Genomic DNA, 356,538 nt, shown 5'->3' with positions numbered 1-356,538 from the left:
CGCGATCAACAACCTGTTTGACTGCTTCGATTTTAAACTCTTCGGGATAACGCTTACCGCTCATGGGCACCTCTCTTTAAGCCATCTTAAATGACTCCGAGGTGTCTGTTAAAGCCGTGGCGATTCAATTCTGCGCTATGAGGCGCGTTTAAATAACCAAACCGCCGCTTGGGAAAAAACATTTACTCTTGAATATTCTTACAATTACAATGCGGGCTGTCATTTCAATTCCTGAAGGCTTGAGGGAGTTTTTTATAATGCCGTTGAAAAGCCCTTCTCATTCTGGCTGAGTTACCGAACCCGCAGCATCTGGAAACTTTTTCTACGGAAAGCCCTGATGTTTCCAGAAGAGACTTTGCTGAATCCAGACGAATTTTTTCAACCGCTTTGGCAATGGTTTCACCTGTTTCTTTAGTAAAAAGCCTGGTGAGTTGCCTTGAGCTAAGGCAAGCAACCTCAGCTAAACTTTCAACTCGCAAGTCATGATCTAAATGCGTATGAATATAATTCAAAACAGCTTTAATTTTTGATGACTGAGGTTCTAAAAATAAAACAGGTGAAAATTGCGATTGTCCCCCTGTGCGGCGCTGCGCGACAACAAGTTCCTGAGCAACTTTTAATGAGACTGCAGTGCCAAGATTATCCTCAATTATCGCAAGCGCGAGATCGATACCGCTGGATATTCCTGCTGATGTCCAAACGCCACCATCTTTCACGAACAGAGCATCAGTGGATAGTACTACATCAGGGTATAAATCACTAAAAATATGCCTATATTTCCAGTGAGTAGTAGCGGTTTTCCCATCCAGAAGACCCAACTCAGCGAGGACAAAAGCTCCTGTGCAGATACTGCCAAAACTTTTACTGGATAGGCAGGCTTTCTTCAGCGCTCTACCTTCCTGGCTATCTCTTGAGATATTCCGGCCTCCCTGACCTCCTACAACCAACAGTAAATCGAAGGATTGCTCCGGGTAGAGTTTTTGAGATTCAATTGAGAATCCAGCTGTACACGTAACAGCACCACCCCTCATGGATAAAACATGTTGTTTATAAACAATATGATGCCCCGTGAAGCTCACGAACTGAAAAGCAGCCAATGGCCCACTAAGATCTAAAAGTTGAAAATCATCAAAGATGTAAAAACCTATGTTCATAATGTCCTTTTTTGAATGATTAATGTCATTTTGGCCACCACTATAGATGGTAGGCTCATTTCAGGCCATTACAATCTTAGGGATTCATCATGTCTAATTTCTTCAAAGTATTGATTCCAATCTATAACGGCGTAACGCAGCTTGATTTCACTGGTCCTTACCAGTTCTTTTCCCGTACACCTCAGTTCGAAACAATTCTCGCATCAGTAGACGGTGAAAATGTTTATGCTGACGGCATGCATTTCACAGGGCTCAGGGATCTCATGTATGAGAAAGAATGTGACATACTGTGTGTTCCAGGTGGAAGTGGATGTACGGATGCTATTGAGAACGATAGATATATGGAATCAATAGTAAAACTGGCTCATACAGCATCTTATATAACCTCTGTTTGTTCTGGTTCATTAATACTCGGCGCTGCCGGTTTACTCTCAGGAAAGAGAGCAGCCTGCCATTGGGCATGGCGTGATCAGCTCAGCTTGTTTGGCGCGATACCGGACGAAGGCCGAGTGGTAAAAGATGGAGATGTCATAACGGGTGGAGGCGTTACCGCAGGTATTGATTTTGCTCTGGTATTGATTGGAGAGCTTTGCGGTGAAGATGCAGCCATGCAAGTTCAGCTGGGGCTGGAATATGCACCACATCCCCCCTATGAAGCTGGACGTCCTGAGACAGCCCCAGCCTGGATTGCTGCCAAACTAAAAGAAGCATCAGCCACAAGAGTAAGCGAGCGTTTGCATATTTTAGAAAATGCTGCCAGAAAAATTAGCAAAACAATGCATTCCTGACTCTTTAATTAGTGGATATGAAGATCTTTTATGAATCGTAGAGAATTTATTTCATCATGTTGTTGTGTGCTGTGTGCATCTGCGCCAATGTTCAAAGCAATGGGTAAGACTACCCAAGCCATACCTCTTTCCAGATTCAACGGCGAATTGCCAGCAACATTGGCAGGGGTTACTATACCCCATACACGCTTCACTGATGGGGCTACTGAGCTTGTTGCTTCATGCTCATCAGCTCCCCTTTTCAATCATGTTGTAAGAACATATTTATTCGCAGCTTCTATTGGAAAAAAACTTGGTAAAGCTTTTGATGAAGAAATGCTTTATTTAGGTTGTATAATGCACGACCTGGGGCTTACCGAAAAGTTCATCAAAGATGCCAGATTCGAACTGGATGGAGCTGATGCGGCACGGCAGTACTTAGTCGATAACAAATTCCCTGAGGAAAAAGCAGAAGTTATCTGGGATGCAATCGCTTTACATGCAACAATGGAATTGCCGGAACGAAAAAGGCCAGAGATTGCGCTTGTCCATTTAGGTGCTTTTATGGATGGGGGGATGAATGCAAATATTTTCCCCTTGTCATTCTTTGAAGAAGTATTTGAGGAATTTCCGCAAAATGGAAACAAAACGCACTTTATCGAACTCGTTGCTAATGTTTTGAGAAAAAAACCTCATACTGCCTATCTTTCCTTTGAAAAAGATATTGGAGTAAAAATGGTAGAAGGCTTCCCAACAGTTAACTATTGCGATATTAAACCAAACTATCCTTTTAATAGATAACAAACCTTTTATTGCCTGTTATAACACAGCGTTTACGCAAGGAGCAGCGGTCGTGTCGAAAGAGCGTCATTCACCTACGCCGGAATGAACCGATAACGCAGATTACGCTTAATTCTGGATTTTAACAAAACCTGCCCGGCCACAAAGAGCCGGGCTCTAAAGATACAGCCCGGCTCTCCATGTCTCCCGGCCCTGAGCTGAGCATAGTGGCGCCGTTCTGTATCTGCCATGCTGACCTTAATAAAAAATCTCCCGGCGAGTCAGTCAGATGGCTTCGCTTCTGCACCAACCGTTTCAATCCCTCTTGCCAGATAATTCCGCCCCAACAATACTGTATGCATGAACAGTAAAATAACAGGAGGAATTTTATGCGCGATTTACTCAGCTCTTTCGCAGTCACACTGCAGCATGGCAAGGGCATCAGATCATGAACCCAGTAGCTGTACCGCCGGCCTGACGCTCCTCTGGCCACCCATTTTTACGCCCCGGGTCCGGGTGCCGCTTTATGCCGATCCGTGCGCCGCCGGCTTTCCCGCCCCTGCGCAGGATTACGTCGAGAAAGAACTTGATCTGAACGAACTGTGCATCCGCCGGCGTGCATCAACCTTCTTCGTGCGCGCCAGCGGCAACAGCATGCGGGACCTGGGCCTCTGCGACGGCGACGTCATGGTGGTTGACCGGATATTTACCTGATGATAGGCGTGAGTGACCGGCAGGTCGATCTCGTACAGGAGGGAGTCGACTGCGTGATCAGAACAGGTGAGCTACTAAACTCCACGCTTGTTGCCCGTCCACTGGGGAAGTTCCGCTGGATAACCTGCGCCTCTCCGGACTATCTCAGGGAGTACGGGATCCCCCGTTCTCCTGGAGATTTATCAAATCATCGGGCTATACACTACTTTTCCGGGCAGGCCCGGCGTACCAGCGAGTTACGTTTTGTCCAGGGGACGGAAGCGCTTTCTGTATCGGTCAGCGGTCAGGCAGCCGTTAACGAGACGGGACTCTATATAAAAATGTGTCTGGAAGGTTTCTGGCTTGCCCAGCTTGCTGAGAGCGTTGTATCAGAGCACCTTCAGAAGGGAGCACTGGTTGAAGTGCTGGCCGACTGGCAGCCGTCATCAGTCCCGGTCAACTTACTTTACCCACATCAGAAATTCCTTTCCCCTGCCGTAAGCGCATTTGCAGACTGGATAAATGAAATTATGTGACACCTCAGTAGACAATGTATCGACTCTCAAATGCTTTTGAAATTTAAATAGATTATCCATTGCACTTACGCCAAAGTATGTCGCAGCGCATAATGACCACCCCGGAAGAGCTACGCCCCGCGCTGAGCAGTATTCCATTGACGAAATGTCCCTGGACCTGACCGGCATTGATGGCAGCGAGGACGGTGAGCATTTCTGCCGGCGCCTGCACTGGCCAGACTGACACCCAAAAGTTTCCAAAATCAGCAGATGAATCTGTAAAGCTCCCCTACCCTCCCCTGAACCCTTCAGGTATTTCATAATCCATCCCAGATACCAGCATGCAGTCTCGTCTTTCTCTGGAGCGCTTAGAGGAAAGGTGTTTGCGCCCCTTTTCAATATAGCGTGCCAGTTTCAATTCCCACTGACTCTGGTAGTACGCCACGCTTTCTGCTTTCCAGTAATTCACGAAATCAGCCAGCTGCAGCCTGTCAGGTGCAGCTGAAATCTTAATATCTATACGATTGGCGGTGTCACTAAACGTTGCTGAAGGCTGCCACCCGTCAAACATAACAAATTTATTTTCAGGTAATTCTGGGGTAGTAGCAGAGCGGAGACCCGGTCCGGTACGCCCGGAAAATCTGACGCAGGCATTTACGCGCGCGAACCCGCTGCGGTCTGGATGAGGCGGACAACCCGCCCACTTTCCATGAGATCCGCAGTTTATCGGGAAGGTTATATGAAGCGCATTAGGATGAGGTGTTTACACAGCGGTTAATCTCTCCATGACACCGAAGTATCCTGACCCCCGTGGCGATGAGTACGTACTGGTATGAGGCATAGGCAATTACGGACAAATTCCGCAAATTTACGCACAGCTGAAAATCTGACCTTGCAAATCATGCCGTTGTGGATATGCTATATACATAGCATATTTGTTAAAAAACGCACATTTAATCTAGTAAATTCAAAGAGATATGCGCTAACCACCAGCTTATGAATGGTAGCAATACTAATCAAAGCATCTCTTTATAATCAGACAGTTAGAATTTTTTCGGCCTCTATTCGGACAGATTTCGGCCAGCCTATACCAGCCAGAATAAAGTTTACCTGGACTGAGAAGAAAAAAGTATGGCGCGACTGGCAGTGGTCAATGTCAGGTTGTGATGAAGCGTTCTGGATACCATGCAAACGTATCTCAGTGTCCGACAGATTGCCGATTGTGTAATGCAGCGATAGCGTTTATTCAGGGTAAAATCTTAAGAAAAATGTCTGAGTGAGGTAACTGTCAGGCATCAGTTTCATGTGAAAGGCGCTTAAGGTAGGGGCTCTCACTAACATATTCGCCGATAATGCTTTTGCGACCGTCTCATCCCCCAGCCGTAAAAACCGTGTCCCTTCCTTCGGCACGTTAAGCATCACTGCACTGCACTATCACTTAACGCCAACTCCTCCCCATGCGCTGCGACTCGATCAGCCCGGTAATAGCGCACCACATCGCCCACAATCAGTAACGACGGCGACACCGGTTTTTGCTGCTCAACAGTTTCAGGCAACCCGGCCAGCGTGGTGATCAGCACCCGCTGGTTCTGACGCGTACCGTTCTCAATGATCGCCACCGGCGTTGCCTCACTGCGGCCATATTCCCGTAACCGGGCGCTAATCACGCTGCTCCAGCTTAACCCCATGTAAAACACCAGCGTCTGATTGGTTGCGGTCAGCGCCGCCGCATCCAACTGCGGCTCGCCGCTGCGCCCGTGTCCGGTGATAAAGCGCAATGACTGGGCACAGTCACGGTGCGTCAGTGGAATGCCGCTGGCAGCCGCACAGCCCACGGCGGCGGTAATGCCGGGCACCACTTCGCAGACAATATTCGCCTGTTGCAGACTGACCATCTCTTCACCGCCACGGCCAAAGATAAAGGGATCGCCGCCTTTTAAACGTACGACATTGCGCCCGCTGGCAGCCAGGTCCACCAGCAGTTGATTAATCTGTGCCTGCTTCAGGCCGTGATGGCCCGGCTGTTTACCTACGTCGATACAGAGTGCGCTGCTGGCGACTTCCGCCATCACCGCTTCGCTGACCAGGCGATCATAGACCACGACATCCGCACGTTGCAGCAGGCGCAGCGCCTTGACTGTCAGTAGTTCCACATCCCCCGGTCCGGCCCCTACCAGCCAGACTTTGCCAGGGCTGGACGCGTTGTCCGGCGCCAGCAGTTTATCTAAAGGATTGATCGCAATCATCATTCTTCCTCCGGTACAGCAACGGAAAGCAAAAGGTGTTTTAGCTCCGGCAGGCAGGAGCCGCAGTTGGTACCACAGTTGAGTGCGTTACCCAGTGCCTGAGTGCTGTGACAGCCCTGTTTAATCGCCTGTAAGATGGTGTTTTCCCCAACGCCAAAGCAGCTACAGATCGTCCGGCCAGCCACGGCACGTTGTGCCGATTGTCCCGCCAGCAGAGCATGCCGGTCCGCCGCATTCACAGGTGCCTGGCGAAAAGCCTGCGCAACCCAGTCATGATTGATCTCGGGTAAAGACGCGCCTGCATAAAAGACCAGGTGCAGCTCACCGTTACGCCAGGCCAGCAGGCGGTAATGCGGTTCCGCCGCATGAGCGGTTTGCAGTTGCAGCCCGGCCAGCGGGATCGTTGCCATGAGCCACTGTTCTGGTGAACCGTCTCCAGCCACGCTAAAGCGTTGCACGCCCTCATAGGGTGTTCGCGCCCAGTAGCGCAGCGCATCAGGCGGGCTTGCGTCGCGCTGCCAGAGCCAGCCCTGCCAGCTGGCGTTGAGCGGGTGGATACGCACAGCGGTTTGTTTAAATGCAGGCTGTGCCGAGACTGGACAGCGGGTTGAAGCCACCAGTCCGCCAACCGTGCCCTGCAGGCTGAACTGTCGGTTCCAGTGCATAGGGACAAAGATCTCACCGCGCCGCAGACCGCTGTCCAGCGTCACACGCACCGTCACCCAGCCCGCGTCGGACTGCACCCGTGCCAGTGCGCCCGCGCACAGGCCATAGCGTTGTGCGTCCTGCGGATGCAGGGCTGCAAATGGCTCATCACAATGCTGCATGAGCCGGGGAACCAGGCCGGTACGCGTCATGGTGTGCCACTGATCGCGGATCCGTCCGCTGTTCATTAATAACGGGTAAGCCGTTTCGCACACCACTGGCTGCGGCGTGGCCGGTGGCAACAGGCGGGCTTTACCATCAGGATGGTAAAAGTGCCGGTCGCTAAACAGCCGGGCGCAGCCCTCGGGATAACGAGCGTTGATTGGCCACTGTACCGGCTTCATCGCATCCCACTGTGCGTCGCTCATACCGGCCAGACCGCTGATATCAAAGGCGCGCTGGCCGTTGTTCTCAAACCCCGACAACGCCGCATGCTCGCGGAAGATGGCTGCCGGATGCGTCCAGGTAAAGCCTTCATGAAAGCCCAGACGCTGGGCGACCTGCGCGAGTAACCACCAGTCCGGTTTAGCTTCTCCGGCCGGAGGCATAAACGCGCGCTGACGGGAAATCCGGCGTTCAGAATTGGTCACGGTGCCGTTCTTTTCCCCCCAGCCCTGCGCGGGTAGCAAAATATGCGCAAAGGCGGTGGTATCCGTTTGCGCCAGCACGTCTGACACAATTACCAGCGGACAGGCAGCCAGCGCCCGGGCAATGCGATTGCCTTCTGGCATCGAAACCGCCGGATTGGTGCCCATAATCCACACAGCTTTGATTGCTCCACGGTCAATGGCGTCAAACAGATCAACCGCCGTCAGGCCGGGCTCACGCGCCATACGCGGACTGCGCCAGAAACGCTGTAAACGGTCGCAATCTTCTGCGGTGAAACTCATATGCGCCGCCAGTTGGTTGGCCAGCCCCCCTACTTCCCGCCCGCCCATCGCATTCGGCTGTCCGGTCAGCGAAAACGGGCCGCAGCCGGGTCGGCCAATCTTGCCGCTCAGCAGGTGCGCATTGAGAATAGCATTGTTGTTGTCACTGCCGCTTTGTGACTGGTTAATGCCCATGCACCATAAGGTCAGTACGCGCTCATGCCGGGTAAACAACCCGTAGAACGCGGCGATCACTTCATGGCTGATATCACAATGGGCTGCCACCGCCGCACCATCCCACTGCCGCGCGGCCCGTAAGGTTGTGTCTACACCGTCCAGATGCGGCAGCATCGTGACGTCAATGCCGTCATGCTGTTCCAGCCAGTGCAGCAGGCCCGAGAACAGGGCCGGATCGCTGCCCGGCCGGAGCGGTAAATGCAGATCGGCGAATTCACAACTGGCCGTGCGGCGCGGATCGATAACCACAACCTGCATCTCAGGGCGCTGCACTTTTGCCTGTTTTAGGCGCTGAAACAGCACCGGATGGGCCCAGGCGGCGTTCGAGCCGACAAGAATGACTACCTCGGCCTCATCCAGATCCTCGTAACAGCACGGTACGGCATCCGCCCCAAATGCCCGTTTATAGCCTGTCACCGCGGAGGCCATACACAGGCGTGAATTGGTATCGATGTTGGCGACGCCGAGAAAGCCTTTCATCAGCTTGTTCGCCACATAGTAATCTTCCGTGAGCAACTGGCCGGAACCGTAGAAAGCCACCGCCTCCGGGCCATGCGCATCGATAATCCTGCGCAAACCATCAGCCGCGGCATCCAGTGCCGTCTCCATGCTGACCCGCTGGTGATGAAGCTGAGGATGCAGCAACCGTCCGGCCTGTGTCAGGGTTTCGCCCAGTGCCGCGCCCTTTACGCATAGCCGCCCGGCATTCGCCGGATGACGGGTATCGCCACTGACCTGAGGCGACGCGCTCTGCGGCTGCGTGACCTCGACGCCGCAGCCCACCCCGCAATAAGCGCAGGTAGTTTTCATGATGCCTGCGCCATCAGGTTAAGCGGACGGTTTGCGACCCAGACCTGGCCGTCCTCCAGTTTAACCGGCCAGCAACGCAGCTGATGCTGGGGATTATCAAGGCTCTGTCCGTCACGCAGGCGTACACGCTGTTTGTAAAGCGGCGAGATCACCACCGGCTCCCCCGCAACATCACCAAGGATACCGCGTGACAGTACGCTGGCTTCGCTGCCCGGCTCACGATCCTCCAGCGCATAACAGTCATCACCCATGCGGAATAAGGCAATACGGACGCTGCCAAGACGGGCTCCGATGCCGGCCTCTGGCGGAATGGCCTCCAGTGGGCAGATTTCGCTCCAGGGTTCGGCGGGCAGATGCATCAGGGGAATACCACTAGCCTTGTGTGGCTGGCGCTGTCCGCGCACGCGTGCATAGTGCAGCGTTTCATCCGGCTGATCGCTGTTCACTGTGGCGGTAAACAGCGCACGTCGCGAGGGATCGGCCAGCGTGGTCTGCCATTCGCATTGCCAGGTGTCCACCACCTGTTGCATTTCCTGTTCCAGCGTGGCGGCGATCCCCAGGCTGTCATGAATCACCACCTCACGCAGGTAGTCCAGCCCGCCCTCCATGTTATCCATCCAGACGCTGGTACGCTGCAGGCGATCCGCCGTGCGCACGTAGAACATCAGAATCCGGTCGACGTACTGGATTAGCGTGTCATCGTCCAGATCGCTGGCAAACAGTTCCGCATGGCGCGGCTTCATGCCGCCATTGCCGCAGACGTACAGGTTCCAGCCGTTTTCCGTGGCGATGACCCCGATATCTTTACTTTGTGCTTCCGCACATTCGCGGGTGCAGCCGGACACCGCCATCTTGATCTTATGCGGTGCGCGCAGACTCTTATACCGGTTCTCCAGCGCGATGGCGAAGGCGGTAGAATCCTGCACGCCATAACGGCACCATGTCGAGCCGACGCAGGATTTCACCGTACGTAGGGATTTTCCGTAGGCATGACCGGTTTCAAAACCGGCTTCCAGCAGGGTTTCCCAGATAGCAGGCAGCTGGTCCAGACGCGCACCAAACAGATCGATACGCTGGCCGCCGGTAATTTTGGTATAGAGATCGTAACGCACGGCCACTTCGCCGATGGCAATCAGGCCCTGTGGCGTGATCTCGCCCCCCGGCACGCGCGGTACGACCGAATAGGTGCCATCTTTCTGGATATTGGCAAAGTAACGGTCATTCGTGTCCTGTAACGGTAAATGTGCCGGTTTCAGCAGGTAATCGTTCCAGCACGAGGCCAGTAGCGACCCCACCAGCGGTTTGCATACCTCGCAACCACAACCCCGTCCGTGGCTGGCCAGCAGATCGTCAAAGGTTTTGATGCCATTAATACGGATCAGGTGATACAGCTCCTGACGGGAATAGGCGAAGTGCTCACAGATGTCTTTTTTAACAGCGACGCCCAGGTTTTCCAGCTGAAGCTCCATCACCTGTTTTACCAGCGCGGCGCAGCCGCCACAGCCTGTTGCGGCTTTAGTGCAGCTTTTTATACTGGCCATATCGCCACAGCCACTCTGCACCGCATGGCAGATATCGCCTTTACTGACGTTATGGCAGGAACACACCTGGGCACTGTCCGGCAGCGCAGCGACGCCCAACCCTTTGGCCGGCGCGCCATTCAACGCAGGCAAAATCAGCGCTTCCGCTGCCGTCGGCAGCGGCATGGCGTTTAACATCATTTGCAGGAGCGTGGCATAGTCGCTGCTGTCTCCCACCAGCACGCCGCCCAGCAGTCGTGCATTGTCGGCGCTAACCACGATCTTCTTGTAAATGCCTTTTGGCCCGTTGGCCCAGTGGTAGCTCAGGCTGCCCGGCGTTTTGCCGTGCGCATCGCCAAAGGAGGCGACTTCTACGCCCAGCAGCTTCAGTTTAGTGCTCATGTCGGCACCGGTGAACTGCGCCGGTTCGGCCGCCAGATGCCCGGCCAGCACACGCGCCATCTGGTAGCCAGGCGCTACCAGGCCAAAAATCTGCCCGTTCCACAACGCGCATTCGCCGATAGCATAAATGTCGCTGTCACTCGTCTGGCATTGATCATTGATGGTAATGCCGCCGCGCGGCCCCACGCTGATGTCGGCGCTCCGGGCCAGCTCATCACGCGGGCGGATACCGGCAGAGAACAGCACCAGATCGGTGGCCAGCTCGCCGCCATCGGCAAAGTGCAGCACCAGACTGCCGTCAGGCTGGGTGGCAATCTGTTCGGTCTGCTTCGAGGTATGCACCGTCACGCCCAGCGAGTCGATCTTTTGCCGCAGCATCAGCGCCCCGCCGTCATCCAGTTGCACGGCCATCAGGCGCGGCGCAAACTCAACCACGTGCGTCTCCAGCCCCAGCTGCTTCAGCGCATTGGCGGCTTCCAGCCCCAGCAGCCCGCCGCCGATCACCACGCCGCGCTGACTCTGGCGGGCACAAGCTGCGATGGCATCCAGATCGTCCAGCGTGCGGTAGACAAAGCAGCGCCCGGCGTCATGGCCGGGTACCGGTGGTACAAAGGCGCGGGAGCCGGTGGCCAACACCAGCTTATCCCAGGCCAGCTCACGTCCCGCGCTGTCACGCAGGCTGCGCTGCTGGCGATCGATCGCCTCTACCCGGCAACCGCTGCGCAGTTCAATTGCGTTCCGGGCAAAAAAATCCTCGCTCACCAGCGACAACTCTGTTGCCGTTTTACCGGTGAAATACTCAGAAAGGTGAACCCGATCGTAAGCCTGATAGCGCTCTTCGCCGTAGACCACAATGTGATAATGCTGATGCAGGTTACGGGCGACCAGCTGCTCCAGAAAATGGTGGCTGACCATGCCGTGACCCACCACGGCTAATACAGGTTTCGTTTGGCTCATCACAGGGTTTCCTGCAGCCAGCGGCTGCGTTTCAGGTTCATCAAGGCCGAACAGCGTATTCACAGAAACCGGTCCGGCATTATGGAGTTGGTTCAGCAGCGCGCCACTTTGCTGGCAGTCGCCATACAGCAGCACGCCGTTCAGTCGGCCGTCTTTGAGGAACAGGCGGCGATAGTGCCCGGCGATCGGGTCAAAACTGGTGACAGACGGGGCTTCGCGAACGTCACCAGCGCTAAACAGGGAAATGCCGCTGACTTTGAGACGGGTGCCCGTGGCCGCACTGTAGAAACCTCCCTGAGGCCGATCGGCCAGTTGCGCCGCCAGAATCTTTGCCTGGGCCAGACAGGGCGCGACCAGACCGAAGGTCTCGCCGCTGATTTCACAACATTCGCCTACGGCATAAATTCCGGCGTGCGCAGTGCGCAACTGGCGATCCACCAGAATGCCGCGCTGACAGGGAATACCGGCGGCCTGCGCCAGGGCGATCGCCGGCTGGACACCAATGGCCATCACCACCTGCTGCGCCGCCAGCACACGGCCATCGTGGAGGATCACGCTATCCGTGCGGATCGCCGCAAGGCTGGCATTCAGTTCACAGCGAATGCCGCGCGCCCGGAGCTGAGCCAGCAGTAATTCCCCTGCCCTGATATCCAGCTGTCTGTCCAGCAAACGTGACTGACGATGAATCAGCGTGACCTGACGTCCCTGCGCCTGAAGTCCGGCGGCGGCTTCAATACCCAGATAGCCCCCACCGACCACCACTACCGGACCGTGCCCGGCCAGCAAAGTGTTCACATCCTGCAGCGTGCGAAACGTGCTGACATGCGGCAGGTCGCTGCCTGGAACAGACGGCCTGCAGGGCTGCGATCCGGTCGCCAGTACCAGGCGGTCCCAGTGCAGCAGGCGCTGGTCGGTGCGTAAGGTCCGCTCAGCAATATTCACCTGTTCCACCGTCTCTCCCACCCGCAATGTTATGCCGTGACGGTGATACCAGTCAGGGTCGTGGATCAGCGTTTGCTCAACGGTGGTTTCTCCGGCCAGCAGCGGCGACAACAGCACACGGTTATAGTTGCCGTGCGGCTCACGGCCAATCACAGTGATGTCGTAACGCATCGGCGCCAGCTGCAACAGAGTTTCTACCATGTGCATGCCCGCCATCCCGTTACCCGCAACCAGCAGCCGTTGTCTCATGGTGTCGTCCTTATGCCGCCGAAGTCTGTTTTTCGTAGAGAAAATGCAGCACTTTCTGGCGCAGCTGGTGATAACGCACGTCATCCGCCAGCGCCACGCGTGAACGCGGCCGGACCAGGTCGATCGTCAGGATATCGCCCACCTGCGCCGCCGGACCGTTGGTCATCATCAGTACCCGATCGGACAGCAACACGGCTTCATCCACATCATGGGTAATCAGGACGATGGTGGTGTTCAGCGCCTGCTGGATGCGCATGACGCTGTCCTGCAGATGCGCGCGCGTTAAGGCATCCAGCGCACCGAAGGGTTCGTCGAGCAGCAGCACGCGAGGTTTCATTGCCAGCGCGCGGGCGATACCGACACGCTGCTTCATGCCGCCGGAGATCTCGCCGGGGCGTTTATGCATGGCATGACTCATTTGCACCTGGTTCAGGTTGTGCTCGATCCAGTCACGCATTTCCGCCTTGTTCATCTTGCCTTTAAACACCTGCTCTACCGCCAGCTCAACGTTCTGAAACGCCGTCAGCCAGGGCAACAGCGAGTGGTTTTGAAACACAACGGCGCGCTCAGGGCCGGGGCCGGTGACTTCGCGGTTATCGCATAACAGGACGCCGCTGGTAGGTCGGGTTAAACCGGCGATCAGGTTGAGCAGCGTGGATTTACCACAGCCGGAGTGGCCGATCAGGCTCAGGGTTTCCCCCTGATGAATATCAAAGCTGACATTATCGAGCGCCAGAAAATCGCCGCCGGAAGTGGTAAAACGCTGGCTGACCTGCTGTACACGAATGATAGGTTGCATAGTGTTCCCCTTATTTATCCCAGCTAAAGCGACGCGCCAGCAGCATCAGTCCCTGCTCCAGTAGCAGGCCGACGACGCCAATCAGCAAAATGGCAATCAGGATGTTTTCAACATTGAGGTTGTTCCACTCGTTCCAGATCCAGAAGCCGATCCCCAGGCCTCCCGTCAGCATTTCGGCAGCCACGATCACCAGCCAGGCGATACCAATCGACAGGCGGACCCCGGTCAGCACCGCAGGCAGAACGGCGGGAAACAGGATGCGGCGCAGGATGGTCCATTCCGACAGTTGCAGCACGCGCGCCACATTGAGGTAATCCTGTGGAATGCGCTGTACACCTTCGGCGGTATTAATAATCATCGGCCAGATAGAACAGATAAAAATGGTCCAGCTGGAGGCCGGTTCGGCGCGCTGGAACAGCAGCAGGCCGATAGGCAGCCAGGCCAGCGGGCTGACCGGACGCAGTAGCGCGATAACCGGATTGAACATGCGTGCCACAAAGGCAAAACGCCCCAGCAGAAAGCCTGCGGGAATCCCCACCAGCGCGGCCAGGCCAAAGCCGATAGCGACGCGCTGCAGCGAGGCCAGCACATTCCAGCCGATGCCCTGATCGTTAGGGCCGTTGTTATAGAACGGATCTGCGAACAGGATTTTCGCCGCTTCCCAGGTGGCGTACGGGCCGGGAAAGCCTTTGCTGGAAAGGGCCGCGATCTGCCAGATCAGAAGCAGAAGCATCACACCGCACAGCGCGGGAATGGCACGCTGCAAAAACGGACGCAGGCGCGCAGGCGAGCGCATCTTTTTTGGCGTGACCTGAAGGGGCACCACCGTGGCCCGGGTGGGCAGCGTCTCAGGCTGCGTCAGGGAGCGAGTCTGGCTTTTCATCACGACCTCTCTTTGTGGTTAATGGCAAAGCTGGCGGCGTAAACGGCAGGATTCGTGCCATCCCACACCTTGCCGTCGATCAGGGTGCTGCTGCGCATCTCACTGCCGGGCAACGTGATGTTGCCGACGGCGCTCGCTGCCTGTTTGTAGATATCAATTCGGTTGATCTGCTTTGCGACGCCCAGATAGTCCGGATCCTCGGTCAGCATTCCCCAGCGCTTAAGCTGGGTGAGGAACCACATGCCATCGGACAGATACGGGAAACTGACGCTGCCGTCATGGAAGAAGCGCATCGCATGCGGGTCTTGCCATTTGTGTCCCAGCCCGTTTTCGTACTGGCCGAGCATGCGACCCTGCAGAATCTCAGGTTTGGTGTTGATCCAGGCGCGTCCGGCCAGCACCTGCGCCGTTTCGCGGCGGTTATCATCGGAGGCATCGATCCAGCGTGCCGCCTCCAGGACAGCCGCCGTCAGCGCGCGCGCCGTATTGGGGTTCTCTTTCACCCACGCGGCGCGGGTGCCAAGAATTTTTTCGGGGTGATCGGGCCAAATCTGCTGACTGGTAGCGACGGTAAAACCAATATCATCACTGATGGCGCGCTGATTCCACGGCTCGCCCACACAGAAGCCGCTCATATTGCCAATCTTCATATTCATCACCATCTGCGGCGGCGGCACGACGACAGTGCGCACGTCATCAAATGGATTGATACCGGCATTCGCCAGCCAGTAGTAGAGCCACATCGCGTGGGTACTGGTCGGAAAGGTATGCGCAAAGGTGAGACTGCCTTTGGCCTTGCTGTCGATGGTCTTTTTCAGGCTGGCGGCATCGGTGACTTTTTGCGCTTTAAGCTGGTTCGACAGGGAGATTGCCTGGCCATTGTTATTGAGCGTCATCAGGTTCGCCATCGCATGCTGAGGACCGGCAACGCCCAGTTGTAGGCCATAGATCATGCTGTACAGGACGTGTGCTGCATCGAGCTCACCGGAGATCAGTTTGTCGCGGACGGCTGCCCAACTGGCTTCTTTACTGGGCTGTAGCGTCAGACCATATTTTTTGTCGAAGCCTTTCACCGAGGCCATGACGACCGGCGCACAGTCGGTCAGTGGAATAAATCCCACCCGCACGGTGGCTTTTTCTGGCGCATCGGAACCCGCCGCCCATACGGCGTTGCGCAATCCCGGCAACAGCCACAGCCCGCCAGCGGCGGCGCTGGATAACAGCAGTTGACGTCGAGACAGTGAAACTGGCGATTTGCTCATTTTTTGCCACCCTCAGGAAATAAAAAAAGGCGTCCTCTCCACTGCTTTCACAGGGAGATGGACGCCTTTATCCAAAAGCACTCGCTTTACCGCCGTTGGCAAAGCTAATGCATACACTTAATAGGGTAAAGCAAACTGCATGCCAGCTTTGAAACGGCCCTGCGCGTGGCGATCAGGGCTTTCCCCGGGCTGGTTTTTTAACCGATTTTGCACGTTTTTGACGCAGAATACGCACAAGCATTGTGCAGCTAACGCTTTAGAGTTATCTCTTCATTGTGGCTGCCACCGTGACGATCGCCTGGGCGATTTCCGGTAGCCGTTTATTCTGATCCATCGCGCTTTTACGCAGCCGTTGCCAGGCGTGCTCTTCACTCAGCCCATGCTGCTGCATCAGCCAGGTTTTGGCCTGGTCGAGCAGTTTGCGCTCTTCCAGCGTGGCGCGCAGGGTGGCCAGCTCATTGGCCTGATGCTGTAAACGCTGAGACTGCTCCGTGATCAACGACAGCAGTGAACGACCCAGCTGGGGTGCCAGCCCGTCGCTGTTCAGCGCACCGGACTCGGTGGGCAGCCAGTCCACCCCGGAGACATATAATGTAAAATCGCAGCCCGACTGCGCCACATGCAGAGGTTCAGCTGCCTGATGCTGTGCCAGTGCGATCGCCTCGCGGCAGCGCAACATCAGCGTGGCTGACAGCCGATCCTCCAGCAATTTCATTTGGTCGATGCGCTGTGACAGCAGCGAAAACCAGTGCAGCGCGCCACTGTCGTCCCGCCGACCGTCGGTACAGGCAATGCGTCGCAGTCGTTCAATTTCACGACTGGCCTGCGCCAGCGGCTGCCAGTGGTGTAAAACCGCCTCATCGGCAAACTGCTGGAAGGTCGAAAAGCTTTGTTCCTGTGCTTCAATTAAGGCCACCATGGCGCTGCGCTGCTCCGCGCTGAATTGTCCGGCAGCAAAGCCGGCCGCTCCCAGGGCGCGCTCCTGTCCCGTCAGCTCTTTGCCCTGCATAAAGCTGAACAGCGCAATGAGCGCGCGGGTAATGTCAGGATGGCTGGCGGTGTCGGCGGCCTCAAAAACCAGGTTCAGTAAGCTACGGATAATGGTACTGAACGCCGCAACGGCCTGCGCGTGCGCGATCTGCTGTTGCGTAATCTGCTGGCGCAACGCCGGTAATCCGGCCAGGGCCTGCAGCGCGGCGGCGATCAGGTTGCAGAAGCGGCTGTATCCCGGCTGGGCTTCAACCCTGGGTAAGGCCTGGCAAAAATCCCGTTGGCAGCGCGTCACATCCTGCTCACTGGCGAGCCGCTGCTCGCCGTAAAGCCTGCCTTCTGAACATATCCACAGATTGCTCGCCCCCCGCTCGCGCTGAAGCTGATGCACCAGCTCGCTGACGGTGGTAATGAGTTTGCCGGTCTGGCGAAGGCGTTGCAGGCTGGCAATATCGCTTTGCCTTGAGGCCTGTAACCAACTCAGTGCGTCATCCATTGCTCCCCCACCCTTTGATGCCAAAAAGTGAGTCAAGCAAAAGCCGTGCCGTTTTCGTATCACCTCATTTCTCTTCACGAGAATCGCAGCGGCTGCCCGGTCATAAAAATCTTTCTATGACCAAAAAGTATCCCGGTCCGCGTGGAGACGAGAACGTAGTGGTCTAAACAATGTATTTGATTCTCTGACAAATTTCGCAAATTTACGCACAGCTGAAAATCTGAGCTTGCAAATCATGCCGTTGTGGATATGCTATATACATAGCATATACGTTTCATATAAAGGCCAGCCATGGGTATCGTCAAAATTTCGGATTTAATGCATGAGAATCTGCGCATCGCCAGCACGGCGCTCAGTCGTTCGATCAACGCGCAGGCGGAGCACTGGATGAAAATCGGCATGCTGGCCGAACTTTATCCGCAGCTCAGCCATCAGGAACTGACACGCCTGCTGATGCGGGTCGAACGTGATGGCGGCGCTGAACTGGCGCAGCTGCTTGACCAACCTTCCTTTATTCCGCAGGGAATCGCGCAATGAGTATTAAACTGCATACCGCTGAAGAGATTGAACGGGCGCGCGCCGCCGGTCACGCCGCCGCCAAAGTTTTGGAGATGATCGCGCCCTGGGTGAAACCCGGCGTTACCACCGATGAACTGGATCGCCGCTGTCATGACTATATTGTCAATGAGCTAAAGGTCATTCCGGCTAACATTGGCTATCAGGGTTACACCCGTACCGTTTGCACCTCGGTTAATCACGTGGTGTGCCACGGGATTCCGGGCGAGAAAAAGCTCAAAGACGGCGACGTCGTCAATATCGACGTGGCGGTCATCAAAGACGGCTGGTACGGCGACACCAGCCGCATGTATTTCGTCGGTCAGCCTTCGGTACGCGCTAAGCGCCTGGTTGACGTGACGTATGAATCAATGGTGGCAGGCATTCGGGTGGTGAAACCCGGTGCAACGCTGGGCGATATCGGTGCGGCTATTCAGCAGGTCGCCGAAAAGGCCGGGTTTTCCGTGGTACGCGAGTATTGCGGTCACGGCGTTGGCGAGATCTACCACGGCGATCCACAAATCCTGCATTACGGCACGCCGGGCCAGGGGCTGGCGCTGCAGGCTGGCATGATTTTTACCCTTGAGCCCATGATTAACGCCGGTAAAGCGGGCACCAGCGTGCTGTCCGATGGCTGGACGGTGGTGACCAAAGATCGCTCCCTGTCCGCGCAGTGGGAGCACACTGTTGCCGTCACGGATACCGGCTTCGACTTGCTCACACCCTGGCCGGAGGGGACCGGTGATTACGCCGCGATCGTTTAACATCTGCCAATCGTCCAATCTGTGATCTCTATTGTAGTACAATCAAAATAGATTGTACTACACTGCTTACTCATGACGATTTATATCGCTCATGTGCAACATCACTATCGGCATAGTTAATGCTGCCGCGTGGCCGAAATAAAATGATTTTTATTTTCGGCTGCACTTCATTTATTGCTTAGCAAGCGAAACAGATCATTCATGACATCGCTACCCTTGCGCCCGTCTGCCGGCGCGGAGTGGCGTAATGCTGCGTGACGAGGTGGATATGATAAGTTCCGATGTTTCTGGTTCTACGTTGAGTCAATTAAATAAGCGCATCATCCCGTTTATCGTGATCTGTTATTTTGTCGCTAATCTCGATAAAACCAATATCTCTATCGCTGCGCTGCAAATGAATGCCGATCTCGGGCTTACCACCAGCATGTACGGCCTCGGTGTCGGCATGTTCTATATTTCCTACATTCTGTTTGAAATTCCCAGCAATGTCATTATGACCAAAGTCGGCGCCCGGCGCTGGATAGCGCGCATTATGATTACCTGGGGTATTGTCAGTACCGGCATGGCGCTGGTTCATAGCGCCAATCAGTTATATGTGATGCGTTTTTTACTCGGTATGGCCGAAGCCGGTTTTGCGCCGGGTATTATCTATTATATTTCCTGCTGGTTCCCTAAAAGTAACCGCGCACGGGCAATGTCTTTCTTTTATATGGGATCGGTGAGCGCGTCGATTATTGGTCTGCCCATTTCCGGTGCCATTCTCAATATGCATGGCATTGCCGATATCGCAGGCTGGCGCTGGCTTTTCGCGCTGGAAGGCATTCCCGCAGTGGTGCTTGGTTGTCTGGTGCTGTGGCGCTTACCCGATAAGCCCGACGATGCTGTCTGGTTAACTACACCGCAAAAACACTGGCTGCGTCAGCGCCTCGAACAGGACAATCTGGGTGTTACCCTGAATAAGAACCACTCCTGGCTGCAGGCATTAAAAGATCGTACGGTGTTATTGCTTAGTCTGGTGTGGTTTTTACAGGCGTTCGGTTCCATCGGCATTACGCTGTTCATGCCGTTGATTATTAAAAGCATGGCCGCAGAGCAGAGCAATTTTATTATCAGCCTGTTATCCGCCCTGCCCTTTGTGATGGCCTGCGTATTTATGTATTTAAACGGACGCCATTCCGATCGTAGCGGTGAACGCGCCTGGCATATGGGTTTGCCATTAATTTTATCGGGCCTGGCATTAACCGGCGCGATTTATTCGGGCAGCCTGCTGCTCGCCTATATTTTGCTGGTCTTGACCGTCGGGCTTAACTTTGCCCTGACGCCAATATTCTGGGCCGTGACCACAGAAAAATTAGCTGGCGTAGCCGCTGCGGCATCGATTGCCTTTATCAATACGGTGGCAAACTTTGTCGGACTGGGTTTACCGCCGCTGCTGGGAAAAATGAAAGATGCGACGCAAAGTTATCACTCAGGATTGCTGATTGTGGCGATGGCGCTGATTGCCGGCGGTATTCTCGGTATTATTATCGCCCGTCCATCGGGCGGTGCCGGTGCCAGCAAAACCCGCGCACCGCATGCCGAAACCGGGCACTGAACGTGATTACGGCCCGCCTGCGGGCCTGACACTGGCCATCGCCTCTATCACCTCAGTCATGCGCTGAATCACCATCTGCGCCGCCCGCGACAGCTGGCGCGACGGCGCAGTACACAGCGCCAGGGTCAGCGGTCGCATCACGCTGTGCCTGAGCGGTACAAAGCAGAGCTGGTTCTCCTGCACCTCGGTCATCACGTCCAGCAGGCTCAGCACGCTGATGCCGGTGCCCTGCGCAATCAGGCTGCGAATCAGGCGGATGTCATTACAGGCGATAATGTTTTCCGGCGCCAGGCCCTGCTTGCGGTACAGCGCATCGACACGTTCATGGACCACCAGCGCGGCACCAGGCACAATGTGTCGCTCATGACTGAGTTCGCTGAGCGACAGCAGAGGCCTCGTGCTAAGCGGATGGTCGGCGGCCATCACCACGCCCATCTCCAGTTCGGCAAACGCCAGCACTTCCAGTCCGCTCTGCCCGGCGGGATCGAGAATCAGGCCAAAATCGATTTCCGACTGGCGAATCATCTGGCTGATGCGGTGGCTGTTGTCCACCGTCAGCTCCAGCCGCAGCCACTGATGCTGGCGTGCGATATCGGCGATGGCGTCTGCCACGCTGCCTTTAGTCAGCGACTGCACCAGCCCGGCCGTTACGTTACCGCGCTTCAGCCCCTGAATATCATCAAAGCGCTGCCGCGTGACGCGAAACTCACGCTGCCAGCGCATCACATCGTCATACAGCAATTCTCCGGCGGTGGTCATGCGCAGCCCTTCCGGCAAACGCTCAAACAGCGGCGTACCAAAACTCTCTTCCGCCTGCAGAATCTGCCGGTTAATGGCAGAAGCGGAAACGTGCAGCTGCTCAGCGGCTTTGCGCAAACTGCCGCTGCGCGCCACTTCGGCAAAATAGACGGCAAAGCGGGAAAACGGGCTCATTGCTCACCTGTACGGTTTTTTGCAACACCTGGCTGCATTCTTGCTGATGGATTTGCACAGGCAAGCATATTAACAATGTCCTGACAAAAATGAAGCCTTCTATTTCGCCTTGTGTGAGCACCTGACAGGACAACAGCATGAATAACATTACGCCTCCCGCACACTGCACGTTTGAACCTGATGACTGGCTGCGTCTGGCGCGACAGTGGCATCCGGTTGCCCGTTCCTGTGATATCGCCGGCGCACCGACCAAAGCGGTGCTGCTTGACGAGCAGCTGGTGCTGTATCGTCTGCAGGGTCAGGTGGTAGCGGCACGCGACGTTTGCCCGCATCGTGGCGTCCCGCTGACGCTGGGTTTTCATGATGAAGAGGGTATTGTCTGCCCTTATCACGGCTTGCGCTTCGGTGCCGGTGGCCGCTGCAATCGCATCCCGTCCAGCCCCGACCAGCCGATTCCGGCCAAACTCAATTTGATCAGTTACGCGGTGGAAGAGCGCTTTGGGTTGATTTGGGTGTGCCTCGCGCCGGATGCTGACCAGCCCGCGCCGCTGCCCACCATGCCGCACTGGGATGATGCTGGTTTTCAACAGATCAACTGTCCCGGTTTTGACGTCAACGGCTTTGCCGGACGCCAGGTGGAAGGTTTTCTGGATGTGGCGCACTTCGCCTGGGTGCACACGGAAACCTTCGCCGATCCCAACAACCAGGTAGTACCTGCCTATAACCCGGTCGAAACCGAGACCGGTTTTGCCGTGGATTACTGGAGCTCAGTGAGTAACTTTGCCGCTGACAGTCCGCAGCAGGCGCCGGAAGGATTTAGCTGGCTGCGTCATTTCGAGATGCATCTGCCGTTTACCGCCACGCTGACCATTCATTTCCCCGGCGAATCGCGCCTGGTGATCATGAATGCCGCGTCGCCGGTGTCGGCGCGCAAAACGCGCATGTTTGCGCCCATCGCGCGTAATTTTGACCTGCACATCCCGGTCGAAGAGGTGCACGCCTTCAATCAGCGCGTATTCGAAGAAGACCGCCTGATGGTGGAAACCCAGCAGCCGGAGCGTTTGCCGCTCGACCTCGCTCTGGAAGCGCATATTCCGGCCGATCGCAGCTCCATTGCTTATCGTCGCGGCCTGAAGCGCATGGGCTTCGGCGAATTTTTCCTGGTGTAAGGAGGCAACGATGAGTGATCTGCTGAATGTGGTGGTGGATGGCCTGTATCGTCAGGGCCGTCACAATCTCAGCGTCACGCTGGTGGCGGAAAATGGCCAGCCGCTGCCGGACTGGCAACCGGGTGCGCACATTGATGTCCACCTGCGTGATGGTCTGATACGTCAGTACTCACTGACCGGACGCTGCGATGACGCGCGCGGCTATCAAATCTGTATTGCCCGCGACGGGCAATCACGCGGGGGCTCGCGCTACGTGCACGACACGCTGCGCCCCGGCCAGACGATTGCGATTTCGCCACCGCGCAACCTGTTTCCTCTGCAACCGGCCGCTAAAGTCATTTTGCTGGCGGCCGGAATTGGCATTACGCCGCTATACGCCATGGCGCTGGCGCTGGAGGCCGCCGCCGTGCCTTTTGTGCTGCATTACTTTGTCCGCCAGCGCGGTGATGAAGCTTTTGCCGCCGAACTGGCGCAGCGTTTTCAGCATGGATTTTGTGAAATCTGGTACAGCAGCGAAGGCCGCAGCGCCCGTGATTATCCACCGGCGGAACTGCTTGATGCTGCCGCCGACACGCATCTGTACCTGTGCGGGCCGGAAGGGTTTATGACGCACATGCAGCAGCAGGCGCTGGCGCGCGGCTGGGATAGCGCCAATATTCACGCTGAAGCGTTCAAACCTGTCGCCCGCACGGCTGGCGCGGAAGAGGGCTTTACCGTGACGCTGGCACGCAGTGGGCAGCAATGTACCATTCCACCTGACAAAACCATTGCCACGGTGCTGCTGGAGCATGGCGTCGACGTTCCGCTCTCCTGCGAGATGGGCATGTGCGGCGCCTGCCTGACGCGGGTCACCGCCGGAGAGATCGATCACCGCGATACCGTGCAGTCTGACAGCGAAAAAAGCGCCCCGGAGCAGTACATCGCCTTGTGCTGCTCGCGCAGCAAGTCGGCGGAACTGGTGATTGATCTCTAGGGCGCGCCGTAGGATGACTTAATCCGTGCCGGAAAGCTCAGGTTCAGTGCGCAGCACAATGGCTTCTTCTGCCGCCTGTGGCAGCAGTTGCAGCAGCCAGCTGGCCATCTGGCTTTCCTGCTGCAGGATGCGCCGCACGATCCTGACATCCTCCCCCTCTTCCGCCTGCTCTGCGGCCACCAGCAACGTCGAGTAGGTGGCGATTTTATAGTTACAGAACACGTAGCTGCTGACGGCCACACGGATGCCCTCTTCATCCTGCAGCATATCGCTGGCGGCCTGACCGACCGCCGACATCCGGCCTAACGACTCCTTCAGCACCGACCAGCTGCTGTCATACTGGCGCAGCAGCGTTTTCACCTGCTGCTGCTGGTCACGGCTCTGCTCAAGATACTGCTCAATACGCGCCTGCAACGCGGGATGATCCGTCAGACGTGATGCAGCCGCCTTCAGCAGGCTCTCCGCATGTTTCTCCATAGCATGCGCATCGCGCAGCCAGTCCAGATATACAGATTCCTTCGTCATGGTTTGCTCCAAAGTGAATGACACGGGCGATCTACCTCAACGGCGTCAGAGACGGATCCCTGATCGGGCAGCCCGCTTTGACCTCATCGCTTTCAGGCTGGTTATCTGAAAAATAAGCGAAGCGCTAATTAAGTCCAGGCGAACAACTTAATTAAACGTAGCAAGCAAGCCGGGCTGTGCAAGAAAGGTTTTTAAGAAATGCGACAGCGGTTAATTGTCACAACGTCATCAATTCACATTAGCGCCGCTAAAAGAACGCTTCCCTTTATGAAAGTAAAATGTTAACAATTCCCCCCCCAAATGATTTGCCGGAATAAATCAGCTGAAATTGACTCATCGTTAAACAACCAACGTGCTGTAAATTAAAAGTTAAGATTATTCCTGGCTTGATTATGGTAAAAACATCGCTACATTTATTTTTGCTTCATGCGGGTATGAACAGAGAGGAAAAAATGAAGGATCCAAAGAAGAAACCTGAAGAGGAAGAAAAAGTGACGCAACGTCGTGGGGGTTCAGGCAACTTCGCCGCCGATAAGGAGCGCGCGGCTGAAGCAGGCCGCAAAGGCGGTCAGGTCAGTGGTGGTAACTTCAAAAATGACCCACAGCGCGCCATTGAAGCCGGCAGGAAGGGAGGAAAGATCAGTCGTCGTAAATAACTACTCCCCATCTTTGTATTGATTTAACCTCGATAACTTTTTGCACTGTGCTCTCCTGACATCGCGTTTACGCTTCGCTTAAACGCACGTCTAACCTTGTCAGGAGAGTAATTTTCCCATCCGAAAACAATTAATCGATCAAATCTTCAGCGATCCTGCGTTATTTACCGCTTCGCTTATCAGCGACCGCTTTTCAGTTTATTTATCCCAAAATTAAATCATTGATTATCTAACTATCAGCTTCAGGCACCCTATATTTTTACAAGCCACGCAGAGTTGTACACTTTTATTTAATCTGCGTTAATTACCCGGGCTGATATATATACACAAGCTTACAATTGGCTAACTCCGCAATATTTAAGGAATTATTGCATACGCAATGCACCTTACATGGATTAATTACCCGCTATCCGCTTGATATCACCCCGCTTTTAGCTAAATTCTCCATTCACGCTCACTATTGCGTCGCTATTAACCTGACGCTAAGGGAAAAGCATGAACGCTGACCTCAATGACTGTATTGCGCTGTGCTATCGCTGCGCGACCGCCTGCGACCACTGTGCTGCCGCCTGTCTGATGGATGCTGATGCCAGTGAGATGAGTCCCTGCATTACGCTCAATCAGCAGTGCGCGGCGCTGTGTCGCGTAACCGCCCAACTGCTGGCTGCCCAGAGTGAACTGAGCGAGCAGCTCTGTACCATCACGTCGATGGCCTGTCAGCTGGCTGGTTGGGAGTGCCAGAAGCACCAGCATCCACACTGTCAGACCTGTGCGGAAATTTGCCTGCAGTGCGCAGATAGCTGCATGACGGTGGGCATGGCGGAATAACGGATAGAGGTACCGGGAGGGCGGTGGCAGGTCGCCAGTGCGGCGACTGGCGGCCTGGCTTAATGGTCCTGCATCACCAAACCGCCATCGACATACAGCGTCTGGCCGGTGACAAATTCGCTCCATGCTGATGCCAGAAACAGCACTGGCCCGGCGACATCCGCGGCGCGCGCCAGTCGTCCGAGCGGCGTTTGCGCCGTCAGCGCGTGGCGGACCGCTTCTGGCGTATGCTGACTGGCATCGGTGGGATACACCAGTCCCGGCGCCACGCAGTTCACCCGAATGCCCAGCGCCCCCAGTTCGGCCGCCAGCGTCCGGCTAAAGCCCGTCAGCGCGGCTTTTGCGGTGATATAGTCGTGATAAGCCACCGCTGGCCGGGCGATCAAATCACTCACCAGATTGATGATACTGCCGCGCGCGCGGCGGCGCATCAGCGGCAAGGCCGCCTGACACACGTTGTAGCAGGCGTTCACTGCGCCATCAAACTGCGTCTGGTAAGCGGACCAGGACGTTTCCCAGAAGCGCTGGCGCTGGTCCGGATCGAAGCGATAAGGTGCGAAGGCATTGTTCACCACCACATCCAGTCGGCCGGTGGCGGCGTCGATCTGCTGCATCATATCGGCTACCTGTGCGGCACAGGTCACATCGGCGGCAATCGCCAGTGCACCCCCGCCCTGTGCTTCACAGGCCGCCACCACCTGCGCAGCGGCGTCGTGATTACGTAAATAGTTCACCACGACAAACGCGCCTTCGGCGGCAAAGGCCTGGGAAATGGCGGCGCCAATACCGCGGCTGGCGCCGGTCACCAGCACGGTGTGATTGCTGAACTTCATTGCGTTTCTCCACGCCCGCTCAGTCAAGATAGGGCGCATAGTGTTCAGCGGCGGTTTCCGCCGCCTGTTCGATTTCGCACAGGGTGACCAGATCCAGCAGGCTAAAACGGCCATCGTGATGCCAGCCCGCCTCCGGTGAAGTCATGTTACCCAGCGCCGTGATGCGCGTGACGCCCGCCGCCCCGAGCTGCGCCGCCAGCCGAAACAGCGTCTCGGGCGCGGCCGCGAGGCCAACGCTTTGCAGATACGCGCGCTGCGCGGCCACCCAGCTTACCGTCTCCTCCAGCGTATCCACGGCAATCACCTTCAGCGTACGTCCGAGCGCGCCCGGTTGTAGCGGTTCCGGCTTGTCGACGTACACCACCGCCCAGGCATCGTGCTCATCGCCGTACAGCGTGCAGTCACCGCTCAGCGCACGCATTTCCTTCGCGTTGCGCCACGCGGCCACAGCCTGACTTTCATCCAGCGTCAGCGTCGCGCGCGGATAGCGCTGTGCCAGCGCGGCAAGTTCATGGGCGAGGTAAGCAGCAAACTCCTGCGGCGACACCCGGCCGCCGCGCTCAATAAACAGCGCCTGCGGCGAGTAACAGCCGGCCTGGTCATAGCGCATCACATCGTAAGCCACCTGACGCGCCAGCGCCGGCCCGCGCCGCACGTCCAGCGCCGAGCGCGCCACCATGCCAAAGCTGATTTTGTGGCCATGTGGCAGAAAGCGCGTGGCTGGCGGCAGACGCCGCTGCATCGCCGTCAGCGCGGCTTCTCCGCCATAAGCCATCACTACATCTGCCTGGCGGAACCACTGCTGCTCAGTGCGTTCATCACCGCCCTGCCACCATACGACGGCGAGACAGTCGCCCAGCTGCGGATCGATCTCCGCCAGCAGCTGGGCGAACCAGCCCGCCATCAGCGGCTCAGCGCTCGCCACTTTGCCCACGCTTCCCGCCTTTACCAGCAGGCCGGCAATCAGGCTCCACAGTGGCAAACCCGGCACATTGCCGGCCCAGACCTGCAGCAACAGCTGCGGACCAAACGCGCGGGCAAAGCCGCCTTTTGGCCGCGGCTGAAAATCGTCCAGCATCTGCACGTTGCCGAAATCTTCCGCCAGAAAACGCCGCAGCTGCGGTTCACGGAAGGTTTTGAGATAGCCGGTTAAACCGAGCCGCAGCATCCCGGCGTCATAGCCGGTAACCAGCGGCAGCAACCGCTCCGCCTGCTGGCGCAACGGGTGCGAACGGTCAAGCAGGCGCGCGATGGCTTCATCAATCAACGCGGTGATGCGCGCTACGCTCAGGGTGTGCAGGTAGCGGCGCGCGTTATCGCGTACGCTGGCCGCCAGCGTGGCAATCTGCGCCTCGGACAGCACCGGCACGCACACTTCCAGCGTGCTGCCTTGCTGGCCAAAGTGCAGGCTGTGCCACGCCACCTCGCTGTGGCGGATGCCCGGCAGATGGCCGGCATACAGTTTCATGCCCGTGCCTGCGCAGCAGCGAGAAACGATTCCATCGCCAGCGAGCAGCCTTTGGCATCCGCGCCCGCGACGCGCCCCAGCAGCTGAAACCCGCCGGGCACCATCACGCCGGCATCTTCGGTCAGAATCGCGGAAACAGAATTGAAATGGGCGAGATCGTGATGCACCAGTACGCCTGTCTCACCTTCCGGCACGTCCGCACCGGTCAGCGGATTAACCACGCGCGTGCGGATCCAGTGCGGTCCGGATTTCACCGGCGGGCAGATTTCATTGCCGGAATCGTAAAACTGCGTGCTGAGTTCAGTCATGCCGTACATATTGATGCAGTGCGAACGCGGCACGCCGAGCGTCTGCTGCAGCGCGCTATAAAACGCTTCCGCCGCAACTTCACGCGACTGGCCCTTAAAACCCCCGGTGTCGAGGATGCGGCTGCCCGGCGGCAGCCTGAAACGCCGCTGCTGACGCGCCAGTTCGTCCAGCAGGTGGACAAAACTGTAGCTGGCACCCAGCAGGGCATAGGGTTGGCCGCTGGCCTGCGCCTGCTCCAGCGCGGCGATCAGACGCGGCAGTTTCAGCCCCTGCGCATCCACCATCACTTCGCTGTCTGGCGTGCCACATTCTTGCATCGCCAGCGTCAAATAATGGGCCAGCGAAGAGTTGGGCAGCTCGCTGCTGTGCGGAAACAGGATCGCCATCGGCAGGCGCGGATATCCGGCCATAAAGCGCTGGCGGAAATTGATCAGCATCGAGCGATCGTAAACCGCCAGCGTGGGGTGATAGCTGCGCCCCCGGCCGGTCCCCGTGGTGCCGCTGGTCATAAAGATGTGGGGAATCTCCGCCGCCGGACGGCAGCTCAGCGTCAGATCTTTAAACGCCGTAATCGGCACCGCCGGAATCTGCCGCCACTGTTTGACCGTCAGCGGCGTACGGCCGCGCTGGCGGGAGAAACGGGCGTAAGGGAGATTGTGTTCGAATTGCCACGCGAACAGCTGCAGCGCCAGCTGGTTGAAATCCGCTTCGGTGGTTTCCTGGCGCTGCATAAATGCCAGCAGCGCGGCAATGATTGACGCTTCGGTCATGAAGGTGCCCTCTTTGGACTGCGGCATAACGGCCAGCCAGGGGCTGAGTGATGCGCAGAATTCGCAGAAAGGCGCAAAGAGGGAATGAGGGCGTGCAGTGACCCCGGTTCCACATCCCTACGCCGGTATTAGCCGGATCAGGTTCAGAGGGTCACTACGTTGCCGGCCGTGACAGCCGCGCGGGTAGAATCTCAGCCCTCTAACAGGGCACCCCTTGGAACAAGCTGCATTCTGGGGTCGGAACGGAGGGCGTGTCAAGGCGGGAAGGCGCAGACCCCCCCCGCTTCAGCAACGCGATTATTAACGCGCAATATCACTCACAGGAGCGCGATCAGCCCGGCTGACGCAGGCAAAGCGATCGCTGAGCAGCGGGTAGTTTTGCGCATCCGGCAGTTCAAAGTGCCACCATTCGGTGGGCATGCCGACAAAACCGCCGCCGAGCATGATGGCGTTCAGCAACAGGCGATGGCGCTGCGCCTGCTGCGGCACGTTGGGATGGAACGGGTGCGACTCAGCAGACATGTCGTCAAACCCGGTCCCCATTTCCAGAATGTTGCCCGCCTCATCCACCAGCGTCACATCGATCGCCACGCCACGGCTGTGATTCGAGCCCCGCGCCGGTGGCACCACATAATCCGCGTCGGGACAGGCATCCCACAAGTGCCACTGCGCCTGCTGCGGACGATACGCGTCCAGCACCAGCAGGCGGAACCCCGCCAGCCGGGCGATGTCACTGCTGCGGCGCAGCGCGGCGGCGGCATCCGGATGCAGCAGCGCCTGCGCGTCGCGATAAATGGCATACCCGGCGATGTTATCGGCGGTGGCGTATTTCAGATCAAACATCAGGCCCGGCAAGGTGGCAGCCAAATCGATTAATTCAACGTCCTGCACTGTACATCATCCTGTTAATTGTTAGCCGGCAGCGTAAACGGCTGGCGCGGCAGCGTGGTGAGTCGCTCTGCGCCCTGTGCCGTGACGCGCACGGTTTCACTGAAGGCGAGGCCCTGCGCTGAAATATACATGTGAAACACCATGTTTTCCTCCAGTAACCACGGCGCCTGAGGATGAAAACAGCAGCTGAAATCGCTCGGACGCGGAGTGCGCGTATACAGACCCAGCGCATAACCGGTGATGTTGCTGTAATCCTCACGCAGCCCGGCGCTGAGCACCGCCTCACGCGCGACGGCATCCACCGTACAAGCCGCAATGCCCGGCTTCATCGCCCGTAGCTGGCGATCCTGAATGGCGATCAGCTGTTGTGCCAGCGCCGCGCGCGCCGCAGAGATTTCACCGACAATCAGCGGACGCATCAGGCGCGCGCTGTAGTGCCGCACTTTTGGGATCAGCTCAACGTGCAGCACATCGCCCGCTTGCAGACGCTGCTCATGGCCGCTGGCATGCAAAAAGCCGCTATCGCCGCTGGCGATGACAATCGGTCCGGTTTCACCGCTGTCAGCACCGAGCCGCAGAAATTGTGCCGCCGCCAGCGCGGCGACATCACGCACGCGCCAGCCGCCCTGCACCTGCGCACTCAGCTGAGCCAGCGTGGCATCGGCAATGCCGGCGGCCTGGCGTAAGCTGGCGATTTCAGCCTGAAATTTAACGCTGCGCAACCGGTCGCTGAGACCGCTGACCTCACACCAGCGCACCCCGGGCAGATGGCGCGCCAGCTGCTGCCAGCTATGCACCGTCATGCCGTAGGATGCATAATCCGCGCCCAGCCGCGCCCGCTGATAGCCGCGCCGCGTCAGGCTTTGCGCCACCGCCAGCCACGGATCGTCTTCATCACGGTACGCGTCAATCGCCAGCTGCGGTGACTGCGCGCGGCACGGCGCGGCATCCAGCTGGCGCAACACCATCCACGGTTCGTCCTGCAACGGCACCAGACAGGCACGATAACGCGTTTCCGACACGGTATAACCGGTTAACCATGCCAGCAGTTCGCCATGATCGATCAGCATCACCTCAATGTCGGCGGCGCGCATGGCGCTGCGCAGCCGTGACAGCGCGTCGGCGATCATGACGCCGGTTCAACCGGCTGGCAGATGTCGAGGATGGCCAGCAAATAGATGCGCACCATATCGAGAAACTCACTGATCTCGACGCGCTCGTCCGGCATGGTGTTGTACTTGCCGCCGGGCCCGCACACGATGCCCTCCATGCCCGCATGCTGATACAGGTGCGCCGCATCGGTACCGTAGAAGGCGGGCGGCGTGATCACCCCGGTGGGCTGCGGCGTGCCGCGCACGGTCTGCCAGCCGCGATTGACCGCTTTAACGATTGGCGATTCCGGCGACACCTCAAACGGCAGCATGGTGGGTTTATCGCGCAGGCCGTCATCAAACAGCTGCGCCTGCAGACCCGGATAGCGCTGGCACAGTGCATCAAGCAGGTACTGCAGATCGGCCAGCACGCCGTCCACCGTTTGCCCTGGCGCAAAGCGAGCGGAGCCTTTCAGGCGGACAAAATCCGCGACCTGCGGCGGCCGCCACTCCTGCAAATCACGCCCCAGCGCACCGTGTACGGTGCCAATATGGCCACGGTTAATTTTGCGGTGTTCTGCACTTTTCGCTCCGCTGAAAGTGATGTTATTGATCTGCGGAATCAGTTCGACCGCCGCCGCAATCGCGTCGACCGCCTCCTCACGCTTTGACAGATGGCGCGTATCGCCGGTCAGTTCAATGGTGAACATCAGCGAGCCGGCATGCATGGTCAGTGCCTGTAAATCCGTGGGTTCGGCATTGATGAAATAGTCGGCGCGTACGCCCTGCTCAATCGCCGCCAGCGTACCGATGCCGCCCTGTAACTCGCCGACCACGTATGTGAGGATCACGTCGCCCCTGAGCTTCACGCCGGCATCAATCAACGTCTTCAGCGCGCAGAAATAGGCGGCATCGCCCGCTTTCATGTTAGAAACGCCGATGCCGTAAATAAACTGCTCGTCGATTTTTCCCGCCCAGGGATCGACGGTCCAGCCTTCGGTGACCGGGTTAGTATCAAGATGACCGTTGAACAGCAGGCTGTGGCCGCCTCCGCTGCCGGCCAGCCGCCCAATGGCGTTCAGCCGATCGCCGGCCACCGGCTGCAGTTCCGTCTCCAGCCCCAGCTGCGCCATCTGTTCCGCCATATAGCGGGCTAATTCGCGTTCGCCCTCGGTGGCACTGTAACTTTTGTGCTGCACCATTTTTGCCAGGAAAGCGAGGCAGTATTCACGATCGATGTGATGAATTAACTCTTCAGGGTTCATGCGCTTCTCGTTATGCCACGGATTGGGTCAGATCAGGGATGTGCACGGCATCAAGCAGTGCACGGGTGTAAGGATGCTGTGCCTGCGCCCGCATATTCTCGCCGGGCAGCACTTCCACCACATCGCCGCGATACATCACCGCCACGCGATGCGCGATCTGGCGGATGAGATTGAGATCGTGGGTGATGAACAGATACGCCGTGCCGTAGCGACGGCGCAGCTCCAGCAGCAGCTCGATGATGGTGGCCTGCACCGACACATCCAGCGCCGCCGTGATTTCATCGCAAATCACCAGGTCCGGCGGGTTAGCGAAGGCGCGCGCAATCGCTACGCGCTGTTTTTGCCCACCCGAGAGCGCGTGCGGATAGCGGCTGGCAAATTCCGCGGGCAGCCGCACTTCCTGCAGCAGACGCGCCACCGCCTGCGCCTCGCTTTCTCCTGGTGGCAGTCCATACAGCCGCAGCGGACGCGCGATGATTTCGCCGACGGTCATGCGCGGGTTGAGTGACGCGTCCGGATGCTGAAAAATCATTTGCACACGGCGGCGATACGCCGGGTCCATCTGCGCGCGGCCATATAACGTTGCGCCGCAGAAATCGAGACTGCCAGTGAACGGCACCAGGCCGGTTATCGCCTTACCGAGTGAAGATTTACCCGAACCGGACTCGCCGACCACGCCGAGAATTTCGCCCTGATGCACCGTCAGCGAAACCGCATTGGCGGCCCGCGTCGTGTTCGCCTCCCGTTTCAGCAGCCGATCGAGCACGCCGTGCTGGCCATAATCGATCGTCAGCGCCTGCAGGCTGAGCAGCGGCTGACTGCCGGCCGTATCCGCGACCAGCCGATGCTGCGGATCCGGCACCGCGGCAATCAGTTTGCGCGTATACGCATGTGCGGGTGCGCTGAACAGCGTGCGCGTCGCGGCCTGCTCGACGATGCGGCCCTGCTCCAGCACGCACACGCGGTCGGCCACTTTCGCCACCAGCGCCAGATCGTGTGAGATATACAGCGATGCGACGCCGGTCTCGGCGCGCAGTCGCTCGTAAAGATCGAGGATTTGCGCCGAGCTGATGACGTCCAGCGCCGTGGTCGGCTCGTCGAAAATCAGGCAGTCCGGCTGGCAGGCGAAAGCGGTAGAGATCAGGATGCGCTGCTTCTCACCGCCGGAAACCTGATGCGGATAGCGCTGCATCATGCGTGCCGGGTGCTTCAGCTCGACATCGCGCAGCAGCGATTCCCCCAGCTGCTGCGCTTCGCGCGCTGACAGCCCACGATGACGGCGCAGCACTTCGGTGACCTGTTCACCCAGCGTCAGCGTCGGGTTCAGCGACGCGCTGGGATCCTGAAAAATCATGCCAAGCTTTTTACCGCGCAGCGCCATCAGTTGGTGCGCTGGCAACTGCAGCAGGCTTTCGCCGTTCAGTCGGATATCACCCGCCTGCTCGCGTGCGTTACTGGCCAGCCAGCGCATGATCGCCCAGCCGAGGGTGGTCTTGCCGGAGCCGGATTCCCCTACCAGCCCCAGCACTTCGCCCGGCATCACCTGCAGGGTGATATCGCGTAGTACCGGCAGCGAATGGCCGCGCGCTAACGCATAATCGAGGCTGTAATTGTCCACCGACAGCACCGGGTTGTGCGGACTCTTCATTTGTGGCTCCCTGGATTTAACACATCACGCAGGCCATCGCCCAGCAGGTTGAAGCCAATCGCCACCAGCGCGATAGCCAGACCGGGGATCATCATCATCCACGGTGCTTTAAAGAAATAGCTGCGCGCTTCGGACACCATCAGCCCCCACTCTGGCTCGGGCGGCTGCGCGCCGAGGCCGAGAAAGCTCAGCGTAGCAAACAGCATGATGGCGAATGCCACGCGAATGGTGGCTTCCACGATGATCGGCGCGAGAATGTTCGGCAGCATTTCGCGCAGAATGATGTAGTAACCCGCTTCGCCGCGCGCGATGGCGGCGCTGATGTAGTCCTGCTGACGCGCCGCCAGCGCCACGCTGCGCGCAATGCGCACCATGCCCGGCACGAAGGCGATGGTGATGGCCAGCACGGCGTTCATGCTGCTCTGCCCCAGGGTGCTGACAATCAGCAGCGCAAACAGCAGGCTGGGAATCGCCATCACCGCATCCATGGTGCGCATCAGGAATTCATCCACTTTGCCGCCCAGATAGGCGCTGGCGGTGCCCAGCACCGAGCCAATAACCATCGCCAGCGCGGTCGCCAGCAGCGACAGCAAAATAGTGGATCGCGCGCCGACCAGCACCCGGCTGAAAATGTCGCGCCCCAGCTGATCGGTGCCGAACCAGTGCTCCGCGCCGGGCGGGCGGTAACGCGTCAGGATGGAGATCGCTTCCGGATCAAACGGTGCCACGTGCGCGCCGCCCGCCACCATCAGCAGCGCCAGCAGCAGAATCAGCACACCCGCCGCACCCTGCGGCGAGCGCCGTAATCGTTTCAGTATTTCAGGCATAGGAAATCCGCTTATCGAGCATCACGTAGGCCAAATCCGCTAGGAAATTCACCACGGCATAGGTTGCCGCGAGGATCATCACGCCGGCCTGAATGGTGGGCAAATCGCGCGCCTGCACCGCGACGATCAGCTCCCGGCCAATACCGGGAATGGCAAAAATCTCCTCCACCACCACAATCCCGCCCAGCAGATAGCCGACGTCGAGCGCCACAATGGTGATGGTAGGCAGCAGGCCATTACGCAGCGCATGGCGCCACAGGATGCGCCGGCGCGACAGGCCTTTCAGCCACGCGGCGCGGATATAGTCAGTGTGCAGCACGTCGACCATTTCTGAGCGCACCATGCGTGAAACGTGCGCCACCAGAATCAGCGCAACGGTGATCGACGGCAGAATCAGGTGCTGAATACCGCTGATAAAATTTTCGCTGAGCGGCACGTAGCCGGTGGCGGGCAGAATCTGCCAGACATCGGCAAACAGCAGCAGCACCAGCGTGGCGGTGACGAATTCCGGAAACGAGATGCCCATGTAGGAGATCACGCTGACCAGCACATCGGCGGTCTTACCGCGCCGCACGGCCGCCCAGATGCCGAGCGGAATGGCGATTACCAGCATCAGTAACAGGGCGCACAGCGCCAGCAGCAGCGAGCGCGACAGCGCCGTCAGCAGCGTTGGTCCGACCGCCAGGCCATTGCGCATCGACACGCCAAAGTTGCCCTGCAACGCCTGCGTCAGCCAGTGCCAGTATTGCAGCCAGGCGGGCGCATCCAGCCCAAGCCGCGCCCGCACCGCCGCCAGCGCTTCCGGCGTGGCGTTTTGTCCCAGCAGCGTGACCGCAGCATCGGCGGGCAGCAGTTGAGTGATGCCGAACACCAGTAGCGACACCACCAGCAGCGTGTAAATCATCAGCAGCAGGCGTTTAAGCAGGTAACTTGCTGTCACGGTCGCTCCTTACAGGCTGCGCTTTGGCGCGTTAGCGGTCAGCCAGACATGATCGAGGCGGAACACCGCACCGCGCGGATGCAGATGATAGCCCGCCACGTGCTCACGGCTGGCAGCCAGCAAATCAAAGAAGGTCGGGATTAACGAGGGCACCTCGTCGTGCATCAGCTGCTGGGCTTTGCCGTACAGCTGGGTGCGCAGCGTTTCGTCATTGGTTTCGCGCGCCGCCATCACCGCACCGTCGAAAGCCGCATTGTTCCAGCGCGTTTCGTTCCACGCCGCTGTTGAGGTATAGAGCAGAGAAAACACCGCATCCGGCGTCGGCTGCATGTTGTAAAAGCCGACGTAGAAATTGCCCTTCTTCCACACCTGATCGAGATAGGTGCTGTGCGCCATGGTCTGCACATTGATACGGAAACCGCCCGGTTTCGCCATCTCCCGCAGGGCAATCCCCAGCTGGGTGCGGGTTGACGGCTTGTCTGAGGCGATAAGCGTTAAATCCAGCCCATTGGGATAACCAGCCTCCGCCAGCAGCGCTTTGGCTTTGCTGTAGTCCAGCGCTTTTTGCGTCAGTTGCGCGTAATACGGATAAGCGGCGTTGATCGGCGTGTCGTTACCCGGCGATCCCAGACCGTCTGCGACAAAATCCACCGATGCCTGGCGGTCCACGCACAGCGCCAGCGCCTGGCGGACGCGCACATCATTAAACGGCTTTTGATCGCAGCCCATGTTGACGTTAAGAAACTGGCCGGACGCCACGCGCAGCGGCAGCACGCCCGCCGATTTGGCTAAGCGGGCAAACTCGCTCGACTGCGCACTCAGCATCAGATCGGTATCGCCGGCGATTAGTGCGGAACTTTCAGCGATAGCGTCGGGATACACCACCACTTCCACGCCATCCAGATACGGCCGCGTGGCGTCGTAATAGTGCGGGTTGCGTTTGACCACGATTTTGCGTTCCGGATCGTAGGACACCAGCTGGAACGGCCCGGCCCCCAGCGAGGCGCTGCTCAGCTTGTCGTACTGTCCCTGCGCAATGTGCGCCGGGATGATTTTGGCATCCGGATAGGCCAGCATCACCGGCAGATCGGCGTAAGGCGCCTCGGTCTCAATTAGGATGGTGTTATTGTCTTTAGCGCTTACCGTTTTAATCGGGCCGATGTTGTGCAGCGCCGGTGAGGCGTTTTTCGGATCCAGCAGCGCCTGCAGGCTGGCGACCACATCCGCTGCGGTGAGCGGCGAGCCGTCGCTGAAGCGCAGATCGGGCCGCAGCGTGAAGGTCCACCGGGTTAAGTCGTCGTTCGGCTGCCAGGACTGCGCCAGGTCGGCTTCCGCTTTCATCGCCTGCGTCAGGCGGGTTAAGCCGCTGTACAGCAGTTCCGCCACCAGATACTCCGGATTGACGCGCACCTGGTGTGGATTGAGTACGCTGACCGCCTGGTCAACACTGATGCGCAATACGCCACCTTTACGCGGCGTGCCGCCCGGGGTCGCGCTGGCAACGGCGGCAGCCGAGGCACTGAATGACCAGGGCAGCAGCGCCGCTCCGGTCAGGGCGGTTGAACTGGCGATAAACTGTCTGCGGTTTAACCCTTTCATGGCGCACATCTTCTGTTCCTCGTTGGTTTATTAATTACCCTGGGTTGGCTGAAAATCATTGGCGAGATACGCCAGAATCGACTGCGAAAGTGCAATAACATCTGCCATCGTGGTGTATTCATCGGCGGCATGAATGCGGTTATCGGGACGGGCAAGTCCGCCCAGCAGAATTTCCTGAATGCCGGCCTGCTGTACCCAGCCCATATCCGAGCTGGTGGCGGATCCCCAGGCTTTGAATTCTGCTGGCGGGAAGCCGAAGCCCTGGCTGAGCGCCGCCTGCCAGCGCGGCCAGTGCGGACCGGTGGGATCGGCGACTGGTGCCAGATGGCCAATCAGCTGCAGCGTGACGTCGCTGGCGGCGCTGCCCTGCATCGCCTTATCCACGCACTGCGTCAGCTCCTGCCACACGTCGGCAAACGGCTCTTCCGGCGCATAGCGGCGATTAACCAGCAGCTCGAAGCGTTCCGGAACGGTGGAGCCTTTACTGCCGCCGTGCGCGGCGGCCAGCGTCAGTAAAGCGGTAAGCGGTTGGCCCTGATAGTGCGGCGGCGCGGGCATAGCCGAAACCCGCTGTTCCACCTCGCCTTTCAGCTGATACAGCGCATTCATCAGCGGAAGCGCAGCCTCAATGGCGTTAATACCCTGCAGCGGATCGCCGGAGTGCGCCGAGCGGCCGCTGACGATAATTTTGATATCGATACTGCCAAAGCAGCCGGCCCAGATGCGCGGCACCGCGCCGCCGTTAAAGCTGAGCAGGTGACCGTGGAATAACTGCTGCTCCGCCAGATAACGAATACCGGGATAAAGGCCGCCCTCTTCATCGGTACAGAGTAAAAACACCGGGTTATAGCGCAGGCTGAGCTGATAGCGCTGCGCGGCCCGCACCGCAGCCAGCGCGGCCACGATGGTGCCTTTCATATCCGCGGCGCCGCGTCCGAACAGCTTGTTTTCCGCCACGCTGAGCGCCAGCGGCGGAAAGCGCCAGCCATCACCGGCCGGAACCGTATCGGTGTGAAAGTAGAGATTGCAGTTTTCAGCCGCGCCGGCATCCAGCGCGGCCAGCAGATTCACCCGCTCGCCCTGCGCGCTGCCGTCCGGCGTCTGCCAAAGCGCGTCGGGCACCGAAACGCGCTGCAGGTTAAAATGCAGCGGCTGCAGCATCGTGCTCAGCAGGTCGGCGAATGCTGCGTAACCCAGTCCGGGCGGGAAGCAGGTATCCACCGCCAGCATGCGTTGCAGATCGTCAAGTATCTGCGCCTGATCGTCGGCGATATGGGTCAGAGCGCGCTGTAGTGATGAATTTTCCTGCATAAACTGTTCACTTATTGTATTTCTATATAGTTTATAGATAATGCAAATGAACAGCTGGGGTCAATCGGTAATCGGAAACATGCAAAAAAACTATGACGCGCACGACGTTCCTCAATTCAGTCGCCTGAACGAAGGCGAAGGCGCTCCGCTGTACGAAGTTGTGAAGCGCCATATCAGTGAATCCATCCTGCAGGGCGAACTGCCGGCGGGCACCATTTTGCCCAGCGAAAACAGTCTGGCGGCGAAGTTCGGTGTCTCGGTCGGTACGGTGCGCAAAGCGCTGGCGGCGCTCACGACGGAAGGGATGCTGATGCGCCGGCGCAAAACCGGCACGGTGGTGACCGGCTGGGCGCCGCTGCATAACCTCAGCCATTTCTTTCACTATTTTCGTCTGCATGACAAATCGGGCGGTTTGCTGCAGTCGGAAACGCGACTGCTGGAGTATCAGCACAGCCGCGCCAGCGCCGACGAGGCCGATAAGCTGCAGATCGCACCAGGTGACGCAGTGATTCGTCTGAAACGCCTGCGCCGGGTGAAGGGCATTGCGGCCATGCATGAAACGCTGGTGCTCCCCGCCGCGCGTCTGCCCGACTTTCCGCCGGCGGAACAGCTACCGCAGTTGCTGTATCGTTACCTGTTTGAGCAGTACGATGTGCGTGTTGCGGCGGTGCGCGAGCAGATCAGCGCTACGCTCGCCACAGAAGAAGATGCCAGCCTGCTGGAACTTGCTCTGCCGCACGCGGTGATGGTGATCGATGAGGTCTCATTTGATCAAAGCGCTACGCCGGTGATTCTTGCGCATCACCGTTTCAGCACTGAACATTTCATGTATGTCAATGAGATACGCTGATTACACAGACGTTTTACTGTAAGGTGTTCAGATGCGCATCGACGCGCACCTGATTAATTTGCACCAAAACGCAGCGAACGTTGTGAATAACAACCGCTAAGGTGATCTCACTGAACAGGACATTTCCCATGGCAGCACGGCAGCACCATTACCAGATTCACCTTCGCTGGAGCGGCAATCGCGGCGATGGCACAGCTTCTTATACCGCTTACGATCGTGACAGCGAATTACAGGCACCCGGTAAACCGCCCATTTTGCTGAGTGCCGATCCGGCATTTCGTGGGGATAAAACGCGCTGGAATCCTGAGGAATTGCTGCTGGCGTCTGCGGCGGCCTGCCATAAGCTGTGGTATTTACACCTGTGCGCCGATGCCGGCATTGTGGTGGAGGAGTATGAAGATGCTGCCGAAGGGAATATGGTCGAGGGGGCGCGTGGCCGCTTTACCGATATCACGCTGAAGCCGCGCATCAAACTGCGCGACCCAGCGGATGCCGATCGCGCGCGGGCATTGCATCATCAGGCACACGAAGCCTGCTTCATCGCTAACTCGCTGAATTTCCCGGTAAACTGCGATCCTGAGTTTTTCTGATTATGATGCGCGGGCCAGCGGCGTTTGCCACAGCCGCACGCCGTTGCGCCCGGCGCGCTTCACTTCATACAGCGCTTCATCCGCATGGCGCAGCCAGTCGCTTAACGATTCGGCGCTGACCGCAGGCGCAATACCGATACTGACCGAGCAGCGAAACTCTGCCGAGGCCGGTAAGCGCAGCTGGGCAATCTTCTCTTTTAGCCTTTCGGCCAGTTCAACCACCGATTCATCACTGGCCTGATGCACGATGACGCCCAGCTCATCGCCGCCAAAGCGCGCCGGAATGTCCTGCAGCCCGACATAGTTGCGCAGCAGCGCCGAGATCTCGGCCAGCAGAAAATCGCCCGCCTCATGGCCCCAGCTATCATTGACCACTTTGAAGTGATCGACATCCAGCAACAGCAGATAGCCGCTGCTATCGCCGCGCCGCGTGCTGAGAAACTCACTCTCCAGCCGCCGCTCAAACAGGCGCCGGTTAGGGATTTTCAGGCCGGGATCCATCAGCGCGATGCGCTCCAGTTCACGGTTGCGGGTGCGTAAATGCCAGGTGAGATTGTAGGAAGCCACGCTGAGTACCAGCATATAACAGGTGGCCAGCGGCAACGTCAGCCAGACGGTTTGCGTGCTGAACGCCAGATGTACGCTGGTGCCATCCAGCAGCCACACCATAATAAACCCGCACAAAAATGCCTGTATGGCGGCAATCAGCTGCGCGCCGCCGCCAGCGGCATAGCGATCCGATGCCAGCACCGCCATGATAACAAAAGAGGGCATGGGGCTTAGCGCCATCAGCGCCACCCAGATCCCGCCAAAGGCGGCATCCAGCGTCAGATTCTGGCGTTCGGTACCGGTTGAGTCTTCGGCACGAAGCGCACGCTGATACGCCAGCCAGGGCCAGAAAAAGGCGTTCACAAACAGCAGCGCGCTGAATGCCAGTCCGCGCTGCATTTCGAGTAACACTGAGAGAATCGGAAAGAAACAGAGGATCGTGCCGAGCTGACGCATGATGAACATACGACGGACGAAGCGTTTTGACCGGCGCTTCAAATGGTTTTCATCAGGCGAGTAGTAATTCATTCACGGGAAAATTCAGGTCGACAAAAATGGCAGTGTATCGGGAAAAAGCCGCCCTGCGGCGACTTTTTTTAAGAATTTTCGCCTTGCACATTGGCGGGCACGTAAATACACGTGCTTTGCCGCCAGATAGTAACAGCGGCCAGCGGGTAAAGTTCGCTGCCGCTGCGCGTGTTGTTAGCTTGCAGCTCCCTGCAAACGAAACTGGCTGACCAGCCGCTGCAGCATGAATGCCTGCTCTTCCAGCGCCTGTGCGGAATGGGATGACGCGCTGACCAGCGACGCATTTTGCTGGGTGGTACCGTCCAGCTCACCTACTGCGCGCGCGATTTGCTCAATACCGCGGCTCTGCTCATCAGAAGCAGCCGCGATCTCCGCCATGATTTCATTCACGCGTGCGATGCTACTGACAATCTGCTCCATCGTTTCACCCGCGCGCGCTACCTGCTGATGGCCGTTGCTGATACGCCCGACCGATTCGCCAATCAGTCGTTCAATATCTTTCGCCGCTCCGGCACTGCGCTGTGCCAGATTACGCACTTCGCTGGCGACCACGGCAAAGCCTCGCCCCTGCTCGCCGGCGCGGGCGGCTTCAACCGCCGCGTTGAGCGCCAGGATATTGGTCTGGAAGGCGATGCTGTTGATCACCGCAGTAATCTCGGCAATTTTCTTAGAACTATCAGAAATCTCGCCCATGGTGCTGACGACGTTGTGCACCGCGATACCGCCCTGACTGGCGTTATGCGTCGCTTCCGCCGCGATCTGGCTGGCGAGACGCGCATTGCTGGCATTATTTTTCACCGTGGCGGTCAGCTGCTCCATGCTGGCTGCGGTTTCCACCACCGCAGCCGATTGCTGGGCGGTACGCGACGACAACTCCAGATTGCCCTGGTGTATGGTGCTGGCTGCCTGCGACACATTGCTGACGCTGTGCAGCACCTCGCCAATTATGCCGCGCAGCCGCGCATTCATGCGTCCCATGGCAGAGGTGAGCTGGCCGAGCTCGTCCTGGCGATTAGTGACAAACTGCGAACTGAGGTCGCCGCTGGCAATACGTTCCGCCAGCGCGAGGTTGTGAAACACCGGGCGCGTAATCTGCCGGATGATGGTCCAGGCCACCAGCACGCCCAGCACTATCGCCAGGCTGCCAATCAGCAGCGAGAGCGCCGCTGAACCGTTAGCCAGTTCGTCGTTACGCGCCTTAACCAGGGCGATGATCTGTTTGATCGCCGCGCTGCTGTTATCGCCCGCCACTTTGACGGTGTTTTCCGCGCCGCGCAGCTGGCCGTAAATCGCTGCCGCCTGCAGGCTCAGATCTTTGAAACGTCCGGTATCCTGCCATAGCGCGTTAAATCCGCCCTGCTGCTCCGCCGGCAACTGGGTCAATAGCGTGTTCATGTCCTGCCCGGCGCGCTGAAAATCATGTTCCAGTTTATTGCGCAGTGCCTCGCTGACGTTGAAGCGCAGCGCCCAGGCCTCTTCGCGCACATTACTGATAGCAAACAGCAGCTGATAAATCTGGTTGGTGACTTCGGGTGAGCTGACGGGGGTCCGGATTAGCTCGGTATAGCGCGACGTCATGTCCTGCTGGCTCAGCGCATCCAGCTGGCTGCGCAGCTCGTTGAGCTGTTGGGTTGCCTGGGTCATGGCGGTGATGCTGTGCTGGAAACGGGCAAGATGGCTGGCGACATCGTTGAGCAACCCTCTGGCGTCCGCCGTCCACGGCAACTGCTGGGCCTGCTGCGTCAGTTGCTGAGCGTGCGTGACGTAATCCGTCATGGTGTCGCCCGCTTTGTCCTCGCCATACAGATATTTAAGACGATTGATTTTGGCCTGAAAGACTTCAATGTTGATGTCATAAATCAGATTGGTTTTCTGATAGATGTCGTGGATCTGGTTGAATCGTTGCACGCTGAGCGCTGTGGCCAGCGCCACCAGCAGCAGGACGATGCCGAAGCCCGCCGCCAGCTTGCGCGTAATGCGCACATTCCGTAATCGGGAGACCAGTCCCATGTCTCGCTCCTGTCATTGTTGTTTTTGTTGAGTTTGCAGAAGGAGTTATCGGACCGTAACGGGAATTGTTTACTGTTGCGGGGCGAAAATGTGCTGTGTCATAAAAGCGGTCGTGCCAGAGTAGCCTATTCATAGCAAAGCCGGCGATTTCAGCCTGAAATCGCCGGCCATGGCTGGGCAATTACCAGCGAGTCGCCAGCATATCAATGACGAAACGGTACTTCACCTCGCCCTTCAGCATACGCGCGAAGGCCGTTTCGATCTCTTCACCGGCGATCAGCTCAATATCTGCCGTGATGTTATGCTCGCCGCAGAAATCCAGCATCTCCTGGGTCTCTTTGATGCTACCGATGGATGAACCGCTGATGCTCAGGCGGCGAAACACCAGCGGCGTGACGTTCGGCGACTGATGCGGTTGGTCAGGAATGCCGACCAGCACCAGACGGCCATTGGTCTTCAGCGTCGCGAGGTAAGGATCGAGATCGTGCGGTGCCGCCACGCAGTCAATGATGAAATCAAGCGAGGTCTGGCATGCCGCCATCTGCGCGGCATCACGCGACACCACCACGCGCGTCGCACCAAGACGACGTGCGTCAGCACCTTTTTCCGGCGAGGTAGTAAACAGGGTAACCTCAGCGCCCAGCGCGCTGGCCAGTTTTACCGCCATGTGGCCCAAACCACCCAGCCCCACTACCCCGACGTTATCGCCGGCTTTGACGCCAAAATGGCGCAGCGGTGACCACACCGTCACGCCCGCACACAGCAGCGGTGCCACGCCCGCCAGCGCCAGATTTTGCGGGATCGACACGACAAAATGCTGATCGACCACCACATTCTGCGCGTAGCCGCCCCAGGTGCTGCCGCCGGTGTATTTATCGATGCCGTTGTAAGTGGCGGTGAAGCCCGCTTCGCAGTACTGCTCTTCCTGCTGCTGGCAGAAGTGGCAGGCACGGCAGGAATCCACCATCACGCCCACACCGACCACATCACCGGCTTTGAAGCGCGTAACCTGAGTTCCGGTCTCCAGCACGCGTCCAACGATCTCGTGGCCCGGCACCAGCGGATAACGACTGACCGCCCACTCATTGCGTGCCATGTGCAAATCGGAATGGCATACGCCGCAGTAAAGAATTTCAATTTTTACGTCCTGCTGCTGCAGCGGACGCAAAGTAATCTGGCCGGCAGCGAGCGGTTGCGCTGCATCCTGTGCCACCAGTGCGTTAATTTTCATGATGCCTTCCTCAAATTCTGATGTGGGCTGAATGAAGGCGGCAGACTATAATCAACGCGGTGCAGAATTGATAGTAGTCACCATTTGGTGACCATAAAGGAGAGTGCGATGCCAGCCTGGGTTGATGGCAAACTGGTTTTCTATGCGGATTCGCCACCGCGCCGTCTGATGGATCTGTTTTCGGTGAAATGGAGCACGATGGTGCTGCACGCGTTGTATCACTGGCCGGGACAGCGCGCCCGTACCGGTGAACTGCAGCGTAGCCTGCAGGGGATTTCGAAAAAAATGCTGTTTCAGACACTGAAAGAGCTGGAGCAGCGCGGCTTAATTGCACGTCAGGTCTACGAAGTGATTCCACCGAAAGTGGATTACCGGCTGACCGCGCTGGGGATGACCTTCGCCCGGCCAATTGAGCAGATGTATCAGTGGGGATTAGAAAACCAGGCGGCACTGGATGAGATAGAAGCTAACCTTCGCGCAGCAGGCGGCACGCCGGCGGAAAACGCCCGCCCTGCAGCGTCATCCGCCAGTGAATAACCACGCGCGGGTCGCATACTGTTCGTCGCGGCGCGATTTATCACACATTAAATAGCGCCGCGGTTCGTGGATCGATCCAGTGACCGTTAACCAAACGGCGTTTCGCGTGCCAGCAGACGGGCGATGACGTTGAGAGCGCCCTCGTCGTTATTACTTTCCGTCCGATAACGCGCGACGGCTGCCACCGGTGCAGCGGCGTTGGCCATGGCAAAGCTGTAACAGGCCTGGCGCAGCATTTCGATATCGTTGGCGCTGTCGCCAATCGCCAGCACTTCACAATCATCAATGCCCCACTTCTCCTGCAGCAGCGCGATGCCGTGCGCCTTATGACAGCCGGGAATGATTAAATCGACAAAGCCAAATCCGCTTGAGACCGGATGCATGATGTTTTCAATCGCGTTCAGTTCGCTGTGCAGACGTGCCAGCAGCGCCTCGACACCTTCGTGTGCCAGATTCAGCGAAAACTTGAAAATGGTATCGTCGATATCGTACAGGCTGTCGCGCTTCTCCAGCCGGCGATAGTGATTGGCCAGCATGGCGACCACCTCATCCGGCATTGACTTGTGCACATAGGCGCCGTTGCGACCGCACACCACGGTGCTGATCTCCGGTTCTTTGGCGAGAATATCCAGCACCTGATGAACACGTTCCGGCGCCAGTTCACCGCAGAAAATTTCTTCGTTGCTGTCGGATACCCAGGCACCGTTTTCAGCCACGAAGGCGATCTCATCTTTGATAGCGGGAAAATAGTGCTGCAACTGATAATACTGATTGCCGCTGGCGACCACGAAACGGATGCCTTTCTCCTTCAGCAGCGCGTACTGGCGCGCAAAACGCTGCGCGTTGTACTGCTTATTGTCATCGAGAAATGTCCCATCCATATCCACCGCAATCATTTTTACTGCCATCATGCTCTCCCGTCTCTGTGTGCCGTCAATCCATCCGGCTTTACCAAGGTTTTATCAAGCTTACTCGCGGTGTGGATTAATGAGAATGTGAATAATGAGTTTGTTAACCGCTTTCAGAGATTTCCAGCCCATTTTTTACTGCAATTCGGCCCCTTTTTCTCTGATCCAGGCACAAAACATGTCTGCCATATCGCGCGCATAAGCCTGAATTTCTGCTGCGCTGCGCGGCGATTCGGAAAAATGCTTGCCGACGTCACCCAGCGTACTGTTGATTAAATCCGCCGCCCGCGCCACCTCAGCCGCGTCCCGCTGCGGCAGCAGCTGTTGCAGAAATTCGCACATCACATTCTCGCCATTGGCGCGCGCGGCCTGCACTTCCGGCGCATCCCGGTAAAGCGGCGCGGCATCATTCAGTGCGGTGCGCATCGCCGCCTCTTCACACTCCGAGTGCAGGAACGCCCAGGTCAGCTGATGCAAGCGCTGACGCGGCGTGGATGTGCTGTCGCGCAGAATCGAACCCAGCAGATCGCCGGTTCGCTGCCACTCTTCGCTCTGCAGGCGGAAAAGGATAGCGGCCTTGTTGGGAAAATACTGGTACAGCGATCCAATACTAACGCCCGCCCGTTCGGCAACGCGGGCAGTGGTAAAGCGCGTGGCACCTTCCTGCTCCAGAACCTGAGTCGCCGCCTGCAAAATAGCCGCCACCAGCTCACTGGATCGCGCCTGCTGCGGCTTTTTTCTTTCAGAAATCTTAGCGTTACGTTGTGCGGCCATCGTCTGCTCCTGAACGCGAATAGTGAAATGCGAGTAATTCATCGTATTCTGTTCCTGACGCAAAATCCATCTTCTGATGCAGGAACCCCGATGATGAACACCCTGACTTCCGCGCCGCTGGCGCCGCTGCTTAACTATCTGTTTGAGCTGGCGGATAACATGGCGCATCCCACCAATGAAGCGTTTCGCGTGATGTCCGATGAAGAGCAAACGCGTCTGCTGCAGAGCAAAACCGATTACCGCGAACTCTACGGTCATTTAAAGGATGTGCCGCTGGCGGTCTCACGGGAAACCGGCAAACTGCTGTATATGCTGGCGCGCAGCAGCCGGGCGCAGCATATCGTTGAGTTTGGTACCTCGTTTGGTCTCTCCACCCTGCACCTGGCGGCGGCGGTGCGCGATAACGGCGGCGGCCGCATCATCACCAGCGAGTTTGAACCGGGCAAAGTGGCGCTGGCGCGCAATCATTTTGCCGATGCTGGCGTCAGTGACCTGATTGAAATTCGCGTGGGCGATGCGCTGGACACGCTCAGTCAGGACCTGCCAGCCAGCGTTGATATGCTGGTGCTGGATGGCGCGAAGGCGATCTATCCGGAGATTTTGCAGCTGGTGCAGCCCTGGTTGCGTCCGGGTGCCCTGATTGTGGCCGATGATGCCGATTTCAGCCCGGAATATCTGGAAATGGTCCACGGCAGCCGCCTCTATACCTCGCTGCCTTTTGCTGATGGCGTCGAAGTTTCAATGTGGCTGGGATCGCCACATAAAGGCGCTTAACAGCGTCACGTTTATGTTATATCGTTACAATCCCGTGCTCTGATTGAGGTTGCTGCGATGAAGGTTACCGTTCCACTGTTAGTGATTGCTTTTGCTTCGGCGAAAGCGGGGGCATTTCAGGCGAAAATCGATCCGTTAAAGCTGGCGCTGAAACCGGCTAACGCGCTCGCCAGCACCGATCAGGCGCAGCCGCTGGCGATTGCCGAAGCGCATGCGCGCCTGGCGGCGGCAGTGAGCGGCTGTCAGTGTCCGTTCTGCACCCAGATGCGGCTGGTGAATACCGGGTTATGATGATAGGTTCGTCGCCGCACAGCCCGCTGCGCGGCGACGCTTCAGTCAAACCATGGCTGAAACGGATCCGGCAACTGTGCCCAGCCGTCTGGCCCCAGCGCCGTCTCCTCATCGGTCAGTAACGCATGGTGCAGCTGCTGACGCAGCACGGTTTCATCCATATCGATACCGATGATCACCAGCTCCTGCCGCGCATCCCCCGTGCCCTCATGCCAGTTTTCGCGGATGTAATGCAGCGTGTCTGCGTCCTGCGGCCAGCGATCTTCAGGCACGCAGGCCCACCACATCCCGGCCAGCCCCTGCCGCGTGACGCCGCCGGCCTGCGACCAGGATCCGGCGTGACGCGGGCGGGTTGCCAGCCAGAAATATCCTTTCGACCGCACCACGCCCTGCATGTGCTGCGTAATCACCTGATAAAAACGCTGCGGATGGAAGGGACGCCGCGCGCGGAAAACAAAGCTGCGGATGCCGTACTCTTCAGTTTCAGGCGTGTGCTCGCCGCGCAACTCTTTCAGCCAGCCGGGGGCCTGTGCCGCAGCATCGAAGTCAAACAGGCCGGTATTCAGTACCTGATCAAGCGCCACCTGACCAAACTGCGCGCGAATAATCCGCGCACGGGGATTGAGCGAGTGCAGAATCGCGGTCAACCGTGCCTGCTCCGCCGCATCAATCAGGTCGGTTTTGTTGAGAATCAGCACATCGCAGAATTCAATCTGATCGATCAGCAAATCGACCACCGTGCGCTCATCCTCCTCGCCGAGCGATTCGCCGCGCGAGCGGACGCTTTCGCTGGAATCATAGTCACGCAGGAAATTGTAGCCATCCACCACGGTCACCATGGTATCCAGCGCCGCCACGGCGGACAGGCTTTGCCCCTCTTCATCGGCAAACGTAAAGGTTTCCGCCACCGGCAGCGGCTCAGAGATGCCGGTCGATTCAATCACCAGATGATCAAAACGCCCCTCTTTCGCCAGCCGGTTGACTTCCAGCAGCAGATCTTCGCGCAGCGTGCAGCAGATGCAGCCGTTGCTCATTTCCACCAGCTTCTCGTCGGTACGTGACAACGCCGCACCGCCCTCGCGCACCAGCGCGGCATCGATATTCACTTCCGACATATCGTTGACGATCACCGCCACGCGGCGGCCTTCGCGGTTGTTGAGAATATGGTTAAGCAAAGTGGTTTTTCCGGCGCCGAGAAAGCCAGAGAGTACGGTGACCGGCAGCCGCCTGAAACCGCCGTTTGTGGATAAAGCTGACATAATCACTCCTGAATAATGACATCACGCGCACCTGAAAGGGCGCCAATATTGATATGTTATAACATATCAATATGCAGTGTCATGATCGTCGTGCATTTTTTGTGGGGATTTTGCCTTTCAGGGAAAGCGAACAGCGGGCCGGGCGCCCGCTGCGGGCAATTACTGGTTGTCCGGATAGCTCAGTTCGATGGCATCGTCCGGCAGTTGAGTGAAGGTTTTCACGAGGGTATGGAAATCCGCCACCGGTTTGAGATCGGCAAACTGCTGTGGATAGAGATCCTTCGCGAGGATTTCCATGCCGATAATGTTGTACGGGTGATTGTAGAAGTGATGATACACCCCGTATACGCGCCCCTGCTTCACCGGCGCGATTTGCGCCAGGCCGGTACGCTGCAATAACGTCTGGAACGTGGCACGTACTTCCTGCGGCTGCACGCCGTAACCAAACGGCAGCACGTTGCTGTTTGGCCGCTTTGAACCGGTCATGATGTAAACGTCCGGTTTCATGGCGATGATTTTTTCCAGCGCGACAAAGCCGGCATTGCCTGGCAGCAGTGCCGAACCAATATTTTTGCCGCCGACCGCTTCTACCAGCCCACCCCAGCCATTATGGCTGTGGGTAAAGCAGCAGTTATCGCTGTTACCGGCAATGGGTTCGATAAATACCGTGGGTTTGTTTTTGACCTTCGCAACGGCTTGGGTGATGCGGTCGAAGCGCTGCTGGTAAAAATCGGTGTAGGCTTTGGCTTCGCTTTCGCGGTTCAGCACTTTGCCCAGCAGCGTGACGCTCGGGGCGGTGTTTTGTGCCGGATGCAGTTCATAATCGACGAACAGCACCGGGATGTGCAGGTTGTTCAGCGTGCTCAGCACGCCGGATTGTTCCAGCGCCGGCTTAGCGCGCAGCTGCGCAATCATCAGATCCGGTTTCTGCGCCAGCACGCTTTCCAGATTAACCTGGCCCTGATCGCTGAAGCCCATATCGACAATTTTTGTCGCTTCAGGCCAGCGGCGCTTCAGCATATCCCAGGTTTGCGTATCCTGCTTTTTCGGCAGATTGTTCCAGGCCACGACGCGTTTAAACGGATTGTCGCGATCGAGCAGCGCCAGCGTCAACACATCGCGGCCATCCTGCAGAATGATGTGCTGCGGTTCTTTGCTGATTGTTTGCGTGTGACCATCCATGTCGGTGACTGTGAGCGGATAGTCAGTCGCGCAGGCTGCGGTTGAGACCAGAATCCCCATTGCCAGTAACAGGCGCGTTTTCATGCCAAAACTCCGTGGTAAAAGAAATAGTTATTATTATCAATTACCTTAACACAACCTTAATCACGGCAAAATAAACCCGACGGCACGCGGTTGTAAGCGAATAATACGGCGCCGGGAGCCCGCCGCATTACGCTGTGGCGAAGCAACGGCTCAGGTGAAATCAGACAATTTCTGCCCAGACGCGATCAGTTCCTGCAGCAGCATCTGTCGGCGTTCCGCCGGAGTATCACGGCTGACCATAAAGCAGATTGCCGCAACCGCCTGGCCGCTGCGCGAGCGAATCGGTGCAGCCATACAGCAGGTAAAGCTTTCGGACAGACCTTCGGTCATGCAGTAACCCAGCTGGCCGGCACGGTGAATCTCTTCGAGGAAGGTCTGCTTGTCGAGAATCTGACCGCTGGCCAGCCGATAATCCTCCTCCGGAATCAGGTCGAGAATGGCGCTGTCCGACCAGTTACTCAGCAGTAAACGACCGGTCGCCGTCCAGGTGATCGGCACGCGCACACCGATATCAGAGGTGATTTTAAACGGATGGGCGTTGCTCTCCGACAGCACCACGGTGTATTTGCTACCTTCCAGCATACACAGCTGCACGGTTTCGCCATGACGCGCCACGATCTCAACCATAAGCTGATGTGCACGACGGATCAGATCATTGTGGGCCATGTAATCCGCACCGTAATAGTGCATTTCACGACCGAAAAACACGGCACCTTCCGCATCAAGCTCAACCAGACCCGCTTCACTCAGCAAACTGACCAGCTCATAAATACTGGAGCGCGGTGCACCGGTCGCTTCGATTAAATCCCGCATCGCCATAGGCTGACGCGCGATATGCAGCTGGCGAAAAATATCAATAACCCGGTCAACACCGCGTGCCCGGGACGTTTTTTCATCCGGCATACGCTCACTCCCCTGTCGTTATGGTGCTACTCATCTGCGTTTAAAAAGAGCTGCATGATACACCCGGCAAACGAAATTACCCATCCCCGCAATAATAAAAATCTTTCCGGCGACTTTATTTATCATGCGCTATTTTCGGGCCCCATTGTGGCGCATAAAAAAGATGGAGCTCGCTGTTAAATTCGATAGCGGTCACATTTCCATTCAAAAAACTCAGGCACTGGATTTTATTTTGCGATCGCACCAGCACGGCAAGAAATTAATTGCCGATTGCCATATTGCAAAAAAACAACAGCTGTGCAAATCTCGTCCTATCCGGTATTGCAGATAGCAGTCTGGTATATCAGACAGAAACGGTAGTATGTAAAGGAGCAGAAAGACATGACGATCAAACGTTATGGCATTGAGGGCGGTACCGGTACCGGCGGGCAAAAATTGCCGTTCGCCCGCGCCGTGGAGGCCGATGGCTGGCTGTATATCTCAGGCCAGACGCCGATGCGCGACGGCGAAGTGGTAGAGGGCGGCATCATCGAACAGACACAGTTAGCGTTCGACAACTGCCTCACCATCATGCGCGAAGCGGGTTATCGCGTGGAGGATGTGGTCCATGTGACGGCGGTGTTGACCGACGCGCGTTATTTCAGTTCTTTCAACAAAGTATTCAGTGAGATATTCAGTGGTCATCCACCGGCACGTATTTGTAGCGTGCAGGATTTAGTGGTCGACTGCAAAGTCGAAGTGGACATGAAATGTTTCCGCGCCGACCGTAAATAAGTAATACCGTTCAACCAGGCTGCGATGTTCATTTTCTTCGCCAACACCAGGCCAGCCTGATATTAATTAACGCATTTGCTTTTTCAAAAAAATAACCCGAAATACGCGGTGCGGCCGCTGCGCTGGCGATCGTCTATTAAACGGGTGATGCGGAATAACGCCGTCTCGTCAAACATTTAAAGAGAGCATAAAGATGAATGCAACATCGCTGAAATTAAGTGCCAAAACCGTGGCCGGTGCGCTGGTCATGCTGGCGATAGCAGGCTGTACGCCGACCGAAGAGAAAAAAGAGGCTGGCGCCGCGCCACAGTCGGCGCTGCAAACCGTGCTGCAGCGCGGCACATTGCGCGTCGGTGACTGCCTGAGCTTCGCACCGTTCGGTTTTTATGACAAAGACGGCAACCCGGATGGTTACGACGTTGACCTGGCGAAAGCGCTGGCCAAAGAGATGGGCGTGAAGCTGGAAATGGTCAACACCACCAGCGCCAACCGCATCCCTAATCTGCAAACCAACAAAGTCGATGTGGTGTTTTGTAACTTCACCCGCAATCTGGAACGCGCCAAAGAGATTGGCTTCACCCATCCGTACGTAGTAGCAAGTGAGGCAATGCTGGTGCGCAAAAACAGCGGCATTCAATCTGCGCATGACATGGCCGGCAAAACCATTGCCACAGTGAAAGGCTCGACCAATGGCGACGAAGTGCGCAACCTCGGCATCGACGTGAAAATTCAGGAGTACGACTCATCCCAGGCGGCGATTCTGGCCGTCAAACAGGGCCAGGCCGATGCGATGATCGAGGATAACAACTTCCTCGCTTACCAGGCGAAGCTCGATCCGTCACTGGCCGTAACTAACGAAGCGCTGGTACCACTGGAGTACAACGCCTTTGGGGTGAAACAGGGCGACCAGGTATGGACCAATTACCTCAACGAATTCCTGTTTGAAATCAACGCATCCGGTGAGAACGCCCAGCTGTATGAGAAATGGTTCGGCAGCAAACCGCGTTATCCGCTGAATCCGCAATACTGATTGTCCGCCCACGGCGCAGTCGCACAGGCTGCGCCGCCTGAAGGAGTCATACCATGAGTTATCAATGGCTAACCCTGTGGCGTTACGCCGACACCTTTCTGGAGGCCGCGTGGCTCACGCTGCAGGTTACCCTGCTGGCGTTCGCGCTGGCGGTGGCGCTCGGTCTGCTGGCCGCGCTGGCGAAATCTTCACCGCTGGCGCCGCTGCGCTGGATCAGCCACTGTTATGTTGAGTTCATCCGCAATACACCGGTGCTGCTGCAAATTTTTATCATCTTTTTTGGCCTGCCGTCGCTCGGTATCACCATGAGCGCCTTTACCGCCGGGGTGCTGGCACTGGGAATTAACGTTGGTGCCTATTTGTCGGAAACATTCCGCGCCGGTATTCAGTCCGTGGCGAAGGGCCAGCTGGAAGCGGCGTATATCCTCGGCATTCCGCGCCACCAGATTTTCCTCAGTGTGGTGCTGCCGCAGGCGGCTCGCGCCGTCTGGCCGGCGATCATTAATAACCTGATTCAGCTGCTGCTCGGTACGTCGCTGCTCTCGGCGATCGCACTGCCGGAGTTGACCGGCACCGCCACGGTGATCAACGCGCGCACTCTGCTTTATATCCAGACCTTCAGTGTCGTTGCCCTGGTGTATCTGGTGCTGAGCAACCTGTTTTCATGGCTTGGCACCGTGGCCGGACGCCGGCTGTTCCACCCGCCGCTGGTGACGCCGGTAAAAAAGTCCGGCTGGCGGTGGGCAAAAAAATGGCTGATTAATCCAGTGAAACGGGAGAATGCGTTATGAGCGAACTTATCATCAGCTCGCTGCCAATCCTGCTGAAAGGGCTGGTCATCACCTTACTGCTGTCCATCGCCGCTATCGCCGGCAGCACCCTGCTCGGTTTACTGGCCGCGGTGCTTCGTACCAGCCGTCTGCCGATCGCCAGAGAGATTGCCGTGCTGTATACCGAGCTGTTTCGCGGCACGCCGGTGCTGATCACACTGATGTTCATTTACTTCGGCGTGGCCTATTTTGGTTATGAAATCAACTTGTTCGCCGCCGGCATTCTGGGCCTGAGCATTTATCAGGGCGCTTACATTGCTGAAGTGTTCCGGGCCGGCATTGAAGCCGTGCCGAAAGGGCAGTGGGAAGTGTCGTGGATCCTCGGATTATCAAAACGCCAGACGTTTCTCAGCGTAGTGTTGCCACAAACGCGCGGCATCGTGCTGCCGCCGCTGGTGGGTCAGTATCTTTCACTGATCAAAGATACGTCAATTGTCAGCATGATCGGCATGTCGGAGCTGATGCACCAGGGGCAGGCGATTGTTGATCGCATTGGCCAGCCGGTGGTGGTTTACGGCATGGTCGCCCTGCTCTACTTCGCTGTCTGCTTTCCGCTTTCCCGTTGGGTTCAACATCATCAAACCAGGAGCCAGTTATCATGAGCAAATCCGCCATTACGCTGAGCCGTATTACCAAATCCTTTGGCGCAACTCAGGTACTGAAAGAGATCAGCCTGGACGTGTCGCCGGGCGAAGTGCTGGTGCTGATTGGCGCCTCCGGCTCGGGAAAAAGTACCGTGCTGCGCATTATGAGTGGTCTGGAAACCGCCGACGGCGGCGAAATCTGGGTCAATGAAGTACCGCTGCACGACCGTAAACGCAGCAGTGAAATTTGCGGCCACGTCGGCATGGTGTTTCAGCAGTTCAACCTGTTCCCGCATAAAACCGCACTCGGCAACGTGACGCTGGCGCTGATTAAAGCGCAGAAGCTGTCCGAAGCGGAAGCGAACAAACGCGGCATGGCGGCGCTGACGCGCGTTGGCCTGGCGGAGCGCGCGCATCACTATCCGGCTCAGCTTTCCGGCGGGCAGCAACAGCGTGTGGCGATTGCCCGCGCGCTGGCGGTCGAGCCGAAAATCATGTTCTTCGATGAAGCCACCTCCGCGCTCGATCCCGAACTGGTTGGTGAAGTGATGGAAGTGATGCGCAGTCTGGCCCGTGAAGGCATGACCATGGTGGTGGTGACGCATGAGATGGGCTTTGCGCGTAAAACCGCCGATCGCGTGGTGTTTATGGACCAGGGGGTGATCGCCGAACAGGGTTCGCCGGAGCAGATTTTTGTTAATCCGCAGAATCCGCGCACCCAGCAGTTTTTGTCGCGCGTGCTTGAGCACTAACAGGAGGCAGGATGTCGATTCACTTCCCTTTGCAGGCCGACGGCGCGCTGGATGCGCTGCAGCCTGCGCCGCGTTTTAAATCCGTGGCCGGAACGGGCAATCAGCCGCTGGCTAACGGCACGCCGGTGTTTAACAGCCCTGAAGTTTTTTCACCGTTGATGCTGATGAAACAATCGGCGCTGGAGAATAACCTGCGGCAACTGGCGGCGTTCTGCCAGGAAAACGGCGTGATGCTGGCCGCGCACGGCAAAACCTCGATGTCGCCGGCAATTCTGCGCCGTGCCGTCAGTGAAGGCGGCGCCTGGGGCCTGAGCGCAGCGACGCCGGCCCAGGTGCGCGCGCTGCGCCAGTTTGGCATCCGCAACGTATTTCTCGCCAATGAACTGGTGGATCCCGCCGGGATCCGCTGGATTGGCCAGTGGCAACAGCAGCATCCCGACCACGGCTTTCTCTGTTATGTGGATTCGCTGCAGGGCGTAAAACTGCTTGAGCAGCATCTTGGCGGCGCACAGATCGCCGTGCTGCTGGAGATGTCGGTCAGCGGCGGCCGCACCGGCTGTCGCTCGCCGCTGACCGCGCTGGAAATCGCCCAGGCAATCCATGACAGCCGCTCGCTGCAGCTGGTGGGGGTGGCCGGTTATGAAGGTGCGCTGGGTGCCGGACGCGATGCCGCAGGCGTGCAGCGGGTGAAAGATTACTGCGAGATGATGATCGCGACCGCCGCGCTGCTGGCTGAACACCAGCTGTTTGCCAGCGGAGAAATTATTCTCAGCGCCGGCGGTGGCGCGTGGTTCGATGTGGTCGCGGCCTGCTTCAGCGCGGCACAGTTGCCGCTGCCGGTCACGCCGCTGATTCGATCAGGTGCGTACATGGCACACGACAGCGGCTTATATGCACGCATTGCCCCCTTTGCGCAGCCGGGTGCAACGCACCATTTCAGCGCCGCACTGGAGATCTGGGGCCGCGTGTTATCGCGTCCGGAGCCGGGGCTGGCCTTTGTCGATTTCGGCCGGCGCGATGTGCCGTTCGATCAGGATCTGCCCAATCCGCTGTGGATTCGTCAGGCGGACGGCAGCGCACCGCGCGCGGCTACGCATTTGCGCATCACCGACGTCAACGATCAGCACGCTTATTTGCAGTTACCGGCGGACGATCCGCTGCAACCGGGCGACTGGATTGGCTGCGGCATTTCTCATCCCTGTACCGCATTTGACAAGTGGCGTTATCTACCGTTGGTGAATGATGACTATTGCGTCACCGATTCACTGGAAACAGCGTTCTGACGCTTTTTCAGCCACAAAAAAGGCTGCCAGTGCTGGCAGCCAGTTCTGGCACATCCCTGTGCGACCATGCGGGTCGGCGTTGTGCCTTCAATGAACACATAATAACACAGCTTATAATTAGCAGGCTAGTTATTTGTTGCCAGCGCCAGCTTCACCGCGTCCTGCGCATGGATTAATGTGGTATCGAACAGCGGCACCGCCGCATCCTCCGCTTTAACCAGCAGCGTGATTTCGGTACAGCCAAGGATAATGGCTTCAGCCCCTTGTGCCACCAGCTGAGCGATGATGTCACGGTACTGCGCGCGTGACTCATCACGAATCACGCCGAGGCACAGCTCCTGATAAATAATGTCGTGCACCGTTTTACGTCCGGGAGCGTCCGGTACCAGCACCTCGATGTCATATTGCTGCTCAAGGCGGCCTTTATAGAATTCCTGCTCCATGGTGAACGCGGTCGCCAGCAGACCGACGCGTTTCACGCCGGCCTGACGAATGCGTTGTGCCGTGGCGTCAGCGATATGCAGCAGCGGAATGCGGGTGGCCGTGGTGATCTGATCGGCGACTTTGTGCATGGTGTTGGTGCACAGCACAATGAAATCCGCCCCGCCCTTCTCCAGGCTACGGGCGGCTTCGGCCAGGATTTCACCGGCCTGCTGCCATTCACCGGCGACCTGCAATTTCTCAATCTGCTGAAAATCGACGCTGTACATCAGGCTGCGCGCCGAGTGCAGTCCGCCCAGCTGCTGCTTTACCTGTTCATTGATGATGCGGTAGTAGAGCGCGGTGGATTCCCAGCTCATGCCGCCAATCAGGCCAATCATTTTCATCAGTTACCGTTCCCCACGGAAATTAGTTCGTCTGGCACTGTACGGTATTCAATGAAGGCATGAAAGCGTCGCGGCGCTGAACCGCATCGCAGGCACAAAAAAGCCCGGGATAACCCGGGCTAAGCACGTTAACGGAGAAAGGGATTGTTATTATTTGTACAGCTCAGCAGTCATGTCCACGCCGTTGTCTGCGCGGGCGCTGGTGATTTTGTAGCTGTCTGCACCACTCGCTTTAGCCTGAGCGGCAACCTGGGCTTCAGCGCTATCCAGGGTGCTGCCGTGAACGGAGATGCTTTCAGCGGCGAAGCTACCGAAAGAGATCATAGAAAGAGCAGCAACAGCAGCGATGGTCAGAGTTTTTACGTTTTTCATGGTCATATTCCTTCAATGTTTGGGTCAGAGCTGAATGCTCTGCATGGGAGTTATAGTAACCATTGTTATTATTAACGACCTAACAAAAAGTGCGATCTTAATCACACTATGTGCGGTTTTGCTATGCCAGCGGCTGCGGCCAGCGCGCGCCAGGAAAGAGCGACAAACGGATATTGAACAGATGAAACAGCGGCGCAAACAGCGCATTTTCCTGCTGCGCCGCCGCCTCCAGCCGTAGCAGCAACACATCAAGCTCATGCAGCAGCGCCGGCGATGGCGTGCTGTCCAGCGTTTTCAGCCGCTGCTTAAGAAACTGACTCAGCTCGTGAAACATGGCCGCGCTTTCTATCTGGTTCGCCAGCAGCAGGTGCCGATGACGGGTGTAATAGTCATAGCAGTTAGCACCGAGCCAGGCTTCCGCAATCAGGTTACCGCCCGCCACCAGTTCCGGTGCCGGATCGACACGTTTACGCGGCAGAATCACGTTTACCCTGTCCAGCGTGCGTGCGACAAATTGCTGCCGCGCCGTCAGCGTGGCGGTGTTCATGCGCAGCGCGGTAATAAACTGCAGCAGATCGCGAATGCCTTTGCGCAGCGCACGCGTGGCCGTCCACGCCGGGCGTTTGTTGCGAATCAGCAGCGTCAGCACCAGCGCAACGGCAATGCCCACCAGCGTGGAGATCATGGCATTCACTATAAGCTGCAAATCGGGTTTGAAATGGTGGCTCATGCCGATCAAACCGGGGATCTGCGTGGCGACGATGAGACCGATCAGGTTGGTGGACGGATTGGCAATCACCAGCCCTAAAGCAAATAATCCCGGCGCGAGGCAAATCACCAGCGCTTCAAACGTCACCGCCTGTGGGATCAGCAGCGTGACGTAAATCAGGCTGATCGCCATGGAGATCAGTACGCCCTTCAGAAACAGCTTCATTGGTGCGATGGGGCTATCCAGCCCGGCGAAGAACGAACACAGCACCGCCGCCATCATCGGCGCGGTTGAACCATCACGCCAGCCGCTGCCAATCCAGAAAAGGCAGCTGGCAAAGGTGGCGATAAAGGCAGTAAAGCACGACAGGAACAGCAGACCTTTATCGACATGCTTGTGCGCGCGTGAGGCCTTGCCCGGTTTCACCGCTGGCGTCCAGTCACTGACGCGCTCGCTGACGCTGTGGTAAGCATCGGCAATACGGACAAAGTTGAGTAACCGTTCCAGCAGACCGATGAGCAAAATGCTCTCTTCACTGTTAAGCCGCCCTGCGCGCCAGGCCTGCTGCAGCTGTTCCTGAGCGTCGGTGAGGCGATCGCGCACCGGCTGCTGCACATCACCGTTCAGCCATTGTAAAAATTGCTGAAAGGCCGTCGCGACATAATCGGGAAAGCGGATCTGCTGCTGTGCCAGCAGATTCAGACGCGATTCAATGGCGGTGAGCGTCGGGATAAGGTACGACAAATGCTGATACTGCACGCTGACCAGCCGCACCAGCCGCCGCGCGGCATCCCCTTCATAAACGCAGTGGGTGATCAGCGTTTCGACGTTAAGCGGATAGTTGGCCATCTGCACCAGAATATCCTCGCGCTCCAGCGATTTTGCCGCAGGCATCGCCGTCATCAGCTCGCTACACAATTTACGCGCGTTCTGATACCACAGCCCGACGCTCTGTTCGAGCAGATGGCGCATCGAAACCGGGAAGATCAGCCGATGCACCAGGCTGCTGCAGACAATCGCCACGGTGATTTCCTCAATGCGGGAAATTACCGTATAGGTAATGGCGCCGGGCGAGGTCACATCGGGAAAGCCCATAATGGCGGCGCTGTAGCCGGCCAGCATAAAGACGTAACTTTTTGGCGTGCGGTCGTGCAGCGAGAGATACAGGCAGACGGCAACCCAGAGTGAAATACACAGGCTGAACAGCATCGGCGACTGGACCGTAGCCGGATAGATCAACAGAGTAAACAGTCCGCCCAGCACGGTGCCAAAAAAACGAAACACCGATTTGGACACCGTCGAAGCAGAATAAAGCTGCGAGGCAACATACACGGTGGTCAGTGACCAGGCGGGTTTGTCCAGGTTGAGTTCCAGCGCAAGATAAAAAGCCAGAAAGGCGGCCAGACAGGTTTTGGCAGAGAACAGTACGGCGCTTCGGGAAAACCACTTCATAGAACGGGAGCAACCTATAGCAGGCAACGTTATCGCTTATCCTGACAGAAGCCTGCGGCGATGACATTTTGATTTGTTATACAAATTATTACCGTGCTAATTATCCGGTTCTCTATGCAACTTGCCCATTACAGTGAATGCTGATGCAGGCTGGAATTAGAGTTATAAGCGATATTAAAAAGTTATTTATTGGTTATATAACAACTTTGCCAGGATGGAGGAAAAACCACGAGAGACGTCCCATGAAAGCACAACGTTTTGCCCTGAGCGCACTGGCACTCAGCTTCGGCCTGCTCGCAACGCACGCCTTCGCCGCCAACCCGGAAACCGTCACCATCGGCTATCAGAAAGCCAACATTTTTGCGCTGCTGAAATATCGCGGCACGCTGGATGAGACCTTCAAAAAAGAGGGTATTGCGGTGCGCTGGGTGGAATTCCCCGCCGGTCCGCAAATGCTGGAGGGGCTGAACGTGGGCAGTATCGATCTGGCCGCCACCGGCGATGCGCCACCCGCCTTCGCGCAGGCGGCAAAAGCCGATCTGATTTATCTCGGACATTCACCCGCTAACCCCAAAACCGAAGCTATCGTAGTACCGAAAGACTCACCCATCAAAAGCGTGGCCGATCTCAAAGGCAAACGCGTTGGCCTGAACAAGGGTTCAGACGTCAATTATCTGCTGGTGAAAGCGCTGGAAGATGCCGGGCTGAACTATAAAGATGTCACGCCGGTTTACCTGCCGCCGGCCGATGCGCGCGCCGCCTTCCAGAAGGGCGCAATCGATGCCTGGGTGATCTGGGATCCCTACCTGGCTGAGGTCGAAGCCAACGCCGGCGCGCGTGAAGTGCGCAACGCCGGAGGTCTGGTGCCGCACTACACCTTCTATCTTGCCAGCCGCCCGTTTGCTGAAAACCACCCGCAAACGGCTAAGCAGGTGGTTGACGAGTTGAGCAAGCTGAGCGACTGGGCCAATCAGCATCAGGATGAAGCCGCCGCGATTCTGGCGAAATCTACCGGTCTGGATAAATCCATCTGGCAGACCACGCTGCAACGCCTGCCTTATGGCGCGTCACGCATGTCACCGCAGGTGTTTGCGGAACAGCAGGCGCTGGCGGACACCTTCACCCGCGTCGGCCTGCTGCCGGTGAAAGTCGATGTGCGCAGCGCGACCTGGTCGCTGGATAAGAAATAAACCCTTTAAGCTCTGGCGATTAAGCGCCTGACCTGAAGCGGAGTAAACCTGTTTTCCACGGCCGGACGGTAAGTTACTGCATCCTGCGGGAAAACGTATCGCCCTCCGCTTAACCTTTCACAAGGAGGGCATGCCGGGTCATCTGATCACATCGACCGGTACCTGATGTTTATTCAGCTGATTTTCAGCTTAAACAGCCGATTCATTGCCACCCGGCCTGAATCGGTTACGTTGACTTCACGGTATCCCTGTATACGCTTTACCCATTCTTTTTGCAGGAAAAGCGTAAACAGGGCTGAGCCCGCGTCACCGCCGAGGTGGAAACGCCTTTCACTCCAGTCCAGACAGGGGCAACAGGGCTTGCGCCGTGTGCGGGAGTTAAGTAAAACGCCCATGTTCTCAAAATGGATTTTGCCGGCTGATGTCAGTCCCGAACCCTCTGCTTCCAGCCAGTTTTCCCTAAGCATAAAGTCATAAATTTCGATAGCAAGCTCGCCGGCCAGATGGTCATAGCAGGTGCGTGCATAACGCAGATGAAGCGGCGTACTGGAAACGGGGGCCTTAATGGTCCCCATGGAAACCCCCATCAGGTTTTCCAGCAATCCGGCGATAGGATGGCCAGCCAGACTGTAATAGCGATGACGACCCTGCATCATGCAAATGACCAGACCGTTGCTGAGGAGTCGGTTCAGATGCCCGCTGGTTGTCGAGGCTGCTATGCCAGCCACTACGCTAAGTTCGGTCGCTGTCCATGCGCGCCCGTCCATCAGCGCGCACAGAATAGCCACCCTTGACGGGTCTGCCAGCGCAGATGCCACCATTGCCATTGATGTTTCAAGGACATTATCCGGCTCACTTTCGCGCGTTTGGTTAACAAGGTTCATTCAGAAGCTACTGCCCATTTTCGGGTTACTTCGGCTGCCCGGACATCATCATCCGTAATGAGAATGAGCCGGTTATGGTGGTCGCTGTACTGTACCAGAATATTGATGCCGTTCCGGGCAAGCGTGTCAGCGATTTCGCCCAGCTCTCCGGGACGTTCCTGCGCTAATTTTCTGACCAGAGGACGACATAGGTTGCCGACTTCAAAACCGGCTTCAGTTAATACCGTGCGCGCTTTATAACCGTCTTCAACCAGAAAGTGCGCATGTCCGCCTTCCGGTGTTGTAAATACGCCACCTCCTTCAAGACCCACACCGTTTTTCCCCAATACACTCCCCAGTAAACCCAGCGAGCCCGGGCTATTTTTGAGAATAACGTGAATGTCATGCATGCGGATTGGTTCCCTTATCAGAAGAGTAATCACGGAATACACTGGCTACCCGTATTCTGTAGAATGAAAAAATCGACTGCCTGCCTTCTTGCTGCGCGGCCTGATGCATCACATTGCGTTTCCATCCGGCGACAGCATCCTCATCTTCCCACCAGGACAAAGAGAGGATCTTGCCGGGCGTGGTCAGGCTCTGGAAGCGTTCAATGGAAATAAATCCGGGCGTGTCGGATAAAAGAGGTTTCAGCTCAGAAGCAAGTTGAAGATACCGCTCCTGAGCTGCTGGCAGGGCTTCTGCCTCAAAAAGTACTGCAATCATGGTCCGCTCCTTCGTTAATTTTCAGACAGCTTAATGAAGACAAAGCCATGTTGCTTCGGCCGGTACCGAAGTGTCTGTGTCAGCGAAGCCATCGGCATGAAAAAGCGATAGACAGCAAACGCAGAAGTTAAAAGGCGGGAATATGGAACCACTGGCTATGACCGCTTCTGATACAAAGCGAATTCATATACACTTCGATGTCTGGTATAAGCGAAAAACAGACATTACAAGCAGTTTTGGATTGAAACCCTAATGGCTTCACAATAATGACATCAATACTAAAATTTATGCTTATCCTGGAATGGAGTTATACCTCTGAACATAAATATAAGAACAGCCAAGGCAGCTGATATCGATGGCATGTTTCATGTCAGAATCTCAGTTATCGAGAATCATTTAAGTCGTGAGGAAATGCAGCGAATCGGGATTACCGAAAACGTAGTAGCTGATCTGATTGAAAAGAGTTGCTGTGCATGGGTTGCGACTGATAACGAAAAAATTATTGGTTTTTCTATGATTTTACCTGATGAAGGCTGCCTTTTTGCTGCCTTTGTTCTCCCGGAGTACGAAGGCAGGGGTATAGGCCGCAGGCTTGTTGAAATCGCGGAAAAGGAATTATTCAGGCATCATGAGATTGCCTGGCTTGAAACTGACAAACAAAGTCGTGCAGCAAAATTTTACATACAGCTCGGCTGGGGCAATAAAATTGACATCAATGACACAGATATCAGATTAGAGAAACATCGCTGAGTGAAATCTACAGCAATTTTCATTGATGTCCGCTCCCGGCACAAAGCGCGCCGTCTGGTCAGGTTAGAAACTATTTTGCCCGGTCATGCTGACATATAGGCATCACCCCAAAGCCGACATTCCAGGCTGGACTTGTCTACTTCAAGGCAGAGATCGACATCCCCGGCGAATCCACGTTGCATCAGCTCTATTGCAGACGAACACTCCCGTAAAAGCACCAGGTTTTGCTTCTGGTAATGCTGCCAGACAGCCACCGCAGCCTCTGCTTCTGGTGAGCAATTTTGACGCCCCATTGCAGCAATAATTCCGCCAGCAGCCACATAATCCTCAATACTGGGTCGAAGGCTACCATCGGGCCAGCGTTCTCCACAGGGAATTACCAGAACACGGCTGAAGGAACGGCAGGCATTCGCGGTCGCAGATATGTTTCTGAAACAGCCGCTCAACACTGCTATTCCTGCATCCCTTGCTTTGAATGAAACAGCTGAACCGTTAGGCGATGGGAGGACCAGTTTTTCACCCTCGCTTATGTTTCTTAGCGAAGCCGGCGATAGGCTGTAACCTTCACCGCTGAATCGCCTGTCCGGACTCGCTGTGCTGGCTCCCATTTTCAAACCATATTCAATAGCAGAAGCATCTTTCCAGGGGTACGGATAGACACAGGCACCATTATTGACAGCCATACTGACGCAAGTTGAGAACGACATAACGTCAACAATGACAGCGCAGTCGACTTCCCCGGCAAGATGCTCTACCGCAGGCAGTCCCCACTCAAGACGAACCGCAAATTTTTCCTGACTGAACCATTGCACGAGGCTTTCTCCGTTATTCCCACGTCCTGTTTTGCATCACCACCCGGTACCCGTCGGGATCGACGAAGGTTTGCCCATTCACATCCCAGTAAGGATTAAAAGAATTCGTCCGTTTAAAACCCGCTTCAATCATGGTTGCACATGCCAGCTTCCATGCATTTTCATCCGGATAATAGAGGACGAGGAGATCGTCTTCGGTTGGCGCGGGTTGAACGGGATGTCCCGGGCAGCAGGTGAATTCGAGGTGCCAGTCGAGGTCTTTTCGCCCCAGCATCACGCCATTGAAACCGTCGTGATCGTGGAATTCGGCAATTTTTTGCAGACCCAGTCCCTGACTAAACATCAGCACCGATCGTTCAAGCTGGGAGACGGGTCTGGCAATGCGCATGTGCGTAAACATCTGGCTTGACTCCTGAAAACGTTTTTCTGGGTGTTGTTAACCAGGTAGAGTTTACACATGATCGGGCTGGTCATTTGTCGATGAGAGCCTGCGCAACCTGCCCTGCCCGCGTTGTGCACGTCATGCTACTGCACCGCGGCGGTATAACCCGAATGGCAGCAACGGTTATTCAGGTTTCCCGATCGGGGCGCTGCGCAGCGGGCGACAAATCACGGTCATGGCAACGGCGCTGCACAGGGGAAACAGCGCCAGCAGCAGCCAGGGATAAATAGCCTGCGTTGAAGGGACAAGCGCGTTGTCCAGCAGCGGTCCAGACATTAAATTTCCGGCCAGCACCGCGAAGCCGCCGGCGGTGGCCAGGGCGCCGTAATGCGCCCCCAGCGTCGCGGGGTCGGCAAACCGGGGAATCAAATCTTTGGCCGACGGCACCAGCAGCATCTGGCCGAATGTCAGAAACGTCACCAGACACACCGCAGGGATCAATCGCAGCCAGCCGTCAGGCGGCGTGGTTGACGCGAACAGGGCCACGCTGGCAAACGCGGCGGAGAGCAGCAAAAAACCCACCGGTAAAACTTTTACCGTTCCCACGCGTCGTGCAAAGCGCGCCAGCGGCAGCTGAAAAGCGATGATCAACACCGAGGCCAGCATAAAGAGCGGGCCGAGATCTTTCTCGCTGCCGCCTGCCCGCCGGATCTCCACTGGCAACGCCAGATACAGCTGGTTGTAGCTCAAAAGCCACGAGCTATAAGCCACGATGAAAGCGACAAAACGCGGCTGGCGGAAGGTCATCCACCAGGGGGAGATTTTGAGCGCCTGTTTGCTGTTACCTGTAGCAGGCAGAAAAAAGTACAGCACAATCAGCGCGATGATAAAGACCGCGGCCCCTGCCAGCGCCACCTGACGGAAACCGAATCCGGTCAGCAGTGCGCCAGCCACCGGGCCCAGTACGGCACCAAGTTCGCCGCACACCGCAAACAACGCAAACCACTCCGCGCGGCCGCGCTTGCCTTGCGCCTCGCTTTGCGTTCCCGCTTTGGCCAGCAGCGCTTCAATTGACGGGGAAAACAGCGCACCGCCGATGCCTGTCAGACAGGCACCCAGAATGATCGGCCACAGCGATTGCCCCAGCGCCAGCAAAAGATAACCCGCAATCCGGACCAGACAGCCACACAGGATAATGATCTTTGCGCCGTAACGGTCAGAGAGCGCACCGCCCAGCAGAAACATCCCCTGTTGGGAGAACGTGCGTAATCCCAGAATCAGCCCGATAACGCCGCCGGAGAGCAACATATCATCGCGTAAGAATATCGCCAGAAAGGGAACAACCGCGTAAAAGCCAATGTTGAAAACAAACTGGCTGCCCAGCAAAACGCCCGGGCGCAGGGTAGAGACAGGACGCAGCGAGAAAGAAAGCATGCTACCTGGCCCTAAAGAATGAAATGAATGTGCTTCTTGCCATGAAAGCGGGAGATCTCAATTTTGGTTTTCACCCGGAATACCTGCCAAAGCAGCGCCTCGGTCAGGATATCCTGCGGCGTGCCGGTTGCGATGATTTGACCGTTCTGCATCACGATCAGCGAATCACAGAACATCGATGCGTGGTTGAGATCGTGGATGGCGACAATGCTGGTAACTGGTAACTCGCTGATCAGCTGCATTAATTGCATCTGGTGATGGATATCCAGATGGTTGGTCGGTTCGTCCAGCAGAATTTCGCTCGGCGTTTGCGCCAGTGCGCGGGCAATATGCACACGCTGACGTTCGCCACCGGAGAGACTCAGCCATCCCTGCTCACTTTTCTCCAGCATGTCCACGCGCTGCAGAGCGGCCGTCACGGTTTCGTCATCGTGCGCGCTCCAGTTGGAAAACGGAGAATGATGCGGAATGCGCCCCAGTTTCACTACATCGCGCACACGCATATTGGCGTCAGTCATGCCGTGCTGCTCGACGAATGCTACCCGACGACCAATCTGTTTGCGGGCAATGCGGGCGATATTTTGCCCGTCCAGCGTCACACAGCCGGCATCCGGGCGCCGCAGGCCGGCGAGGATGCGCAGGAGGGAAGATTTGCCGCAGCCGTTTGGACCAATCAGCCCGACAGTTTCACCACGGGAAATGTGCAGCGATACGTTATCGACGATGACCTTTTTTCCGACCTTCCAGCTAATGTTGTCAGCGGAGATACTCATTATTTATTCCCCGAACGCCAGATAATCACCGCAAAGAACGGTACGCCAACCAGCGCGGTCACAACGCCCACCGGCAGGCTTTGCGGGGCAATCAGCAGGCGTGAAGCAATATCTGCCAGCACCATCAGAATGGCACCGGCCAGTGCGCTGGCAATCAGCAACGTGCGATGCAGCGGACCAAAGAAGAAACGCATGACATGCGGCACCACCAGGCCAATAAAACCAATCGAACCGGCCATGCTGACGATGGTGGCGGTGATAAGCGCGGTGGTGATAAAGAGCGCAAGGCGCACCTGAGGCACCGCAATACCCAGCGAGGCAGCCGCATCGTCACCAAAGGTGAACGCATCCAGCGCCCGGGAATAGTAGAGGCAAATGGCCAGTCCGAAGGTCACCACCACCAGCACCAGCTGGAGTTCCGGCCAGCGCACGCCACTGAAGCTGCCCAGCAACCAGAACATCACATCGCGCGCCTGCTGCGCACTGGCAGAGGTGCTGATGGTGTATGCGGTGATCGCATTAAACAGCTGGGAAGCCGCAACGCCGGCCAGGATGGTGCGTTCATTACCGCCGCGTGCCCCTTTCGTCAGAAAAGCGACAAAGGCAAAGGCAGTGAAGGCGCCGGCGAAGGCACCCGCCGACAGCGAGACGGCCCCGCTGCCGATGCCCAACACCACGACAGAAACCGCCCCGGTGGAGGCACCGGCAGAGACACCGAGCACATAAGGCTCAGCCAGCGCATTCTTCAGCAGGCTTTGCAAAACGGCACCGCAAATCGCCAATCCGGCGCCACAGCACGCTGCCACCAGCGCCCGGCTCAGGCGAAAGTCCCAAATCACACTTTCGTAGATGCGGCTCAGGGGAACGTGCGTGAGCCCCATTTTATTACTGATGGCATAAAAGACGCTTTTTAGCGGGATCGACAGTTCTCCGACGCTGACACCGGTCGCAATCACCAGCAATAATAACGCGACGGCAGCCACCAGCGAGGCGGTCAGGAATAGCCCCTGTCGCGCCTGAACAACAGCGATGGTCATCAGTTCAGTTCCAGTTTTCTCATTTGCTCACCCACCTGTTCGGCTCCGTAGATAGTGCGGATGGTCGGGTTCATGGCCTGGCCATCCATCACCACGATGTGGCCTTTTTTTACCGCATCCAGCTGGCTGACGGCAGGATCGCTTTTCAGGAATTTGATTTTCTCTTCGGCTTTATCCAGCGCCCAGCGATTGCGATCGAGACTGGAGACCACGATCACATCCGGATTGGCAGCGATGATGCTCTCCCAGCTGACCGTCGGCCATTCGGTCTCTGACGTGATGGCGTTGTGCCCGCCCAGCACGCTGGCGATGAATCCGGATGGACTGTTTTTACCGCCCACATAGGCATCCGCAGACGGTGACGAGCTTGAGAACCAGAACACAAACGAGAGATCTTTCTTGCTGCTACCAAACTCCTGACGCAGTGCCGCTTCACGTTTTTTGAAATCGGCAATCACCGCCTGGCCACGATCTTCCACGTTGAAAATTTTGGCGAAGTCCTGAATCTCCTGATACAGGTACGTCATATCCCACAGCTGCTGGCGACTGCCATACATATCCCCTGCGGCTTTTTTGGTGGCGCACATTCCTGGCGACACATAACTGTTTACGCCAAGGGTGATTAAATCTTCGCGTTTTGCCACCTTGCTCTCGGGTCCCAGCAGCAGCGGCGTCTGGGCAGGAACGAAGTCCGGGTTTTGCGCCAGCACGGATTCAAGGGTGGGGATTTCAACCGTCAGCGTTTTGATTTTTGCATTCTGTTCGGCCAGCTGTGGCAACACTTTCGTTGGCCAGAACGCACTGGCGATGACCTTATCCTGCAGGCCGAGCAGCAGCAAAATTTCTGCGGTATTTTGCCCCAGCGCCACCACGCGCTCAGGCGGCTTGCTGAAGGTCTCTTTATAGCCGCAGTTTTCAATCGTGAGAGGATAGGTGGTGGCCAGCGCAGAGCTAACCGATGCAAACACCAAACATAACGTGCAGATGACCTTTTTCATTAACCCCTATCCCCATTGATATTGTTTTGAGAAGCCCGCGCCGCTTTAATGCAAATGAAACTCATTAACGAAGCGGGCTTTTATACAATGGGCATTTTAAGGTGTCAACGGGAGATTGTTTCCCAGAGTTATCATCGTCATGGACCTGCCAGGATCGCATACCGGACGTTCTGTAAAAGCCTGTCCGCAGCCAGCCGGTCCCCTTCCCTGCTGGCGTCACGTATTTAATACGCAGAGCATGCCAGGCCAGCATTCGCTTCGCGGCACCCGGTAAGAGGCGTCCGCCGATTCAGGCCTGACGCTGACCGCACTCAGCGATGTTTACCGGTTGCCTGCGCTTTTCTGACAGCTGCAGACTGACCATCGCCAGCAGAATAAAGGCCACCGACATGCCGATCAGCCCGTAAAAGCCGGCCAGTGGATATATCCATGATGCGACCGCCGAGCCAAAGCCGATACCGCCAAACATGAAGGCACTGGTCAGCGCCAGCGCAATGCCGCGATGGCGGACTGATGCCAGCTCGACGATCCGGCGCTGCTGGCTGGGCCAGAGCAGATCGGTGGCAAACGCCCAGACCACCAGTGCCGCCAGCAGCACGCCCAGCGCTTTCGGCAGCACGGCGATAAGCGCCGTATCGACGATGAGCAGCGTCATGCCGCTCAGCAGCAGCTTCTCAGCGGTAAAGCATGTCGCCGCGCGGGTGACCCAGAGATTGCCCAGCACGCCGGCAACGCCCAGCACGGCCAGCGCTGCGGAGACCGCATGCGTGCCGCCAGTGTAGGTGTCGCGAATGAGCGGCGCGATAAAAGCGTAGAAGCTGTAAACGCCGGAAGTAATAAAAAACACCACCAGGAAAGCCGTCAGGTATTTGCCATCGGCCAGCACGCCGGCCATCTCACGCAGGCGGATGCGCGTTCCCGCGCTGTCATCCGGCACCGTCAGCAAAATATTCAGCCCGCTCAGCAGAGTTAGCAATCCGACCAGCACAAACAGGGCTTTCGCGCCCCACAGGCTGGCTACCCAGGCGGCGAGCGGAATACCGGCAAGGCTTGCCATCGATACCCCGAGCAGCACCATGCCGATGGCCCGGCCGCGTAGCTGTTCATGGACCAGTTCGGAGCCCAGCGCAACCAACACCGGACCGATGAACCCGGCGCCGGCCCCCATCAGGATGCGTGAGGCGAGCAGTGCGTTGTAGCCCGGCGACAGCACAAACGCGAAGGCGCCCAGGCTAAACAGTGCAATGCCGGTGAGCACCAGCCGACGACGGCGCAGGTGACCAAACAGCACCTGCACCAGCGGAGCCGCCAGCGCGAAGGTGAGTCCGAAAACACTCAGTAAGCGCGCGCTCTGCGCATCAGTCAGCTGCCAGGCTGCAGAGATGGCCGGCAGACTGCCAGCGACAGACAGCGCGCCGGTAGCCTGAACGAAGTAGGTAATGCTCAGCGCACGCAGCGCGCGGCGCTGGGAAGAGGTGATGACAGCGTTCATTATTTCTCTCCGGCATAAACTTCAGGGGCGCTGCCCCTGAAATGTTTACTGAACAGGAATCGGGTTATCCGCCACAGACTGGTTGAACTGATTCACCAGCGTATGCTCGTTCGCGCCCGGGTTATCGCGCACCGGCAGCACGCGGTCGACAATCGCTTCGATGGTGTCGGTACCCAGCTTTTCAAACGTCTCGCTGATGAAGGCGTCCAGCGGCATGGCGCGCGGGTCGCCGCTTTTATAAATCAGATCGGTATCCACCCACGGCGGTGAGATTTCGATGACCTGCACGCCGGTATCACGCAGCAGGAAGCGCTGCGACAGGGTATAGGAGTGAATCGCGGCCTTGGTGGCCGAGTAAAGTGCGTTGGTCGCCAGCGGCAGGAAGGCCAGCACCGAGCTGTTGTTAATCAGCACCGCGTCCGGCTGCTGCTTCAGGTGTTCGATAAAGGCCGCACTGACGCGTACCGGTCCCAGAATGTTGGTGTTCAGTAGCGTCACCGCCTGCGCGTCATCCAGTTCGCCCGCCGCATTATCAAACGGCATGATGCCAGCATTATTGATGACCACGTTCAGGGCCGGATAGCGTTCCAGCACGCTCTGTGCGGCGGCCTGAATGCTGTCGGCGCGCGTGACGTCCAGCACCACATAGTCCATGCCCGGACTGGCGGCGGTGACTTCCTGCAGCAGCGCCTCGCGGCGTCCGGAGATGATCACCTGGTTGCCCAGCTGATGAAATTTTTCTGCCATTGCGCGGCCGATGCCAGAAGTGCCGCCCGTGATGAAGATGGTGTTATCGGTCAGTTTCATGATCTGATTCCTTAATGGGACAGTTATTAGGATTGCGATTCTGAATAAGGGGCGTTCAGTGCACAGAGACGGGCCGATAGCGTTCAGCCGGCGCGTCGCTGCCGAGGTGCGGCATCATGGACTGACGCGCCTGCTCATAGCGGGTCCAGAGCGCTTCGTCCTGCAGGGACGGAATAGTAATGAGCTCGCCGCGGGCGAAGCCGGTGAGCGCCGCATCAACCATCTCCTGCGCGCTCATGACGATGTTCGGGTCAAGCTGGTCAACCGGCAGACCGCCGTTATCCCAGAACGGCGTTGCGGTGGCACCAGGCAGTACGGCCTGTACCTGAATCCCCTTACCGGCCAGTTCATGGTGCAGCGACTGACTGAACGCCAGCACGTAAGCCTTACTGCCGCCGTAAACACCGTTCAGCAGCTCAGGCGCAATGCTGACGATCGAGGCGATGTTGATGATGGCGCCGCGTCCGCGCGCCACCATGCCAGGCACCAGCGCATAGGTCAGGCGGGTCAGCGCGATGACGTTGAGGTTAATCATGGCGTTCATCTGCGCCACGTCGCTGTCCAGCAATGGGGTATGGGTGCCGATGCCGGCGTTATTCACCAGCAGTGTGATGCTCGCGTCCTGACGCAGCTTTTCTTCCAGCGCGTTCAGCTGTGCGGCATCGGCCAGGTCCGCGGTGATGACTTCCACGCTGCGACCGCTGTCGGTGGTGATGTGTTCAGCCAGCTGGTTCAGACGGTTGTGATTGCGGGCCACGATGATCAGGTCATAGCCCATACGTGCCAGGCGGCCGGCGTACAGTGCGCCCATACCGGTAGAGGCACCGGTGACAACGGCAGTGCCGCGGTTGGTGTGTGTCTGCTGCGTCATGATATTCACCTTGTCAGTTATCGGGTTGGTGAATTCATAGTACGCAGTCGCGCACCGGCGCGGCTGACGAGAAAGGTCGTGATTTCGGACAACATGATGACCGGGATGCCGGCCATCGTGATCAGAAGGCGTTCAGGCGTGACAGCGCGCGTCAGGCTTTACCGGTGCGCAGCGACTGCGGCGGGATGCCGTAACCGCGAATGAACACTTCCCGCATATGGCGGCGATCGCGGAAGCCGGATTCTCGGGCTATCACCTCCATCGGCAGCCTGCTCTGCTCGATCAGCAAGCGGGCGTTTTCCAGTCGTAATCCCTCAATAGCTTTGGCCGGCGACTTGCCCGTCTCAGAACGGAACAGGCGGCTGAGCTGCCGCGCGCTGAGGTGAACGGCATCCGCAAGGTCTTCGATGGTCAGCGCTTTGCTGAGATTGTTGCGCGCATATTCCAGCGCCGACTGCAGCCGGTCGCTGCGCGGAGAGAGCATCAGCATCTCAGAGTGCTGCGTCTGTCCGCCGGAGCGGCGGTGATGCATGACCAGCAGGTGCGCCACGCTGCGCGCCACTTCGGCACCGAGATCTTTCTCCACCATTCCCAGCGCCATATCCAGTCCGGCGGTGAGTCCCGCCGAGGTCCAGATGTGATCGTCAATAATAAAGATGCGGTCTTCTTCTATCCGCGTCGTCGGGTGCAGCAGTTGCAGACTCTGGGCATGTACCCAGTGCGTAGTGGCGCGGCGCTCCGATAACAGACCGGCCTGCCCCAGCACGAATGCGCCGGTACAGATCCCGGCCACCCGGCGGGCCCGGGGCGCCTGCACCTGCAGAAAATCAACGATGCCCGCTGTGGCCGGCAACTCCAGCGGTGTCATTACGCCTGCGACCAGCCAGGTATCCATTTCCATATCTCTATGGATCGGCTGGCTGTCGACGCCGAAGCCGGAAGAGGACTGCACCGCGCCACCGCGCTCTGAATAAACCGTGCAGTGGTAAAACGGTTCGCCGTTTACCTGATTGGCAAACTCAAAAATGCTCAGCGTGGATAATCCCAGAACCTGGAAATGATCGGAAATCAGTAAACCTACCCGGTGCATCATCGTCTCCTTCAGTCGTCCGGCACCGTCTGCCACACTGTGTCCGGCCTGATGTTAAGCAGGGTGAGCCATGACAATAACCCGATTTCGTTCAGCGGTATCACCTGCGGAAAAATAAAAAAGGCGATGACACCGACCTGCTGCGGATCTTCTGCGCCGTTTTATGTTAAGAGTACCCGATCGGGCAGTTCGCCAGGCATAGGGTTTTAAACAGGCGGCCATTGCCCAGGTCATCAATCAGAGAAAAACCATGAAAAAATCGATCGTTCCTGAAGAATTTCAGCACTATTACCATGACTGGCACTTCTCTCCCGTTATCGAAGCCGATGGCACCCTGTATCTTTCCGGGGTGACGGCAGCGCGGAAAGACAAACCGATAAGTACCCACCCTGAAGAACAATTCCATGATGCGTTTTATAAGCTGGGTGTGTATTTAAACGCTGCCGGACTGGACTATGAACATATACTGGAGATGACCACCTTTCATATCGATCTTAAAAAACACATCGGGGTATTTTCTAAGGTCAAAGATGTGTATATCAAAGCCCCCTACCCGGCATGGTCTGCCATCGGCGTGTCAGAGTTCATTCCGGAAAACGCCCTGGTGGAAATGCGGATTGTGGCGAAAAGGGTGCTTCAGGCGGATGGGCAAAAATAACCGCAACCGCCGCTTACGTCACAGGGCTGTGATTACAGCCCTGCTTCTTCGGCAATTATTCGACTTTTCCCTGCATCAGCTGCCGGTATTTCATGCTGTCGTGGTACATCTCATGGAATACACGGTATTTACGGTCGTAATACTCTTTGATTTTGTTGGTCTGCGGCGTGATGGTCTTACCGATGCGGCTCATGGCGGCCATCGCTTCGGGTAAAGAGTCGTACGCACCCGCCGCCACGGTGCCCATCATGGCGCTGCCGAGCAACATGGCTTCACTCTCTTCCGGTAACAGCATTGCGCAGCCCGTCGCGTTGGAATGTTCCTGCACAAAGATGGGATTTTTGGTGCCGCCCCCGCTGGCCATAATGGTATCAATGCAGTAACCACTCTGGTTCATGGTCTCAATAATGTGGCGAGTGCCAAGCGCCAGCGCCTGAATGGTGGCGAGATAATGCAGCGCCATGTCTTCCGGCGTGCGTGACAGTTTCAGGCCAGTCAGCGTGCCGGTCAGGGTCGGATTGGCACGCGGTGAGCGGTTGCCATGGAAATAAGGCAGCATATGAATGTCTTTGGTCAGGAAGGCAATATTCTCGGGTTCTCCCGCCATCTTGCGCAGTATGCCGTTGAGCACTTCATAGATGGTTTTGCCGCTGTCTTTGCCCTGCTTGAGCAGATCCTGATAACACGGATGCGACTGAATCACATGGTCAATCAGCGCGCCGGTGGTAGATTGCCCGCCTTCGTTCAGCCAGTAATCCGGCAAAATCGCCGAATAGTACGGCCCCCAGATGCCGCCGATATAGCGCGCGCTGCGCGACATCGCCATATGGGCCGTGGACGTGCCGCCAATCAGCGCAATGCGGTTGTCAAAATCCGCTGATTCGCCAGATGCGCCGCTGGCACCGAGAATACCGAGGCTGCCGGCGTGCGCATCAATAATCGAAACGCTGACCGCCGTGCCCGCCATTAACCCCATCTCTGCGGCAGCGCGCTGCGTCAGGCCATGCCCCAGCGGCTCACCCATGGTTTTCACTTCGCTGCCGATCTTTGCCGCGTTGTTTTCCAGTAAATCCTCCAGGCCAATCTGGCGGAAATAGCTCGGATCCCAGCGGTCTTCATGGCCGATATAGGTCCATTTGCAGACGGTTGAGCACAGCGATCGCGTAGTATCCTGGGTGGCGCGCCAGGTGAGAAAATCCGGCAGGTCGAACAGATGTCCGACGTTGCTCCAGGTGGTCGGCATGTGCTGTTTCAGCCACAGCAGTTTGGGGGTCTGCATTTCCGGCGAGATAATCCCGCCAACAAACTCCAGCACGCGATGGCCGGTGGCATTGATGCGTTCTGCCTGCGTGATCGCGCGGTGATCCATCCAGACAATAATGTTCTGCTCGCTGCGCCCGGTCGGGCTGACGGTCAGCGGTTTGCCTTCTTTATCCAGCACCACCAGCGAACAGGTGGCGTCAAAACCGATGCCTTTCACCTGAATCGGGTTGATATCCGCCTGACTGACCACGTCTTTAATCGCGTTACACACGGACTGCCAGATCTCATCAGAGGATTGCTCAACAAAATCAGCTTTCGGGCGGTAGAGCGTGATCTCCCGGCTGGCCTGGCCGAGCATACGGCCAGTCATGTCGAAGACGCCCGCGCGGGCGCTGCCGGTTCCTACGTCGACGCCAATAAAATAACTCGCCATGTTCTTTCCTTTCTTGAAAAGCTTTCGCTTATGATTTTCTGTTTTGCAGAGCGATAAACAGGATCAGGACACAACCCCACAGCGCCATGGTCAGGTAACTACTGACGCCCATCAGGTTCAGGCCGCTTTCCAGCATTTGCAGCACGATGAGCGCCAGCACCAGCCCAATCACCCGGCCAAAACCGCCGTCAGGGTTAATGCCGCCAAGCACCGAGGCCAGAATGGTCACCAGCAAATAGGAGTCGCCGTAGCCAGCCTGTGCCGAGTTAAATTTGGACATCATCAGCAGTGCCGCGCCCCACCCCAGCAGAGCTGAAAGCACGTACACCGCGATAGTAACTTTATGCGTGTTGACCCCACTGAACCGCGTCGCCTGCTCGCTGGAACCCATCAGATACAGGCTGCGGCCGAGCGTAGTGTGTTCCAGAAACACCCACAGCAGCAGCGCCACCAGCAGGAATAACACCAGGGCGACCGGGATACCCAGCAGGCTGCCGTTGCTGAGGTACTGAATTACCGGTGGGAAGCCGGAAATGACCGCGCCGTTGGTCAGCAGAATATTCAGCCCGGCGATCAGCGTCATGGTGCCGAGGGTCGCCAGAATTGGTGAAACCCCGATAAAGGCAATCAGCGCGCCATTGAGCACCCCAATCACCAGCGCCACCGCCAGACCCGCAAGCAGCGCCAGCGCGACATATTCCGGCTGGTTCGGATGCGCCACCAGAATCGCCGCCATCACCAGCGAACACGCGTTGGCACCGGCAATGATCGAAAGGTTGATCCCGCCGGTCAGCATGGTAATGCCCATCCCCAGCGCCAGCATGCCCAGAATCGGTAACTGCGAGGAGATCGACTGGAAATTGCCGACGCTGTAAAAGCTGCCACCCAGCGTAAAGGAGAACAGCACGGCAACGGCCACGATGATCAGCAACTGCAAACGGATGATGCGGTCGCCGGGGAAGAATCGGTTTAACGTCGTCATGTCACATCCCCTTCGCCAGTTTGCGTTTTTCGTTCCACGCGGTGCTGCTAATGCTGACCAGAATGATCGCGCCGCTGAACACCTGATGCCAGTAAGATGAAATGCTCAGCAGGGTCATGCCATTTTGCAGGAAGGCCAGCAGCATCACGCCCAGAATGGTGCCGGTTAGCGAGCCGCGCCCGCCGGTCATGCTAGTGCCGCCTAGTACCACCGCCGCCAGCACCGTCAGTTCATAACCGAGCAGGGAATTAGGTGCCACCGACTGGGTAATTTGCGCCTGCACCACGGCAGCAATACCCGCCAGCAATCCCATAAAACCGTAAACGTAAAAATGCAGCCGCAGGATGTTCAGACCGAGACGCGATGCGGCGTCACGGTTGCTGCCCATGGCGTAAATCTGGCGGCCCACGCGGGTGCGATTCATCAGGACGCCGGTAACGATGATCACCCCCAGCAGGCAAAGCAGCGGCAGTGTCAGCCCATAGTCGTAACCGTCGGCGGCGGTGAAGGAGAACCAGCTGATCCCGTTCATAAACCAGTCGGGGAAACCGTACAACCAGGTACCGTTAGTCAGATATACCAGCAAACCGTAAAACAGGTTCAGCGTCGCGATAGTGATAATGATGGCCGGCACGCGCAGCCAGTACACCAGAAAACCGTTGACCAGGCCGAGCAGCAACCCGATTCCCATCGACATGGCAAACGCCAGCGGAAAGCTGCCACCGTGATGAATGATATAGCTCGCCATCACGTACTGCCCGATGGAGGTGACAGCGGGAAAGGAGATGTCGATGCCGCCGGCAATCAGCACCACAAACAGTCCACAGGCCAGAATGCCCAGAATGGCATAGCTGGTGGCGACGTCAGTCAGGTTACCCAGCGTCATAAATTCACTGCTGCTGGCGCTCAGCCCCACCACCAGCAGCAGCACCAGTAATCCCAGCCAGAATTCGTGCTGGGTAAACAGTTTCGATAGCGATTTGTTACCCATTAATCACCTCCGCAATCTGCGCTTCGCTGCTCTGGTGCGGCGCGAACTCCGCTACCAGTTCGCCTTTGCGCATCACCAGCACGCGATGGCTGTTGTAATACGCTTCCGGGATTTCATCGCAAATCATCAGCACCGCCATGCCGGATTCCGCCAGATCGCGGGCAATACGGTAAATGCCTTCTTTATTGGCAATATCCACCCCTACCGTTGGTGAATCGAGGATCAGGATATGGGGCCGCGTCGCCACCCATTTGGCGATGGCGATACGTTGTGCATTGCCGCCGGAGAGCGTTTTAACCGGTAAACTGCTGTCCGGGACTTTAATGTTCAGGTCACGGATCAGGTCTTTAACCACCGCCGCGGCTTTGCGGTGATCCATTAATCCGGTGCCGGTATGCAGCTGGTCGAAAATCGATACCAGCGTGTTGTCATAAATGGATTGATCCATGATGAGCCCCTGCGTCAGCCGGTCTTCCGACACATAGGCGATGCCGTGACGAATGGCGTCGCGGTTAGAGTGGAATTTCACCACCTTGCCGTTAATGCGGATTTCTCCGCTGTCCGGCTGGCTCATGCCAAACAGGCTCAGACAGAGTTCCGTGCGGCCCGAACCGAGCAGGCCGATAATCGACGTGATTTCTCCCTGGCGCAGCGACAGCGATATATTGTGATACTGCCCTTTGCGGCTCAGCCGGCTGATTTCCAGAAGTGGCGTTACATCGGCCGGCGCCCGGTGCGGCAGGTGGCTATAGGTGAAACGCTGCCCGGTCATCAGGAACGCCAGCTCATGGCTGTCGAGTTCACTGGCCGGATAGGTGCCGACCAGTTTGCCATCGCGCATCACGCTGATACGATCGGCCACTTCCATCACTTCATCGAGACGGTGACTGACGAACACCACGCAGATACCGGCGGCTTTGAGTTCATTCACCACCCGCAGCAAACCATTCACCTCGCTGCGGGTCAGTGACGCCGTCGGTTCATCCATAATCACCAGACTGGCGTCAGCAGCGATGGCACGGCATATTGCCACTAACTGGCGGTCAGCGATCGACAGCTTTTCAACTTTACGATCCGGATCCAGAGCAACGCCGACCCGTTGCATCGCCGCCAGCGCTTTTTTGCGCATTGACTCGCGATGTACCCAGAAATCACCGCCCGGTAAATAGCGGTGAATAACGATATTTTCGGCGACTGATAGATTGGGAAATAACGACAAATCCTGATAAATAACCTGAATGCCGTAATAAGAAGAAAGCTGCGGCGTCAGGGTATGAAAGAGTTTTCCGTCCAGCGTGATGGCCGCGCCTTTTTCCGGTTGATAAACCCCGGAAATGACTTTAATTATGGTACTTTTGCCGCAGCCATTCTGCCCGGCCAGACAATGCACTTCACCTTTATTCAGCGTCAGGCTGACATTATCCAGTGCTAATACGCCGGGGAACTTTTTACTAATTTTTTCGAGGCTGATAAAGGCCTCAGCATTGGCAGGGGACGTGCTGAGCGTATTCATCATAGATCCTTAAGCCTGCCCATCCTATTTCCAGCCGGGTGTTGGCGATGTCGCTTATCCGAATCATTTATATCTCATCGAATTTCACTGACTTTCGCCGCGCCTGACGCGAATTATTCAGGGTATATGTTTTCAATTTCTGAGTAGAAGTTCAGATACAGCACAACATACAACGCCGTATCTGTTTCTATTTGCCTGGTGTGGCGCTGGAGAAAAACTATCTCCGTTAAATTAAGGTGTTAAACATTCTGATCAGAAGCCAAGTGATTTCGCATTCTCTGGCGTTACTTCGAGAATTTTATTAAAGCGAATCACTTTCTTTTCTATATCGACGTCGGCTTTGCCCAGACCTTCAATGCTCAGGTCTTTAGTGACTTCTTTACCCTGCAGCAGCTGATCGGCGACCGAAACCAGGGCGTAACCGGCATCTTTTGGATCCCACAGCAGGACTTTTTTGATGTCACCGCGCATCAGATATGGCGCAGCCTGAGCCGGCATAGCGATACCGACAACCGCGATCTTGTTTTTCGCGCGCTTCTGCTGAACCGCCTGACCGGCACCGATCGGACCGAGCGAGCCGAAACCGATAATCCCTTTCAGATCAGGATAGGTTTTCATCAAATCCAGCGTGGTGGAATATGACTTATCAATATTTTCAGCCACTGGCAGGCGTGACGTGACTTCATGCATGTCCGGGTATTTTTCTTTCTGATATTTGATTGCCGCATTGGCCCACGCATTATGTAATGGCACGGTCAAAGAGCCGACATAAATGGCATAACCGCCTTTGCCACCCATATCTTTTGCCAGCTCGTCCATATTGGCTTCCGCATATTTCTGGCTGTCGATGGTTTCGACATCCCACTGACCAATTTGCTGGTCCGGCGATTCATGGGTTAATACCACGATGCCCTGGTCGCGCGCTTTTTTCAGTACCGGCTCCAGTACTTTGGCATCGTTTGGCACCACAATGATGGCGTCAACTTTTTTGGCAATCAGATCTTCAATCACCTTGACCTGCTGCGCCGGATCGGGCGTGGAGGCGCCAACCTGATAGGCGTTAACATCCAGTTTCTGCGCGGCTTCTTTTACGCCGACTTCCATGCGGGTGAACCACGGAATACCGGTAACTTTGGCCACCACGGCGATATCGTAAGGTTTGGCAGCGAATGAGGGTGTTGTGAATAACATGCACGCTGAAACCACACATGCACTGACTAATGCGAGGTTAAATTTCATTTTGGTACCTTTCTGATGAGGTTCTGATATAGGGAACAGACGATTGCTATTTAATTCACGCTCAGAGATTAACTTACGCGTACATCGCTTTTCGCGCAGATGTGATGGAAATGTGATAAACGCCCATAAATGCTAAATTATATAATTTTAAATGTTAAATAAATGTTAATAGATAGAGGATTCTGGCACGATTTAGAGCTTTATGATAGCTTTCACTGCTATTTTGCAACATTAAAACATCTAATTATTAACAATAAAGTTACATATAAAACACCACGCTAAGGGTTTTACGACTGAAAAGTCACCGCGGTGTCTTTTAAATTGCACGGATTGTGAACAGCGTCACGGGAGCAGGCGCAGAGGTTTTGCACTGCCTGTGCAGATGCCCGGGCACGATGAAACCACATCCGCACCAGAGGCAGATCGGGCATGCACGCAGCTATAATTCCTTATGAGCGAGGAGCGGACAGCGCTCAAAGATCAATCTCATACTCAATAGCCTCTTTAATTTTCGCCAGGGCCTCGCTCAGCTGATTCATCGTGACTGAGCCAAGAGCCAGACGAATAGCATGCGGCACACAGTTTGAGGTGCTGAAGGGTTCTGCTGTGGAAACAGAGATATTTTGCTGCATCAATCGGTGAACAAGCCTGTCAGCCCTTACTTCCTGAGGCAGTGATAACCAGATAAAGTAAGCGTTGGCATGGCTTACCCATTCACTGTTCACGAGTATTTTGCGCGTCAGCGCCTGCCGCTGACGCGCGTCCCGTCTTTTCAGCGCCTCAAAGCGTTTAAGTGTGCCATCTTTAATCCAGTCGCAGACAATCGAAACCATGAGGGAGGGAGTATTCCAGGTCGTTGCCCTGATGGCTCGCTCCAGGGCGATTCGCATTTCAGCGGGACACACCACAGCACCGACGCGCAGGCCAGTGGCAACGCTTTTAGCAAAACCGGTAACATAAACGGTTCTTTCAGGCGCATAAGTGGCAAGCGGCGGCGGTGGACGACGGACAAGAAATGCATAGGCCGCGTCTTCGATGATAAGAAGATCGAACGTTCTGGCAATACGGGCCAGCTCCCTGCGCTGGGCATCATTCATAACCCAGCCAAGCGGGTTATGCAGTGTTGGCATGGTATATACCGCGCGCAGGCGCCGGCGTTGGCAGATTTGCCTGAATGCCGTCAGGTCCGGTCCACTGGCATCAGTGGGTATCGCCACCAGTTCCAGATGATAGAGGCTGGCCAGGGCTTTGAAGCCAGGATAGGTCAGAGCATCTACAGCCACCACATCCCCGGGTTTCAGCAGCCCCATAACAGCAACGCTAAGACCGTGCTGCGCGCCATTTACAATCAAAACCTCATCAGCAGACGCGGTCATGCCGGAGGCATTGAGCCATAACGCGATTGTCTCCCTGTCGCTTTGCCTGCCAGCGTGCGGCTGGTAACGCAACAGTGAAGCCAGATCGCCAGATGTGGCCAGCTGTCGCATTGCCTGGCGTAACCGTTCCGCCTGGTCCGGTAGCGTAGGATAGTTGAAGTTCAGATCGAGCACGTCAGACGCCACTGCGTACTGATCCAGACCCAGCCCGGCGGGCAGCGAAATTTCCCTGACAAATGTTCCTCTTCCGGTTTCTCCGCTCACCAGCCCCATGGCTTCCAGCTCAGCGTAAACGCGGGTAGCCGTTGCCAGTGACACGTGCTTTTCAGCCGACAGCGCTCTGTGGGTAGGCAGGCGGGCGCCCGGCAGGAGCGCGCCTGTTCGTATCGCGGAAGCGAATTCATCCACGATGACTTTGTATCGAGCTTTCATGAATTGTATCTATGACAATTATTTGATTGTCCTGAATGCTGGTACTTAGCATGGGGGCTGTCAACGTTATCTGTTAAATCATTTATCGAACTTAATGAGGTCTGTTGTGACAGTTACCAGGGTAAAAAATACACATTCTGGCCTGAAATCAGGTTGGCTGAACGGGCTGACCGGCGTGATCATCTTCAGTGGCTCTTTGCCCGCAACACGCATAGCAGTGCGGGAAATGGATCCCTTTTTTCTGACTTTTTCACGCGCTTCAATTGCCGGTGTACTGGCCATTATGCTGATTCTCTTTTTAAGTCAGGCTCGTCCTCAGCGGCATCAGCTGATTTCTCTGGTTGTCGTTGCTGCAGGTGTAGTGGTTGGTTTTCCTCTTCTGACAGCCATGGCGCTGCAGCACGTTACCTCGGCTCACTCTATTGTCTTCCTCGGTCTGCTACCCATGGCGACGGCTATTTTCGGCGTTGTCAGAGGAGGCGAAAGGCCCAGGCTGGCTTTCTGGATTTTTTCAGTCGCCGGCAGCCTGCTGGTGATGGGATTTGCCCTACTCCAGAAAGGTTCTGTATCAGTAACCGGCGATCTTCTGATGCTGGCTTCCGTGATTGTGTGTGGCCTCGGCTATGCCGAAGGTGCAAAGCTTTCGCGTGAATTGGGAGGATGGCAGGTTATCTGCTGGGCACTGATTATGTCCCTGCCGCTGATGCTTGTTGCCACCCTGGAGACCTTGCCGGAGAACATGGGCGAAATAAGCCTGCAGGCGTGGCTTTCACTGGGATATGTATCGCTGTTCAGTATGCTGATTGGTTTCATTTTCTGGTACAGGGGACTGGCTGCGGGCGGCATCGCCGCTGTGGGACAATTACAGTTGCTGCAGCCATTCTTTGGTCTCGGACTTTCAGCAACGTTACTGTCTGAAACGGTAAGGCCGATGATGATTCTCATAACACTGGGCGTGATCCTGTGTGTCGTTGGCTCGCGCAGGTTTGCAGATTAGTCCTTAGCCTCATGTCGTCTGGATTTACGTAAGTGTCCGCGTTGGGCAAAAAGTGAACCACAATATGCGACGATCAGCCTGATTCTTAATACCGGTACAGTTCATGCTATAAACGATGAAACTTTTCATTCACCGACGATTGAGGGAATTTTCATGTTTGCGGTTGAGGAAATAAAAAAGAAGTATCCTGGCGCAGATGCCTGGCAAATGGGTGACAGTGCGGAACTGGCCAGCAAGCTGGCAGAACTGGTAAAAAAAGGCATCAAAACAGCTTCCTGCGGATCGTTTACCGCTTACCAGCAGGAGGAGTCTGCTCCGAAGATTGGGAGCTATAACATTATTCTTGATGGTCAGAATACCCCGGTCTGTGTGATCAGATTGATTTCACTGCGGCTGGTGCGTTTTTGTGATGTTACAGAAGCGTTTGCCCGCAAAGAAGGTGAAGGCGATTTAAGTCTTGAATTCTGGCAGAAAGAACACCAGCGCTTTTTTAGCCGTGAAGGTCATTTTTCAGAAGATATGGAGTTGATTGCTGAAGAATTTGAAGTGGTAGAAGTGCTGTAAGATCAGGCAAAAGGTCAGCATTTTATCGGCGGCCATCAATAATAATGTCCGCTTTTAGCCTACAGAGGACTTAGCACAAGTCCATTTCTGCTATGAGCGCGAAGCGGTCATCAGCTATTTATCGACAAAAAATGCAGGCTTATAGCATAATGCTTATCAATTGAGAGTAAACAGCAGGCACATTTTTGTAGCGGTGCAATTTATTGCGCGAAGCATTGATGGGCACGGTGCTACTATTAGTAGGCGCGATTAATCGCGCCGCTACGAAATGTGCGGTAAGTGAATTTGGGACTTAACTGAACGGCATTAAGGCTTATAGCATGGTTGCTTATTTATCAACGGGAGCTGGTTTCTATCCATCTGATACTGTGTATCCATCATAAATGCATAGTTAAACCGATTTCAGTAATGCTTTTTCCTGTACAAATCCCATCGCATTTATTGTGTAGCAATAAAGCTTTCTTTTCATATAGTTGGATGGTCAATTTTCGAAACTCAGCAGGTAATCGAATGATCTTAAGTGTTAATCACGTTGGTTTTTCAGTTAAAAACATTGAAGACTCCGTGTTCTTCTGGACTCATATCCTTGGAGGTGAATTAATACGCGAAGGAAAAATGTCTGGACCCATAATCGATGAAGTCACAGGTGCAAGGGGAGCTGATGTACGGATGGCTTTGCTTGAACTGGCTGGTATCAAAATTGAATTACTACAATATAGTAATATAGAGCAGCCAGCAGAACCTTCAGCACCTTATATCCCAGGCTACGCTCACCTTGCTTTTACAGTTGAAGATCTTGATACACTGTTGAGCAAAGCATCGGACTATGGCTGGAAGACGCCGGGTAAACCTCAGACAGTGTTGTCAGGCCCCATGAAGGGAACCAGAGTAATATATTTACAAAGCCCTGATGGTCAGACGCTTGAATTAATGGAGCTTAGTCATTGAAGCCCATAGATTATCATCTGTTATCCTCTAATTAAAAAAGTGACGTTTTCGATGTCCGCTTCTGACACACAGCCGACAACAATCGCTTTACCCGGCAGGCCATAGAAGATCATGAACCGATCTGTTTTGCTAAAACACGGCGATTAGCACTACATCAGCGAGACATGCTTCTGCTGTAAAACCATGCGCAGCTCTTTATCAGGTTCGCCATCAACAATCAGCGTACTGGCCAGCTCCAGATCCCCAATCGCGAAGGCAGAAGCGGAATTGAGTTTCTCTTTTGACACCATGACAACGGTCTCGGCGGCTCTCCCCGCCAGCGCGCGCTTTATGCCAGCCTCTTCATAGTTGCCGGTCGTGAGGCCGGCGGTTTTATGCACGCCGGTAACACCCATGAAAAACAGATCGGCATTGATGCGCGCAGCCGCCTCATGGACAGCCGATCCCACCGCGACCACCGAGTGGCGATAGAGCAGCCCGCCCAGCGTTATCACTTCTACCCGTGGAAAATCCACCAGCGCAACCGCAATACCGGGGCTGTGGGTGATCGCCGTGAAAGCCAGGCCTGCTGGCAGCAACTGCACCAGTTCTGCTGTGGTGGTTCCGCCATCAATAATCACCACCTGACCGGGTTGAATCAGCTTCACCGCCTTTTGCGCCACACACTGTTTGGAACTCATTTGCACGTTTTTGCGTTTTTCAAAGGATGCCAGCGCGGCTGAAACCGGCAGCGCGCCGCCGTGCACACGCTGTAACAATCCTTCAGCGGCCAGTTCCCGCAAATCTCGTCGTATTGAGTCCTCGGATATGCCGAAACGCTGACTGAGCTCACCTGACATCACCTGATTTTCAGCCGCCAGAATCTTCAGAATCTGTTGTTTACGCTGACTCGATAGCATAATTACCCGCTCACGTTTTTTCTTGAATTTGCACGATTATGCATGATAGCGTCTGTTTTGTCATCTTCAGGAGGCAAGCTATGCAGCAGAAAATACGCAATATCCGTGAGCAGCTATTGTCCGATAACTGGTACACCCTGAAAAAATACACCTTCGAACTGCAGCGCCGTGACGGCTCGTGGCAGGAGCAGCAGCGTGAAGCCTATGACCGGGGAAATGGTGCCGTCGTGCTTCTGTACAACCGTCAAAAGCGCAGCGTGGTGCTGACCAGGCAGTTTCGTCTGCCGGTTTTTATTAATGGTCATCACGGTTTTTTGATCGAGGCGGCTGCCGGGCTACTCGATAACGCTTCGCCGGAAACCCGCATTATCGCCGAGGCAGAAGAAGAAACCGGTTACCGGGTGCAGCATATTGAAAAAGTCATGGAAGCGTTTATGAGTCCGGGTTCGGTGACCGAGAAACTCTATTTCTTCATCGCCGAATATGCTGATGACGATCGCCAGAGCAAAGGCGGTGGTCTTGCCCACGAGGGCGAAGATATTGAAGTACTGGAATGGCCTTTGACTCAGGCCCTGAGCGCAATTCGCAGCGGGGAAATTATGGATGCGAAAACCATCATGTTACTGCAATACGTTGCCATGAATGTCCATTTTGAGGAGCCAAAACCATGCTGATCCTGATCGCCGGCCCTGTACGCAGCGGCACCGGAGGAGATACGGTTTTAATTCACGCGAATATGCGGAAATTAGACGAAGCTGCGCTACAGGTTTACCACAAAGGGCATACGCCGGTGATTGGGGAATGGCTGGCATTACCTCTTGCCGCCGCCGCAGGTTCTCAGGCAATCGGTGATGAAATCAGTGAGGCTTATCTTTATCCGGTTGCACATCGGCTGATTCAGCATTGCGACGGGATCTTACGTATGCCGGGCGCGTCGCACGGCGCCGATAACGATATACGGATTGGGCGGGAACTCGGGTTAAAAATTTATACTCACATAGATGAGATTCCGATCGGGTGATTATGCTTTCACTGGATGGCGACGATGCCAGCGCGGCCATTCAGGCTTATGGACATTTGGCTTGTCGCCGTCATTCAAACAAGAGTATTTTTCGCGAATAAAACAAACTCATTGATGCCCGGGAAATATGCCAGTCTTGCTGATCGCTTTTTCTCTGCATCGTCTGATGCAGTGATGCATAACATCAGGCGGCCCTATCCGCAGCAGGCTGACAACGACGTGCCAGCCTGAGTCAGGCATCTGAATTAATGCTATCGTGTCTGGCTTAACGCCTCACAGGCATGACAACGATAATAGGTACCAGGATGGAAACAGGCATGCTCATTCCGTGCACATCCCCTTCCGGCTGCGATTGCGATAATGACAGCGTAGCCACTCGTACAGAGTTCTGGCGCGATCCGTCGCTGGTTTTTGTCGAAAGTCGTCGCGCGTGTCACAGCCGCGCATGTTACAGACCACACAGTCACCCGACCTTTTCAATTGGCGCAGTTGACGCAGGCGGCAGCCTGTTCACAGGCGCATCCGGTGGTCCCTGTTATTTACAACCTGGAATGATGGTTTTTATTCCCGCCGGCGCGGTTCACTCCTGTAATCCATTGCCTCACAAGCACTGGAGCTATCAGATGTTACATATGGATGCCGCGTGGTTAAATGCTTTACTTGCTGAAATGGACGATGTTTCAGGCGGCTTCATCAGTCAGGGTGAAGTTCGGGTGACGAATAATCAAGAGCGCTATCATCGCTTCTGTGAACTGAATAACCTCCTGTTTTCGACTGCCAGTACAGAAGACAAAAATACAGCGCTAATCGAGTTTATTGGCGACAGTAAATATGGCACCGGCCCGGTGAAAGCCTTTCCTGTCATGGCGTCTGACATCAGTCGGGCATTACACAACGTGATTGAAGTATTGCAGCAGGCTGAAAGGCAGCCGTGGGCGCTGTCAGAGCTGGCAAGCCTTTCAGGCATGAGTCGTTATCAGCTCATCAGAGCATTTCGCGCTGCGACTGGCATGACACCGCATGCTTATCAGCTTAATTTGCGCATAAACAAAGCACGTCACTGGCTTCAGTCAGGCTGTGACATTACCGATATCGCTTACCGGCTGGGTTTCGCTGACCAGAGTCATTTTCAGCGCGTATTTAAGGCCCACACTGGCGTAACGCCAGGCTGCTATCGAACCTGAGCAAGTGCAATTTTGTTCAATACAATCCTGCCCGGGAGCTGCACCCTGTTAAAAATTTTTAAGAGGGTAATACCGTGTTGCAGCAATTTCTTATCGTGGCAGCAGCGCATTTTCTGGCGTTGCTGTCGCCCGGCCCGGATTTTTTTCTCGTGGCACGCACCTCAATCAGAGCCGGCTGGCGGCGCGCCGCCAATGTCTGCCTGGGGATAGCCATAGCGAACGGCGTGTTTATACTGGCTGCCTTCAGCGGTATCACGCTTTTCCATCCTGAGAGCATCAGTTTTATCGTTATTCAGCTCGCGGGCTGTGCTTATTTACTCTATGTCGGTCTGCTTTTTATCCGCTTTGCTGGCATGAGCTCATTGTCTGCCTGCAGCGTCAAAACAGCGGAATCAGTAACTCAGCCTGCTGGTGCCTCGAACCATTACCGTGAACTGGGCATGGGTTTTCTCTCCGGAATACTCAATCCCAAGAATGCGCTGTTTTACGTGAGTCTGGCCACGCTTATTGGTGGTGGCGATGCGATGGTGAATGTGAAAGTCGTCTATGGCATATGGATGTTTAGTGTCGTGCTGCTATGGGATTTACTGGTCGCCGCTTTCATTGGCAATCGTCTGGTACTTCAGCACTTTTCCCGGTTATTACCCTGGCTGGAACGTATCTCAGGAATAATGTTGATTGGCCTGGCATTGAGTGTCATCGTGGTTAATTTAATTTCGATAGTCTGACAGACAGTAACGGGTTTCCATTTTTTATTGCACAAACCACTGCCTTTGCTGATGGCAAAGCCACTATCACCTTTTAGATGAAGGCATTATTTATGAGTGATTCTACATCTACATCCATCGGTCTGCTGCTGTTCCCTGCGCTTACGCAGCTTGACCTGACCGGTCCGTTTGAAGTCTTTGCGCGGGCACCAGACACGAAAGTGCATCTCATCTGGAAAAATCTGGAGCTTGTGGTGTCAGACCGGGGGATGGCGATTCAGCCAACCACCACGTTCGACACGTGTCCTGCGCTGGATATCATCTGTATTCCCGGCGGGCCGGGGCAGATAAACCTGATGGAGGATGAAGAAGTCCTTTCGTTTATCCGGGCTCAAAGTAAACAGGCGAAGCTGGTAACGTCGGTATGCACCGGATCGCTTGTGCTCGGCGCGGCCGGGCTTCTGAAGGGATATAAAGCGACGACGCACTGGGCTTCGCTGGATCAGCTGGCGCTATTGGGCGCAGAGCCGGTAAATGAGCGCGTTGTACGCGACCGCAATCGCATAACGGGCGCCGGTGTGACTTCAGGTATCGATTTTGCCCTCAGCGTCGTATCAGAGATGTTCGGACCGAATATCGCGCAAAACATTCAGCTGCATATGGAATATGACCCTGCCCCGCCCTTTGACTGTGGCTCGCCCCGCTCCGCATCTGAAGAACAGCTGAAAAAAGCTCAGCAACAGGTTGCGCCATTTATTGAAAAGCGGCGGCAGGCGACGCTGAAAGCCGCAGCCAGACTACAGAAATAACGGGCCGGCACGGAGCGGACTTTCCCACCGACGAATGCCTCGATGAGCGAAAAACGGACCTACAGGTAAGAGTGAATAGGTTTCGGTCGTCATTAATTTAGTTTGCATTAACGAACACGGCCTTCAGAAATTACACCGTTAAGTGGCTTGCGATGATAGGGTGACAACCTTGCCACATTAAGAGGAAAAACGAATGATTGTAAGAACCTGGCACGGTTGTGTTCCGCTCAAACACGCTGAAGATTTTGCGAAACACCTTGAGAAGACAGGTGTGGAACATTCACGAAGCATTGCCGGGAATATAGGCGCTTATGTGCGCAGAGAAACACAGGGTGACTGGGAGCATTTCTTTCTGGCAACTTACTGGAAGGATCTGCAGTCAGTAAAGACCTTCGCGGGAGAAAATTATCACGTGGCAGTGACGTATCCGGATGACGAACAATTTGAGTTACTTTCCGATCCGTACGTTTTTCAGCACACCGTGGAAACCGTTTTACCGCTTTAGCCCCCTTTCAGGGCGACTTAGCGGTGATCCTGATACGTTTCTAAATTAATATCAGGCGTCAATGTCCGCTTTGCGCGACGAGCGGACATTTCTTTCAGTAGTCACGAGCCGGCAGGCGCACCCCTGGGTTCAGAGGATGAGCAGTGGAATGCCCGCGTTCAGAGTGAGTCCCGGACATGTCCGGCTTATTACATTACTGATATTTCAGAAATGAGGTGATGGTTAAGATTGCCGCCTCGTTCTATATTTCAATAAGGCAATACATACTACTAAGGACATTTGTCATGCTCACGCAACGCACGCTCAAAACAACCTTTGCTCTGATGATTGGTTTCGCCGTTTTTGTTGCACCGGCTTATGCAAACCCTGGCAATGGCAATGGCAATGGCAATGGCAATGGCAATGGCAATGGCAATCACGGTAATAATGGCGCGCACGGAAATAAAGAGCAGGGTTACGCATCGTCGAAAAACGAACATGGACATCGCAAGAACGCCCGGCACCCCGATCATGTTCAATCTGATATCAGCTTCTCTCAGGCACGAGCGCTCGCCGTCAACTATGGCCTGGTAGGCTATCAGTCTCTGCCGCCGGGAATCGCTAAGAAAGTGGCGCGTGGGAAAGCATTGCCACCGGGTATTGCTAAGAAAAATTTGCCAGCATCCATGATAAATGCGCTGCCTCACTACCCCGGCTACGAGTGGCGCGCGGTTGGAGATGATTTAGTGCTTATTGCGTTGAGCACAGCAGTTGTGACCGCCGTGATTAACGGTGTGTTCAACTAACCAAAGACTGCAAGCCCGGCTAAAAGAGAACGCCGGCAAAGTCATCTATACGCAAACAACCTGTTTCCCGAATTGCTTGCAAATCAAACGGATGATGTCCGCTTTTCGCTCAAAGCGGACATCGGTCTGTTCGTCAATTCGTTCTATGGCAAAAGCCGATGTTTACGATTATCCGACTCAAATGCCCCCAGACGAAACTCACATACTGCTGTATTTAGCGGCTATTTACTGAGTGGGAAAAGGTGAATCAAATTAGCGGCCAGGGGATAAATACCTAATGATCGCGTTGAAGCCCTGAGGTCGTCAATGGAGGCGCCTTCTTTCGGCATGCTTCCTCCCCACACCGTAATTCCTTCCGAAAGATGCGACGGGCGCTGCTGGCTTTCGTCACTAATTTCAATAGTTTCACCATTACTTAATGTGATAATCAAAGATGCAACATCCTGTGTTTCGGATGTTCCATTTTCTTTTTTAAGTGTAATTTTCATTAGCATTTTCTCCGTGATGATAATTTATATAACTATAATACCAGGCGTTTGGCTTCCTCGCACGATTATTACTTAAATGTTGTGTTCCCTTCTCGCTCATCGCGGGCATTTTCTAATTATAAAAATGATAATTAAAAAATTGGTTATTACAAAGTTGAATAATCCGTCATCTTTTTCATGCCTGATAAATAACTTTAACTGAGGAGGAATGATGTCAGACGATGGCCAAAAATGCCTCGAAGCTTGATATCTCTCTGCTGCGTCAGGTGATTTTTGTGCGGCTTCGTGCCTTGAGAAAGAGATGCTGCGCATGTGCATCAAACTGGATAAGCAGTGGGCAAATATCTGTCGGAGTTACGCTGATGTGTCATAAGGGTGTTCATGCCAGATATCGTCAGCCACAGACAGGCAGTTTTCGTTCTCCCTCTTCCCACCGCCTGAATGTGTCTTAGCTCTTCTGAGTTACCTGACTTTCAGGGTTTCAGAATGACTTTTGTCCAGCCATTATCACGATCATCAAAATGCTTATAGCCTTCGGCAGCGTCTGCCAGAGCAAGTCGATGCGAGATGATCTGCGCCGGATTGGCTCTGCCCTGATGGATAAGCCTTGCGAGCTGGCGGTTGTACGCTTTGACATTACACTGACCGGTCTTGATTGACTGACCTTTAAACCAGAAATTCCCAAAATCGAAAGGCACTTTACCCTCTTTGGCCAGGTCGGTCGCGCCTCCGGGATCCTGCGGAACAAAAACGCCGACCGCACCGATGCCGCCCGTGGCCTTGGTTGACGCGACAAGGCTGTTAAGCGTGGCAGAGTTATCCTCGTGGCCATGTTTATTGCAGCATTGATATCCCACACACTCGCAACCGCAATCCGTGCCGCGCCCGTCGGTTAACTCGAGAATTTTATTTACGGCCTCATCGCCCACCCCATTGATCGCCACAGCGCCCAGTCGTTCGGCCAGCGCCAGCCTGTCCGGATGAGTATCAACCACAAACACCTGCGATGCGCCTTTAATCATGGCCGAGTGAGCCGCCATCAAGCCGACCGGGCCTGCGCCATAAATCGCCACACTCTCTCCGGGGCGCAATCCTGCCAGTTCAGTGGCATGCCAGCCGGTGGGGAAGATGTCGGAAAGTAAAACGTAGTCCTCCTCTTTTTCAACCGCATCCGGCGGCAGCACCAGACAGTTAAAGTCAGCATAGGGCACACGCAGTAACTCCGCCTGTCCGCCATCCCATTCGCCCATTTCAGCAAAGCCATAGGCGGCACCGGCCGTACCCGGATTTGCCGTCAGGCAATAGCCGGTTAACCCTTTCTCGCAATTTTCACAGAATCCGCAGCCGACATTAAAGGGCAGGCAGACATAATCGCCAACTTTGACCCGCTCAACCGCGCTGCCGATTTCAATGACCTGCCCCAGATTTTCATGACCAAAGATGCGACCCTGTTCGAAGCTGGTGCGTCCTTCGTACATATGCAGATCTGAACCGCAGATATTGGTGGTGGTAATACGGACAAGCACATCGGTAGGGCGAACGATTTTGGGATCCGGAACCTCTTTGACTGAAACGTCAAAAGGTCCGTTATAGATAACTGCTTTCATGGTGTTCTCCTCACGTGCATGATCAGTTATGAAGGCTGCGGCTGCGTGAAGCTTTGCGGTCGCCACCCTCTCAGTGATGCTGCTTTTTCAATCAAACGGCTTGATTGAATGTGTAAGTGTAGAACAGCGCATGAAGTGGTCTGGCGGTATTAATATTATGTAACTCTATGAATTGTAAGCACCGTTTCGCTAAACGCACTTTATCTCCGTCTTCTTCCAGGCCCCTGGCGCACCACACCGCTACGCTGACTTAGCCTTGTGCTGAATCCCGTAACCGCTATTGCCCTCAACCTCTGCCTGGTTTGAGTACCACATGAAAAAGCCCACTCCAGGGTGGGCTTAGGCGTACAAACGGTGATCAGCGTCATGCAATTAATCAAGTATACCGGAGGGACAGTAATCGCCTTCCCATCCAATTATCTTAGCGCCTGGATCAAGATCTCTCACCGATACGCTATCCCCGCCAAATTCTGAGCCAGTGACGACGATATCGTAATCATGATTTGGCTGAGGAATGAATCTGGTGGAGACAGATCGTTCTGTATTTTGGTAGTAGCCCGGCTGAGTCCAGTAATGAATTATACTTATCAGTTGCCCCGGCTTGATCGTAAATTCATTTATGAAAGCCCCTTTATTGTTACTTGATTCTGGCATTCCGATTTTTTTATTTCCTGACACAGGAATACCGAGAATAGCCAGACCAGCCGTAACCCGGCGCTCTAAAACTTTTTTATAACAGCCACTCGACTGTTTTTCGTAAAATTGCAGGGCGGTATTGCCCTCAGATGCAGCACGAACCCTGGCTGCATCTGAACCTTTATAGTCTTCCAGAGAAGGCCTAAACCCAGCCGAACATCCACTTAACAACGTTACTATTATTCCCATAATAACCAGTTTTCCATACATGCGCATCTCCTTACGTTTCTGTCGCTCCTGTTTTTATCGGCCTGAGAGTGTGAAATCTTTAACAGATATTAAGCCAGCCATCCGGGGAAAATCTGTCCCTGATGTACCTGCCTGACACCTGAACGATGTCCGCTCCTGGCCCCAAACGGCCCTCCCCCCTGCGAACTCCTCTATCAACAACACGCTGCCATCACAGCTAAAGCAAAGCATCAGGTGATTATTGAGACTTAACCTGTTAGTTTAAAACGATGAAAACTTGCTCAACTCTGTCTTCCGCAATCATTATTATCACCTTGCACGTTCAGGTGGGATAACGTTTGCCATTTTCCCGCCGGTAAGGCGGGCCTTACCGGTAATCAACCAGTGAGGTCAGCCATGAACACCACCGATGTCGCATCACCTGAAAAAGCCACGCTTCACCTGTTATGTGGAAAAATTGCGTCGGGTAAATCTACGTTATCCGCAAAATTAGGCGCTGCACCGCGCACTCTCATTATCAGTGAGGATCGCTGGCTTGCAGCGCTCTATGCCGATGAAATGCACACGGTCGCGGATTACGTGCAGTATTCCTCTAAGCTCAGAAATGCCATGAAACCGCATCTGGTGTCATTACTTAACGCGGGGATGTCGGTAGTACTGGATTTTCCGGCTAATACACCCGCCAGTCGTGAATGGATGATGAGTATCATTAAAGCATCAGGTGCTGCTAACCACCTGCATTTCCTTAACGTCCCTGATGAGGTGTGTAAGAGCCGATTACGTGCCCGTAATGCAGCAGGCACCCACGATTTTGCCGCTTCAGATGAACAGTTTGAAATCATAAGCCGTTATTTCTCAGCGCCAGCGGCTGATGAAGGTTTCAATATTATTGAATACCGCTCTTAAGCCGCCGGGTTGCGGCTTATGAGGTGCTAATTCCATGATGCAGCCGGGTTCTGCGCCATTAAACGGCGCCCGATAACGGCGCCGTTTGCTCACCAAGACTGGTTACCCCTCTCCCCTGCCGATTTGCCAGATGCCGGTTGGTGGCGTGCCGTTGACTTTCCAGTCACCGATGTCGCGCGCTTTGTAGATTACCGGGTTATGCGACGAGACGGTGCGCGCATTGCGCCAGTGACGATCCAGCGCTTTGCTGACGCGCGTATCCGATGCGCCAAGCGCATTAAACAATTCGGTGGCGGCACGCGGCACCAGCTCGCTGGCGATTACCTGCGCCTGTCCGGCCTCGGCTTCCGCCAGGTTGTTGATGGCGGCGATGGCCCCTTCATCGGCACTCAAGTGCGCTTCATACGCTGATTGCAGTGAATGGGTAGCGCGAATCACCGTGGCTTCGACGGCAAATGCCAGACTGGTGATCTCGCCCACCACCTGCAGCACCTGTGCATCCTGCCGCGAGGCAGCTCCGTTACCGTGACTGTAAACGCGGTTGCGTGCGGCAACGGCTGCCGCGCCGTCCCGCGCCACCGCGCGCGCAATGCCCGCCAGCGTCGCCAGCAACACGTGCTGGTAATACGCGGTCTGATAACGGAAGCGCGTGGCAAAATCATACACGTGCTGCGTCTCCACATGCGCGTGCTCGAAGCGCGTCGTGCCGCTGCCGGTCAGGCGCTGGCCAAATCCGTCCCAGTCATCTTCGCGCGTAACGCCCGGCTGATGCGTATTCACCAGCGCGATCACGTCACCCTGATTGTCATCGCGACGCGCGTAAACATCTATCCAGTCGGCGAACAGCGCACCGGTGCTGTAAAACTTCTCGCCATTCAGCGTCCAGCCATTGGCGGCAGGCGTGACGCGGGTGATCACGTCGCCCAGCCTGACGTTGCCAATCTCCGTCCAGCCGCTGCCCACCAGCTCGCCATCAACAAAGCGGCGAAACCACGCATCGCGCTCCGCATTGTCCGGCTGGTTGAGCCGGTCCTCGACAAAAGCAAAATGCGCGCGCAGCGCCTGCGGCAGGTTGGAATCTGCTTCCGCCAGCTCAATCAACAGCTGAAACAGCTGCGGCAGCGAGGCGCCCCAGCCACCTTTTTGCTGTGGAATACGCACCGTGCCAAAGCCGGCTTCCTTCAGCCACTGCAGTGGTTCATAAGGCAAGGTACGCGTACGCTCGCGTTCCGCCGCGCCCGCCGCGATGCGGGCAAACAGCGGTCGGAAGTGCGCCGCCAGCGTGTCATAGTCAGTACCGGTAGAGAGAATGCTCATGTTTTACTCCTGAGGGGAAAGGTCGTCGATGTCGTGGCGGGTCGGCTCGTGACGCACCGCCAGCAGGAAAAAGATCGGAATGATGGCGGCCAGCGATACCACCCAGAACATGTTGGTGCCGAGCGCCGCCTGCAGAATCGGCAGAATGAACAGCGCCAGCGCACTGCCGATGCCCGACAGCGCACGGCTAAAGCCGACGCCGGTCGCGCGAATCGAGGTGGGATACGAGAGCGCCGGATAGACCATCAGCTGTGCGCCCGGCCCGAATCCTTCAGCGAACAGCCACAGCCCGAGCATCAGCACCGCGAATACGATGCCCACCAGCGCCTGCGGGTGGCCAATCAACGCCAGCGCCACCAGAGCCAAAAACTGCAGCGCAAAGCCAGCGATCGCCACGTGGCGTGACGGATATTTCCACGCCAGGCGCATCCCCAGCAGCCCGCCGGTAAAGGCAAACAGCGCGTTCAGCCCCAGCGAAGCTGAGATGGTCTCGAACACGCCGGCACCAAGAAATTGCGCCAGTATCGACGGCAGGAAGAAGGCGATGGCGGTGTACTCAAACGAAATACAGATATTCATTACGCCGGCAACGATGGTGCGTTCACGCCACGGCTTCTGGAACAGTACGCGAAAACTCACCTTCGGCGCCGCCGCCGCGGGTGGCGTTTCTGGTTCTGCTTCGTGTGCATGAATACCGTACGAATCACGCAGGATACGCACCGCCGAGGTCAGATCGCCCTGATTCGCGGCCCACAACGGTGATTCATTCATGAACTTACTGCGCACCGCGATGATCAACAGCGCAGGTACCGCGCCAAACAGCAGCGAGGCGCGCCATAGCCAGTCGAGATGCTCTTTAGGCAGCAGAAAATAGAGGCCAAAAATCAGCAGGAAACACACAGTGGAAGCCGCATACCACATCGGGCACCAGGCCGCGAGCCGTGCGGCTTTGTTGCCTTTGCCGGCAAATTTAGAGAATTCCGCCAGATAAGACATCGCCACCGGCAGATCGATGCCCACGCCAATGCCCATCAGGAAACGCGCTCCAATCAGCACCCAGACGTTGGGTGCTAAGCCCGCCGCAATCGCCGATACGACAAAAAACAGCATGTCGGCCATGAACACCGAATAGCGGCCGTACTTATCCGTCAGCCAGCCACCAATCAGGTTGCCGACAATGGTGCCAACCATGATGGATGAGGTGACCAGCCCGGTGGTGAACGGCGATAGCTGGAACTCGCGCACCACGTCATCGATGCCGTACGACAGTGTGGTCAGGTCGTAGGCGTCGAGGAACACGCCACCCAACGCGAGAAACACAATCATGCGCGCATAGTTGTTTTTGCTACTGCGGGTGTTGATCAGCCTTGCCACATCACTGACCGAACGTACCGGTTGAGAAGCCGGCAAGGTGTTTTCTAAAGGAAGAGTACTCATAACGCCTCACGTCTGTTTTTGTTGTGCAGGTGAGGTGTTTATAAGCGCTTTATGCAGGGAACCAAAGCAACAATATTTGCTATTAATTACAATATAATCAATAAGATAATAAAGACACCAACACTAAAACCCGGACGCGCAATGCGGGTCCGGGTAGCGTATTCGGCAGCAAAGTTATTCAGCAGAAACCGGCACCAGCACGCCTTTGACCAGCGGGTCATCGGTGGTTTTTAGCCACTGCTGCACGCGCGGATCGGCAAATGCCTGTCTGAGTTTGACGATGTTCTCCTGCTCCAGGTAAGGCGTACCGATCACCAGCTGCGAGGCAAAGGTGCGCGGCGCGGGCGGGAACAGAATGCCTTTGTCACGCGGGACTTTACCGGCGTCAAACTGCGACACATAACCAATCGCCGCATCGACCGAATTAAGCGCCCGCGGCATGGTCAGCAGATCCAGCTCTTTGAACACGAAACCGTGCGGATTACCGACAATGTTTTTCAGTTTGGCGGTGCGCGGTTCTACCGTTGGATCGAGGGTGATCAATCCCTGACGCGCCAGCAGCCAGAGCGCCTGGCCCTGATTCGCCCCATCGTCGGGCACCACAATGGTTGCGCCCTGCGGTAAATCCGCCACCGAGCGGTAGCGATCGGAGTAAATACCAAAGGCCCACTGGAACAGAGGCAGGCTGGAAGTGAGCTGGAAGCCGTTAGCATCGACCACCTGCTTCAGCCACCACTGATGCTGATAGACCGTCGCAGCATACTGCCCTTCTGCTACCGCACGGTCCGCCTGCACCGGATCCTGCACACCGACCGCCTCCAGCTTCAGGCCGTAGTCCGGCGCGATATGCTCACCCACATAGTCGATCAGCTTCTGTTCCCCGGCCATTGCCGGCTCATAATGCACTTTCAGCGTGGTGCCAAACACCACCGCCTGCGGCTGCTGGCTGCGCCAGAACCAGCCAGCGGCGGCCAGCAAAATGACCACTATAATCAGCAGCAGCCACGGCCAGCGGCGTGTTTTACGTAACTCAAATTCTTGTGTTGTCATAACGATGTCCCCTGAGGATGGCGCAAGGCCGCAACCAGCCGGTCGCCGAAAAATTGAATGGTCTGAATCAGTGCAATTAACACCACGATGGTGGCGATCATGATGTGGTTATCGAACCGCTGATAGCCATACACCACCGCCAGGTAGCCAATGCCGCCAGCGCCAATGGTGCCGGCGATGGCCGAGTACTCAATCATGGAGATCAGGTTGAGCGTGATAGCTGCGACAATCGCCGGCAGCGCTTCACTCAGCTGGGCGGAGCGGATGATCTGCCAGCGCGAACCGCCGCACACCAGCCCCACGGCGGTAACTTCTCCGGGCAGCTCGCGTAATGCGTTGTCGACCAGGCGGCCAAAGAAAGGAATACCGGCGGCGATCATCGGTACCACCGCCGCCGGAATGCCGATGGTGGTGCCGGTGAGCCAGAAGGTAAACGGAATGATGGCCGCCATCAGCACCAGAAACGGTAACGAGCGCCCCATATTGACGATCCAGCTCAGCACCCGATGCACGCCGCGCTGCGGAAACAGGCCGCGCGGCGAGGTGTTAAACAGCACCACGCCGACCACGCCACCGAGGCTCACCACAAACAGCATCACGATGCCGACCATCAGCGCGGTTTCACCCAGCGCCGGCAGCATCAGTGCCGGAATTTCAGGCCAGGGCGTGTCCTGGCTTATCACGGATACGCTCATACCGCCTCCCGTAACGGCGGCACGCTGACAGCAACGCTGGCCGCCAGGCCATACTGCTCCAGCTGCGTCAGCAACCGTGCCAGCGGCACCTGCTCCTGCTGAAAATGAATGCCCACCTGCAACCGTCCGGCCTGGATGCCATTGACCCGCTCGACATGCGCACCCAGCAGCTCCACCTTTAAAGCGAACTGCTGGCTGATGCGCGAAATCCAGTCGCTGGCCACCGCGACATCGGTACGATAGCTAAGCTGCAGCACCAGTCCGGCATCACTGACTTGTGCCGTCAGCGGCAGCAGCCGCTGGCCGAGCACGCTGTCCGGCTGTGCCAGCAGCGCACTGACGGTGCCATACTGCACTATCTCTCCATTGCGAATCTCGGCAACCGCATCCGCCGCCTGACGTACGGCATCCATCTCATGGGTGATCAGCACGATTGCCAGCCGGTAGTCGTCACGCAGTTTTTTCAGCAGCTCAAGGATGGTGACCGTCGCTTCCGGATCGAGGCCGGAGGTGGCTTCGTCGGCCAGCAGTACAGAGGGACGTAGCGCCAGCGCGCGGGCAATACCAATGCGCTGCCGCTGCCCACCGGAGAGCTGGGCGGGAAAGGCGCTGGCTTTGTGGCTTAGCCCGACACTCTCCAGCAGCTCGCCGACGCGGGCGCGGATATCGCGCTCGACCACGCCGAGATAGCGCAGCGGCAGCGCGATATTTTCCCAGGCACTTTTACGCTGCAGCAGCGCGGAAGACTGAAATACCGTGCCGATAGCGCGACGCGCGCGGCGCAGCGCTTCGCCATCCAGCCGGGATAAATCGCTGCCGTTAACCCGGATGCTGCCGCCGCTCGGCTGCTCCAGCAGGCTGATGCATTTCGCCAGGGTAGATTTGCCGGCACCGCTCGGTCCGACCACCGCGGTGATGCTGGCTTCCGGCACCTGCAGCGTGATGTTTTTCAGCACGTCGGTGACGCGACCGTCCGGCGCACGGTAGTGTTTACTCAGGCGCTCGATTTCGATCATATGACCTCCTGCTGCTGCGCGCTGCGTACGCGATAGCCAGCACCCGGATGCGGCGCACTGAGCTGCGGCCCGGCGGCAAACAGCTTCTCGCGTAGCGTGCCCGCGGCGTAATCCTGTTTGTAAACGCCGCGTTTTTGCAGCTCCGGAATCAGCAGCTCGACCACATCCTCAAAGGTTTCATGGGTCAGCGCATACGCCAGGTTGAAACCATCCACGTCGGTCTCCTCTACCCAGCTTTGCAGCTCATCCGCCACCGTTGCCGCACTGCCCACCAGCAGCGGGCCAAAACCGCCGATACCCACCCAGTCAGCCAGCGCTTTCACCGTCCATTGACGATCGGGATCGGCAGTAGAGAAAGTTTCAACCGCTGACTGGATGGCGTTGGTGTGCAGGTATTTAAGCACCTGGTCCGGCTGATATTGTCCAAAGTCGATGCCGGTCCAGCCAGAAACCAGCGCCAGCGCGCCTTCGTAGCTGACCCAGTTTTTATACTCCTGCCACTTCGCCTGCGCCGCCCGATCGGTTTCACCGACAATCACCGTCTGCAGGTTGAAGATCAAAATACTGCGCGGATCGCGACCGGCTTCGGCTGCACGACGCCGGATGTCGGCCACGGTTTTCTTTAACAGCACTTTGGACGGCGCGGCGACAAACACACATTCTGCGTGCTCAGCGGCAAACTGTTTGCCGCGGCTCGATGCACCGGCCTGATACAGCACCGGCGTGCGCTGCGGCGAGGGTTCACACAGATGGATGCCCGGTACGTTAAAGAAGGTACCCTGATGGTTAATCGGATGGATTTTGCCGGGATCGCTGAAAATGCGACGCTGACGATCGCGCAGCACCGCATCCTGCTCCCAGCTGCCTTCCAGTAGTTTGTAGACCACCTGCAGGTACTCATCGGCATAGTCATACCGGCTGTCATGATCGGTTTGCGCTTTATGACCAATGTTGCGCGCGCCGCTCTCCAGATAGGAGGTAACGATGTTCCAGCCAATGCGGCCTTTGGTCAGATGGTCCAGCGTCGACAAACGGCGCGCGAACGGATAAGGATGCTCAAACGACAGCGAGGCGGTTAAGCCAAAACCGAGGTGCTCTGTGACCAGCGCCATCGGCGTAATCAACGCCAGTGGATCGTTCACCGGCACCTGAGTGGCCTGACGTATCGCCGCGTCACCGTTGCCGTTCAGCACATCGTAAATGCCGAGCACATCGGCAATGAACAGGCCGTCAAACTTGCCGCGCTCCAGCAGGCGCGCCAAATCAACCCAGTATTCCAGATCTTTATACTGCCAGGAGCGGTCACGGGGATGGGCCCAGAGTCCGGGCGACTGGTGACCGACACAGTTCATATCAAAGGCATTCAGGCGTATTTCGCGTTGCGATGGCATAGCAATCTCCATAGCGAGGCCGTGATCGTGCAGCGACCCGGCGTTCGTCAGTTAATTATCAGGATGTTGAGTGTTCAGGAGGCGGAAGGGGGACATCGCTCAGCGTGAGCGACAGGCAATACCTTAAGAATTTCATCCGCTACGGCGGCCGCGTGATCGGCCACCTGCGGCAACCCCATCAGCTCGCCAAAGCGGGCGCGCGCCGCCGGGCCCACGACAAACAGGCGTGCGTTGGGCTGGCCGTGCCGATTAAGGGTGCGCGAGTGGTGATCCACATCAATGCCGAAGCCGAGCGCATCGGCGCGGATCAGGCCCTGCTCACTGAGCGATTGCAGCAGCGGCTGGCTGGTCGTAAGCGCTTCATGTCCCGGTCCGGTCGTGACAATCAGTTTATCCAGCACATGGTTTTGCCGGGTGCCATCGCGCTGACGCAGGGTGATTTCCAGCTGCTGCGGGTGAGCGTGAATCGCCACGAGGCGAGCGGCCAATACCTGCAGGCTACCCTGCTGCTGTCGCCGGGCGATGACGGCGGCGACCTGTGGGGCAATGCGATAGCGATGCACATCCCACCATGAACGCAGATGACGCGCAAAGCGCTGCTGTTCATGTAGCGGAAGTGACTGCCAGATGGCTTGCCCCTGCACACGCACCTCATCAAGCACACGCTGCCACGGCAGCTGCTGCGCGGCAGCGCGAGCGACTTCATCACGAATATGCCGCAGCCAGCGACGCGCGCTGGGCTGAGATTGCGCGCCCAGTGTCCACTCCGGCCATTCGCCGCTGAGATTGGCGCGTGACAGTTGTCCGCGCCGTGAGAACGCCAGCAGCGGCCCCTGATGCTGACGCGTCGCCAGCGAAGCCACCACGTCAGCCATGCTCAGGCCGGTGCCGACAATCGCCACTGATGAGTCAGGCTCAACGCTATCCAGCACGCCTGGCTGCCACGGGTTGGCAATCAGCGCCGGATGGTCGGCAAACGGCTGTAGCATGCGTGGCAGCGACGGCGGTGGATGGCTGATCGCCAGTGCCAGGATGTCGCCAGTCAGGGTTTCACCGTTACTCAACAGCAGTTGTTGCCCTTCCCACGCCAGCGCACGTGCCTGGACGTGACGCAGAGTGACATGCGGATGCGCCTCAGCGGCGGCGGCAAACTGCTGCGCCAGGTAGCGACCAAACAGCGCACGCTGCGGATACACCGCGCCATCGGCGCAGTGTGCTGCTGAATCCAGTGAACATTCCGGTTGCTGACGATACCAGCGATCAAAGGCGCCCTGCTCTTCTCCGCTGAGCTGCATACGCGCAGCCGGCACATTGATGCGGTGTGCCGGTTCCGGCGTGGAATAGGCAACACCGGCGCCAAGGCTGGCGCGCGGTTCGACCACTGTAATCAGTAGCGGCGCGAGCGACGTGCGGGCAAGGTGAATCGCCAGCGCTGTGCCGCTGAAGCCCCCGCCGACAATAATGATGTGCGCTGTTGCCATCGCCTTCTCCTGCATCAGCTGGCGCTCGTCTGTTTCGCCGATGGGCGCTTATCGCCGCCGATGGTTTCACCAAACGGGCCAGTGTTAATGGTACGGGCGCGCTGCTGCTGACCGTGGGCCAGCGGTAACAGCGGCAGCAGTAATTCAGCCACGCGATGGGCCTCTTCCAGATGCGGATAACCCGAAAGAATGAAGTTAGTCACGCCGAGCGCCTGGTATTCCCGGATGCGTTCAGCGACCTGCTGCGGGCTGCCCACCAGCGCGGTGCCGGCACCGCCGCGCACCAGTCCGACGCCTGCCCACAGATTCGGCGCAATGTAGAGATTATCGCGCGAACCGTTGTGCAGCGCACTCATGCGCGCCTGACCGGCGGAATCCATGCGGGCAAAAATCTTCTGCGCCTGAGCGATGGTGTCGTCATCCAGATGGGCAATCAGTTTATCCGCCGCCGCTCGGGCTTCTTCTTCGGTTTCACGCACAATCACATGCAGGCGGATACCGTATTCGAGTTTCCGGCCGCGTGACTCAGCGCGCTCACGTACGACCGCCAGTTTTTCTGCTACCTGCGCCGGTGGCTCGCCCCAGGTGAGATAGGTGTCAATCTGCTGCGCCGCCACGTCGATCGCTGCCTCTGATGAGCCGCCAAAGTAGAGCGGTGGACCGTTTTCCTGCACCGGTGGAAACAGCACCTCAGCGCCTTCAACCTGAATATGCTCGCCCTGATAATCCACTTTTTCGCCGCGCATCAGCCGGCTATACACATCCAGAAACTCGCGAGTCACTTCATAACGTTCACTGTGGTTGAGGAAGATGCCGTCGCCTTTGTTCTCCACCGGATCGCCGCCGGTGACCACGTTAATCAGCAGACGGCCTTCCGACAGACGATCCAGTGTGGTAGCCATGCGCGCTGCCAGTGTGGGTGGCTGCAACCCTGGCCGTACGGCGACCAGATAGCGCAACCGGCGCGTCATGGGTGCCAGCGCGGAAGCCACCAGCCAGGAATCCTCACAGCTTTTCCCTGTCGGAATGAGGACGCCGTAAAAGCCCAGATTGTCGGCGGCCAGCGCGACCTGCTGTAAATAGGCTAAATCAACCGGGCGTCCGCCTTCTGTGGTACCCAGGTAACGGCCATCGCCGTGCGTCGGCAGGAACCAGAAGACATTTATGCTCTCGTGCGCAGAATCGGCCATTATGCTTATCCTATATAACTTTATGAGAAAACGTTCATTCTTAACTTTCTATTTGGTTATATAGGCTTAAGCGAAAAGCATGCCAGGTTTTAACGAAACAGAGATTGTGCATTTTCAGTCAGTTAGGTCATCAGAGCGCGTAATGTCTGTTGCAATTGCAACGCAACGCCAACAGCATTTGCTGCATATGCAACTGCTTATGCTTTTTTCCTGCTGTTCATTGCCACTTGCCGGGTTTAGCGTGATGGCAGACCTTTACAGGAGCCACCCTCATGCTGACACCTTACAATCAACCAGATTCACCTCGCCTGGTCGACCCGGCATCGCTGGCTTTCCAGTCGCTGCTGGATAAATTCGCACCCACCGACGCCACGGTACTGATTGTGGGCGAAACCGGCACCGGCAAAGAGGTGGTCGCGCGGTATCTGCATCACCACAGTCCACGCCGGCATGCCCCGTTTCTGGCCGTCAACTGCGGCGCCCTGACAGAAAGCCTGGCAGAAGCTGAATTGTTTGGACATGAGAAAGGTGCCTTTACCGGCGCGACTCAGGCGCACCCCGGCTGGTTTGAAGCGGCGCAGGGCGGCACGCTGCTGCTGGATGAGATAGGTGAACTGAGCCTGCCGCTGCAGGTTAAACTGCTGCGCGTCCTTCAGGAGCGTGAGATCACACGCGTCGGTTCACGCAAGGCCATTAAAATAGACGTGCGCGTTATTGCCGCAACCCATGTCGATCTGGCGCAGGCAATTCGCGAACGGCGTTTTCGTGAAGATCTGTTTTATCGCCTGAACATCGCCGTTGTTCCCCTGCCACCGCTGCGCCAGCGTCGCGAGGACATCCCGCTGCTGGCACAGCATTTCCTCTCCCTGTACGCACGCCGCCTTGGCCGTCCGGCGCGTCGCCTGTCGCCTGACGCGCTGGAAGCGCTGAGCGACTACAGCTGGCCCGGCAATATTCGTGAGCTGGAGAATACGCTGCACAATGCGGTACTGCTCAGTCGCGATGAGACATTGACGCCGACGCAGTTGCGGCTGGCAGGTTATAGTGAACGTGGATATAGCGAAACAGACGATTCGACGCTGGATAGTTTTCTGCGCCAGCAGATTACACGCGAACCGCAACAGCTGTTTGATCGGGTGATTCAGAGTCTGATCAGTAACGCACTGGAAATAGCGGACAACAATCAGACGCAGGCCGCCACGCTGCTGGGCATTAGCCGGCACACGCTGCGCACGCATCTGGCACAGATGGGCGTCATAAAAGGGCGGCGTAAGTCTGCCGTCATGGCCTTCGCGCACGCCAGCGGGGCCGCGCGCCCTGAACGCGAGTTGCGCATCGGCTTTCAGAAATTTGGCAATCTTGGCGTGTTGAAAGCGCGCCAGACGCTGGAACAGTGCTTCAACCAGCAAGGTATCAGCGTGGTGTGGAGCGAGTTTCCTGCCGGTCCGCAACTGTTGTATGCGCTGCAGAATAATGAGATTGATTTTGGTACCACCGGTGAAGTGCCGCCCATCTTCGCTCAGGCCAGCGGTAACGCCGTGACTTATATCGCCTGGGAGCCACCGGCACCGGGCAGCGTCGGGATTGTGGTGCCACGCGACAGTACTATCCACAGCCTGGCAGATTTGCGGGGTAAGCGTATCTCGGTCAATAAGGGATCGAATGTTCACTGGCTGCTGTTGCAGCTGCTTGAGGAAGCCGGCATCGGTCTGGATGAAATTAAAGTGGTGTACACGCCGCCGAAATATCCGCTCACAGCCAGCGATTACCTGGCCGTCGATGCCTGGATGATGTGGGATCCGCTGCTGAGTGCCGCAGAAAGCAACGCCGATTTGCGCGTGCTGGAGAAGGGCGAAGGCCGGGTGCGCAATCACCAGTTTTATCTGGCGCGCCATGATTATGTGCAGCAGCATGACGATATCGTGCAGCAGCTGGTAACGAGCCTGCAGCAAACCGGAACCTTTATCGATAATCATCGCCATGAAGCTGCCACTATGCTGGCGCAGGAACTGGGGCTGGAGTTCGCAGCCGTGGAACGTGCCTTATCCCGTCGCAGCCACCAGACGCGGGCCATGGTTTTCCACGTCATCAAAGAACAGCAAACTATCGCTGACCGCTTTTATGCGCTCGGTTTGATTCATAAACCGGTGCGCGTGCGTGATGCAGTGTGGCAGTCGCCCAGCCAGACGGCGCTTATGGCATAGCGGCTACAGTAAAAGTTATCCACGTTTTCTGTGGATAACACATTGAATATCGTCTGGCTAAATCCCCGTTATCCTCACGAGAGAATAAGGATTTACTGTGAAATTCGGGCGATTTCAGCCTGAAATCCTGCAGATAAAAACTCTTTTTTCAAACAGTTAGAGGTGAAATCGCCATGGCGAACGTCGCCTGATTCTGGCAGATTCCGTTAAGGATTCTCCCTGCTGGTTTCACTGTTGCTTTCGCATCCAGCAAAACTGGCCATTACCAAAGTCACACACGGCGAGGGCGCGGTTTCACCGTATTATATTTAGGGAGTGGCGATTTCAGCCTGAAATTCCGGCTAAGGTTGATTTGATTTCATGCACTTAGCTATGAAATCGGGCTGGCGAAGGGTGAAATTACGGGGGAGATATCAGGTGGGTGAGGTAACAATCTGTAGCGGCACGGTTCAGGTTGTACGGGATTGTGCTGCTACAGATTGCTTATCATCAGAGGTGAAGCGCTATTACTGATTGAGATACTTATTCAGCGTCTCGGTGATAACGCGATCCAGCTCTTCCTGTAATTCTTTGGACTGGCGGTTAAACTCATAGCTAAACATGCGTCCGCGCGTTTTCTTGCGGGCGTAACGGTCTTTATCCGCGAAGGTCCACAGCGGTGTCGCCACCACTTTATCTTTAGCCGGCGCCTGCACCAGCGTCTGGCTACCGTTACGGACCAGCCGCAGGATGCCATTCTTGACTTCGTCTTCCGCCAGGCCTTCACGCGCACAGACGCTGTCCACATCCATACCGATGGTTTCAATCAGAGCGTCTACCGTCTGACCGGTTTCCTGCAGTTTTTCGTAGGCCTGCAACAGCGTTTTGTAGTCAGGATAGGTCAACTCTGAATGGTTCGGGAACAGGGTGACCAGTTCCAGCGGCACACTGGCAGCCTGCAGCGCGCGGGTCACTTTTGCCTGAGACAGCCCTTCACTCTGCGCAATCTCTTTTTGCGACAGGCCGCTGTCTTTCAGGGACATCAAACGCATGCCAACTTCACGCAGATTATGCTCACGCGCGGTCTGGATATCCTGCGCCAGACGACGGGCTTCTTCGGCAGAGATGGCAACGTCGGTAACCAGCACATCCAGCCCGGTTTTACAGTGCAGCGCGGCCGCCCGACGACGCGAACCATCGAGGATTTCAATCCGATCGCCACGCTTCACGCCTATGGCCGGGAAGAACTGCTGCAGTTTAATGGTACGGATGATATCGCGCAGTGACTCTGGCGTGAGACCGGACTGGTCACGGCCGTTGGTTTCCATCACCACGTACGTACGTTCTTCTATCTCTTTAGCCGTGATGTGTTCCAGCGTGAACAGGGCGCGTTTACCGGTGGAAAGGATAAACGTCTGGGAGTGACCATCCTCGCTGGGTTCATTTTGTAACGGGCTCTGGCTGAAGGTGCGGCCAATAGTGATTCTTTTTGCGCTCATAATAACCTCAGTTCAGGCGGATAAATTCAATACGATCAAAGACGGCTTTGGCAAAGTCTTCTGCCGCCGAACGCGCGTTTTTCAGGGCTTCGCTGCTGCCGACATAGGTCGATGGGTTAGCGGAGATAACCGTATCGAACGATTCACCGCAGCGTTCAAAGCCATCCAGCCGAGGTAGCGCCGCATCCAGCATATCGCCGCCAAATATCTCTTTCGCCAGGCTGTGACACATCTTGTGGTCCGCTTTATTCGACAGCTTGGACATAAAGCCAATGTTGCCCTGCAACCGGCAGGTGGCGCCCGACTCTTCGATAATGTCGATGAGCTCGGGCAGGCGCGTCAGATACTTCAGCGTGGAGTGGAAATCAACCTGTGCCGGCGGCACCGGCGTCATCAGTAAATCGGAGGCGGCAATGGCGTTTTTCAGGAAGGCATCAAGATGGGGGCCGCTGTCAATAAAGATGAAGTCGTAATCTTTTTTCAGCTTAGCCACCACGTTTTCATACAGCACCGCATGCACGTTTTGCTGCGGAAGATGCTCCGCACACAGCTCTTCCCAGCGTGAAGCAATGAAAGCGTCATCGATTGAGGCGGGCAGTACGTCAACGCCAGGAATAATCGACGGCACAATAAATTCACTTTTCAGCTCTTCGCGGCTGACGTTTTGCAGCATCGCCTGAGCTGCTGTGGCCTCAACCAAACCGACCGAACGTTCATGATTCAGGAACATGGTGGCCGAAGACTGCGGATCGAGATCGATAACCAGGATACGTAAATCTTCAAACAGCAGGTGCGGATGCGCGCGCAGCGCGTGCGCCAGCGATACCGTTGAAACGGTTTTAGACACGCCGCCTTTCAGGTTACCGACAAACAGCGTAAACGCTTCAGGATGGCGATCGCGGTATTTCGGGACGCCGCGATGATGGTAGATGTCGATAATATTTTGGATCGACATCGCGTACTTGGTGGAACTGCCGGCCGCACGCTTATCAAACGGATAGCCGTTTTCTTCCATCTCGTTAACCGCGTAATCGACACTGGCGCGCGTCAGCTTGGGCAACTTGGCTAACGCCGCTTTGGCATAGACCTGGTAAAAAGTATTCTCGTGTAACTCTTCTTTTTGCGCCTGAATCTGCTCCGTCAGGCTCATCAGCATTCTTTCTGAGCGTTGAGCGACTTTCAGAACCTGCTTCTCATCGTTAGCCATACTTGCTCCACACATGTAGGATTTATGACTTTATACCGAAATCCTGCACATGAGGCAAATCTATCTCATCTGTTCATCATCGGCTCGCGTTGTAAAAAGACCTTTTGCAATAGGGGGTTAAACCAGACGTTCACTGCAGTCAGTAGTGCGCGTTGATTGTTTACCCATCAATTGATGAAAATGTGCTCGGCGTAAGGGCGGCACTCTGCCACTGTTCACTGTAATCAGTAACCGACATGTGTGGCAGAAGCGGGCGATGAAGGTGAAATACTGCGCGCCGTTACCTGACAGAGCAGTCCGCACGTTCACTGTAATCAGCGGGTGGCGAAAAGGAATGAACTACGTTCACTGTACTCGGCAGAACATTCACTGCAATCAGTAACCCTGCCGTAAGATTCACTGTAATCAGTAATTCTTAGCGCAGGGACAGCGCTACCGGCGCCAGGGTGAGTCAGTGCGCAAGAGTAAATGTTCACTGTAGTCAGTGATTCCGCGCATCATCTGCTCACCAAATGGTCAGGATTCACTATAGTCAGCACAAGCCCGCTACATTCTTCCCTCACTGACTGCCTGCAATGCACGGTGTGAGGGGGTGCTGCCAGCCAGTGAGAAGTGGAGAAGCTGCACACGATGAGAATTACGCGGTTTACGATTGCGGGCTGGCGAGCATTGCCTGCAGGAAGATTGGGCTGCGCCGCGGCGAGCGCCGTGCAGTGTCATGTTAAGGGCCGCCTTACTGGCGGCAATCTGCCAGCGCATCGATTGATGCAGGCACAAGATTCACTGTAATCAGTAAACTGCGACGTCGATGCCGGCGACATTCACTGTAGTCAGTAAACTATGAATACCTTTTCGTCAATGTTCACTGTAATCAGTAATGTGACCGCGAGCAGATATTCATAACCTGATCGCTGCGGCGCATTCACTATAGTAAGTAAAAGGAAAAGCGTGTTTAAGCCTGAATCGCTGACCTGCCTCACTGAGCATTCACTGTAATCAGTAAACCCGATCATCTTTATCGCGCCAGGTTGAGGGAGGGGCGTGCGGCACAGGGAAGGGCACTCAGCTACCAACATTCACTGTAATCAGTAGCTGACCTGACGCGCGCTGCGCTTTGAGGCAGCAAGACCTGACAAACACGTTCACTGTAATCAGTAAATGCCCGCTTAGCCTCAGCCCGATAACGTTCACTGTAGTCAGTAGCTGGCTTTCCCTTCCATGCAGGCCAGTGCCTGCGGTGAGGGCAGGGGAGTGTTGAGAACGTTCACTGCAATCAGTAACGCAGAGAGCCGTTTCGTCATGAAATGACGTTCACTATAGTCGGTAAACCCTCCCACGATTCACTGTAATCAGCGATAGTGACCAACCCTGTCACTTTTACTGGTTACTTTTACAGCATAATTACTGAATACAGTGAATGTATTACTGTATATCGTTTATTACGCTTAATTTTCAGTCAGATACGATAAAGCGTTCACTGTAATCAGTGAGGTCGTATGCTTACGTGTTCACTGTGGTCAGCAGAATCGCCCGGCAGACCAGACATTCACTGTAATCAGCCAGACGGTATCTGAGGGCACAGACAAGATGTCTGTCAACCCACCTGGTAAGTACCCACTATCAATAAAAGCGCTGTTATGTATAGAAAGGAAGGTATGACGATTTTTACGGAACAGGCAATACCGGCAGCGACCACTGATTACAGTGAATGCTACCGATTACAGTGAACAGATCAGGCTGTGCTAATTACAGTGAATGAGGGGAAAGCGGCAGTGTCACTTTTAGGCTCAGTGACACTGCGCGAAGAGGGCTGACTGATTACAGTGAATGGGTGAAGTCAGTCTTCGAAATCGAGGTCTTCCAGCGAATCGATACTTTCCAGATTGCTGATGCCATCGAGTTTCGGCGTGCGACTGTGGATGATGAAAAACACCGAACGGCCGCGTTTCACTTCGGAATAGTCGAGGTAGCCAATCTCTTTCAGCTGCTCCATGGCGCGCCGCACCACATGGTTTTGCGTGGTGGTTTTTGAGCCGAGATTAAGACGCATGCGTAAGCGCGCCAGGGAGATAGGCGCCGGATTAGTGGGCAGGCTTTCCAGGTAAGTATACAGCGCCTGCGCCGACTCCTTACGCTTGAGGCGCGAGATAGCTCGCAGTTGCAGCAGCACCTTGTGGTCGAAGTTATACAGCTCAAACAGCTTAGGATCGGCCTGAATGCGCACCAGATCTTTCTCACGATCGTAGTAAGCCGACTGCACCAGGTGCGTGTGATAGGCTTTACCATTCCCCTCAAACGACAGGGTATTGGTTGCGATGCGTCGCAGCGAGGCGTCAAGACGCTTACGCAGCGCCGCGGACGAGTTGGCTGAGGGAATACCACACATCTTGACGAAGTCGATAAACGGCAGCGTGACGGTGTCGCCCTTCGACGGATAACGCGAAAAAGACTGAATGATGCCGGCCCAGGTTTTGAAATCATTATCCATATCCAGCCGTGCGCCGGTGATGGTAATCTTTTCATAGCCTTCCGCTTTCACCAGCGACAGGTTTTTGAGCTCTTTGGTGGCATCGGTTGAAGCCATCGCGCCGGATTTCCCGCGCGCCGTTGACTTCAGGGTAGGAACAAACAGACCCAGGCGCATCAGTGCGACCGGTTGTACGGTGTTATTTTTATTGGGATGAAGCTGAATAACTTCACCACTGTTTTTCGTCACCGACAGAAAAGGTTCAAGTAACGCCTTGTTTTCACTCTCTTTATCTGCCATAGCCTGAGATCTTCATTCTGTGGATGAAAAGGATCGGTATCTGATTACAGTGAACATTAACACTGTTTATAGTGAACATTCTACTGTCTATAGTGAATAAAGTACTGACTATAGTGGATACTTTACTGATTATAGTGAACACGATCACCTTCTCAGCCCTTGTCGGGTGCGGCCTGCCGCGATCGGGGATCTCTTAGGATCTCTTTTAGATCTCTTTATGATCTTTCTTTAAGATCTAATCACTGTATAAGTGGATAACCCGTTGAGGCGACTGATGCTGATAAGCGTAACCTGCAGAATATCCGCTTACGTCTTTAAATCACCCTGTGAGGGTGGAAAGTGAAAATCTTCAGGCCTGCGCTTCCTCTCAATTCATTTCAGGTGAACAACTTGCTCTCATCTATTCATTTTTCATCACCTGATGGCTGGCGTAAGGTAGATCTCACTCTGATCAACCCGATTATCTGACGAAGGCATCCTATGACTGATCACGTTATTTCACGTAATCCCACCAGCGGCGAAATCATTGCCACTTATCCCCTGCAGAGTGCAGCCGAGCTGGAAACGGCTTTACAGCAAAGCGCCAGCGCCTTTGCGCAGTGGCGTAAGACAGAGATGGCACAGCGCGTGAAGGTACTGCGTCAGCTGGGTGAGCAGCTGCGCCAGCGTCAGGATCAACTGGCTACGCTCGCCACGCTGGAAATGGGTAAACCCATTGCGCAGGCGCGTGCCGAAGTCCTGAAATGCGCCAGCCTGTGTGACTGGTATGCTGAACACGGGCCGGCAATGCTGGCCGATCAGCCCACGCTGGTGGAAAACCAGCAGGCCTGGCAATCGTTTCGTCCACTCGGTGTGATCCTCGCGGTGATGCCGTGGAATTTTCCCTACTGGCAGGTTCTGCGTGGCGCGGTCAGCATGCTGCTGGCGGGCAATACTTACCTGCTGAAACACGCTCCGAGCGTCATGGGCTGCGCCTTGCTGATGCAGGAACTGTTTGCCGCAACCGATTTGCCGCGTGGCGCATTCAATGTGATCAACGTCGATAACGACGGTGTCTCTGCCGCCATTAAAGATCCGCGCGTCGCGGCCATCGCCGTGACCGGAAGCGTGCGTGCTGGTGGGGCTATCGCCGCTCAGGCCGGTGCGGTACTGAAAAAAACCGTGCTGGAGTTAGGCGGCGCCGATCCTTTTATCGTACTGGCGGATGCCGATCTGGATGCAGCAGTGGCCTCAGCGGTCACAGGACGCTACCAGAACAGCGGGCAGGTGTGTATGGCAGCCAAACGCTTCATCATTGAAGAGAGCATCGCAGAAGCGTTTGAGGCGCGTTTCAGCGCAGCCGTGCAGGCACTGAAAGTGGGCGATCCGCTGCAGGAAGAGACTTATATCGGTCCGATGGCACGCTACGATCTGCGTGATGAACTGGATCATCAGGTGCAGGAAACCCTGCAACAGGGTGCACGTCTGGTGCTGGGCGGCCACAAGATCGAGGGCGTCGGCAACTATTATGCGCCAACCATTCTTGCCGACGTCACGCCCGCGATGACCGCTTTTCGTCAGGAGATCTTCGGGCCGGTGGCGGCGATCACCGTCGCGCGCGATGCGCAACATGCACTGCAGCTGGCGAATGACAGCGAGTTTGGCCTGAGCGCCACCGTGTGGAGCGGCAATGAAGCGCTGGCGCAGGAACTGGCAGAGCAGCTGGAAACCGGCGCGGTGTTTATCAACGGCAACGGCGCCTCAGATCCGCGCGTCGCTATCGGTGGCGTGAAGAAGAGTGGTTATGGCCGCGAACTCTCCAGCTTCGGCGTGCACGAGTTCTGTAACATCCAGACGGTGTGGAAAAACCGTCGCTAACCCGGTCGGGGCGCGCCATACTGTGCGCCCCAACTTCCGGAAGCCATCCTTGTATGCAGACGCCAGGCATCCTCATTCTTGCTGCCGGTCTCGGCAGCCGCTTTCGTCAGGCCGGCGGTACCGGGCACAAACTGCTGGCACCGTATCCTGACGATAATGACGTACCTCAGCCGCTGCTGAAGCTGACGCTGCAGCAGGCGCAGCGCAGCGGTTTGCCGCTTCTCCTCATTATTCGGCCGGAAGATCGCGCCATTCAACAGCTGGCACAGCAGTGCGGCGTCGCGACCTGCACTATTGCCAGCGCCGGCAGCGGTGAAAGCATTGCCGCTGGCGTGCGGGCCACCGCCCACTGGCATGGCTGGCTGATCGTACCGGGTGATATGGCGTGGGTGAGGGCGGAGGATCATCAATGCGTGGCGCAGGCGCTGCGCAACGGCGCGCCGCAGGTACGGCTCAGCTGGCAAAACCAGCCGGGCCACCCGGTGGGATTTGCCGCGCACTATGGCGCGGCGCTCGCTCAACTGCAGGGCGACAGCGGTGCCCGCGCGCTGCTCGATCCGGCCATTCTCATCACTCTGCCGGCCCATCAGGGCACGATCCGCGACGCGGATCTGCCACGATCCGGGGCAAGCCGCTGACCGGCAGCGCGCCTGAATGGGTCAGTGGCTGCCGGGATTAGCGCGTACCTGCGCCACTTTTTCGCTCAGATTCTGCCACGCCGGTTGGTCAGATGCGTAGCGCTGGCGCAGCCAGGCGGCAATATCCGCAACCTGCTTATCCGACAAACTGGCGGCAAAGCCGGGCATATAACCGAGCGCATCGGTTGCCGGTTTGTCGATACCGTGCAATACCACCTGTAACAGATTATCCGGCGTCGCGCTGGTTATGCTGCTGCTGTTGGCCATCGATGGGCTGACGCCAAACAACTGCGGTCCGCCCTCGCTGGCGCTGTGGCAGGCCTGACAGGCACCTTTAAACAGCCGTTCCCCTGCGGCAGTGTTCCATGCCGGTTTTGCCGCCGGTGCAGCGACAGGGCGCGCTGCCTGACCATTGATATCCGCCAGATAGCTGGCCATGGCGCGCACATCGGCTTCCGGCAGGGTGGCGAGATGGCTTACCACCGGAGCCATTGGTCCAGCGGCAACGCCGTGCTGCGCATCGTAACCACTGCGCAGGTAGTTATACAGCGACTGCGCCGTCCACGGCTGCGGGGCTTTACTCAGCTGATTAAGCGCGGGCGCTTCCCAGCCGTCCACCCAGCCACCGACGAGGAAATTGTCCCCGCGTTTTTCCGCGCCCAGCAAATTACGCGGCGAGTGGCAGGCACCGCAGTGTCCGGCTCCGTTCACCAGATAGGCACCGCGATTCCATTCGGCGCTTTTGCGGGGGTCAGGCTGGAATTCGCCGCGCCCGAGGTAGAGCGCGTTCCAGCCTGCCATCAGGAAGCGCAGGTTATAGGGGAAGCGCATCTGGTTTTCTGCTGGTGCCTGCTGTACCGCCGGCTGCGACATCAGCCAGGCGTACAGCGCCTGCATATCGCCTTCGCTCAGCTGGCGAAAGCTGGTGTAGGGAAACGCCGGATAGAGATGATGGCCGTCGCGGCTGATGCCCTCGCGCATGGCGCGATCGAAGGCGTTAAATGACCAGCTGCCGATGCCGGTCTGTTTATCCGGCGTGATGTTGGTGGTGTACAGCGTGCCAAACGGCGTCTCCATCTTCAGGCCGCCGGCATTGGTCGCGCCGCCTTCCGTGGTATGGCATACCGCGCAGTCACCGGCGGCGGCCACCTGACGGCCACGTTCCAGCATCTCCGCCGACCAGCTTCCGGCGGCCGGGGGTGTCACGGGCGCAATCGGTGCGCGCCACGGCAGCGCGTTAATCGCCACGCCAGCGGCGAGACCGAGCAATCCTGTTACGCCACCCAGCGCCCATTTTCGGCTGCGGCGGCGGACGGTTTGGGCCGGTGCGGCCAGCTGTGGCTCCGGCTGCGGATCGGGGCCGTTCAGCGCCTGACGCAGTTTGTCAGCAGTAATGGGCAATTCGCGAAAACGGATACCGGTGGCATCAAACACCGCGTTAGCGATGGCCGCGGCGCTGGGCACCGACGCGGACTCCCCCGCGCCCAGCGGCGGTTCGTGCGGGCGCGGCACCATCATTACGTCGATATCCGGCACTTCCGGAAACGTCAGGATCGGGTAGCTGCCCCATTCCTGGCTGGCGATCAGGTTGCTTTCAATCGTCACCTGTTCTTTGAGCACCCGGCTGGTGGACTGAATGACATTGCCGTGAATCTGATGCTTTACCCCTTCCGGGTTGATCATCATGCCGGCATCATGGCCTACGGTGATGCGCGTAACGGCGATCTCGCCGCTCTGCTTATCAATCGCGACATCCGCGACCCAGGCAGCCCAGGCGGCGCCGAAGCCGGGAAATTTGCTGTGAATATAGCGTGCGTAGGCAAAACCGCGTCCGCGCAAAATGCCGGGTTCGCTGGCGGTCTGCTGAATGGCGGTGCGCGGCGTCCAGTCTGCGCGCGCAGCGGTGGAGCGCATTAGCTCGGCGGCGCGATCGTCCTGAATGTAGCGCAGCCGGTACTCCACCGGATCGACGCCTGCCGCGTGGGCCAGCTCATCCATATAGGATTCATGGGCAAAGGTGTTGGGCAGGGCCGAAACGCCGCGCATCCACGAGGCGCGCACAATCGGCGCCATGTCCTCAATGGTGACGCGCAGATGGGGAAAATCGTAAGGTGGAATGGAGGTGCGATCGCCCATTTCATACGCCAGCGCCACCGGATCGACGCGGCCGGTCAGCAGCAGCGCAAGGGTGGGTGCGCCGTTGGACGGATAAGACGTAGTGAAATCATACACCTGCGGATTGCCCTGCGCGTCCAGCCCGCCGTCCACCTCCATCAGCTGCGCAGTGCCTTTCGGTTCCCACACGTGTTCCTGGGCGCGCGTCAGCTGTACCCGCACCGGCTGGCCTACTGCGCGTGACAGCAGCGCCGCATCGGCGGCCACGTCATCGGCGCAGTTGCGACCATAGCAACCGGCGGCTTCCATGCGGTTCACTTCAATGGTCTCTTCCGGCCTCTCCAGCAGCCATGCCAGATCGGCGCGCAGCAGGTGCGGATTCTGCGTACCGCTCCACACCTGCAGCGAATCAGGCTGATAGTCGGCCACCGCACAGGAAGGGCCAATCGACGCATGCAACTGATAGGGCCAGACATAGCTGCGGGTAAAACGCTGCGCGACATTCGCCAGCGCGGCATCCACTTCACCGCTGTCATGCACCACGCGCGAGGTGCGGGGATTATCACGAATAGCCTGTTCGATATCGCGCAGGTCCGGCAGGCTGTGTTCCCACGGCTTCCAGCGCACCTGTAATGCGTCCATCGCGGCGATAGCCTGCTCCTCGCGCTCGGCCACCACGCCGACAAAATCCGCGATCTGCACCACTTTCACGATGCCTTCGAGATGCGCGATCGAGCTTTCGTCAATGCTGAGCAATGAGGTGCCGACAAAGCTACCAGTGTCATAGCCCGCATACGGTGGACGGATGACCCGGCCGTGCAGCATACCGGGCACGCGCAGGTCATGCACCCACGTCAGTTCGCCGGTGGCTTTGGCGGGAATATCCACCCGCGCTGAGCTGGTACCAACTAAGCGATATTCACTGGCGGGCTTGAGTGTTACCTGATGATCAATCGGCACGATGCTGCGCTGCTGCTGCACCAGTTCGGCAAATGACAGTTGCACCCCGTTGGGGTGCTGCAGGAAACCGCCGTCCAGCGTAATGCTCTCCACCGGTAGCTGCCAGCGCGCGGCGGCCTGTTGTAACAGCCACTGGCGCGCCGTTGCAGCCGCTTTACGTAGTGGTACGGCAGAAATTTGCAAGGTGGCGCTGGCGATGGTGGCGCCCTGGTTGGGTACGCGCAGCGTATCGCCCAACACCATTTGCACCTGATCCATGCGCAGACTGAGCTCTTCGGCGACGATTTGCGTCAGCGCGGTTTTCACCCCGGTGCCGAGATCGACATGGCCATTGAAGGCCCATACGCTGCCGGAACCGTCAATAGCCAAAAACAGTGCGCGCTCTTTGGCTTTCAGCGTCGGCGTCTGGCCTTTGGGTACCAGCCCTGGCGGCGGCTGAATCTCATCGACAATCAACAGGACGTCGCTGGCTGCCAGCAACTGCTGCTGCGTGGGGACGTTAGCCGCACTCATGATGCCGCCTCCGCCTGCTGCAGGCATAAGGTGATGGCGCGCTTCACCGCGCACAGAATCTCCTGATGGGTGCCACAGCGGCACAGATTACCGCTCAGCGCCGCACGTATTTGCCGGTCATCAGGGCAGGGCTGAGCGCGCAGCAGCGCGGCGGTGGTCATGATCATGCCGTTAAGGCAGTAACCGCATTGTGCGGCCTGCGCCTCAATAAACGCCTGCTGCACCGGATGCAGTGCTTCGCGGTTGCCCAGGCCTTCCAGCGTGGTGATAGCGCGCTGACGCACGCCATACGCCGGGATGACGCAGGCGCGCGCGGCAACGCCATCGATCAGCACGGTGCAGGCGCCGCATTCGCCCAGGCCGCAGCCATATTTGGGTCCGTTAAGCTGGAGTTGATTACGCAGCACCAGCAGCAGCGAGGTATCGCGGTAGCTGCTGATGGAGTGAGTCGCGCCGTTCACCTCAAGGGCGTAATGGCACGTGGATGCAGGTGAAACCGGTGTGGCAGTCTGAGGTGCCAGCATTTTCATTATTAACCGCCTTAGCGAGGCGGCTAAGCGCCCCGGGTTAGGGCTGGCTCGTATCGTCCAGCATTTTCTTCAGCAGATAAATCAGCGCGACCCGTTCGGCCGGATTCAGCTGCCCGTAAGTCATTTCGGTGATGCGCATCGCGTTATCAGTCGTGCTGTCAATCAGGCGATGGCCTGCATCGGTCAGCATGACAATCACTTTGCGTTTGTCGGTGGGATCGGGACCCAGACTGACCAGATCGCGCGCCTTAAGACGCTCAACCACACCGCGAATGGTGGCCTGATCGACGGCGGTATAGCGCACTAAATCGTTCTGTGCGCTCGGACCGCGATCGCGCAGCGCACAGAGGGTAATAAATTGCACGGCGGTGATCTGTGAATCACCGACGTGTTGCTGAAAAATCGCCGCATGGCGTTGATACACCTTGCGCAACAGATGGCCAACCTGCTCGGTATAGTCATAGCGCTGGTCTGCGCGCGGATCCTGCTGGTGCGACATGCCTTTATCCTTTTTCCCGGAAACTGTCAGGCAGTGTAATGCATTGTCACTGCGCTGACAGCCGTTCCCTGCGCACGATTAACGCGCGCGTGAGGCCTCCGGTGCCACCACTTCACCTTCCGCCACCACCAGCAAATCGTCCACTTTGATGTCGCAGCGGCGCAGAGCAATGTCCATATGGCACGGCGTTTTGCGCTTACCGCCCACTTCGGTGTTCGGTCCGGTCGAAAACAGGAAGTTGCCGTAAAAGGCGCGCGCGTCCATACACATGCCGTCGTTTTTGTCGTGTAATCCCATCGCCGTCCACTGTGCGCGCGGCTGCAGCCCCCAGCCGATGTGGGAAATACCGTACACTTCCGGATCGTTGAAGTAGCGCATGTAATCGCGCAGATACTCGGCTTCAAAGCCACCGTGAATGCGGGTGACAAAACCTTTCTCGATCTCCAGCGTGATGCGTTCACGCGCGTAAGATTTAAACGGCAGCAGGATGTCGCCGACGTCCAGCACCAGCACGCCTTCAGCCTGATCTTCATTCGGCCAGGTAAACAGGAAGCCACTCGGCCAGTGATCCCAGCGGCCCGGCTCATCCGCGTAGCCATATTCCGTCACCGTGGGGTACTGGCCGAGCGGGGCGCGAAAATCACTGCCGGCCGGCGACTTCACCGTCATCATGCGCGCTTTTTCCAGCACTGCCGCCGCGGCCAGCACGCGCGACTTGTCCTCTTCAGTGGGCAACATTCGTGCCAATACTTCCGGCGGCTCAACCGCCAGCAAAATTCGCGTCCCGGTTTTCAGGATTTGCTCCTGCTCCGGCGAATGCAGCAGCATCATGGTATCGACGATCAGGTCCGCCGCTTCCAGCGCGCGCTGTGCGGCAATGTTGCCGGTAAGCGCGGTATCACCGCAGTAGGCGGTCATGTCGTTACCCATTGCCGTCGGGTGATTGAAGGCCGGCAGCTCAACGCAATACACCTTCGCGCCCAATCGTAGTGCAGCATCAGTGGCGGCCTGCACGGTGCGTGCATCGGAATAGTGACTTTTCAGGATGGCGACACTCTGACTGGCGTCGACTTTCGACAGCCGTAAAACCTGCTCGAACATCTGGCCTAACTGGCTCTGATTTACTGCCATAGCGGTTTCCTCTCAGGGTTAGATGTCAGACAATTTGCTGCGCAAAACTTCAGCTATTTATAGCGAACACGCTTTATGTGTTTGTTATAGACGTGTTGCGAAGAACAGTGCAAGCATTTCTTTTTGACATAAGAAAAGCCTATTTAACCTTATCATCAGGCTGTGATTAACATCATGTTATCGAGTTTTCACTGTAAATACGGTTGCTTTTAACAGTGTCATAACCTCAATAATTAAAGCGTATGCACTATAAATTCAGCGTCGGGTTTGATCGTTTATCCGTGTGCATACCTTCAAATCAGCGTCAGTGTGAGAGGAAAATATGAGCAATATGAAACGCATCGCGGTGATCGGCGCCGGGCTGGGCGGGCTTGCCGCCGGCTCGCTGTTACAGAAAGCGGGATTTCATGTCACGGTTTATGAACAAAGCCCGGCTTTCTCCCGTCTGGGTGCCGGCATCCACATGGGGCCGAACGTGCTCAAGGTGTTTCGCCGCATGGGCATCGAACAGCAGCTGGAGGATCTGGCTTCGCATCCCGATTTCTGGTTCAGCCGCGACGGCGAGACAGGGGAGTATTTGTCACGCATTCCGCTGGGCGCTTATGCGCGCAAAGAGTACGGTGCGGCTTATGTCACGGTGCACCGGGGCGATTTGCAGGCCATGCAGATGACCAGTCTGCAGCCGGGCAGCGTCCAGTTCGGCAAGTGCCTGAGCAGCGTCGAAGACAGCGGCAGCGATGTGGTGTTGCGTTTTCAGGATGGCAGCGAAGCGCGCGCGGATATCGTGATTGGCGCGGATGGCATCAACTCAAAGCTGCGTGAACATCTGCTGGGGGTGGAAGCGCCCACTTACAGCGGCTGGGTGGCGCACCGTGCGCTGATCCGCGGCGAACAACTGCGCAAATACAACCTCAGCTTTGAAGATTGCGTCAAGTGGTGGTCTGAAGATCGTCATCTGATGGTCTATTACACCACCAAAGCGCGCGACGAATATTATTACGTCTCCGGTGTGCCGCACCCGGCGTGGGATATCAAAGGCAGCTTCGTTGAAAGTAGTCAGCAGGAGATGCTGGAAACGTTTGGTCACTACCATCCGGTGGTACAGGCGCTGATCGAGTGCAGCGAATCGGTCACCAAATGGCCGCTGCTCAACCGTCAGCCATTGCCGGTATGGAGCGAAGGGCGCATTGTGCTGCTGGGTGATGCCTGCCATCCGATGAAACCGCACATGGCGCAGGGCGCTGCGATGGCCATCGAAGATGCCGCCATGCTGTCGCGCTGCCTGACGGAAACCGGTCTTGATGATTATCGCACCGCATTCCGCCTGTATGAAGCCAACCGCAAAGAACGTGCGTCGCGCGTGCAGGCCGTCTCTAACGCCAATACTTTCCTGCGCACCCAGGAAGATCCGGCCTGGGTGTACGGCTACGACGTGTTTGCCGCGCCGCTGAAAAGCGAGGTGACCTCATGAGCCGTTTTATGCACGGCGGTCAGGTACAGGCCAACGGCATTCGCCAGCACTATCTGCGCTACGGCGGCAGCGGGCCCGCGCTGATCCTCGTACCGGGTATCACCAGCCCGGCGATCACCTGGGGTTTTGTGGCGGAAGTTTTTGCGCAGCATTTTGATACCTGGGTACTGGACGTGCGCGGTCGCGGGCTCTCCAGCAGCGGTGAAGGGCTGGATTACGGCATGGAGAGCTGCGCCGATGACATCAACGCCTTCGCGGATGCGCTGGGGCTGACGCGCTATCACCTGGTTGGCCATTCGATGGGCGCGCGCTTCATCATGCGTGCGGCGGTGAAACAGCCGGCCGGCGTGCTGTCGTTGTCGCTGATCGATCCGCCGGTTTCCGGACCGGGCCGGCGTCTCTATCCGGGTCAGTGGCCGTGGTATGAAGATTCCATTCGCGACGCGCAGCGCGGCATGGATGCTGAAGCCATGAAGCAATACTGCCCGGCCTGGAGCGATGACCAGCGTCAGCTGCGCGCCGAGTGGCTGCATACATGCTATACGCCGGCCATCCGTCGCGCCTATGACGATTTTCACCAGCTCGATATCCATCAATATTTCCCTCAGCTGCCGGCAAAAACCCTGCTGATGGTGGCAGGCAAGGGCGGCGTCATTCAGGCGGAAGATGAAGCCGAAATCCGCGAGCTGCTGCCGACCATTGAGATCAGCCGGGTAGCCGGCGCTGGTCACATGATTCCGTGGGATGATTTTCACGGTTTCTTCAACGCCTTTGGCACCTTCCTTGGCCCCTCACTGACTCCGGAGACGCAGCCATGACGCGTTCGTATCGTATCGGCCAGATTGTGCCGAGTTCCAACATCACCATGGAAACCGAAATTCCCGCCATGCTGCAGGCGCGCCAGCTGATTCGCCCGGAGCGGTTTACCTTCCACTCCAGCCGTATGCGCATGAAGCATGTCAATAAAGATGAGCTGGCGGCGATGGATAAAGAGTCCGACCGCTGTGCGCTGGAGCTGTCCGACGCGCGCGTTGACGTGCTCGGCTATGCCTGTCTGGTGGCGATCATGGCGATGGGCCCGGGCTATCATCGCCAGTCGCAGCAGCGCCTGACGCAGGTCACGCGCGACAACGAGGCGCTGGCACCGGTGATCACCAGTGCCGGCGCGCTGGTCGATGCGCTGCATATTATGGGCGCGAAGAAGATCGCGCTGGTAGCGCCCTACATGAAGCCGCTGACCGAGCTGGTGGTGGATTACATCCAGCGCGAAGGGATTGAGGTAAAGCAGTGGCGCGCGCTGGAAATTGCCGATAACCTCGCCGTCGCCCGCCACGACCCGGCCAATTTACCCGGCATCGTGGCGGACATGACGCTGACGGATGTTGACGTGGTGGTGCTGTCGGCCTGCGTGCAGATGCCATCGCTGCCGGCGGTGGCAAAAGTGGAGGCGCAGACCGGCAAGCCGGTAATCACGGCCGCCATTGCCACCACGTACGCTCTGCTGAAGGCGCTGGAGCTGGAGCCGGTGGTGCCGGGTGCGGGCGCACTGCTGTCCGGTGCGTGGTAAGGAGAAAGCATGAGCCAGAGTGTCAGTGATAACTACGCCGGTGCCTGGGGCAACCGCATCGGTTTTGGTCAGCGTCCGGCGCTGCTGATGATCGACTTTCTGCAGGGCTACACCACGCCGGGCGCCGCGCTATTTGCCCCGGGCGTGGTGGAGGCGGTGGCCGCTGCACAGGGCCTGCTGGCAGCGGCGCGCCAGTGCGCGATTCCGGTGATCCATACGCAGATTCGCTACCATCCGCAGCATCAGCAGGACGGCGGTATCTGGGTGCAGAAAGCCCCGGTGATGCGTGACATGGTGGAGGGCAATCCGCTGGCCGCGTTTTGTCCGGCGGTGCAGCCGCTTGCCGCAGAAGTGGTGATCACCAAACAGTATGCCAGCGCGTTTTTTGGCACGTCTCTGGCATCGATGCTGGTGGCGCAGGGCATTGATACGCTGCTGATCGCCGGCTGCTCCACCAGCGGCTGCATCCGCGCCAGCGCAGTGGATGCGTTGCAATACGGTTTTCGCGCCATGGTGGTGCGTGAATGCGTGGGCGATCGCCATGATGCGCCGCATCAGGCCAATTTGTTTGATATCGACAGTAAATATGGCGACGTGGTAAGTAAAGCCGCGGCGCTGGAGTATCTCGGGAAGTTCAGCGCCCGTTAAGGGCGCGTTTCACCTGCACGGAGTGCGCACAAACAGTCCGTTTCGGCTGCGGCTGAGACGCATAACAACATCTCCCCGACGACGGGGTTATTGCGCCCGGAGAACACCATGACTGACGTTTCAACCCGTCCTGCTGCGCTGGCAGCCGAAGACACCGCTTCGATTTATCGCAAAATCACCTGGAAGCTGATTCCGTTTCTCTGCCTGTGTTATCTCGCGGCCTACCTTGATCGCATCAATATCGGGCTGGCTAAGCTACAGATGGCGAGCGATCTGGCGCTGAGCGAGACCGCGTTTGGTCTGGGTGCCGGGCTGTTTTTTGTCGGCTATATTCTGTTTGAAGTACCGAGCAACCTGATTCTGCAGCGGGTCGGCGCAAAGATCTGGATCGCGCGCATCATGATTACCTGGGGCCTGCTCTCGACCGCCACGCTGCTGGTGCAAACGCCGACCCAGTTCTACATCATCCGCTTTTTCCTCGGCGCGGCCGAAGCCGGTTTTCTGCCTGGCGTGCTGTTCTATCTCACCAAATGGTTTCCCTCGTGGCGCCGCAGCCGCATCATTGCGCTGTTTATGATTGGCCTGCCGCTCTCCAGCCTGATTGGCGGGCCGCTTTCCGGCTGGATCATGGGGCATTTTCATGAGGTTTACGGCATGCGCGGCTGGCAGTGGCTGTTTCTGCTGGAAGGTCTGCCCAGCGTGTTACTGGGTGTGCTGACGTTCTGGCTGCTGCCGAACAGCGTCGAGAGCGCCAGCTGGCTCAGCAGCAGTGAGAAGCAGGCGGTGCTGCGCGAACTGGCGCGCGACGAAGGTGACGCCAAAGGGCTGAAACACAGCCTGCGCGATGGTCTGCTGAATATTCGCGTGGTGATGCTAGGCGGCATCGATTTCTCGATTCTGCTCAGCGCTTACGCCATGGGTTTCTGGATGCCGACCTTTATTAAGAATGCCGGTACCACCGATATCACCACCATTGGCTATCTGACGGCGATCCCCAGCCTGGCGGCGTTGATTGGTATGCTGGCGATTGGTGCCAGCTCAGACCGCCTGCGTGAACGCCGCTGGCACATCATCGTTCCGTTTATTATTGGTGCGGCGGCGATGGGCACCAGCACCTTCTTTGCTCATAACGTAGCGATGACCGTGCTGCTGTTCTCAATTGCGCAGGCGATGATTATCGGGGCGGTGCCGGTGTTTTTCAGTCTGCCCGCTACGTTCCTGAAAGGCACGGCAGCCGCGGCGGGTTTTGCGCTGGCCTGTTCGATCGCCAATATCGCCGGACTGGTGAGTAATTCCGTGATGGGCGTGGCGCTGGATCTCACCGGCAGCAGCAACGGCGCGCTGTGGTTCTTCGCCGTGTGTCTGCTGCTCAGTTCGCTGTTGGTGGTCGCGCTGCCAGCGAAGCTGGTGAATCGGTAGAAGATACCTGCGCGTTAAAGCACTTGTTATTCCCTGGTGCGCATCAATGCGCACCCTACAAAACAGTGCGAATTCGTTGTAATTATCGCCGTAGGGTCGCCATTCATGGCGACCTGGTTGCATAATCTGCATAACCAGGCGCACATCAATGCGCACCCTACAAAACAGTGCGAATTCGTTGTAATTATCGCCGTAGGGTCGCCATTCATGGCGACCTGGTTGCATAATCTGCATAACCAGGCGCGCATCAATGCGCACCCTACAAAACAGTGCGAATTTGTTGTAATTATCGCCGTAGGGTCGCCATTCATGGCGACCGCCTCACAACCGCAGAATGCAGCTCCACACCCCGCCAGACCGTCACGTCCATCCGCACCCAATCCTTCTCGCTAATCGGTTATCCATAAGGTAAAAATCTTGTGGGATAGCTCAAACTATCAGCTAAAGGTATTATAAAGGTATCTATTCTGGTGCTAGATTGGTTCTACCAACACCGGGGAGTCTATTTCGATGAAAACTACAATTCCAAAGCTGTCGTTCATGATGTTCTTAGAGTGGTTTATCTGGGGGGCATGGTTCGTGCCGCTGTGGGCGTTTCTCAGCAAAAACGGCTTTTCGCCGGTTGAGATCGCCTGGTGCTACGCCTGTACCTCCATCGCTGCCATCCTGTCACCGATTCTGGTCGGCTCGCTGGCTGACCGTTTCTTCCAGGCACAGAAAGTGTTATCGCTGCTGACTATCGCCGGCGCGATTCTGATGTTCTTTGCCGCACAGCAGACGCACTTCAGCAGCTTCTTTCCGCTGCTGCTGCTGTATGCGCTCACCTATATGCCGACCATTGCGCTGACCAACAGTATTGCGTTTTCTCACGTCGGTGACGTGGAGCGCGACTATCCGCGCATCCGCGTGATGGGCACTATCGGCTGGATCGCCTCCGGCATCGCCTGCGGTTTCCTGCCGCCGCTGCTCGGCTTTGGCGATATCTCCGCCAGCAATGTACCGTTGCTGATCACCGCGGCCAGTTCGCTGCTGCTTGGCCTGTTCGCCCTGACCCTGCCAGCCACCGAACCCAAAAGCACCGGCAAGTTCAGCCTGCGCGTAGCGCTCGGCTTGGATGCGCTGCATCTGCTGAAAGATCGCAGCTTCCTCGTATTTTTCGTCTGTTCATTCCTGTTCAGTATGCCGCTGGCGTTCTACTACATCTTCGCTGAGGGGTATCTGACCGAAGTCGGTCTGCCACACGCCACCGGCTGGATGACGCTCGGCCAGGTATCAGAAATTTTCTTCCTGCTGGCGCTGCCGTTCTTCATTAAACGCTTCGGCATCGGCAAAGTGCTGCTGCTCGGTCTGGTCACCGCCGCGCTGCGCTACGTGTTCTTTGTGTTCGGCGGCGATCAAAACCTGCTGACCTTCGGCCTGCTGTTTATGGGCATTCTGCTGCACAGCGTCAGCTACGACTTCTACTTCATCACCGCCTACATTTATGTGGATAAGAAAGCGCCGGTGGCGATGCGTAACGCTGCGCAGGGCCTGATCACCCTGGCCTGTCAGGGCATCGGCAGCCTGCTGGGTTACCGCCTCGGCGGCTATCTGATGCAGGAGATGTTCGCGTATGACCAGCCGCGCAACGGCCAGACCTTCAACTGGGCGGGGATGTGGATGTTTGGCAGCGTGATGATTGTCATCATCACCATCGCCTTTATCGTCCTGTTCCGCGACGGCAAAAAACGCAGTGATGAATTAACCGCTTTTGAAAACTCAGCAACCGCTGACAGCCATAAATAAGAGATGTAACCATGACGATGACACACCAGGAAAAACGGATTTTGGGCGCATTTTACGGCCAGGCATTGGGCGATGCGATGGGCATGCCATCGGAACTGTGGCCGCGCAGCCGAGTGAAACAGCACTTCGGCTGGATCGATCGCTTCCTGCCCGGCCCGGCAGAAAACAATGCCGCCTGCTACTTTGGCCGGGCGGCTTTCACTGACGACACTTCAATGGCGCTGGCGCTGGCCGATGCCATTATCAGTCACGACGGCGAAATTAATGCGGAAACCATCGGCGCCAATATTCTGCGCTGGGCGGAAGCGTTTGATGCCTTTAACAAAAATGTGCTCGGACCCACCTCCAAAATCGCGCTTAACGCGCTGAAAAACGGTACGCCGGTGGCGCAGCTGGAAAACAACGGCCTGACCAACGGCGCGGCGATGCGCGTCTCGCCGCTGGGCTGTCTGCTGCCAGCACGTGACCTGCCGGCTTTTATTGACGCTGTCGCGCTGGCCTCCAGCCCGACGCACAAATCCGACGTGGCGATTGCCGGTGCCACCGCGATCGCCTGGGCAATCTCCCGCGCGATTGACGGTAGCGACTGGGCAACGATTCGTGACGAACTGCCGGCGATTGCTCGTGCGGCACAGGAGCGGCGCGTCACCACTTTCAGTGCGGCAATGGCGGCCCGCATCGAACTGGCGTTGCAGGTGGTCGCGCAGGGCAGGGGCACCGAGTCGACCATGCAGCAGATCTACGATCTGGTCGGTACCGGCACCAGCACCATTGAATCGGTACCAGCAGCGATCGCCATGGTCGAACTGGCAGCCACCGATCCCAACCGCTGCGCCATTCTGTGCGCCAATCTGGGCGGCGATACGGATACCATCGGCGCGATGGCGGTTGCCATTTGCGGCGCGCTGCACGGTATCGACGCAATCGATGCGCAGCTAAAAGCGGAACTGGATGCTGCTAACGCGCTGGATTTCACTCACTACAGCCGCGCGTTTGTCCGTTTCCGCCAGCAGCGCGAGGCCGCCTATGCTGACGCCTGACGATCTGTCCCGACTGGCGGGCCGGTTGCCAGTGTGCGTGGTGGGGGCGGCGGTAGTGGATGTGATTGCCGATGCCTGGATGCTGCCGTATCGCGGCAGCGACATCGAACTGCATCAGCAGGGCGTGAACGTTGGCGGCTGTGCGCTTAACGTCGCCATTGCGCTGCATCGTCTTGGCATTCCTTCTATCAACGCGCTGCCGCTGGGGAACGGTATCTGGGCCAGTATCGTGCGACAGAAGCTGGCGGAATACGGTGTGCAGAGCGTACTGGAAAATGCGCACGGTGATAATGGCTGGTGTCTGGCGCTGGTCGAGCCGGATGGCGAACGCACCTTTCTTTCCGTCAGTGGCGTGGAAAACCAGTGGGACGCCGCGCTGTTGCGCACATTGCCGCAGCCGGCGCAGCGCTGGATCTATCTCTCCGGTTATCAGCTCACCAGCAAAAGCGGCGAGGTGCTGATCGACTGGCTGGAGCAGCAGGCACCGCCGTATCAGCTGCTGGTGGATTTTGGCCCGCGGCTGGCGGACATCGGCGAGGCGCAGTTTGCGCGCATCATGGCGCTGCAGCCACTGATTACAGTGAACAGGCAGGAAGCGGAGCTGCTGTGGCATGAGCGTCTGCGCGCATCCGAACCTTTCGACGCCCATCAGCTGATGGCGCGCTGGCAGCAGCAGTTTGGCGGCGCAATGGTGTTAAGGCTGGACAGCGAAGGTGCCGGATACATCGACGCTGAGGCGCAGGGCTGGGTGCCCGCACTGGCGACAACGGTGGTCGATACTATCGGCGCGGGCGACAGCCATGCTGGCGGATTACTGGCGGGATTAGCGTCCGGCTGGTCACTGGCGGAGAGCGTTGCGCTGGGCAACGCAGTGGCGTCGTATGTGGTTTCCCGGCGCGGCGGCGACTGTGCGCCCGATCGTGCCACACTGCGCGCTTACTGGCAGCAACGCCTTACTCAGCAATAAACACGTACATATCGCTGCGGCAGTAGCTGATGCTGTACTCCAGCGGATTGCCCTGTGCGTCGAGTGCCAGCTGCTTAATCACCAGCACCGGCACATTGGCGGGCAGGGCAATTTGCTGCTGCAGGGCTTCGTCCGGCATACGCGCACTGACCCGGCTCTGGGATTTCACCGGCAGGATCTGCTGGCGATGAAAATAGTCATACAGCGAAATACCAATCTCATCGGCATCGGCGATGTAACGCGCCGGCACCCACGACTCTTCAACCGAGACCGTCTGGCGGTCGACATAGCGAATACGTTTCAGCAGATAGACATCGCTGCCCGTGCTCAGCCCCAGCTTCTCGGCGATCTCTGCGCTGCAGGCAATTTTGCTTTTATTGATCCACACGGTGTCCGGCGTTTTACCGCGCAGCACCGCCTGCTGCGACAATCCTTTTGGTTCTTTGAGTGAATATTCAAACTGGCTGCAAATCTGCGTGCCGTAGCCGCGGGAACGGAACACGACGCCCTCTTTTTCCAGCTCGTCCATGGCTTTACGTACGGTGATGCGTGAGATGTTCAGCGACTGGCTGAACTCGCGCTCGCCCGGCAGGATCTCTTCGTGCACCAGCGTGCCATCGCGCACCGCATCTTTAATCGCACTGGCAAAGCGTTTGTACAGCGGCGTGCGGCTCTCTGCCGCCAGTGTGGTGGTCAACCGCGCCAACAGCGCATTGTGGTCAGTCATAGCGGGCAGGGCACTCACTCGGGTCAGCGGCAGGAACCGCTATAATACTGAATTTTAATGCGGCGCGCAGCCAGCGGCGTTTTGACCAGTCATCATGTCTCTTTATCCTGCTGATACTGAGGCACATCGTCGCGTTCTGTTAGCCACGGCACGGTGTGCGAGCACCAGATATAGGAAACCGGCGTCTGAGCGGGATCGTCGTCCAGCGTGGCCACACGCAGAATCACGTGGCTCTGATGAGGTCTTTCAGCCATCAGATGAGATCCGCAGACTGAACAGAAATAACGCAACTTATCCGGGGAAGAATTAAATGCCGTCAGAAATTTTTCTCCCTGGGTCCACCTGAAATCCTCACGCCGCACGCGCGCTGTGGAGGTATAAGCGGCGGCGTGCGCTTTCCTGCAGGTATGACAGCAGCAATGCGTAATGCTGCCCGCCAGGCGATCGCATTCGTAGCGCACACGTTTACAGAGACAACTTCCGTTCATTTTTTCTCCTGATTCCTGTGCCGGATTATTGCATCAGCTTCAGATGGAGGAGGGGAAACGGTTTCCCCTCACCATCAACGGAAGACCGTCCAGTCACCTGAAAGCCCAGATGCTGATAAAACCCGAGCGCAGCGGTATTTTGTTCGTTAACGTCCACTTTCTTCGCTGAAAGATGACGGATAGCGTAATGGACTAACCGTGCACCGATCCCTTTTTTGTGATGAGCGGGCGAGACGAAAAGCATCTCGATATTCTCATCCTGCACGCCGATGAATCCGACAATGTCATGGTTTTCATCGCTCACTTTTCTTAAAACAACAGCATCAAAATAATTTTCCAGAATAAGCTGTCTAAGCCGCAGGATATCCTGTTCATTCAGGAAATGATGCGTTGCCCGGACGGCAGCCTCCCAGACCTGAATCAGTAAGTGATACTCTTCCTTGCTTACTTCGCTAATTGTCACTATGCCTCCTTAACATGCCAACGCGATGGCTTAACGCAATGCCTGCGCTAATCGCTGGCCAGCCGCGCATAAAGATATTCATCGCCCCACATCCCTTTGAAAAAAATATTCTGCCGGTAGTGCGCTTCACGGCGAAAATTCAGCTTTTCCAGCAGGTTTATGGCGCGAATATTACGTGTGTCTACTACGGCTGTAAGACGGTGTTTTGCAAACTGCGTGAAAAGCAGAGTAACGATGGCACTCATTGCTTCAAGCGCAAAACCCTGTTTCTGATATCCGGCATCAAATGTCATGCCGAGTTCAGCTTGTCTTCCTTCATCAAAAAAATGAATTCCGATGTCCCCTATCAGCCGGTCGTCTTCCTGATGTGCTACGGCAAACTGAAACCAGGTGTTATCGCTGTTGAATGGCAGCGCATCCTGCTGCGCATATAATTTCTCAGCGTCCTGCCGGGTAAATTCTTCCCAGCTCTGATAACGAGCAACGTCTGGCAGATTGCGATAGCGCGACAGATGCGGCAAATCAGCCAATGCCAGCTTGCGTAACACCAGGCGTTGAGTATAAATCGGCAACGTCAGTGCCATATGTTCTCCGCTGCCTGCGTGCAGGCGAGTTAAAGTAAACCGGGAGCGGTGCGTATCGCTTCAAGCCCGACGCGCTGCCCGAAAGACAGCTCCAGCGTATTGCCATCAGGATCGGCAAAAAATACGTAATATCCCACCGGTTCGCCAGCCTCTTCGGGGGCTTTGCGTAACACGCCTTCGGCGACGGCCATCGCTGTTTTACGATCGATCTCTTCGCGTGACGCACAGGCAATGCCTAAGTGTCCAAATTTACCCAGTGGCGTATCTGACACGTCATCCGCCTGCACCAGAACCAGCGCGAAAGGGCGGGTATGATCGCTCAGCCATGCCACCTTGCGGGCAGCCGGGACGTCAGGTTCACGGGTGTGTATCACCTTCATTCCTGCATAGCGGCGGTAGAAATCCATGCTCTTCTCCAGATCCCTTACCATAAACGCAACGTGGGTAAATCCAACATCGATATCCTTCATCTGCATCCTGTCTCCATTTATTGCCTCCCCGACACGACAAAAACTCAAGCCTGGTTAAGGTTAATTGCCATAAAGGGCTTGGTCGCTGCTCATTTTTCCGTGTGGAGGCGTGGTGCGTGAAACGGTACTCTCTCTTAAAATTTCAATATAACTCAACAGTTTTAAGATAAAAACGACACGGCAACGCGTGCTATATGCCTATTAATAACGTTGACGGAGCGGAAATAAAAACGATTTAATTTCCGCCTGTTTTTTAGGAAAACTAAACAATGCGAAATAGCCTGCCTTCTCTTAACGCCCTGAAGGCGTTCGAATCCGTTGCCCGGCACCTCAGCATGACCCTTGCAGGCCAGGAGTTGCACGTCACGCCCGGCGCGATCAGCCTGCACATCAGGGAACTGGAACGGCAACTGGGCCTGCCCCTGTTTCAGCGAAATGGACGCAAGCTGGCGCTGACGGCATCCGGTCAGGGCTATTACTACTCGATTGCTTCAGCTTTCAGCCTGATACGTGAAGCCACTGAAACGCTGGTGCAGGAGATACAAAAAAATACCATCACGCTGGCCTGCACCACCGGATTTGCGACCCACTGGTTACTGCCGCGGCTGGCTGATTTTGAACGTGCCTGTCCGGATATCGACCTGCGTATCAGCGCCACTTCCCGCATCCAGTCTTTCGCCACGGATGGTATCGACCTGGCCGTACGGCATGGCAACGGTTTCTGTGAGGGTTGCGTGAGTGAGAAGTTGATCGACGACGACTACCTTGCAGTCTGCATTCCTGCTGTGGCGCAGCAACTGGGGGAACCGCCGGCACTGACCGCACTCGATCGCGTCACGTTACTCCATGATATGCACCGGGAAGACTGGCAGCGCTGGCTCGCTGAAGCCGGTGTCGGGCATATTGATTCCGGTAAAGGGCCCTTGTATAGCGATGGCAGCGGGGCGTGGCTGGCGATGCTAGCCGGCATGGGCGTAGCGCTGATGCGCAGGCGATTTGTTCAGGCCAACCTGGCATCCGGTGAAGTGGTGGCACCGTTTCCAAATACGCTGAATACCGGACACGCGTACTGGCTTATTACGCCTCACGAAGCGCTGCTGCGTTCTGCCGTGGTAAAAGTAAGAGCCTGGCTCATGCAGCAGTCCACAGAATAGAACAGCGTCCGGCATTTCTTCATATCAACAAGACATAGTAAATTTCTGAGCAAGCCGATATAACAGGTTCAGGATATTTCACCTGCAGAGGATATCATGGCGCTTTCACACGAATTAATGCTGATTTACACCACTTATTTTGTGGCAACGGCCAGCCCTGGTCCGAGTAATATGGCGATTATGGGAACGGCGATGAATAAAGGGCGCGGTGCCGCCTTAGCGCTTGCGGGCGGGGTAATTGGCGGCTCAATGCTGTGGGCGCTGCTGGCGGCCTGCGGGGTATTAACCGTTTTGGCGACGTTTGCCCAATTGCTGCTGGTGTTGAAAATCGGCGGCGGGTTATATCTGTTGTGGCTGTCGTACAAAGCCGGTAAATCTGCGTTAACCCGCACCGCTGCCGATAAAACCGTTATCAGCGATTACCGCGTTGCATATGGCGCGTTATTTCGGCAGGGAATTTTGATGCACGTCGGTAATCCTAAAGCCATTTTAACCTGGGTCGCAATCATGTCCGTCGCGCTCAAACCGGACGCCGCAGCCTCGCCCTTACCGCTGATTATTCTCGGCTGTGCGGCAATTTGCGTCGCGGTATTTTGCGGCTATGCGCTGATATTTTCCACCGCAGCAATGAACGCGTTTTACCGCCGTATCCGCCGGGGATTAGATGCGCTATTAGCCTGCTGTTTTGCCATTGCCGGACTGAAACTGGTGTTGAGTCGTCAATAAAGCAAATTTTTAACCTCAGGTTCGCCCTCCATAGCAACAGGCCGCTCAGTTAAGTAAACCACCATGAGCAGCCTGATTGTCGCGGCGCGATGCATCGCGCCCTGCTTCAGGCCGTCACTCCGGTGTGATATCCGCGCCTAGAGTCTTGATCTCAAATGTGTTTAGATACCTGAACGTCAAAGCCTGTGAATCGTTGCCATGAATCTAAAGGAAACTATCGTCCGCGAGTTCAGTGAATTATCGCCAGAACTACAGCGAGCTGCCGAATTCTCACTGCAGAATGCCAATCAACTGGTGGTGCAATCCATGCGCACCTTTGCGCAGCAGGCCGGGGTGAAACCGGCAACGCTGCTGCGCCTGGCGAAACGGCTGGGCTATAACGGCTGGAGTGAACTCAAAGACGCATTTATTGATGACATCGGCCTGCGCAATGATACCTATGTCTCGAAAGCGGAAAAGCTGGTGGCTGCCGGCACGCAGCCGCAGCTGTATGATGCGATGTTTCAGGCCCACCAGACCAACCTGGCCTTTACGCAGGAGGAAAACCGCCAGGCAATGGAACAGGCCGTGACCTTACTCGATGCGGCTGACAATGTTTACATCTGCGGTTTCCGCGCCAGCTTTCCGATCGCCTGGTCATTATTTTATGTGTATCGGCTGTTCAATCGTCAGGTATCACTGGTGGATGGTCTGGCGAGCAATATCGAAGTTTTCACACGTGAACTGACCGCCGCGGATTGCCTGTTGCTTACCAGCTTTGCCCCTTATTCACGCGAATCACTTGATGTACTGCGCGCAGCGCAGCAGGCGGGTGCAAAGATCATCGCCATCACCGACTCACCGGTCTCGCCGCTGGCGCAGGCCGCTGATTGCTCGCTCCGGTTTTCACTGGACAGCCCATCGTTCTTCCCGTCTGTCGTCTCTGGCATGGGCCTGGCAGAGTGTCTGCTGGCGATGCTGGTGGCCCGTCATGGACGTGATGCGGTCAGTAAAATTGAAAACGCCGAACGCTATTTAATCGATTCTGGCGCTTACGTGCATGCCGGCAAATCCTGACAGATGATTCATTTGTATCTGTCATAAGAATATTGAATGCGATTGAATCATTATTGCGTTGACGTGATTCAAATGGATCCTGCAAGATACGTTTCAACAACGAAGCGTATTCAGGAGCAGGACCAGCATGAGCCGTATCATTCACCGCAGTCTGCGCAGCGTGCCCGCCGTGGCCACGCGCGCACACGGGGCCTACATTTTTGATGCACAGGGAAAACAGTATCTTGATGCCTGCGGTGGCGCCGCCGTTTCCTGCCTGGGCCACGCCCATCCTGACGTCCTCGCAGCCATGCATCGTCAAATCGATCAACTGGCTTATGCGCATACCAGTTTCTTCACCAGCGATACCGTTGAACAGCTCGCCGAACAGTTAACGCGCACCGCACCGGGCGATCTTAACTATGCCTATTTTGTGTCGGGCGGTTCTGAGGCGGTGGAAACCGCGCTGAAAATGGCCCGGCAATACTTTGTTGAGATCGGACAGCCTGCGCGCACCCGTTTCATCGCCCGCAAACAGAGCTACCACGGCAATACGCTGGGCGCGCTGGCGGTGGGTGGCAACGAATGGCGCCGGCGTCAGTTCGCGCCCCTGTTAATCGACGTGATTCGCGTTTCCGCCTGCAATGAGTATCGCGATCGCCGTGCCGATGAAACCCAGCAGCAGTATACCCAGCGGCTATTGAGCGAGCTGGAGCAGGCGATTGTCGATGCGGGCCCGGAAACGATTATTGGTTTTTGCGCGGAGACGGTGGTCGGTGCGACCAGCGGTGCCACGCCGCCGACGCCGGGCTATCTGCAGGGTGTACGTCGCCTGTGCGACAAGTACGGCATTTTGTTTATCGCCGATGAGGTGATGTGCGGAATGGGGCGTACCGGCACGCTGCACGCGTTCGAACAGGATGGCGTGGTACCTGATTTGGTCACCATCGCCAAAGGACTGGGTGGCGGTTATCAACCCATCGGCGCGGTACTGGCCAGTGAGAAGATCGTGTCTGCGCTGCAGGCTGGCAGCGGTCTGTTCCAGCATGGACACACTTATATTTGTCATGCGACAGCCGCTGCGGCGGCGTTAGCAGTACAGCAGGTGATTGAGCGCGACCATCTGCTGGAGGCGGTTCAGCAGCAGGGCGCTTATCTGCACAAGGCGCTACGCGACGTGCTGGGGGAGTTACCGCACGTCGGTGATACGCGCGGCCGCGGCCTGTTTGCCGGTGTGGAGCTGGTGCGTGATAAAGCCACAAAAACCCCGTTCGATCCGGCGATGAAACTTCACGCAGCCATCAAGGCCAACTGTATGGCGCGCGGTTTGCTGGTCTATCCGATGGGCGGCACGCTGGACGGGCACTATGGCGACCATATTTTAATTGCCCCACCGTTTATCGTCACCCCGCAACAACTGGATTTTGTCGTGGATACGCTGAACACCGTGATACGTGAAGAGACCGGCAAATTATGATTAACCGATTACCGCCGCTGGCGGAGCAGGACTGGGATGAGCAGCAACGTCCGCTCGCGGAAGAGATTATCAACGGGCCGCGCGGCGCGCTGCTGCCTCCGTTTGAGCCGCTGCTGCGCAGCCCCGAGTTAATGGCACATGCACAGCGTATGGGGGAATATCTGCGCTATCGCAGTGCGCTGGGCCAGCGGTTATCGGAACTGGCGATTTTAATTACGGCAAGGCACTGGTCACAGCCGGTAGAGTGGGCAATCCATGCGCCGATAGCGCGCGAAAAGGGGATTTCTGCTGCAGCAGTGCAGGCCATCAATGAAAAACGTCAGCCCGCGGATTTGCAGCCTGATGAGTGGGTGATTTATCAGTTTTGCCAGCAGTTACATCAGCAACAGAAAATCAGTGATGCCATCTGGCAGCAAGCCATCGAATTATGGGGCGAGAAGGGCGTGGTGGATTTGATAGGCATTAACGGCTATTACAGTTTTCTCTCGATGATCATGAACGGCGCACAGACGCCGGTACCCTTTACGCAGGATCACTTACTTCCTGCATAAGTTGTCGCATTAATCCGGGCGTACCTGATGCGCCCATTATATTCACTACCTTCTTTGACCATGTCCGCCGGATTATTTCGCTGGATGACGATCATTGCACGCTATCTTACTGACGCTGAGGGTTATTATGTCTGCATTTTTAAATAAATTAAAGGTTACACTAGCATTGGTTGCCTGTTCCGCCAGTTTTATCGCTGCGGCACAGGATAAATTAACCGTCGGGGTTGATACGGCTTTTGTTCCTTTTGAATTTAAGCAAGGTGATAAATACGTCGGCTTTGACATTGATTTATGGGATGCCATCGCGAAGAAAATGCATGTCAGCTATGAATTACACCCAATGGACTTTGGTGGCCTGATTCCGGGGCTGCAATCACGGAATCTGGATGTCGCGATGGCAGGTATTACCATTACCGATGCGCGTAAGCAGGTGGTGGATTTCAGCAACGGTTATTATGACGCCGACTTATTAATGGCTGTCAAAAGCGATGATAACAGCATTAAGAAATTCAGCGATTTAACCGGCAAGAAAGTGGGCCTGAAACAGGGCACGGCCGCAGCCAGCTTTATGAAAAGTAAATACAAGGCAAATTATGTTGAGTTTCCTAATATCGACAACGCCTATCTGGATTTGCAGGCCGGCAACCTTGATGCGGTGGTCCATGACTCGCCCAATGTGCTGTACTACGTGAAAACGGCGGGCGATGGCAAAGTCAAAGCCAGCGGTGAAAACGACACGATTCTGCCGCAGCAGTATGGCTTTGCCATGCAGAAAAACAGCAGCCTGACGCCTAAGATCAACGCCGCGCTGCAGGCCCTGCGCGCGGATGGGACTTACAGCAAAATCTACGTGAAATGGTTTGCTAAGCAGCCGAAATAATCCTGCCAGGCCGGAGCTCTCCGGCTTTGTTTAGCGTTTACAGGTTAAATTATGAATTTTGACAGTAAATATATTTGGGAATCTCTGCCGCTACTGCTGCAGGGTCTGCAGCTGACCTTGATTATTTCGCTGTCAGGTCTGCTGGGCGGTTTTATTATTGGCTTACTGGCGGGAACCTGCCGTGCTCTGGGTGGCAAAATTGCTAAGACGCTGTCACTTATTTTTGTCGAGCTTATTCGCGGTACGCCCATCATGGTGCAGGTAATGTTTATCTATTTTGCACTGCCGATGGTGTTGCCGATAAGAATTGATCCCGTCACCGCCGCGATCGTGACCATTGTGATTAACTCCGGTGCCTACATTGCTGAAATTACCCGGGGCGCGATCCTCTCAATTAATAAAGGCTTTAAAGAAGCGAGTCTGGCGATGGGCTTATCGCAGCGCAGTACGCTGTGGTATGTCATTATGCCTTTAGCGTTACGCCGCATGATTCCGGCTTTAGGTAACCAGTGGATTATCAGTATTAAAGATACCTCACTGTTTATTGTGATTGGCGTGGCAGAACTGACGCGTCAGGGGCAGGAGATCATTGCGGGTAATTTCCGTGCGCTGGAAGTGTGGACGGCGGTGGCCATGATTTATCTGCTGGTGACGTTATGCCTGAGCTTTTTACTGAAGCAGCTGGAAAAAAGGATCCATATTTTATGAGCATGGTTGAATTTAACGCAGTGTCGAAAAATTTCGGTGCCACGCAGGTCCTGCACAATATCAATTTAAAAATTGAGTCCGGCGAGGTGGTGGTGATTATCGGCCCTTCAGGTTCAGGCAAATCAACGCTGCTACGCTGCATCAACAAACTGGAAGAGATCTCATCCGGGACGCTGCTGGTCGCCGGAATGCACATCACCGATCCGCATGCGAATGAATGTGATATCCGCCGCGAAGCCGGCATGGTGTTTCAGCAGTTCCACCTGTTCCCGCATCTGACTGCGCTGGAAAACGTGATGTTCGGCCCGATTCGCGTGCGTCATCAAACGAAAGCCGCGGCGCGCGAGCAGGCGCTGGCGCTGCTGGAGCGCGTTGGCTTGCGCGATCGCGCCAGCCACTATCCGTCTGAACTTTCCGGGGGCCAGCAGCAGCGCGTGGCGATTGCCCGGGCACTGGCCGTCAGGCCGAAAATGATGCTGTTCGATGAGCCGACCTCCGCGCTGGATCCGGAGTTACGTCATGAAGTGTTGAAAGTGATGCGCTCGCTGGCTGAAGAGGGCATGACCATGGTCATTGTGACGCATGAGATTGGCTTTGCCCGCGATGTGGCTTCGCGGCTGATCTTTATTGATGGCGGTACCATTGCCGAAGATGGGCCACCTGATATGCTGCTGACTGCCAGCCGTAATCCGCGTCTGAAAGAATTTTTGCAACATGTATCCTGAAATGAAGTGAAATAACGCTATGAAAAAACTCGACTTCCGTGGTTCGGCTTTTGTTATTGGTCAGCAACTCGGTGACTTTGGCCGTGATGCCTGGCATAACAAACTCAGGCATACCCGTCTCTGGCAAACGGTCACCGCCATGAAAGATACGCAGCAAATTCGCAGTATGCGCGCGCGGGTCCAGCACCAGTTTCCGCTGATCTGGCAGGAGCTGGAAGGGCTGGCTGAAGGATTACAGGCACCGATTGACGAGGTGTTTGCGTGGAACTGCCGGGGCGATCTGGTGCGTTCAACTTCGGATGGTTGCACCACGGTGGCGGGGAAAAGTGCCAGCGGGGAGTTGATCATTGCGCACAACGAAGATGGTTTTCCCCAGCTGCGCGATGACTGTGCGCTGGTCACCATGACCCCGGACGACGGCCTCGCGTTCACCAGCTTCGCCTATCCGGCATCACTTTGCGGTCACACTTTTGCCGTTAATGAGAAGGGCATCGTTAATACCGTCAATAACATTCGCGCACAGCATCGTCCGGATGGCATGCCGCGCCAGATCATCGCCCGCGCGTCGCTGAACGCGACCACGCTGGATGAAGCGATCGCCATACTTAGCGCCACGCCGCGCGCCGGCGCGTTTCACCATACGCTGGGGCAGCAGGGCGATAGCCGCCTGATCAGTATTGAAGCGACAGGCTCAGGCTGTTCAGTGATCCCACTGACTGCGCCTTTCGGTCACGCTAACCATCTTATTCACCCGCAGCTTGCCGCCGTCGAACAGGTGGTCACCGCCAGTTCCGGCTCGCGCCAGCAGCGTCTGGAGACATGGCTGACGACGCAACCGGCGGTAGATGGCGCGGCGGCCAGGGCGATTTTATCGGATCAGCAGGATGCAGCGTTGCCGATTTACCGCCTGTCGCCGCAGGATCCGGATGAGGAAAATACCCTCGCCACGGCTATTTTTACCCTGAGTGATGACGCGGTGACGTGGCAGATCTTCACCCGTAACCGCCAGCGCGCCGCTTTGCAATCTGCTGGTCGTCAATGAGCTGTTATTTTTAATCTCCACAGCCCATCACTGAAGCCGGACAGTGATTGCTGGCAGCGCGCTAACCCGCGCTGCCAGCAATACTGACTATGTTACTCGTGGATACGCGCTTCTTCGGACATCAGACATCCGTCGCTGAAACTCCAGTCATCGACGGTGTTAAACTGGATAATCACCATCACATCCTGCGGATCGATATCCAGCGATTGCGAGAGTTGCTGACACAATCTGCGACACAGCTTGTGCTTCTGTTCGCGGCTGCGCGGCTTGCCCGCAGTAATCATGAACTGAACAAAATTCTCTGAACGCCCGCGGCTTTTATAGTGGCGATCAAACACCCTTAGCCGTGCCGGCAGTTCTTCAAATACCTGAAAGCGGTCGCCGGGTGGAACGGCAAATTCGTCCTCCAGACTCTGTTGCAGGATGTCGGAAATCTGCGTTAATTGCGCGTCGCTGTAACCCTGACGCAGTATGATGCGGGTAAAAGGCATGAGGGTTACGCCTCTTCCAGACAGCTTAGCGCTGACACCGCCGCCGGCCAGCCGGCATAAAAGGCCAGATGGGTGAACACTTCGACGATCTCTTCTCGTGCCAGGCCATTTTGTTGCGCGAATTCGATATGCCACGGCAGCTGTTGCACTCGCCCCAGCGCCGTCAGTGCGGCCAGCGTAATCAGGCTGCGTTCGCGCGGCGTAAGCGCGTCTCGTTGCCAGATGTCATCGAAAAGAACCTGCTGACTGAGTTCCGCCAGCTTTGGCGCGATGCGCGCCAGCGTTTTACTATCGAGTGTTTTTGCCATGATGTTTCTCCGTATTGACTCAGCCGCGATTGTGGCGAAACATAACCATCCTGAAAATCAAATAAAACACCGTCATTCATCCCATAAATCAGGACGATTATGCAAAAGTTAGCTCAGACGCTGGATCTGGATGCGCTGCGCAGTTTTGTCACCGGCATGGAGTGTGGCAGTTTTGCGCAGGCCGCCGTGCGGCTCTGTCGATCCACTTCGGCGGTCAGCGCCCAGCTGAAAAAGCTGGAGCAGCAATGTGGCAGCAAGCTGGTGGTGAAAAGCGGGCGTCATCTGGCGTTAACCCGTGAGGGGGAAGTGATGATGGGTTATGCCCGCCGTCTGCTGGCATTGAACGACGAAGCACTGTGCACCTTCAGCGGTGCAGGGCTGCAGGGGGAAGTGCGCCTGGGCATGCAGGAAGATTTTGGTGACACCCTGATGCCCGGTATTCTGGGCGAATTTACACGTCACCATCCCGGGCTGCAGATCGTCGCCCGCGTGGCGCGTAATCAGGAGCTGCTTGCAGCGCTGGACAGCGATGCTCTTGATATGGCGCTGCTGTGGCAGGCACAACCGCTGCAGCGTAAAGGCGTGTTGATCGGCCAGTTCCCGCTGGAGTGGATCGCCCACCCCGACTGCGACGTCAGCGCGATGATAAGCCAGGGCGAACCGCTGCCGCTGGTGATGTTTGATAATCCCTGCCTGATGCGCTCGCGCGCCATCGACAGTCTGGACCGGGCGGGCATTGCATGGCGAATCGTGTTTGTCAGCCATAGCCTGAGCGGCATCTGGGCGGCGGTGCGGGCCGGTCTGGGGATCACCGTGCGCACGCGGGTCGGCATGCCCGCTAACCTGGTGAGCGCCGGCAATGTTTTGCCGCCGCTGGGCGCGCTGGGTGTTACGCTGGAACAAAAAAGTGGCAGCCAGACTGAACCGAATGCGCAAAACCTGCTGGCCAGACTGATGGAAAATGCGCTGCGCAGCATAGAGCCGTTACCGGGTCTGAGGCCCGCCTGAATTGCTGCGCTAATCGCTGCGACAGTTACTTCGCAATCAGCAGCGCATCGGCGATATCCAGCATGGCGCGCAGGCGATCCATGTGCCGCAGATCCTGATGATAGCCCACCCAGATATCGCGCGAAGGCGGCGGCTGCGGGGTGGCAATCCGCTGCAAACCGGCGGTGGCATCGCCCAGCGGCTGGGGTAACACCGACACGCCCATGCCGCGCCGGCACATCTGCGCCTGCACCGCCCGGCTGGTGCTGGTAAAAGCCCGCCGTGACTGTGGAAATTGATCGAGCAGCCAGACGACGTCCGGAAAATGCGCTTGTGCGGTATTCATCAGGATCAGCCCCACTGAGGCGGGGTCGTGTTGCAATGCGCGGGCATTTTCAGGCGTGCCGTATAACGCATAGGGCATGCTCATCAGGCGCCGCTGGACAATATCCGGCTCGGTAAAAGGCACGATGCGAAAAGCCACGTCGGCGTCGCGCCGCGACAGATTGAGCAAACGGTAGCTGGCGATAATTTCCGGCACGATAGCGGGATGGCGCTGTGTCAGCTCGCTCAGTACCGGCGCCAGCACGGCGGTGGCAAACCACTCGGCACAGGAGATGCGTAAAATGCCTTCCAGTCGCGGGTGATTGCCCGCAAGCCGTCTCTCCATCGCCAGCGCAGCATTTTCCATGCTTTCCGCCAGGCCCAGCACGGTGTCACCGGCATCGGTTAACACCAGGCCATCCGGCGTGCGGCGAAACAGCGCCTGATGGGCCTGCGCTTCCAGCACCTTAATGCGACGACCCACGGTCGGATGGCTGACGCCGAGCCGGCGCGCGGCCTCGCCATAGGATCCGCTGCGCATCACTGCCAGAAAGATCCGTACATCGCTCCATTCCATTGCGCTCGCCCCCGTTCAAAAATGAACGTCGAGTATACAAAAATGGCAGTTCTCAAACAACTTTGTAGCTATCACCATAACGGCATCATCCAGACTGAACTGATTGAGGATTGCAGAACATGAAGAAGCTTCAGGACAAAGTCGCCCTCATAACCGGCGCATCTAAAGGCATTGGTGCGGCGATTGCCCGCCAGCTGGCCGCCGACGGCGCAAAGATCGTCGTCAACTATGCCGCGGATATAAACGGGGCGGATAAGGTGGTCGCCGCTATTGAGGCCGCCGGTGGCACGGCGGTGGCGCTGGCAGCGGATGTCACCGATCAGCCGCAGGTTGAGGCACTCATTCAATCTACCCTCGCGCAGTTTGGCCGGCTGGACATCGTGGTGAACAATGCCGGCGTGTATCAGTTTGCGAAGATCGAAGAGAGCAGCGAAGCGCTGTATCGCAAGCAGTTTGACATCAATGTGCTCGGGCCGCTGCTGGTGACAGGCGCCGCGGTGCCACATCTGGGCAAGGGCAGCAGCATTATCAATATCAGCTCATTTGTGACGCGGGTATTTCTGGCGGAGAGCGCTATCTACAGCGGCAGCAAAGGCGCGATTGATGCCATTACCGGCGTGCTGGCGCGCGAACTCGGCCCGCGCGGCATCCGCGTCAACGCGGTCAATCCGGGGTTAATCGAAACCGAAGGCACGCACAGCACCGGCGCGATGGGATCGGAGTTTCAGCGCTGGAACGAAAGCCAGACGCCGCTTGGCCGTATTGGCCAGGTGCAGGATATTGCGCCGATTGTGGCTTATCTCGCTTCCGACGATGCCGGATGGGTGACGGGCGAGGTGATGATGGCGTCTGGCGGCATGCGTTAACGGGAGAAAAGGATGCATCAGATGATGGTGGTATGTGTCGGCGATGAAACCCATCGCTTTGACCGCGACTATTATACCCACACGCACCTGCCGCTGGCGCTGGCGTGCTGGCAGGATTATGGGCTCATTTCGGCGGAAGCGTTCTATCCCGCTTCAGACCGCAGCGGCTGGCTCTCCATCGGTGTTTATACGTTTGCCTGTCAGCAGGATGTCAACCGGGCGCTGGAGTCCGAACAAACCAAAAGGGTGATGGCAGATGTGGTGCATTTTACCGATGCCTCCACGGTGATCCGCAGCCATTTTATTCCCTTCTGAACGGCAGCGACGCCGCCGCGCGGTTATGCCCTCCATTCACCGGTTTAATAGCCTGCTTAATGAACACATTGTCCATTAAGCAGGCATCCCGGCAGCAAAAACGGGACGCGCTGGTGCCAAATCAGGACAAACCAATCCCTGAATCTGGTACGTGGCGCTGCCTTTTGCTATTTCATGTGTGAGCTATCACCGCAGCAGCACACAGGACGCAAACATGAATTTTTACAGCAGCAGAGAATTTACGGGTTCCAAAGCCTGGGAGTCTCAGCATATTGCCAGCTTCGATAACATCAGCGTTAAACTGCACTGGACCGATCAACCCTACAAATGGCATATCAATGACGGACAAGAGGTGTTTGCCGTTATGGATGGTTGCGTTGACATGTTCTACAAAGAAAACGGTGAAGTGAGAACCCAACGATTAACCGCCGGTGATATTTTTTATGCCAGCGAAGGCACTGAACACGTCGCACATCCACAGGGCGTAGCCCGGGTGCTGGTGATTGAACAAGCGGGATCGGTTTGAAGCGACTTCTCAACCCCGGTTATTTCACGATCGACGAAGCCTGATCAGCGCGATTACCGGCTATGACGCGCCGGCGATGGCAGTCGGCGGGATCGAGCCGTTCTCCCCGGGCAGAATACACGGCCAGTTCAGGTAACGGTTCGCCGTTGGCGTTATCCAGCAATACCGAGTGAGTCTCGCCTTTTTCAAACAGATAACGCTCTCCCCACTGGCGCATCGCCACGACGATTGGGAAGACGGCTCGTCCCCGTTCGGTCAGCAAATATTCCTTGTAGGCGCTGCCATCTGACGCCGGACAACTCTCAAGCACGCCGACTTCGACCAGCAGTTTCAGCCGTGACGCCAGGATATTTTTTGCCAGCCCAAGGTTTTTCTGGAAATCACTGAAGCGGCGCACATCATCAAACGCTTCACGGATGATCATCAGACACCAGCGTTCGCCAATCACCTCCACGGTCCGGGCGACCGGGCATTCGCTGGTTCTGAGCGCTTCCTGTTTGGCCATCTTCTCTCTCACTCTGCTGATTTACTGACGGCAGCTTAGCCTTCAGCAAAACAAGTTGCAAAAAAAAACCACCGCTGATACTTATAGAATAAATCGGTTTCAAATAAAAACCACATAAGGATGCAACATGACTTGCACCAGTGATACCCCTGCAACCTCTGAGGCGCCTCTTTCGCCAGCGACGACCTCAGTGCTGTCGCCTCACATCATTTTTCTGTTCTCACTGACCTGCGCGCTGGCTGTCGGCAATGTCTATTCTGCCCAGCCATTGCTGGAATCCATATCCGCAACGCTGCAGGTTTCGCCCGGCACCATAGGCCTGGTCATCACGGCAACGCAGGCGGGTTATGCCATAGGATTGTTCTTGCTGGTGCCGCTCGGCGATCGCGTTGATCGCAAAAAGCTGGTGGTCACGCACCTGCTGCTGTCGGTGCTGGCCCTGATCGCGGCGGCGTTAGCAGAGAGTTTTCTGCCGCTGCTGGTGGCGATGCTGCTGGTGGGTTTGATGGCGGTGGTGACGCAAACCGTGGTGGCGTGGGCCGCTATCCTGTCGGCACCGGCTCAGCGTGGCAAGGTGGTAGGCAGCGTCACCAGTGGCATCGTCATGGGAATACTGCTGGCGCGGCTGGTCTCTGGCATCATCGCCGATATCGCCGGCTGGCGGGCGGTGTATATGACCTCATCGGCGCTGATGCTGCTGATTACCGTGCTGCTGATGAAAGTGATACCTTCTGCCGGTCCGCAGAACACAGCCACTTCCGTGGCCGGGTTGCTGGGGTCTGTCCCGCGTCTTTTTGTCACCGAGCCTTTGTTGCGTCAGCGTGGCGCGCTGGCTCTGCTGATTTTTGCCGCGTTCAGCATGTTGTGGAGTTCCATGGTTTTGCCGCTCACGGCCATGTCGCTTTCCCATACGCAAACAGGGCTGTTTGGTCTGGCTGGAATAGCCGGAGCGCTGGCGGCTTCCAGAAGTGGCGCCTGGGCTGACCGGGGAACCGGGCAGCGCGCCAGCGGATGCGCACTGGCTTTATTAACGCTCTCGTGGCTCCCCATCGCCTTCGCGCAGGCCTCTTTATTCTTGCTGGTTATTGGCGTGATCATGCTGGATTTCGCCGTGCAGACGGTGCATGTCATCAACCAGAGCATGCTGATTGCCGGCAAACCCGCTATCACCAGCCGGCTTATCGGTGCCTATATGTGTTTTTATGCGACAGGCAGCGCGCTGGGCGCTATTGCTGCCACCCAACTCTATGCGCACTGGGGATGGTATGCCGTGTGCGGCGGCGGGGCACTGGTCAGTGCCTGCGCACTTATTCTCTGGTATGGAACACGTCAATCATGAAATTATTACACCTGCTGCTGGCCATAGGTATTACCGCCATCTGGGGCATTAATTTTTCGGTGATTAAATTAGGGTTGCACGCCATCGATCCATTTATTCTGGCAGGGCTGCGTTTTACGCTGTGTGCCATCCCGGCGCTCTTCTTTATTAAAAAACCTGACGTCCCGTGGCGCTACCTTATTGGCTACGGACTGGTGTTCGGCATTGGCTTGTGGGGCCTGGTCAATCTGGGGATAAAAACCGGGCTGTCGGCGGGGATCGCCTCGCTGGTGCTGCAGTTCAGTGCCTTTTTCACTCTGCTGCTCGGCAGTTATGTGTTTAAAGAACAGCTCAGCCGCTATCAGATCGCTGGCTTTGTGCTGGCGTGCAGCGGATTGATGAGCATTGTGTTTATTACCGACGGCTCGGTGACGTTTGCCGGGTTGCTGCTGGTGCTGGCAGGCGCCATAGCCTGGAGTATTGCCAATATCATCATGAAAAAAGCCGGCACGAAGCAGGTATTCGCGTTTCTGGTCTGGTCGAGCGCCTTTTCGCCGCTTCCGCTTTTCCTGCTGGACGGATTAATTAATGGCAGCACGGGCTATAGCGCATTAATCAGCCATATGGATACCCGTGCGATATTATCCATTCTGTTTCAGGTCTACCCCAATACGTTATTAGGCTACTGGATCTGGAATTCATTGCTTAAGCAGTATCCTGTCTCCACCGTCGCGCCATTATCGCTGCTGGTGCCGGTATTCGGCATTCTCGGTTCGATGATGATATTTGGTGAAGTTATTTCTCCGATGAAAATCCTGGCGCTGGTACTGATTATTACCGGGCTGGCGGTTGGGTTGTATGGACAACGCATCAAACGTTATTTCATCCGCAGTCGGATTCGCTGTGATCAGCAGCCCGCTGATGAGCCGTGATCCGACAAGAGCGGGCATCCCACCCGCTCTCTCTGTCAGTGAAAATCCGCTTACTGCACCACGAAACGCGCGACTGAGCCTTCCAGTGTCGACGCCTGATCGCGCAGTGCGCTGGCGGCGGCCGATGATTCCTGCACCAGCGCGGCGTTCTGCTGCGTCACGCTGTCCATCTGAACGATAGCGACGCCGACCTGCGAAATGCCGCGATTCTGCTCATCGGATGCCTGCGCGATTTCGGCGAGGATGCTGGTTACGTTGCCAACGGAATGTACAATTTCATCCATGGTTTTACCGGCCTGACCTACCAGCTGTGAACCACTGCTGATACGCGCCACCGATTCGCCAATCAGGGTTTCGATCTCTTTGGCCGCCTGAGCGCTGCGCTGCGCCAGACTGCGCACCTCACTGGCGACCACGGCAAAGCCGCGTCCCTGCTCACCGGCGCGCGCTGCTTCTACTGCTGCGTTTAACGCCAGGATATTGGTCTGGAAAGCAATGCTGTTAATGACGGTGGTGATTTCAGCGATTTTGCCGGAGCTGGCGCTGATCTGGTCCATGGTTTCAACCACGCCTTTGACCAGCGAGCCGCCCTGATTGGCCTTCTCCGAAGTGGCGCGCGCCAGTTCGCTGGAGTGATGAATGTTTTCAACGTTCTGCTTCACGGTAGCGGTTAACTGCTCCATGCTGGCTGCCGTCTGCTCCAGCGCGGCCGCCTGCTCCTCGGTGCGGGCGGAAAGATCGTTATTGCCTGCAGCAATTTCTGCGGAAGCGTGGCTGACCTGCATCACGCCGCTGCGAATGTTACCAATGATGCCGCGCAGATCGTTGCTCATCTCACCGACCGCCTGCATCAGCTCGCCCAGTTCGTCCTTACGCGAAGTGTGCAGTTGTACGCTCAAGTCTCCCTGCGCAATCTGCCGCGCGACGTTCAGTGTTACCGCTAAAGGACGGGTAATCTGCCGGGTGATAAATACCGCAATCAGAATGCTGATTACCACAGCCGCCGCCAGGATCAGCGACATCCACAGGATTGCCCGGGCGATATCCTGGTGCGTGGCGGCCAGCTGCTGGGTAAATAATTGATTACTGGTATTAGTCAGATGCAGGCCCGCGATGGCAAGCTGGCGGGTCGCTTCCACTTCTTCTTCCGCGGAGGCGTTGTAGTCCTGCACGCTGTCGCGTCTGGCCGCCAGCGTTACGGCAATTTTATCCAGCGCGTTGCTGTCATCAGCGCTCAGGCGTGGTCGTGCCTGGTCAATGAGTTGAATCGTTTCAGCTATAAAGCCTGACAAAGCCAGACGGTTTTCTTCACTGTTGTCCAGCGCCATCAGCTTTACACGAATACTGATACCATTCAGATATTTAGCGATTTCATTGAGCGCGGTTGCCGTATCCTGCTGTGTGCTGACGTAGTTTCTGGCCAGCGCGGCAACCGCCGTGGTTTCGTCACTGAAGCGCAGCGCCTGCAGAATGCTCTGGCGCTTATGCACTTCGTTCACCGTTTCTGCACGATGCTGACGATAAAGGTTCATCGCAGCCGGCAGAGAGGCAATCAGCGCGGTCTGCGCGCTATCCCATCGCCAGGTTTTCAGCTGGTTGATACTGCCCTCAATCGCCTGCAGTCGCGATTCGTTGTCGGCAATGAATTTTTCATCGTGGGTTTTTACGTATTGCAGGCGGGCATCTTTAGCCTGCGCGAACTGATCGTTAATGCCTTTCAACTGGCTGAGTTTTTCCGCACGTTCCGCGATGTCGTGCAGATTTTTGATGCCACAGGAAGCTACAGCAATGCTGAGGATAAGCAGCACACCAAACCCGAGCATGAGTTTTCTGCTGACTCTGATATCTTCCAAAAAAACACGTATTTTTTTCATTAAGGTGAATCTCCCTGGTTGTTGTTGTCCACGCTTTTGCCTGATGGCAATGGCGTTATCGGCAGGGAGATGATTAATTTCAATTAAAATAATTAAAAAACATATAATCACCTAAATTTATTAGATGAGCTATGCTTGGGGAAGGGCTGCAACGGTAGGGCAGGCGTGGAGCTCGAGTTTTCTGTTTTAGACTGGTACTGATTTTGGCGGATAGCGGTGCGGGGGAAAGTATTGACGCAACCTGCCGGTTTGTCAAAGCGCCGGGATTTCAGGCGAAGGGCCCGATAGCCCTCAGGCCAGGCGTTGCGCCTGAGGACATTCCGCTACGCCTGAAATCCTCAGGACTCCGCTGGCTGGTTCGTCAGCCACTGAGCGGCGCTGGTGGTGGCAATGTGCTCGCCGTAGTTAAACGTCTCCTGTTTAGGCCATGCCACACCGTCCGGACGGGCAAAGGCCAGCCGGTAGGCCGCGCCAGTATCATGGGGATGACGCTCTGCATCTTCCCTTAGCCTTTCCCGGCTAAGTAATACTCGCCTGACCGCGCTTTGCCAGTGAGATTGCATCAGGTCAGCCAGCTCTGCGTAAGTCAGCGTATCGCCAGCGATATAAACAATGTCGTTCTGAAAAGCGGGCTGATGAAAGAAGATATCGGCTGTCAGCTGCCCGATGTCGTCTGGCGTGGTGAGTGTCAGGGCATAGTTCCAGTCACCGAGGGCATAAACCGTTTTATTCCCGGCATCGATCACGCCAAAATCGGGTTCAAACAGATAGCTGGTAAAAATACCGGTCGAAACAATTACCCAGTCAGTGTTGCTTTGGGCGCGCAGCAGGTGGCGCACTTCAAGCTGCTCATCCCACACCGGTTGCCCACTCTCTTTGCCGATAACGTCATAATCCACGCCAAACTGCCAGGGAAAATAGCGGGCGACACCCGCCTTCAGCACGGCCTGAGTAATTCTGAGCTGCGTTCCCGGCCCGCCGACAAAACCACTGCAATTAATGATGGCATCATAAGTGCGAAATAATGCTGAGAGTTCGCTCAGGCTATTTTTCTGCAGGTCGCCTTCCGCCACGGTGATATTTAGCTTTTGCAGCGCATCCAGCCGGGTTTTAAGTGGGCCGGACGTGGCATGTGCAGCCTCGCTTCTGAGTAATACACTTATTTTAATCAGAGGATGTTGCTGCACTTTTTTAACCATGGCGTTTAACACCGCCATGCCTAATTCTCCTGCGCCGAGGATAAGAATATTTTCGACATGTTGATCAACGGGTAGCATGCTTGTCTCCTTAGGTTATATCCGTCATCCTGACAGCGGACAAACCCTGATTCAATCAGGTACACCCGTGATACCGGAGGAGAGATGGAACCCAATCGCGAAGCCCTGCTGCAGTTTTCCAGACAATTTTGTGAGGCGTTGAGTCACGATGATGAAACATTAAAGCGTGAAATTCTTTCACACGCCGGCAATCGCTGGTCGCTGGGTATATTGCATATTCTGGTCACCCATGGACCGTTGCGCCATGCAGAAATGGGTCGTTTACTACAGGGTGTCACACAACGAATGCTGACGCGCACACTGCGTACGCTTGAGCGTGACGGCCTTATATCCCGTTGTGATTATCAGGAAAAAGTACCGCGTGTCGTCTATACGGCCACGGACGCGGGCGAAGAAATGATGATGAAAATGATGCCGCTCTGGGCGTGGATTATTTCGTCGGCCGACTATTTTAAGCAAAGCAGGATTACGTTTGATACTCCTGGTCAGTAATGGCATTAAATTGCGCGATGACGACCTTGCTGAGGATGCGTGATTATTTCCCTGCTGCCAATAGTGCAAATTTTTTTGCACTATTAATCCTGTCCCGGTTTTGACAGGTTGTCTCGTGAGAATTCACGCATTGAGAGCAGCACGGGCATCAGATTATGGCCTGCATGCGTGAGTGCGTATTCAACACGCGGGGGCTGTTCACCAAAATCAGTGCGGGTTATCAGCCCATCACGTTCAAGCTTGCGCAGATGTTGAGTCAGAACTTCATGCGATATCTCCGGCATACTCTTCATGAATTGCGAGTGACGCATCGCAGGCTCCGCAAATAATCTGAATAAAATCTGCAGTGTCCATCTGCCGGAAATAATAGTTAAACATTGCGTGACATAAGCGACCGAACCTTCTGGTCCGAGACAACGTGTTTTCTCATCATCGCCTACAGGCACTTTCAGGTGCGTAATTGATTCATTCATCAGTTTATTTTCCAATAGATTTTTCACGTATTCTGGAGAACAGTAATGGATCTGAAACTCGACGGCAAAATTGCTCTGATAACGGGTAGCACCAAAGGTATTGGAGAAGCGGTAGCCAGAGAGCTTGCCGCTGAAGGCACCCGCGTTATTATACATGGCCGGGATCCGGCTAAAGCTGAAAATATCGCCAGCGATATCATAAAGCAAGGTGGACAAGCGTACGCAGTAACGGGAGATTTAACCCGTGAGGCAGATATTCAACTGCTTTATCAGCAAGTCTGTTCGCTTGTACAATCCGTTGATATTGTTATTAATAATGCGGGTGGCTCCGGCCCCACAGAGGACTGGACGTCTTCTTTGCCAGAAACCTGGGCGGCTGGGTATGATAAAAATGTCCTTTCAGCCTTACGTGTCATTAATCTTTTTCTTCCTGGGATGCGTGAACAAAAGTGGGGCAGAATCATTAATATTTCGAGCCTGGCAGCGTTGATGCCTCCCGCCAGGCGTCCGGATTATGCTGCTGCTAAAGCAGGGATTATTGCCATGACCTCATCGCTGGCAAAAGCGGTCGCACACGATGGTGTAACCGTAAATACTCTCTCACCGGGTACTATTCATAGTGCAAGCCTCGAAAAAGCATTTCGTCAAACGGCCAAAGATGCAGGGCTTTCAGCTGACGCGCCATGGGAAGATATTGAACAGGCCGTATTGCCCCTTTATGCCAATGTGCCCATGGCGCGCGTAGGGACGCTCAAAGAAATAGCGGACGCCATCACCTTTCTGGCCAGCCCGTTGTCGGGTTACATAACGGGTTCAAATTTAAGGCTTGATGGCGGTATGTGGCCCGGACTTTAAAGCCCGCCGCACAACATCCTGAATAAAATCTCTGTTTCAGCTACTACTTCATTCGATGGCATCATCAGAGCCGATTTAATTATCAGAACTTAGCAGGCTGCTGTTGCAGCCCTGCTTATACCCTAACGTCATCCTCTTGATGCGCGCAGTCCCGGTCGATATGCCCAATCCTGTTTATTGACAGTCCACACCTGGTCATGCATATTGTTATGTTATAACGTAACAATGAAAGTATCATGATGAAAAACTCGCTCTCCCTGATTATTGCGGCGCTGCTGTCGCTTCCTGTATTCAATGCTAATGCCAGTAACTATCCGCTCACCGTTGATAACTGCGGTGTCAAAGAGACCTTCGCTCATCCGCCTGCGCGCGTCGTCACCGTTGGCCAGCATGAAACGGAACTGCTGCTGGCGCTCGGTCTGGCAGATAAAATTGCCGCAACCTCGGTGTGGTTTGGCGCGCTGCCCGCCGATTTGCAAGGGCAGGGCAGCCAGCTTAAACGGCTGGCCGATAACGCCCCAGGCTTTGAAGCGGTGGTGGCGCAGCGCCCGGAGTTGGTGCTGGCGCAGTACAGCTGGCACGTCGGGCCGCAGGGTGAAGTCGCCACGCGTGAACAGTTTGAACAGCTCGGCATCCGAACCTGGATTTCGCCTGCCGACTGCATCGGCAAAGCCGTCACCACCACGTCCAATAGCGACGGTGCACGCACAACACCGTATGGGATCGAGGTGATATTTGCGGAAATCAGCGCGCTGGCGCGCATTTTTGATGTGCCGGCGCGTGGCGAAGCGCTCAAACAGCAGCTGGCCGCTCGTATAGCACAGGTTCAGCAGCAGCTGCACAAATCGCCATCAGCGCCATTGAAGGTGGTTTACTGGTTTTCCAGCCCGCGCCTGAAAGGCGATCCCTGGATAGCCGGCAATAAGGGGGCGCCGGGCTGGATTAGCCAGACGCTCGGTCTGACGAATATTATTGATTCAGATGAAGAGTGGCCGGCAGTGACCTGGGAGCACATCGTCTCCGCGCAGCCTGACATCATCGTGATTGCCAGCATGGCGCGGCGGCTCTATCCCGCTGATGACGTCGCGGTTAAAAAACACTTTCTGCAAAGCGATCCGGTGACGCGTGAAATGCCTGCGGTGAAGAACGGCCACATCGTGGTGGTGCCGGCGATGTCGCTCAATCCATCCTTGCGCAATGTAGAGGCCGTGGAGCTGATCGGTCAGCAGATCGCTGCTTTCGCACCTGCCCGATGAGCGCTCACGCTATCTGCTACTGGCGCACCGGCCTGCTGATTGCTGCGGGCGCGCTCAGCCTGCCGGTGATGATGACGCTGGCCGCGGCGACCGGCGATGTCGCGATCAGCTTTACCCTGACCGCGCAGGCCATCACCAATGGTCTTGGCATCACCCATTACGACCTGCCGGCGCTGGAAGCCGGCATCGTCTGGCAATACCGCATGAGCCGCGCGCTGATGGCGGCGAGCAGCGGCGGCGGGCTGGCACTGTGTGGGCTGGTGTTGCAGTCGTTGCTGCGCAATTCGCTGGCCGACCCTTATCTGCTGGGTATTTCCGCCGGTGCATCAACCGGCGCGGTGTGCGTGATGCTGCTTGGCATCGGCGGCGGTGCCATCACCACCGGTGCCGGCGCGTTTGGCGGTGCCTGCCTCGCATTTATGCTGATTGTTCTGCTCTCCGGCGGCATGCGGGAAAACACCGCGCGCATCATTCTGGCCGGTATTGCCGGGACACAATTATTTAATGCGCTGACCGCCTATATTGTCAGCACGGCGGCCAATGCTGAGCAGTCGCGCGGCGTGATGTTCTGGATGCTCGGCAGCCTGAGCGGCGTGCGCTGGGCAGATGCATTACTGTGTTTTGCCGTAACCTTCGCCGGTCTGCTGATGGTGCTCTATCATGCGCGCGCGCTGGATACCTTCTCCTTTGGCGCGGAAGTCTCCGCGACGCTGGGCACGCAGGTTTCAGCGGTGCGCATCGTATTACTGCTGACCACTGCGTTAGTGACGGCGGTGATCGTCAGCGCGATTGGTGCGGTCGGTTTTGTCGGGCTGGTGATCCCGCATATCACCCGCATGATTGCCGGGGCGCGTCACCTGGTGACGATTCCGCTCGCGTTTCTGGGCGGCTGCCATTTCATGGTGATTGCCGACCTGGTATCACGCACGTTAATCACCCATCAGGTGCTGCCGATAGGCGTGGTGACGGCGTTAGTCGGCGCCCCGGTGTTCGCCCTGATTCTGCATCGCAACCGGGAGAAATCATGAAATATGTCGCGGTGGATAAACTGAGCGTGACGCTACAGGCGCGCAGCGTGTTATCTGACATCAGTTTTGCGGCGCAGCGGGGACAAACGGTCGGGTTGCTCGGCCCTAATGGCTCGGGCAAATCGACGCTAATCCGTGCGCTGGCGGGCGTTCAGCCCTGTGCTTATAACGGGCTGGAGATGGGCGGCACGCGGCTGAACCAACTCAGCCGGCGGCAGCGTGCCCGTACGCTGGCCTTCGTGCCGCAGCATGCCGAAATGGAAGCTGAGATGTGCGTCAGCGACATCGTGCGTCTGGGGCGGGCGCCGCATCGCAACGCGTTCAGCCCGTGGCGGACGGCAGATGAAACGGCGGTGCAGCACGCGCTGTCGCTGATGAAACTGGATGCGCTGGCCGGGCGGTCGTGGCAGCGGCTGTCCGGTGGTGAACGCCAGCGCTGCCAGATCGCGCGTGCGCTTGCGCAGCAGCCGGATATCCTGTTGCTGGATGAGCCGATTAACCATCTGGATATTCAGTTTCAGCTCGAGCTGATGCGGCTGATTGCCGCACTGCCGGTCACGGTGATTGTGGCCCTGCACGACCTGAATCTGGCGGCAAAATTTTGCCAGCATCTGGTGGTGCTGCAGCACGGGCAAGTGGTGGCGAGCGGTGAGCCCGCCGCCGTGCTGACGCCTGCCCTGATTCAGCGGACGTGGCAGGTCGAGGCCATCGTCAACCGCAGCGAGCGCGGCACCATGAATATTCAGTACGCCTGAACCGGGCTGATCTTAACGTTCGTCGAACGGCACGCCGCCTTTGGATTTATGATGCTTCGGCGTTTCGATAATCGACACGGTGACCACATCAGCATCGATCTCAAACGAATCCACCACCGCCTGGGTGATGGCTTTGAGTAATTTTTTCTTCTGCTCAACGCTACGGCCTTCCGCAGCATAAACGACAATCTCTGGCATAACGGCGTTTCCTCACGGGTTAGAGTTCTTCTCAAGCATACCTCAGCCACGCTGCTGCGCGCAGCGTTAACCTGTCGCGACGGTTAAAAGGCAACAAGCGGCTGACGAACTCCCTGCAAACGCCATGTGTTAAAGTGTGAATTGTTATGTTATAACGTAATTGATTCGATGATAGTGTAACGGTTTATTCGGAAAATTTAATGAAATCAATGCAAAATTTGCTGATCGCTGCGGCGCTCGGCCTGGCTTCCTGCACCGTTGTGGCGGCGAGCACACCCGAGAAACCGGTGCGGATTGCCGCACCGTTTGAAATTAAAGGCAGCGATCCGGCGCTCTCCGGCGACATTCTGTTGCGCATGGATGTGGTTGAAACGCTGGTAGAAGTGAACGAACGCGGTGAGCCGGTGGCGGCGCTGGCGCAGCGCTGGCAGGTCTCTGACGATAGGCTGCGCTGGCAGTTCCAGCTGCGCGACGGCGTGCATTTTCACGATGGCTCGCTGCTGGATGCGGTTGCCGTGGTGAAATCACTCAACACCGCACGCGGTAAAGCGGGTTTACTCGACAAAACGCCAATCGCCGACATCAGCGGGGCAGGGCAGCTTGTCACCATCACGCTGCGTGAACCCTTCACGCCGCTGCTGTCGGTCCTGGCGGAAAGCCGCTCGCAAATCCTCGCACTGGCCAGCTGGGATACGCAGGGCAACATCACGCGCATTATTGGCAGCGGACCGTTTAAGCTTACCTCCTTCCAGCCGCCGCAGTCGCTGACGGTGGCGCGCTTCGCGGATTACTGGGGCGAGAAACCGGCGATTGCCACCGCCAGCTATCTGGCGACCGGCCGCGCGGAAACCCGTGCGCTGCTGGCAGAAAGCGGTGATGCAGATTACGTGTTTAACCTTGATGCCGCCAGCCGGCAGCGGCTGGCACGCAAAGCGTCGCTGCACATTCCGGCGATTCCGGTGCCGCGCACGTTGATGCTGAAGCTTAATCTGGCCGATCCGCTGCTGGCGGAACAGCCGGTGCGTGAGGCGATCAGCATGGCGATCGATCGCAACGCGCTGGCGCAGGCGGTGCTGCGTTATCCGGGCGCAGCCAGCCAGCTGTTTCCCCCTAACATGGCAGAATGGCACAACACGGCACTCACGCCGCTGCACTATCAGCCGCAGCAGGCTGCTCAGTTATTACAGTCGGCCGGCTGGCAACGCGGCGCGGATGGCGTACTGACGCGCAACGGCCAGCGCTTTAGCCTGACGCTGCTGACCTATCCCGATCGCCCTGAGCTGCCGCTGATGGCGATGGTGATTCAGCAGCAGCTGCGTCAGGTTGGCATAGACGTGCGAATTAACGCGACCAACGCCAGCGAGATCCCGGCACAGCACCACAACAACCGTCTGCAGCTGGCGCTGTTTGCGCGCAACTTTGCCCTGACGCCCGATCCGACCGGAACGCTGCTGCAGGATTATGGCACCCACGGCGGTGACTGGGGGGCGATGAACTGGCATGCGGCAGGCTTCGACGCGGCGCTCCATACGCTGACGCAATCCACCGATGGCGCAGCCCGCGCCGGGGCGCGCAGCGTCATTACCCGCGCGCTGCAACAGGATCTGCCGGTGATTCCGCTGGCCTGGTATCAGCAGTCGGCGGCGGTTAACAGCCAGCTGCAGGGCGTTAAGCTCGATGCGTTTGAACGCCACTTCGGCCTGCGCCAGATGCACTGGGGGAGCCATGATTAAACAACTCAGCTGGCGCATGGCGCAGGCGCTGTTCGTGGTGCTGGCGGTAGGATTACTGACCTGGCTGCTGGTGCAGGCGCTGCCGGGCGACATGGCGTGGCGCATCGCCTCGGGGCGCTATGGTTACGATCGCGTCGATGCCGACGCGGTGGCGCGGGTACAGCAGGAGCTGGATGGAGCGCTTAGCGGCGGCAGTGCGCTGCTGCACTGGCTCTTCAATCTGCTGCAGTTTAATTTCGGCCGCTCGCTGGTTTCCGGTGAGCCGGTGATGGATGAGCTGCGCTGGCAGCTGGGCCAGACGCTGGCGCTGGCGGGCGTTTCGCTGCTGCTGGCGTTACTGCTGACGCTGCCGCTCGGCATCTGGGCCGGTTGCCATGCCAACGGCCGGCTTGACCGTGCGCTGTTCTGGCTGACCGCCTTGCTGAAATCGGTGCCGCATTTTGCACTCGGCATGCTGCTGATCCTGCTGTTCGCGCTGCAACTCGACTGGCTGCCGAGCGCCGGTCACGGCGAGCTGCGCCATTTCCTGTTGCCGGCACTGACGCTGGCACTGTCGCTGACGGCTGTCGGCGTGCGCGTGGTGCGCGAAGCCACCTGGCAGGTGGTGTCGTCCGGCTACTATCGCTGGGGAGCGCAAAAGGGACTGGCACCCGCGCGCCTGCTGCTGCGTCACGGCCTGCGTAATCTGAGCGCGCCGGTGCTGACGTGGTTTGGCATGCAGTTTGTCTGGCTGGTGGAAGGCGTGGTGGTGGTGGAAACCCTGTTTGCATGGCCGGGAATCGGTCACGCTCTGGTGCACGCCATTTTTGCGCGTGACGTACCGGTGATTCAGGCCAGCGCTATGACGCTCGGCCTGCTGTTTGTCCTGCTGAACATGCTGGTGGATGCCGGTTGTCATCTGCTCGATCCCCGGGGGGCGCGCGCATGAAGATGACGCTTTCACGCTGGGTGGGTCTGGTACTGCTGGCGGCGCTGCTGGCTTACGCGTTTGTGCTGCCGCTGATTCAGCACGGCGATCCGCTACAGCAGGATTTGCTGCAGATGCTGCAGACGCCGAACCGCAGCCATTTGCTCGGTTTCGACCATCTCGGTCGCGATATGCTAACGCGCCTCAGCGCCGCGCTGCGCCTGTCACTCGGGCTGGCAGCCCTGTGCGTGATCAGTGCGCTGATTGCGGGCGTGTTCACCGGTGTGATCAGTGCGCTGTATGGTGGCTGGCCGGAGCGATTGCTGAGCATCGTCGGCGATATGTGCCTCGCGCTGCCGGGATTGCTGCTGGTACTGCTGCTGGCCGCCATTGCGCCAGACGCGCCGCAGATGCTGTGGCTGGGCATTTCGCTGGTGCTGTGGGTGGAATTTTTCCGCGTCACGCGTGCCACGCTGCGGCCAATTGTGCAGGCGCCCGGTATGCAGGCCAGCAAACTGCTCGGGTTCTCTGCCTGGTATCGTTTTCGTCATCATCTGTGGCCTGCGCTGGCACCGGTGCTGCTGACGCTAACCTTGTTCTCTTTCAGCAGCGCCATCATGGCGGTGTCGGCGCTCGGGTTTATCAGCGTTGGCGTGCGTCCGCCCACGCCGGAGCTGGGCCTGATGATGACCGAACTGCTGCCGTTTGCGTGGGAAGCGCCGTGGCTGCTGATGCAGCCGGTAGCCGCACTGTTTTTACTGTTGATCAGCCTCAATCTGCTGATGAAAAAGGAGCGATGATGAAGGGATTACAGATCACCGGGCTGAGCGTTGCCACAGCGACTGAAATACTGGTTGAGCCGGTGGATGTGCAGCTACAACCCGGTCAGCCGCTGACGCTGCTCGGCGAAACCGGATCGGGGAAAAGTCTGCTGGCGCAGGCGATCATGGGGATATTGCCGCCATCGCTGCAGGCCAGCGGTGAGGTGATGATCAACGGCAGACGCTTTCAGCTGCCGCAGGATACGGCGCAGCTGCGTCGGCTGTGGGGCAATACGCTGGCTTCGCTGCCGCAGGAGCCGTGGCTGTCGCTCGATCCGACCATGGCGATTCAGCAACAGGTGGCGGAAGGGCATCGCTTCGTGCGCGGTTTGCCGCCCGCCGCCAGCGCTGCAGCGGCGCAGCAGGATCTGCAGCAGCTTGGTCTGGCCGCGGCGGCACGGCGTTATCCGTGGCAGCTTTCCGGCGGCATGGCACAGCGCGCCGCGTTTGCGGCAGCCCGTGCCGGTGGCGCGCAGATTCTGATTGCCGATGAGCCGACCAAAGGGCTGGATGTGGCGCGCCGCGACGAAGTCAGCCAGCTGTTACAGCGCGAAGTGGCCGATGGCGGCATGCTGTTGACCATCACCCACGACATCGCCCTGGCACGCCAGCTGGGCGGCGACGTGCTGGTGATACATAAAGGCAGCGTGATTGAACAGGGCCCGGCGCAGCAGGTGTTGCAGTCACCGCAGCAGCCTTACACGCGCGCGCTGCTGGCTGCCGATCCGGCCGTCTGGCCCGCCCGACAACAAACGGTGATCGGTGCCAGGCCGGTGATCAGCGCCCAGGACATTGTGCTGGCGCGCGGGGGCAAAAAGCTGGGTGTGCCACGCGATTTCACGCTGCACGCCGGTGAAATCGTTGGCCTGCACGGTGCCAGCGGCAGCGGCAAAAGCAGCTTCGGCGACGTGCTGTTAGGGTTGCTCGCGCCGCAGCAGGGCCGCGTAACGCACCACGCTGATGCGGATGCGCTGAAATATCAGAAAATCTATCAGGATCCTTCCGCGCTGTTTCCGCCGCAGCGCACGCTGGGGCAAAGCATCAACGATGTGCTGCGGCGTCACGCTCTCCCGCCGGCACAGCGCGATGCGCTCATGACGCGGCTGGCTTTGCATCCCGCGCTGCTGACGCGGCGACCAGAGGCGCTCTCCGGCGGCGAACTGCAGCGCTTCGCGCTACTGCGGGTGATGCTGCTGCGGCCGGTATTTCTGTTTGCCGATGAGCCGACGTCACGCCTCGATCCGCTGGTGCAGCAGCAAACATGGCAGTTGATCGCGGAACTGGCGCGTGAGCAGCAGTGCGCGGTGCTGCTGGTGAGTCATGACCGCGATCTGCTGGAGAAAGGCACGCATCGGGTGATCGCCATGGAAGCGGCTTAGCGATCGGGCGGCTGGCTGTCACCGGGCCCGAGACTCCGCTGCATTACCACGGTGTCCAGCCAGCGGCCATGTTTGTAACCCACCGATTTCATCACGCCGGTGTGCTCAAAACCGAGCGCCCGGTGTACTCCCAGCGAGCCCTGGTTGGCGCTGTCGCCGATAATCGCGATGATCTGGCGAAAGCCAGCGGCTTCGGCCAGCGCCACCGCTTTTTGCAGCAACGCTTTACCGATACCGCGTCCGGTTTGCTGCGGGTCGAGATAGATAGAGTCTTCCAGCGTGAAGCGGTAGGCGTAACGCGGACGATACGGCGCGAGATAGCAGTAACCCAGCACCTGATCCTGCTCCTCAGCCACCAGCCAGTAACCGCCACGCTGATGCACGTCATTGATGCGCCGCAGCATTTCACTCTCCGCCGGCGGTTCCGTTTCGAAGGTTGCGGTGCCGTGCAGCACGTGCCAGGCGTAAATCTTCTGTATCGCCGCCGCGTGATGCGGCTGCGCGGGAATAATGTCCATATGTTCCTGCTGTTCTGCCAATGATGCTGACAGCATGCCACCGCGCCGCAGCGCAATCATCCGCATTAGTCATAGGAAATTGTGATAGTGGTTTCGCTAATGGGTTTTAAGACGATGCGCATCTCGCTCAAAATCCTAAAGCCGTACCCTGTACCAAAAATAGCTGGAAATCAGTACGGGGTACGACTAAAATGACGGGTAATTATCTGGAATTTATCGAAACGCGCGTGTTTTCAAAAGCTCGTCAGAGTCTGCTGGCAGACGATCAAGAATTTCAGGAACTGCAAATTTTTTTGCTTGAGCATCATGAGTCAGGTGACACCATTAGTCAGACCGGAGGATGCAAAAAGATTCGCTGGAGCCGGGCCGGAATGGGTAAACGTGGCGGAACAAGGATTATTTATTACACCCGCCTGAGCTCAGGCAGAATTTATCTGTTACTCATCTATCCCAAAAATGTGAAGGATGATTTAAATGAAGCAGAAAAAGCGTTGCTGAAAGTCTTTACCCAACAAATAAACCTCTAAGCCACAGACCTGCGAAGATTAAATTATGGAAAAACAGCTATTTAATGACCTGCTGGAAAGCGTACAGGAAATGGTCGCCATTGAGCAGGGTCATGAATCACCGGATATGAACCGCGTCCACCGTCATGAACTGCCGGATGTAAAGCTGATCAGAAAGAATGCTGGGCTAAAACAAGTTGAATTTGCCCATGCGATGGGCGTTAGCGTGGATCTTATTCGTAGCTGGGAGCAGCACAGACGCAACCCTACCGGTCCAGCATTGAAAATGCTTTATCTGATTCAGCAGCAGCCATTACTCATCAATGCTTTACAGGCGCTGTAATTCTTGTTGTGCCACCGATTATTATCCCGGCACGGCAGATTGTCTTTTGCGGAGCCTTCAGTAACCACTAAACGGATTGAGCTCACAAACTTTTGCTGTGAGCGAGTCCATATTTGCTGGCTTTACGCCTAATTCTGCTCTGACAACTGTACCGCCATGGTATCGGCTTCGAGCGCCTCGAAGATGTGCGGTTCATCGGCGGGATAACAAATATAATCACCGGGGAACAGTTCGACCGGCGCTTCCATCAGGCCAACCCGCGCGCGGCCGCGAGCCAGGATGATGTGTTCGACGGAACCCGGTGGATGCGGTTTTGAGGCGCGCGGTGCGCCGGGCTGGCTGGTAATCAGATACAGATCGCGGCGGCCGCCCGGCGGACAGCTGGCCAGTAGCGCGGCCTGAAAGTCTGCTAACTCTGCTGACACCACCATGCCTTCGCCACGCCGAATCACCTGCATCTTTTTCACTTCCGGCTCCATCAGCCGTGCAAACGGAATATTCAGCGCCACACACAGTGACCATAACGTCTCAATGCTGGGGTTACCGTTGCCTGCCTCCAGCTGCGACAGCGTTGACTTGGCGATGCCAGCGCGGCGCGCCACTTCTGTCAGCGAAAGTCCGGCGCGCTGGCGTTCGCGCACCAGTCCGGCGGCAATGATAGCAATGGGCGGGGTCACAATTACTCCTGTTCTTTATATCGAACGATTTGTTCATCTTGTAAAACACGTACGGCGCGTTCATTATAACGGCTTTCTTGTTCGTTATGAGATCAAATTGTGATGCGTCTGGGTGCCGTACCGCTTGATCGCGGCGTATTGAAAGCGATCTTCCTTGTTTGTCTGGCCGACGGCATCGTTGGCCTTTCCTATGGTTCTCTTGCCGCTGCCGACGGTTTTCCGCTCTGGGTGCCGATTGCGCTCTCGACGCTGGTGCTGGCGGGGGCGTCCGAGTTTTTGTTTATTGGCATAGTGGCAGGCGGCGGCAGTCCGTTAACCGCTGCCGCAGCCGGTTTACTGGTCAACGCGCGTCATCTGCCGTTTGGCATTGCGGTGAAAGACCTGGTCGGGCAGGGCGGACGCAGTCTGCTGGGCTGCCATATCATGAATGACGAGAGCGTGGTGTTCGGTATTTCACAGCCGAAGCTGGCGCAGCGTCGGGCGGCTTACTGGGTTTGCGGACTGGGTATTTTTGCCATCTGGCCGCTCACGGTGATTGCCGGTGCGGTGATTGGGCGCTTTATTCCTGATGTGTCGGCGATTGGCCTGGACGCGGTGTTTCCGGCCATCCTGATCGCGCTGATTTTCCCGGCGCTGCGCCAGCGTCGCACGCGCATTCCGGCCACCCTCGGGGCACTGCTGTCCGTGCTGGCGACGCCTTTTGTGCCAGCCGGTATGCCGGTGCTGTTTTCTTTACTCGGTTTGCTGAGCTGGCGGGAGCGCAAAGATGCAAAATAGTTTAGTGATTGCCGGCATCGCGCTGCTGGCTGCAGGGACGTATGCGATTCGCTTTGCCGGTTACCGGCTGGGCAGCCGGATGCACATGTCAGAACGTGTGCGCAACATGCTGTCCGACGCGGCAACGGTGCTGCTGCTGGCTGTCGCTGTCACCACCGCGCTGTTTGAGGGCACCGATTTCGCCGGCGTCGCACGGCTCACCGGCGTGTTGTTCGCGGTGTTTCTCGCCTGGCGTCGCGCGCCATTGATACTGGTAATCATCGGTGCGGCGGTGATGACGGCGCTGCTGCGCTATTTTGGCGTACCGTAAGCGGCGGCGTGATGACCGGCGCAAAGATGACGGCGCACTGGCACCTGCTTTGCAGCTATGATTAGGGATAGAGAGTACAACAAGGACAACGCGAAAATGGTGATTAACTGCGTGGTGTATCGCCACGGCAAACGCGAAGAGCATGTCGAAGTCGATCAAATCAGCGAAGTGCTGAAAGAGGAAAAATCGTTCGTCTGGCTTGGCCTGTATCAACCCGATCCGGCGTTCATGCAAACGCTGCAGGAAGAGTTTAGCCTGCATGAGCTGGCGATTGAGGATGCGCTGGTGGCGCATCAGCGGCCCAAGATTGAGCAGTACGGCGAATCGGTATTTATCGTGGTGAAAACCGCACACATGGAAGATCGCCAGCGCATCAGCTTTGGCGAAACCCACTTTTTCCTCGGCAAAAATTTTCTGATTACCGTGCGTCACGGTTCGGTTGAGGGCTATAAAGCGATCCGCGCTAAAGCCGAGAAAAATCATGCCATGCTGTGCCAGGGACCCGGCTATGCGCTCTACTGCATCCTCGATTTTATCGTCGACAACTACAGCAAAATCACCGAATCGCTGAGTGAACGTATTGCTGACCTGGAAGACGGCATGTTCACCACCCGCTTTGACAGCGTCACGCTGGAAAATGTTTACCATTTGCGGCGTCAGCTGCTGTCGTTGCGCAATGCGGCGATGCCGGTGACGGAAATCTGCCCGCAGCTGGTGCGCTTCCATGAAGATATCATTCCGAAGAATCTGCGCGCCTATCTGCGCGACGTGCAGGATCACGCGCACCACGTCATGATTGATGCCGAGGACATGCGCGAAACGCTGGCCAGCGCCATGCAGGTGAATCTGGCGCTGGTCTCGGTACAGCAGAGTGAGGTGAATAAAAAGCTGGCCGGCTGGGGGGCAATCCTGATTGTGCCGACCATCATCTTCAGTATGTACGGTATGAACTTCTCAGACATGCCCGAGCTGCACAGCCACTTTGGCTATCCGGCGGCGCTGGCGGTCACGCTGGTAATCTGTTTCGTTATGTGGTGGCGGCTGAAAAAAGCGGGCTGGCTGTAAGCATGATGGCCTGCGCGCGCTGTCACCAGACGCGCAGGCCAGGGCGATTTCAGCCTGAAATCGCCAGGCCCAATCTGCCTCAATGCGCGCTGGCAGTAGGGCGCACCGTGATCTCATTGACATCAACTTCGCCAGGCTGATTAATGGCCCAGCTCACCGCCTGCGCAATGGCTTCGGGTTTTAACGCAATCTGACGATAGCTCTGCATGGCCACGCGTGCGGTCTCGTCAGTGATGGTGTCCGCCAGTTCCGATTCCACCACGCCGGGATTAATGACCGTCACACGCAGCTGGCGCGATTCCTGACGCAGGCCATCCGAGATGGCGCGAACCGCGAATTTTGTGGCGCAGTACACCGCTGCCGTCGGCGATACCGCCAGCGCACCAATCGAGGCGATATTGATGATATGGCCGCTTTGCTGCGACTCCATGACCGGCAGCACGGCAGCGATGCCGTACAGTACGCCACGCACGTTGACATCGAGCATACGATCCCATTCATCCACCTTCAGCGAACTGAGCGGCGACAGCGGCATAACGCCGGCATTGTTGATCATTACATCAACCCGGCCATATTTATCGCGGGCAAAATCGGCCAGCTGCTGCGTATCGGCACGCTGCGTCACGTCAGTGGCCAGATAATCCAGTTGCGCGCCGCTGGCACGCAGTTCATCACACAGTATTGCCAGTCGATCGGTACGGCGCGCGCCCAGCACCAGTTTATGCCCCTGACTGGCCAGCAGACGCGCTATCGCTTCGCCGATGCCGCTGCTGGCGCCGGTCAGAATAATCACTTTCGCATTGGAATGAGCCATGATGGTTTCCTCGTGTTGGTTGACGAGGCTATTGTGGAAAACGCCGGCTAAAGCGAACAGACCGGATTGTGGCGCATCATTGCCTGATTCTCTCGTCACTATTGTGAGTAAGAAAGAAATCTGGCTATGCTTTGCCTGAACCTCTCACCGGAAACCCGTTATGTCGCAAACCGTACAACAGCAGACCTGCGCGCTGCTGCGCCAGCTGGCACCGCAGGAAGGTTACACTGCCTCACTGCTGGACAGCGTGCGCTTTATGCGTGCCGACCGGCAGTGGGCGCGCACGCCGGTTCTTTATGAGCCGAGCATCATCATTATCTGTCAGGGCTCGAAGCGGGCGTTTCTGGCCGACAAAATGTATCGCTACGACGCACAGCACTATCTGGTGTTGTCGGTGCCGCTGCCATTCTCCGCTGAGACTGAAGCGACCTCGGCTGAACCGTTGCTGGGGCTGGCTATCCGTCTGGATGCGGCCACGCTGGCGCGCCTGGTGACGCAGGTCGCAGCGGCAGACATTCCGCTGGCGGAGACACCAGCCAGCATTATTTCGACGCCGGTAAATGAGACGCTGGCGGACAGCACGCTGCGCCTGTTACAGGCGCTGAGCGATCCGCTGGAAGCGCAGGTTTTAGGCCCGGCCCGGGTAGAAGAGATTTGCTTTCGTGTGCTGCTGGGTGAGCAGGGCGGTGCGGTGCGCGCAGCGCTGACCTATCAGGGGCACTTTGGGCGCATCGCGCGGGCGCTGCAGCGCATTCATGCTGACTGGCAGCAGCCGCTGGATGTGCCGCATCTGGCCAGCGAAGCGGGCATGAGCGTTCCGCGCTTCCATCTGCATTTCAAAAGCGTCACGCAGACCTCGCCGATTCAGTATCTCAAGTCCTTACGGCTGCATCAGGCGCGTTTGATGATGATTCGCGATAATCTCACTGCCGCCGGTGCCGCCGCACGCGTCGGTTACGAAAGTGATTCACAGTTTAACCGGGAGTTTAAGCGGATGTTTGGTCGCACCCCGGCTGACGAGGCGCGGGTGATGAAACGCGCATTTGCGTTGCTGCCGCCGGAACAGTTATCCGCGCGGCTAGAGGCACATTAGTTCAGTACGCGATGACGATTGCCACCACCACGCCAATCCAGAACAGCAGGCTGGCAGCCAGTGCCAGCTGGCACAGTAACCGGCGGGAAAAACTCAGCAGCGCACTGAGGCGCGGCGATAACATTAATACCATGATCATCCCTTACAACAGCCAGCAACTCATCAGCGCAGCCCCATCACGGCAACCACCAGCAGAATCCAGAAAAATGCACAACCTGTTAGCAGGAAACGCCAGATCAGATGGCGTTCGGGAATCAGCAGCGTGTGCAGACGCATACGAAGAAGTAGTGGCATAGCGACCTCAAATCAGAAAGTTTTATAGGGAATATCCGGCAGCTGAGAACAGAAAATTCTGTCAGCGAATAAGAACATTCTGACGTGTTATAAGGCCGCGAAACGACAAGACCAGTCTTGAAAACAGGCTGAGAAATTCCTTAGCAGGCAGGCGGCAGCCACAGCGGACATCAGGTGCCGCTGTGACCATCAGGCACAGCAAAGCCGGTTACACGCTGCGCGTGACGCCGCCGTCCACGCGAAGATTCTGCCCGGTGATATAAGCCGCGCCGGGCGAAGCAAGAAACGCAATGGTAGCCGCCACTTCTGCTGCCGTGCCGTAGCGCTGCATGGGCACGCTGTCGCGCCGTTCATCCGTTTTCGGCAGGCTATCAATCCAGCCTGGCAGGACGTTGTTGATACGAATATTCTCAGCTGCGTAGGTGTCGGCAAAGATTTTACTGAAAGAAGCCAGGCCGGCACGGAACACGGCCGAGGTCGGGAACATGTCGGTGGGTTCAAACGTCCATGCCGATGAGATATTGATGATACTGCCGCCACCCTGTTGCTGCATGATCGGCGTGACCAGACGTACAGCGCGCACCACGTTGAGGAAGTAGGTTTCCATTCCCTGCTGCCACGCGTCATCGCTTAATTCGAGGATCGGCGCGCGCGGACCGTGACCGGCACTGTTAACCAGCACGTCAATACGTCCCCAGCGCGCCAGAGTGGCATCAATCAGGTGCTGCAAATCGTCCACTGACTGATTCGAACCGGTAATACCGAGCCCGCCCAGACGATTCGCCAGCAGCTCGCCTTTGCCGGAGGAGGAAAGAATCGCGACCCTGAAACCCTCGCTGGCCAGCTTCTCCGCTGCCGCTGCGCCCATACCGCTGCCACCTGCGACAATCACCGCAACTTTTTCTACTGTCATGTGAGTAACCCCATCAATTAAATATCCTGTGATGCCAGTATAATGGCCGGGAGATGCCGCAGAGAGTCAGCTCAGCTGGCAATTGACGATAGGAAAACTACAGGATGAATCAGGGCTTTCAGGCATTACCGTCGCTGAATGCGCTACGGGTATTTGAAGCCGTGACGCGGCACCTTAATTTTCGCCTCGCCGCTGAAGAGCTCGGTGTGACGCAGGGTGCGGTTGCGCAGCATATTCGCGGCCTGGAGGCCAGCCTGGGCTTGAAACTGTTCGATCGGCTGCCGCGTACGCTGGCGCTGACCGCTGCTGGTGCAGGCTATGCGGTGCACATTCGTCAGGCATTTGAGCTGATTGATGAGGCGACGCGCACGCTGCGCCCGGAGCCGGATCGCCTGACGCTGAGCGTAACACCGACCTTTGCCAGCCGCTGGATGCTGCCGCGTTTACCGGCATTTACCGCGGCCTGGCCGGACATCGACCTGCGCGTGCTGGCCTCTGAACGGCTGGTGCAGTTTCACCATGAAGGCGTCGACCTGGCGGTGCGCTATGGCCGGCCGCCGTTTGGTAGCGGGCTGGAGGCCATGCTGCTGTTTAGCCAGACGGTGCTGGCGGTGGTCAGCCCGGCGCTGCTGGCACAACACGGTGATGCAGCGCAGCCAGAAAATTGCCTGCGCTATCCGCTGCTGCACGATGGCCATCACCTGTGGCCAGCGTTCCTGGCGTTTATGTTCCCCGGCCAGTCGCTGCAGCATCAGCATCATCTGCGCTTCAACCAGACCGCGCTGGCGCTGGAAGCGGCGCTGAGTGGTCAGGGTATCGCTCTGACCAGCCCGCATTTTGTGCAGAACGATCTGGCCAGCGGTCGGCTGGTTCCCGCCTGGCATCGTGAGATGCCCGTTGATGCCGGCTGGTATCTGGTGGCTCCGCGTCGTCCGCGTGAGCAGGCAACGGTGAGTGCGGTTCGTGCGTGGCTACTCAGTCAGGCGGAGCAGAGCAAAGATTGATGGCTGAGCAACGCGATGCTTTTATGTTCAATAACAAAATCAGTAAAACTGATGATCGTCTGCGAATTATGAATGTTATAACTGACTGAGCATGCATTTTATAAGGTTTATCCTGCACAGGCAGGGTTTTAGAAAAATATCACGCAAATTCAGCAATTAAGGGAAGGAATTGTGCGTTGCAATCTGCTGAGGGCTGTGAATAAATAAAACGCTGAATTTCATAAAAATGCCATAACGGCCAGGCGACAGCCTGCATAACCGTATTACCACCATGACCGATCATAAAATTCTTTTAGCCAGGGATATCAGCGCCAGAAGTGAAAGCATGCAGGCGCACCTCATCGCCATCCGTCGCGATATTCACGCACATCCGGAACTCGGTTTCGACACCGTCCGCACCGCAGCCATCGTGGAAAAGGAATTGTTGCGCCTCGGGCTGACGCCGCAAACCGGCGTGGGCCGCACCGGCGTGATGGTGGACATTACCGGCGCGCAGCCGGGCAAAACCGTGCTGCTGCGCGCCGATATGGATGCGCTGCCGATTCATGAGCAAACCGGCCTGCCGTTTAGCAGCATCTGGCCGGGTAAAATGCACGCCTGCGGCCACGATATCCACACGGCTACGCTGCTCGGCGTCACGGCGATCCTCGCGGACCTGCGCAGCCAGCTGCACGGCACGGTGCGGCTGATTTTTCAGCCGGCCGAAGAGACGCCAGAGAGCGGCGCGCAAGCCATGATTGCTGCCGGCGCAGCGGACGGCATTGATGTGGCGATCACGCTGCACAATAAACCAGAGCTGGCCGCAGGAGAAATCGCCCTGACGCGCGGTGCCAGCACCGCCTCCAGCGATGAATTCGACGTAGTGATTCACGGCAAATCCACCCACGCGGCCCGGCCGCACATGGGTACCGATCCGATCATTGCCGCCGCCAGCCTGGTAACGCAGTTGCAGACCATTGTGTCGCGCGAGCTCGATCCGGCGAACTCTGCTGTGCTGACGATTGGCCATATCCACGGCGGCACCACCCATAACATCATCTCCGACAGCTGCCTGATTCAGGGCACGATCCGCGCTAAATCACCGCAGGCGCGCGCTCACATGGAAGACGCTTTCCGTCGCATCTGTGCCGGTGTCGCACTGTCGCTCAATACGCGGATTGAGGTCAATTATCAGCGAGGCGTACCGCCGCTGATGAATGATGATGCGCTGATTGATGCACTGGAGCCGATCCTCTCGCACCAGTTCGGCAAGCCGGTGGTGGCAAAACCCAGCAGCAGTTTTGGCGCGGAAGATTTCTCGCTGTTTACCGAGCGTGTGCCGGGCTGTCAGATCCATATCGGCTCTGGCGCGCCGGGGCGCGACGACCATCTGCACAACTCCGACTATCAGCCGGACGAACGCAGCATTCACGCTGGCACACAGGCTCTGGCCCGTATAGCGATCGACTTACTCTCCTGATAATAATGAGGTTTTATGATGATGCGTAAAGGGCTGTTCTCCGCCTCCGCGGGCATGTTGCTGCTGGCTGCTGCCGCTGTGGTTCAGGCCAAAGATTTTGGCACGTTAAAATTCGCCACCGAAGCGGCCTATCCGCCGTTTAACCAGTCCACGCCGAGCGGCAAAATAGTCGGCTACGAGCCCGATATGGTGGCCGAACTGGCGAAACGCGCGGGATTCAAATATGAAATCGTCGCACAGAAGTGGTCCGGACTGATCCCCGGCCTCGCTGATGGCAAATATGATGCAGTGGTCGATGCCGTCACCGTGACGCCAAAACGTGAAGAAGTGGTGGATTTTACCCATCAGTACACCGTGAGCGTTTCGGGCTTCGTCACGCTGAAGGGCAGCGCAGTGGATACCCTGCCGGGCAACGGTGAAGTGGTACAGGCGACCGATGAAGCCGGTATGAACAAAGCCATCGACGCGCTGAAGGCGAAGTTCAAAGGCAAAACCATTGCGGTGCAGGTCGCTACTATTCAGGCCGATTTCCTCAACAAATACCTCGGTGATGTCGCGACTATCCGTACCTATCAGGCCGGACCGGAAACCTTCGCCGATCTGCTCAACGGCCGGGTTGATGCGGTCATGGCATCGCGCACCAACCTCAATGCTTATGTGAAAAAACACGCGGATACGGTAAACAGCACCGGTTACGGCTTTGTGGGGGGTGTACTGGGCCAGGGCTCGGCGATTGCCATTCGTAAAAACAATCCGGAGCTGAAAGCCGCGCTGGATCAGGCGCTGGTGTCGATGATCAAAGACGGCACGCTGAAGCAACTGTCTGAGAAATGGTTCGGCGAGAACGTCGCGCCTGCGGAGTAATGCTGAGCGCTTATGACTATTGACTGGCAACTGTTAGGTTTTGGTGACGAAGGCTGGGGCGGCGTGCTGCTGGACGCCGCCACCGTCACGGTAACGGTCTCGCTGTGTGCGTGGCTGCTGGGCGCGATGCTCGGCAGCCTGCTGTGCTGGATGCAGATTGGTGGCGGCCGCTGGCAGCAGCGTCTTGCCAGCGGCTACATCACGCTGTTCCGCGGCGTGCCGGAGCTGCTGGTGATCTACCTGTTCTACTTTGGCGGCCGACAGGTGGTCGGGTTTATCGGTGAAGCTATCGGCCTGCAGGGGCCGTTTGACGTTAACGGCTTCGTTGCGGGCGCGATCGCCATCGGGCTGATTTCCGGCGCTTATCAGAGCAGCGTATTTCGCGGCGCGTTTTACGCGATTCCCGCCGGCACGCTGGAAGCCGCTACGGTCACCGGTATGGGGCGTTTTATGCTGTTCCGCCGCATGATTGTGCCGCAGGCGCTGCGCACCGCGCTGCCGGGCATGGGTAATCAGTGGCAATCGGTGATTAAGGAGTCGGCGCTGGTATCGGTGACTGGGCTGGTGGAAACCATGAACCAGATTTCCACCGCGTCGAATTCCACCCAGATGCCGTTTTTCTTCTACAGCGTAGGCGCGGTGATTTACCTGATTATCACCACCTGTTCAGTTTTCTTCTTCCGCTATGTGGAAAAAGTGGCCATGCGCGGGCAACAACGCGCGCGGTTGTAAGGAGCCACGATGGATTTCACCTTTTTACAGCACACGCTGGCGGCGCTGCTGCGCGGACTGCCGCTGACGCTCAACCTGGCGGTATTGTCCCTGCTGGGCGGCGGGATACTGGCGCTGCTGCTGAATCTGCTGCGTCAGCATCGCCTCGGCAGCTACGTTACGCGTTTTTATGTCTGGCTGTTCCGCGGTACGCCGCTGCTGATTCAAATCTTCATGATTTACTATGGCCTCGGCAGCCTGCCGGCGGTGCGCGAAAGCGTGCTGTGGCCGCTGCTGCGGGAGCCCTACTGGTGCGGGTTAATTGCGCTGATTCTCAACGACGCGGCTTACACCGCCGAGATCCTGCGCGGCGGACTGAATGCGGTTAGCGTGCAGTCACTGGAAGCGGCGAAAGTGTGCGGCATGTCGCGCTTCACTACGCTGCGACGCATCACGCTGCCGCTGGCAGTGCGGCAGGCGCTGCCGGCCTACAGCAATGAGATCATCTCGATGATCAAATCCACGTCGCTGGTGAGCACCATCAGCCTGATGGAGATGACCGGCATCGCCGATTCCATCGTGTCAGAAACCTTCCGCGCGCTGGAGGTGTTTATCAGCGCGGCGATTATCTATCTGCTGCTGACCGTGCTGGTGAGCAAAGCGGTGGCGCTGCTGGAGCGCCGTTTGTCCCCCTATCACGCTGGAGCACGTTAATGAATAAACCCACTATTGCCCTGAGCCATCTCAGAAAAAGTTATAGCGGGCATGAAGTGCTGCATGACATCAGCCTGACGGCGCAGGATGGCGACGTCATTTCGCTGATCGGCGCCAGCGGCTCCGGTAAAAGTACGCTGCTGCGCTGCATCCCGTTTCTTGAAGTGCCACAGGCCGGTGAGATTGCCGTGGGCGATGAAGTGGTCACCCTCGATAACGCGGACGAAAAGCTGAGCCGTGAACAGCGCCGCCGCATTAAGCTGATGCGCATGCAGCTCGGCTTTGTGTTTCAGGGCTTCAATCTGTGGCCGCACAAAACCGTGCTGCAGAACATCATTGAGGCACCGATCCATGTACAGAAGCGCAGCCATCAGGAGGCCGTTGCCGAGGCCGAAGCGCTGCTGCAAAAGGTCGGGTTATACGAAAAGCGCAACGCGTGGCCGTCGCAGCTCTCCGGTGGTCAGCAGCAGCGCGTGGCGATTGCCCGGGCGCTGGCGCAGCAGCCGAAAGCGATACTGTTTGATGAACCCACTTCCGCACTCGACCCGGAGCTGGTGGGCGAAGTGCTGCGCGTCATCCGCAGCCTGGCGGAAGAGGGGCGCACCATGATTATCGTCACCCATGAAATGGGGTTTGCGCGCGATGTATCAAACAAAGCGGTGTTTCTGCATCAGGGCAAAATCGAAGAGTCCGGATCGCCGCAGCAGGTGTTCAGCGAACCGATCTCGGCGCGCTGTCGCGCTTTTGTCAGCAGCCACCTGCAGCGCAACAGCTAACCAGATTTGTGCCAATGGTGTTCTAAGCCAAATTATGGAAAAATCGCCCTCCCTCAACGGAGGGCTTTTTTATCGGCGCAGGGAAGGTGCACGTCGTCGCGCACTTCACGTCCATCGATAACCAGCTACCGTCAGGTCTGGCTGCTGTTGCGTTACCGCGCGACAGAGAGGGCCGAAATTTTCCTCATTTTTCTACAGGCGGAGTACGTAATGGGCGCGAAGGTGTGGTTAGTGGATGATGATGTATCCGTGCGTGAGTCGCTGGGATTTCTGCTGCGAACCGTGGACTACGAGGTCGCCGACTTTGCCGACCTGGCATCGTTCGAAACCGCCGCCGGTCAGCAAGCCGTATGCGGCTGTCTGCTGCTTGATGTGCGACAGCCAGAGAGTAGCGGCCTGAGCTGGCTGGCCCGGCAGGGCGCACGCCATCCGCTGCTGCCGGTGATCATCATGACCGGACACGACACGCTGGAGGCCTGCCGGCGCTTGTTTGCTCAGGGCGCCTTTGCCTTCTTCACCCGGCCGCTGGAGATTGAACCGCTGCTGGAGACGGTCCGGCTGGCGATGCGTGAGAGCGAGCAGCGCGCCAGCCTCTAATGATGCCGCGCCGTGTTGCCGGAAAGCGCGCGCCGGGAAGCCAGCGCGCACAGCAGCGGCACCGGCAGGGTAAACAGCAGTAACAGCCACAACAGCACATACACCGCATCCACGCCGTCGTTTTGCAGGTTGTTATACAGCTGCGCCGGCATTCCGTGGGGAAACCAGGCGAAAATCATCACAATGCCGAATTCGCCCATCGCCCGCACCCACGCCAGTGCCGTAGCCGACGCCAGGCCCGGTGCGGCCAGGGGCAGCGCCAGCCGCCAGAAGCGCGGCCATGGCGCGGCACCCAGCGTTCGGCCCGCTTCAAGGATCTCCGGCGGCACCGCGATAAACGCCGAGCGTGCGCTGGTGACAAAGTAAGGCAGCGCGCCATACCACTGCGCCAGAATAAAGGCGGCGGGATTGTTCACCAGCGTCCAGCCCAGCTTGCTCAGCAGCTGGCCGGGTAAACTGTACGGACCGTACGCGCTGACCAGCAGGATTCCCATCGCCAGCGGCGGCGTCAGCAGCGGGATCATCACCAGCGTTTCCACCAGCCAGCGTATTTTCCCCCGCGCCTGCGACAGCCACCAGGCCAGCGGTAAGCCGGTCAGAAAAATCAGCACCAGCGCGATCGCTCCCAGACTGAGCGAAGTGGTAATCGCCGCGCCGTCACCCCACGCCAGCCGCAGATGTTGCCAGTGTGTGACGCCCGTCAGGGTGATAAACGGCACGGCCAGCAGCACCAGGGCGGGTAGCGATAGCCACAGCGCGCCAGCATGGCGGATTTTCATAGGGTATAAAGCCCATCGCCCTTCGGTGCGGCGTAGCCTTGCTGTTTAAACAGCGCCTGCCCTGACGGACTCAGCATGAAATCTACAAAGGCTTTGCCAGCGGCCGTACCGTGCGGCGCATTCCTGAGCACCGCCGCGTAATAGACCAGCGGCTGGGTGTGCAGCACTTTATCTTTACCCTGGCTGTCTTTGACGCTAAAGCTGACCGTGTTGTACCACTTAGTCGCCATCGCCGGATTGCTGAGGTTGATTTCATCGGGCAGCGCAATGTAAGGCAGATGGGCAGAGATCACTTCGCTTTCATAGCCTGCTGCCGCATCCACCTGACCGCTCTCGAGCCGCGTCAGCAAGCCACCTTCCAGATGGGTTTGTGCGGGATTCTGGTAACCGCCGAGAATGTGGTCAGCGATGCCGGGCTGCCGGTAATACTTCTGCGCCAGTAGCAGGGTGAAAATGATGTTCTGGCCTTTAGGATCGTTTACCGGATCGGTCCGACCAAATTTCAGTCCCGGCGCTGCCAGCAGCTGAAGCCAGCGGCCATCATTGCCTTTGGCTGCGGCAAACTGCGGCGCAAACGGCCCCTTCGGGTTATAGGCGATCACCATGCTGGTGCTGGCTACCGGTACTGCGTTGTCGATCAGCCCGGCGTCTTTCAGGATCTGCATCGGACCGGGAGTAATAGACACGAACACGTCAGCGGTGATTTTTTTGCTCGCCAGCAGGCGCGCCATGCCGTAAGCCCCCTGGCCCTGACCTTCATACTTACCGTCATGCTGTTGTGCAAATGCCGGGCCCAGTGCCTGATCCATCACTTTTCCCATCGAACCGGCATACGTCACGCGGATATCCATGGCGGCCTGCGCCGGTAAACTCAATCCGCCGGCGGCAGTCATTAACAGTAGGGTAAGCGTCTTCACGCGGAGATTCCTTTTCGCTATATAAATGAGTAGATAGCGATTATCGGAATTCTCCGTTTTAGCGCAAGGTAAAATCTGTTGCGAAATCCTGCGGTCGCGCGCCAGCGCCGGATTTTAGTACCATTGCAACGCGCGCTGAGAGAAAAAAATTCATTTACCGATCCGTGAGCTACCGCAAACACAGGCGGCCAGCCGTCTGCTGGTTAAATAAGCGGCTATAGTTATCCCAGTTGGATTATTTTGCATGCCGCTGGGCGTGCACCTTTTCCTCATTTGCCTGGAGCCCGTTACTACGTCACGAGGTTTAACGTGTTTGCCGATCTTTCCTGGAAAATTATTCATCAGGTCATCAACCAAACCATCGCTGAGATGGTGGATGAACAGCAAACGCTGGACGTGCTGAGCCTGCGCAGGCGCTTGAGGGAAATGGCGGAGAACGAAACTAACGAGGAGATGGTGCTGTGTTACTGGCAGGCCAGCAAAGTGCTGACGCGTTTGCCGCCCACCGTCACCGCCAGCCAGCTGATAGAAGAGGCGCGCCATGCGTTCCGCAGTCCGCCCAGTCACGATTCGCTTTAACGCGAAATGCTTTTCTTTCCCCGTTGCGCTTAACAGCCTCTAATTGGCTGAAATTTAATCATAATCAGGCAATACGCTCTGCTAGACTTCCTGGGTTAACAACGCTGAAAACAGAGGACAGTAATGAAAATCAAAAGTTATGCCGCACACAACGCTGGTGATGCGCTGGTACCGTACGAGTACGAAACCGGTCCGCTGGCGGCGGAAGAAGTGCTGGTTGAGGTCGATTACTGCGGTGTGTGCCATTCTGATTTGTCGATGATTGATAACGAGTGGGGCATTTCCTCTTATCCGGTCATTGCCGGTCACGAAGTGATTGGTCGCATCAGCGCACTCGGCGATGCGGCGCAGGACAAAGGATTGAAGGTCGGCCAGCGCGTGGGTATCGGCTGGACCGCGAAAAGCTGCCAGCACTGTGATGCCTGCATCAATGGCGAGCAGGTCAACTGTGAGAACGGTTCAGTGCCCACCATCATGAACAAAGGTGGTTTCGCCAGCCATCTGCGCGCCGACTGGCAGTGGGTGATTCCGCTGCCGGAATCCATGGACATCTCCTCTGCCGGTCCGCTGCTGTGCGGCGGGATTACCGTGTTTAAACCGCTGCTGATGCACCATGTAACGGCAACCAGCCGCGTCGGCGTCATCGGTATTGGCGGCCTCGGCCATATGGCGATCAAACTGCTGCGCGCCATGGGTGCTGAAGTTACGGCGTTCAGTTCGAATGCCAGCAAAACCGAATCGATCAAAGCCATGGGCGCCGATCGTGTGGTCAACAGCCGCGATCCTCAGGCGCTGAACGCGCTGGCCGGGCAATTTGATTTGATTATCAGCACCGTAGCCGTCGATCTGGACTGGCAGCCGTACTTCCAGGCGCTGGCTCCGCACGGTAAGTTCCACACCGTGGGCGCGGTGATGAAGCCATTTGAAGTGCCGGCGTTCAGTCTGATTCTGGGCGATCGCGCGGTAACGGGTTCTTCTACCGGTTCACCGGGCCAGCTGCGTAAGCTGATGCGTCTGGCGTCACGCGCCGATGTGGCACCGCAGGTGGAAGAGTTCCCGATGTCAAAAATCAATGAAGCGCTGGATCACGTACGCGCCGGTAAAGCTAATTACCGCGTGGTGCTGAAGGCCGATTTCTGAGGCGGATAACACGCTGACATTTGTCAGACAAAACGGCGGATGGGGGATCATCCGCCGTTTTTTACGCCTTATCCCTGCGAATCATCCTTTTCGCCGAGGAAGAAATACCACAGCGGAATCGACATCAGCGCGGTGAACACCGCGGTGTAAAGCGCGATCATAAAGCCCTGCGTCAGATACATGGTCAGCGTCCAGTGGCTGAACGGGATGCCGTATTGATCGATCACGCCGCCGATAATCGCATTGCTCATCACCGTACCGACAATCAGCGCCAGAATAAACAGCCCACGCAGGTAGTAACGCATCTCCTTGCGTTTCACCGTGAAGCGCGCCCGCACGATACCGAGCGGCGACTGCTGCGCGGCGAGAATTTCCGCTTCGCTCATCGGCGCCCGCTGTTGTCTGCGCCAGCGCAGTACGTCCACCAGCACGAAGGCCAGCAGGCTGACGCCCATCACCGGCAGGGCATAGCCGAGCGCCAGCGCCAGCATCAGGCAGACCCCTTTGGCATAGTGCGGCAGCGCCAGCCAGCTTGCGCTCAGGGTTTGCGCCGGGCTGGCCTGATCCAGCGCCGGGCGGCGCAGCCACCACATGCGATAACCCAGCACAATCATGCTGCACAAACCCAGGCCAAACAGCGCCAGCAGCAGCTGATTAGGCCAGCCAAACAGCACGCCCATGTGCGCATCGACACCCCAGCGCGTCAGTTTTGCCACCAGCGGGAAGCGATCAAACCAGACGTGATCGACAATCGCGAAGCTTTGCGGATTCACGGACACCGCATCCACCTGGGTGGGCCAGCTGCGGTCAATCTCACTGACCGTCCAGGCTTTACCCTCGCTTTTCGGCTGGCGCAGCTCCACTTTAGCCGCGCGGATGCCATCCTGACGCGCCGCCGCCAGCACGCGATCCCAGTCAGCGTCGGCGGCATTTGCCGGCAGTGACTTCGCCGGCTGCGCCGCCGGTTTCGCCATCGACGACATCGGCATGCTGGTCATGTCCATGTCCGGCATACTGCGGTGATCGGCGTGAGGATCCGCCGGCGCGGCGGGCGCATCACCGCTGAGCGCCGTATTCACCTGTGGCGTCAGCCAGTTAAGCTCGGTGCGCATCTTATCGATATTGCTACCTGCCCATTGTGACCAGGTGAGGCCGGTAACGGAGAAGAACAGCAGCCCGAGCAGCAGCGTCAGCCCCAGCGTGATGTGCCAGTGCCGGGTGAAGGCAAACCCCTTTCGCACGGTTTTCAGCCGGCGTTTTGGTCGCGTGCCCAGCCACAGCAGCACGCCGCCGAGCGCGGCCACCCACAGCCAGCTCGCCGCCAGTTCGCTGTAGTTGCGACCAAAGTCACCGAGTAACAGGCTGCTGTGCAGCAGATCGAGCGTGGTGCGCAGCGGCAACACGCCACTGGTGCCGTACACCGTCATGTCGCCGGTTACTTTGAGGCTGTAGGGATCGATAAACACCGCGCGCGACTGCGACGGACCAAGTGTGGCATCGCTGAACTGTACGCGCGTGGTATCGCGCGCGGCGGGCGCGGGTCGAACCGCATAAATGTGCTGATTTTCGCCCGCATAGGCGCGTGCCGCGGCGATCTGCGCCGAGAGCGGTTGCACATTGCCCTGCGGCTGCGCGGTGAGCGCATCGGCGTAGATCAGATTTTCCAGCTGCGGCGTCAGCACATACAGCGTGCCGCTGAGCGCCGCCACGAAGATGAACGGCGCGACAAACAGGCCAATGTAAAAATGTAAGCGGCGTAGCAGATTAAGCACCGCGCCGCGCGGTGCTGCAGAGTGAACAGCAGACAAAGCCGTCTTCCTTCCGATAAGAGAATGTCAGGGCACAGCGCAGGCGTTGTACCGATTAATGAGATTCAGCAGGAAAGAAAAACCGGTGGCGCGCGCGGACGATGGGTACCGCTGAAGCGGCGCGGCCGGGGTGCCACCAGCGGCGGCAGCGGTGGGGCACGCGAGATCACCAGCATCAGCCAGATGAACGGGATAAACACCCACATCATTAGCGGAACATGCACCAGCAAATCACAATAGCCGCAGGCAAATTCGCCGTCGTCCATGTTGTGATGCATCATGCCCGGCATCGCCATCTCCATCGGCATATCGTGATGGTGCATTGGCATGGCAGATGAAGGGCTGTGCGACGCCACGGGGTCAATGCGCGTTTGCCGCTCCAGCAGCGTTTTCGACACAATCGGCGCGACGAACAGCAGCAGCACCGCCACAATGGCGACGCAGGCGGTCAGGCGCTGGCGAAAGTGATAGGAAAACGTCATGGCAAATACTGAGTGCTTCAACAAATGAGGCCGAAGTGTAACGCGATTGCCGCACAAGGGTTAATAAAAGTGAGGCCGGGAGCGACAAAATTCGCACCTTTTGAAAAGGGTCACTTAACGTGGTGTGTTTGTTAACTTAATTGCAACCTGATGAGTACATTAGAGAAACACTATTTCTCATTGCTGAAGGATGAGTGGAGTCTGATGGCAAGAACTGTCATTGCTCAGAATTTGTGGTCGCCATTAATGGCGACCCTACAAGGTATTTGCACTATTTGCACAGGGTGCGCATTGATCCGCACCGATATAAACAGGTCACTTGCAACTTTATTGCAAGGCGTCACGTCATTTATTGCGGCCTGTAGGCAGTTGCACGATTTTCACATGACGGCGCATTGATAAGCACCGTTGTAATCAGGTCACTTTCAACTTAATTGCAAGGCATAACGGCATCGATCGCAATCAGCAAGAAATTACACGATTTCCGTAGGGTGCGCATTTATGCGCACCGATATAAACGGGCGGCTCGTTGTTTAACTCTTTTCATTTACAGGGAAGCCTCTCAGTATGAGCCGGGCCTTAAAATATCGATCGCCCCAGCCGCTCCGTGAGTTTCTCCAGCATGGCGGTGCCGGCCAGCGAGTTACCGGAATGATCCAGCGCCGGTGACCAGACGGCAATACTCATCTCACCGGGAATCACTGCGACAATCCCGCCGCCGACGCCGGATTTAGCCGGCATGCCCACGCGCCAGGCAAACTCACCGGCGCCGTCGTACATGCCGCTGGTCATCATCAGTGCGTTCACCTGCCGCGCCTGGCGTGCAGAGATCACCGCCCAATCATCATCCTGCATGCGGCCGTGATTGGCGAGATAGAGAAAAGTATGCGCCAGTTCGCTGCAGCTCATCGCCAGCGAGCAGTAGTGAAAGTAGGTTTCCATTACTTTACTGACGTCATTATGAAAGTTGCCAAACGACTTCATCAGCCAGGCAATGGCGGCGTTACGTGCCGAGTGCTCATATTCAGATCGCGCGACCACACGGTCATACTGAATATCCGGCTGCTGTGCCAGACGACGCACAAACTCCAGCATGCGCTGGCGTGGCGCGGTGAGTCGGCTTTCCAGCAAATCGCACATTACCAGCGCGCCGGCATTAATGAATGGATTGCGCGGCTTTCCCTGTTCCAGTTCAAGCTGCACCAGTGAATTGAATGCCTGGCCGGATGGCTCTTTGCCTACGCGCTGCCAGATCTCGGCGTCCTCGTACAGCGTCAGCGCGACGGTAAGCGACAGGACTTTGGAGATGGACTGGATCGAGAAGCGCGTGCCTGCATCGCCGGCCTGATAGCTGCGTCCATCGGCGGTGGCAATGGCGATGCCCAGTTGATCGGCATCCACGCCGGCCAGCGCCGGGATGTAATCTGCCACTTTGCCCTGACGGGTGAGGGGGCGTACGTCCGTGATAATCTCTTCAAGCAATGCATTACTGAGTTCCGACACCTTGTGGCTCCGGGGTGACTAATCCTGGCGCGATCATGGTGATTTGCCGTCGGCGCGTCAATCCACCGCGCAAAATTCTGTGAGCATGCTGCAGCAAGCCTGCACCGCATTGCGGATTTTCTGCGCGGTTTGTTGCGCCCGATCGCAACCCAGCCTTGCGCCGACGCCACATCGCGCGGCCTGAGGTAAAATTATGTTGCGAATGATTGAGTTACCGATCAGGCAATTTTGGTTATGCTAAGCCCAAACTCTTTCCGGCGCAGCCAATGCGCTCAACTGTTGTAATTGAGGATGACGATGTCTGCCTTACCTGATGCCACCGAGCCTGCCAACGCGATGCGCGCCGGGCGCTTTATGCTGCTGCAAAAACTGCTGCGACGCGATAAAACCCCGCTGGCATTGCTGCTGCTGGCCGCGCTGGTCGGTATCCTTACCGGGCTGGTGGGTGTGGCTTTCGATCGCGCGGTCAATTTTATTCTCCACCTGCGGATCGGCTGGCTGACAGAGCGTGCGGATAACCTGGCCATGGCGTTGCTGAGCGCGTTTTTTATTTCGGCGCTGCTGGGCGGCATCGGCTATTTTCTGGTGCGCCGCTTCGCGCCAGAGGCGGGAGGCTCGGGCATTCCGGAAATTGAGGGCGCGCTGGAAGAGCTGCGCCCGGTGCGCTGGTGGCGCGTACTACCGGTTAAATTTATCGGCGGCATGGGCGCGCTGGGTTCTGGCATGGTGCTGGGGCGCGAAGGACCCACGGTACAGATTGGCGGCAACATCGGTGGTATGTGCCTCGATCTGTTTCGTGTGCGCGATTCCGAATCGCGTCATACGCTGCTGGCGACCGGTGCCGCGGCGGGGCTTTCGGCGGCGTTCAACGCGCCGCTGGCCGGCATTTTGTTCATTATCGAAGAGATGCGCCCGCAGTTTCGCTATAGCCTGATATCGATAAAAGCGGTGTTTGTTGGCGTGATCATGTCGAGTATTGTCTTTCGCGTGCTCAACGGTAATGAAGCCATCATTAATATCGGTCAGCTGCGTGACGCGCCCACTGAGACACTGTGGCTCTATCTGGTGCTGGGTGTGCTGTTTGGCGGCTGCGGCGTGGCGTTCAACCGGCTGATATTTCTCGCACAGGACCAGTTTCAGCGCCTGCATCTCGGACGTACCGGGCGCTGGGTGCTGTTCGGTAGCCTGCTGGCCGGACTGTGCGGCGTGCTGGGTTTACTGCTGCCGCAGGCGGTGAGCGGCGGAACGACGCTGATTCCGGATTTCGCTACCGGACACTATGGCGCGCTGGCGCTGTTTGCTCTCTTCGCGCTGCGCACGCTGGTCACCATTTGCTGCTTCTCTTCAGGCGCGCCGGGCGGCATTTTTGCGCCCATGCTGACGCTGGGCACGCTGCTGGGCACCTGCTTTGGTCAGTTGAGCGCCGACTGGTTCCCGCATTATCAGCTGGAAGCCGCCACCTTTGCCGTCGCCGGGATGGGCGCGCTGTTCGCCGCCTCAGTGCGCGCGCCGCTTACCGGCATCGTGTTGGTGCTGGAAATGACCAATAACTATCAACTGATCCTGCCGATGATCATCACCTGCCTGGGCGCAACGCTGGCGGCGCAGTTCTTTGGTGGCAAACCGCTCTATTCCTCAATCCTGGCGCGCACCCTGGCCAAAGCACAACTCACTAACCGCGCCAGCGCCCGGACGGAATAGGCGTTTTTCAGGCGGCCATGACAGTTGAAGCCGGTTAACACTATCGGCTTCATTCTCCGTCCTTATCGTGCTGTTAAAACTCAACGGTGGCAGAATCGATCCCGCAGGCTTTAGCGTAACGCGCAATGGTTTCAAAGCTGGCAGAGGTAATATTCTTTTCCATGCGCGAAACCGTGGGCGGTTTTACCCCCATCCGCTCAGCCACTTGTGCACTGGTCAATCCGGCATGCTGCCGCCACGCTTTGAGCAAGGCTTGCATACGGTCTTTTCGTTCCTCTGCTTCCCAGGCTGCGCGGTATTCAGGATCCTGAAGCATTTCTTCATGTAGCTGATTATGGGTTTTATATTTCATTGAGCATCTCCTCCAGACGACGTAACGCTTTTTGAATCTCAGCTTCCGGGGTTTTATGACTTTTCTTAATGAAAAGCTGCCACATGTATCGTGTCGGGCCAGGTCTGCAGGAGTGTATTAACTCAGGGAGATTGAGACGCCCGATGCGATCAAAGCTTCAGGCGCTGGTCTATGAAAGTTTTGATTCGATCGGGCGTGTTGATATCACCTCACGCCCGGCTTTTAACCCATCGGATGCGCTGGCTGAGGCTCCAGAGCATCAGTGCGGCGAGGGCGATGCTGCCGAGCACGGCGAAAGCGACCTGATAAGACCAGGCGGCGGCGATGCTGCCGGTCAGTGCCGGGCTGCATGCCGCGCCCACGCCCTGCATCAGCATGACGAAACTCTGGCCGGCATTGGTGTGTCCACTGCCGTCAAGCACGCTGACGATATAGCCCGGTACTGCCACGCCCAGCAGCCCGGCGGCCAGACCATCAAGAATCTGTACCGGTACCATCGCATAGGTGCCATCGAACAGGGAGGCGATGCCGGCACGCACCGGCAGTACCACCAGCGCGAGGGTGATCAGCAGCGGGAAACCGAGGCGGCTGGCGTTTCGGGCGGCGAATAACGCCACGGGAATCATCACGCATTGCGAAATCACCACGGTTGCAGCGGTATAAACACCGGGGCTGAGCTGTCCGCTGTGCGTTGCCGCCGCGCGAATGCCCAGCATCGGCAACAGCGCGGCGTTGCCGAGGTGAAACAGCAGCAGCGTCAGGCCGGTAATCAGCAGCACCGGATTGCGCAGCAGGGCAGAGAAACCCGGAAGCTCTGCGGCCTGCTGTCCGGCACCGCCGCGCGCCGCGCGGTCATCGATCGCGTTACGCTGAATGGCGGCCACGGCAAAACATGCGCACAGTGCCATCGCGGTCATCAGAATAAAAACCGCATCGGTGCCCCACAGCCAGACGGCAAACCCGGCAAACAGCGCGGCAGTCATATTGCCGCCATGATTGAACGCCTCGTTTCTACCCATCTGCTGGCTGAACCCCTGAGAGCCGGTCAGGCCGAGGGTGACGCCGGTCAGTAACGGGGCAATAAGCGCGGCCGCGAGGCCGGTAACCACCTGCGAGGCAACCACCACTCCACCGTAAGGAAACCACCACAGCATCAGGGTAGCCAGCGTAATGAGCAGTGAGGCCAGAATCAGCAGCCCTTTTTTATGGTGCGTGGCATCGGTTGCCAGACCCGCCGGCAGCGTAGCCAGCAGACCGGCTAAACCGCCGGCAGTCATCGCCCAGCCAATATCATCCGCTCTCCAGCCATGTTCAGTAAGAAAGATCCCCAGGAAAGGGCCGAGTCCATCCCGCACGTCGGCCATGAAAAAATTGACCAGGCACAACGCCTGGAGAGACCGCAAAGCAGCGGGATGCGCTATCGGATTTGCATTCATGTTGTGATGAAGAAAGAGTGGAGGATGGTGACAAGCATAGAGCAGCAATGTGACATCGTAAATTAGCGCAGCGCGATTGGCGCACCGCTCGTACTGCGCTATACATCGTCCGCCGACTCACGGATAATTTGCTGTCTTACGCCCTTACAGAGATAAGCAATGCTGGAAAATCATCCGTCGCGTGACGCCATCAGGCTGGAGAATGTGCTGGCCGCGCTGGGCAATCCGATGCGCATGGCGGTCGTCGCGCTGCTGGCACAGGGGGAGGAGCGCAGCTGCGGCTCGCTGCTGCAAGGCGTATCCAAATCTACCTTAACCCATCACTGGCGGGTACTGCGTGACAGCGGCGTAATCTGGCAAAAACCCTCTGGCCGCGAGAATCTGCTGTCACTGCGTCGCGACGATCTGGACGCGCGCTTTCCCGGTCTGCTTGATGCGTTGCTCAGCGCCGCCGTTGACGATGCCGCCACCCGAAGCGCGCTGCAGGCTTTTCAGCACGCGGAGTAGCGCCCTTTTCGCCGGAGCGGCTGCAATTGCAACAGCCTGGCGACAGCGGCTGCTGCATCCGCAACAGACATTCCTCATCCTCTCATTCAGTTAGCCGGCAAATCAGGCGTTTAATCTCTGCCAGGAACTGGCACGCTCACTGCATAGCCTCTTATAGCCAAAAACATTAATGAAGATAATTTTCCGTTAATCCAGCTATAAGAAGTCTCAGGAGAAACCTATGTCACAGGTAAAACCGCTGCAGTTTGCTTACTGGGTGCCTAATGTTTCAGGGGGTTTAGTCATCAGTCAGATCGAGCAGCGCACGCGCTGGGACGCGGAGTACAACCGTGAACTGGCGAAAATCGCTGAACGCGCCGGCTTCGATTATGCCCTGACGCAGATTCGTTTCACCGCCGGCTATGGCGCGGATAATCAGCACGAATCAGTCACCTTCTCTCAGGATCTGCTGAGCCACACCACAAAACTTAAAGTGATTGCCGCGCTGCTGCCGGGGCCGTGGAACCCGACGCTGGCGGCGAAGCAGATCGCTACCATCAGCCATCTGTACGGTCCGCGCATCGCGGTGAACATTGTCAGCGGCTGGTTTCGCGGCGAGTTCAAAGCGATTGGTGAACCCTGGCTCGATCACGAAGAGCGCTATCTGCGTTCGGAAGAGTTTATTCGCTGCCTGCGCGGCATCTGGCGTGAAAGCAGCTTCAGCTTCGCCGGAGATTTTTATCGCTTCCGCGACTACGCGCTCAAGCCTAAACCACTCGATCCGCTACCGGAAATTTTTCAGGGCGGCAGCTCGCGCGCCGCGCGGGACATGGCGTCACGAGTGTCTGACTGGTACTTCACCAACGGCAACACGCCACAGGGCGTACGCCAGCAGGTGGACGATATCCGTGCCAAAGCCGCCGTCAATCAGCACGCCGTTAAAATCGGCCTGAATGGTTTTGTCATCGCCCGCGAGAGCGAACAGGAAGCCCAGGCGGTGCTGCAGGAGATCATCGCCAAAGCCAATCCGGATGCAGTGAAAGGCTTCCAGCATGAGGTGAAAAATGCTGGCAGCGCGTCGCCGGAAGGCGAGGGCAACTGGGCCAAATCCTCCTTCGAGGATCTGGTGCAATACAACGACGGTTTTAAAACCAATCTGATTGGCACGCCGCAGCAAATTGCTGAGCGCATCATGGAGCAGAAACGCGCTGGCGTGGATTTACTGCTGCTGGCGTTTCTGCATTTCCATGAAGAGGTGGAGTTCTTTGGGCGGGAAGTTATCCCACGCGTGCGCGAACTGGAACGGCAGGAGGCGCTTAACGCCGTCACGGTCTGAGGTCAGATAGCGCGGTCGCGTCCGGCCAGCAGCGCCATCGCCATTTGCAGCGCGCTTACCGCCAACAGCATCAGCAGCGGGAGCTGCCAGCTACCGCTGACATCATGCAGCATGCCGAAGCACAGCGGTCCCAGCGCCGCCAGCCCGTACCCCACGCACTGCGCCATGCCGGAGAGTTTCGAGGCCTGGCGATGGTCCCGGGTGCGTAAATTAAACAGTGACAGGCTGATCAGCAGCGAGGCGCCCGCACCGAGGCCTGCCAGAATCAGCCACAATAGCGACCATGCGGGTGCCAGCAGCAGGCCGGTCACCGCGATGAAGATCGACAGCGAAGCCAGCAGCCCGATCAGACGCTGATCGCGCAGCTGCTTCAGCGCCCGCATACAGGCCAGATTGGAGGCGATCGCCACAATTTGATAGACGAACAACATGCCGCCCGCCTGAAGCTGACTGATGCCATTATCCTGTGCGAACGGGGTAAACCAGCCAATCAGGGTATAAAACAGCAGCGACTGGCTGGCCATGAACAGCGAAACCTGCCAGCCGATCGCGGAACGCCACGGCGAACGCGTTACGGTGACCTCTGTCGCGCGCTGCGCATGCGTCACGGAATTTTTCAGCTGCGGCAGCCATGCCAGCAGCGCGATCAGCGCCGGAATCAACCAGACCGCCAGCGACAGACGCCAGCCGGCGCTGCTGAGTTCGGCCAGCGGCACGGCCACGCCGGAAGCGATGCTGGCGGTGATGCCCATGGTCATGGCATACAGCCCGATATAACGTGCGGTGTGCGCGGTGTAATCACGCTTAATCAGCGGCGGCAGCAGGACGTTGGCCGCCGCGATCCCGCTACTGAGAATCAGCGTACCCAGCCACAGTGCCGTTTCGCTGCCGCTGATTCGCAGCAGTGAACCCAGGACGATCAGGAGTAACGCCCCCCACAGACTGCGCTCGAGGCCAAAGCGATTGCCAAACCAGGCGGCTGGCGGTGCCAGCGTGGCGAACATCAGCAGCGGTAAAAAGTTAATCACGCCGGCAGCGCTGGCGCTCAGGCCAAATGTCAGGCGAATATTTTCCAGTACCGGCCCGGTGGCGGTGATGGGCGTGCGTAAGTTGGCGGCGGTGAGTAACAGCAGCAGCAGGAAAAACCCGGAACGACGCAGGGCAGAATCAGCAGATAAAGCGGTATGGGACATGTTTGCGCACCATGGAAATGAGGCAGAAAGTCTCTGCATATGGTGCGTTGATTGACGTTAACGCCTACGCAGCAGCCTGGACCGCTGAACCGCTGGCTATACTAACCAGCTGTTAAATCGATGTAAAGCAGAGCCACCCGGCCGCCTTCCAGGATAACCTTCTTGCCGCTTTGCTTGTCTGACGGTGATAGCACGCGTCTGTGACCTGGCTGGTATTTACGCTGCCGGTGCGTTTTTTTGCCGGGGACTTGCGCCTTTCGCTATCCACGTCCACCTTTATACTCTCACTCTTCGCAAATGGACCAATGATGCTCTGGTTATGGAATGCGCTTATCCTGCTGGCTACCGTGATACTGATGGAGATCGTCGCGGCGCTGTCGCATAAATACATTATGCATGGCTGGGGATGGGGCTGGCATTTGTCGCATCATGAACCGCATGAGAGCAAATTTGAGCTCAACGACCTGTATGCCGTGGTGTTTGCGCTGCTGTCGATTGGCCTGATTTGGCTGGGTGTCAACGGTGTCTGGCCGCTGCAATGGATTGGCGCTGGCATGACGACCTATGGCGCGCTCTATTTTATGGTGCATGACGGCCTGGTCCATCAGCGCTGGCCGTTCCGCTATATTCCACGCAAAGGCTATCTGAAACGATTGTATATGGCGCACCGCATGCATCATGCGGTGCGGGGACGGGAAGGTTGCGTTTCCTTTGGCTTTCTTTACGCCCCGCCGCTGCACAAGCTGCAGGCGACGCTGCGCCAGCGCCATGGGCGTCGTGTCAACGCGGACGCTGCCACAGACCGGCAGGACGCGCCTGGGGATGAGCAAGGCGCGAAGTAAGCGCGACGCCGGCACCTTTCACCAGCAGCGCCAGCTTTTCGCCTTTACTGGTGCGCTGGCGCGTATCCCATGCCCGGGCACCGGCATGCTGCACTTTTACGCCAATTTCCCGGTAAACGCCGCGCGCGGTGGCGATCGCCCACGCCGAACGGAGCGGCAATCCGGGCAGCCCGCTGCGCGCTGACTGATAGTACGGTTCAGCCTCGCGCACCAGACGCGCTGCCAGCGGGGCCAGCGCTGCGCGGTGTTGCGGATCGGCAAGCTGGGCGGCGCTCAGTCCGGCCTCATCCAGCCAGCTCTGTGGCAGATAGCAGCGGCCATTCTCCGCGTCCTCAACGATATCCCGCGCGATATTGGTCAGCTGAAACGCCAGACCCAAATCACAGGCGTGATCGAGTACGCGCTCATCACGTACGCCCATCACGCGCGCCATCATTAACCCCACCACGCCGGCCACGTGATAGCAGTAACGCAGCGTGTCCCCGAAACACGCGTAACGTTCTTCACGCGCATCCATCGCAAACCCTTCCAGATGATCAAACGCCAGCTGCTGGGGAAGCTGATGCGTCAGCGCCACTTCCTGAAAAGCACGAAACGCCGGTTCATCCATGTGGGCACCGCTGTAGGCGCGGCGGGTTTCGATTTGCAGGTGGCGCATCCGCGCCTGTGCATCCGCAACCGTGTGCTGCGTGCCGCCTTCGCCCAGCGTCTGACCATCTATCACATCGTCACAGTGACGACACCATGCGTACAGCATCAGCGTACTGCGGCGCGTTGGAGGATCAAACAGCCGGGTAGCGCTGGCGAAACTTTTGGAGCCCTGCGCCATGGTTTGGGTGACCTGCTCAATCAGCGGCGGTTGGTTCATCCGGTCAGATCCTCCACCATCAGCTGGGCGGTGGCTTTCGCGGAGCCGATCACGCCTGGCACACCGGCACCGGGATGCGTGCCAGCCCCCACCAGATAAAGGTTAGTGATGTCGGCATCGCGGTTATGCGGCCGGAACCAGGCGCTTTGCGTCAAAATGGGTTCGAGCGAAAACGCTGAGCCCTGATGCGCGTGCAGCGTGTCGCGAAAATCAAACGGCGTAAACATACGGTGTGTCACTAACTGCTGTCGCAGACCCGGCATATAGTGCTCCTCCAGATAAGCAAAAATGCGATCGCGCAAGCGCGGTCCTTCCTGTTGCCAGTCAATTGCGGCGGTGCCGAGATGCGGCACCGGTGCCAGCACGTAAAAACTGCCGCAGCCCGCCGGTGCCAGCGACGGATCGCTGGAGCAGGGCGCGTGCAGATACAGCGAGAAATCTTCCGCCAGCTGGCTGCTATTGAAGATCTCATCGATCAATTCACGATAGCGCGGACCAAAGCACACGGTGTGATGCGCCAGCTGCGGATGGGCATGATTAAGACCAAAATAGAGCACAAACAGCGAGTTACTCATCCGCTTGCGCTTCAGCGTCGCCGCGCGTTTACGCGCCGCAGGATGCTGGCTCAACAGGCGATCGTAGGTATGCACCACGTCAGCATTTGACGCAACGGCGGCGGCGGCAAAACGGCGCCCATCCTTCAGCTGGACACCGCTGATGCGGTTACCCTCGGTCTCCAGCTGGCTGACTTCGGCGTTGAGCAGCAGTTCACCGCCCAAATCGCGAAACAGCCGCGCCATGCCATCAACCAGCGCGCCGGTACCGCCGCGCGGAAACCACACGCCCCATTCGCGCTCCAGCGCGTGAATTAAGGTATAGATCGAAGACGTTGCAAAAGGATTACCGCCGACCAGCAACGAGTGAAAGGAAAAAGCCTGGCGCAGATGATCGTCCTGAATAAATTTCGCCACCATGCTATAGACACTGCGCCAGGCCTGCAGCCGACCCAGCTGTGGCCCGGCACGCAGCATGTCGCGGAAGTGCAGAAAAGGCACGGTGCCAAGTTTCAGATAGCCCTCACGAAACACATCCTGTGAATAGGCCAGAAACTGGCGGTAACCGGCGACATCCTGTGGGTTAAAGGTGGCAATCTGCTGCTCCAGCTGCGCCTGATTGTTGTCGTAGTCCAGCTGCCTGCCGTCTTCCCAGCACAGGCGATAAAACGGCGTTACCGGCATCAGGTCGACATAATCACTGAGTTGCTTGCCTGCCAGCGTAAACAGCGCCTCGATAGCACTGGGATCGGTAATCACCGTCGGACCGGCATCAAAGGTAAAACCCTGATCCTGATAAACATAGGCGCGCCCGCCAGGCTTATCGCGCTGTTCCAGCAGCGTGACCGGCACGCCGGCCGCTTGCAGACGAATCGCCAGCGCCAGGCCACCGAAGCCTGCGCCAATCACATAGGTGCGTTTCATTATTTCTTCCCTGGTAACGGAGAGGTCATCATCAATGCGCGCAGCGCTTCGCCGAGAGGGACCGGCGGTTTGCCGCACAGAATGCGTGCTTTATCGCTGAGGCGCAGTTGCCCGGCGTAAAAGCGGCTAATCAATCCGGCGTCAAGCCGGTAAAAACGCTGCATCACGCGCCAGCGCTGTTCAGGCCGTCCGGCAAGAAACAGCATGCGATTTAACAGACGGAAAAAGCGCTGCTCGCGCCAGTGCTGACGGGCAAAGGATTCGATGCAGTGGCTCAGCGTGTGAGCATCGGCGGGCAGCGTGCTGGCAATCTTCTCCGCCAGCGCCACCGCGGCGGGTAGCGAGTAACCGGTGGTGGCGTGAAACAGTCCGGCGCGCAGCCCGCTGCACGGTTGTCCGTGCTGCTGATGCCAGAACTGATCGATATCGCCGCTGAGCGTGATCGGCAGCGAGCCGTGCTCCTCGCGCAGCAGCTGGCGCAGATTCCAGCCGCGCTGGTGGGCATAATCCGTAATATGCCGGCGCGCCTGTGCGGCATCCAGCGTGGCATGGTTGATGTAGTGGGTATCTTCAATCAGTAAACGTCTGGCACTGAGCGGCAGGGTGTAAACAAAGCGATAACCCTGCTGCTGATCAACGCTGGCGTCCATCAATATTGGCTGCTGCAGGCCATGCGGCGCCGCCAGCTGCCACTCCTGACCGACAAATGCCTGATAGCCGAGCTGCAGATGCGGTGTCGGCTGCAGCCCGCGTCCGTCAATCACCGCCTGCGCCTGTAACATCCCGCCATCCGCCAGTCTGACCCGGGTGGGCGAGACGTCGCTGACCGGCGCTGCGGTGCGTAGCGCGGCACCGAGCACCTGCTGTAAGTGCCGGGCAAAATCCTCGGAGGCAATGGAGCAATATTCACCATCCAGCTGGCGACGCAGGGTGGGGAAGCGTACCTGATAACCGGGCCAGCGCGCCGAAAGCAGCGGCTCGAGCCAGCGGAACTGCGCTTCGCTGACGTCTTCGCGGTGAAATGACCAGGTATGATTGCCGGCCGGCTGCGCCTGGCTCTCCAGCAGCAAAATTTTAAGTGCGGGCTGCAGCTGGTGTAAACGCAGCGCAATCAGCCCGTTAGCCAGGCCGGCACCGACCAGAATGACATCATAAGGTGCGCGCATCAGGTGGCCTCCGCCAGCACGATTTGCTGCTGACACAGCGCCTGCTCGACAATATCCGCCGCGCGCGTACAGCCACCGGCCCGCTGCAGCTGCGCCTGAATGGCTGACATGCGCAGACGATAGCGATCGTCACTCAGCAACTGTTGCAGGTGTTGCTCCAGCTGCGCGACCCGGCTGAAACGTGAGGCGCGCCGGCCGACGCCGTGCCACTCAATACGTGCCGCCACACCGGGCTGATCGAAGGCGATCGGCAGCGCCAGCATCGGCGTGCCACACTCCAGCGCTTCCAGCGCACTGTTCAGACCGGCGTGAGTGATAAACAGTTGCGCATGCTGCAGTGCCGCCCGCTGATCCACAAAATCGGTCACCCACGCAGCACCGGCCAGTCTGAGCTGATGTGCCTGGCTGGCGGTCAACCCGCCACAGTGCGCCACCACCAGCGACAGCTGCTGATTGCGGCAGGCCTGAGCCAGATGCAGAAACAGGCGAAAGCGATGTCCCTGTAGCGTGCCCAGAGAGGCATACACCACCGGCTGGCGCAGCGCTGACCAGGGAGCGGCAAGTGCGCCGCTAGCGACCTGGGTCCGCAGCGGGCCCACGCTGTGATAGCAGGCTGGCAGTTGCTGACGTGGAAAATCAAAAGCGGGCACCAGCTGACTGATTTGCGCCAGCGGCGACAGACACTGATGTAAGCCATGGCGTTCGGGCAGGCCGAAGGCGCGCGCATGACGAGCGATGACAGCGCCATGACGACGCATGATGCGGTCGTAGATGTCACTGCTGGCCTGATAGCGCTGCAGCGCTTTCTCATCCTGAGCAAAGCGAAAGGGCATCACCGCCAGCGGAATGGCCGCTTCGCGATTGACCGGCAGCGCGCAGGCCACCGACACGAACGGCAGCTGTAACGCCTCTGCCACCAGACCACCCGCCGCTTCCATTTGATCGGCAATCACGCCATCGACCTGCAGCCGTTGCAGCACCGCGGGTAGTTCGCGGCATAGCATATCGGTGGTGCTTGCCAGATCGTGAATCACGCGAAACAGCGACAGCCCGCCCGGTGCGGCCAGCCGCCTGAGTTCGCTGGAGAGCGATCCGGCAGGATGCGTGCGCTCGCCGACGGCCACAAAGGCAATGCGCTCGTCGCTCAGCAAGGTGCGTGCATCACTTTGCTGGATAAAGGTGATGCGATGTCCGCGCGCCAGCAGCGTTTGCGCCAGCGCCTGCAATGCGTGAAAGTGGCTGTAGAGCGGTGGCGCAATAACGGCAAAATGCCCCATAGGTATGACCGGCTTCAGTTGAACATCGCCAGCTGTTGATTAAACAGGGCGTGCATATATTGACGGGTGGCGACACCGCGATGGCAGGCGCAGGCAAGATGTGCATCGGCACTGCTTAAATGGTCGCGCAGACGACGTTCAGCCCCTTCCGGGCCCAGCATCTGCACCAGCGTGGATTTGCCCTGATCCTGATGACAGTCCTTGCCGGTGTGTTTAGAGCCATCTGCCAGGTCGTCCAGTAACTGGAATGCCTGACCTAAATCCTGCGCAAAATAGCTTAAACGCTGACGCACCTGCACTGACGCATCGGCCGCAATCGCCGCCATCTGCAGCGTGGCGCGAAACAGGACGCTGGTTTTCAGTTCGTTGGTCAGGGTGATGGCTTCCGGACTGCGGCTGTGTGCGCCGTCATGCAGATCCTGGAACTGACCCTGAACCAGTCCCTGCAGGCCCACGGCAGAGGAGAGCTCGGCAATGGCTTCGGCTTTGTGCGTTGCCGGCAGACCCGGCGCGAGTGCAATCACCTCAAAGGCGCGGCTGAGTAGCGCGACCGCCGCCAGGATCGCCACGTTTTCCCCATATTCACAGTGGATTGCCGGGCGTCCACGTCGCATCCGGGCGTTATCCATTGACGGAATATCGTCAAGGATCAGTGAGGCGGCGTGCACCATTTCGACCGCACAGGCAAGATCAAGGATGCCCTGCTGCGCCACGTCACAGCCCATATCGCGTGCTGCCAGCAGCAGCAAGAGCGGACGAATACGTTTGCCCGGTGCCAGCGTGCCGGCACGCATCGCGGCCCGAACGCGATCGGCCTGCTGCCCGGCAGGCAATAAATGTTCAAGATGGGCCTGCAATGCGTGATGCAACTGAAGGAGATCGCTTTCCTGGCTTGCTGTGGTATCGACATGGGCGGTCATAGCGGCTTTCCATGGTTAGTTAAATTCTTGTGCTTTTTCAATTAACCGTAGACCCGGTAAGGGGAGTGCGCCAGCGAGCGAAGCGACTTTAACACACCGTCACGCTTTTTTTATTTATTGAATAATCTGAGAAGTAATTCCTATGACCCTCAGGCCAGTTTTCGCTGCGGTGACTGTTATGATGTTGGGCGAGCAGAGGAGACAGCTATGACGACGCAAAAAGTGGCGGTAATCGGTGCGGGTGTGATCGGCCTCGCCGTGGCGTGGGCGCTGGCGCGGCAGGGGGCGCAGGTGACCCTCTTTGACCGGCAACACATGGGCGCGGGCACCAGCAGCACCACATTTGCCTGGGTAAACTCCAACGGCAAACAGCCTGCCAGCTATCACCGCCTCAATGCGCTGGCGATGGAGGAGCATATCCGGCTGCAGCTGACGCAGACCAATGGCGTGCGCTGGCTGGAACCTTGTGGCACCTGGGAGTGGGCCGGCACGGGTGAAGCCGAACAGCAACTGCAGCAGCGTGCCACCGCCTTGCAGGCCGCTGGCTATGCGGCACGGCAAAGGACGCTGGCCGAGCTGCAGCAGGAAATTCCTGAACTGTGCGCGTCTGCGGTGCACGGCAGCATCTGGCATTTTCCAACGGAATCGGTGCTCTATCCGGCGCTGTATCTGGCACGGCTGTGGTCAGAGGCGCAGGCGCACGGCGCGGTATTGCATCAGCATCAGGCGATTCAGCACATTAGTGAAAATGCGGAAGGCGTGACGGTGCAGCTGGAGCAGGGTGAGCAGTGGCAGGGTGATCGTCTGGTGCTGGCGACCGGACGCTGGGCCAATCAGCTGCTGCATACGCTTGGTCTGGAACTGGCGCTGATTGACACCAGCAAGCCTGATGCGATGGCCTGCAGCTTTCTGGCGCGCACCGCACCGCAGCCGTTATCGCTTGGCACCAACCTGATTTCTCCGCAGCTGAACGTGCGGCCGGACGGCGGCGGGCGGTTACTGTTACAGGCGCTGGATCTCGATCATCTCGCCGATCCGGGCGCGCCGCCGTCGACTCATGGCGCCATCGCCGATCAGTTTCGGGAGCGCTACCGTGCGCTGTTTGCCACGGCTGGTGCGTTGCAGATCGAGCAGATTGTCGTCGGGCAGCGGGCGCGTCCGGCTGATGGTTTGCCGGCGCTGGGCTTTGTCACCCCGCATCAGCGCGTGTATGTCGCGGTGACGCACAGCGGCGTCACGCTGTCACCGCTGATTGGCAGGCTGGTGGCAGAAGAACTGATCGGCGACGGTCCCAGCGACCTGCTGAAAGAGTTCCGGCCACAACGGCTGATCGGCAAAACCGCCAGCGCGTTTGCACCGATTCAGCGAAACTTTCCGGCGGCACAGTGAGCGAAGCGATGGCGCAGACCACAGGGTAGCGGGTCGATTAATTTTTAACCTGAATTAAGGCGTAGGCTGATCGCGATCAAAAAAACATCTGCCGGGCTGCTCAACCATGGAAGGCGAAACATAAGCCAGATGGAGGTGAGTATGCGTACCACCCTGATGACGCTGCCGCAGATGGCGCAATACCTTGATATCCCCTGTAGCACGCTGGCGCGTGCTATGTGTAATCGTGGCACGCTGGAAAAATTGCCGCTGCCGGCGGCGGTTGATGACAGCCTGCCGCTCTCCTCTCGCTGCTGGTCACGTGAAGAGGTCAGGCAGTTTCGCCATCGGCTACAGCGCCGCCGCCATCAGCGCTAGGAGAATCCAGCCGGTCGTCCTGACCGGCTGAATATCAGGCAGCGACACCATTCGGCCGTGCAGCGACATGACCGGCCCACAGGCTGGCAACCCATTTCACGCCTTTCGCGGTAAACCGTGCCTGCGAAAAAGCATGCTGGTTTTCACCCATTCCGCTGCGCAGTGCAAAATAGCCAGCCTGCAGATGGTGCTGCTGTGGTGTCAGCGCACCTTTGTCACGGTACATAATGTTGCGCTCAAGCAGAAACTGCCGAAACTCCGGCTCTTTCACCTTGAGCATTTTGCACAGCTGGCGAAAACCCAGCGACTCATGCACATCCACAAAGCGATCAAAGAATTCTGCCTTTGGGGCCGTCAGCGCCAGTTGCTGTTCCGCCGCACGGCGTTGCTCAAACTGTTCTGCCCAGGCACGGGCCGCTTCCGCCGGATTGGTGAAGTCGGGCAGATGGGTGAATTTTTCCCGCTCCTGCCAGCGGTCCAGCAGTTCGGCGGTAAAGCCGGGGGAAAGACGAGCAACCGCCAGCAGCGAGTCACGTTTATTCAGCTGAAACTCCTGACGTGTCTCACCTTCATGCTCGTAATGATTCACCGTGACAGGCTGGGAAAGGCGCTGCGCGGTTTCCAGGCTTTTAATCAGGCGCTTCACTTCGCCATGCGTGATGCCGGTTATTCTGGCAATTTCACGGCTGCTCATCAGCAGAGTTGCGTTGAGAGCAGCAAGACTTTCCGTTGAGATCATCATCAGTATCACCTCTTACAAACGTGGAACAGTCCATCAGACTGCTGGATAAGTATACAATATACTGTTTGTATATCCAGTATTATTTTTAGCCGTTGCTGTAAGAAATGCCTGTCTGCGAGATATCGCACAAAGCGCAACTGCGCCGGACCCCGCTCTGCACCCGATACCGATACGCTTGCCTATTCGACTATTACTACCAGGCTTAAGCGATTCAGGTTAAATAAAGACAGCCTTTCGTTACGCTTATTTATGAGGAGCTGATTATGAAAGCGTTAACTTATCATGGCCCGCATCGGGTGCGTGTTGAAACTGTTCCTGACCCGATTTTAGAGCAGCCGGACGACATTATTTTACGCGTCACCGCGACGGCAATTTGCGGCTCCGACTTACATCTTTATCGCGGAAAAATTCCCGGTACCGATCACGGTGATATATTTGGTCACGAATTTATGGGTGAAGTGGTCGAAGCGGGAAGTGAGGTTACCAACGTAAAAATTGGCGATCGCGTTGTGGTGCCCTTTGTTATTGCCTGTGGCGACTGTTTCTTTTGTCATCTGCATCAGTATGCGGCCTGTGAAAATACCAATAGCGGGCGCGGTGCTATTTTAAACAAGAAAAATATTACCCCGCCTGCAGCGTTATTTGGCTACAGCAAACTGTACGGTGGCGTGCCGGGCGGCCAGGCGGAATATGTGCGGGTGCCAAAAGCCAATGTCGGGCCGTTTAAAGTGCCGTTGGCGCTACCGGATGAGAAAGTGCTGTTTCTCTCCGATATCCTGCCCACCGCCTGGCAGGCAGTGCAAAATGCCGGGCTGGATAAAGGCTCCAGCGTCGCCATTTTTGGCGCCGGCCCGGTCGGGTTACTGAGCGCCGCCTGCGCGCGCCTGGCAGGCGCGGAAGAGATCTTTATGATTGACCACAACGCTTATCGACTGGAATTTGCCCGCCAGCGTTATGGGGTTACGCCGATCAATTTTGACGAAATCGACGATCCTGCTGGCTGGATCATTGATCATACCCAGGGCCACCGGGGCGTTGATGCGGTAATCGATGCGGTAGGTTTTGAAGCCAAGGGCAGCCTGACGGAAACGGTGATGAGTAATCTGAAGCTGGAGGGCAGCAGCGGGAAGGCGCTGCGGCAGTGTATTGCGGCAGTGCGCCGTGGCGGTGTGGTCAGCGTGCCGGGCGTGTATGCCGGCTTTATCCACGGCTTCCTGTTTGGCGATGCATTCGATAAAGGACTGACGTTTAAAATGGGCCAGACGCATGTGCAGGCCTATTTACCGCGCCTGCTGTCGCTGATTGAGCAAGGGCTGCTGACGCCGGAAGAGATTGTGACGCACCATATGCCGCTGGAAGAGGCCGCGCGCGGCTATGAAATCTTTGAAAAACGCAAAGAGGATTGCCGCAAAGTGATTCTGGTGCCCGGTATGGCCAGTACCACACCGGCGGCCTGAGTGCTGACAGGCTGCCTGACGGCAGCCTGCTTCTGTGGCTTAACGCACGATATCTTCATCGCGGTCGTTGAGCTCGGGTAGTGCAATTTGCCGTGAGGGCGCGTTATCGAGCCGATCGCCATAATCAGCACTGACATCGGGCAGGCTGGTAAACTGGCCATCGACGAACAAAAAGCTCAGGTGTTTTTCCACCTCGGCCAGTAATTCGGCCACTTCCTGCTCCGTTTCTCCCCCGGCATCTTTACCGTCCAGCTGCCAGCGATAACGATCGCCCACTCTTTCCGCACCGCCAATATCAACGATGTGGCCGTCGATATTTTCCACCAGTAAACGCTGACGGGAAAAATAGAGTAAATAGGGCATCCGATCGCGATTATTTTCTGACATAACATAACTCCTTCATGACGTTACCACGGTTAGCGCAGAAAATAATAGCGAAACGCAAATACTGCCCAATATACCGCGTTCAGACCTAAATAAGCCCAGCACCCCCAATAAGCCACAGGCTCGCGACGGGTGCGCAGTTTAGGTAAGAAAGCCAGTAAATAACCGGCTGCAGCAATAAGCGAAACGAAATAAAGTAGTTTCATGCGCTCTCCTGAATTTATTATCGTCTGATAAGCATAGTCAGGATAAATAAGGTTGGGGATAGCGCAGGACATTCTTATCGGTGGCGATGGCAAAGATAACCGACGTCAGCCAATCAGCGCTTTAGCTTTAGCGCGAATCTCACTCAGTTCGTCGGCGGTCACATGGCTTTTTTTCACCACTTTTCTGGCGCGCCAGTCGATTGAGGTGACCTGATCGGCCAGCGCCACACTATCACGGCTACCGGTAAGGGAAACTTCAAAAGGATAGCCTTTGACTTGGGTGGTACACGGGACGCACAACAACATGCCAACCTTGTTGTTATAGGCAAAGGGACTCAGCACAACCGCAGGACGATGGCCGCCCTGTTCATGGCCGAGGGTGGGATCAAAATCCAGCCAGATGAGATCGCCTGCATCGGGAACAAAACGTGACACCATCAGATTCTTTCCTTGCCCACTGAAGGTCCAAAATCAATTTTATCATGGACGTTATCGTCGGTGATCTCGTCCAGCAGAGCGTCCAGTGAATACACCTTTTCCCTAAGCGGCACAAGGATCAGCTTGCCATCTTCAACGCTGAGTTCCAGTTTATCGTCCACGCTAAGCGACGCGGATTGCATCACGCTGGATGGAATGCGAATCGAGGGACTGTTGCCCCATTTCTTTAAGGTGACGGTCGTCATAACAGGCCTCCGAAGAATGTGTATACATTGTATAGCCGTGATGATGTTGATACAACGTATAAACACCTTCAGCCTGACATGTTAAGAAAGCGGCAGGATTCAGCGCGCCGTTAACTGTTGCAGCGCCGCTGCGCTGGCGGCATCATCCGGCACATACACCAGCAGGCGGTCGCCGTTGCGTGACGCCGACCACCAGTTGTTCTGGCGCAGCGTCATTTCGCCCACTTCGGCACGGTAAAAGCGTTTCACGCGGTTTTCGACCTTGCCCAGTTCGTAGCGCTGCCAGGTGTGCGCGAACTCATCGGAACTGTTCAGCAATCGCGCCAGGAAGCTCTCCCAGTGCGGATCGCCCAGATGCTCGCCCATCTGACCGCGAAACATCGCCACCATCTGTGGCATCACTTCGTCCCAGTCGGTCATCACATTGCGCCAGCCGGCATGGTTGAACGCCAGCCAGATACAGTTGCGATCTTCCGGCGCGATCTGGGCTAAATCGACGCCCATCAGCGCACACCACGCCTGGTTATAGCCAAGGATATCGAAGCGCGGCGTTTCGATGATCGCCGGTAGCTGAATGGCATCCAGCATTTGCTGATTATGTCCGGCGAGTTTGCAGCAGGCAGCGGCGACGCGCGTCGATGGCAGGGTGTGTCCGGCCAGCGAAAACAGATGCTGTGTCTCAACATCATTGCATTGCAGGGCGCTGGCAATGGCCGTCAGCGTTTTGGTGGAGGCTTTGATATCGCGCCCCTGTTCCAGCCAGGTGTACCAGGTGACGCCGACATCCGCCAGCTGCGCTACCTCTTCACGGCGTAAACCCGGCGTGCGGCGCTGACGCATACGCGGTAAACCGAGGCGGTTAGGATCCAGGCTCTCACGGCGCGTACGTAAAAAAGTACCGAGTAATTTACGGTTGTTCAGCTCAGCGGGGGTAAGGGTTTGCGCGGTGCTCATCAGCAGCTCTCCAGACGAGACGGGTAGAATTTATACCATGATAATCAAGAACTGGTACCCGTTTAATGGTTAGGTGATGCTATGCCGTAGTGAAACTAAAAACAAGGTTAACGCTATGCAGACATCGCAACTTCAACGTGCAGGACTGGTGGTCCTGCTGGCCGGGCAGCTATTGCCGATGATCGACTTTTCCATAGTCAACGTCGCGCTGGATGCGATGGCGCAATCGCTGCGTGCCTCGCCGATCGCGCTGGCGCTGATCGTGGCGGTGTACGGTATCGCTTTTGCTATTTGTCTGGCGATGGGCGGACGCCTGGGCGATAACTTTGGCCGCCGTCGCGTGTTTTTAGCCGGCGTCTGGATCTTCGGCATTGCGTCATTATTGTGCGGCATTGCTAACAGCGTCGGCATGCTGATGTTTGCGCGCGCGCTGCAGGGCGTCGGCGCCGCTTTTATGGTGCCGCAGATTCTTGCCACGCTGCACGTTACGCTGCAGGGCAGGGCGCATGCGCGGGCCATTGGTCTGTACGGCGGTATCGGCGGGCTGGCTTTTATTATTGGCCAGGTGCTGGGCGGTTTTTTGATCAAAGCTGATATTGGCGGCTACGGCTGGCGCAGCGTGTTTCTCATCAACCTGCCGATCTGCCTGTTTGTCCTGCTGACCGCGCGCCGCTTCGTGCCGGAAACGCATAACCTCAAGCGCGTGCCGGTGGATGTGAGCGGTACGCTGCTGCTGGCTGGCGCGATCGGCTGTCTGATGCTGGCACTCGCGCTGGGGCCGCTGCTGCACTGGTCGTGGCCGTGCCTGTTACTGCTGGCGCTGTTTCCGTTGTTTCTGCATCGGCTGCGTCACAGCGCGCTGCGACTGGAAGCCGCAGGCGGATCGCCGCTGCTGCCGCCCTCGCTGCTGCGTCTTTCCAGCGTGCGTTTTGGTCTGACGCTGGCGGTGCTGTTCTTCTCCTGCTGGAGCGGCTTTATGTTCGCGGTGGCGCTGACGCTGCAATCCGGCATCGGCATGACCGCTTTCCAGTCCGGCAACGCGTTTATTGCCCTGGGCGCGGCCTATTTTATCGGCTCAATGCGTACTACCCGCATGGTTGAGCGTTATGGTAAACGTGCCACGTTACTGTCTGGCTGTGCAATTCAGATGGTCGGGCTGGTGGCGCTGATCGCGACGCTGCAGCTGGCGTGGCCGCAGGTGGGCATTGTTACGTTGATTCCGGCTACCGCGCTGATTGGCTTTGGCCAGTCGTTTATTGTCAGCACCTTCTACCGCATTGGCATGAGCGGTGTGCCGCATCATCAGGCCGGCGCAGGCAGTGCGGTGCTGTCCACCGTGCAGCAATCGGCGCTGGGACTGGGACCGATGCTGCTCGGCGGCGTGTTCACCCAGATCAATCAGCATGGTAATCATCTGGCAGCCATCAGCGGTACGCTGGCGGTGGAGTTGCTGATGATGGCACTGCTGGTGGTGCTGACCAGCGTCAACCGTCGGACGTTCCAGCCGGTGACGGCTGAAGGCTGACGCCGGAGGGAAAAAGTCAGCCCGTCTGGTCACCGTAAACGCTGATCCTGCAAGGTAATAACAGGTTTTTGGGCCGGGTGCGCATTGATGCGCCCCGGCACCTGAAAACTGCGCAGCGCTTACTTTTCCGCCAGGCGTAAACCACTTTCGGCATCGAACAGATGGATTTTTTGCGGATTGAAACCGATGCGCAGCGTCGCACCACTGCCGGCCGCATGCCGTCCGGCCATCTGCATGTGCAGCGCATGACCTTGCCAGTCAAGGTGCAGCAGAGTTGATTCCCCGGTAATCTCCACCACGTTCACCCTCGCAGGCGCGCCGTCCTGCACTTCGCACAAATCGTGCGGGCGCACCCCCAGCGTCACGGCAGCGCCTTCACGTTCCCGCGCCACCGCCTGCCACTGCGCGGGCAGCGGCTGCCACCAGTCCTGACACTGCACGCCCGGCACGCCGTCATGCGTCAGCAATTGTGCCGGTAACAGGTTCATGGGCGGCGAACCAATAAAACGCGCCACAAAGGTATCTGCCGGACGATCGTAGATCGCCAGCGGTGCGCCCTGTTGCACGATGCGTCCCTCTTTCATCACCACAATCTGGTCGGCCAGCGTCATCGCTTCTACCTGATCGTGCGTGACATACACCATGGTGGTTTTGAAACGCTGATGCAGCGACTTGATCTCGGCGCGCAGCTCCATGCGCAGCTGGGCATCAAGGTTAGAGAGCGGTTCGTCAAACAGAAACACCTGCGGATTACGCACCATGGCGCGGCCCATCGCCACGCGCTGACGCTGCCCACCCGAGAGCGCGCGCGGGTAGCGCTGCAGCAACTTGTCAATGCCAAGAATCGCGGCGATGCGCGCGATTTTCTGCTGCTGCTCATCGCGGCGTACCTTTTTCACCTGCATATGAAACGCCAGGTTTTCGGCTACCGTCAGATGCGGATAGAGCGCATAACTCTGAAACACCATCGCAATGTCGCGATCGGCGGGATCGCGATCGTTAATCTGCACCTTATCCATCAGAATCGCGCCGTCGGAAAGGCTCTCCAGTCCGGCGAGCAGGCGCAGCAGCGTCGATTTGCCGCAGCCGGACGGGCCGACCAGCACGGTAAAGCTGCCGTCGGGAATGGTCAGGTCGAGCGGATGCAGCACCGACTGTTTACCGTAGCGCTTGGCCACTTTAACGAGTTCAACACCGGCCATAATTTAAAACTCCTGTGCGCATAGTTGCAGTTGTTGCCAGTCGGGATAACGACGTGGCTGCGTGCTGATTGCCAGTGAGGCCACCGCAATGCCCCATTGCAGCGCGGTGGCAAGATCCTGCTGATGCAGCAGCGCGGTGAGAAAGCCGGCGTTAAAGCTGTCGCCGGCACCGATGGTGTCGACCACCGCGACCGCGCGACCGGGCTGTTGCAGGCTGTGCTGACGCTGCCAGCAGCCCGCGCCCTGCGCACCGCATTTCACCACGCAGCCGCCGCGCCCGCTGAGCCGTTGCGCCAGCAGGTGCGCGCCGGTGTGCAGATCATCTGTGCCACTCAGCCCGAGCGTTTCGACTTCATTGAGCAGCAGCCAGTCGCACTGCGGCAGCCAGCGGGCGATCTGCGCGCGTACCTCATCGCTCCAGCCCTGCGGCGGCCAGCCGGTATCGACGGCGGTGATAAACCCGCGCTGCTGCAGTTCGGCCAGCAACTGCGGATAGTCGTCATACAGTTGCAGGCAGAGAAACGTGCCGCACAACAGCACGATATCGCCGCTGCTGGCTTGCGCCGGGAGCTGGCTCAGCACGTCCTGCGCGCTGAGCCGCACAATGTGACCGAGATTGCTGAGGAACGATCGCTCGTGATCGGAGTGCGTGACCCCAACGGTGAGCGAGGTTTCGCAGGCGTAGCGTGTCCAGTGCGCCGCGCTGTGCGGAAAATGGCTCGCCAGCCATGCGCTGAGGCCATCATCGCCCTGATTAGCGACGGCGCGATGGCGCACCTGCATCGCTTCCAGCGCCAGCGCGCAGTTGCCCGCTGAACCGCCGGGACGGAGCTCACTGTGCTGCAGCATTACTTCGGTGCCGCGCTGCGGCCAGCTGTCCAGCGTACCCATGATGACATCGACATTGATATTGCCCACCACGTAGAGCGTGGCGCGGGCTTCCTTATTGCTCATCATCCTTTGCTCCCGCCACTGGCAAGGCCGCTGACCAGCGTTTTTTGCAGCCAGATAGCGATAAAGAGAGGAGGAACCGACGCCAGAATACCGACCGCGGCAATCAGCCCATCGTCGGTGGCGCGGCCTGCGGTAAAGCCGGCAATCGTGACCGGCAGGGTTTGCGCGGCGATGTTACTGGTGAACAGCAGGGCGTAGAAAAATTCATCCCACGCCAGCAGCCAGCCAAACAGCGCCGCCGCGCCCAGCACCGGTTTCGCCAGCGGCAGCGTAATGCGCAGCAGCACCTGCCAGACGCGCAGGCCATCAAGACGCGCGGCCTGTTCAATATCCTGCGGCAGGGCATCAAACTGGTTTTTCAGCATCCAGGTAAGAAACGGCAAAATCAGCGAGCAGTACACGATGATCAAACCGGGTCGGGTGTTGAGCAGATCGAACTGCTGCAGCAGAAAGTAGAGCGGCAGCACAAACGCCACCGGCGGCACCATATAGATGGCCAGAGACGCGAACAGCCAGCCGTCACGGCCGCGATAGCGCGAGAAGCTGAACGCCGCCGGAATCGCCAGCAGCAGGCACACCAGGGTTGCGCCGGTTGCCACCAGCAGGCTATTACCCAGCGCATGCAGAAACAGTGCGCCGGGCTGGCCGGGTTCCAGCGAGATCAGCCTGTCGTAGCGGCTGAAATCCCACTGGCGCGGCAGCCACTCCAGCGGCACGCGTGTCAGATCGCTGGTGGCGCTGACGCTCATCAGAAACAGCCAGCCCATCGGTGCCACGACGGAGAGCGCCACCAGCAGCGCCGCCGCGTATTTAGCGCAGGTACGCAGTTTAACCTTCATAGGCACTTCCCCGACGGCGCTGCCGCCACAGTAATAGCATGTAAAGGGTGATCAGCACTGCGCACAGCAGTGTCATTAACATGGCATAAGCCGCACCGCTGCCGGCGCGCAGGTAGCTGAAGGATTCCTGATAGACGTAAAAGCTCAGCGTTTTGGTGCTGTCGACCGGACCGCCGCGCGTCATCACATAGATGATGTCGAAGATCTTAAAGGCGTCGATGGTGCGTAACACCAGCGCCACGCTGAGCGATCCGACAATCGCCGGAAAGGTGATGGCACGAAAACGCCGCCATGCCGATGCGCCATCCAGCCGTGCCGCTTCGTAGAGATCCTCCGGCACCGACTGCAGCGCCGCCAGCACCAGCAGCGTCACCAGCGGATAGTTTTTCCAGATGTCGGCAAACATTACTGCGTTGAGCGCGGAAGCCGGCGACCCCAGCCAGCTGCGGTAGCCATCGATTATACCCAGCTGCGTCAGCAGGGCGTTGATACTGCCGTAGTCCGGATTGAAATTGAGGCGCCACATCATGGCGTTCACAATGGTTGGCAGCGCCCACGGCAGAATCACCAGCACGCGCAGCACGTTACGTCCGGCGAATTTCTGGTTGAGCAGCAGCGCAACCAGCACGCCGATGACGCCTTCAATCGCTACCGACACCACGGTGAAGTAGAGCGTGCGCCACAGCGAGGTTTGAAAATCCGCATCGGTAATGGCGTAGAGATAGTTCTCCAGGCCAATCCATTGCGGCGCTTCACCGCCGCTGCCAATCAGCGCGGCGTCGGTAAAACTCAGCCAGATAGTGCGCAGCAGCGGCCAGGCGGTGAGCAACAGCATCACCAGTAGCATGGGTGCCAGCAGCACCCACGCCTGCCGTTGTTCGCGTTGACGCAAACTCAGCATACTGACCCCTTAACGCAGACGCGCCGCACTTTTGTCTACCGCCTGCATGGCCGCTTCCGGTGTCGCGCTGCCGACCAGAACCTGTTGCAGCTGCTGCTGCAGGGTGTTGGAGAGACGTGAGTAATCAGCGGTTTCCGGACGCGACAGCATGACATTCAGCGATTTGTCGGCAGCAGCGATCAGGCTCTCCTGATTCTTACTGACCGCGGGATCCTGATAGGAGCTTTTCCAGATCGGCAGACTGAGCGTGGCGTATTTATTCTGTTCCGGCTGCGAAGTCATGTAACTGATGTACTGCCACGCCTGCTCCGGATGGCTGCTGCCTTTGGCAATGCCCAGACCCATCGAACCGTTGACCGCGCCGAAACGATTGGGCGCATCGCCGGGTGCGGGCATGATGCCAACCTGGCCGGCGACTTTACTCTGCTTGGCATCGTTGGCCATGTTGTACATGTAGGTCCAGTTGAGAGCGAAAGCCGCATCGCCGTTGGAAAAGGCTTTGCGCACGTCCTCTTCCAGATATTCGCGCGAAGCCGGGTTGGTCAGACCCTCATCGAGCGAGCTTTTCATCAGCTTCACCGCCTGCAGCGAGGCTGGCGTAGAGAAATCGAGCTTACCGTTGTTATAGAATTTGCCGCCGAAGCCGGAGACCAGCGTGGTGTAGTCACACACCAGCGCTTCCGCCTGTGACCAGCTCCATACCAGCGGATATTTAACGATATTTTTCTGCTTAATGATGCGCGCATCATCCATCACCTGCTGCCAGGTTTGCGGCAGATCTTTGATGCCGGCTTTTTCCAGCATCGCTTTGTTGTAGTAGAGATATTTGGTGTCGAGGATCCACGGCATGCCCAGTGTTTTGCCTTTGAACACCACAGTGTTCATTGCGCCGGGGAAGATTTTCTCTTTTTCATCTGCGCTGATGCGACTGCTGACATCCTGCAACAGGTCGAACTTGCTGAATTCCGCCGGCCAGATGGCATCAAACAGCACCACATCGTAACCGTTGCCGCCCGCGCCGCGTGCCGCGACGATCTTATCGTGCAGCGCTTCGTAAGGAACAAACTCGAGATTGACCTGCACGTCCGGGTGCGCTGTCTGAAACGCCTGAGTCATGGCGCGGATATCATTTTCACTGTAGGCCGCCTGCGTCATAAACAGGGCGTTGAGCGTAGTGGTAGCCGCTGCCGCGCTGCCCGCGCAGGCGAACAGTACGGCGGCAAAACAACCTTTCATCTGATTTTTCATTGCGTTCTCGCCTTCATGCAGTAGAGGGTGTTTAATTAAATCAATTTGATTGATTTAATATCGCGCACAGATTGCCAGCGCGCAGTGGCTGACAGCAGTGAGCTAAAGCAAGGGACGTGCCAGGGCAGAAAACAACGCTGCCATCCGACACTACTTTGCACAGATTTTTGCCGCTGTCAGGTAAACAGGTTGTAAAATGTGTTGCCGATCATAGATATTGAGGCGGCGGTCCGCAGCGGTGGTTAAAAGAGGGAAGCGAGCAGGATGAAAACGTCGGGAACCAATCTGGAACATGCGCGCGCGCACAATCGCCGGGTGATTATCGAAGCGATACGCCTGCACGGTGAGCTGACCCGTGCCGAGCTGGCGCGACTGACCGCGTTAACGCCGCAAACCGTCTCGAATATTGTCGCTGAACTGGAGCAGGCGGAACTGCTCACCAGCCGTCAGCCGCGTAAGCAGGGCCGCGGTCAGCCGGCGATTCCGGTCACCCTGAATCCTGCCAGTGCGTTTTCCATCGGCATCCATCTCGACCATCAGACGCTACTGATTGTGCTGGTGGACCTGACCGGTGAAATCCATTTTCGCCGCCTTATTATGGTGCAAAAACCGCAGCCGGATGCCACATTAGCGCGCATTGCTGGGGTGCTGGCGGAGATCAAACAGCAGACCGGGCCGCGCTGGCAAAAAGTGCTGGGTATTGGCGTAGTGATGCCGGGGCCGTTTGGTGTGGAGGGTATCTCGTCAATGGGGCCGACCACGCTGCACGGCTGGGAGGATGTCGATATCGCGGCGCGTCTCGCTGAGATGAGCGGACTGCCGGTCACGCTGGAGAATGATGCCACCGTCGCGGCGATTGGCGAACGCTTTCACGGTGTGGCGCGTCATCTTAATTCCTTTATTTATCTGTATATTGGCACGGGCCTGGGCGCGGGCATCATCATGGATGGCCATGTGTACAGCGGCCATGCGCACAACGCCGGTGAAGTGGGGCACGTGGTGGTTGAACCCGGTGGACGTGAGTGTTACTGCGGCAATCACGGCTGCCTGGAGCGTTATGTTTCGCTGCAGGCCGCTTACGAATTCTGCGGGCTGGACCCAATGAGCGCGCTGCCGGAAGATTTACTGCAGGTTGATCCGGCGCTGTTTGATCGCTGGATCGATACTGTGCTCACGCCGCTGCGCCAGGGTATTAATATGCTGGAGTGTATCTTTGATGCCGAGAGCGTGATTATCGGCGGCATGATGCCTGCGGTGTTGCTGGATAAAATTATCCAGCGCCTGCCGCCGCTCTACCAATCGGTGCGCGGCCGCTATCTGACCGGCACGCGACTCAAGACCGGCATGACCGGCAGCGACACCGCCGCCCTGGGCGCAGCGGCTCTGCCAATTTTTGATGAGTTTAATCCGCAGTTCCAGGTGCTGATGAAGTGAAAAACGCGGCCAGCGTTTTACCGCATCACCCAGTGTCCGGCGCTCACTTCCTGATAATGCCGTGTTTCCGGCACAAATCCATTGGCACGCACCGGGCTCTTCAGCTCGCTGACGTCCATGTACCGTTTTAAATGGCGGCGCGCCGGATCGGGCACCGGCACCGACGCGAGCAGTTTTTGTGTGTAAGGGTGCTGCGGATTCTCAAAAATAGCCGCGCGCGGTCCAATCTCAACAATCTCTCCCAGCAGCATCACCGCCACACGATGGCTGATGCGCTCCACTACTGCCATATCATGCGAGATAAACAGATACGACAGATTCAGGCTGTGTTGCAGATCGAGCAGCAGATTGATGATCTGCGCTTTCACGGTGACATCAAGGGCGGACACCGACTCGTCGGCAATGATCATTTTCGGATCGAGCATCAGCGCACGGGCAATGCAGATGCGCTGACGCTGGCCGCCGGAAAATTCGTGCGGATAGCGTTTCAGCATAGTTGCGGGCAGGCCAACGCGCGTCATCAGTTCGGCCGCTTTGCTCTGTGCAGCGGCCTTACTGCCCAGCCGATGCTGTAAAAAAGGTTCGGTGAGGGCTTCAAGGACTGACATGCGCGGGTTAAGGCTGGCAAACGGATCCTGAAAAATCATCTGCATGGCGCAGCGCAGCTTGCGCAGTTCTTGCCGGGAGAGGGTGAGCACGTCGCTGCCGTCAAAAGCAATCTGCCCGGAGTTCGGCTGCACCAGCCGCGTTAGCGAGCGGCCGGTGGTGGATTTGCCACAGCCGGATTCGCCGACCAGCGACAAGGTTTCACCCGGCAGCAGATCAAACGAGATATTCTCCACGGCGTGCACCGCACCGGTTTTACGGCTGAACAGCCCTTCGTGAATGCTGAAGCGCGTGCTGAGGTTCTTCACCGACAGCAGCGGCGTTTGCCCTTGTGGCGTCTGCCGCGCCTGCGCCACCGGCGCTTCGCCGTTGAGCGCAAACTTACGCGGTCCATCGATGCCGCTCATGGCACCCAGCTGCGGCACGGTCGCAATCAGAGTGCGGGTATACTCTGCCGCCGGGGCTGAAAAAATCGCGGCGGTGCTGCCGGTTTCCACCATCGCGCCCTGATACATCACCAGCGTGCGGTCGGCGACTTCTGCCACCACGCCCATATCGTGGGTGATGAACAGTACGGCGGTGCCTTCCTCCTCCTGCAGGGTCTTGATCAGGTCAAGGATTTGACCCTGAATCGTGACGTCGAGCGCCGTGGTCGGCTCGTCAGCAATTAGCAGTTTTGGACGCAGCGCCAGCGCCATGGCGATCATCACGCGCTGACGCATACCGCCGGAAAAGTGGTGCGGGTAATCGCTGAAGCGTTTGGCCGCGTTGGGAATACGCACTTTTTCCAGCAGCCGGATAGTCTCCTCGCGGGCGGCGCGTGCACTGATTTTGCGGTGCGCGATCAGCGCCTCAGCAATCTGGTGACCGATAGTGAACGACGGATTAAGACTGGTCATCGGCTCCTGGAATATCATCGCGATGGCATTGCCTCGGATATCGCGCATTGCACGTTCGCTCAGCGTGAGCAAATCCACGCCGTTCAGCAGCACTTTGCCGCTGATACGTGCGTGACGACTATTCAGCAGACGCATGATCGCCATCGAGGTAACGCTTTTGCCTGAGCCCGACTCACCCACAATCGCCAGCGTTTCACCGGCCCCGAGGGTAAAAGAGACGTTTTTCACCACCTCACGCCAGCGGTCATCGCTGCGAAACGCGACGGTGAGATTTTCGATGCTCAGCACCGGCGGGTCAGCGCGATTCATTGTGCCGCCACAAAACGCGCCGAGCGGGTGCTGACCGGCACAAAGGTAAAATCGGTATCGAACGGATAAGCCGGCTGCAACTTGCGCTTGCGCACCAGCCGTTCAACATACTGATCGACCACACCTTCCGACAGCGCCATCAGGTTGGGATTGGCAATCGGCGCCAGCTCGGGTGACAGGTAACCGGATTTTACCACCACAATTTTTGCCTGGCGCGGATCGAGTCCGAGCAGGGCGAAATCCGCCAGGTTGTGATAAGGACGACGCCGATCGGCAACTACCACGGTAATGCCTGCAATCTTCAGCAGCGCCTGACGGGCAACCGAACGGGCATCATCACTCAGCAGCAGCACGTCAAACTCGCCGCTGACTTTGCCGCCGGCAGGATCCAGCGTGGCACCGATAGTCAGGGAGAGCCGTGCGCCGACGCCCGCGGCGAATGCCGCCTCCGTGGCCGGTTTATCAGTAATGCCGGCAACGATGACATCCTGCGCATTTTGCCGCAGCAGTTCGGCCAGTACATCGGCCCGATCGCCCACGCCGCCGCCAGTCGGGTTATCACCGGAGTCGGCGAGAATCACCGGTCCGCCAGGACTGGAAATCGCCATGCGTACGCACTCTTCAGTACTGCCGGTCACGCAGCCAAACACAAATTGCTCACGCGCCTGCCAGTAAGCCAGCGCCAGTTTGGCCGCCTGCTCAGACAGCACATCGGCATCGGTGCCGGTCATGATGGCTGCCGCCGTGGCGCGTGGCTCATCCGCCCAGACATAGCCAACCATCAGCGAAGCATCCCAGATATGTTCAAGTGCGTTAATCCCGGGCAGGCTGGCATACAGACTTTTGGCGGGTTCATCTTCGGTGCTGGTGCGTTCACCTGGCAGCACCACGGGGATCGGTGCCCACACCACACCCGGTCGGATGCCGCTTTGCAGGCTATTGACCAGCATTGACACGGAGCGGCGCATGGTCTCTTCCACATCGATATGGGGTGCCGTGCGGTAGGTTGAAAACATATCGATCGCGTCGATGATGCGCTGCGAGACATTGCCGTGCAGATCGTAGCTGACGCTAATCGGACAATCGGGCCCGACCAGCTCGCGCGTCGCGCTAATCCAGTCGCCTTCCGCGTCTTCCATCCCTTCGACATAAACCGCGCCGTGCATCGCCAGGTAAACGCCATCCACGGGCAAATACGCCTCGAGCCGATGGAGAAACTCCTGTTTGAAGGCATCATAGGTCACACGTGCTACTGGCCCACCGGCAATGGCACGGGCGTGAAAGGTCGGCAGAAACTCGGCCGCGTAATCCTGCAGAAAAGCGAAATAGGGATTGGTCGTCATCGTTTCACCCCGCACGATGCGGAAATCGTCGGCGTAATTGAGCACCGGATTCCAGGTACTGCATTCAGTATGAATTCCACCATAGGCAATGCGCATAACAGACTCCGCTAGTCGGGTAAGTGAACGATAAAACGGTAAGCCGCCACACTGGCTGCGGCGCGGGCCCAGCTGAACTGATCAATCGCCATGCTGGCGATGGGCGTCTTGCCCATGATTGAAGGCAACACGTGACTATCTACCGCCTGCATCACCACCGTTCTGAGCAGGCCGTCGAACGCATCCGGCTGATGGGCGATGACAATCATCTCCGGATCGTTCATCTGAATGATATTGGCAATGGCGAGGCCAAGTGCGTCACCTGCCTGGTGCAGAATGGCGATCGCGGCGCTATTGCCTTTTACCGCCAGCGCTTCCAGTTCGGCGACGCTGGTGCAGGGCAGCTGTTTGTCACGCATGCTTTCACGCATCGCAGTGAGCGACGCCAGCGTATCAAGGCAGCCGCGTTTGCCGCAGCGGCACGGACGCCCGCCCGGCTCTACGGTACAGTGAGCAATTTCACCGGCCCCACCGTGCGCGCCGCGGTGCAGCTGCCCCTGAAAGAAGTGCGCAGAGCCAATGCCGTCGCCGTGGGAAATCAGGGTGAAATTCCGTGCCTTTTTCGCCACGCCGAAAATCTTTTCGCTGACCGCCAGAGCTTTGGCATCGTTTTCCAGTGACACCTCCAGACCGGTTTGCGCGTTAAGCAGTGCCGCCAGCGGGACGTTTTTCCAGCCCAGCAGGGCAGACTGAACGCACACCGCCTGGTTTTCATCCACAAAGCCGGAAAGCGTGACGCCCAGCCCGATAAGCTGGTCGGCGGAGATGCCTTTTTGTGCAAGCAGACCGGGGATGGCGGCGGCCAGCGCACCAGCCAGCAGCGCAGGATCGGGATTCAGCGGCATGTGGGTACTGGCCAGGATGCGGCCGTGCATATCCGTCAGCACCAGATACACATCGTCACCGAGCAACGACGCACCGAGAAAATAGGCACTGTCGGCACGCATTTTTAATAACACCGAAGGCCGACCCTGACCGTTACTTTCCGGAATGCTCTCTTCAAGCAGTCCTGCGCTAAGCATCTCTTTGATTAAAGTGCTGATTGCGGCTTTACTCAGCTTCATTTTTTCCGCAATTGCCGTGCGGCTCATGCCATGCGAAGCAATTAATAAACGCAGAATTTGTTGCTGATGAGCATTAAGCATCAGAGTTCTCACGGCACAGGCTGTATTTGGCCGACATTAATCAGCCTTGAAAACAAATTCAAGCGTATTTAGTTTATTTTCTGAATGCAGATCGAATTATAAGTAAAATATATGAACTGACATCTTGGCTTTTGTTTGCAGAGTGTGCCTTATATAGCGTCGAGCCCGTTCATCTGCTGCCGTTAACACAACCAAAGCGTATGGCAGGCGATGGCGCGCATTGACGGTCAGCTGCCTGCCGGGCAATGACTCTTCACTCTTTGTCACTGATTCACTGAGGCCTTCATGCAAAGCACACTCAAGCATTTCAGGGTACTGACACTTGCCGCGGGTATTCTGGCGTCGTTTTCCAGCGCATCGGTTTTGGCTGCTCAGCTGGTCATTATGCAAAACGAACCGCCGCGCAGCATGGACCCGGGCAATCAGACCGCGACCTTTACCGGCACGGTGCTGGACCCGATGTATGAAGGCCTGACGCGGCTCGGTGACGATGGCAAAATCATGCCGGCCCTTGCGCTCTCCTGGCATGCCGACGACAGCGGACTGCACTGGGAATTTACGCTGCGTCCCAACGTTAAATTCCACGATGGCACGCCATTTAATGCCGATGCGGTCGTTGAAAACTTTCAGCGTCATCTGGATACGAAGCGCGGTCTTGCCGGAAGTGGGAAAATTCGCACCTTTATTCAGGACGTGCAGAAAAAAGATGACTTAACCGTCACCTTTACACTGAAGAAAATTAATCCGGCGTTTTTAACCGTGCTGGCCTCCGGTCCGGGATTAATGGTGAGTCCACAAGCTGACAAAGCCGGCACGATCAATAATAAAGCCGACGGTACCGGACCCTATAAACTGGCGCAGTATAAATCCGGTGAATTTGTCCTGGAGCAGAAGAATCCGGACTATTGGGGCAAGTCTGCCGGGCCGGACGAAATAAAATGGACCTGGAGCAGTGAGCCGTCAGTCATGAATATGGCGCTGCAATCCGGTCAGGTCGATATTATTAACCCGGTGCCGCCGCAATTTGCCGGCATGTTAAAAAATAATCCCGGCGTGCAGTTAAAACAGTCGCCGGGCGCGGCGGTATTCTGGATCGATCTCAATACGCAGAGTAAAGCCCTCAGCGATGTCAGAGTACGCCAGGCGCTGAACTTCGCGACCGACCAGCAGGCGCTGGTAAAAGCGGTGATGTTTGGTTATGCGCAGCCGGCCAATTCCCCACTGGCGCCGGTCGATGCCAACTACGACAAAGCGTTGCATGACTATCCATATGATGTGCAGAAAGCCAAAGATCTGCTTAAGGCAGCGGGCTATGCCGACGGCTTCGCCATGTCGATTGCCGTGCAGGCACCTGACGCACGTACCGCGCAGGTTCTGCAGGGTATGTGGAGCAAAATTGGCGTCAAACTCAGCGTGCGCCAGATGGAGAGCGGCGTATGGGCCAAAGCGGCGTTTGCCGATGCCAAAGAGAAAGCCGCGCAGGGTACGGACGCGGTGCTGGCGTCCTGGTCCTCGGGGCTGTACGGCTCGGATCTGCAGTTGCGTCCGCTGTATCACAGCAGCAGCTTTGCGCCCGGCGGGGCTAACCTCGGCTTCTTCAGCGACAAACGTACCGATGAGCTAATCGATAGCGCCGCCTCCACGCTCGACGATGCCCAGCGCAAAGCGCTCTATTTCCAGGCACAGCAGCGGATCAGCGGACTCGCCCCGCAGGTGCTGCTCTACTATCAGGACGATCTGTATGCGACGCGCAAAAATATCAGTGGCGTGACAATGCAACCGGGCGGCCAGATTGTGGTCCGTGATGCCGTGAAGAAATAGTGCTGATGGCTGATTGATATGAAAGCGTATGTCGCAAAAAAGGTGCTCTCGCTGCCGTTAATTATCTTCGGTGTGTCGATCATCGTGTTTATCGCCATCCGCGCGTTGCCGGGCGATCCGGCACGCCTGATGGCCGGCCCGGAAGCGCCGCAGGAAGCGGTGGACAGTATGCGCGTGCGCCTCGGGCTGGATCAGCCTTTGCCGCTGCAATACGTCAGGTTTGCCGGTGAAGCGCTGCATGGCAATCTCGGGCTGTCGCTGCAGTCGCAGCGTCCGGTGATGACCGAAATCAGCGAACGCCTGCCGTACACGCTGTCGCTGGCGGCGCTGGCGTACCTGCTGGCGATTGCCATCGGCGTGCCGGCGGGCATGACCGGGGCCATTTACCGGCAGCGCATTCCCGATCAGATCGTCATGGTACTGACCATTGCCGGTGCCTCGATTGCGAACTTCTGGCTGGCGTTGCTGGCGATGAACTACTTTGCGGTACAGCTCGGCTGGCTGCCGCTACTCGGTGCTGATTCGTGGCGCAACTATGTGATGCCGACCGTTACGCTGGCGATTCTCCCGATGGCGATGATTGCGCGGATGACGCGCTCCAGCATGCTGGATGTGCTCAGTCAGGATTACATCCGTACCGCCAGAGCCAAAGGGTTATCGTCGGCCAGCGTTAACTGGAAACACGCGCTGCGCAATGCGCTGATACCGATTGTCACCATCGTCGCGCTGAATTTTGGCAGCCTGATCGGAGGTGCAGTGGTGACAGAGTCGGTGTTTAACTGGCCGGGTATTGGCCGCCTGCTGGTGGATTCGGTGAAATACCGCGACTATCCGGTGATTCAGGGCGTAACGTTAGTGGCGGTAACCGGCGTGGTGTTGATGAATCTGGTCGGTGAGATAGTGATTGGCTTGCTCAACCCGAAAATAAGGTTCGACTGATGAACAGTTTCGACACGTCTCTCCAGCCGCCGCCCGCGCGCCGCCGCCAGATCGTGAGGTTTTTGCTTGGCAACCCTTCCATCACGACCGGAGGCGGGCTGGTGCTGCTGGTGGTGCTGGCTGCCCTTTTTGCACCGCTGATCACTCACTGGGATCCCATCGAGCAGGATCTGTTGAACACGTTGCAGGCACCTTCCGTTGCCCACTGGTTCGGCACCGATGATTACGGCCGCGATATTTTTGCCCGCGTCATTTATGGCGCGCGCATCACGCTATTTGAGGTGAGTCTCAGCGTGGCCATCTCAATGGCGATCGGCATTCCTCTGGGCATCATCTCGGGGCTGGCTGGACGCAAAATTGATGCGCTGATCATGTGGCTGATGGATATTATTTTCGCCTTCCCCGGCATCGTACTGGCGATTCTGATTGTCAGCGTGCTCGGCGAGGGGCTGACAAACATGCTGATCGCCATTTCGTTGTTCTCGATCCCGGTGTATGCACGTCTGAGTCGCAACCTGACGCTGGGACTGAAAAATATGGAGTATATCGAAGCGGCGCATATGCTTGGCGTGCGATACCCGCGCATTATCACGCACTATATTCTGCGCAACGCCATTGGCCCGCTGATTGTACAGTCGACGCTGACGGCTGGTGCGGTGGTGCTTTCTGCCGCCAGTCTGTCGTTTCTCGGGCTCGGCGTGCAGCCGCCGATGCCGGAGTGGGGCACCATGATGAGCGATGGCCGCAACTTTCTCGGGCTAAATATTTACGTCTCCCTATTTCCCGGACTGGCGATTTTGATTACCGTGCTCGGTTTTAATGTGCTGGGCGACGGCCTGCGCGATGTAATGGATAAACGTTTATGACTCACCCGCACTCAACCGTGATCTGCCTCGATTTGGGCGGCTCCTTTATTAAGCTTGGCGTGATGGATACACAGGATCGGCTAACCCTGCTCGATCAGCAAAAAATCCCGGCGACGGACTGGCAGGCTTTTTGCGCCAGAGTCAGCGAGATGATCGCCGGGCAGCATAACCATTTCAGCAGCCAGGCGGCTGTCGCCATCTCCACGGCGGGCATTGTGGCACCGCAAACCGGCGAAATGTTTGCCAGCAACATCCCGGCTTTTCACCGGCGTAATCTGGCGCGGGAACTGGGTGAGGTGCTGCAGCGGCCGGTGATCGCGCACAACGACGCCGACTGCTTTGCCCTGGCCGAGGCGCTGGCCGGCAGCGGCAAAGGGCACAAAGTGGTGTTTGGCGCGATTCTCGGTTCCGGCGTGGGCGGTGGTCTGGTGGCGGACGGCCGCATTATTACCGGACAAAACGGCCTGACCGGCGAATGGGGCCACGGGCCGATTACCCTCACGGAAGTGACGCTGGCGCATCGTCGCGTGCGCGTGCCGCGCCAGGCGTGCCCGTGCGGCCAGACAGGGTGTCTGGACACCTACGGCGGCGCGCGCGGACTGGAAACGCTGCATCAGGTATTGCACGCTGAAAGCGCCAGCAGCGTGGAAATCATTGCTCGCTGGCAGCAGGCAGAAGCGCGGGCGCAGCAGACGATAGAAGCCTGGCTGCAACTGGTAAGCGAGCCGCTCGCCTACACCATTAACATTACCGGCGCGTCGCGGGTGGCGGTAGGCGGCGGCCTGGCTTCGGTCACCCCGCTGATTGCTGCGCTTAATGATGCGGTGCAGCGCTGTGTGTTGCGCAGCACAGCGCATGCGCTGGTGGTGCCGGGCGAGTTTGCCCACCAGGGCGGCATGGTGGGCGCGGCGCTGCTGGCGCGGCAGGCGCTCAGCGCGTCCTGAGCTTTTGCCCTTTCGCCCGTTGCAGGCGCTTTTCGGTTACCGTGTTGCGCTCAAGACTTCGTTGAACCCGATTCAACCTTAAATGCGCTAAGCTTGACGCGCTAAAACCCGCAGCAAAGAGGCTGGTGAACAGACACTGTCGCCAGCCTCTTTGCTGTTTTTTTCACCTGCGGTACGGAAAAAAACATGTCATCAGTACAACCTCAATTTTCTCAGCTTCCGGACGAGGCCTCGCTGCCGCGTCACAGCGTGCCAAAAGCGCTGTTCGCGCTGGGCACCGGTGGATTTGCCATCGGCACCGGTGAATTTGTCATCATGGGCCTGCTGCCAGATGCGGCGAAAGGCCTGAACGTCACCATTCCTGAGGCCGGCCATCTCATCAGCATTTATGCCCTCGGCGTAGTGATTGGCGCGCCGCTGCTGGCTATTCTCGGCGCGCGGGCTTCACGGCGTAATTTCCTGATGACGCTGATGGGCCTGTTTGCGCTGGGTAATCTGCTGAGCGCTGTCGTGCCGGGCTACCCTGCGATGCTGGTGGCCCGCTTTCTGGCGGGCTTTCCGCACGGCACCTTCTTTGGCGTTGCGGCGCTGGTGGCGGCAGGACTGGTGGAGCGCGCGCGGCGCGCGCAGGCGGTGTCGATGGTGCTGCTGGGATTAACCATCGCCAATCTGATTGGCGTACCTGCCGTTACCGCCATCGGCCAGTGGTTTGGCTGGCGTGATGCGTTTGCCATCGTCGGCGGACTGGCGCTGCTGACGCTGTTACTGGTGTGGCTTTGGGTTCCCAATGTGGCCGGTGACAAGCAGGCCAGTCCACTGCGCGAGCTCTCGGCGCTGACGCGCAAGCAGGTTTTGCTGACGCTGGCGATTGGCGCGATTGGCAGCGGCGGCATGTTCTCGGTATTCAGTTACGTTAAACCCACCATGATGGAACTGGCCCACCTGCCGGAGAATCTGGTACCGGCGATACTGGCGCTGTTTGGTCTTGGCATGATTATCGGCAACCTTGTCGGGGGACGTCTGGCCGATCGCGGGCTGGAGAAAACCATCCGCATTATACTGGTGTGGTCGCTGCTGGTATTGAGCGCGTTTGTCTTTGCCGCGCATTATGCGCTGGCGGGCGCGCTTAACGTGATGCTGGTCGGTACCATGGTGGCGCTGGGAAGCGTGCTACAGATCCGCCTGATGGACGTGGCCGGTGATGCACAAACCCTGGCGGCCGCGCTTAATCACTCAGCGTTTAACATTGCCAACGCGCTGGGGGCGTGGCTCGGCGGCATCACCATTTCCGCCGGGCTGGGCTGGCAGTCCACCGGCTGGGTTGGGGCCATTCTGTCCGTGCTGGGGCTGCTGATTCATGCCATTGCGGTGCGCGATGCGCGCCGGCGCTCGCCATAAAATAATTTTTACCGCGCGGGAATAAACGCCGCGCTGGTTCGTCTTATGCCCACTTTTCCTTACTGAGTTGGCTAAGATGAACTTTAAACCTACGGTCAGACATCTGCCGTTGTTACTGCTGGTGGTCATTATTCCCGGATTACTGCTGGTGCTGTTTCTTGCTGCAGGCGGTTGGCTGACGCCGCAGCGCCTCAGTGCGCAAAGTCTGGTGCAGTCGCTGCAGCAAAACAGCGGTGTGCATCCGGGATACCGGCGCAATCATGCCAAGGGCGTGTGCGTTACCGGCGATTTTACCTCCAGCGGCAACGCGGCGTTTCTGTCACGCGCCAGCGTTTTCCAGCCGGGTACGGTGCCGGTGATTGGCCGCTTTGCCATTGCCGGCGGTAATCCGCACGCGCCGGATTATGGCGTGCCGGTGCGCAGCCTGGCGCTGGAATTTCAGCTGGCGCACGGCGAGCAGTGGCGTACCGGCATGAACGCGCTGCCGTTTTTCCCGGTCAGTACGCCGCAGGCTTTTTACGATCAGCAGCAGGCCAGTCGACCGCTGCCGCAGACCGGCAAACCTGATGCGCAAAAGCTGATGGCGTTTACCGTTGCCCATCCCGAAGTTAAACCTTTCTTTGCCTGGGTAAAAACCCACGTACTGGCCGCCAGCTGGGCACAGGAGCAGTACAACAGCCTGAATGCCTTCCGCTTTACCAATGTGCAGGGGGAAACGCGCTTTGTGCGCTGGAGTCTGGTGCCGCGTACGCCATGGCAGCCGATCAGTGCGGCACAGCAGCAGCAGCCGGATTATCTGCAGAGCGACCTGCACGACCGCCTGGCGACCGCACCGCTGAAGTGGGATCTGGTGATCAGCGTGGCGCAGCCCGGCGATGCGGTGAACGATGCCAGCAAGGTGTGGCCAGCCGATCGGCAGCAGGTTGTCGCCGGTACGCTGACGCTGCGCGACAGCAGCCCGCAACAGGGCGGCAGCTGCAATGACATCAATTACGATCCGCTGATTCTGCCGCAGGGCATCAGCGGTTCGGACGATCCGCTGCTCAACGCGCGCTCCGCCGCTTACGCGAAATCTTTCAATCTGCGCACGGCTGAACAGGCGCGGCAGCAGGAGAAAAAATCATGAGTCACCAGACAACCCTGTTTCATCCGCTGCTGCGCATCGTACACTGGTTGATGGCGCTGGCCGTGTTGACCATGCTATTTATCGGCGTGGCGATGGTGGCGGATATCTCGGCTGCCCATTCACTGCTGCTGGCGATACACAAACCACTCGGCGTGGTGATCGCGTTGCTGGTGGTCGTGCGTATCGGGCTGCGGCGTTACTATGGTGTGCCCGCCATGCCCGCGTCGGTGCCGGGCTGGCAGCAAACGGTGGCACATTTGACCCATCTGGCGCTCTATTTTCTGATGCTGGCGCAACCGCTGGTAGGCTGGGCAATGCTGTCGGCAGGCGGGTTTCCGGTGACAATTGGCGAGGGACTGGTGCTGCCGCCGCTGCTGCCGGTTAGCGTGGAAAGTTATGCCGTGCTGCGCCCGTTACACTCGCTGCTGGCGTTTAGTCTGTTCGCGCTGATCCTGGCCCATCTGGCTGCCGCGCTGCTGCATGGTCTGATTTTACGTGATGGCGTGCTGAGTAGCATGACCGGCCTGCGCCGGGTGCGAGAGCAAAAATAATGTCTGCATTGAGCGATGACGAAATCCGCGCATTACTGCCGCATTTGCAGCGTTTTGCGCTGGGGCTGACGCGTGAGCGCATGGCCGCTGAGGATCTGGTACAAAACACGCTGGTCAAAGCACTGGACGCGGCACGCGATGACACGCGCAGTCTGCGTGCCTGGCTGTTTTCCATTCTCTGGCATCAGTTTATTGATGGCGAACGCCGCCGCAAGCGCTGGCAGGCGATTATGACGCTGTTCAGCCGCGCCGAGCCCTTTGCCGAGTCGGCTGAGCATCACGCCATCGCCGATGAGATGCTGGCGCTGTTCGCCCGTCTGCCGGCTGACAGTCGCGCATTGCTGCTCCTGGTTAACGTTGAAGGCATGCGTTATCAGGAAGCGGCTGACACGCTGAACATTCCGCTGGGCACCGTGATGTCACGGTTGTCGCGGGCGAGAAAACAGTTGCAGCACATGACCGAAGGCCTGCCGGCCCCGGTGACGTTGAGGAGATTAAAATGAATATCCCGCCCGATGAGAACCAGCTGCACGCCTGGCTGGATGGTGAACTGGATAGCGCCAGCCATCAGGCCGTCAGCGACTGGCTGGCGCAGCATCCTGACGTTGCCGCCCAGGTTGAGGGCTGGCGTCAGGACAAGCTGCGCTTGCAACAAAGCCTGCAGCGCAACATGGCGCGAACCGCCTTTATGCCACTGCAGCCGGCACAGCTACGCCAGCGGCGTGCGCGGCAGCGTTATCAGCGCCTGGCGCTGGCCTGCTCGCTGGTGCTGGCGTTGGGGATCGGCAGCCTGTCCGGCTGGCAGATGACTGAACGCTTGCAGAATCATCCGTTACCGATGGAGGATGCGGTACAGGCTTACCGGTTATTCGGCGATGGCGCACAGCAGGCGACGATGGACATTAACACCCATCAGACAACACAGCTGGCCAGTTGGCTGGGACGCTATTTTATCAACGGTACGCTGCCACCCAATCTGGAACGCTTTGGCTATCAGCTCATCGGCGCGCGCCTGATGGCGAATGAGCATGGCGCCTCGGCGCTGGTGCTGTATCAGACCGCCAGCGGCACGCGCGTTGGCTGGTACATCCGCCCGCAAACCGTGCGGCTGGAAAAGGGGTCGCGCCAGGCGGACAACCTGGTGGCGCAATACTGGAGCGATCGCCACTATAACTATGCGCTGGTGAGCCCGATGAGCGGCGAAGCCGCACCGGCGCTGCGTGCTGCGATAGGCAGCGAAGTGGGCTGATTCATTTGCCTGCCAGCTTTGCCTGCAGGAACGTCATAAATACCCGATTGATCTCGCTGCGCTGGCGATGCTGCGGATACAGCGCATTCAGGTGCAGCGAGGCCGGATGCCATTCATCCAGTACCGTCACCAGCTCACCACGCGCCAGCGCCGGAGCCACGATAAACTCCGGCAGCAGGATCAGCCCCAACCCGGCGACGGCCGCATCACGCAGCATTTCTCCGTTATTGCTGACCATCGGTCCCTGGACCGCCAGTACTTTGCGCGTGTCGCCCTGAAACAGCTCCCAGCCGGTCTGGCTTTCACGTCCATAGCGCAGGCAGAGATGCTGCAGCAGATCCTCCGGCTCACGCGGTGCGCCGGCGCCCTGCAGGTAGGCCGGGCTGGCGCAGATCACGCGGCGGAATTCGCCCAGCCGTTTGGCGATCAGGCTGGAGTCCGGCAGCGTGCCGATGCGGATCGCCATATCAAAACCTTCACCCACCATATCCACATGCCGATCGGCCAGTTCCACCTGGAACTGGATACCGGGATGCTGGCTCAGGAATTCGGCGATATAAGGGGAAAGATGGCTGATGCCGAACGACATCGGCACGCTGAGACGAAAACTGCCGCGCAGCACCTGACGACGACCAGACATCGCCAGTTCGGCTTCCTGCACATCATCCAGAATGCGCTGCGCATGCTGGGCAAACAGCTGACCGTTGTCGGTAACGGACAGTTTGCGCGTATTGCGATTCAGCAAACGCGCCCCGAGTGACTCTTCCAGCGCGGCGATGCGTCGGCTGACGTACTGCTTGGAGAGCATCAGCTGTTCAGCCGCAGCGGTAAAGTTGCCCGCTTTGATTACGGCGACGTAAATCCGGAGATCTTCAATCTGCATATTGTCCACTTATCTGTGACAGTCATTGTCATACAGGCGCATTGTTGGGCAAATCAGTTTACGTATACTGGTCAGCAACGGGAAGGGCCTTCGCCCTCCAGCTAAAAATTTAAGGAGCAGACCATGATTGAACAACGACTGTCCGAACAACGTGGCTTAGGCGATCACGGCTGGCTGCATTCACGCCATACTTTTTCGTTTGCCAGCTACTGGGACCCTCAACAGACCGGTTTCTCCGATCTGCTGGTGATTAACGATGATCAGGTAGCACCGGGTCGCGGTTTCGGTGCGCATCCGCACAACAACATGGAGATTATTTCCTACGTGCTGGAAGGCGCGCTGGAGCATAAAGATTCCATGGGTACCGGTTCGGTTATCGTGCCCGGTGACGTGCAGCTGATGAGCGCCGGCAGCGGCGTGACGCACAGCGAGTTTAACCATTCGAAACAGGATAATGTGCACTTCCTGCAGATCTGGATTGTGCCGGCAGAACGCGGTACCGAGCCAGGTTACCAGCAGGTGTCAGTGGCAGAAGCCGACAAACGCGGTCAGCTGCGCCTGATTGTTTCGCCACAAGGCGACAACGGCTCGCTGCGCGTACGTCAGGATATGCGTATTTACGCGGGACTGTTTGACGGTGCCGAGCAGCAGACGCTGGAACTGGCTAACGATCGCTATGCGTATATTCATGTGGCGCGCGGCAGCATTGAAGTGAATGGCGTAAGCTTTAAAGCCGGCGACGGCGCGCGCGTACGCAATGAGACGGCGCTGCAGTTCGCTAACGGTAACAATGCTGAAGTGCTGGTGTTTGATTTACGACCAGTCGAAGTTAATCATCCGCAGCGTTAATTCATTGCGCGGTAAGTCAGCGAGGCATGGCGTGAACCTTCACGCCATGCCTTTTTATTTGGCTTAAGGTACGAATAATAACCAGCACCTGACAGGTCCGGCATAAAATAGGAATTTTTACCTTCCACAAAAATGCAAAGCCCCTTAAATTTGCCTCCAGGATAAGCACGCTACGCCAGGTATTTGGCGGCTAAACAACAAACAAAGTTAACACTATTACATTCCATTAGAATTAATGGTAATGAGGATTTTGATGGTTTTAAAACGCAGCTTTAATATCGCAGTGGTATTGGTTTTAGCCTTTTCTGTAACGGCTTGTGGCATGTCTCATCGTGGCCGTAACACCGCCATTGGCGCCGGTGTGGGTGCGGTCGGCGGCGCCGTTCTGACCGGCGGCAGCACCTTCGGTACCCTCGGCGGCGCGGCTATCGGCGGCCTGATTGGTCACGAAGTCAGCCGTTAATTTCACCGTTACTCAGGATTTCGCCAGCCGGAATGCTGGCGAAATCATTTCACTTCATAACCTGCCGTCAATAGCCCCGCGTTGAAATATTCATCGGCCAGAAATTTCTTTATTTAATCCGGCCATCAATTATTACCGCTACCGCTTAAAAAATATTAATCGATCTGTAGCTGATGAATCATCAGAGCGGCGCGTGCGGCTTCTTTGCCTTTTTTAATAAAATGTTCGGTATAAAACGCTTCAATCGCATCGACCGGCTGAAAATTGTGCGGAGTGAGTGATACCGAAAACACCGGAACATTGGTGGCCAGCTGCACATTCATCAGGCCATCGACGACGGCCTGCGCGACAAAGTCATGGCGATAGATGCCACCGTCGACCACCAGCGCGGCGCAGACAATCGCATCAAATTTGCCGGTTTCGGCCAGGCGTTTAGCCAGCAGCGGCATTTCAAACGCGCCGGGTACGTCATAGCTTTTTAATGTATTTTCGACGCCTTGTTCGGTCAGTTCCTGCTCAAATCCCACCAGCGCGTTGTTCACGATCGCCTGATGCCATCCTGCTTTAATAAAAGCCACACGAAACTTATTCATAATGCTTCCATGATTAGCTGAAAAATTTATAAGTGAATAATAAAAAAGTCTTTTTTATCATCTGCCCGCTATCCGTCTGGTATACCATATGTTGCAATTTTGATCCACAACGCGGGCAGCGCAGTTAACGTGCTGCTTGACGCCAGCCAGCGCCTGCAATACAAATAGACGCGTCGGGGGAGTCTCGCCTGAGAGACTGAGAGGCTAATAGCGCACTGCGCGGCTTAGCGACCCTTTGAACCTGACCCAGTTGATACTGGCGTAGGAAGACTGACGGCTCATGTGCAAAGCCGTCTGGCGCAAAGGCGAGCCCGATCGCTGGCGTCGATTCCCTTCACCTGTATCTGCGGGTCTCAGTTATCACTGAGAGGCCGATGTGAATTTCCCAGATTATTTACCGGAACGTGATTCATGAGCCGCTGGAGCGTGCTCGGTAGCGGCGTGTCCGGGCTTTGTGTTGCCACGCTACTGGCTGAGCGCGGCGAAACCGTCGAGGTCATTGACGATGAAGCACGTCAGCCTGCCTCGTGGTTTGCCGGTGGCATGCTGGCGCCGTGGTGTGAAGCAGAAAGCGCGCCAGCGGAGGTGATTACCCTCGGCCAGCATGCTGCGGCCTGGTGGCAAACGCGCGTCAGCAGCGTGGTGCATCAGGGTACGTTAGTGCTGGCACCGCCGCGTGATAACCCGGAGTTAAACCGCTTCGCGCGCATGACGACGGCGCATCAATGGGTTGATCCGGCGTCGCTTGAACCGGCGCTGGAAAACCGGTTTGCGCGCGGACTGTTTTTCCCGCGCGAAGCACATCTCGATCCGCGCCGTGCGCTGGCTGAACTGCGTGACAAACTGCTGCAGCGCGGCGTCCGCTTTGATGCGCGCCAGCCATCGGGCCGGATCATCGACTGTCGCGGTATCCATGCCAGAGCGCAGCTCTCCGGCCTGCGCGCGGTGCGCGGGGAAATGCTGATCCTGCAGAGTCATGAGGTGTCATTTTCCCGGCCGATTCGTCTGCTCCATCCGCGTTTTCCCTGTTATCTGGTGCCGCGTCGCGACGGCCACTTCATGCTCGGCGCCACCATGATCGAAAGCGACGATGCCAGCGCTATCAGCGCGCGCGCCATGATGGAACTGCTCAGCGCGGCCTACGCCCTGCATCCGGCGCTGGCGGAAGCGCGCGTCATCGAAAGCGGCAGCGGTCTGCGTCCGGCATGGCCGGCTAATCTGCCGGAAATCCACTATCACAACGGTATTTTTTATCTTAACGGCATGTATCGTCACGGTTTTCTGCTGGCACCAATGATGGCAGAACAGCTGATGCAGCGCCTGTCCGGGGAGGTTAGCCATGAATATTCAGCTTAACGGCCGCACCATCAGCACTGAGGCCACCAGCCTCAGCGAATTGCTGATCGAACAGCAAATCGATGCGGCCTGTGTTGCCACCGCCTGCAATGGCGATTTTGTGCCGAAAAGTCAGTATGCCAGCCTGCAGTTGCAGGAAGGCTGGCAGCTGGAAGTCCTGTCACCGATGCAGGGAGGCTGAGCGATGTTTTACGATTTTACACCGCAGTCACGCTTGCTGCTCGGCACCGCAGGCTACCCTTCACCGGCGATTTTGCAGCAGGCGATCGCCGCATCCGGCAGTGAAATTATCACTGTCAGCCTGCGCCGCGAAGGCACGGCGGGCGCGGCTTTTCGCGAGCTGCTGACAGGCCTGAATGTGCGCGTGCTGCCCAATACCGCTGGCTGCCACACGGTCAAAGAGGCCGTCACCACCGCGCACATGGCGCGCGAGTTGTTTAACACGCCGTGGATCAAGCTGGAAGTGATTGGTCATGCCGACACGCTGCAGCCCGATCCGTTCGCGCTGGTCGAAGCGGCACGCATTTTGTGCGCCGACGGCTTCCAGGTGTTTCCCTACACCACGGAAGATCTGATTGTCGGTGAAAAACTGCTGGCCGCCGGCTGTGAACTGCTGATGCCGTGGGGCGCGCCCATCGGCTCCGGCCAGGGACTGCGAAATATTGACGGGCTGCGGGCGATGCGTGCCTGGTTCAGCGATATTCCACTGATCATTGATGCTGGCATCGGCGCACCGTCACAGGCAGCGCAGGCGATGGAGATGGGCTTCGATGCCATCCTGCTCAATACCGCTGTGGCGAAAGCGAGCGATCCGGTGGCGATGGCGCGCGCGTTCAGCCAGGCGATCGCTGCCGGGCAGGGGGCGCGCGAAGCCGGGCTGATGGAGAAGCGTGATATGGCCGTGGCCTCAACGCCGATATTCGGCCTCGCCAACCTGAACTAGGGAGCGCGCAATGGAACGTTACCAACGCCAGATGATGCTGCCGGAAATTGGCGTGGTCGGACAGCAGAAACTGGCTCGCGCCCGCGTGCTGGTAGCCGGTGCCGGTGGATTGGCCGCCACGCTGCTGCCTCAGCTGACGGGGGCGGGCGTCGGTCAGCTGTGTCTGTACGATGATGATCAGGTCGCGCTGCATAACCTGCATCGCCAGACGCTGTTCACCCTGCAGGATGTGGGTCGCAGCAAAGCTGTGGCGGCGCAGCAGGCTTTGCAGCAGCGCAATCCTGAGGTGCAAATCGAAGCGGTGCCCGAGGCGCTGAGCGCCAGCAATATCGCGCAGGCGCTGACGGGGTGCGATCTGGTGATTGATGCCGCCGATAACTTCGCGGTGACTTACCAACTGTCTGATGCCTGTTTCCAGGCAGGCATACCGCTGATCAGCGCCTCGGTGCTGGGTCGTCAGGGCTATGCTGGCGGTTTTTGCGGCGGCGCGCCGAGCTATCGTGCGCTGTTTCCGCAGCTGCCTGCTTCCGCGGCTAACTGTAACACCGCTGGCGTGATGGGCCCGGCCGTGGCGGCGCTGGGGGCGATGCAGGCGCAGATGGCGCTCAGCGTACTGCTCGGGCTGCAACCCTCACCGCTCGGCTGCATGGTCAACTGTGACTTCGTCAGCTGGCACTTTCGTTCGTTCCGCTTTGATGCGGCACAGGAACCGGCCCAGCCCGGCGTGCCGTTTATTGATGCTCACCTGTTACAACCCGGAGACTGCATTGTGGAGCTGCGCAGCTGCGAAGAGGCGCCTGCCAGCGTGGCCGATCGGGTTGAGCGCGTATTGCCGCACGAACTGGACGCCTGGCAGCCACCGGCGGATCGCCGCATCGTACTGGTCTGCGCCAGCGGCATCCGGGCGGCGCAGGCGGCCAGCGCGCTGGCGCAGCGCGGCTTTAATCAGCTGGCGATTCTGGCGGCGCGCCGGCCATGACGCAGGACATCCGCTTTGACCAGGTGAGCTTTGCCTGGGGCGAAAAACAGCTATGCGATCGGCTCAATTTGCAACTGCGCGGCGGCAAAACCACGGTGCTGCTGGGCTGCAGCGGCATTGGTAAAAGCACGCTGCTGCGTCTGGTGGCCGGCTTAGTGCAGCCGCAGCAGGGCAGCCTGAGCGGTATTGCGCAGCACGTGGCATGGATGGGGCAGCAGGATCTGCTCTATCCGTGGCTGACGGTGCTGGAGAACGTGATGTTGACGGCGCGTCTAAGCGGTGCGAAGCCGGACCGCGTGCGGGCGCACCATTTGCTGGCGCAGGTGGGACTGGAAGACGAGGCGCAAGCCGCGCCCTCACAGCTCTCGGGTGGCATGCGGCAGCGGGTCGCGCTGGCGCGCACGCTGTATGCGCAGCGCGAGCTGGTGCTGATGGATGAGCCGTTCGCCACGCTGGATGTGATGACCAAACACCAGCTGCAAACGCTGACCGCGACGCTGCTGCGCGGCAAAACGGTGCTGCTGGTGACCCACGATCCGCTGGAAGCCTGCCGTATGGCCGATGACATTCTGCTGTTGCACGGCCAGCCGCTGCAGGTGACGCACTGGCCTGTGCCAGCAGGTACGGTGCCGCGCGCGCTCAATGATGCCGGACTGCTGCAGGCGCAGGCCGAGCTCTTTTCCCGACTGAATTCCTATGAAAAAACTGAGTAGTGCTGTCTACCTGATCGCGGTAGTGCTGGGCGTGTGGCTGCTGGCGCGGCACAACGGCGTTCCGGCATTTCTGCTGCCCGCGCCGCAATCGGTGCTGGAGGCTCTGTGGCAAAAGCGCCAACTGCTCGCGCATCACGCAATGTTCACGCTGGCAGAAATCGTGCTGGCGCTGCTGCTGGGCGTCGGCAGCGGTGTGGTACTGGCGGTGCTGATGGCCTCCAGCCCGCTACTGCGGCGGATGTTGTTTCCGCTGGTGACGGCCAGCCAGACCATCCCGGTCTTTGCGCTGGCGCCGCTACTGGTGCTGTGGCTGGGGTTTGGCATCGCGTCAAAAGTGGTGGTGGCGGCGCTGATTTTGTTTTTCCCGCTGTGCCTGTCGCTGTTCGATGGCTTGTGTCGTACGCCTGCCGGCTGGCTGGAGCTGGCGCAAACGCTGTATCCCTCGCGCTGGCGCATTTTCTGGTGCGTGCGCTGGCCGGCCGCGCTGCCGCAGTTTTTCGCCGGCCTGCAGATGGCGGTGGTGCTGGCACCGATTGGGGTGGTGATCGGCGAGTGGGTCGGTGCCAGCGAAGGGCTGGGCTACCTGATGATGCAATCCAACGCGCGGCTGGAAACGGCAACCAGTTTTGCCGCGCTGCTGCTGTTAATGAGCCTGGCGCTGCTGCTCTCAGCGGCGGTGGCGCTGGTGCGTAAAAAATTTCTCTGGCAATCATATTAAGGATCTTGAGTGAAAATGTTGCGTCGTACTATTACCGTGCTCTTGCTGCTGGTCACCGTTAACGCACAGGCGGCAGAAAAAGTGCGTTTGCTGCTCGACTGGTTCATAAATCCTAACCACGCGGCGATCTTTGCCGCTCAGTACAGCGGAGCGTTTAAACAGCAGGGGCTAGATGTCGACATGATCGCACCGGCGGATTCCGCGTCGGTACCGCTGTTGCTGGCGGCAGGCAAAGCGGATCTGGCGATTAGCTATCAGCCTCAGCTCTATACGCTGGTGGACAAGCAGGTGCCGGTGATCCGGGTTGGTACGCTGATTAACCAGCCGCTGAACACCCTGACAGCGGTATCGGGCGATATTCACAGTATTAAAGACTTCGCCGGTAAATCGATTGGCTATGCGATTCCCGGCGCGGAAGATGTGGCTATCCGCAACATGCTGAAATCGCAGGGCGTCGACGTTAACAGCGTGAAGCTGGTAAATCTGAATATGGACGCCGTCTCCGCGCTGCTGACGCATAAAATTGACGGCGCGCTGACCATCTTCCGTAACTACGAGCTGCTGGATTTGCAGGACAAAGGCGCAAAGCCGGTGTCGTTTAAACCGGAAGATTACGGCGTGCCGGCCTACGATGAGTTGATCATTCTGGCCAACAGCAACACAGCGGCAAACGATCCTCGCATCCCGGCATTTCTGCGTGGGCTGGATGCGGGCATCGCCTGGCTGCGCGCTCATCCGCAACAAGCGTGGCAGGCGTTCATTAAGCGTTATCCTGAACTGGATACGCCACTCAATCATCAGGCCTGGCAGGCGACGCTGCCTTATTTTGCAACGCACAGTGCGGAATTCAATCAGGCGCGTTATCAGGCATTTGGTGAATATATGAAAGCCAACGGGCTGATCACCACCGTGGCGCCGCTGGCGCGCTATTCACTGTAATTCGTCCGCTTGCGCCGTTTTCCCTGGCCGGGAGAACGGCGCGCGTTGACATTGCGTGCGGCCGGGGGACAAACGGAGACCCGCATCCCCGGTTTTCGGAAAATACTGGATTTCTGTGACTGTTATCACTGCGCGGGTAACGCTAAAATAAATACTTCTCATTTAGCAGAAGGTTTTTCGTCACGATGTTTTCGCGTTTCACACTGGCCACGTTAACGGCCACACTCCTGCTCACCGGTTGCGCGCGTCATGCTGCCAGCGACAGCAGCGCTGATGCTGCCGCCGCAGAAGCCCCGGCTACTGCTTCCGCTCCGGTCGAAAACAACGACAGCGCTTCGCCGTTTGCCAGCGGACCGACCGTCATCAATGTCTCCCATCTGGTGACGCGCACCGACGATGGCTCATCCGTGTACGTGACGGTGGATGGGCAGGAAGCCGGACTGCTGCAAAAGGGCGAGAGTAAAGAGCTCCGCGTTCCGGCCGGTAAACACCAGATTGGCGGCTACGTGCAAACACTGTTTGGTTTTGGCAAAGTGACCATTCCTGCGGTCGATGTCACCACAGACACCAATGGCCCGAAAAACGTGGTCTATTCCGTTACGCGGCAAAAACCGCAGTTCAGCGAAAGCGCTGCCACGCCAAACAACTCCTGATTGACTGTGGTGCGGGCCAGGTGTCGGCACCGTTGATCGAAGTCTGGGGCAGGGCGTAATACGCTCTGCCTGAACGGTCAGATAATTAAGTCAACATGCTGGCCACCCGGCATCTTTACACCCAGCGTCAGCTCTCCACCCAGCGCCTCAATGTAGCGCTTCAGCGTGGAAATTTTTAACTCTGCACCACGCGCTTCCATCGCCGCCACAGATGACTGGGCAATGTGCATGGCCTGCGCTTGCTGACGCTGAGTCCGCTGCATCTGCTCACGTAATTGATAAAGCTGGTATTCCAGACGCATCTGGCTGACGCGTTCATCGACCTGATGTTGCTGTTCGGGCGTCAGCGCCGCCAGCATCTCATCCAAGGTTTTCATTATGTGTTTCCCCGATTGCGTTCAGATGATGATGGTATTCGGTTTCGGCAATGCGAAGCATCCGCTGATAGAAACGCTTTTGATTTTTACCCTGTTTGTTGCCGGCACACAGCACAATCGCATGGCGGCGCGGATCGAAAACAAAAAAGCTGCGGATGGGACGACCTTTACTTTGCACGCGAAGCTCTTTCATATTGGGCACCCGCGATAACATCAGGGTATCAACGAAAGGGCGGCCAAGATGCGGACCGTCCTGCGCCAGAAGCTTCAGGGCGGCAAGCACGTCGAGACGCAACGCTTCATCCTGAGCCTGCAACCATTTACAAAACCGATCTGTTGCTTCAACCTGCCACACGATGCCATCCTTGATAGTCTGTAGTCTATTTTATCGTCTGCAGTCTATCAAGGCTCACCAATTAAAAAATCCGTGACGGGGAATTTATCTCATCTTTCGAGTCTGGCTCGCAAAAACAGCGGTAAAGCGCAGCGCAATAAGCCATCAGTGCATCAGCGCATACACGACATCAATCGCGTTGATGACCAGGAAGAACAGGATAATGTGGGTGAGGGCATTAACGGACATCGCTTTGGGTTGAGACATCATCAGTCCTGAATAATTAACGTGAATACAGTGAAGTAACGTTAAATATTACCTGTTAAGAATAAGATTACTATGCTGTGCCACGGTTATCAGAGGTGCCGGACGGCTGCGTTCTCATGCGCGGATTCAGAAGGCACAGCATTTCATTTGCTTGCGGCCGCGCGTCCTTAATTTTAAAGATAAATCGCAGGGGCATTCGCCTCATGGCTGGCCCGGATTGCATGGCTAATGGCGTCGAGGCGCAGCGGTGAGATTAAATCGCCGGTAAGATTTGCGCCGTCAGAGTGCGTAAATGTTCACGCAGTAATTGATGTAAAGCGCGAATCGCCGGCGAGAATTGCTTGCGATGCGGGCAGATTAAATGCAGCGGCGTGCTTTCGCCAGGCAGATGCGGCAGCACCCGTTCCAGCCGGCCGTGTCTGATATCGTCGCAGACATCAAGCCAGGATTTATAAGCAATCCCCATTCCGGCAATCGCCCAGCGGCGCGCCACTTCAGCGTCGTCGCACAGCAACCGGCTTTTCACCGTAATCTGTCGCCGCATCCCTTCCTGCGGAAAGGTCCATTTATCATACACGTGGCCGCCCATGACAAACGGCAGACAGTGATGCTGTGCCAGATCCTCCAGTGTTTCCGGACGGCCATGTCGATCGAGATAATCGGGTGCGGCGACCATTACGCGGCGGTTCTCTTCCGCCAGCGGTAGCGCGACATAGCTGCTGTCCTCCAGCTTACCGTAGCGAATGGCGATATCCACCGGATCGCGGAACACGTCACTCACCTGATCGGAAAACGAGAGACGCAGCCCGAGCGCCGGATGCGCCCGGCAAAATTCTGTCAGCAGTGGCAGAATAATATGGCGGCCGATGTCAGATGGCAGAGCGATTTTCAGCTCGCCGCTCAGGGCATCGTCGTGGCTTTGCAGGCTTTCCGCACCGGCGTGCATTAGCGCCAGCATCTCCTGCGCGAACGGCAGATACTTTTCGCCTTCCGCCGTTAAGCGCAGGCTGCGCGTCGATCGCGCAAACAGGCGGCGATCGAGATCGCGCTCCAGCCGCTGAATGGCGGCGCTGACCTGACCGGGCAGCAGGTTGGCTTCGCGCGCTGCGCGGGAAAAGCTGCCCAGCGCGGCAGAGCGCACAAACAGGGTGACATCTTCTAAACGAATCATCGACGTTCTCGCCATTATCGGGATTTTCACTCTACGAGTGAAAGTGTTGTCCTGCAACAGGCATTTTTCCCGGTGCGATGTCTGGCTATGCTGCTGTCAACACCCTGAAAATATTCACTCACCTGGAGCCTGTTGCATGAAAGCGATTGTTTATAGCCAAAACGGTTTACCGATTTCAGATGAAAATGCGTTATATGAACTGGACGTGGCGAAGCCGCAGCCAGGCGCACGCGATCTGCTGGTAAAAATCAGTGCGATTGCGGTTAACCCGGTTGATACTAAAGTGCGCGCTGGCGCCCCGACAGACACGCCGCGCATTCTCGGCTGGGATGCGGTGGGCGTGGTCGAGGCGGTGGGCAGCGATGTCACGCTGTTTCAGCCCGGCGATGAAGTTTACTACGCCGGCGACATCACACGCGCTGGCAGCTATGCCGAGTACGGACTGGTGGATGAACGCATCGCCGGACTCAAGCCGCGCACGCTGAGCGACGCCGATGCCGCCGCGCTGCCGCTGACGTCACTTACCGCGTGGGAACTGCTGTTCGATCGCCTGGAAATTGATGCTGCCGACGAAGGCACATTGCTGATCATCGGCGCGGGCGGCGGCGTGGGTTCGATGCTGACGCAGCTGGCGCGCAAACTGACCCGACTGACGGTCATTGGTACCGCCTCTCGCCCGGAAACCGCCGACTGGGTGCGCTCGCTGGGTGCCCATCATGTTATCGATCACCAGCGTCCGCTGGGCGAGCAGCTGGCAGCGATTGGCCATAAAGAGGTGCGCTACGTGGCCTCACTGACCCATACCGACAGCTACTATCCGCAGTTGATCGATGTGCTGGCTCCGCAGGGCAAACTGGCGCTGATTGACGATCCGGAGACACTGGATGCGGTGCCGCTGAAGCGCAAAGCCATCTCGCTGCACTGGGAACTGATGTTTACCCGCTCGCTGTTCCATACCGCCGATATGCAGCGCCAGCATCAGATTCTGCAGCAGGTGAGTCAGCTGATTGACGATCAAACCCTGCAGAACACCGCTGGCGAGCATCACGGCAGCATCAGCGCGGCCAACCTGCGTAAAGCGCATGCGCTGATTGAAAGCGGTCGCGCACGCGGCAAGATCGTCCTCAGCGGCTTTTAAGTCATTAAAACACGTAAGGTTAACCGTCCGTCAGCCCGGACGGTTATGTTAGCGACTTTGCTATTTATCTGCGCTCTGGCGCAATCTTCAATCAGGAGACTCTCATGACCCTTAATGATGCGGTTGCCCGCCGTCACACCGTAAAAGCTTTCTCTGCGGGCAAAACGCTGCCGCAGCAGGAGATCGACACGCTGCTTAACCTGCTGCGCAACAGCCCGTCATCGGTTAACTCGCAGCCGTGGCACTTTGTTGTCGCGTCGACTGCGGAAGGGCGGGAAAAAATGGCGCAATCCACCAGCGGCGCGTTCATTTACAACAACCCTAAAGTGCTGAACGCCTCACACGTGATTGCGCTGTGCATGCGCACCGATCTGGATGAAGCGCACCTGCAAAACGTGCTGGCGCAGGAAGAAAAAGACGGGCGTTTTGCCAAACCCGAAGCCAAAGCCGGGCAGGATAAGAGCCGCCGCAGCTACGTGGATATGCACCGTTATGAGCTGCGCGACGTGCCGCAGTGGATGGAGAAACAGGTCTATCTGGCGCTGGGCGGACTGTTACTGGGGGCCGCGATGCTCGGCATTGATGCCACCCCGATGGAAGGCTTTGATGCGCGCGCACTTGACCAGGCGCTGGGCCTGCGTGAACAGGGCTTTACCAGCGTGGTGCTGGTTTCGCTTGGCTATCGCAGTGAGGAAGATTTCAACGCCACGCTGCCGAAATCGCGACTGCCGCAGGACGAAATTTTCACATTTATCTAAGGGACTTAACCAGGTGCGCACCTGCGCGCTTAACGTGGGAACCGCAGGCAGAAACGGGTGATGCCGTGTTCGCTGCTCACCGTGCAACTGCCCTGATGCAGTTGCATGATCCCGCGCACGATCGACAGACCCAGTCCGCTGCCGCCCTGCTGGCGTGATGCATCGGCGCGCCAGAAGCGGTCAAACAGGCGTGCCTGCTGCGCCTGACTTAGCGTCGGTCCCTGATTCTCCACCACCAAAAGCACGGCGTCTGGCTGCGGAATGCTGGAGACGTGAATGGTGCCGTCGCGCGTGCCGTAATGCAGCGCGTTAGCGATCAGATTCGCCAGCGCGCGCTGTAACAACTGTGGATCGGCGTGCAACTCGCCGTGAAGCGAGATGACAAGCTGCATGCCATGCTCTTCTGCCATACCCTCAAAATAGTCACTCAACCGCTCACCCAGCGGTGTCAGATCGATGCGTTGCCTGTCCAGCGCCTGGCTGGCGTCTGCGGCTTTGGCGAGAAACAGCATGTTATCAATCATCTTCGCCAGCCGCTCCAGCTCCGCATAATTGGAACCCAGCAGCGTTTGATACTCGCTGACGCTGCGCGGCTGGTTCAGTGCCACTTCCGTCTGACCAAGCAGCGTGCCAATCGGCGTGCGCAGATCATGTGCCATGTCCGCTGAGACCTGGCTAAGTTGCTGATAACCCTGCTCCAGCCGGCTCAGCATCTGGTTGAGCGCCGCCAGCAGCGGTTGCAGCTCGCCTGGCGCGCTGGTCAGTTCAATGCGATGCGACAGCCGCCGCACGTCGATCACCCCGGCTTCCGCTGCCAGCCGGCGCAGCGGCGTCAGGCCGCGGCGCACCAGCAGCACACTGATCGCGGCGACCAGCAACGCCGCCAGCGCGGTGCACAGGATAATCTGGTGGCGATAGCCGGTGAGGGTTTGCGTGCGGTCGCTCATCAGGCGACCGGTGATGATTTCGATCTGGCCACTGCCATCGCGCGTTGGCGTTAACGCGGCGGCGGCAATAAACGGCGTGCCGTCCGCCGCCTGCTGATGGTGGACCGATTGCAGGGTTAACGGCTGATCGGCGGCGACCGGCGTAATGGCTGGCACCGGACGCTCGCCGGGATTGATCACGATCAGCGGCGGCTGGCCGGGAAAGCGCAGCACCAGCAACGATTCGGTATTGCCCAGCATGTTGGCGAACAGCCGCGGCTTCTGCTGAATCAGCGTCAGCGCATCTTCATCGCGCAGCAGCGTGCGCATTTGATCGATGCGCGTCAGCAGGGCTGCGTCATCGCGCACGCCGATCTGCTTCGCCAGTGCGTGATACAGCGCCATGCCGCTGAGTGTAAAAATGACCACCACCGTAGCACTGAGCAGTAGCGAAAGGCGGACGGCGAGCGAGCGGGGTTTCATGTTTCAGCTTCGCAGCGATAACCGACACCGTGCACGGTATGAATTAATGGTCGGGTAAAAGGGCCGTCAATTTTCTGCCGCAGCCGTTTTACCGCCACATCCACTACGTTGGTGTCGCTGTCAAAATTCATATCCCAGACGCGCGACGCAATCACCGTGCGTGTCAGTACCTCGCCGGGATGCAGCAGAAACAGATGCAGAAGATTGAACTCTTTGTTGGTCAGGTCGATGCGCTGTCCGGCGCGCTCGACCCGGCGACGGGCAATATCCAGCTGCAGATCGGCCAGCGTCAGGATGTCGGGCAGCTTCTGCTGGCTACCGCGCCGCAATTGGGTGCGCACGCGCGCCAGCAGTTCAGCGAAGGAGAAGGGCTTGACCAGATAGTCATCGGCACCCAGTTCCAGCCCTTTGATGCGATCTTCCACCGTGCCTTTGGCGGTGAGGAAAATCACCGGCGTTTGCAATTGCTTATCCAGCTGCGCCATCACCTCCCAGCCAGTGATGCCGGGCATCATCACATCCAGCAGAATCAGATCGTAATGGTGCTCCTGCGCATAAAACAGGCCATCCTGACCGTTTTCCGCCACGTCGACGATAAAACCGGCCTCGGTCAATCCTTTGCGCATGTAATCACGCGCCCCGGCTTCATCTTCTATCACCAATATTTTCATGCGATCTCCCGGCAGTGGCGGCCGCTTGCTGATGGCGGGCAGTATAACGCGGGTTAGCATAGAAAACCGAGGCTGACAGCGGCATGAGCCCCTGATGACAAAATCATTACAGAGCGTTAAGTAAAACTTAATGGCGCGACAAATTTCGCTAACTCATTAACATATATAAGAATTTGCTCTGCATTATTGCGCGCTTTTGATGGTGGTGTCAGCGGCATCGTGTTATTACAAGGTTAAAACCTGTGAGATAGCCTGCCGGAGAGCATCATGAAAAAGCGTTGGTCTTATGCCTTACTGTTGTCACTCAGCGCCCTCAGCCAACTGGCTGCGGCGCAGCAGACGCTGCGTTTTGGCGTCGATCCCACTTTTCCACCGTTCGAATCCAAAGCCAGCGATGGCTCGCTGCAGGGTTTTGATATTGATCTGGGCAATGCCATCTGTGCGCAGGCCAAAGTGAAATGTCAGTGGGTACAGATTGGCTTTGACGGCAGCATTCCGGCGCTGCAGGCGAAGAAATTTGACGCCATTCTGTCGGCAATGTCGATGACGGAGAAGCGCCGCGAGCAGGTGGCGTTCAGCGATATGCTGTATATCACGCCCAGCGCGCTGCTGACGCCTGCCAACAGCACGCTGACGGCGGATATCAGCACGCTGCGCGGGAAGAATATCGGCGTCGCGCAGGGCACCATTCAGGAAACCTACGCCAAAACGAAATGGGCTCCGCAGGGCGTCAACGTGGTCTCGTATCCGAATCAGATGGAGATCTATCCGGATCTGGTAGCGGGTCGACTCGATGCCAGCCTGGCGAATGCGGTTTCAGCCGAGCAGGGCTTTCTCAACACGCCGGAAGGCAAGGGCTATGTCAATAAAGCCATGCTGGTGGATAAAGCCTTATTGGGGAACGGCGTGGGTATCGGGCTGCGTAAAGGCGATACGGCCAATCTTACTTTAATCAACAATGCGCTGGCTGCGCTGCACAGCAACGGCACCTATGACCGGCTGGCGCAGAAGTACTTTAAGGTTAAGGTTTATCCCTAATCGCAGGGCGATTTGCCTTCATCACGCACAGGAAAATCATGTCTTTACTCCCTGATTATACCCAGCAGCGGGCGCGATTCCTGGCCGCCGTCACGCGCCAGCACGGCGCGCTGACTGCCTATCGCCATCCGCTGACCGCGCCCGACGGGGCCGCGCTGTACACCGACGTCGCGGTGATCGGCGATCCGGCAGCTCCCAAACGCATGCTGATTCTCTCCGGCACACACGGTGTGGAGGGCTATTACGGTTAGACAGCCAGATCGCCTGGCTTGATAGCCTTGATGTCGCCGCGTTACCGCCCGACTGCGCCCTTGTGCTGGTCCATCTGCTAAATCCGTGGGGCGCTGCGCATCTGCGGCGCGTCAATGAAGACAATATCGATCTCAACCGGAATTTCATCGATTTCAGCCAGCCAGCGCCCGCTAATCCGCACTATGCGCTATGGCACGATCTGTACCACGGCGACCGCGCACATGCCGATCGGCTGCTGGCGGAGACGCTGCAGCAGTCAGGCTGGCCGGCGCTAAAACGGGTGGTGGAAGCGGGCCAATATCAGGCAGCAGACGGCCTGTTTTATGGCGGGCAGCAGCCGGCCTGGTCGCACCGCACGCTGCACGCCATCGTCGAACAGCATCTGCGTCAGGCGCAGGTCGTCCTGAGTTTCGACCTGCACACCGGTGCCGGCGCGTGGGGCCATCCGATGCTGCTGGCGATTGCTGAACAGCGCTATCCGGCGCATGACTGGGGCAAAACGTTATACGATGAGTGGCTGACGCTGCTGTTTACCGGCGCCGGGCGCGACAGCGACACCGGCGTGACCGCCACGGCCACAGGCTATGTCTCGCAGTTTCTGCTGACGTCGCTGCCTGACACGCAGCTGCTGCCATTGGTGGTGGAGTGCGGCACTTATCCGGGCGAAGAGATGCATCGCCGGGTGCGCGACGATCACTGGCTGCATCTGCAGGGCGATCCGGCAAGCCACGCCGGACGCGCGCTGAAGCAGCAGCTGGTGGAGGGGTTCTGGCCCGCCGATGAAGACTGGCGCGCCTTAACTGCGTTTCGTACCCGGCAGATTTTCCTGCGCGGCTGGCGCGCTCTGGTGGCTTACAACCGGCCGTAAAAGGTCATGCGCGCGGTTTCGGACAGCGCGATACCGGGCTGGGTGTTGTAGGCCAGCACCGCCAGCATACGCGTGACATCGCCTTCGGTGGGCGTCACGCGGTGCAGCGAATTGCGCCCGCGAAACAGCACCAGGTCACCGGCATCAATCTCCAGCGCCTCGACCGGCTGGTGCTGATCGAGCACGGCGGCGACGCCGTCGTAGTTCATCTCGCCGGCATCCGCATCGCGCAAATCTTTCACATACTCGAATACACCGCCGCCGCGCGGTTTTTGCACCAGCAGCGTGATGGCGAAAGAGGAGTTGTCAAAATGCCAGCCGAGTTCCTGGCCGTCAGGTGCGTAATGCAGATTGATGGACGACAGCGGGTCGGCATACGGATACAGTGCGTCTTCGTCCAGCACATCACACAGAAAGCGTTTAAACAGTTCGTCATTGTACAGCTGACGCAGCGGCGATTCCGCTGCAATTACATCGTCGGTAATGCAGCCTTTGGTGCTGATCACGTCACGATTGCGCGGATGATCGGCACGGTACGTATCGTCCGGCTTCAGCAGATAGACGTTGTGCTTGCTGACGGTGTGGTAAGCCAGATGGCGCTGGGCCAGCCCGTCAGCCACGATCGCCTGCAGCGCAGCCGGTTGCAAAAACTGACGCAGCACCAGCGCGCCGTGTTGCTCCAGCTGCTGGCGACAGTGCCGACGCCAGTCGGCATCGGCCAGGGGGTGCAAATCAAATCGAATCAAAGCAGACATCGCGGTGGTTCTCTGAGTTGGCAGGTGTAGAGACTTTAACGGCCTGATATGTTGATGCCTAACGATAAATATTTAACGCCTTGCTAAGGAAACCTTAATGCCTGCACCCGCGTCGCGTTTGCCGAAAATCAGCGTGATTCAGTCGTTTAAAGTGGCAGCGGAACTTGGTAGCCTGGCGAAAGCCGCCGCGCAGCTGGCGCTGACGCCGGCTGCCGTCAGCCAGCAAATTCGTCAGCTGGAAGCGCAGCTGGGCAGCGCACTGTTTGTGCGTACCCAGAGCGGCGTGATGCTGACGGAAACCGGCAAAGAGTATCTGCGCTACGTCAGTGAAGCGTTCGACATTCTGCATCTGGGGCAGCAAAATTTGCGCCATGCGGCCAGCATGCCAAAGCTGACGCTCTATTCACTGCCGGCGCTGGCGTCGAAATGGCTGCTGCCGAATATTACCGCCTGGCGGGCTCACTGCCCGGACTGCGATCTCAGCCTGCACGGCACTCATGCGCCGGTGGATTTCAGCGCCACACCGGCAGATTTTGTCATCTGCTTTGGTGAGGATCGCTACCCGCAACTTGACAAACAACGGCTGTTCTGTGACGAGGTGCTGCCGGTCGCCAGTCCGGCGCTGATACAGCGTTACCCGGGCGAGTCGTTGCTCAGCCAGGCGCCGTTGATCCATCTGGACTGGGGCAATGAGGGACGCTTTCTGCCCGACTGGCGCAGCTGGTTTCAGGCCAAAGGCAGTATGGAGCCGGCGGCCCAGCCAGCATTCAGTTTTAATCTCACTTCACTTGCGATCGACGCGGCGGTAGCCGGGGCTGGTGTGCTGCTGGGGCAGCGTCGCCTGATTGCCGGCGAACTGACGCGCGGCGCGCTACAGGTGGTGGATCCGCTCAGCCTGCCGCTGAGCAAACCCTATTTCCTCGCCTGGCCACAGCGTTCCCGCAGTCAACCCGGCAGCGAGGCGCTGATTCAGTGGCTAACGCAGCTGGCGAGTTAACAAACTGTTAACTGCCGCAGCGTTCTGCGACAGGGATTGCCCTATGCTGATGCGCTTTGTGCGCAGTTGCTAAGAAAGGGAGTTCAGGCACGATGATTGATACCGCATTCTGGCTGACCACGCTGGTGGTCAGCATCACAATTTTGCTGTGGGCGCTGGCGCGGTTGCCGGAATACCTTACCGCGCTGCTGTTTTTTGCGGCGGCGATGCTGCTGTCGATAGCGCCAGCCAGTAGCGTGTTCAGCGGTTTTGCCTCCTCAGCGTTCTGGCTGGTGCTGAGCGGTTTTGTGCTGGGCGCGGCGATCCGCAAAGTGGGCCTTGCCCAACGCTGGGCCAACTGGCTGGTGGTGCCGTTCAGCCAGAGCTGGCCGCGGATGGTGGCGGGCACGGTGCTGCTGAGTTATCTGCTGGCGCTGGTGATGCCGTCGAACATGGGACGCATCGCGCTGCTGATGCCGGTGGTACTGGCGCTGGGCGAGCGGGCCGGTATCCGGCCGGGCAGTCGCGGCAGCATTGGGCTGGCGCTGGCGGTGGGCTTCGGCACCTTTCAACTCTCTGCCAGTATTCTGCCCGCCAACGTACCAAACCTGGTGCTGAGCGGCGCGGCGGAAAGCGCGTATCAGCTGCATTTGCAATGGCTGCCGTGGTGGCTGCTGCACATGCCGGTGGTGGGGCTGGGCAAAGGTATTCTGCTGGTTGCCTGCATTACGCTGCTGTTCCGCGCTCAGCCGCAGCCGGTGGCAACGCGGGAAGCATTGCCGGCGCTAAGCGGGCGCGAATGGCGGCTGATTGGCCTACTTGCCGTCACGTTACTGTTGTGGATGACCGACAGCCTGCACGGCTTATCTGCTGCGTGGGTCGGGCTGGCCGCGGCGTGTCTGTGTTTGTTACCGCGCGTGGGCTTTCTTTCGGGCGACGATTTTGCCAGCGGCGTCAATTTCCGCACCTGCATCTATATCGCCGGCATTCTCGGCGTCGCCACGGTGGTGGTGGACTCTGGCCTGGGGCGGCTCATCGCCAATGCACTGCTTCACCTGCTGCCGCTGCATGATTCGCCGTCATTCAGTAATTTTGCCGTGCTCAATGCGCTGGTGACGCTGCTGAATTTTGTGCTCACCGCCAACGGCGTGCCGGCGATGGTTACGCCGATGGCGCAGGAGCTGGCTGCCGCTTCGGGCTTTCCGCTACTGAGCGTGGTGATGTTGCAGGTTTTTGCCTACGCCACCCCGCTGCTGCCATATCAGGCGTCGCCCATCGTGGTGGCAATGGGGCTGGGGAATGTGCCTGCCAGAGCCGGTTTGCAGCTGTGCCTGCTGGTGTTTGTGCTGAGCGCGCTGCTGCTGTTACCGCTGGATTATCTGTGGTTCCGGCTGCTAGGCTATGCCTGATACGCCGTCAGAGGTCACGAATTCGCTATGTCAGCTACTAACGATTGGGTTGATTTCCGTCGCGATGAGGAGACGGGCATCGAAAGTGTTAACGCGCACTTCTGCGGCCACGCTTACGATCCGCATGACCACGACGAATTGCTGGTCGGTGTGACGCAGCAGGGGCTGCAGCGCTTTAACTGTCACCGCGCGCTACACACCAGCACGCCGGGCCGCGCTATTCTGATTGAGCCGGGCGCGGTACACGATGGTCACGCGCCCGATGCCGCCGGTTTTACCTATGTGATGCTTTATCTGCCGCAACCCTGGGTGGCGGAGATGATGCAGCGCCGCGGGCTGGGCGATGTGGCGAATATTCAGGGGGCATTTCGCTCCACGCTCACCGATGATGCGCAGCTGGCCAGTGCGATTCAGCAGGCATGGTTTGCGGTGCATCAGCGGGAAGGGCGGCTGGCGCGCGATCAGAGCCTGGATCATCTGCTCACGCTGCTGTCCCGGCATCTGGAAAATAAACCAGGCATGCAACTGAGTGACGCTCAGCGGCAGATGCATCTGCTGCGTGACTATCTGCACGATTTTATGGCGCAGGATATCGGGCTGGACGATCTGTCGCGCTTGTCCGGCATCGATCGTTTCCGCCTGACGCGCCAGTTTAAGCAGGCGTTTGGCCAGTCGCCGCACGCCTATCTGGTGCGGCTGCGGCTGCGTAGCGCGCGTGCGCTGCTGGCACAGGGCGTTGAGCCAGTGCAGGTCGCAGCGCAGGTGGGCTTTGCCGACCAAAGCCATCTTGGCCGCTGGTTCCAGCGCGCTTATCGTCTCACGCCCGCCGCCTATCAGCGCCAGTGCACAAACGTTCTATACCGCTCTATGCCGGCTATCCGATGATGGGATTTTTAATCCTCACCGGAGAGTTCTGACAGATGTTTGATACCAAAATTGCCCTAATCGTACGTGATGATTTAGCCACCTGGCAGCGCCTGAATGTGGTGGCTTTTCTGGCGACCGGCATTGCGGCGGCCGCGCCGGAGATGATGGGTGAACCCTACGTCGACGCGCTCGGTCGTCAGTACGGCAACATGGCCGGCCAGCCGATGCTGGTGTTTGCCGCCGATTTAGCCGGCCTGCAACGGGCGCATCGCCAGGGCGTAGAGCGCGAGTTAACGCTGATTCCCTACGTCGAAGCGATGTTTTCCACCGGCCACGATGCCGCCAACCGCGCGGTGTTTCTGGCCGAAGACGCCGATAATCTCAACCTGGTGGGCATCGCGCTGCGCGGCCCGAAAAAGGCGGTGGATAAAGCCATCAAAGGGCTGGCGCTGCACGGTTGAACGGCGGGTGCGCCTGTTCAATCTGTTCTGCCGCCATTAACAGCACATCTTCCCGCTCGCGCAGCGCCAGAAGCTCCAGGCCGATGGGTAACCCTTCCGTACTCAGGCCGACCGGAATGCTGATTGCCGGTGCGCCGGTGACGGCTGAGATCAGCGCGTTGCTGCCAGGCTGTAACTCGCCATGCTTCACTGGCGGATGGCGGACTACCGGATAAGCGAGCAGGTCGATCTGCTGCTGCTGAAAAAACTGCGCCAGCTGCTGATACAGCCTCTGCTGGCGCAGCTGCACCTCGCGATAGCCGTCACTCTGCATGCCGGGATGCTGCGCGCGGGTTTTGAAGGTGGCCTCCAGCTGGGGATGATAGCGTCCTGAAGCGGCAATCGCCGCCAGCGTGCGCAGCGGTGCCTGCGGTTTATCCGCCAGCCAGGCGGCCAGCGCGTCGGCAAATTCATAGGCAATAATATTGGCTTCCGTCGCCAGCGTCTCCAGCTGCGGCCAGCTCAGCATGCGCGGCTGAAACGGTGCCACAGCATCCTGCACCGCCTGGTTAATCTCCGTTTCCTCTGCGGCAAATCCTTCCTGCCAGATGCCGATGCGCAACGGCCGGTCGGGACGGGAAAAACGCTGGCCCGTGAGTATTTCACTGATCAGCCGCAAATCAGCCGCGTAGCGCACCAGCGGTCCGGGGATATCCTGGGTAGGCGACAGCGGCACGATGCCAGCGCTGCTCAGTGCACCGCGCGTCATACGTAAGCCGAACAGGCCATTAAACGCGGCCGGAATGCGCACCGAACCGGCGGTATCACTGCCTATCGCCAGCGGCACGAAGCCTGCGGCCACCGCCACGGCTGAACCGCTGCTTGAACCTCCCGGAGAACGGCCTTGCTGCCAGGCATTATGGGTGAAGCCACTCAGCGACGACGCGCCGGTGATGCCTGCTGCCAGTTCATGCATGGTGGTTTTGCCGATGAGGATTGCGCCAGCCTGACGCAGAGCCGTAACCAGCGGTGCATCCTCGCTGGCAATCACATCGCGCAGCAGCGCCGAACCGGCACTGGTCGGCCAGCCTTTGACTTCAATGTTGTCTTTAATCAGCAGCGGAATACCGGCCAGTGGGCCAACTGGCGCATTCTGCTGCCGTGCGGCATCGCTGGCAGCGGCCGCAGCCAGCGCGTCATCGGCAAACAGCCAGCTGATGGCGTTGTAGCGCGGCTGATCCACGTCAGCAATGCGCTGCAGCGCAAACATGGTGAGCTGGCGTGCGCTCACCCGGCGCTGGGCCAGCGCCTGTTGCATATCCCCCAGCGACGCGGTGAGGTAATCAGCGTATTGCATGGTTCAGGCCTCCACAGGAATCCATTGCCGCTCTGGCGAAACCCGGCCGCACGAACTGCCGGCAAAATGTGAGCTGCACCAGAGTGCCTGATGGCGGATGCACCAGTCTATCAGTAACTGACGTGACGTTACGGCGCGCGGTAAATCCTCACAAAAAACTGAGTTCCATTGCGGATGTGCAAACTGAACTGGATGATGCATCACATCACCGCTAAATACCGCATGGGCACCGGCGCTTTGCAGCACAATTGAAGCGTGATCGACGCTGTGGCCCGGCGTCGGCATATAGCGCAGCACACCGGCAAACAGCGGGGAGTGCTGCACATCAATGGTTTCCAGCTGGCCGCTCGCCAGCAGCGGCGCAAGGCTGTCGTGATACAGCGCCTGCATCGACGGCGTGCTACGGCACTGTGCCAGTTCACGCGCTGAACAGATGTAACGCGCATGACGAAACATCGGCTGCCAGCGGCCAGCGCGCCAGCAGGTATTCCAGCCGACGTGATCGGTGTGGATATGCGTCATCAGCACCAGCGTCACTTCATCAGGGTCGACGCCCGCTTCGGCCAGACGTTGCGGCCACGCGGTTTGCAGCTGGTGAAACAGCGGCTTGTTATCGCGGTTACGGCCATTGCCCGTTGCGGTATCAATCACGATGGTGTCGCGAGCGGTGCGCACCACCCAGCTATGGATGGATAGCTCTGCCGGCTGCTGTGCCAGCGTGTCGCCCATCGTCTCGCGGTGTGCCGGAAACAGCGCAGCGAAGGGGAGTGAGCTGGTCTGCTCGATCACTTTATCAATGCTGCATTCACCTATGTGCAGGGTCATATTGCCTCCTTAAGCGTGGTGCCTGTTATTACAGGTCACTATACTGAGGGCTGTTTCATTATTTAAATCGATTAAAATCATGAAAAGCATCAATGAAAATGATTTCAGCAAAATCGACCTTAACTTATTGATTGTGCTGCTGGTCATGTATGACGTGCGTAGCGTAACTCAGGCGGCAAGCCGGCTTTATCTGGGGCAGCCGGCGGTCAGCGCGGCATTAAAAAGATTACGGGCAATGTTTGACGATGCGCTGTTCGTGCGTTCCTCGCAAGGCATGATGCCCACGCCGCGCGCAGAGCAGCTGGTGCGCCAGATCGCACCGCTGCTGCAGAGCGTCCATCGCGTTATTTTCAATGCCGATCGCTTTGATGCCGCGCACGATAGCCGCAGTTTTACGCTCGGCATGAGCGACTGGCTCGAGCACTGGCTGATGCCCAATTTACTGCTGCAACTGGCCGACTCGGCTCCGAATATTGATATCCGGGTGGTGGCTGCCGATCCGTGGCAGGCCATTCCGCTGATGGAGCAGCAGCAGGCTGACGTGGTGGTGACCGTCGGAGAGGAAACCAGCCGCGATCTTACGCGGGAGCACATTGCGCGCGCCGGCTTCCGCACGGTATGGCATCGTGGACAAATTGACCTTGCGCCACCGCTGACGCTGGCGCAGTTCGTGCAGTATCAGCATGCGCTGGTCTCCTATCGCGGCGTGAGTGAAAGTGCGCTGGACGCTGCGTTAGCCCGCGAGGGACTGACGCGCCGCGTGCGTTATGTCACGCCGCACTTCTCGGTGTTGCCGCTAATGTTGCAGCGTCTGCCGCTGTTCGCCACCGTTCCGCAGGGACTGGTGCAGGCATGGCAACAGCGCTATGCGCTGAGTACGGCGGCGGTGCCGATCGGCATGCCGGATTATGCGCTTTCGCTGCTGTGGCATAACGCCCGGGCGGAAGACCCGGCGCACCGCTGGCTGCGCGCCACGCTGCGTCAGCTGATCGAACGCAAGCTGGCGTGAAACGTTTACCACGGCACTACGCGGCCGAGGTAATCGAGATAGTGCAGGCCGCCGCGTCCGGTCTGGCTTTCCACCGTGTTGAGCAGATTCGGGATGCTCTCCTCAATGCTCAGTCGCGCCCCGGCGCCGCCCATGTCGGTGCGCACCCAGCCTGGGGCCAGCAGCAGTAGCGTGCGCGCATCGTCGTGACGCGCGGCAAAGCTGCGCATAAACATATTCAGCGCCGCTTTACTGCCGCGATACACCTCGTAGTTGCCATGGGTGTTGTTGGTGAGACTGCCCTGGCCGGAGGACATCACCGCCAGCGTGCCATGCGCGCTGACGTTGTTTCTGAAGGTTTCCAGCACGCGCAGCGGGCTCAGCGCGTTGGTTACCATTACGCGAATAAACTCTTCCGTCGACACATCGGCAAGGGTTTCGCGGTCGTCATTTTTCACGCCCGCGTTGACCAGCAGCAGATCGAACTGCTGGCCGCTTAGCCGCAAATGCAGGGCGTTGACCTCTGCTGGCACGGTGATGTCCACGCTCTCCACCGTCAGCTGCTGCGGGTAGCGCTGCGCCAGCTGTTGCAGCGCGTGAAGGGAGTGCTGGCGGCCGGTCGCCACCACCTGATAGCCACGCTGCAGCATATTCTCCGCCAGCGCGAAGCCGATGCCGCGTGAAGCACCAATCAATAAAGCACGGGAAGCCTTGTTCATGACCCTCTCCTGGGTTTGGGGTGAGTGAAAAGTCTACCCTTGCATGACAACAGGCGGAACGCGCAGCATCTGCATAGATAACCTGCAGCAAACGCCTTGCCAGATGGCGCTCAATCGATAAGGATGATGCGATGAATACCGTCGATTTGAATTTACTTCCTGCGCTGGACGCGCTGCTCAGTGAAGGCAGCGTAGTGGGTGCTGCGCGTCGCCTTGGGCTGAGCGAGTCAGCGATGAGCCGCACGCTGGGGCGACTGCGTGCTGCCACCGGCGATGCGCTACTGGTGCGCGCCGGGCGCGTGATGGTGCTGACGCCACACGCCGAAGCGCTGCGCAGCCAGGTGCATGCCACTTTGCAGGACACGCAGGCGCTGCTGAGTCCACCCGCACAACGCTTTGCCTCCGCTGAGCTGCAGCGCCACTTCACGCTGCGTACCAACGAAGGTTTTGTCGAAGCGTTTGGCAGCGCGCTGATCGCCGCAGTCCGCGCACAGGCGCCCGGCGTGCAGCTGCGCTTCATGCCGAAAGCAGAGAAAAATGATCGACCGCTGCGCAGCGGCGACGTCGATCTGGAGATTGGTGTTCTGGGCAATATGGGACCGGAGATTCGGCTGCAGGCGCTGTTTCGCGATCGCTTCGTCGGCGTGGTGCGCGCCGGGCATCCGTTACTCGCCGACGTAACGTTGCCGCAGCTGGCCGCATATGGTCACATCGTAGCGTCAAGGCGCGGTGAGCTGGGCGGACCGGTGCATGAGGCGCTGCTCGCCGCCGGTTTTACCCGCCAGGTGGCCGCCGTGGTACCCGCTTTTTCCACTGCCGTCGCGCTCACGCTGCACAGCGACTGGCTGGCGCTGGTGCCGCATACGCTGTGCCTGCACCATCCGCTAATCAAAGATAATCCGGCGTTTGCGATGTTTGAATTACCGTTTGCCACACCAGAGGTGACGGTGTCACAGCTATGGCATCCGCGGCTGGAGCAGGATGCCGCACACCGCTGGTTGCGTGACACGGTGCGGCAGGTATGCCGCGCTTAGATCAGCCGCCGCGCACCGATCCGCGCCATATCACATCAGCCTGATACAGTAGGGTGTCGTGCTGCTGCTCACTCTGCGGCGTAAAACCACTCTCTGCCTGTTCTGTCTGCGTCAGCCACGCGATGGCGTCGCGGGCAAAGCGCTCCACCGGCTGGGCGAAGGTAGTGAGATTGTAAGAGGACCAGCCAGCCTGCGCGATGTTGTCGTAGCCGATCAGGCACAAATCCTCCGGCACGCGCAGCTGGAAACGGTGGCGCGCTTCATCCATGAAACCGCAGGCCATCAGATCGGTGACACAGAACACCGCGTCCGGGCGCTGATGACGCGTCAGCAGGCGATGCGCCAGAATCTGACCGCTCTCATACGAGGTGGTGCCGAACCGCTCCACGCTGACCGTCAGTCCGGCGCGCTCCGCCACAGCGATAAACGCCGCTTCGCGTTTGATCAGGCTCGGCGTACCGGCCAGCGAATTGGCGAACGCCAGCTGACGACAGCCGGCGCGCTGAAACGCCATCACCGCCGTTTCGGCCGCCGCCTGCGCGTCGAGGTTGATACTGAGCGAGCCCGGCAGCGCTTCGTCGCGGTTGATCAGGATGATGCGCTGACCGTGCTGATAGCACTGGCGGGTGATGGTGCGATCCGGCATGCCGGAGAGGATGATGGAGGCATCGGCGCGAAAATTGATCGCCTGCAGCAGCGCGGCGGAGACGCTGTTGTCGGAACGATCGGTATTAATCAGCATCGCCACTTTGCCCGCTTCCTGTAAAAACTGGGTCAGCCAGCGCACCAGCGTGGCGCGGTAAGGCGTGGCGATTTCAGAGACGATCAGGCAGACGATGCCGCTGCGGTTGCGCACCAGCCCGCGCGCCAGGTGGTTAACGTGATAGCCCAGCTCCTGCGCCGCTTTCATCACCCGGGCACGCGTGGCTGCAGAAACGCTGGCACCGGGCGTAAAGGCGCGCGACACCGCCGATCGCGACACGCCTGCGAGATCGGCCACATCCTGTGCGCTCACCCCGGCTTTGTCATTCTGCATCTTCAACTCCTCACAATTACGGCTGAAAAGCAGTCTGCCGTAAATTGCAAAGCTGTGCAATTTGTCTGCGATCACATTTGTTGCATTTTTGTGACACAGCCTGTCAATTGCAGATTGCGCTATTTGACAGGCTATTTTCTGTTCATTACTAATTTGCACACACGTGCAAATAAAACCTCTGTTAAGCACGGAACCCTGCCAACCAAGGAGAACATCATGCGCTACACCTCACTGGCCATCGCGCTGTCCCTCAGTTGCACCGCGCTGCCGTTTGCTGCGACGGCCGCTGGCAATCTCAATATGGTCTGCTCGGCGGACGTGGTGGTGTGCGAACATATGACGCGCATTTTCAGCCAGGCACATCCGGATATTAAAGTCAGCATGGTGCGCCTGTCAGCGGGTGAAGCCTATGCCCGCCTGCGCAGCGAAGCGCGTAACCCGCGCACCGACATCTGGTGGGCCGGCACCGGCGATCCGCATATGCAGGCGGCGGAAGAGGGGCTGACGCAGCCGTATAAATCGCCGCTGCTCGACCAGCAGCAGGACTGGGCGCAGAAGCAGGCGGAAAACTCAGGTTACCGTACGGTGGGAATTTATGCCGGTGCGCTCGGCTGGGGCTACAACACCAAATTGCTGGCGGATAAAAAGCTCAAAGCGCCGGCCTGCTGGGCTGATTTGCTCGATCCGGCCTTCAAAGGCGAAATTCAGATTGCCAATCCGAACTCGTCCGGCACCGCCTATAACACCCTGGCGACGCTGGTGCAGATCATGGGCGAGGACAAAGCGTTCGATTACCTGAAAAAGCTCAACGCCAATATTTCCCAGTACACCAAATCCGGCTCGGCACCGGTGAAAGCAGCGGCGCGCGGCGAAACCACCGTTGGCATCGTGTTTATGCACGACGCGGTGGCGATGGAAGTCGACGGCTTCCCGATCAAAACCGTCGCGCCCTGTGAAGGCACTGGCTACGAGATTGGCTCAATGTCGATCGTCAAAGGGGCACGCAATCTGGCCAATGCCAAAGTGTGGTACGACTGGGCGCTTAGCGCCGAAGCGCAGTCGCACATGAAAGAGGCCAAATCCTTCCAGCTGCCGTCAAACCGCAGTGCAGAGATCTCCGAATACGCGCCGCGCTTCGAGAACATCAAACTGATCGATTATGACTTCAAAACCTACGGCGATTCCGCCAAACGTAAAGCGCTGCTGAGCCGCTGGGATAAAGAGATCGGCGCCAGCGCGCAGTAATGCCGCATCGCCGGACGCTGCCGCTGGCGGCGGCTTGCCGGTTCCGACAGCGCTAAGGATGGCGCGATGATCCCGCATTGAGGTAACACATGAACGCAAATAATCGCCGTCTGACGGGCGCGCTGCTGCTGGGCGCCGTCGCGCTGTTGCTGCTGCCGTGGTACAGCCTGGAAGCAGGCTTTTTCGATAGCGGCTGGCTGCTTAACCTGTGGCGTGATGAAGCCAGCGCGCCGGCGCTGTGGCAGATCGGCAGCCATCCATGGCTGGTGCTCGCCGTGGCGCTGCTGGCGCTGTGCGCCGCCTGCGCCTTATTGCCCGGCAGCGCGCGCAGCCGGTTGCTGCTGCTGTTCAGCGCGCTGGGCGTGATCTTCCTGATTGTGGAAGGGCACGCGATTGGCTACAGCGGCTGGAGCTGGCTGTGGCTGGAAAATCGCTTCGGCGCGCTGCCGCAGGGACAGCCAGCGATGGGCGCTGGCGCGCTTCTGCTGCTGACCGTGTTTTTGCTGCTGTTCTCGTTTGCGCTGGCCGAACGCGGCGTGCTGAAAGGCGATGCCTTTGTGGTGGCGTCGCTGGTGCTGCTGACTGCGCTGGTCAGCATCTTCGTACTCTATCCGGTGCTCAGCATGTTTGTGGTGTCGGTGCAGGACGTTGACGGCAGTTTCAAACCGGACGGTTTGATCAGCAATCTGCAGGATCCGTCAATCTGGAGCCTTGCCTGTCTGAAAGGCGGCACCTGCGGCACCGCCTGGCGCACGCTGTGGCTGGCGCTGATGACTGCCAGCGGTTCGACGCTGCTGGGTCTGGCCTTTGCCCTGGCGGCAACGCGCACGCCGCTGCCCTGCAAAAAAGCGCTGCGTATGCTGACCATTCTGCCAATCATCACGCCACCGTTCGTGATTGGTCTGGCGCTGATTTTGCTGTTCGGTCGCTCGGGCGTGGTGACGGAGCATCTGGCGGCGCTGTTTGGCATTGAGCCCGGCCGCTGGCTGTATGGCCTGACCGGTATCTGGATTGCCCAGGTGCTGTCGTTCACGCCGATTGCCTTTCTGGTGCTGATTGGCGTGGTGGAAGGTGTCAGTCCGTCGCTGGAAGAGGCGTCGCAAACGCTGCGCGCTAACCGCTGGCGCACCTTCAGCCGCGTTTCGCTGCCGCTGATGGCGCCGGGTCTGGCCAATGCCTTTTTGATCAGCTTCATCGAAAGCATGGCCGATTTTGGTAATCCGATGGTGCTGGGCGGCAGTCACGGCGTGCTTTCTACCGAAATTTTCTTCTCGGTGGTAGGCGCGCAAAACGATCCGAGTCGCGCCGCGGTGCTGGCGATGATTTTGCTGTGCTTCACGCTGGCCGCCTTTGTGCTGCAGCGGCTGTGGCTGGGTGGCAAAAACTTCGCCACGGTGACCGGCAAGGGCGACGGCGGCAAACATGGTCAGCTGCCGCGTCTGCTGCGCTACGGCGTATACGGCATGGTGATTCCGTGGGGGCTGTTTACCCTGCTGATCTACGGCATGATTGTGGTCGGCGGCTTTGTGCAGTCGTGGGGCCTGAACGATGCGCTGACCATCGAACACTACGTACGCGCTTTCCGCGTCAGCGTCAGTGACGGTCATCTGCTGTGGAGCGGCGTGGCGTGGAACTCGTTCTGGACCACGCTGGAAATAGCCCTGATTGCCGCACCGCTCACCGCCGTGGTGGGCCTGCTGACCGCCTGGCTCATCGTGCGGCAGAAATTTGCCGGTCGTCAGACGTTTGAGTTCCTGCTGATGCTGAGCTTTGCCATTCCCGGCACGGTGATCGGCGTCAGTTATGTGATGGCCTATAACCTGCCGCCGCTGGAGATTACCGGCACCGCAATGATCCTGATTGCCTGCTTTGTGTTCCGCAATATGCCAGTCGGCGTGCGCGGCGGTATCGCGGCGATGAGCCAGCTGGATAAAAGCCTTGATGAAGCGTCACTGACGCTGGGTGCCAGCAGTTTCCGCACGCTGCGCAAAGTGGTGCTGCCACTGCTGAAACCGGCGATCAGCGCGGCGCTGGTGTATGCCTTTGTCCGCGCCATTACCTCGATCAGCGCGGTGATCTTCCTTGTCAGCGCCCAGTACAACATGGCGACGTCCTACATCGTCGGGCTGGTAGAGAATGGCGAATACGGCGTCGCCATTGCTTATTCGACAGTACTGATTGTGGTGATGCTGCTGATCATTGGCGTGTTCCAGTGGCTGGTGGGCGAACGTCGCCTGCGCCGCGTGGCGCGCCCGGTGGACGTCGCCGCGCCACCTGCTTCCCCTTCGTTAACTCAGGAGAGTGCCGTATGACCGCGATTACTGCTGGTTCCGTGGTGTTTGAACACGTTGAAAAACGCTTTGCCGGTTTTACCGCGCTGCCGGATTTATCGCTGACGGTGGAGCCGGGTACGCTGGTGACGCTACTGGGGCCTTCCGGCTGCGGCAAAACCACCACGCTGCGCCTGCTGGCCGGCCTGGAGCATCCGACTTCGGGGCGCATTTTAATTGGTGGCAAAGACGTAACGCATCTGCCAGCCAACGAGCGCGACGTGGCGATGGTGTTTCAATCCTACGCGCTGTTTCCGCATATGAGTGCGCTCGACAACATCATGTACGGCCTGCAATCGTCCGGCATGAGCAAAAAGGAAGCGCAGGATCGTGCGCGCGAAGGGCTGAAACTGGTCGGGCTGGAGAGTCAGGGGCAGCGGCTGCCGTCCGAACTTTCCGGCGGGCAGCAGCAGCGCATTGCGGTGGCGCGCGCGCTGGTGCTGGAGCCGCAGGTACTGCTGCTGGATGAGCCGCTCTCCAATCTCGACGAGCGCCTGCGCCGCCGGGTGCGCACGGATATTCGTGATTTGCAGCAGCGGCTGGGCTTCACGGCGGTGTATGTCACGCACGACCAGGAAGAGGCGCTGGCGGTGTCGGATAAAATTATTGTCATGAAAGAGGGCGATATTGCTCAGCAGGGTGCGCCGGAAAGCTTGTATCACGCGCCCAATTCGGTGTTCATCGCTGACTTTATGGGCGAAGCCAATATTCTGCCGTGCGAAGTCGAACAGGTAGAAGGCAGCGAAGCGCTGGTGCGACTCGGCAGGCAGCGCTATCGCGTGCGCGGTAACGGCGTCGCGACCGGCTCCGCGCAGCTGTCGGTCAGACCGCAGTTCATTACCCTGCACAGCGGTGCTGAAGGCGCACTGCGCGGTGAGGTGACGCACGCCACCTGGCTGGGCGATCACATCGAATACGAGGTCAACACGGAACTGGGCTCGCTGTTCATCGTCGATGCGCAGATGGAGCAGCAGCTGCCGCTGGACGCCCGGGTGGCGATTGATTTTAAACCTCAGGGTCTGGCCCTGATTGCCGGTTAATTTAAGGATAACGCATGAGTGATACGAAAAATGACGCGCTGCAATCGCGTCTGCTGCTGGCCGAACGCGTCGCGCGGGCGGGCGGGGAGAAGGCGCTGGCCTACTTCAATCAGCGTGACACGCTGGTGGTCGAAACCAAGCACGACCTGCAGGATGTGGTATCACGCGCTGACCGCGAGGTGGAACAGATGATCGACCAGCAGATTCGCGCCAGCTTCCCGGACGACGGTTTTCTTGGCGAGGAGTACGGCCTGCAGCCGGGCACGTCAGGCTACACCTGGGTGGTCGATCCGATTGACGGCACCAGCCCGTTCCTCAACGGTATGCCAAACTGGTGTGTTTCCGTTGCGGTGCTGCATGACGGCGTACCGGTGATTGGCGTGATCTTTGCGCCGACTTATCAGGAGTGCTACGTCGCCGCGCTCGGCCAGGGCGCAACGCTGAATGGCCGCCGTTTACAGGTGGATCCGTCACGTACGCTGCAAAATCACGTTACCGGCTTTGGCGCTAATAGCTATGTCAGCCCGGAAGAGGTGGGCCGCCTGCTGGCGTCACTGCTGGCAGCGGGTGGCAACTTTATCCGTATCGGATCTGGTGCGCTGATGCTGGCGTGGGTGGCAGCCGGACGCGTGGTGGGCTATTTCGAACCCTACATGCACGCGTGGGATTGCCTGGCCGGTTACTGTCTGGTGAAAGAGGCCGGCGGCTGGTATCACCCGTTTAACACCGAGGGCGATCGGCTGTTAAAAGGCGCGCAGGTGCTGGCGGTGGCGCCGGGTGCGCAGGCAGAGCTGAGGCGGATTGCCGGCGTTTAAGTGGTGCATTTCACGGCCGCGCGGCGTTTTCCGGGTCGCCATCCATGGCGACCTTACTACGCTTGCGCTGTCGTAACGGGATAATCAGTGATTTTTAACGATTCCGTGGTGACTTAAACCGCCACGAACTCGCGGTATCCCGACCAAATCACATACACCGCGAAATAACAGAAAATCAGCGCTGAGGCGAGATACGAATACTTCAGCAGGCGCTCGCCCAGCAGCTTTCCGCCCATGCTGCCGATCAGGCAGATCACACAGGTCCACACCACCCCGGCGAGGAAAAAACCGCTAAGAAACCACGAAGTTGCACCGGCATCACTGTGGCCGATGCGAGCTATCAGCACGCCGCCCACGCTGGCGAACCACAGAATCGCCGTCGGTGACGACATCGCCAGCACGATGCCGCGCCGAAATTCGCGCAGCAGTGAACGATAAGGCTGGGTTTCAGCTGCGGGGATGTCGATTTTTTTGGCCAGCGCGGCGTAAAGCATTTTAGCGGCAAACCACAGCAGCAAGATGCCGCCGCCAATCCATAGCAACCAGCGCACCGGCGTAAACTGCAGTATCACCGCCATGCCAGCCATCGCCAGCAAGGCGTAAATTAAATCGCCCACACAGGTGCCCATGCCCAGCCAGAAACCGTGCAGATAACCGCGCTGCATCGCCAGCGTCAGCATGGCGATGTTGGCGAGTCCGATATCCAGACACAGCGATAAACTCAATAAAAAACCATTAGAAAACGGCAGCATAACGTCGTGACCATCCCTGAGTTCGGTAAAGGAAAGATTAAAGCATGCGTGCCGGGGCTTTTTACACTGCTTCCTGCCAGCCATAACCAAACGCTATGACCCATTAGCAAAGGCACAATTAAATAAACCGATTTGTGAAGCCGATCGGCCTGCGCAGCTTTGCGGGCAGGGAATGCCACTATAGTCGTTAACGAGACGTTAACAACGTCCGTTTCAATACAAAAAAATCAACCTGGTTTGGGCGCAGGCCCGTGAAAATTCCGATTATGGTGGAAAGACAATGAGTGGATACCCAAAACCGGCAACTGGCGGTTTAGCAACAAACTTAACCGTGGCAATATCACTGGCTCTATTGACGCTGGCGGGGAGTGCTATGGCGCAGAACACGGAACATCATCAAACAGCATTAGTCGGCACCTGGACCAGTATTCCGGATGCCCCTGCGGTACAAAAGCCGGATCGACCCAGTGAAGGTTTGTATCGCATGCAGGTCAACAGCGACGGGACGCTCAAGCCGCTGGAGGTGATCAGGATGAAAAGCCCGTCGTGGATCGTTAAATCACGCGACGGGCGGTTTGCTTATACCACCAATGAGGAAAATGCCGGTGCCGTTACCGCGCTGGCTATCGATAAACAGGGCGCAGTGCGGGTGCTGAATCAGGTCGACAGCCACGGCGAGCAGCCAACGCACGCCACTCTCAGCCCGGACGGCAAATTCCTGTTTGTCGCCAACTATTCGGTGGCGAAAGGCGGAGCAGGGGTAACGGTGTTCCCGATTGCGTCGGACGGCAAGCTGGGCGAACAGGTGCAGCATTTCGCGTTCAGCGAGGGCAGCGGCGTGGTAAAAGATCGGCAGGATGGCGGCCATGCGCACTCCACTACCTTTACCCATGATGGCCGCTATCTGTATGCGGCCGATCTCGGTGACGACAAACTGCATGCCTATCGCTACCACGCGGATCGGCGAGAGCCGCTGCAGGCGGATACCAGCCGTGATGTGAGCTTTGCGCCAGGTGCGGGTCCGCGCCATATGGTGTTCTCCGCCGACGGTAAACACGCTTATGTGATTACTGAAATGGCGGGCGAAATCGTGGTGTTCCGCGTCACTGATGGCCGGCTGGAACGGCAGGCACAGGTAGCGCTGAATACGCAAAACAGCAGCGCCGCCTATAAAAGCGGTGGCGGCATCATTCTCAGCCCGCAGGGTAAATTCCTGATTGCCGCTAACCGCGGATCTGACAATCATCTGCTGGTGTTTAAGATTGCCGCCGATGGCAGCCTGACAGATCCACAGCGCTATGCCGCCGACGGTATTGAGCCGCGCGCGCTGGCGTTTGATAACAGCGGTAAACACCTCTATGTCACCAACGTGTTTACCAATACCATTACGCTGTTTGATTTTGATGCGCACAGCGGCAAGCTGAGCGCGCGCGGTGTGGCGGCGAAGCTGGCAACGCCAACCGACATCAAATTCTTTAACTAACTTCCCTTTCACTCATCCGGTGCGCGTGACGGCGCACCGTCTTCCGCCATAGTCGACAGCGCGCTTTCCAGCGAAGCCGGAAACATCTGGCCGTGACTGAGCCCGGGAAACAGCTGGAAGCGAGCCGCCAGGCCGTTCTCCTGCATGCCGTCGAGGGTGGTGCGAATCCGGCTCAGCACATCGCTGACGCCAGAACGGGATTCGCCGTTGCCTTCCATCAGCATCAGCTGCTTCTGCTTAAACGATGCGGGCGTCACCGCCGCCATCTGCTGCAACAGCGTTGCGTCGCCGCGCAGAGAAGGACTGGCGGCAAAATAGCGCTGGAAAAATCCGGAGGTTAAATAGCTGTCCAGCACAAACAGCCCGCCATAAGAGTGGCCCCACAGCGCACGCTGCTGCGCATTGATCGGCAGATGCTGTTCGGCACGCGGCGCGATAGTCTGTTCCAGCAGCTGGCGGAATGCGGTACTGCCGCCGGCTGGCCTGCCGCGACGATCCTGCACCTGTTGTGGCGGGGTGTAATCCAGCGTGCGCGCAGCGAGATCGAACGGCAGCGGGGTCTGATAGCCTATCGCCACCAGCACCGGCGGGTTGCCTGCCGCCAGCTTCTGCAACAGCGCTTCGCTGAGATGGTTCATCACCGCGTTGCCATCCAGCATATACAGCACCGCGTAACCGTTGGCCGGTGCGGGTTTACGTGGCACCGCCGTCCACACTTTGTAGTGGCGCTGGCCGTCAACGGAATCAAACGTGTTAACAGTGAAGCGATACCAGGCAGAGCCTTTGTCGGCAATGTTGGGTCCGAGCGGCGTCATATCAGGCCGGGCGAAACCGACAGCGGGGCTGAGCAGCAGGTTCAGCAGGGTGAACAGCGGAATGATAAAGCGATAAATCATGGCGCTTCCTTACTAGCTGGCGAGTCAATTACTTCCGTGTCACAGCGAAAGCGCCAGACAGATTAGTGATAATGATTATTAATTTCAACAACCATTTTGCACCGTCACGCGCCGTGCGGAAGTGTAAAGATTTCGTCAGGATCGCCGATAACGTAGCGGTATAATACCAGCGAGGATAGTCAGGATGATTAACGGTATCGGACCGGGTAGTTTCTCACAGCTCCATCTCAGCAGCGCCAGCGCACGCGTGACCAACAGCACGGCAAGCAATGCGACCCGGCAAAATAGTCTGACGGCAGACGCCTCAGCGAAAGTTACCTTTAGCGAAGCCACCGACGCCATCTCTGCGGTGTACCAGATGACGCCGGCGCGCGTCACCGCCAGCACGCCTCTTTCGCCTGATATGCAGACGCAGGCGATGGGGGCGCTGCGCAGCTCGGGCGTCAGCATGAACGGCATTGGCAGCGCGTTGCTGAGCGCACTGACGCAGCAGCGTGACGATGTCACCATCAGCGTACCGGCCAGCGGCGGCGCGCAAACTGACACGCAGAGCGCGGTGGCGCTGGAGATTACCACTCAGTCCGGCGTTAGCCTCACCCTGCAGATGACGCGGCAGCAGGATGGCGTAGCGGTGGCACTGAAAACCACTCACGGTAAGCTGAGCGATGACGAAGCTGCGGCAATTGCCAAACTTTCCGGCGCGCTGGAGAAAACCCTGAGCGGGCTGGATAACGGCAACGGTAAACTGGATGTCGGTGACCTGCTCAGTTTTGACAGTAACCAGCTGGCCAGCGTTGATCTGAAAACCGACCTGCGTCGCAGCGGCGAAGTGATGCAGTCGCTGAATCTGCATGCCGACCCGGGTTCACGCTGGCTGGGTTTCCATAATGCCGACGCCAGTTTCAAACTGACGACGGACATGCGCAGCCTGGTGCAGGCCAGCAACGCCGGTCAGCAGCAGAGCGCCCTGGCGCAGTGGAGCGCGAAATTTGATCAGGCCGCTTCGCGCGGTCACGGCGATCGCGCGGCGCTGGCACTGTTTAAGCAGGGTTTCGAGAGCTTAAACAGCACCAGCGCGGCGGCCGGCGTGGCGATGCGCACCCCGCAGGCGATCACCGTAGGCGCGCATGCGGCGCAGGCCGGTGCCATCAGCGGCCTGGCGGATTTCTCGGCCAGCTATCACCAGACGGCGCGCTCCAGCAATCCGCTGAAGCCGGAAGAAGAAGATACTTTCGCTCTGGATGTGGCGCAGCGCAGCAGCCAGCAGAAGAACGGCGATACGCAGCGCATGACGCAGGAAACCCTGTTTAAGCTGAACGCCAGTTTTCACACCGCGCTAAGCGCCAGTTCGCCGCTGGCGCTCAATGAAACCAAAGAGTCACAAAACTATCACTACCACCAGATTCACGATGAAACGCGCAGCACCACTGAGGTGACGCAGGATGCGCAGGGTAACCTCACCGCCCGTTTCGCCCGGCAGCTGACGCAGCAGGAAACGGTGAAGACCTATCAGCTGGCGAAGCTGATCGACAGTACCAGTACACCGCACAGTGAGAAGAGTGAATCGACGCGCCACTATTCCCCGGCGATGTATCTGGCGCAGGCGTAATACCAGGATAACGTAATGCCCACTTTATTGCGCCAGCCCATGGCGCAATAAAACAATAATGTCATTTATCACTATCGATAGCGGAATTAATACTTAAGATAATTCACCCGTATCACTCAGCGTAATAACCCTGCATCTCCGCGCCCGCTAACGCCTTCTTATCTCTGATAAATTCTTTATTCTCTTTCTGCATGCCGTTTGCCGGATATAGCATAACCGCGCTCTTTACCGCTGTTATTTCCGCTGATTATCATCGCGCTCAATCTGTTATTAAGTTACGGCTCTCTGCCCTGGCAGAATGAGCCTGTGAATCACAGCTAAATAAAAAGTGAATCCAGCGATGACGCAAATCAGGACTCAACAACTTCAGCGCGCGGCGGTGATCACGTCTGACGCGGCGGCAATCGACGCCGCCCGCCATCTGGCGGAACAGGCAAAGGCCGGCGCAGTAGAGCGCGATCAACAGCGCATCTACCCGCGTGAACTGCTCGATCAGTTCACCCAGCTGGGGCTGGGCAGTATCAGCGTGCCGCGCCAGTTTGGCGGCGGCGGTTTGTCGTTTGGTACCGTGGCGGAGGTGTTCCGCCTGATCTCCGCCAGCGATCCGTCGCTTGGCCAGATTCCGCAAAACCACTTCGGGCTGATCCAGTTCATCGTGGGGGAAGGCAGTGCGCAACAGCAGCAGCGCCTGCTCAGCGCGGTGGTACAGGGCCAGCGGCTCGGCAACGGCGGTCCGGAAAAGGACAGCAAACACACGCGTGATGTGCAGGCGCAGCTGGTGTCAGGTCCGGAGGGTTTACGGCTCAGCGGTGAAAAGTTCTATTCAACCGGTGCACTGTTTGCCGACATTCTGGTGACCACCGCGCAGCAGGAGGGCCAGCCGGTGATGGCGTTCATTCCGCTGCCAGCGGCAGGGGTGGAGATTATCGATGACTGGTCGGGTATCGGTCAGCGCACCACCGCCAGCGGCACGGTGAAGCTCCAGCAGGTGGCGGTCGATGCCGGTTTGACCATCGCGCTACCGTCCCCCGATAAACCAACACTGCGCGGTGCCGTATCGCAGCTGATCCAGGCCGCAATTGACGCCGGGATCGCCCAGGGCGCGCTGGATGAGGCGCTGGCGTTTATTCACAGCAGCTCGCGTCCGTGGGTGGACGCGGGCGTGAGCCGCAACGCAGACGACCCTTACATTCTCGCCGATGTCGGGCGTATCAGCACCGAACTGAGCGCCGCCAACGCGCTGCTGGTGCGTGCGGCGCGCGTACTGGACAGCATTGACCCGCACGCGCTTACCGCTGCGCACTGCGCGCGCGCCTCCATCGCGGTTGCAGAAGCCAAAGTGCTGACCACCGAAATTGCGCTGAAAGCCAGCGAAAAGCTGCTGGAGTGGAGCGGCAGCCGCGGCACATTGCTGAAGCATGGGCTGGATCGCCACTGGCGCAACGCGCGCACCCATACGTTGCACGATCCGGTGCGCTGGAAAACGCACGCCATCGGCAACTATTACCTCAATGATGTTCTGCCCGCGCGTCATGCGTGGATTTAAGGAGCGATGATGACGCAGGTTTTCGCTAAACAGCCGGCAGCACGTATCCGTAGTGCGCAGCAGGCCCTGCAGGTGGCAGAGGAGCTGGCTGAACGCTTTCGCAGCGGCGCAGCGCAGCGCGATCGGCAGCGTGAGCTGCCACATGCTGAACTTCAGCACTATTTCCAGTCCGGCTTAGGCACCATTACCGTGCCGCGTGCGTGGGGCGGCATTGAGATTTCCAGCGCAGAACTGGCGCAGATTTTTGTCATTCTCAGCGCTGCCGATGCATCAATCGGTCAGGTGCCACAAAACCACTTCTACGCGCTGGAAGTGCTGCGCGTTAACGGCAGCGACGCCCAGCAGCAGCGGCTGTACAACGAAGTGCTGGCGGGCGTTCACTATGGCAACGCGCTGGCGGAGTTCGGCTCTGCGGCGGCGCATCAGCGCACCACCGCCTTTAGCCAGACCGCCAGCGGGCTGCGCCTCAACGGCGACAAATTTTACTGCACCGGGGCGCTGTTTGCCGACCGCATCCCGACGCTGGCCATCGCCGATGACGGCAAAGAACAGCTGGTGTTTGTGCCGCGCCATCAGCCGGGCGTGACGGTGATTGATGACTGGAGCGGTTTCGGCCAGCGCACCACCGGCAGCGGCAGCGTGCAGTTTCGTGATGTGGCGATCGCGCCGGACGATGTGGTGCCGTTTCACAGCGCGTTTGAGCGGCCGACCACCGTCGGACCGTTTGCCCAGATTATGCATGCGGCCATCGACCAGGGCATTGCCCGCGCGGCCTTCAACGACATGCTGGCTTTTGTGCAGCAGCGCGCGCGGCCGTGGCCGGACAGCGGCGTCGAGCGAGCCTGTGACGATCCGCTGACGCTGGATCGCACCGGGCGGCTCGCCGCACGACTCAGCGCCGGTGATGCGTTGCTGGATGTTGCCGGAGAGGCGGTCGATGTCGCCCAACGCAACCCGAGTGCTGAGCACGTCGCGCTGGCATCGGTTGAAGTGGCGAAAGCGCGTGCCTGGACCACTGAGGTGGCGCTGGAAGCCGGCAATCTGTTGTTTGAGCTGGGCGGATCGCGCGCCAGCCTGCGCGAGCACAACCTCGATCGCCACTGGCGCAACGCGCGTACCCACACGCTGCATGACCCGGTACGCTGGAAATATCCGGTCATCGGCAACTATTTGCTTAACGGCGTGCTGCCGCCGCGACGGGGAACGCTATGAGCCGCAAACAGATTCTGCTCAATGCTTTTAACATGAACTGCGTGGGTCATATTCACCATGGCATGTGGACCCATCCGCAGGACCGCTCAGTGGAGTTCAATTCGCTGGCGTACTGGCTGGATTTAGCGCGTCTGCTGGAGCGCGGCCTGTTCGACGGACTGTTCATTGCCGATATTCTCGGCGTTTACGATGTATATCAGCAGGGTATCGGCCTGACGGCGCGCGAGTCCATTCAGCTGCCGGTGAACGATCCGCTGATGCTGATTTCCGGCATGGCCAGCGTGACGCAGCATCTGGGCTTTGGCGTGACCGCCAATCTGAGCTACGAAGCCCCTTATCCTTTTGCCCGCCGCCTGTCGACGCTCGACCATCTGACCAACGGCCGCATCGGCTGGAACATCGTAACCGGCTATCTCGACAGCGCGGCGCGCGCCATGGGGCAGCAGCAACTGCTGGCGCACGATCGGCGCTACGACCAGGCCGATGAGTTTCTTGATGTCACTTATCAGCTGTGGGAAGGCAGCTGGCAGAACGATGCGTTGCTGGCCGACAAACAGCGCCGGCTGTATGCCGACGCGCAGAAGATTCACGCGATTAATCATCAGGGCGAATTTTATCAGGTGCAGGGCTATCACCTGAGCAGCCCTTCGCCGCAGCGCACGCCGTTGCTGTTCCAGGCAGGATCATCCGCGCGCGGCGTGGCGTTTGCTGCGCGGCACGCCGAGTGCAGTTTCGTGAATGCCAGCTCGCCGGCGGCGCTGCGCGAGCAGGCGCAGCGTCTGCGCCACGCGGCGGTGGCGGCGGGTCGTCAGGCGGACGACTTACGCATCTTTATGGGCGTCAGCGTGATCGTCGCCGCCAGCGAACGCGAAGCGCAGGAGAAGCACCGCAGCTATCTGGAATACGCCAGTGCTGAAGCCGGCATTGCGCACTTCTCCAGCTCAATTGGCGTCGATCTCGCTGCGTTTGGCCTCGATGAACCGATTCACAGCGGCGACACGCGCGCCATTGAATCGGTGAGCAAAGCCTATAACGGTTGGACGCGTCGCCAACTGCTGGAGCAGCATGCGCTCGGTAGCCGCTATCCGGTGATTGTCGGCAACCCGTCTCAGGTCGCCGACCAGTTGATCCGCTGGATTGATGAAGGTGAAATTGACGGCTTCAATCTGACGCGCATCCTGAATCCGCAAAGCTACCGCGATTTTATTGAGCTGGTGGTGCCGGAACTTCAGCAGCGCGGCCGCTTCAAAACCGCCTATCAGCCGGGATCGCTCCGGCAAAAAATTTTTCAGCAGCAGGATCGTCTGCCCGCGCGCCACCCGGCCGCGCGCTGGCGGCCTGCGGCTGACGTTCGTTAATTTAACCTCAGGAAATCAGGATGAAATTTGCCTCATTAGTGGCGCTGAGCGCCGCAATATTTACCGCCAGCGCGTTTGCCGCCGGTGACTACAGCGGCGCCCTCAAAGTCGGTACCACGGCGGCTTTCGCGCCGCCGCTGGAAACCGCCGTGGCTGAAGCGAAAAAGCAGGGACTGCAGGTCGAGCTGGTGGAGTTCACCGACTGGACTGCGCCGAACGTGAGCGTGGAAAATGGCGACATTGACGTCAACCTGTTCCAGCACAAGCCGTTTCTTGACAATGCCAACCGCGAGGGCGGTTTCCATCTGGTGCCGTATGCGCCCGCCATCATCAATAACATCGGGCTCTATTCGAAGAAGCACACGGCAATCGATCAGATTCCGGACGGCGGCACGGTGGCGATTGCCAATGACCCAATTAACGGTGCGCGCGGATTGCTGCTGTTGCAAAAAGCGCAGCTGATTACGTTAAAACCGGGCAGCGGGCTGAAATCCACCGTGGATGATATCGCCAGCAATCCAAAACACCTGAAAATCATCGAAGTGGAGGCGGTGCAGCTGTCGCGCTCGCTGGATGAGGTCGACCTGGCGCAGGGGTATCCGCACTATTTGCGTTTGTCGAAGACCATCGACCCCAACAAGGCCCTGTTATTTGATGGCCTTGAGCATCCGGAATATGTGATTCAGTTCGTGATTCGTGACGGACATCAGGACGATCCGCGTCTCAAAAAGTTTGTAGATATCTATCAGCACTCGCCGGTGGTGCGCGCGAAGCTGGATGAGTTCTACGGCAAGCTGTATCAGCCGGGCTGGAGCCAGTAATCATGGTCAGCCTGACTCTTCCTGGCGAGCAGGCGGCGCTGCACACGACGACGCCGGTCGCGGGCCGTGCGCATGTGCAGATCCGCGGGCTGAGCAAACGCTATGACGGCCAGTCGCAGGATGCGCTGAAGCACATCGACCTGCAGGTTAAACGCGGCGAGATTTTTGGCATCATAGGCCGCAGCGGCGCGGGCAAATCGACGCTGATCCGCTGTCTGAACCGGCTGGAAAATCCGACGCAGGGTGCGGTGGTGATTGACGGTATCGATCTCAGTTCACTGAGCGCCAGCCAGCTGGTGCAGTGGCGGCGCCGCACCGGCATGATTTTTCAGCACTTCAATTTACTGTCCGCTAAAACGGTGCGGCAAAACATTGAACTGCCGATGAAGGTGGCCGGCATACCGGCGGCGCAACGGCGGCAAAAAGTGGATGAGCTGCTGGCGCTGGTTGGGCTGGAGGCGCGCCAGCATGCCTGGCCGGCGCAACTCTCTGGCGGGCAGAAGCAGCGCGTCGGCATTGCGCGCGCGCTGGTGCACGATCCGGAACTGCTGCTGTGCGACGAAGCAACCTCGGCGCTGGATCCGGAAACCACGCGCGCCATCCTCGCGCTGCTGAAAAAAATCAATCAGCAGCGTTATATCACTATTGTGCTGATCACCCATGAGATGGACGTGGTGCACGATCTGTGTCACCAGGTGGCGGTGATCGATCAGGGTGAAATCATTGAGCGCGGTCCGGTGTGGCAGGTGTACAGCGATCCGCAGCATGAGACGACGCGGCAGTTGCTTAATCCGCAATTCGGCGCGCTGCCGGAGGCCATCCAGCCGCTGCTGACGCCGCAACGTCAGGACGTGGACTCGCGTTTGCTGGTGCGGCTGCGCTACAGCGGGCAGGGTGCGCAGCCGGATCTGGCGGCGATCAGCGCACAGGTCAGCGGCGAGCTGACGCTACTGTATAGCGCGGTTGAATGGGTCGATCGCAAACCCACCGGCCAGCTGTTACTGCTGCTGAATGCCCGGCACGACGCGCCGGCAGCCCTTGCCGCGCTTCATCCGCTGGCGGACCAACTGGAGGTTGCAGGTTATGTCACTGGCTATTGATCGTTTATGGCAGGGATTGCTGGATACGCTGCTGATGGTCGGCGTGTCGTCGCTGCTGGCACTGCTGATCGGTTTACCGATGGCGGTGATTCTGGTGGTGACCGGGCGCGGCGATCTGTTCCCCAATCCGCTGCTCAACCGGCTGCTGGGCTGGCTGGTGAACCTGTTCCGCTCGATTCCGTTTTTGATTCTGATGGTGGCGCTGATCCCGTTTACCCGCTGGATTGTCGGCACTACCTACGGCGTCTGGGCGGCCGTGGTGCCGCTGACGCTGGCGGCGACGCCGTTTTTTGCCCGCATCGCGGAGGTGAGTCTGCGCGAAGTGGATAAAGGGCTGACGGAAGCGGCGCAGGCGATGGGCTTTCAGCGCTGGCATATTGTCTGGCACGTGCTGCTGCCAGAAGCGCGGCCTGGCATCGTCAGCGGTTTTACCATTACGCTGGTGACGATGATTAATGCCTCGGCGATGGCCGGTGCGATCGGCGCCGGCGGGCTGGGCGATCTGGCTTATCGTTACGGCTACCAGCGTTTCGATATGCAGGTCATGCTCACGGTGATCGTGGTGCTGGTGGCACTGGTCACGCTGCTGCAGCTGTGTGGCGACCGGCTGTCGCGCCGCCTGAACCATCGCTAAAGGCGTTTTACCTGATCTGCAGGCCGTCAAGCGCCGCCAGCAGCGCGTCGACCTTCGGCAGCAGCTGTTTGCGCCGCGGCCAAATCACCGACAGTGGCAGACCGTCCGGCTGCTGCTGCGGCACAATCACTTCCAGCACGCCGCTCGCCAGCGCGTCACGCACCAGCCATGACGGCATCTGCGCCACCCCGAGGCCAGCGCACAGCGCCTGCATTTGTGCATCCACGTCACCCAGCGCCATGCGAGACGGCACCTGACGCCAGTGCGGATGTCCATCCTCCGTGGTGAACAGCCACGGCTTGGTGCTGCCGTCAACGCGCTCGTACAGAATCGCCCGATGCTGCAGCAACTCACTCTCGCTGGTCGGTCTGCCTGCGCGCGCCAGATAGTCCGGCGCGGCGCAAAACACCATACGTTCGCGGCCCATCGGCCGGCAGCCGAGCGAGGCGGGCAGATCGGGCGAACCGCCGATGCGCACCGCGACATCAATGCCCTCATCAAACAGATCAATAAAGCGATCGGAAAAGGTCAGGCTGAGTTCCACATCCGGATGCTGCTGACAGAACGGAATCAGCAGCGGCATCACGCCGAGCCGGCCATAGGTATTCGGCACTGCCAGCCGCAATCGCCCGGAAGGAATGGTGCGCTGCGCCGCCAGTACCGCTTCGGCTTCCGCCAGCTCCTCCATAATGCGCAGGCAGGTCTGGTAATAGGCGCTGCCGGCGTCGGTGAGCGTCAGGCTGCGGGTGGTGCGCTCCAGCAGGCGTGAGCCGAGCCGCGCTTCCAGCCGCGTCACGCTTTTACTGATGGCGGAACCGGTCAGGTGCAGACGCTCAGCGGCAGCGGCAAAACTGCCGCTTTCAACACTGGCGACAAAAGGAACGATGTCTTTCAGACGCTGATCGTGCATGTATTAGTGAACCCAGTTCAGGAATGATGTGAATTAATGCCACGGCTAAGAATTTAATTCTCTATTACGCTAAGGATAACTGCAACAGAGGAGATTCGAAATGCAAAAACAGGCGTTAATCGTGGGGATCAGCGGGGTTATCGGTCGTGCGCTGGCGGAAAGGCTGCAAAGCGAGGGCTGGCAGGTAACCGGTTTGTCGCGCGGACGCGGTGCTATTCCGGAAGGCTGCCGCAGTCTGACGGCCGATCTGACCGATGCAGAAGCGGTGCGCAATGCGCTGGCGCAGGAAAAACCGGATGCGCTGTTCTTTAGCGTCTGGTCACGCCAGGCGAATGAAAAAGAGAACATTCGCGTTAACGGCGGCATGGTGCATAACGTCATTGCCGCGCTCGGCGAGCGGCTGAACGGTGCGCATGTGGCACTGGTGACCGGGCTGAAGCACTATCTTGGTCCGTTCGAAGCGTATGGCAAAGGTGCGGTGCCGGTGACGCCGTTCCGCGAAGAGCAGGGACGTCAGCCGGTCGATAACTTTTACTATGCGCAGGAAGATGAAGTGTTTGCAGGCGCAGAGCAATATGGCTACAGCTGGAGCGTGCACCGTCCGCACACCATCATCGGTTATGCATTGGGTAACGCTATGAACATGGGGCAGACGCTGGCCGTTTACGCCACGCTGTGCCGTGAAAAAGGCTGGCCGTTCATCTTTCCCGGCTCGCCGGAGCAGTGGAACGGTCTGGCCGATGTCACCGAAGCCGGTTTACTGGCGGAACAGCTGCTGTGGGCGACCCGTGCTGAAGGGGCTGCCAATCAGGATTTCAACGCGGTGAACGGCGATGTGTTTCGCTGGAACTGGCTGTGGCCGCGTCTGGCAGACTATTTCGGTATTGAAGCTGCAGACTATCCGGCGCAGATGATGCCGCTGGAAGGACGCATGCAGGAAGCCGCAGCGGCCTGGCGTGAAATCGCTGCGCGCTATCAGCTGCGTGAAGCGGACATCGATAAACTGGCGTCGTGGTGGCACACCGATGCGGATTTGGGACGGCCGATGGAGGCGTTTACCGATATGAGCAAGAGCCGTAAAGCCGGCTTTACCGGCTATCGCGCCACGCTGGATTCCTTCACCCAGCTGTTCGACCGGCTGCGGGCGGAGCGCATCATTCCCTGATAGCGTCACTGGCCGGCGTCGTCAGGCGATCTGCACCCAGCGCCGGCCAAGCAATACGGTCAGCACGATGATGCTCACGATGGCCGCCAGGTGCTGCAGCAAATCCAGCGCATGCAGGTGCACCGGATGACAGAACGCCAGCAGGCTTACCGCCATGCAGGCGACGCCCAGGCCCGCCATGGCCAGACTGCGGGACGGATAGAGCGTCCGCGTCCGGCGCAGACTGATGATGGTCAGCAGCAGCATCGGCAGACTCACCACCAGCAGGAAAACAAAGCACGGCAGCGTGTCGTGCTGCTGCAGCGGCGCGGCCGTCTGCAGCAGACTGCTGGCGCTCAATCCCAGCCACAGCAGGCCCGGCGGCAACAGCAGCTTTGCGCTGATGCCGCGCCGGCCGGCAATGCTGAGTTCAAAGGCGCTGCGCATCGCCAGCAGCCCGAGGATAAAAGCCAGCATCAGTTGCAGCGCGGCCTGCATCGCGCCGGCCTGCGACCAGTCGGTCAGGGTGCGCGGCACCAGCAAACTGGCCGCGATGCCGGCCGGTAGCGCCAGCGCCAGCCAGCCCAGCACGCGTTTTCCGGTCGCCGGCGGGCGTTTCACCGGGCGCAGATCGCGCCCCAGTTTTTCAATCAGCAAATGATGGTCAGTCATGGTTTGCTCCAAAGCGGCGCAGATTGATGAGCGCGCGGTGCAACAGCGATTTCACCGCCGATACGCTCAGATTATGGTGTGCCGCCGCCTCGTTCAGGCTCATTTCATGCAAATGAACATGCTCAACGATTTCACGCTGACGCAGCGGCAGCTGGCTGAGATAGCCCGCCAGCTCCTGCCGGGTGTCCAGCTGCTGCTGTTCTGCCGTGCTGGCGGGATCGGCGGCCTGAGCGTCGTCAAGCGTACAGTGCTGCTGGCGGCCGCGGCGGCGCAGGGCATCAATCGCGCGCGCCGAGACTATCGCCGTCAGCCAGGGCAGAAAAGGGTAAGCGGGATCGTAGGTATGGCGCACGCGATGCAGCGTGAGCAGCACATCCTGAATCACATCTTCCGTTAAGGCTTCATCGCTCAGCCTGCGCCGCACCTGTGCGCGTATCACCGGCACCAGCGCCCGCAGCAGCCGGGTATAGGCACACTGATCCCCGGCCTGCGCGCATTCCATCAGTCCGGGCCAGTTTTCACGTGCGCTATCGCCTGTGTGCATACGCTGCCTTGTTGCCGTTACGTCTTCTTCGCTGCCGCCTGGTTTAACGCATCCACTACGATGCCGGGTGTCAGCACCTGCGGCAGTACTTTCGGTGGTCCGCCATCAGCCGGATACACCAGGTACATTGGTAAACCGCCCTGACCAAACTCACTCATCACGTCATCAACGTCCGGGTTAAATTTAGTCGAGTCTGCCACCATGTACAGCGTACCGGTTTTCGCCAGTGCGGTTTTCACCGCCTGGGTCGACAGCGAGGTCTTCTCGTTCACCTGACAGGTGATGCACCATGATGCGGTAAAATCGACAAAAATTGCTTTGCCATGCCCGCGCTGAGCGGCCACCGCCTGCGGCGTCCACGTCTGTTTGCTGACTTGCGCCTGTATATCGCCTTGCAGCGCCGCGCCTGGCTTGATCAGCCCCGGCAGCGGCGCGATCACCGCAATCAGCAATATCGCCGTGACGCTGAACAGCGCTTTGTGCCCTTTTCCGGCAAAGCGGCGCTGCTGCGCCATGCCATACAGCCAGCCGGCAAACGCCAGCACCACCGAGGCGGCCAGCACAACAGCCAGCGCGCTGCTGCCCGCCTGCTGGGCCAGAATCCACACCAGCCAGGCCCAGGCACCGAGCATGGGAAAGGCCAGCCCGCGCTTAAGGATATCCATCCAGACGCCAGGGCGCGGTAAAAATCGCGCCAGCGGTGGGAAAAGCGACAGCAGGGTAAACGGCGCGGCAAAGCCGAGCGCCAGCGCAAAGAAAATAACCAGCGCAACCGCAGGGGGCTGCACCAGCGCGTAGCCGATGGCGCTGGCCATAAAGGGCGCGGCGCAGGGTGTGGCTACGATGATCGCCAGTGCACCGGTCAGCGCGGAACGCAAAAAAGCGCCGCGCTGAATGTCGATGGCCCCGACGCGCTGCACCGTTAGTCCCACCTCAAAGACGCCAAGCAGGTTAAGCGCGGCAGCCAGCATCACCAGCGACAGCAGGGCGATCACCAGCGGTGACTGCAGCTGAAAGCCCCAGCCGACCGCGGCACCACCCGCGCGCGCGGCCAGCAGAATACCGGCCAGCGCCATCATGGTCACCAGCACGCCGAGCAGGAAACCAAGGCCTTCACGGCGCGCGCTGGCAGCCTGGCTTTGATGGCGCAACAGGCCAAGCGCTTTCAGCGAAATTACCGGAAAGACGCACGGCATGAGGTTGAGGATGATGCCGCCCAAAAAGGCGGCCAGCATCGCGGTTAACATGGCTGGCCTCTCACTTACTGCGCTTGCGGATGCGCAGCGTCATACTCTTTCACCGCCGCCAGCGCTTTTTCGATATGGGTATCCGGGTTTCTGTCGGTATAACTCAGCAGAATATTGCCGTTGGGGGCAATCACATAAGAGGTGCGGTCAGACAGCGTTTTGCCTTTTATCTGCATCAGCGTTTTATATTCGGCGGCCACTTTGGCACCCGGATCGGCAGCCACGGCGAATTTGTCACGACACTCCAGCTTAGAAAAATCGCTGATCTGCTCGGTGTTACCGGCAGTGACGCCAATCACCGTGGCGCCCATTTTTTTGAAATCATCCGTGGCTTCGGCGAAGTCGTGCGCCTCAATGGTACAACCCGCGCTGAAGGCCGCCGGGAAGAAGTAGAGCACCACCGGCCCTTTTTGCAGCGCCTGCTGCAGCGAGAAGGTGAGCGGCTTGCCGGCCAGCGCGCCCTGAAGTTCAAAGTCAGGTGCTTTGGCCCCGACGGGCAGCGCCGCGCTGGCAGCGAAGGCGGCGAGGCTCAGCGTGGTGCCAAGGGTGAGGGTAGCGATGAGATGCCTGATAGTTGTCATGATCTGCTCCTGCGGTGAAAGAGGTCCGGTTGGGGGTGTTCAGCCAGACAGTTCGCCGCAGTCGGTAAAAAGTTGCGCGGAGGGCAAAAAAAAGCAGGGCAGATCCCTTTTTCCCGTCTCGTTTATTTATTCTTTGCGTGAAATCCTTACAATAATCGCCTGATGTTTTTTTAGGTTTTAGATATGTCTTCAACGTCTTGCGATAAACAGAACAGTGAAACCCAGCAGCTGCTGGCCTCCCTTGAACAGCACATTGCCGAGCCGCCTCCCCGGGTGCAGCCGGTGCCGGAAGATTTCTGGCAGCAGCTGGAGACGCTGACCCACGGCGACGACGCCTGACTCAGTTGTGCGGCTGAATACCGTGGCACACCATGCTCAGGGTGTGCTGCAGAATCATTTCGGTATCAAAGCCCGGCTCGTGGGCAAAGCGGGTAAAGGGCACCAGTACCATGCTGAGAATTGAGGTCATCAGCACATCGACATTCAGCTGGTTGTTCAGTAATCCCTGCTGCTGCCACTGAATCAGCAACGCGCGAATCCGTTCGCGTCCGGCATGACCGTGACGCTGTTTCAGCGTGCCGCCCAGCCCCTGACCACTGGCGACTTCCTGCAGCCACAGCGGTGCGAACCAGTCATGACTCAGCACGATATCCGCGAACTCTTTAATAAATCCGCTGATCGCAGCGACAGGTTCACTATTCTCTTCGACAAAATGCGCTTCCAGCCGTTGCCGTAATGGCACAAAGCGTTCCGCGACCACGGTATCCAGCAGTGACTCGCGCGACTGAAAATAGTAATTCAGCATGGCCGGGCTGACGCCGGCTTTACGGGCTATGGCGTTGAGCGAGGTTTCCGCGATGCCGTTTTGCGCATACAGCGCGAGCGTGATGTCCAGCAGATGCTCGCGCTGCTGGGCATTGATTGCGCCGCCGCGTGGACGGCCCGGCCGGCGGGGTTTATCAGAAGGCGCTGTCTCGCTCTCCATCACTTTTTGTGCGGTCATCTTTACGTACTCACGGGTTTTGTGTCAGACTTCGCTTAATATTAATTGTGCATTTAATTAATTTCAAACGGTGTCGTTATGGAACCTCAATCTATCACATCGCAGCGCGACAGCGGGGCAACCAGCCCGCCTTCCATTCGCCTGCTGATGGGCGCGCTGATGCTGGTGATGCTGCTGTCCGCGCTTGATCAGACTATCGTCTCGACCGCGCTGCCGACTATCGTCGGCGAACTGGGCGGGCTGGATCGCCTGTCGTGGATCGTCACTGCTTACATGCTGGCCTCAACCCTGGTCGTGCCGCTGTATGGCAAATTTGGCGATCTGTTTGGCCGCCGAACGGTGCTGCAAATCTCGGTGGTGCTGTTTTTGCTGGGCTCGGCGCTGTGCGGGCTGGCGCAAAACATGCCGCAGCTGATTTTTACCCGTGCGCTGCAGGGACTGGGCGGCGGCGGATTAATGGTGGTGAGCATGGCGGCTGTCGCGGATGTCATTCCGCCCGCCGATCGCGGCCGGTACCAGGGCCTGTTTGGCGGCGTGTTTGGTCTGGCGACGGTGATTGGGCCGCTGCTGGGCGGTTTTATCGTGCAGCACATGTCCTGGCGCTGGATTTTCTACATTAATCTGCCGCTCGGCCTGCTGGCGCTGCTGATCATTAATGCGGTGTTTAAAGCGGATAGCCGACGCAAACCCCATGAAATCGATTATCCGGGTGCGGTGTTTCTCAGCCTGGCGCTGGTGGGCGTGACGCTGTTTACCAGTGAAGGCGGCACGCTGCGCGAATGGTCAGATCCCCAGCTATGGTGCATTCTGGCCATGGGGCTGGTTGGCGTGTTGGGGTTTATTTACGAGGAGCGACGCGCCTGGGAACCGATCATTCCGCTCGATCTGTTCCGCAATCGCAGTTTTTCCCTCGCCAGTCTGATGGCGTTTATTATCGGCATGGCGCTGTTTGGCAGCGTGACGTTTTTGCCGCTTTATCTGCAGGTGGTAAAAAACGCCACGCCCACCGAGGCCGGACTACAGCTGTTACCGCTGATGGGCGGGCTGCTGGTCACCTCAATCATTAGTGGTCGCATGATTAGCCGCAGCGGGAAATACCGTTTGTTCCCCATCGCCGGGACGCTACTGGCCACAACCGGGATGGCGCTGATGACCACGCTGACGCTGGATGCGCCGCTCTGGCACATTTATCTGTTCTCCAGCGTGCTCGGCATGGGAATGGGCATGACTATGCAGGTGCTGGTGCTGGCGGTGCAAAATGCGGTGACGCCCGATCGCATCGGCGTAGCGACCTCATCGGTTACGCTGTTTCGCTCGGTGGGCGGTTCGATCGGCGTTGCGCTGTTTGGCGCTGTGTTCAGTCACGTGCTGAAATCCGGAGCGACCCGACTGATAGAGCAGGGTAACGTGCTGCCGCCTTCGCTGGATCCAGTCGCCGTGAACCATTTGCCTGCAGCGCTGCGTCAGGCTTATTTGCTGGTGTTCAGTGATGCGGTGCATGCCGCATTTCAGATGGCCGCCGGCGTTATGCTATTGGCTTTTATACTTTCGCTGCTGCTGCCGGAGTCGCCGCTGCGCGATAACGTGCGCAAATAAGCTTTCCGGTTATTTCGCAGCAGGTCCGTCGGTCAGGCTGCGGAATAAAATTTAAACGCAATTTGCCGGATAAATATGCGTTGTCGGCGCAAAGCAGCAAAACATATAGATTTTTATCCTAAATACATAGCGTTACCTTTCTGTAAACTTAGGTAAAAATAGTGAAGACAGCGAGAATTCGGGCGGAGACGCTTTATTTCTGCAACTTCTTTACGGTATAAATCTGCTATCCCTGTTATCCACTGTGAAACGTCACCCTATGATTGCTACTGCGGCCCGCAACCTGATTGCCTGCCTGATGTTATTAACCCTGGCTGGCTGCTCGTCTCACTCCTCGCCAGCACCGGAGCAGGAAAGTGTTGATACCTCGCAGGACGGTGGTAAACAGCCCGATTTAATTCCGGTAATAGCCGCTTTGCACGATCAAATGCATTCGTGGGAAGGCACCAAATATCAGTGGGGCGGAACGCAATTATCCGGCGTTGACTGTTCCGGATTTGTCTGGCGCACCTTAAAAGATCGTTTCAATATTCCCATGGATCGCGTCACAACGCGTGAACTGATTGTCATGGGTAAGCCGGTTGATCAGGCGCATTTACAGCCTGGCGACTTAGTGTTCTTCCGCATTAAGCATGAGCTGCACGTCGGCTTTTACGACACCGATCGCCAGTTCCTGCACGCCTCAGTTAGCCAGGGCGTGATGCGCTCGTCACTGAATAATCCGTACTGGAAATCGGTATATTTAGAAGCCAGACGACTTCCGCGCGAGCAGAATTCGCAGATCAGTTTCAATTATAAAAATAAAGTCTGAGGTCAGACATCTCTCCACAAAGCCGCGGCGCGACGTTTTCGCGCCCGTGCTCAGACCCATCCTGCCGTCAACCATCCGTCTCCTGTTTCAGTGGCAATTCGCCTTCAACATGATGGCTGCTTTAACGCTCTGTGCCGCTTTATGGGCATTGAGATCTAATCAACCTATTGATTATAAATAAATAATTTAAATATCATGCATTAACAATTAGTGCGATCATAGTATTCGCACTAATTATCAATTTTGTAATAGTAAACATGGTTATTATTATTCCCATCGAAGGCACAGCGCCTTCTCATCAAACGCTAAGGAATATGACCATGAAAGCTATCAAAACACTGACCATTGCAGCCGCCGCCGCGCTTTCCCTGATGTCTGCTGCCAGCTTCGCGCAAACCGTTTCAGCCACCTCCACCACACTGGATGGTGCCGAAGCGAAAATTGCCGCTCAGGCTCAGCAGCAGGGTGCGCAATATAAAATTCTGGAAGCCAGCACCAACAACCTGGTGCACATGACCGCTGAACTCTACAAATAACGGATGGTTGCACAGGGATGTGCCAGAACGGGTCGCCTGACGGGCGGCCTTTTTTGTCGTGCAGTCAGGCTCGCAGCGTATCAATCATTCTGGCGATATTGCTGAATTTGCAGCGCAGACTGTCTGGCAGGAGAACGCAATATGCTGAACAACGTGGATATCAACCGGCAGGCGCTGGCTTTTGCAGATGCATTACGCACGCAACGCCATGCTCACGTTCCGGTGATTCGTTTTGCCCACTGGCCGCAATTTATCGCGACGGTGCGCGCTGAGCTGGCGCAACCAGGCAATCAGAAATAATTAGCACGATCACGATAACCGCACTAATTATCAATTGCAGTATAGTAACCTGAGTTATTATTAGTTCCATCGAAGGCACACAGCCTTCAGCCACAACCATTAAGGAATAAGACCATGAAAACCATTAAAGCTATGTCAATCGCCGCTGTTGCCGCTCTTTCACTGATGTCAGCTGCCAGCTTTGCCCAGAGCGTAACCGTGACTTCCTCTACGCTGGACGGTGCAGAAGCTAAAATCGCCGCGCAGGCGCAACAGCAGGGCGCTCAGTATAAAATTACTGAAGCCAACACCAACAACCGCGTGCACATGACGGCTGAACTGTATAACTAAGTTCAGACTGGTTCACTGCGTTAAGGCCGCCTTCGGGCGGCTTTGCTGTTTCCGGCCCGGCTGAAAGCTATCAAAAGCAGCAGGCTGGCGTTCGAAATTTGACCAACCCTGCTCAGCGGGCGCAACAGGCGGAGCCCAGGCGTTTATCCACAGGATAAGCCAGCCTCTTTGCACGTCAGTTGTGGATAACTGCTTTAATATCAAACCGTCAGGCGATAAACGCTGAGTGGATTTCCCGACTTACACGTCGGTTATTTTGTCAGAAATGAATCCGGTTGCGGCTAAATAAACGCGAAGCGGGTGAGTTTATTACACCATTTCAAAACACATTACGTTTGCGTAATCTGCACCGTTATTTTTTCTGGTCGTCGTCAAAATGGCGAGAGGGAATCAGATTTTTCTCTTTATTAACCGGCGTTCTTTTCGACCGGCCTTTGTCCAGCAGGCAGTCGCGGCAACAGGCTATTTGCGGATGGTGGATACGCGCTACCGTCAGCGCCTGATGCACGGTATACAAAGAGCCGATAAAGCGCTTTTCTTCTTCAAATTCCAGTACGTAACAGCCTTTTTTATGCAATACCCAGCCGGCGTCCGGATCGTGACATAAATAAAAATAGTGCGGTTCTAACATAACTTACTCTCGGGCGAGTGATAGCCATCGAATAGATAATCGGTGATGTGTCTAAATTAGAGACGCGTTCAGTCTACGCCGATGATGACCTGCGGGGCTAATTGATTTAATGACTTTCGGATTAGACCTGAAATGACCGGACCAGCATGAATAACGTGCCGGTCCGGTTGCTGATTTTATTCGCTGGCGAGCGCGGCGACCGGATCCATTCGTGCGGCTTTGCGCGCGGGCAGATAACCAAATATCATGCCGATAATGGTTGAGCAGGCAAACGCTGCGCCAGCCGATTGCCACGAGTAAATGGCGGTCAGCACGCCGCCAGCCAGTAGTGAAATGACCGGACCTATCACCAGAGACAGCGCCACGCCGAGCGATCCGCCCACCAGGCACACCAGCACCGCCTCAATCATAAATTGCTGCATAATGTCGCCGCGTCGCGCACCCACCGCCATGCGCACACCAATCTCGTGGGTGCGTTCGGTCACCGACACCAGCATGATGTTCATTACGCCAATACTGCCGATCATGAGCGCAATCGAAGCCACCAGTAAAATCAGCAGCGTCAGCGTGGCCGCCGCACCTTCTATCGCTTTACGATACTTGTCCCGGTTGAACATCAGGAAATCTTTGGTGCCGTGGCGCGCCGTCAGCAGCTGGGTGAGCGATTCCACCGCCGCACCGCTCACCACATCATCTTTAAGTTTGATGCTTATGCTGGTGAGCGCGGTCTGACCGCTGATGCGATACATCACCGTGCTCCACGGCAGCCAGACGCTGAGACGGTTGGGCGAAAGCCCATCTTCATTGTTGGCCACGCCAATAACCCGCACCGGCACCGATCCCAGCACAATCATTTTGCCAATCGGGCTCGGGCCCTGTTCGCCAAATAATTTATTGCGTGTGTTGATATCAATAATGACTTCCTGGCGCGCGTGCCGCTCATCGCTGAAGTTGCTGCCTTCCACCAGCTTAATGCCCTGAATGCGAAAATAGTCGACGCCTACGCCGGAAACTGAAGTTTTGGAGGCGTTGGCCAGGTAGCGAATGGGTTGTGTGGCGATGATCTCCGGACTGACGGCGGCGACAAACTGCTGGCGCGCAATCACATCGGCATCGGCCATCACCAGGGTTTGTACCGGATGCGCATCATCCTCGACATAATCGCCCCCGGCATAGATAGAAACCACATTGGTACCCAGTCCGGAAATGCTCTCCAGCGTTTTTTCCCGCGCGCCCTGGCCCAGCGCCACCACGGTGACGACGGCGGCAATGCCAAAGATGATGCCGGTCATAGTCAGTGCGGTGCGCAGGCGGTGGGCGTTCATGGCATTCAGCGCCATGCGTAATGATTCGCGCAGCCGGTCAAGCAGACCGCGGAATCTGCTTTGCCGCTTGCGTGGCGCTGGCGTAAAGTGCGTTTTTGCGGCCGTGGCAGCGCTGCCGCTGTCGGCAAAAATCTCGCCGTCCTGAATTTCAATGATGCGTTCCGCGTGCTGCGCCACTTTCATATCGTGGGTAACGATAATCACTGTGTGACCTTCGCGGTTCAGTTCGCTGAGGATGCGCAGCACTTCTTCACCGGAGTGCGAATCGAGCGCGCCGGTGGGCTCATCGGCGAGGATAATTTCGGCACCGTTGATCAGTGCACGCGCAATACTGACACGCTGCTGCTGGCCGCCTGACAGCTCGCCCGGCTTATGCTGTTCGCGCCCCTGTAATCCGAGCCGTGCCAGCAGCTGTGCGGCGCGCTGACGGCGTGCGGTGCCGGATAAATTGGCGTAAATCGCCGGTATTTCAACGTTGCTCAGCGCGCTGAGATCCGGCATCAGGTGATAGCGCTGAAAGATAAAGCCGATGTGCTCGCGCCGCACTTGCGCCAGCGCATCGGGCGAGAGCGTGGCGGTATTTTTACCGCCAATCAGGTAATTACCGCTGTCCGGCGCATCAAGGCAGCCAAGAATGTTCAGCAGCGTGGATTTGCCTGAGCCCGAGGGCCCGATGATCGCCACCATTTCGCCGCTGGCAATCTGCAGATTAATGTTTTTCAGCACCTGCAGGGATTGCGAACCATTGACGTAGCTGCGCTGAATGTTGTGCAGTTCGATGATATTCACATCACCACCTTGTCCGCGCCCGGCTGCTGCGTGGCAAGGATCACTTTTTCCCCTAAGCGCAGCCCGCTTAGCACCTGAATGTCAACGCTGTCGCTGATGCCGGTGGTGATGTAGCGCTTCTCTGGCTGATTATTTTGATCCGTAATTTCGACGTAAGTACGACCATCGCTGGCCTTTTTCGTGGCCTGTACCGGCACCAGCAGCGCGTTTTTCGCCTGGTCACGCAGCAGATTAACCTGCGCCGTCATGGAGATGCGCAGCGCATTATCCGGGTTCGGCACATCAAGCAGGGCGTTGTAATAGACCGCCGCGTTCGTGCTGCTCACGGTATTGCTTTCGCTGTTGCCCATCAGCGCATCATCTTTCATCACCGACTCAGGGGCCAGTTCGATGCTGCGCAGCGTGGCGTTGTAGCGTTTATCCGGATTGGCGAAGGTGGTAAACCACGCCTGCTGGCCGGGCTGAATATTGGTAATATCCGCCTCGGAGATTTGTACTTTGATGGTCATGGTGCCGAGCTGCGCCAGTTTGGCGATGGTCGGGGCGCTCTGCACGGCGTTTACGGTCTGGCCCTGCTTCGTGACGATAGCCACCACCGTGCCGTCAATGGGTGCCATGATGCGCGTGTAGCCGAGATCGAGTTGCTTTTTATCCACTTCGATCTGCGCCTGAATCACCCGCGCCTGCTGCGCCGTCAGCTCTGCCTGGGCGATGCGCCACGCTTCGGCGGCGGTATCAAAATCCTGGCGGGAAACGGCATTGGTTTTAACCATCTGCTGCAGGCGCTGAAACTGTGCCTGCTGGCGTACCAGCGTAGCCTGACGGGTCTGTAAATCCGCCTGCGCCACGCTCAGCGCCGCCTGTGCATTACGCAGATCGCTGCGCTGCGGCTGATCATCGATCTCCGCGATCAGCTGGCCCTTGCGCACGTTGTCGCCAGCTTTGATATACAGCTTTTTCACCTGACCGGAGACCTGTGCACCGACGTTAACGCGCTCAATCGCGTCCATTTTGCCGGTGGCGGCAATCACGTTTTCGATGTCGCCCTGGCGCACCGCGGCGGTCATCAGCGGATTGGGTTTACTGCGTGACGCCGAATACGCCCAGAGAACCAGAATAATCACCAGCGCGGTCAGCGCGGCAAACAACCATTTTTTCGTCATTGTGTGCATCATCGTCCCTTAAATTTAGCGAGAATAATAATCACTAAGCGGGACAAACTGGAGAAAAATTCTGCGGAATTTTGTCAGCCGCAGGGGAGTGCGCCATCCCTGGCGCAGGTTGTGGGTTTGCGATACCCCGTTAGTCAATCCGTTCAGAGCAGATTCAGCTGTTGCTTCAGCTGCGCAATCTCCCTGCGCCACTGCTGCTGCTGCGCCGGCTTCTGATGCTTTGCCTTACGCGCTTCGTCCTGCTGCAGCTTTTCTTCCAGCATCAGCAGCGCCTGCAACAGTGCATCTTCATCGCCCGGGCGGCCATCGACGGCGGCAGCGGCAAGCGGGTGATCGACTGGCACATGGGCGGTGGCCAGCCTGGCGGTTACCTGCGACCAGTCGTGCCACTCGCTCAGCTGCTGCTGTTCAATCAGCCAGAAGCGATTGCAGCTGCTGGCGATCAGGCTGCGGTCGTGAGACACCAGCAGCACCGCGCCGGCGAACTGCTGCAGCGCCTGCGCCAGCTCCTCTTTGCCTGTCATATCCAGATGGTTGGTCGGTTCATCCAGCAGCAGCAGCGAGTAGCGCGCCAGCGTTAGGCCGACAAACAGCAGGCGCGAGCGCTCACCACCGCTGAGGGAGGCAACCTTCTGCTGGTGGCGCAGCCAGGGAAAGCCTGCGCTAATCAGCGCCATTTTGCACTGCTCATCGCTCAGCGCAGCGAAACCGTGCAATGCCGCGCTTAATGTCTGGTCGTCACGCAACTGTTGCAGGCTCTGGTCGTAATAGCCGACGCGGGCGCGCGGATGAAACAGCGGGCTGTCGCCTTGCTGCCAGCTGTGCCACAGCTGGCGCAGCAGTGAGGATTTGCCGCAGCCGTTGTGGCCGACAATCGCGATGCGATCGCCACTTTTCACCTGCAGCGCGGGCAGGGAAAAAAGGGTCGGCGCCCCGGCAGCAGGCTGAATCGACATCGGCGGCAGCGCCAGCACGCGATCCGCCTGCAGCGCTTCGCCCTGTAACTGCAGCTGCCACGGACTGCCGGCGCTGAGCGTGGTCTGCGCGGCTTTCAGCCAGTCGATGCGCTTCTCCATCTGTTTTGCTTTACGCGCCAGACCTTCGTTGTCATAGGTCCGACCCCAGATCGCCAGCCGTTTTGCACTGCTCTCAACCCGGGCGATCTCCTGCTGCTGTGCCTGGTGGCGCTGCGCATCCGCCTCATCCTGCTGCGCCAGCGCCTCGCGGGCGGCCGTGCAGGGCAGACGGAAAACATGCAGCGTGCGATCGCGCAGGATTGCGCTGCAGTTGGTGACGCGGTCCAGCAGCGCGCTGTCGTGGGACACCAGCACAAAGCTGCCCTGCCAGCCGATCAGAAAATTCTCCAGCCACAGTAGGGTCGGCAGGTCGAGATGGTTACCCGGTTCGTCCAGCAACAGTAAATCGGGCTGCAGAATCAGCGCGCGCGCCAGCAACAGCCGCATATGCTGTCCGCCGCTCAGCGTCGCGGCGGTTTGTGACTGCTGCGCTGTGCTGAAACCCAGCGTATGCAGCAGCGCCTCAGCACGCCAGCGCTCGCTGTTGCGCTGTGCTGCGGGCAGCCGGGCGATCACGCCATCCAGCAATGAGGCCTCAAGTAACGTTTCCGGCAGATGTTGTTCAATGCGCGCCAGCAGACAGTGGCTGGCGGGCGTGACGCTGCCGTGACTGGCGGCCAGTTCACCGCTGAGAATTTTCAGCAGGGTACTTTTACCGCTGCCGTTGTCGCCAATCAGGCCGATGCGGTCGCCTTTTTTCAGGCTGAAATCCAGGGAATGGAAAAGCGGGCCAAAGGCATTGTCGAAGCCGACGGCGTGTGCGGAAAGGAGTGTGCTCATCTACTTACTCTCAAGTTGCAGGCGCAAAAAGGCCTGACGTCAGAATTTCGCTGACGACAACCCGGTAAGCCGGAGAGAAGGGATTAGATTGTCAGAACTTCGCTCAGGCGGATTATCGCAGCACGAGTGCGGTAAAACCTGAGCGGGTCCAGTCACCATAGAAGTGTGAGTAAACAAACAGTTCACACGACGGCATAGGGATCCTCCTTAGTTATCAGCAGGTGAATAAGTCAGCCGATAATAGTGGCGGTGTGCGGCTTTTTCCAGCGATTTGTATCGGCGCTGGTATAGTATGGCGTCAAAGCCTGATTGATATCACAGGAGAGTGAATATGCTGATTTATGACGTTTTTGGCCGGCACATTGGCGTTCTGCGTAAGGAGGATGGCTGGCAGGTATTTCGCGTCGACGTGACAGAAAGAAAATTTTCGCGCATGTTTGATATCGCTATTCCAGATGATATGCCAGAAGACGAAATTGCAGGCTGGCTGGGTGATATCTTTCATGAAGCTGCAACTGAGCATCATCCCGATGTGAAACGCATCGAATGAAAACCTGATTGTGTTTTCAAAGTCCGGCTCGGGCATAAAGCGGACTTAGCACAAGTCCATGTCCGCTTTGAGCGAAAAGCGGACGTTGGTAATGCCAACCACCGTCAAGGTGGGCATGACTGGTATTGATGTATTTTATTGAACGGGAAGCAGGTCACTAATATTGGCACCCAACTTTTTAGAGAGGATCACTCGCAATGTACCGTACGATCGATGTTCATGTTGATAAATCCAGTTGGCCAGGGATCGGCAAGATTCCCAGTTTCCCGGCTGCTTTCACCGCAGGCAGCAGTTCCTTCAATTTGAACATCAACTCGATGTTATTAATCATCGGTTACCTGACAACACCGACTTCTGTTACAGGTGTTTCGCTTGCAGAATTCTGGGCGTGGGTGAGATATTTGGCAGCGATCACGCCCCGAGACCAGGATCTCCGCTTGACAAGAAGCTATGCAGATCTTGATGCGCATCAGAAAACTATTCTAAGTGATGACTTCGGAATGGGAGTGCCAATGGTCTGGCTCATGAAGAATTTACCATTGGTTGATATTGTCGATGGCCGCTATTTTTTGCAGCGCTACGGCGCAAGCCATGGCGCATACCAGCATCGCACCGCAAAGCGAGGGCCAAATAAGACGCCTGACTTCGTGGTACGTGGGCACGATGGAAAATGGCATATTATAGAATGTAAGGGAACTCAATCAGGTGAGGCTTTCAGGGATAGCCAAATCGATTCGGGTATATCCCAGAAACTTTCAATAAAGTTCCCACCAGGGCATACAGGGCAGAGGTTGGTATCAGGTCTTAGTATCGGCATTGAGGACGGTAATCCAAGTCACCTGAAGATCATTGATCCAGAACCTGAAGATCCTGTAATTATTACCGAAAGTGAAATGGAGTTTGTAAAGGACGCCGCAACCCGTGGCGTAATGGCCAAACTGCTTCGGTCGACAGGCTTTGAAACAGCGGCAGAGGCGGTAGCCGCGCCTTTCGGGAAACCGCAAGCCATGCCTCCATCGACAAAAAAAACAGATAAAAAGCGTATAGAGTTTCTTGCAGACCGCGACCGACGCGCACGCGAAGAGTTGCTGGAAAGCACCTCAAGAGCTCATCTTTTCGGCGGTCGCTATCGAGGCCGAGAGGTTACTTTCCAATTGCCGAGACCGATCTATATTTATGACGATATGATTTCAAAAGTTACCGTAAGGCAAGGAATGAATGTGGATGCCATCGATTTGCTCAGAGAGCAGCCAACCATTGAGACGCTAATCGACCCATCTCGTAACCATTGGATCGATATGATGGGGGCTAACATTATTCAGGATGACGAGCAAACCGCGACGTTGCAATTCGGAAGTATTTTCAGGTCCGAGTTGATTCTTAATTAATGTTCTCGGGCCGGGTTTTATGCGTGGCTTCATAATCCGGTCTCTGCGCGGGATAAAGATAACCAGCGTCTGCTGACACTCATCCGCGATGCCTTTTCACTGAGCGGTGGCGTATATGGCTATCGTCCGGTTCATGGCGATCTGAATGAAATCGGTGAAACCTGCGGCAAAAACCGGATGGGTCGTATTATGCAACTGAACCGGATTAAAGCCTTACGTGGCTATAAAGTTCCGCGTCGTATCGCTGGCCGCCCCTCAGTGGTTGCCCCTAATCGCGTGCAGCGCCAGTTTACTGTTGTTCGGGCCAATCAGGTCTGAGTTACCGATATTACTTATATCCGCACCTGGCAGCTGGCTGTATCTGGCGGCGGTTATCGATCTCTTCGCCCGTAACGTGGTCGGCTGGTCGATGAAACCTATGTTGTTGCGAGAGCTGGCGCTCGTAAACCTGACGGCGAGGTCATCGCACACTCAGACCGGGGCTGCCATCCCGGCGGCATCAGTCCGGAAGCCTTTAAACAGGCATCGTAGTGAGGACAGAATTTGTCTACGGGTATGGGGGCAGTCCACATCAGCCATTAAAATAAATGTTGTAAAATAATTAATCTGATTTCTGCTTATAGATACGCATGTAGCAAAAAGGACATGCGTATCCAAAACCAATCCTTATCCAAAACGGAGCCTAAATCATGGCAATCGACTAACGTTTCTGAGTAGATAAGGCCCTGAAGTAAGCGTTGCTAATCGATTGATAAATCTCAATATCTTCAGAACCTGCAAGTTCGACATACTCACTCTCACATGTAGATGGTTGAGCAGTGTGTTGGACACTTCTCGTGTTTGAGTGGATTGTTCCTATAAAAACTTCTGTTAATATAGGTAGTTCCAACTGGTTTCTGTCGTTTTTTTTCATATAAATCACTCAAGCCTCAACAAGTTAAGTTTATTACTATCAACTTCAGCAATAACTACCTGTTCTAATTTAGGAATCGCTTTAAGACTAACGCTATCCACAGGCATAGCCGCACCCTCTGTCGCTAACTCTAGCACCCCAGCTTTAGATTTTCGAGGTCCAGATTCAAAAAGTTCAAGAAACCTAGTTGGAGCTACTCCATCAAATTGTATCAACTTCACTTTTTCATCCGTCTCGATTACTGATTCGGTCATCGCATCTGAATGAAGCTTAAGAGCTAAGCTTTTTCTATACGGTTCAATGAAATATACTTCAGAGATACCAGAAGCGATAATATGCCTTGCGCAGGAATGGCATGGATAGGTTGTTACAAATATTTTTCCGCCTAAAATTTTTTCGCCTGCCACACGAGATGCACCAAGAATCGCATGCATTTCTGCATGAACCGCTCTTGAAAACTCTATTAAATCTTTTAATCGTGAGTTTTTTATAATGGTTTTAATCGCAGCTTCTCTTTTTTTTACAGGGATTATTTTTTCCTGTACAAGGCTATCAATGACAACTTCAGCCAATATTCTCTTTTCTGCATCATTCGAGCAATTTCTATTTTGTAAAGCATAACAACGATGATCAGGATCAATAACTTTTAAGCGGATAGATTGTTTACCATAGAGGCCACCACCATTACGAGGCACATCATTCCAACCGGTAGAAAGAAGTTCTCCAGATGAAGATGTTACTGCAGCACCAACTTGTCTTGATAGACATGCAGAATTACGAGCCGCTGAGGTGGCTGCATACATTGCATTTTCCTCTTCAGTCGGTGATATAACTGAACTCCTAAAAATTAGCTTAAAGAAACGTTCCAGTTTAGATAGAATTTGGCCTTTAGCCTCGGCATTTCCTGGCTCTGCCAACCCACTATCAACCCGCAAAAAGTAATCACATTTCGGGAAAGTGTCTCTAACTGATTGCCCATGGTCGAACTCTTCACCAGAATCGGTATTGATTAGTTCAGCAATATCTTCAACGCTTAGGCTATTAATTTTTGAGAGATTTTCACGCCTTGCCTCTAAAGGGGAGAACACACCTATAGAGAAAATCATTTTTCCATAGATTGATTTCAACAACTCAAGCTCAGAGGAATTTTTAACTGAATCAATAATATGACAAATTTTTTGATTTTTAATCTTACTCGCTTCCCCTTTGCTGGATTCATTGACAATATCATCAAACTCACCAAAGTTTTTTTTACGCTCGGCGCTAATTTTAGCAATAGCTAATTTTGCAAGAATATCACTACCGTACATTTCACGAAGTTTATCACCCACAGTTATCAGCGACTTGAATTTCTTTAGCTTAGTGCTTTCATCAATATTAATCTTTGTATATTTTGAATTAATCCGGATTAGATCACTCAAACGTATATCATATGTTTTATAGCCATATTTTTTCAGCGAGAATGATATCTGCTCAGCGGTTTCATGTAGCGGTGAACCAATTGGCCCACAAAGTGCGATTATAATTTCTGGAGTAACACTGTCTTTTATTTCTTGAGTTGCATTAATTGTTGACTGCTCGGCAATATCATCATTCCCAACAATTTGAAATTCTTGACTTTTATCTAAGGCTGTGCTTTGCATGCCCTTATCCTAATTAATAGTATTCTTCCCTCTTTATAGCTAATTAAGATAAATGTTGCAAAGTAATATTGCTAGGAAACTTGAGTTAGTAATCCTTTTGACGAGATGGTTTGACCTGTGTTCCCCGTTGATTAATACACACCGATGTTAGCAACGTCTTCATAAGCCACATGAGGACAACCCCATGAAGAAGCGTTTTTCAGACGAACAGTTCATCAGTATCCTCCGCGAGGCTGAAGCCAGGGTTTCTGCCCGTGAGTTTTGCCGTAAGCACGCCATTTCCGACGCCACCTTTTACACCTGTCGCAGGAGTTTTAGCGGCATGAAAATGCCTGTGGTGAAGCGGCTTAAGTTGCCTGAAGAGGTGAACGGTCAACTCAGGAAGCTACTTGCTGAAGCCATGCTTAGTAAGAAGGGGATTCAGGTGGCTCTCGGTCGAAAGTAATGACGACATACCAGAAGCGGGAAGCCGTTGAGTTTATGTGTGATGCTGGTTCAATGACCTCATTGAACCAGCATTTCCTTCATGGCCTCAGTCTGAAGCCGCAGCTAGTTTAAATAGTTTAGACCTGAATTCATCACTTAAGTCTTCAAGATCATCTATGAAAGGTTTATCCAGTAAGCGACTGATAAAACGACCATATTCATCTCTCTCCGGGTCGATAACCAATGGATCAGGCTCGCTATGCGTTAAGTCTCGTACGCAATGCGTTAAGTTTGGTATTGAGCTTAACGCATTAGCGAAGACCTCTTGCGGATAGGGCCTGGCAGGCAACAGGATTTTTCACGCTCTTGACCGCTTGAGACAAGAAATCCCCTGTCCACTAACTTTGGAAAAGCAAGAGAGTCATCCCGGGAATCCTTGCTGGTAAGCGGGACGGGTTCTCTCATGATTTTTCCATCCCTCTTCTGCTGCCGTGATAGCAATCATTCGTTCTCAGCGTCATACGCGAACAAAACATCGGGCATGAGACCGGTTTTCTCAACCGTCGCCAGAACGGACCGCGTTGAAGACTCGGAGATGACCTTCATCGTCTCATCACGAATTTCGACATACGCAGGGTCTTCTCGGGGCACGAAAGGCTCCAGGAGGTGGGCAATGGCCTTACTGTTAACAGAAAGGCTGAACGTGCCAGTGGCACGGTCCACATTCCAGATGTAGATGAGTGGCCATAAACCCATTTCGTCACATTCGGCCTCACTGCGGATCCCCCGGCAGGTACAAGGTCATAGACAGCTTTTCATCACTCAGCGTCAGCGCGATAAATTGTTTTGCCGTCAGTCGGAGACCTTGCCCTTGCTCAGCGTCAGGTTTTTTCTTTTTAAAGAATCCGAACATGGTTCTTACCTTGTTTATGACGAATCGGAGGGATAATCACTGTCTTACTGAGAGTGTTTATCAGAGCTTCATTGACCTCAGCGCAGACTCGCGGTAACTCTCATTCAGCAAAAGTTATTTTTACACGGTTCATGCCACCAGAAACGAGAATTACTTATCACTTTTCTTGGCAAGTTAACAACATGATGACCAACACACAACAGGCATGGATGATGGCACAATAATGAAGAAACGAGGGGGGATCTTTTGTTTACACTCGCAGCATTGTTCAGCTGCCGCTGTACCAGGCTTGTAGATAGTCAATTGTCATAACGTCTCCTAACGCTCTCTTCCGCCAGATCTAACTTGATAAAGTTGTTTTCAAATTAGCGATATTCAATGGCGGGCCATGAGTGGTTCACGCTGCATTTCAAAGGCGACAGCCCTATGAGCGAAAATCCCTTCAGAGACCAGCCGTTCATGCAGACCAGATGCCCAAACGTATTCTTCTTGCTGCAAACCAATCCTGTCACGAATCCATTTGATAAGGCCGCTTTGAGCGAGGAACGGACATTAAATTCGTCGATTCATGGTGCTCCTCTTGTGCGTCCTTTCTGGCAAGAGAACTGGCTCGATGTAAAACATAAATACACAATTCTCCGTAAGTGTATGAAGAAGATTTTTTTAACGATGAGTCGAGGTCCGTATATTGGAATGACATGATAAGAATGGAAAATATAACTATGTTTAGAACCTTCGCGTCAGCATTCCTACTTCTGTGCCCAACAATCAGCTTCGCGGCCTCACATGAAGAGATATTGCGTTTAAATGCTGAACAAAAGGCAGGTAGTAAGGTTGTTTGTCATGCCCCACTTAATATTCTGGTGGGCCAGAAGCCTGTCACTCTGGATTTTAAAATAGTATGACCGTGATTTCGAATCATGGTAACAAAAGAACCTATAAGGTCATTACAACGCTCATACCCTCTGGTACAACAACACCTGTTATCACTAAACGCTACCATCTGAACGTCACTACAGACGAAATCGGTCAAACACATAAAATCGATCCAGACAGCATCAGCGTAACAAGTCCTTATTCCGCAGAGATGGCAAAACTAAATGAATCTCAGCTTCGCAGCACCACTGAAAGCTATCAATCTGACAGTATGATGACAGTGACAAATTTCCCTAACTTCACCATTCAGGGATATGAAAACGGTCCTGTCACTCGATGTTCAATATCGACTCAAAACGGTAACGGGTGACGCCGTCCTGATGAATGCAGGATAGAAATTATTAGATAATTAACGGCTAGTTATTGCTCAATAATTGTCCACTTCTTGGCTCGAAGGGGATAAGCTAACTGGGTTAAATGTCCGCCCTGAGTATGGTACAAGCCTTGCAGTGAGTAATTATCTCCTTACTTGATGCCATAATTAACAGGTAGAGACCTGACGTAATCTGCAATTTCTCCATTATAAAGAGTCGATATACTCACAAAGGTACCCGCTATATCTTCGCTGTCAACGTCATCAAGGGATTGAAGAGTGCCCGCAATACTCTCCTGCATCTCAATGGCTACATCAGGATTAATTAGAGTCTCGTCGGTAAATTCGAGTGCGATAGCGATATCGGCAATGATTTTTACTAATTGTGTAGAGTGTGATGACATTTTGAACCTCTTCTTAGTTTTTGACCTGCTTTTCGCGCATCAACTTAACATGAAGTTAGCAACTTCCACTTCCGGCACAAAGCGGACGTTCATAGCAATTCCAACTGTTCAGAGGCATTTGACACTGACAGGCAGTATGCAACCAGTACATTGTGTGCCATGTATTGGAATGCGTAGGTTGAGCATACTTACCGGCGGCGGCGCAATAGAGAATAGGTTTGCTACTGGCCTTTGGCGGCGCCAGCCTGCTACTTACGCCTGGAGAGTGACTGAAACCGTATATAACAGGTAAGTAACTAACACGCTGGCCCGAACCTGCACTTACCCCGGCAACACGCTAGCGAATTAAGCGCCGGTTATCGTCGGCTGACGTGCCTTCATCGAATCATGCTTGCCTGGATTGCACTCCTGGGTGGTACCAGGAAGATAAAATTTTCCGTCCGCATCAGGATCGGTGCCGCCGGGACATCCCGGCCTGCCGGCAGAGCCATCAGTATTACCCCCATCTGAGCCGTTTCCACCGTCAGCGCCGGATTCTCCCGCATAGCCGCCGTTTCCTCCCTCACCTTCGGCTCCTCCCTGTCCAGCGCTGACAGAGCATGCGAACAATGCCAAAAAGCAGGCCAGAAAATACTTATTCATTGGTTAGCCTCTCGATTCGTAACGGGCAGCTCAGGCTGCCGCTGCGGGTAATACTCACGAAGAGATACACTACCATCCGTTTTATCTCTGCTGACTTAACAGATCATCAAAAACCGTTTTTCAGTAAAAAGTAAGGCCGTCAATTTACGCAGTGCCTGCTACTGACCATACTCTGATTACTGCCAGGGTAATCACTGACGCCCGCGCGGGCGTCACTGGCGCTGCACCCTCTTATCGTGACTGGTTCACCCAAATCAGTTGATCGGTTGCGAAGCCCAGTCGCTGGGCATAGGCGAGATAACGCTGTTTGACTTCAGCCGGAATGGTGGGCTGACGCGACAGAATCCACAGATACCCCCGGTTCGGCCCGGCGACAAGTGCATACTGATAATCTTCATCCAGCGCGATCACGTTATAACCACCGTAAAAAGGTCCGAAGAACGAGACCTTCAGCGCGGCGACGTCAGGTTTGCCGGTGAAGTAAGCTTTGCCTTCGCTCTCGCTCCACGCTTTTTTCTCCGGATCGTAACCGCGATTCAGCACGCTGATACCGCCGTCGCTGCGTTTGCCGTAGGTGGCGGTCACATGATCTTTACCGCGTTCGAAACGGTGATCGAGGCGGGCAATTTCATACCAGGTACCGAGATAGCGATCGGCATTGAAGTGGGTGATGGGCTGCACCCCTTTAGGTGGCGTCGGGGATTTACAGGCGACCAGGGTAACAGACAGCGCCGTAATGGCGACTAACGGCCAGATTTTCATCGCAACTCCTTTATATCTCTCAAAATCCTGTCTGAAGTATAGATAAGGATAGCGAAACCGGCGCGGCGCAAAACCTTACGCCGCGCCGGTCTGTCGATTAACGGCGTTTCTCAACTTCATCTTCTGGCGGAATCACCGGCTCATCGATAGCGATCGATTTTCCCGATTTCAGTAGCTGAATATCCAGAATCACGTAGGTCATAGTGGTTATAAACAGCGAGATCACACTGCCAATCACGCCGCTGGTGGTGAAGGTGAAGTAGTTGTACATCACCACCCAGGTGAGGCAGATAAACATCGCCAGCGCCACGGTAATCGCCGACTGCGAGTAATGCGTGGTACGCGCCCCCATTTCATTAATCTGCAGGCTCAGGTTGCAGCCGCTGTATTTTTCCAGCAGCACGATAGTGTGATCCCAGTTGTGCAGGCGGCGTGCGCTGCCGCGCGCGGCGAACAGAAACAGCAGCGACAGGAACAGACCAGAAAAGGCGATCAGGACCGGTACCGCTTCCAGCGCATAGGCAATGCTTTTATGGCTCGACGCTTGCGCGACCGCGCTCAAATCCAGCGTCAGCGAGCAGCCCAGTGCGCCATACAGGAACACAAACAGCAGCAGATAGAGCGCGTTGCGTTTCCAGTCGAGCTCTGCTTCATGATTTCTTTGTAACCGCGCATCCTGCAACGCCTGTTGCAGGCGCAGTTGTTCGTCAGACGGGGAATCGATACTGGCGATCTCTTCGCCCAGTAAGCGGTGAATAAAAGGCTGATCGGCCTGATCGAGGGTGATGCGCATAAATTTTCCGCTAGCAAAATATTCGTGGCGTCAGTGTAACGTAAAACGAAACTCACCGGGCGTCCGGTGCAGCGGCTGCGCATTTTGCCGCCATCAACACGCACCGGGTAAAGGGGGAGAGCAGCAGTCCTTCGCATCCACCGATTGGCGATATCTGATTATTCGGGTAACGTGGAATTTCATACTAATACGTCAAAATTATTCCCGTACCCTACGTAGCAGGAGAGGTCAGTTATGTCCGTCCATTCGCCGCTCATCGGCATCGTCAGCGATGATGTCAGTCATCCGCACAATATGCACATGCTCAAAGAAGTCACGCGTCAGCTCAGTGCGCGTGATCGGCTGCCGGTGCTGCTGTGCGCCGCCACGCGCGAGGATTTTCAGGCCGCGCTGCGGAACGCGGCGTCGCTGCCGCTGGGCGGACTGCTGTTCCTGAGCTCGCCGTGTCAGGATGCGCAGGAGATCGCCGCGCACCTGCTGCCGTCGCTGCGCGCGGTGCATCTGTGCCCGAACGACAGCGCGGGCGCTGATGTGGTGGTTGCCGATGCGTATCACGCCGGGCAGCAGCTTGGCGCACTACTGCTGTCGCAGGGACACCAGCGTTTGGGCGCTATGCAGGTGCAGGCAAGTGACACACCGCCGCGCCAGGTTCAGGGGTTTATTGCCAGCCTGCAGGCGGAAGATAAGACGCTGCACGCAGCACTGCACGCCGGTGCCCTTCACCGTGAGCAGGCTTATCAGACAATGATGGCTTACCTGAAGAAAACCCGTGCGGCAGAACGCATCAATGCATTGATGTGCGAATACGACGAGCTGGCCTTTGGCGCACTGCAGGCCGTGCGCGACTTCGGTCAGGGCGCGCATATCGCCGTGGTGGGCTTTGATGATGCTGACGAGGCGCGCGGCTCCACATGGCACCTGAGCAGCTGGGCACCGCGCCGTGATTTACTGGTGACGGAAGCCCTCAACCGGCTGCTGGATCAGCGTCCGGACCACAGCCGCGCCTGGCAGCAGGGTGAGCTGCAGGTGCGCCATTCGCATCACGGCAAATATGTGCCTGGCGAAATGTCGCAGTGCGGCTGCGCCATCCGTCACTGATCGCTGCAAGCCTTTCCCCCTGGGCGCCGGGCTGATTTCCACACACTGGCGCTGATCTTTGCCGGATTTTTATATCCGCGCAGGTTTTCTTTACGCCTTTTTTATATTGCCGGCGGTTAAATCAGCGCAGCAGGCGGCACTGTGGCGCGCCTTAACCTTAAAGGGAAATATCATGCCCGGCACTATTCTGGTCACACATAATCAGCATCAGTCTTCCACGCTGGCAGCCATTTACGATCGCCTGATGGCCCGACGCGGTGGCCTCTGGGTCTGCTGGGATGGACAACGTATCGTCGCTGCGCAGGAAGCGGCGCGCACGCTTAGCTTTCAGCAGGGTAACGAATACGACAGGCTGCAATTTGCGCTGACGCGCGCAGAATACGAAGAGGGCTATCACGGCTACGTACATCAGGGGTTGTGGCCGGTGTTTCACCAGCGTCCGGACCTGGCACGTTTCACCAGCGCCAGCTTCCAGGCCTATCGACAGCTGAATGCGGTTTATGCCCATGCCATCGCCGAATATGCCATGCCGGACGATGTTATCTGGCTGCAGGATTATCACTTCATCCCAACGGTGAAAATGCTGCGTGATACCGGCTTAACTAACCGCATCGGTTTGTTTTTACATCAGCCGTTTCCGTCCGGTCAGCTGTTTGAAGCGATCCCTGACTGGCGCAGCCTGGCAGAATCGCTGCTGTGCTGCGACCTGATTGGCTTCCAGACCGGGCAGGATATGAATAACTTTCTGCTGTGGCTGGAGAGCGAGTTTCGCGCTGAACGCTTAGGCAGGAACCGTCTGCGCGTGCACGGTCACATCATCACCACCGGCGTGTTTCCGGTCGGGATCGATCTGGCTGAGGTTCAGGCGTTACTTGAGAGTAACAGCTGCCAGTATATGGAACAGCAGAGCCGCGAACATTTGCCGGCCAACACGGTGCTGAGCGGCGGTCATCTCGACGACAGCGCAGGTCTGCCGTATCGCATCAGCGCGCTGGAAGTGCTGCTGCGCCATCATCCCGACTATGCGGGCAACATGATGTTATTGCAGCTGGCTTCTGCTGCCAGCGGACACCCGCACCGGCAGCAGGCGATCAGCCACAATCTGGAAAATCTGTGCGGTGAGGTCAATGGCGTGCACGGTATGCTCAACTGGTATCCGGTCAGCTATCTCAACCACGATTATCGACGTGAAGAGCTGGCCGGACTGTATCGTGCGGCGCGGGTGGCACTGGTGACGCCACTGATGGCGGGCATGAGCCTGATGGCGAAAATGTATGCTGCGCTGCAGGATCCGGCGAATCCCGGCGTGCTGATTCTGTCGCAGTTCGCGGGTGCGGCCGAACAGATGGATGGCGCGCTGATCGTTAATCCTTACGATCCTGATGCAATGGCGGATGCCATCCATACGGCATTACGGCTGCCGCTCAGCGACCGTCAGAACCGTCATGCGCGCTTGATGAATAACCTGCACCGCTACGATTGTCACTGGTGGGCCGACAGCTTCCTCGCCCTGTTAATGGATGAGCCGCAGCCGGAGAGTGTGCAGCTGTGTAGCCGTCACCTGTCGGGCGCAGGCATAAGCGGGCGGTTACGTTATTGATAAGCAGACAGGGGCAGAGCGGGGCTAATGTCGGGTGTTTTTGCCCGTATTATCACGGTTGCGAAAAATATGGGTCACGTTATCGCTACCTTTTAACGCCACCGCTTCGCCCAGTGGCGCACTTTTGCTGTTCTGCACTTCAGCAATCGCATAGCGAAACGCGCGCTGGCGGGCCGGATCGGTTTCTGAGGCCGCCATCGCGCGCAGTTTTTCCAGCAGCGCGAGAGTGGTTACCGGTCCGGCTTGTTTTAACAATTGCAGCACGGCATCGCCCATGACAATGTCGGCCAGTTTTTCATCTTCACTTCTATACATAAAAGCTCTCAGTATCCGCGTTGCGTTTAGCATTGCCTGGTGCAGGTAAACCAAAGCCTAATCAACGACTGATAGTGTCGCTCTTCCTCTGTCGGAAATGTGTGACCTGCTGAGCGAAATTTTTCCCCGACAGCACCCTTAAACTTATACAACAAAAGCGCTTCTGTACAGGCGGGAGTGCGAGTGGCAAGGGTTTTTAGCCACATAATCCCTGACAAACAGTGGCTTGAATCAGATATTAATGCGCACTCTACAGTGAGGGTGCAATTTCCCGGTAGGGTCGCCATTGATGGCGACCGAATCATGGCTGACTGTCGATTCGTTAAAACATAACAAGCGCTGCCGCCGTCATCCTGCACCGTTACCCGCCCCGGCGCTAATCGCTGCTGCCCAGAATATCCATAAACTCCTGCACTGGCCGGTCGTAGACGTTCATACTGCCGGGACGGTCGCTGAGCCAGGCCACAGCCAGTTCCCAGCACACATCAACGTCGCTAATGCGGCAATAATGCAGCGTCGTGCTGCGCGCTTTCACTACCTGTTCGGGCAGCAGGGCAATCCCCATATTGCGCTCAACCAGACTCAGCAGGGTTTCCAGATCGCTGACTTCAAACGTCACTTTGCGGCTCAGCCCCTGCAGGGCAAAACTGTTGTCATTCACCTTGCGGGTGCCCTGGCCGGCTTCGAAATCGATAAACGACTGCTGCGCCAGTTGTGCCATGGTGACGTCCGGCTGCATCGCGGTGAATCCGGCATAATCGGCGGCGAACGCTACTACGATTTCATCGCAGGCGATGATGCGCGACGACAGCCGGTCGGAGACTTCCTCCACCGGCATAATCGCCAGATCGATCTGCTGATTGTGCACTTTTGCGTTGAGCTTCGCCGATGATCCCTGACACAGCTTGACGTCAAAATCCGGAAAGCGACGAATAAAGGTTTCCAGTAATTGCGGCAGATCGATAAACGGCGGCACGCTTTGCACCGTGCCAATCGACAGGGTTCCGGTCTTAAGCGCCACGATCGCTGCCACTTCCTGCGACGCTTTTTCGACAAAGGCGCCGATGGTTCTGGCGTAATCAAGAAACACTTTCCCGGCCATGGTCAGGCGCACCTGGCGAGTGGAGCGGATAAAAAGCGGCGTGCCCAGTTCCTCCTCCAGCTGTTTGATCGAGGTGGACAAGGCCGATTGCACAATATGCATACTCTGTGCGGCGCGGGTGAAATTTTCATGTTCCGCCACGGCGATGAAGTGCCGCATCTGGCGCAATTCCATCAGTTATCTCCATAAAAGATGAATTTAATCACAATAATGAATTTTACAGATTAACGATACGCGGTAAAAATTTGTCCGGCAATCGCCTGTTCGCCGCGCGGTTTTGCAGGAAAGCAGAACAATGTCTTCTGTGCACCTGTACGGCGGCATTTAATGAGAGGAATCTGTTATGAGTTATGTTGCATCGCCAGCGCGTTATCAGACCAACATGCAGTACCGTAAAACCGGCAAAAGTGGCCTGGTGCTGCCGCTGATCTCGCTGGGGCTATGGCAGAATTTTGGCGGCGTTGACGTGTTTGAGACCGGCAGAGCGATCCTGCGCCACGCGTTTGATAACGGCATTACCCATTTCGACCTGGCTAATAACTACGGTCCGCCAGCGGGATCGGCTGAAGAAAACTTTGGCCGCTGGCTGGCGCAGGATTTTGCCCCATATCGTGATGAACTGATCATCTCCAGCAAAGCCGGCTGGGATATGTGGCCGGGTCCCTACGGTGGCCCGACCGGCACCCGTAAGCATCTGATTGCCAGCTGTGATAACAGCCTGCGCCGCATGGGGCTGGATTATGTCGATATCTTCTACAGTCATCGCGTCGATCCGAATACGCCGCTGGAAGAGACCATGGGCGCGCTGGTACAGCTGCATCGTCAGGGTAAGGCGCTGTATGTCGGCATCTCTTCCCATTCGCCAGAGCTGACGCGTCAGGCCGCTGCGATTCTGGCCGATGAGAAAGTGCCGTTGTTTATTCATCAGCCCAATTACTCGATGCTAAACCGCACGATTGAGCACGGGCTGCTCGATACGCTGGCGGAGCTCGGCAGCGGTTGCATTGCCTTTTCCCCGCTGGCACAGGGCATGCTGACCAACAAATACCTCAACGGCGTACCGCAGGGCGCGCGCGCCGGCGGCAGCGATCCGCGTCTTTCTGCCATGCTCAGCGAAGAGAACCTGGCAAAAATTCGCGCGCTCAACGCGATTGCTGAAGCGCGCGGTCAGACGCTGGCGCAGATGGCGATCGCCTGGGCGCTGCGTGATGAGCGGGTCACTTCTGCGCTGATTGGTGCCCGCACGGTTGATCAGTTAAGCGATTCCCTGCGCGCGCTGGACAACCTGACCTTTACGGCACAGGAACTGGCGGACATTGATCGCTACGCCACCGAAGGCGGGGTGGATATGTGGCGCGTCTCTTCGCAACTTAAATAATGCCCGGCGCCGCGCAACGCGGCGCGCTTTATCGCTGCGCCTGCTGTAACCGCACGGCGCGGCGAAATGCATTGGGTGACTGACCCGTTTCACGCTTAAAAGCATGACTGAAGGCGCTCTCTGAGGCGTAACCCAGCGTCTGCGCTACCACGGCCACCGCCTCATTTTCCTCCTGCAACGCACGCTCTGCCAGCCGCATGCGCCACGCCGTCAGATAGGCTATCGGCGTAATGCCAACCACCTGGCGAAAATACTGGGCAAAACGGGTGCGCGACATGGCACAGGCACGCGCCAGTTCGTCCAGATGCCAGTTGCGTGCCGGTTCGCCATGCAGCCGCTGTAACGCCGGTGCCAACCGCGCATCGCTCAGCGCCCGCAGCCAGCTGGCGGGCAGTGCGCTGCTGGTTTGCAAATGCGCCCGCAGAATCTGGATGAACAGCAGTTGTGCCAGCTGGGCCGTTGCCAGCTGCGATCCCGGCTGGACATGCTGGCCTTCCTGCACCAGTTGATCCAGCACCCAGCGGAATGACGCCGCCTGCGGTGACGCCGCCGGTACCTGAATCCAGGGAGGTAATACGTGGGTCAGTAAACGACCACTGGCAGGATCAAGCAGTACATGGCCGCCGATATGGACAAAATCATCACCGCTGCCAATCGGCGCATGACCTTTTCCTGCGCCATAAAACACACTCATGGCGTCAACCGGCGGCTCGTCCGGATGGCTGGCCAGCACGAAGGCGCGTTTAGCGCTCAGCAAGCCGACGTCGCCGGTGGCAAAGTGGAACGGTTCAGATTCGCCCTCCAGTATGACCCAGCAACTGCCTTTGATGATGGCGAAGAATTTAATTTTATCGGGCGCAGGGAAGCGCAGCGCCCAGCGTCCGCCCGCGGTAAAACCGCCGGTCAGCAGTGATTCAGCGCGAACGAATCGCAGAATGTCGGAAAAGGGGTCAAGGCTCATTTCTGTACTATCACGCAAGTAAACTGCATTGGCAAGCATTCAAAATCCGCCCTCCGCCGCTTAACGTAGAGCGCGTCGAATGAACGATGCTTGTGATGAGGAAGTAAAATGAGTAATGAAAAGGTTCTGGTTACCGGCGGCAGCGGGTTTATCGCTCAGTACTGCATTATTGCGCTGCTGCAGCAGGGCTATCAGGTGCGAACCACCTTACGTGATGCCGAACGTGAAGCTGAAGTCAGGGCGCATCTGTTGCAGGCCGGGGTGGCCGCAGGCGAGGCGCTGCAATTCGTTGTTGCCGATTTAACGGCAGACGCGGGCTGGGAAGACGCGGTGGCAGGCTGTCGCTTCGTGCTGCATGGCGCTTCACCCACCCCGACCGGTAGCCAGGTAAGCGAAGCTGACTGGGTGAATCCGGCGATTCAAGGAAATCTGCGCGTATTGCGCGCCGCGCGCGATGCAGGTGTTAAACGTGTGGTACTGACCTCGGCGTTTGGCGCGGTCGGTATCGGACATCCAGCGGACTATCCGCGCCCCTTTACCGAGCGCGACTGGAGCGATGTCAGCGGCGATGTGTGGCCGTATCAGAAATCGAAAACCCTGGCGGAACGCGCCGCCTGGCAGTTTATCGCTGAGCAGGGTAACGGTCTGGAACTGGCCACGGTGAACCCGGTGTCGGTGCTGGGACCGGTGCTGGGTGCCGACTATTCACATTCGATTCGCATTGTGAAGGAGCTACTGGAGGGGCAGCCAGGCTGTCCTGACATCAACTCATGTTTTGTTGACGTGCGTGACGTGGCCAGTCTGCACGTGCTGGCGATGACCCACGCCGCCGCGCAGGGGCAGCGCTTCCTCGCCAGTTCGGGGCACAGCCTGCCGCTTATTGAGGTGGCGCGCACGCTCAAGACCCATCTGGCAGCAGAAGCAGAGAAGGTTTCGCTGCAGCCAATGAGTGACGCCATGGTGCGAGCGGCGGCAGCGCAAAATCCGCTGATGACGGGAATGGTAAAACTGCTGGGCGTTGATATGAACGTCAGCGCCGCTAAAGCTGGCTGGCTGCTGAACTGGCACCCGCGCAGTCCGCAGGAGGCCATTCTTGCCACCGCGCGCAGCCTGATTGCGCTGGGGCTGGTGGCAAACCACTAGTCTGACTGCGGCATTTATCATCACCCTGGTGACGCGCAGATGCTATATAAATGATAACAATTATCATATATAGCAATTGATGAGGATATCATGCCGTCTCCACAGGTGATAAACGCCGACTGCTGTATCGTCGGCGGCGGTCCGGCCGGCTTAATGCTGGCCTATTTACTGACGCGCGCCGGCCTGCGCGCGGTCGTGATTGAGAAACACGCCGATTTTCTGCGCGATTTTCGCGGCGACACCATTCATCCCTCAACCCTGGAGATCATGCACCAGCTGGGTCTGCTCGACGCGCTGCTGGCGCTGCCGCATCAGCGCGCGGAAAAGTTACAGGCGGAAGTGGGCGGGCAGGAGATCACCATGGCCGATTTCTCCCGTCTGCCGTTGCGCTGCCGTTTTATCGCCTTCATGCCGCAGTGGGACTTCCTCACTTTCCTCGCCGCCCAGGCGGCGCACTATCCCGGTTTCACGCTGCTGCAATCCACCGGTTTTGACGATTTTCTTTATCAGGATGGCGTAATCGCAGGCGTGAAAACGTTACAAGGTCACGAAATTCACGCGCCGCTGGTGATAGGCGCTGATGGCCGTCGCTCGGCGGTGCGGCAGAAAGCCGGGCTGGTGGGTAAAAGCTTTGGTGCTCCACGCGATGTGGTGTGGTTCCGGCTGGATAAACAGCCGGACGACCCCGAGCTGGGGATGGGCCACAAGGGGCCGAAGCAAAACTTCATCGTTATTGACCGCGGCGAATACTGGCAGTGTGGATTCACCATTCAGAAAGGCGAATTCGAGGCGCTGAAGCAGGCCGGGCTCGACGCGCTGAAAAACCGCATGGCAGAGGTTGCGCCGTTCAGCGTGGCGCGCATGGCGCAGCTGCAGGAGTGGCAGCAGCTGAGTCTGTTATCCATCCGTATCGATCGGCTGGACAAATGGATGAAGCCCGGCGTGCTGTGCATTGGCGATGCTGCGCATGCGATGTCACCGATTGGTGGCGTTGGCGTGAACCTGGCGATTCAGGACGCGGTGGCCAGCGCCAATTATCTGACGCGGCCGTTGCAAAACGGCACGCTCACGCTGCGCGATTTAGAGAATGTGCAGCGGCGGCGGCAGTTTCCGACGGTGGCGACGCAATTCCTGCAGATCAAAATGAGCAGCGGCAAGCGCCCGCGCACCAAGCCCAGTAAGGTTCCGCAGCTCATCAGCCGCTATCCGTTTTTACGCCATCTGTTTGGCCGATTGATCGGCATGGGCTTCCGCCCGGAACGGCCACGTCTCGCCGGAGAAAAAAACGTAGCCGGGTAATTATTGCAATTGCGATGCTTTTGTAACATTAAATTAACTTTTGCGGCGGGCTATCATTAAAAAAATTGCTTAATCGGAGAGGGGGTTTAATCACTTTGTGCCTTATTTGTCGGCAGATATAACCTGAACGTCAACGCGATCTCAACGAAGCGTAAATGGCGTGAGGCGAGTGAATAGCGGGATTACGCGATGATAAAGGTTTTCTATTGATTTCAGCGGTGACACAAGGTTGGCAAAAGCCACAGGTTGATTATGGTTAAGGGGCATGACACAAACCATAAGAAACTGAGGAAGACAGCAGGTATGAAACTGGAAAACTTATCTCGCAGAAGCTTTATGGCCTTCGCGGCTGGTGGCACCGTGGCGCTGGCGGCCGGCAAGGTCCATGCCCACGACGGCAAGGTGGCGACTTATCCGGCGAATGATCCCAACCATCCGCGCGATCCTGGCCCGCACGATCCAGTGCGCGAAGCGCTGAATCCGGATCTGGTCGATCCACCAGCAACCGACAGCGGCACGTTGCCCAACCTGCGCTTCTCGTTCAGCGATGCGCACGTGCGTAAGGGCAGCGGCGGCTGGACGCGTCAGGTGACGCAGCGCGAACTGGGCATTTCCACCACCATTGCTGGCGTCGATATGCGGCTGGATAAGGGGGGCATCCGCGAACTGCACTGGCACAAAGAGGGCGAGTGGGCCTACATGCTGTACGGCAATGCGCGCATCACCGCGCTGGATACCGCAGGTGGCTGGTTTGTCGATGACGTCGGCGTGGGCGATTTATGGTATTTCCCGCCGGGCGTGCCGCACTCGATTCAGGGCCTCGGGCCGGACGGCTGCGAATTCCTGCTGGCCTTCGACAACGGCAATTTCGATGAAGACAGTACCTTTCTGCTCAGCGACTGGTTCAAACATATCCCGCCCGAAGTGCTGGCAAAAAACTTTGGCGTGCCGGCTGAGGTGTTTAACACGCTGCCCTCGCCGGAAGAGGAGTACATCTTTGCCGGGCAGGCACCGGACGGCGCGGCGGCTTCGGCGGTGAGCGGCGGGGTGAAATCGAAACAGGTCTTCTCGCATAAAATGCTGGCGCAGAAGCCGTTGACGCTGCCGGGCGGCACGGTACGCATTACTGATTCCAGTAATTTTACGGTATCGAAAACCATCGCCGCCGCGCTGGTGGAACTGGCTCCCGGTGCGATGCGCGAACTGCACTGGCATCCCAATAACGATGAATGGCAATACTATCTGGAAGGTCAGGGGCGGATGGGCGTGTTTGCCTCGTCGGGTCAGGCGCGTACGTTTGACTTCCGCGCCGGTGATGTCGGCTATGTGCCCTTTGCCATGGGGCACTATATCGAAAACACGGGTGACAAGCCGCTGCGCTTTCTGGAACTGTTTAAAAGCGATTATTACGCGGATATTTCGCTCAACCAGTGGCTGGCCAGCACGCCACCGGCGCTGGTGCGTCAGCATCTGCATCTCAGCGACACCTTCATGAAGGCGCTACAGCAGGAGAAGCATCCGGTAGTGAAATAGCCCGTGACCACGCGCAGCCGGTGCTGCGCGTTCTCTCCTGATACTGTCCACATCTGGCGTGCATATCCTGCCCGGAACCCTGTGGATAAACCTTTCGTTGCCCCGTGCCAGCTGAGCTGACCAGCAGGCGGTTATTTTCTGAACGGCCGCCAGCGCAGCGATTTCAGTTTGTCACGACGGGCTGCTGCCTGCATCACCAGACTCATCGCCGCGGGTAAAACCGTGAGCGTCACCAGCGTCGCCACTAACAGCCCACCGATAATCGCCAGCGCCATCGGTCCCCAGAAAACCTGACGCGAGATGGGGATCATACCGAGAATCGCGGCGCTGGCGGTGAGCACGATCGGCCGGGCGCGGTGTTCTACCGCAGCCGCAATGGCCGCATCCGGCGGCATACCTGCATCAACGTTGTTATCTGCCTCGCTGATCAGGATCACCGCGTTGCGGATGATCATGCCAGCCAGAGCAATAACACCCAGCAGCGCCACAAAGCCCATCGGCGTGCCGGTCGGCAGCATGGCCAGCACAATGCCCGGCAGACCAAAGGGCGCCATCAGCAGGGCCAGCAGCAGGCGGGAAATCCGCCGCAGTTGTAACATCAGCAATACCAGCATGCAGAGCAGCGTGACCGGCAGGATAGCGATCACCGACTGGTTGCCCTTGTCAGACTCTGCTACCGCCCCGTCCTCGTTCAGGCGGTAACCGGCCGGCAAGCTGGCTCTGAAGGTGGCAATCAGCGGCGTGAGGCCGGCGGAGACGGCTTCCGCGCGCAAACCCGGCGCCGTATCGGTCTGGACGGTGATAAACGGCAGGCGCTGGCGTCGCCAGATAACGGGATCCTCCAGCCCCCACTGCGGTGTTGCGACCTGCGTCAGCGGAATTTTTGCGCCCGACGGCGCGGTTAGCAGCAGTCCGGACAGGCTGCTCAGATCATGGCGCGCTGCAGCGTTGCCCTGCAGCACCACATCAATCAGCCGGTTGCGATCGCGTACCGTGGTGATCAGCGTTCCTGACCAGAGCGTATGCAGATACTGAGCAATCAGGTCCGAAGAGAGGCCGGCTGCGCGCGCTGCCGTCTGATTCACCTGCAAGGTGATAACGCGTTCGGGCTCACCGGCGGTTTGATTGACGTCACGCGTCAGCGCTGAGCTGCCGAGCGCGGCGGCCAGCCGCTCTGCCAGCTGCTGCACCTGGCGATAATCCGGCCCGCTGATGCGATAACGAATCGGCCAGCCTACCGGCGGACCGAGCTCGAGCGGCGCGACGCGCGTGGTGATGTCGCTGAAGTCCCGGGCAAGCACCGCATCCAGCGAGCGCTGCAGTCGTTCACGGGCAGCCAGGCTTTTGGCCACCACCACCAGCTGAGCGCTGTTTTCATCGTCCAGCAGCACATCCATGGGCAGGTAGAAGCGTATCGCACCGGTGCCGACGTAAGACGAATAGTGGTCAACATCCCGGCTGGCGGAGACAATCCGCTCAAGGCGTTGCACCTGACGCAGGGTGGCCTGCTGCGACGCACTGGCCGGCAGCGCCAGGCTCACCAGCAGCTCCGGCCGATCGGAGGCCGGGAAAAACTCGCCCTGCATATACGTGGTGCCGACGCCGGCCAGCAACAGCGCCAGCATCGCCATCGCCAGTGTCAGCATGCGGTGGCGCAGCACGCTGCTCAGCAGGCGGCGATAGCACTGGCTGAGGCGCCCGTTTCCGGCGCGGTGCTGCTTTAGCGTGGCCGGCAACAGCCAGCTGCCGGTCAGCGGTGAAAACAGCACCGCCACCAGCCATGAGCTGATGAGCGCCATCAGCACCACCGCAAACAGGGTATAGCAATATTCGCCCGCGCTGGATGCGGCAAAGCCGACCGGAATAAAACCGGCAATCATCACCAGCGTACCGGTCAGCATCGGGAAGGCGGTGGTACTGAACGCCCAGGTCGCTGCGCCGGTGCGGGAATCGCCGGCCTCCAGCCGCGCCACCATGGTTTCCACCGTGATCATTGCATCGTCTACCAGCAGGCCCAGCGCAATGATCAGCGCGCCGAGCGAGATGCGCTGCAGGCCGATACCGGCCAGATGCATGCCGATAAACGTCATGGCGAGCACCAGCGGGATCGCCGCCGCGACCACCAGGCCGGCGCGCAGTCCCAGCGAGACAAACGAAACCGCCAGCACAATGATCACTGCCTCGCCCAGCACATCGACAAATCCGCTCACCGCCTGTTGCACTACCGCTGACTGATCGGCGATGCGCGTCATCTCAATGCCGTGCGGCAGCTGGCTGGCTTCGCTCTCCATGCGCGCCCGCAGTGCCTGGCCAAACTCCAGCATGTTGCCGGTGGCGGCCATCGACACGGCCAGTCCGATGGCCGGCTGGCCGTTAACGCGAAAAAGCGGGGCAGGCGGCTCAGCGGGGCGGCGCGTGATGGTGGCGATCGCCGTCAGCGGAACATAGCGATCGTTAACGCGCAGCGTAACCCCCTGCAGGCTCGCCTCGCTGTTGAACGCGCCGCTCACGCGCAGGGCGATATTATCGGTGGCGGTGCGCACGCTGCCCGCCGGCTCGACGACATTCTGCGCCCGTAGCGCCTCTGCTACCTGCTGCAAATCCAGCCCCATGGCGGACAGCTGGCGCGGGGAAAAAGCCACCACCAGTTGCTCTTCCTGCTCGCCCAGTAGCTGGATCTTACCCACATCCGGCAGACTCATCAGATCGCGGCGAATGTCGTCCACCCGGTCCCGCAGCTCGCGCGGGGAAAAACCGTCAGCAGTGAAGCCGTAAATCGTGCCAAAGGTATCGTCAAACTCATCGTTGACCGCCGGGCCCTGCACGCCCTGCGGCAAAGCCGGGGTCACATCCTGCATTTTTTTACGCACCTGGTACCAGATTCCGGCCACCTGCGCAGGCGGGGTGTCGTCACGCAGATTGACGAAAATGACCGTGCGGCCAGCGTGCGTTTCACTCTGCACATAATCCAGCCAGGGAATTTCCTGCAGCTTTTTCTCCAGCGGATCGGTGACCAGTCTGACCGTATCGTTGATGTCGGCACCTGGCCACTGCGCAGACACCACCGCAGTTTTGATGGTGAACGCCGGATCTTCGTTGCGCGAGAGTTTTTCATAGCTGACGATGCCTGCTGCCACGATCAGCAACATAAGAAAGGCCATCAGCTGCTGCTGCTTCAGCGCCCAGGCAGAAAGATTAAACGCCGGTTTCATGCTGGTCCTCCTGGCTGCCGGCAACGCGTTCACCGTCACGCAGGCTTCTGACGCCCGCCGTGATCACCCGATCGCCTGGCCTGATGCCGGCGCGAATCCATACCGCATCTGCCGTGTAGCCGGCAATCGCCACCGTGCGCCGGATAACGCAGTTTTTCACCGGGTCAAGAATAAACACCGCCGGCTGGCCTGCCTGGCGGGTGAGCGCGGTGGCCGGAATCGCCATCACCGCATCCGCCGTCGTGTCGGCCAGCGGCAGGGTGACGGCGACGCTGGCACCCAGCACCATCTCCGCGGGAAGATTGTCCAGTGTGATGCGCACCCGCCAGCTGCGTGTCTGGGCGTCGGCTTGTGGACTGACGTCACGCAGGTGCGCTTCGGCCATCACGGACGGATTCTGCAATAGCGCAACGCGGAAACGGGCACTGGCCCGGCGATCGAGGGTTTCAGGTGTGGCAACGTCAAATACCACGTCACGGCCTGTGCCGGTCGCAACGGTAAACACCGTCTGACCAGCGCTGACCACCTGACCGGCTGCGGCGCTGACGCCCGTCACCACGCCATCGTCAGGCGCGGTGAGGTGGGTCCAGCGCAGGCTATCCTGCGCATTTTTCAATGCCGCTTCACTACTCTGCCGCCGCGCCAGCGCAGCCTGCCAGTCGGCGCTGGCGCTATCGAGCTGAGCACGGGCAATTGCCCCGGACGGCATCAGCAGCCGCATGCGGTGCAGATTGAGGGCCGCCACCTTTTCGGCCGCGCGGCTGCTGTTCAGCTCCGCCTGTGCGCTCGCCAGCTGATTCAGCGCGCCGGGGCTGTCAAGCACCGCGAGCGTCTCTCCCTGCCTGAAGCGGCTGCCGACATCGGCGCTGCGCGTCAGAATCCGCCCCTCCAGCCTGAAACTGAGCGAGGTTTCATCGTGCGCGCGGATCTCGCCGGTCAGGGTTTGCTGCCCGGCGGGCGTGGGCGGGCCAACCGTGATGAACTTTACCGGACGCGGTGGCGGCGGCGTGGGTGAACGCTTGCGGTCACAGCCGGTCAGCAGCAGGGCCGTCAGCAGCAGACAGGGCAGCAGCGGCAGCAGGGAAACCAGGTGGCGCGGATTAAGCAGGTGGCGCACACCCTGTTTGATCAGGCAGGGAAGCTCGTCGGTCATGGCGCAATTCCTTTATCGGTATTTGCGCCATTACACCGTGCGATTATCAAGAATCCGGCGATGTTCCATCAAGAGCGTGTCAAGAAGGGCAACAACGTCAGGCGTTGCGCGGCAACAAAATCTGTACCTGCAAGCCTCCCGTTGCCGGCAGCGTGGCATTAATCGTGCCGCCGTGCGCCTGGCAAATCGCCCGCGCAATCGACAGGCCCAGCCCGCTGCCGCCCGAGTGGCGGGCGCGTGACGCCTCACCGCGCGCAAAGCGCTCAAACATCAACGCCAGAAACGCCGCAGGAACGCCCGGGCCGCTGTCCTGCACGATGATTTCGTAATGATCAACGGTGTTGCGCGTGCGCAGCTGCAGCTGGCTGCCGCTTCCGGCATAGCGCAGGGCGTTTTCCAGCAGGATGGTGAAAACCTGTCCGAGACGGAACGGATCGACCGGCAGCAATGTCTCTTCAGCCAGCGCTACCCCGGTGCTGATGCGCGCTTCATCCAGCTGCGGTTTGATCCACTGCAGGCGCTCGCGCAGGATATCGGCCGGGTTGCAGCGGACTTTCTCCAGCGTGAGCTGGCCGGCATCCGCCAGTGACAGCAGATGCAGCTCATCGATCAGCCGGTGCAGACAACTGAGCTGCGCCATGATCAGGGCGAGCTGACGTGAGTCAGCGCTGAACACGCCATCAAGCAGCGCCTGCAGACGCACCATGGCGGCGTTGAGCGGCGACCGCAGCTCATGCGCCATGGCGACATGCGACGTACGCAGCTCTTTGTCGTAACGCGCCAGCTGGCGCGTCATCGCGTTGAAGTTGTGCGCGAACTGCGCCAGTTCGGCGGGCGCTGCCGGCGTTAACGCCGCCTGCGCACCGAAATCGCCTGCGGTCACCTGGTCTGCCGCTCGTCTGAGCTGGCTGAACTGTGCAGAAAGCGGGCGCGCGTGACGCAGCCCGAAATAGGCAATAAACGGAATGGTCACCAGCACCAGGATGCCGACGGTGATCCAGTCCGAGGAAGCAATGGACGGATCGGAGTAGCGTATGCCCCACCAGCTATCGATGATCTGGTGAAAGCGCGCGGGATCGCGTTCCGGATGTGCACGCAGGGCGAGAAATTCATGCAGAACCGCCGGCGGCATATGGTGCGTGATCCACAGGTACTGCACCGTGAAGCGCAGCCACATGCACAAAGCAATCAGTACCACGGTACCGATAGCCAGCGTCAGAATGCGCAGACAAAGCCAGCGCCAGAGCGTTTGTGGGGATTTTTCTGTCATGGCTGGCGGAACCGGTAGCCTACGCCGCGCACGTTGAGCAGCACGCCCGCCATACCGGCCGCTTCCAGCTTTTTGCGCAGGTTATACACGTGGGTATCAATCACCCGCTCCAGCGCGTCGCTGTCCGGCATACACTGCTCCAGCAAAAACGGGCGGCTCAGCGCGCGCACCGGTGCGCGCATCAGCGTGACCAGCAGCGTGAATTCGGTTGGCGTGGTATCAACGCAAAGCACGTTACCGGAGGCCTGCGTGACGGTAACCGTCATCGCGCCGCTGTTCACCTCCAGCCCCTGCCAGCGCAGGATCTCTTCCTGCGGCGTTTTTACCGCGCTGCGCCGCAGCACTGCCTGCACGCGTGCTACCACTTCGCCGGGATGATAAGGCTTGACCACATAATCATCCGCGCCGTAGCGCAGGGCACCGATGCGATCGGGCGTATCGCCCATGGCCGTGACCATAATCACCGGCACCTCGCTGCTGCGCCGGAGTTTTGCCAGCACCTCGGTGCCGTTCAGGCCGGGCAGCATCACATCAAGCAAAATCAGAGCGGGCTGCCAGCGCAGGGCCAGCTCAAGTCCGCTCAGGCCATCCGCGGCAACACGCACCGCATAATTTTCCCGTAGCAGATAGGCCTCCAGCACCTCAGCCGCGTCAGCGTCGTCCTCAATAATCAGGATATTTTTGGTCTGCATAACTCACCTTGACAGTTTCTTCATAAATCCCTGGCTGTTTGTTGACACAGCCCCGGGATACTTCGGCTTCGCGCTGCGGCTGCCCGGGCAAGGGGCGGTAAACGGACCGATAAAGAGGTGACACGATGATAACCAGAAAAACGCTGATGTACATGACCCATCTGCTACTCATGATTTCCGCTGCCGCCAGGGCGGATGGCGACGCACAGACCAGCCTGACGCTCGGCGCGGGGGCGCAATTCGCGCCACGCTACAGCGGATCGAATAAAACACGGGTGCAGCCGGTACCGATTTTCCAGGCCAGAGACGGCGCATTTTTTGCTGATGCCCAGAAAGGCATTGGTTATGACCTGCAGAGCGACAGCGGGGTTTATCTGGAACACACGCTGGGTTATGGCCTGGGCCGAAGCGATAAAGATTCGACGTGGCGGGACGGCGCCAGCCGGCTGCAAGGCATGGGAAACATCAGTGCGACGGTGAACACTGCACTGGCGCTGGGCTGGCAGCTCACACCGTGGCTGAGCGCAGAGGGCAAAGCGGTGCTGCCGCTCAGCGATGATCAGGGCGTGAACTATCAGGCATCCGTTACGCTGGTGCCCCTCCAGCGCGACAGCGATACCGTTGCACTGCAGACGGCGGCGCTGTTTGGCGATGCGCGTTATATGAATACCTGGTATGGCGTGAGCGATGTCCAGAGCAGGCGCAGCCGGTTCTCGCGCTACGATTCCGGCGGCGGCTTCTACGGTGTTGCGACTACGCTCACCTGGAGCCACCAGTTTGATGCCCACTGGGGCACGCTGGTCAGCGCGGGTTACAGCTGGCTGGGCGATCGCGCCGCGGACAGCCCGATCGTGTCCCGGCGCGATCAGGTCACCGGCACGGTCGGCTTTAGCTATACCTTCTGAGAAACGTTATCGGTGGCTGCACAACGCCCGGCAGGCGCGCTGTGCAGCACGACAACCACTACGCGGACATGCCGCCATCAATCACCAGTTCGCTGCCGGTAATATAAACACTTTCGTCCGATACGAGGAACAGGGCGGCCGCCGCAACTTCGTCAGGATGGCCGAGGCGTTTGGCCGGTATCTGCGCGCTGAATGTCTGTCGTACCTCGTCGCTGACCTGGTCAAACATCGGCGTGTCCGTCGGGCCAGGACTGAGCGTGTTGACGCGAATGCCGCGCGGTGCCAGTTCGCTGCTCCAGGTGCGGGCATAGGCGCGCACCGCGGCTTTGCTGGCCGAATAAGCGCCATAGCCAGGATTGGCCATGCTGCCCGCAATCGAGCCCACCAGCACGATGGCACCGCCTTCCGTCATGTGCTTCACCGCATGCTGTACGGTGAATACCATGGCACGCACGTTGAGGCCGAACGTGCGGTCAAAGTGCTCTGCGCTGGTCTCTTCGAGGCTGGCGGGTTCAGCCACGCCAGAGGAGTTCACCAGAATATCGAGACGTCCGGCGCGGGCCTGCACGGTGTCAAACAGACGGGCAACATCGTCTGCGCTGGTGAGGTCGCCTGCTATCGCCTCAATGCGGCCGCCAGTCAGCGTGACGGCTTCGGCCAGCAGCGCTTCGCGTCGCCCGGTGATGAAAACGTGGGCACCTTCCTGCACAAAACGGCGCGCGATGGCGAGGCCGATACCACTGCCGCCGCCGGTCACCAGCGCGACTTTTCCTTCGAGTTTCATGATGGCTGCTCCAGAATGAGAGGGGTAGACGGCTGATGATACATTTCGTATATTTAGTGTCAATTACGCACCTTATCTACATTAGATATACATAAGGAAACCCCATGCCGACTGATATCGCGGCGCTGCTGGCAGAGGTCAACAGCACCCGTCCAATCCTGGAACAGGTCGCCAATAAGTGGTCGGTATTAATTCTGACCGTGCTGTGCACTGAACCCGCGCGCTTTAACGCGATCAAGCGCCGTCTTGATCCGATTACCCACAAGGCACTGACGGAGGCGTTGCGCCGGCTGGAGCGTAACGGCCTGATCAGCCGCCGCGTGATCGCCTCGTCCCCGGTGGCGGTGGAATATGCCATTACGCCGCTGGGCCAGACGTTGCAGGATCCGTTTGTTGCGCTGGTGAAGTGGGCCAGAGAGCAGGGCGACGCGATTGAAAAGGCACAGGTTGTCTATGATCAACGTCGTGCCAGCGAAGAATAAAGCGTGGCGGCCGCCGGCTATTCAGGCGGTCTGTTAATCGCATGCTCAACATGGTTTGCCGTTCTTCTCCTCGCCGCTAAATTAGTCTACATAAAAACGGAATTATTAAATTCGACTCGCCGGAATTTAATTACGTCATTTCAGTAAATTTCACGCTGCGTTATTATTTGCTTGCGGGAAAAAACGGTTAAAAATTTTGAATGGGTAAAACAAATGATTTCAATAACACCTTAGCAGGTTTGCGCTACAGTATTAGCACTTGATTATTTGAGGATGTTTCCATGAAATTTTTGAAAAAAACGGCGCTGCTTTCTCTGGTGGCATTATATGTTCCCCTGTCACATGCCGCAGCGACGGAATATAACCTTGACCCGCAACATACTTCCGTGGTGATCGCATGGAATCACTTTGGTTTCTCTCATCCGACTGCTGATATTTCTGATGTTTCCGGTCAGCTGGCTTTTGATAAAGAAAACCCGGAAAAGTCACAGGTTAATGTGACCCTGCCGTTAAAAACGATTGACACGCATGTGCCAGCGCTGACCAAAGAGTTTTTGGGTAATGAGTATTTTGACGTTAAAAAATATCCTCAGGCCACCTTCCACAGCACCCATGTGGAAAGTAAAGGCGATAATAAATATGATGTGCAGGGTAATTTAACCATCAAAGGGATCACTAAGCCGGTTGTGCTGCATGCCACGCTGAACAAGCAGGATATGCATCCTATGGTTAAAAAGCAGGCGATCGGTTTTGATGCCACCGGCGTCATCAAACGCTCGGATTTTAAAATCGATAAATATGTTCCGGCCGTGGGCGACGAAGTGACGATTACGCTCTCTACCGAGGCGTACGCCAAATAAGGCATTGCGCGCTTAATCGCGCGCTTTTTCTCTGCATCAACCTGCTGCGCTATGCGCGTGGTCAGCGCGAGCTGGCGCAACAGGTTGTCTGTACTTCTTCCCCGGACGCAGCATCACTGCCTGTCAGCGCATTTCTCGTCAGCACCCTCTGACGCTTTGCCTCATCACCTGCCTGAAATTTCAGACCTTTAGCAATAAAGCCGAAAAAAACCACCAATTCATAACCTTGCGATGATCGCCAGCAGAGCACCCGATGACCTGAAGGGTTTTTCCCCTGCTAACAGCGGCCAGTGAACTATATTTTTACCCACTGAAGTGCGAAATCATGGGTTTAGCAGATAACCGGCACGATAACGGTTACTGATTTTGGTGACTTATCTGACAACCACGGTTGTTAGCTGAACAGAAGGGAATATCATGCCATTACTTCTAGGTGAGTTATCTGGTGCGCCGACATGGGTACCTGCTGTATTGCTCGTCACACTCTCGCTACTGCTGGGTTTTCTGGCCCGCTTTATTCTTCTCAGGTTTATTCGCTACTGGCAAAGCCGCGATCGCAAGCTGTTTAAATCGCTGGAAAAGCATCTGCGGGGATCGTTATTTTTATTCATTCCATTACTGCTGATCAATATGGGGATGAATTATGTGCATCTTGATCCTGGCTCACTGAGCTTTATCGCCACCACGCTTAATATCTTTATCATCTTATCGTTCTGTTCCATTTTGATTCGCCTGATTAACGTAGCGCAGGATATGTTATTTATTCGCTATGATATCAACCTGTCGAACAACCTGCGCGCGCGTAAAATTCGTACGCAATTAATCTATGTTAAAAAAGTGGCTATCGTCATCCTGGTACTGTTTTGCCTGAGTTTAATTCTGCTCAACTTCCCCGGTGTACGTAAATTCGGCACCACCATCCTCGCGGGTGCCGGTGTCGCCGGTATTATTATTGGTTTCGCTTTGCAAAAGTCGCTGGTGAATCTGTTTGCCGGCATTCAGATTGCTTTCACCCAACCGATAAAAATTGACGATGCGGTGGTGGTCGAAAAGGAGTGGGGCTGGATTGAGGAAATCAATCTGACCTATGTTGTGGTGCGCATCTGGGATTTACGCCGTCTGGTGCTGCCCATCACCTATTTTACCGAGAATGCATTTCAGAACTGGACGCGAAATAATGCGCAAATATTGGGGTCTGTGTTTCTCTATGTTGATTACTCGATGCCGCTGGCGCCGTTGCGTGAGCATTTTGAAAAAATCCTCAATGAGACGCGGCTCTGGGATCGCGAAACTCAGGTACTGCAGGTGACCGATACCACGGAAAAAACCATGACCATCCGTTTACTGATGACCGCGCAGAACTCACCGACGGCATGGGATTTACGCTGCTACGTCCGCGAGAAAATGATTGAATTCATTCAGCAGAATTACCCGCAGAGTTTGCCGCAGGTGAGAGCCACCCTGACCGAAGCCGACAAAACATAGTTAAGGCTGGCGATGGGGTATTGCACGGTAATTGCTCAGGTTGCCATTGCTATCCGGCGTCATTATCAGGGCCCTTATCGGGGCCCTGAACAGGGCGTTTTCTCCGTCAGTTTTTACTGACTCTTTTCCTTATCTGCCTCCGCTGCCTTTGGCAGATCTTTACGCAGTTTTGCCACCTGATCCGCGGTTACCGCAGGTGCCTGATTGCCCCAGCCGTTACGAATGAATGTCACCAGATCCGCCACTTATTCATACATTCACAATGACCTGACGTATCATCATCAGGTCATATCATGGCTACAAAACATTATGCAACAATCAACTCTTCGCTTTCTTTTAACGCTGTGTTGCGTTCATTTTCGATGGCTAAAGACTCTCTGTACTCTTTAGCTTCTGCAGAAATTGTCCAATGCACATCAATGCTCATTTCCTGAATCGTGGATTTGATGTCTTTAATACCTACATTAAAGAACTCTTTGCGAGAATTGACTTTGTTTACCTGTTTATCGTTAAACACTTTGTGAAGGTGGTTTTCAAGCGAAGGAGCATCATCACTGTAGATCATTGCATGTACATCGAATGAAAACGGGACGCTGGCATCGCCAAGTTCACGAACCCGGTCGAGCGGTTCGAGTCTGCGTGTCATCCCAATTTTATAAACGTTTTCTCCAAACGAGCCGATATTACTGATCACATACACATGACCTGAACGTGTTTGCTGTGCCATAGAAATGGCTCGTTGGTTTTTGGCTTCAGCTTCTTCGTATTTAATTTGTAGCTCAGCCAGTCTCTGTTCGAGGGCTATACGTTGTTCTTCGCCTGCGAGCATCAGTTCTTTAGTTGCTTTATCAATCGCCTGCTGAATTGTTTTTTCTTCTTTTTCAGCTTCTTTTATCGCTTTTTCATACTCGCGACGCGCCTTTTCTTCTTCACGCAACTGTTCTTTGATTCGTCTTTGTTCTTCTCTTTCTTCAAGCATAATTTCATTTACAGCTACTCCCCATTTAAGCTCGTTGAGTCGGGCCTGCAAGCAGATATCAGTGATCCTGGCTGACCTAAAGGCTGAACCGTTAAAATTAACAAGCTCAAAGGCATCTTTTATTTCCTGGGATAATTTGCCGTAATTGTTGTGTTTAATTTTTGAGAGGGTACTGTCGACTTTTCCATTGAAAGCATCCAGTACGAATTTGATGGCGGTGTTTCTTCTGTTTGGTTCGACGTAATCACAGCTTGCCGCTTTGTTCGTTTTGATAAGAGACTTAGTTAACTCTCTGGCTTTTTGCAGTTCTTTTCCTGCATCCGTAAATTCATAATTCTCTGCCAGTTCGTCCAAAACGCTTCGGTTTGGCACTATCCATTCATCGCCGTACCCTTCAATTTTATTTTTCATTGACCTGGCGACAGCCTGATAGGTCTCTGCAAACTCTTTCGCTTCATATGCGGAGCCAGCTATTTCCATTGCACGTATCTCTGCATCTGCGATTATTTTCATCGCATTATCATTTGCGTTGGAGATCAGCTCATCCGCTTTACTATTCGCGTTATCGAGTCGTTCTTTGGCTTTCAAGCGAGCATCACGCGCATCCTGGGTGATAGCGACAGCTTCGCTATTGGCGTTGCTTATTGTTAATGCAGCCTGATCGTGAGCTTCGTTTACCGCTCTTGCCGCTTGTTTTTGCGCGTCATCCAGCTTTTCTCTGGCAATAGCGTCAGCGGTTTTAATCTTTTTTTCCGCATCTAATACTGCATCGTGTAATTCCTGATACTGCCACAAAGGAGTGGCTTTTCCTTCAAGTTCTGCGTGGTCACGTACAGCCTGAGCTAATTTTTTCTGCGTTTCACCTAATTCTTCGCCAAGCGTATTTTTGCCGGAGATTAAAAGAGCTATTTCCTCTCGGTATTTTTTGCTTTTTTTGAAAAGTACGACAGATAAAACCGGAGCCAGAAGTGCTAATAAGAGTACTACTACTAAAAATAATTCCATTTCAAAGTCCTTTTACTCTATCAATTTGTAACAGCTGTGCTTCCTAACTATGCTATCACTTCTATATCTGAAAAAGCACATTCAAAAATATCATTTACAGTGGAAAGTTTGAACCTGCCTCTGGACGACCGGGGGATGAGTCTAATGAAATTGTAATGAAGAAATACCTATAGCATGGTCGAATTGTTATGAATTGATTGCTTTGGTTAACACCGTGTCCGTGCATGACCCTCTGTTAACTGAACGTACAAGGACGACCGCAAAGGCATTGCTGGAAGCAGGGGAATGGGGAATCAAGCCGTTTGAAACCTGCGGCGTAAGAGGTTTGGCAGCAGCGCGACGGTGCATTTTTCGGAAAAAAATGCCCGCAGAGCGGGCATAACAAAAAAACTACAGGAAAAATTCTCGTCGCAACGCTTGAGCTGTGTGTTGCGTCACTATAGTAGCAACGAAAATTCTCCCCTGCTGACAATGTTCGATGAGTTAATTTTGTTGCCGGGATTCACAGCGCACGCTTCCGTCGCCATTTCTCCCGTTCGCGATGAGCTATCTCCGCTGTCCATGTTAACCCGCCCAGCGCGACTGGCGGATAATCCGGCAAAAATTCATCGGGCGAAATGCCGGTTGCTTATCAGCGATGACGTCAGCTTTCACGTTGCCGAAAGTCGTCGCCGGTTTGTGTTGAATGCCTTCATAAAATGCCTGGATAATTTCTTCTTTAAACTGTGCCGGACGGGGATGCTGCTGCACCACGGCTTCACGTTGCTCATCGCTGAAGTGGTCATAGTCAATACCCAGCACATCCATCTCAACGCCGGCCGTCACCAGGGCGATTTCCCCGGCCATAAATTGCGGAATGCCGGGCGTCGTGTGCAGGGCAATCGCCGTCCACACTTTATCAATGTCCGCCTGGGCAACCCCGTAATGTTGCAGAAAATCGCGCGCCGCATTGGCGCCATCGACTTCAAAGCGCTTATCGCAGCTGCAATGCTGTTGCGTCAGGCCCACATCATGAAACATGCAGCCAACGTAAAGCAGCTCGGCATCCACTTTGACCCCCAGTCGCTGACCTGCCAAAGCGCCCCAGTAAAAAACGCGGCTGGAGTGATGAAATAACAGATCCGATTCGATGTCACGTACCAGCGCGGTAGCATCGCGCGCCATTTTGCTGTCCGGAATACGAATGCCGTTAAGAGTAAAACTCATGGTGATGTCTCCGCTTAGTGAAGTTGCGTTCAGCATAAAGCCGCGCGACAATGTCATGAATCTCTGTTTAACGATGATTTCTGACATTGCGATTTAAGCGGACAGCCAGACAATGACTCACCATCACATTACCCTCTTGGCCGTTCCCGGCGCCCAGTTGCTGGATATTTCCGGGCCGCTGGATGTGTTTGCCGAGGCAAATCGGCTGCTGCATCGTCAGGTGTATCAGCTCAGCGTGATGTCGCTGCAGCACACCAGCATCCGCTGCTCGTCTGGTGTCCGGCTGGAAGCCAACGTTGCGCTAACTGCGGCGACACAGCATCGCGCCGATACCTTTCTGGTCGCCGGAGCACCTGACGCCAGCCAGATGCAGCTTTCCGCCAGTGAGCGCCAGCAGATTATCGCGCTCTGTCAGCGCAGCCAGCGTTACGGCTCGGTGTGTACCGGGGCGCTGCTGCTGGCGCAAACGGGTTTGCTGAACGGCAGGAAAGTCACTACTCACTGGGCGTGTGCGGAACGGCTGGCATTACTGCTACCCGATGCGCAGGTCGAAGCCGATGCGCTGTATGTGGCGGATGGTGCATTACGCACGGCAGCGGGCGTGACGTCCGGACTGGATCTGGCGCTGCGGCTGGTGGAAGAGGATCTCGGGCGCGAGCTGGCGCAGGAGGTGGCCGCCAGCCTGGTGATGTTCTTCCAGCGCCCGGTGACACAGGGACATTTTGTGCGTAAACAGCAGGTGTCCCTGGCCGGACGCAGCGCCTTTCAGGAGATGCAGCGTTGGGCAATCGCGCATCTGGCACAGATTCGCGGGCTGGAAGACCTGGCGGCGCACATGCACCTCAGTACGCGGCATTTAGCGCGTCTGTTTCAGCAGGAGATGCAGATCCAGCCTGGCGCATGGCTGGAGCAGGCACGCATCAGCCACGCGCGGGCTTTGCTGGATGCCGGTGAGCTGCCGCTCAAAGCGATCCCGGCGGCCTGCGGTTATCACAGTGCCGATGTGATGCGCCGCGCGTTTGTCAAAGTGACCGGCATGACGCCGTCGCTGTATCGCAAAATGTTCCCGCCGCCGCGCTGAGTGTGCACCACTGTCTGCATTCTCGCCCGGCTGCGCCATCCAGCCGCTTATTCCAGCGTGTTGCTTTCCAGCTTATGCGTTGTAGCCCTGCGCGTTGACCACCAGCAGAGCAGCGAACCGAGACAAACCATCGCCGTGCCTTGCCAGAAGGAGAAGGTCAGGCTGGAGTCAAGGATAAAAGCGGCTATCAGCGATGAAATGATAGGGATAAAGTAGGATGCTGCGGCTAACAGCGTGACATTGCCGTGCAGAATACCGACGTTCCACGCCGCATAGCCAAGCCCCATCGCCATCGCTGCCAGTGCCAGGCTGATGCACGCCTGCAGCGAAAACACTACGGGTGGCTGCGGTGATAGCAGCGATTTCAGCCACAGCGTCAGCGCAGTTAACATGAAAAACAGCGTGATGCCGTTACTGCCTTTCGCGCTATTTTTTGTCACCACACAATAAACCGCCCAAATCATCGCACCGCCAAATGCCAGACCATAACTGAGCGGATTATCCATCACGTTGTCGATCATTTCGCCCAGTGAAAATCCCCGATCGCCACTCAGTACCCGACAAATACCGGCGACGGCCAGCAGGAGGCCGGGAATAATCAACGGGCTGGTCTTTTGCCGGTTAACCATCACCGTTAAAACGATGGTCATCGCCGGCCACAGGTAATTAACCATGCCGACTTCAATCGCCTGATGGCCGCTATGAGTAAAACCCAGCGACAGCGACAGGCAGAGCTCATAGCAGACAAACAGCAGGCTACCGATCAGCAAATAGCGGCGGGGAAACTGGCGCAGGTCAGGAAAACCCACGGTGAGCAGCAACAGCAGGGCGCTGGCGCTGTAAATCAGCGCGGCACCGGTTACCGGACCAAAACTTTCACTGACGCTTTTTATTAATCCTACAATCGTGCTCCACAGCAGAATGGCCAGCAGACCAGTCAGGGTAGCTTTACTCTGCGGCATTACCCGTTACCTCAATGTGTGAAAAATCGCGGCGTGCTCGCCAGTGTGGCGGCTGGCGGGGACGCAGACAAGATGAATCTGCAGGTTGCCGATGTGACTGGCCGGAAAGCGAACCCGCCTGCAGGCAAAAATTTGGAAAAATATTCTGATTAAAATCAGTGTAATAGAGTAGTGATGTAAATCTTCGCTAAAAAATATCTTGCTATTAAATAGCGCACTATATAAATTCAGTCTCAGTTCAGAACACGACCATCAAGTCATTATCATTTAAATAGCGTGCGATATAATCGCAAAAAATATTAAAGGAGTAACACCATGAAATTACAACACTCTCTGCTTGCCATGGCGATGGCTACTGCATCTGTTAATAGCTTTGCTGACGCACCACAACCTGAACGTCACGTGCAGCAATTTTTACAGGCGCTTAACAGCAGCGGCGGCAAACCGATTGAGCAACTGTCACCGCAGGCGGCGCGCCAGGTCCTGATTGATGCGCAGAAGGGCGTAACGCTGCCGCCGGCCGACGTCACTGAAAAAACCATTCAGGTAAACGGCCAGCCCATTAAGCTGAATATCGTAAAACCGCAAGGTGCACAGGGTACGCTGCCGGTATTTATGTTCTTCCACGGCGGCGGCTGGATCCTCGGTGATTTCCCGACCCACGAACGTCTGGTGCGCGATCTGGTGGTGGAATCTGGCGCTGCGGCTGTGTTTGTGAACTATACGCCGTCACCCGAAGCGCATTATCCGCTGGCCATCAATCAGGCTTATGCGGCGACACGCTGGGTGGCGGAACACGGTAGTGAAATTGGTGTCGATGGCAAGCGCCTGGCGCTGGTTGGTAACAGCGTCGGCGGTAACATGGTGGCGGCGGTCGCGCTGCAGGCTAAACAGCAGCAAACGCCTGCGATTCGTTATGACATCATGCTGTGGCCGGTAACCGATGCGCGCTTTGATACCGCTTCGTATCACCAGTTTGCCAACGGATATTTCCTGTCGCGGAACATGATGAAATGGTTCTGGGACGCCTACACCACCAAACAGAGCGAGCGTGACAATATCCTCGCTTCGCCGCTGCGCGCCACGAAAGAGCAGCTGCAGGGCTTACCGCCAACGCTGATTCAGACGGCAGAACTGGATGTGCTGCGTGATGAGGGTGAAGCCTTTGGTCGCAAACTGGATGCCGCCGGTGTGGATGTCACCGTGACGCGCTATAACGGTCTGATTCATGACTACGGTCTGCTCAATCCGCTGAGCGAGGTGCCGGCAGTCCGCACTGCGATTCGTCAGGCGGCGGAAGAGCTGAAAACCCATCTGCAGTAAGCTTCAGGCCAGGCGCGGCGGCGTCTGGCCCGTTTATTTATCCTCGCGTCACTTCCACTTCATCTCACCGGTATTCACCTTCGCGCTCAGCTCCAGCGAGCTGACATCCGCTAAGGTTGGCCACGCCTGTTTCATTGCCTGAATCACCGCCGCGGAGCCTTTGTGCTGTTGCAGCGCCCGCTCAAAACTTTGCAGATAATCCAGCGTAAAGGTGACCGCCTTATCGCCCGCCGGACGCGCACCCAGATAGTGGCCGGGGATCACCACCTGCGGCTTCAACTGCTGCATTTCTCGCAATACCTGACGCCACTCTGCGCGGCTGGCTGCGGTCTGCGTGTCCGCGGTCCAGACGTGAATGCCTGAGTCCACCACTGTGCCACCGAGTATTGCCTTACTGGAGGGAATCCACACGTAGGCTGATTTTTCTGCCGCGTGGCGCAGCTCGATGCGCTCACCATCGACGCTAAACCGCGTCTGGTGGGTAATCTGCGGTACATACAGCTGGTGTGGCGCAGCGCCGTTCATCTGCGGTCCCCAGTACTGCAGCTTGGCATCTTTGGTCGCTTCGATATGTTCCACTACCAGCGGCGAGGCGACAATTTTGGCCTGCGGAAACGCCTGCACCAGCGGCTCAAGACCGAAGTAGAAATCCGGATCGCCCGAGGTGATCACGATGTGGGTCAACTGCTTGCCGCGCGCTTTAATCAGTTCCACCAGCTTTTCACCATCTTTGGGGCTGAACTGCGCATCAAACAGAATCGCTTCATGCGGACCGGAGACCAGCGTCGACGAGACCGGAAAAATTCCCTGTTCCTGTGGGTTATACACGTCTAACTGCAACGGAGCGGCAAAAGCCGGCGCGGCGGCTAAGGTGACCAGCAGCGCGAGTGATTTCATCTTCATGGCATCTTCCTTTTTACGGCAACGTGCCGTCACTGAAAGACGCTATTGTAAGCAAATCGCCAGCTGGCAGAATTCCCGCAATCAGATATGATCAGTTGCATAAAACGATCAGATGGAGCCTGCATGGACAGAGTGACGGCAGCGCGGGTGTTTAACCGGATTTGTGAACTGGGAAGCCTGAGCGCGGCGGCGCGCGCACTGGATATTTCGCGCCCGATGGTCAGTCGCTATCTTGATGAAATGGAGAAGTGGGCGGGCGCACGCCTGCTACACCGTTCTTCACGGCGGCTGACCATTACCCCGGCGGGTGAGCAGATTTTGCATAAGACACGCGCGCTGGCCCGGCTGGCCGATGAGATAGAGCAGCAGGGCGATGAGGGCAAACCGCAGGGCACGTTGCGCGTGGCCTGTGCACATTCAACCGCCACACATATTCTTGGACCGATGATTCCGGCGTTTCTGGCGCGTTACCCGGCGGTGCGTATTGAGCTGGAGATCAATAATCAGCCGGTTAGCCTGGTGGGTGAGCGCATCGATGTGGCCATTCGCATTACCGACGATCCGGAGCCCGGCGCGATTGCCCGCAGGCTGGGTGAATGTGCTTCGGTAGTCTGCGCTGCGCCGGCCTATTTAACGCAGCGGGGCGAACCGCAGACGCCAGCGGATCTGGCACAACATAATTGCCTGCACTACAGCCGCTTTGCCGGGCAGCGCTGGCAGTTTCACGATGCGCAAGGCGAGGCGGTTTCCGTGGTGGTGAGCGGCAATTTCAGCGCCGGTATTTCATCCGTGTTATGTGATGCCGCTATCGCCGGCTGTGGGGTTGCCATGGTGCCAGCAATGGAGGCACAGGCTGCGCTCGCCAGCGGTCAGTTACGTTGCGTACTGCCCGGCTTTCAACCGCGCACCTTAGGCATTTATGGCCTGTATATGTCGCGCGAACGCCAGCCTGCGGTATTACGGGTATTTCTGGATGCGGTGATGCAGCAGTTGCAAACGCTTTGAATCACCAGAGTGACAACGTCACTGGTGCCCGTCACGCACTGTATGTGTTACGTAACACCGTTTCGACATACTGAACCGTGGCGTTAAGCGACAAATCCACCGCACAACTGCTACTATGCGCCGCGCCGCGGCAGTTGAGCAGCGCGCCGGGTTCCACTTTCACTCATTTTTACCTGCTTAACGGCATGGGGTAGCACCGTAATGTTTCACGATTTAGGCATCATCAATCTCTGGACTTTTCTGGCGGGCGCGCTGGTGATCATTCTATTACCCGGACCCAACAGCCTGTATGTGCTGCGCACCGGGATGAGTCGTGGGGCAAAGCCGGCCTGTCAGGCGATAGCCGGGGTGATGGCGGGCGATTTGATTTTGATTTTCCTCGCCTGGGCGGGCGTCGCGACGCTGATCCGTACCAGTCCGCATATTTTTATGGTGGTGCGTTATCTTGGCGCCATGTTCCTGCTGTATCTCGGCGTGAAGATTATCATCGGCGCGCTGCGCAAACGCAGCGGCGATCAACCGGCTGAAGCGGTAAAACAGGAAAACTATTTCCTGCGTGCGCTGCTGCTTGGCGTAACCAATCCCAAGGCGATTCTGTTTTACGTTTCGTTCTTCATTCAGTTTATCGATCCGCGCGTAACCCATACCGCGCCGGCGTTTGCCACCCTGGGTGCGCTGATTCAGGTGATCAGTTTCAGCTACTATTCCCTGTTGCTGGTGGCTGGCGCGGTGATGGTGCGCTATCTGCGCAGCCGCACCCGCCTGGTCAAGCTGGCGAACATGCTGACCGGCATGCTGTTTTTTGGCTTCGCCGTGCGGTTAGTCAGCGCGCAAAGCTAACCTTTCTGACGCGCGCCACGGCAGCAACGCCGCCTCCGCCTGCTGCACCCTAAAATGGCAACGCGATGATGCAGCGGTGCGCACAGTTTGTGCGCATTGCCTGCATCCGTATGACTGCCGCATCCATAAGTATTCCATCTTGTATCCCAGACCGTATCCTATCTGGCCCGGCGCATAACGGCCGCGCACACCACACTATTCTGGCACGCAAACTGCACTCCTCCCGGTAGCCAATTAACCCCCGGAGAACGATCATGTTTGATGCACTGCTGGATGAAGATGCCACCCAGCTGGCGGCGCGGGTGCGCGACGGCGAGGTTTCCGCGCGCGAGTTAACCCAGGCGACGCTGGATCGCCTGGAACAGCGGGAGCCGCTGATTCAGGCGTTTTGTACCCTGACGCCGGAGCGGGCGCTGGCACAGGCAGAGCAGATCGACTGCCGTCGTGCGCGCGGCGAGCCGCTGGGCGCACTGGCGGGTGTGCCGCTGGCGGTAAAAGATTTGATCTGTACCGCAGGTGTGCGAACCACGTCAGGATCGGCCGCCTACGCCGATTTTATTCCCGAAGAGGATGACATCACCGTTGAGCGCCTGCTGGCGGCGGATGCCATCCTGCTGGGCAAGACCACCGCGCCGGAGTTTGGCTACAGCGGTGTCGGCCATAATCCCCTGTTTCCCTCACCGCGAAATCCCTGGGATGTGAGCAAAACGCCGGGCGGATCGAGCGCGGGTTCCGGCGCGGCGCTGGCGGCGCGGCTGTGTCCGATTGCGCTCGGCAGTGATGGCGGGGGATCGGTACGTATCCCGGCGTCCCACTGCGGTGTCTATGGACTCAAGGCCTCGATGGGGCGGGTGCCGCTGTGGCCGGGCTGCCGCGATGAGCGCTATCCTGGCGTTTCCAGCTGGGAATCGCTTGAACATATCGGTCCGATGACGCGTAGCGTGCGCGACAGCGCGCTGATGATGTCAGTGATGGCCGGTCCGGACATGCGCGATCGGCACTCCATCCCATGCAGCGATGTTGACTGGCTGGCCAGCCTGCATCGGCCACTGCAGGGGTTGCGCATCGCTTTCAGCGCCGACTTTGGCTATATCGCCGTCGATGCGGAAGTGCGCGCCGTGGTCACCGCGGCCGCGCGTCGTTTCGCTGCGGCGCTGGGCGCAGAGCTGGAAGAGGTGGATCCCGGCATCGCTGACGAAAGCGCCAGCTTTGCTGCGCTGGTGGCGTTCGAAAGCGATCTGAGCGGCATGCGCCAGATCCAGAACCAGCTGGGAACAGCGATGTCACCGCACCTGAGTGCCATGCTGCAGCGCGACTGGCGCGCGGAGCATTTCACCGACGCCAATACCACGCGCAAAAAGCTCTGCAACCAGCTGTGGCGCTTTATGCAGCGCTACGACCTGCTGCTGTCACCGACGCTGGCGGTGCCGCCGTTTGCGCTGCACATGCAGGGCCCGGAAGTCATTGATGGCCGCATGGTGCGCAGCGATCACTGGCTGTCGTTCTGCTTCCCGTTCAATTTTACCGGTCAGCCTGCCGCCTCGGTGCCTGCCGGCTTCACGGCCAGTGGTCTGCCGATCGGTATGCAAATTGTGGGTCGTCATCTGGACGATGGCCTGGTGCTGGCGGCCAGTGCCGCTTTTGAGCGCATCCAACCATGGAATCATCACTATCCTGCTGCTATTGGAGTTCTCCATGAGTAACAAATCTTCCCCTGCGCTGGAGCAGGAGTTCGAGCATGAGCCGGTGCCGCTTAGCCATCGCCACTCGACGGGTTCGGTGTCGGCGGTGTGGTTTGGCTTTCCGATGATCCTCACTAATGCGCTGTTCGGCGGCATTATCACCTGGCATCTTGGCTTCTGGCCGGCACTGCTGGCGATTTTGCTGGGTAACCTGGTGCTGTTTGCCTATGTCGGCGCACTTAGCTGGTTCGCCGGGCATACCGGTATGAACTTCGCGCTGCAGGCGAAGCGGACCTTTGGCACCAAAGGCTATATCCTGGTGTCCGGCTTTCTTTCTACAGTGGTGATAGGCTGGTACGCCTTCCAGACCGGCCTGACCGGGACGGTGATCAACCAGACTTTTGGCTGGAACGCGCTGGCGGTCACCGCGTTTGCCATGGTGCTGTATACCGGCGTCACCTTTCTCGGGGTGCGGGCGCTGTCGGTGCTGGGAATGATTGCCGCTCCGCTGTTTGTGGTGCTGGGGCTGGTGGCGCTGTGGCTGGTGAGCAAGGATCATGATTTCACCACGCTGACCCAGTGGCAGGGCAGTCCGGCAGCCGCTGGCGCCATGAGCATGGGCACGGCGGTCACCATGGTGATTGCCGGCTTTGCGGATTCCGGCACCATGACAGCGGATTTTACCCGCTGGTCGAAGGACGGCAAATCAGCGGTGATCGCCGCGTTTTCCGCGTTCCCGCTGGCGAATGTGATTTCCTATCTGTTTGGTGTGGTGATTGTCGCCGTCGGCGCGGCGGTCGATCCGCTCAGCAACGGCGGTAACTTCCTGCCGCTGCTGATGGGGCACGGCATGCTGCTCTCCGTCATTGCCTTTCTGTTTGTGTTTATCAACCTCGGTTCGGTGTGCACGCACTGCCTGTATAACGGCGCGGTCGGTTTCAGCCATCTGTTCAGCAGCAAAATGCGCCTGTGGACGCTGATCCTCGGGGCCATCGGTGGCGTGCTGGCGCTGGCCGGCGTGTGGTCCTGGTTCCTCGAATGGCTCAGCCTGCTTGGCATGGTGGTGCCGCCGTTTGGCGCAGTGATGATTGTTGATCTGATCTTTATGGCAAAAATCAGCGAACAGCGGCAAACCCGGCGCCTGCGCGGCAGCGCGTTCGCCGCCTGGGCCATCGGCAGCCTGTGTGCGGTGATGGCCCACCTCGAATTCCCGCAGTTTGGTGAAGCGGTTATCGGCCTGGTCACCGCGGCACTGAGCTATACGCTGATTGTGAAATGGAAACCGGAAAGCAGCACGGCGGTAATGGAGAAAAGCAATGCCTGATTATATCGTTGATTCAACCCCCTATCCGTGGCCGTTTGACGGCAACTGCACGGTGCAAAACACCGCGCTGCTGGTGATTGATATGCAAACCGACTTCTGCGGCAAGGGCGGTTATGTTGACACTATGGGTTACGACATCTCCCTGACACGCGCCCCCATCAAACCGCTGCAGCAGGTGTTAGCGCGCATGCGCGAATCCGGCTTCCCGATCATCCATACCCGTGAAGGCCATCGTCCGGACCTGAGCGATCTGCCGGCCAACAAGCGCTGGCGATCGCGGCGGATGCAGGCGGAGATTGGTGCACCAGGGCCCTGTGGCCGCATTCTGGTGCGCGGTGAGCCAGGCTGGGAAATCATTCCCGAGCTGGCGCCGCTACCGGATGAAGTGATTATTGATAAACCCGGCAAAGGCTCTTTTTACGCCACCGACCTTGAGCTGATTCTGCACAGTCGCGGTATCCGCAACTTAATCATCAGCGGCATCACCACCGACGTTTGCGTGCATACCACACTGCGCGAAGCCAACGATCGCGGTTTTGAATGTCTGGTGCTGAGCGACTGCTGCGCGGCGACGGAGTTGAAGCATCATGAAGCGGCGCTCAGCATGATTCATATGCAAGGCGGTATTTTTGGTGCAGTGGCGGACTCGGCAATGCTGCTGGCCGCGCTGAACAGCCCGGCAGCGGCGCGGGTGAGCTAATCCGGCAACGGACGCGAATGGCGGGCTGGCCAGGCGTTGAGGTGCCGGGCCAGCCACAACCGCACACCAACCTTGCGCGGGCGTGATGATGCAGTCTGACCGGCCTCCGCCGGTCATGGCCAACTTCAGCCAACGTTGCCGGAAATCGTCAGATAGTCGGTATACATTTGCGGTGCGCCGGAGAACGAGGCCATGGTGCGCCATTCATCATACATACGCTCGCTCTCCTGATGGTTTTTCACAAACGTCAGCGATTTTTCGGTTGAGACGTCCATCGCCGGATGGAAGCTGTTGAGCGAGTCGAGGCTTTCGATCACCAGCATCACCGCATATTGCTCACTTCGATTACCGCCGGTGCCCTTCAGCATGTGAAACTTCCAGCCGGGATAGTCATCAATGCGCGCGACGTTCTCAATCATAAAGCGATCAAAGTCGGCAGCCGTCACGCCCGCGCGTAGCGCCAGATGATGAAAACCGACCACGCGTGCCACTTTAGGTTGAGCATCGGGCTGAAAGTTCGGGCCGGGCGGCAGTGAACTGTGGCGGTTTTCTGCCAGCAGCGAGAACGTGGAGAAGAGCGTCGGTAACTCCCCATAGGTGGCAAAGTTTTTCCACTCCTCAAGCAGCGCGCACGCCTCGGGCCGCTGTTGCCAGAAGGCGATGGCCTCAGCCGTGAGTTCGCCAGCCGGTGTGATATAGCGGTCATAGTCTGCCTGGCTGGGAGCCTGATACAGCATCAGGTATTGTTCCTGGCGTTCGCCACGCAGGCCTTTTAACAGCGACCATTGCCAGCCCGGATAAGCAGGAATCTGCGTGCCGCGCGCCTTGAGAAAGGCTTCGAAGGTCGCGGCATTAACGCCTTTCTTCAGATTGAGCCCGACGTAGTGCAGGCTGAACACCGGTTGCGTTGAGGTTGTCATAGAAACTCCTTGTGAATATGACAGGGCAGAGGCGCTATTTCGCTGCCAGAGCAAAACGCGCCGCGAAAGTCACCAGCAGCAACATCACGATGCCGGCGCTGAGCGTGGTGGTCAGGGACGTAAGCTGGGCGCTAAAGCCAATCAGCGCCGGGCCCAGCAGTAGCCCGGAGTAACCGCACAGCGTGACGGCCGGTATGGCGTAATGCGCGGCGACAGTGCGCTGGTTACCCGCCGCGTTGAATAAAATCGGCACGATATTGGCCAGACCGATACCCACCAGCACAAAGCCGAGCAGGGCACTCCACAGCCAGACGGAGAAAATCGCTAATGCCAGCCCTCCGCTGGCGACGAGACCGCCCAAGGTGAGCACGCGGCGACTGCCATAGTGATTAATCAGCCGATCGCCAAACAGGCGCAGCGTGGCGACAGCCGTGGCGTACAGCGTGAAGCTGAAACCGGCCAGTTGCATCGACATGGCGCGTTCACTGTTCATAAACACCGCTGACCAGTCGAGCATGGCGCCTTCGGTGAGGAACAGCAGGAAACACAGCAGGGCAATCAGCACCACGTTACGGTGCGTCAGGGCGCGCAGCGTACCGCGCGTTGGTTTTGCATCCGTGCGGCGACGGGGCAACAGGGCGGTATGGCTCATCAGCAGCAGCAATAAAATCAACGCACACAGCGGCAGCAGCGCCAGCAGGGGCGCAACCTGCAGCCACAGCAGCAGACTCACCGCGCCAGCGCCAGCAATGCTGCCAAGACTGTAAAAACCGTGAAAGCCTGACATCTTGCTGGCCGCGGCCTCGCGCTCCACGATCACCGCCTGATAATTCATGCTGACATCCATCAGTCCGTTGATCGCACCGAAGAGCAACAGCGCGCCCGCCATCGGCAGCGGTGAGTTCAGCAGCATCAGCAGCGGCAGATCCAGTGCCAGTCCGGCACCGCACAGCAGCAGCAGCGTGCGACAGCCAAAGCGGGCAATCAGCGCGCCGGTAAAGGGCATAACTGACATGGATCCTGCGGCGATACAGAACAGCAGCAGCCCCAGCATGCCGTCATTGATCGCCAGCTGCGCTTTGGCGAAGGGAATAAGCGGCGCCCAGGCGGCCATGCCCAGTCCGGCGATAAAAAATAGCGTGCGCGTCGCGCGCTGCTGGCGCAGGTTAAGCAGATTGGTCATCATCACATCCCGGTGTAGTACGGCGTTTCATTGCCTGGCCTTATCCATGGTCGGGCTACAGGTACGCTGCAGCCCGTGCAAAGGCTCATAAAAACGTAATTAATTTTTAACAGTAACAAGACTTGTCCTGGAAATGACGTAGCGTGTTCAGGTGGCTGTATTCAGTAGATTTTATTTATTTCATATACGGAAGGCATTTTAAAAAAGCGCGATGTGGGAGGGGGACGGTAATGACGGATAAAGTCAACGATGACAATATTATTTTAATGCTCTGTAATATATAGAAATTAACCTGAGGTGATACAAGCATTGCGTGCACTGTGTAGCGGTGCAATTTATTGCACGATAAATCGCACCGCTATCTACCAGGATGGATTACCTGCACGTTGCTTAACTGAACAGCAGCGTAGATGTCATTAACCGGCAATTAATAATATAAATATAGTTAATGATTGCTCAGCGCGGTTAACAACCTGCAACCGTAAGCGCCAGGTAACTTCACTTACTCATCCAGCTGTAAATAGCAGACACGCAGGCGGTGCCCGTCCGGGTCCAGCGCGGTAAAGGTGTAGCCAAAGTCCATGCGCACCGGCGACTGAATGATGGTGATTTCACGCAGCACGCCCCATTCGTGATAAAGAAAATCGACATCGTCTTTGCGCGCGGTTTTGAACACAATTTCGCTACGCGCTGCACTGCCGGGCAGGGAGAGTGCGGGTTCAACGGTATACTGCGACCAGATACCCAGTTTAAAGCCGCTCTCAAACACAAACATGGCAAAGGTCGGGCTGAGTTCTGCGGGTTTGATGTCGAACAGCGCGGCATAAAAGTCAGCACTTTTCACGACGTTGGGCACATAAATAATGGTCATGTTAGCGGTAAGCATGGTGATCTCCTTGTGTGTTTACCGCTGCATAGTAGGGGGAGGCTGTGACAGATTTTGTCAGGAGTCGATGGGTTAACTGATAATTTTCAGATCGGCTTTACGGTGCTTTTTCTGTTCCTGATAGAAATTCTCAGGGAGTCCGATATCCAGCAGATACAGTTCCAGTTTATTTTCCACCCAGCTATAACCCAACAGCGTCAGGCGGTTATTCAGCTGAAATTTGTGCACGCGTAAAAAGTTTAAGTCACCTCTCTTGAGCTCACCGAATTCAGGCGCATCAACAATCCTGTCGATCTCATCCTCGACGATGGCACGCTGTGTATCGGGCAATTTATCGAGCGTTTTTTCAAAGCGGCGTGTTTGATAAACCTCGATGCTATTTTGTGGTTTTGGATCGGGGTGTTCGGCGGACATACGGCGAAACCTTCTGATTATCGACTTCAGCCTGGGCGATTAATACTTCAGCGATGAAGCTATACGGTAAGTCCGGATTATCCTCAGCAATCCGGCCGATCTTCGCCCAATGCTCAATCTGCTTTGGAATGCTGCGGCTGGCGGCTTCAGCGTGAATTTTTACGTCGCTCACGAAGTCATCGTCTAAACGAATACTTGTGGCCATGAATATTACCTCGCGGATGAAAGCGGTGATGGACTGACTGTTGTAATGTTGAGTTGCGATTACTGCTGCACGCGGCTAAGTGTGCGACATTTTGTCGCTTATGGCAACTTTATGTCGCTAGCGTGTCGCGCTGTCCGCCGGGTGACGCAAATGGTGATAATCCCGCCAGCGCTTCAGCAACTGATGACGCGTGCCGGGATAGAGTTCGCTGGTGACGCTGATCGCTTCAATGCGGTCGACGCGGAAATTGCGGAACTCCTGGCGCAGTTCGCACCAGCCGCACAGCAGGCGCACGCGTTCAAAATAGCCAATCACCACCGGCCAGATGGTGCGGGTAGAGAGGTTATCCTGCAGATCTTTGTAGCGCAGGCTGATCTTGCTGCGCTGATGGATCGCCTGGCGAATCTGCGGCAGATGGGTTTCGAACAAGGCTTCGCCCTGGGAGGCGATCAGCAGCGACTGGTGATCGATACTCTGCGTAAGATGCGGCGGAACCACAGCCTGGACTTTGGCCAGCGCATGGCGCGCGGCGGACTTAAGCTCTTCGTCGGTGTGTCGGGTGACCCAGTTGAGCCCGAGCACCAGCGCATCAATCTCCTGACGGGAAAACATCAGCGGCGGCAAATGGCCGTCGGATTTCAGTAAATAACCAACGCCCGCGCTGCCCTCAATCTCCACGCCCTGCTGCTGCAAACTAAGAATGTCACGATAGACGGTGCGCACGCTGATGTGCAGCTGTTCGGCGATACGCTGCGCGGTCAGCGGATAGCGATGACAGCGCAGCAATTGCAGCAGTTCGGGAAGCCGCTGAGTTTTAGACATGATACGCCAGCCTTAAGCGAAGAACGCGCGCCGGCAGGAATCAGGCGCGCAACAGTTGGCTTAATGTAGCCAAATCCGCCGTGCTTTGCAGCTCGCTGATAGCCAGTAACTGCTGCTGGCGCGCCGGCACTTCATGGCGCAGCGCCTGACGCAGTTTGGCCGCCACATCTACGCCATCCGCCAGCGACTGCTGCCGCGTGCGGCGCTGCTGCAGCTGACGACCCTCTTTCAGCGTCAGCGTGACGAGATGAAAACGCCGCGCCGGGTTGAGCGCATCGGGCGGCGCGGACGCATCCGGCGTGCGACGCACTTTGGCCGCCAGCGGCATCACCGCCGGATTGAGTGCACCTTCGGCAAAATCTTCCAGCCGCAAATCGTCGTACATCAGCATGGCGGCAATCACGTACTCCAGGCTAAAGCGTGCTTCGATGCCGTTAGCCGGCACGCGAACTGCCGCCGCGATGTCACCACCCGGCGGGAAGGCGACCGTGATGTCATCAATATTTTCCAGCAGCGAGTCCAGCGAGTGACCTTCCGCCAGCCAGGCGCGCCGCAGCAGACGTGCCGCTTCGGCAGCGCTGTGAGTTCCGGCGCAGGCGGGGAAGGGTTTGAACTCCAGACCGGGGGTACTGATGCGCCACGGCGCGCCCCAGTTTTCCACCAGCCGTTGCGGCTGCGCCTCGCCGTTACTGCTGGCGGCGAGAAACGCGTCGAGCACCCCTTCATGCCGGCCATCGAATTTCGCCAGCGTCAGCTGTGCCGCCATCACCGCACGCTCTGCCGCCAGTCCGGCGTGCAGCGGCTTCACCGCTGAACCAAACTGAGCGCGCAGTCCGCTGGCCTGGGTCGCCGCGATGCCGATCAGCGTGGCGCAGTCGGTTGCATTAAGCTGCAGCAGGCGTGCCAGCGCGGCCGCCGCCGCCAGCGTGCCCAGCGTGGCCGTGTTGTGATAACCCAGCGCATAGTGCTGCTGGCTGGCGGCCAGTCCCAGCCGGCCAGCCACTTCCACGCCGATGACATAGGCATCAAGGAACGCTTCGGCAGTGGCGGGCTGCTGTTGCTGCCAGGCAAACAGCGCAGGCAGAATCGCCACGCTGGGATGGCCGCGAAAATCGGCATGGAAATCATCGTAATCCAGCGCATGACCGGCATAGCCCAGCAGTAACGCCTGTGAGCGTACGCTGCCGTCGCCATAAACCTGTCGCAGCGCCGGTAAGCCGCTGTCCGGGACCTGCTGCTGTAACACCGGCCAGCTCACAGCCAGAAAATCCTGCACGCCAGTGCGCGCGGCATCACGTGCCGCCGCATCCGGCTGGCTTTGCAGGATGCGCTCAGCCAGCGCGTGGCTCAGGTTCATGCCTGCTCCAGACTGCGCAGCGCCGCCACGGCGAGCTGTGCGAGGTAGCGTGAGGTGGGCAGCAACACCGCATCATTGATGCGAAAAGCCGGATGGTGCAACGCATAAGGTTCGCCAGTGCCGATCATCACAAAGGCGCCGGGCAGCTGTTGCTGATAAAAAGCAAAATCTTCGCCGATCGGGCTGGCTTCCACCACGCGCGCCTCAAGTCCGCTGGCGGTGGCCTGTTGCAGAGCAAAATCCGCCCAGTGCGCATCATTCACCACCGCAGGCGGACCGGCGTGCCAGTTAAACTCAACCTCTGCGGCAAAAGCCGCACCAAGGCCGAGCACGATTTCGCGGAAGCGCTGCTCCAGTCGCTCACGCGTGGACTGAGAGAAGGTGCGCACTGTGCCTTCCAGCCAGGCGCTGTCCGGAATGACGTTCCAGGTGCTGCCGCTGTGCAGCTGGGTGATCGACACCACCGCGTTGTCAGCGGAGGGGGCGTTACGGCTAATCAGCGTTTGCGCCGCGGAGACAATCTGTGCCGCGATAACGATCGGATCGTTGCCCTGATGCGGTTTGGCAGCATGGCTGCCGGTGCCGGTGATGCGGATATCGAAGCGATCCACCGCCGCGGTCAGCGCACCGGCTTTGCTACCCACCACGCCAGGCGGCAGCGACGGATCGTTATGAATGCCGAAAATCGCCACCGCCTCCTGCAGCGCGCCGGTGGCGATGACATCCGGCGCGCCCTGGCCGGTCTCTTCGGCGGCCTGGAACAGAATCCGCACGCGGCCGGGCAGCGCTGCCTCCTGCTGCTTAAGCAGAATCGCCGCGCCGAGTGCAGCGGAAGCGTGAAAATCGTGGCCGCAGGCATGCATCACGCCGGGACGCTCCGAACGAAAAGCGACGTCCGACTGCTCCTCAATCGGCAGCGCATCAATATCCGAACGCAGCACAATCAGCGGTCCCTGTGCCGGGCCGACCTCTGCCACCAGACCGGTTTTCAGCGGCAAATCAAAGATGCGAATCTGGTGCTGTTCCAGCTGCTGGCGCAGGCGGGCGGTGGTTTCAAACTCCTGATTTGAGAGTTCCGGAAAACGGTGCAGTTCGTGGCGAAAGGCGATCAGCTGCTCGCCCAGCGCTGTTTCATTCAGTTGGCTCATGCCTGGCTTCCTTGTGATGCCGCCTGGCGCGTCAGCCAGGCATCGTGCGCGGTTTCATCCAGCACTTTTTTCATATATTGCGTGATGTGGCCTTTGCCGAGATCGGTGGTGTGCATGAGCACAAATCCGCGCTTGCGATACATATCAATCAGCCACGGATGGCTGATGGCGGTACCGAGCGAAACCGCCGGTGCGCGTAACTGGCCGCGTAAAATTTCCTGCTCCAGGCGATCCTGAACCTGGCGGCCAAACTGCTGCCCCGCATAGTCCGGATGGGCGCCAAACCAGCCGATGTGCGGCAGGCCGAACGGACCCGGCAACGGGCCCCATGGATAACGCACGGTGACCGAGGAGACCATCACGCCCTGGGCATACAGCGCATACACGCCGTGGCTTTGCAGATGCCGCAGCGTTTTCTCGCGGTCAGCGGTGGCCGCATCAAATTTGATCCCCAGCGCCAGCGTGGGCGCATAGGCGGCATGCATCAGCGCCTGATAAGTGTCCACTTCGTCTTCTGTGACCTGACGAAACTCAAGTGTCATAGCTATCCCCGGAAAACCGCCCGGCGGGCGATAAAGAAAGAAGGCTCAGAGTAGCAGTAAAGCGCTGACGGGCTATATGTGAAATCCGGATAAGCTAATGCAAATTTGTGAAAATGAAATGGCGGCTTTTTCATTGCACAAATCGCCATTTACCGTAGTATGCATAAAATACATAGCGCTATAACTATTTCGCATTAATCCTCTGAAATATAACAATTTTGTTATGGCGTTTTTCCTAATCAGGGTGACAACGTGTTAGCGATTAAATCTCCGCGTGCCTACGCACACGAACCGGGACTGCGTGCGCGCACCGGTGAATTCATTAAACCTTATGCTACGCATATCCGTATTTTCACCTCTCCGCGCGCCTGGCAGGCGGTTAATCCGCAATTAACGCAAAGTCTGGAAACCTGTGGTATTCGCTGGGAAATCGAGTATTTACACGGCGAATGCACCGACGCGGCCATTGATACGCTGAAAAGCAATCTGCAACAGCAGCAGGCTGAACTGCTGCTGGCAATTGGCGGCGGGCGCGTACTGGATGCGGCTAAAGCGGTCGGCAGCCAGTTACCGGAAATCACCGTCGTCAATTTCGCCACCGTCGCGGCGACCTGTGCCGCCTGGTCGCCGGTGGCGATTATTTATGACGCGCAGGGCGGCCACGTGCGCAGCCAGCCGCTGGGCAAAATGCCTGAACTGGTGCTGGTAGACAGCGAAGTGATTGCGCAAAGTGATGTGCGTTACCTCAAAGCGGGCATTGTCGACGCGCTGGCTAAATACTACGAGTTCTATCCTTATCTGCGGCACAACCCCCACGATCTCGCCCTCGATCTTAAAGTGATGACCGCGCAGCGCGCGCTGGATGTCTATCGCCAGCACGGTGCCGCCGCCGTGCTGGCCAACCAGCAACAGCAGGTGACGCCGGAACTGGAGAAGGTGATCGATGCCAGCATTGTGCTGGCCGGCCTGGCCAACAGCGTGCGTGATGTGCTGCCAACGCCAGGCTTTGCCCACGCAATTCATAACCGTCTGACCCATCAGCCGGAGCTGCACCACTGGCTGCACGGTGAAAAAGTCGGTTACAGCCTGCTGGTGCAGTCGCTGATTGAGCACGACGGTGAGCCGGACGCCGCGCTGCTGGCGCTGCTGCGACAGTATGATATGCCGCTGACCTTAGCGCCGCTGCACGGCGATCGTCGCGCAGCCATCAGAAGCATTGCTGAACAGATCAAATTCCCGGCGGCCAGCGCCGAACGTTTGCCGTTCCGCATCAGCGCGGATGCCTTAGAGCAGGCGCTGCTGGCGACCGAGAACGCCTTTTAATTGTTATCGACCCTTTTATTGACCAGGAAAAAATATGGCTACTTCATCTTCACGCCGCATCCGTTTAGGGCTGTTTGTGCAACCGGTTGGACAGCACGTGAGCGGCTGGCGGCTGACGGAAAATCTGGGCGATCCGACGGATATTGACTGGCTGATCACCATCGCGAAAAAAGCCGAAGCCGGTAAGTTTGATCTGTTCTTCGTGGGTGATGCACTGGCGACCAGCATGTATCGTCTGCCTTCCACCATGGCGCGTCTGGAGCCGTTAACGCTGCTGTCGGCGCTGGCGGTCAACACCAAGCGTATTGGCCTGGCGGCGACCGCCTCGACCACCTTCAGCGACCCGTTCACCATGGCGCGCAGCTTCTCGTCGCTGGACCACATTAGCCGCGGCCGCGCCGCCTGGAACGTGGTGACGTCGTTCTCTACCGATGTGGCGCGTAACTTCAGCCGCAGCGATATGCCTAATCATGCGGAGCGCTATGCGCGCGCGCGTGAATTCCTCGATGTCACCTATAAGCTGTGGGACGGCTGGCAGGCGGGGGCGGTGCAGCCCAACAAAGAGACCGGTCAGTACTTCATTGATGACAAAATTCAGCCGATTAACCACGTCGGCGAGCACTTCCAGGTGCAGGGTCCGCTGAACATTACCCGCTCACCGCAGGGGCGTCCGGTGATTATCGAAGCCGGTTCTTCCAGCGATGGGCAGAAGCTGGCGGCAGAGACCGCCGAGGTGATTTTCACCGCCTCGGCCAGCCTGGAAGAAGCACAAAGCTTCTACCGTTCGCAGAAAGATCAGGTGATTGCCGCCGGACGCAATCCGGATCACGTGGTGATCATGCCTGGCGTGATGCCGATTGTTGGCCGCACGCGCGAAGAGGCCAAAGCGCTGTGGAAAGAGCTCAACACGCTGGTTGATATCGACAACGGTCTGCGTCAGCTCTCGCTGCGTTTCAATATGGATCTGAGCCAGTATCCGCTCGACGGTCCGGTGCCGGAAGTGCCGCTGGGTGAAGGCAACCAGAGCCGCGTGAAACTGATGACCGACATGGCGAAACGTGAAAATCTGACGCTGCGCGAACTGGCTGCGGTAGCCGCCGGATCGCGTGGTCACCGGGTAATCGTCGGTACCGCGCAGGATATTGCCGATGACTTTGAGCTGTGGCTCAACGAGGGCGGTGCCGATGGTTTCAACATCATGCCGGCGATCATGTCCGAGCAGCTTGATTTGTTTGTGGAGCTGGTGATTCCGGAACTGCGCCGTCGCGGTCTGTTCCGCGAAGAGTACGAGTTCGCCACGCTGCGTGAAAACCTCGGCCTGCCGGTAGTGTGAGAGACAGACAGGAGCGAAACATGATCACCCTATCGAAGCGCGTACAGTCTGTGTCGCTCTCGGCTAACGCGGCGGCACGCCAGCTGACGCGCCAGCTAAAAGAGCAGGGCGTGGATATTCTTGACCTCACCACCGGTGAGCCGGATTTTGATACGCCCGCGCACATCCGTGCCGCCGCCAGCGCCGCGATGGATGGCGGTGAAACCCGTTATACGCCGACCAATGGCACCACCGCGCTGCGTAAAGCGGTGCAGGCCAAGCTGGCGCGCGAGAACCAGCTGCAGTACGCGCTGGAGCAAATCTGTATCGCCAACGGCGCAAAACAGATCATCTTCAACGCATTTGCCGCGACGCTAAACGACGGCGACGAGGTGATTGTGCCCACGCCATACTGGCCAACTTTCCCGGACAGTGTGCGTTTCAACGGTGGCGAGGCGGTGCTGCTGCCTTGTCCGCTTGAGCAGCAGTACAAGCTGCAGCCGGCGCAGCTGGCGCAGGCGATCACTGAGAAAACCCGCTGGCTGGTGCTGAACAATCCCGGCAATCCCTCTGGCATGGTGTACAGCGCACAGGAGTTGCAGGCCCTGGCGACGGTGCTGCGCGATCATCCCAATGTGCTGATTATGCTGGATGAGCTGTACGAACATATCCTGTTTGACGATCGTCAGCACGTTAGCCTGCTGCAGGTGGCGCCGGAGCTGGCTGAACGCGTTTTGCTGGTGGGAGGCGTGTCGAAAACCTATGCCATGACCGGCTGGCGCATTGGCTTTGCTGCCGGACCGCAGACGCTGATTGATGCCATGGTGGTGGTGCAGTCGCAGAACAGTTCTGGTGCCAGCGCCATCAGCCAGGCGGCGGCGGTTGCGGCCTTTAACGGTGGGCTCGATTTTCTGCCCCCGCAGCGTGCCGCGTATCAGGCGCGACGCGATGTCATTGTGCAGCAGTTGCAGCAGGTGACCGGCATTGAAGTGCTGCAACCTCAGGGCGCATTTTTTGTCTTTTGTCGCTGTGCTGGCCTGCTGGGCAAAACCCGGCCTGACGGCGCCGTACTGGATGACGAACAGGATGTGCTGAATTATCTGCTGGAGAGCGGTGTGTCCGGCGTGGCGGGCAGTGCTTACGGCCTGTCGCCGTATTTCCGTTTGTCGATCGCCACGGATATCGATAGCGTTGAGGAGGCGGGTAAACGCATTGCGCGCGCCTGTGCAGCGTTAATCTGACGGGCGGGTGTGGTAAGGCGTAATGGCCTGATCACCTCGCGGCACACTTTATGAAAGGATTGCATGAAAGCATTTCGGGTGCCGCGATACAGGGGCGGTGATGCGGCAATTAGCCGGTTCCGCCCCGATTTCCTGCGACTGGATTAAATCAGAAAATCATCCAGCGAACCGCCAGCGTCAATCGCTGACTTTATCGGCGAGGGGGTACGGCCCTGACCGGTCCAGAATTTCTCATTACCCTGTTCGTCGGTAAATTTATACTTCGCCGGACGCGGTGCACGTTTTGCTTTGCTCTTCGTTTCACCCTGGTTTAATTGCGCCAGTTCATTAATTGTAATGCCGTCTTTGCGCAGCATCTCTTTATATAACGCCAGCTTCTCTTCTTTTTCGCGCTGTGCAGCACTCTCTGCCGCCGTCTCTTCGCGGCGTTCGGCGACCACCACGGCAAACTTCTCCAGCATTTCGTTTAATACCGCAACCTCAATATTACGTGCTTCAGCACGCAGCGTACGAAGATTGTTCAATGCCTTGAGTGCATCGCTCATGTATAAACCCTTATTACTGATATCACTGATTTGAAAGCGTGCATTCTACGGCAATTTTATTCAAATGAAAATATTCACCCGCCGACAGATTTGTCCGGAAATATGCCCCGACCTTTACAGTTTTTGATTGGGCGTAAAGATTTTTGTCTATTCATTGATTACGCATAAACATGTTAGCGGCGGATTTAATATTACCAGCCACCTACGTTAAGCCGTTCATTTAACATCGCAGCATCTCACACAATATACGTCACGGCGATTTACAGCTTAATAAATGGCGTCATGTTAACAACGCAGCGATTGCTGCAGGGATTAAAAGCGTTACTGGTCAACCTTAGCGCAGAAAAGGAAATTTTATAAACACCTTTCCCAGCGGCAGCGTAATTATAAATCAATGGCGGTGACCGGGTACCAGGCTGGTAAATGCGTGGTGTTCAGATGCCAGATCAGGATGCAGGCATAACCGTTAAGGCGGGGAGTCCATAGGTCACGCACCGGTTGACTGAGATTAAGGATGATTTCAGGCGTGATAGTTTCCTGTAAAGCAGTATCAGTGCCGTTACTCCCTGAAGCATAAGATTTTTTCGCAGTGTAAAGGCGTCAGAAAGGCAGTAACAATTTCTTGCAATGTTAATCTTAATGCGTATATTTCTCATTTGCTTTCTTAACCATATGCTCACCACAAAATAACGATAAGCCGATTGAGGAATATTATGTCTTGCAAAGAGATGCGCGTCAGGGACGCAGGTCTTGCGCCGCAGCGCGCGCTGCGCCTGTCACTGCTGGCAGTGCTGGTTGCCTCGGGTGTCGCTCAGGCGGCCGATACGCAAAACAGTGAGGCCACCCTGACCGTTGATGCCAGCGCCAGCGCAGAAGCGCAGCAGGCGCAGGCCGCAGCGGATTACAGCGTACCGGTGACGCGGGCCGGCACCAAAATGGCGCTGACCGCACGTGATATTCCCCAGTCGGTCACCATCGTCAGCAAACAGCGCATGCAGGATCAACAGCTGCAGTCGCTGAACGACGTACTGAGCAACACCACCGGCATCCACGGTGTGGCCGCCGATATGGACCGCATCAATTACTATTCGCGCGGTTTTCTGATTGATAATTACATGACCGACGGCATTCCGACCGCGTTTGCCCAGCGCTGGAACCTCGGTGATGCGCAGACCGATACCGCGCTGTACGAACGCGTCGAAGTGGTGCGTGGCGCAACGGGCCTGCTGACCGGACCGGGCAATCCTTCTGCTGCCATCAACATGGTGCGTAAACATGCCGACAGCAAAGAGTTTACCGGTAGCCTTGAAGCTGGCTATGGCAGCTGGAATAAGCAGCGTTACGTCGCCGATCTTTCTGCACCGCTGTCACCGGAAGGCAACGTGCGCGGTCGCCTGGTTGCCGGCTATGAAGACAAAAACAGCTTCATTGAACGCTACGGCGCCGATAAGAAGTTTATCTACGGTGTGGTCGACGCTGACGTGACGGACGCCACCAGACTGTCCGTTGGTTATGAATTCAGCCAGGTGAACACGGATTCACCGATGTGGGGCGGCGCGCCACGCTGGTACACCGACGGCACGCAGATCCACACCCGTCGCGGCTATAACACCGCACCTGAATGGGCTTACAACAACAAAGAAAATAAAAAGGTCTTTGTTAACCTGCAGCAGAATTTCGATAACGGCTGGAACATCACCCTTAACGGCACGCATAACGAGATGTTCCTCGACAGCAAGCAGCTGTATCTCGACGGTTACTTCGACAAAACCACTGGCGCAGGCGTCTCTGGTTATGCCGGCTATCCGGTAGTAGGCGGAACCGGCTTCAACACCGGCAAACGTAAGGTGGATGCGGTCGATGCCTTCGCCAGCGGTCCTTATGAACTGCTGGGCCGCCAGCATGAGCTGATGGTCGGGGTGAACTACAGCCGTCAGGACAACAAATATTACAGCGCCTGGGCCAACATTTCGTCAGCCGAGCTGGGCAACTTCAACCAATTTAACGGCGATTTCCCGGAAACCGACTGGAATCCGCGTGAACCCGCGGCCGATACCCAACTGGTGCGGCAGAAGTCAGCGTATCTTGCGACGCGCATCAATCTGGCCGATCCGCTGCACCTGATTGTCGGGGCGCGCTACACCAACTGGAACCGCCAGACGCTGACGGCAGAGATGGAGAAAAACAACATCACGCCGTACGGTGGGGTGATTTGGGACTTCTACGATAACTGGTCTGCCTACGCCAGCTACACTTCGGTGTTCCAGCCGCAGGATTATCAGGATGCGTCAGGCGCTTATCTCTCGCCGGTGATTGGCAAAAACTACGAAGCCGGCGTGAAGTCTGACTGGTTCAACAGCCGTCTGACCACCTCGGTATCGATCTTCCGCACCGAACTTGATAACGTCGGTCAGAGCACCGGTCAGACCAATGCGCAGACCGGTAACACCATTTACGTGGCGAAGAAGGGCGTGGTAAGTCGTGGCGTCGAGTTTGAGGTGAATGGGGCGCTGACCGATAACTGGCAGATGACCTTTGGCGGGACTTCGTATGTGGCGGAAGACGCCAACGGCGATCGCTATAATTCACAGCTGCCGCGCACCTCGTTCAACCTGTTCACCAGCTATCGCCTGCCGATGCTGGACCAGCTGACGCTGGGCGGCGGTGTGAACTGGCAGGCGAGGACTTACGCGGATATCAGTGGCCCGGATGGCAATGGCACCTGGCGCACCCGTCAGGGCAGCTATGCGCTGGTGGATCTGTTCGCGCGCTACGACGTGACCAAAAACCTCAGCCTGCAGGCCAACCTGAATAACCTGTTCGACAAAGAGTACGACGAGAACGTCGACAGCACCGGCATCGTCTACGGCGAACCGCGTAATTTTATGCTGTCCGCGAAATACCGTTTCTGATCAGTAAGCCAGAGCCCAAAGCGGCACCTGACGTTCCCTCTCCCGCGTGCGGGAGAGGGTTAGGGTGAGGGGAAAACCGCACCCTCCCCAACCCATGCACCTCAACATCCCGCCGCAATATAATCCCCGTTGGCACTCACCGGCACCACGGTAAAAAACAACACCAGCGCAAACATCACCAGCAATATCCCACCGGCGATCCGCACCGCTCTTAGCAGCGATGCCGCCTGCGGCGAGCGTTCTGTCAGCCACAGCTGCCCGGCGCGCTGACGATAATGCTGCACAAACAGTGCCAGCGCCACCAGCGCCATGCCGGTACCGAGCGCCATACTCATCACCGCCAGCATACCCCAGCGCGTAATCCCGATGACGCTGGCGAACAGCAGCACCGTCAGCGCACCGCTGCAGGGCCGCACGCCGGTGGCAATAATAATACCCGTCCAGCTTTTCCAGTCGCTGCGGTGCCCAGCCGCGACGCCATGCGCGTGGCCGCAATGATCATGATGATGATGCTCCGCTGGCGGCCTGCGCCAGGCTTGCAGCAGCATCATCACGCCCAGCCCGGCAATGAACACAGCGCTGGCTTTCTCCAGATACCAGCGGCTCAGGCTGAGATCGCCGGTCGTCAGGTTAAAACCAACCGCGAGGATAAAGACAAAGGCAATCGCGCTCAGGCCCTGCACCAGGCTGCCCAGCAGCGGCACGCTCAGCGCTACGCCGCGCGGGGGCTGATGGGTGGTCAGCCAGGTGGTAACGATAAATTTACCGTGTCCGGGACCCACCGCGTGCAGAATGCCGTAAATGAAGGTCACGGCCAGCAGCCACAGTCCGGCACTGTACTGGCCGCTATTGATTTGCAGTAAATGGGTAACCAGCAGCCGGTGCAGCTGAATCTGATTTTGCAGCGCCCATGCCTGAAACGCGCTCCAGTGCAACGACAGCAGCGTCAGCGCGCTCAGCAGCAGCACGCTCGCGCAGAGAAATCCGGTTTTGGTGGCGGTCATAGTAATGAAGAAAGTGGTCCTGAATGTCACCAGCATGCGGATTTCTGCCGCGTTGTAAAGCCACGGCGGTTAAACGGCAGCCGCTCTCCGCATCGTGACGCATTCCCCTGCCTTGTGCAGCTGTCTATAATCTGCCGACAATTTCTCACGGATGCCTTTTATGTCTGCTGATTCTCCTTTGCTGGCGGTACAAGACGTCACGCTGGCCGTGCAGGGGCGCACCTTGCTGGCGCCGGTATCACTGCAGCTGTGCGCAGGTGAAACGCTGTTGCTCACCGGCCCGTCCGGCAGCGGCAAAAGCACGTTGCTGAAAATTATTGCCTCACTGCTGGAGCCCGATAGCGGCCAGATCCTGTTTCAGCAGCGGGATATTCACACGCTGAAAGTCGAACACTATCGCCAGCAGGTCTCCTACTGTTTCCAGACACCGCAACTGTTTGGTGACACGGTCTACGATAACCTGGCGCTGCCGTGGCAGCTGCGTCAGCAACAACCGTCGCGCGAGCAGCTGGTGGCGGCGTTGCGCAGTCTGCATTTATCCGCCGACCTGCTGGACAAAAACGTTGCCGGACTCTCTGGCGGTGAAAAGCAGCGGGTGGCTTTGCTGCGCAATCTGCAGTTTCTGCCACAGATTTTGTTGCTGGACGAAGTGACCAGCGCACTGGACGAGCCCAATAAACAACGGGTTAACCAGCTGATTGCCACGCTGGTGGCGGAAAAAGGGCTGGCGGTGATCCGTATCAGCCATGACGTACAGGAGATTGATGCCGCTGAGCGCATTCTGCGACTGACCCCACCCGCAGCGGGAGAACAGCATGAGTCAGCATAATATCAGCGACAGCTCGCTGCTGCTTTCACTCATGCTGGTGCTGGTAGCGCTGCTGATTAGCCAGAAAGAGAAGCTGGGGATGAGCAAAGACATTCTGTGGAGTGTCACGCGCGCCATTATCCAGCTGGTGATCGTCGGTTATGTGCTGAAGTCAATTTTCGATGTTAATAATGACTGGCTGACGCTACTGATGGTGCTGTTTATCTGCATCAATGCAGCGCTGAATGCGCGCAAACGCAGCCGGCAGATCGATCATGGTTTTATCATCGCGCTGGTGGCGATTACCAGCGGTACGGCACTGACACTAACGGTGCTGTTGCTGAGCGGCGCCATTGCCTTTGTTCCCATGCAGGTGATCCCCATTTCCGGCATGATTGCCGGTAACGCCATGGTGGCGGTCGGACTGTGTTTCACCAACCTCAATCAGCGCTTTAGCGACAACCAGCAAAAAATCATGGAGATGCTCAGCCTGGGCGCGCCGATCAAACGCGCATCCGCCGGGCTGATGCGTGACAGTATTCGTGCCGCTATGATCCCCACCGTTGACGGCGCGAAAACGGTGGGGCTGGTAAGTCTGCCAGGCATGATGTCCGGGTTGATTTTCGCCGGGATCGATCCGGTAAAGGCCATCAAGTACCAGATCATGGTGACGTTTATGCTGATTGCCACCGCCAGCCTGTCGACCATCATCGCGGCGTATCTGTCCTACCGTCGCTTTTACACCGCGCGGGCGCAGCTCAAACCGTAGATCACGCCTGAAACCTTAGCGCCACGCCGCTGGCCTGTTCCGCGCTGACCACGATGGCATCCGACTCTTCGCGAAAAGGCACATCGCCCAGCAGCAGGCTGGCTTTCACCCTGCGTAAGTCGCTGCTGCGCAGCGTCAGCGCGGCCATACGCGCACTGCCGTCATAATCGGGCGGCAGGCCGGTAAAGCGCTGCGTCACATAGTGCGCAGCGGCAAAGCGCACGGTGGCCACGCCCGCTTTCAGCACAAACGCGCCCTGCTGGCAGGCGGTGAGCTTATCGGCACCAAATAAACGACTGTAGGGCAGCGCGGCGGCTGCCGGATCCTGCGCCACCACCACAAACTCAATAATGTCGGTCACCGCGTTGGGATGTTGCTGCCACACTGGCTGCCAGACCGCCTGCGGTGTCTCATGCTGGCAGAAAAAACTGCGTCCGTTTGGCACCAGTGCGGGGCGCAGGCGAACGGTGCGAAAACGCGCCTGCTGTGCGCTGCCATCCGGCAACTGCACCGGCCGGTAAAAACTGGCGGCGGGATCGCCATCAATATCCTGACTTTCCAGATAGCGCCACACCGCATCGGCATCGCCGGTTTTCCATGCCAGACCGCTCAGGCCCGCCGGTGCCTGCCAGATATCCTGACGCCGGTGCGCACGCCCGGCTTCATAGCCCAGCAGTTCCAGATAATTATCACCAAATACCGCCAGATGATTACTGGAGCCCAGCGAATGATGGCCGCGTGGCGTGAGCTGGAAACCGAGCCGGCGATACAGCGCGCTGGCGTCATCCAGCCGATCGGCAACATTGATCACTGCATGATCGAGCTGTGGAACGGGTACCGGTATCGCCATTATCTGCCTCCTGGTTCGCATCATTACGATGACCGCGGTGTCGCGCTGCGTTCGGCTTCGCGTTGCGGTTGCCAGGCGAGCTGCGCTTCGGCGCCGAACGCCCGGGCAATATGGCTGACCAGCGTCGCGGCCTGCGCCGATGATCGCTGGCGCGCACTGGCATCCTCGCTGTGCAGCACGCCTTCCACGACGACCTCTGGCGGCAGCACGTTCCAGCTGTTGCCACCCTGAAAGCGGGTGACATCCAGGCCGGCGGCCGCCAGCGCGCTGACGATGTGGCTGCCGGTAACGATACTGTCGATGCCCTCATGCGGACGTGCAGCGTGAGCGCCTTTGCCGTGAATGGTGATATGAAAATGGTCAGTAAACGCTGCCGGTGTGGCAGATAACGTGTGTGTCATGGTCATCCCTGCGGCTGTTCAGGTAAGAAAGGTTCGCCCAGCGTTAGCATCAGGCGGTTGGCCCAGGCAAAAAACGCGGCGGACTGGATCAGGTCCAGCAGCTGCAGCGTATCCAGTCCGTGCTCGCGCAGCGCCTGCAGTTGGGTCTGGCTGCTGGCGACCGGGGTTAGTGATAAGGTGGCGACAAAATCGATAATCGCCGCCCAGCGCGCGGACTGGCCGTGTGCCAGCTCGGCACCCGGCGCGACGTTCAGGAGTTTCTGCACCGCAGTCTCATCTTTTGACAGCTGACTGGCTTTGCGGGCATGCACGGATGCGCAGTAAATGCAGCCGTTGACTTTACTCACCACCGTGGCCGCCAGTTCGCGCTCGGCGCGAGGTAAACCGCCCGGCGTATAAAAGATGCCTTTATCCGTCAGCGTGCGTTGTTCCAGCAACGGCAGATTGCGCGCCAGCAGACGGAAATAGTCGGACTCGCTATGACCGTTTTTTGCCAGCGTCGCCTGTTCTTCCACCGTAAACTCGCTGAGCGGTTTGGCTGCCAGCCACGGCTCCCAGCCCAGCTCCTGCTGGGTAAACGCGGTGAGCGCAGTCTGACCGCTGGCCGTGAGCGGGGCGCTATGCCATTTGCCGGCCACCGCATGCGGCTGCGCGCGCGATGTTTCACCGCTCAGCAGGCGCAGGCCGGTCAGCAGGCGACTCTGAAAACTGACAAATCCCACCAGCTGCGCCAGCGTGACGATGCCGCGCGGCGTCCAGCCGGCATGGTGCAGCGTGGTCAGTTGTTGCGGTGTGGCGTCGACCGGATGCAGGCTCAGCAGTTCAGCAAAGGCGCGACCGGCGGCAAAGCGCGCATCTGCCGGGCTTTCGCTGGATTGCTGCTGATAGTGTGCCTGCAATGACGTGACGCCGTGCCAGCCGGCGACCTGCCCGGCGAGCGCGTAGCGCTGCGCCAGCGGGAAATCGTCGTCATCCTGGCCAAACAGCACCTCATAGCTGCCCTGGGCGTGTCGGGTCGCGGCCTGACGCACGTTGCGCGCCTCTGCCAGTTGCGCCGCCGGGTCGATATCGGCCAGCGCCGCCAGTAAATCTGTAGCCTGAGACATGGTTTTCTCCTGTTAAGCGGTACCCAGCGCACGCAGCGTGGGGGCAATATGTTCAGCAATTAACGCCACCGAACGCAGCGTATCGGCGTGCGGCGGATCGATAGAGTGCACCTGGAAGGTGATGTCGGTGGCGCGCGTCAGCGTGCTGTCGGCCAGCAGCGAAGCCAGCACCGCACCGGCATCGCCGATATGCGCATCGAGCTGGCGCGCGTGGCTCTCCAGCGTGCTGCCGGTGATGTCGTGGCCCGCCTTGCGAAACTGCTCTGCCTGGCGCTGCAGGCCGGGTGCGGCAAGGCGACGCGCGTAGTCGTTCGAGTCGGCAACAAACGCGGTGCGTGAAGCCAGGATGCGGGGCGCCACGCCCGACGGCAGCGCCGCGAGATAAGCATCGATCATCGGGTTTTGCAGCTGCTGCAGCGACAGGTCCGGCTGGCCCGCCGGCCGCGGCTGGGTACGCGATAACATCAGCCCGTGACCGGCCTGGCCGGCACGCGTCGCGCCTGCAACGGAAAAGGTGGCGATCCACACGCGCTGCGCCAGCGTGGGAGCCGGCGGATAGAGATGATTGTCCGGATGGGCCAGCGTGTCGCCGCGCCACGCGCTGAGCAGCGTATGCAACTGGTCGGCAAACACGCCGGCGCGCTGTTCGCTGGTCAGGCCAAACGGCAAAAATGAGGTTGGCGTGCCGCCGGAGCCTAGCCCCACCTCCAGTCGTCCGTCGCTCAGCAGGTCCAGCACCGCCGCGTCTTCGGCCACGCGCAGGGCATTTTCCAGCGGCAGGGTGATGATGCCGGTGCCGAGGCGGATATGACGGGTGTGCGCGGCCACGTGAGCAAGAAACACCAGCGGTGAGGGCAGCCCGCCTTCCTTTTCATGAAAGTGGTGCTGCGCGATCCAGGCACTGTCAAATCCGCAGCGTTCAGCGTGCTGAATTTGTTCCGTCGCCAGCCGGTAGCGCTGTTGCGCCGTGGTGTCGTCGAGCAGGCGGGTAAAAAAACCGATGCGTTTGCGCGTCATGCAGACTCCTTAATCAGCGGACGGAAAACCGGAATGGCGTCAATTAACGCGCGGGTGTAGGGATGCTGCGGCGCATTAAACAGTGTGACGGTGTCACCTTGTTCAACCACTTCGCCGGCGCGCAGCACGGTAACGCTGTGTGCCAGTCGTCGTACGGTGGCCAAATCGTGGGTGATAAACAGATAGGTGAGGCCCAGCTCGCGCTGTAACTGTTGCAGCAATTGCAGAATCTGCGCCTGCACCGTGACGTCCAGCGCTGACGTTGCCTCATCCAGCACCAGAATCGCCGGTTGCGGGATCAACGCCCGTGCGATGGCGACGCGCTGACGCTGGCCGCCGGACAGCTCGCGCGGCCTGCGCGTCAGCAGATCCAGCGGCAGTGCCACCCGCTGCGCCACTTCGTGCACCCGCTGCTGGCGTGCGGCGGCGCTGAGCGAGCCGAAGTTGCGCAGCGGTTCTTCAATGATGTTAAACAGCGTCTGGCGCGGATCGAGCGAGGCGAACGGATTCTGGTAAACAAACTGGATTTTGCGCCGCAGCTGGCGCAGCGCTTCGCCGCGCAGGCTGCTTGCATCAATGCCGTCAATCACCACTTTGCCGCGATCGGCGCGTTCAAAGCCAAGCAGAATGCGCGCCAGCGTGGTTTTGCCGGAACCGGATTCACCCACCAGCGCGTGCGTCGTGCCGCGTGGCACCGTCAGGCTGACCGCTTTCGCCACCGTCAGCGTCTGCTGCCTGCCAAGCGCAAACTGTTTATCGATGGCGTTGAGCTGAATCGCCGGTGTGGAAAAACGGGCTGCGGACGGATAAGGCAGAGCGGCAGCATCGGGCACCGCGTCCTGTAACAGCTGGCGGGTATAAGGATGCTGTGGCGCGCTGACCAGCGTCGCTGCGCTTCCCTGTTCCTGGATCTCGCCGTGACGAAACACCAGCAGACGGTCAGCGCGTTCCGCGGCCAGCGCCAGGTCGTGGGTGACAAACAGCACGGCGGTGTCGAACTCACGGCGTAGCTGGTCGAGCAGATCGAGAATGCGCTTTTGCACCGTAACATCGAGCGCGCTGGTTGGCTCATCGGCGATGATCAACTGTGGTTGCAGGGCGAGGGCGATGGCAATCAGCACGCGCTGCTTCATCCCGCCAGAGAGCTGATGCGGATATTGATGCAGGCGCTGCTCAGGATGGCTCAGCCCAACTTTTTGCAGCAGCTCCAGCACGCGCTGCTGGCGCGCGGTCCGGCTAAGCTTTTGATGCAGCTGCAGGATCTCGCCAACCTGATCGCCAATGGTCTTCACCGGATTAAGCGAATTACCGGGATCCTGCGGCACCAGGCTGATATGCACGCCGCGCACGCTGTCCATGCGCCGGGATGACCAGCCGGCGATATCGGTGCCGTTCAGCAAAATTTTACCGCTATCGCGCCGGGCATTGTCCGCCAGCAGACCGATAATCGCCTGGGCCGTGGTGGTTTTGCCTGAGCCGGATTCACCGACCAGCGCCACCATTTCGCCCGGCTGCAGGGTAAAGCTCACGTTATGCACCACTTCACGCCACACACCGCGCTGGCGATAGCTGAGGCTGAGGTTTTCCACGCTCAATAGCGCTGTCATGCGTCACCTCCTGCCAGCTGACGGCTGACGCGATTCGCCGCCAGCACCACGGCGACTACCACCACGCCGGGAAAGGTAGTCAGCCACCACGCGGTAGCCAGATAGTTGCGGCCTTCGGCGATCAGCAAGCCCCATTCGGGGGTCGGTGGTGGCGTGCCATAGCCGAGAAAGCTGAGAGTTGAGAGCGCCAGAATGGCCTGACCAAACTGCAGTGCGGCGAAGGCAATCACCGCGGTCAGCGAGTTGGGGACAATGTGGCGCCACAGTACCTGCCAGAAACGGCCGCCACTGCCATAAGCCGCTTCCACATATTCACTGCGGCGTACCCGCACCACTTCGCCGCGCGCCAGCCGGGCAAAACTGGCAATCGAGGCGATGCCCACCGCCAGCGCAGCGTGCACGGTGCCAAAACCCAGCAGGATCAGCAGGCTTAATGACAGCAGCAGCGCCGGGATTGAAAGCAGCACATCAACCAGTCGCATCAGTGCCTGTTCAGTGCGGCCGCCCACGGCCCCGGCCAGGACGCCCAGCGCGGTTCCGCCAGTGAGCCCCATCGCCACCGCTGCGACCGCCGCAGAGAGCGACTGCGAGGCGCCATAGACGATGCGCGCCAGCAGGTCGCGTCCGAGTTGATCGGTGCCGAGCCAGTGCGCACTGTGCGGCGCTAAGCGCTGCGCGCCGGCAATGCCTTCGGTCGGGCTATAGTGGGTAAACAGCTGCGGTGCCACGGCCGCCACAAACGCCAGCGCCAGCACCGTCCATGCCAGCCACAAGCCAGGCTGCAGGCGGCGGGCACGATCGCGCCGCAAGGCCGGCTGTCCCTGACGCGCGGTAGAGTAATCGACCAGACTCATGAATTTCCTCCGGCTACGGTTTGCAGACGTGGGTCGAACAGCGGCATCAGCAGATCGACCAGCAGGTTGATCAGTACAAACGCCAGTGCGGAGATCATTACTACCGCCTGTAACACCGCCACATCCTGATTGTTGACCGCCTGCTGGGTCAGCTGGCCGATGCCGCTTAAGCCGAACACGGTTTCGGTAATCAGCGCGCCCGCGATCAATTCCCCCAGCAGCAAACCGGCCACATTGAGCACCGGCAGCAGCGCGTTGCGCATGATATGGCGCCACAGCACGTGTTGTGCGCTGGCACCTTTGGCGCGGGCCACGGCGACAAACGGCTGAGTAGCAACCTGATCGATGCTGCGCAGCAGAATCTGGGCCAGCGGGGCGGAGATGGGCACGGCGACGGTCAGCACCGGCAGAATCAGTCCCTGCAGGGGCGATGGGTTGATCACCGGAATCCAGCGCAGTTGAAAGGAGAACAGCTGAATCAGCGCGATGCCAAGCCAGAACGTCGGCAGCGAAATAAACAGTGCCGGCAGCGACTGCAATAGCGTACGCAGCAGGCGCAGCGCAGGCAGTCGCGCCAGCGCCGCCAGTGCGAAGGCGACCACGCAGGCAACGGCAAATCCCGCCAGCGCCAGCTGCAGCGTGGCGGGCAGATTGCTGCGCAGCAGATCGCTGACCGGCACACCTGCCTGCACCGAGTAGCCAAAGTCACCGCGCAGCATCGCCAGCAGCGTATGCAGATACTGCTGCCAGATCGGGCTATCGGCACCGTAGGCCTGCCGCATCTCTGCAATTTGCTGCGGGCTGAGACCCAGATCCGGATTCTGGAACTTGATCAGCACCGCATCGCCCGGCAGCACCTGCAGCAGCAGAAACGACAGGGTAAACGCCGCCCATAACACCAGCAGGCTTTGTCCCGCTCTATGCAGCATTGAGTGTCGCATCATCATCCTCTCAATGTTTTTCCAGCCATGCGCCGTAGAACGACGGTCGGCCTACGGCTTCAAAGCTCACGCCCTTCAGCCACGGCGCGCCGGCAAACACCTGCGGCTCTTCAAAGATCGGGATCACATAAGCCTGATCCAGCAGATAACGCTGGGCGTCTCCGGTGAGCGCCAGACGTTTCGCCGGATCGACTTCGGCTGAGATCGCCACCAAAAGCTTGTTGAGTTGGTCGTCACGGAAATGCCGGACTTTGTCGCTGGAGCCGCCTTTTTGCAGCAGCGCATCGCGGTTGGCGGGGTAAAACATGCTCTTCACCACGTCCGGATCGGCGCGGCCCACTTCCGAGACCGTGAGCGGGGTTTTTAGCGGATCGAGGTTGTCCAGCGTGCGGCTGCCGGCGTCACCGGCTTTCACCGTGAGCTGGACGCCAACCTGACGCCACTGCTGGGCCACCAGCTGCAGCACTTCTTTATTCTGCGGCTGCGGCAGCGATTCATACACGGTCAGGGCCAGCTTTTGACCCGCTTTGGCGCGGATGCCGTCGCTGCCGGGCTGCCAGCCAGCCTCATCAAGCAGTTGCCTGGCGCGGGCGGGATCATATTTCAGTTTGTCCGCGAGGTTGACATACCCGGCGGCCGAGGCGGCGAGTACCGAGGTGGCCTGCGGATAGTTAGGTGAAAACAGGGTTTGCACCACCTGCTGCGCGTTGGTCGCGTGCAACAGCGCCTGACGTACGCGCAGATCGCTGACCAGCGGGTTATCCGGGCGGAAGCTGATGCTGTCGTTGACGCCACGCGTCGGCGCAGCGTAAACCGGGAACGCCTGCTGCTGTGCCTGTTTTTCGTCATACGCCTGCACCTGGCGAATAAAATCGGCCTGACCGGCCAGCAGCGCGCCGATGCGCACGCTATCTTCCGGTGTGACGATAAATTTGATGCCAGCCAGATTCGCCGGTCCCTGCTGGGTGCTGTTTTTCGGTCCCCACTGGTAATCTTTGCGCGCGGTTAAATCCACTTCCCGCCCGAGCTTTTCATCGCTGACCACAAACGGCCCGGAGCCAATAATATGGCGCGCATCGCCGAGCTGGTCGAAACTACGTTGCAGCGTGCTGAGCGAAACCAGGCCGGAGCCAATGGTGGCCGTGCCCTGTAAAAATCCAGGTGAGGGCTGTTTGAAATAAAACTTCACCGTCTGGGGATCAATCACTTCGCTGCGTTCGTAATTATTAATCACTTCAGACACCGGCAGGCGCTGGGCTTTATTACCGAGTCCGTAAGTATCAAAGTTTTTCGCTACGGCATTCGCATCCAGCGGCGTGCCATCGGAAAAGGTGACGCCAGGACGAATTTTAAAGGTATATTCCGTTTTATCCGCGTTGCTGCTCCAGCTTTCGGCAATCCACGGTTCCACCTGTAGCGTTTTCGGATTTTGCCACGTCAGTTTGTCGGTGATCTGATTAAGAATGCCGCCGTTGGGATAAAACCCCCCGGCCGGCGGATAAAGATTGGTATGTGCCTGCTGTTCCAGATAAATCAGCGTGCCGCCTTTGACCGGCGTCTCCGCCGCGTGGGCGCTAAATATCCCTGTCAGCAGGGCTAAGCTCAGCGCCCGCAAATGAAAATGCGTCTTCATGATGATTTCCTTTGTTATCAAGTGCCCGGTGGGCTGAAATCATCATCAAATGTGCAACCCTTGAGTTGAACCAATGAATTGCACTAAGCTTTTGCGAAAATAACAAAAGCGGAGAATTAATTTTATGCCGCAATTACCGGGTTGTTTTCCTGGCCCGATAAAATTGTTTTTTCTCAACCTGAAAACCTGCACTGATGTTATTGCTGCTGCAGATCATTACTTCCTCGCGTAATGTTACCCCGATAGAAAGCGAAATCCGCTTTATGAAAAATCAGGATTTCACCAGCAAGTATTATGACTATTTCTCATTTCCTGAATCGCTTTGCCGATTTAGTTGTTTTACGAAATATAAATCTCCCCGCCACACTAAGCGCCATATTCATCGCAACCCTATTCATCGAAATAAGGAACAGGCGCATGTCATACCGACTGAGTTTGCTCGACAAATCACCGATTGCAGCAGGTGAGAGCGCCACGCAGGCCCTGCATCGCACACTGCAGCTGGCTCAGCGCGCGGAAGCCTGGGGTTATCACCGCTTCTGGCTGGCGGAGCACCACAACAGCGACCAGCTGGCGAGTCCTTCGCCGGAATTGTTGATTGCCTGGATCATTGGCCAGACCCGACATATCCGCGTGGGTTCCGGCGGCGTGATGTTGCAGCACTACAGCCCTTATAAAGTGGCGGAAAACTTCAACCTGCTGGCTGCGCTGGCACCAGGACGTATCGACCTGGGCGTGGGTAAAGCGCCCGGCGGACTGCCGCTTTCCACCCGCGCGCTGCAATTGGGGGTGCACCAGCAGGAGAAAGGCAGCTTTGCCGAACAGCTGGCGCTGCTGGATAGCTGGCTCAGTGTGCCGCCGGTGGGGGATGAGGAGATCCTGCGCGCCACGCCGCAGCCGCCGCGTCCGGCCAATCGCTTTCTGCTCGGAGCCAGCGAAGCGAGCGCCCGACTGGCGGCAGAGCTCGGCTGGCAACTAGTGTTCGCCGCACACCACAACGGCGATCCGCAATTGATGGCGCAGGTGCTGAACAGCTATCGCCAGCACAGTCAGGGTCAGCGTGCGCTGGTGGCGGTACAGGTGGTGGTGGCGGATTCGCCGGCAGAAGCTGACCTGCTGGTCGACACACTGCGCATTTATCACGTCAGCGTGACGGGCGGACAGAGCGTTAATGTCGGCAGCATTGAACAGGCTGAGCGCTATGTGCGTCAGGGCGGTTTCAGTGACTACGTGATTGAGCCACGCACGCCGTCGCTGCTGAAAGGGACCGCGGCACAGGTGCACGCGCAGCTTGATGCGCTGCACCAGCGCTACGGCATTGAAGAGTTTGTTATTGATACGCCGGTGGCGGAGGAGCAGGCGCGGGTGAAATCCCTCGAACTGCTGGCGACGCATCGTCTGGTTAGCGCCTGACCGGGAGGTCCTGTGACGATAGTAAGCGAACAGCAGCTGATTGACTGGCGGCGCGAGCTGCACAGCTGGCCGGAACTCTCCGGTCATGAAGTGGAAACCAGCGCGCGGCTGCGCCGCTGGCTGCAGCAGGCTGACGTGCGCCTGCTGGATTATCCGCTGCACACCGGCGTGGTGGCGGAAGTGGGTCAGGGCGCGCCCCTGATCGCCCTGCGTGCCGATATCGATGCATTGCCGATCCATGAAGCCACCGGGCTGCCTTTTCGTTCACGGCAAGCCGGCGTCATGCACGCCTGCGGTCACGATGTGCACAGTGCGGTGATACTGGGTGCCACGCTGCAGCTGAAAGCACGGGAAGCTCAGCTACCGGGGCGGGTGCGCATCCTGTTCCAGCCGGCGGAAGAGATTGCCCAGGGCGCGCGCCAGTTCATCGACGCGGGTGTGCTGGATCAGGTACAGGCGATTTTTGGCATGCACAACGAACCGGGTTTGCCCACGGGCACCTTTGCCACGCGCAGCGGTGCGTTTTATGCCAACGCCGATAAATTTGTGGTGCGTGTGCACAGCACCCGCGCGGACGTGAACAGCACCCTGGTCGCCAGCCAGATTATTCAGGCGCTGCAATCCCTCACCAGCCGCAGCTTTAATACGCTGGACAGTCTGGTGCTGAGCGTCACGCGGATTGATGCGCACAGGCACGACGGTCAGCCAACGGCTGACGCGGAATTTGGCGGCACGGTGCGCACGCACGATAAACAGGTGCGCGCGCAGCTGGAGCAGCGTGCACGCGAGGTGGTGGTCAATATCGCCGCCGCCAGCGGTGCCATGGCCACCTTTAGCTGGCATCCGGGGCCGCCGGTGCTGGAGAACGACGCCCACTGGGCACAGTTTGCCAGTCAGGTGGCGCAGCAGGTGGGTTATCAGGTGCAACAGGCTGAGCTGCACCTTGGCGGCGAAGATTTCGCTTATTACCTGCAGCAGCTCCCGGGCGCGTTTGTCAGCATTGGCAGCGCCAGTGAATTTGGCCTGCATCACGGTGGCTTCAACCCCGATGAAGCGCTGATCGCCCCGGCGGCACACTACTTTAGTCAGCTGGCGCAACAGGCATTGCAGCAGCTAAACGCGCGATGTCGCGACGTCATCCTTAACTGATTTCCTTCCATTTCTGGCAGCGCTGTACGGCGATAAGGCTATCGCCGGCAGGCTGCGCCATGAGCAAAGAGAGACGATTATGACTGCAAGACAACTGCGCCTCGGCACCATTCTGCACGGCGCATCCGGCAACATGTCCGCCTGGCGTCATCCGGCGGCGCAGGCGGATGCCAGCATCAGTTTTGATTACGCCCGCCGTATCGCCCGTAAAGCCGAGGCTGGCAAACTGGATTTCCTGTTTGTCGCCGATGGCCTGTTCATCAATGAGAAATCGATCCCGCACTTTCTTAACCGTTTCGAACCGCTGACGCTGCTGTCGGCGCTGGCCGGCGTCACCGAGCATCTCGGTCTGGTCGGTACGGTGTCCACTTCCTACAGTGAGCCGTTCACCGTCGCCCGCCAGTTCGCCAGTCTCGACCATCTCAGCGGCGGGCGCGCGGGCTGGAATGTGGTGACATCGCCGCTGGAGGGCTCGGCAAAAAACTTTTCGCGTCAGCAGCATCCCGAGCATGCGCTGCGCTACCGCATCGCCGACGAGTACCTGCAGGTGGTTAAAGGGTTGTGGGATTCCTGGGAAGAGGGCGCGTTTGTGCGCAATAAAGCCAGCGGTCAGTTCTATGCGCCTGACAAACTGCACACGCTGAATCATCACGGTGATTTTTTCCAGGTACAGGGGCCGCTGAACATTGAGCGCACGCCGCAGGGCCGGCCGATTATCTTTCAGGCGGGCGCCTCGGAAGATGGCCGCAAGCTGGCGGCGCGTCATGCCGATGCCATCTTCACCCATCAGCCAACGCGCGAAGAGGCGCAGGCGTTCTACCGGGATGTGAAGCAGCAGCTGGTGGCGAACGGGCGTGAACCGGGCGATCTGCACATTTTCCAGGGCGTCAGTGTGATCGTGGGGGAGGATGACGCAGACGTCGAGCGCCAGTACCAGACCACCGCGGCGCTGGTCTCGATTGAGGATGCACTCAACTACCTTGGTCGCTTCTTTGACCATCACGACTTCTCGCAGTATCCGCTCGACCAGCCTTTCCCGGACATTGGCGATATTGGCCAGAACAGTTTCCGTAGCACCACCGACGAAATCAAACGCAAAGCGCGTGAACACGGCCATACGCTGCGCCAGGCGGCGCTGGAAGCCACGACGCCGCGTCCGCTGTTTCACGGCACGCCACAGCAGGTAGCGGATGGTCTGCAGCTGTGGTTCGAAACCGAAGCCACTGACGGTTTCATTATCCAGGGCGGCACGCCGGACACCTTCGAGCGTTTTGTTGATCAGGTTATTCCGGTTCTCCAGGCGCGCGGCCTGACGCGTCGTGAATACCCGGGCAGCACGCTGCGCGCCAGCTTTGGTCTGAAACAGCCGCTCAACCAGTTCACACCACAATAACGATGAGAAAACACGCTATGCAGAAAAAATCCCTGATTGCGCTGCTGTTACTGAGCCTGAGCAGTGCTGCACTGGCCGAGGACGTGGCCGTCAATGGTCAGCAGGTGAGCCTTGCCGCCAATAAAACGCCCATCAACACGCCAGAGAATCCTGCCGCCGTGGCGCAAATTCCGGCGGGCCACAAATTTGCTGTGCCGGGATCGTTCACCGTGGCGGTGGCGGCACTCAACTCGCCGCCGCTCACGGTATTCAGCGACGACAATAAAACGCTGCTGGGCAGTGAGGTGGATATCGCGCGTCTGGTGGCCGACAGCCTCGGGCTGAAGCTCAACATCGTGCCCACCTCGTGGGAAGACTGGCCGCTGGGTGTGGCATCGGGCAAATATGACGCGGCGATCACCAACGTGACGGTGACCAAAGATCGTAAACAGCGTTTTGATTTTGCCACCTACCGCAAAGATTCGCTGGGCTTCTATGTGAAAACCAGCAGCCCGATTACCTCGCTGAGCAAGGCAGAAGATATTGCCGGCCTGCGCATCATCGTCGGCTCCGGCACCAATCAGGAGGCCATCCTGCTGGCCTGGGATAAAGAGAATCAGGCTAAGGGATTGAAGCCTTTCACACCGGTTTATACCAAAGATGACGCTGCGCAGACGCTGGCGCTACAGGCCGGGCGCGCCGACGCTTACTTCGGCCCTAACGTGATTGGCGCATGGAAAGCGGCGCTGACCAAAAAGACCCGGCTGGTGGGCAGCGTGGACGGCGGCTGGCCTAAGGCGGCGCACATCGCGGTGACGGTGAAGAAAGACAACGGGCTGGTGCAGCCAATTAACACCGCACTCAACGGCGTGATCAAAAACGGTGACTACGACAAGGTGCTGAACCGCTGGGGTGAAGGCGTGGAGCGTCTGGATCGTTCCGAGATCAATCCGCCCGGACTGGGCGATTAAGGAGGCGGCATGAGCCAGCAATTTTTCCGCGAAGTGTCACCGGAAGCGCCGGAGCTGCAGCCGATTCTTGACGGTCTGTTTGGTGAATATGCAGCACGCTACGGCGATTTCTTCAGGAAACACAATGAAGTTGAGCTGACCGAGTGGTATCTGCCGCCGCGCGGGCTGTTCATCGTGCTGGAGCGCGACGGTGAGATCATCGCCATGGGCGCCTACAAACCGTGGGATGCTACCACCGCCGAACTGAAGCGCATCTGGACGCGGCGTGACCTGCGCCGTCAGGGACTGGCACTGCTGATCCTGCAGGAGCTGGAGCGCCGGGCGCTGCGCGCAGGCTATCAGCGCGTGTTTCTCACCACCGGTTTCCGTCAGCCGGAAGCGGTACAGCTGTATATCGGCCACGGCTATCAGCCGCAGTTTGAGCTGCGCGAAGATATGGAGATTTACGGCCAGCCGCCGCACGATGGCCGGCTGCGTTTTCTCAAAGTGATTGATGTGCACAACGTGGCGCAGGCCAGCTAAGGAGAGCCACCATGAGTAAGCAACAACCTTTGACCGTGGTGCCGGCACGCTATCCGGCGCGTACCGTCGGTGCCATCATCGCGCTATTTATCCTTGCGGCGGTGATCGATTCCGTGGCCTTTAATCCGCGCTGGGAGTGGAGCGTGTTTGCCCGCTGGTTTTTTGATCCTGTCATCCTAAATGGCCTGGGACAAACGCTGCTGCTGACGCTGTGCGGTACGCTGCTGAGCCTGATATTCGGCGGCCTGCTGGCCCTGGCGCGGCTCTCGTCATCGTGGCTGCTGAGCACGCTGGCGTTTGGCTATATCTGGCTGTTTCGCTCGCTGCCGCTGATTGTGGTGCTGATCATTCTGTATAACTTCTCGTACCTGTACGACACGCTGTCGTTCGGTATTCCGTTCACCGCTCTGTCGTGGGGGCACTTCCAGACCATCAACGTGCTCGGACAGTTCCCGGCGGCGGTGATTGGCCTGACGCTGGTGCAGAGCGCGTATAGCGCGGAGATTATTCGCGGCGGGTTTCTCGGTGTCGATCACGGTCAGTTTGAAGCCGCTTCGGCGCTGGGATTATCGTCGTCGCGTCGCACGTTTCGCATCATTCTGCCGCAGGCACTGCGCGCGATTATTCCCACCACCTTTAATGAGATCATCAGCCTCGCCAAGGGCACCTCAATGGTGTATGTGCTGGCGA

At 57.5% G+C, this 356,538-nt stretch carries 352 protein-coding genes, 6 pseudogenes and 2 riboswitches (1 of these 360 only partly in view); of the genes and pseudogenes, 178 read left to right on the top strand and 180 right to left on the bottom strand.

Annotation, left to right across the window (positions count from 1 at the left end; translation table 11 throughout):
- Positions 1 to 224: 224 nt before the first annotated feature.
- On the bottom strand, positions 225 to 1,154 hold the full coding sequence (locus tag C1Y43_RS07740; RefSeq protein ID WP_104187750.1) for a GlxA family transcriptional regulator: 930 nt from the start codon (positions 1,152 to 1,154) through the stop codon (positions 225 to 227).
- Between the two features lie 89 nt (positions 1,155 to 1,243).
- Between C1Y43_RS07740 and C1Y43_RS07735 the strand changes: the two genes are divergently transcribed.
- The 4 genes and pseudogenes from C1Y43_RS07735 to C1Y43_RS07720 all read left to right on the top strand — a co-directional run.
- Positions 1,244 to 1,942 (top strand): DJ-1/PfpI family protein, encoded by a 699-nt coding sequence (locus C1Y43_RS07735; protein ID WP_072208567.1) that lies wholly within the window; start codon positions 1,244 to 1,246, stop codon positions 1,940 to 1,942.
- Positions 1,943 to 1,972: 30 nt separating this feature from the next.
- Entirely contained in the window at positions 1,973 to 2,722 is a 750-nt protein-coding gene (locus C1Y43_RS07730; RefSeq protein WP_081049456.1) for an HD domain-containing protein, read from the top strand.
- Positions 2,723 to 3,130: 408 nt separating this feature from the next.
- Positions 3,131 to 3,403 (top strand): annotated as a pseudogene (locus C1Y43_RS07725) (S24 family peptidase); the annotation flags it as partial.
- Positions 3,400 to 3,930 (top strand): annotated as a pseudogene (locus C1Y43_RS07720) (LysR substrate-binding domain-containing protein); the annotation flags it as partial. The pseudogenes C1Y43_RS07725 and C1Y43_RS07720, both read left to right, overlap by 4 nt.
- 268 nt (positions 3,931 to 4,198) lie before the next feature.
- On the opposite strand, the gene C1Y43_RS24305 reads toward C1Y43_RS07720, so the two are convergent.
- From C1Y43_RS24305 to C1Y43_RS07675, 8 genes are all read right to left on the bottom strand, one after another.
- Positions 4,199 to 4,480 carry a DnaT-like ssDNA-binding domain-containing protein gene (locus C1Y43_RS24305; protein ID WP_058775716.1) on the bottom strand — a complete coding sequence of 94 codons (282 nt, stop codon included), beginning with the start codon at positions 4,478 to 4,480 and terminating at the stop codon, positions 4,199 to 4,201.
- An 847-nt stretch (positions 4,481 to 5,327) separates the two neighbouring features.
- Complete coding sequence (cobA, locus tag C1Y43_RS07705) at positions 5,328 to 6,158, bottom strand: uroporphyrinogen-III C-methyltransferase (RefSeq protein ID WP_104187748.1); 831 nt, start codon at positions 6,156 to 6,158, stop codon at positions 5,328 to 5,330.
- Positions 6,155 to 8,776 carry a nitrate reductase gene (locus C1Y43_RS07700; RefSeq protein WP_021508709.1) on the bottom strand — a complete coding sequence of 874 codons (2,622 nt, stop codon included), beginning with the start codon at positions 8,774 to 8,776 and terminating at the stop codon, positions 6,155 to 6,157. Before C1Y43_RS07700 ends, cobA begins: the two co-directional genes overlap by 4 nt.
- Complete coding sequence (gene nirB, locus C1Y43_RS07695; RefSeq protein ID WP_104187747.1) at positions 8,773 to 12,846, bottom strand: nitrite reductase large subunit NirB; 4,074 nt, start codon at positions 12,844 to 12,846, stop codon at positions 8,773 to 8,775. The genes C1Y43_RS07700 and nirB overlap by 4 nt, the downstream gene beginning before the upstream one ends.
- Before the next feature lie 10 nt (positions 12,847 to 12,856).
- Positions 12,857 to 13,645 (bottom strand): ABC transporter ATP-binding protein, encoded by a 789-nt coding sequence (locus C1Y43_RS07690; protein WP_058781374.1) that lies wholly within the window; start codon positions 13,643 to 13,645, stop codon positions 12,857 to 12,859.
- Positions 13,646 to 13,655: 10 nt separating this feature from the next.
- Positions 13,656 to 14,528: a nitrate ABC transporter permease gene (gene ntrB, locus C1Y43_RS07685; RefSeq protein ID WP_021508712.1), complete on the bottom strand. Its 873-nt coding sequence runs from the start codon at positions 14,526 to 14,528 to the stop codon at positions 13,656 to 13,658.
- Positions 14,528 to 15,790, bottom strand: coding sequence for a CmpA/NrtA family ABC transporter substrate-binding protein (locus C1Y43_RS07680; protein ID WP_104187745.1), 1,263 nt, complete (start codon positions 15,788 to 15,790; stop codon positions 14,528 to 14,530). Before C1Y43_RS07680 ends, ntrB begins: the two co-directional genes overlap by 1 nt.
- 262 nt (positions 15,791 to 16,052) lie before the next feature.
- Positions 16,053 to 17,276, bottom strand: coding sequence for a nitrate regulatory protein (locus C1Y43_RS07675; protein WP_021508714.1), 1,224 nt, complete (start codon positions 17,274 to 17,276; stop codon positions 16,053 to 16,055).
- 291 nt (positions 17,277 to 17,567) lie between these two features.
- Between C1Y43_RS07675 and C1Y43_RS07670 the strand changes: the two genes are divergently transcribed.
- The 3 genes from C1Y43_RS07670 (at position 17,568) to C1Y43_RS07660 (ending at position 20,189) form a co-directional block, all read left to right on the top strand.
- Entirely contained in the window at positions 17,568 to 17,813 is a 246-nt protein-coding gene (locus C1Y43_RS07670) for a ParD-like family protein (RefSeq protein WP_010615787.1), read from the top strand.
- Complete coding sequence (gene map, locus C1Y43_RS07665; protein WP_104187743.1) at positions 17,810 to 18,595, top strand: type I methionyl aminopeptidase; 786 nt, start codon at positions 17,810 to 17,812, stop codon at positions 18,593 to 18,595. The genes C1Y43_RS07670 and map overlap by 4 nt, the downstream gene beginning before the upstream one ends.
- Positions 18,596 to 18,863: 268 nt before the next feature.
- A complete protein-coding gene (locus tag C1Y43_RS07660) occupies positions 18,864 to 20,189 on the top strand; it encodes an MFS transporter (RefSeq protein ID WP_168714980.1) in 1,326 nt (441 codons plus the stop codon).
- Between the two features lie 6 nt (positions 20,190 to 20,195).
- On the opposite strand, the gene C1Y43_RS07655 is transcribed toward C1Y43_RS07660, so the two are convergent.
- A complete protein-coding gene (locus tag C1Y43_RS07655) occupies positions 20,196 to 21,122 on the bottom strand; it encodes a LysR family transcriptional regulator (RefSeq protein WP_021508717.1) in 927 nt (308 codons plus the stop codon).
- A 137-nt stretch (positions 21,123 to 21,259) separates the two neighbouring features.
- On the opposite strand from C1Y43_RS07655, the gene hpxD reads away from it, so the two are divergent.
- Together hpxD and C1Y43_RS07645 are read left to right on the top strand one after the other, a co-directional pair.
- Positions 21,260 to 22,291: a molybdenum cofactor-independent xanthine hydroxylase subunit HpxD gene (gene hpxD / locus C1Y43_RS07650; protein WP_058781371.1), complete on the top strand. Its 1,032-nt coding sequence runs from the start codon at positions 21,260 to 21,262 to the stop codon at positions 22,289 to 22,291.
- A 10-nt stretch (positions 22,292 to 22,301) separates the two neighbouring features.
- On the top strand, positions 22,302 to 23,264 hold the full coding sequence (locus tag C1Y43_RS07645) for a PDR/VanB family oxidoreductase (protein WP_104187741.1): 963 nt from the start codon (positions 22,302 to 22,304) through the stop codon (positions 23,262 to 23,264).
- An 18-nt stretch (positions 23,265 to 23,282) separates the two neighbouring features.
- Here C1Y43_RS07645 and C1Y43_RS07640 read toward each other — a convergent pair whose 3' ends face one another.
- Positions 23,283 to 23,789, bottom strand: coding sequence for a DUF892 family protein (locus tag C1Y43_RS07640; RefSeq protein WP_058770487.1), 507 nt, complete (start codon positions 23,787 to 23,789; stop codon positions 23,283 to 23,285).
- 491 nt (positions 23,790 to 24,280) lie between these two features.
- On the opposite strand from C1Y43_RS07640, the gene C1Y43_RS07635 reads away from it, so the two are divergent.
- A complete protein-coding gene (locus C1Y43_RS07635; protein ID WP_010615780.1) occupies positions 24,281 to 24,445 on the top strand; it encodes a general stress protein in 165 nt (54 codons plus the stop codon).
- Between the two features lie 495 nt (positions 24,446 to 24,940).
- On the top strand, positions 24,941 to 25,273 hold the full coding sequence (locus C1Y43_RS07630) for a four-helix bundle copper-binding protein (RefSeq protein ID WP_104187739.1): 333 nt from the start codon (positions 24,941 to 24,943) through the stop codon (positions 25,271 to 25,273).
- 59 nt (positions 25,274 to 25,332) lie between these two features.
- Here the strand turns inward: C1Y43_RS07630 and C1Y43_RS07625 are convergent, their stop codons facing one another.
- The 11 genes from C1Y43_RS07625 to C1Y43_RS07575 all read right to left on the bottom strand — a co-directional run bounded on the left by C1Y43_RS07625 (position 25,333) and on the right by C1Y43_RS07575 (position 38,225).
- Positions 25,333 to 26,106, bottom strand: coding sequence for an SDR family oxidoreductase (locus C1Y43_RS07625; protein WP_104187737.1), 774 nt, complete (start codon positions 26,104 to 26,106; stop codon positions 25,333 to 25,335).
- 19 nt (positions 26,107 to 26,125) lie between these two features.
- On the bottom strand, positions 26,126 to 27,574 hold the full coding sequence (locus tag C1Y43_RS07620; protein ID WP_104187735.1) for an acyl-CoA reductase: 1,449 nt from the start codon (positions 27,572 to 27,574) through the stop codon (positions 26,126 to 26,128).
- Positions 27,571 to 28,680: a long-chain fatty acid--CoA ligase gene (locus C1Y43_RS07615; RefSeq protein WP_104093527.1), complete on the bottom strand. Its 1,110-nt coding sequence runs from the start codon at positions 28,678 to 28,680 to the stop codon at positions 27,571 to 27,573. Before C1Y43_RS07615 ends, C1Y43_RS07620 begins: the two co-directional genes overlap by 4 nt.
- 68 nt (positions 28,681 to 28,748) lie before the next feature.
- Positions 28,749 to 28,878, bottom strand: a riboswitch (TPP riboswitch).
- Positions 28,879 to 28,953: 75 nt separating this feature from the next.
- Positions 28,954 to 29,544, bottom strand: a complete 591-nt coding sequence (gene ddpX / locus C1Y43_RS07610) for a D-alanyl-D-alanine dipeptidase (protein ID WP_104187734.1) — start codon at positions 29,542 to 29,544, stop codon at positions 28,954 to 28,956.
- A 14-nt stretch (positions 29,545 to 29,558) separates the two neighbouring features.
- Entirely contained in the window at positions 29,559 to 30,674 is a 1,116-nt protein-coding gene (locus tag C1Y43_RS07605; protein ID WP_104187732.1) for a Xaa-Pro peptidase family protein, read from the bottom strand.
- Complete coding sequence (locus C1Y43_RS07600) at positions 30,671 to 31,900, bottom strand: M20 family metallopeptidase (RefSeq protein ID WP_104187731.1); 1,230 nt, start codon at positions 31,898 to 31,900, stop codon at positions 30,671 to 30,673. Before C1Y43_RS07600 ends, C1Y43_RS07605 begins: the two co-directional genes overlap by 4 nt.
- Positions 31,901 to 31,910: 10 nt before the next feature.
- Complete coding sequence (locus tag C1Y43_RS07595) at positions 31,911 to 33,548, bottom strand: ABC transporter ATP-binding protein (protein WP_104187729.1); 1,638 nt, start codon at positions 33,546 to 33,548, stop codon at positions 31,911 to 31,913.
- The gene (locus C1Y43_RS07590; protein ID WP_104187728.1) at positions 33,545 to 34,375 is read right to left on the bottom strand and encodes an ABC transporter permease; all 831 of its coding nucleotides are present in this window, start codon (positions 34,373 to 34,375) and stop codon (positions 33,545 to 33,547) included. Before C1Y43_RS07590 ends, C1Y43_RS07595 begins: the two co-directional genes overlap by 4 nt.
- Entirely contained in the window at positions 34,368 to 35,315 is a 948-nt protein-coding gene (locus C1Y43_RS07585; RefSeq protein ID WP_058770479.1) for an ABC transporter permease, read from the bottom strand. The genes C1Y43_RS07590 and C1Y43_RS07585 overlap by 8 nt, the downstream gene beginning before the upstream one ends.
- 9 nt (positions 35,316 to 35,324) lie before the next feature.
- Positions 35,325 to 36,923 (bottom strand): ABC transporter substrate-binding protein, encoded by a 1,599-nt coding sequence (locus tag C1Y43_RS07580; protein WP_104187726.1) that lies wholly within the window; start codon positions 36,921 to 36,923, stop codon positions 35,325 to 35,327.
- A gap of 21 nt (positions 36,924 to 36,944) precedes the next feature.
- The gene (locus C1Y43_RS07575) at positions 36,945 to 38,225 is read right to left on the bottom strand and encodes a M20 family metallopeptidase (protein ID WP_104187725.1); all 1,281 of its coding nucleotides are present in this window, start codon (positions 38,223 to 38,225) and stop codon (positions 36,945 to 36,947) included.
- Between the two features lie 79 nt (positions 38,226 to 38,304).
- On the opposite strand from C1Y43_RS07575, the gene C1Y43_RS07570 reads away from it, so the two are divergent.
- Complete coding sequence (locus C1Y43_RS07570) at positions 38,305 to 39,075, top strand: GntR family transcriptional regulator (protein ID WP_104187723.1); 771 nt, start codon at positions 38,305 to 38,307, stop codon at positions 39,073 to 39,075.
- A 128-nt stretch (positions 39,076 to 39,203) separates the two neighbouring features.
- The gene (locus tag C1Y43_RS07565) at positions 39,204 to 39,665 is read left to right on the top strand and encodes an OsmC family protein (protein ID WP_104093520.1); all 462 of its coding nucleotides are present in this window, start codon (positions 39,204 to 39,206) and stop codon (positions 39,663 to 39,665) included.
- On the opposite strand, the gene C1Y43_RS07560 is transcribed toward C1Y43_RS07565, so the two are convergent.
- The 3 genes from C1Y43_RS07560 to C1Y43_RS07550 all read right to left on the bottom strand — a co-directional run bounded on the left by C1Y43_RS07560 (position 39,666) and on the right by C1Y43_RS07550 (position 43,983).
- A complete protein-coding gene (locus tag C1Y43_RS07560) occupies positions 39,666 to 40,742 on the bottom strand; it encodes a diguanylate cyclase (protein ID WP_021508737.1) in 1,077 nt (358 codons plus the stop codon).
- Positions 40,743 to 40,916: 174 nt separating this feature from the next.
- A complete protein-coding gene (locus C1Y43_RS07555; protein ID WP_104187721.1) occupies positions 40,917 to 42,752 on the bottom strand; it encodes a methyl-accepting chemotaxis protein in 1,836 nt (611 codons plus the stop codon).
- Between the two features lie 181 nt (positions 42,753 to 42,933).
- Positions 42,934 to 43,983: an NAD(P)-dependent alcohol dehydrogenase gene (locus C1Y43_RS07550; protein ID WP_104187720.1), complete on the bottom strand. Its 1,050-nt coding sequence runs from the start codon at positions 43,981 to 43,983 to the stop codon at positions 42,934 to 42,936.
- Between the two features lie 108 nt (positions 43,984 to 44,091).
- Here C1Y43_RS07550 and C1Y43_RS07545 point away from each other — a divergent pair, with 108 nt between their 5' ends.
- The gene (locus tag C1Y43_RS07545) at positions 44,092 to 44,520 is read left to right on the top strand and encodes a helix-turn-helix domain-containing protein (RefSeq protein WP_104187718.1); all 429 of its coding nucleotides are present in this window, start codon (positions 44,092 to 44,094) and stop codon (positions 44,518 to 44,520) included.
- A gap of 86 nt (positions 44,521 to 44,606) precedes the next feature.
- Here C1Y43_RS07545 and C1Y43_RS07540 read toward each other — a convergent pair whose 3' ends face one another.
- Together C1Y43_RS07540 and C1Y43_RS07535 are read right to left on the bottom strand one after the other, a co-directional pair.
- Positions 44,607 to 45,428: a Cof-type HAD-IIB family hydrolase gene (locus tag C1Y43_RS07540; protein ID WP_021508741.1), complete on the bottom strand. Its 822-nt coding sequence runs from the start codon at positions 45,426 to 45,428 to the stop codon at positions 44,607 to 44,609.
- A gap of 135 nt (positions 45,429 to 45,563) precedes the next feature.
- Positions 45,564 to 46,202 carry a TetR family transcriptional regulator gene (locus C1Y43_RS07535; protein ID WP_104187797.1) on the bottom strand — a complete coding sequence of 213 codons (639 nt, stop codon included), beginning with the start codon at positions 46,200 to 46,202 and terminating at the stop codon, positions 45,564 to 45,566.
- Positions 46,203 to 46,295: 93 nt separating this feature from the next.
- Between C1Y43_RS07535 and C1Y43_RS07530 the strand changes: the two genes are divergently transcribed.
- Positions 46,296 to 46,976 (top strand): O-methyltransferase, encoded by a 681-nt coding sequence (locus C1Y43_RS07530; protein ID WP_031279936.1) that lies wholly within the window; start codon positions 46,296 to 46,298, stop codon positions 46,974 to 46,976.
- Positions 46,977 to 47,033: 57 nt separating this feature from the next.
- Entirely contained in the window at positions 47,034 to 47,267 is a 234-nt protein-coding gene (locus tag C1Y43_RS07525; protein WP_058775550.1) for a hypothetical protein, read from the top strand.
- A gap of 41 nt (positions 47,268 to 47,308) precedes the next feature.
- Here the strand turns inward: C1Y43_RS07525 and zigA are convergent, their stop codons facing one another.
- The 3 genes from zigA to C1Y43_RS07510 all read right to left on the bottom strand — a co-directional run bounded on the left by zigA (position 47,309) and on the right by C1Y43_RS07510 (position 50,695).
- Positions 47,309 to 48,526, bottom strand: coding sequence for a zinc metallochaperone GTPase ZigA (zigA, locus tag C1Y43_RS07520; RefSeq protein ID WP_104187717.1), 1,218 nt, complete (start codon positions 48,524 to 48,526; stop codon positions 47,309 to 47,311).
- A 159-nt stretch (positions 48,527 to 48,685) separates the two neighbouring features.
- A complete protein-coding gene (locus tag C1Y43_RS07515; protein WP_021508746.1) occupies positions 48,686 to 49,792 on the bottom strand; it encodes an ABC transporter substrate-binding protein in 1,107 nt (368 codons plus the stop codon).
- A gap of 150 nt (positions 49,793 to 49,942) precedes the next feature.
- Positions 49,943 to 50,695, bottom strand: a complete 753-nt coding sequence (locus tag C1Y43_RS07510) for an IclR family transcriptional regulator (RefSeq protein ID WP_104187715.1) — start codon at positions 50,693 to 50,695, stop codon at positions 49,943 to 49,945.
- Positions 50,696 to 51,076: 381 nt separating this feature from the next.
- Here C1Y43_RS07510 and C1Y43_RS07505 point away from each other — a divergent pair, with 381 nt between their 5' ends.
- The 6 genes from C1Y43_RS07505 (at position 51,077) to C1Y43_RS07480 (ending at position 55,948) form a co-directional block, all read left to right on the top strand.
- On the top strand, positions 51,077 to 51,469 hold the full coding sequence (locus C1Y43_RS07505; RefSeq protein ID WP_021508748.1) for a RidA family protein: 393 nt from the start codon (positions 51,077 to 51,079) through the stop codon (positions 51,467 to 51,469).
- 193 nt (positions 51,470 to 51,662) lie between these two features.
- Positions 51,663 to 52,499 (top strand): transporter substrate-binding domain-containing protein, encoded by an 837-nt coding sequence (locus C1Y43_RS07500; protein ID WP_104187713.1) that lies wholly within the window; start codon positions 51,663 to 51,665, stop codon positions 52,497 to 52,499.
- A 53-nt stretch (positions 52,500 to 52,552) separates the two neighbouring features.
- A complete protein-coding gene (locus C1Y43_RS07495) occupies positions 52,553 to 53,290 on the top strand; it encodes an amino acid ABC transporter permease (protein ID WP_021508750.1) in 738 nt (245 codons plus the stop codon).
- Entirely contained in the window at positions 53,287 to 53,931 is a 645-nt protein-coding gene (locus tag C1Y43_RS07490; protein WP_104187711.1) for an amino acid ABC transporter permease, read from the top strand. The genes C1Y43_RS07495 and C1Y43_RS07490 overlap by 4 nt, the downstream gene beginning before the upstream one ends.
- A complete protein-coding gene (locus C1Y43_RS07485; protein ID WP_021508752.1) occupies positions 53,928 to 54,665 on the top strand; it encodes an amino acid ABC transporter ATP-binding protein in 738 nt (245 codons plus the stop codon). The genes C1Y43_RS07490 and C1Y43_RS07485 overlap by 4 nt, the downstream gene beginning before the upstream one ends.
- A gap of 11 nt (positions 54,666 to 54,676) precedes the next feature.
- Positions 54,677 to 55,948, top strand: coding sequence for an alanine racemase (locus C1Y43_RS07480; RefSeq protein ID WP_104187710.1), 1,272 nt, complete (start codon positions 54,677 to 54,679; stop codon positions 55,946 to 55,948).
- Positions 55,949 to 56,073: 125 nt separating this feature from the next.
- On the opposite strand, the gene C1Y43_RS07475 is transcribed toward C1Y43_RS07480, so the two are convergent.
- The 3 genes from C1Y43_RS07475 to C1Y43_RS07465 all read right to left on the bottom strand — a co-directional run bounded on the left by C1Y43_RS07475 (position 56,074) and on the right by C1Y43_RS07465 (position 59,308).
- Positions 56,074 to 56,775, bottom strand: coding sequence for an aspartate/glutamate racemase family protein (locus C1Y43_RS07475; protein WP_104187708.1), 702 nt, complete (start codon positions 56,773 to 56,775; stop codon positions 56,074 to 56,076).
- 150 nt (positions 56,776 to 56,925) lie between these two features.
- Positions 56,926 to 57,147, bottom strand: coding sequence for a YdgH/BhsA/McbA-like domain containing protein (locus tag C1Y43_RS07470; protein WP_010615756.1), 222 nt, complete (start codon positions 57,145 to 57,147; stop codon positions 56,926 to 56,928).
- A gap of 121 nt (positions 57,148 to 57,268) precedes the next feature.
- A complete protein-coding gene (locus tag C1Y43_RS07465; RefSeq protein ID WP_104187707.1) occupies positions 57,269 to 59,308 on the bottom strand; it encodes an FUSC family protein in 2,040 nt (679 codons plus the stop codon).
- Between the two features lie 242 nt (positions 59,309 to 59,550).
- Between C1Y43_RS07465 and C1Y43_RS07460 the strand changes: the two genes are divergently transcribed.
- Complete coding sequence (locus tag C1Y43_RS07460; RefSeq protein WP_104187705.1) at positions 59,551 to 60,498, top strand: sulfonate ABC transporter substrate-binding protein; 948 nt, start codon at positions 59,551 to 59,553, stop codon at positions 60,496 to 60,498.
- Positions 60,499 to 60,671: 173 nt separating this feature from the next.
- Here the strand turns inward: C1Y43_RS07460 and C1Y43_RS07455 are convergent, their stop codons facing one another.
- From C1Y43_RS07455 to C1Y43_RS07445, 3 genes are read right to left on the bottom strand one after another with little or no spacing between them, the layout of a single operon-like run.
- A complete protein-coding gene (locus C1Y43_RS07455) occupies positions 60,672 to 61,382 on the bottom strand; it encodes a helix-turn-helix transcriptional regulator (RefSeq protein WP_058781346.1) in 711 nt (236 codons plus the stop codon).
- Positions 61,379 to 61,771, bottom strand: a complete 393-nt coding sequence (locus C1Y43_RS07450; RefSeq protein WP_058781345.1) for an amino acid-binding protein — start codon at positions 61,769 to 61,771, stop codon at positions 61,379 to 61,381. The genes C1Y43_RS07455 and C1Y43_RS07450 overlap by 4 nt, the downstream gene beginning before the upstream one ends.
- Positions 61,764 to 62,087, bottom strand: coding sequence for an antibiotic biosynthesis monooxygenase (locus tag C1Y43_RS07445; RefSeq protein ID WP_058781344.1), 324 nt, complete (start codon positions 62,085 to 62,087; stop codon positions 61,764 to 61,766). The genes C1Y43_RS07450 and C1Y43_RS07445 overlap by 8 nt, the downstream gene beginning before the upstream one ends.
- A gap of 315 nt (positions 62,088 to 62,402) precedes the next feature.
- Between C1Y43_RS07445 and C1Y43_RS07440 the strand changes: the two genes are divergently transcribed.
- Positions 62,403 to 62,837 carry a GNAT family N-acetyltransferase gene (locus C1Y43_RS07440; protein WP_166718415.1) on the top strand — a complete coding sequence of 145 codons (435 nt, stop codon included), beginning with the start codon at positions 62,403 to 62,405 and terminating at the stop codon, positions 62,835 to 62,837.
- An 83-nt stretch (positions 62,838 to 62,920) separates the two neighbouring features.
- Here C1Y43_RS07440 and C1Y43_RS07435 read toward each other — a convergent pair whose 3' ends face one another.
- The 10 genes from C1Y43_RS07435 to C1Y43_RS07390 all read right to left on the bottom strand — a co-directional run bounded on the left by C1Y43_RS07435 (position 62,921) and on the right by C1Y43_RS07390 (position 72,533).
- Positions 62,921 to 63,649, bottom strand: a complete 729-nt coding sequence (locus C1Y43_RS07435) for a 2-phosphosulfolactate phosphatase (RefSeq protein ID WP_104187704.1) — start codon at positions 63,647 to 63,649, stop codon at positions 62,921 to 62,923.
- A 13-nt stretch (positions 63,650 to 63,662) separates the two neighbouring features.
- Positions 63,663 to 64,049 (bottom strand): VOC family protein, encoded by a 387-nt coding sequence (locus tag C1Y43_RS07430; protein WP_104187702.1) that lies wholly within the window; start codon positions 64,047 to 64,049, stop codon positions 63,663 to 63,665.
- A gap of 165 nt (positions 64,050 to 64,214) precedes the next feature.
- Complete coding sequence (locus C1Y43_RS07425; protein WP_104187701.1) at positions 64,215 to 65,465, bottom strand: MFS transporter; 1,251 nt, start codon at positions 65,463 to 65,465, stop codon at positions 64,215 to 64,217.
- 11 nt (positions 65,466 to 65,476) lie between these two features.
- Positions 65,477 to 66,238 carry an ABC transporter ATP-binding protein gene (locus C1Y43_RS07420; RefSeq protein WP_104187699.1) on the bottom strand — a complete coding sequence of 254 codons (762 nt, stop codon included), beginning with the start codon at positions 66,236 to 66,238 and terminating at the stop codon, positions 65,477 to 65,479.
- Complete coding sequence (locus tag C1Y43_RS07415) at positions 66,238 to 67,275, bottom strand: iron ABC transporter permease (RefSeq protein WP_104187697.1); 1,038 nt, start codon at positions 67,273 to 67,275, stop codon at positions 66,238 to 66,240. The genes C1Y43_RS07420 and C1Y43_RS07415 overlap by 1 nt, the downstream gene beginning before the upstream one ends.
- Entirely contained in the window at positions 67,275 to 68,273 is a 999-nt protein-coding gene (locus C1Y43_RS07410) for an ABC transporter substrate-binding protein (RefSeq protein WP_104187696.1), read from the bottom strand. Before C1Y43_RS07410 ends, C1Y43_RS07415 begins: the two co-directional genes overlap by 1 nt.
- Positions 68,274 to 68,562: 289 nt before the next feature.
- The gene (locus C1Y43_RS07405; protein ID WP_104187694.1) at positions 68,563 to 69,765 is read right to left on the bottom strand and encodes an MFS transporter; all 1,203 of its coding nucleotides are present in this window, start codon (positions 69,763 to 69,765) and stop codon (positions 68,563 to 68,565) included.
- 45 nt (positions 69,766 to 69,810) lie between these two features.
- On the bottom strand, positions 69,811 to 70,572 hold the full coding sequence (locus C1Y43_RS07400) for an SDR family oxidoreductase (protein WP_021508768.1): 762 nt from the start codon (positions 70,570 to 70,572) through the stop codon (positions 69,811 to 69,813).
- 55 nt (positions 70,573 to 70,627) lie between these two features.
- Complete coding sequence (locus C1Y43_RS07395; RefSeq protein ID WP_104187693.1) at positions 70,628 to 71,443, bottom strand: SDR family oxidoreductase; 816 nt, start codon at positions 71,441 to 71,443, stop codon at positions 70,628 to 70,630.
- A gap of 151 nt (positions 71,444 to 71,594) precedes the next feature.
- Positions 71,595 to 72,533 (bottom strand): GlxA family transcriptional regulator, encoded by a 939-nt coding sequence (locus C1Y43_RS07390; RefSeq protein WP_104187691.1) that lies wholly within the window; start codon positions 72,531 to 72,533, stop codon positions 71,595 to 71,597.
- Between the two features lie 250 nt (positions 72,534 to 72,783).
- Between C1Y43_RS07390 and C1Y43_RS07385 the strand changes: the two genes are divergently transcribed.
- A complete protein-coding gene (locus tag C1Y43_RS07385; RefSeq protein ID WP_021508771.1) occupies positions 72,784 to 73,191 on the top strand; it encodes a Rid family hydrolase in 408 nt (135 codons plus the stop codon).
- A gap of 55 nt (positions 73,192 to 73,246) precedes the next feature.
- On the opposite strand, the gene C1Y43_RS07380 is transcribed toward C1Y43_RS07385, so the two are convergent.
- From C1Y43_RS07380 to C1Y43_RS07355, 6 genes are all read right to left on the bottom strand, one after another.
- A complete protein-coding gene (locus tag C1Y43_RS07380; protein ID WP_104187689.1) occupies positions 73,247 to 74,887 on the bottom strand; it encodes an FGGY-family carbohydrate kinase in 1,641 nt (546 codons plus the stop codon).
- Between the two features lie 28 nt (positions 74,888 to 74,915).
- Positions 74,916 to 75,869: an ABC transporter permease gene (locus C1Y43_RS07375; protein WP_058781969.1), complete on the bottom strand. Its 954-nt coding sequence runs from the start codon at positions 75,867 to 75,869 to the stop codon at positions 74,916 to 74,918.
- A gap of 1 nt (position 75,870) precedes the next feature.
- Positions 75,871 to 76,860, bottom strand: coding sequence for an ABC transporter permease (locus tag C1Y43_RS07370; RefSeq protein ID WP_021508774.1), 990 nt, complete (start codon positions 76,858 to 76,860; stop codon positions 75,871 to 75,873).
- Positions 76,853 to 78,373, bottom strand: coding sequence for a sugar ABC transporter ATP-binding protein (locus C1Y43_RS07365; RefSeq protein ID WP_104093492.1), 1,521 nt, complete (start codon positions 78,371 to 78,373; stop codon positions 76,853 to 76,855). Before C1Y43_RS07365 ends, C1Y43_RS07370 begins: the two co-directional genes overlap by 8 nt.
- A gap of 252 nt (positions 78,374 to 78,625) precedes the next feature.
- Positions 78,626 to 79,612: an autoinducer 2 ABC transporter substrate-binding protein gene (locus tag C1Y43_RS07360; RefSeq protein ID WP_104187688.1), complete on the bottom strand. Its 987-nt coding sequence runs from the start codon at positions 79,610 to 79,612 to the stop codon at positions 78,626 to 78,628.
- A 473-nt stretch (positions 79,613 to 80,085) separates the two neighbouring features.
- Positions 80,086 to 81,420: a PLP-dependent aminotransferase family protein gene (locus C1Y43_RS07355; protein ID WP_104187686.1), complete on the bottom strand. Its 1,335-nt coding sequence runs from the start codon at positions 81,418 to 81,420 to the stop codon at positions 80,086 to 80,088.
- A gap of 106 nt (positions 81,421 to 81,526) precedes the next feature.
- Between C1Y43_RS07355 and C1Y43_RS07350 the strand changes: the two genes are divergently transcribed.
- The 3 genes from C1Y43_RS07350 to C1Y43_RS07340 all read left to right on the top strand — a co-directional run bounded on the left by C1Y43_RS07350 (position 81,527) and on the right by C1Y43_RS07340 (position 83,929).
- Positions 81,527 to 82,417, top strand: a complete 891-nt coding sequence (locus tag C1Y43_RS07350) for a DMT family transporter (protein ID WP_233209809.1) — start codon at positions 81,527 to 81,529, stop codon at positions 82,415 to 82,417.
- A 153-nt stretch (positions 82,418 to 82,570) separates the two neighbouring features.
- Positions 82,571 to 82,981, top strand: a complete 411-nt coding sequence (locus C1Y43_RS07345; RefSeq protein WP_058781964.1) for an ASCH domain-containing protein — start codon at positions 82,571 to 82,573, stop codon at positions 82,979 to 82,981.
- A gap of 510 nt (positions 82,982 to 83,491) precedes the next feature.
- Entirely contained in the window at positions 83,492 to 83,929 is a 438-nt protein-coding gene (locus tag C1Y43_RS07340; protein ID WP_104187682.1) for a VOC family protein, read from the top strand.
- 149 nt (positions 83,930 to 84,078) lie between these two features.
- On the opposite strand, the gene C1Y43_RS07335 is transcribed toward C1Y43_RS07340, so the two are convergent.
- Positions 84,079 to 84,828 carry a DeoR/GlpR family DNA-binding transcription regulator gene (locus C1Y43_RS07335; protein WP_104187680.1) on the bottom strand — a complete coding sequence of 250 codons (750 nt, stop codon included), beginning with the start codon at positions 84,826 to 84,828 and terminating at the stop codon, positions 84,079 to 84,081.
- An 80-nt stretch (positions 84,829 to 84,908) separates the two neighbouring features.
- On the opposite strand from C1Y43_RS07335, the gene C1Y43_RS07330 reads away from it, so the two are divergent.
- From C1Y43_RS07330 to C1Y43_RS07295, 7 genes are all read left to right on the top strand, one after another.
- Positions 84,909 to 85,502 carry an NUDIX domain-containing protein gene (locus C1Y43_RS07330; RefSeq protein ID WP_104187678.1) on the top strand — a complete coding sequence of 198 codons (594 nt, stop codon included), beginning with the start codon at positions 84,909 to 84,911 and terminating at the stop codon, positions 85,500 to 85,502.
- Positions 85,496 to 85,849, top strand: coding sequence for an NUDIX hydrolase (locus tag C1Y43_RS07325; protein WP_104187677.1), 354 nt, complete (start codon positions 85,496 to 85,498; stop codon positions 85,847 to 85,849). The genes C1Y43_RS07330 and C1Y43_RS07325 overlap by 7 nt, the downstream gene beginning before the upstream one ends.
- 281 nt (positions 85,850 to 86,130) lie before the next feature.
- On the top strand, positions 86,131 to 87,033 hold the full coding sequence (locus C1Y43_RS24090) for an AraC family transcriptional regulator (RefSeq protein WP_369974297.1): 903 nt from the start codon (positions 86,131 to 86,133) through the stop codon (positions 87,031 to 87,033).
- A gap of 74 nt (positions 87,034 to 87,107) precedes the next feature.
- A complete protein-coding gene (locus C1Y43_RS07310; protein ID WP_233209808.1) occupies positions 87,108 to 87,761 on the top strand; it encodes a LysE family translocator in 654 nt (217 codons plus the stop codon).
- Positions 87,762 to 87,853: 92 nt separating this feature from the next.
- Positions 87,854 to 88,549 (top strand): DJ-1/PfpI family protein, encoded by a 696-nt coding sequence (locus C1Y43_RS07305; RefSeq protein WP_104187672.1) that lies wholly within the window; start codon positions 87,854 to 87,856, stop codon positions 88,547 to 88,549.
- Between the two features lie 193 nt (positions 88,550 to 88,742).
- Complete coding sequence (locus C1Y43_RS07300; protein ID WP_088517478.1) at positions 88,743 to 89,054, top strand: hypothetical protein; 312 nt, start codon at positions 88,743 to 88,745, stop codon at positions 89,052 to 89,054.
- A 284-nt stretch (positions 89,055 to 89,338) separates the two neighbouring features.
- Positions 89,339 to 89,839: an anti-virulence regulator CigR family protein gene (locus C1Y43_RS07295; RefSeq protein ID WP_104187671.1), complete on the top strand. Its 501-nt coding sequence runs from the start codon at positions 89,339 to 89,341 to the stop codon at positions 89,837 to 89,839.
- A gap of 221 nt (positions 89,840 to 90,060) precedes the next feature.
- Here the strand turns inward: C1Y43_RS07295 and C1Y43_RS07290 are convergent, their stop codons facing one another.
- From C1Y43_RS07290 to C1Y43_RS07280, 3 genes are all read right to left on the bottom strand, one after another.
- Positions 90,061 to 90,327 (bottom strand): hypothetical protein, encoded by a 267-nt coding sequence (locus C1Y43_RS07290; protein ID WP_104187669.1) that lies wholly within the window; start codon positions 90,325 to 90,327, stop codon positions 90,061 to 90,063.
- A gap of 473 nt (positions 90,328 to 90,800) precedes the next feature.
- Complete coding sequence (locus tag C1Y43_RS07285) at positions 90,801 to 91,934, bottom strand: glutathione-independent formaldehyde dehydrogenase (RefSeq protein WP_104187668.1); 1,134 nt, start codon at positions 91,932 to 91,934, stop codon at positions 90,801 to 90,803.
- 372 nt (positions 91,935 to 92,306) lie between these two features.
- A complete protein-coding gene (locus C1Y43_RS07280) occupies positions 92,307 to 92,840 on the bottom strand; it encodes a hypothetical protein (RefSeq protein WP_104187666.1) in 534 nt (177 codons plus the stop codon).
- A gap of 375 nt (positions 92,841 to 93,215) precedes the next feature.
- On the opposite strand from C1Y43_RS07280, the gene C1Y43_RS07275 reads away from it, so the two are divergent.
- Positions 93,216 to 93,725, top strand: coding sequence for an ATP-binding protein (locus tag C1Y43_RS07275; protein ID WP_058758923.1), 510 nt, complete (start codon positions 93,216 to 93,218; stop codon positions 93,723 to 93,725).
- A 102-nt stretch (positions 93,726 to 93,827) separates the two neighbouring features.
- On the opposite strand, the gene C1Y43_RS07270 is transcribed toward C1Y43_RS07275, so the two are convergent.
- The 8 genes from C1Y43_RS07270 to ssuD all read right to left on the bottom strand — a co-directional run bounded on the left by C1Y43_RS07270 (position 93,828) and on the right by ssuD (position 103,302).
- On the bottom strand, positions 93,828 to 95,042 hold the full coding sequence (locus C1Y43_RS07270) for an acyl-CoA dehydrogenase family protein (RefSeq protein WP_104187665.1): 1,215 nt from the start codon (positions 95,040 to 95,042) through the stop codon (positions 93,828 to 93,830).
- A gap of 3 nt (positions 95,043 to 95,045) precedes the next feature.
- Positions 95,046 to 96,479, bottom strand: coding sequence for an MFS transporter (locus C1Y43_RS07265; RefSeq protein WP_104187663.1), 1,434 nt, complete (start codon positions 96,477 to 96,479; stop codon positions 95,046 to 95,048).
- A gap of 174 nt (positions 96,480 to 96,653) precedes the next feature.
- Positions 96,654 to 97,529, bottom strand: a complete 876-nt coding sequence (locus C1Y43_RS07260) for a MetQ/NlpA family ABC transporter substrate-binding protein (protein ID WP_058776163.1) — start codon at positions 97,527 to 97,529, stop codon at positions 96,654 to 96,656.
- Entirely contained in the window at positions 97,526 to 98,224 is a 699-nt protein-coding gene (locus tag C1Y43_RS07255) for a methionine ABC transporter permease (protein ID WP_104093475.1), read from the bottom strand. The genes C1Y43_RS07260 and C1Y43_RS07255 overlap by 4 nt, the downstream gene beginning before the upstream one ends.
- Entirely contained in the window at positions 98,221 to 99,240 is a 1,020-nt protein-coding gene (locus C1Y43_RS07250) for a methionine ABC transporter ATP-binding protein (protein ID WP_104187661.1), read from the bottom strand. The genes C1Y43_RS07255 and C1Y43_RS07250 overlap by 4 nt, the downstream gene beginning before the upstream one ends.
- Positions 99,237 to 100,631: an LLM class flavin-dependent oxidoreductase gene (locus C1Y43_RS07245; RefSeq protein ID WP_058770423.1), complete on the bottom strand. Its 1,395-nt coding sequence runs from the start codon at positions 100,629 to 100,631 to the stop codon at positions 99,237 to 99,239. The genes C1Y43_RS07250 and C1Y43_RS07245 overlap by 4 nt, the downstream gene beginning before the upstream one ends.
- 74 nt (positions 100,632 to 100,705) lie before the next feature.
- Entirely contained in the window at positions 100,706 to 102,112 is a 1,407-nt protein-coding gene (locus C1Y43_RS07240; RefSeq protein WP_104187659.1) for an FAD/NAD(P)-binding protein, read from the bottom strand.
- Between the two features lie 14 nt (positions 102,113 to 102,126).
- Positions 102,127 to 103,302, bottom strand: a complete 1,176-nt coding sequence (gene ssuD, locus C1Y43_RS07235) for an FMNH2-dependent alkanesulfonate monooxygenase (RefSeq protein WP_058758931.1) — start codon at positions 103,300 to 103,302, stop codon at positions 102,127 to 102,129.
- Positions 103,303 to 103,574: 272 nt separating this feature from the next.
- Between ssuD and C1Y43_RS07230 the strand changes: the two genes are divergently transcribed.
- Positions 103,575 to 105,506: a sigma-54-dependent Fis family transcriptional regulator gene (locus tag C1Y43_RS07230; protein WP_104187657.1), complete on the top strand. Its 1,932-nt coding sequence runs from the start codon at positions 103,575 to 103,577 to the stop codon at positions 105,504 to 105,506.
- A gap of 506 nt (positions 105,507 to 106,012) precedes the next feature.
- Here C1Y43_RS07230 and C1Y43_RS07225 read toward each other — a convergent pair.
- From C1Y43_RS07225 to C1Y43_RS07215, 3 genes are all read right to left on the bottom strand, one after another.
- Positions 106,013 to 106,984, bottom strand: coding sequence for a ParB family protein (locus C1Y43_RS07225; protein ID WP_058776157.1), 972 nt, complete (start codon positions 106,982 to 106,984; stop codon positions 106,013 to 106,015).
- 7 nt (positions 106,985 to 106,991) lie between these two features.
- Positions 106,992 to 108,191: an AAA family ATPase gene (locus C1Y43_RS07220; protein WP_058776156.1), complete on the bottom strand. Its 1,200-nt coding sequence runs from the start codon at positions 108,189 to 108,191 to the stop codon at positions 106,992 to 106,994.
- Positions 108,192 to 110,028: 1,837 nt separating this feature from the next.
- Entirely contained in the window at positions 110,029 to 110,958 is a 930-nt protein-coding gene (locus C1Y43_RS07215) for a RepB family plasmid replication initiator protein (protein WP_021508802.1), read from the bottom strand.
- Positions 110,959 to 111,438: 480 nt separating this feature from the next.
- Here C1Y43_RS07215 and C1Y43_RS07210 point away from each other — a divergent pair, with 480 nt between their 5' ends.
- A complete protein-coding gene (locus C1Y43_RS07210) occupies positions 111,439 to 112,815 on the top strand; it encodes an aldehyde dehydrogenase family protein (protein WP_104187655.1) in 1,377 nt (458 codons plus the stop codon).
- A 53-nt stretch (positions 112,816 to 112,868) separates the two neighbouring features.
- Complete coding sequence (locus C1Y43_RS07205) at positions 112,869 to 113,453, top strand: NTP transferase domain-containing protein (RefSeq protein WP_104187654.1); 585 nt, start codon at positions 112,869 to 112,871, stop codon at positions 113,451 to 113,453.
- Between the two features lie 21 nt (positions 113,454 to 113,474).
- Here the strand turns inward: C1Y43_RS07205 and C1Y43_RS07200 are convergent, their stop codons facing one another.
- The 4 genes from C1Y43_RS07200 to C1Y43_RS07185 all read right to left on the bottom strand — a co-directional run bounded on the left by C1Y43_RS07200 (position 113,475) and on the right by C1Y43_RS07185 (position 119,201).
- A complete protein-coding gene (locus tag C1Y43_RS07200) occupies positions 113,475 to 117,041 on the bottom strand; it encodes a molybdopterin cofactor-binding domain-containing protein (RefSeq protein ID WP_104187652.1) in 3,567 nt (1,188 codons plus the stop codon).
- Positions 117,038 to 117,565: a (2Fe-2S)-binding protein gene (locus tag C1Y43_RS07195; protein WP_369974305.1), complete on the bottom strand. Its 528-nt coding sequence runs from the start codon at positions 117,563 to 117,565 to the stop codon at positions 117,038 to 117,040. The genes C1Y43_RS07200 and C1Y43_RS07195 overlap by 4 nt, the downstream gene beginning before the upstream one ends.
- A gap of 43 nt (positions 117,566 to 117,608) precedes the next feature.
- Positions 117,609 to 118,070, bottom strand: a complete 462-nt coding sequence (locus tag C1Y43_RS07190; RefSeq protein WP_021508807.1) for a MarR family winged helix-turn-helix transcriptional regulator — start codon at positions 118,068 to 118,070, stop codon at positions 117,609 to 117,611.
- A gap of 78 nt (positions 118,071 to 118,148) precedes the next feature.
- Positions 118,149 to 119,201 carry a 2,5-dihydroxypyridine 5,6-dioxygenase gene (locus C1Y43_RS07185; RefSeq protein ID WP_021508808.1) on the bottom strand — a complete coding sequence of 351 codons (1,053 nt, stop codon included), beginning with the start codon at positions 119,199 to 119,201 and terminating at the stop codon, positions 118,149 to 118,151.
- A 322-nt stretch (positions 119,202 to 119,523) separates the two neighbouring features.
- On the opposite strand from C1Y43_RS07185, the gene C1Y43_RS07180 reads away from it, so the two are divergent.
- From C1Y43_RS07180 to C1Y43_RS07145, 8 genes are all read left to right on the top strand, one after another.
- Positions 119,524 to 120,672, top strand: a complete 1,149-nt coding sequence (locus C1Y43_RS07180; RefSeq protein WP_058780991.1) for an FAD-dependent monooxygenase — start codon at positions 119,524 to 119,526, stop codon at positions 120,670 to 120,672.
- Positions 120,669 to 121,490 (top strand): alpha/beta fold hydrolase, encoded by an 822-nt coding sequence (locus tag C1Y43_RS07175; RefSeq protein WP_021508810.1) that lies wholly within the window; start codon positions 120,669 to 120,671, stop codon positions 121,488 to 121,490. The genes C1Y43_RS07180 and C1Y43_RS07175 overlap by 4 nt, the downstream gene beginning before the upstream one ends.
- A gap of 47 nt (positions 121,491 to 121,537) precedes the next feature.
- The gene (locus C1Y43_RS07170; protein ID WP_199188990.1) at positions 121,538 to 122,239 is read left to right on the top strand and encodes an Asp/Glu racemase; all 702 of its coding nucleotides are present in this window, start codon (positions 121,538 to 121,540) and stop codon (positions 122,237 to 122,239) included.
- Between the two features lie 9 nt (positions 122,240 to 122,248).
- Complete coding sequence (locus C1Y43_RS07165; RefSeq protein WP_104187649.1) at positions 122,249 to 122,887, top strand: isochorismatase family protein; 639 nt, start codon at positions 122,249 to 122,251, stop codon at positions 122,885 to 122,887.
- A 108-nt stretch (positions 122,888 to 122,995) separates the two neighbouring features.
- The gene (locus C1Y43_RS07160) at positions 122,996 to 124,306 is read left to right on the top strand and encodes an MFS transporter (protein ID WP_021508813.1); all 1,311 of its coding nucleotides are present in this window, start codon (positions 122,996 to 122,998) and stop codon (positions 124,304 to 124,306) included.
- 510 nt (positions 124,307 to 124,816) lie between these two features.
- Positions 124,817 to 126,091 carry a nucleoside permease gene (locus tag C1Y43_RS07155; protein WP_104187648.1) on the top strand — a complete coding sequence of 425 codons (1,275 nt, stop codon included), beginning with the start codon at positions 124,817 to 124,819 and terminating at the stop codon, positions 126,089 to 126,091.
- Between the two features lie 17 nt (positions 126,092 to 126,108).
- Complete coding sequence (locus C1Y43_RS07150) at positions 126,109 to 127,131, top strand: ADP-ribosylglycohydrolase family protein (protein WP_193752263.1); 1,023 nt, start codon at positions 126,109 to 126,111, stop codon at positions 127,129 to 127,131.
- Entirely contained in the window at positions 127,118 to 128,098 is a 981-nt protein-coding gene (locus tag C1Y43_RS07145) for a PfkB family carbohydrate kinase (RefSeq protein WP_104187646.1), read from the top strand. The genes C1Y43_RS07150 and C1Y43_RS07145 overlap by 14 nt, the downstream gene beginning before the upstream one ends.
- On the opposite strand, the gene C1Y43_RS07140 is transcribed toward C1Y43_RS07145, so the two are convergent.
- The 5 genes from C1Y43_RS07140 to C1Y43_RS07120 form a co-directional block, all read right to left on the bottom strand.
- Positions 128,085 to 128,825, bottom strand: coding sequence for a GntR family transcriptional regulator (locus tag C1Y43_RS07140; RefSeq protein WP_104187645.1), 741 nt, complete (start codon positions 128,823 to 128,825; stop codon positions 128,085 to 128,087). The two genes, C1Y43_RS07145 and C1Y43_RS07140, sit on opposite strands and share 14 nt — an antisense overlap.
- 92 nt (positions 128,826 to 128,917) lie before the next feature.
- Entirely contained in the window at positions 128,918 to 129,313 is a 396-nt protein-coding gene (locus tag C1Y43_RS07135; protein ID WP_104187643.1) for a GFA family protein, read from the bottom strand.
- Between the two features lie 25 nt (positions 129,314 to 129,338).
- Complete coding sequence (locus C1Y43_RS07130) at positions 129,339 to 129,776, bottom strand: acetyltransferase (protein WP_088517457.1); 438 nt, start codon at positions 129,774 to 129,776, stop codon at positions 129,339 to 129,341.
- Between the two features lie 47 nt (positions 129,777 to 129,823).
- Positions 129,824 to 130,354 carry a GNAT family N-acetyltransferase gene (locus C1Y43_RS07125; protein WP_104187793.1) on the bottom strand — a complete coding sequence of 177 codons (531 nt, stop codon included), beginning with the start codon at positions 130,352 to 130,354 and terminating at the stop codon, positions 129,824 to 129,826.
- A gap of 35 nt (positions 130,355 to 130,389) precedes the next feature.
- Positions 130,390 to 130,830 (bottom strand): VOC family protein, encoded by a 441-nt coding sequence (locus tag C1Y43_RS07120; protein ID WP_031279954.1) that lies wholly within the window; start codon positions 130,828 to 130,830, stop codon positions 130,390 to 130,392.
- A gap of 269 nt (positions 130,831 to 131,099) precedes the next feature.
- Between C1Y43_RS07120 and gcvA the strand changes: the two genes are divergently transcribed.
- The 9 genes from gcvA to C1Y43_RS07075 all read left to right on the top strand — a co-directional run bounded on the left by gcvA (position 131,100) and on the right by C1Y43_RS07075 (position 139,128).
- On the top strand, positions 131,100 to 131,984 hold the full coding sequence (gene gcvA / locus C1Y43_RS07115; protein ID WP_104187642.1) for a transcriptional regulator GcvA: 885 nt from the start codon (positions 131,100 to 131,102) through the stop codon (positions 131,982 to 131,984).
- Positions 131,985 to 132,080: 96 nt separating this feature from the next.
- Entirely contained in the window at positions 132,081 to 132,710 is a 630-nt protein-coding gene (locus C1Y43_RS07110; protein ID WP_104187640.1) for a LysE family translocator, read from the top strand.
- Positions 132,711 to 132,908: 198 nt separating this feature from the next.
- Positions 132,909 to 133,766, top strand: coding sequence for a MurR/RpiR family transcriptional regulator (locus C1Y43_RS07105; protein WP_021508824.1), 858 nt, complete (start codon positions 132,909 to 132,911; stop codon positions 133,764 to 133,766).
- A 127-nt stretch (positions 133,767 to 133,893) separates the two neighbouring features.
- Positions 133,894 to 135,222, top strand: a complete 1,329-nt coding sequence (locus C1Y43_RS07100) for an aspartate aminotransferase family protein (RefSeq protein WP_104187639.1) — start codon at positions 133,894 to 133,896, stop codon at positions 135,220 to 135,222.
- Positions 135,219 to 135,773 (top strand): carboxymuconolactone decarboxylase family protein, encoded by a 555-nt coding sequence (locus tag C1Y43_RS07095; protein ID WP_168714981.1) that lies wholly within the window; start codon positions 135,219 to 135,221, stop codon positions 135,771 to 135,773. The genes C1Y43_RS07100 and C1Y43_RS07095 overlap by 4 nt, the downstream gene beginning before the upstream one ends.
- 127 nt (positions 135,774 to 135,900) lie before the next feature.
- Positions 135,901 to 136,653: a glutamine ABC transporter substrate-binding protein GlnH gene (glnH, locus tag C1Y43_RS07090; RefSeq protein ID WP_021508827.1), complete on the top strand. Its 753-nt coding sequence runs from the start codon at positions 135,901 to 135,903 to the stop codon at positions 136,651 to 136,653.
- 51 nt (positions 136,654 to 136,704) lie between these two features.
- Positions 136,705 to 137,361, top strand: coding sequence for a glutamine ABC transporter permease GlnP (gene glnP / locus C1Y43_RS07085; RefSeq protein ID WP_021508828.1), 657 nt, complete (start codon positions 136,705 to 136,707; stop codon positions 137,359 to 137,361).
- 2 nt (positions 137,362 to 137,363) lie between these two features.
- Positions 137,364 to 138,086 (top strand): glutamine ABC transporter ATP-binding protein GlnQ, encoded by a 723-nt coding sequence (glnQ, locus tag C1Y43_RS07080; protein ID WP_058759243.1) that lies wholly within the window; start codon positions 137,364 to 137,366, stop codon positions 138,084 to 138,086.
- Between the two features lie 19 nt (positions 138,087 to 138,105).
- The gene (locus tag C1Y43_RS07075) at positions 138,106 to 139,128 is read left to right on the top strand and encodes a C45 family peptidase (protein WP_104187637.1); all 1,023 of its coding nucleotides are present in this window, start codon (positions 138,106 to 138,108) and stop codon (positions 139,126 to 139,128) included.
- Positions 139,129 to 139,220: 92 nt separating this feature from the next.
- Here C1Y43_RS07075 and C1Y43_RS07070 read toward each other — a convergent pair whose 3' ends face one another.
- Positions 139,221 to 139,619 (bottom strand): tautomerase family protein, encoded by a 399-nt coding sequence (locus C1Y43_RS07070; protein WP_104187636.1) that lies wholly within the window; start codon positions 139,617 to 139,619, stop codon positions 139,221 to 139,223.
- 5 nt (positions 139,620 to 139,624) lie between these two features.
- Positions 139,625 to 139,927, bottom strand: coding sequence for a carboxymuconolactone decarboxylase family protein (locus C1Y43_RS07065; RefSeq protein WP_021508832.1), 303 nt, complete (start codon positions 139,925 to 139,927; stop codon positions 139,625 to 139,627).
- Positions 139,928 to 140,014: 87 nt separating this feature from the next.
- Between C1Y43_RS07065 and C1Y43_RS07060 the strand changes: the two genes are divergently transcribed.
- A complete protein-coding gene (locus C1Y43_RS07060; protein ID WP_369974304.1) occupies positions 140,015 to 140,935 on the top strand; it encodes a LysR substrate-binding domain-containing protein in 921 nt (306 codons plus the stop codon).
- A 25-nt stretch (positions 140,936 to 140,960) separates the two neighbouring features.
- On the opposite strand, the gene C1Y43_RS07055 is transcribed toward C1Y43_RS07060, so the two are convergent.
- On the bottom strand, positions 140,961 to 141,815 hold the full coding sequence (locus C1Y43_RS07055; protein WP_104187634.1) for a LysR family transcriptional regulator: 855 nt from the start codon (positions 141,813 to 141,815) through the stop codon (positions 140,961 to 140,963).
- 119 nt (positions 141,816 to 141,934) lie between these two features.
- Between C1Y43_RS07055 and C1Y43_RS07050 the strand changes: the two genes are divergently transcribed.
- The 3 genes from C1Y43_RS07050 (at position 141,935) to C1Y43_RS07040 (ending at position 143,522) form a co-directional block, all read left to right on the top strand.
- On the top strand, positions 141,935 to 142,681 hold the full coding sequence (locus C1Y43_RS07050) for an SDR family NAD(P)-dependent oxidoreductase (protein ID WP_104187632.1): 747 nt from the start codon (positions 141,935 to 141,937) through the stop codon (positions 142,679 to 142,681).
- 12 nt (positions 142,682 to 142,693) lie between these two features.
- Complete coding sequence (locus C1Y43_RS07045; protein WP_104093455.1) at positions 142,694 to 142,996, top strand: EthD family reductase; 303 nt, start codon at positions 142,694 to 142,696, stop codon at positions 142,994 to 142,996.
- 214 nt (positions 142,997 to 143,210) lie between these two features.
- Entirely contained in the window at positions 143,211 to 143,522 is a 312-nt protein-coding gene (locus C1Y43_RS07040) for a cupin (protein ID WP_058770395.1), read from the top strand.
- A gap of 19 nt (positions 143,523 to 143,541) precedes the next feature.
- Here C1Y43_RS07040 and C1Y43_RS07035 read toward each other — a convergent pair whose 3' ends face one another.
- Entirely contained in the window at positions 143,542 to 144,027 is a 486-nt protein-coding gene (locus C1Y43_RS07035; protein ID WP_104093453.1) for a helix-turn-helix domain-containing protein, read from the bottom strand.
- A 127-nt stretch (positions 144,028 to 144,154) separates the two neighbouring features.
- On the opposite strand from C1Y43_RS07035, the gene C1Y43_RS07030 reads away from it, so the two are divergent.
- Positions 144,155 to 145,366, top strand: a complete 1,212-nt coding sequence (locus C1Y43_RS07030) for an MFS transporter (RefSeq protein WP_104187630.1) — start codon at positions 144,155 to 144,157, stop codon at positions 145,364 to 145,366.
- Positions 145,363 to 146,277, top strand: coding sequence for an EamA family transporter (locus C1Y43_RS07025; protein ID WP_104187628.1), 915 nt, complete (start codon positions 145,363 to 145,365; stop codon positions 146,275 to 146,277). The genes C1Y43_RS07030 and C1Y43_RS07025 overlap by 4 nt, the downstream gene beginning before the upstream one ends.
- Positions 146,278 to 146,327: 50 nt before the next feature.
- Here C1Y43_RS07025 and C1Y43_RS07020 read toward each other — a convergent pair whose 3' ends face one another.
- Positions 146,328 to 148,100 (bottom strand): methyl-accepting chemotaxis protein, encoded by a 1,773-nt coding sequence (locus tag C1Y43_RS07020; protein WP_233209807.1) that lies wholly within the window; start codon positions 148,098 to 148,100, stop codon positions 146,328 to 146,330.
- 389 nt (positions 148,101 to 148,489) lie between these two features.
- Entirely contained in the window at positions 148,490 to 149,428 is a 939-nt protein-coding gene (locus C1Y43_RS07015; RefSeq protein WP_104187626.1) for an aromatic alcohol reductase, read from the bottom strand.
- Positions 149,429 to 149,512: 84 nt separating this feature from the next.
- On the opposite strand from C1Y43_RS07015, the gene C1Y43_RS07010 reads away from it, so the two are divergent.
- Positions 149,513 to 149,920, top strand: coding sequence for a helix-turn-helix domain-containing protein (locus C1Y43_RS07010; RefSeq protein ID WP_104187625.1), 408 nt, complete (start codon positions 149,513 to 149,515; stop codon positions 149,918 to 149,920).
- 83 nt (positions 149,921 to 150,003) lie between these two features.
- Here C1Y43_RS07010 and C1Y43_RS07005 read toward each other — a convergent pair whose 3' ends face one another.
- The gene (locus C1Y43_RS07005; RefSeq protein ID WP_199189143.1) at positions 150,004 to 150,408 is read right to left on the bottom strand and encodes a helix-turn-helix domain-containing protein; all 405 of its coding nucleotides are present in this window, start codon (positions 150,406 to 150,408) and stop codon (positions 150,004 to 150,006) included.
- Between the two features lie 30 nt (positions 150,409 to 150,438).
- Between C1Y43_RS07005 and C1Y43_RS07000 the strand changes: the two genes are divergently transcribed.
- The 4 genes from C1Y43_RS07000 (at position 150,439) to C1Y43_RS06985 (ending at position 154,287) form a co-directional block, all read left to right on the top strand.
- Positions 150,439 to 151,248, top strand: a complete 810-nt coding sequence (locus tag C1Y43_RS07000; RefSeq protein ID WP_104187622.1) for an SDR family NAD(P)-dependent oxidoreductase — start codon at positions 150,439 to 150,441, stop codon at positions 151,246 to 151,248.
- Between the two features lie 239 nt (positions 151,249 to 151,487).
- Positions 151,488 to 152,504, top strand: a complete 1,017-nt coding sequence (locus tag C1Y43_RS06995) for an ABC transporter substrate-binding protein (RefSeq protein ID WP_166718416.1) — start codon at positions 151,488 to 151,490, stop codon at positions 152,502 to 152,504.
- Positions 152,501 to 153,532 carry an iron ABC transporter permease gene (locus tag C1Y43_RS06990; RefSeq protein ID WP_104187619.1) on the top strand — a complete coding sequence of 344 codons (1,032 nt, stop codon included), beginning with the start codon at positions 152,501 to 152,503 and terminating at the stop codon, positions 153,530 to 153,532. Before C1Y43_RS06995 ends, C1Y43_RS06990 begins: the two co-directional genes overlap by 4 nt.
- Entirely contained in the window at positions 153,529 to 154,287 is a 759-nt protein-coding gene (locus C1Y43_RS06985; RefSeq protein WP_058770368.1) for an ABC transporter ATP-binding protein, read from the top strand. The genes C1Y43_RS06990 and C1Y43_RS06985 overlap by 4 nt, the downstream gene beginning before the upstream one ends.
- 12 nt (positions 154,288 to 154,299) lie before the next feature.
- Here the strand turns inward: C1Y43_RS06985 and C1Y43_RS06980 are convergent, their stop codons facing one another.
- Positions 154,300 to 154,485: a tautomerase family protein gene (locus C1Y43_RS06980; RefSeq protein ID WP_021508848.1), complete on the bottom strand. Its 186-nt coding sequence runs from the start codon at positions 154,483 to 154,485 to the stop codon at positions 154,300 to 154,302.
- Between the two features lie 200 nt (positions 154,486 to 154,685).
- On the opposite strand from C1Y43_RS06980, the gene C1Y43_RS06975 reads away from it, so the two are divergent.
- From C1Y43_RS06975 to C1Y43_RS06960, 4 genes are read left to right on the top strand one after another with little or no spacing between them, the layout of a single operon-like run.
- Positions 154,686 to 156,218 carry an ABC transporter substrate-binding protein gene (locus C1Y43_RS06975; protein ID WP_104187617.1) on the top strand — a complete coding sequence of 511 codons (1,533 nt, stop codon included), beginning with the start codon at positions 154,686 to 154,688 and terminating at the stop codon, positions 156,216 to 156,218.
- Entirely contained in the window at positions 156,211 to 157,146 is a 936-nt protein-coding gene (locus C1Y43_RS06970; RefSeq protein ID WP_104187615.1) for an ABC transporter permease, read from the top strand. The genes C1Y43_RS06975 and C1Y43_RS06970 overlap by 8 nt, the downstream gene beginning before the upstream one ends.
- Positions 157,147 to 157,148: 2 nt before the next feature.
- Positions 157,149 to 157,925, top strand: coding sequence for an ABC transporter permease (locus C1Y43_RS06965; protein ID WP_104187613.1), 777 nt, complete (start codon positions 157,149 to 157,151; stop codon positions 157,923 to 157,925).
- Complete coding sequence (locus tag C1Y43_RS06960; protein WP_104187611.1) at positions 157,925 to 159,325, top strand: ABC transporter ATP-binding protein; 1,401 nt, start codon at positions 157,925 to 157,927, stop codon at positions 159,323 to 159,325. The genes C1Y43_RS06965 and C1Y43_RS06960 overlap by 1 nt, the downstream gene beginning before the upstream one ends.
- On the opposite strand, the gene C1Y43_RS06955 is transcribed toward C1Y43_RS06960, so the two are convergent.
- Positions 159,322 to 159,843 (bottom strand): GNAT family N-acetyltransferase, encoded by a 522-nt coding sequence (locus C1Y43_RS06955; RefSeq protein ID WP_104187790.1) that lies wholly within the window; start codon positions 159,841 to 159,843, stop codon positions 159,322 to 159,324. The two genes, C1Y43_RS06960 and C1Y43_RS06955, sit on opposite strands and share 4 nt — an antisense overlap.
- A gap of 191 nt (positions 159,844 to 160,034) precedes the next feature.
- Here C1Y43_RS06955 and C1Y43_RS06950 point away from each other — a divergent pair, with 191 nt between their 5' ends.
- Together C1Y43_RS06950 and nadS are read left to right on the top strand one after the other, a co-directional pair.
- Complete coding sequence (locus C1Y43_RS06950) at positions 160,035 to 160,370, top strand: type II toxin-antitoxin system RelE/ParE family toxin (RefSeq protein WP_104187610.1); 336 nt, start codon at positions 160,035 to 160,037, stop codon at positions 160,368 to 160,370.
- Positions 160,371 to 160,395: 25 nt separating this feature from the next.
- On the top strand, positions 160,396 to 160,692 hold the full coding sequence (nadS, locus tag C1Y43_RS06945) for a NadS family protein (protein ID WP_104187608.1): 297 nt from the start codon (positions 160,396 to 160,398) through the stop codon (positions 160,690 to 160,692).
- 128 nt (positions 160,693 to 160,820) lie between these two features.
- Here the strand turns inward: nadS and C1Y43_RS06940 are convergent, their stop codons facing one another.
- Positions 160,821 to 161,369: a helix-turn-helix domain-containing protein gene (locus C1Y43_RS06940; RefSeq protein ID WP_058758972.1), complete on the bottom strand. Its 549-nt coding sequence runs from the start codon at positions 161,367 to 161,369 to the stop codon at positions 160,821 to 160,823.
- A 102-nt stretch (positions 161,370 to 161,471) separates the two neighbouring features.
- Between C1Y43_RS06940 and C1Y43_RS06935 the strand changes: the two genes are divergently transcribed.
- From C1Y43_RS06935 to corA, 3 genes are all read left to right on the top strand, one after another.
- Complete coding sequence (locus C1Y43_RS06935; protein WP_058758973.1) at positions 161,472 to 162,146, top strand: AzlC family ABC transporter permease; 675 nt, start codon at positions 161,472 to 161,474, stop codon at positions 162,144 to 162,146.
- The gene (locus tag C1Y43_RS06930) at positions 162,136 to 162,456 is read left to right on the top strand and encodes an AzlD domain-containing protein (RefSeq protein ID WP_021508856.1); all 321 of its coding nucleotides are present in this window, start codon (positions 162,136 to 162,138) and stop codon (positions 162,454 to 162,456) included. The genes C1Y43_RS06935 and C1Y43_RS06930 overlap by 11 nt, the downstream gene beginning before the upstream one ends.
- 96 nt (positions 162,457 to 162,552) lie before the next feature.
- The gene (gene corA / locus C1Y43_RS06925; protein ID WP_021508858.1) at positions 162,553 to 163,521 is read left to right on the top strand and encodes a magnesium/cobalt transporter CorA; all 969 of its coding nucleotides are present in this window, start codon (positions 162,553 to 162,555) and stop codon (positions 163,519 to 163,521) included.
- Between the two features lie 79 nt (positions 163,522 to 163,600).
- Here corA and C1Y43_RS06920 read toward each other — a convergent pair whose 3' ends face one another.
- A complete protein-coding gene (locus tag C1Y43_RS06920; RefSeq protein ID WP_058758975.1) occupies positions 163,601 to 164,335 on the bottom strand; it encodes an SDR family oxidoreductase in 735 nt (244 codons plus the stop codon).
- Positions 164,336 to 164,495: 160 nt separating this feature from the next.
- Here C1Y43_RS06920 and C1Y43_RS06915 point away from each other — a divergent pair, with 160 nt between their 5' ends.
- A complete protein-coding gene (locus C1Y43_RS06915; RefSeq protein ID WP_058770362.1) occupies positions 164,496 to 165,428 on the top strand; it encodes an AraC family transcriptional regulator in 933 nt (310 codons plus the stop codon).
- A 1-nt stretch (position 165,429) separates the two neighbouring features.
- Here the strand turns inward: C1Y43_RS06915 and C1Y43_RS24240 are convergent, their stop codons facing one another.
- The 3 genes from C1Y43_RS24240 to C1Y43_RS06910 form a co-directional block, all read right to left on the bottom strand.
- Positions 165,430 to 165,561, bottom strand: coding sequence for a hypothetical protein (locus C1Y43_RS24240; protein WP_255412114.1), 132 nt, complete (start codon positions 165,559 to 165,561; stop codon positions 165,430 to 165,432).
- 29 nt (positions 165,562 to 165,590) lie between these two features.
- Entirely contained in the window at positions 165,591 to 165,722 is a 132-nt protein-coding gene (locus C1Y43_RS24235; RefSeq protein ID WP_255412113.1) for a hypothetical protein, read from the bottom strand.
- A gap of 208 nt (positions 165,723 to 165,930) precedes the next feature.
- Positions 165,931 to 166,635 (bottom strand): SDR family oxidoreductase, encoded by a 705-nt coding sequence (locus C1Y43_RS06910; RefSeq protein ID WP_104187607.1) that lies wholly within the window; start codon positions 166,633 to 166,635, stop codon positions 165,931 to 165,933.
- Positions 166,636 to 166,739: 104 nt separating this feature from the next.
- On the opposite strand from C1Y43_RS06910, the gene C1Y43_RS06905 reads away from it, so the two are divergent.
- The 7 genes from C1Y43_RS06905 to C1Y43_RS06875 all read left to right on the top strand — a co-directional run bounded on the left by C1Y43_RS06905 (position 166,740) and on the right by C1Y43_RS06875 (position 172,760).
- Positions 166,740 to 167,639, top strand: coding sequence for a LysR substrate-binding domain-containing protein (locus C1Y43_RS06905; protein WP_104187605.1), 900 nt, complete (start codon positions 166,740 to 166,742; stop codon positions 167,637 to 167,639).
- Positions 167,640 to 167,910: 271 nt separating this feature from the next.
- The gene (locus C1Y43_RS06900; protein ID WP_104187603.1) at positions 167,911 to 169,098 is read left to right on the top strand and encodes a M20 family metallopeptidase; all 1,188 of its coding nucleotides are present in this window, start codon (positions 167,911 to 167,913) and stop codon (positions 169,096 to 169,098) included.
- Between the two features lie 15 nt (positions 169,099 to 169,113).
- A complete protein-coding gene (locus tag C1Y43_RS06895) occupies positions 169,114 to 169,962 on the top strand; it encodes a transporter substrate-binding domain-containing protein (protein WP_021508866.1) in 849 nt (282 codons plus the stop codon).
- Positions 169,963 to 169,974: 12 nt separating this feature from the next.
- Complete coding sequence (locus C1Y43_RS06890) at positions 169,975 to 170,694, top strand: ABC transporter permease (RefSeq protein ID WP_104187601.1); 720 nt, start codon at positions 169,975 to 169,977, stop codon at positions 170,692 to 170,694.
- 9 nt (positions 170,695 to 170,703) lie between these two features.
- Complete coding sequence (locus tag C1Y43_RS06885) at positions 170,704 to 171,387, top strand: ABC transporter permease (RefSeq protein ID WP_058758980.1); 684 nt, start codon at positions 170,704 to 170,706, stop codon at positions 171,385 to 171,387.
- The gene (locus C1Y43_RS06880) at positions 171,387 to 172,163 is read left to right on the top strand and encodes an ABC transporter ATP-binding protein (protein WP_058758981.1); all 777 of its coding nucleotides are present in this window, start codon (positions 171,387 to 171,389) and stop codon (positions 172,161 to 172,163) included. Before C1Y43_RS06885 ends, C1Y43_RS06880 begins: the two co-directional genes overlap by 1 nt.
- Positions 172,164 to 172,373: 210 nt before the next feature.
- Complete coding sequence (locus tag C1Y43_RS06875) at positions 172,374 to 172,760, top strand: response regulator transcription factor (protein WP_104187599.1); 387 nt, start codon at positions 172,374 to 172,376, stop codon at positions 172,758 to 172,760.
- Here C1Y43_RS06875 and C1Y43_RS06870 read toward each other — a convergent pair.
- Both C1Y43_RS06870 and C1Y43_RS06865 read right to left on the bottom strand, forming a co-directional pair.
- The gene (locus tag C1Y43_RS06870) at positions 172,757 to 173,539 is read right to left on the bottom strand and encodes a molybdenum ABC transporter permease (RefSeq protein WP_104187598.1); all 783 of its coding nucleotides are present in this window, start codon (positions 173,537 to 173,539) and stop codon (positions 172,757 to 172,759) included. The two genes, C1Y43_RS06875 and C1Y43_RS06870, sit on opposite strands and share 4 nt — an antisense overlap.
- The gene (locus C1Y43_RS06865) at positions 173,536 to 174,432 is read right to left on the bottom strand and encodes an extracellular solute-binding protein (RefSeq protein WP_104187596.1); all 897 of its coding nucleotides are present in this window, start codon (positions 174,430 to 174,432) and stop codon (positions 173,536 to 173,538) included. The genes C1Y43_RS06870 and C1Y43_RS06865 overlap by 4 nt, the downstream gene beginning before the upstream one ends.
- A gap of 333 nt (positions 174,433 to 174,765) precedes the next feature.
- Between C1Y43_RS06865 and C1Y43_RS06860 the strand changes: the two genes are divergently transcribed.
- The gene (locus C1Y43_RS06860; protein WP_010616678.1) at positions 174,766 to 175,035 is read left to right on the top strand and encodes a hypothetical protein; all 270 of its coding nucleotides are present in this window, start codon (positions 174,766 to 174,768) and stop codon (positions 175,033 to 175,035) included.
- Positions 175,036 to 175,158: 123 nt separating this feature from the next.
- Entirely contained in the window at positions 175,159 to 176,175 is a 1,017-nt protein-coding gene (locus C1Y43_RS06855; RefSeq protein ID WP_104187595.1) for an NAD(P)-dependent alcohol dehydrogenase, read from the top strand.
- 68 nt (positions 176,176 to 176,243) lie between these two features.
- Here C1Y43_RS06855 and C1Y43_RS06850 read toward each other — a convergent pair whose 3' ends face one another.
- From C1Y43_RS06850 to glsB, 3 genes are all read right to left on the bottom strand, one after another.
- Positions 176,244 to 177,983 carry a DUF2534 family protein gene (locus C1Y43_RS06850; RefSeq protein WP_104187593.1) on the bottom strand — a complete coding sequence of 580 codons (1,740 nt, stop codon included), beginning with the start codon at positions 177,981 to 177,983 and terminating at the stop codon, positions 176,244 to 176,246.
- Positions 177,984 to 178,048: 65 nt separating this feature from the next.
- On the bottom strand, positions 178,049 to 178,465 hold the full coding sequence (locus C1Y43_RS06845; protein ID WP_021508875.1) for a DUF2946 domain-containing protein: 417 nt from the start codon (positions 178,463 to 178,465) through the stop codon (positions 178,049 to 178,051).
- A 579-nt stretch (positions 178,466 to 179,044) separates the two neighbouring features.
- Positions 179,045 to 179,968: a glutaminase B gene (gene glsB, locus C1Y43_RS06840; RefSeq protein WP_104187592.1), complete on the bottom strand. Its 924-nt coding sequence runs from the start codon at positions 179,966 to 179,968 to the stop codon at positions 179,045 to 179,047.
- Between the two features lie 297 nt (positions 179,969 to 180,265).
- Between glsB and clcA the strand changes: the two genes are divergently transcribed.
- Positions 180,266 to 181,669, top strand: a complete 1,404-nt coding sequence (gene clcA / locus C1Y43_RS06835; RefSeq protein ID WP_081315776.1) for a H(+)/Cl(-) exchange transporter ClcA — start codon at positions 180,266 to 180,268, stop codon at positions 181,667 to 181,669.
- Positions 181,670 to 181,742: 73 nt separating this feature from the next.
- On the opposite strand, the gene C1Y43_RS06830 is transcribed toward clcA, so the two are convergent.
- The gene (locus tag C1Y43_RS06830; RefSeq protein WP_088517418.1) at positions 181,743 to 182,021 is read right to left on the bottom strand and encodes a helix-turn-helix transcriptional regulator; all 279 of its coding nucleotides are present in this window, start codon (positions 182,019 to 182,021) and stop codon (positions 181,743 to 181,745) included.
- 209 nt (positions 182,022 to 182,230) lie between these two features.
- Positions 182,231 to 183,457: an MFS transporter gene (locus tag C1Y43_RS06825; RefSeq protein ID WP_104187590.1), complete on the bottom strand. Its 1,227-nt coding sequence runs from the start codon at positions 183,455 to 183,457 to the stop codon at positions 182,231 to 182,233.
- A gap of 159 nt (positions 183,458 to 183,616) precedes the next feature.
- On the opposite strand from C1Y43_RS06825, the gene C1Y43_RS06820 reads away from it, so the two are divergent.
- Positions 183,617 to 183,964: a helix-turn-helix transcriptional regulator gene (locus C1Y43_RS06820; RefSeq protein WP_104093428.1), complete on the top strand. Its 348-nt coding sequence runs from the start codon at positions 183,617 to 183,619 to the stop codon at positions 183,962 to 183,964.
- A 220-nt stretch (positions 183,965 to 184,184) separates the two neighbouring features.
- Positions 184,185 to 185,279: a dimethylsulfone monooxygenase SfnG gene (gene sfnG, locus C1Y43_RS06815; RefSeq protein ID WP_021508881.1), complete on the top strand. Its 1,095-nt coding sequence runs from the start codon at positions 184,185 to 184,187 to the stop codon at positions 185,277 to 185,279.
- Positions 185,280 to 185,281: 2 nt separating this feature from the next.
- Here sfnG and C1Y43_RS06810 read toward each other — a convergent pair whose 3' ends face one another.
- Complete coding sequence (locus tag C1Y43_RS06810) at positions 185,282 to 186,472, bottom strand: MFS transporter (RefSeq protein WP_059009313.1); 1,191 nt, start codon at positions 186,470 to 186,472, stop codon at positions 185,282 to 185,284.
- A 308-nt stretch (positions 186,473 to 186,780) separates the two neighbouring features.
- Between C1Y43_RS06810 and C1Y43_RS06805 the strand changes: the two genes are divergently transcribed.
- Positions 186,781 to 187,314: a sterol desaturase family protein gene (locus C1Y43_RS06805; protein WP_022547228.1), complete on the top strand. Its 534-nt coding sequence runs from the start codon at positions 186,781 to 186,783 to the stop codon at positions 187,312 to 187,314.
- Here the strand turns inward: C1Y43_RS06805 and crtB are convergent.
- The 5 genes from crtB to C1Y43_RS06780 are packed head-to-tail and all read right to left on the bottom strand — an operon-like array spanning position 187,253 to position 193,023.
- Entirely contained in the window at positions 187,253 to 188,182 is a 930-nt protein-coding gene (crtB, locus tag C1Y43_RS06800) for a 15-cis-phytoene synthase CrtB (protein WP_104187588.1), read from the bottom strand. The two genes, C1Y43_RS06805 and crtB, sit on opposite strands and share 62 nt — an antisense overlap.
- A complete protein-coding gene (locus C1Y43_RS06795) occupies positions 188,179 to 189,660 on the bottom strand; it encodes a phytoene desaturase (protein WP_058770350.1) in 1,482 nt (493 codons plus the stop codon). The genes crtB and C1Y43_RS06795 overlap by 4 nt, the downstream gene beginning before the upstream one ends.
- Complete coding sequence (crtY, locus tag C1Y43_RS06790; protein ID WP_104187586.1) at positions 189,660 to 190,826, bottom strand: lycopene beta-cyclase CrtY; 1,167 nt, start codon at positions 190,824 to 190,826, stop codon at positions 189,660 to 189,662. Before crtY ends, C1Y43_RS06795 begins: the two co-directional genes overlap by 1 nt.
- The gene (locus C1Y43_RS06785) at positions 190,826 to 192,103 is read right to left on the bottom strand and encodes a glycosyltransferase (RefSeq protein WP_104187585.1); all 1,278 of its coding nucleotides are present in this window, start codon (positions 192,101 to 192,103) and stop codon (positions 190,826 to 190,828) included. Before C1Y43_RS06785 ends, crtY begins: the two co-directional genes overlap by 1 nt.
- 14 nt (positions 192,104 to 192,117) lie before the next feature.
- Positions 192,118 to 193,023 carry a polyprenyl synthetase family protein gene (locus tag C1Y43_RS06780; protein WP_022547229.1) on the bottom strand — a complete coding sequence of 302 codons (906 nt, stop codon included), beginning with the start codon at positions 193,021 to 193,023 and terminating at the stop codon, positions 192,118 to 192,120.
- 117 nt (positions 193,024 to 193,140) lie between these two features.
- On the opposite strand from C1Y43_RS06780, the gene C1Y43_RS06775 reads away from it, so the two are divergent.
- Together C1Y43_RS06775 and C1Y43_RS06770 are read left to right on the top strand one after the other, a co-directional pair.
- Entirely contained in the window at positions 193,141 to 194,412 is a 1,272-nt protein-coding gene (locus C1Y43_RS06775; protein WP_348770968.1) for an FAD-binding oxidoreductase, read from the top strand.
- Positions 194,413 to 194,553: 141 nt separating this feature from the next.
- Positions 194,554 to 194,769 carry a hypothetical protein gene (locus C1Y43_RS06770; protein WP_166718405.1) on the top strand — a complete coding sequence of 72 codons (216 nt, stop codon included), beginning with the start codon at positions 194,554 to 194,556 and terminating at the stop codon, positions 194,767 to 194,769.
- A gap of 34 nt (positions 194,770 to 194,803) precedes the next feature.
- On the opposite strand, the gene C1Y43_RS06765 is transcribed toward C1Y43_RS06770, so the two are convergent.
- Positions 194,804 to 195,511 carry a phage antirepressor KilAC domain-containing protein gene (locus C1Y43_RS06765; protein WP_021508892.1) on the bottom strand — a complete coding sequence of 236 codons (708 nt, stop codon included), beginning with the start codon at positions 195,509 to 195,511 and terminating at the stop codon, positions 194,804 to 194,806.
- A gap of 263 nt (positions 195,512 to 195,774) precedes the next feature.
- Between C1Y43_RS06765 and C1Y43_RS06760 the strand changes: the two genes are divergently transcribed.
- Positions 195,775 to 196,968 carry a zinc-dependent alcohol dehydrogenase gene (locus tag C1Y43_RS06760; protein WP_021508893.1) on the top strand — a complete coding sequence of 398 codons (1,194 nt, stop codon included), beginning with the start codon at positions 195,775 to 195,777 and terminating at the stop codon, positions 196,966 to 196,968.
- Between the two features lie 39 nt (positions 196,969 to 197,007).
- Here C1Y43_RS06760 and C1Y43_RS06755 read toward each other — a convergent pair whose 3' ends face one another.
- The 5 genes from C1Y43_RS06755 to C1Y43_RS06740 form a co-directional block, all read right to left on the bottom strand.
- A complete protein-coding gene (locus tag C1Y43_RS06755; RefSeq protein WP_058770346.1) occupies positions 197,008 to 197,355 on the bottom strand; it encodes a hypothetical protein in 348 nt (115 codons plus the stop codon).
- A gap of 29 nt (positions 197,356 to 197,384) precedes the next feature.
- Positions 197,385 to 197,558: a hypothetical protein gene (locus C1Y43_RS23920; RefSeq protein WP_021508895.1), complete on the bottom strand. Its 174-nt coding sequence runs from the start codon at positions 197,556 to 197,558 to the stop codon at positions 197,385 to 197,387.
- A gap of 105 nt (positions 197,559 to 197,663) precedes the next feature.
- Entirely contained in the window at positions 197,664 to 197,996 is a 333-nt protein-coding gene (gene mazF / locus C1Y43_RS06750) for an endoribonuclease MazF (protein ID WP_058781048.1), read from the bottom strand.
- Complete coding sequence (locus tag C1Y43_RS06745) at positions 197,996 to 198,241, bottom strand: AbrB/MazE/SpoVT family DNA-binding domain-containing protein (RefSeq protein ID WP_058770344.1); 246 nt, start codon at positions 198,239 to 198,241, stop codon at positions 197,996 to 197,998. The genes mazF and C1Y43_RS06745 overlap by 1 nt, the downstream gene beginning before the upstream one ends.
- A gap of 99 nt (positions 198,242 to 198,340) precedes the next feature.
- On the bottom strand, positions 198,341 to 199,195 hold the full coding sequence (locus C1Y43_RS06740) for a helix-turn-helix transcriptional regulator (RefSeq protein WP_058770343.1): 855 nt from the start codon (positions 199,193 to 199,195) through the stop codon (positions 198,341 to 198,343).
- Positions 199,196 to 199,310: 115 nt separating this feature from the next.
- On the opposite strand from C1Y43_RS06740, the gene C1Y43_RS06735 reads away from it, so the two are divergent.
- On the top strand, positions 199,311 to 200,720 hold the full coding sequence (locus C1Y43_RS06735; RefSeq protein WP_104187580.1) for an MFS transporter: 1,410 nt from the start codon (positions 199,311 to 199,313) through the stop codon (positions 200,718 to 200,720).
- A 119-nt stretch (positions 200,721 to 200,839) separates the two neighbouring features.
- On the opposite strand, the gene C1Y43_RS06730 is transcribed toward C1Y43_RS06735, so the two are convergent.
- Genes C1Y43_RS06730 through C1Y43_RS06710 form a run of 5 tightly spaced genes read right to left on the bottom strand, consistent with a single transcriptional unit; the run spans position 200,840 to position 205,864 of the window.
- Entirely contained in the window at positions 200,840 to 201,922 is a 1,083-nt protein-coding gene (locus C1Y43_RS06730; protein WP_104187578.1) for an ABC transporter ATP-binding protein, read from the bottom strand.
- A 3-nt stretch (positions 201,923 to 201,925) separates the two neighbouring features.
- A complete protein-coding gene (locus tag C1Y43_RS06725; protein WP_369974303.1) occupies positions 201,926 to 202,876 on the bottom strand; it encodes a carbohydrate kinase family protein in 951 nt (316 codons plus the stop codon).
- Positions 202,876 to 203,715, bottom strand: coding sequence for a carbohydrate ABC transporter permease (locus C1Y43_RS06720; protein ID WP_104187574.1), 840 nt, complete (start codon positions 203,713 to 203,715; stop codon positions 202,876 to 202,878). The genes C1Y43_RS06725 and C1Y43_RS06720 overlap by 1 nt, the downstream gene beginning before the upstream one ends.
- Positions 203,705 to 204,616 carry a carbohydrate ABC transporter permease gene (locus tag C1Y43_RS06715; RefSeq protein ID WP_021508901.1) on the bottom strand — a complete coding sequence of 304 codons (912 nt, stop codon included), beginning with the start codon at positions 204,614 to 204,616 and terminating at the stop codon, positions 203,705 to 203,707. Before C1Y43_RS06715 ends, C1Y43_RS06720 begins: the two co-directional genes overlap by 11 nt.
- A 9-nt stretch (positions 204,617 to 204,625) precedes the next feature.
- Entirely contained in the window at positions 204,626 to 205,864 is a 1,239-nt protein-coding gene (locus C1Y43_RS06710) for an extracellular solute-binding protein (protein ID WP_104187573.1), read from the bottom strand.
- A 264-nt stretch (positions 205,865 to 206,128) separates the two neighbouring features.
- On the opposite strand from C1Y43_RS06710, the gene C1Y43_RS06705 reads away from it, so the two are divergent.
- Positions 206,129 to 207,298 carry an ROK family transcriptional regulator gene (locus C1Y43_RS06705; protein ID WP_058759002.1) on the top strand — a complete coding sequence of 390 codons (1,170 nt, stop codon included), beginning with the start codon at positions 206,129 to 206,131 and terminating at the stop codon, positions 207,296 to 207,298.
- A gap of 17 nt (positions 207,299 to 207,315) precedes the next feature.
- Here C1Y43_RS06705 and C1Y43_RS06700 read toward each other — a convergent pair whose 3' ends face one another.
- From C1Y43_RS06700 to C1Y43_RS06690, 3 genes are read right to left on the bottom strand one after another with little or no spacing between them, the layout of a single operon-like run.
- Positions 207,316 to 209,112, bottom strand: coding sequence for an ABC transporter ATP-binding protein (locus C1Y43_RS06700; RefSeq protein WP_104187571.1), 1,797 nt, complete (start codon positions 209,110 to 209,112; stop codon positions 207,316 to 207,318).
- Positions 209,109 to 210,551: a M81 family metallopeptidase gene (locus tag C1Y43_RS06695; RefSeq protein WP_104187569.1), complete on the bottom strand. Its 1,443-nt coding sequence runs from the start codon at positions 210,549 to 210,551 to the stop codon at positions 209,109 to 209,111. The genes C1Y43_RS06700 and C1Y43_RS06695 overlap by 4 nt, the downstream gene beginning before the upstream one ends.
- Before the next feature lie 11 nt (positions 210,552 to 210,562).
- Positions 210,563 to 211,696 carry an ROK family transcriptional regulator gene (locus tag C1Y43_RS06690; protein WP_059009283.1) on the bottom strand — a complete coding sequence of 378 codons (1,134 nt, stop codon included), beginning with the start codon at positions 211,694 to 211,696 and terminating at the stop codon, positions 210,563 to 210,565.
- Positions 211,697 to 211,981: 285 nt separating this feature from the next.
- Between C1Y43_RS06690 and C1Y43_RS06685 the strand changes: the two genes are divergently transcribed.
- The 9 genes from C1Y43_RS06685 (at position 211,982) to C1Y43_RS06645 (ending at position 220,590) form a co-directional block, all read left to right on the top strand.
- Positions 211,982 to 213,517 carry an ABC transporter substrate-binding protein gene (locus C1Y43_RS06685; RefSeq protein ID WP_059009281.1) on the top strand — a complete coding sequence of 512 codons (1,536 nt, stop codon included), beginning with the start codon at positions 211,982 to 211,984 and terminating at the stop codon, positions 213,515 to 213,517.
- An 18-nt stretch (positions 213,518 to 213,535) separates the two neighbouring features.
- Positions 213,536 to 214,456 carry an ABC transporter permease gene (locus tag C1Y43_RS06680; RefSeq protein ID WP_021508908.1) on the top strand — a complete coding sequence of 307 codons (921 nt, stop codon included), beginning with the start codon at positions 213,536 to 213,538 and terminating at the stop codon, positions 214,454 to 214,456.
- Positions 214,456 to 215,322: an ABC transporter permease gene (locus tag C1Y43_RS06675; protein ID WP_021508909.1), complete on the top strand. Its 867-nt coding sequence runs from the start codon at positions 214,456 to 214,458 to the stop codon at positions 215,320 to 215,322. Before C1Y43_RS06680 ends, C1Y43_RS06675 begins: the two co-directional genes overlap by 1 nt.
- Positions 215,319 to 216,266 (top strand): ROK family protein, encoded by a 948-nt coding sequence (locus C1Y43_RS06670; protein WP_104187567.1) that lies wholly within the window; start codon positions 215,319 to 215,321, stop codon positions 216,264 to 216,266. The genes C1Y43_RS06675 and C1Y43_RS06670 overlap by 4 nt, the downstream gene beginning before the upstream one ends.
- 186 nt (positions 216,267 to 216,452) lie before the next feature.
- Entirely contained in the window at positions 216,453 to 217,664 is a 1,212-nt protein-coding gene (locus C1Y43_RS06665; protein ID WP_104187566.1) for an MFS transporter, read from the top strand.
- Positions 217,665 to 217,740: 76 nt separating this feature from the next.
- Entirely contained in the window at positions 217,741 to 218,790 is a 1,050-nt protein-coding gene (locus C1Y43_RS06660) for a catalase family peroxidase (RefSeq protein ID WP_104187564.1), read from the top strand.
- Complete coding sequence (locus C1Y43_RS06655) at positions 218,787 to 219,341, top strand: cytochrome b (RefSeq protein WP_104187562.1); 555 nt, start codon at positions 218,787 to 218,789, stop codon at positions 219,339 to 219,341. Before C1Y43_RS06660 ends, C1Y43_RS06655 begins: the two co-directional genes overlap by 4 nt.
- Entirely contained in the window at positions 219,341 to 219,844 is a 504-nt protein-coding gene (locus tag C1Y43_RS06650) for a sigma-70 family RNA polymerase sigma factor (RefSeq protein ID WP_104187560.1), read from the top strand. Before C1Y43_RS06655 ends, C1Y43_RS06650 begins: the two co-directional genes overlap by 1 nt.
- Positions 219,841 to 220,590: an anti-sigma factor gene (locus C1Y43_RS06645; RefSeq protein WP_104187559.1), complete on the top strand. Its 750-nt coding sequence runs from the start codon at positions 219,841 to 219,843 to the stop codon at positions 220,588 to 220,590. The genes C1Y43_RS06650 and C1Y43_RS06645 overlap by 4 nt, the downstream gene beginning before the upstream one ends.
- A gap of 1 nt (position 220,591) precedes the next feature.
- Here the strand turns inward: C1Y43_RS06645 and C1Y43_RS06640 are convergent, their stop codons facing one another.
- Positions 220,592 to 221,473: a LysR family transcriptional regulator gene (locus C1Y43_RS06640; protein WP_104187557.1), complete on the bottom strand. Its 882-nt coding sequence runs from the start codon at positions 221,471 to 221,473 to the stop codon at positions 220,592 to 220,594.
- A 123-nt stretch (positions 221,474 to 221,596) separates the two neighbouring features.
- On the opposite strand from C1Y43_RS06640, the gene C1Y43_RS06635 reads away from it, so the two are divergent.
- Positions 221,597 to 222,322, top strand: a complete 726-nt coding sequence (locus C1Y43_RS06635; RefSeq protein ID WP_021508917.1) for a pirin family protein — start codon at positions 221,597 to 221,599, stop codon at positions 222,320 to 222,322.
- A gap of 253 nt (positions 222,323 to 222,575) precedes the next feature.
- Positions 222,576 to 222,785: a glycine zipper 2TM domain-containing protein gene (locus C1Y43_RS06630; RefSeq protein WP_031279978.1), complete on the top strand. Its 210-nt coding sequence runs from the start codon at positions 222,576 to 222,578 to the stop codon at positions 222,783 to 222,785.
- A gap of 155 nt (positions 222,786 to 222,940) precedes the next feature.
- Here the strand turns inward: C1Y43_RS06630 and C1Y43_RS06625 are convergent, their stop codons facing one another.
- Complete coding sequence (locus tag C1Y43_RS06625) at positions 222,941 to 223,378, bottom strand: 6,7-dimethyl-8-ribityllumazine synthase (protein WP_104093410.1); 438 nt, start codon at positions 223,376 to 223,378, stop codon at positions 222,941 to 222,943.
- Between the two features lie 165 nt (positions 223,379 to 223,543).
- Positions 223,544 to 223,663, top strand: a riboswitch (TPP riboswitch).
- Positions 223,664 to 223,789: 126 nt separating this feature from the next.
- Between C1Y43_RS06625 and C1Y43_RS06620 the strand changes: the two genes are divergently transcribed.
- The 8 genes from C1Y43_RS06620 to C1Y43_RS06585 all read left to right on the top strand — a co-directional run bounded on the left by C1Y43_RS06620 (position 223,790) and on the right by C1Y43_RS06585 (position 229,679).
- Complete coding sequence (locus tag C1Y43_RS06620) at positions 223,790 to 224,734, top strand: FAD-dependent oxidoreductase (protein ID WP_104093409.1); 945 nt, start codon at positions 223,790 to 223,792, stop codon at positions 224,732 to 224,734.
- Positions 224,718 to 224,915, top strand: coding sequence for a sulfur carrier protein ThiS (thiS, locus tag C1Y43_RS06615; RefSeq protein WP_010615679.1), 198 nt, complete (start codon positions 224,718 to 224,720; stop codon positions 224,913 to 224,915). Before C1Y43_RS06620 ends, thiS begins: the two co-directional genes overlap by 17 nt.
- A gap of 3 nt (positions 224,916 to 224,918) precedes the next feature.
- Entirely contained in the window at positions 224,919 to 225,677 is a 759-nt protein-coding gene (locus C1Y43_RS06610) for a thiazole synthase (RefSeq protein WP_104187555.1), read from the top strand.
- Between the two features lie 10 nt (positions 225,678 to 225,687).
- Positions 225,688 to 226,656, top strand: a complete 969-nt coding sequence (locus C1Y43_RS06605; protein ID WP_021508921.1) for a HesA/MoeB/ThiF family protein — start codon at positions 225,688 to 225,690, stop codon at positions 226,654 to 226,656.
- Positions 226,653 to 227,369 (top strand): ABC transporter ATP-binding protein, encoded by a 717-nt coding sequence (locus C1Y43_RS06600; RefSeq protein WP_104187553.1) that lies wholly within the window; start codon positions 226,653 to 226,655, stop codon positions 227,367 to 227,369. The genes C1Y43_RS06605 and C1Y43_RS06600 overlap by 4 nt, the downstream gene beginning before the upstream one ends.
- Positions 227,353 to 228,087 carry an ABC transporter permease gene (locus C1Y43_RS06595; RefSeq protein WP_104187552.1) on the top strand — a complete coding sequence of 245 codons (735 nt, stop codon included), beginning with the start codon at positions 227,353 to 227,355 and terminating at the stop codon, positions 228,085 to 228,087. Before C1Y43_RS06600 ends, C1Y43_RS06595 begins: the two co-directional genes overlap by 17 nt.
- A gap of 15 nt (positions 228,088 to 228,102) precedes the next feature.
- A complete protein-coding gene (locus tag C1Y43_RS06590; RefSeq protein ID WP_104187788.1) occupies positions 228,103 to 229,026 on the top strand; it encodes an ABC transporter substrate-binding protein in 924 nt (307 codons plus the stop codon).
- A gap of 185 nt (positions 229,027 to 229,211) precedes the next feature.
- Positions 229,212 to 229,679 carry a hypothetical protein gene (locus C1Y43_RS06585; protein ID WP_058759022.1) on the top strand — a complete coding sequence of 156 codons (468 nt, stop codon included), beginning with the start codon at positions 229,212 to 229,214 and terminating at the stop codon, positions 229,677 to 229,679.
- A 77-nt stretch (positions 229,680 to 229,756) separates the two neighbouring features.
- Here C1Y43_RS06585 and C1Y43_RS06580 read toward each other — a convergent pair whose 3' ends face one another.
- From C1Y43_RS06580 to C1Y43_RS06570, 3 genes are all read right to left on the bottom strand, one after another.
- Positions 229,757 to 230,056, bottom strand: a complete 300-nt coding sequence (locus C1Y43_RS06580; protein WP_021508926.1) for a helix-turn-helix domain-containing protein — start codon at positions 230,054 to 230,056, stop codon at positions 229,757 to 229,759.
- Complete coding sequence (locus tag C1Y43_RS06575) at positions 230,040 to 230,411, bottom strand: type II toxin-antitoxin system RelE/ParE family toxin (protein WP_104187550.1); 372 nt, start codon at positions 230,409 to 230,411, stop codon at positions 230,040 to 230,042. Before C1Y43_RS06575 ends, C1Y43_RS06580 begins: the two co-directional genes overlap by 17 nt.
- Positions 230,412 to 230,910: 499 nt before the next feature.
- Positions 230,911 to 231,828, bottom strand: coding sequence for a LysR family transcriptional regulator (locus tag C1Y43_RS06570; protein WP_104187548.1), 918 nt, complete (start codon positions 231,826 to 231,828; stop codon positions 230,911 to 230,913).
- Positions 231,829 to 231,964: 136 nt separating this feature from the next.
- Here C1Y43_RS06570 and C1Y43_RS06565 point away from each other — a divergent pair, with 136 nt between their 5' ends.
- Both C1Y43_RS06565 and nfsB read left to right on the top strand, forming a co-directional pair.
- Entirely contained in the window at positions 231,965 to 232,966 is a 1,002-nt protein-coding gene (locus C1Y43_RS06565) for a zinc-binding alcohol dehydrogenase family protein (protein WP_104187547.1), read from the top strand.
- A 104-nt stretch (positions 232,967 to 233,070) separates the two neighbouring features.
- Positions 233,071 to 233,724, top strand: a complete 654-nt coding sequence (gene nfsB, locus C1Y43_RS06560) for an oxygen-insensitive NAD(P)H nitroreductase (protein ID WP_058770319.1) — start codon at positions 233,071 to 233,073, stop codon at positions 233,722 to 233,724.
- Between the two features lie 29 nt (positions 233,725 to 233,753).
- Here the strand turns inward: nfsB and C1Y43_RS06555 are convergent, their stop codons facing one another.
- Together C1Y43_RS06555 and C1Y43_RS06550 are read right to left on the bottom strand one after the other, a co-directional pair.
- On the bottom strand, positions 233,754 to 235,133 hold the full coding sequence (locus C1Y43_RS06555; RefSeq protein WP_104187545.1) for a heavy metal sensor histidine kinase: 1,380 nt from the start codon (positions 235,131 to 235,133) through the stop codon (positions 233,754 to 233,756).
- Positions 235,130 to 235,804, bottom strand: coding sequence for a heavy metal response regulator transcription factor (locus C1Y43_RS06550; RefSeq protein ID WP_104187544.1), 675 nt, complete (start codon positions 235,802 to 235,804; stop codon positions 235,130 to 235,132). The genes C1Y43_RS06555 and C1Y43_RS06550 overlap by 4 nt, the downstream gene beginning before the upstream one ends.
- Before the next feature lie 267 nt (positions 235,805 to 236,071).
- Between C1Y43_RS06550 and C1Y43_RS06545 the strand changes: the two genes are divergently transcribed.
- Together C1Y43_RS06545 and C1Y43_RS06540 are read left to right on the top strand one after the other, a co-directional pair.
- Positions 236,072 to 236,842, top strand: coding sequence for an ABC transporter substrate-binding protein (locus C1Y43_RS06545; RefSeq protein ID WP_104187542.1), 771 nt, complete (start codon positions 236,072 to 236,074; stop codon positions 236,840 to 236,842).
- A gap of 38 nt (positions 236,843 to 236,880) precedes the next feature.
- A pseudogene (locus C1Y43_RS06540) lies at positions 236,881 to 237,962 on the top strand (DUF2817 domain-containing protein).
- Here the strand turns inward: C1Y43_RS06540 and C1Y43_RS06535 are convergent.
- Complete coding sequence (locus C1Y43_RS06535) at positions 237,947 to 238,717, bottom strand: 2OG-Fe(II) oxygenase (protein ID WP_104187540.1); 771 nt, start codon at positions 238,715 to 238,717, stop codon at positions 237,947 to 237,949. The pseudogene C1Y43_RS06540 and the gene C1Y43_RS06535 sit on opposite strands and share 16 nt — an antisense overlap.
- Positions 238,718 to 238,814: 97 nt before the next feature.
- Here C1Y43_RS06535 and C1Y43_RS06530 point away from each other — a divergent pair, with 97 nt between their 5' ends.
- The 4 genes from C1Y43_RS06530 (at position 238,815) to C1Y43_RS06515 (ending at position 242,430) form a co-directional block, all read left to right on the top strand.
- A complete protein-coding gene (locus C1Y43_RS06530; protein WP_088517382.1) occupies positions 238,815 to 239,714 on the top strand; it encodes a LysR substrate-binding domain-containing protein in 900 nt (299 codons plus the stop codon).
- A gap of 92 nt (positions 239,715 to 239,806) precedes the next feature.
- Positions 239,807 to 241,102 (top strand): SLC13 family permease, encoded by a 1,296-nt coding sequence (locus C1Y43_RS06525; protein WP_104187539.1) that lies wholly within the window; start codon positions 239,807 to 239,809, stop codon positions 241,100 to 241,102.
- A 27-nt stretch (positions 241,103 to 241,129) separates the two neighbouring features.
- On the top strand, positions 241,130 to 241,987 hold the full coding sequence (locus C1Y43_RS06520; RefSeq protein ID WP_104187537.1) for an AraC family transcriptional regulator: 858 nt from the start codon (positions 241,130 to 241,132) through the stop codon (positions 241,985 to 241,987).
- A gap of 35 nt (positions 241,988 to 242,022) precedes the next feature.
- Complete coding sequence (locus C1Y43_RS06515; RefSeq protein WP_058770312.1) at positions 242,023 to 242,430, top strand: DUF2000 family protein; 408 nt, start codon at positions 242,023 to 242,025, stop codon at positions 242,428 to 242,430.
- Here the strand turns inward: C1Y43_RS06515 and C1Y43_RS06510 are convergent.
- Both C1Y43_RS06510 and C1Y43_RS06505 read right to left on the bottom strand, forming a co-directional pair.
- A complete protein-coding gene (locus C1Y43_RS06510) occupies positions 242,405 to 243,766 on the bottom strand; it encodes an amidase (RefSeq protein WP_104187535.1) in 1,362 nt (453 codons plus the stop codon). The two genes, C1Y43_RS06515 and C1Y43_RS06510, sit on opposite strands and share 26 nt — an antisense overlap.
- A 3-nt stretch (positions 243,767 to 243,769) precedes the next feature.
- Positions 243,770 to 244,591 (bottom strand): MBL fold metallo-hydrolase, encoded by an 822-nt coding sequence (locus C1Y43_RS06505; protein WP_104187533.1) that lies wholly within the window; start codon positions 244,589 to 244,591, stop codon positions 243,770 to 243,772.
- 79 nt (positions 244,592 to 244,670) lie between these two features.
- On the opposite strand from C1Y43_RS06505, the gene C1Y43_RS06500 reads away from it, so the two are divergent.
- On the top strand, positions 244,671 to 245,600 hold the full coding sequence (locus tag C1Y43_RS06500; RefSeq protein WP_104187531.1) for a LysR family transcriptional regulator: 930 nt from the start codon (positions 244,671 to 244,673) through the stop codon (positions 245,598 to 245,600).
- A 5-nt stretch (positions 245,601 to 245,605) separates the two neighbouring features.
- Here C1Y43_RS06500 and C1Y43_RS06495 read toward each other — a convergent pair whose 3' ends face one another.
- A complete protein-coding gene (locus C1Y43_RS06495; RefSeq protein WP_058759032.1) occupies positions 245,606 to 246,298 on the bottom strand; it encodes an SDR family NAD(P)-dependent oxidoreductase in 693 nt (230 codons plus the stop codon).
- 131 nt (positions 246,299 to 246,429) lie between these two features.
- Here C1Y43_RS06495 and C1Y43_RS06490 point away from each other — a divergent pair, with 131 nt between their 5' ends.
- A complete protein-coding gene (locus C1Y43_RS06490) occupies positions 246,430 to 247,332 on the top strand; it encodes a LysR family transcriptional regulator (RefSeq protein WP_104187529.1) in 903 nt (300 codons plus the stop codon).
- Position 247,333: 1 nt separating this feature from the next.
- On the opposite strand, the gene C1Y43_RS06485 is transcribed toward C1Y43_RS06490, so the two are convergent.
- Positions 247,334 to 248,368: a LacI family DNA-binding transcriptional regulator gene (locus tag C1Y43_RS06485; protein WP_104187527.1), complete on the bottom strand. Its 1,035-nt coding sequence runs from the start codon at positions 248,366 to 248,368 to the stop codon at positions 247,334 to 247,336.
- Between the two features lie 216 nt (positions 248,369 to 248,584).
- On the opposite strand from C1Y43_RS06485, the gene C1Y43_RS06480 reads away from it, so the two are divergent.
- The 4 genes from C1Y43_RS06480 (at position 248,585) to C1Y43_RS06465 (ending at position 253,798) form a co-directional block, all read left to right on the top strand.
- A complete protein-coding gene (locus C1Y43_RS06480) occupies positions 248,585 to 249,613 on the top strand; it encodes an ABC transporter substrate-binding protein (protein ID WP_058759035.1) in 1,029 nt (342 codons plus the stop codon).
- An 89-nt stretch (positions 249,614 to 249,702) separates the two neighbouring features.
- Complete coding sequence (locus tag C1Y43_RS06475) at positions 249,703 to 251,925, top strand: iron ABC transporter permease (protein WP_104187526.1); 2,223 nt, start codon at positions 249,703 to 249,705, stop codon at positions 251,923 to 251,925.
- Positions 251,922 to 252,983: an ABC transporter ATP-binding protein gene (locus tag C1Y43_RS06470; RefSeq protein WP_104187524.1), complete on the top strand. Its 1,062-nt coding sequence runs from the start codon at positions 251,922 to 251,924 to the stop codon at positions 252,981 to 252,983. Before C1Y43_RS06475 ends, C1Y43_RS06470 begins: the two co-directional genes overlap by 4 nt.
- A gap of 14 nt (positions 252,984 to 252,997) precedes the next feature.
- Positions 252,998 to 253,798, top strand: coding sequence for an inositol monophosphatase (locus tag C1Y43_RS06465; protein ID WP_021508951.1), 801 nt, complete (start codon positions 252,998 to 253,000; stop codon positions 253,796 to 253,798).
- A gap of 113 nt (positions 253,799 to 253,911) precedes the next feature.
- Here C1Y43_RS06465 and C1Y43_RS06460 read toward each other — a convergent pair whose 3' ends face one another.
- A complete protein-coding gene (locus tag C1Y43_RS06460) occupies positions 253,912 to 254,550 on the bottom strand; it encodes a LysE family translocator (RefSeq protein ID WP_104187522.1) in 639 nt (212 codons plus the stop codon).
- Between the two features lie 373 nt (positions 254,551 to 254,923).
- On the opposite strand from C1Y43_RS06460, the gene C1Y43_RS06455 reads away from it, so the two are divergent.
- Positions 254,924 to 256,033, top strand: a complete 1,110-nt coding sequence (locus tag C1Y43_RS06455) for a lactonase family protein (protein ID WP_104187520.1) — start codon at positions 254,924 to 254,926, stop codon at positions 256,031 to 256,033.
- 8 nt (positions 256,034 to 256,041) lie between these two features.
- Here the strand turns inward: C1Y43_RS06455 and C1Y43_RS06450 are convergent, their stop codons facing one another.
- Positions 256,042 to 256,929: an alpha/beta hydrolase gene (locus C1Y43_RS06450; RefSeq protein WP_199189142.1), complete on the bottom strand. Its 888-nt coding sequence runs from the start codon at positions 256,927 to 256,929 to the stop codon at positions 256,042 to 256,044.
- 184 nt (positions 256,930 to 257,113) lie between these two features.
- On the opposite strand from C1Y43_RS06450, the gene C1Y43_RS06445 reads away from it, so the two are divergent.
- The 7 genes from C1Y43_RS06445 (at position 257,114) to C1Y43_RS06415 (ending at position 265,209) form a co-directional block, all read left to right on the top strand.
- The gene (locus C1Y43_RS06445) at positions 257,114 to 258,538 is read left to right on the top strand and encodes a hypothetical protein (RefSeq protein ID WP_104187518.1); all 1,425 of its coding nucleotides are present in this window, start codon (positions 257,114 to 257,116) and stop codon (positions 258,536 to 258,538) included.
- A gap of 340 nt (positions 258,539 to 258,878) precedes the next feature.
- Entirely contained in the window at positions 258,879 to 260,084 is a 1,206-nt protein-coding gene (locus C1Y43_RS06440) for an SfnB family sulfur acquisition oxidoreductase (RefSeq protein WP_104187516.1), read from the top strand.
- A gap of 9 nt (positions 260,085 to 260,093) precedes the next feature.
- Positions 260,094 to 261,296, top strand: a complete 1,203-nt coding sequence (locus C1Y43_RS06435) for an SfnB family sulfur acquisition oxidoreductase (RefSeq protein WP_104187515.1) — start codon at positions 260,094 to 260,096, stop codon at positions 261,294 to 261,296.
- Positions 261,293 to 262,654: an LLM class flavin-dependent oxidoreductase gene (locus C1Y43_RS06430; protein ID WP_104187513.1), complete on the top strand. Its 1,362-nt coding sequence runs from the start codon at positions 261,293 to 261,295 to the stop codon at positions 262,652 to 262,654. The genes C1Y43_RS06435 and C1Y43_RS06430 overlap by 4 nt, the downstream gene beginning before the upstream one ends.
- A 20-nt stretch (positions 262,655 to 262,674) precedes the next feature.
- Positions 262,675 to 263,475 (top strand): MetQ/NlpA family ABC transporter substrate-binding protein, encoded by an 801-nt coding sequence (locus C1Y43_RS06425; protein ID WP_168714982.1) that lies wholly within the window; start codon positions 262,675 to 262,677, stop codon positions 263,473 to 263,475.
- Between the two features lie 2 nt (positions 263,476 to 263,477).
- The gene (locus tag C1Y43_RS06420; protein ID WP_104187510.1) at positions 263,478 to 264,575 is read left to right on the top strand and encodes a methionine ABC transporter ATP-binding protein; all 1,098 of its coding nucleotides are present in this window, start codon (positions 263,478 to 263,480) and stop codon (positions 264,573 to 264,575) included.
- A complete protein-coding gene (locus C1Y43_RS06415) occupies positions 264,559 to 265,209 on the top strand; it encodes a methionine ABC transporter permease (protein ID WP_021508962.1) in 651 nt (216 codons plus the stop codon). Before C1Y43_RS06420 ends, C1Y43_RS06415 begins: the two co-directional genes overlap by 17 nt.
- 7 nt (positions 265,210 to 265,216) lie before the next feature.
- On the opposite strand, the gene C1Y43_RS06410 is transcribed toward C1Y43_RS06415, so the two are convergent.
- Positions 265,217 to 266,119, bottom strand: coding sequence for a LysR family transcriptional regulator (locus tag C1Y43_RS06410; protein WP_104187508.1), 903 nt, complete (start codon positions 266,117 to 266,119; stop codon positions 265,217 to 265,219).
- A gap of 100 nt (positions 266,120 to 266,219) precedes the next feature.
- On the opposite strand from C1Y43_RS06410, the gene C1Y43_RS06405 reads away from it, so the two are divergent.
- Entirely contained in the window at positions 266,220 to 267,284 is a 1,065-nt protein-coding gene (locus C1Y43_RS06405; protein ID WP_104187507.1) for an SDR family oxidoreductase, read from the top strand.
- A gap of 21 nt (positions 267,285 to 267,305) precedes the next feature.
- Here C1Y43_RS06405 and C1Y43_RS06400 read toward each other — a convergent pair whose 3' ends face one another.
- Genes C1Y43_RS06400 through C1Y43_RS06385 form a run of 4 tightly spaced genes read right to left on the bottom strand, consistent with a single transcriptional unit; the run spans position 267,306 to position 270,307 of the window.
- Entirely contained in the window at positions 267,306 to 267,935 is a 630-nt protein-coding gene (locus tag C1Y43_RS06400) for an NrsF family protein (RefSeq protein ID WP_104187505.1), read from the bottom strand.
- Complete coding sequence (locus C1Y43_RS06395; protein WP_104187503.1) at positions 267,928 to 268,479, bottom strand: sigma-70 family RNA polymerase sigma factor; 552 nt, start codon at positions 268,477 to 268,479, stop codon at positions 267,928 to 267,930. The genes C1Y43_RS06400 and C1Y43_RS06395 overlap by 8 nt, the downstream gene beginning before the upstream one ends.
- 17 nt (positions 268,480 to 268,496) lie before the next feature.
- Positions 268,497 to 269,726: a protein-disulfide reductase DsbD gene (locus C1Y43_RS06390; RefSeq protein WP_104187502.1), complete on the bottom strand. Its 1,230-nt coding sequence runs from the start codon at positions 269,724 to 269,726 to the stop codon at positions 268,497 to 268,499.
- 14 nt (positions 269,727 to 269,740) lie between these two features.
- The gene (locus tag C1Y43_RS06385) at positions 269,741 to 270,307 is read right to left on the bottom strand and encodes a peroxiredoxin (RefSeq protein ID WP_021508968.1); all 567 of its coding nucleotides are present in this window, start codon (positions 270,305 to 270,307) and stop codon (positions 269,741 to 269,743) included.
- Positions 270,308 to 270,490: 183 nt separating this feature from the next.
- Between C1Y43_RS06385 and C1Y43_RS23780 the strand changes: the two genes are divergently transcribed.
- Complete coding sequence (locus tag C1Y43_RS23780; RefSeq protein ID WP_021508969.1) at positions 270,491 to 270,646, top strand: hypothetical protein; 156 nt, start codon at positions 270,491 to 270,493, stop codon at positions 270,644 to 270,646.
- Position 270,647: 1 nt separating this feature from the next.
- Here C1Y43_RS23780 and C1Y43_RS06380 read toward each other — a convergent pair whose 3' ends face one another.
- The gene (locus C1Y43_RS06380; RefSeq protein WP_104187500.1) at positions 270,648 to 271,310 is read right to left on the bottom strand and encodes a TetR/AcrR family transcriptional regulator; all 663 of its coding nucleotides are present in this window, start codon (positions 271,308 to 271,310) and stop codon (positions 270,648 to 270,650) included.
- Positions 271,311 to 271,388: 78 nt separating this feature from the next.
- Between C1Y43_RS06380 and C1Y43_RS06375 the strand changes: the two genes are divergently transcribed.
- From C1Y43_RS06375 to C1Y43_RS06360, 5 genes are all read left to right on the top strand, one after another.
- Positions 271,389 to 272,906, top strand: a complete 1,518-nt coding sequence (locus tag C1Y43_RS06375; RefSeq protein ID WP_104187499.1) for an MDR family MFS transporter — start codon at positions 271,389 to 271,391, stop codon at positions 272,904 to 272,906.
- A gap of 259 nt (positions 272,907 to 273,165) precedes the next feature.
- Positions 273,166 to 273,717, top strand: a complete 552-nt coding sequence (locus C1Y43_RS06370) for a C40 family peptidase (RefSeq protein ID WP_104187497.1) — start codon at positions 273,166 to 273,168, stop codon at positions 273,715 to 273,717.
- Positions 273,718 to 274,037: 320 nt separating this feature from the next.
- On the top strand, positions 274,038 to 274,253 hold the full coding sequence (locus tag C1Y43_RS06365) for a YdgH/BhsA/McbA-like domain containing protein (RefSeq protein WP_059009207.1): 216 nt from the start codon (positions 274,038 to 274,040) through the stop codon (positions 274,251 to 274,253).
- Between the two features lie 141 nt (positions 274,254 to 274,394).
- The gene (locus C1Y43_RS23915; RefSeq protein WP_164861079.1) at positions 274,395 to 274,553 is read left to right on the top strand and encodes a hypothetical protein; all 159 of its coding nucleotides are present in this window, start codon (positions 274,395 to 274,397) and stop codon (positions 274,551 to 274,553) included.
- A 114-nt stretch (positions 274,554 to 274,667) separates the two neighbouring features.
- Positions 274,668 to 274,883, top strand: a complete 216-nt coding sequence (locus C1Y43_RS06360) for a YdgH/BhsA/McbA-like domain containing protein (protein ID WP_021508975.1) — start codon at positions 274,668 to 274,670, stop codon at positions 274,881 to 274,883.
- Between the two features lie 352 nt (positions 274,884 to 275,235).
- On the opposite strand, the gene C1Y43_RS06355 is transcribed toward C1Y43_RS06360, so the two are convergent.
- From C1Y43_RS06355 to C1Y43_RS06340, 4 genes are all read right to left on the bottom strand, one after another.
- The gene (locus C1Y43_RS06355) at positions 275,236 to 275,514 is read right to left on the bottom strand and encodes a hypothetical protein (protein WP_021508976.1); all 279 of its coding nucleotides are present in this window, start codon (positions 275,512 to 275,514) and stop codon (positions 275,236 to 275,238) included.
- Between the two features lie 176 nt (positions 275,515 to 275,690).
- Positions 275,691 to 277,628: a MacB family efflux pump subunit gene (locus C1Y43_RS06350; protein WP_104187495.1), complete on the bottom strand. Its 1,938-nt coding sequence runs from the start codon at positions 277,626 to 277,628 to the stop codon at positions 275,691 to 275,693.
- Positions 277,625 to 278,800 carry an efflux RND transporter periplasmic adaptor subunit gene (locus C1Y43_RS06345; protein WP_104187493.1) on the bottom strand — a complete coding sequence of 392 codons (1,176 nt, stop codon included), beginning with the start codon at positions 278,798 to 278,800 and terminating at the stop codon, positions 277,625 to 277,627. The genes C1Y43_RS06350 and C1Y43_RS06345 overlap by 4 nt, the downstream gene beginning before the upstream one ends.
- Positions 278,801 to 278,943: 143 nt before the next feature.
- Positions 278,944 to 280,656 carry an ABC-F family ATP-binding cassette domain-containing protein gene (locus tag C1Y43_RS06340; RefSeq protein ID WP_104187491.1) on the bottom strand — a complete coding sequence of 571 codons (1,713 nt, stop codon included), beginning with the start codon at positions 280,654 to 280,656 and terminating at the stop codon, positions 278,944 to 278,946.
- A 331-nt stretch (positions 280,657 to 280,987) separates the two neighbouring features.
- Between C1Y43_RS06340 and C1Y43_RS06335 the strand changes: the two genes are divergently transcribed.
- From C1Y43_RS06335 to C1Y43_RS06325, 3 genes and pseudogenes are all read left to right on the top strand, one after another.
- Complete coding sequence (locus tag C1Y43_RS06335) at positions 280,988 to 281,206, top strand: hypothetical protein (protein WP_088517359.1); 219 nt, start codon at positions 280,988 to 280,990, stop codon at positions 281,204 to 281,206.
- A 197-nt stretch (positions 281,207 to 281,403) separates the two neighbouring features.
- A complete protein-coding gene (locus C1Y43_RS06330) occupies positions 281,404 to 282,594 on the top strand; it encodes a hypothetical protein (RefSeq protein ID WP_199189141.1) in 1,191 nt (396 codons plus the stop codon).
- Between the two features lie 3 nt (positions 282,595 to 282,597).
- Positions 282,598 to 283,122: pseudogene (locus tag C1Y43_RS06325) on the top strand (IS3 family transposase); the annotation flags it as partial.
- Positions 283,123 to 283,512: 390 nt separating this feature from the next.
- Here the strand turns inward: C1Y43_RS06325 and C1Y43_RS06320 are convergent.
- Positions 283,513 to 285,150 carry an anti-phage dCTP deaminase gene (locus C1Y43_RS06320; protein ID WP_104187490.1) on the bottom strand — a complete coding sequence of 546 codons (1,638 nt, stop codon included), beginning with the start codon at positions 285,148 to 285,150 and terminating at the stop codon, positions 283,513 to 283,515.
- Between the two features lie 184 nt (positions 285,151 to 285,334).
- Here C1Y43_RS06320 and C1Y43_RS06315 point away from each other — a divergent pair.
- Positions 285,335 to 285,690, top strand: a pseudogene (locus C1Y43_RS06315) (transposase); the annotation flags it as partial.
- 387 nt (positions 285,691 to 286,077) lie between these two features.
- Here the strand turns inward: C1Y43_RS06315 and C1Y43_RS24085 are convergent.
- Both C1Y43_RS24085 and C1Y43_RS24080 read right to left on the bottom strand, forming a co-directional pair.
- Complete coding sequence (locus tag C1Y43_RS24085) at positions 286,078 to 286,332, bottom strand: hypothetical protein (protein ID WP_233209804.1); 255 nt, start codon at positions 286,330 to 286,332, stop codon at positions 286,078 to 286,080.
- Between the two features lie 16 nt (positions 286,333 to 286,348).
- Complete coding sequence (locus tag C1Y43_RS24080) at positions 286,349 to 286,489, bottom strand: hypothetical protein (RefSeq protein WP_233209803.1); 141 nt, start codon at positions 286,487 to 286,489, stop codon at positions 286,349 to 286,351.
- A 426-nt stretch (positions 286,490 to 286,915) separates the two neighbouring features.
- Here C1Y43_RS24080 and C1Y43_RS23595 point away from each other — a divergent pair, with 426 nt between their 5' ends.
- Positions 286,916 to 287,191, top strand: a complete 276-nt coding sequence (locus tag C1Y43_RS23595; RefSeq protein ID WP_146068648.1) for a hypothetical protein — start codon at positions 286,916 to 286,918, stop codon at positions 287,189 to 287,191.
- Between the two features lie 199 nt (positions 287,192 to 287,390).
- Positions 287,391 to 287,735 carry a hypothetical protein gene (locus C1Y43_RS23590; RefSeq protein ID WP_146068647.1) on the top strand — a complete coding sequence of 115 codons (345 nt, stop codon included), beginning with the start codon at positions 287,391 to 287,393 and terminating at the stop codon, positions 287,733 to 287,735.
- A gap of 155 nt (positions 287,736 to 287,890) precedes the next feature.
- Here C1Y43_RS23590 and C1Y43_RS06305 read toward each other — a convergent pair whose 3' ends face one another.
- From C1Y43_RS06305 to C1Y43_RS06290, 4 genes are all read right to left on the bottom strand, one after another.
- Positions 287,891 to 288,142, bottom strand: a complete 252-nt coding sequence (locus tag C1Y43_RS06305) for a hypothetical protein (RefSeq protein ID WP_104187489.1) — start codon at positions 288,140 to 288,142, stop codon at positions 287,891 to 287,893.
- Between the two features lie 345 nt (positions 288,143 to 288,487).
- On the bottom strand, positions 288,488 to 288,784 hold the full coding sequence (locus C1Y43_RS06300; RefSeq protein ID WP_104187487.1) for a hypothetical protein: 297 nt from the start codon (positions 288,782 to 288,784) through the stop codon (positions 288,488 to 288,490).
- A 231-nt stretch (positions 288,785 to 289,015) separates the two neighbouring features.
- Positions 289,016 to 289,546: an outer membrane lipoprotein Blc gene (gene blc, locus C1Y43_RS06295; protein ID WP_021508986.1), complete on the bottom strand. Its 531-nt coding sequence runs from the start codon at positions 289,544 to 289,546 to the stop codon at positions 289,016 to 289,018.
- Positions 289,547 to 289,643: 97 nt separating this feature from the next.
- The gene (locus C1Y43_RS06290) at positions 289,644 to 290,339 is read right to left on the bottom strand and encodes a hypothetical protein (RefSeq protein ID WP_058770282.1); all 696 of its coding nucleotides are present in this window, start codon (positions 290,337 to 290,339) and stop codon (positions 289,644 to 289,646) included.
- A gap of 234 nt (positions 290,340 to 290,573) precedes the next feature.
- Between C1Y43_RS06290 and C1Y43_RS06285 the strand changes: the two genes are divergently transcribed.
- The gene (locus C1Y43_RS06285) at positions 290,574 to 291,437 is read left to right on the top strand and encodes a substrate-binding domain-containing protein (protein WP_058781559.1); all 864 of its coding nucleotides are present in this window, start codon (positions 290,574 to 290,576) and stop codon (positions 291,435 to 291,437) included.
- A 172-nt stretch (positions 291,438 to 291,609) separates the two neighbouring features.
- Positions 291,610 to 293,037: a trehalose-6-phosphate synthase gene (locus tag C1Y43_RS06280; protein WP_104187783.1), complete on the top strand. Its 1,428-nt coding sequence runs from the start codon at positions 291,610 to 291,612 to the stop codon at positions 293,035 to 293,037.
- Positions 293,038 to 293,061: 24 nt separating this feature from the next.
- Here C1Y43_RS06280 and C1Y43_RS06275 read toward each other — a convergent pair whose 3' ends face one another.
- Together C1Y43_RS06275 and C1Y43_RS06270 are read right to left on the bottom strand one after the other, a co-directional pair.
- Positions 293,062 to 293,352, bottom strand: coding sequence for a hypothetical protein (locus tag C1Y43_RS06275; RefSeq protein WP_058759061.1), 291 nt, complete (start codon positions 293,350 to 293,352; stop codon positions 293,062 to 293,064).
- Positions 293,353 to 293,728: 376 nt separating this feature from the next.
- A complete protein-coding gene (locus tag C1Y43_RS06270) occupies positions 293,729 to 294,628 on the bottom strand; it encodes a LysR family transcriptional regulator (RefSeq protein WP_058770278.1) in 900 nt (299 codons plus the stop codon).
- A gap of 169 nt (positions 294,629 to 294,797) precedes the next feature.
- On the opposite strand from C1Y43_RS06270, the gene mgrA reads away from it, so the two are divergent.
- Positions 294,798 to 295,832, top strand: a complete 1,035-nt coding sequence (mgrA, locus tag C1Y43_RS06265; RefSeq protein ID WP_058770277.1) for an L-glyceraldehyde 3-phosphate reductase — start codon at positions 294,798 to 294,800, stop codon at positions 295,830 to 295,832.
- Positions 295,833 to 295,860: 28 nt separating this feature from the next.
- Here the strand turns inward: mgrA and C1Y43_RS06260 are convergent, their stop codons facing one another.
- Positions 295,861 to 296,793, bottom strand: a complete 933-nt coding sequence (locus tag C1Y43_RS06260) for an AraC family transcriptional regulator (RefSeq protein ID WP_233209802.1) — start codon at positions 296,791 to 296,793, stop codon at positions 295,861 to 295,863.
- Between the two features lie 108 nt (positions 296,794 to 296,901).
- Here C1Y43_RS06260 and C1Y43_RS06255 point away from each other — a divergent pair, with 108 nt between their 5' ends.
- The 3 genes from C1Y43_RS06255 (at position 296,902) to C1Y43_RS06245 (ending at position 300,768) form a co-directional block, all read left to right on the top strand.
- Positions 296,902 to 297,936 (top strand): aldehyde reductase, encoded by a 1,035-nt coding sequence (locus tag C1Y43_RS06255; protein ID WP_104187483.1) that lies wholly within the window; start codon positions 296,902 to 296,904, stop codon positions 297,934 to 297,936.
- Positions 297,937 to 298,026: 90 nt separating this feature from the next.
- Entirely contained in the window at positions 298,027 to 299,235 is a 1,209-nt protein-coding gene (locus C1Y43_RS06250) for an FAD-dependent oxidoreductase (protein ID WP_104187482.1), read from the top strand.
- A 336-nt stretch (positions 299,236 to 299,571) separates the two neighbouring features.
- A complete protein-coding gene (locus C1Y43_RS06245; protein ID WP_193717973.1) occupies positions 299,572 to 300,768 on the top strand; it encodes a cupin domain-containing protein in 1,197 nt (398 codons plus the stop codon).
- Between the two features lie 131 nt (positions 300,769 to 300,899).
- Here C1Y43_RS06245 and C1Y43_RS06240 read toward each other — a convergent pair whose 3' ends face one another.
- The 4 genes from C1Y43_RS06240 to C1Y43_RS06225 all read right to left on the bottom strand — a co-directional run bounded on the left by C1Y43_RS06240 (position 300,900) and on the right by C1Y43_RS06225 (position 307,095).
- Positions 300,900 to 303,980, bottom strand: a complete 3,081-nt coding sequence (locus C1Y43_RS06240; RefSeq protein WP_104187479.1) for an efflux RND transporter permease subunit — start codon at positions 303,978 to 303,980, stop codon at positions 300,900 to 300,902.
- Positions 303,964 to 305,133, bottom strand: a complete 1,170-nt coding sequence (locus C1Y43_RS06235) for an efflux RND transporter periplasmic adaptor subunit (RefSeq protein WP_104187477.1) — start codon at positions 305,131 to 305,133, stop codon at positions 303,964 to 303,966. Before C1Y43_RS06235 ends, C1Y43_RS06240 begins: the two co-directional genes overlap by 17 nt.
- Positions 305,134 to 305,230: 97 nt before the next feature.
- A complete protein-coding gene (locus C1Y43_RS06230) occupies positions 305,231 to 306,403 on the bottom strand; it encodes a cell wall metabolism sensor histidine kinase WalK (RefSeq protein ID WP_058775958.1) in 1,173 nt (390 codons plus the stop codon).
- Positions 306,400 to 307,095: a response regulator transcription factor gene (locus C1Y43_RS06225; RefSeq protein WP_104187476.1), complete on the bottom strand. Its 696-nt coding sequence runs from the start codon at positions 307,093 to 307,095 to the stop codon at positions 306,400 to 306,402. The genes C1Y43_RS06230 and C1Y43_RS06225 overlap by 4 nt, the downstream gene beginning before the upstream one ends.
- A gap of 125 nt (positions 307,096 to 307,220) precedes the next feature.
- On the opposite strand from C1Y43_RS06225, the gene C1Y43_RS06220 reads away from it, so the two are divergent.
- Positions 307,221 to 308,000 (top strand): MipA/OmpV family protein, encoded by a 780-nt coding sequence (locus C1Y43_RS06220; RefSeq protein ID WP_104187474.1) that lies wholly within the window; start codon positions 307,221 to 307,223, stop codon positions 307,998 to 308,000.
- A gap of 58 nt (positions 308,001 to 308,058) precedes the next feature.
- Here C1Y43_RS06220 and C1Y43_RS06215 read toward each other — a convergent pair whose 3' ends face one another.
- Positions 308,059 to 308,787 carry an SDR family NAD(P)-dependent oxidoreductase gene (locus tag C1Y43_RS06215; protein WP_104187781.1) on the bottom strand — a complete coding sequence of 243 codons (729 nt, stop codon included), beginning with the start codon at positions 308,785 to 308,787 and terminating at the stop codon, positions 308,059 to 308,061.
- A gap of 101 nt (positions 308,788 to 308,888) precedes the next feature.
- Between C1Y43_RS06215 and C1Y43_RS06210 the strand changes: the two genes are divergently transcribed.
- The 3 genes from C1Y43_RS06210 (at position 308,889) to C1Y43_RS06200 (ending at position 311,611) form a co-directional block, all read left to right on the top strand.
- Positions 308,889 to 309,266 carry a helix-turn-helix domain-containing protein gene (locus tag C1Y43_RS06210; RefSeq protein ID WP_104187472.1) on the top strand — a complete coding sequence of 126 codons (378 nt, stop codon included), beginning with the start codon at positions 308,889 to 308,891 and terminating at the stop codon, positions 309,264 to 309,266.
- A gap of 281 nt (positions 309,267 to 309,547) precedes the next feature.
- The gene (locus tag C1Y43_RS06205; protein ID WP_058759072.1) at positions 309,548 to 310,126 is read left to right on the top strand and encodes a YceI family protein; all 579 of its coding nucleotides are present in this window, start codon (positions 309,548 to 309,550) and stop codon (positions 310,124 to 310,126) included.
- 417 nt (positions 310,127 to 310,543) lie between these two features.
- Positions 310,544 to 311,611, top strand: coding sequence for a mechanosensitive ion channel family protein (locus C1Y43_RS06200; RefSeq protein WP_104187471.1), 1,068 nt, complete (start codon positions 310,544 to 310,546; stop codon positions 311,609 to 311,611).
- A gap of 113 nt (positions 311,612 to 311,724) precedes the next feature.
- Here C1Y43_RS06200 and C1Y43_RS24075 read toward each other — a convergent pair.
- The 3 genes and pseudogenes from C1Y43_RS24075 to C1Y43_RS06185 form a co-directional block, all read right to left on the bottom strand.
- Positions 311,725 to 311,856 (bottom strand): annotated as a pseudogene (locus C1Y43_RS24075) (cytochrome c); the annotation flags it as partial.
- Positions 311,857 to 311,918: 62 nt separating this feature from the next.
- Positions 311,919 to 313,595, bottom strand: coding sequence for a DUF4041 domain-containing protein (locus C1Y43_RS06190; RefSeq protein ID WP_104187470.1), 1,677 nt, complete (start codon positions 313,593 to 313,595; stop codon positions 311,919 to 311,921).
- 564 nt (positions 313,596 to 314,159) lie between these two features.
- The gene (locus C1Y43_RS06185) at positions 314,160 to 314,801 is read right to left on the bottom strand and encodes an HD domain-containing protein (RefSeq protein WP_104187468.1); all 642 of its coding nucleotides are present in this window, start codon (positions 314,799 to 314,801) and stop codon (positions 314,160 to 314,162) included.
- A 112-nt stretch (positions 314,802 to 314,913) separates the two neighbouring features.
- Here C1Y43_RS06185 and C1Y43_RS06180 point away from each other — a divergent pair, with 112 nt between their 5' ends.
- Entirely contained in the window at positions 314,914 to 315,882 is a 969-nt protein-coding gene (locus C1Y43_RS06180; RefSeq protein ID WP_104187467.1) for a GlxA family transcriptional regulator, read from the top strand.
- 47 nt (positions 315,883 to 315,929) lie between these two features.
- Here C1Y43_RS06180 and yddG read toward each other — a convergent pair whose 3' ends face one another.
- Positions 315,930 to 316,844 (bottom strand): aromatic amino acid DMT transporter YddG, encoded by a 915-nt coding sequence (gene yddG / locus C1Y43_RS06175; RefSeq protein WP_104187465.1) that lies wholly within the window; start codon positions 316,842 to 316,844, stop codon positions 315,930 to 315,932.
- Positions 316,845 to 317,186: 342 nt separating this feature from the next.
- Here yddG and C1Y43_RS06170 point away from each other — a divergent pair, with 342 nt between their 5' ends.
- Positions 317,187 to 318,167 (top strand): alpha/beta hydrolase, encoded by a 981-nt coding sequence (locus tag C1Y43_RS06170; protein ID WP_369974302.1) that lies wholly within the window; start codon positions 317,187 to 317,189, stop codon positions 318,165 to 318,167.
- 48 nt (positions 318,168 to 318,215) lie between these two features.
- Here C1Y43_RS06170 and C1Y43_RS06165 read toward each other — a convergent pair whose 3' ends face one another.
- Positions 318,216 to 319,070 carry a Vmh family MBL fold metallo-hydrolase gene (locus C1Y43_RS06165; protein ID WP_058759080.1) on the bottom strand — a complete coding sequence of 285 codons (855 nt, stop codon included), beginning with the start codon at positions 319,068 to 319,070 and terminating at the stop codon, positions 318,216 to 318,218.
- A 123-nt stretch (positions 319,071 to 319,193) separates the two neighbouring features.
- On the opposite strand from C1Y43_RS06165, the gene C1Y43_RS06160 reads away from it, so the two are divergent.
- The 5 genes from C1Y43_RS06160 to C1Y43_RS06140 all read left to right on the top strand — a co-directional run bounded on the left by C1Y43_RS06160 (position 319,194) and on the right by C1Y43_RS06140 (position 324,621).
- Positions 319,194 to 320,075 (top strand): LysR family transcriptional regulator, encoded by an 882-nt coding sequence (locus C1Y43_RS06160; RefSeq protein ID WP_104187463.1) that lies wholly within the window; start codon positions 319,194 to 319,196, stop codon positions 320,073 to 320,075.
- Positions 320,076 to 320,276: 201 nt separating this feature from the next.
- Positions 320,277 to 320,915, top strand: a complete 639-nt coding sequence (gene leuE / locus C1Y43_RS06155) for a leucine efflux protein LeuE (protein ID WP_058770263.1) — start codon at positions 320,277 to 320,279, stop codon at positions 320,913 to 320,915.
- Positions 320,916 to 321,169: 254 nt separating this feature from the next.
- Positions 321,170 to 322,618, top strand: a complete 1,449-nt coding sequence (locus C1Y43_RS06150; RefSeq protein ID WP_104187461.1) for an amidase — start codon at positions 321,170 to 321,172, stop codon at positions 322,616 to 322,618.
- On the top strand, positions 322,611 to 323,921 hold the full coding sequence (locus C1Y43_RS06145; RefSeq protein ID WP_021509019.1) for a cytosine permease: 1,311 nt from the start codon (positions 322,611 to 322,613) through the stop codon (positions 323,919 to 323,921). The genes C1Y43_RS06150 and C1Y43_RS06145 overlap by 8 nt, the downstream gene beginning before the upstream one ends.
- A complete protein-coding gene (locus tag C1Y43_RS06140) occupies positions 323,914 to 324,621 on the top strand; it encodes a cysteine hydrolase family protein (RefSeq protein WP_104187459.1) in 708 nt (235 codons plus the stop codon). Before C1Y43_RS06145 ends, C1Y43_RS06140 begins: the two co-directional genes overlap by 8 nt.
- 125 nt (positions 324,622 to 324,746) lie before the next feature.
- Here C1Y43_RS06140 and C1Y43_RS06135 read toward each other — a convergent pair whose 3' ends face one another.
- The 9 genes from C1Y43_RS06135 to C1Y43_RS06095 form a co-directional block, all read right to left on the bottom strand.
- On the bottom strand, positions 324,747 to 325,541 hold the full coding sequence (locus C1Y43_RS06135) for a hypothetical protein (RefSeq protein WP_104187458.1): 795 nt from the start codon (positions 325,539 to 325,541) through the stop codon (positions 324,747 to 324,749).
- Positions 325,542 to 325,575: 34 nt separating this feature from the next.
- On the bottom strand, positions 325,576 to 326,724 hold the full coding sequence (locus C1Y43_RS06130; RefSeq protein WP_199189148.1) for an MFS transporter: 1,149 nt from the start codon (positions 326,722 to 326,724) through the stop codon (positions 325,576 to 325,578).
- 502 nt (positions 326,725 to 327,226) lie between these two features.
- Complete coding sequence (locus C1Y43_RS06125) at positions 327,227 to 327,610, bottom strand: VOC family protein (protein WP_104187454.1); 384 nt, start codon at positions 327,608 to 327,610, stop codon at positions 327,227 to 327,229.
- Between the two features lie 72 nt (positions 327,611 to 327,682).
- Complete coding sequence (locus C1Y43_RS06120; RefSeq protein ID WP_104187452.1) at positions 327,683 to 328,024, bottom strand: type II toxin-antitoxin system RelE/ParE family toxin; 342 nt, start codon at positions 328,022 to 328,024, stop codon at positions 327,683 to 327,685.
- Entirely contained in the window at positions 327,987 to 328,229 is a 243-nt protein-coding gene (locus C1Y43_RS06115; RefSeq protein ID WP_071813632.1) for a ParD-like family protein, read from the bottom strand. Before C1Y43_RS06115 ends, C1Y43_RS06120 begins: the two co-directional genes overlap by 38 nt.
- A 117-nt stretch (positions 328,230 to 328,346) precedes the next feature.
- Positions 328,347 to 329,051, bottom strand: coding sequence for a YafY family protein (locus C1Y43_RS06110; RefSeq protein ID WP_104187450.1), 705 nt, complete (start codon positions 329,049 to 329,051; stop codon positions 328,347 to 328,349).
- 40 nt (positions 329,052 to 329,091) lie between these two features.
- Complete coding sequence (locus tag C1Y43_RS06105; protein ID WP_104187448.1) at positions 329,092 to 330,408, bottom strand: MmgE/PrpD family protein; 1,317 nt, start codon at positions 330,406 to 330,408, stop codon at positions 329,092 to 329,094.
- Positions 330,405 to 331,556 carry an amidohydrolase gene (locus C1Y43_RS06100; protein WP_104187446.1) on the bottom strand — a complete coding sequence of 384 codons (1,152 nt, stop codon included), beginning with the start codon at positions 331,554 to 331,556 and terminating at the stop codon, positions 330,405 to 330,407. The genes C1Y43_RS06105 and C1Y43_RS06100 overlap by 4 nt, the downstream gene beginning before the upstream one ends.
- On the bottom strand, positions 331,553 to 332,098 hold the full coding sequence (locus C1Y43_RS06095; protein WP_021509027.1) for a GNAT family N-acetyltransferase: 546 nt from the start codon (positions 332,096 to 332,098) through the stop codon (positions 331,553 to 331,555). The genes C1Y43_RS06100 and C1Y43_RS06095 overlap by 4 nt, the downstream gene beginning before the upstream one ends.
- A gap of 252 nt (positions 332,099 to 332,350) precedes the next feature.
- Between C1Y43_RS06095 and C1Y43_RS06090 the strand changes: the two genes are divergently transcribed.
- Genes C1Y43_RS06090 through C1Y43_RS06080 form a run of 3 tightly spaced genes read left to right on the top strand, consistent with a single transcriptional unit; the run spans position 332,351 to position 335,974 of the window.
- Positions 332,351 to 333,421 carry an iron-containing alcohol dehydrogenase family protein gene (locus C1Y43_RS06090; protein ID WP_104187445.1) on the top strand — a complete coding sequence of 357 codons (1,071 nt, stop codon included), beginning with the start codon at positions 332,351 to 332,353 and terminating at the stop codon, positions 333,419 to 333,421.
- Between the two features lie 34 nt (positions 333,422 to 333,455).
- Positions 333,456 to 334,754 carry an LLM class flavin-dependent oxidoreductase gene (locus C1Y43_RS06085; RefSeq protein ID WP_058770255.1) on the top strand — a complete coding sequence of 433 codons (1,299 nt, stop codon included), beginning with the start codon at positions 333,456 to 333,458 and terminating at the stop codon, positions 334,752 to 334,754.
- Between the two features lie 20 nt (positions 334,755 to 334,774).
- Entirely contained in the window at positions 334,775 to 335,974 is a 1,200-nt protein-coding gene (locus C1Y43_RS06080; RefSeq protein WP_104187443.1) for an aminotransferase class I/II-fold pyridoxal phosphate-dependent enzyme, read from the top strand.
- A 143-nt stretch (positions 335,975 to 336,117) separates the two neighbouring features.
- Here C1Y43_RS06080 and C1Y43_RS06075 read toward each other — a convergent pair whose 3' ends face one another.
- Positions 336,118 to 336,519, bottom strand: a complete 402-nt coding sequence (locus tag C1Y43_RS06075; protein WP_021509031.1) for an H-NS family nucleoid-associated regulatory protein — start codon at positions 336,517 to 336,519, stop codon at positions 336,118 to 336,120.
- Positions 336,520 to 337,232: 713 nt separating this feature from the next.
- On the opposite strand from C1Y43_RS06075, the gene fhuE reads away from it, so the two are divergent.
- Positions 337,233 to 339,431, top strand: coding sequence for a ferric-rhodotorulic acid/ferric-coprogen receptor FhuE (gene fhuE, locus C1Y43_RS06070; RefSeq protein WP_104187442.1), 2,199 nt, complete (start codon positions 337,233 to 337,235; stop codon positions 339,429 to 339,431).
- Between the two features lie 101 nt (positions 339,432 to 339,532).
- On the opposite strand, the gene C1Y43_RS06065 is transcribed toward fhuE, so the two are convergent.
- A complete protein-coding gene (locus C1Y43_RS06065) occupies positions 339,533 to 340,471 on the bottom strand; it encodes a nickel/cobalt transporter (protein WP_104187440.1) in 939 nt (312 codons plus the stop codon).
- A gap of 124 nt (positions 340,472 to 340,595) precedes the next feature.
- Between C1Y43_RS06065 and fetA the strand changes: the two genes are divergently transcribed.
- Both fetA and fetB read left to right on the top strand, forming a co-directional pair.
- Positions 340,596 to 341,264 carry an iron ABC transporter ATP-binding protein FetA gene (fetA, locus tag C1Y43_RS06060; RefSeq protein WP_104187438.1) on the top strand — a complete coding sequence of 223 codons (669 nt, stop codon included), beginning with the start codon at positions 340,596 to 340,598 and terminating at the stop codon, positions 341,262 to 341,264.
- Complete coding sequence (fetB, locus tag C1Y43_RS06055) at positions 341,251 to 342,012, top strand: iron export ABC transporter permease subunit FetB (RefSeq protein ID WP_104187437.1); 762 nt, start codon at positions 341,251 to 341,253, stop codon at positions 342,010 to 342,012. The genes fetA and fetB overlap by 14 nt, the downstream gene beginning before the upstream one ends.
- A 1-nt stretch (position 342,013) precedes the next feature.
- On the opposite strand, the gene C1Y43_RS06050 is transcribed toward fetB, so the two are convergent.
- The 8 genes from C1Y43_RS06050 to C1Y43_RS06015 are packed head-to-tail and all read right to left on the bottom strand — an operon-like array spanning position 342,014 to position 350,421.
- Positions 342,014 to 342,862, bottom strand: a complete 849-nt coding sequence (locus C1Y43_RS06050) for a VOC family protein (protein WP_104187435.1) — start codon at positions 342,860 to 342,862, stop codon at positions 342,014 to 342,016.
- Positions 342,863 to 342,885: 23 nt separating this feature from the next.
- A complete protein-coding gene (locus C1Y43_RS06045; protein WP_031280000.1) occupies positions 342,886 to 343,263 on the bottom strand; it encodes a peptidase dimerization domain-containing protein in 378 nt (125 codons plus the stop codon).
- 2 nt (positions 343,264 to 343,265) lie between these two features.
- Positions 343,266 to 344,369: an alkylhydroperoxidase domain protein gene (locus C1Y43_RS06040; protein WP_104187434.1), complete on the bottom strand. Its 1,104-nt coding sequence runs from the start codon at positions 344,367 to 344,369 to the stop codon at positions 343,266 to 343,268.
- A gap of 12 nt (positions 344,370 to 344,381) precedes the next feature.
- Positions 344,382 to 345,386 (bottom strand): putative FMN-dependent luciferase-like monooxygenase, encoded by a 1,005-nt coding sequence (locus tag C1Y43_RS06035; RefSeq protein WP_104187432.1) that lies wholly within the window; start codon positions 345,384 to 345,386, stop codon positions 344,382 to 344,384.
- Positions 345,383 to 346,993, bottom strand: a complete 1,611-nt coding sequence (locus C1Y43_RS06030; protein WP_104187430.1) for an ABC transporter ATP-binding protein — start codon at positions 346,991 to 346,993, stop codon at positions 345,383 to 345,385. The genes C1Y43_RS06035 and C1Y43_RS06030 overlap by 4 nt, the downstream gene beginning before the upstream one ends.
- Positions 346,990 to 347,847, bottom strand: a complete 858-nt coding sequence (locus C1Y43_RS06025; RefSeq protein WP_021509051.1) for an ABC transporter permease — start codon at positions 347,845 to 347,847, stop codon at positions 346,990 to 346,992. The genes C1Y43_RS06030 and C1Y43_RS06025 overlap by 4 nt, the downstream gene beginning before the upstream one ends.
- Positions 347,844 to 348,788, bottom strand: a complete 945-nt coding sequence (locus tag C1Y43_RS06020; protein WP_199189147.1) for an ABC transporter permease — start codon at positions 348,786 to 348,788, stop codon at positions 347,844 to 347,846. The genes C1Y43_RS06025 and C1Y43_RS06020 overlap by 4 nt, the downstream gene beginning before the upstream one ends.
- Before the next feature lie 10 nt (positions 348,789 to 348,798).
- The gene (locus tag C1Y43_RS06015; RefSeq protein ID WP_104093335.1) at positions 348,799 to 350,421 is read right to left on the bottom strand and encodes a TIGR04028 family ABC transporter substrate-binding protein; all 1,623 of its coding nucleotides are present in this window, start codon (positions 350,419 to 350,421) and stop codon (positions 348,799 to 348,801) included.
- Positions 350,422 to 350,838: 417 nt separating this feature from the next.
- Between C1Y43_RS06015 and C1Y43_RS06010 the strand changes: the two genes are divergently transcribed.
- From C1Y43_RS06010 to C1Y43_RS05985, 6 genes are all read left to right on the top strand, one after another.
- Positions 350,839 to 351,834: an MsnO8 family LLM class oxidoreductase gene (locus C1Y43_RS06010; protein ID WP_058770234.1), complete on the top strand. Its 996-nt coding sequence runs from the start codon at positions 350,839 to 350,841 to the stop codon at positions 351,832 to 351,834.
- Between the two features lie 12 nt (positions 351,835 to 351,846).
- Positions 351,847 to 352,983: an amidohydrolase gene (locus tag C1Y43_RS06005; RefSeq protein ID WP_104187428.1), complete on the top strand. Its 1,137-nt coding sequence runs from the start codon at positions 351,847 to 351,849 to the stop codon at positions 352,981 to 352,983.
- Between the two features lie 79 nt (positions 352,984 to 353,062).
- Entirely contained in the window at positions 353,063 to 354,376 is a 1,314-nt protein-coding gene (locus C1Y43_RS06000) for an LLM class flavin-dependent oxidoreductase (protein WP_104187426.1), read from the top strand.
- Between the two features lie 17 nt (positions 354,377 to 354,393).
- Entirely contained in the window at positions 354,394 to 355,326 is a 933-nt protein-coding gene (locus C1Y43_RS05995) for an ABC transporter substrate-binding protein (protein WP_021509058.1), read from the top strand.
- Between the two features lie 9 nt (positions 355,327 to 355,335).
- Positions 355,336 to 355,848, top strand: a complete 513-nt coding sequence (locus C1Y43_RS05990; protein ID WP_021509059.1) for a GNAT family N-acetyltransferase — start codon at positions 355,336 to 355,338, stop codon at positions 355,846 to 355,848.
- An 11-nt stretch (positions 355,849 to 355,859) separates the two neighbouring features.
- Positions 355,860 to 356,538, top strand: partial view of an amino acid ABC transporter permease gene (locus C1Y43_RS05985; protein WP_021509060.1) — the 5' portion only. It continues 248 nt past the right edge of the window; only the first 679 of its 927 coding nucleotides appear in the window; the start codon lies at positions 355,860 to 355,862; the stop codon falls past the right edge of the window.

This window comes from Pantoea sp. ICBG 828 (assembly GCF_002928355.1).
In the GTDB taxonomy this organism is placed as follows: Bacteria; Pseudomonadota; Gammaproteobacteria; order Enterobacterales; family Enterobacteriaceae; genus Pantoea; species Pantoea dispersa.
The sequence above is the reverse complement of the archived record's forward strand: the minus strand, read 5'-3'. Positions and strand labels throughout refer to the sequence as shown.

Excerpts from the sequence above, each read along its gene's own strand:
- C1Y43_RS07495 (WP_021508750.1), top strand. The coding sequence starts at position 52,553 with ATGAGTTATCAATGGCTAACCCTGTGGCGTTACGCCGACACCTTTCTG.
- C1Y43_RS06805 (WP_022547228.1), top strand. The coding sequence starts at position 186,781 with ATGCTCTGGTTATGGAATGCGCTTATCCTGCTGGCTACCGTGATACTG.
- C1Y43_RS06900 (WP_104187603.1), top strand. The coding sequence starts at position 167,911 with ATGACCGATCATAAAATTCTTTTAGCCAGGGATATCAGCGCCAGAAGT.
- zigA (WP_104187717.1), bottom strand. The coding sequence starts at position 48,526 with ATGTCAGCTTTATCCACAAACGGCGGTTTCAGGCGGCTGCCGGTCACC.
- C1Y43_RS06960 (WP_104187611.1), top strand. The coding sequence starts at position 157,925 with ATGAAGGGATTACAGATCACCGGGCTGAGCGTTGCCACAGCGACTGAA.
- C1Y43_RS06075 (WP_021509031.1), bottom strand. The coding sequence starts at position 336,519 with ATGAGCGATGCACTCAAGGCATTGAACAATCTTCGTACGCTGCGTGCT.
- C1Y43_RS06785 (WP_104187585.1), bottom strand. The coding sequence starts at position 192,103 with ATGGGGCATTTTGCCGTTATTGCGCCACCGCTCTACAGCCACTTTCAC.
- C1Y43_RS06895 (WP_021508866.1), top strand. The coding sequence starts at position 169,114 with ATGATGATGCGTAAAGGGCTGTTCTCCGCCTCCGCGGGCATGTTGCTG.
- C1Y43_RS06210 (WP_104187472.1), top strand. The coding sequence starts at position 308,889 with ATGCCGACTGATATCGCGGCGCTGCTGGCAGAGGTCAACAGCACCCGT.
- C1Y43_RS07250 (WP_104187661.1), bottom strand. The coding sequence starts at position 99,240 with ATGATCGAAATCGAGCGCCTGAGTAAACACTACCGTGCGCCGGACGGT.
- C1Y43_RS07420 (WP_104187699.1), bottom strand. The coding sequence starts at position 66,238 with ATGAGTATCTCCGCTGACAACATTAGCTGGAAGGTCGGAAAAAAGGTC.
- C1Y43_RS06780 (WP_022547229.1), bottom strand. The coding sequence starts at position 193,023 with ATGACCGCCCATGTCGATACCACAGCAAGCCAGGAAAGCGATCTCCTT.
- C1Y43_RS07095 (WP_168714981.1), top strand. The coding sequence starts at position 135,219 with ATGATTAACCGATTACCGCCGCTGGCGGAGCAGGACTGGGATGAGCAG.
- C1Y43_RS07015 (WP_104187626.1), bottom strand. The coding sequence starts at position 149,428 with ATGCTACCCGTTGATCAACATGTCGAAAATATTCTTATCCTCGGCGCA.
- C1Y43_RS06445 (WP_104187518.1), top strand. The coding sequence starts at position 257,114 with ATGATTAACGGTATCGGACCGGGTAGTTTCTCACAGCTCCATCTCAGC.
- C1Y43_RS07290 (WP_104187669.1), bottom strand. The coding sequence starts at position 90,327 with ATGAAAATTACACTTAAAAAAGAAAATGGAACATCCGAAACACAGGAT.
- C1Y43_RS06485 (WP_104187527.1), bottom strand. The coding sequence starts at position 248,368 with ATGCAGAATGACAAAGCCGGGGTGAGCGCACAGGATGTGGCCGATCTC.
- C1Y43_RS06910 (WP_104187607.1), bottom strand. The coding sequence starts at position 166,635 with ATGACAGTAGAAAAAGTTGCGGTGATTGTCGCAGGTGGCAGCGGTATG.
- C1Y43_RS07275 (WP_058758923.1), top strand. The coding sequence starts at position 93,216 with ATGAACACCACCGATGTCGCATCACCTGAAAAAGCCACGCTTCACCTG.
- C1Y43_RS06630 (WP_031279978.1), top strand. The coding sequence starts at position 222,576 with ATGGTTTTAAAACGCAGCTTTAATATCGCAGTGGTATTGGTTTTAGCC.
- C1Y43_RS23915 (WP_164861079.1), top strand. The coding sequence starts at position 274,395 with ATGCTGAACAACGTGGATATCAACCGGCAGGCGCTGGCTTTTGCAGAT.
- C1Y43_RS06705 (WP_058759002.1), top strand. The coding sequence starts at position 206,129 with ATGAAAACGTCGGGAACCAATCTGGAACATGCGCGCGCGCACAATCGC.
- C1Y43_RS06735 (WP_104187580.1), top strand. The coding sequence starts at position 199,311 with ATGCAGACATCGCAACTTCAACGTGCAGGACTGGTGGTCCTGCTGGCC.
- C1Y43_RS06655 (WP_104187562.1), top strand. The coding sequence starts at position 218,787 with ATGAGTCACCAGACAACCCTGTTTCATCCGCTGCTGCGCATCGTACAC.
- C1Y43_RS06810 (WP_059009313.1), bottom strand. The coding sequence starts at position 186,472 with ATGTCCCATACCGCTTTATCTGCTGATTCTGCCCTGCGTCGTTCCGGG.
- C1Y43_RS07630 (WP_104187739.1), top strand. The coding sequence starts at position 24,941 with ATGAACGCTGACCTCAATGACTGTATTGCGCTGTGCTATCGCTGCGCG.
- C1Y43_RS06390 (WP_104187502.1), bottom strand. The coding sequence starts at position 269,726 with ATGTTAACCGCGATGCTGGCCGCCTTTTTGGGCGGCATCATCCTCAAC.
- C1Y43_RS07055 (WP_104187634.1), bottom strand. The coding sequence starts at position 141,815 with ATGGAATGGAGCGATGTACGGATCTTTCTGGCAGTGATGCGCAGCGGA.
- C1Y43_RS07605 (WP_104187732.1), bottom strand. The coding sequence starts at position 30,674 with ATGATCGCCGACGCGCTGTCACGGCTGCGCAGCGCCATGCGCGCCGCC.
- C1Y43_RS06140 (WP_104187459.1), top strand. The coding sequence starts at position 323,914 with ATGCCTGATTATATCGTTGATTCAACCCCCTATCCGTGGCCGTTTGAC.
- blc (WP_021508986.1), bottom strand. The coding sequence starts at position 289,546 with ATGAAAATCTGGCCGTTAGTCGCCATTACGGCGCTGTCTGTTACCCTG.
- C1Y43_RS07500 (WP_104187713.1), top strand. The coding sequence starts at position 51,663 with ATGAATGCAACATCGCTGAAATTAAGTGCCAAAACCGTGGCCGGTGCG.
- glnP (WP_021508828.1), top strand. The coding sequence starts at position 136,705 with ATGAATTTTGACAGTAAATATATTTGGGAATCTCTGCCGCTACTGCTG.
- C1Y43_RS07355 (WP_104187686.1), bottom strand. The coding sequence starts at position 81,420 with ATGAAAGCTCGATACAAAGTCATCGTGGATGAATTCGCTTCCGCGATA.
- nirB (WP_104187747.1), bottom strand. The coding sequence starts at position 12,846 with ATGAGACAACGGCTGCTGGTTGCGGGTAACGGGATGGCGGGCATGCAC.
- C1Y43_RS06185 (WP_104187468.1), bottom strand. The coding sequence starts at position 314,801 with ATGAGTTTTACTCTTAACGGCATTCGTATTCCGGACAGCAAAATGGCG.
- C1Y43_RS06600 (WP_104187553.1), top strand. The coding sequence starts at position 226,653 with ATGACGCAGGACATCCGCTTTGACCAGGTGAGCTTTGCCTGGGGCGAA.
- C1Y43_RS24305 (WP_058775716.1), bottom strand. The coding sequence starts at position 4,480 with ATGTTTGACGGGTGGCAGCCTTCAGCAACGTTTAGTGACACCGCCAAT.
- C1Y43_RS06180 (WP_104187467.1), top strand. The coding sequence starts at position 314,914 with ATGACTCACCATCACATTACCCTCTTGGCCGTTCCCGGCGCCCAGTTG.
- C1Y43_RS06720 (WP_104187574.1), bottom strand. The coding sequence starts at position 203,715 with ATGAAGGTTAAACTGCGTACCTGCGCTAAATACGCGGCGGCGCTGCTG.
- C1Y43_RS07155 (WP_104187648.1), top strand. The coding sequence starts at position 124,817 with ATGAAAACTACAATTCCAAAGCTGTCGTTCATGATGTTCTTAGAGTGG.
- C1Y43_RS07625 (WP_104187737.1), bottom strand. The coding sequence starts at position 26,106 with ATGAAGTTCAGCAATCACACCGTGCTGGTGACCGGCGCCAGCCGCGGT.
- C1Y43_RS07280 (WP_104187666.1), bottom strand. The coding sequence starts at position 92,840 with ATGTATGGAAAACTGGTTATTATGGGAATAATAGTAACGTTGTTAAGT.
- C1Y43_RS06205 (WP_058759072.1), top strand. The coding sequence starts at position 309,548 with ATGAAATTTTTGAAAAAAACGGCGCTGCTTTCTCTGGTGGCATTATAT.
- C1Y43_RS24240 (WP_255412114.1), bottom strand. The coding sequence starts at position 165,561 with ATGGTATTAATGTTATCGCCGCGCCTCAGTGCGCTGCTGAGTTTTTCC.
- nadS (WP_104187608.1), top strand. The coding sequence starts at position 160,396 with ATGGAAAAACAGCTATTTAATGACCTGCTGGAAAGCGTACAGGAAATG.
- C1Y43_RS07465 (WP_104187707.1), bottom strand. The coding sequence starts at position 59,308 with ATGAAGTGGTTTTCCCGAAGCGCCGTACTGTTCTCTGCCAAAACCTGT.
- C1Y43_RS07325 (WP_104187677.1), top strand. The coding sequence starts at position 85,496 with ATGCTGATCCTGATCGCCGGCCCTGTACGCAGCGGCACCGGAGGAGAT.
- C1Y43_RS06400 (WP_104187505.1), bottom strand. The coding sequence starts at position 267,935 with ATGACTGACCATCATTTGCTGATTGAAAAACTGGGGCGCGATCTGCGC.
- C1Y43_RS06455 (WP_104187520.1), top strand. The coding sequence starts at position 254,924 with ATGGCGCAGAACACGGAACATCATCAAACAGCATTAGTCGGCACCTGG.
- C1Y43_RS07230 (WP_104187657.1), top strand. The coding sequence starts at position 103,575 with ATGCTGACACCTTACAATCAACCAGATTCACCTCGCCTGGTCGACCCG.
- C1Y43_RS06670 (WP_104187567.1), top strand. The coding sequence starts at position 215,319 with ATGACTCACCCGCACTCAACCGTGATCTGCCTCGATTTGGGCGGCTCC.
- C1Y43_RS06865 (WP_104187596.1), bottom strand. The coding sequence starts at position 174,432 with ATGACTGCCGCCGGCGGATTGAGTTTACCGGCGCAGGCCGCCATGGAT.
- C1Y43_RS07335 (WP_104187680.1), bottom strand. The coding sequence starts at position 84,828 with ATGCTATCGAGTCAGCGTAAACAACAGATTCTGAAGATTCTGGCGGCT.
- leuE (WP_058770263.1), top strand. The coding sequence starts at position 320,277 with ATGTTTCACGATTTAGGCATCATCAATCTCTGGACTTTTCTGGCGGGC.
- C1Y43_RS06500 (WP_104187531.1), top strand. The coding sequence starts at position 244,671 with ATGAAAAGCATCAATGAAAATGATTTCAGCAAAATCGACCTTAACTTA.
- C1Y43_RS06345 (WP_104187493.1), bottom strand. The coding sequence starts at position 278,800 with ATGCACACAATGACGAAAAAATGGTTGTTTGCCGCGCTGACCGCGCTG.
- C1Y43_RS06025 (WP_021509051.1), bottom strand. The coding sequence starts at position 347,847 with ATGAGTCTGGTCGATTACTCTACCGCGCGTCAGGGACAGCCGGCCTTG.
- C1Y43_RS07670 (WP_010615787.1), top strand. The coding sequence starts at position 17,568 with ATGGGTATCGTCAAAATTTCGGATTTAATGCATGAGAATCTGCGCATC.
- C1Y43_RS07555 (WP_104187721.1), bottom strand. The coding sequence starts at position 42,752 with ATGGGACTGGTCTCCCGATTACGGAATGTGCGCATTACGCGCAAGCTG.
- C1Y43_RS06665 (WP_104187566.1), top strand. The coding sequence starts at position 216,453 with ATGTCATCAGTACAACCTCAATTTTCTCAGCTTCCGGACGAGGCCTCG.
- C1Y43_RS07510 (WP_104187715.1), bottom strand. The coding sequence starts at position 50,695 with ATGCCGGATGAAAAAACGTCCCGGGCACGCGGTGTTGACCGGGTTATT.
- map (WP_104187743.1), top strand. The coding sequence starts at position 17,810 with ATGAGTATTAAACTGCATACCGCTGAAGAGATTGAACGGGCGCGCGCC.
- C1Y43_RS07340 (WP_104187682.1), top strand. The coding sequence starts at position 83,492 with ATGATCTTAAGTGTTAATCACGTTGGTTTTTCAGTTAAAAACATTGAA.
- C1Y43_RS07480 (WP_104187710.1), top strand. The coding sequence starts at position 54,677 with ATGTCGATTCACTTCCCTTTGCAGGCCGACGGCGCGCTGGATGCGCTG.
- C1Y43_RS06535 (WP_104187540.1), bottom strand. The coding sequence starts at position 238,717 with ATGTCTGCTTTGATTCGATTTGATTTGCACCCCCTGGCCGATGCCGAC.
- C1Y43_RS07140 (WP_104187645.1), bottom strand. The coding sequence starts at position 128,825 with ATGACTGACCACAATGCGCTGTTGGCGCGGTTGACCACCACACTGGCG.
- C1Y43_RS07000 (WP_104187622.1), top strand. The coding sequence starts at position 150,439 with ATGGATCTGAAACTCGACGGCAAAATTGCTCTGATAACGGGTAGCACC.
- C1Y43_RS06585 (WP_058759022.1), top strand. The coding sequence starts at position 229,212 with ATGTTTTCGCGTTTCACACTGGCCACGTTAACGGCCACACTCCTGCTC.
- C1Y43_RS06160 (WP_104187463.1), top strand. The coding sequence starts at position 319,194 with ATGGACAGAGTGACGGCAGCGCGGGTGTTTAACCGGATTTGTGAACTG.
- C1Y43_RS06030 (WP_104187430.1), bottom strand. The coding sequence starts at position 346,993 with ATGACAGCGCTATTGAGCGTGGAAAACCTCAGCCTCAGCTATCGCCAG.
- C1Y43_RS07735 (WP_072208567.1), top strand. The coding sequence starts at position 1,244 with ATGTCTAATTTCTTCAAAGTATTGATTCCAATCTATAACGGCGTAACG.
- C1Y43_RS06935 (WP_058758973.1), top strand. The coding sequence starts at position 161,472 with ATGCGTCTGGGTGCCGTACCGCTTGATCGCGGCGTATTGAAAGCGATC.
- C1Y43_RS07135 (WP_104187643.1), bottom strand. The coding sequence starts at position 129,313 with ATGAACGGAAGTTGTCTCTGTAAACGTGTGCGCTACGAATGCGATCGC.
- C1Y43_RS06755 (WP_058770346.1), bottom strand. The coding sequence starts at position 197,355 with ATGTCAGAAAATAATCGCGATCGGATGCCCTATTTACTCTATTTTTCC.
- C1Y43_RS07645 (WP_104187741.1), top strand. The coding sequence starts at position 22,302 with ATGAGTGATCTGCTGAATGTGGTGGTGGATGGCCTGTATCGTCAGGGC.
- crtB (WP_104187588.1), bottom strand. The coding sequence starts at position 188,182 with ATGAACCAACCGCCGCTGATTGAGCAGGTCACCCAAACCATGGCGCAG.
- C1Y43_RS07050 (WP_104187632.1), top strand. The coding sequence starts at position 141,935 with ATGAAGAAGCTTCAGGACAAAGTCGCCCTCATAACCGGCGCATCTAAA.
- C1Y43_RS07740 (WP_104187750.1), bottom strand. The coding sequence starts at position 1,154 with ATGAACATAGGTTTTTACATCTTTGATGATTTTCAACTTTTAGATCTT.
- C1Y43_RS07615 (WP_104093527.1), bottom strand. The coding sequence starts at position 28,680 with ATGCCGCAGTCCAAAGAGGGCACCTTCATGACCGAAGCGTCAATCATT.
- C1Y43_RS06135 (WP_104187458.1), bottom strand. The coding sequence starts at position 325,541 with ATGACAACCTCAACGCAACCGGTGTTCAGCCTGCACTACGTCGGGCTC.
- C1Y43_RS06990 (WP_104187619.1), top strand. The coding sequence starts at position 152,501 with ATGAGCGCTCACGCTATCTGCTACTGGCGCACCGGCCTGCTGATTGCT.
- C1Y43_RS07525 (WP_058775550.1), top strand. The coding sequence starts at position 47,034 with ATGAAGGTTACCGTTCCACTGTTAGTGATTGCTTTTGCTTCGGCGAAA.
- C1Y43_RS06605 (WP_021508921.1), top strand. The coding sequence starts at position 225,688 with ATGGAACGTTACCAACGCCAGATGATGCTGCCGGAAATTGGCGTGGTC.
- C1Y43_RS07485 (WP_021508752.1), top strand. The coding sequence starts at position 53,928 with ATGAGCAAATCCGCCATTACGCTGAGCCGTATTACCAAATCCTTTGGC.
- C1Y43_RS06830 (WP_088517418.1), bottom strand. The coding sequence starts at position 182,021 with ATGAAATATAAAACCCATAATCAGCTACATGAAGAAATGCTTCAGGAT.
- C1Y43_RS07285 (WP_104187668.1), bottom strand. The coding sequence starts at position 91,934 with ATGAAAGCAGTTATCTATAACGGACCTTTTGACGTTTCAGTCAAAGAG.
- C1Y43_RS06450 (WP_199189142.1), bottom strand. The coding sequence starts at position 256,929 with ATGATTTATCGCTTTATCATTCCGCTGTTCACCCTGCTGAACCTGCTG.
- C1Y43_RS06405 (WP_104187507.1), top strand. The coding sequence starts at position 266,220 with ATGCAAAAACAGGCGTTAATCGTGGGGATCAGCGGGGTTATCGGTCGT.
- C1Y43_RS07120 (WP_031279954.1), bottom strand. The coding sequence starts at position 130,830 with ATGAAGGATATCGATGTTGGATTTACCCACGTTGCGTTTATGGTAAGG.
- C1Y43_RS07220 (WP_058776156.1), bottom strand. The coding sequence starts at position 108,191 with ATGGCTAACGATGAGAAGCAGGTTCTGAAAGTCGCTCAACGCTCAGAA.
- C1Y43_RS06365 (WP_059009207.1), top strand. The coding sequence starts at position 274,038 with ATGAAAGCTATCAAAACACTGACCATTGCAGCCGCCGCCGCGCTTTCC.
- C1Y43_RS06725 (WP_369974303.1), bottom strand. The coding sequence starts at position 202,876 with ATGAGCAATAAGGAAGCCCGCGCCACGCTCTACGTGGTGGGCAATATC.
- C1Y43_RS06240 (WP_104187479.1), bottom strand. The coding sequence starts at position 303,980 with ATGAAACCGGCGTTTAATCTTTCTGCCTGGGCGCTGAAGCAGCAGCAG.
- C1Y43_RS06700 (WP_104187571.1), bottom strand. The coding sequence starts at position 209,112 with ATGAATCGCGCTGACCCGCCGGTGCTGAGCATCGAAAATCTCACCGTC.
- C1Y43_RS07410 (WP_104187696.1), bottom strand. The coding sequence starts at position 68,273 with ATGAAAAAGGTCATCTGCACGTTATGTTTGGTGTTTGCATCGGTTAGC.
- C1Y43_RS06095 (WP_021509027.1), bottom strand. The coding sequence starts at position 332,098 with ATGACACTTGAGTTTCGTCAGGTCACAGAAGACGAAGTGGACACTTAT.
- C1Y43_RS07460 (WP_104187705.1), top strand. The coding sequence starts at position 59,551 with ATGAAAGCACAACGTTTTGCCCTGAGCGCACTGGCACTCAGCTTCGGC.
- ssuD (WP_058758931.1), bottom strand. The coding sequence starts at position 103,302 with ATGGCCGATTCTGCGCACGAGAGCATAAATGTCTTCTGGTTCCTGCCG.
- C1Y43_RS07590 (WP_104187728.1), bottom strand. The coding sequence starts at position 34,375 with ATGCCTGAAATACTGAAACGATTACGGCGCTCGCCGCAGGGTGCGGCG.
- C1Y43_RS07305 (WP_104187672.1), top strand. The coding sequence starts at position 87,854 with ATGAGTGATTCTACATCTACATCCATCGGTCTGCTGCTGTTCCCTGCG.
- C1Y43_RS23590 (WP_146068647.1), top strand. The coding sequence starts at position 287,391 with ATGACCGTGATTTCGAATCATGGTAACAAAAGAACCTATAAGGTCATT.
- C1Y43_RS23780 (WP_021508969.1), top strand. The coding sequence starts at position 270,491 with ATGTCTTCAACGTCTTGCGATAAACAGAACAGTGAAACCCAGCAGCTG.
- C1Y43_RS07550 (WP_104187720.1), bottom strand. The coding sequence starts at position 43,983 with ATGAAAATTAACGCACTGGTGGCACAGGATGCAGCGCAACCGCTCGCT.
- C1Y43_RS06715 (WP_021508901.1), bottom strand. The coding sequence starts at position 204,616 with ATGCTGAGTTTGCGTCAACGCGAACAACGGCAGGCGTGGGTGCTGCTG.
- C1Y43_RS07595 (WP_104187729.1), bottom strand. The coding sequence starts at position 33,548 with ATGAAGAGTCCGCACAACCCGGTGCTGTCGGTGGACAATTACAGCCTC.
- C1Y43_RS24085 (WP_233209804.1), bottom strand. The coding sequence starts at position 286,332 with ATGGGTTTATGGCCACTCATCTACATCTGGAATGTGGACCGTGCCACT.
- C1Y43_RS07075 (WP_104187637.1), top strand. The coding sequence starts at position 138,106 with ATGAAAAAACTCGACTTCCGTGGTTCGGCTTTTGTTATTGGTCAGCAA.
- C1Y43_RS06200 (WP_104187471.1), top strand. The coding sequence starts at position 310,544 with ATGCCATTACTTCTAGGTGAGTTATCTGGTGCGCCGACATGGGTACCT.
- C1Y43_RS06235 (WP_104187477.1), bottom strand. The coding sequence starts at position 305,133 with ATGACCGACGAGCTTCCCTGCCTGATCAAACAGGGTGTGCGCCACCTG.
- C1Y43_RS07330 (WP_104187678.1), top strand. The coding sequence starts at position 84,909 with ATGCAGCAGAAAATACGCAATATCCGTGAGCAGCTATTGTCCGATAAC.
- C1Y43_RS07515 (WP_021508746.1), bottom strand. The coding sequence starts at position 49,792 with ATGAAAACGCGCCTGTTACTGGCAATGGGGATTCTGGTCTCAACCGCA.
- C1Y43_RS07215 (WP_021508802.1), bottom strand. The coding sequence starts at position 110,958 with ATGGCAGATAAAGAGAGTGAAAACAAGGCGTTACTTGAACCTTTTCTG.
- C1Y43_RS06420 (WP_104187510.1), top strand. The coding sequence starts at position 263,478 with ATGGTCAGCCTGACTCTTCCTGGCGAGCAGGCGGCGCTGCACACGACG.
- C1Y43_RS07145 (WP_104187646.1), top strand. The coding sequence starts at position 127,118 with ATGCTGACGCCTGACGATCTGTCCCGACTGGCGGGCCGGTTGCCAGTG.
- C1Y43_RS07105 (WP_021508824.1), top strand. The coding sequence starts at position 132,909 with ATGAATCTAAAGGAAACTATCGTCCGCGAGTTCAGTGAATTATCGCCA.
- C1Y43_RS06695 (WP_104187569.1), bottom strand. The coding sequence starts at position 210,551 with ATGCGCATTGCCTATGGTGGAATTCATACTGAATGCAGTACCTGGAAT.
- C1Y43_RS07040 (WP_058770395.1), top strand. The coding sequence starts at position 143,211 with ATGAATTTTTACAGCAGCAGAGAATTTACGGGTTCCAAAGCCTGGGAG.
- C1Y43_RS06460 (WP_104187522.1), bottom strand. The coding sequence starts at position 254,550 with ATGCTGCCGTTTTCTAATGGTTTTTTATTGAGTTTATCGCTGTGTCTG.
- C1Y43_RS06660 (WP_104187564.1), top strand. The coding sequence starts at position 217,741 with ATGAACTTTAAACCTACGGTCAGACATCTGCCGTTGTTACTGCTGGTG.
- nfsB (WP_058770319.1), top strand. The coding sequence starts at position 233,071 with ATGACCCTTAATGATGCGGTTGCCCGCCGTCACACCGTAAAAGCTTTC.
- C1Y43_RS07150 (WP_193752263.1), top strand. The coding sequence starts at position 126,109 with ATGACACACCAGGAAAAACGGATTTTGGGCGCATTTTACGGCCAGGCA.
- C1Y43_RS06385 (WP_021508968.1), bottom strand. The coding sequence starts at position 270,307 with ATGACAACTATCAGGCATCTCATCGCTACCCTCACCCTTGGCACCACG.
- C1Y43_RS06530 (WP_088517382.1), top strand. The coding sequence starts at position 238,815 with ATGCCTGCACCCGCGTCGCGTTTGCCGAAAATCAGCGTGATTCAGTCG.
- C1Y43_RS06370 (WP_104187497.1), top strand. The coding sequence starts at position 273,166 with ATGATTGCTACTGCGGCCCGCAACCTGATTGCCTGCCTGATGTTATTA.
- C1Y43_RS06355 (WP_021508976.1), bottom strand. The coding sequence starts at position 275,514 with ATGTTAGAACCGCACTATTTTTATTTATGTCACGATCCGGACGCCGGC.
- C1Y43_RS06545 (WP_104187542.1), top strand. The coding sequence starts at position 236,072 with ATGAAAAAGCGTTGGTCTTATGCCTTACTGTTGTCACTCAGCGCCCTC.
- C1Y43_RS06015 (WP_104093335.1), bottom strand. The coding sequence starts at position 350,421 with ATGAAGACGCATTTTCATTTGCGGGCGCTGAGCTTAGCCCTGCTGACA.
- C1Y43_RS06290 (WP_058770282.1), bottom strand. The coding sequence starts at position 290,339 with ATGCGCATCACCCTCGATCAGGCCGATCAGCCTTTTATTCACCGCTTA.
- C1Y43_RS07210 (WP_104187655.1), top strand. The coding sequence starts at position 111,439 with ATGACTGATCACGTTATTTCACGTAATCCCACCAGCGGCGAAATCATT.
- C1Y43_RS06320 (WP_104187490.1), bottom strand. The coding sequence starts at position 285,150 with ATGCAAAGCACAGCCTTAGATAAAAGTCAAGAATTTCAAATTGTTGGG.
- C1Y43_RS06970 (WP_104187615.1), top strand. The coding sequence starts at position 156,211 with ATGATTAAACAACTCAGCTGGCGCATGGCGCAGGCGCTGTTCGTGGTG.
- C1Y43_RS07380 (WP_104187689.1), bottom strand. The coding sequence starts at position 74,887 with ATGGCGAGTTATTTTATTGGCGTCGACGTAGGAACCGGCAGCGCCCGC.
- C1Y43_RS06170 (WP_369974302.1), top strand. The coding sequence starts at position 317,187 with ATGGCGATGGCTACTGCATCTGTTAATAGCTTTGCTGACGCACCACAA.
- C1Y43_RS07045 (WP_104093455.1), top strand. The coding sequence starts at position 142,694 with ATGCATCAGATGATGGTGGTATGTGTCGGCGATGAAACCCATCGCTTT.
- C1Y43_RS07240 (WP_104187659.1), bottom strand. The coding sequence starts at position 102,112 with ATGGCAACAGCGCACATCATTATTGTCGGCGGGGGCTTCAGCGGCACA.
- C1Y43_RS06250 (WP_104187482.1), top strand. The coding sequence starts at position 298,027 with ATGCCGTCTCCACAGGTGATAAACGCCGACTGCTGTATCGTCGGCGGC.
- C1Y43_RS06570 (WP_104187548.1), bottom strand. The coding sequence starts at position 231,828 with ATGATTCGTTTAGAAGATGTCACCCTGTTTGTGCGCTCTGCCGCGCTG.
- C1Y43_RS06565 (WP_104187547.1), top strand. The coding sequence starts at position 231,965 with ATGAAAGCGATTGTTTATAGCCAAAACGGTTTACCGATTTCAGATGAA.
- C1Y43_RS06335 (WP_088517359.1), top strand. The coding sequence starts at position 280,988 with ATGCTGATTTATGACGTTTTTGGCCGGCACATTGGCGTTCTGCGTAAG.
- C1Y43_RS07600 (WP_104187731.1), bottom strand. The coding sequence starts at position 31,900 with ATGAACCCTGAAGAGTTAATTCATCACATCGATCGTGAATACTGCCTC.
- C1Y43_RS06475 (WP_104187526.1), top strand. The coding sequence starts at position 249,703 with ATGAACGCAAATAATCGCCGTCTGACGGGCGCGCTGCTGCTGGGCGCC.
- C1Y43_RS07385 (WP_021508771.1), top strand. The coding sequence starts at position 72,784 with ATGAAAAAATCGATCGTTCCTGAAGAATTTCAGCACTATTACCATGAC.
- C1Y43_RS07535 (WP_104187797.1), bottom strand. The coding sequence starts at position 46,202 with ATGGCCGCACAACGTAACGCTAAGATTTCTGAAAGAAAAAAGCCGCAG.
- C1Y43_RS06595 (WP_104187552.1), top strand. The coding sequence starts at position 227,353 with ATGAAAAAACTGAGTAGTGCTGTCTACCTGATCGCGGTAGTGCTGGGC.
- fhuE (WP_104187442.1), top strand. The coding sequence starts at position 337,233 with ATGTCTTGCAAAGAGATGCGCGTCAGGGACGCAGGTCTTGCGCCGCAG.
- C1Y43_RS06085 (WP_058770255.1), top strand. The coding sequence starts at position 333,456 with ATGGCTACTTCATCTTCACGCCGCATCCGTTTAGGGCTGTTTGTGCAA.
- C1Y43_RS06950 (WP_104187610.1), top strand. The coding sequence starts at position 160,035 with ATGACGGGTAATTATCTGGAATTTATCGAAACGCGCGTGTTTTCAAAA.
- C1Y43_RS06490 (WP_104187529.1), top strand. The coding sequence starts at position 246,430 with ATGAATACCGTCGATTTGAATTTACTTCCTGCGCTGGACGCGCTGCTC.
- C1Y43_RS07020 (WP_233209807.1), bottom strand. The coding sequence starts at position 148,100 with ATGCTCGGGTTTGGTGTGCTGCTTATCCTCAGCATTGCTGTAGCTTCC.
- thiS (WP_010615679.1), top strand. The coding sequence starts at position 224,718 with ATGAATATTCAGCTTAACGGCCGCACCATCAGCACTGAGGCCACCAGC.
- ntrB (WP_021508712.1), bottom strand. The coding sequence starts at position 14,528 with ATGAAAAGCCAGACTCGCTCCCTGACGCAGCCTGAGACGCTGCCCACC.
- C1Y43_RS06740 (WP_058770343.1), bottom strand. The coding sequence starts at position 199,195 with ATGAGCACCGCGCAAACCCTTACCCCCGCTGAGCTGAACAACCGTAAA.
- C1Y43_RS06690 (WP_059009283.1), bottom strand. The coding sequence starts at position 211,696 with ATGCTTAATGCTCATCAGCAACAAATTCTGCGTTTATTAATTGCTTCG.
- C1Y43_RS06920 (WP_058758975.1), bottom strand. The coding sequence starts at position 164,335 with ATGGCTCATTCCAATGCGAAAGTGATTATTCTGACCGGCGCCAGCAGC.
- C1Y43_RS06260 (WP_233209802.1), bottom strand. The coding sequence starts at position 296,793 with ATGAGCCTTGACCCCTTTTCCGACATTCTGCGATTCGTTCGCGCTGAA.
- C1Y43_RS07640 (WP_058770487.1), bottom strand. The coding sequence starts at position 23,789 with ATGACGAAGGAATCTGTATATCTGGACTGGCTGCGCGATGCGCATGCT.
- C1Y43_RS06020 (WP_199189147.1), bottom strand. The coding sequence starts at position 348,788 with ATGCGACACTCAATGCTGCATAGAGCGGGACAAAGCCTGCTGGTGTTA.
- C1Y43_RS06680 (WP_021508908.1), top strand. The coding sequence starts at position 213,536 with ATGAAAGCGTATGTCGCAAAAAAGGTGCTCTCGCTGCCGTTAATTATC.
- C1Y43_RS07295 (WP_104187671.1), top strand. The coding sequence starts at position 89,339 with ATGCTCACGCAACGCACGCTCAAAACAACCTTTGCTCTGATGATTGGT.
- C1Y43_RS07200 (WP_104187652.1), bottom strand. The coding sequence starts at position 117,041 with ATGAGTGCGGCTAACGTCCCCACGCAGCAGCAGTTGCTGGCAGCCAGC.
- C1Y43_RS07660 (WP_168714980.1), top strand. The coding sequence starts at position 18,864 with ATGATAAGTTCCGATGTTTCTGGTTCTACGTTGAGTCAATTAAATAAG.
- C1Y43_RS07270 (WP_104187665.1), bottom strand. The coding sequence starts at position 95,042 with ATGAGCATTCTCTCTACCGGTACTGACTATGACACGCTGGCGGCGCAC.
- C1Y43_RS06305 (WP_104187489.1), bottom strand. The coding sequence starts at position 288,142 with ATGTCATCACACTCTACACAATTAGTAAAAATCATTGCCGATATCGCT.
- C1Y43_RS06270 (WP_058770278.1), bottom strand. The coding sequence starts at position 294,628 with ATGGAATTGCGCCAGATGCGGCACTTCATCGCCGTGGCGGAACATGAA.
- C1Y43_RS06495 (WP_058759032.1), bottom strand. The coding sequence starts at position 246,298 with ATGAACAAGGCTTCCCGTGCTTTATTGATTGGTGCTTCACGCGGCATC.
- C1Y43_RS07175 (WP_021508810.1), top strand. The coding sequence starts at position 120,669 with ATGAGCCGTTTTATGCACGGCGGTCAGGTACAGGCCAACGGCATTCGC.
- C1Y43_RS07430 (WP_104187702.1), bottom strand. The coding sequence starts at position 64,049 with ATGTTTACGCACATGCGCATTGCCAGACCCGTCTCCCAGCTTGAACGA.
- gcvA (WP_104187642.1), top strand. The coding sequence starts at position 131,100 with ATGCGAAATAGCCTGCCTTCTCTTAACGCCCTGAAGGCGTTCGAATCC.
- C1Y43_RS06985 (WP_058770368.1), top strand. The coding sequence starts at position 153,529 with ATGAAATATGTCGCGGTGGATAAACTGAGCGTGACGCTACAGGCGCGC.
- C1Y43_RS06225 (WP_104187476.1), bottom strand. The coding sequence starts at position 307,095 with ATGCAGACCAAAAATATCCTGATTATTGAGGACGACGCTGACGCGGCT.
- C1Y43_RS06640 (WP_104187557.1), bottom strand. The coding sequence starts at position 221,473 with ATGCAGATTGAAGATCTCCGGATTTACGTCGCCGTAATCAAAGCGGGC.
- C1Y43_RS07100 (WP_104187639.1), top strand. The coding sequence starts at position 133,894 with ATGAGCCGTATCATTCACCGCAGTCTGCGCAGCGTGCCCGCCGTGGCC.
- C1Y43_RS23595 (WP_146068648.1), top strand. The coding sequence starts at position 286,916 with ATGAGCGAAAATCCCTTCAGAGACCAGCCGTTCATGCAGACCAGATGC.
- C1Y43_RS07565 (WP_104093520.1), top strand. The coding sequence starts at position 39,204 with ATGGCAGCACGGCAGCACCATTACCAGATTCACCTTCGCTGGAGCGGC.
- C1Y43_RS06125 (WP_104187454.1), bottom strand. The coding sequence starts at position 327,610 with ATGCTTACCGCTAACATGACCATTATTTATGTGCCCAACGTCGTGAAA.
- C1Y43_RS06100 (WP_104187446.1), bottom strand. The coding sequence starts at position 331,556 with ATGAGCCAACTGAATGAAACAGCGCTGGGCGAGCAGCTGATCGCCTTT.
- C1Y43_RS07260 (WP_058776163.1), bottom strand. The coding sequence starts at position 97,529 with ATGACAACACAAGAATTTGAGTTACGTAAAACACGCCGCTGGCCGTGG.
- C1Y43_RS06430 (WP_104187513.1), top strand. The coding sequence starts at position 261,293 with ATGAGCCGCAAACAGATTCTGCTCAATGCTTTTAACATGAACTGCGTG.
- C1Y43_RS06510 (WP_104187535.1), bottom strand. The coding sequence starts at position 243,766 with ATGCAATACGCTGATTACCTCACCGCGTCGCTGGGGGATATGCAACAG.
- C1Y43_RS06375 (WP_104187499.1), top strand. The coding sequence starts at position 271,389 with ATGGAACCTCAATCTATCACATCGCAGCGCGACAGCGGGGCAACCAGC.
- C1Y43_RS06890 (WP_104187601.1), top strand. The coding sequence starts at position 169,975 with ATGACTATTGACTGGCAACTGTTAGGTTTTGGTGACGAAGGCTGGGGC.
- C1Y43_RS07405 (WP_104187694.1), bottom strand. The coding sequence starts at position 69,765 with ATGAACGCTGTCATCACCTCTTCCCAGCGCCGCGCGCTGCGTGCGCTG.
- C1Y43_RS06470 (WP_104187524.1), top strand. The coding sequence starts at position 251,922 with ATGACCGCGATTACTGCTGGTTCCGTGGTGTTTGAACACGTTGAAAAA.
- C1Y43_RS07030 (WP_104187630.1), top strand. The coding sequence starts at position 144,155 with ATGACTTGCACCAGTGATACCCCTGCAACCTCTGAGGCGCCTCTTTCG.
- C1Y43_RS06845 (WP_021508875.1), bottom strand. The coding sequence starts at position 178,465 with ATGACGTTTTCCTATCACTTTCGCCAGCGCCTGACCGCCTGCGTCGCC.
- C1Y43_RS07395 (WP_104187693.1), bottom strand. The coding sequence starts at position 71,443 with ATGACGCAGCAGACACACACCAACCGCGGCACTGCCGTTGTCACCGGT.
- C1Y43_RS07490 (WP_104187711.1), top strand. The coding sequence starts at position 53,287 with ATGAGCGAACTTATCATCAGCTCGCTGCCAATCCTGCTGAAAGGGCTG.
- C1Y43_RS06555 (WP_104187545.1), bottom strand. The coding sequence starts at position 235,133 with ATGAAACCCCGCTCGCTCGCCGTCCGCCTTTCGCTACTGCTCAGTGCT.
- C1Y43_RS07475 (WP_104187708.1), bottom strand. The coding sequence starts at position 56,775 with ATGAAAATGATTGGCCTGATTGGCGGCATGAGCTGGGAATCCACCGCG.
- C1Y43_RS06000 (WP_104187426.1), top strand. The coding sequence starts at position 353,063 with ATGACTGCAAGACAACTGCGCCTCGGCACCATTCTGCACGGCGCATCC.
- C1Y43_RS06415 (WP_021508962.1), top strand. The coding sequence starts at position 264,559 with ATGTCACTGGCTATTGATCGTTTATGGCAGGGATTGCTGGATACGCTG.
- C1Y43_RS06550 (WP_104187544.1), bottom strand. The coding sequence starts at position 235,804 with ATGAAAATATTGGTGATAGAAGATGAAGCCGGGGCGCGTGATTACATG.
- C1Y43_RS05995 (WP_021509058.1), top strand. The coding sequence starts at position 354,394 with ATGCAGAAAAAATCCCTGATTGCGCTGCTGTTACTGAGCCTGAGCAGT.
- C1Y43_RS05990 (WP_021509059.1), top strand. The coding sequence starts at position 355,336 with ATGAGCCAGCAATTTTTCCGCGAAGTGTCACCGGAAGCGCCGGAGCTG.
- C1Y43_RS06410 (WP_104187508.1), bottom strand. The coding sequence starts at position 266,119 with ATGCACGATCAGCGTCTGAAAGACATCGTTCCTTTTGTCGCCAGTGTT.
- C1Y43_RS06360 (WP_021508975.1), top strand. The coding sequence starts at position 274,668 with ATGAAAACCATTAAAGCTATGTCAATCGCCGCTGTTGCCGCTCTTTCA.
- C1Y43_RS06650 (WP_104187560.1), top strand. The coding sequence starts at position 219,341 with ATGTCTGCATTGAGCGATGACGAAATCCGCGCATTACTGCCGCATTTG.
- C1Y43_RS06905 (WP_104187605.1), top strand. The coding sequence starts at position 166,740 with ATGAATCAGGGCTTTCAGGCATTACCGTCGCTGAATGCGCTACGGGTA.
- C1Y43_RS06610 (WP_104187555.1), top strand. The coding sequence starts at position 224,919 with ATGTTTTACGATTTTACACCGCAGTCACGCTTGCTGCTCGGCACCGCA.
- C1Y43_RS07680 (WP_104187745.1), bottom strand. The coding sequence starts at position 15,790 with ATGAGCAAATCGCCAGTTTCACTGTCTCGACGTCAACTGCTGTTATCC.
- C1Y43_RS07190 (WP_021508807.1), bottom strand. The coding sequence starts at position 118,070 with ATGTCGCACCAGCAGGATCCGCGCGCAGACCAGCGCTATGACTATACC.
- C1Y43_RS06730 (WP_104187578.1), bottom strand. The coding sequence starts at position 201,922 with ATGGCCGGTGTTGAACTCGTTAAAGTGGCCAAGCGCTACGGTAAACAG.
- C1Y43_RS06330 (WP_199189141.1), top strand. The coding sequence starts at position 281,404 with ATGTACCGTACGATCGATGTTCATGTTGATAAATCCAGTTGGCCAGGG.
- C1Y43_RS07010 (WP_104187625.1), top strand. The coding sequence starts at position 149,513 with ATGGAACCCAATCGCGAAGCCCTGCTGCAGTTTTCCAGACAATTTTGT.
- C1Y43_RS07560 (WP_021508737.1), bottom strand. The coding sequence starts at position 40,742 with ATGAATTACTACTCGCCTGATGAAAACCATTTGAAGCGCCGGTCAAAA.
- C1Y43_RS06190 (WP_104187470.1), bottom strand. The coding sequence starts at position 313,595 with ATGGAATTATTTTTAGTAGTAGTACTCTTATTAGCACTTCTGGCTCCG.
- C1Y43_RS06150 (WP_104187461.1), top strand. The coding sequence starts at position 321,170 with ATGTTTGATGCACTGCTGGATGAAGATGCCACCCAGCTGGCGGCGCGG.
- C1Y43_RS24090 (WP_369974297.1), top strand. The coding sequence starts at position 86,131 with ATGACAACGATAATAGGTACCAGGATGGAAACAGGCATGCTCATTCCG.
- mgrA (WP_058770277.1), top strand. The coding sequence starts at position 294,798 with ATGAGTTATGTTGCATCGCCAGCGCGTTATCAGACCAACATGCAGTAC.
- C1Y43_RS07545 (WP_104187718.1), top strand. The coding sequence starts at position 44,092 with ATGCCAGCCTGGGTTGATGGCAAACTGGTTTTCTATGCGGATTCGCCA.
- C1Y43_RS07730 (WP_081049456.1), top strand. The coding sequence starts at position 1,973 with ATGAATCGTAGAGAATTTATTTCATCATGTTGTTGTGTGCTGTGTGCA.
- C1Y43_RS07300 (WP_088517478.1), top strand. The coding sequence starts at position 88,743 with ATGATTGTAAGAACCTGGCACGGTTGTGTTCCGCTCAAACACGCTGAA.
- C1Y43_RS06130 (WP_199189148.1), bottom strand. The coding sequence starts at position 326,724 with ATGACCAATCTGCTTAACCTGCGCCAGCAGCGCGCGACGCGCACGCTA.
- C1Y43_RS07180 (WP_058780991.1), top strand. The coding sequence starts at position 119,524 with ATGAGCAATATGAAACGCATCGCGGTGATCGGCGCCGGGCTGGGCGGG.
- C1Y43_RS07505 (WP_021508748.1), top strand. The coding sequence starts at position 51,077 with ATGACGATCAAACGTTATGGCATTGAGGGCGGTACCGGTACCGGCGGG.
- C1Y43_RS06465 (WP_021508951.1), top strand. The coding sequence starts at position 252,998 with ATGAGTGATACGAAAAATGACGCGCTGCAATCGCGTCTGCTGCTGGCC.
- C1Y43_RS07345 (WP_058781964.1), top strand. The coding sequence starts at position 82,571 with ATGTTTGCGGTTGAGGAAATAAAAAAGAAGTATCCTGGCGCAGATGCC.
- C1Y43_RS07470 (WP_010615756.1), bottom strand. The coding sequence starts at position 57,147 with ATGAAAAACGTAAAAACTCTGACCATCGCTGCTGTTGCTGCTCTTTCT.
- C1Y43_RS06525 (WP_104187539.1), top strand. The coding sequence starts at position 239,807 with ATGATTGATACCGCATTCTGGCTGACCACGCTGGTGGTCAGCATCACA.
- C1Y43_RS06220 (WP_104187474.1), top strand. The coding sequence starts at position 307,221 with ATGATAACCAGAAAAACGCTGATGTACATGACCCATCTGCTACTCATG.
- C1Y43_RS06875 (WP_104187599.1), top strand. The coding sequence starts at position 172,374 with ATGGGCGCGAAGGTGTGGTTAGTGGATGATGATGTATCCGTGCGTGAG.
- hpxD (WP_058781371.1), top strand. The coding sequence starts at position 21,260 with ATGAATAACATTACGCCTCCCGCACACTGCACGTTTGAACCTGATGAC.
- C1Y43_RS07425 (WP_104187701.1), bottom strand. The coding sequence starts at position 65,465 with ATGCTTTCTTTCTCGCTGCGTCCTGTCTCTACCCTGCGCCCGGGCGTT.
- C1Y43_RS06395 (WP_104187503.1), bottom strand. The coding sequence starts at position 268,479 with ATGCACACAGGCGATAGCGCACGTGAAAACTGGCCCGGACTGATGGAA.
- fetA (WP_104187438.1), top strand. The coding sequence starts at position 340,596 with ATGTCTGCTGATTCTCCTTTGCTGGCGGTACAAGACGTCACGCTGGCC.
- mazF (WP_058781048.1), bottom strand. The coding sequence starts at position 197,996 with ATGGTGTCACGTTTTGTTCCCGATGCAGGCGATCTCATCTGGCTGGAT.
- C1Y43_RS06050 (WP_104187435.1), bottom strand. The coding sequence starts at position 342,862 with ATGGCGATACCGGTACCCGTTCCACAGCTCGATCATGCAGTGATCAAT.
- glnQ (WP_058759243.1), top strand. The coding sequence starts at position 137,364 with ATGGTTGAATTTAACGCAGTGTCGAAAAATTTCGGTGCCACGCAGGTC.
- C1Y43_RS06045 (WP_031280000.1), bottom strand. The coding sequence starts at position 343,263 with ATGACACACACGTTATCTGCCACACCGGCAGCGTTTACTGACCATTTT.
- C1Y43_RS07575 (WP_104187725.1), bottom strand. The coding sequence starts at position 38,225 with ATGCAGGAAAATTCATCACTACAGCGCGCTCTGACCCATATCGCCGAC.
- C1Y43_RS06145 (WP_021509019.1), top strand. The coding sequence starts at position 322,611 with ATGAGTAACAAATCTTCCCCTGCGCTGGAGCAGGAGTTCGAGCATGAG.
- fetB (WP_104187437.1), top strand. The coding sequence starts at position 341,251 with ATGAGTCAGCATAATATCAGCGACAGCTCGCTGCTGCTTTCACTCATG.
- C1Y43_RS06675 (WP_021508909.1), top strand. The coding sequence starts at position 214,456 with ATGAACAGTTTCGACACGTCTCTCCAGCCGCCGCCCGCGCGCCGCCGC.
- C1Y43_RS07110 (WP_104187640.1), top strand. The coding sequence starts at position 132,081 with ATGGCGCTTTCACACGAATTAATGCTGATTTACACCACTTATTTTGTG.
- C1Y43_RS07390 (WP_104187691.1), bottom strand. The coding sequence starts at position 72,533 with ATGCACCGGGTAGGTTTACTGATTTCCGATCATTTCCAGGTTCTGGGA.
- C1Y43_RS07160 (WP_021508813.1), top strand. The coding sequence starts at position 122,996 with ATGACTGACGTTTCAACCCGTCCTGCTGCGCTGGCAGCCGAAGACACC.
- C1Y43_RS06035 (WP_104187432.1), bottom strand. The coding sequence starts at position 345,386 with ATGACGCGCAAACGCATCGGTTTTTTTACCCGCCTGCTCGACGACACC.
- C1Y43_RS23920 (WP_021508895.1), bottom strand. The coding sequence starts at position 197,558 with ATGAAACTACTTTATTTCGTTTCGCTTATTGCTGCAGCCGGTTATTTA.
- C1Y43_RS06110 (WP_104187450.1), bottom strand. The coding sequence starts at position 329,051 with ATGTCTAAAACTCAGCGGCTTCCCGAACTGCTGCAATTGCTGCGCTGT.
- clcA (WP_081315776.1), top strand. The coding sequence starts at position 180,266 with ATGTCTGCCTTACCTGATGCCACCGAGCCTGCCAACGCGATGCGCGCC.
- C1Y43_RS07655 (WP_021508717.1), bottom strand. The coding sequence starts at position 21,122 with ATGAGCCCGTTTTCCCGCTTTGCCGTCTATTTTGCCGAAGTGGCGCGC.
- C1Y43_RS07225 (WP_058776157.1), bottom strand. The coding sequence starts at position 106,984 with ATGAGCGCAAAAAGAATCACTATTGGCCGCACCTTCAGCCAGAGCCCG.
- C1Y43_RS06770 (WP_166718405.1), top strand. The coding sequence starts at position 194,554 with ATGCGTACCACCCTGATGACGCTGCCGCAGATGGCGCAATACCTTGAT.
- C1Y43_RS06685 (WP_059009281.1), top strand. The coding sequence starts at position 211,982 with ATGCAAAGCACACTCAAGCATTTCAGGGTACTGACACTTGCCGCGGGT.
- C1Y43_RS24080 (WP_233209803.1), bottom strand. The coding sequence starts at position 286,489 with ATGTTCGGATTCTTTAAAAAGAAAAAACCTGACGCTGAGCAAGGGCAA.
- yddG (WP_104187465.1), bottom strand. The coding sequence starts at position 316,844 with ATGCCGCAGAGTAAAGCTACCCTGACTGGTCTGCTGGCCATTCTGCTG.
- C1Y43_RS06480 (WP_058759035.1), top strand. The coding sequence starts at position 248,585 with ATGCGCTACACCTCACTGGCCATCGCGCTGTCCCTCAGTTGCACCGCG.
- C1Y43_RS06040 (WP_104187434.1), bottom strand. The coding sequence starts at position 344,369 with ATGTCTCAGGCTACAGATTTACTGGCGGCGCTGGCCGATATCGACCCG.
- C1Y43_RS07025 (WP_104187628.1), top strand. The coding sequence starts at position 145,363 with ATGAAATTATTACACCTGCTGCTGGCCATAGGTATTACCGCCATCTGG.
- C1Y43_RS06975 (WP_104187617.1), top strand. The coding sequence starts at position 154,686 with ATGAAATCAATGCAAAATTTGCTGATCGCTGCGGCGCTCGGCCTGGCT.
- C1Y43_RS07700 (WP_021508709.1), bottom strand. The coding sequence starts at position 8,776 with ATGAAAACTACCTGCGCTTATTGCGGGGTGGGCTGCGGCGTCGAGGTC.
- C1Y43_RS06635 (WP_021508917.1), top strand. The coding sequence starts at position 221,597 with ATGATTGAACAACGACTGTCCGAACAACGTGGCTTAGGCGATCACGGC.
- C1Y43_RS07035 (WP_104093453.1), bottom strand. The coding sequence starts at position 144,027 with ATGGCCAAACAGGAAGCGCTCAGAACCAGCGAATGCCCGGTCGCCCGG.
- C1Y43_RS07365 (WP_104093492.1), bottom strand. The coding sequence starts at position 78,373 with ATGAATACGCTCAGCACGTCCCCTGCCAATGCTGAGGCCTTTATCAGC.
- C1Y43_RS06065 (WP_104187440.1), bottom strand. The coding sequence starts at position 340,471 with ATGCTGGTGACATTCAGGACCACTTTCTTCATTACTATGACCGCCACC.
- sfnG (WP_021508881.1), top strand. The coding sequence starts at position 184,185 with ATGTCACAGGTAAAACCGCTGCAGTTTGCTTACTGGGTGCCTAATGTT.
- C1Y43_RS06515 (WP_058770312.1), top strand. The coding sequence starts at position 242,023 with ATGTTTGATACCAAAATTGCCCTAATCGTACGTGATGATTTAGCCACC.
- C1Y43_RS06710 (WP_104187573.1), bottom strand. The coding sequence starts at position 205,864 with ATGAAAAATCAGATGAAAGGTTGTTTTGCCGCCGTACTGTTCGCCTGC.
- C1Y43_RS06880 (WP_058758981.1), top strand. The coding sequence starts at position 171,387 with ATGAATAAACCCACTATTGCCCTGAGCCATCTCAGAAAAAGTTATAGC.
- C1Y43_RS07245 (WP_058770423.1), bottom strand. The coding sequence starts at position 100,631 with ATGCCATCGCAACGCGAAATACGCCTGAATGCCTTTGATATGAACTGT.
- C1Y43_RS06930 (WP_021508856.1), top strand. The coding sequence starts at position 162,136 with ATGCAAAATAGTTTAGTGATTGCCGGCATCGCGCTGCTGGCTGCAGGG.
- C1Y43_RS07205 (WP_104187654.1), top strand. The coding sequence starts at position 112,869 with ATGCAGACGCCAGGCATCCTCATTCTTGCTGCCGGTCTCGGCAGCCGC.
- C1Y43_RS06795 (WP_058770350.1), bottom strand. The coding sequence starts at position 189,660 with ATGAAACGCACCTATGTGATTGGCGCAGGCTTCGGTGGCCTGGCGCTG.
- C1Y43_RS06285 (WP_058781559.1), top strand. The coding sequence starts at position 290,574 with ATGTCCGTCCATTCGCCGCTCATCGGCATCGTCAGCGATGATGTCAGT.
- C1Y43_RS07620 (WP_104187735.1), bottom strand. The coding sequence starts at position 27,574 with ATGAAACTGTATGCCGGCCATCTGCCGGGCATCCGCCACAGCGAGGTG.
- C1Y43_RS06380 (WP_104187500.1), bottom strand. The coding sequence starts at position 271,310 with ATGACCGCACAAAAAGTGATGGAGAGCGAGACAGCGCCTTCTGATAAA.
- C1Y43_RS06300 (WP_104187487.1), bottom strand. The coding sequence starts at position 288,784 with ATGAATAAGTATTTTCTGGCCTGCTTTTTGGCATTGTTCGCATGCTCT.
- C1Y43_RS07170 (WP_199188990.1), top strand. The coding sequence starts at position 121,538 with ATGGAAACCGAAATTCCCGCCATGCTGCAGGCGCGCCAGCTGATTCGC.
- C1Y43_RS06915 (WP_058770362.1), top strand. The coding sequence starts at position 164,496 with ATGTCGCAAACCGTACAACAGCAGACCTGCGCGCTGCTGCGCCAGCTG.
- corA (WP_021508858.1), top strand. The coding sequence starts at position 162,553 with ATGGTGATTAACTGCGTGGTGTATCGCCACGGCAAACGCGAAGAGCAT.
- C1Y43_RS06165 (WP_058759080.1), bottom strand. The coding sequence starts at position 319,070 with ATGAAGATGAAATCACTCGCGCTGCTGGTCACCTTAGCCGCCGCGCCG.
- C1Y43_RS07415 (WP_104187697.1), bottom strand. The coding sequence starts at position 67,275 with ATGACCATCGCTGTTGTTCAGGCGCGACAGGGGCTATTCCTGACCGCC.
- C1Y43_RS07195 (WP_369974305.1), bottom strand. The coding sequence starts at position 117,565 with ATGCTGGCACCTCAGACTGCCACACCGGTTTCACCTGCATCCACGTGC.
- C1Y43_RS06080 (WP_104187443.1), top strand. The coding sequence starts at position 334,775 with ATGATCACCCTATCGAAGCGCGTACAGTCTGTGTCGCTCTCGGCTAAC.
- C1Y43_RS06010 (WP_058770234.1), top strand. The coding sequence starts at position 350,839 with ATGTCATACCGACTGAGTTTGCTCGACAAATCACCGATTGCAGCAGGT.
- C1Y43_RS06105 (WP_104187448.1), bottom strand. The coding sequence starts at position 330,408 with ATGAACCTGAGCCACGCGCTGGCTGAGCGCATCCTGCAAAGCCAGCCG.
- C1Y43_RS06230 (WP_058775958.1), bottom strand. The coding sequence starts at position 306,403 with ATGACAGAAAAATCCCCACAAACGCTCTGGCGCTGGCTTTGTCTGCGC.
- C1Y43_RS07570 (WP_104187723.1), top strand. The coding sequence starts at position 38,305 with ATGCAAAAAAACTATGACGCGCACGACGTTCCTCAATTCAGTCGCCTG.
- C1Y43_RS07065 (WP_021508832.1), bottom strand. The coding sequence starts at position 139,927 with ATGGCAAAAACACTCGATAGTAAAACGCTGGCGCGCATCGCGCCAAAG.
- C1Y43_RS07185 (WP_021508808.1), bottom strand. The coding sequence starts at position 119,201 with ATGGCAGTAAATCAGAGCCAGTTAGGCCAGATGTTCGAGCAGGTTTTA.
- glnH (WP_021508827.1), top strand. The coding sequence starts at position 135,901 with ATGTCTGCATTTTTAAATAAATTAAAGGTTACACTAGCATTGGTTGCC.
- C1Y43_RS06965 (WP_104187613.1), top strand. The coding sequence starts at position 157,149 with ATGACGCTTTCACGCTGGGTGGGTCTGGTACTGCTGGCGGCGCTGCTG.
- C1Y43_RS07690 (WP_058781374.1), bottom strand. The coding sequence starts at position 13,645 with ATGCAACCTATCATTCGTGTACAGCAGGTCAGCCAGCGTTTTACCACT.
- C1Y43_RS07375 (WP_058781969.1), bottom strand. The coding sequence starts at position 75,869 with ATGACGACGTTAAACCGATTCTTCCCCGGCGACCGCATCATCCGTTTG.
- C1Y43_RS07675 (WP_021508714.1), bottom strand. The coding sequence starts at position 17,276 with ATGGATGACGCACTGAGTTGGTTACAGGCCTCAAGGCAAAGCGATATT.
- C1Y43_RS07450 (WP_058781345.1), bottom strand. The coding sequence starts at position 61,771 with ATGCATGACATTCACGTTATTCTCAAAAATAGCCCGGGCTCGCTGGGT.
- C1Y43_RS06435 (WP_104187515.1), top strand. The coding sequence starts at position 260,094 with ATGACGCAGGTTTTCGCTAAACAGCCGGCAGCACGTATCCGTAGTGCG.
- C1Y43_RS07265 (WP_104187663.1), bottom strand. The coding sequence starts at position 96,479 with ATGAGTACTCTTCCTTTAGAAAACACCTTGCCGGCTTCTCAACCGGTA.
- C1Y43_RS06120 (WP_104187452.1), bottom strand. The coding sequence starts at position 328,024 with ATGTCCGCCGAACACCCCGATCCAAAACCACAAAATAGCATCGAGGTT.
- C1Y43_RS07400 (WP_021508768.1), bottom strand. The coding sequence starts at position 70,572 with ATGAAACTGACCGATAACACCATCTTCATCACGGGCGGCACTTCTGGC.
- C1Y43_RS07070 (WP_104187636.1), bottom strand. The coding sequence starts at position 139,619 with ATGCCTTTTACCCGCATCATACTGCGTCAGGGTTACAGCGACGCGCAA.
- C1Y43_RS07165 (WP_104187649.1), top strand. The coding sequence starts at position 122,249 with ATGAGCCAGAGTGTCAGTGATAACTACGCCGGTGCCTGGGGCAACCGC.
- C1Y43_RS06745 (WP_058770344.1), bottom strand. The coding sequence starts at position 198,241 with ATGACGACCGTCACCTTAAAGAAATGGGGCAACAGTCCCTCGATTCGC.
- C1Y43_RS06580 (WP_021508926.1), bottom strand. The coding sequence starts at position 230,056 with ATGAAAACCTTGGATGAGATGCTGGCGGCGCTGACGCCCGAACAGCAA.
- C1Y43_RS06955 (WP_104187790.1), bottom strand. The coding sequence starts at position 159,843 with ATGGACATTATTCCCGCGCAGCCGCATCACGCGGCGGCGATACAGAAG.
- C1Y43_RS07530 (WP_031279936.1), top strand. The coding sequence starts at position 46,296 with ATGAACACCCTGACTTCCGCGCCGCTGGCGCCGCTGCTTAACTATCTG.
- cobA (WP_104187748.1), bottom strand. The coding sequence starts at position 6,158 with ATGATGATTGCGATCAATCCTTTAGATAAACTGCTGGCGCCGGACAAC.
- C1Y43_RS06980 (WP_021508848.1), bottom strand. The coding sequence starts at position 154,485 with ATGCCAGAGATTGTCGTTTATGCTGCGGAAGGCCGTAGCGTTGAGCAG.
- C1Y43_RS06245 (WP_193717973.1), top strand. The coding sequence starts at position 299,572 with ATGGCCTTCGCGGCTGGTGGCACCGTGGCGCTGGCGGCCGGCAAGGTC.
- C1Y43_RS06885 (WP_058758980.1), top strand. The coding sequence starts at position 170,704 with ATGGATTTCACCTTTTTACAGCACACGCTGGCGGCGCTGCTGCGCGGA.
- C1Y43_RS06825 (WP_104187590.1), bottom strand. The coding sequence starts at position 183,457 with ATGAATGCAAATCCGATAGCGCATCCCGCTGCTTTGCGGTCTCTCCAG.
- C1Y43_RS06995 (WP_166718416.1), top strand. The coding sequence starts at position 151,488 with ATGAAAAACTCGCTCTCCCTGATTATTGCGGCGCTGCTGTCGCTTCCT.
- C1Y43_RS06870 (WP_104187598.1), bottom strand. The coding sequence starts at position 173,539 with ATGAAAATCCGCCATGCTGGCGCGCTGTGGCTATCGCTACCCGCCCTG.
- C1Y43_RS06765 (WP_021508892.1), bottom strand. The coding sequence starts at position 195,511 with ATGATGATCTCAACGGAAAGTCTTGCTGCTCTCAACGCAACTCTGCTG.
- crtY (WP_104187586.1), bottom strand. The coding sequence starts at position 190,826 with ATGCGCGCACCTTATGATGTCATTCTGGTCGGTGCCGGCCTGGCTAAC.
- C1Y43_RS06280 (WP_104187783.1), top strand. The coding sequence starts at position 291,610 with ATGCCCGGCACTATTCTGGTCACACATAATCAGCATCAGTCTTCCACG.
- C1Y43_RS06275 (WP_058759061.1), bottom strand. The coding sequence starts at position 293,352 with ATGTATAGAAGTGAAGATGAAAAACTGGCCGACATTGTCATGGGCGAT.
- C1Y43_RS06340 (WP_104187491.1), bottom strand. The coding sequence starts at position 280,656 with ATGAGCACACTCCTTTCCGCACACGCCGTCGGCTTCGACAATGCCTTT.
- C1Y43_RS07540 (WP_021508741.1), bottom strand. The coding sequence starts at position 45,428 with ATGGCAGTAAAAATGATTGCGGTGGATATGGATGGGACATTTCTCGAT.
- C1Y43_RS06855 (WP_104187595.1), top strand. The coding sequence starts at position 175,159 with ATGAAAATCAAAAGTTATGCCGCACACAACGCTGGTGATGCGCTGGTA.
- C1Y43_RS07455 (WP_058781346.1), bottom strand. The coding sequence starts at position 61,382 with ATGAACCTTGTTAACCAAACGCGCGAAAGTGAGCCGGATAATGTCCTT.
- C1Y43_RS07580 (WP_104187726.1), bottom strand. The coding sequence starts at position 36,923 with ATGTGCGCCATGAAAGGGTTAAACCGCAGACAGTTTATCGCCAGTTCA.
- C1Y43_RS06440 (WP_104187516.1), top strand. The coding sequence starts at position 258,879 with ATGACGCAAATCAGGACTCAACAACTTCAGCGCGCGGCGGTGATCACG.
- C1Y43_RS06625 (WP_104093410.1), bottom strand. The coding sequence starts at position 223,378 with ATGAATAAGTTTCGTGTGGCTTTTATTAAAGCAGGATGGCATCAGGCG.
- C1Y43_RS06620 (WP_104093409.1), top strand. The coding sequence starts at position 223,790 with ATGAGCCGCTGGAGCGTGCTCGGTAGCGGCGTGTCCGGGCTTTGTGTT.
- C1Y43_RS07360 (WP_104187688.1), bottom strand. The coding sequence starts at position 79,612 with ATGAAATTTAACCTCGCATTAGTCAGTGCATGTGTGGTTTCAGCGTGC.
- C1Y43_RS06425 (WP_168714982.1), top strand. The coding sequence starts at position 262,675 with ATGAAATTTGCCTCATTAGTGGCGCTGAGCGCCGCAATATTTACCGCC.
- C1Y43_RS06820 (WP_104093428.1), top strand. The coding sequence starts at position 183,617 with ATGCTGGAAAATCATCCGTCGCGTGACGCCATCAGGCTGGAGAATGTG.
- C1Y43_RS06760 (WP_021508893.1), top strand. The coding sequence starts at position 195,775 with ATGAAAGCGTTAACTTATCATGGCCCGCATCGGGTGCGTGTTGAAACT.
- C1Y43_RS06255 (WP_104187483.1), top strand. The coding sequence starts at position 296,902 with ATGAGTAATGAAAAGGTTCTGGTTACCGGCGGCAGCGGGTTTATCGCT.
- C1Y43_RS24235 (WP_255412113.1), bottom strand. The coding sequence starts at position 165,722 with ATGCCACTACTTCTTCGTATGCGTCTGCACACGCTGCTGATTCCCGAA.
- C1Y43_RS06115 (WP_071813632.1), bottom strand. The coding sequence starts at position 328,229 with ATGGCCACAAGTATTCGTTTAGACGATGACTTCGTGAGCGACGTAAAA.
- C1Y43_RS06645 (WP_104187559.1), top strand. The coding sequence starts at position 219,841 with ATGAATATCCCGCCCGATGAGAACCAGCTGCACGCCTGGCTGGATGGT.
- C1Y43_RS07255 (WP_104093475.1), bottom strand. The coding sequence starts at position 98,224 with ATGAGCGTATCCGTGATAAGCCAGGACACGCCCTGGCCTGAAATTCCG.
- C1Y43_RS06520 (WP_104187537.1), top strand. The coding sequence starts at position 241,130 with ATGTCAGCTACTAACGATTGGGTTGATTTCCGTCGCGATGAGGAGACG.
- C1Y43_RS06590 (WP_104187788.1), top strand. The coding sequence starts at position 228,103 with ATGTTGCGTCGTACTATTACCGTGCTCTTGCTGCTGGTCACCGTTAAC.
- C1Y43_RS07445 (WP_058781344.1), bottom strand. The coding sequence starts at position 62,087 with ATGATTGCAGTACTTTTTGAGGCAGAAGCCCTGCCAGCAGCTCAGGAG.
- C1Y43_RS07370 (WP_021508774.1), bottom strand. The coding sequence starts at position 76,860 with ATGGGTAACAAATCGCTATCGAAACTGTTTACCCAGCACGAATTCTGG.
- C1Y43_RS06505 (WP_104187533.1), bottom strand. The coding sequence starts at position 244,591 with ATGACCCTGCACATAGGTGAATGCAGCATTGATAAAGTGATCGAGCAG.